Origin of the sequence: Lysinibacillus sp. FSL M8-0134 (assembly GCF_038069745.1) — a bacterium.
In the GTDB taxonomy this organism is placed as follows: Bacteria; Bacillota; Bacilli; order Bacillales_A; family Planococcaceae; genus Lysinibacillus; species Lysinibacillus irui.
Genome location: NZ_JBBPAJ010000001.1, coordinates 3,570,331 through 3,894,462 on the forward strand (window position 1 = coordinate 3,570,331; position 324,132 = coordinate 3,894,462).

The 324,132-nt window shown below is 37.7% G+C and carries 314 protein-coding genes, 17 tRNA genes, 3 rRNA genes, 1 other RNA gene, 2 pseudogenes, 3 riboswitches and 1 other annotated feature (1 of these 341 only partly in view); of the genes and pseudogenes, 76 read left to right on the forward strand and 261 right to left on the reverse strand.

Annotation, left to right across the window (positions count from 1 at the left end):
• The 5 genes from MKY49_RS18175 to MKY49_RS18195 form a co-directional block, all read left to right on the forward strand.
• Positions 1 to 590, forward strand: partial view of a nucleotidyltransferase domain-containing protein gene (locus MKY49_RS18175; RefSeq protein ID WP_341386799.1) — the 3' portion only. It extends 217 nt beyond the left edge of the window; 590 of the gene's 807 nt are visible here — the last part of the coding sequence; the start codon falls outside the window, past its left edge; its stop codon occupies positions 588 to 590.
• Between the two features lie 165 nt (positions 591 to 755).
• Entirely contained in the window at positions 756 to 1,010 is a 255-nt protein-coding gene (locus tag MKY49_RS18180; protein WP_341386801.1) for a PqqD family protein, read from the forward strand.
• Positions 1,003 to 1,719: a CPBP family intramembrane glutamic endopeptidase gene (locus MKY49_RS18185; RefSeq protein WP_341386802.1), complete on the forward strand. Its 717-nt coding sequence runs from the start codon at positions 1,003 to 1,005 to the stop codon at positions 1,717 to 1,719. Before MKY49_RS18180 ends, MKY49_RS18185 begins: the two co-directional genes overlap by 8 nt.
• A gap of 29 nt (positions 1,720 to 1,748) precedes the next feature.
• Positions 1,749 to 2,978 (forward strand): MFS transporter, encoded by a 1,230-nt coding sequence (locus MKY49_RS18190; RefSeq protein WP_341386803.1) that lies wholly within the window; start codon positions 1,749 to 1,751, stop codon positions 2,976 to 2,978.
• Between the two features lie 16 nt (positions 2,979 to 2,994).
• A complete protein-coding gene (locus MKY49_RS18195) occupies positions 2,995 to 3,873 on the forward strand; it encodes a class I SAM-dependent methyltransferase (RefSeq protein ID WP_341386804.1) in 879 nt (292 codons plus the stop codon).
• A 528-nt stretch (positions 3,874 to 4,401) separates the two neighbouring features.
• Here the strand turns inward: MKY49_RS18195 and MKY49_RS18200 are convergent.
• The 18 genes and pseudogenes from MKY49_RS18200 to secG all read right to left on the reverse strand — a co-directional run.
• Positions 4,402 to 4,726, reverse strand: a pseudogene (locus MKY49_RS18200) (transposase); the annotation flags it as partial.
• Positions 4,727 to 5,359: 633 nt separating this feature from the next.
• Positions 5,360 to 5,714, reverse strand: a transfer-messenger RNA (tmRNA) gene (gene ssrA, locus MKY49_RS18205).
• A gap of 202 nt (positions 5,715 to 5,916) precedes the next feature.
• Positions 5,917 to 6,840: a DMT family transporter gene (locus tag MKY49_RS18210; protein WP_341386805.1), complete on the reverse strand. Its 924-nt coding sequence runs from the start codon at positions 6,838 to 6,840 to the stop codon at positions 5,917 to 5,919.
• A 208-nt stretch (positions 6,841 to 7,048) separates the two neighbouring features.
• Positions 7,049 to 7,357, reverse strand: a complete 309-nt coding sequence (locus tag MKY49_RS18215) for a Zn-ribbon domain-containing OB-fold protein (protein ID WP_225340455.1) — start codon at positions 7,355 to 7,357, stop codon at positions 7,049 to 7,051.
• A gap of 3 nt (positions 7,358 to 7,360) precedes the next feature.
• A complete protein-coding gene (locus tag MKY49_RS18220; protein WP_322605846.1) occupies positions 7,361 to 8,494 on the reverse strand; it encodes a thiolase C-terminal domain-containing protein in 1,134 nt (377 codons plus the stop codon).
• Positions 8,491 to 9,972 (reverse strand): class I adenylate-forming enzyme family protein, encoded by a 1,482-nt coding sequence (locus tag MKY49_RS18225; protein ID WP_341386806.1) that lies wholly within the window; start codon positions 9,970 to 9,972, stop codon positions 8,491 to 8,493. The genes MKY49_RS18220 and MKY49_RS18225 overlap by 4 nt, the downstream gene beginning before the upstream one ends.
• Positions 9,973 to 9,985: 13 nt before the next feature.
• Complete coding sequence (locus MKY49_RS18230; protein WP_274794350.1) at positions 9,986 to 10,462, reverse strand: PCC domain-containing protein; 477 nt, start codon at positions 10,460 to 10,462, stop codon at positions 9,986 to 9,988.
• Complete coding sequence (locus tag MKY49_RS18235) at positions 10,455 to 11,201, reverse strand: SDR family NAD(P)-dependent oxidoreductase (protein ID WP_312505971.1); 747 nt, start codon at positions 11,199 to 11,201, stop codon at positions 10,455 to 10,457. Before MKY49_RS18235 ends, MKY49_RS18230 begins: the two co-directional genes overlap by 8 nt.
• Before the next feature lie 16 nt (positions 11,202 to 11,217).
• Positions 11,218 to 12,543, reverse strand: a complete 1,326-nt coding sequence (locus MKY49_RS18240) for a TRAP transporter large permease (protein ID WP_274794352.1) — start codon at positions 12,541 to 12,543, stop codon at positions 11,218 to 11,220.
• Entirely contained in the window at positions 12,540 to 13,037 is a 498-nt protein-coding gene (locus MKY49_RS18245; RefSeq protein WP_341386807.1) for a TRAP transporter small permease, read from the reverse strand. The genes MKY49_RS18240 and MKY49_RS18245 overlap by 4 nt, the downstream gene beginning before the upstream one ends.
• Positions 13,038 to 13,048: 11 nt before the next feature.
• Positions 13,049 to 14,080, reverse strand: coding sequence for a DctP family TRAP transporter solute-binding subunit (locus MKY49_RS18250; protein WP_313470887.1), 1,032 nt, complete (start codon positions 14,078 to 14,080; stop codon positions 13,049 to 13,051).
• A gap of 185 nt (positions 14,081 to 14,265) precedes the next feature.
• A complete protein-coding gene (locus MKY49_RS18255) occupies positions 14,266 to 15,366 on the reverse strand; it encodes a CdaR family transcriptional regulator (RefSeq protein WP_322611108.1) in 1,101 nt (366 codons plus the stop codon).
• Between the two features lie 44 nt (positions 15,367 to 15,410).
• Positions 15,411 to 16,751, reverse strand: a complete 1,341-nt coding sequence (locus MKY49_RS18260) for a (Fe-S)-binding protein (protein ID WP_341386808.1) — start codon at positions 16,749 to 16,751, stop codon at positions 15,411 to 15,413.
• The gene (locus tag MKY49_RS18265; protein ID WP_341386809.1) at positions 16,738 to 18,153 is read right to left on the reverse strand and encodes an FAD-binding oxidoreductase; all 1,416 of its coding nucleotides are present in this window, start codon (positions 18,151 to 18,153) and stop codon (positions 16,738 to 16,740) included. Before MKY49_RS18265 ends, MKY49_RS18260 begins: the two co-directional genes overlap by 14 nt.
• Before the next feature lie 227 nt (positions 18,154 to 18,380).
• On the reverse strand, positions 18,381 to 18,845 hold the full coding sequence (gene smpB, locus MKY49_RS18270) for an SsrA-binding protein SmpB (protein WP_274794358.1): 465 nt from the start codon (positions 18,843 to 18,845) through the stop codon (positions 18,381 to 18,383).
• Between the two features lie 70 nt (positions 18,846 to 18,915).
• Positions 18,916 to 21,384 (reverse strand): ribonuclease R, encoded by a 2,469-nt coding sequence (gene rnr / locus MKY49_RS18275; RefSeq protein WP_274794359.1) that lies wholly within the window; start codon positions 21,382 to 21,384, stop codon positions 18,916 to 18,918.
• 38 nt (positions 21,385 to 21,422) lie between these two features.
• Positions 21,423 to 22,169, reverse strand: a complete 747-nt coding sequence (locus MKY49_RS18280) for an alpha/beta hydrolase (RefSeq protein ID WP_313471208.1) — start codon at positions 22,167 to 22,169, stop codon at positions 21,423 to 21,425.
• Between the two features lie 169 nt (positions 22,170 to 22,338).
• A complete protein-coding gene (secG, locus tag MKY49_RS18285) occupies positions 22,339 to 22,566 on the reverse strand; it encodes a preprotein translocase subunit SecG (RefSeq protein ID WP_008173196.1) in 228 nt (75 codons plus the stop codon).
• Positions 22,567 to 22,771: 205 nt separating this feature from the next.
• Between secG and MKY49_RS18290 the strand changes: the two genes are divergently transcribed.
• The 7 genes from MKY49_RS18290 to dltD all read left to right on the forward strand — a co-directional run bounded on the left by MKY49_RS18290 (position 22,772) and on the right by dltD (position 30,335).
• Positions 22,772 to 24,022: a DUF5050 domain-containing protein gene (locus tag MKY49_RS18290; RefSeq protein ID WP_341386811.1), complete on the forward strand. Its 1,251-nt coding sequence runs from the start codon at positions 22,772 to 22,774 to the stop codon at positions 24,020 to 24,022.
• A 145-nt stretch (positions 24,023 to 24,167) separates the two neighbouring features.
• A complete protein-coding gene (locus tag MKY49_RS18295) occupies positions 24,168 to 25,814 on the forward strand; it encodes an alkaline phosphatase (RefSeq protein ID WP_341386812.1) in 1,647 nt (548 codons plus the stop codon).
• Positions 25,815 to 26,094: 280 nt separating this feature from the next.
• Complete coding sequence (locus MKY49_RS18300) at positions 26,095 to 26,232, forward strand: teichoic acid D-Ala incorporation-associated protein DltX (protein ID WP_274794363.1); 138 nt, start codon at positions 26,095 to 26,097, stop codon at positions 26,230 to 26,232.
• A 17-nt stretch (positions 26,233 to 26,249) separates the two neighbouring features.
• Positions 26,250 to 27,725 carry a D-alanine--poly(phosphoribitol) ligase subunit DltA gene (gene dltA, locus MKY49_RS18305; RefSeq protein WP_341386813.1) on the forward strand — a complete coding sequence of 492 codons (1,476 nt, stop codon included), beginning with the start codon at positions 26,250 to 26,252 and terminating at the stop codon, positions 27,723 to 27,725.
• Complete coding sequence (gene dltB / locus MKY49_RS18310; RefSeq protein ID WP_341386814.1) at positions 27,722 to 28,885, forward strand: D-alanyl-lipoteichoic acid biosynthesis protein DltB; 1,164 nt, start codon at positions 27,722 to 27,724, stop codon at positions 28,883 to 28,885. The genes dltA and dltB overlap by 4 nt, the downstream gene beginning before the upstream one ends.
• A gap of 41 nt (positions 28,886 to 28,926) precedes the next feature.
• Entirely contained in the window at positions 28,927 to 29,160 is a 234-nt protein-coding gene (dltC, locus tag MKY49_RS18315; protein ID WP_016994756.1) for a D-alanine--poly(phosphoribitol) ligase subunit 2, read from the forward strand.
• Positions 29,157 to 30,335, forward strand: coding sequence for a D-alanyl-lipoteichoic acid biosynthesis protein DltD (gene dltD, locus MKY49_RS18320; protein WP_341386815.1), 1,179 nt, complete (start codon positions 29,157 to 29,159; stop codon positions 30,333 to 30,335). Before dltC ends, dltD begins: the two co-directional genes overlap by 4 nt.
• Before the next feature lie 40 nt (positions 30,336 to 30,375).
• Here dltD and MKY49_RS18325 read toward each other — a convergent pair whose 3' ends face one another.
• The 11 genes from MKY49_RS18325 to MKY49_RS18375 form a co-directional block, all read right to left on the reverse strand.
• Positions 30,376 to 31,197: a methyl-accepting chemotaxis protein gene (locus MKY49_RS18325; RefSeq protein ID WP_341386816.1), complete on the reverse strand. Its 822-nt coding sequence runs from the start codon at positions 31,195 to 31,197 to the stop codon at positions 30,376 to 30,378.
• A gap of 118 nt (positions 31,198 to 31,315) precedes the next feature.
• Positions 31,316 to 32,608, reverse strand: a complete 1,293-nt coding sequence (eno, locus tag MKY49_RS18330; protein ID WP_274794368.1) for a phosphopyruvate hydratase — start codon at positions 32,606 to 32,608, stop codon at positions 31,316 to 31,318.
• 2 nt (positions 32,609 to 32,610) lie between these two features.
• The gene (gene gpmI, locus MKY49_RS18335; RefSeq protein WP_322611116.1) at positions 32,611 to 34,152 is read right to left on the reverse strand and encodes a 2,3-bisphosphoglycerate-independent phosphoglycerate mutase; all 1,542 of its coding nucleotides are present in this window, start codon (positions 34,150 to 34,152) and stop codon (positions 32,611 to 32,613) included.
• Positions 34,145 to 34,906, reverse strand: coding sequence for a triose-phosphate isomerase (gene tpiA / locus MKY49_RS18340; RefSeq protein ID WP_313471691.1), 762 nt, complete (start codon positions 34,904 to 34,906; stop codon positions 34,145 to 34,147). Before tpiA ends, gpmI begins: the two co-directional genes overlap by 8 nt.
• A 28-nt stretch (positions 34,907 to 34,934) precedes the next feature.
• Entirely contained in the window at positions 34,935 to 36,119 is a 1,185-nt protein-coding gene (locus MKY49_RS18345; protein WP_341386817.1) for a phosphoglycerate kinase, read from the reverse strand.
• 215 nt (positions 36,120 to 36,334) lie between these two features.
• The gene (locus MKY49_RS18350; RefSeq protein WP_341386818.1) at positions 36,335 to 36,562 is read right to left on the reverse strand and encodes a hypothetical protein; all 228 of its coding nucleotides are present in this window, start codon (positions 36,560 to 36,562) and stop codon (positions 36,335 to 36,337) included.
• A gap of 105 nt (positions 36,563 to 36,667) precedes the next feature.
• Complete coding sequence (gene gap, locus MKY49_RS18355; protein ID WP_312506004.1) at positions 36,668 to 37,684, reverse strand: type I glyceraldehyde-3-phosphate dehydrogenase; 1,017 nt, start codon at positions 37,682 to 37,684, stop codon at positions 36,668 to 36,670.
• A 126-nt stretch (positions 37,685 to 37,810) separates the two neighbouring features.
• Positions 37,811 to 38,851: a sugar-binding transcriptional regulator gene (locus tag MKY49_RS18360; protein WP_341386819.1), complete on the reverse strand. Its 1,041-nt coding sequence runs from the start codon at positions 38,849 to 38,851 to the stop codon at positions 37,811 to 37,813.
• Between the two features lie 175 nt (positions 38,852 to 39,026).
• Positions 39,027 to 39,149, reverse strand: a complete 123-nt coding sequence (locus MKY49_RS18365; protein WP_255250346.1) for a hypothetical protein — start codon at positions 39,147 to 39,149, stop codon at positions 39,027 to 39,029.
• A gap of 261 nt (positions 39,150 to 39,410) precedes the next feature.
• On the reverse strand, positions 39,411 to 39,644 hold the full coding sequence (locus tag MKY49_RS18370) for a glutaredoxin family protein (protein WP_274794375.1): 234 nt from the start codon (positions 39,642 to 39,644) through the stop codon (positions 39,411 to 39,413).
• A 51-nt stretch (positions 39,645 to 39,695) separates the two neighbouring features.
• The gene (locus MKY49_RS18375) at positions 39,696 to 40,613 is read right to left on the reverse strand and encodes a DMT family transporter (protein WP_312506009.1); all 918 of its coding nucleotides are present in this window, start codon (positions 40,611 to 40,613) and stop codon (positions 39,696 to 39,698) included.
• 123 nt (positions 40,614 to 40,736) lie between these two features.
• On the opposite strand from MKY49_RS18375, the gene MKY49_RS18380 reads away from it, so the two are divergent.
• Positions 40,737 to 42,107, forward strand: coding sequence for an aminotransferase-like domain-containing protein (locus MKY49_RS18380; RefSeq protein WP_341386820.1), 1,371 nt, complete (start codon positions 40,737 to 40,739; stop codon positions 42,105 to 42,107).
• Between the two features lie 57 nt (positions 42,108 to 42,164).
• Here the strand turns inward: MKY49_RS18380 and MKY49_RS18385 are convergent, their stop codons facing one another.
• The 3 genes from MKY49_RS18385 to MKY49_RS18395 all read right to left on the reverse strand — a co-directional run bounded on the left by MKY49_RS18385 (position 42,165) and on the right by MKY49_RS18395 (position 45,918).
• Complete coding sequence (locus MKY49_RS18385) at positions 42,165 to 44,435, reverse strand: S9 family peptidase (RefSeq protein ID WP_341386821.1); 2,271 nt, start codon at positions 44,433 to 44,435, stop codon at positions 42,165 to 42,167.
• Positions 44,436 to 44,584: 149 nt separating this feature from the next.
• The gene (locus MKY49_RS18390; RefSeq protein ID WP_313469926.1) at positions 44,585 to 45,334 is read right to left on the reverse strand and encodes a TPM domain-containing protein; all 750 of its coding nucleotides are present in this window, start codon (positions 45,332 to 45,334) and stop codon (positions 44,585 to 44,587) included.
• Positions 45,334 to 45,918, reverse strand: a complete 585-nt coding sequence (locus tag MKY49_RS18395) for a LemA family protein (protein ID WP_274794379.1) — start codon at positions 45,916 to 45,918, stop codon at positions 45,334 to 45,336. The genes MKY49_RS18390 and MKY49_RS18395 overlap by 1 nt, the downstream gene beginning before the upstream one ends.
• A 135-nt stretch (positions 45,919 to 46,053) precedes the next feature.
• Between MKY49_RS18395 and MKY49_RS18400 the strand changes: the two genes are divergently transcribed.
• Entirely contained in the window at positions 46,054 to 46,668 is a 615-nt protein-coding gene (locus MKY49_RS18400) for a spore coat protein (RefSeq protein ID WP_313469928.1), read from the forward strand.
• Positions 46,669 to 46,713: 45 nt separating this feature from the next.
• On the opposite strand, the gene MKY49_RS18405 is transcribed toward MKY49_RS18400, so the two are convergent.
• The 4 genes from MKY49_RS18405 to MKY49_RS18420 all read right to left on the reverse strand — a co-directional run bounded on the left by MKY49_RS18405 (position 46,714) and on the right by MKY49_RS18420 (position 49,594).
• The gene (locus tag MKY49_RS18405; protein WP_274794381.1) at positions 46,714 to 47,436 is read right to left on the reverse strand and encodes an amino acid ABC transporter ATP-binding protein; all 723 of its coding nucleotides are present in this window, start codon (positions 47,434 to 47,436) and stop codon (positions 46,714 to 46,716) included.
• On the reverse strand, positions 47,433 to 48,137 hold the full coding sequence (locus tag MKY49_RS18410; protein ID WP_274794382.1) for an amino acid ABC transporter permease: 705 nt from the start codon (positions 48,135 to 48,137) through the stop codon (positions 47,433 to 47,435). Before MKY49_RS18410 ends, MKY49_RS18405 begins: the two co-directional genes overlap by 4 nt.
• Before the next feature lie 88 nt (positions 48,138 to 48,225).
• Entirely contained in the window at positions 48,226 to 49,023 is a 798-nt protein-coding gene (locus MKY49_RS18415; RefSeq protein ID WP_341386822.1) for a basic amino acid ABC transporter substrate-binding protein, read from the reverse strand.
• A gap of 496 nt (positions 49,024 to 49,519) precedes the next feature.
• Positions 49,520 to 49,594 (reverse strand) — tRNA-Arg (locus MKY49_RS18420).
• 306 nt (positions 49,595 to 49,900) lie between these two features.
• Here MKY49_RS18420 and clpP point away from each other — a divergent pair.
• Together clpP and MKY49_RS18430 are read left to right on the forward strand one after the other, a co-directional pair.
• Positions 49,901 to 50,491: an ATP-dependent Clp endopeptidase proteolytic subunit ClpP gene (gene clpP / locus MKY49_RS18425; RefSeq protein ID WP_004228025.1), complete on the forward strand. Its 591-nt coding sequence runs from the start codon at positions 49,901 to 49,903 to the stop codon at positions 50,489 to 50,491.
• 149 nt (positions 50,492 to 50,640) lie between these two features.
• Entirely contained in the window at positions 50,641 to 50,772 is a 132-nt protein-coding gene (locus MKY49_RS18430) for a hypothetical protein (protein ID WP_313469932.1), read from the forward strand.
• Here MKY49_RS18430 and MKY49_RS18435 read toward each other — a convergent pair.
• The 29 genes from MKY49_RS18435 to MKY49_RS18575 all read right to left on the reverse strand — a co-directional run bounded on the left by MKY49_RS18435 (position 50,769) and on the right by MKY49_RS18575 (position 78,133).
• The gene (locus MKY49_RS18435; RefSeq protein WP_274794385.1) at positions 50,769 to 51,026 is read right to left on the reverse strand and encodes an HPr family phosphocarrier protein; all 258 of its coding nucleotides are present in this window, start codon (positions 51,024 to 51,026) and stop codon (positions 50,769 to 50,771) included. The two genes, MKY49_RS18430 and MKY49_RS18435, sit on opposite strands and share 4 nt — an antisense overlap.
• Positions 51,027 to 51,139: 113 nt before the next feature.
• A complete protein-coding gene (gene whiA, locus MKY49_RS18440) occupies positions 51,140 to 52,087 on the reverse strand; it encodes a DNA-binding protein WhiA (RefSeq protein ID WP_274794386.1) in 948 nt (315 codons plus the stop codon).
• Between the two features lie 63 nt (positions 52,088 to 52,150).
• Positions 52,151 to 53,146 carry a gluconeogenesis factor YvcK family protein gene (locus tag MKY49_RS18445; protein ID WP_341386823.1) on the reverse strand — a complete coding sequence of 332 codons (996 nt, stop codon included), beginning with the start codon at positions 53,144 to 53,146 and terminating at the stop codon, positions 52,151 to 52,153.
• Between the two features lie 4 nt (positions 53,147 to 53,150).
• The gene (gene rapZ, locus MKY49_RS18450; RefSeq protein ID WP_274794388.1) at positions 53,151 to 54,044 is read right to left on the reverse strand and encodes an RNase adapter RapZ; all 894 of its coding nucleotides are present in this window, start codon (positions 54,042 to 54,044) and stop codon (positions 53,151 to 53,153) included.
• A 9-nt stretch (positions 54,045 to 54,053) separates the two neighbouring features.
• The gene (locus MKY49_RS18455) at positions 54,054 to 54,521 is read right to left on the reverse strand and encodes an NUDIX hydrolase (protein ID WP_274794389.1); all 468 of its coding nucleotides are present in this window, start codon (positions 54,519 to 54,521) and stop codon (positions 54,054 to 54,056) included.
• 424 nt (positions 54,522 to 54,945) lie between these two features.
• Complete coding sequence (gene trxB / locus MKY49_RS18460; protein WP_274794390.1) at positions 54,946 to 55,890, reverse strand: thioredoxin-disulfide reductase; 945 nt, start codon at positions 55,888 to 55,890, stop codon at positions 54,946 to 54,948.
• Between the two features lie 186 nt (positions 55,891 to 56,076).
• Positions 56,077 to 57,600, reverse strand: coding sequence for a tetratricopeptide repeat protein (locus tag MKY49_RS18465; RefSeq protein ID WP_341386824.1), 1,524 nt, complete (start codon positions 57,598 to 57,600; stop codon positions 56,077 to 56,079).
• A gap of 90 nt (positions 57,601 to 57,690) precedes the next feature.
• A complete protein-coding gene (gene hisIE, locus MKY49_RS18470) occupies positions 57,691 to 58,308 on the reverse strand; it encodes a bifunctional phosphoribosyl-AMP cyclohydrolase/phosphoribosyl-ATP diphosphatase HisIE (RefSeq protein WP_274794392.1) in 618 nt (205 codons plus the stop codon).
• A complete protein-coding gene (hisF, locus tag MKY49_RS18475) occupies positions 58,305 to 59,066 on the reverse strand; it encodes an imidazole glycerol phosphate synthase subunit HisF (protein ID WP_322605833.1) in 762 nt (253 codons plus the stop codon). Before hisF ends, hisIE begins: the two co-directional genes overlap by 4 nt.
• The gene (gene hisH, locus MKY49_RS18480; RefSeq protein WP_341386825.1) at positions 59,060 to 59,692 is read right to left on the reverse strand and encodes an imidazole glycerol phosphate synthase subunit HisH; all 633 of its coding nucleotides are present in this window, start codon (positions 59,690 to 59,692) and stop codon (positions 59,060 to 59,062) included. The genes hisF and hisH overlap by 7 nt, the downstream gene beginning before the upstream one ends.
• On the reverse strand, positions 59,689 to 60,288 hold the full coding sequence (gene hisB / locus MKY49_RS18485; RefSeq protein ID WP_274794395.1) for an imidazoleglycerol-phosphate dehydratase HisB: 600 nt from the start codon (positions 60,286 to 60,288) through the stop codon (positions 59,689 to 59,691). Before hisB ends, hisH begins: the two co-directional genes overlap by 4 nt.
• 4 nt (positions 60,289 to 60,292) lie before the next feature.
• Positions 60,293 to 61,567 carry a histidinol dehydrogenase gene (gene hisD / locus MKY49_RS18490; protein WP_341386826.1) on the reverse strand — a complete coding sequence of 425 codons (1,275 nt, stop codon included), beginning with the start codon at positions 61,565 to 61,567 and terminating at the stop codon, positions 60,293 to 60,295.
• A 32-nt stretch (positions 61,568 to 61,599) separates the two neighbouring features.
• The gene (gene hisG / locus MKY49_RS18495) at positions 61,600 to 62,244 is read right to left on the reverse strand and encodes an ATP phosphoribosyltransferase (RefSeq protein ID WP_274794397.1); all 645 of its coding nucleotides are present in this window, start codon (positions 62,242 to 62,244) and stop codon (positions 61,600 to 61,602) included.
• A complete protein-coding gene (locus MKY49_RS18500; protein ID WP_274794398.1) occupies positions 62,237 to 63,409 on the reverse strand; it encodes an ATP phosphoribosyltransferase regulatory subunit in 1,173 nt (390 codons plus the stop codon). Before MKY49_RS18500 ends, hisG begins: the two co-directional genes overlap by 8 nt.
• Positions 63,410 to 63,740: 331 nt before the next feature.
• Positions 63,741 to 64,283 (reverse strand): acyltransferase, encoded by a 543-nt coding sequence (locus MKY49_RS18505; RefSeq protein ID WP_274794399.1) that lies wholly within the window; start codon positions 64,281 to 64,283, stop codon positions 63,741 to 63,743.
• Between the two features lie 5 nt (positions 64,284 to 64,288).
• Positions 64,289 to 64,930: a pyrophosphatase PpaX gene (gene ppaX / locus MKY49_RS18510; protein WP_274794400.1), complete on the reverse strand. Its 642-nt coding sequence runs from the start codon at positions 64,928 to 64,930 to the stop codon at positions 64,289 to 64,291.
• Between the two features lie 15 nt (positions 64,931 to 64,945).
• Complete coding sequence (gene lgt, locus MKY49_RS18515; RefSeq protein WP_312506031.1) at positions 64,946 to 65,767, reverse strand: prolipoprotein diacylglyceryl transferase; 822 nt, start codon at positions 65,765 to 65,767, stop codon at positions 64,946 to 64,948.
• A 51-nt stretch (positions 65,768 to 65,818) separates the two neighbouring features.
• Entirely contained in the window at positions 65,819 to 66,754 is a 936-nt protein-coding gene (gene hprK, locus MKY49_RS18520; protein WP_274794402.1) for an HPr(Ser) kinase/phosphatase, read from the reverse strand.
• A 122-nt stretch (positions 66,755 to 66,876) separates the two neighbouring features.
• Positions 66,877 to 67,194 (reverse strand): cytochrome c551, encoded by a 318-nt coding sequence (cccB, locus tag MKY49_RS18525; RefSeq protein ID WP_341386827.1) that lies wholly within the window; start codon positions 67,192 to 67,194, stop codon positions 66,877 to 66,879.
• A 48-nt stretch (positions 67,195 to 67,242) separates the two neighbouring features.
• Positions 67,243 to 68,085, reverse strand: coding sequence for a YitT family protein (locus MKY49_RS18530; RefSeq protein ID WP_274794404.1), 843 nt, complete (start codon positions 68,083 to 68,085; stop codon positions 67,243 to 67,245).
• A gap of 169 nt (positions 68,086 to 68,254) precedes the next feature.
• Positions 68,255 to 69,484: an EAL and HDOD domain-containing protein gene (locus tag MKY49_RS18535; RefSeq protein WP_312506033.1), complete on the reverse strand. Its 1,230-nt coding sequence runs from the start codon at positions 69,482 to 69,484 to the stop codon at positions 68,255 to 68,257.
• Positions 69,485 to 69,633: 149 nt separating this feature from the next.
• Positions 69,634 to 70,278 carry a VTT domain-containing protein gene (locus MKY49_RS18540; protein ID WP_274797377.1) on the reverse strand — a complete coding sequence of 215 codons (645 nt, stop codon included), beginning with the start codon at positions 70,276 to 70,278 and terminating at the stop codon, positions 69,634 to 69,636.
• Positions 70,279 to 70,530: 252 nt separating this feature from the next.
• Positions 70,531 to 72,078 (reverse strand): fatty acid--CoA ligase family protein, encoded by a 1,548-nt coding sequence (locus MKY49_RS18545; RefSeq protein ID WP_274794406.1) that lies wholly within the window; start codon positions 72,076 to 72,078, stop codon positions 70,531 to 70,533.
• Between the two features lie 142 nt (positions 72,079 to 72,220).
• On the reverse strand, positions 72,221 to 74,155 hold the full coding sequence (locus MKY49_RS18550) for an FtsX-like permease family protein (RefSeq protein ID WP_274794407.1): 1,935 nt from the start codon (positions 74,153 to 74,155) through the stop codon (positions 72,221 to 72,223).
• Entirely contained in the window at positions 74,127 to 74,903 is a 777-nt protein-coding gene (locus tag MKY49_RS18555; RefSeq protein WP_274794408.1) for an ABC transporter ATP-binding protein, read from the reverse strand. The genes MKY49_RS18550 and MKY49_RS18555 overlap by 29 nt, the downstream gene beginning before the upstream one ends.
• 12 nt (positions 74,904 to 74,915) lie before the next feature.
• Positions 74,916 to 75,341: a hypothetical protein gene (locus tag MKY49_RS18560; protein ID WP_341386828.1), complete on the reverse strand. Its 426-nt coding sequence runs from the start codon at positions 75,339 to 75,341 to the stop codon at positions 74,916 to 74,918.
• Positions 75,342 to 75,352: 11 nt separating this feature from the next.
• Positions 75,353 to 76,336 (reverse strand): sensor histidine kinase, encoded by a 984-nt coding sequence (locus tag MKY49_RS18565; protein WP_341386829.1) that lies wholly within the window; start codon positions 76,334 to 76,336, stop codon positions 75,353 to 75,355.
• Positions 76,336 to 77,040, reverse strand: a complete 705-nt coding sequence (locus MKY49_RS18570; RefSeq protein WP_274794411.1) for a response regulator transcription factor — start codon at positions 77,038 to 77,040, stop codon at positions 76,336 to 76,338. Before MKY49_RS18570 ends, MKY49_RS18565 begins: the two co-directional genes overlap by 1 nt.
• Before the next feature lie 100 nt (positions 77,041 to 77,140).
• The gene (locus tag MKY49_RS18575; RefSeq protein WP_312506041.1) at positions 77,141 to 78,133 is read right to left on the reverse strand and encodes a lipoate--protein ligase; all 993 of its coding nucleotides are present in this window, start codon (positions 78,131 to 78,133) and stop codon (positions 77,141 to 77,143) included.
• 144 nt (positions 78,134 to 78,277) lie between these two features.
• Here MKY49_RS18575 and yhfH point away from each other — a divergent pair, with 144 nt between their 5' ends.
• A complete protein-coding gene (gene yhfH, locus MKY49_RS18580) occupies positions 78,278 to 78,403 on the forward strand; it encodes a protein YhfH (RefSeq protein ID WP_004230455.1) in 126 nt (41 codons plus the stop codon).
• Positions 78,404 to 78,623: 220 nt separating this feature from the next.
• Here the strand turns inward: yhfH and MKY49_RS18585 are convergent, their stop codons facing one another.
• The 6 genes from MKY49_RS18585 to MKY49_RS18610 form a co-directional block, all read right to left on the reverse strand.
• The gene (locus MKY49_RS18585) at positions 78,624 to 80,813 is read right to left on the reverse strand and encodes a YhgE/Pip domain-containing protein (protein ID WP_274794413.1); all 2,190 of its coding nucleotides are present in this window, start codon (positions 80,811 to 80,813) and stop codon (positions 78,624 to 78,626) included.
• A 132-nt stretch (positions 80,814 to 80,945) separates the two neighbouring features.
• Entirely contained in the window at positions 80,946 to 81,518 is a 573-nt protein-coding gene (locus tag MKY49_RS18590) for a TetR/AcrR family transcriptional regulator (protein WP_274794414.1), read from the reverse strand.
• 120 nt (positions 81,519 to 81,638) lie between these two features.
• A complete protein-coding gene (locus MKY49_RS18595; protein ID WP_322611120.1) occupies positions 81,639 to 82,163 on the reverse strand; it encodes a FixH family protein in 525 nt (174 codons plus the stop codon).
• A 3-nt stretch (positions 82,164 to 82,166) separates the two neighbouring features.
• Positions 82,167 to 83,555 (reverse strand): sensor histidine kinase, encoded by a 1,389-nt coding sequence (locus MKY49_RS18600; protein ID WP_274794416.1) that lies wholly within the window; start codon positions 83,553 to 83,555, stop codon positions 82,167 to 82,169.
• Positions 83,552 to 84,235 carry a response regulator transcription factor gene (locus MKY49_RS18605; protein ID WP_274797378.1) on the reverse strand — a complete coding sequence of 228 codons (684 nt, stop codon included), beginning with the start codon at positions 84,233 to 84,235 and terminating at the stop codon, positions 83,552 to 83,554. Before MKY49_RS18605 ends, MKY49_RS18600 begins: the two co-directional genes overlap by 4 nt.
• The gene (locus MKY49_RS18610) at positions 84,235 to 85,203 is read right to left on the reverse strand and encodes a YncE family protein (RefSeq protein ID WP_341386831.1); all 969 of its coding nucleotides are present in this window, start codon (positions 85,201 to 85,203) and stop codon (positions 84,235 to 84,237) included. The genes MKY49_RS18605 and MKY49_RS18610 overlap by 1 nt, the downstream gene beginning before the upstream one ends.
• A 177-nt stretch (positions 85,204 to 85,380) precedes the next feature.
• Here MKY49_RS18610 and MKY49_RS18615 point away from each other — a divergent pair, with 177 nt between their 5' ends.
• Complete coding sequence (locus MKY49_RS18615; protein WP_341386832.1) at positions 85,381 to 86,466, forward strand: glycosyltransferase; 1,086 nt, start codon at positions 85,381 to 85,383, stop codon at positions 86,464 to 86,466.
• Between the two features lie 187 nt (positions 86,467 to 86,653).
• Complete coding sequence (locus MKY49_RS18620; RefSeq protein ID WP_341386833.1) at positions 86,654 to 87,520, forward strand: hypothetical protein; 867 nt, start codon at positions 86,654 to 86,656, stop codon at positions 87,518 to 87,520.
• A gap of 188 nt (positions 87,521 to 87,708) precedes the next feature.
• Here MKY49_RS18620 and hemY read toward each other — a convergent pair whose 3' ends face one another.
• The 3 genes from hemY to hemE form a co-directional block, all read right to left on the reverse strand.
• Positions 87,709 to 89,130, reverse strand: a complete 1,422-nt coding sequence (gene hemY / locus MKY49_RS18625) for a protoporphyrinogen oxidase (RefSeq protein ID WP_341386953.1) — start codon at positions 89,128 to 89,130, stop codon at positions 87,709 to 87,711.
• Between the two features lie 14 nt (positions 89,131 to 89,144).
• Positions 89,145 to 90,065: a ferrochelatase gene (hemH, locus tag MKY49_RS18630; RefSeq protein WP_274794420.1), complete on the reverse strand. Its 921-nt coding sequence runs from the start codon at positions 90,063 to 90,065 to the stop codon at positions 89,145 to 89,147.
• 146 nt (positions 90,066 to 90,211) lie between these two features.
• A complete protein-coding gene (hemE, locus tag MKY49_RS18635) occupies positions 90,212 to 91,261 on the reverse strand; it encodes a uroporphyrinogen decarboxylase (RefSeq protein WP_274794421.1) in 1,050 nt (349 codons plus the stop codon).
• Between the two features lie 285 nt (positions 91,262 to 91,546).
• Here hemE and MKY49_RS18640 point away from each other — a divergent pair, with 285 nt between their 5' ends.
• The gene (locus MKY49_RS18640) at positions 91,547 to 92,065 is read left to right on the forward strand and encodes an antibiotic biosynthesis monooxygenase family protein (RefSeq protein WP_274794422.1); all 519 of its coding nucleotides are present in this window, start codon (positions 91,547 to 91,549) and stop codon (positions 92,063 to 92,065) included.
• Between the two features lie 79 nt (positions 92,066 to 92,144).
• Here MKY49_RS18640 and MKY49_RS18645 read toward each other — a convergent pair whose 3' ends face one another.
• Positions 92,145 to 93,326 (reverse strand): ABC transporter permease, encoded by a 1,182-nt coding sequence (locus MKY49_RS18645; protein WP_341386834.1) that lies wholly within the window; start codon positions 93,324 to 93,326, stop codon positions 92,145 to 92,147.
• The gene (locus MKY49_RS18650) at positions 93,310 to 94,059 is read right to left on the reverse strand and encodes an ABC transporter ATP-binding protein (RefSeq protein WP_274794424.1); all 750 of its coding nucleotides are present in this window, start codon (positions 94,057 to 94,059) and stop codon (positions 93,310 to 93,312) included. The genes MKY49_RS18645 and MKY49_RS18650 overlap by 17 nt, the downstream gene beginning before the upstream one ends.
• A 104-nt stretch (positions 94,060 to 94,163) precedes the next feature.
• Between MKY49_RS18650 and MKY49_RS18655 the strand changes: the two genes are divergently transcribed.
• The 6 genes from MKY49_RS18655 to MKY49_RS18680 all read left to right on the forward strand — a co-directional run bounded on the left by MKY49_RS18655 (position 94,164) and on the right by MKY49_RS18680 (position 97,498).
• Positions 94,164 to 94,577, forward strand: coding sequence for an HIT family protein (locus tag MKY49_RS18655; protein WP_341386836.1), 414 nt, complete (start codon positions 94,164 to 94,166; stop codon positions 94,575 to 94,577).
• A gap of 146 nt (positions 94,578 to 94,723) precedes the next feature.
• A complete protein-coding gene (locus MKY49_RS18660; protein WP_341386837.1) occupies positions 94,724 to 95,260 on the forward strand; it encodes a tryptophan transporter in 537 nt (178 codons plus the stop codon).
• A gap of 133 nt (positions 95,261 to 95,393) precedes the next feature.
• Positions 95,394 to 95,789 carry a YtxH domain-containing protein gene (locus MKY49_RS18665; RefSeq protein ID WP_274794427.1) on the forward strand — a complete coding sequence of 132 codons (396 nt, stop codon included), beginning with the start codon at positions 95,394 to 95,396 and terminating at the stop codon, positions 95,787 to 95,789.
• Positions 95,790 to 95,946: 157 nt separating this feature from the next.
• Positions 95,947 to 96,507: an HTH-type transcriptional regulator Hpr gene (locus MKY49_RS18670; protein WP_016992097.1), complete on the forward strand. Its 561-nt coding sequence runs from the start codon at positions 95,947 to 95,949 to the stop codon at positions 96,505 to 96,507.
• 189 nt (positions 96,508 to 96,696) lie between these two features.
• On the forward strand, positions 96,697 to 97,242 hold the full coding sequence (locus tag MKY49_RS18675; protein WP_274794428.1) for a DUF3267 domain-containing protein: 546 nt from the start codon (positions 96,697 to 96,699) through the stop codon (positions 97,240 to 97,242).
• Between the two features lie 70 nt (positions 97,243 to 97,312).
• Positions 97,313 to 97,498: a hypothetical protein gene (locus MKY49_RS18680; RefSeq protein ID WP_274794429.1), complete on the forward strand. Its 186-nt coding sequence runs from the start codon at positions 97,313 to 97,315 to the stop codon at positions 97,496 to 97,498.
• 230 nt (positions 97,499 to 97,728) lie between these two features.
• Here the strand turns inward: MKY49_RS18680 and MKY49_RS18685 are convergent, their stop codons facing one another.
• The gene (locus MKY49_RS18685) at positions 97,729 to 97,833 is read right to left on the reverse strand and encodes a YjcZ family sporulation protein (RefSeq protein ID WP_274794430.1); all 105 of its coding nucleotides are present in this window, start codon (positions 97,831 to 97,833) and stop codon (positions 97,729 to 97,731) included.
• A gap of 143 nt (positions 97,834 to 97,976) precedes the next feature.
• Here MKY49_RS18685 and MKY49_RS18690 point away from each other — a divergent pair, with 143 nt between their 5' ends.
• The gene (locus tag MKY49_RS18690) at positions 97,977 to 98,954 is read left to right on the forward strand and encodes a peptidylprolyl isomerase (protein ID WP_274794431.1); all 978 of its coding nucleotides are present in this window, start codon (positions 97,977 to 97,979) and stop codon (positions 98,952 to 98,954) included.
• A gap of 145 nt (positions 98,955 to 99,099) precedes the next feature.
• On the opposite strand, the gene yhaM is transcribed toward MKY49_RS18690, so the two are convergent.
• From yhaM to MKY49_RS18705, 3 genes are read right to left on the reverse strand one after another with little or no spacing between them, the layout of a single operon-like run.
• A complete protein-coding gene (gene yhaM / locus MKY49_RS18695) occupies positions 99,100 to 100,035 on the reverse strand; it encodes a 3'-5' exoribonuclease YhaM (RefSeq protein ID WP_313471318.1) in 936 nt (311 codons plus the stop codon).
• On the reverse strand, positions 100,032 to 102,920 hold the full coding sequence (locus MKY49_RS18700; protein WP_341386838.1) for an ATP-binding protein: 2,889 nt from the start codon (positions 102,918 to 102,920) through the stop codon (positions 100,032 to 100,034). The genes yhaM and MKY49_RS18700 overlap by 4 nt, the downstream gene beginning before the upstream one ends.
• Before the next feature lie 4 nt (positions 102,921 to 102,924).
• Complete coding sequence (locus MKY49_RS18705) at positions 102,925 to 104,139, reverse strand: metallophosphoesterase family protein (protein WP_341386839.1); 1,215 nt, start codon at positions 104,137 to 104,139, stop codon at positions 102,925 to 102,927.
• Between the two features lie 256 nt (positions 104,140 to 104,395).
• On the opposite strand from MKY49_RS18705, the gene MKY49_RS18710 reads away from it, so the two are divergent.
• The gene (locus MKY49_RS18710) at positions 104,396 to 104,581 is read left to right on the forward strand and encodes a YhzD family protein (RefSeq protein ID WP_274794435.1); all 186 of its coding nucleotides are present in this window, start codon (positions 104,396 to 104,398) and stop codon (positions 104,579 to 104,581) included.
• 49 nt (positions 104,582 to 104,630) lie between these two features.
• On the opposite strand, the gene MKY49_RS18715 is transcribed toward MKY49_RS18710, so the two are convergent.
• The gene (locus MKY49_RS18715) at positions 104,631 to 105,413 is read right to left on the reverse strand and encodes an enoyl-CoA hydratase (protein ID WP_312507310.1); all 783 of its coding nucleotides are present in this window, start codon (positions 105,411 to 105,413) and stop codon (positions 104,631 to 104,633) included.
• Positions 105,414 to 105,551: 138 nt separating this feature from the next.
• Here MKY49_RS18715 and trhO point away from each other — a divergent pair, with 138 nt between their 5' ends.
• Complete coding sequence (trhO, locus tag MKY49_RS18720) at positions 105,552 to 106,520, forward strand: oxygen-dependent tRNA uridine(34) hydroxylase TrhO (protein ID WP_274794437.1); 969 nt, start codon at positions 105,552 to 105,554, stop codon at positions 106,518 to 106,520.
• Positions 106,521 to 106,860: 340 nt separating this feature from the next.
• On the opposite strand, the gene MKY49_RS18725 is transcribed toward trhO, so the two are convergent.
• Positions 106,861 to 108,513: an FAD-binding dehydrogenase gene (locus MKY49_RS18725; protein WP_274794438.1), complete on the reverse strand. Its 1,653-nt coding sequence runs from the start codon at positions 108,511 to 108,513 to the stop codon at positions 106,861 to 106,863.
• A 405-nt stretch (positions 108,514 to 108,918) separates the two neighbouring features.
• Positions 108,919 to 109,160, forward strand: a binding site (T-box leader).
• A 161-nt stretch (positions 109,161 to 109,321) separates the two neighbouring features.
• Between MKY49_RS18725 and serA the strand changes: the two genes are divergently transcribed.
• From serA to MKY49_RS18740, 3 genes are all read left to right on the forward strand, one after another.
• Entirely contained in the window at positions 109,322 to 110,929 is a 1,608-nt protein-coding gene (gene serA / locus MKY49_RS18730) for a phosphoglycerate dehydrogenase (RefSeq protein ID WP_274794439.1), read from the forward strand.
• A 105-nt stretch (positions 110,930 to 111,034) separates the two neighbouring features.
• Positions 111,035 to 111,532, forward strand: a complete 498-nt coding sequence (locus MKY49_RS18735; RefSeq protein WP_341386840.1) for an RNA polymerase sigma factor — start codon at positions 111,035 to 111,037, stop codon at positions 111,530 to 111,532.
• A complete protein-coding gene (locus MKY49_RS18740; RefSeq protein ID WP_341386841.1) occupies positions 111,519 to 112,451 on the forward strand; it encodes a hypothetical protein in 933 nt (310 codons plus the stop codon). The genes MKY49_RS18735 and MKY49_RS18740 overlap by 14 nt, the downstream gene beginning before the upstream one ends.
• A 56-nt stretch (positions 112,452 to 112,507) precedes the next feature.
• Here the strand turns inward: MKY49_RS18740 and MKY49_RS18745 are convergent, their stop codons facing one another.
• The 5 genes from MKY49_RS18745 to MKY49_RS18765 form a co-directional block, all read right to left on the reverse strand.
• The gene (locus MKY49_RS18745; RefSeq protein WP_312507315.1) at positions 112,508 to 113,296 is read right to left on the reverse strand and encodes an HAD family hydrolase; all 789 of its coding nucleotides are present in this window, start codon (positions 113,294 to 113,296) and stop codon (positions 112,508 to 112,510) included.
• Between the two features lie 130 nt (positions 113,297 to 113,426).
• The gene (locus tag MKY49_RS18750) at positions 113,427 to 113,675 is read right to left on the reverse strand and encodes a DUF3006 domain-containing protein (RefSeq protein WP_274794443.1); all 249 of its coding nucleotides are present in this window, start codon (positions 113,673 to 113,675) and stop codon (positions 113,427 to 113,429) included.
• Complete coding sequence (locus MKY49_RS18755; protein ID WP_341386842.1) at positions 113,662 to 114,849, reverse strand: MBL fold metallo-hydrolase; 1,188 nt, start codon at positions 114,847 to 114,849, stop codon at positions 113,662 to 113,664. Before MKY49_RS18755 ends, MKY49_RS18750 begins: the two co-directional genes overlap by 14 nt.
• Positions 114,850 to 114,916: 67 nt before the next feature.
• A complete protein-coding gene (locus MKY49_RS18760) occupies positions 114,917 to 116,263 on the reverse strand; it encodes a GntP family permease (RefSeq protein ID WP_274794445.1) in 1,347 nt (448 codons plus the stop codon).
• On the reverse strand, positions 116,264 to 117,403 hold the full coding sequence (locus MKY49_RS18765) for a glycerate kinase (protein WP_274794446.1): 1,140 nt from the start codon (positions 117,401 to 117,403) through the stop codon (positions 116,264 to 116,266). It abuts the gene before it with no gap.
• Between the two features lie 155 nt (positions 117,404 to 117,558).
• On the opposite strand from MKY49_RS18765, the gene MKY49_RS18770 reads away from it, so the two are divergent.
• Positions 117,559 to 118,656 carry a CdaR family transcriptional regulator gene (locus MKY49_RS18770; protein ID WP_322611126.1) on the forward strand — a complete coding sequence of 366 codons (1,098 nt, stop codon included), beginning with the start codon at positions 117,559 to 117,561 and terminating at the stop codon, positions 118,654 to 118,656.
• 21 nt (positions 118,657 to 118,677) lie between these two features.
• Here the strand turns inward: MKY49_RS18770 and MKY49_RS18775 are convergent, their stop codons facing one another.
• Entirely contained in the window at positions 118,678 to 120,183 is a 1,506-nt protein-coding gene (locus MKY49_RS18775; RefSeq protein ID WP_274794448.1) for a coproporphyrinogen III oxidase, read from the reverse strand.
• 174 nt (positions 120,184 to 120,357) lie between these two features.
• Here MKY49_RS18775 and MKY49_RS18780 point away from each other — a divergent pair, with 174 nt between their 5' ends.
• A complete protein-coding gene (locus tag MKY49_RS18780; protein WP_312507321.1) occupies positions 120,358 to 120,753 on the forward strand; it encodes a hypothetical protein in 396 nt (131 codons plus the stop codon).
• Between the two features lie 57 nt (positions 120,754 to 120,810).
• On the opposite strand, the gene MKY49_RS18785 is transcribed toward MKY49_RS18780, so the two are convergent.
• The 4 genes from MKY49_RS18785 to MKY49_RS18800 form a co-directional block, all read right to left on the reverse strand.
• The gene (locus tag MKY49_RS18785) at positions 120,811 to 121,719 is read right to left on the reverse strand and encodes a copper amine oxidase N-terminal domain-containing protein (RefSeq protein WP_341386843.1); all 909 of its coding nucleotides are present in this window, start codon (positions 121,717 to 121,719) and stop codon (positions 120,811 to 120,813) included.
• 120 nt (positions 121,720 to 121,839) lie between these two features.
• The gene (locus MKY49_RS18790) at positions 121,840 to 122,502 is read right to left on the reverse strand and encodes a ribonuclease H family protein (RefSeq protein ID WP_274794452.1); all 663 of its coding nucleotides are present in this window, start codon (positions 122,500 to 122,502) and stop codon (positions 121,840 to 121,842) included.
• Between the two features lie 137 nt (positions 122,503 to 122,639).
• Entirely contained in the window at positions 122,640 to 122,987 is a 348-nt protein-coding gene (locus MKY49_RS18795) for a YlbF family regulator (protein ID WP_341386844.1), read from the reverse strand.
• A 16-nt stretch (positions 122,988 to 123,003) separates the two neighbouring features.
• A complete protein-coding gene (locus MKY49_RS18800) occupies positions 123,004 to 124,146 on the reverse strand; it encodes a DUF445 domain-containing protein (protein ID WP_341386845.1) in 1,143 nt (380 codons plus the stop codon).
• Between the two features lie 209 nt (positions 124,147 to 124,355).
• Between MKY49_RS18800 and MKY49_RS18805 the strand changes: the two genes are divergently transcribed.
• The 4 genes from MKY49_RS18805 (at position 124,356) to MKY49_RS18820 (ending at position 128,000) form a co-directional block, all read left to right on the forward strand.
• Positions 124,356 to 124,559, forward strand: coding sequence for a YheE family protein (locus MKY49_RS18805; protein ID WP_274797379.1), 204 nt, complete (start codon positions 124,356 to 124,358; stop codon positions 124,557 to 124,559).
• Between the two features lie 171 nt (positions 124,560 to 124,730).
• Positions 124,731 to 125,147 carry a hypothetical protein gene (locus tag MKY49_RS18810; protein WP_274794455.1) on the forward strand — a complete coding sequence of 139 codons (417 nt, stop codon included), beginning with the start codon at positions 124,731 to 124,733 and terminating at the stop codon, positions 125,145 to 125,147.
• 435 nt (positions 125,148 to 125,582) lie between these two features.
• On the forward strand, positions 125,583 to 126,902 hold the full coding sequence (locus MKY49_RS18815) for a hemolysin family protein (protein ID WP_274797380.1): 1,320 nt from the start codon (positions 125,583 to 125,585) through the stop codon (positions 126,900 to 126,902).
• Positions 126,903 to 127,091: 189 nt separating this feature from the next.
• The gene (locus tag MKY49_RS18820; protein ID WP_341386846.1) at positions 127,092 to 128,000 is read left to right on the forward strand and encodes a cation diffusion facilitator family transporter; all 909 of its coding nucleotides are present in this window, start codon (positions 127,092 to 127,094) and stop codon (positions 127,998 to 128,000) included.
• Positions 128,001 to 128,018: 18 nt separating this feature from the next.
• On the opposite strand, the gene MKY49_RS18825 is transcribed toward MKY49_RS18820, so the two are convergent.
• Both MKY49_RS18825 and MKY49_RS18830 read right to left on the reverse strand, forming a co-directional pair.
• Positions 128,019 to 128,765: an effector binding domain-containing protein gene (locus tag MKY49_RS18825; protein ID WP_274794457.1), complete on the reverse strand. Its 747-nt coding sequence runs from the start codon at positions 128,763 to 128,765 to the stop codon at positions 128,019 to 128,021.
• A gap of 65 nt (positions 128,766 to 128,830) precedes the next feature.
• Entirely contained in the window at positions 128,831 to 129,757 is a 927-nt protein-coding gene (locus tag MKY49_RS18830) for a helix-turn-helix transcriptional regulator (RefSeq protein WP_274794458.1), read from the reverse strand.
• A gap of 431 nt (positions 129,758 to 130,188) precedes the next feature.
• Here MKY49_RS18830 and MKY49_RS18835 point away from each other — a divergent pair, with 431 nt between their 5' ends.
• On the forward strand, positions 130,189 to 131,292 hold the full coding sequence (locus tag MKY49_RS18835; RefSeq protein ID WP_341386954.1) for a response regulator: 1,104 nt from the start codon (positions 130,189 to 130,191) through the stop codon (positions 131,290 to 131,292).
• A gap of 74 nt (positions 131,293 to 131,366) precedes the next feature.
• Here the strand turns inward: MKY49_RS18835 and MKY49_RS18840 are convergent, their stop codons facing one another.
• Positions 131,367 to 132,014: a response regulator gene (locus tag MKY49_RS18840; RefSeq protein WP_274794460.1), complete on the reverse strand. Its 648-nt coding sequence runs from the start codon at positions 132,012 to 132,014 to the stop codon at positions 131,367 to 131,369.
• 12 nt (positions 132,015 to 132,026) lie between these two features.
• Positions 132,027 to 133,142 carry a GAF domain-containing sensor histidine kinase gene (locus MKY49_RS18845; RefSeq protein ID WP_274794461.1) on the reverse strand — a complete coding sequence of 372 codons (1,116 nt, stop codon included), beginning with the start codon at positions 133,140 to 133,142 and terminating at the stop codon, positions 132,027 to 132,029.
• A gap of 188 nt (positions 133,143 to 133,330) precedes the next feature.
• Here MKY49_RS18845 and MKY49_RS18850 point away from each other — a divergent pair, with 188 nt between their 5' ends.
• Positions 133,331 to 133,756 carry a disulfide formation protein C gene (locus MKY49_RS18850; RefSeq protein ID WP_274794462.1) on the forward strand — a complete coding sequence of 142 codons (426 nt, stop codon included), beginning with the start codon at positions 133,331 to 133,333 and terminating at the stop codon, positions 133,754 to 133,756.
• A gap of 56 nt (positions 133,757 to 133,812) precedes the next feature.
• On the forward strand, positions 133,813 to 134,652 hold the full coding sequence (locus MKY49_RS18855) for an RluA family pseudouridine synthase (protein ID WP_274794463.1): 840 nt from the start codon (positions 133,813 to 133,815) through the stop codon (positions 134,650 to 134,652).
• A 46-nt stretch (positions 134,653 to 134,698) separates the two neighbouring features.
• Here MKY49_RS18855 and MKY49_RS18860 read toward each other — a convergent pair whose 3' ends face one another.
• Positions 134,699 to 135,529 carry an aldo/keto reductase gene (locus MKY49_RS18860; RefSeq protein WP_274794464.1) on the reverse strand — a complete coding sequence of 277 codons (831 nt, stop codon included), beginning with the start codon at positions 135,527 to 135,529 and terminating at the stop codon, positions 134,699 to 134,701.
• A 76-nt stretch (positions 135,530 to 135,605) separates the two neighbouring features.
• On the reverse strand, positions 135,606 to 135,776 hold the full coding sequence (locus tag MKY49_RS18865) for a hypothetical protein (protein ID WP_274794466.1): 171 nt from the start codon (positions 135,774 to 135,776) through the stop codon (positions 135,606 to 135,608).
• 390 nt (positions 135,777 to 136,166) lie between these two features.
• On the opposite strand from MKY49_RS18865, the gene MKY49_RS18870 reads away from it, so the two are divergent.
• Entirely contained in the window at positions 136,167 to 137,012 is an 846-nt protein-coding gene (locus MKY49_RS18870; RefSeq protein WP_274794467.1) for a VOC family protein, read from the forward strand.
• A 71-nt stretch (positions 137,013 to 137,083) separates the two neighbouring features.
• On the opposite strand, the gene trmL is transcribed toward MKY49_RS18870, so the two are convergent.
• The 3 genes from trmL to queG all read right to left on the reverse strand — a co-directional run bounded on the left by trmL (position 137,084) and on the right by queG (position 139,207).
• Positions 137,084 to 137,557, reverse strand: coding sequence for a tRNA (uridine(34)/cytosine(34)/5-carboxymethylaminomethyluridine(34)-2'-O)-methyltransferase TrmL (trmL, locus tag MKY49_RS18875; protein WP_312507327.1), 474 nt, complete (start codon positions 137,555 to 137,557; stop codon positions 137,084 to 137,086).
• Between the two features lie 75 nt (positions 137,558 to 137,632).
• Positions 137,633 to 137,836, reverse strand: coding sequence for a hypothetical protein (locus tag MKY49_RS18880; protein ID WP_341386847.1), 204 nt, complete (start codon positions 137,834 to 137,836; stop codon positions 137,633 to 137,635).
• Positions 137,837 to 138,076: 240 nt separating this feature from the next.
• Positions 138,077 to 139,207, reverse strand: a complete 1,131-nt coding sequence (gene queG, locus MKY49_RS18885; RefSeq protein WP_312507328.1) for a tRNA epoxyqueuosine(34) reductase QueG — start codon at positions 139,205 to 139,207, stop codon at positions 138,077 to 138,079.
• A 59-nt stretch (positions 139,208 to 139,266) separates the two neighbouring features.
• Here queG and MKY49_RS18890 point away from each other — a divergent pair, with 59 nt between their 5' ends.
• From MKY49_RS18890 to MKY49_RS18900, 3 genes are all read left to right on the forward strand, one after another.
• Entirely contained in the window at positions 139,267 to 139,956 is a 690-nt protein-coding gene (locus MKY49_RS18890) for a B3/B4 domain-containing protein (RefSeq protein ID WP_341386848.1), read from the forward strand.
• A 15-nt stretch (positions 139,957 to 139,971) separates the two neighbouring features.
• Positions 139,972 to 140,481, forward strand: coding sequence for a hypothetical protein (locus MKY49_RS18895; protein ID WP_274794472.1), 510 nt, complete (start codon positions 139,972 to 139,974; stop codon positions 140,479 to 140,481).
• A gap of 303 nt (positions 140,482 to 140,784) precedes the next feature.
• The gene (locus MKY49_RS18900; RefSeq protein ID WP_274794473.1) at positions 140,785 to 142,371 is read left to right on the forward strand and encodes a catalase; all 1,587 of its coding nucleotides are present in this window, start codon (positions 140,785 to 140,787) and stop codon (positions 142,369 to 142,371) included.
• Positions 142,372 to 142,416: 45 nt separating this feature from the next.
• Here the strand turns inward: MKY49_RS18900 and MKY49_RS18905 are convergent, their stop codons facing one another.
• From MKY49_RS18905 to nagB, 3 genes are all read right to left on the reverse strand, one after another.
• Complete coding sequence (locus MKY49_RS18905; protein ID WP_341386849.1) at positions 142,417 to 142,815, reverse strand: cytidine deaminase; 399 nt, start codon at positions 142,813 to 142,815, stop codon at positions 142,417 to 142,419.
• Positions 142,816 to 142,828: 13 nt separating this feature from the next.
• Positions 142,829 to 143,734, reverse strand: coding sequence for a S66 peptidase family protein (locus MKY49_RS18910; RefSeq protein ID WP_341386850.1), 906 nt, complete (start codon positions 143,732 to 143,734; stop codon positions 142,829 to 142,831).
• A gap of 363 nt (positions 143,735 to 144,097) precedes the next feature.
• Positions 144,098 to 144,811, reverse strand: coding sequence for a glucosamine-6-phosphate deaminase (nagB, locus tag MKY49_RS18915; RefSeq protein WP_274794476.1), 714 nt, complete (start codon positions 144,809 to 144,811; stop codon positions 144,098 to 144,100).
• A 186-nt stretch (positions 144,812 to 144,997) separates the two neighbouring features.
• Between nagB and MKY49_RS18920 the strand changes: the two genes are divergently transcribed.
• On the forward strand, positions 144,998 to 145,744 hold the full coding sequence (locus MKY49_RS18920; RefSeq protein WP_341386851.1) for an arylamine N-acetyltransferase family protein: 747 nt from the start codon (positions 144,998 to 145,000) through the stop codon (positions 145,742 to 145,744).
• 36 nt (positions 145,745 to 145,780) lie between these two features.
• Here the strand turns inward: MKY49_RS18920 and MKY49_RS18925 are convergent, their stop codons facing one another.
• The 21 genes from MKY49_RS18925 to MKY49_RS19025 form a co-directional block, all read right to left on the reverse strand.
• A complete protein-coding gene (locus tag MKY49_RS18925; protein ID WP_322611140.1) occupies positions 145,781 to 146,866 on the reverse strand; it encodes an S-layer homology domain-containing protein in 1,086 nt (361 codons plus the stop codon).
• Between the two features lie 80 nt (positions 146,867 to 146,946).
• On the reverse strand, positions 146,947 to 147,297 hold the full coding sequence (locus tag MKY49_RS18930) for a VOC family protein (protein ID WP_312507331.1): 351 nt from the start codon (positions 147,295 to 147,297) through the stop codon (positions 146,947 to 146,949).
• A 124-nt stretch (positions 147,298 to 147,421) separates the two neighbouring features.
• On the reverse strand, positions 147,422 to 148,108 hold the full coding sequence (locus MKY49_RS18935) for an ABC transporter ATP-binding protein (protein ID WP_341386852.1): 687 nt from the start codon (positions 148,106 to 148,108) through the stop codon (positions 147,422 to 147,424).
• 2 nt (positions 148,109 to 148,110) lie between these two features.
• Positions 148,111 to 149,142, reverse strand: a complete 1,032-nt coding sequence (locus tag MKY49_RS18940) for an ABC transporter permease (protein WP_274794481.1) — start codon at positions 149,140 to 149,142, stop codon at positions 148,111 to 148,113.
• 144 nt (positions 149,143 to 149,286) lie between these two features.
• The gene (locus MKY49_RS18945) at positions 149,287 to 150,078 is read right to left on the reverse strand and encodes a phosphotransferase family protein (RefSeq protein WP_341386853.1); all 792 of its coding nucleotides are present in this window, start codon (positions 150,076 to 150,078) and stop codon (positions 149,287 to 149,289) included.
• A gap of 1,184 nt (positions 150,079 to 151,262) precedes the next feature.
• Positions 151,263 to 152,000, reverse strand: coding sequence for a hypothetical protein (locus MKY49_RS18950; protein WP_341386854.1), 738 nt, complete (start codon positions 151,998 to 152,000; stop codon positions 151,263 to 151,265).
• Between the two features lie 760 nt (positions 152,001 to 152,760).
• On the reverse strand, positions 152,761 to 152,970 hold the full coding sequence (locus MKY49_RS18955; RefSeq protein WP_341386855.1) for a hypothetical protein: 210 nt from the start codon (positions 152,968 to 152,970) through the stop codon (positions 152,761 to 152,763).
• An 806-nt stretch (positions 152,971 to 153,776) separates the two neighbouring features.
• Positions 153,777 to 154,304 (reverse strand): phBC6A51 family helix-turn-helix protein, encoded by a 528-nt coding sequence (locus MKY49_RS18960; protein WP_341386856.1) that lies wholly within the window; start codon positions 154,302 to 154,304, stop codon positions 153,777 to 153,779.
• Positions 154,305 to 154,328: 24 nt separating this feature from the next.
• Positions 154,329 to 156,143 carry a hypothetical protein gene (locus MKY49_RS18965; RefSeq protein ID WP_341386857.1) on the reverse strand — a complete coding sequence of 605 codons (1,815 nt, stop codon included), beginning with the start codon at positions 156,141 to 156,143 and terminating at the stop codon, positions 154,329 to 154,331.
• Positions 156,143 to 156,418 carry a hypothetical protein gene (locus MKY49_RS18970; protein ID WP_341386858.1) on the reverse strand — a complete coding sequence of 92 codons (276 nt, stop codon included), beginning with the start codon at positions 156,416 to 156,418 and terminating at the stop codon, positions 156,143 to 156,145. Before MKY49_RS18970 ends, MKY49_RS18965 begins: the two co-directional genes overlap by 1 nt.
• 68 nt (positions 156,419 to 156,486) lie before the next feature.
• Positions 156,487 to 158,667: a phage tail protein gene (locus MKY49_RS18975; RefSeq protein ID WP_341386859.1), complete on the reverse strand. Its 2,181-nt coding sequence runs from the start codon at positions 158,665 to 158,667 to the stop codon at positions 156,487 to 156,489.
• Between the two features lies 1 nt (position 158,668).
• Positions 158,669 to 158,989, reverse strand: a complete 321-nt coding sequence (locus MKY49_RS18980) for a hypothetical protein (protein WP_341386860.1) — start codon at positions 158,987 to 158,989, stop codon at positions 158,669 to 158,671.
• A gap of 65 nt (positions 158,990 to 159,054) precedes the next feature.
• On the reverse strand, positions 159,055 to 159,819 hold the full coding sequence (locus tag MKY49_RS18985; RefSeq protein WP_341386861.1) for a hypothetical protein: 765 nt from the start codon (positions 159,817 to 159,819) through the stop codon (positions 159,055 to 159,057).
• 131 nt (positions 159,820 to 159,950) lie between these two features.
• Positions 159,951 to 160,151, reverse strand: coding sequence for a helix-turn-helix transcriptional regulator (locus tag MKY49_RS18990; protein WP_341386862.1), 201 nt, complete (start codon positions 160,149 to 160,151; stop codon positions 159,951 to 159,953).
• A 57-nt stretch (positions 160,152 to 160,208) separates the two neighbouring features.
• On the reverse strand, positions 160,209 to 161,171 hold the full coding sequence (locus tag MKY49_RS18995; RefSeq protein WP_341386863.1) for a hypothetical protein: 963 nt from the start codon (positions 161,169 to 161,171) through the stop codon (positions 160,209 to 160,211).
• 318 nt (positions 161,172 to 161,489) lie between these two features.
• A complete protein-coding gene (locus tag MKY49_RS19000; RefSeq protein WP_036124866.1) occupies positions 161,490 to 161,951 on the reverse strand; it encodes a helix-turn-helix domain-containing protein in 462 nt (153 codons plus the stop codon).
• A 53-nt stretch (positions 161,952 to 162,004) separates the two neighbouring features.
• Complete coding sequence (locus MKY49_RS19005) at positions 162,005 to 162,166, reverse strand: hypothetical protein (protein ID WP_155273198.1); 162 nt, start codon at positions 162,164 to 162,166, stop codon at positions 162,005 to 162,007.
• A 56-nt stretch (positions 162,167 to 162,222) separates the two neighbouring features.
• Complete coding sequence (locus MKY49_RS19010) at positions 162,223 to 162,564, reverse strand: hypothetical protein (RefSeq protein ID WP_036124864.1); 342 nt, start codon at positions 162,562 to 162,564, stop codon at positions 162,223 to 162,225.
• Between the two features lie 71 nt (positions 162,565 to 162,635).
• Positions 162,636 to 163,277, reverse strand: a complete 642-nt coding sequence (locus tag MKY49_RS19015) for a hypothetical protein (protein WP_341386864.1) — start codon at positions 163,275 to 163,277, stop codon at positions 162,636 to 162,638.
• Positions 163,278 to 164,247: 970 nt separating this feature from the next.
• Complete coding sequence (locus MKY49_RS19020; RefSeq protein WP_341386865.1) at positions 164,248 to 164,607, reverse strand: hypothetical protein; 360 nt, start codon at positions 164,605 to 164,607, stop codon at positions 164,248 to 164,250.
• A gap of 97 nt (positions 164,608 to 164,704) precedes the next feature.
• Positions 164,705 to 164,962, reverse strand: coding sequence for a hypothetical protein (locus MKY49_RS19025; RefSeq protein ID WP_337976396.1), 258 nt, complete (start codon positions 164,960 to 164,962; stop codon positions 164,705 to 164,707).
• 141 nt (positions 164,963 to 165,103) lie between these two features.
• Between MKY49_RS19025 and MKY49_RS19030 the strand changes: the two genes are divergently transcribed.
• A complete protein-coding gene (locus tag MKY49_RS19030) occupies positions 165,104 to 165,301 on the forward strand; it encodes a helix-turn-helix domain-containing protein (protein ID WP_337976397.1) in 198 nt (65 codons plus the stop codon).
• Positions 165,302 to 165,605: 304 nt separating this feature from the next.
• Positions 165,606 to 166,229 (forward strand): hypothetical protein, encoded by a 624-nt coding sequence (locus MKY49_RS19035; RefSeq protein WP_341386866.1) that lies wholly within the window; start codon positions 165,606 to 165,608, stop codon positions 166,227 to 166,229.
• Between the two features lie 665 nt (positions 166,230 to 166,894).
• On the opposite strand, the gene MKY49_RS19040 is transcribed toward MKY49_RS19035, so the two are convergent.
• From MKY49_RS19040 to MKY49_RS19140, 21 genes are all read right to left on the reverse strand, one after another.
• Positions 166,895 to 167,857, reverse strand: coding sequence for a tyrosine-type recombinase/integrase (locus tag MKY49_RS19040; protein ID WP_341386867.1), 963 nt, complete (start codon positions 167,855 to 167,857; stop codon positions 166,895 to 166,897).
• Between the two features lie 147 nt (positions 167,858 to 168,004).
• Positions 168,005 to 168,085 (reverse strand) — tRNA-Leu (locus tag MKY49_RS19045).
• Positions 168,086 to 168,132: 47 nt separating this feature from the next.
• Positions 168,133 to 168,206 (reverse strand) — tRNA-Cys (locus tag MKY49_RS19050).
• A gap of 7 nt (positions 168,207 to 168,213) precedes the next feature.
• A tRNA-Gly gene (locus tag MKY49_RS19055) sits at positions 168,214 to 168,288 on the reverse strand.
• A gap of 5 nt (positions 168,289 to 168,293) precedes the next feature.
• Positions 168,294 to 168,368: transfer RNA gene (locus MKY49_RS19060), tRNA-Gln, on the reverse strand.
• Between the two features lie 4 nt (positions 168,369 to 168,372).
• A tRNA-His gene (locus tag MKY49_RS19065) sits at positions 168,373 to 168,448 on the reverse strand.
• Between the two features lie 35 nt (positions 168,449 to 168,483).
• Positions 168,484 to 168,559 (reverse strand) — tRNA-His (locus MKY49_RS19070).
• 12 nt (positions 168,560 to 168,571) lie between these two features.
• A tRNA-Trp gene (locus MKY49_RS19075) sits at positions 168,572 to 168,645 on the reverse strand.
• A 14-nt stretch (positions 168,646 to 168,659) separates the two neighbouring features.
• Positions 168,660 to 168,743: transfer RNA gene (locus MKY49_RS19080), tRNA-Tyr, on the reverse strand.
• A 7-nt stretch (positions 168,744 to 168,750) separates the two neighbouring features.
• Positions 168,751 to 168,826 (reverse strand) — tRNA-Thr (locus MKY49_RS19085).
• Between the two features lie 9 nt (positions 168,827 to 168,835).
• Positions 168,836 to 168,911: transfer RNA gene (locus MKY49_RS19090), tRNA-Phe, on the reverse strand.
• 17 nt (positions 168,912 to 168,928) lie between these two features.
• A tRNA-Asp gene (locus MKY49_RS19095) sits at positions 168,929 to 169,004 on the reverse strand.
• Between the two features lie 3 nt (positions 169,005 to 169,007).
• A tRNA-Met gene (locus tag MKY49_RS19100) sits at positions 169,008 to 169,082 on the reverse strand.
• Between the two features lie 26 nt (positions 169,083 to 169,108).
• Positions 169,109 to 169,184: transfer RNA gene (locus tag MKY49_RS19105), tRNA-Val, on the reverse strand.
• A gap of 15 nt (positions 169,185 to 169,199) precedes the next feature.
• Positions 169,200 to 169,274, reverse strand: a tRNA-Glu gene (locus MKY49_RS19110).
• Between the two features lie 24 nt (positions 169,275 to 169,298).
• A tRNA-Ser gene (locus MKY49_RS19115) sits at positions 169,299 to 169,390 on the reverse strand.
• A gap of 5 nt (positions 169,391 to 169,395) precedes the next feature.
• Positions 169,396 to 169,472: transfer RNA gene (locus tag MKY49_RS19120), tRNA-Asn, on the reverse strand.
• 16 nt (positions 169,473 to 169,488) lie between these two features.
• Positions 169,489 to 169,604 (reverse strand): 5S ribosomal RNA (rrf, locus tag MKY49_RS19125).
• Positions 169,605 to 169,714: 110 nt separating this feature from the next.
• Positions 169,715 to 172,642, reverse strand: a 23S ribosomal RNA gene (locus MKY49_RS19130).
• A gap of 305 nt (positions 172,643 to 172,947) precedes the next feature.
• A 16S ribosomal RNA gene (locus tag MKY49_RS19135) occupies positions 172,948 to 174,499 on the reverse strand.
• The 16S, 23S and 5S rRNA genes sit together here with 16 tRNA genes alongside, the layout of an rRNA operon.
• A gap of 345 nt (positions 174,500 to 174,844) precedes the next feature.
• Positions 174,845 to 175,732: a nucleotidyltransferase-like protein gene (locus tag MKY49_RS19140; RefSeq protein ID WP_274794484.1), complete on the reverse strand. Its 888-nt coding sequence runs from the start codon at positions 175,730 to 175,732 to the stop codon at positions 174,845 to 174,847.
• Positions 175,733 to 175,881: 149 nt separating this feature from the next.
• On the opposite strand from MKY49_RS19140, the gene MKY49_RS19145 reads away from it, so the two are divergent.
• Complete coding sequence (locus tag MKY49_RS19145) at positions 175,882 to 176,235, forward strand: YgzB family protein (RefSeq protein ID WP_274794485.1); 354 nt, start codon at positions 175,882 to 175,884, stop codon at positions 176,233 to 176,235.
• 19 nt (positions 176,236 to 176,254) lie between these two features.
• Here the strand turns inward: MKY49_RS19145 and perR are convergent, their stop codons facing one another.
• From perR to bcp, 3 genes are all read right to left on the reverse strand, one after another.
• On the reverse strand, positions 176,255 to 176,698 hold the full coding sequence (gene perR, locus MKY49_RS19150) for a peroxide-responsive transcriptional repressor PerR (RefSeq protein ID WP_322606315.1): 444 nt from the start codon (positions 176,696 to 176,698) through the stop codon (positions 176,255 to 176,257).
• A 120-nt stretch (positions 176,699 to 176,818) separates the two neighbouring features.
• Positions 176,819 to 177,763 (reverse strand): D-2-hydroxyacid dehydrogenase, encoded by a 945-nt coding sequence (locus MKY49_RS19155; RefSeq protein WP_341386868.1) that lies wholly within the window; start codon positions 177,761 to 177,763, stop codon positions 176,819 to 176,821.
• Complete coding sequence (gene bcp, locus MKY49_RS19160; protein ID WP_274794488.1) at positions 177,760 to 178,236, reverse strand: thioredoxin-dependent thiol peroxidase; 477 nt, start codon at positions 178,234 to 178,236, stop codon at positions 177,760 to 177,762. Before bcp ends, MKY49_RS19155 begins: the two co-directional genes overlap by 4 nt.
• A 130-nt stretch (positions 178,237 to 178,366) precedes the next feature.
• Between bcp and MKY49_RS19165 the strand changes: the two genes are divergently transcribed.
• Both MKY49_RS19165 and MKY49_RS19170 read left to right on the forward strand, forming a co-directional pair.
• Complete coding sequence (locus tag MKY49_RS19165) at positions 178,367 to 179,656, forward strand: glutamate-1-semialdehyde 2,1-aminomutase (RefSeq protein WP_274794489.1); 1,290 nt, start codon at positions 178,367 to 178,369, stop codon at positions 179,654 to 179,656.
• A gap of 134 nt (positions 179,657 to 179,790) precedes the next feature.
• Positions 179,791 to 180,879, forward strand: coding sequence for an FUSC family protein (locus MKY49_RS19170; RefSeq protein WP_274794490.1), 1,089 nt, complete (start codon positions 179,791 to 179,793; stop codon positions 180,877 to 180,879).
• A 138-nt stretch (positions 180,880 to 181,017) separates the two neighbouring features.
• Here MKY49_RS19170 and MKY49_RS19175 read toward each other — a convergent pair whose 3' ends face one another.
• The 18 genes from MKY49_RS19175 to mutY all read right to left on the reverse strand — a co-directional run bounded on the left by MKY49_RS19175 (position 181,018) and on the right by mutY (position 200,928).
• A complete protein-coding gene (locus tag MKY49_RS19175) occupies positions 181,018 to 182,052 on the reverse strand; it encodes a toxic anion resistance protein (protein WP_322606318.1) in 1,035 nt (344 codons plus the stop codon).
• Between the two features lie 22 nt (positions 182,053 to 182,074).
• Entirely contained in the window at positions 182,075 to 183,706 is a 1,632-nt protein-coding gene (locus MKY49_RS19180; RefSeq protein WP_341386869.1) for a YceG family protein, read from the reverse strand.
• Between the two features lie 98 nt (positions 183,707 to 183,804).
• A complete protein-coding gene (locus MKY49_RS19185; protein WP_341386870.1) occupies positions 183,805 to 184,617 on the reverse strand; it encodes a hypothetical protein in 813 nt (270 codons plus the stop codon).
• 11 nt (positions 184,618 to 184,628) lie between these two features.
• Entirely contained in the window at positions 184,629 to 185,729 is a 1,101-nt protein-coding gene (locus MKY49_RS19190; protein WP_341386871.1) for a cysteine protease StiP family protein, read from the reverse strand.
• Positions 185,730 to 185,740: 11 nt separating this feature from the next.
• Positions 185,741 to 187,087 carry a phosphoribosyltransferase family protein gene (locus tag MKY49_RS19195; protein ID WP_341386872.1) on the reverse strand — a complete coding sequence of 449 codons (1,347 nt, stop codon included), beginning with the start codon at positions 187,085 to 187,087 and terminating at the stop codon, positions 185,741 to 185,743.
• A complete protein-coding gene (locus MKY49_RS19200; protein ID WP_274794495.1) occupies positions 187,068 to 188,261 on the reverse strand; it encodes an HpcH/HpaI aldolase/citrate lyase family protein in 1,194 nt (397 codons plus the stop codon). Before MKY49_RS19200 ends, MKY49_RS19195 begins: the two co-directional genes overlap by 20 nt.
• A gap of 298 nt (positions 188,262 to 188,559) precedes the next feature.
• Complete coding sequence (locus MKY49_RS19205; RefSeq protein ID WP_274794496.1) at positions 188,560 to 189,135, reverse strand: TerD family protein; 576 nt, start codon at positions 189,133 to 189,135, stop codon at positions 188,560 to 188,562.
• A gap of 33 nt (positions 189,136 to 189,168) precedes the next feature.
• Positions 189,169 to 189,750, reverse strand: a complete 582-nt coding sequence (locus MKY49_RS19210) for a TerD family protein (protein WP_274794497.1) — start codon at positions 189,748 to 189,750, stop codon at positions 189,169 to 189,171.
• Between the two features lie 29 nt (positions 189,751 to 189,779).
• Positions 189,780 to 190,397 carry a TerD family protein gene (locus tag MKY49_RS19215; protein ID WP_274794498.1) on the reverse strand — a complete coding sequence of 206 codons (618 nt, stop codon included), beginning with the start codon at positions 190,395 to 190,397 and terminating at the stop codon, positions 189,780 to 189,782.
• Between the two features lie 282 nt (positions 190,398 to 190,679).
• Positions 190,680 to 191,576: a nickel transporter permease gene (gene nikC / locus MKY49_RS19220; RefSeq protein WP_274794499.1), complete on the reverse strand. Its 897-nt coding sequence runs from the start codon at positions 191,574 to 191,576 to the stop codon at positions 190,680 to 190,682.
• 12 nt (positions 191,577 to 191,588) lie between these two features.
• Positions 191,589 to 192,593, reverse strand: a complete 1,005-nt coding sequence (locus tag MKY49_RS19225; RefSeq protein WP_274794500.1) for an ABC transporter permease — start codon at positions 192,591 to 192,593, stop codon at positions 191,589 to 191,591.
• A gap of 224 nt (positions 192,594 to 192,817) precedes the next feature.
• On the reverse strand, positions 192,818 to 194,434 hold the full coding sequence (locus tag MKY49_RS19230; RefSeq protein ID WP_341386873.1) for an ABC transporter substrate-binding protein: 1,617 nt from the start codon (positions 194,432 to 194,434) through the stop codon (positions 192,818 to 192,820).
• A 31-nt stretch (positions 194,435 to 194,465) separates the two neighbouring features.
• Positions 194,466 to 195,446, reverse strand: coding sequence for an ABC transporter ATP-binding protein (locus MKY49_RS19235; protein WP_274794502.1), 981 nt, complete (start codon positions 195,444 to 195,446; stop codon positions 194,466 to 194,468).
• Positions 195,421 to 196,434 (reverse strand): ABC transporter ATP-binding protein, encoded by a 1,014-nt coding sequence (locus MKY49_RS19240; RefSeq protein ID WP_312507507.1) that lies wholly within the window; start codon positions 196,432 to 196,434, stop codon positions 195,421 to 195,423. Before MKY49_RS19240 ends, MKY49_RS19235 begins: the two co-directional genes overlap by 26 nt.
• 285 nt (positions 196,435 to 196,719) lie before the next feature.
• Entirely contained in the window at positions 196,720 to 198,465 is a 1,746-nt protein-coding gene (locus tag MKY49_RS19245; protein WP_312507506.1) for an ABC transporter ATP-binding protein, read from the reverse strand.
• A gap of 286 nt (positions 198,466 to 198,751) precedes the next feature.
• Complete coding sequence (gene ntdP, locus MKY49_RS19250; protein ID WP_274794505.1) at positions 198,752 to 199,300, reverse strand: nucleoside tri-diphosphate phosphatase; 549 nt, start codon at positions 199,298 to 199,300, stop codon at positions 198,752 to 198,754.
• 321 nt (positions 199,301 to 199,621) lie between these two features.
• Positions 199,622 to 199,798 carry a gamma-type small acid-soluble spore protein gene (locus tag MKY49_RS19255; RefSeq protein ID WP_274794506.1) on the reverse strand — a complete coding sequence of 59 codons (177 nt, stop codon included), beginning with the start codon at positions 199,796 to 199,798 and terminating at the stop codon, positions 199,622 to 199,624.
• 80 nt (positions 199,799 to 199,878) lie between these two features.
• Entirely contained in the window at positions 199,879 to 200,928 is a 1,050-nt protein-coding gene (mutY, locus tag MKY49_RS19260) for an A/G-specific adenine glycosylase (protein ID WP_274794507.1), read from the reverse strand.
• A gap of 197 nt (positions 200,929 to 201,125) precedes the next feature.
• Here mutY and MKY49_RS19265 point away from each other — a divergent pair, with 197 nt between their 5' ends.
• Positions 201,126 to 202,112 (forward strand): metal-dependent hydrolase, encoded by a 987-nt coding sequence (locus MKY49_RS19265; RefSeq protein ID WP_274794508.1) that lies wholly within the window; start codon positions 201,126 to 201,128, stop codon positions 202,110 to 202,112.
• 35 nt (positions 202,113 to 202,147) lie between these two features.
• Here the strand turns inward: MKY49_RS19265 and MKY49_RS19270 are convergent, their stop codons facing one another.
• The 3 genes from MKY49_RS19270 to recX are packed head-to-tail and all read right to left on the reverse strand — an operon-like array spanning position 202,148 to position 203,547.
• A complete protein-coding gene (locus MKY49_RS19270) occupies positions 202,148 to 202,417 on the reverse strand; it encodes a YfhJ family protein (protein ID WP_274794509.1) in 270 nt (89 codons plus the stop codon).
• Positions 202,418 to 202,747 (reverse strand): YfhH family protein, encoded by a 330-nt coding sequence (locus MKY49_RS19275; RefSeq protein WP_274794510.1) that lies wholly within the window; start codon positions 202,745 to 202,747, stop codon positions 202,418 to 202,420. It abuts the gene before it with no gap.
• A complete protein-coding gene (recX, locus tag MKY49_RS19280) occupies positions 202,744 to 203,547 on the reverse strand; it encodes a recombination regulator RecX (protein WP_274794511.1) in 804 nt (267 codons plus the stop codon). The genes MKY49_RS19275 and recX overlap by 4 nt, the downstream gene beginning before the upstream one ends.
• Before the next feature lie 254 nt (positions 203,548 to 203,801).
• On the opposite strand from recX, the gene MKY49_RS19285 reads away from it, so the two are divergent.
• The 3 genes from MKY49_RS19285 to rlmD (MKY49_RS19295) are packed head-to-tail and all read left to right on the forward strand — an operon-like array spanning position 203,802 to position 207,008.
• A complete protein-coding gene (locus tag MKY49_RS19285; protein WP_341386874.1) occupies positions 203,802 to 204,710 on the forward strand; it encodes a TIGR01777 family oxidoreductase in 909 nt (302 codons plus the stop codon).
• 56 nt (positions 204,711 to 204,766) lie between these two features.
• Complete coding sequence (locus MKY49_RS19290) at positions 204,767 to 205,591, forward strand: polysaccharide deacetylase family protein (protein ID WP_274794513.1); 825 nt, start codon at positions 204,767 to 204,769, stop codon at positions 205,589 to 205,591.
• 37 nt (positions 205,592 to 205,628) lie between these two features.
• The gene (gene rlmD / locus MKY49_RS19295; RefSeq protein ID WP_274794514.1) at positions 205,629 to 207,008 is read left to right on the forward strand and encodes a 23S rRNA (uracil(1939)-C(5))-methyltransferase RlmD; all 1,380 of its coding nucleotides are present in this window, start codon (positions 205,629 to 205,631) and stop codon (positions 207,006 to 207,008) included.
• A 333-nt stretch (positions 207,009 to 207,341) separates the two neighbouring features.
• Here the strand turns inward: rlmD (MKY49_RS19295) and MKY49_RS19300 are convergent, their stop codons facing one another.
• On the reverse strand, positions 207,342 to 207,977 hold the full coding sequence (locus tag MKY49_RS19300; RefSeq protein WP_274794515.1) for a hypothetical protein: 636 nt from the start codon (positions 207,975 to 207,977) through the stop codon (positions 207,342 to 207,344).
• A gap of 239 nt (positions 207,978 to 208,216) precedes the next feature.
• Positions 208,217 to 209,401, reverse strand: coding sequence for an MFS transporter (locus MKY49_RS19305; RefSeq protein WP_312507503.1), 1,185 nt, complete (start codon positions 209,399 to 209,401; stop codon positions 208,217 to 208,219).
• Between the two features lie 369 nt (positions 209,402 to 209,770).
• Between MKY49_RS19305 and MKY49_RS19310 the strand changes: the two genes are divergently transcribed.
• Entirely contained in the window at positions 209,771 to 209,956 is a 186-nt protein-coding gene (locus tag MKY49_RS19310) for an SE1561 family protein (RefSeq protein ID WP_274794517.1), read from the forward strand.
• 118 nt (positions 209,957 to 210,074) lie between these two features.
• Here the strand turns inward: MKY49_RS19310 and MKY49_RS19315 are convergent, their stop codons facing one another.
• Entirely contained in the window at positions 210,075 to 210,875 is an 801-nt protein-coding gene (locus MKY49_RS19315; RefSeq protein WP_341386875.1) for a YwqG family protein, read from the reverse strand.
• A 190-nt stretch (positions 210,876 to 211,065) separates the two neighbouring features.
• Here MKY49_RS19315 and MKY49_RS19320 point away from each other — a divergent pair, with 190 nt between their 5' ends.
• The 3 genes from MKY49_RS19320 (at position 211,066) to MKY49_RS19330 (ending at position 216,236) form a co-directional block, all read left to right on the forward strand.
• Positions 211,066 to 212,604, forward strand: coding sequence for a fumarate hydratase (locus MKY49_RS19320; RefSeq protein ID WP_274794519.1), 1,539 nt, complete (start codon positions 211,066 to 211,068; stop codon positions 212,602 to 212,604).
• A gap of 289 nt (positions 212,605 to 212,893) precedes the next feature.
• Positions 212,894 to 214,798: a heavy metal translocating P-type ATPase gene (locus MKY49_RS19325; RefSeq protein ID WP_341386876.1), complete on the forward strand. Its 1,905-nt coding sequence runs from the start codon at positions 212,894 to 212,896 to the stop codon at positions 214,796 to 214,798.
• Between the two features lie 107 nt (positions 214,799 to 214,905).
• A protein-coding gene (locus tag MKY49_RS19330) for an IS3 family transposase (RefSeq protein WP_341386955.1) occupies positions 214,906 to 216,236 on the forward strand; the annotation gives its coding sequence in 2 pieces (ribosomal slippage) (positions 214,906 to 215,332 and positions 215,332 to 216,236; 1,332 coding nt in all).
• Between the two features lie 62 nt (positions 216,237 to 216,298).
• Here MKY49_RS19330 and MKY49_RS19335 read toward each other — a convergent pair.
• Positions 216,299 to 217,213 carry a YihY/virulence factor BrkB family protein gene (locus tag MKY49_RS19335; protein ID WP_274794521.1) on the reverse strand — a complete coding sequence of 305 codons (915 nt, stop codon included), beginning with the start codon at positions 217,211 to 217,213 and terminating at the stop codon, positions 216,299 to 216,301.
• 22 nt (positions 217,214 to 217,235) lie between these two features.
• Positions 217,236 to 217,562 (reverse strand): YtxH domain-containing protein, encoded by a 327-nt coding sequence (locus MKY49_RS19340; RefSeq protein ID WP_274794522.1) that lies wholly within the window; start codon positions 217,560 to 217,562, stop codon positions 217,236 to 217,238.
• A 177-nt stretch (positions 217,563 to 217,739) separates the two neighbouring features.
• On the opposite strand from MKY49_RS19340, the gene MKY49_RS19345 reads away from it, so the two are divergent.
• Positions 217,740 to 217,961, forward strand: coding sequence for a DUF1128 domain-containing protein (locus tag MKY49_RS19345; protein WP_036123318.1), 222 nt, complete (start codon positions 217,740 to 217,742; stop codon positions 217,959 to 217,961).
• A 55-nt stretch (positions 217,962 to 218,016) separates the two neighbouring features.
• Here MKY49_RS19345 and motB read toward each other — a convergent pair whose 3' ends face one another.
• Positions 218,017 to 218,781 carry a flagellar motor protein MotB gene (gene motB, locus MKY49_RS19350; RefSeq protein WP_274794523.1) on the reverse strand — a complete coding sequence of 255 codons (765 nt, stop codon included), beginning with the start codon at positions 218,779 to 218,781 and terminating at the stop codon, positions 218,017 to 218,019.
• Positions 218,765 to 219,568: a flagellar motor stator protein MotA gene (gene motA, locus MKY49_RS19355; RefSeq protein ID WP_274794524.1), complete on the reverse strand. Its 804-nt coding sequence runs from the start codon at positions 219,566 to 219,568 to the stop codon at positions 218,765 to 218,767. Before motA ends, motB begins: the two co-directional genes overlap by 17 nt.
• A 189-nt stretch (positions 219,569 to 219,757) precedes the next feature.
• Between motA and MKY49_RS19360 the strand changes: the two genes are divergently transcribed.
• The 3 genes from MKY49_RS19360 (at position 219,758) to MKY49_RS19370 (ending at position 222,004) form a co-directional block, all read left to right on the forward strand.
• Positions 219,758 to 220,999: an aminopeptidase gene (locus MKY49_RS19360; RefSeq protein WP_274794525.1), complete on the forward strand. Its 1,242-nt coding sequence runs from the start codon at positions 219,758 to 219,760 to the stop codon at positions 220,997 to 220,999.
• 139 nt (positions 221,000 to 221,138) lie between these two features.
• Positions 221,139 to 221,273, forward strand: coding sequence for a hypothetical protein (locus MKY49_RS19365; RefSeq protein ID WP_274794526.1), 135 nt, complete (start codon positions 221,139 to 221,141; stop codon positions 221,271 to 221,273).
• 167 nt (positions 221,274 to 221,440) lie between these two features.
• Positions 221,441 to 222,004, forward strand: a complete 564-nt coding sequence (locus tag MKY49_RS19370; protein WP_274794527.1) for a beta-class carbonic anhydrase — start codon at positions 221,441 to 221,443, stop codon at positions 222,002 to 222,004.
• Positions 222,005 to 222,075: 71 nt separating this feature from the next.
• Here MKY49_RS19370 and MKY49_RS19375 read toward each other — a convergent pair whose 3' ends face one another.
• Together MKY49_RS19375 and MKY49_RS19380 are read right to left on the reverse strand one after the other, a co-directional pair.
• On the reverse strand, positions 222,076 to 222,663 hold the full coding sequence (locus MKY49_RS19375) for a GNAT family N-acetyltransferase (protein ID WP_274794529.1): 588 nt from the start codon (positions 222,661 to 222,663) through the stop codon (positions 222,076 to 222,078).
• A 218-nt stretch (positions 222,664 to 222,881) separates the two neighbouring features.
• The gene (locus MKY49_RS19380; protein WP_341386877.1) at positions 222,882 to 223,685 is read right to left on the reverse strand and encodes a polyphosphate kinase 2 family protein; all 804 of its coding nucleotides are present in this window, start codon (positions 223,683 to 223,685) and stop codon (positions 222,882 to 222,884) included.
• A 200-nt stretch (positions 223,686 to 223,885) separates the two neighbouring features.
• Between MKY49_RS19380 and MKY49_RS19385 the strand changes: the two genes are divergently transcribed.
• Positions 223,886 to 224,599 (forward strand): hypothetical protein, encoded by a 714-nt coding sequence (locus MKY49_RS19385; protein ID WP_274794531.1) that lies wholly within the window; start codon positions 223,886 to 223,888, stop codon positions 224,597 to 224,599.
• A gap of 28 nt (positions 224,600 to 224,627) precedes the next feature.
• Here MKY49_RS19385 and map read toward each other — a convergent pair whose 3' ends face one another.
• Together map and thiT are read right to left on the reverse strand one after the other, a co-directional pair.
• Positions 224,628 to 225,383 (reverse strand): type I methionyl aminopeptidase, encoded by a 756-nt coding sequence (gene map, locus MKY49_RS19390; protein WP_274794532.1) that lies wholly within the window; start codon positions 225,381 to 225,383, stop codon positions 224,628 to 224,630.
• Between the two features lie 281 nt (positions 225,384 to 225,664).
• The gene (gene thiT, locus MKY49_RS19395) at positions 225,665 to 226,225 is read right to left on the reverse strand and encodes an energy-coupled thiamine transporter ThiT (RefSeq protein WP_312507221.1); all 561 of its coding nucleotides are present in this window, start codon (positions 226,223 to 226,225) and stop codon (positions 225,665 to 225,667) included.
• Positions 226,226 to 226,344: 119 nt separating this feature from the next.
• A riboswitch (TPP riboswitch) is annotated at positions 226,345 to 226,452 on the reverse strand.
• A 127-nt stretch (positions 226,453 to 226,579) separates the two neighbouring features.
• On the opposite strand from thiT, the gene MKY49_RS19400 reads away from it, so the two are divergent.
• Together MKY49_RS19400 and MKY49_RS19405 are read left to right on the forward strand one after the other, a co-directional pair.
• Positions 226,580 to 226,903, forward strand: coding sequence for a DUF4870 domain-containing protein (locus tag MKY49_RS19400; RefSeq protein WP_274794534.1), 324 nt, complete (start codon positions 226,580 to 226,582; stop codon positions 226,901 to 226,903).
• Positions 226,904 to 226,958: 55 nt separating this feature from the next.
• Positions 226,959 to 227,081, forward strand: coding sequence for a hypothetical protein (locus MKY49_RS19405; RefSeq protein ID WP_274794535.1), 123 nt, complete (start codon positions 226,959 to 226,961; stop codon positions 227,079 to 227,081).
• Between the two features lie 40 nt (positions 227,082 to 227,121).
• Here the strand turns inward: MKY49_RS19405 and MKY49_RS19410 are convergent, their stop codons facing one another.
• The 9 genes from MKY49_RS19410 to MKY49_RS19450 all read right to left on the reverse strand — a co-directional run bounded on the left by MKY49_RS19410 (position 227,122) and on the right by MKY49_RS19450 (position 239,695).
• The gene (locus MKY49_RS19410) at positions 227,122 to 230,202 is read right to left on the reverse strand and encodes an SMC family ATPase (RefSeq protein ID WP_322611953.1); all 3,081 of its coding nucleotides are present in this window, start codon (positions 230,200 to 230,202) and stop codon (positions 227,122 to 227,124) included.
• Entirely contained in the window at positions 230,199 to 231,356 is a 1,158-nt protein-coding gene (locus MKY49_RS19415) for an exonuclease SbcCD subunit D (protein ID WP_341386878.1), read from the reverse strand. Before MKY49_RS19415 ends, MKY49_RS19410 begins: the two co-directional genes overlap by 4 nt.
• A 137-nt stretch (positions 231,357 to 231,493) precedes the next feature.
• Positions 231,494 to 232,396: an SGNH/GDSL hydrolase family protein gene (locus tag MKY49_RS19420; protein ID WP_322606330.1), complete on the reverse strand. Its 903-nt coding sequence runs from the start codon at positions 232,394 to 232,396 to the stop codon at positions 231,494 to 231,496.
• Between the two features lie 31 nt (positions 232,397 to 232,427).
• Entirely contained in the window at positions 232,428 to 233,657 is a 1,230-nt protein-coding gene (locus MKY49_RS19425; protein WP_341386879.1) for an aminopeptidase, read from the reverse strand.
• A gap of 1 nt (position 233,658) precedes the next feature.
• Positions 233,659 to 234,807, reverse strand: a complete 1,149-nt coding sequence (locus MKY49_RS19430) for a DEAD/DEAH box helicase (RefSeq protein WP_341386880.1) — start codon at positions 234,805 to 234,807, stop codon at positions 233,659 to 233,661.
• 221 nt (positions 234,808 to 235,028) lie between these two features.
• On the reverse strand, positions 235,029 to 235,730 hold the full coding sequence (locus MKY49_RS19435) for an aspartate/glutamate racemase family protein (protein ID WP_274794541.1): 702 nt from the start codon (positions 235,728 to 235,730) through the stop codon (positions 235,029 to 235,031).
• Positions 235,727 to 236,959, reverse strand: a complete 1,233-nt coding sequence (locus MKY49_RS19440) for a carboxylate--amine ligase (RefSeq protein WP_341386881.1) — start codon at positions 236,957 to 236,959, stop codon at positions 235,727 to 235,729. The genes MKY49_RS19435 and MKY49_RS19440 overlap by 4 nt, the downstream gene beginning before the upstream one ends.
• Positions 236,960 to 237,020: 61 nt before the next feature.
• Positions 237,021 to 238,010, reverse strand: a complete 990-nt coding sequence (locus MKY49_RS19445) for a C39 family peptidase (RefSeq protein WP_312507227.1) — start codon at positions 238,008 to 238,010, stop codon at positions 237,021 to 237,023.
• A gap of 188 nt (positions 238,011 to 238,198) precedes the next feature.
• The gene (locus MKY49_RS19450) at positions 238,199 to 239,695 is read right to left on the reverse strand and encodes a class I adenylate-forming enzyme family protein (RefSeq protein WP_312507228.1); all 1,497 of its coding nucleotides are present in this window, start codon (positions 239,693 to 239,695) and stop codon (positions 238,199 to 238,201) included.
• Between the two features lie 379 nt (positions 239,696 to 240,074).
• Between MKY49_RS19450 and MKY49_RS19455 the strand changes: the two genes are divergently transcribed.
• Complete coding sequence (locus MKY49_RS19455; protein WP_274794546.1) at positions 240,075 to 240,677, forward strand: metallophosphoesterase family protein; 603 nt, start codon at positions 240,075 to 240,077, stop codon at positions 240,675 to 240,677.
• A gap of 44 nt (positions 240,678 to 240,721) precedes the next feature.
• On the opposite strand, the gene MKY49_RS19460 is transcribed toward MKY49_RS19455, so the two are convergent.
• The 6 genes from MKY49_RS19460 to MKY49_RS19485 form a co-directional block, all read right to left on the reverse strand.
• A complete protein-coding gene (locus MKY49_RS19460; RefSeq protein WP_274794547.1) occupies positions 240,722 to 242,473 on the reverse strand; it encodes a protoglobin domain-containing protein in 1,752 nt (583 codons plus the stop codon).
• Positions 242,474 to 242,756: 283 nt separating this feature from the next.
• Complete coding sequence (locus MKY49_RS19465) at positions 242,757 to 243,341, reverse strand: DUF305 domain-containing protein (RefSeq protein ID WP_274794548.1); 585 nt, start codon at positions 243,339 to 243,341, stop codon at positions 242,757 to 242,759.
• A 94-nt stretch (positions 243,342 to 243,435) separates the two neighbouring features.
• On the reverse strand, positions 243,436 to 243,627 hold the full coding sequence (locus tag MKY49_RS19470; RefSeq protein WP_341386882.1) for a cysteine-rich CWC family protein: 192 nt from the start codon (positions 243,625 to 243,627) through the stop codon (positions 243,436 to 243,438).
• An 80-nt stretch (positions 243,628 to 243,707) separates the two neighbouring features.
• Positions 243,708 to 243,905, reverse strand: a complete 198-nt coding sequence (locus MKY49_RS19475) for a gamma-type small acid-soluble spore protein (RefSeq protein WP_274794550.1) — start codon at positions 243,903 to 243,905, stop codon at positions 243,708 to 243,710.
• A 13-nt stretch (positions 243,906 to 243,918) separates the two neighbouring features.
• The gene (locus tag MKY49_RS19480) at positions 243,919 to 244,128 is read right to left on the reverse strand and encodes a hypothetical protein (RefSeq protein ID WP_274794551.1); all 210 of its coding nucleotides are present in this window, start codon (positions 244,126 to 244,128) and stop codon (positions 243,919 to 243,921) included.
• Between the two features lie 44 nt (positions 244,129 to 244,172).
• Positions 244,173 to 244,406 (reverse strand): hypothetical protein, encoded by a 234-nt coding sequence (locus tag MKY49_RS19485; RefSeq protein ID WP_274794552.1) that lies wholly within the window; start codon positions 244,404 to 244,406, stop codon positions 244,173 to 244,175.
• A 132-nt stretch (positions 244,407 to 244,538) separates the two neighbouring features.
• Here MKY49_RS19485 and MKY49_RS19490 point away from each other — a divergent pair, with 132 nt between their 5' ends.
• On the forward strand, positions 244,539 to 245,033 hold the full coding sequence (locus tag MKY49_RS19490) for a L,D-transpeptidase family protein (protein WP_341386884.1): 495 nt from the start codon (positions 244,539 to 244,541) through the stop codon (positions 245,031 to 245,033).
• Positions 245,034 to 245,087: 54 nt separating this feature from the next.
• Here the strand turns inward: MKY49_RS19490 and MKY49_RS19495 are convergent, their stop codons facing one another.
• On the reverse strand, positions 245,088 to 245,852 hold the full coding sequence (locus MKY49_RS19495) for a DUF2935 domain-containing protein (protein WP_312507232.1): 765 nt from the start codon (positions 245,850 to 245,852) through the stop codon (positions 245,088 to 245,090).
• 243 nt (positions 245,853 to 246,095) lie between these two features.
• Here MKY49_RS19495 and MKY49_RS19500 point away from each other — a divergent pair, with 243 nt between their 5' ends.
• Positions 246,096 to 247,769, forward strand: coding sequence for a ribonuclease J (locus MKY49_RS19500; protein ID WP_274794555.1), 1,674 nt, complete (start codon positions 246,096 to 246,098; stop codon positions 247,767 to 247,769).
• Positions 247,770 to 247,815: 46 nt separating this feature from the next.
• Here the strand turns inward: MKY49_RS19500 and MKY49_RS19505 are convergent, their stop codons facing one another.
• Positions 247,816 to 248,472: a hypothetical protein gene (locus MKY49_RS19505; protein WP_274794556.1), complete on the reverse strand. Its 657-nt coding sequence runs from the start codon at positions 248,470 to 248,472 to the stop codon at positions 247,816 to 247,818.
• A gap of 212 nt (positions 248,473 to 248,684) precedes the next feature.
• On the opposite strand from MKY49_RS19505, the gene MKY49_RS19510 reads away from it, so the two are divergent.
• Positions 248,685 to 249,074 (forward strand): helix-turn-helix domain-containing protein, encoded by a 390-nt coding sequence (locus MKY49_RS19510; RefSeq protein ID WP_274794557.1) that lies wholly within the window; start codon positions 248,685 to 248,687, stop codon positions 249,072 to 249,074.
• Between the two features lie 35 nt (positions 249,075 to 249,109).
• Here MKY49_RS19510 and MKY49_RS19515 read toward each other — a convergent pair whose 3' ends face one another.
• A complete protein-coding gene (locus MKY49_RS19515; RefSeq protein WP_274794558.1) occupies positions 249,110 to 249,985 on the reverse strand; it encodes a radical SAM/SPASM domain-containing protein in 876 nt (291 codons plus the stop codon).
• A gap of 191 nt (positions 249,986 to 250,176) precedes the next feature.
• On the opposite strand from MKY49_RS19515, the gene MKY49_RS19520 reads away from it, so the two are divergent.
• Positions 250,177 to 250,593: a hypothetical protein gene (locus MKY49_RS19520; protein ID WP_312507233.1), complete on the forward strand. Its 417-nt coding sequence runs from the start codon at positions 250,177 to 250,179 to the stop codon at positions 250,591 to 250,593.
• Positions 250,594 to 250,648: 55 nt separating this feature from the next.
• On the opposite strand, the gene MKY49_RS19525 is transcribed toward MKY49_RS19520, so the two are convergent.
• From MKY49_RS19525 to MKY49_RS19535, 3 genes are all read right to left on the reverse strand, one after another.
• Complete coding sequence (locus MKY49_RS19525) at positions 250,649 to 252,052, reverse strand: SpoVR family protein (RefSeq protein WP_274794560.1); 1,404 nt, start codon at positions 252,050 to 252,052, stop codon at positions 250,649 to 250,651.
• A gap of 44 nt (positions 252,053 to 252,096) precedes the next feature.
• Positions 252,097 to 253,254, reverse strand: a complete 1,158-nt coding sequence (yhbH, locus tag MKY49_RS19530; RefSeq protein WP_274794561.1) for a sporulation protein YhbH — start codon at positions 253,252 to 253,254, stop codon at positions 252,097 to 252,099.
• 173 nt (positions 253,255 to 253,427) lie between these two features.
• Entirely contained in the window at positions 253,428 to 255,323 is a 1,896-nt protein-coding gene (locus MKY49_RS19535; protein ID WP_322606347.1) for a PrkA family serine protein kinase, read from the reverse strand.
• A 215-nt stretch (positions 255,324 to 255,538) separates the two neighbouring features.
• On the opposite strand from MKY49_RS19535, the gene MKY49_RS19540 reads away from it, so the two are divergent.
• On the forward strand, positions 255,539 to 256,534 hold the full coding sequence (locus MKY49_RS19540; RefSeq protein WP_274794563.1) for a M23 family metallopeptidase: 996 nt from the start codon (positions 255,539 to 255,541) through the stop codon (positions 256,532 to 256,534).
• Between the two features lie 275 nt (positions 256,535 to 256,809).
• Complete coding sequence (locus MKY49_RS19545) at positions 256,810 to 258,504, forward strand: methyl-accepting chemotaxis protein (RefSeq protein ID WP_274794564.1); 1,695 nt, start codon at positions 256,810 to 256,812, stop codon at positions 258,502 to 258,504.
• A 44-nt stretch (positions 258,505 to 258,548) separates the two neighbouring features.
• Here MKY49_RS19545 and MKY49_RS19550 read toward each other — a convergent pair whose 3' ends face one another.
• The 6 genes from MKY49_RS19550 to MKY49_RS19575 form a co-directional block, all read right to left on the reverse strand.
• Positions 258,549 to 259,241, reverse strand: a complete 693-nt coding sequence (locus MKY49_RS19550) for a hypothetical protein (protein WP_322606338.1) — start codon at positions 259,239 to 259,241, stop codon at positions 258,549 to 258,551.
• Between the two features lie 161 nt (positions 259,242 to 259,402).
• Complete coding sequence (locus tag MKY49_RS19555) at positions 259,403 to 260,893, reverse strand: sodium:solute symporter family protein (protein ID WP_274794566.1); 1,491 nt, start codon at positions 260,891 to 260,893, stop codon at positions 259,403 to 259,405.
• Positions 260,894 to 260,915: 22 nt separating this feature from the next.
• Entirely contained in the window at positions 260,916 to 261,668 is a 753-nt protein-coding gene (locus MKY49_RS19560) for an SDR family NAD(P)-dependent oxidoreductase (RefSeq protein WP_274794567.1), read from the reverse strand.
• Complete coding sequence (locus MKY49_RS19565) at positions 261,658 to 263,409, reverse strand: methyl-accepting chemotaxis protein (protein ID WP_274794568.1); 1,752 nt, start codon at positions 263,407 to 263,409, stop codon at positions 261,658 to 261,660. Before MKY49_RS19565 ends, MKY49_RS19560 begins: the two co-directional genes overlap by 11 nt.
• Positions 263,410 to 263,516: 107 nt before the next feature.
• Positions 263,517 to 263,602: riboswitch (cyclic di-GMP riboswitch) on the reverse strand.
• A 228-nt stretch (positions 263,603 to 263,830) separates the two neighbouring features.
• Positions 263,831 to 264,025 (reverse strand): hypothetical protein, encoded by a 195-nt coding sequence (locus MKY49_RS19570; RefSeq protein WP_274794569.1) that lies wholly within the window; start codon positions 264,023 to 264,025, stop codon positions 263,831 to 263,833.
• Between the two features lie 149 nt (positions 264,026 to 264,174).
• Positions 264,175 to 264,669 (reverse strand): DUF1456 family protein, encoded by a 495-nt coding sequence (locus tag MKY49_RS19575; protein WP_274794571.1) that lies wholly within the window; start codon positions 264,667 to 264,669, stop codon positions 264,175 to 264,177.
• A gap of 183 nt (positions 264,670 to 264,852) precedes the next feature.
• Here MKY49_RS19575 and MKY49_RS19580 point away from each other — a divergent pair, with 183 nt between their 5' ends.
• Positions 264,853 to 265,056 (forward strand): alpha/beta-type small acid-soluble spore protein, encoded by a 204-nt coding sequence (locus MKY49_RS19580; RefSeq protein WP_004225662.1) that lies wholly within the window; start codon positions 264,853 to 264,855, stop codon positions 265,054 to 265,056.
• 74 nt (positions 265,057 to 265,130) lie between these two features.
• Here the strand turns inward: MKY49_RS19580 and MKY49_RS19585 are convergent, their stop codons facing one another.
• The 27 genes and pseudogenes from MKY49_RS19585 to MKY49_RS19705 form a co-directional block, all read right to left on the reverse strand.
• Positions 265,131 to 266,327, reverse strand: a complete 1,197-nt coding sequence (locus tag MKY49_RS19585) for an MFS transporter (RefSeq protein ID WP_274794572.1) — start codon at positions 266,325 to 266,327, stop codon at positions 265,131 to 265,133.
• A gap of 341 nt (positions 266,328 to 266,668) precedes the next feature.
• Positions 266,669 to 267,877: an MFS transporter gene (locus tag MKY49_RS19590; RefSeq protein WP_312507236.1), complete on the reverse strand. Its 1,209-nt coding sequence runs from the start codon at positions 267,875 to 267,877 to the stop codon at positions 266,669 to 266,671.
• A gap of 10 nt (positions 267,878 to 267,887) precedes the next feature.
• Positions 267,888 to 268,406, reverse strand: coding sequence for a hypothetical protein (locus MKY49_RS19595; protein WP_341386885.1), 519 nt, complete (start codon positions 268,404 to 268,406; stop codon positions 267,888 to 267,890).
• A gap of 414 nt (positions 268,407 to 268,820) precedes the next feature.
• Positions 268,821 to 270,179, reverse strand: coding sequence for a trypsin-like peptidase domain-containing protein (locus tag MKY49_RS19600; RefSeq protein ID WP_341386886.1), 1,359 nt, complete (start codon positions 270,177 to 270,179; stop codon positions 268,821 to 268,823).
• Between the two features lie 261 nt (positions 270,180 to 270,440).
• Positions 270,441 to 271,409, reverse strand: a complete 969-nt coding sequence (locus MKY49_RS19605) for a tRNA dihydrouridine synthase (protein ID WP_274794574.1) — start codon at positions 271,407 to 271,409, stop codon at positions 270,441 to 270,443.
• Positions 271,410 to 271,741: 332 nt separating this feature from the next.
• Positions 271,742 to 272,257 carry a hypothetical protein gene (locus MKY49_RS19610; RefSeq protein WP_341386887.1) on the reverse strand — a complete coding sequence of 172 codons (516 nt, stop codon included), beginning with the start codon at positions 272,255 to 272,257 and terminating at the stop codon, positions 271,742 to 271,744.
• 206 nt (positions 272,258 to 272,463) lie between these two features.
• Positions 272,464 to 273,315 (reverse strand): HNH endonuclease signature motif containing protein, encoded by an 852-nt coding sequence (locus MKY49_RS19615; protein ID WP_341386888.1) that lies wholly within the window; start codon positions 273,313 to 273,315, stop codon positions 272,464 to 272,466.
• Between the two features lie 38 nt (positions 273,316 to 273,353).
• Positions 273,354 to 274,514 carry an SEC-C domain-containing protein gene (locus tag MKY49_RS19620; protein ID WP_341386889.1) on the reverse strand — a complete coding sequence of 387 codons (1,161 nt, stop codon included), beginning with the start codon at positions 274,512 to 274,514 and terminating at the stop codon, positions 273,354 to 273,356.
• Positions 274,515 to 274,628: 114 nt separating this feature from the next.
• Complete coding sequence (locus MKY49_RS19625; protein ID WP_341386890.1) at positions 274,629 to 275,801, reverse strand: hypothetical protein; 1,173 nt, start codon at positions 275,799 to 275,801, stop codon at positions 274,629 to 274,631.
• A gap of 147 nt (positions 275,802 to 275,948) precedes the next feature.
• A complete protein-coding gene (locus MKY49_RS23060; protein ID WP_445928410.1) occupies positions 275,949 to 276,383 on the reverse strand; it encodes a hypothetical protein in 435 nt (144 codons plus the stop codon).
• 30 nt (positions 276,384 to 276,413) lie between these two features.
• Positions 276,414 to 276,785, reverse strand: a pseudogene (locus MKY49_RS23065) (recombinase family protein); the annotation flags it as partial.
• Between the two features lie 65 nt (positions 276,786 to 276,850).
• A complete protein-coding gene (locus tag MKY49_RS23070) occupies positions 276,851 to 277,519 on the reverse strand; it encodes a recombinase family protein (RefSeq protein WP_445928411.1) in 669 nt (222 codons plus the stop codon).
• Positions 277,520 to 277,539: 20 nt separating this feature from the next.
• Positions 277,540 to 277,935, reverse strand: coding sequence for a recombinase family protein (locus MKY49_RS19635; RefSeq protein ID WP_341386891.1), 396 nt, complete (start codon positions 277,933 to 277,935; stop codon positions 277,540 to 277,542).
• Entirely contained in the window at positions 277,936 to 279,501 is a 1,566-nt protein-coding gene (locus MKY49_RS19640) for a recombinase family protein (protein WP_341386892.1), read from the reverse strand. It abuts the gene before it with no gap.
• Between the two features lie 61 nt (positions 279,502 to 279,562).
• A complete protein-coding gene (locus MKY49_RS19645; protein ID WP_082831365.1) occupies positions 279,563 to 279,802 on the reverse strand; it encodes an SHOCT domain-containing protein in 240 nt (79 codons plus the stop codon).
• A 179-nt stretch (positions 279,803 to 279,981) separates the two neighbouring features.
• Complete coding sequence (locus tag MKY49_RS19650) at positions 279,982 to 280,683, reverse strand: N-acetylmuramoyl-L-alanine amidase (RefSeq protein WP_063442141.1); 702 nt, start codon at positions 280,681 to 280,683, stop codon at positions 279,982 to 279,984.
• Between the two features lie 17 nt (positions 280,684 to 280,700).
• The gene (locus MKY49_RS19655; protein WP_341386893.1) at positions 280,701 to 281,219 is read right to left on the reverse strand and encodes a hypothetical protein; all 519 of its coding nucleotides are present in this window, start codon (positions 281,217 to 281,219) and stop codon (positions 280,701 to 280,703) included.
• Between the two features lie 134 nt (positions 281,220 to 281,353).
• Positions 281,354 to 283,234 (reverse strand): helix-turn-helix transcriptional regulator, encoded by a 1,881-nt coding sequence (locus tag MKY49_RS19660; RefSeq protein ID WP_341386894.1) that lies wholly within the window; start codon positions 283,232 to 283,234, stop codon positions 281,354 to 281,356.
• Positions 283,235 to 283,251: 17 nt separating this feature from the next.
• The gene (locus MKY49_RS19665) at positions 283,252 to 284,712 is read right to left on the reverse strand and encodes an LlaJI family restriction endonuclease (RefSeq protein WP_341386896.1); all 1,461 of its coding nucleotides are present in this window, start codon (positions 284,710 to 284,712) and stop codon (positions 283,252 to 283,254) included.
• A complete protein-coding gene (locus MKY49_RS19670; RefSeq protein WP_341386898.1) occupies positions 284,709 to 286,928 on the reverse strand; it encodes a hypothetical protein in 2,220 nt (739 codons plus the stop codon). The genes MKY49_RS19665 and MKY49_RS19670 overlap by 4 nt, the downstream gene beginning before the upstream one ends.
• Entirely contained in the window at positions 286,915 to 288,003 is a 1,089-nt protein-coding gene (locus tag MKY49_RS19675) for a DNA cytosine methyltransferase (protein ID WP_066226112.1), read from the reverse strand. Before MKY49_RS19675 ends, MKY49_RS19670 begins: the two co-directional genes overlap by 14 nt.
• Positions 287,993 to 288,724: a DNA-methyltransferase gene (locus MKY49_RS19680; RefSeq protein WP_078110023.1), complete on the reverse strand. Its 732-nt coding sequence runs from the start codon at positions 288,722 to 288,724 to the stop codon at positions 287,993 to 287,995. Before MKY49_RS19680 ends, MKY49_RS19675 begins: the two co-directional genes overlap by 11 nt.
• Positions 288,725 to 288,744: 20 nt before the next feature.
• Complete coding sequence (locus tag MKY49_RS19685; protein ID WP_035198876.1) at positions 288,745 to 288,933, reverse strand: helix-turn-helix domain-containing protein; 189 nt, start codon at positions 288,931 to 288,933, stop codon at positions 288,745 to 288,747.
• Positions 288,934 to 289,349: 416 nt separating this feature from the next.
• The gene (gene rlmD, locus MKY49_RS19690; protein ID WP_341386956.1) at positions 289,350 to 290,717 is read right to left on the reverse strand and encodes a 23S rRNA (uracil(1939)-C(5))-methyltransferase RlmD; all 1,368 of its coding nucleotides are present in this window, start codon (positions 290,715 to 290,717) and stop codon (positions 289,350 to 289,352) included.
• Positions 290,718 to 290,826: 109 nt separating this feature from the next.
• Positions 290,827 to 290,949: a cytochrome bd oxidase small subunit CydS gene (gene cydS / locus MKY49_RS19695; protein ID WP_012292033.1), complete on the reverse strand. Its 123-nt coding sequence runs from the start codon at positions 290,947 to 290,949 to the stop codon at positions 290,827 to 290,829.
• Positions 290,950 to 290,962: 13 nt separating this feature from the next.
• Complete coding sequence (locus MKY49_RS19700; protein WP_341386899.1) at positions 290,963 to 291,988, reverse strand: cytochrome d ubiquinol oxidase subunit II; 1,026 nt, start codon at positions 291,986 to 291,988, stop codon at positions 290,963 to 290,965.
• On the reverse strand, positions 291,985 to 293,331 hold the full coding sequence (locus MKY49_RS19705) for a cytochrome ubiquinol oxidase subunit I (RefSeq protein WP_274794576.1): 1,347 nt from the start codon (positions 293,329 to 293,331) through the stop codon (positions 291,985 to 291,987). The genes MKY49_RS19700 and MKY49_RS19705 overlap by 4 nt, the downstream gene beginning before the upstream one ends.
• A 410-nt stretch (positions 293,332 to 293,741) precedes the next feature.
• Here MKY49_RS19705 and MKY49_RS19710 point away from each other — a divergent pair, with 410 nt between their 5' ends.
• Positions 293,742 to 294,557, forward strand: coding sequence for a hypothetical protein (locus MKY49_RS19710; RefSeq protein ID WP_341386900.1), 816 nt, complete (start codon positions 293,742 to 293,744; stop codon positions 294,555 to 294,557).
• On the opposite strand, the gene MKY49_RS19715 is transcribed toward MKY49_RS19710, so the two are convergent.
• The 12 genes from MKY49_RS19715 to MKY49_RS19770 all read right to left on the reverse strand — a co-directional run bounded on the left by MKY49_RS19715 (position 294,481) and on the right by MKY49_RS19770 (position 309,160).
• The gene (locus tag MKY49_RS19715; RefSeq protein WP_274794577.1) at positions 294,481 to 295,395 is read right to left on the reverse strand and encodes a diacylglycerol kinase; all 915 of its coding nucleotides are present in this window, start codon (positions 295,393 to 295,395) and stop codon (positions 294,481 to 294,483) included. The genes MKY49_RS19710 and MKY49_RS19715 overlap by 77 nt on opposite strands.
• Positions 295,396 to 295,467: 72 nt before the next feature.
• Entirely contained in the window at positions 295,468 to 296,031 is a 564-nt protein-coding gene (locus MKY49_RS19720) for a thioredoxin family protein (RefSeq protein ID WP_274794578.1), read from the reverse strand.
• Positions 296,032 to 296,187: 156 nt separating this feature from the next.
• On the reverse strand, positions 296,188 to 297,615 hold the full coding sequence (gene gatB, locus MKY49_RS19725; RefSeq protein WP_274794579.1) for an Asp-tRNA(Asn)/Glu-tRNA(Gln) amidotransferase subunit GatB: 1,428 nt from the start codon (positions 297,613 to 297,615) through the stop codon (positions 296,188 to 296,190).
• A gap of 1 nt (position 297,616) precedes the next feature.
• Positions 297,617 to 299,080 carry an Asp-tRNA(Asn)/Glu-tRNA(Gln) amidotransferase subunit GatA gene (gene gatA / locus MKY49_RS19730; RefSeq protein ID WP_274794580.1) on the reverse strand — a complete coding sequence of 488 codons (1,464 nt, stop codon included), beginning with the start codon at positions 299,078 to 299,080 and terminating at the stop codon, positions 297,617 to 297,619.
• A 24-nt stretch (positions 299,081 to 299,104) separates the two neighbouring features.
• Positions 299,105 to 299,392 (reverse strand): Asp-tRNA(Asn)/Glu-tRNA(Gln) amidotransferase subunit GatC, encoded by a 288-nt coding sequence (gatC, locus tag MKY49_RS19735; RefSeq protein WP_274794581.1) that lies wholly within the window; start codon positions 299,390 to 299,392, stop codon positions 299,105 to 299,107.
• Positions 299,393 to 299,624: 232 nt separating this feature from the next.
• The gene (locus tag MKY49_RS19740) at positions 299,625 to 300,764 is read right to left on the reverse strand and encodes a CamS family sex pheromone protein (protein WP_274794582.1); all 1,140 of its coding nucleotides are present in this window, start codon (positions 300,762 to 300,764) and stop codon (positions 299,625 to 299,627) included.
• Between the two features lie 113 nt (positions 300,765 to 300,877).
• Positions 300,878 to 302,881, reverse strand: a complete 2,004-nt coding sequence (gene ligA / locus MKY49_RS19745) for an NAD-dependent DNA ligase LigA (RefSeq protein WP_341386902.1) — start codon at positions 302,879 to 302,881, stop codon at positions 300,878 to 300,880.
• Positions 302,882 to 302,894: 13 nt separating this feature from the next.
• Positions 302,895 to 305,150: a DNA helicase PcrA gene (pcrA, locus tag MKY49_RS19750; RefSeq protein WP_274794584.1), complete on the reverse strand. Its 2,256-nt coding sequence runs from the start codon at positions 305,148 to 305,150 to the stop codon at positions 302,895 to 302,897.
• 33 nt (positions 305,151 to 305,183) lie between these two features.
• A complete protein-coding gene (locus tag MKY49_RS19755) occupies positions 305,184 to 305,873 on the reverse strand; it encodes a heptaprenylglyceryl phosphate synthase (RefSeq protein ID WP_274794585.1) in 690 nt (229 codons plus the stop codon).
• A gap of 111 nt (positions 305,874 to 305,984) precedes the next feature.
• The gene (locus MKY49_RS19760) at positions 305,985 to 306,305 is read right to left on the reverse strand and encodes a YerC/YecD family TrpR-related protein (protein WP_004225717.1); all 321 of its coding nucleotides are present in this window, start codon (positions 306,303 to 306,305) and stop codon (positions 305,985 to 305,987) included.
• A 15-nt stretch (positions 306,306 to 306,320) separates the two neighbouring features.
• Complete coding sequence (locus MKY49_RS19765) at positions 306,321 to 307,376, reverse strand: DUF3048 domain-containing protein (RefSeq protein ID WP_319023456.1); 1,056 nt, start codon at positions 307,374 to 307,376, stop codon at positions 306,321 to 306,323.
• 62 nt (positions 307,377 to 307,438) lie between these two features.
• Positions 307,439 to 309,160: an adenine deaminase C-terminal domain-containing protein gene (locus MKY49_RS19770; RefSeq protein ID WP_312507243.1), complete on the reverse strand. Its 1,722-nt coding sequence runs from the start codon at positions 309,158 to 309,160 to the stop codon at positions 307,439 to 307,441.
• Positions 309,161 to 309,359: 199 nt separating this feature from the next.
• On the opposite strand from MKY49_RS19770, the gene MKY49_RS19775 reads away from it, so the two are divergent.
• Entirely contained in the window at positions 309,360 to 309,773 is a 414-nt protein-coding gene (locus tag MKY49_RS19775) for a YgaP-like transmembrane domain (RefSeq protein WP_274794588.1), read from the forward strand.
• A 114-nt stretch (positions 309,774 to 309,887) separates the two neighbouring features.
• Here the strand turns inward: MKY49_RS19775 and purD are convergent, their stop codons facing one another.
• The 14 genes from purD to MKY49_RS19845 form a co-directional block, all read right to left on the reverse strand.
• On the reverse strand, positions 309,888 to 311,144 hold the full coding sequence (purD, locus tag MKY49_RS19780) for a phosphoribosylamine--glycine ligase (RefSeq protein ID WP_312507244.1): 1,257 nt from the start codon (positions 311,142 to 311,144) through the stop codon (positions 309,888 to 309,890).
• Between the two features lie 81 nt (positions 311,145 to 311,225).
• The gene (gene purH, locus MKY49_RS19785; protein WP_274794590.1) at positions 311,226 to 312,752 is read right to left on the reverse strand and encodes a bifunctional phosphoribosylaminoimidazolecarboxamide formyltransferase/IMP cyclohydrolase; all 1,527 of its coding nucleotides are present in this window, start codon (positions 312,750 to 312,752) and stop codon (positions 311,226 to 311,228) included.
• Positions 312,753 to 312,864: 112 nt separating this feature from the next.
• Positions 312,865 to 313,434 carry a phosphoribosylglycinamide formyltransferase gene (purN, locus tag MKY49_RS19790; RefSeq protein ID WP_341386903.1) on the reverse strand — a complete coding sequence of 190 codons (570 nt, stop codon included), beginning with the start codon at positions 313,432 to 313,434 and terminating at the stop codon, positions 312,865 to 312,867.
• Positions 313,434 to 314,489: a phosphoribosylformylglycinamidine cyclo-ligase gene (purM, locus tag MKY49_RS19795; RefSeq protein WP_274794593.1), complete on the reverse strand. Its 1,056-nt coding sequence runs from the start codon at positions 314,487 to 314,489 to the stop codon at positions 313,434 to 313,436. Before purM ends, purN begins: the two co-directional genes overlap by 1 nt.
• 94 nt (positions 314,490 to 314,583) lie before the next feature.
• The gene (purF, locus tag MKY49_RS19800; RefSeq protein WP_274794594.1) at positions 314,584 to 316,008 is read right to left on the reverse strand and encodes an amidophosphoribosyltransferase; all 1,425 of its coding nucleotides are present in this window, start codon (positions 316,006 to 316,008) and stop codon (positions 314,584 to 314,586) included.
• On the reverse strand, positions 315,984 to 318,218 hold the full coding sequence (gene purL / locus MKY49_RS19805) for a phosphoribosylformylglycinamidine synthase subunit PurL (RefSeq protein WP_322606345.1): 2,235 nt from the start codon (positions 318,216 to 318,218) through the stop codon (positions 315,984 to 315,986). Before purL ends, purF begins: the two co-directional genes overlap by 25 nt.
• Positions 318,205 to 318,888, reverse strand: coding sequence for a phosphoribosylformylglycinamidine synthase subunit PurQ (gene purQ, locus MKY49_RS19810; RefSeq protein ID WP_054611985.1), 684 nt, complete (start codon positions 318,886 to 318,888; stop codon positions 318,205 to 318,207). The genes purL and purQ overlap by 14 nt, the downstream gene beginning before the upstream one ends.
• 2 nt (positions 318,889 to 318,890) lie before the next feature.
• Complete coding sequence (purS, locus tag MKY49_RS19815) at positions 318,891 to 319,139, reverse strand: phosphoribosylformylglycinamidine synthase subunit PurS (RefSeq protein WP_274794596.1); 249 nt, start codon at positions 319,137 to 319,139, stop codon at positions 318,891 to 318,893.
• A 2-nt stretch (positions 319,140 to 319,141) separates the two neighbouring features.
• On the reverse strand, positions 319,142 to 319,852 hold the full coding sequence (purC, locus tag MKY49_RS19820; RefSeq protein ID WP_312507249.1) for a phosphoribosylaminoimidazolesuccinocarboxamide synthase: 711 nt from the start codon (positions 319,850 to 319,852) through the stop codon (positions 319,142 to 319,144).
• Between the two features lie 120 nt (positions 319,853 to 319,972).
• Positions 319,973 to 321,268 carry an adenylosuccinate lyase gene (purB, locus tag MKY49_RS19825; protein ID WP_274794598.1) on the reverse strand — a complete coding sequence of 432 codons (1,296 nt, stop codon included), beginning with the start codon at positions 321,266 to 321,268 and terminating at the stop codon, positions 319,973 to 319,975.
• A 13-nt stretch (positions 321,269 to 321,281) separates the two neighbouring features.
• On the reverse strand, positions 321,282 to 322,406 hold the full coding sequence (gene purK / locus MKY49_RS19830) for a 5-(carboxyamino)imidazole ribonucleotide synthase (RefSeq protein ID WP_274794599.1): 1,125 nt from the start codon (positions 322,404 to 322,406) through the stop codon (positions 321,282 to 321,284).
• The gene (gene purE / locus MKY49_RS19835) at positions 322,403 to 322,891 is read right to left on the reverse strand and encodes a 5-(carboxyamino)imidazole ribonucleotide mutase (RefSeq protein WP_312507250.1); all 489 of its coding nucleotides are present in this window, start codon (positions 322,889 to 322,891) and stop codon (positions 322,403 to 322,405) included. The genes purK and purE overlap by 4 nt, the downstream gene beginning before the upstream one ends.
• 206 nt (positions 322,892 to 323,097) lie before the next feature.
• A riboswitch (purine riboswitch) is annotated at positions 323,098 to 323,196 on the reverse strand.
• A 93-nt stretch (positions 323,197 to 323,289) separates the two neighbouring features.
• Entirely contained in the window at positions 323,290 to 323,484 is a 195-nt protein-coding gene (locus tag MKY49_RS19840) for an NETI motif-containing protein (protein WP_274794601.1), read from the reverse strand.
• A 242-nt stretch (positions 323,485 to 323,726) separates the two neighbouring features.
• Positions 323,727 to 323,987 carry a hypothetical protein gene (locus MKY49_RS19845; RefSeq protein ID WP_322606346.1) on the reverse strand — a complete coding sequence of 87 codons (261 nt, stop codon included), beginning with the start codon at positions 323,985 to 323,987 and terminating at the stop codon, positions 323,727 to 323,729.
• Positions 323,988 to 324,132 lie beyond the last annotated feature (145 nt).

Genomic DNA, 324,132 nt, shown 5'->3' on the forward strand with positions numbered 1-324,132 from the left:
TTGTTATAGATGGAATCCGCTTTGACGTAGAATACTGGACAAAGGAACACTTAGAAGAAGTAACAAAAAAATTAAATTCTCTTGACTTCCAAACTGATAAGCACTTGGAAAGAATATCTCAAGATGAATTAGTTTTTTTACATAGGTTGAAAATTGGAAAGCCAATTATTAATAAAGATTATTTTACAAAAATCATTAGCAGTTTAAATATAAATAATTTTCATTATTATCAGATCACTATTAATTCAGAGAATTTTTCGAATATTTTAGAGGATATTCAGGGAGCCATATCTTCATCAGATTATGGTTCAGCATATTTTTGGGCAAGAGATTTACTGAATTTATCCATATCCTCATATTTATCTATTTATGGAGAAACCAATCCCAAAAATAAATGGATTTATCGAAAACTCTTATCTTACCAAGAGAATACAGGGGATACACAGTTAATTAATGACTATATTGAGCTACAAACCATGCCATACAATGAGAAAGATATTAAAAAGCATTTAAAAAAACTGATTCAATATGCACAGAATCTAAATGTAATTTCACAAAGTAAATTAAAATCATTTCAACTAAGTGAATGATAAGGTTTATATTGAAAGGGGGTGAAAATGATGAAAGAATATAAAACTCCAGAAGTTAAAGAAGTTAAATTAGCACCTGGTATGCTAAATGCTTAATCTAAATGGAAACAACACTAGAAGAATTAAATTCTTCTAGTGTTGTTAATTATTAAGGAGGGGAAAATTGTGAATCCAACAAGAGATATTTTTGTACAAGATAGAGTCCTTAACGGAAAAAGATATATTGCAAAGGATTATAAGGTTATCCTTTTAGACGATATAGGAGAAATTATATGGAATTCTCTGGACGGAACTACATCCTTCAATGAAATTGCTGAAACAATTACTTCTGAATACAATGTAGAAAAAGAAGTTGTAATTGAAGATATTAAAGTATTTGTAAATAAACTTTATGATAAAGGATTTATAGAATATGAATAAGAAGCAATGGTTAATTTTTATAGCTATTATGTTATTCTTAACGTTTACTTTGTTTATTCAAAATTCTATTTATACACTTTTATTACTAATATTTATGTTACTACAATATGTTGTTAATTTGAATGCTAAAAGAATTAAAAATAACAGTTTTAAAAATGCTGATTGGGTAAGGCGAACATTATATTTTATTCCTTACTTAAGTGCCGTGTTATTTTTATTGCCAAACGAAAAAGACATATTCCCTTCAATAAATATAGTTTTATCCATTGTACTTTCAGTTATAGCTGGCTTTTTTTTCATTTATCTTCGAAAAGAAGAAATAAAGCCCTTTTATAATAAGGAATTAATAATATTTTTCCCCCCAGTAACTAAAAAACAAAAATGGATAGAATCTTACAGTCTTATATTTTCTGCAATTTTTCAAGAACTTTTTTATAAACTTTTTGTTTTAACTATTTTAATTCCTATATATGGTTCTATTTTAAGTATCTTAATCTCTGCTTTCCTTTTTGTATCTGATCACATTATCCATGATAAAGCCCAAGCATTCAGAACAATAGACCACATTCTTCAGTTTTCCTTAAGTGTTCTTGGAGGGTGTTTATACATATTATCAGGAAATGTTGTTACAGCTGTAATTATCCACCTAATTTATAATTTATCGATTTCAATTTCTTATTTTTATAGATATAAATTTAGCAATGCTTAATTAATTTTACATTTGTAAAGGAGAAAACTATGTCGTGGAAAGATTGTCCACAGAATATAAAAACACGCTTAATAACAGCGTTTTTTAGCAGATTGATTAATAGCGCTATTATGCCGTTTATGGCTATTTTTTTGACTGATAAACTAAATAATGTTTACGCTGGATTTATTCTAGTGATTATTGTCATAGTGGGTTTCTTTTCAAACCTTATAGGTGGCTATTTAACAGACAGATTCGATCGTAAAAATTTATTGGTATATACTACTGCTTTTAGAAGTATATCACTTCTAATTATGACGATTAGTCTACTTTATAATAATTTATTTTACTTGTTTTTATTTTTTTATTTTGTTCACACAGTGTTTTCTAACTTAAGTGGTCCAGCTCTTAAAGCTATCATCGTAGATACTACTACCCCAGAAAATAGGCATGATGTCTATGTCTTGGAATATTGGCTAGCAAATCTATCAATAGCTTTAGGAGTAGCTATAGGGGGGCTATTATATACTAATCATCAGGTAGCCTTATTTATTTCTATGACTTTGTGTTCGTTATTAATTACAATTACGTATCAAATTTGGTTAGATGAAGGTAATCACAAAAAATTAATCAAAAAATTTGACAATATTCTTATTGATTTATTAAACAGTTATAAAATAGCAATTCAGGATAGAAAATTTTTAAAAAGTGTAATTGGATTTATGTGCTTATTATCTGCAGAATTCACATTAAACAGTTATATAGGTGTGAGGTTATCTCAAGAATTTAGCCCGTTTTTTTTAAATGGGTTTAAAATTGATGGTATAAGGATGTTGAGCTTTTTGAATATCGAGAATACAATTCTAATTGTTTGTTTGACACTTATTACTACTAAAATAATTAAAAAGATTAATATACGAGGTTGCCTTTTACTCGGATTATCCTTTTATACAATTGGTTATATAGTAATAATTTTCTCTAATAATTGGTATATTCTCCTTATTTTCTTTTTTATTGCTACCTTGGGTGAGTTAATTTATTTACCCCTTCTTAAATCTAACCAAGCAAATATGATGCCTGAGGATAAACGGGGATCATATTCAGCATTGTTAAATTTGTCAACAAATGGAGCTGAAATTATAGCGCGCTCAACAATTATAATAGGTGCTTATTTTACAGCTTCTACGATAGCATTATATATGGGGGTTATATTAACTTTCGGTAGTATACTTGTATATACATTTATATCAAGCACTTATGTGAAAGTAACAAACCACTGAGAAAAGAGGAAGATCGGTGAATGAGGAATACTGGAATACAAGATTAGAACATTTAAAAACAACAAGAGAGCTATATTTCAATGAGGATTACTTAGAATTTTTAGTTAAATCCGTGTGGAAGATAAATAAACCAGTGAGTATAATAGATTTTGGGTGTGGATATGGTTACTTAGGATTAAAGCTGTTACCATATCTACCAAAGGGTTCAAAATACACTGGAATAGATCAAGCAGAGAGACTAATTGAAGCTGCTAAAAGTATATTTTTAGATCTTCCCTATGAAACTGAGTTTTTTGTAGCTGATATAACCAATTTGGAAATACAAAATAAATTTGATATTTCTATTTGTCATGCTGTGCTTCTACATGTGCCTAATCCTAAAGTAATACTAAAAAAAATGATGGACGCTACTCTAAATAGAGGAAAAATTATCTGTCTAGAACCTCAAAAAATATCTAATTTGTCATCCTATCATTTAGGAGGGGCTAAACAATCAGATATTATTTCACTTGACTTAATTCAAAGGATTTATGAAAAAGATGCTGAAGAAGGAAACATAGATAGAAACATTGGGGTTAAAGTACCAATATTTCTTTCTGAATTAGGTGTTAAAAATATAGAATGTCGGACAAGTGATAAGGTTAATTTTTATCATCCTAATCTCGATATTGATGAAAGAAATAGACTATTCAATGCTTTAACAGTTGAAGGATTAGGAGAGGTTATTCCCGATAAAGATTTGTATACAGTGGAACTTTTAAAAAAGGGACTAACTCCAGAAGAAATAAAAAAAATATATGAATTAGATCTATTATTTTCTAAAAAGTTTAATAAAGATAGTATATTTATTAACTCACCAAATATTAAAATTGTTTATGGGGATATTTTCAAATAAAACAATTTAAAAACACCTTGCATTGAAAAATGGGTATTGAATACCAAGAAATCAATGTCGAGGTGTTTTTCTATATGGGTACATGTTTAATATCCAGCTAAATTTAAATTGAAAAGCAATCAAAATGAGACTAGCAGGTATCATGTTAAACAGAAACAAAAAAGCAGCGTTTCCATCAACCAGTAGGTAGGCAATATACATATGGTAGATGGTAACCCAAGGTACCTCCCTTGTGTTATTTGAAGAATGGGATCTCCTATCTTATAAATGTCACTAGTACAAACTTGATTTTCTATCCATCCCTGTTGGGGTAAGATTTTCCCTGAAAGCAGGAGGAATAAGCGGATTTTAGTTTAAAAAGTAAAAAGTGGTAACTACTATCTTTATATTCCACAAAACCAGCTAATAGTTGTCAATATTTTTCAATAAAAATTATAAAGCGTACATGCTATACCAAAAAAGGGTATACCAAATAAGCCTTCCTTTATATAATTGGAAGGTTTTGTTTTATATGCTTAGATATGATTTTTAAGCTGTATTTTTGAAGGGTATTTCCCCTTTTAATAGGGCATAAATCCAATGTAAGAGTTTATTTACACAGGCAATTATGGCTACTATAAAAGGTTTCCCTTCTTCCCGTTTTTTATCGTAGAACTCTCTTAATTGCTTATTTCTAGGGATAATTTCATCACTTGTTTTTTGCTTACGTGCGTCTCTTATACCGCACTGTACTGCCATTAACAATGCTTGCCTTAACCCTAGAACCTCTTCTGATTTTGCGATTTATGGAAGCAGTAAACCTACCAGAAGAGTAAACGCTAGGATCTATCCCGGCGATTGCCACTAGCTTTTTAGATTTTAAAGTAATCGAAGGTTGCTTACCAGCAGCCAATTTCCTAATATCCCTTAGAAATTCTAATAAACTTCCTAAACCACCAAGAGTGTGTTTAACGATAGGGCTGACCTTTATCTAAAAAGGCTTGAACCTGATTTTCTCCCTTTGAAACATCCAGACCAACGACTGGATTCATAATCAAATCTCCACCTCTAAGAAAATACTAAATTAGTCGGTAATCCCTAAAGCTGCTTGTAATATCATAGGTTCGCTTGTTAAACGGAATCCTTCTCCCAAACAGCTTGAAACGTGTTTATACAAGTAGGGGGTGAACAGTTTTGCGGACGGGATCGAGTCTCACGTGCGATACGTCCTACCTCGACTACCGTTATAATAAGACCTAAAACAAAAAGGTCAACCTGAAAAATCTGGCTAACCCTATATTACGATCTAGCGCTATTGTAAAGGAACACATAAAACTGAAATTTATATCTATTGGGTAAGAATGATTTTGTTTAATCTTTTTTTCAAATGGCTTAAAAATGACCCAAAAGCGTTTGATATCAGTTGAAAGTTTTTGAAATAAAAAAAGCGCCAAATTCTTGATATATCAAGGAATTTGACACCTTTTGAAACTATATTGTTTCCAATGTATGGAGACGGCGGGAGTCGAACCCGCGTCCAGAAACTCCAATACTTCAGCTTCTACGCGTGTAGTTTGCCTATTTACGATTCACGTAACATTATGCCGACAAACAGGCGTCCTGTACGCTAACCTGAAATCTCTTGCCGATGACTCAGGTGGCACCATCGACCGTATCCCACTAAAGTTGGGCCCTACGTTCTCTACATGGGCGATAGAGAGGCAGAGCGCTTAAGAGCTTACGCTGCGAAAGCTAAGTTTTGTTGTTTGCCAGTTATTATATAACTGTCGTTGATGACGGAGCCGAGCCCTCCGACGCGCGACCAAAGCTTGAACCATCCCTGTCGAATCCGTAACGTCCCCGGATATAATCCGGTTATAAACCGTTCGGACAACGCTGCATAATGCAGGTTGTAAATGAACATCGTATGAGTAGATGCTCACTGGCATGTAGTACTATTATAAGATAAAGAGCTTAAAATATCAAGTAGAGACACTGAATAAGCTAGTTCACCAACTAAAACATTCTTATTAGAAGCCTAGGAAAAGTTGAGCATCTACTTTTCTAACACTCTAGTTTATCGCGATTTTTTTTCCTTTGAAGCAGTCTTTCCTCTAAATTGCTTGTGCCGATTATAACGCCTGAAATAATAATTAAACTACCGATAAATTGCTGAAGAGTAATAATTTCATGTAAAAATAAGGCCGCTCCAATTAATGCGAATACGGTATTGAAATTCACAAAAATAGCGGATTCCGCTGCACCAATGTGTTTTATACATAAGTTATATAGTGTATGTCCGATCGAAGTGGCTAAAATGGCGGACATGAAAAATACGAGCCATATGAACGGGCTGAAGGATAAAAATGCCCCGTAGCTTCGGAGGCTTGTAGCGAATGTGAAAATTAATAAGATGGATGAGCCGATAAGTAGCATCCAGCCTGTCATCAGCATCGGAGAGATAACTTCAGTGGCACGACGAATGGCGATAAAGCTAAATGCCTGCAAAAAGAATGACATAAAGACGAGGAAATCACCTAGCTGTAGGTTGGTCAGCTCAGTAATGTCGTCTACCACTGCGAATAGCACGCCAACTCCTCCAAGTGCAAAGCCAATTAATTTAGATTTTGTCATAACCGTGTCTTTAAATAGTACGGCAATGAGTGCCGTAAAAAGTGGACTTAAGCCACTAATAATGGCTGTTTTCATGGCTGTTGTTTGAACGATGCCATATGCTAAAAAGACATGGTGACAAATGACCCCGAAAAAACAACCAATGAATATGTACTTAAATGGCATCCCTTTTACATAAAGCGGCTGCTTCGTTAGCTTTAAAATAATAAAAATCGTAATAGCTGCAAGAAAAATACGCGCCGTTTGTATCGTTAATGGATCGCCATTGGAAACAATTACTTTCAACCATGTAACATTCATGCCCCAAAGAAACATAACGAAAACTAATATGGAATAAACCTTTGCATTTGCCAAGTCATCACCTCCTGTTTTATTCGATCGCAAGATAAGAAGCCTCTCTATGTTCTATGAGACAACAGGCTAACACCTGCAGCAGGACCCAAATTGAAATTTGCCTCAATAAAGGAGCATTTATAATAAGTCTAGTAGACTATTCATAGGAAAGTAGGCCGCCAGGAAAGACATCGTCTTCCAAACAGCCTACCATACTTCATCCCCTTCGTTAAGCAGTTCTCACCTTTTGATAAATGTATGTTCCATCTTTCATTTCATCAAGCTGTACGAGGTCACCGATTTGGACATTTTCTTGAATGCGCACTGTTAGCTTGGCTGTGGAATCCTTTAGCTGTACTAGTGCCACAGTATACGGTGCCAAATGGGCATATTCTGCTGGTGCAATATGAATGACCGTAAAGCTGTACACGGTTCCCTCATCTGGGACTTCTCGTTCGTTTTTGATTTCTTGGCGGCAGGTGCTGCAATACACTTTTTTCGTTACTGACTCTACACCACAGCATTCATAAACCTTCATCTGCTACACCCTTTCTAATATGTGGACAACCGAATAAGAACCAGTGCCACCTAAATTTTGTGCAAGTGCTAATCGTGGTCGTTTTTCTAGCTGGTTTGGTGCATGTCCGCGTAATTGCAGTACTAATTGGTAAAACTGCGCCACACCTGTTGCGCCAATAGGATGCCCTCTCGATAAAAGACCTCCGCTTGTATTGACAGGCTTTTCTCCGTTCACGCGCGTTTTTCCTTGCTCAATAGCTAGCCAACCTTCTAATTTCGGGAAAAAACCGAGCTCTTCAATGGCTAGCATTTCTGTCATAGAGAAGCAATCGTGAATTTCCACAACATCTATATCCTCAGGACCAACCCCTGCTTTTTCATAGGCTTGCTGACCTGATATACGAATCGCTGGTAATGATAATAAATCGATGGCATCCTGCATCATCGTTGGTCCTGAAGCCTGTGCAGATGCTACTATTTTAATATCCGATGGCTTACGAGATAACACAACTGCTGCTGCTCCATCCGTAATGGGTGAACAATCGAATAAGCCAAGTGGATCTGTAATCATGCGTGCGTTCATTATTTCTTCGAGTGTTGCTGGTTTTTGGAATTGGGCTAGTGGATTTTGTAATGCATTTTCACGGTTTTTTAATGCTAATTTTGCTAAATGGGATTTATTTGCACCTGTCTCATGGAAGTAGCGGTTGGCTACTACGCCAAAAAATCCTGGGAAGGTTAGACCCGCATAACGTTCGTTTGTCGTCTGATCCATTGCAGAGTTAATAAATTGTGTTACAGTGGCGGTTGGCGCATGCTTCATTTTTTCTACACCGACAACTAAAACGCTTTCATATTCGCCACTTAAAATACCTAAAATACCTTGTCGTAACGCAATACCACCTGATGCACAGGCGCCCTCTAATTTAGCTGTAGGAATAGGACCGAGCCCCAAGTCATTTGCTACAATCGCGCCTAGAATCTCTTGATTGACTAAGCTACCTCCCATGTAGTTGCCAACAAAAACCGCATCAATTTTTAGGTCTCTTGCCTCATCTAGTGCCTCCCGACTAGCAGTGAGCATTAAATCCTTCAATGAAGCATTTTCATTGTTACCGAACTTCGTCATGCTTACACTATGAACATATACGGTCATTGTGTCACCTCCATATGCATTTTTACTAGCTCGCGTTTTAAAATCTTTCCGTAGGAGCTTTTTGGTAGGGACTCTACTACGAAAATTTCCTTTGGCTTTTTAAAGCTTGCTAAATGTTGCTGGCAAAGCTCGATTAAGGCATCCTTCTCAATTTCTCCACGCCCGTTTGGCACGACATATGCGACAATGGATTCGCCCCATTTGTCATCTGGAATACCAATTACACATGTTTCCTTGACGAATTCATGCTTGTTTAACACTTCCTCTACTTCTCGAGGATAGATATTAACGCCACCTGAAATAATGACCTCCTTCTTGCGGTCAACGATATATAGGTAGCCATGCTCATCTAGTTTGCCTAAATCGCCTGTATGAAGCCAGCCGTCACGCAATGTTTCTGCTGTCGCCTTTTCGTTATTCCAATAGCCTTGCATAATAAGCGGACCCTTTGCTGTAATTTCACCTATTTCTCCTACTGGACATTCATTGCCCTCAGCATCCACGATTTTCACATCAACAAATGGTCCAACTCTACCACATGAATCAAGTCTAGATGGTAAATCCTCGCGTGGCATCATAGAAATGCACATCGGCCCTTCTACTTGACCATAGGTTTCTATAAATTTTGTCCCTACTTTATCTAGTGCCTCTTGTAACTTTGCAGCAGCAATGGGTGAACCTGCCATATTAATCGATTTAATGGTACGAAGCTTCTGTGGGTTGAACTGCTCGTGCTGAATCATTAGGTTGACCATCGTTGGTACTAGGAAAATGATTGAAATACGGTCCCTCTCTAATAAATGAACAAATTGCTCTGGCTCAAATTTATCGTAGACAACTTGTGTTAAGCCATAGAGCCATGCCACGTGACTTAAAAAGTTTGCCCCGTGTGTGAGTGGTGCAACGTGACCGAGCATATCTTTATAATCAACCTCACACGCCATTGCTAATGACAGAGCTCCACTGACCATATTGCGATGTGATAGCATAACGCCCTTCGGATTACCTGTCGTTCCAGAAGTATACATAATGGCCATTGTATCATTCTCATCTACTTCATTTTCATGGGACTGGCCTTTAAATTGTTTCACTACTTGCTCATACGGTTCTCCACAATTAAGAATTGGAAAATCAATTTGCAGCGGATCAATTAATGACTTTTCACCAATAATCAGACTCATACCTGAATCCTTCACCTGATAATCATGCTCTTTCGGATGCAAGCGGTAATTCAGCGGTACTTTAATAAGACCATATAAAGAAACAGCTACATCTAGCTCTATATGCTCTAATCGATTGGACATTAAGATACCTACGCGCTCTCCCTTTTGTAAGTTCAGGCTTTTAAAATATGCTGTTAGTGCATAGGCACGTTCCATTAATTCAGCATAGGAAATCGCACGGTTTTTGAATTTAACTGCTATTTTATCTGGATACGCTCGAGCTGATTTCAGTGCTAGTTGGCCAATTGTACTCATTTATCTTTCCCCCCTATTCATCAAAATGAAAAATTAGCACCCCAAATTGGTCATCCTTTCGTCTTTTCGGTATGGCCTCTTTTAATGGATAGAGTATAAATTCGACTGTGATAGCGATTTCATTTTCTCCTTCAAGAAAATGACCACCAGAAAAATGTTGATCACAATCGACAAAAGATCCATGGAAATGAATATCTAAATCATTCGTCTCCATATCTATCCCAATAAAGCCTAAACCAGAAATAAGTTCGACCGGAGATGTAGTTTGCCGTTTTGGTGAATAAACGATAGTTCCTTGCTTTTCGCCTCGCTGAACTTGGACATAGGTCGCCTGCTTTAAGGAACCCATGCATTGAAATTGCCCACCCCTGACACCAAAGTGATTGCAAACCTCTTTCATCCCTGTAAATAAATCCGTTCCTGCTTTCAATCTGCCGATAATTCTATCTGTAGGTCGGTCATACAAAGCTTGCCACCGAGAATTATCCAATACTAATCCCTCCATCTACCTTTAACACCTGAGCAGTCGCATAGCTAGCCTCCCTAGATGCAAAGTATAAGACAGCACTTGCAATATCATCAGGTGTACCAATACGCTTAATAACCTGCTGATCTAAATTGTATGGAACCCCCGTTGTAATAGCTGTTAAGGTTGCGCCTGGTGCAACGGAGTTACAAGTAATATTGAAAGGTCCCAGCTCCTTTGCTACCCATTTCGTTAGGGCAATTACCCCGCCTTTCGATGCTGCATACGCTGGGCCTGAGCGACCTGTACCATCCTCACCAGATGTAACACCACCGTTTATGCCCGATACTGAGCTAATATTAATAATGCGACCATATTGTGCATCCTTCATATGTGGGTACACACATGCCTGTGTAAACATAAATGTTGCCTTTAAGTTCGTATCCAGATCACGTGACCAGTCCTCAAATGTCATCGTTTCAATATTTTTGCGACTACATGTACCAGCATTGTTCACCAAAATATGAATCTCTCCATATTTTTCTACTGTTCGGTTGACTGTTGCTTTGACAAATTCCGCATCGCGAATATCCCCCAAACACTCTAAATAGCTATCATGTGCTAGTTTTTCAATTGTTGCCTCACATGAATTTAAGTCAACTAATACAACATGTACCCCTTGCTTTGAAAGCTGAACTGCAACTGCCTGTCCAATACCACTTGCCGCTCCTGTAACAATCGCTACATCATCTTTTAATGTCATAATCATTTCCCCTTTGCTACTTAATATTTAATAAATCTGGTAAAAATGTTGATAGAGAAGGTATATACGTTACAAGTAATAAGACGATAATCGAAGCAACAATAAACGGCACGACCCCTTTTGAAATTTGAATAATATTAGTCTTTGACATACTTGCGGCAACATATAAATTTAACCCGACAGGTGGTGTAAATAAGCCGATTGCTAAGTTAATCGTCATGAACACGCCAAATACAGCCGGATCTACATCGAGCATTAACATAATCGGAAGTAATATCGGAACGAAAATATAAAATGCTGAAATGGCATCAATAAATGCACCTGCAATTAATAAAATAATGTTGACTAGTAGTAAAATAATGATTTTATTATCTGTTAAACCTAAAACCGTATTTGAAATAGTTGAGGCAATTTGCTCTGTTGTGACAATGTAGGCAAAGACAGAGGCTGCACTTACGATAATCATTACAACAGCTGTTTGTAACGCCGATTCAATAAAAATACGGTACATCATTTTTATGTAGCCTTTTCGGTGAATGAACAGTCCTACAACTAATCCATATACAACAGCAATTACTGCCGCTTCTGTTGGTGTGAAAAAGCCACCATAAATTCCACCTAAAATAATAACAGGAATCATTAATCCAGGAAGTGCTTTAATAAATGCTTCCCACCGTTCTTTTCCTGTGCTTTTTTTCATAGCTGCTTCTACAGAGTCATTAAAAATACCCTTTTGAATATCACGTTTGCGGACATACATCCCAGCGATAAATAAACCGATCCCTACTAAAATACCTGGTATAACCCCAGCCATAAAAAGTCGATTAATCGTAATAGGGATTTGATCGCCTGCTACGACTGCAAAAATAATGAAGGCGATCGATGGGGGAATAATAATGCCAATTGCACCAGCACTCGCCACTAATCCTCCAGCAGTTTCTTTGCGGTAGCCGTTTTTCACCATTGCCGGAATTAAAATACCTCCAATTGCAGCAACTGTTGCGGGGCCAGACCCTGAAATAGCAGCAAAGAAAATCGCGACTAATACTGTTACAAGTACAATGCCACCTTTTCGATGCCCTACTAATGTTTGTGCAAAGTCAATTAAACGCTTAGAGATTCCAATATGGTCCATAATGACACCCGCTAAAATAAAGAATGGAATCGCTAATAGCGTAAACTTAGCTACACTTGTATACATAATATCCGTTAATGCTTCAAATCCTGATAGCCCTTGTGATGTAAATAGGACTACCATTGAAGCTACTGCTAAGGACGCAGCAATGGGTACCCTTAAAAATACGAGCACGATAAAGGAGCCAAAAAGTAATAATGCTGTCATACTAGCTCATCCCCTTTCGCTCCATTCTCTTCATTACTTACGGCTTTATATTCTTCGACCATCGCTTGACCTGTACGAATTAAACATAGTAATGCACCTAATGGTAAGGCAGAAGATAAAATCCACTGCGGCATGCCTAAGGCCGGTGTCGTTTGATTAATCTGCATTTGGAACAATACCATATCCATTCCGTAATAAAGCAATACTGCAAACAATACACCACTTGCTAAAGATGAAATAATTACAATCGCCTTTTTTGTCAGCTTATTCCCTTTATCGAACAACAAGGTAAAACCAAGGTGAGCGTATCTACGCACACCTAAGGCTGTACCAACAAATGTCAGTAATACTAACAGATTAACTGTGATTTCCTCTGTAAACGAAAGGGATAAATTGACTACATTGCGAGAAACAATGTTTACAAATGTAATAAATGTAATCGCTGCAAATGTAACGCTTAATACAATCTCTTCAAAGTAGTCTAAGAACTTCATATGTTTCCCCCCTATGGCGTAAACGCTTTCAGTAAATCTTCTCCCCAAATATCTGTATATTTATCATATACGGGCTGAACGACTTTTTTAAACGCCTCCAATTCCTCTTCTGTTGGCGTATAGACATTCATTCCTTTAGATTTTAAATCTTCAATTTGTGACGCTTCTTTTTCACGTGCAATTTTTACTTGATAAGCCGCTGCTTCTTTCCCTAAACGATCGAATAATTCACGGTCTGTATCGCTTAAAGAATCGTATAGCTTTTTATTCATACCTAACACTAATGGGTCATAGGAATAGTTCCATAATGTTAAATAATCTTGAACTTCCTCTAGCTTTGACGAAGCAATTACATCAATAGGGTTTTCTTGACCATCAATTGTTCCCTGCTGTAAAGCAGTAAACACTTCTGAGAATGTCATGGTTGAAGGATCTGTTCCTAATGAACGATATAAATCTGTGTACATCGTAATTCCAGGTATACGAATCTTTAATCCATTTAAGTCTTCTGGTAGTTTAATTTCACGCTTACTGTTCGTTATTTGACGGAAGCCATTTTCACCATATCCTAAAGCCTGTACACCCTTTTCAGCTAAAAGTTCTTTAAGCTTTTCTCCACCTTCCCCATTAAACACTTTATCTACCTCAGAATGATCCTTAAGTAAAAATGGTGCACTTGCCACACCAAAGCGTTGATCTAAAATCGAATAAATAATAGTAGAATTAAAAGTTAAATCGATTGATCCTTTTGCTAAGCCTTCAACAGCCTTTCCTGAATCTCCACCAGATAATTGCTCATTCGTGAACACTTCAATTTTAATGCGACCATCTGTTTCTTTGTCCATATCATCTGCCAGTTTTTTGGCTGCTTCATACCATGTGGATGAATCTGATACAGTGACTGACATTTTTAATTTATAGGACTTTTCTTTCCCTTCAGCATCAGCACTCTCTCCACTGCTACCACCACAGGCAGCTAATATTGCTGAAACGATTAAGAGCATTGCAAGAAGTAGATTTCTCCCTTTTAAAAATTTCCTCATAAAATATCCCCCTACTCTTTTTATGTTAGACTTAATAATTATTTTATAATTCCGAAAAATCTAAATATATATTCTTTGAGGATAAAAAATTATAAAATAATTGATCGATTTTTGTCTCTAACATATAAAAACCACACAAAAAGCCGCATATTAAAGTATTTAATGACAAGTTTCTCTCCTAAAACTTAAACACTCTTTCTTTTTCGAAACAGTAAAATAGCAATCATTAATTCCAATTTATTTTCATTATTATTAATATCAATATTTAAAAGCTTTTCTATTTTTTTTAGTCGATATTTTAAAGTGTTTTTATGGATATGAAGCGCATCGGCAATTTCCTGTAAACCTCCTTTGCTTTTTAGCCACATTTCTAGATTGTATATTAATTCCTCCTCCTCTATTAAAGAGCCAATGGTTCTGCAGATGAAATTGCCAACCTTTTGTTCATCGAGATCAGATAATAGTAGCTCTAATTTCAAATCCTCCTCAAACACGATCTGTCTATTTTCAACAGCAACCGTTAGCGCAATACTTGCTTCATTGTAGGATTCATTTAGTGCAAAAAAGGAATGTGAATTGCCAACACCTATAAATATTTCGTCATCATAGAGCTTTACAAGCTTTCGGTTAAATGAATGCAACGTTTGCTCTAAATGAATTCGAGTGACCTTTGGTACAAGCAGAACGAGCTTATCAAAGCTCCATTGAAAAATATGTAGTTGAGGATGGATTATTTGAATTGCACGCAAATAATCCATCCCCTTTTCATCAATTCTCCTATTCAATTGAATAATAATCACTCGATCATAAAGATCCGTTTCAATATTTAGCATTTCAGCTCGTTGCTCTAGTAGTAATTGATTTACCTGTCCATTTAATAAATCTAGTAGGAAAAGCTCAAACATTTTTGTCTCTCGTTCTTTTTTACGGTGCATTAAAAAATCTTCAACAAAAAACTGTGTAATTTTCTGGACAAGCTTCCCATATTTTTCGATTTCAAATGGTTGTCCAGTAACACCAATTACTCCAATTGGTGTATCCTCAATCACTAATGGCATGACGAGGCCCTCCCGCACACCCTTTAATTGTGCTGAAAGCTCCTTCGTCATATGCATAACTTCTTTGTTTTTCATCGCTATTAATGCACCTTCATGAAATTGATTCATCCTCGACATGTCTGTGCTGGCGATAATAAATCCGTTATGATCGATTACAACGACATGTTGATCAATTAGTTCTCCAAGCTCCCTAACAATCTTTGTTCCAATAATTTGTAAATCAAACATTGTGCCACCTCCATAGAGACTAATATACTGATTATACTGAAAATTTAGTATATTTTAGATATTTTACTATAGTTTTCTATGCTCTTGTAGATAAAATCAACAATATGTGCGGCTTGCATGCTTGCTTCTAGCTTTTCTTTATGGATACCAGATTGAATTTGCAGCAAGCAACCTGGATTGGCTGTGACAATCACTGTAGGCTGTATCGCCTTAATCGTAGCCATTTTTGTAGTTAAAATATTTCCTGCTGACGCAGGCTGCAATAAATTATATATTCCTGCTGAACCACAGCATGTATTGGCATTTGACAGCTCTTTAAAGTGCACATTCGGTAGGGCCTGTAAAATCATTCTTGGCTCATTGAAGACTTTATTAACATTGCGTAAATGGCAGGAATCCTGATAGGTTACAAGAGTCTTGTTTTCTTGCTGTGGCAAGGTTGCTAAATAATCCAGTAGCCCAGCTTTGACAAGCAGGCTTGAAATATCAATTGTCTTCTCTGAAAATCGAACTGCTTTTTCACGATAGCGTTCATCACTATGTAAGTGCTTTTCATATTCCTTTAAGAAAGCACCACAACCACCTGCATTATTAACAATATAGGTATAATCATCTGAATCAAATAACTCTACATTACGAATTAAGTTTTGCTTACCACGCTTTAGCTCACCACTATGCCCATGGAGAGCCCCGCAGCAACTTTGATTATCTGGAATAACGACATCAACACCAAGCATTTGTAGCAAGGACACCGTTTTTTCATTTGTTTCCTTATAAAGTGTATCCATTAGACAGCCTGTAAAAAAGGCCACCTTCATCGAAGCCGCTTTTACCTTCTTTAATGGCTGTACCTTTTTAGCTACGGGTGGTAAAGATGCCTCCATTGTTTTTAAATGCTTTGGGAATAAATTTAAAAAGCCAATTTTCCGTACAGCTTTTTGTAAACCTGTTTTTTGATAAAGATGCATTAGACTAACTGCATGCTCCATATTTTTTTGCTTGACGAAAAGATGATTGAAAACAATTTTTCTTGTCGTTTTTTCTACGAAGGTTGACTGCTTCACCTCTTGTACGGCTTCACGGGTTTGCTCGATTAAAGCACCATACTGTACACCAGCTGGACATGCCGGCTCACATGCGCGACATCCTAAACATAAATCGAATGATTGTTCTACAGATGCATCGAAAGGTACAATCCCGTCACGTACTGCCTTCATTAAGGCAATGCGTCCACGTGGTGATTGTGCTTCATCCTGCTCCATGTGAAGATATGTCGGACAGCTTGGCAAACAGAAGCCGCATCTCATACAGTCTAGCAATAGATTTTCATCGACATGTGTCTGGAAGGATTGCTGCATTTGCTGTTGTACGTTAGTTACCACCATGTACCACCACTCTTTTCTTCGTTTCTTTAGCAAAGACTTTACCAGGATTCATAATATGGTTAGGATCGAAAGTTTGCTTAATGTTTTTCATTACATTGATACCGATAGGACCAATTTTCCATTCTAAATAAGGTGCTTTCATTTCACCTACACCGTGCTCCCCTGTAATCGTGCCACCTAGTGACAGTGCTGCCTCAAAAATTTCTGCAAATGCCGCTTCTACACGATGCATCTCCTTTTCATCTCGCAAGTCTGTTAAACATGTAGGATGCAAATTTCCATCCCCTGCATGACCAAATGTGGCAATATTGACATTGTACTTTTCGGATATATCATTAATTCTCATCACCATTTTGGCCAGCTCTGATCGTGGTACTGTGGCATCCTCTAAAATAACTGTCGGTTTTAATTTTGCTAATGCTGATAATGCGACACGTCTTGCTGTTTTAATTTGCTCCGCTTCCTGTGCATCTTTTGCAATTTGCGTAAAGAGAGCTCCATTTTCTTCAGCGATTCGTACCATTTCTTTGACATCTTGTTCTACTTGATGCATTTCACCATCCTGCTCAAGTAATAGCATTGCTTCTACATCTGTTGAGAGTCCTATTTTCATATATTGCTCGACGGCGCTAATTGTTTTTTTATCAAGAAATTCTAGCGTTACGGGAATGATTTTATTGGCAATAATACTAGAGACCGTTCTCGCTGCATCCTCTAAGGATTCAAAGTATGCGATGCTCGTCATTTTATATTGTGGCAACGGAATAAGCTTTAAAGTAATCGCTGTTACGACACCCAATGTTCCCTCTGCTCCAACAAATAATGATGTGAGGTCATAGCCCGCTACGTCCTTTGCTAGTTTGCCACCTGTTTCTAAAATATCCCCGTTTGGTAAAACAACTTGTAGACCTTTGACATAATCCTTTGTTACACCATATTTTAAGCCACGCAAGCCACCTGAGTTTTCACTAACATTGCCACCAATCGTAGAAATTCTCATGGAGCTTGGATCAGGAGGGTAAAATAAACCATGTGCTTCGACGAATGTACAAAGATTCTCAGATATAATGCCAGGCTGGACTGTAATCGTTAAATTTTCCTTATCGAAATTTAAAATTTGATCCATTCTATTAAATAAAATCACTACGCCCCCATCGTAAGGCACCGTTCCTGCTGCAAGATTTGTTCCAGAACCTCGTGGAATAATTGACATTTTATATTCATTACATACTTTAATTACCTCAGCAATTTCCTCTGCATTCCCTGGTGAAATGACAAGATCAGGTAAGCGCTGAAAATTTGCCGTTGCATCATAGGAATATGCTAAAAGCTGTGCAGTTGATCTTTTAATGTATTTTTCACCAACAATGTGCGTAATTTTTTCGATAACTGTTTTATTCATAAGACTCACCTCGAAATGAAATATGTAGTTACTACAATTTTAATTGTTGGAATTTTCTAAACATATGTCTTGGAAGATAAAAAAGGGGATTATATTTTAATTTTTTTGTGTTATAGGACCAAAAAAGAAGCTGTTGGATAAATCCAAACAGCTTCTAAAAAGGTTTTGCTTCAATGTAAAAAGCAGATGAGAAAGTTCGGCACTTGCCTGCTTTCTCATCTGCTTTGTTAACGCTGACGTTCCTTAAAGACACGTTCCATTTCGCGTTTTGCTTCTTTTTTGCGCATGTCGTTACGCTTGTCGTAGTCTTTTTTCCCTTTGCCGACGCCGATGAGGAGCTTGGCGTAGCCGTCCTTGATGTACATTTTTAGTGGGACGATTGTGTAGCCGTCACGTTTTACAGCACCGACTAGCTCGCCGATTTGCTTTTTGTGGAGCAACAGCTTACGGGTACGTAGTGGATCGTGGTTAAAGCGGTTGCCTTGTTCGAATGCGCTCACGTGCATATTATTGATCCATGCTTCGCCATTACGGACACGAACAAAGGAGTCTTTAAGTTGGACTTTGCCTGCACGGATAGATTTAATTTCTGTGCCTGTTAGTACCATGCCTGCTTCAATTGTCTCTTCGATGAAGTAGTCATGGCCTGCTTTTTTGTTTTGTGCTAATACTTTACCAGTACCTTTTGCCATATTTTCACCCTCTACTTAAAAGGTTGAGCTTGAGCGAAAGCATCCTCAACAAGGATACTTTCGCTCATGCTTATTTACGTTTTGATTTTTTCTTTTTGCCTTTTTTAGCAATGCCTTCATAGAACTTTTGCTTTTGTTTCACGCGTTTTTTAGGTCCAGGGCTTGAGTCATCTTTGCGGCGTCCACGTGGATCACGGTCGCTTTCACGGCGTTCACCTTGTTTGCTGCTTCGACTTCCTCTTTCTTCCTCTTGGCGTCGGCCTCTTCGACTACCACCACGACTGCCTCGTTCCTCATCACTGCGTGTACTTCTGCGACTGCTGCCACCTTTGTTATCACTGTAATTTTTTCGTGCATGGATTACAGTAGGTGCTGCTTTGCGTGTTCGTCCATATGAAGTTACCATTCCAACGATTTCAAAGTCAATCGATGACTCCTCAATAATGACATTAGCCACACGAACGGTCACCTCATCACCAATACGGAATTGGCGATTCGTTCGTTCACCGATCATAATCATTTGACGATCATCGAAGCGGTAGTAATCATCTGTCATATTGCTAATATGGACAAGTCCTTCAATCGTGTTTGGTAGCTCCACAAAAATACCGAAGTTTGTAATCGATGAAACAATTCCTTCGAATTCTTCGCCAATTTTGTCGGACATATATTGTGCTTTTTTCAGAGCGTCTGTATCACGTTCTGCATCAACAGCACGGCGTTCGCGTTCAGATGTGTGATCAGCAATTTCATCCATTGCCATACTCCACTGGGCAATCGTTTCTCTAGATGTATCCTTATTAATTATATACGTACGAATTAAACGGTGTACGATTAAGTCAGGATAACGGCGAATTGGTGATGTGAAGTGTGTATAGAAATCCGTTGATAAACCAAAGTGACCAAGGCTTTCTGGATAATATTTTGCCTGCTGCATCGAGCGTAATAGCATCGTTGAAATAACAGGCTCCTCAGGCATCCCTTCAATTGCTTTCAATACATCCTGTAACGCTTTTGGATGGACGGTATTACCCGTACCTTTAATTAAAATACCGAAATTCGTGACAAATTCAAAGAAGCGTTGAAGCTTTTCAGGCTTTGGATCTTCGTGAATACGGTATAGGAACGGTACATTCATCCAGTGGAAGTGCTCTGCTACGGTTTCATTGGCAGCTAGCATGAAATCTTCAATTAATTTCTCGGCTACTGTACGTTCACGTAATTCAATATCTACAGGCCATCCTTCTTCATTTACAATAACTTTAGATTCTTTAAAGTCGAAGTCTATAGCTCCTCGCATTTCACGTTTACGACGTAAAATATTGGAGAGCTCTGCCATGTTTTTAAACATTGGAACAAGTGGCTCATAGCGTTTAATTAGCGCCTCATCCTGCTCCTCTAAAATCTTGTAAACGTCCCTATACGTCATACGTTCCGTCGTTTTAATCACACTTTGGAAAATTTCATGTGAAATCACATTACCATTCGCATCAATGATCATTTCACAGGATAGCGTTAAACGGTCAACCTGTGGATTTAAAGAACAAATACCATTCGATAATCGATGTGGAATCATCGGTATAACACGGTCTGTTAAATAAACACTTGTCGCACGGTCGTAAGCTTCAAGGTCAATAACCGAGCCTTGCGTTACATAATAACTTACGTCTGCAATATGTACGCCAAGCTTGTAAGTACCATCGACATTTTTCGTTACGGTAACCGCATCATCCAAGTCCTTTGCATCTGCACCATCAATCGTCACAATTGTTTCATGTCGTAAATCACGGCGACCTTCTAAATCAGCCTCTGTAATTTCATCTGGTACACGTTGTGCTGCAGTGATGACTTCATCTGGGAATTCAGGTGGAATGTCATGCTTATATAATATCGATAAAATATCCACACCTGGATCATTTTTATGGCCTAAAATTTTTGTAATATAGCCGGTTGCGGATTTTAAATCCTCAGGCCATGTCGCAACCTCAACAACAACCTTATGTCCATCGACAGCTCCTAATGTATCCCCTTTAGCAATAAAGATATCCATTGGTAGCTTTTTATCGTCTAGGACAACAAAGCCGAAGCCTCGATTTGCTTGGAATGTCCCAACAAAGCTTGTTTGACCACGTTCAACGACCTTTGTTACAGTACCTTCGCGACGATCTCCGAATGATTCCTTTAAAACACGAATTAAAACGATGTCTCCATTAATGGCACCATTAATTTCATGTGGTGGAATGAACACATCGTCCATGCCCTCAATATCAGGCGTTACAAAGCCGAAGCCCTTCGCATGCCCAATAAATTTACCTCTTAGTAAATTCATACGCTCTGGTAGGCCATAACGATTGGAGCGTGAACGAACAACTAAGCCTTGTCCTTCCATGCGGACTAATGTTTTTACAAGCTCCTTAAATTCCTCCGCATCCTCAAAGCCGAATTCTTCCTCGATTTCACCAACAGTTAATGGTTTATAATCATCTTGACCGAAGAAATCGAGTAAACGACTTTGTAGTGTATCTTTTTGGTCTTTCATACATATTCCCTCCTTCATGAGAAAATCCTATTTATAATTTATTGTGCCCAATTTAGGCTTTCTAAAAAGCGATAAATGTCTTCATGTAATTGATCTTTTTCTTGATCTAGTGTAATAACATGTTTTGAGTTTTCATACCACTTGATGTGCTTTTCAAGTGACTCAGTTTGATTATATATAATGTTGGCAGATTCTGTCTCTATTACCTCATCATTTGTAGCTTGAACGACAAAAATTGGCGCATAAATCATGTCTATTTCTTGTCGCGTACGTGCAATAAATTCACGTAGCTCCTGTAGTGACGGCATGCCCTTTTCAGCAATGAGCGAAACTTCTGCTTCAATTTGGTCATCCTGTTTCCCTTGGAATTTCTTATATTCTCTAGCGTATTTCAAAACACCCTCAAACATAACGTCTGTTGTACGCATTGTCATGGGTGCACACATTGTGACAATTCCTTTTACAGGATTATTTAATGCAACGTTTAATGCCATAACACCACCTAATGAGAGACCTGCAACAGCAATTTCCTGATAGCCAGCATCCTGTAACTGTTTGTAGGCGGCTACGACATCCTGCCACCAGTCTGCTGGACCTGTTGTGATCAGTTCCTCCGGCTCCACACCGTGGCCTTTATAGTGAGGTGCTAAAGTAGTATACCCTTTTTTCTCTAAAAATCTACCAAGCATACGCACGTCTGCAGAGCTGCCTGTAAAGCCATGTAATAGTAAAACGGCACGTGGTCCTGCTTGAAAGAAAAATGGCTGTGATAATGATTTGTTCATTGTAAGCACTCCTTCATCTAAACACTCATTTCTACTATACCCATTATAGTCATCTCCATAATGCTAAGCGATTGATAATTTGGTTAGTAGGTTACAGAGAGATTCTTCCATTAAGTTATGATAAAAGAAAACGCCCAACCAATTAGGTTAGGCGATATATCTTCAACTATTAGATTTTTGTAATAGCGATTGCTAGAATAAAGAATAGTATAGCTAACACAATTGTTGCACGGTGAAGGATTAAATCCATACCACGTGCTTTTTGCTTTCCAAATAGTTGCTCAGCTCCACCCGAGATGGCACCTGATAAGCCTGCACTTTTACTAGATTGAAGTAATACCACAACGATTAACGCTAATGATACGATAACTAATGAAACTAATACTACTGTATGCATTCACTGCACCTCCCGAACTTTGAAACATCACAACAGACTATATTATAACAAAAAAAGGTTGCCATGACAAACTTAGCTTTACGTTTAACAGTTTTTTTCCGCTTCATGCCCCTCTACTTGTCGACTTTTGCTACTATTAGTGGATATCGCCAACCCTCTAATTAGATTATAATGGAAGAAATGAAATTTTCTCGGAGGAAAGAACTTGAATAAAAAAATAATAACTCTTCTTTTATTATGCTGTATGATTCCCTTTCTTACAGCATGCTCAAAAGCTATAGACCTGCTGCTTGAAGAAGAGGATGACACAACTACGACGTTAGCAGAAGAAACAAAAAATGATGTGAAGCAGCCAGAGAGTAAAGCATTATCCCCCTCTTTTTCGCCTACAGACTTATTCTCAACATCTTTATTTAAAGATGATCCCGCATTATTACAATTTACCAAAAGAGTCGAGAAGCAAGTGGCAACATTTGAACAGCGCTTTCAAGTCCCTTATACAGGAAAGCTAGATTTTGAGGATTTTGAGGTTCAACTAAATGATTTAAATAGCTTGCTTACCTTTGTGGACCCCTATACAGCCGGTTATTTTCTTGACTATGAATGGACGGCTTGGGAAATCGATGATGGCTATTTAGTTGAATTATCGATTGATTATTTAACAGATGTCAGGAAGGAGCAAAAGGTTGATCACTTTGTAGAAGCCTTTGCTGACAAGCATATTACGAAGGGAATGACAGATTTCGAACGAGCTAAAATCATTAATGATTACGTGGTGCAACTAGCCACGTATACAGAAGAAGGCTCGACGGAAGGACAGACGGTTTTTGAATTGATTAGTGAAAAAACTGCGGTATGCCAGGCCTATGCCTTACTTGCTTACCGTTTATTAGTAGCATCAGGTCTTGATGCAAAATATGTATACGGCTATAGCGAGGATCAACTACATGCGTGGAATTTAGTTAGTGTCGAAGACCAGTGGTATCATCTTGATACAACTTGGAACGATGTTGACTCTGATGAACCCTATGCGATTTCTTACGAGTATTTTTTAGTCAATGATCAAAAGCTTAGCCAGGATCATTTATGGGTTGCTGAAAACTATTTTGCTGCTACTAGTAATGATTATGATTTTATGCATGATATGTGGTATGCCAATACAGTTGCTGATGTGATTTATTATAATAGCATGAAAGATAATATGGTTTATTCCTATAATTTAGCGACCAATGAACATAAAAAGATAACTGAAACAGCTTGTTATTATTTAGCGACTTATCATGACTCCATCTATTGCAGTGATTATGACAACGCTGGTTATTTAACAAAAATTAAAGTCGAGGACGGCTCTGAAGAAATACTAGTGGAAGATGAAGTCCTTAATTTAACGATCCAAGATGGTATTTTATATTACGAAACGATCGACGGCTCACAGCATCAACAAATACTTCAATAAAATCTGTGTGATGTTCACACAGATTTTTTTCTTTCTTCCTATGCCACCATTTACAGTATTACTATATTTTATTAACAAATTTTTAACGCTAGCTTTACACCCTTCCTTTACACTTACAATTGAATTCACCAAAAGGAGGAAAATCATGAAATACGCTAAAAAATGGACTTCATTGTTTCTAGCAAGTGCAGTAACTTTATCCGCAGTGAGTATTCCACAGCAAGAGGTACAAGCAGCTGATGTAAAGAAACCGACAAATGTCATTATGCTTGTGATGGACGGAAGCAGTAATAATGCTGTAACCCTTTCTCGCTGGTATAAAGGTGAAAGCTTAGCAATGGATGAAATTTTATCAGGTGCTATGCGCACGTATTCTGCAGAATCAGCCATTACCGATTCTGCGCCCGCTGCTACTGCTTTAGCAACTGGCCATAAATCGAACGATAAATATATAGGTGTGCTTCCATCGGTGGTTAATTCACCTGGATTAGCACAAATTACTCAAGAGGATGCTTTCAAACCTGTAGCGAATGTGCTCGAAGGAGCTAAACAACAAGGAAAGGCTACCGGATTAATTTCTACATCTGAAATTCAACATGCTACTCCAGCTGGTTTTTCAGCACATGTTAATAATAGAAGTCAATATGGGGATATTGCTGAACAGCAAGTCTATCAAAATATTGATGTTGTTTTAGGTGGAGGGCTAGAATCGTTGTCACCTGGCACATCTAAAAATGCCCGTAAGGATGGCGAGGATTTACTAAATGTACTGAAAGACAAAAATTACGATCTCGTTCAAACTCGTGATGAGCTAGTGAATAGTCAGTCCTCTAAAATTTGGGGAAGCTTTGCACCAAGCGCACTCGCCTATGATTTAGATCGTGCTAAAACGAGAGCATCTGAGCCTACACTGGCTGAAATGACTAATAAAGCGATTAATACGCTAAAAAAGGATGAGGACGGCTTCTTCCTTTTTGTTGAAGGGAGTAAGGTTGACTGGGCGGCACATGCCAACGATACAATTGGTATTATTAGCGATATCTTATCGTTTGATGATGCAGTAAAAGAAGCAGTTGATTTTGCAAAGGAAGATGGCAACACATTAGTAATTGCTGTAACAGACCATGGAAATAGCGGAATTACGATGGGGAACGCCAACACAACGAGCACCTATTCAAGCATTCCTGTCTCTGCTTATATTGATCCATTGAAAAAAGCTTCGATGACTGTTGAAGGTGCACTAAGCCAATTAAAAGAAGATCGCTCTAATTTAGTAGAGGTGGCTGCCCTTTATGGATTAGATCAGTTAACAGAGGATGAACTAACGACATTAAAATCTGCAAAAGACTTAGGCAGTGAGTTGGTTAAGATGTTAGCAAATCGCGCGAACATTGGCTATACAACAGGTGGTCATACAGGGGAAGATGTGTTTTTATATTCATTCGGACCTTCTAAATTGACAGGGCTAGTTGAAAATACGGATCTAGCTCATACGATGGCACAATTTATGGGCTTTGACTTAAATACACTAACAAATGATTTATATGTCCCTGCAACAAAAGCATTTACGGATAAAGGCTATACGACAAAAATCGATTTATCGGATAAAGAAAACCCAATATTTATTGCTCAAAAAGCAGATGTAACTGTGAAAATTCCAGTCAATAAAAACACAATGATTTATGAGGAAACATCCACAAATACTGCAAAAACACATACATTTGATACAATTAACGTCTATAATGGCTCTGAATTCTATGTATCTAAAAAACTGATCAATGCAGTGAAATAAAAACAAAGGCGCGAACATAAGTTGAGATTATTCCCTTATGTTCGCGCTTCTTTTACATAAAAACAACCACCCATAATTGTCCAAACTAAATACCTTCCCCCGGAACCTTAAATTTACCTTAATTTTATCTTATGATTTACTGAATTCACCTTAATTCAGCAACATTTTTCTCCACATTCCGTCAAATCAGTGTTAAAAACATAAGGTAAGGATTTTTAACTAATAAATTACTATTTTTTGAAAGTTTAATCCTATACTTTTTTTCATTGGAGGTGGACAAATGCAATCCATCAAAAATAACGAACATCTGCGCTTTATTGGCATGACGCTATTTTATTTGATCGTTTTGGTACTGCTGTTTCTTATACATGGCTTCCATGATATGAACGCTGGACCATTTATATATACGGAATTTTAATAAAAGGAGTTTTAATCATGTTAAGTATTTTAGCAGCTATTGAACGTGTGGCCATCCAGCAGCCACAAAAAACTGCTTATCAAACGCACAGTGCCTCCTTAACATATGGTGAGCTTTGGCACTTATCGGATTGTATGGCCGATTATATCTCGAAGCTTCATTTACAGAGGCAGCAGCCGATTGTCGTTTATGGACATATGTCCCCGCTACAAATTGTTGCCTTTCTAGGTGCTGTCAAGGCTGGACACCCTTACGTACCCGTTGATTCGTCAACCCCTTCTGAAAGAATACAACTTATTTTAGAAGCCTCTGGAGCAGGATTACTATGCACAACAGAGCCATTACACATGCTGACGAACATTCCCGTTGCAGCGGTGAGTGATATCTTAGAGAACTCCTCCTCTGAAGTATCTTTACCCTCCACAGCATGGGTGAAGAACGAGGAAATCTATTATATTATTTACACTTCTGGATCAACTGGTCAGCCAAAGGGCGTTCAAATAACCGCTACTAATTTAGCACATTTCGTTTCTTGGATGCAGGAACACTTCCCTTTACAGCAAGACGGAGTATTTTTAAATCAGGCGCCTTTTTCCTTTGACTTATCTGTCATGGACCTTTATCCAGCACTTGTTGGAGGACATACGCTATATGCCATTACACAACAAGAAATTGCGAACCCGAGAGCGTTATTTGATTCATTAGCTTCGTCCAATACTCGTGTTTGGACGTCGACACCATCCTTTGTCAAAATGTGCTTAATGAACAAAGAGTGGAATCAGCAGCTCATGCCAGCATTAGATACATTTTTATTCTGTGGCGAGGTCCTGCCCATCGCAGTTAGTAAGGAGTTAATGGAGCTTTTTCCACAGGCAACTATTTATAATTTATATGGTCCAACGGAAACGACTGTTGCGGTTTCCTATGTAAAGGTAACGGAAGAATTGATAGCTCACTTTGAGCAATTGCCTATTGCTCCACTAACGGAGACAAACATTTCTTTATTAGAGGATGGAGAAATTGCTATTTCAGGTCCGACAGTTAGTGCAGGGTATTTGGGGGCACCGGAATTAACAGCAAAAGCCTTTCCGACAGTAGCTGGCAATCGCATCTATCGTACTGGAGATGTTGGCTATGAGCGAGATGGATATGTATTCTTTTCTGGTCGCAAGGATTTCCAAGTGAAGCTACATGGCTATCGTTTAGAAATCGAGGAAATCGAAAAGCAGATAAGTAACCTTCCACCGGTTTCAAGCTGCGTGGTTGTACCTGTTTATAAAGAGAAGGAAATTACTGCTCTAAATGCCCATCTTGTTTTGCGTGAGCCATTAAAGGACTCTGCCTTCAAAATGACAAAACAGTTGAAAGCACTTTTATCGGAGTACTTACCTGCCTATATGATTCCGAAAACGTTTAAATATATGGACGCTTTACCGCTTAACGCAAATGGTAAGGTGGATCGTAAAGGATTGGCGGTTATGGAAACAGTATGACGCCTTATGGAAATATAGCATTCTTTCTGATTATCGGACTATTATTACTACCAACCATCATACTCGGCTTACGTGGCAAATCATCGAAACACTATAATCTATTTGTCTCGTTGATTGTCTTAGCCCTTATTTTTGGTAGCTCATTAAACGGTAGCATTTCTCTCGTATTGTTTACAGTTTTTCAAGTAGTCCTTATTGTTGGCTACCAACGCTATCGACTCCAGCAAAATAGTGGTACGGTCTTTGTTATCGCTGTGGTATTGTCGATTTTACCACTTGTACTTGTGAAGGTACTGCCTATTCTAGGGTTACACCATTTATTTGGCTTCCTTGGTGTGTCTTACATTACCTTCAAAGCAGTGCAAATGATTTTAGAAACCCGAGACGGCTTAATGAAAGAGAACATTTCTGTTGTAGAGCTTGCCTATTTTTTACTGTTCTTTCCTACAGTATCTTCAGGTCCTATTGATCGTTGGCGACGCTTTACAAAGGATTATCATTCGGTACCATCCGCGGAAGACTATCAAAAGCTGTTATTAAGTGGGATTAACTATATCTTTGTAGGCTTTTTATATAAATTTATTTTGGCCTACTTAATTTACAACTACACCCTTATCTACTTGCCAAATCATACGTATAACTATTTAACGCCCTTCCAGGGACAATTAGCGTATATGTATATGTATAGCTTTTATTTATTCTTTGATTTTGCTGGCTATAGTGCATTTGCTGTTGGTGTTAGCAGAATAATGGGGATTCAAACACCCATTAACTTTAACCGACCATTCGCCAGCCGCAATATTAAAGACTTTTGGAATCGTTGGCATATGAGTCTTTCCTTCTGGTTTAGAGATTATGTCTATATGCGATTCGTGCTTTGGATGACGAAGAAAAAATGGCTGAAAAATAAATTCGCCATTTCCTATATTGGTTTCTTTTTACTATTCTTTTTAATGGGCATTTGGCATGGCCTAGAATGGCACTTTGTAGTCTACGGACTCTATCATGCCCTATTAATAGTAAGCTTTGATAAGTTTGAACGCTGGAATAAAAAGCATAAGCGTTGGCCTAAAAATAAGTGGACACATGCCATTGGCGTATTCATCACTTTTAATGCCGTGTGCTTTGGCTTCTATATTTTTTCTGGCAAATTATTTTAACCAAGGGCTAAAAAAGCCTGTTCAATAAAGGAGAATTATTAATGGATCAACAACAAGTTTTAGAAATGCTAGTCGAGTTATGTGAAGATGAAATTATTGTAGAGAACCCAGATATTGATTTATTCGAAGAAGGGCTACTAGACTCTTTCGGAACGATTAATCTATTAGTAGAAATTGAAAATCGATTTAATATTTCTGTGCCAATTACTGATTTTAATCGTGAAGAATGGAACACGCCTAATCGCATTGCAGGGAAATTAGCTGAAAGACAATGATCAAGAAAGGCTTTTTATCTTTATGTATTGCCTTCGCTCTATTTACTGGCTTTATCTTCTTTCCCAATGCGTGGATCAAGGCATGGATATCGGATGAGGATGTAGAGCAGGCCAAAACAAATATGTCTCCGCTTGTATTCCAAGGTACGTATTTACAGGAGCGCATGCTGCAGGAGCCTAATTCCATGCCTTTATATGGCTCCTCAGAATTAAATCGTTTTGATCCCTTCCATCCATATAATTATGCACGAGCAACAGAGGCGCCTTATTCGACCTTTATGGTTGGTCGTGGGGGCATGCAGTCCATTACTCATTTTTTAAATTTTGCTGCACAAGAGAAAAATTTAAAGGATAAAAAAGTAGTCTTTATTATCTCTCCACAATGGTTTACAGCAAAAGGTATGGGGGAATTTCATTTTTCACCGAATTACTCTATGCTGCAAGCCTATGATTTAGCTTTTAATGATGAAATGGATGCTAATCTTCGCAAACGTGCCATGGAGCGCCTATTAGAATTTGATACTGTTAAGCGTGATCGTCTTTTAAAGACTATGTATCAATATCAAATGTCAAACGGTAAGAAAAATCCGATTACTGGTCGCATGGCCATGATAGCAGGGCGTTTTCATAAGGAATTGCTAGAAAAGAAGGATTTATATTATTCGCTATTCCCACGAAAAGGTCATAAATTAAAAAGTAATGATACCCTTATTGCCAACCAAACCTTTGACCAACAAGTGCAGGCTGCTGAAGCATATGGCAAAAAACGTGTATCAAATGATTATATGATTGAGAATCGTGCCTATCAGCGACTTGTGAATGCTAATTTCTCCAAGTTTAAAGGAATGCGCAAGAAAGAGGATTATACGAAATCTCCAGAGTATGAGGATTTTCAGCTTGTGATCGATGTTTTAAAGGATGCAGGTGCTAAGCCATTATTCGTGTCCATTCCGGTCAATGGCTATTGGTATGATTATAATGGCTATCCGGAGGAACGTCGTCACCAGTACTACGATAAGATGGCTCAAGTTCTAAAAGATGCAGATGTTAGCTATGTTGATTTTACAGACCATGAATATGATCCTTATTTTATAATGGATACCATTCATATTGCCTGGAAGGGCTGGGTCTATCTTGATCGTGAAATGGACCACCATTGGGCACAGTCAAAATAAACAAGAAGGACAGTCTACAAATAATAGACTGTCCTTTTCCTTATCGCAATATCCCTTTGATGTAGAGTGCCATTTGGTCACTGACATCACTTAGTTTTTCAATAGCCTCGCTAAATTGTTGCACAAGTTCCGCTTGTTCGTTAGAAGCGGCTTCAATTTGCTCCATACTTTCCATAAGAGATTGAACATTACTCGTAATGGTTTTCAGGGAGCTTTCAATTTGTTCTGTTGCAGTTGCAGTCTCACTAGAAAGCTTTCGTACTTCCTGAGCTACGATATTAAATCCTGCCCCGTACTGCCCAGCACGTGCCGCTTCAATAGAGGCATTTAACCCTAGTAAATTGGTTTGTCTGGAAATCGTTTTAATAAAATCTGTTACCTCATTTGAACGAGAAGAATTTTCGAGAGCATGTCGAGATTTCTCTGTAATGGTTTCACTCGTTGCTGACAATTCTTCGGAATGGGCGGCGATAGTATGTATTTTTAGTTGTAGCTCTTGAATAACAGCTTGTAGGCTGTCCATAAAGCCCTCCACTTTTTCTTGAGCATCTAATGGAAACAGTAAGCTTAATACAGCTACCACTTTGCCCTGTTCACGCACAGGATAAAGCTCACTATTCATCGGAATCCCAAAATACTCTTTCGGAATGCTACGCTTTAATATTTCCCCTCTTGCAACACGACGAAAATCCGGTGAATCCTCCGCTAATGAACCGATTTGTAAGTTCGTTTGAACCCTCGTTCCCTCCAAAACAAAAAGCGTTTCCCTTTCTTCTGCACTTGTAATGGTTATCGCAATTTCTTTGTTAAAGATTTCATGAAAAATCGGTAAAGTCTCTTCTAATGATTGTATAATCCCCATAACCCTACCCCCTCTATTTTTCTTTATTATACTTGACTGCTTGGGGTAAACATACTTCTTTTTAAAACATAATAAAATACCTCAAAGTATGAACATACTTTGAGGTATTTTTTGTCTATTATTTAAGGTTGTAGAACGATTGTAAACCAAGATACTCTGCTGTTGAACCAAGTTGATCTTCAATGCGAAGAAGTTGGTTGTATTTTGCTACACGGTCTGTACGTGATGGAGCACCTGTTTTAATTTGACCAGCATTTGTTGCAACAGCGATATCAGCAATTGTTGCGTCTTCTGATTCACCAGAACGGTGAGAGATAACTGCTGTGTAGCCTGCACGTTTCGCCATTTCGATCGCTTCAAATGTTTCTGTTAGCGTACCGATTTGGTTTACTTTGATAAGGATGGCATTGCCTACACCTTGCTCAATACCAGCTGCTAATTTTTTCGTATTCGTTACAAATAGGTCATCACCTACTAATTGTACACGACTACCGATACGATCTGTTAATAGCTTGTGTCCAGCCCAGTCATTTTCGTCTAAGCCGTCTTCAATTGAGATGATTGGGTATTTGTTTGTTAACTCCTCGTACCAATCAACCATTTCTTCTGATGTTTTCACAACGCCTTCACCATCTAAGTGGTATTTACCGTCTTCTTTATTGAATAGCTCAGATGATGCTACGTCCATCGCAAGTTTAACTTCTTCGCCTGCTTTGTAGCCAGCTTTTTCAATTGCTTCTAAGATGACAGTGATTGCTTCTTCGTTAGAGCCAAGGTTTGGTGCAAAACCACCTTCATCCCCTACTGCTGTATTATAACCTTTTGCTTTTAGAACAGCTTTTAAGCTATGGAAAATTTCAGCACCAATGCGTAATGCATGGCGGAAAGATTCCGCTCCAACAGGCATAACCATGAATTCTTGGATGTCTACATTGTTATCTGCGTGAGCGCCACCGTTTAAAATGTTCATCATAGGTACTGGTAATTGTTTAGAATTAAACCCACCAAGATATTGATAAAGAGGTACATCTAAATAATCTGCCGCAGCATGTGCAACTGCCATAGACACACCAAGAATTGCGTTGGCACCTAGCTTGCCCTTATTTTCTGTGCCATCTAGCTCGATTAAAGCTTTATCAATGACAACTTGGTCAAGAACTGAATAGTTACCTTCTAATTCTTCTGCAATAATTGTGTTTACATTTTCAACTGCTTTTAATACACCTTTGCCTAGGTAACGTGATTTGTCACCATCGCGTAATTCTACCGCTTCGTATTCACCTGTTGATGCACCTGATGGTACGATTGCGCGTCCAAATGCACCTGATTCTGTAAATACTTCAACCTCTACTGTTGGGTTGCCACGTGAGTCTAAAACTTCGCGCGCATAAACTTGTGTAATAAATGGCATAATTAATTCTCCTCTTTTTCAATTAATGATTTTCCTGTCATTTCAGTAGGTTGTGACACCTCTAATAATTCTAACATGGTTGGCGCTAAATCGGCTAAAATGCCACCATTTCTTAACACTAAATTTGGTTTTGTCACAATTACAGGAACAGGATTGGTTGTATGAGCTGTCATTGGCTCGCCTGCTAAAGTCAGTACTTCATCAGAGTTACCATGGTCAGCTGTAATAATAGCTGCGCCGCCTCTGGCAAGGAGTGCATCTACTACTTTCCCTAAACATTCATCTACTGCCTCAATGGCTTTAATAGTTGGCTCAAGCATTCCACTATGACCAACCATATCAGGGTTAGCAAAATTAAGAATAATGCCATCAAATCGATCAGCCTCAATCTCTGCAAGCAAGGCTTCTGTCACCTCATAGGCAGACATTTCAGGTTTTAAATCATATGTTGCAACCTTTGGTGATGCAATTAAAATACGTTCTTCACCTGGGAATTTTTCCTCACGGCCACCACTCATAAAGAATGTAACATGTGGATATTTTTCCGTTTCAGCAATACGTAATTGTGTTTTACCATTCGTGGAAAGTACTTCACCAATCGTATTTTTCAGGTTGTCGTTTTCATAAGCAACCTGTGCGTTCACTTCATCACTATAGTGTGTGAAGGACACAAATTTTAAATTTTTTGGATGGTTTGCAGATACCGCAAATCCATCAAATGTTTCATTTGTAAACACTGTGGATAGCTGGATGGCACGATCAGGACGGAAGTTAAAGAAAATAACTGCATCATTATCACGAATCGTTGCTACTGGCTCACCATGCTCTTGAATACTAAATGGAATGACAAATTCATCTGTCACTTCACGTTCATAGGATGCTGCCACACCACTTTTTGCACTTTCTGCTGCTTGGCCAACACCATCTACCAATACATTATACGTAAGTGCAACACGATCCCAACGTTTGTCACGATCCATGGCGTAGTAACGTCCATGGATAGAAGCAAATTGACCAATACCCATTTCTGTCATCTGTTTTTCTGTTTCTTCGATATAGTCTAAGGCTGTTGTAGGACCAACATCTCGACCATCTAAGAAGCCATGTACATAAACGTCCTCTAACCCTTGTTGTTTAGCCAGCTTTAATAACGCAAACATGTGCTCATAATGACTATGCACACCGCCATCTGACAGTAAGCCCATCACATGTAGCTTTGACTGATGTGCTTTTACATGTGCCACTGCATCTATAAATGCTTGATTTGTAAAGAAGTCCCCTTCACGAATGGACTTATTTAAACGTGTTAAGCTTTGATAAACAATACGTCCAGCACCGATATTTAAGTGACCTACCTCGGAATTACCCATCTGACCCTCTGGTAATCCAACTGCCTCTCCCGCTGCTGTTAATGTCGCGTGGGGGAATTGGCTCCAATATCGATCAAAATTAGGCTTGTTAGCCTGTGCTACTGCATTCCCAAATGTTTCATCACGAAATGCAAAGCCATCTAAAATAATTAATGCTACTGGCTTTTTAGGCATTTGCTGCCGCCTCCAATAATGTTAAATAAGATTCTGGTTGTAAGCTTGCTCCACCAACTAAAGCACCATCAATATGTTCTTTTGCTAAAAGCTCCTGAATGTTGTCAGGCTTCACACTGCCACCATATTGAATGCGAACAGCATTCGCCGTTTCAGCATCATACAGCTCTTCGATAACTGCTCGAATGGCTCCACATACTTGATTTGCATCATCTGCAGTAGCAGTTTTACCAGTTCCAATCGCCCAAATCGGTTCATAGGCAATGACCATATGCTCTACTTGCTGTGCTTCAAACCCAGCAAGTGCCGCTTTAATCTGACCTGCCACCTTTTGTTCTGTTGTGCCAGCTTCACGTTCTTCTAGTGTTTCACCACAGCAAATAATTGGTACGATGCTATGTGCGAGTGCCGCTGCTACCTTCTTATTAATAGCATCATCTGTTTCATTGTAGTATTCACGACGTTCTGAATGTCCTAAAATGACATAATCTACTTCTACACTTGCAAGCTGTGCTGGGCTAATTTCACCAGTAAAGGCCCCTTCATTTTCATAGTGCATTGTTTGAGCGCCAATCGCTAATTCTGATTCGCTTGCAACCTGCACAAGTGTAGGTAGGTAAAGAGCTGGTGCGCAAACAACAGCATCTACTTTCTCATTAGAAGGGAGTTTATCCTGCACTGCATCTACAAACTGAATAGCTTCCTCAAATGTTTTAAACATTTTCCAGTTACCTGCAATAATTGGTTTACGCATCATCATGCCTCCGATATGTTTAGTTCGCTTATTTATCGTTTAGTGCTACAATTCCTGGAAGCTCTTTGCCTTCCATTAATTCTAGGGAAGCACCGCCACCTGTAGAAATGTGATCCATTTTGTCCGCCACTTCAAACTTTTCAACAGCAGCTGCTGAATCACCACCACCGATCACTGTATAGCCTGTTGTTGCCGCCATTGCATCGGCAACAGTTTTTGTACCGTTTGCAAATTTATCCATTTCGAAGACACCCATTGGACCATTCCAAATGATTAATTTAGAGTTTTTAATCACTTCTGCATAGTGAGCAGCCGTTTTTGGTCCAATATCTAGACCCATCCAATCAGCTGGAATAGCGTCTACATCAACGATTTGTGTTTCTGCATCTTGTGAGAATTCATTGGCAACGACAGCGTCGATTGGCATATGTAATTGCACGCCTTTTGCTTTTGCTTTTTCAATGAAAGATTTAGCTAGCTCGATTTTATCTTCTTCTAACAAGGATTTACCGATATCGTGCCCTTGTGCCTTGATAAATGTAAATGATAAACCACCACCGATAATTAAGTGATCTACTTTTTCTAATAGGCTTTCAATTACGCCAATTTTATCTTTTACTTTAGCACCACCGATAATTGCAGTAAATGGATGCTCAGGGTTAGATAAAGCTTTTCCTAATACATCTAATTCCTTTTGCATAAGGAAACCAGAGACAGCTGGAATATGCTTAGCAATCCCTTCTGTAGAAGCATGTGCACGATGAGCTGCACCGAAAGCATCATTGACATAAATATCCGCGAGCTGAGCAAATTGCTGTGCTAATGCTGGATCATTTTTCTCTTCCCCTGCATGGAAGCGAACATTTTCAAGAAGAAGGATGTCTCCATCCTGCATGTTTGCAACGGCTTCTTCCACCGCTTGCCCAATAGATTCTTCAAGCTTCATAACAGGCTTGCCCATTAATTCAGCTAAGCGAATACCAACAGCTGTTAAACGCATGTCTTCTTTTACTTCACCCTTTGGACGACCTAAGTGAGAAGCTAAAATAACTTTCCCACCCTGCTCTACTAAATACTCTATTGTAGGAATAGCTGCACGAATACGTGTTTCGTCGGTAATGGCACCATCTGCCATTGGAACATTAAAATCTACACGTACAAAAACGCGTTTACCCTTTACATCAATATCTTTCATTGTCTTCTTATTTAACATGAAGAAACTCCCTTCAAAGTTTGTTTTAGTTTTACATCCTTGTGTTTTACCCATCTTGGCTCCACACCATGTTTACTAAATTGAAAAGGCAAGTTGGTACTTTTTCGATCATCATCTACGAGCATTAATTCCCCAACTTTTGATAATGAACCCTAATACTTGTTTTTATAGTAGCAAAAGTTACTTACTATGTCTTGCAATTCACCATGTATCAATTACGGCTCAGCCTTAATTGCATCGAGATTTTTTTGAGCTTGCTCGGAAAGCTCCTCTTCAAAACCTGTGACATCCGCTGGGGCCATTATCTTGATTTTAGTCGGTGTTTGGACACCCACTGAATCGAAGTGAACCATTTGCACATTCATTTCACCATCTATAGAGGTGGCTGCTTTCTGCTGAATCAAGATAAAAAAGGGAGTAAGGGTAAAATCCCTTACTCCCATTACCCTTGTATATTATATCTATTGGATATTATAAAGGCTATACTTTTTGTGCATAAAAAGCCGTAATATGTCACACTTTTTACTCAAAATGTCGAAATATGATACTTATTTATGGTTTAATCCTTGTTCAGCAATGTATAAAGCTAAGTCCATTAAGCGAGTAGAGTAACCAATTTCGTTATCGTACCAAGCTAGTACTTTCACCATTTTATTTTCTAAAACCATTGTTGAAAGACCATCTACTGTAGATGAATGATGGTTACCATTATAATCAATAGAAACTAATGGTAGCTCATTGTAGCCTAAAATGCCTTTTAATTCATTTTCAGAAGCTTCTTTTAATACTTCGTTAATCGATTCTCTTGTTACATCTGCTTTTAGTTCTACAACTAAGTCCACACAAGATACGTTAGGTGTTGGCACACGCATAGAGAAGCCATCTAACTTACCTTTTAATTGTGGTAATACTTTTGAAACAGCTACTGCTGCACCAGTTGTTGTTGGAATCATAGACACCGCACCAGCACGTGCACGACGTGGATCAGAGTGTGGGAAGTCAAGGATACGTTGGTCATTTGTATAAGAGTGAATTGTTGTCATCATACCGCGTTCAATACCAAATTTCTCATCTAACACTTTAGCTACTGGTGCAAGACAGTTTGTTGTACAAGAAGCATTGGAGATCACATCATCAGTTGCTGGGTTATAGTCCTCATGGTTTACACCCATAACAAATGTAGGCATTGCCCCTTTAGCTGGTGCAGATAGAATAGCTTTTTTAGCACCTGCTTCAATGTGCTTTCCTACTTCCTCCATTGAACGGAATCGTCCTGTACATTCAAGAACTACGTCTACACCTAATTCGCCCCATGGTAATTGTGCTGGATCTTTTTCAGCATATACTTTTACGCGTCGACCATTTACTACGAAAGAATCTTCATCTGCATTGACTTCAGCATCATAGATACCGTGTACTGAATCATATTTCAATAAGTGTGCAAGCTGACCAGCATCTGTTAAGTCATTGACAGCCACTACTTCGAATTCATCATGCTTCATTGCCTCACGAAATACTAAACGTCCAATACGTCCAAATCCATTAATCGCTAATTTTAATGCCATTGTTAATTCCTCCAATAATGTGTATTGTCTGTCCCTAATAGTAGGAACATTAAATTTGTTTTATGCTCATTCAAAAAGTGTTCCAACACTTTTTGAGATCGAGTGACATGTTTGATATGATCCCCATCATCGATGGTTATTTTCTAAATTAGCAGCAATTGCTTTTGCAGCTGCTTCATCTGTTATAAAGATTGTTTGCTTTGGCGCCACTTTAAAATAAGAAAGCATGGCATTGACTTTTTGTTTTCCTGCAGCCACTGCAATGACTTGCTGACTGTTTTGAACCTGCTCAAGTTGAATACCAATCGTGCGGATACGATGCACGATTTCTCCTTCAGCATTAAAGTAATAGCCAAATGCCTCACTGACAGCGCCTTTTTCCTCTAAAATTCGCAAATCCTCAGGAGATGAATTACGACGAATGGCCATTTCCTCTGCTGAGCCGATCCCATGAATGACACAATCTGCTTGATCATAAAATGCCATCATTTCTGTTACCATCGGCTCTGTCAACATCGCTTGATAAGCCTGCTCACTTAAATGCTCTGGTAAGAATAAAGTGCGGTACTGTGTTTCCATTTGCATAGCAAAGGTTGCAACAATTGTATTGGCCTGCATTTGCATTTCATGTCCAATTCCTCCCCGTGCAGCAACAAAAGTTATCTTCTTTTGAAGATCCACAGGATGCAAAAATTGTGCAAGAGAGGCAACGGATTTCCCACCAGTGACAGCTACTATTTGCCCATCAAAAGCTGAGGACATAAATTGAAGTGCTGCTTCTTTGCCAAGCAAGGATAGGATTGTATCGTCTTCATTATAGTCACCAGGAACAACGACAACACGATGGATACCGAAATGTTGTTCGAGCTTTTTAGCAAGCTGAGTTAAACCAGACCATTCATAAACAATAGCTCTTAGTTTCTCAATAACAATTTCTCCATCTTCTGTACATACCATACCCGACTTTTGCGAATCTATTAACCCTTGTTCACGTAAAATATCTGTTTCTTTACGAATTTCTCTTTCTGTCATTTTCAATGAATCAGCAAGTGTGCGTCGTCCGATTGGCTGCATAAGTTGAACGGCTTGCAAAATTCGATACCTTGATTGCAGAAGCGGATACATTTCAGGAAGTAGCCTTTGCTGCGCCTCTGGAACAGTTAACATATTTATCTACTCCCTTATCAATAGTTGTGGGTTATTTTTCATCCCACTATATTATTTTGTGTCCCACTTATAATTTTATTATAATATGCATTTTTTTAAAGCGCAAGTAATTGTCTAGTTTTGGATGAAAAAAAGTCCCATAGCCAATAAAAACGGCTACGAGACTTTGGGGAACTTATTTTGTGAAAGATAAAATTGCGTTTTTCTTAAATCCTTCTAAAGCTTTTGTTGCTTCATTTTTATTTGTAAATTCAAAAATTCGAACATCCTTTTTCTCAAAAACTGTAATAACCCACATTGTAAAATCTCCCTTCACATCATCCATTTTTGTAATATAACAACCACTAAAACCTGTGATACATTTGATTAACTGTTTTATAACAACTTCTTACTTGATACCTATTCTACTCCGATTTTTATGAAAAGAAAGTCTAATGTGAAGGTCTTCACAAACTGTTCAATTTCAAAACGCTTTCATTGAACAATTTGTGAAATGTGTGAATTACAGCTAACATTCTAGTCATTTTTACCGTTAATAACTCTTTATATGTTTGGTAACTTAACTGCCTAATTGCTCCATTAACGTGGCATAATCTAAATGACCATACTGGATGACAACACCATCTTTTTCAACTACGGGAATCATTAGCATATATTTTTCATGTATGAAATCATCCTGTTCAATATCGATCATATCAATTTCGAATGGAACATCTTCCTGAACAAGCTTTAATGTTTGCAACCCCTCTACACATAATGGACAATTGGCTCGACTAAAAAATTTTACAATCATGAATAGCACCTCCCACTCTATTATAAACAAAAGTTTGATAAAGAAATGCTTCTATTCATTGATGGCTTTTGATGGAACAGGTTTAGATTCTTTTTGCTTAACCGTCGTATTTTTGCCCACAATGACTGAAAGTACGACAATCATTGCTACAACGACTGTAAATGATGTGATAGATTCATTTAAAAAAAGAGTTGCAAAAAGGATCATTAAAAATGGCTGTACATATTGAATTTGACTCACTCTTGCAATGCCTCCCATAGCCATTCCGCCATACCAAGCAACATATGCTAAAAACTGGCTGACAACGGCTAAGTAGAACAGGCTAAGCCATGCTGTGGCAGGGGCCTGTAGCATATCTGCTGTAAAGCTTAAAAAAACTGGAATGATAAAAAAAGGACCTGCTATTAGAATGGCCCATGCAATAACTTGCCAACTACCTAGTTCCTTGGATAATTGTCCTCCTTCCGCATAGCTAAGACCTAGTATTAGCACTGCCGCTAATAGGGCTAAATCCGCCATATGTAATTGCCCTAAGCCTAGATAGCTAGCATAGATGATGACTGCTATCGCCCCAATGACACTTGATAGCCAAAATTTTAATGAGGGTCGTTCACCTGCTCGAAAGATGGCAAAACCTGCAGTTGCTAAAGGTAATAATGCTAATTCTACTGCGCCATGAGATACAGGCAAACTGGTCATCGCCCAAGAAGTAAGCAACGGAAATCCTAACACCGCTCCAAAGGAGACAATCATTAAGCTCTTAAATTGCCTTGCAGAAGGTAGCCTTTCTTTTCTTACAAGCAACACAATGGCTACAATAATCCCAGCGATTACTGCTCTCCCCAACCCAACGATTGTAGTACCAAAATACGGTACCGCTATACTTGTTGCAGGTAATGTTAAACTAAAGCAAATTACTCCAACAACACCTAACAACAAGCCTATTTTTTCCTTTCTTTTATCCGGCATAATTCTCATCCTTCCATTTTTCTCCCTATCTGTCCCTGGTATAATCAATAGTAAGAGGTACTACATCAAAAATAAACAGAATTTTCTAGCAACTGTCCTGGTACAGATAAGGGGGGAAACGAATTGGAGGCTAAATATTTGGGGATTATCGAGGACATAAAAGATAAGATGGCAAACGGCTTACTCACTACAGGTAGTAAGCTCCCTTCTGTTCGACAATTAGCTGAGCAATTTTCCTGTAGTAAAAATACAGTAATCAGAGCGTACAATGAGCTGGAAAAGGACCATTTTATTTTTTCCATTCCAAAAAGCGGTTACTATGTTGTGAATAAATTAGAGCAGCCAACCACATCACAATATGTCGTTGATTTTTTGTCTGCAGGTCCAGACAAAACGATTATGCCTTATATTGAATTTCAGCATTGTATCAATCAAGCCATCGATATCTATAAGGAAGAATTATTTAGTTATAGTGACCAACAAGGCCTTTACTCTCTTCGTGTTCAAATAACGAAGTATTTACAAAGCTTGCAGGTCTTTACCGATCCTGATCGCTTATTTATCGTTTCAGGCTCTCAGCAAGCCTTACATTTATTAGTGTCCATGCCATTTCCGAATGGCAAAAGTAATATATTAATTGAACAGCCTACCTATTTCGGTTTTATAGAATCTGTTCACCTACATCAGGCTACTACCTTTGGGATTGATTTGACGATGGAGGGTATTGATTTAGAGCGACTCGAATATATTTTTCGCAATAATGATATCAAGTTTTTCTATATAGTGCCGAGATTCCAAAATCCTCTCGGTCATAGCTATACAAATGCTGAAAAAAGAAAAATTGTAGAACTAGCAGAAAAATATGATGTTTATATTGTGGAGGATGATTTTTTAGGAGATTTGGATCCAGACTCTAAATCGGATCCATTGTTCGCTTATAATCCTTCTGGCAGAATTATTTATATTAAAAGCTTTTCAAAGGTGTTTCTCCCTGGCCTCAGAGTTGCTACTGTCGTACTCCCAACTATAATGATGAATCATTTCTTGCGTTATAAATTTAGTGCAGATTTCAATAGCGCTGTTCTCTCACAGGGTGCCTTAGATATTTATTTAAAAAGTGGTATGTTTAATAGCCATATTAAAACGATAAAAGCACTTTATGTAGGAAAAATGAAGGCTTTACAGGAGGCTTGCGAATCATTACTTCCAAGTCATACTAACTTCACGAAACCTGTATCAGGCTTTTATCTGTCAATCGTTCTTCCTGACAATGTGAGTGCTAAGCAGACAGTGCACCTATTAAAAAATAAAAATATTTTCATGGATGATGCTTCTAGAATGTTTTTACCAGAATTTAAAAGGGATAATCTGATTCGTTTAAGTATCTCTCAAGTGGATGAGCAATTCATTCATCACGGCATTGAGGAACTAGCTCAATGTATTTCTTCATTAGAACGTAAGAAGCCTTACCCAAATACCATTCACCTACTATAATCAACAAAAGGCATCGAGTGCGAGCAAGCTACACATTAATGCCTTTCGTTTTTCATGTTATTTTAAGTGACTGTCGAAGAATTTCACCATAGCATTATAGAATTCAATTCTATTTTCTTCATTCGCGAAGCCATGTCCTTCATTATCCTTAAGCATATACTCTACGTCGACACCTCTAGCACGTAAAGCTTCTACAATTTGATCAGATTCTGCTTTATTGACACGTGGATCATTTGCGCCTTGAGCGACAAATAAAGGTGTTTTAATTTTATCCGCATGGAAGATAGGTGAAACAGCTGTTAATAATTCTTTGTCTTTTTCTGGGTGACCTACTCGTTCATAAAACATGTCACGCATAGTTTCCCAGTATGGCGGGATGGTATTTAATAATGTGAAAATGTTAGAAACGCCTACATAGTCAACCGCTGCAGCATATAAATCAGGTGTATACGTAATACCAGCTAGTGTTGCATAACCACCAAAGGATGCACCATAAATACCAATGCGTTCTGGATCTGCAATACCTTGATCAATAGCCCATTGTACGCCATCTGTAATATCATCTTGAATTTTTAGACCCCATTGCTTATTACCAGCTTGAAGGAACTCCTTCCCATAGCCAGTTGACGAACGGAAATTCACTTGTAGTACTGCATAGCCACGGTTTGCTAATAATTGTACTTCTGGGTTAAAGCCCCACATATCACGAGCCCATGGTCCACCGTGTGGATTCACGATAAGAGGGAGATTTTTTGCCTCTTTATTTTTCGGCAAAGTTAAATAACCGTTAATTATTAAGCCGTCTCGACTCTTATATGAAATTGGATGCATTTCAGCAAGCTCCTCTGGGTTTAACCAAGGGCTTAGAGTGGCCAATTCTTTTAATTCGTCCGTAGTGGAATCATAATAATAATATTGTCCATAAACGGTATCACTAGAAACACTAACAATAAATTTTGTCATCTCTTTATTGTAATCATTAATACCTAATTCACTTTCAGGCACACCAAGTTTGTTTTGGATTTTACGGAATAATTTTTCAAAATCCTCGTCAAAGAATTGATAATTTGTTTTATCCGTAATATATGCACCATATAACAATTTATCTTGATCTGCATTATATAGTATACCTGAGACGTCTACTTCATCATTTGACATGATAACTTCTTCTTTACCTTTTAAATCATATTTTACTACTTCTACCTTATCCCGACCTTTATTCGATGTTGCGTAAATGTATTGATTGTCTTTCGAGAAAGCTACTGGCATTACTTCATCTCCAGCCTCAACTTCAATAAATGGTCTAAATTCATCCTTTTCAGAATCTCGATAAAGAATTGTGCCTGCCACACCGTCTGAAGCAACGGCAACACGCACATTACCGTTTCGATCTGCTAACCAGCTTGTAATATTGCCAGGGTTTTTTGCAACATGAGTCGTTTCCCCTGTTTTTACATTGAGCTTGTACACATCAAAAACAGTGGCATCCTCTTTATTCATCATGATCAATATTTCATCTTTCACACCCTGTAGACCACTTAAAATTCCAACTGTTACGTTTGGATACGGAGTTAAATCTTTTTCCTCTGACCCATTAAATGTTGTAGAATAAATATGGAAGTTTTCATCTCCTCCTTTATCCTTTAAATAAAGTAAAGTATCATCTTTCCAGAAAAAACCTGCAATATCACGATCTTTTGAGCTTGAGACACGTATCGGCTCACTATCATCATTCATTTTTTTCACGAACACATTAGAACGACTCTCCCATGCAGAGGCAAACGTAATGTAATTTCCATCTGGTGAAAGTTCATAACCGAAATTCCCAGGATTTTTCATGAAATCCTCTACAGAAATTTCCTTTACTCCTTCATTATTAGAACCATTCTTTATCTGATTTGCATTGTTTAAAATTTTTACTGCATCTTGTTTAGAAATAAATTCAGTACTTACCACACCATTAAATAAACCAAGTTTATTCGCCTTTTCTAAATACTCAGCAAGTGATGCTTCTTTCTCTTCTTTATTTATAGCTCTTACTAAAATACGAGCAACCTCATCACGTTTTATCATCGAACTTAAATCTGTTAGCTCTCCAGCCTTTACCCATTGCCCAATAATCTGTTGGCGCATTGGTTCTGATCCGTGCTGGAATGTTAAAGCTGTTACAGCTAAATTCAAAAATTCCTGTGCTGAAATGCGTTCCTCCTGTGCTACCATGACACTGTTCGTTTCATCTGCAGCACGTACTTCTTGTAGTGTTGTAGGAATGACCACAGATGTTGTTAATATTATCGCTAATGATGCAGATAAAAATCTTTTTTTCAAAATGATTCCTCCTTATATCAGTTTACGTTATACCGATTGTCGATATACCCAAATTATACCAATAATGTAATTAATGTCAATGAATAAGGTCACTAAATATATCCATAAGGAAAGCGAACTAATATGATTAGTTCGCTAATACAGACAGATTAGAATTTTCTGCTTGCTCCTCCTCCTGCAGAAGATCCTCCACCAAAGCCTCCAAAGCCTCCACCACTCGATCGACCTCCACCAAAGCTTCCTGGAAAACCACCAAAGCCCCCAGCTCTTGGACCACCACCGCCTTTTGAAAAGAACGAATAAATGATGAGGACAACAATTATGATTAAGATGATTAACCAAACAGGCATATCTTCACCCTCGTTAGCTCCTACAGGTACTTCCCCATTCCAATTATACTCTTCCGCAACAGTGCGAAATACTTCAGCATATGTAGCTTGGAAGGCTTGATCAATGTTTCCCTCACTCGCAGATGGGTAAAATGCATGATCTAAAATACGTCCTAGCTTACCATCTGGTAATGGTCCCTCTAGTCCCTGACCAACAGCTATTACCACATCATTATTGCCTTCACCCTGACCAAAAGTGGCTAGTATTAGGACACCATTATTTTTTTCTTTGTCACCTATTCCCCATGAGCGAATCATTTTGGTTGCATACATCTTTGGCTCCTGCCCGCTGAGACTATCCACTGTGACAACCATAATCTCAGCACCCGTGCCTTGATCTAACTGCTCTGAATAATGATTTAATTGTTCTTTGACATTTGCAGATAAAACATTGGCAAAATCATGGATATACGTATTTTTCATTGGTGATGGCATAGCTGCTTTCGTCATATTCGTACAAAAAAGAAGCACCGAGCAAACGATGATAATCTGTACAATATAACGTTTCATTAGTGTGTACCTGATGATTGACTAAAATCGATTGATGGCGCCTTGTCAGCCCCTGCGGCCGCTTTAAAGTATTCTTTTTGCTCGAATCCAAACATCCCTGCAACTAAATTACCCGGGAAACGTTTAACATGCTTATTAAATTGCTGTACCTCATTGTTATAATCCTCGCGTGCTACAGCTAGACGATTTTCTGTGCCTGCTAATTCATCCATTAACTGACGGAAATTTGCATCAGCCTTTAAATTGGGGTAATTTTCCACTACCACAAGTAATCTGCTTAGTGCGCCAGTTAAAGCATCATTTGCCACAGCTTGCTCCTGCGGTGAATTAGCACTCCCCATTTGCGCACGTGCTTCCGTTATACTTGTTATGACTTCTTGTTCATGATTGGCATAACCTTTTACAGATTCTACTAAATTGGGGATTAAATCAAAACGGCGTTGGAGCTGATTCTCAACTTGAGCCCATTTTGAATCAACATTTTCCTCTGCTGACACCAGGCTATTATATTTAGGAATGAATAATAAAGCGATTACCACAAAAATAATAACAATGACAGCAATAGGTCCGAACGATTTTTTCAAATTTTAATGCCTCCTCAACTTCCTTTTCCTTCTGTCATTAGTCTACATTTTTGCTTTTACATTTATACCGTATGAAATGGAATGGACTCGACATACTAAATACTGCAACAAAATATCTTTGAGGAGGCGTTTTTTTTGTCACAATCGTTTTATAACGAATCATCAAATCAAACAAATTTCAATCAACAACATAGCCTAAATCATGGTGGCCATGAAATGATGGACATACATGAAACGATCGGCGAAATTATTGCTGGTATGAACCAAGCCATTATTTTACGCCCACATGTAAAGGATCCAGAGCTACTAAGCATTTTGGATCGCCAATATAACTTCACTCTAGGTATGTACAATACAATTGTGGAGTCCTTTAAAACTGGTCATGATCCATCTGTGCCAACAGGGCGTTATCAAATGGAGACAGGTAATGACTTTAAATACGGCTTAAATGCTGGTCAACCTAAAAAACCAATGCAAAATGCCAATGAAATTAATGATGAAGCCATTTCTGGTTTCTTACTTGGTGCTCAAAAAGGGGCAGCTAAATGTATGACTACTGCGGCGATGGAAACAACAAACCCTGTTGTTCGTCGTGTTGTTGCTGATAGTATTCCAAACTGCATCGAAATGGCATACGAATTATCGATTTACCAAAATATGCATGGCTATTATCAGGTGCCTCAGTACTCTGAACAGGATATGCAAACGATGCTTAATGCATACGACACAACATCTAACCCCCTTCATTAAAAAACAGTCCATGGTGTAATTTCTCACCATGGACTGTCTTTTTAATTATAGAACTTTCCCTAAAAATGCCTTCGTACGTTCGTTTTGCGGATTGCCGAACAATTCATCCGGAGAGCCTTCTTCTACGATAAAGCCTCCATCCATAAAGACAACTCGATCGCCCACTTCACGAGCAAACCCCATTTCATGGGTAACGACAACCATTGTCATCCCTTCAGCAGCTAGATTTTTCATTACATCTAGCACCTCTTTTACCATTTCTGGATCAAGTGCGGAAGTAGGCTCGTCAAATAGAATGGCTTTGGGCTTCATTGCTAAGGCACGTGCAATGGCTACACGCTGCTGCTGACCACCTGAAAGCTGCTCAGGATAATTATAAGCCTTGCTGTCGAGTCCAACCTTTTTCAATAACTCATGTCCAAGTGCTTCAGCATCTGGACGACTCATTTTACGAATTTGCATAGGTGCCATCGTTACATTATCGAGAACTGTCATATGAGGGAATAAGTTAAATTGTTGAAACACCATGCCAACTTCAGCTCGAATCTCATTGATATTCGTTTTAGGATCATTTATTTTTACGTTTTCAATATAAATAGCACCATCTGTCACTTCTTCAAGCATATTGATGCAGCGTAAAAATGTACTTTTCCCTGAACCAGATGGTCCAATGACGCAGACAACCTGTTTCTCTTGAATTTCATAATCGATTCCTTTTAATACTTCAAGCTTGCCAAAATATTTGTGTAGGTTCTCAATTTTTATCATCTTGCTTCCCGCCCTTCTGCTTTACGAGGGACATAACTATTGCTAAAACGTTTCTCGATAAATGCGACAATCTTCGTTACACCATATGTTAAAACTAAGTATAGTAATGCAGCAACGATGTACGGTTCCCAGAAGCGGAAACTTGCACCTGCTACTACTTTACTAGCATATAAAATATCTGGTGCTGCAATAACTGTTACTAATGATGAATCTTTTAATAATGCAATGAATTCATTCCCTAACGGTGGAATCATGCGTCTAAATGCTTGCGGTAAAATGACCTTTCGCATCGCCTGGTTATGCGTTAAACCAAGAGAACGAGCTGCCTCCATTTGCCCTTTTGCAATACTTTGAATACCTGCACGGAAGATTTCCGCATTGTAAGCTGCACAGTTTAAAATTAGTGCTGTAATCCCTGAAACCATATAGCCTAAAGAATGACCAAAGATTGTTGGAATCACTGCTAAGTGTATTAACAAAATTTGCACAAGCATTGGTGTTCCACGGAATAAATCGATATATAGTTTAGATGGCCAATAAATCCATTTTTTACTCGATAATTTTCCTAGGCCCAAAAATAGACCTAATAGAATACCTCCAAAATAACCACTAAGTGTCAAAATAAGTGTTACGCCAATACCTCGTATAAACATATCTCGGTAGTTCCAGACAATGTCCCAGCGTAGGTCAAAGATGTCCATCCGAAAACCCCATTCCCCTTTAAAGTTACGAAAATTAAATGAGCCGCCAGCACAGTAGCTGTGCTAGTGGCATCACCCTACTCATTTATTACTGAAAATCCGTACCTGTAATTTCTTTTAATTTTCCGTTTTCTTTAATCTTTTTAAGACCTTCATTCAATTTATCTAATAGCTCTTTATTCCCCTTTTGAACCATAAAGCCATAGTATTCTTTTTCGAATGCATCATCTTCAATTACTTTTAGTTTTTGATCTGGATGAGCTTTAATATATTCATAAACTACTGCATTATCTCCAATAGCTGCATCAACGTTTCCATTTAACATCTCTTGAATAGCGATTGGCTGACTTTCAAAAGCCATAATATTTGTACTTGCTTCACCTTGTAACTTTTTCGCTGCCATATGACCAGTAGCATTAATTTGAACGGATACCTTTTTATCTTTTAGTTCTTCTAATGACTTAATCTTTGAATCTTCTTTCACAACGATTAGTAATTGAGATTCATAGTATGGTTCTGTAAAATCAAATGATTCTTTACGCTCTTCCGTGATTGTGATCCCAGAAGCACCGATATCTGTTTCGCCATTTTTAATTGTTTGGAAAACAGGCTCCCAACCAATATTATTCCATTCAACCTCAAAATCCATTTCATCCGCAATAGCTTGTAAAATATCGACATCAATCCCTACAATTTTCCCTGAATCGTCAACAGATTCAAATGGTGCAAAAGTAGCCTCTGTACCTACTTTATATACTTTCTTCCCATCTCCGCCATCTTCTGAAGATGTACTACCTGAGGATGCATCATCTTTTGTTCCGCAACCTGCAAGTGCTAATGTTAAAGCTGCTATCATCATCAATAACATCCATCCTGTTTTTTTCATTGTTTTTCCCCCTGTTTCGATAATATTCCGAAATGCGTATTATTTTTCGCAATTCGGAAATGTTAGACTATTAGGTCAATTATATTAACATTATAGTAATTAGACAACAACTTTTCACATAAAACTAAATATTTTTTCATATAAATTTATATTAAATGCATATAATTAGATAAAATATGTATAAATAACAAGAAATCAAACCTAAAACTAATATATATACAATATAAACGATGCCAATTTTCGATAAATTTTGGCAAAAAAAAAGAATCCCCTCAGAAAGGATTCTTTTTTTGACTATGACTAGTCCACGTACAGTATGTTCACTAAAAAATAATTTGGAGTTGTTGCTTTTTTGAAGGTTTGAAAGGAACAAATAGGGGAATAATGCCAACTAGGACAGTATTCCCTTACTTTTTCCTCTCTATCTCCACTAAGCAGGCTGCTAAACTACTTATTAGGAGACGAGCTATAACAAGTATATCTATAATCAGTAAAATGGCGCCCTCGGAGGGAATCGAACCCCCAGTGCAAGAACCGGAATCTTACGTGTTATCCATTACACCACGAGGGCAAAAGCACAAAAAAAAAGTACTCACTCTAGGCTTACGAAAAGCATGATGTAGATAATCCTCATTTTTGAAGCATACCTGCAAAATAGTGTCCTGTACTTTAAACTTATAACCTTAACTATTATACAAACGTATCTCACAAAATACAACCATAGAATGCAAAAACAATATATTTTTTTTAATTTCACTTTAGCAGGGTTAATATTTGACCTTCCCTGACTATAATGTGTATGATAAGGATACAGCTGAAATAACAATGGAAATTTCAGCAAAGGTATTCGAATTTAGTTTTTTAAGGAGGATTTAACATGAATTTAATTCCTACAGTTATTGAACAAACAAGTCGTGGTGAACGTGCATACGATATTTACTCACGTCTGCTTAAAGACCGTATTATCCTTTTAGGAAGTGCTATTGATGACAATGTAGCTAACTCTATTGTCGCACAGCTTCTTTTCCTACAAGCAGAAGATCCAGATAAAGATATCTCTCTTTACATCAATTCACCAGGTGGATCAATTACGGCTGGTATGGCTATCTACGACACAATGCAAATTATTAAGCCACAGGTTCAAACAATTTGTATTGGTATGGCTGCGTCAATGGGAGCATTCTTACTTGCTGCTGGGGAACCTGGTAAACGTTTTGCATTACCAAATGCAGAAGTCATGATTCACCAACCACTAGGTGGTGCACAAGGTCAAGCGACGGAAATTGAAATTGCTGCTAAACGTATTTTATTCTTACGTGAAAAATTAAACGGCATTTTATCTGAACGCACTGGTCAACCACTTGAAGTTATTGCAAGAGACACAGATCGTGATAACTTCATGACTGCTGAGCGAGCTAAAGAATACGGTTTAATCGACCATATTATGCATCGTAGCGATAATAAATAAAAAACAGAAGGCATCACAGATTTGCTCTGTGATGCCTTTATTGTGTTGAAAAATAAATTTTTTTGTGAAAGGTGATAATGTTCTCCCTACTCATTTTAAGCGTTACTCCTAGAGGATCAACGTCACAAATGAGATAAGGAGCGAACGTAATGAGTGAAGCGGCTCATCGGACGCCTCTGGGGAAAGGACGCGGGCGGAACGGAACATTTATTCAACAACATGAAGGCACCACAGAATTGCTCTGTGGTGCCTTTATGTTCGATAATATTACAAATGTTTAATCTTCTTTTTCGATAAGTGTTGCCAATGCTGTAACCGCTTGCTCGGCATCGTTGCCTTCACTGCTTAAAGTAACTTCGGTACCTTTAGCGACAGCTAGACTCATGACACCCATAATGGATTTCGCATTTACTTTTTTCTCATCTTTTTCTAGAAAGATATCAGCACTAAAACGATTTGCTTCTTGCACAAATAGTGCTGCTTGTCTAGCTTGTAGTCCTAATTTTAATTTGACCTGGACTCTTCTCTCAATCATTCTCAAAACTCCCCTTCACTACCGTTCATCTATTAGTTTTATCTTACCTTACTTACTAGCAAAAGAACAATAAGCGATTACGCATGACATTCATACCTGAAAAGTATGAAAACTTAACCACCTATTTTTTCACCGCGTCTTAATGCTTCCGCAATTTCGTCAATTTTTCTTAATCGATGGTTAACGCCTGATTTACTAACCGTTCCACTGGAAACCATTTCACCAAGCTCTTTTAACGTAACATCTTGGTATTCTACACGTAGACGTGCTATTTCACGAAGCTTCTCTGGCAGTTGATCAAGGCCAATCGAATTTTCAATAAATCGAATATTCTCCACTTGCCGTAATGCTGCACCTATGGTCTTATTTAAATTGGCTGTTTCACAGTTTACAATACGGTTGACACTATTGCGCATATCTCGCAATATCCGAACATCTTCAAACTTCATCATAGCCTGGTGGGCACCAACAATATTAAGGAAATCTGAAATTTTTTCTGCTTCCTTTAAATACGTCACAAAGCCTTTTTTCCGTTCAATTGTTTTAGCATTGAGCTCAAATTCATTCATTAAATCCATTAATGCTTCACCATGCTCTTTATATAAAGAATATATCTCTAAATGATAGGCTGATGTTTCTGGATTATTGACAGAACCTCCTGCTAAAAATGCACCTCTTAAATACGCTCTTTTTTGTCCACTCTTTTTTATGAGCTCTCTTGAGATTGTATGATTAAATTGAAAGTCGTCTGAGATGATTTCTAAATCAATTAACAGCTCACGTGCACCTTCTCTTACACGGCATATATACACATTATTTTTTTTAAGTCGCATTTTCTTGCGAACTAGTAATTCCACATTGTATGGATATAACTTTTTCATAATCGTATATAATCTTCTAGCTATTGCAGCGTTTTCAGTTTGCACGTCTAAGCTTAGTTGTTTATTTGCAAAGGATAATGAACCATTCATACGAATTAGGGCAGAAACTTCTGCTTTCATACAATGATTGTCCGCTTCTATTTGCGTCAGTTCTTTTTTTGTTTCAGAAGCAAAAGACATATCACGCCCCCCTTTCAATCATATTTCTATGTATATGTTATCTTACCATATACAATAAACGTATTATGTTTCTATAATCGGTCTATTTACCTTTTGATGGTAAATATCAGCGTAATCTACTAGCCATTCTGCAACATTTGCAGCATTATGTCGAACAGTTCCATCCTGCCTAATAGCCGCAATGTCACGTTTAATTACCTCTAAACCCATACTTTCAAGCTTTGCCACATCAAATGTTACTGGTTCAGCTCTTTCTTCTTTATACAGTTCTTTTACTGGAATTGGGAGTTCTTCATCATTTACTAAAATCGAATCAATAAAATCGTTGCCAACATGCTTATGTATGGCTGCTACATGATCGCCTGCTGTATAAGAAATGGTTTCACCTTTTTGCGTCATTAAATTACAAACATATATTTTTCTTCCTTTTGCTTTCACTACAGCTTCACCAATCTCCTTCACAAGCAAATTGGGAATGATACTTGTATACAAGCTTCCAGGACCGATTAAAATATAGTCTGCACGATGTATGGCACGAATAGCTTCTGGTAACGGTTGCACATTTTCAGGTACTAAAAAAACGCGATTAATGCGCTTTGTTGCTGTTGGTATTTTGGATTCTCCTTCGATAATTGAACCATCCTCTAGCACAGCATGTAGGTTTATTTTTTTATTTGCTGCTGGTATAACGCGACCATGAACTTTTAAAACCTTTCCCATTTCACTTATAGCATGGCTGAAATCGCCTGTAATATCAGTAAGAGCTGTAAGCATTAAGTTTCCCAAAGAATGTCCTCGTAAATCCTCTGATGCTGAAAAACGGTACTGAAACATTTGCTCAACAAGTGGCTCAATATCTGATAATGCTGCAATGACATTGCGAACATCACCAGGTGGTGGAATATCGTAGTCATCACGTAAACGGCCAGAAGAACCACCATCATCTGCCACTGTTACAATAGCAGTAATATCAAATGGATGATGCTTAAGCCCGCGCAGTAACGTAGAAAGTCCTGTGCCACCACCTATTACCACAAGCTTTGTTTGCTTTTTCCCCATTCACTCATTCCTTTCTACGATTAATATCACGATGCGTAATAACCGTATTTTCCTTGCCTGCAAAATAGGCACCAAAAAATTCTGCTAACGTCACTGAGCGATGCTGCCCCCCAGTACAACCGAAAGCAATGACAAGTTGAGATTTACCTTCTTGTCGATAAAGAGGAATCATAAAGTCTAATAAATCCGTTAGTTTTTGGATGAGTATTTGTGTATCTTCCAAAGCTAAAACATAAGAGGATACCTCTGTTTGAAGACCCGTTTTAGGACGCAGTTCCTCCACATAATATGGATTTTTAAGAAAACGCACATCGAATACTAAATCAGCATCAATGGGCATACCATGCTTAAAGCCAAAGGACATGATGTTAACAGTAAAAATAGTATCTGCATCACTAGCAAATTCTTTGACAATTCTTTCGCGCAGTTGCTTTGGCTTCATGTTAGATGTGTTATAAACGAAATTAGCACGGCCTTTTACTTCAGATAAGAGTGCACGTTCATGTTTAATTCCATCTAATGGTAAACCATTTACTGCTAATGGATGGGCACGCCTTGTTTCTTTATAGCGTCTGACTAATGTGGCATCGTCTGCATCTAAAAATAAAATACGAGCTACAATATCGCCTTCTTTTAGTATATGGTCTAATGCGCCAATTAGAGCATCAAAAAAATCGCCACCACGCATATCCATTACCGCCGCGATACGCGTACTATTTTTACCAGAATCTCTTAGCAGAGTTAAAAAAGTTGTAAGTAACGCAGGTGGTAAATTATCAATACAGTAATACCCTAAATCCTCAAAGCTTTGAATAGCCACGGTCTTTCCAGCTCCAGACATTCCTGTAATAATAACCAATTCATGTGTACTTTGTTGGCTTTCAACCACCACTGTCATGCAACTCCTTTATTGTTCTTTTGATATTTGTATTTTCTGATGAAGTAATTCAAAATTCGTTGTATAGTCAAACGTGCCATATTGAATACCTGTTTGTGAAACGGCAAATTGTAAATTAGTTCGATCTCCTTCAGCCATTGGCAAATGTGCTAAATCCTCAACTGGGTGCCATGCAAGCTTGCCTTCTCTCGTTTCTTCAAATGGTATACCTTCTACATCCTTTGCAACAAATGTATAGAGCATCCATTCGTCCACAACATCATTGTTTTCTTTAATGATCATTGTATAAACACCCTTTAAATGAACATTCAAAGGTGTAACATTTGTCTCTTCTTGAAACTCACGGACAGCAGCCTCAAAGATAGACTCACCGCTCTCCATTTTTCCTCCTGGAGCAACATACCAGCCTCGTCTTGGTTTCTGAAGTAATAATACTTTACCGTCTTTTACGGCAATTAAATTTGCAATTCTTTGCATAGGCACACCTCTAATCACTTTTGCATTCTACTCTCCATTATAGCAAGACCTTGCAAGATTTGTCCTCATTTACAACTCTCTAGCAAAGACAATTAACAATTTAGTTTTATTCAAGCATTGTGAATTATTTGTGGGCATAACTTACGCTTTTTATAAATTAAATATCCTTACTGGAATGATCGTCATTCCGCTAGATGACGCTTAAGAGGTGTTCTCTTCATTTAGTAAAACAATGTAAATAACATCATGATCAATACAAATAAAAAAGTAGGTTGCTCCCACCTATTGAGGCGGAAACAACCTACTAACAAAATAAAAGGGGGATTGCTAATTACATGTTTAATCATACACCTTTTATATGTCATTCAAGTTACAGCAATATTAAAACCACATTAAAATTGTATTTTTTTCCTTAAAAGCCATGTTAGGCATTAATTTTTTCTAATAGTTCTTCTACATAATGCTGTACAGCTTGTGCAGCAATACTACCATCACCTGTTGCTGTGACAATTTGACGAAGTGATTTTTCACGAACATCCCCAGCAGCAAAAATACCTGGGATTGTTGTTTCCATATTGTCATTTGTCAAAATATAACCAGCATCATTTAAAATACCTAATGATTCAAATGGTTTAGTTAAAGGTAACATTCCAATGTATACAAAGACACCATCTGTTGCAAATTCAGATTCTGTACCATCAACAGTTGATTGTAGTGTTACACTACCAACTTTACCATTAGCCTCATTAATTTCTTTTACAGTTGCATTCCAAATGAAATCAATTTTGTCGTTAGCAAAAGCACGATCTTGCAGAATTTTTTGAGCACGTAATTTATCGCGACGGTGGACAATTGTAACTTTATCAGCAAAGCGAGTCAGATAAACACCCTCTTCAACAGCTGAATCTCCTCCACCTACAACGACTAGATTTTTTTGTTTAAAGAATGCCCCATCACATACTGCACAGTAGCTGACGCCACGGCCGCCAAGTTCTTTTTCACCTGGCACACCCATTTTTTTATACTCTGCTCCTGTTGTAATGATAATGGCACGTGTTTTATATTCTTTTGCACCTGATTTAATGGTTTTATATTCTTCACCATCAATGATTTCTGTTACATCACCGTAGGCATATTCAGCACCAAATTTTTTAGCGTGCTCAAACATTTTTGTAGAAAGCTCAGGCCCTAAAATTGTATCAAAACCTGGGTAATTTTCTACTTCTTCTGTGTTAGCCATTTGCCCACCAGGAATACCACGTTCAATCATTAATGTTGATAAATTTGCACGAGATGTATAGACAGCAGCAGTCATCCCTGCAGGACCTGCACCAATGATTACTACATCATAAATTTTTTCTTCCGACATAAATACTTCCCCCTAAACAAAATACTTTTTATCTTCATTAAGTGTAACGTCACCTATTGAAGAAGATAAAGCCCTTGGCGGATAGGACGGTTATAAAACGCAACGTCGCCAAGGAATATTGGTGATAACGTTAGTATGTTCATCGTATGTGAAAGTATAAAGTTATTCAACTATGTTGCTCACACGCTAATTATGACTATCAGGTAAAAATGTTAAGATTTCATCAATATACTTCGTTAAAGTGGAAACAGAAACCCCATATTGTTGAGCTATTTCTTTTTTTGTTACTTTGAGCATCTGTGAAGATTTAAACAAATAGTCATTTGCTCCCGCAATCGCTGCAGGATTAGTAAAACGATAATTTTGTACTAAAGCTTGTTCACAAAGTACAAACCACATCTGAAACATTGGAACAATCAGTGATGATAGCTTTCCATACTGTTCTAATAAAATTTCTGAAACATGGACTGCACGTAAAAAGCTTGCTTCTACTTTATTTTTCTTATCAAATTCATGACCCAGTGCGTAAGCCAAAAATAACTTCTCGAATGAGCCTAATTGTTCAATATTGACCCATTTCGGATGGGCGATAATTTCTTGCTTATGGGCAGTTCCTTTCAATAAAAACAACCCAAAAATACGTTCACTTGTATAAGAACTTTCTAATTTTTCAACAATAAAATCACGATCATGCTCCAAGGCATCCAGAGCAAATTCATTCTCCTGTTGGCGCCATGGCTCAAAGCCTTCTTTGTCTGGATCTAGCTCTAGAAGCTGATCCCAAGCACTTTTCGAAATCTCCACATGATCTGAGAAATATGCAGCATGGGATAACCAAAAGTAAAAACCTGCATCTCCAACATAGCCTCTCTTTTGCATACTGCGTAACCACTTATAGGCTAATTCGTATTGCCCTATTAAGGCTAATGTCGCTCCAAGCTTATAACGATGCTCCCAAGTATAAGGCTGAATTTTAACAAGCACATTTAATAGCGCTTGTAAGTCTTCTTCATTCTTTTCATAATACGCAATCACCGTTAAATTACATAGCGCATGTAAGTTGCCCTTATTTTCACGTAGCACTGTATGTAAGAGAGCTTTTGCTTGTTCTTCTTCTCCAACATAAAAATAAGCGAGCGCTAAATTATTATAGGCAGACCAAAATGCTGGGCGATTTTCAATTAAATCTTCTAAAATATTAATAGCTTCTGGGAAATCTCCCTTTTCCATACAACGACGAGCCTGCTCCTGGCGATATAAATCCTCACCCGAGCCTTCAAGTTCTTCCAAATCGTCCTGCTCAAAAGCGACGAATTCTAATATTTCTGCTGCCTCATCCGCATAAGCACCTTCTGGCTCTAACTTTAAGTATTCTTCCGCAAAGCGTTTAGCATCATGCATTATGCCTACACACCCAGATACCTCTGCCATATAAAATATGATTTCAGGATTATCTGGATCAATTTGATAAGCATGACGAAGCAGATCATACGCTTCCTCAAAACGTTGACCCTCTAACTCTACTATGGCTAGCTGCAAGTTAATCATTGGATCATCAGGACTTAAATCTACCGCACGCTGTAAATATTTATAAGCCTTATTCATTTGACCACTGTTCATAGCTTGAATTGATTTTTTATAATAATAGTCGCCTGTTGGAATGAACGACACTATATTCGATTGAGTCTCATTTTGACGTTTCTTTTCCAATATATTTCCTCCGAAACAAGAAATAAGGAACGTATTTTACGTTCCTTTACACAGTAATCTCTATTATACCATACAATCAATAATATGCTGTTATTTCTCCTCGTGACGTTTTTCCAACACATGTAGTACATCATAAATACTTACCTTTTGTTCTTGCAGTAAAACGAGAAGGTGATACAGCAGATCAGCTGCCTCCCATTTTACTTCCTCAGCATCTCGATTTTTAGCCCCTATGACAACCTCCGTCGCTTCTTCTCCAACCTTTTTACAGATTTTATCAATACCCTTATCAAATAAATATGTAGTATATGCTCCCTCTGGCATTTCCTGCTCACGCTTTTCAATCACACGTGCAAGTTTAGAGATAATGTCCACGGAGCCTACCTTATCATATTGTTGAATAACCTCCGTAAAGCAAGAAGTTGTACCGTTATGACAGGCTGGTCCAGCTGGTAGAACTTCCACCACTAAGGCATCTTGATCACAGTCTGCTTTTATGGATACTACTTGTTGCGTATGACCACTTGTAGCCCCTTTATGCCAAAGCTCTTGGCGCGAACGAGAATAAAACCAAGTTTCTCCTGATTGAATTGTTTTAGCCAAGGACTCTTGATTCATATAAGCTACCGTTAGCACTTCTTTTGTATTGGCATCTTGTACAACAGCTGTAACAAGACCTCGCTCATCGAATTGGATGTTCTCTATCATCTTATTGCCACTCCTTTTTCACGTAGGTATTCTTTTACTTGTGCTACGCTTGTTTCCTTGTAATGGAAGATCGAAGCTGCCAGTGCAGCATCTGCATCTACCTCTTGTGCTAATACTTCGTAAAAATGCTCGGCATGTCCTGCTCCACCACTAGCAATAACCGGGACTGTTACTGCCTCTCGTACCGCTTTTGTTAAAGCTAAATCAAAACCGGACTTTTCTCCATCTTGATTCATGCTTGTTAATAAAATTTCACCTGCTCCTAAACGTACAGCTTCCTTTGCCCAATCAATAGCCGACCAAGCTGTTTTGTTACGCCCACCATGTGTATAAACCATCCACGTGCCGTCCACTTCACTATAGCGAGCATCAATTGCTACTACGATACATTGTGCACCAAAGAAATCGGAGCCTTCTTGGATAAGGGCTGGTCGCTCCAAAGCAGAAGTATTGACTGATACTTTATCAGCACCCGCACGTAAAATACGTTTCATATCATCCAATGTACGAATACCACCACCTACTGTAAAAGGAATGGCAAGTGTAGCAGCTGTTTGACGAACAACGTCTACCATCGTTTGGCGACCTTCATGTGAAGCAGAAATATCTAGAAAGACAAGCTCATCTGCCCCTTGTTCATCATAGAACTGCGCAAGCTCTACTGGATCACCCGCATCACGAATAGATTCAAATTGTATGCCCTTTACAACCCGACCTTCCTTCACATCAAGACATGGGATAATACGTTTCGTTAGCATACTTTCACACCTTTCAGCCATTGCTCTAATAAATAAATACCTAGTTCCCCTGACTTTTCAGGGTGAAATTGCATGCCTGTCACGGAACCATTTGTCACAATACCTGGCACTTTCATGCCATAATAATCTGCATAGGCAACAAGCTCTGATTCCTCTATATTTTTTGCATAATAGGAATGAACAAAATAAACATGCTTCGCTGCTATTTCATTGTTCAACCATGCCGGCTGATTCGTTAATATCAGCTCATTCCACCCCATATGTGGCACCCGGTATAGCTGGTCTTCTGTCATACCGGTAAAGCGGGTAATACACCCTTTAAAAAATCCTAACCCTTTTGTTGGCGTTACTTCATCACTTTGCTCAAATAATAATTGCATGCCTAGACAAATTCCCAATAAGGGGCGATTTTCGCTATACACCTTTTGTAAATAACAATCTAGCTTTGTTTCTGCTAATCGCTTTCTAGCATCAGGGAATGCGCCAACTCCTGGTAATAAAAGCGCATCTGTCGTATCTAGCATCTTTTCATCAGCAGACACAACAACCTCACAACCTAGTCGCTTTAATGCCTGTTCTACACTAAATAAATTACCCATACCATAATCAATCACGCCTATTTTCACGTTAACAGCCCCTTAGTCGATGGTACACCTTTAACACGTGGATCAATTTCTACTGCAGCATCAATAGCACGTGCTAGTGCTTTGAAAATTGCCTCAATAATATGATGTGTATTGTTTCCATAAGGTACTATGACGTGAACATTCATACGTGCTTCTAGCGCAAATTTCCATAAAAATTCATGCACTAACTCTGTATCAAACGTCCCTACTTTTTCTTTTAATGGTGGCACTCGATACTCTAAATGTGGTCGATTGGAGCAATCTACTACAACCTGTGCTAGTGCGTCATCCATCGGCACAAATGCTGTACCATAGCGTTTAATACCTTTTTTATCACCAAGTGCTTCACGAATAGCTTGGCCTAAGACAATACCAAGATCTTCTGTTGTATGATGATCGTCGATGTAAGTATCACCATTCGCTTGGATAGTTCCATTAAATAGTCCATGCTTGATAAATAAATCTAACATATGGTCCATAAATCCAACACCTGTTTGAATAGTTGCTTGGCCTTCACCATCTAAATCAATTGCTACTGTAATTTGCGTTTCATTTGTGGTACGTTCTACTTTTGCATATCGTTTCTTTTCTACCATTGTCCTATTCCTTCTCCCATCCGCGTGATTCCACTGCACGCGCATGACCCTCTAAGCCTTCCATACGCGCTAGACGTGCAATTTTCGGTGCATTTTCTTCCCATGTTTTTCCGCTATAATAAACAATACTTGATTTTTTCACAAAATCATCAACACTTAAGCCACTTGCAAAACGAGCCGTGCTATTGGTTGGTAGCACATGATTTGTCCCTGCAAAGTAATCTCCAACAGGCTCTGAGCTGTATCGGCCAATAAATATACCACCCGCATGTCTTACTTGCTCAGCAATAACTTCTGCATTTTCTGTAAGAATTTCTAAATGCTCAGGTGCTAACGTGTTAATCGCTTCCACTGCATCTGCTAAAGTGTCAGCAACATAAATTGCTCCGAATTTTTCTATGGAAGCCCGTGCCACTTCTTGACGTGGTAAAGTCTTCAATTGCTTGTCTACTTCCTCAGCAACCTTTTTCGCTAGTTGTTCCGAAGTCGTTACGAGTATGGCACAAGCTAATACATCATGCTCTGCCTGTGATAAAAGATCAGCAGCAATTTCATCAGGGTAGGCTGTGTCGTCAGCCAACACCGCAATTTCACTAGGTCCCGCAATCATATCAATCGCTACCTCACCAAACACCTCCCGTTTGGCCAGAGCTACGAAAATATTGCCAGGGCCTGTAATTTTATCGACTGGAGCAATTGTTTCTGTACCGTATGCAAGTGCAGCAATCGCTTGTGCTCCACCAACTTTATAGATTTCATTTATGCCTAAAAGATGAGCTGCTACAAGTACACCTGCTGGTAATTTCCCGCTCTGATTAGCAGGAGAAGTAATGACAATACGCTGCACGCCAGCAACCTGAGCCGGAATCACATTCATTAATACCGATGATGGATATGCTGCAGTACCACCTGGAACATACAACCCTACTGCATCCAAAGCAGTCACTCGTTGTCCTAACCAAGAACCATCTCCCAACTCCATATGGTAGCCTGTACGTATTTGTTGTTCATGGTATAATCGAATATTTTCAGCAGCCTCTGCTAAATCGCTATACAGTTGTTGATCAAGAGCATTTACGGCTTCTGCAATTTCCTTCTCTGTAACACGCAAGCTTTCAGGAGCATAGCCATCCCATTTTTCAGTATAGAATCGTATCGCTGCATCTCCCTGTTTCTTCACCTCAGATAAGACTTGTCTCACAACATTTAGCTGTTCCTCATTTCCTCCTTCAAGTGGCCTTTTTAAAGAAATACCTTTTGCAAGCTTTGTTATTTTCATCGAATTAAACCCCTTTAGTCCCTTATATGTAACTAAATTTGATTATTTTTGTGCTCATTCACACATTTTTTCAATCGCTTGACAAGATCCATAATACGCTCACCCTTCATACGATAACTTACAGGGTTTGCTATTAATCGTGAAGAAACGGCAGTAATAAATTCGTACTCTACTAAACCATTTTCTTTTAGTGTACGCCCAGTAGAAACAATATCGACAATACGATCCGCTAAACCAATCATCGGTGCTAATTCAATAGATCCATTAAGTTCGATAATTTCTACTTGCTCTCCAATTCCCTTATAATATTTCATAGCGATATTCGGATATTTCGTAGCAATTCGAGGTGCAATTTCATTCATTGATGTATTTGGCAAACCTGCAGATGCGATATAGCAATTACTAATTTTTAAATCGAGTAATTCATGAACCTCACGCTGCTGTTCTAACAAAACATCCTTTCCAGCAATCCCAATATCAGCAACACCATGTTCAACATAGACAGGAACGTCCATTGGCTTTGATAAAATAAAGCGAATTTTTTCCTCTGGTATTTCAATCATTAATTTACGTGACATTTCTACTTCTGCTGGTAAATTAAAACCTGCCTCTAATAGCATTCGATAGGCCTCTTCAAAGATTCGCCCTTTTGGCATTGCAATCGTTAATTCATTCACTGCCAATTTCCTCCTGTCCTACAACCACCACTTCTGTAAAGTAAGCTAAATAGGCTGCTTCATCTACTAGGCTGCTACGTAACTGTAAAGTAGCCAATTTCCCTGCTGCTCGCAATGCTTTGACCTTTAACAATGCTGCCTCGAATTGTTCTTCCTCAAAGAGCACAACGGTTGCTTCCTGTTGTTTCTCTGACTCCCCATTTAACGTTTCTAATAATCGGTCAACTCGAATGCTAAAACCTGTCGCACCAACCTTTGAACCAAATACCCCTAGCAAGCCATCATAACGGCCACCATTCCCTAACGGAAAACCGCTCCCTACCGCAAATACTTCAAAAAGCATGCCAGTGTAATAGCTCATATGACTCGAAAGTGTGAAATCAAAAGTAACATGTTCAGCTAAGTCAGCCATTTCTAGTAGCTGAGCAAGCTGCTGCATATACTCTAACGCATCATTTTTACGTACATATTTTTCAATATCCCGAATATCCCTTACATTCATTGCTTCTTCTATAAACTGGAGGAGAGCATCGGTTTTAGCTTTTGGCAAATCAAATGACTCCACCGCTTCTTCAAACCCTACATAATTCCGTTGGACAAGCAAAGCTCTTAGTATTGCTTGTTGCTCGTTACTCTCTGTGTAATCTTGTAAAATGCAATGAAGGATGCCTGCATGACCAATTGTCACTTTAAATTCCTCTAATTTAAAATGCTTCAATAGCTCCATTGCTGTAACAATGACTTCTGCATCAGCAAATACGGATTGATCACCTATTAACTCAATCCCCATCTGGTCGAACTCTGCTGGTCTTCCTCCCTCAGCTTCTTGAGCACGAAAAACACTTGCGAAATACGCAAGGCGTAGTGGAATCATTTCTTTCAATAATTTCGATGTTGCTACTCGAGCAATAGGCGTTGTCATATCTGGTCGCAATACTAGTGTGTTCCCCTGACTATCCACCAATTTAAATAAATGAGCATCCGCTATCGCTGAAGCTTTCCCGACCGTATCGAAATATTCCACAGCAGGTGTTTTAATAAACTCATAACCCCTTTTATATAAAAAGTCTCTGCCTGCATGTCTAACGGCTTCAACCTTCTCATAGATTTGCGGGAATGTATCACGCATTCCAAGTGGTTTTTCAAACATTTTTAATGAAGACATATGGTCACATCCTTATATCACACTTTAATTCACTAGAGTATTAGAGAATTAGATTATGAAAGAATTCTAACTTATTTTGCTTAAACAGTCAACGTTATCTTCTCTATTTTCACAATCTTTAAATACTTATTTTTCTGTTAATTATATACATTGTATGGTGTACGAACCCATAACATCATTTCTTTAAATTTAAACAATATGTGTATTTGGACTATATTATGACGAAGCACTTTCATGGACCATCACAATAAAAGCTATGCCTACAAGTGTTCTGGATAGCCTTTATACTAAAAAAACTCACGAAGTATGTCTCCATACAACGTGAGTTTTTCTACTTTTGTGGCGTACTCCACTCTACAACTTCATTACGCTTACGCTCTGCCATTTGTTCAGCAGTATAAATAATTCTCATAGGGTTTCCTCCTGCTAAACAACCTGCTGGTACATCCTTATGTACGAGGGAGGCGGCTGAAACAATAGCACCATCTCCAATTGTTACACCAGGTAAAATCGTTGAATTTGCTCCAATCATGACTTCATTACCAATATGAACATCACCTAAACGGTATTCTTCTATTAAATATTCATGCGCTAAAATGGTCGTATTAAAACCAATTACCGTATTTTCTCCAATGAAAATACGTTCAGGAAACATAGTATCTGGCATAACCATCAACGCTAATGAAGTTCGCTCGCCAATTGTCATATTTAAAAATGTACGATATAACCAGTTTTTCACACGTAAAAATGGTGTGAAGCGTCCGATTTGAATGACAATGAAACACTTCATCACCTTCCAAAAGGACACCGTGTCATAAATATTCCAAAGCGAATTAGCTCCTTCAACACGGTAACGTTCTGTTTTACGCGCCATCTAACTTACCCCTCTTTCACAATATCAAATAAATCCGTCATATGCTGAAGCATATATTCTGGTTGATATTGCTGTAAGTATGCCTCACCTTTAATCGCCCAAGCAACACCTGCTGCTCTTACTCCTGCACGATGACCCGCTTCAATATCATGCGAATTATCTCCAATCATAATTGCGTCTTCCTTGTCTATCCCTAAGCGCTCCAAAGCTAGTAGGACTGGCTCTGGATCAGGCTTTACATTTTTCACATCGTCTGTGCCAATACGGACATCAAATAGATGTGTAGCACCTAGTATTGAAAGTCCTCGATCAATGGTATCATTACGTTTCGTCGAAACAATGGCCAAGCGAATACCTTGTGCTTTTAATTGTTCTAGCGTTGTTACTACATCAGGGTATTGGCTCACAAGTTCATCATGATGTTCTATATTCCAAGCGCGATATTTTGCTATTAAAGCCTCCTCTTCACCTGGAGCAATGTCATTAAATGTCTGTTTCAGGGATGGACCAATGAATTTCAAGCAGTCTTTTGGCGAATATTGCCCGGGAAATCGCTCATTTAACACATGCATAAATGTTTGAATGATTAAATCATTTGTATTAAGTAAAGTTCCATCAAAGTCGAATAGTAGAGCTTTTACAGCCATATTTTTTACATCCCCTTATTTGTTTTCCAAGTATTTCACGGCTGGTTTTACCTTTATTCTGCGATAAATAATCGCTCCAAGTCCAACGATAATCCCAATAATAGATACAACCTGCGCTGAACGTAAATCGCCTACAAGATACAGACTATCTGTACGCATTCCTTCAATAAAGAAACGACCAATTGAATACCAAATTAAATAACTAAAGAAAATTTCCCCACGATTTAAATTTACTTTGCGTAAAACAAGTAAAATAATAAGCCCAATAAGGTTCCAGACGGATTCATATAAAAACGTCGGATGTACATACGAACCTAATTCTTCGATATACATTTGATTGATAATCCAATCTGGCAGCATGAGATTTTCTAAAAATGCTTTAGATACCTCTCCACCATAGGCCTCTTGGTTCATAAAGTTGCCCCATCGACCAATAATCTGACCGATTAAAATACTTGGTGCTGCAATATCCGCTACTCGTAAAAAGCTTACATTTTTTATACGAGTATATATGTAAGCTGTGACAAATGCCCCGATGAGGGCACCATGAATGGCAATACCGCCATTCCATATTTCAATGATTTTCCCGGGATTTTCACTATAGTAATCCCATCGCATTGACACATAGTAAATACGTGCACAGATGATGGATATTGGCACTGCCCATAATAACAAGTCTGCAAGGAAGTCTTCAGGCAATCCTCTCTTAACAGCCTCTCTCTGCCCGACAACATAGGCTAAAATGATTCCCGACACAATCAGCAATCCATACCAACGCACTGGAATTGGCCCTAAATGGAAAGCAATCGGGTTAATCTGTAATAGTAATAAATCCATCTTCTACCCCTCTCAATATGTCATTAATCATGGATGGTTTGTTTGTTTGTATTAATCGTCTAACACATCATTCGACGAAATGACTTCATCTAAGCGTCTTGAAAATTCCTCAGCTGCATTAACTCCCATTTTCTTCAAGCGATAATTCATCGCAGCTACTTCAATAATAACGGAGACATTGCGCCCTGGGCGTACTGGGATTGTTAATTTTGTCAGCTCAGTATCAATTATTTTCATTTTCTCTTCTTCTAAGCCTAATCGATCATAAACTTTTTGCGGGTCCCAAATTTCCAGCTCAATGATCAGTGTAATACGTTTATATGGACGCACTGCACTCGCACCAAATAGTGTCATAATGTCAATAATCCCAATACCACGTATTTCTAATAAATGCTCCAACAAAGGTGGTGGACTACCAATTAATAAGTTTTCCGATTCTTGACGAATTTCTACACAGTCATCTGCTACTAATCGATGACCCTTTTTTACAAGCTCAAGTGCTGTTTCACTTTTACCTACGCCACTTTTCCCAATAATTAAAATACCAATTCCATACACATCGACGAGTACACCATGGGCTGCTGTCATTGGTGCTAGGCGTCCCTCTAAGTAGTTTGTCAATCTACTCGAAAATTTTGTTGTCGTCATATGTGTTTTAAAAACTGGAACATGCTTTTCGTTGGAAGCTTGTATAAGCTCCTCTGGCACTTCTAAATCTCGAGAAATAATAATAGCAGGCGTATCTTGCGAACAAAGCAAACGCATACGCTCTAGCTTGACATCTGCTGGCAGCATTTCAAAAAAAGATAGCTCTGTTTTGCCAAGCAATTGTACACGATTAGCAGGATAATGTGTAAAATAACCTGCCATTTCAAGTCCAGGTCTTGAAATATCACTTGTCACTATTGTTCTGCCGATCCCTTCCTCACCAGCTAATAACTCTAACTTAAATTTCTCCATAACATCTCTTGTTAATACTACGACCAATGAAAAAGCCTCCAATCAATGGATAAGGTTCTCCTTATTTTAGCATGTCTATGTATAAAAGAAATGTATTTACTCTTAACAAAAAAACTAGCGGCTCTCCAGTCCGCTAGTTTTGAATAGTATTATTTCTGAGTAGCTAACCATTTAGCAACTGCCTCAGCATCTGCCCCTTTAACAACTCCAGCAGGCATGTTTCCTTTACCATTATTAATAATATCTAATATTTCTGATTCTGATAAACGAGAACCTACATCGTTTAATGCTGGCCCAGTCGCACCTTGTAGCTCGCCGCCATGACAAGAAATACAAGATTTCATAGCAATTGCTTCACCATCCGGAGCAGCGGCACTTTCATTGTTAGTTGCCTCTTTATCTCCGCCGCCACATGCAGCTAAAAAGATTGCTGATCCGAACACTAATGTTAACATTGCTTTTTTCATTAGTACCCCTCCTCATAATAATTATCTTACGCCGCCATTATACCAAAATTATGCACGTTTGAAACCTTCTCCTAATACCTCATACGCATCAGAAACGATAACAAACGCTGATGGGTCAACGCTTTTAATGAGTTGTTTCAGCTTTGTGAATTCTGTTTGATAAACAACAACCATAAGAACTGGTCGTGCTTCTCCCGTATAACCTCCGATGGCTTGTAACTTCGTGACTCCACGATTGATTTCAGCATAAATGGCTTGCCGAACTTCATCTTGTTTCACCGTAATAATATAGACCATTTTAGATTGACTAAAACCTAGCTGAATGATATCAATTGTTTTTGTCGTTACATAAAGTCCAATCAGGGCATACAAACCTTTCTCTAAATCAAAAACAACTGCTGCACTAATCGCAATGATTCCATCTATTAATAGCACACTCGTACCAAGCGATAATCCAGTAAATTTCGTAATGATTTGCGCTAGTAAATCAGTGCCACCAGTTGAAGCATTCCCTTTAAAGACCAGTCCTATTCCTAATCCAACAACAATTCCACCAAAAAGAGCTCCAAGTAAAGAATTATCAGTCCAAGGTTCCCAGCTATTTGTTAACAAGACAATAAACGGTAACGTAATCGTACCGATAAATGATTTAATACCAAATTTTTTGCCCAGCAACAACACTCCAGCAATAAATAGTGGAATATTAAACGCATATTGAACAATTCCCGGATTCCAACCAAATAAACCATGCAAAATCGTACTAATTCCACTGACCCCACCTGAAGCGACTTGATTTGGTAATAAAAAGACATTAAAACCAATAGCTATTATTGCCGCTCCTACTATCACATACACATACTCCACAATGCTTTCTCTCACATCATGCTTCATTTCCCCACGCCCACTTCAACTATCAGAATTTTTTAAAGACGTGATGATTATAGCAAATACTTTTCACATTGAGAACTTCATCTTGATGAAGAAAGCACTGTCTTGTAGACATACAAAAGAAGCTAACTCACCTGAAAATAAGATAGCTTCTTAACAAGAGTACAGTCATTTAAAATGATTTTTCTGCCCATTCCATGGCCTCATAATATAATTGATCAATATCAACTAATTGGATATTCAATTGTGTAGCTAGCTCCTCTAATCGCTCCCAGTCTAATTTACTTAAAGCGATACTAAACTCCAAATAAGGTGTCATGTCCGTTTCATTACCTAATATTGTATTCGTGATATCCTCCGAAAATGGAAGCTGGTGTAGAATAGCTTCCATCGGTCTTTGAAGTAATGTATCAATTAGTGAAAACATGCCCACTAAGAAATATTCCGAGAAATTCTTTTTGTAGGAAAGCTTCGCTAATTTCTCACAGACCTTTGCACGGAATAAAGATGTACACATCACTTCTTTAAATAGATCAGAGTCGGCATCTATATCCATTTCTCGCATAGCCAATAAATAAATCCATTTTCGTAAATTCGAAATCCCAAGGAGGACAATGGCTTGTTTAATAGAGCGTACTTTAGATTTTGAGCGCTTAGAAGAATTATTAATCATTTGTAATAATTTATACGTCAATGAGATGTCCCGTTCAATATTTTCTGCTAGTAGTTGAATATTTGGCTCTTCTTCTTTTAGTAATGAGATGATATGAATGTATTGGATCGTATTCGCTGGAATGTCTGTTGCGTGTATTATTTGAGGTTGTTCAAAAAAATAGCCTTGAAACAATACATACCCAGAGGATTTAGCCACTTCAAATTGATGGCGAGTTTCTACTTTTTCAGCGAGTAATTGAATATGTGGAAATCTTTCCTTTACTTCACTTTCAATCTCCATTCTTTTTACGATAGATGAAGCTAAAAAGTCTACTTTAATATAGTCGACTTGTTCGAACAGTTCATCATAAACTTCTACATGTTCTTCCATAATAAAATCATCTAATGCTATTTGGAATCCATGTTTTTTCAGCTCAATCACCCGTTCAACTAACTGTGGGGTAAGCGGAACATCTTCTAATATCTCAATCACAACCTGTGAGGGATTTAAAAATTCATGAATTGAGCTCATCAATAAGTTTTCTGTAAAATTAACAAAACCCGGTTTACCTTTTGTTACTTCTTCAAAACCAATTGAAAGAAATGAGTTCACAAGTACGTCAATAGTTGCTGCATCTGAATCAACCATTGGAAAGGCATTTACGTTTTTGCCACGATATAATAATTCATACGCAACAACCTGCTCATGAAGATTAAAGATAGGCTGTCTGCCAATAAATACTTCCATTTCGATACCCCCATTTCTCCATATTCTAGTAATTCTAAGTATAGCATTTTTTACAACCTGATGCTTATACTTCAATATAATTTAACACGGTCCTACTAATCCCAAAAAAGACAGTCCAAGTGATTTTTTCATCACAAGGACTGTCCTTATTATTTACCAACTTTGGATTTAATGGCTCCGATTACTGCAGGTACAACAGAGATAAAGATAATCAATATAAGTACTATTGAGAAGTTATCTTTGATAATAGGAATATTCCCAAAGAAATAGCCTAGTAATGTACAGCTGAAAACCCATAAAACGGCACCAAGAATATTATAAAGAAGGAAGTAGCTATAGTTCATTTTACTTGCACCGGCTACAAACGGAATGAATGTACGAATAAATGGCATAAAACGGGCTATAACAATCGTTTTCCCACCATGAGTATTAAAGAATTTTTCTGCTGCCTCCATGCGTTCTTTCTTCACAACTCTACCAAGAAGGCTCTTTGGAGGTATAGATGTTCCTACCTTATGACCAATATGATAGTTCATCGTATCTCCTAAAATAGCTGCTGCTAAAAATACAGGGATTAGAATCCACATATCAAAGGCTCCCATTGCAGCTGCTAGTGTACCACTTGCAAATAGCAATGAATCACCAGGTAAGAACGGGAAAATAACAACGCCTGTCTCTACAAAAACAATCGCAAATAAAATAAGATAACTCCAATTGCCAAAATCACGAATAATTTCTTCTAAATGTACATCAATATGGATAATAAAGCTTATTAACTCTTTAATGAGTTCAATCATGTTTTTGTATGCTCTCTTTCAATAGTATTTTTACTAAAAGCTTTGACGTAGCTCCACATCAAAGGGTTCCAAGTTTTGTACGTCTTTTTACATTACTTCCTCACTATATGACAAGCTCTTGAAAAGTATGTAGAAGATTTCACAAGTTTGATTTTATCACTTACAGATAGTTACGCTCAACTGATTTTACTATTATACGAATAATGTACAAAAAAAGAGCTACCATTTTTCAATAGTAGCTTTTCTCGTTTAAACTTTTTCTTTTAATGAACGACGTAGTATTTTTCCTGTCGTGTTCTTCGGAAGTTCGTCTAAAATCTCGATTACTTTTGGAACTTTATACTTTACCATATGCTTAGCACAATAAGAAAGGAGGTCCTCTGTAGACGTGGCTGCTACTTCTTTTAGTACAACATATGCATGAACGGCTTCCCCTAAGTTAGGATCTGGGAACCCTACAACTGCTGCCTCCACAATATTATTATGGGTAAACAAGACTTCCTCCACTTCTCGAGGATAAACATTATAGCCCCCAACAATAATCATATCTTTTTTGCGATCAACAATATAAAAATACCCTTCCTCATCTACTCTTGCTAAATCTCCTGTATAAAGCCAGCCATCCCGTATCGCCATCGCTGTTTCTTCTGGCATTTTATAATAGCCCTTCATTACGTTAGGACCACGTACAATTAGCTCCCCTACTTCGCCAACAGGAACTTCCTGACCGTTCACATCAACCACTTTATTCTCTACATTACTAATGGAAGTACCAATAGAGCCGGCTTTTCGATCACGATCTAGCGGATTAAAGCATGTAACGGGTGAAGCTTCTGATAAGCCATACCCCTCGGACACACGCACATTAAATTTCTGCTCGAAATTATGTAATAGTGCAACAGGTAAAGAGGCACCACCTGAAATGGCCAAACGAATTGTCGAGAAATCTTCTGGATTGCCCTCAGGTAATTGATATAAGAAATTATACATAGTTGGAACACCAGCAAATACTGTTGCTTTTTGTTCTCTCGCTAGTGCAAAAATTTCTGTAGGACTAAATCTTGGTGTAAGTAAAACTGTAGCTCCGCTTAATAAAGGCGCATTGACTACAACCGTTAAGGCAAATACATGGAATACCGGTAAAGTAGCGATAACACGATCATCCGCCTTAATTCCTAAATAATGGGCAACATCACGAGCATTTGAATAGACATTGCCATGTGTCAGCATGGCACCCTTTGGACTGCCTGTTGTACCAGAAGTATACAAAATGATAGCATTATCGTCATCTGCAACTTCAATAGGCTGTAAAGATTGAGAAGCATTAGCGATAACTTGTGTAAATAAATGTGTCTTTTCTTGTGCTTGTGGTGATAAAGCAGCCACTTTTTCTACTACATCTGGCGTTGTTTCACAAATAACGAATGATGCTACTTGCGGAAAAGCTTGTACACCCTTTTCAACAAGTGGTAGCAAAGCATCCAGCGCAATAACTACTTTTACATCCCCATTATGCAAAATATATGAAATTTCATCAGGTGTATAGATTGGATTGACTGGTATTGCTGTTGCCCCTAAGCGCATTGTTGCATACAAAGCAATTAAATAATGAGGCGTATTGCCGAGTAAAAACGCCACATGATCCCCTTTTTCAACGCCTAAATCTTGTAACCCCTTTGCAAAGCGACCAACTGTAAGCTCAAATTCCCCGTAAGTAGTATCCTTCCCCATAAAATGATACGCAACTTTTTCCGGTTGTTCTGTTGCCTGTTGGTGAACACGTGAAACTAAATTCAATTACACCATCCCCTTATCGTATAAAATGAATCGTTATTCAGTAATATTATATAAGAAATATATCTAAAAGACAATGAGTCTTTTTATTTCATGTCGTAAATTACGTCAAATAATTCATTTTTTGCTCTTTTAAACAAATACATCATGAACGAATATGAGAGATGTAGCGCCAACGAATTAAATAAAAGTAGACGACTTGTATTAACACAAAAAAGCCAAAAGCAAAGAACACTTCTTTTACAATCGAAATATTTGCAATGTCTCTCAAAATGCCTTGAACCATTAGAAAAGCAAAGGCACTATGCATCATCGCAACACCCCATGGTAAGAAGAATTGAGGAAATAAATGACGATTAACAAGCTTTTTAAGCTCTGCATCGGTTAAACCCATACGCTTTAATACATCAAATTTGCGCTTTTCTCGTTCAAGTGACGTATGCAATTTGAAATAGATAAAGCTCCCAGCTGCAAGTAGAAAGACAGTGGCAACTAAAACACCTACTAATGTGAAGAGTGAGTAAGTAGCTAGTATATAAGAATAATTTAATCCAGCATTCTCAAAGTAAAAAGGACTAAATTTATCCTTCTTAATAAAATACAAATTAGACTCTAGATAATCTATATTTTTACCGATTTCCTTAGTCTCCATCCACTGTGGAATCACAAACGTAAATAAATGATAGCTTGGTTGAATAATGTCTTGATCAGCAATTGGACGAACAAGCTTAGCAAAATCTTCATCACTGATGACGATGGAATTGACACTTACAATCGAACCAGGGAATACTATTTTTGGATAGACACTATCAATCGTTATCGGTATATTATTTTCCTCTAGCACGGTATGCACGATTCTATTTTTTAATTTTTTTAGTGAATCCTCTGAATAAGGGATAAACACTGCCTCTCCAGATCCTAAATTCAACAAAGGATAGCTGTAAGAAGAAAGTAAGACATTCATATCGGACTCTCGAAAGACCTCAACCTCATTGCGTGTAAAAGAAGAGGTTTGCTTCACTACAATAAAACGAGAAAGCTGATAGGATAAACCCTTCTCCTCTAATTGTAGCCTTAATGAATTGATATGCTCTCGTTCATATGGATTATCGACATCCCCTTTATAAACGAGCCCCAATGGATTTAGCCGATCATATTGGGTTGTATAGGAGGACATAGTCGCTAAAACACCAACAGATAAAAATGCAAGGGTTGATACCATCGTTACAACGAAAAACATTTTTACATTATCCATCATAATATGAGTTTGTTCAGCAAGAGATAGTAGACGATACCGCTGCCAATGATATTTGCGTTTTCCCCGGGCTAAATCTAAAAAGCAAGGAACGGAATCACTAAAAAAATAATATGTTCCAAATGTTGCGGAAAATGGGATTAACAGGGTTAAACCGATCAAAGAAGTATGTCCTACAACAAACGCTAAAATATATGTCGTTAAAATTAAAGCAACACCATAGACAGCTCGGATTTTTGAATAGGTAGCTAGGCTATTTAAATAATCACTACCTTTTAAAAGATCACGTAATTTTCGCTCTCGTGTGAAGTACACACTAATAAATGAAATTACTACAAACGCACTTGTGAACACTCCAATTGTCAGTAAAAATGGCTCCCAGGAAACGTAAAGGGGTAAATCATCTAAATGCAAAATTTCTCGTACAATCATAAAAAAGAATTTGGAAAACGAGAAGCCAAACACAATCCCTACAATGATGGAGCCAGATCCAATGATCATTGTTTCTAAAAAAACAAGTCGATTCATCTGGCGCTTTTCCATTCCCAAATGCAATAAAATAGCGAATTCTTGGGATCTAGCCTCTAAAAAGGCACTCATGGAATAATATAAAAAGAATAATGTAAAGAGGACGAGTACAATTTCTGCACCCACCATTCCTATCAGGGATACTTCGCCTAATATCCCTCGTTCAATATCTGGATGAAACATTAACATGGAATAGATAAAAAATACAGCCACCGAAAAAAAGCTTGCCATGAAAAAGGCACCATAGATACGGCTGTTCCGCACGACATTACGGTAAGCGAATTGTCGAAAGGTCACCTACTTGCCCTCCTCCTAGTAAGCTCAAAACATTTAATATGCGTTGGAAAAACATTTGACGACGATCATCACGATAAATTTCATTGAAAAATTCACCATCTTTAATGAATAACACTCGATCACAATAGCTTGCTGCAATCGGATCATGCGTGACCATCACAATCGTTGTTTGTTTCTCACGATTAACTTTCGTTAAAAGTTCTAGCACATCACGTGAAGAATTCGAATCTAAATTACCCGTTGGCTCATCTGCTAAAATAAGGCTAGGATTATGAATAAGTGCTCGCCCAATGGCAGTTCTTTGTGCCTGTCCACCAGAAATTTCATTTGGACGTTTATGAAGAAAAGAAGTTAAGTCTAGCTTTTCAACAATACTAGCTAGACGTTCCTCCATTACTTCTAGCGGCTGCTGATCTAAAGTTAATGGCAGCACGATATTTTCTTCAACCGTCAGCATATGCAAAAGATTGAAATCTTGAAAGACAAAACCGAGCTGTCTTCTTCTGAAGTAAGCAAGCTCTGTTGCATTCAGCTTATGTGGATTCATTCCATCCAGTATGATTTCTCCACTTGTCGGTTCATCAATGGTTGAAATAATATTCAGTAATGTTGTTTTACCGCTTCCTGAAGGCCCCATAACAGCTAGAAACTCACCTTCTTCAACATCAAAGCTCAATTGATTTAAAGCACGGTGCGTGACCTTACCTTCATACACTTTCGTCACATCTTTAATTTGTAAAATAGGCATCCTTCATTCACCTTATTTCTTCATTAATTCTAATGGCTGTGGTAAAAGCCACTCTAATACTACCTCAAAGCCAATTTGAAAATGAGGCTCTATCAATGCCATTACGGACTCTTCCTCTACCAAACTAAAGCAATGTTCTCCAATAATGACATCCCAAGCCTCCATTTCTCCATCTACAATCTCACCACATACCGTATAATACCCACTGTACATAATCTTTTGACCTTCGACAGGAAATGCATTCAATAATGTCGGTTGTTGTAAGTTTAACCCAAGCATATTTGAAAAATGCAGTAGTTCTACGCCTAGCTTTTCATTTGCTATGAGAAAATTTTGATAAGCTAATGTATCTCCCTCTTGCATATGAGTCATATAAAGAGCTTTTGTTTTCTCCTTATCAATCGTTAATACCCAATCTTCAATACGTACTTCTACCATTCTAGCGCCCCCTAGTTTGTAAATGTCACAGTCACAATCGTCCCTTTTCCTACCTCTGACGTAATAGCCAAATCATGTCCTAGTTTTTCACAGATTTCTTTGGCTAAATACAGGCCCATCCCAGTAGATTCCCCTGTTTTCCGCCCATTTTCACCGGTAAAAAAGGCCTTCGTCACACGTGACAGATCGGAAGCTGGAATTCCAATTCCCTCATCACAAATGGCTAGCTGTACAAAGTCATCCTTCGATATGGCAGAAATTGTAATTTTTTTATTGGCTTCAAAGGTATATTTCACAGCATTTGTAATAAATTGTCCTAGAATGAAGCGAAGCCATTTTGAATCACTCGCAACAATAAGATTATCGTCTATATGAATTTCTGGGAAAACTCTTTTCGTAATAAATAAACGTTTATTTTCATTAACAGTTGCAGTAACAATTGCTTTAAGTGCAACCTGCTCAACTTGCATATCGTCCTCAAAATTTTCTAAACGTGCATTGACTAGTACCATGTCCAAGCCTCTACGCAAGCGATCTATTTCCTCCTGTATATTCTTTTTATCAAGAGGTCGGTCATCCTGTAATAATAGCTCCATTACAGAAATTGGTGTTTTCATTTGATGTACCCATTGATTCATAAACTGATCATGTCTCTTTTGACTGGCATATAATGCATGTAGCTCATGCTGATAAAGACGATACAATTCATGCATATATTTCTCAGTTTGCATAGCTTCTGGCGTCTTCGCATTTTTTTGGAGCACATCCTCCATCGCTGTTGGAAGCTGGGTTATTTTCACTAAGTATCGTTGTCGCATTAAATAGCGGACAAGTAAAAAGGAAGCTAATAGTACAAGGCTAATACAAAAGGAATATATAGCCGTATCAATATTTCGGAAACCGTCTAGTCCATAGATGACCATGATAAAGCCAACTAATAAAAGCTGGAACACTATAAATGAAGCATAATCACGTAAAAATAATTTCCAGCCCACTACAGTTCACCCGCACTTAATATAAATCGATAACCAGCGCCACGTACGGTTTCAATAGTTGACGATATGTTATAATCGGTTAATTTTTTACGTACTCGGGTCATATTAACATTCAATGTGTTCTCATCAACAAATGCCTGATCGTCCCACAGCTCCTCTAAAAGTTGCTCACGTGTCACGACTTTTGGCGCATTCCCCATCAGTAATTCTAGAATGATACATTCTTTTTTCTGAAGTGGAATTTCTAAATCATTTTTATGTAGCTCCATTCTTTCTAAATGAAGTACAAGCTGTCCTTGCTTAATTGTCCGCTCCTCTTGCCTTGCTGCATACTCACCATATGTACGGCGTAGATGACTGCGAATTTTAGCTAAAACAATCTCATAGTTGAACGGCTTTGTAATGAAATCGTCTCCCCCATTTTCAAGTGCGAAAATTTGGTCCATTTCTCCTGAGCGAGCAGAAATAAAAATAATTGGGCACGTTGTATGCTGGCGTAGCTGACGACACCAATAGTAGCCATCATAGGCTGGTAAATTTATATCAAGCAGCACCATATGTGGATTAAATGCTGTAAATTCTTCAATAAGATGATCAAATTCTTGAATTGTTGCAACTTCGTATTGATATTTTCTAAGCGTTTCCGCTAGTAACGATGCAATTTTAATATCATCTTCGACTATGAATATTCGATGCTTTTCCATATCAACACTCCTTTCTTTCTATATTGTATCAAAAAAAGGTTCGACGACATAATTGTCAGCGAACCTTTAGGCTAAAATAGTACACGAAACCGAATTTTCCTTAATAAATTAATTGTAAAAAGTCCTCAGTTGAAATTCCACCAAAATATGTAGGAATATCAATGTCTGCTAATACATTAGCAATGGCCGCTCGATCATAGTTTGTCCCAATTAGGCGCTGCTCTATATCAGCCATATCACCTACACCAAAGAAATCACCAAAAATATGTGCTTCTTCAATTACTCCATGGTTCACTTCTAGGCGGATGTCAATACCACCTGTTGGGAAACGATGTGTTTTTTGAATGTTAAAGCGCGGTGATTTCCCAAAGTTCCATTCCCATGTTTGATAACGCTCTGCTGATAGCTTGTGAATATTTGCCCAATCTTCCTCTGTTAACTCATAATAACGAATATTTTCTTCTCCACCGAAAATGGATTTCAAAATCTCAAGGCGAAACTCTTCTATCGTCATGTTCTCCTTTAAAAACTCTGAAATGTTTGCTACTCGGGAACGTATAGATTTAATACCTTTCGATTCAATCTTATCCTTTTTGACTTTTAATGCAGAGACAACCGCATCAATTTCTGTATCGAACATCAATGTGCCGTGGCTGAACATACGCCCTCTTGTAGAAAACTGAGCATTTCCAGAAACTTTACGCCCCTCTGCAAGAATGTCATTGCGTCCTGAAAGCTCTGCATTGACACCCATTTTTGCTAGAGCATCTACCACTGGCTGTGTGAATTTTTTATAATTCATAAAACTATTGCCATCATCATTTGTAATAAAGCTGAAGTTAAGATTCCCTAAATCATGATAAACAGCTCCTCCCCCTGATAAACGGCGCACTACAATAATGCCATTGTCCTCTACATAGTCTGTATTGATTTCCTCAATTGTATTTTGGTTTTTCCCGATGATGATGGACGGTTGATTGATGTAAAAAAGAAGCACAGGCTCTTTCTCAACGTCCATTGTTTTTAACAAATACTCCTCAATAGCAAGATTAATACGTGGATCATGGATCCCTTTATTATCAACGAAAATCATAGTTTACGTTTCCTCCTTCACAAAATATCCATTTTAATTTTAACGTAAATTAGGCATTTTGTGTTGACGAAACGCATCTGTTATAATACACTAGAAAATATAGAAACAGTAATAGTACAGATGAACTTAAAGGAGGAGTCCACAATGTTAGAAAACGTAGTTGAATTTTTCAAGAATTTACCTGCAAAGCAATGTACTGAGTGCGGTGAAAAGATGGAAGAACAAAGCGAATGCTACAGCAACACTTGTGAAAAATGTAACCACCTATAAGCATTTGCCTATTCTGTAATTGTCATATACGTGCCCCACACGTAGCAATATTGACACCCTTCATCATATTTTGATGAACCCTTAATTAAATCTCTTACACTTACAAAACACCAGCTGATACGCTCATATCAGCTGGTGTTTTATGTTGTCGATAAGATTCATTGACAATCCTTTAACATGAACAAAAAGCACTCACCAACTTTGGTGAGTGCTTTATGAATTAGTTTTCTTCTGCTACTTTAGAGTAACGTTTATTGTGAAGTAGCATGAAGTAACCGAAAGTGATTGCTAAGAATGCTACTAAGAATCCAGCTAGAACACCATAGTTTTGCATTAAGAATGATGTATCGCCAGTAGAAATGCTTGATTTAAATGCTTGAACCGTATATGTCATCGGTAATAGCTTGTTAAATACTTGTAATGGTGATGGGATTAATTCTAGTGGGAACGTACCTGCACTTGTTGTTAATTGTAAAATTAACACGACAATTGCCATGAAACGTCCAGGGTCACCAAAAATTGAAACTAGCATTTGAATTAAAGCTAAGAATACATAGCTAGTTAATAATGCTGTTACGATAAAGTAGCCCATGTTATTCACTTCAAGTCCTAGACCCCATTTAACAATAACTACCGTTAACAATGTTTGTATTAAACCTACAACTGCTAATACAGTTACTTTACTTGTAAACCAAGTTGCTCCATTTTTTGGGCGAATTGCTGGTTCAACAAGTGGGAACACAATCGAAATTAATAATGCTCCTACGAATAAGCCAAGAGAAATGAAGTATGGTGCGAAACCTGTACCATAGTTAGGAACATGGTTAACAGATTCTTTTTCAACTTCAACTGGACTACCTACCATATCATAAGTGTCTTGATTTGCTTTTACTTCATTTGCTTTTTCACTTGCTTCACCTAATTTGCCAGATAAAGTAGATGTACCATCTGCTAATTCAGTAGAACCATCTGCAAGTGTTGCTGAACCCTGTGCTAGCTCACCAGATTTTGACGCAAGTGTAGAAGTACCTTGATTTAATGTTGTTGTACCACTCGCTAATTCATTTAATCCTGATGCTAACGTTTTTGAACCTGTTACAGCTGTATTCACACCTGCGTGTAATTCACCTAATTTTGCCGCTAATGTCGCATTACCTGCTTGTAAGCCTTTGGCACCTTCCATTAAAGCACTGCTTTTCGCTGTTAATGCATTAGCCCCTGCTAATACTTCTGCTTGACCTGCTGCAATTTGACTTGCACCAGAGCTTACTTGATTAGCACCCGCTTGAAGTTTTTCTGTTCCAGCAGATAATGATGATAAACCATTATGCACACTAGCACTTCCTGCTTGTAGTTCTGTTAATGTTTGTTTTAATACAGCTGCTTGCTCTTCAGGCATTGAAGCCATCATACCTTGTAATTGATTTGCTAGAGCTGTAATACCTTCTTCAACTTTTGCAGAACCAGCTGTAAGTTGATTTGCTGCACCGTTTAAGGCACCTGCATTTTCAGCAATAGATGCTGCCCCTGCACTAATTTGTTGTTGTTTGTCGTTTAAAGTGTTTAAACCTGCACCAACTTTTGCAACACCTTGTGTGTATTGCGATAACCCTTGTTCTAGACTAGAAGCACCATTTGCTGCTTGCTGTGCACCTTGTTGTAATTGAACAGTACCATCTTGTAGTTTGACTAAACCACTAGATAAATCATTCGCACCTTTTGCAGCATCTCCAGCACCTTTTGTTAGTTTATCTGTACCATTAGATAATTCAACTGTACTTGATGCCAATTGCTCTAAGTACCCTTTTAAATCTTTTGCACCATTTGCTACTTTTTGTGCACCCTCATCTAGCTTATGGGAGCCATCTGCCGCCTCTGTAAAGCCATCTCCAAGTGTTGCAATAGAGTCAAATAATTTTTCAGCATAAGTCGCTGATACTTGTGCATTTACTTCTGCCCGTACACGATCCATGGCTGTTTCACCAATTTGAGCACCAAGGAAGTTTAGTCCCTCGTTTGGAATGTAATTCATCACTAATTTTGATGGTTTGTCATCTAATAGCGTTGTAGCATGTTCAGAGAAATTTGTTGGAATTTCTAGAATCATATAATAATCACGACCATTTAAACCTTTTTCAGCCTCATCCTTTGAAACTTCTATAAAGTTAAATTGTTCGCTATCCATCAACTTATCGACTAAGGTGTTCCCTAAATCTAATTTAACGCCATCCATCTCAGCACCAGTATCTTCATTTACAACAGCTACTGGTAGATTAGGCAGCCCTGCATAAGGATCCCAAAACGCCCATAAAAACATACCCGCATACATTACTGGGATAAAGAGCACAGCAATGATTGAGACAAGCATTTTTCTCGTTTTAAAGATCTTCAGCCATTCAGCTTTAATCATATAATATCCTCACTCCTAAACTATTTGACCGAAAACGTCATTTGGTCATTTTCATTCAAAAAAAATAATCAACCTCAACAATTTTGCAAAAACTTACTGGATTCAATATTTCTTTATCTGTTAATAATCGAATCAATTTACAATTAAGCCTCGAAAAATGGTTTCCTTAAAAAGATTAAGAATCTTCTCTTCAGGAATCACATCACCGTGTAACTCATGCCAATCGACAACAAAAGCAAGATATGCCTTTAACAATAAGTAACTAACAAGCTCTGCGTCACATTCTCTAATTTCACCTTTATTAATACGTCTTTGTATTAACTCTGCAACATACGATAAAATTTCTGTCTCTATCTGTAGTAGCACCTGTTTAACAGCTGGTGTTCGTAATTCTTTTTCTTCTTCGATAAGCTTTGCAAATAAAAGATGTTTTTCACGGAACTGTAGCATTTTCATTAAAGCATTATGCGCATTATCCATAAAGCTTGCTGATGCATCCAACACTGCATCCGCTTCCGCCTTCATTTCACGTACAAGTGACATTGCAATCTCTTGAAATAAAATTTCTTTATTTGCAAAGAATGTATAAATCGTACCTTTACCGACATTGGCAATTTTCGCCACTTGCTCCATCGTCGTAGCCTTGTAGCCAAACAATGTAAAAGACTTTGCAGCTGCTTCAATAATTTCCTGCCTACGATCCATTAGTAACATCCTTTCTTGTTGGGTTATGTACATCTAACGTACACTTCATAAAAATGACCAGAAAACCATTTCGGTCATCTGGTCATTATCATATTCCTATTTTATAAAAAAAGCAAGCATTTAATGATGATTTTTTTCATCTTTTTTTTCGTCATCATGTTCTGTATTATCTGACGAATTATTACTATGATTCATCATGTTATTATCCATGCTGTTATTGGATTTTTCATCCTCTGGTAAAACCTGTGTCATATCAGGGCTTCCAGCAATAATTTGTTGCTTTGGCATATTATGAACACCGTTTGCTGTAGTATGTGCATACATATAGTAAACACCGTCATGATCAAATGTTGTCGATGCTTTATAAACACCATCTTTTTCTAATTTCCCATTAATCATTTGTCCTTCATCACGTTTCCCTGATTCCCAAACCTCAAACTCTACCACAGCATCATCAACATTTTGCCCACCTTGTTCTACATGTGCTGCCAGCTCAATTGTTTCATTAAGCGATACTTCTTTTGGTGTTAAAATTTCTACATCTGGAATTTGCGGCACTTCTGGTTCTGGTAAAGCCTCTTTTTTTTCTCCACATCCTACTAATAATGTAGGTACTGCAATTAGTGCGAATAACCATCTTTTCATCTTTTAATCCTCCATTAATGGCAACTGTATCTTAACAGTTGTGCCTTTTTCTACAACACTTTCAATTTCTAACGATCCCTGTAACTGCTTTAGTAGCTGTTCAACAATGGATAATCCTAATCCACTACCACCGTCTGCACGACTCCTTGCTTTGTTAACTCGATAAAATCGCTCTGTGACATGTGCTAAATCCTCGGACGGGATACCGATACCATAATCCTTAATGGTAATGAGTGCACTCCCCGTCTTTTCAACAGCAACAATTTCCACAATAGAATTTTCATGTGAGTAATTAATCGCATTTTCAATAATGTTAATAAAAATTTGCTTTAGCTTTACTTCATCAGCTTCAATAATTAGCGCATCATCTACATCCACATGTAATGTTATGTTCTTTTTATCTGCTTGATGTGTTAGTATTTTTTGAACTTCCCTTAAAGTCTCACCAAGCGGAATAGGATATAAAGCAATGTCGGTTTGTTCATTTTCTGTTCTTGCTAGTTGAAGTAATTCGTTTGTTAACCTCTCCATTCGATTCGCCTCACGGACAATCAACTGAATAGTTTCTTCTTTTTGGCTTTCTGTAATAATGCCATTTTGCATAGCTTCACTATAGCCTTTAACATAGCTTATTGGTGTCCGTAATTCATGCGAAACTGTTGCCAGAAATGTTTTTTGGGCTTCATCCTCTAGCTGAATCGACTCTGCCATTTTATTAAAGGTACTAGATAATTTACCGATTTCATCCCGTGAATTGACAGGTACACGTGTCTCATAATTCCCGTGGGACATCTGTTCTACTGCACGTTGTAAATCGTTTAATGGTCGCATAATATGTCGAATACCTTTATAAATCAAATAGCTAGCTACCACTAAAAATATAAAGGCACTAATGAACAGGAGAATAACTCCACTATTAGCTAACTCACTAATTTTAGCTAGCGGGAAGTAAATATAAATAATACCCTCTAATCGATTTTGATCAACGAGTGGTATCACTACTGAAATTAGTTGTCGATCAAACCTGGGCTCATAGCCAATTTTTTGCACGTATTTTCCTGATAATAATTTCTGTCTTTCTTCTGGTCCAATCAGTGTCTCATAATCTATATCAAACGGAACACAGGCACTTAACTCCCGAGGATTTCTTACTGCAAATATATTTAAATTTGAATAATCGTTAAATTGTTCAATATCTGCAATAAATTCATCCGTAACCTTGCCATTGTTATACATTGTCTGTAGCTTCAAGCCAACTTCCACCATTGTCTCTTCAGTATCTTGGACATATAAACGTTGATACAAAAAATTTGTGAGAACGTACATAAAGACAACGGTAATGATGAGAAATGCGAAAATCAACAACCAAATGCGAGTAGCAATCTTTTTCATTCGCCAGGATCAAAGCGGTAGCCCACTCCCCAAACGGTTTGAATATGCGCAGCCGCATCCTTTCCAAGCTTTATTCGTAAAGTTTTGATATGGGTATCAACGGTGCGCGTTCCACCTACATAATCAATATCCCAAATACGTTCTAATAATTGCTCTCTTGTATAGGCATTGCCCGGATTTTTCATAAATAAATGCAATAATTCAAATTCCTTTAAAGTAAGTGGAATACTCTTACCATCAACAGATACTTTACGTGCAATCTCGTCTATTTTAATAGGACCAAAAATTACGTACTTTTGCTGTAGCTCTGTAATATTCGCCCCACTTCTTCTTAAAACAGCATAAATCCTTGCTACAAGTTCATCATGTGTAAATGGCTTAACTATATAGTCATCTCCACCAAGTGTAAGGCCTTTTACCTTATCCTCATTGGCATCACGTGCTGTTAGAAAAATAATCGGTACATTGGACATCGCACGAATACTTTGACAAACAACAAAGCCATCCTCATGGGGCATCATGACATCGAGCAATACTAAATCAATTTTTTCTCGTACGATCACATCATATGCCTCTGTACCATTTGCGGCTGTAAATGTCTCAATATCGGAGTTATTGAGCATCATTTCTATTAATTTACGCATATCCTGCTCATCATCGACTATTAATACAGTTGTCATCATTGTTCCTCCCTTACTAACAGCTGAAAAGCACCTTTTCCTACATCAACTGTTTTTTCCTTCTGGCCGTCCTTTATAAAGTACAATGTATGATCATCATAGCCAGCGACAACAATATAGTTTTTAAACTGGTTTACTACAAATGGATTTGCGCCAACCTCTTGATGCCATTTGATCTGGCCATCAAAACTAGCAACATATAACTCATTATGACCATGACTAACAACAAGGACAGCATCTTTTGTCTTTTTTAATCCTACAGGCATCAGAGGCATGTCAATCTCTCCATGCTGTTGGCCAGTAGATAAATCATATTTTTTAACAGAACTATTTGGCTTACTGCCTTCTCCATGTCCACCAATCCACAGCTCATGTGTTTCTTCAAGAATGGCTATTCCATGTGAGGATTTTTGAATGGGCCATTCCTGTTCAATGGACAAATCCTTCATATTTAACACCGATAATTTTGTATCTTTAAAATTTATAACATACAGTTTATCTTTATACGATGCCATAGACATAGGATAATTGCCAAGCTGCTGTGAACCAAGCTCATTTCCTTCTCGATCAAAGCTTGTCACTGTATTGGTTTTACTATTTGTTATAAAAAATTGTTGGATGTTGTCATCATAGTATACATTTGTTGTACCTATCTCTACTTTTTTTGAATAGAGCTTTTCTCCGGTTGATATTGTATAGACGTCAATATTATTTAATTGGTGTCCATACAATAATATTTGATCATTTCCTAATAGTATTGCCCCCGAATAAGCTTTATCAAATAACCATGTTGCAAAAACATTCCCATCCTCATCAATAAAATCTAATGATGGTTCTTGTATGTTTAATGAAGCTATAAAATTCCGATCTCTCTCAATGGGTTCATATGATTTTTCAGCGCAACCCGCTAACCATATTATTTGTAGTAACGAAAAAATGAAGAATGCCCATTTTTTCAACTTTATCACCTCTGCCCCTCTACTATACTTCACAATTGTGAAATTCGGGTGAAACTTGGAAGGTGAATTTATGACAAACCATAAAAATACATTTCACATTTTTTGCGTCGATTCCCTCCGTTCAATCATCTAACCAATTTTTTCTTTGTTACATATAGTACTAAGATAATGGTAAGGAGGTATAACATGATTTCCATCAGCTTATGTATGATTGTAAAAAATGAAGAAGATGTTATTGGTAGATGTCTTGAATCCGTTAAAGATTTAGTAGATGAAATTAATATCGTTGATACAGGCTCAACAGATAGCACGAAACAAGTCGTTGCACAATTTACAGATCGAATTTTTGACTTTAAATGGATTCATCATTTTGCAGCTGCACGGAACTTTTCCTTTCAGCAAGCAACAAAGGAATATATTCTCTGGCTAGATGCGGACGATGTTTTATTAGAGGAAGATCGAGAAAAATTTAAGGCGCTAAAAGAATCACTGACTTCTGATATTGATGCTATTTCAATGAATTATCATTTAAGTTTTGATCATGAAGGTAATGTAGACGCCTTAATAAGAAGATATCGCCTTGTAAGAAGAGATAAGAAATTTCAGTGGATTGGAGCAGTGCATGAATATTTAGAAGTGGGTGGTATGCTGTTTGATAGTGATGTCGCCGTAAGTCACTTACCATTAACGCATGATCATACACGTAATATTGAGATTTATAAGCAACTAGTCGAATCTGGAGAAACATTATCACCACGAGATACATTTTATTTTGCCAATGAATTACTAGATCATGGTTATTATGAAGAAGCCATTCATTATTACGAATTATTTTTAACCTCAAAATTAGGCTGGGTGGAAGATAATATTCGAGCTTGTTTCAAATTAGCAGATTGCTTTTCTCATTTAAACGATACTGAAAACAACTTCAGTGCTATTTTACGAAGCTTTGAATATGATGTACCTCGCCCTGAAGCTTGCTGCCGATTAGGTTATCATTTCATGGAGCAAAATAGAAATGACGAAGCCATTTTTTGGTACGAACAAGCACTTGTCATTAAACAAAAACCAAACGCTCCTTTTCAAAATAAAAGCTATACTACTTGGCTCCCCCACTTACAGCTTTGTGTGCTTTATGACCGTTTGCAACAATACGAATTAGCAAATGCACACAATGAATTAGCTAGCTCCTTCATTCCGAATGACCCTAAAATTTTACACAATAAAAGGTATTTCGAAAGTATTTTAACTAATGGATATGAAGACTTCTGACATCTTCCTTTTCTGTCTAAAAGAAACTTTTTCATTATTGATTACAGTACAATTGATTGGCATACAGGATATTAAAAATAAAATTTAATTTCTATGTATAACCCTATATTTGCAAGTAATAAATAGTTATGTGTCTACCTCTTCTATCATTTTTCAGAATACGATATTTAAAAGAGGAGGTGAAATAATGCATTTTGGAAATTTTCTCGACAGAATTTGTAGTAAGTGCAATACATTTCCTTGTTGTTGTATAAATAGTCCTATTAGTCCAATTTGGCCTGTAAAATCTACTGACACGATTACAGGTCCTACCGGTGCTACTGGCGCTGCGGGTGCTACCGGGCCTACTGGTGTTACTGGCGCTACGGGGGATATCGGACCTACTGGTGTCACTGGCGCTACGGGTGCTACAGGGCCTACTGGTGTTACTGGCGCTACTGGGGATATCGGACCTACTGGTGTCACTGGTGCTACGGGTGCTACCGGGCCTACTGGTGTTACTGGCGCTACTGGGGATATCGGACCTACTGGTGTCACTGGTCCTACTGGTGCTACTGGTGCTACTGGGCCTGCATTTAAGGAAGGATTCTCTGCATTTAAAAATAATTTAGATGTTAATGGATCCTATATTATAGATAAATGGAGTGTAGCATCACCTTACTTTACAACGCCTGCTTTTAATCCAACATCTGGGGTATTCACTGTTCCAACTACAGGTAGATATTCTTTCGAAGCAACGATAAACTACTCTACAACTACTGCCCTTTCAGTAGGGATAGGGTCAGCAAATCCCTCTTTTGTAATACGCAGAAACACAACAAATTTAATAAGCGGACTATTCCCAATACTAAATCTAAAATTAAATTTGGGCTTAGTAACATTAAATATACGAACAATACTTGGAGATGGTACTGTAACTTTAACGGGTGAAGTGAATTTAAACGCAGGAGATACGATTGATTTATACTATGCAGCCGACGGTTTAACAAATGACCTTACGTTAGGTGGAACTAACTCTGCTGGTATTATATGGTCATGTCATCGCTTGTCCTGAGGCAGGTTCACTTTGGAGCCCCTATATTCCTACAATTACATTTTCAAAGGGAATAGCAAACTTGTCTAAAATCTAGCTTGCTATTTCTTTTTGCAATGTTGGATACTACTACATATTATTTCATTGACGTTCACAAAAGAATGAAAAATAGTACAAACATTCTACTCGATGTTTGTACTATTTTTTACTTATTTAAACATTTCCCTTACCACATCTTCTGCAATATGTTTCCCTTGCTGCACACATTCTGGTATAGATATTCCTTCAAATGAGCTTCCTGCAAGTTTTACAGTTGGAAAATGTTCATACAATTCCTGTTTTATTCGCTGGACCTTGGCTTCATGTCCTACTGTATATTGTGGCATTGCATTTTTCCAACGAGTCACTACTGTCATCATTGGTTCGCCATTTACCCCAATGGTTTTATTTAAATCCTGAAGTACAGTTTTTTCTATTTCAGTATCAGATAATGCTACAATGGCTTCGTCTCCAACACGCCCAATATAGCTACGTAATAATACATAATCGTCTGGAGAGGTACCTGGCCATTTTCGGTTCATCCAAGTACAAGAAGTAATTGAAAAATCACTATTTCGAGAGACATAAAAAGAAAGTGCATCCAAATCGCCAAGCTGTTCCTTTTTAAAGGCCATTGTGACAGTTGCAATGGTTGCTGCCTTCATCGTCCCTAATTCATTTAACAGACTATGCTTACTAAACATTTTTTCTGCCACATTAAATGGTGTAGCGATAATAACAGCATCTGCTTTTATATTGGAAAAATTGTTTAACATCACTTGAACGGTTCCGTCCTTGCCATGTTCAATTTCCTCCACTTTCACACCCTTCATAACTGTCCCTGGAAGTAGTGATTCTTCTATACTTTCAATCAGTGTTTCAAGGCCATTACTAAAGGTCTGAAAAATCCCTTTATTTTCATCAATCAAATGATTGCTTAAGAAATTTGTTCCTGCCTTTTTCATGCCGATTAGTAAGCTACGATATTTTTGCTCTAAACTGTAAAGCTGCGGGAAAGTGGAGCTCATACTTAATTGCTCGATATCACCTGCAAATGTACCTGCCAGTAAAGGTTCTACTAAGTTTTCCACGATCTCTGCACCAAATCTTCTTCTAAAAAAGGCACCTAACGGTTGATCGTCATCTTGTGCTGAACGGGGAATGAAAAAATCCCCCGCAGCACGCACTTTTCCGCTAAGTGAAAATAACCCTGATGTTATGAATGACGAGATATGAGGCGTTTCTCCAGATAAAAGTTGACTAGGAATAGGGTATAACTGGCTACCTACTGCAACATAAGTCGGTCCTGCATTACTCGTTTGTATTTTCTGCTCGATACCGAGATCCTTTGCTAAAGCACTAACATAGTTTTCACGATCAAAAAAAGATTCTGGCCCGCGCTCAATAATAAAACCATCTTTTCTCAATGTTTGAATTTTTCCGCCAAGACGTAATGACGACTCGACAAGTACGATATCTAATGGCAATTCTTTTGCGCTTGCTTCTTTTTGCATATAGAACGCAGCTGTAAGGCCTGTAATGCCAGCGCCTATGACAACTACCTTTCGTCTTTTCTGAGTCACCAACATCATCACTTTCTTTTCGCTTAGCTTAATTTTTTATGAATTGCATCTACCATCGCATCGATAAATAATGGGTGTGTATTTGGCATCGCTGGGCGATAGTATTTTGCGTCAAGTTCATCACAAACAACTTTACACTCAAAATCATTATCATATAATACTTCTAAATGCTCCGTTACAAAACCTACTGGTGTATAAACAAATGAACGGTAACCTTTTTCTTCAAATAGTTCACGAGTTAAGTCTTGGACATCTGGACCAATCCAAGGTTCTGGTGTTTGCCCTGCTGATTGCCAGCCCACCTCAACATTTTTTAAACCTGTTGCTTCTTGAATAAGTCGAGCTGTTTCGATTAATTGATCCTCATAAGGATCTCCTAAATCTTTAATCTTTTCAGGAAGTGAATGTGCTGACACGATTAAACATGCTTTTTCACGTTCTTCCTCAGACATAGCCTCAAACGTAGCATTCACTTGTTGTTTCCAATACTCGATGAATTTTGGCTCATCGTACCAAGACTCTACAGAAGTAATCGTTAAACGATCACCTGCCGCCTCTACAGCACGACCGTTATAGGATTTAATAGAGAACGTAGAGAAATGAGGAGCTAAAACAATAGAAACCGCTTCTTTGATGCCCTCTGCCACCATTTGCTCAACTGCATCTTCAATAAATGGATGAATATGCTTTAAACCAATAAACAATTTATATTCCACTGTATCCTGTACTTCATTTAACCGTGCACATAAAGCTTCAGCTTGTGCCTGTGTTGCTGCTGCTAATGGTGATAAACCACCAATTGCTTCATAGCGGCTACGAAGATCTTCTAAATGCTCTTCAGAAGGTTTGCGGCCATGACGAATATGTGTATAGTAAGGTTCGATATCTTCTTCTTTATAAGGTGTTCCGTATGCCATTACCAATAAGCCTTTAACTTCTTTCATTACCCATTCACCTCAAAAATTGTTTTATATTTTATACATTATGTGATAAAAAGAAGCTGCCCAGTCTTTCATATTGGACAGCTCCCTTTCTATGATAAAATCATTCATCCATAGAAAAGGGATTTTCACATTTAATTTGTTTGTTATTAGGAACGTGCTTGAATTTGCTGTGCACTATACTCATGAATAAGTGTAGTCAGACGTTTTAATACATCTGGATCTACTTCTGGGAAAACTCCATGCCCCAGGTTAAAAATATGTCCTGGCATTTCTAAGCCTTGGTCAATAATATCTTTGGCTCTTTTTTCAATAACAGACCAATCCGCAAGTAATAGAGATGGGTCTAAGTTACCTTGAACAGGTTTTGTAATGCCATTTGCACGTGCCTCTTTAATAGGTAAACGCCAGTCTAAGCCAACAACATCAATCGGTAAATCATTCCATTCTTTTGCTAAATGGCTAGCACCGACACCAAATTGAATTAATGGCACATTTTCTTTTTGCAACTCTGCAAAAATTCGCGTCATAATTGGTTTTATAAACACACGGTAATCTTCAACATTTAATGCACCAACCCAAGAATCGAAGACTTGTATTGCTTTTGCACCTGCTTTAATTTGAGCAGTTACATCTGCAATAATCATATCAGCTAGTTTATCCATTAATGCAAACCATGCTTGAGGTTCTGATACCATAAATGATTTTGTCTTATTATAGTTTTTTGACGGACCGCCTTCAATCATGTAGCTTGCAAGTGTAAATGGTGCGCCAGCAAAACCGATTAAAGGAACATTTAATTGCTCTTCTGTCAGCAACTTAATCGTTTCTAATACAAATGGTGTATGCTCTTTAGCATTAAATTCACCTAATTTTTCTACATCCGCAACTGAACGAATAGGATTTGAAATAACAGGACCAACGCCTGCTTTGATTTTTACATCTATCCCAATGCCAGGAAGAGGTGTGACAATATCTTTGTATAAAATAGCAGCATCGACATTGTAATTTTCTACAGGTAGACGAGTGACATACGCACATAGCTCAGGTTGATGTGTAATTTCCTCTAAGGAATATTTTTCTTTTATAGCGCGGTATTCTGGCTGTGAACGTCCTGCCTGACGCATATACCATACTGGCGTGTGTGCTGTCCTTTCTCCACGTGCAGCTCGCAGAAGTGTATCATTAAAAGTTGTCATGAAATTCCTTCCCCTCAAAAAATCATTTTTCTCCTTTATACCTGTTGTTTCACTTTCGGTACAAAAAATATTTGGTGAATCAAGTTAAAAATGTCTTTTTTATTCCTTTATTATTGATATCCGTTTCCAATAGTAAACGCTTCCTCTGTTATTGTATAGTTTTCCTAGTGAAATGTCATAAAATTGTTCTTTCTCGGCAGATTCTTTTTGGTCAAAGCGTTAGACTTCTGCTTAAAAGGGTATAATCACGCTATAATTAATAAGATTCATAAGGAGGATAAATTGATGTATATTTATTTAACTTCTGGTACTGGGGATTTTTTAGAACAGGTAAAAAATAAGTATCCAAATGAGCATATGATCTTAATCCACGGAGACGGAAACTCTGTCTTGATACATGAAACAGAAGGAAAAACAGTGTTTGCAACGCCTCGTAAATTCGAAGTTTTGGATTCAGTAAATGACCTAGAGGAACGAGGCTTCTTTGTTTTTAATAATATTCCTGTGACAGACGAGGGACGTCCTGTATTCGAACACCGCTTTTTAGAGCGTTCGCGAGCCATTGAGGAGGAGCCGGGCTTTGTTGCCTTCCGTTTATTAAGACCCATCAAGAGTGATACTTACATTGTCATGACACAATGGAATGGGCCACATTCATTTGAAGCATGGAAGAGTTCTAAAGCCTTTGAAAATGCCCATGCTAAAAAAGATGATTCAACTGGAGTACGCCAGCAGAACATCTTTTCAGCAGCTTCTTATGTAACAACCTATAGCGCAATACCGAAGGAAGAAGATTCACAATAAGCCTAAATAATTAAAAGCTCATTTATCCAACAATAGCATTGGGTGAATGAGCTTTTTAATTTATCAATAGTATTCTATTCTACTTAGAAACCTTCGATGTCAATTCACTAATAACCAAAACAACGATGACAGTAATATAAAACATTGGTTGTGTCATGGCACATAAGCCCACAATAATAGCTTGTGTAATCATTGCTAAACGCACAACCTGCTTCACAGCTAATGGACGGGCATTATCGGGTAATGGATAGAGCATATCCATTCGAAATTCACCGCTTGATAGTAATGCTTGCTTTAACTGAATGGTTGTCGCAAAGCTCAGTGCACCAGCAGCAATCCATGTAACGACAGGAATGTCTACAAATGCAGCAATGATTGCTGAAATAGCTGTAAGACGAAGCCATAAATAGAAATGGTCATCTGTTCGAACAAAGGTACGAAATACCAGATACTTTTGAGCATTGCCCTTACCGTATGGTACAAATTTATAGAGCCAGTCCATCCAACTACGGCGACGGATGCTTCCATGTAAATGGGGTACGTCTGTAAAATAATTAGCAAAACGGTAAAAGCTCATCATACGATTCTGTTCAAGCTTTACAAAATGTTCATAAGGCACAGGTTCACCGGTCGATTTTTTTCTAAAGACAATGATATAAATAACGCTGATAACTGCAACGACTACTGCTAATAGGAGCTGAGCATGGAGTCCCAAATAGATTGCAGCTGCAAATACGATAGCTCGAATAAGCCTGTCCACCCAGACCATATTGCCTCGTTCACTATAACGATAGTTGAATTCTCCTTGAACACTTATATATTTCAAAACAATGACAAGTAAAAATACTGTCCATATGTCGATCGTTGTTAATTCCGTTACTGCTTTTAATAATGGAATACAAACAATATAGACAATCGCTACTATCCACACTTGAGACCAATAAGTCCAAGCCAATGCCTTATTAAAATACTGTGATATTTTTGATTCTAAAGGCAATAGGTATACTTGGTCTGGCTCTCTCAAGAGCGTAGTAGGGCGGCTAAAGGCCAATAAAATCCCTACGATTAGAGCAATGATGATTTCTGCTGGAAAGTCTGTTTGTACAACTTTCAGCCATTCACTATATTGATAGCCCCCTGCTCCAATAAGAAAAACAAGTACAATCGCAATATGCCCTGTAAATATAAATTGCATATATTTTTGTACTTCTCCTATATAATGCATGAAGCGAGAGGACCATACATCACGCAAGTTCTTCATGGTCCCGCTCCTTTGTCATGGCAATATAGAGATCGTCCAATGTCGCATTCGGCATTGCAAACGATTTGCGTAAATCAGCCATTGTTCCCTGCGCTCGAACTCTTCCTTCGTGCAATAAAATAATTCGATCACAATGCTTTTCAGCTGTCGATAGTATGTGTGTAGACATTAGTATAGAAGCACCTTCTTTTTTCTTTTCATCCATCTGGTCTAATAATGATTGAATACCTAGGGGATCTAAGCCCACAAAAGGCTCATCAATAATATAAAGACTTGGATTCACTAAAAAGGCACACATAATCATGACTTTTTGACGCATTCCCTTTGAAAAATGCGAAGGGAACCAATTTAATCTTTTCTCCATTCGAAATTCTTTTAATAGCACCTCTGAACGAGCATCAAGGGTTGCCTTATCAATACCATATGCCATCGCTGTTAACTCTAAATGCTCTCTTAATGTAAGCTCATCATATAGCACAGGGGTTTCGGGAATATAGGAAAAGGCTGTTCGATACTTGTCCGTATCTTCCTTTAATGTTACCCCGTTTAGTCGAATGTCCCCTTCCTTTGGTAACATTGTTCCTATAATATGTTTAATTGTTGTACTTTTACCAGCTCCATTTAAACCGATTAAGCCAACTAATTCCCCTTTTCCAATAGTAAAAGATAAATCTTTAATAACAGGTTTTCTAGTATATCCACCCGTCACATGCTGTACCTCTAATACTGACATATCCTCACTCCTCTTCTTGTTTTATATTTTATCAAAAATTAGCAAATGATACAGGTTTGAGTATGATAGAATGTATTTACACATATGTTAAGGGGGAAATTCTCATGAGCGATTGCCTATTCTGCAAAATTATCGATGGATCCATTCCAAGTACAAAAATCTACGAGGATGACCATGTCTATGCCTTTACAGATATTTCACCTGTTGCTAAAGGCCACACACTATTAATACCAAAGCATCACTGCCAAGATCTATTTGAAATGCCAGAGGAAGTGGCAAGTAATCTATATGCCGTTGCACCAAAAATCGCCAATGCTATTAAAGCAGCATTTCAGCCGATTGGTTTGAATACGATTAATAATAATGGCGCTGCAGCTGGACAGACTGTTTTCCACTACCACTTACATTTTATTCCGCGTTACGACGAAAAAGAAGGGCTTGGCCTAATTTGGCAAACGCAAAAATATTCAGCAGAGCAGTTAGCTGAAGTAGCAGAAAGTATTAAAGCGAATCTGTAAAGGATTGGAATTTTTAACACAAAAAGATTCAGAATATTGTATTGCAAATAGAAACATTTTAGCGTACAATCACAAATAAGTTTCGCTAACGGTCAGGAGGACACGTTAGGTGACAAATAGATTAGCTTAGCTGAGGAGAGATTCAAATGAATACGAAGAATTTAGTTTTAATGGCACTATTAGTTGGTGTCGGTGCAGCCCTTTATGTGGTTACACCAGGAATGGTAAATGGTATGAAACCTGATTTCATGTTAACAATGATGTTTATTGGAATATTATTGTTCCCAACTGTGAAAGAAACGTTCTTACTATCACTTTCAACGGGTGTACTTTCAGGTTTATTTACAACATTCCCAGCAGGTCTTGTCCCGAATATTATCGATAAAGCTGTTACAGGCTTTGTATTTTTAGCCTGTTTATTGATTCTAAAAAAACTGGCAAGTTATTTCGCTGTTTCTGCTGTTTTAGTTGGTTTAGGTACCATTCTATCAGGAACTGTCTTTTTAAGCGTCGCGCTTTTTGTATTCAATGCAAATGTCGGTGCAACCTTTACAATGCTATTTATTGGCGTTGTCCTGCCAGCTGTTGCATTTAACGTCGTTGCTTTTGCTGTCATTTATCCAATTATCGCAAAATTAGTAAAGCGCTCTAAATTCAATACAGCTATTTCTCAAATTTCATAAATACTCACTTTAAATAATCAAAAGAAACTAAACCGTGATAGTAAATCACTCGTTTAGTTTCTTTTTTCTTTTTGTATTCGGGCATTTCATGGTTTAATAGTAGATAAACATGACTAGAAATGAGGTAAACAATATGAAAGCAAAACCATTTTTACTTGGACTAACAACAGGGATTATTGGTGGGACAATCGCTGTGCTTTTCTCAACACCACAATCAGGGCAACAAGTACGTGCTACTCTTAAACAAAATCTTGACCAAACAAAAGGTATGCTCCTTGATGTAAAACAACAAGTAGGGACTGTTAAGCACTCTGTCAATACTTTAACAAATGAAGTGAAAAATAATATCCCACAAATAATAAATGATTTAAAGCAAACAATCACAACTTTTACTGAAGAAATCGAACCAACGAAAAATAATTTACAACAAGAATTAGATGCTTTACAGAATTCGATTAGCGAAATCGAGAAAAACATTGCACAAATCACCGAAAACAAGAAAAAACCGCAAGAAAAAGTTAGCGACTAAAGTCCTTTCAAAGCAGTTAAAAATCTATTTTTTTACCAAAAATTATTGCTATAATATTATTTTTTAACCACTTTTCAATTTTTTAATTTTTCTAACTTTAAACTTTTTTTCTTTACTGCTATAATATTTTTAAAAATGTGAAAGAAAGCAGTAGGTGATGGCTTTGTCAGAGGAATTATACACACAAAAAGAAGCGATGCTTTATAGTCAAAGAATCGCACAATTATCAAAGGCGCTATGGAAAGCGGTTGAAAAGGATTGGCAACAATGGATTAAACCCTATGATTTAAATATTAATGAACACCATATTTTATGGATTTCTTATCATTTAAAAGGGGCTTCCATTTCTGATGTAGCAAAATTCGGAGTGATGCATGTTTCTACAGCATTTAACTTCTCCAAAAAATTAGAAGAGCGTGGCTTCCTTAAGTTTTCGAAGCGTGATGACGATAAACGAAATACGTATGTTGAGCTTACTGAAGCTGGTACAGAGCTTATTGTAGAGATGAATAAGAACTACCATAATACGTATCATTCCGTACTGGAGGGATCCCTTGCTTTAAAAGATTTATATGGCCGTTTCCCAGATTTTTTAGATGTAATGGCTGTTATTCGCAATATTTATGGCGAGGATTTCATCGATATTTTCGAACGCTCCTTCCAACATTTCCGTGATTCCTTTGACACGCTAGAAGAAAGAACACCTGTAAAGGGATAGGACGAAGCTTCAAACTACTCGTAATTTTTTCTGGATGAACGCATTTAGTATTCCTGCTCATTCGAATGTAAATCATGTGAAAGGAGGTATTTCAGAAATATTTCTGAAGTACCTCCTTTTTCTTGCATTCTAACATAATTCAATTTACATTAAATAGGACACTTCCTATTTTGGAGTTGATACAAAACCATGCATTGTTGGAAAATTTTAAACCTAGAACATCATTATGGTACGACGCGTATTATTATAATGGGTGTTATTACTTTTCTATTGGTCTTTTCTGTTTCATATGTAATGTTTAATTTATTTAACGAAGAGCATTACACAGATCGGTTATTCTGGCTTTTTGTAATTGCTGTACTCACTCTTTATCCAGTTCATAAATTTTTGCACTTTCTTGCACTATATGATTTGCGCCAGCATTTAAAATTACGTGTACGTACCCAATTTTATATAATTCCTGTTTTGCATATGCGAATTCGTGAACCTTTATCTAAAAATCGTTACATCTTAGCATTACTTACGCCTTTTATCGTTCTAAACACAAGTATTATAGTAGGAACTTGGCTATTACCAGCCTATACACACTACGGAACATTGCTGTTAGCTTATCACTGTAGTTTATGTTTGATTGATATCCTTTACGTGAAATACTTGCTAAATTCACCTAAAAATTCCCAAATAGAAGAAACACCTAAAGGCTATGAAATTTTAGTTCCACCAACTGTTCACTAAAATGCTTGTACTTGTTTTTTATTGGCGTTCTTTGTTATGCTATTACTATTGAAAGAGGGGAGGAATAGACTTGCTATTAATGATTGTAGTTCTATTCTCGGTATTCTATTTATTTCAAATTAATCGCATGACATATGCTTTATGCATGCGACGTGAAATTCCCGAAGAAAACCAACCAAAAATATTCCGAACTATAAATATACTAATTACCATTTTACTTGTCTCATTTTATGTGGAAATTTTATATGCAGTTTAATGGAAGTATCCTTTACGCCTCGGCGTAAAGGCATCCATATCGGTTCAAAACATTGACAAAATAAATTGAAAGACATCCGCGTTCGTCCGCACACTCAAAATAAGTTGAGCCCCCCATGCAACAACTTTTTCTAACCAATAAATTTGGTAGAACTAAGCTTGCGGCGCGAATGTCTACCATTGTTAAGAAAAGCTAAGAGTTGAGCTCTTAGCTTTTCACTGTTTTATTAATTAGTATAGGTACGCTGCGCCAACAATAATTAATAAAATAAATAACACAACTAATAAAGCAAAGCCTGAGCCGTAGCCACCGCCACCGTATCCTCCGTTGCCCATAACTTCACCCCCTTTCTTTTCTATATCCTATGCGCTTCAAAATTTGAAATATAGGCAATACTCAAGGGGGAACCATTTTGTTTTTAAAACGTTTATGTTATAGTAAAAAATGGACGAAACCATGTTAGGAGAGAATATCCACTATGAAAAAAACAGTTTTATCTTTAACTTTAGCTGCTTCTGTATTAGCTCTTGGTGCTTGTAGCGGCGGAGATAGCAAAGCAATCGTTACTTCTAAAGTGGGCGATATATCAGTAGCTGATTTTAATGAAAAGGCAAAAGCTTTAACAGGCTCATATGTAATGCAACAACTTGTGACTGAAAAAGTTTTAGCTGACAAATATGAGGTAACAGATAAAGAAATTAAAGAAGCTTACGACACTACAGCATCACAATTTGGTGATGGCTTTACACAAGCACTTGCTGAAAGTGGTTTAACAGAACAAGGCTTTAAAGATTCTTTACGTGTTCAGCTTCTTCAAGAAAAAGCTTTAAAAGATCAAGCAATTAAAGAAGAAGATGTGAAAAAATACTACGAACAAATGAAAACAGAACTAAATGGTCGTCATATTTTAGTAGCAGATGAGAAAACAGCGAAAGAAGTCATTGCAAAAATTAAAGGCGGTGCTAAATTTGCTGATGTAGCGAAAGAATATTCTACAGATACAGGTTCTGCGAAAAACGGTGGAGAGCTTGGATGGTTCTCTGTTGGTTCAATGGTTGATGAATTTAACGATGCTGCTTACGCTCTTGAATTAAATACATTAAGCGAGCCAGTAAAATCAAGCTTTGGATATCATGTTATTGAAATTACGGACAAGCGTGACGTAAAAGGTGTTGGTGAATTTAAAGATGAAGAAGACAACATCCGTTCAACAATGATAAACAAGCTAAACCAAACTGGTGAAGCGCAAACGATTTTAAAAGACATCGTTGCAAAAATGGCAAAAGATGCAGATGTGAAAACATCAGATAAAGATTTAAAAGAATCACTTAAATTCTTTACAACAACAAGTGAAGAACAAGCCAAAGCGGCTGAAGAAGCAGCTAAAAAAGCAGAAGATAATGCTGCTAAAGATTCTGAAGACAAAGCAGAAGATACTGACAAGGAATCTAAATAGTCTGGATAAATATTAGTTCATCTAATAATGACAGTATCCTCAGCGAAAAGGAGCATCTGATTTTTCAGATGCTCCCTTTCTTTTTGCATTATTCTTTATGCCTGAAGACCGTTTTTGAACTACTATCTATATGAATTTACTTTTTCTATATAGTTGGTTTATAGAACGAGCGGTTATCCAGCGGGAAGAGTCGCTCTGTAAATTCCCCTGGAGCTGTTTTCCCTAATGCCCTTGTGAGCATATTCATTTTTGCATCTATGTTATCAATATAGTGCAAGATTTCCGCTTCTTGGAGCATAGGTTTTTTCGGGCTACCCCACTCTTCTTTTCCATGATGAGACAGAACCATATGTTGTAATAGCATGACTTCTTCCCCATCAATTTCAAGTTCACTAGCAATTTTAGCAATTTCATTCACCATAATCGTAATGTGTCCTAATAAATTACCTTCAACTGTATACATCGTGGCAACTGGACCAGATAACTCTACAACCTTGCCTATGTCATGCAAAATAATTCCTGCATATAATAAATCGCGATTAAGCGTTGGATATAAATCGACAATCGCTTTACCTAGTTTTAGCATAGATACCATATGATCTAATAAACCAGATGCATAGTCATGATGGTTTTTCGTTGCTGCTGGGAAGACTAAAATAGCATCCTGATGCTTTTTAATAGCTGCTCTCGTAATACGTGAGATATTTGGATTTTTAATATCAAAGAAAAATTGTGTCAATTCTTCATATAGTTGTTCTTTGGGCGTTGCTGAGGAGGGAACTAAATCATGAATTGCGATTCCTTCCTCTGGCTTTGCAACACGTATCGATTTAATACGTAATTGATTTTTTCCTCTATAGTCATGAATCTCTCCGCCAACACGCACAATCGCTTCAGCATGATACATTTTTTCATGATCCTCATTCGTGTCCCATAATTTTGCCTCAATATCCCCACTTTTATCTTGTAATAATAGCGACATAAATGGCTTTCCAACGGTTGTAACACCTTTTGTCGCTTGTTTTATCAATAAAAATTGATCTACTGCTTCTCCAACTTGAAGCGTCGTAATCCCTTTCATGTTGACGCCACTCCCCTTTCATTTGCTAGTGCTCCGATATCGACAATTTGCTCTTTATGCCAATGTTCGAGCATTGCGTCATGACAAGTAAAATATAAAATTTGACGTTCATATCCTACTTCTTTCATCAATTGTACCATTTTGTCTGTACGGTTTCGATCAAAATGGACAAATGGATCGTCCATAATGATTGGAAATGGGGCAGAGTCCATCAGTGTTTTTGCAAGGGCCATACGTAATGCAATATAGGCTTGCTCTTTTGTCGCCTGTGACAATTCAATCATTTGGTAACGTATTCCTGCAACATCTTGTGCAACAAAATAGCCTTCATCATGAATCGAAATTCTCTCATATCGTCCACCTGTCAGTAAACTGAATATCGCATTCACCTTCGAAAGAACATGAGGTAATTTTTCTTCTCGAAGGCGGAATAATGCTTCATGAATGGCAGTAGCTACAGCCTTTTTAGTTGCCCATTGCTCAATCAGCTGCTGTAATTCTGTTTTCTCCTGCTCAAACTGTTGAAGTAATTGCCCATACTTTTCATCATTTAATAGCTGCTCTTTTTCAATAAGCAATGAAGCACGGTGTTCAAGACATTTGTCTATCTCTTGCTGTAACGAGCTTTGCTCCAGTTCCAAAGCATGTAGAGCTTCTATAATAGAATCCTCCATCAGATTTTCTTGCTGTGGCAGGTTGAGTGAAGCCAATTGTGCTTGAACCGTTTGCAATTCTGCTATGATTTTTCTTTGTTGCTCAAACTGTTCATATATTTCATAATAAGCTTGCTCGTTTTGCACTTGTGCCTCACTAAATAACAGAGCTATTTCAGATGTATATTGGTCAATTCTAGATTGGCCACCCTCTAGTTTTATTTTAAGGCTGGCTAACTGGTCCTTCGTTTGTTGTACTTGTTGTTGATGCTTTTGTGCTTCCAGGTAGGCTGTTCGTAAATACATATATATTTCATGTTCATTGTAGGCTCCATCTAAGACCTGTTGGAGCTGTTCATAAATACTGTTCTTTTCCATCTGAGCTTCTTGTAGAAGGCTCAGTGTACTATTCCTTTTTGCTGCAAGCTCTTGAACGCCACGAATTCGCATAAATAACTCAGGCATTAAAGTTCTGGCTATTGATCCTTGTAATCGATAACGCTTTAAAAAAAGCTGAAGTGCCTGTGTGGCCTCTTCACTCTCTAACTCTGCTTGTTGAATTTTATATTCAAGTTGAACGTATTGCTGTTCTTTTTCTTTTTGCTGTTCATTGACATGTAACCAACGATCCTCATATCGTTGCTTCTTTAATAGCACAGCTTGTACTGTCATTTCTTCTTGTTCTAACTCTCGTAGGAGATAACTTTGCTCTTTATTTATAGGCTCCTCTGCTTGTTTACTATGTCTCATATACAAAATGCTAAGCAATGACAAAAATGCTCCGACAATGATCACAACCACATTCTTTTCAAACACTCCATAAGCAAATGACAATAAACCAATTAGTAGTATAAGCCAGATAAAATACAAAGGTTGTGTTTGCTTATTTCGTAGTGACTTAGCAGCACGTAATTGCTCAAGCCTTCGTTTTTGCTGGGGCCACTGTGCTAAAATATGTTCTTCTTCACTTGTTAATGATTCCTGTACAATCCGTTGCTTTTGTTTAGCAATTGCATCTATTTCTAGATGTATTTGTTCAAGGGATCGTAAATGAAACTTAAGCTCCTCCTCTGCATCCTGCAGCTTACTTAATTGAAATTGAAACTGCTGTTCCTGCTGAAGTGAAACAGTCTCCCCAAGAAGATTTTCCTGTTCCTCTTTTTCTTGAACGCCTAATAAACGAAACTGTGCTTCCATTTCTTGTTCAAGCATAAAGAGATCATCTTGTAAATTTTGCACCTTCACCAGCAATTGATGCCAGGTTGCCTCTTTTTGTATAAGGCGAGCCATCTCATTAACCGTTTGCTCGTTCACTGATGCTAGTACTTTATCTTGTAACGTTTGAAATTGCTCTTTTAATTGCAACAGCTGTTGGTTTTCATGCATTAGTCGATCTTTTAACTGTTCATATCGTCTAATACCTTCTGGTGGAAATTGTATATCTTGATAGTTGGCTAAAGTTTGTTGCAAAGCCTGTTGCTGCTTCATTAGAGGTAGTGCTTGTTTTTGTATAGTTAGCTGTTGCCACTGTTGTTGTTGCATTTTTTGTGTCTCATAAAGCCGCTCTAAATTTTGCTCTAGGAGTTGTAGCTGCTTTAATTTATCTTCAAAGGTTTGAATTTTCCCTTGTTCCTGTTTAATCGTTCGTTCAAGCTGCTTTAAATGCTCTATTTTTTGATTAATTACTGGCACTTTACCGGTTTTCCTAAATAATTCATTTGCCTCTTTATCCATTTTCTTCTCAAGGGTCGATAAATGTTGAATACCTGTCGTACCAGAGGCTAGTAGCAAATGTGTTAGTTCCTCCTCTGACATTTTCTCAATCCCTTGTAGCTCATGTAATGAAAATGAAAAAATAGACTCAAAGCTGGCTCTTGAATAGCCATATAATAGTTTTGCTAACAGTTCCTCTTGTCCAGTTGTACCATCCTCTAAAAAGACAGTAACATCGCCCGTTGCCCTCCCTTTCACACGTTCAATGGTACATTGGCCATAAATCGGATGCTTGAGTATCAGCTGACCACCATACTTTGTCGAAGCTTTTGGTTCATATTTGCGCTGTGTCTGCTGCCTCGTGGGGAAACCAAAAAGCATTTGTAGAATAAATTGCTGAATTGTTGTTTTTCCCGCTTCATTTAATCCATAAAAAATGGTAACACCATCGCTTAACGAAATGGTCATATTTTCATGCTTACCAAAGCCATAAATTTGGATTTTTTGTATTGTCAGCATGTGATCACGCCCTTTGAATTTCTTCTGCCAATAATGCCTGTGCGCTATTCGTTAAATTCTCTATATCCTTGTCTGTAAGTGGCTCTATCAGCCTTGCGCCCCCAGCATATTGGTATAAATCTTTAAGTATATCCTTCCATTCATTACTATCCCATTGTTCCATTAAGCTGACAACTGATTGAGTTGTTGCAGTATGTTCATAAAATTTCCTAGTCTTCTGCAACACCAATTTTTGTACCCAACACATTGGCTCAATGCCTTCTTCAGCTTCCCGAACGGTCTCTAACCATGCATCTACTGTGGCATGCTCAAATAATGCTTCTGTTTGTTCATCAATATTTTGCAAATGAAGCTCTATAACTGATGCACCATACTTTGTTCTATTGACTGTAATTGCTTCTGCACATCTTTTGAGTAATTCATTAGCATGGATTACATTTTTACAATCCACTTCAACTGTACTATAAACTACAGTTGAAGTTGGAATAAAATCTAGTTCAGCCGAAGTTCGGGATAAAGTTACATCATAATAACCTTTCAAACCTTGCTCTTTACGATGGCGACTTTGTATATTGCCTGGATAAACAATTGGAGGATTTTGATGTAAAAGCTGTCGTTTATGAATATGGCCTAAAGCCCAATAATGGTAGTTTTTCTCTAGCAATTGTTGCTTAGTAAAGGGAGCATACACATCATGAGTCGTATTACTTGCCTCACTTCCGTGTAGCATACCAATATGAATGGTTTGTTGATTTTGTGCAATGGGATAGCTTTCGATAACCGATTCCCTCAAGTGGCGTTCATTATAACTGAAACCATATATATTGACTTGCTGATCCCGAATTTTTAATTGAACAACACTCGTTTCAGCTGGTAATTCATAGACATTACTTGGCAAAGAAAAGCGTGTCCAAGTACCATTTAAGTGATCATGATTTCCATAGCTCACAATCACTGGGATATTATGTTGGAAGAGCTTTTCCATTGCATCTTGAAATCTACGTTGCGCTTGCAAACTACGATTTTCACCATCATAAATATCTCCAACAATTAGCAAAAAGTCAGGCTTCTCTTGAATTGCTTTTTGAATAATTTTGTCGAATGCATCAAAAGTACTTGACCGAATGTTCTTTAAAATGTGTTCAGATAAACCAAATAAACCCTTAAATGGACTATCTAAATGTAAATCTGCCATATGGAAAAAACGAATTGCTGTCATCCAATCACCTCAAATAGTAGATAATTCTTAACTTGGTACTAATCAAAGTAGTACGAGTTCACTTATCAAAACCGAATATTTGTTCTATTTTATCATACTTCATCTTTTATGAAAAATGGTATGAAGGAAAATACTTGACCGCCTTACTTTTTCCACAATTTTCGTAATTTATCAAAAAAATCACTAGTTTTACCGTGAAGTTTATAAATCTTCTATGTATAATAGAAATATATTTTAGTAAAAGGGTGGGGTTTGCATGGAGAATTATCGTTTTACAGCTTTTGAAAAAACAGGGGAAACATTGTTTGATGAAACATGGACATTTGAAAATGATGAGGCTGCTAAACTAAATGGACAACAACAAATTGAGGAAAAAGGTGTTGCCGACAAAACTCATCGACTTGTAAACTCTTCAGGTAAATTAATATTATTCCATGTTTAATAGCGAGTAAAAGGCACGTAGACAATGCTGCTACGCGCCTTTTTACTATTTATTTCCCTACAAATACCGGTGTTCTTTTCTCTACAAATGCATGAATACCCTCTATATGATCTGTTGTTTTACGCATAGCAGATTGTCCTTCTGCTTCCAATGCTAGAACATTTTCTAGCTGTGATAAATTTTGAGCATGGAGAATTTTTTTCGTTGTAATCATCGAAGAGATAGGTGAAGCAAGCATTTTACCTACAAGCTGGTCAGCCATTGCAGATACTGTACCATCAGGTGCAATATAATCAATTAATCCTGCATCCAATGCTTCTTTTGCAGTTAATACCTTCCCTTCCCATATCATTTGTTTCGCTTTTACAGTCCCCACACGTTCTTTCATAAAGAAGTGACCACCTCCATCTGGAATCAGTCCTATTCCTATGAAGTTCATAGCTAGTTTACTATTTTCACAGGCTACAACAATATCTGCACCAAGTGTCAAACTAAATCCTAGGCCTGCCGAAGCACCATGAACTGCCGCAATAACAATCATCGGTAGCTGATAATAGGCCCTCACAATACGTGTTAGATAAACCATTGCCTCATCTATATTTAGTGGTTTGTTTTCATCGAGCATTGCCTTAATATCGCCACCCGCAGAAAAGACCTTTCCTTCTCCACGAATAACAAGTACCTGTATATCTTTTTCTTGTTGTAGAGCTTCAAAGCATTCTGCAAGTTCACGCATCATGTCACCATCCATAGCATTCATTGCCTGTGGACGATTCAATGTTAACGTTGCTCGACGTTCTAATTTTTCTAAAGTAATCGTTGAAAATTCCATCTCTCTTCCCCCCAATATGAATAGTCATTCACTATGTACTATTCGAGTTTTTTTAGAAAACTCCTCCTACTCTAAGCAAAATTACTGTTGTTGTGCTATATTAAATGACGAACATTGTTATAAAGGTGGTTACGTATTTTGACACAAAAAGACTATCGTGTATTACTTTATTATAAATATATTACGATTGAAGACCCAGTAGCCTTTGCAGAAGAACATTTAGCATTATGTAAAGAAATTGGACTTCTTGGTCGTATTTTAGTAGGAAATGAAGGTATTAACGGAACGGTTTCAGGGACCATTGAGCAAACAGAAGCTTACATGAACCATATGAAGACAGATGCTCGTTTTAGTGATATTATGTGGAAAATTGATGAAGCTGAAGGGCATACCTTTAAAAAAATGCATGTACGCCCGCGACGAGAAATTGTTCATTTAGGTTTAGAGGATGATATCAACCCATTAGAAATCACTGGTGATTATTTATCTCCTAAAGAATTTATGGAACAAATGCAAGAAGATAACACCGTAATCATCGATGCACGTAATGACTACGAATATGATTTAGGTCATTTCAGAGGAGCAGTTCGACCTGATATTGAAAATTTCCGTGACTTGCCAGCTTGGATGGAAGCTCATAAAGAAGATTTTGCAGATAAAAAGATTTTAACTTACTGTACAGGTGGTATCCGCTGTGAAAAATTCTCTGGCTGGCTAAAACGCGAGGGCTATGGTAAAAGTGTTGGTCAATTACACGGTGGTATCGCCACGTATGCAAAAGATCCAGAAGTAAAAGGCCAGTTATGGGATGGTCAAATGTTTGTTTTTGACCGTCGTCGAAGTGTACCTATTAATCAAGTGGAACATGTCGTCGTTGGGAAGGATTATTTCACAGGTGAACCTTCTGAACGTTATACAAACTGCGCAAACCCTGAATGTCATAAATTAATGCTTTGCGAGGAAAAGCATGAGGCATTTTATATGCGTAGCTGCTCAGACGAATGTCGTCGTGCACCACGTAACTTCTTCGTTGAAGAACATGGTTGGTCGAAAGAACAGGTTGAAGAGCAAATTGCTAAAATAGCAGAGGCTCAAAAATCAAAGTAAGTATGCTTGATATAAACGGTATGGGTCCTTTTGTAAAAGTGAATGGAAACCCTTGGAGACACCGATTCTATCAGACTAACTAAAAGAGCATCGTTCGTTATGACGATGCTCTTTTATGTTGTTAAAAAATCAGACAAATCAATTAGCATTTTAGGCGAGAAAGGCTTTCCATCCCACAATAGTGTTTATTTTGAGTTTTCAGAGAAATGAATTTGCTTACTACTCTAGAACGAACGTAGTGAGTAAAGTGGCTCATTGGACGTCCCCTGGAAAGTACGCTGGCGGAACGGAAATCAATCCTGCTTTGCAAAACTTTTATTTCTGCTACTTACATCATATTTTATTTTTCTTGAGCTAAATAACGCCCGACCTGCCGTCCACTAAATAGACAGCCTCCAACAAATGTGCCTTCCAAAGCACGGTAGCCATGAACACCACCGCCACCAAAACCACTTACTTCACCAGCTGCATATAAACCAGGTATTGGCTGACCATCCATTCCTAACACCGCACCATTCAGATTTGTTTGTAAGCCACCTAAAGTTTTTCGTGTTAAGATGTTTAATCGTACAGCAATTAATGGCCAATTTTTAGGATCTAACATTTTATGTGGTTTGGCAACACGCACCAATTTATCGCCAATATAATTCCTTGCTCCATGAATGGCATTAACCTGTAAATCCTTCGTAAACTTATTGTCCATTTCTCGGTCTCTTGCCAAGATCTGCTCTTTAATTTTCATGAAATCTAGTAGCTCATTTCCTGCCAGCTTATTCATACCATCAACAAGCTCTTTTAAATCATGAGCAATCACAAAATCCTCACCATGATTTTTAAAGGCTTGGATTGGAGCAGGTGGACCTGGCATGATTCGTTTCAAAACATCTCCAATGCTTTTGTTTGTTAAATCTGGATTTTGTTCTGAGCCAGATAGTGCAAATTCCTTCTCAATAATTTTTTCAGTTAAAATGAACCACGAGTAATCATAGCCTGTTTTTTGAATAGCCTCTAATGTGCTAAGCGTATCGAATCCTGGGAAATTTGGTGCATGAAATCGATTACCCTCTGCGTCAAACCATAAGGAGGAAGGCCCCGGCAAAATTCGTATTCCATGATTGGGCCAAATAGGATCCCAATTTTTTAACCCCTCTGTGTAATGCCACATTCGGTCCCGATTCACAATGCGACCCCCTACATGCTCAGTGATTTCTAGCATTCTCCCATCAACATAAGCTGGCACACCGCAAACCATATTTTTAGGTGGGGTCCCCAATCGTGCTGGCCAATTTTTTCTTACTAAATCAAAATTAGCCCCAATCCCCCCACTTGCCACAATTACAGCATCTGCTTCGTAGTTAAATTCTCCAATTCCTAGTCTTGAGCTTTTTTCACCTCTATTGATAAAAGTTTCCGCTAGTACAGTCCCACTAATGCCAGTAATTTTTCCGTTTTTTTGCAAAAATTCATCTACACGATGTCTTGGTTTAAAATCAATATATCCTTCTTTGATCCCCTGTTTTACTTTATCAACAAATGGCTTAACAATGCCTGGACCAGTTCCCCATACAATATGAAACCTTGGTACTGAATTACCATGTCCCCCCGCAAGAGAACCACCTCGTTCTGCCCAGCCAACAACAGGGAAAAATTTGATGCCCTTTGATTTTAACCAATCATATTTTTCACCCGCCGCAAAATCAACATAAGCTTTAGCCCATTTATATGCCCAGGAATCCTCATCCTCTAATCGATCAAAGCCAGCTGTCCCTTGCCAATCTTGCCATGCAAGCTCCTTACTATCTTTAATTCCGAGCCTTCTTTGCTCAGGAGAGTTCACTAAAAAAATCCCACCAAATGACCAATATGCCTGTCCCCCCATTGAATTTTCAGGCTCCTGATCAACTAATACAACTTTTTTCTTTGCGTCGATTAACTCACAAGCTGCAACTAGCCCTGCAAGTCCAGCACCAATTATTGCAACATCGTATTTCATTACTACACCCCCAAATCAAATCATCCTTAACTAACATTCTTCCCTAACAGGCTGTTTACCTTCTAAAAAAACATTTTTTGTCTAAATTGTGACAGAGAAAAATGTTCGCTTTCTACACTTGAAACTACCATGGACTTGTATGAAACAGCTAATTTATTCCAGTTAATTCCCATATAATTTTTTCTTCTCAAACTACATAGAAGCCTAGTATTATCGGACTTTTCAAATATCGTTAGCGCTTTCATTGTATCCTCCAAAAAGACATACAATATAATAGTTTAATAAAAAGATTGTTCGTGTTTGGTTATTATTCAGACTTTTGAAGTCAATATTTTTAAAGTATTTTAGAAATATCGTTGACAAAGGTGAACAATAGGGATTATGATGTTAACAAATTTAATCGCACAAAATATAACGACGGAGACACACTAGTCGTAAGAAAATCCCAAGAGAGCTGATGGTTGGTGTAAATCAGTGATTTCTACGATAATAGTTCCACTCCCGAATAGATAGGCCGAACAACCCTAAGTAAGCTTATCCGTCACATGCACGTTACGCATATAGCTAAGACTGCAAGAATAATTTTTTCTAGTAGTAATTAAGGGTGGTACCGCGAACCAATGTTTATTCAGCCTTTCGCCCCTTACAACACAATAACTGTGTTTGTAAGGCGTGGAAGGCTTTTTATTTTGTTCTCGATCTAGTAGAAAGGAGATTGTTTGCATGCTGTAAGATGTTCGAATTTTACAACTTCCAGACTCTCATTGGTAAGACCACAATCATTTTTATTAAAAAGGAGCTAATTATAATGACTACTGCAACAAAAACAATTAACGTATTTATCGCTGATCCACTAAGTGAAGATGGTATTTTCCCACTACGTCAGGAACAAGACTTAGATTTAAACATTATCGTGGACACTGGTCTAGCACCAGAAGAATTAATCGCAAAAATTGCCGATGTAGATGTGTTACTTGTGCGTTCTCAAACAACTGTGACACGTGAGGTGATTGAAGCAGCTAAAAACTTAAAATTGATCGGTCGTGCTGGTGTGGGTGTTGATAATATTGACCTTGCTGCTGCAACTGAACATGGGATTATCGTTGTCAATGCACCAGATGGTAACACGAACTCTGCTGCTGAGCACACGATTGCGATGATGACATCACTTGCTCGTCATATTCCACAAGCTTTTAATACTTTGAAAAATGGAAAATGGGATCGTAAATCTTATGTCGGGGTAGAGCTAAAAAATAAAACTTTAGGTGTTGTAGGATTTGGACGTATTGGTGTTGAAGTAGCTTATCGTGCAAAGGGTCAACGTATGAATGTTATGGCATATGATCCTTTCCTTACAGATGAACGAGCAAAAGAGTTAGGTGTAACAAAAGCGACAGTTGAAGAAATTTGCGCAGCAGCAGATTTCATCACAGTACACACTCCTCTTCTTCCTGAAACACGTAATCTTATTAATAAAGAAAAATTCGCAATCATGAAAGATGGCGTACGTATTATTAACTGTGCACGTGGCGGTATCATTAATGAAGACGATTTATATGATGCGATTGTAGCAGGTAAAGTTGCTGGTGCAGCCCTTGATGTATTTGTCTCTGAACCTGCAACAGATCATAAACTACTGACGTTACCGCAAGTTATCGCAACGCCTCACTTAGGTGCATCTACTATTGAAGCACAAGAATCTGTAGCAGTTGATGTATCAAATGACATCATTAAGTTCTATAAAACAGGTACTGTAACAAATCCAGTGAATATGCCATCTATTCCGAAAGAACTTCTTGCACAAGTGGAACCTTTCTTTGAGCTAGCAGAAAAACTTGGTTCTTTTTTATCACAGGTAACAACAGAGCCTGTAAAAGAAATCAACTTATCTTATGCTGGTGAAGTAGCAAACTATGATGTTCGTCCATTAACTTCAAACGCATTAAAAGGTTTATTATCTAAAAACCACGGTAATCATGTAAATGATGTGAATGCTCGTTACTTGTCTGAACGTATTGGCATGAAAATTAATGAGCACAAAACAACAACGGCAAAAGGCTTTACAAGTTTAATTACGATTGAAATTATTACAGCCAATGAAACACATACAGTAGCTGGTACGTTATTAAATGGTTTAGGTGCACGTATTGTTAAGGTGGAAGACTATGTTGTGGACGTTATTCCTCAAGGTCACCTGCTTTACATTAAGAACACTGATAAACCAGGTGCCATTGGCCGTGTAGCAACAAAGCTTGCAGAAAAAGATATCAACATTGCCACAATGCAAGTTGGTCGTGCGCAAGTTGGTGGGACAGCAGTTATGATGCTTACGATTGATAATGTAGTAACAGAAGAAGATTTAGTATTCGTGTCTCAACTCGAAAATATTGATGAGGTAAAAGCCATTACCCTATAGTAATGACTAACGTAAGCAGGGAGTTTCTACTCTCTGCTTTTTCTTTTTGGAAAAATGATACTTTTTAGTACCTTAATCGTCTTTAAAGGAAAGGGGGTGTATGGAATGAAAGTAGAAAAAATATTTCACTTACATAATCAAACCATTTTTAAATACTTATATTACTTACTGAATGACGAAACATTAGCAGAGGATTTTACACAGGAGACCTTTGTTCGTTATTTTAACTATCAACAATCAATTAAAGAAGGAGCACAACTCGCTTGGCTTCGTTCCACTGCTCGTAACTTTGCCTACGACCATTTTCGACGGAAGAGGCTTATACAATTTGTCCCTTTTTTACAACAGCATGAAAAACAATCCTCGCCCTCCCCACATGAATGGTTAATGCAACAAGAAGATGCCAAGATTCTGTATCTTGCCATTAGTAAACTAAAAATTACATATCGTGATGTCATTATTCTACGGAAAATTGAAGGTCTATCAATCGAAGAGACCTGTGAAGTACTCGGTTGGAACGAAGGAAAGGTAAAAAATACATTAAAACGAGCACTCGTTGCATTAAAAAAACAGCTTGGAGGTGAGATGGATGAAGAATTATAAAAAGGGATGGCAGCATTTACATGATTTGAAATTAACCGATCAGCAAGAACAATATTTATTGCGTCAAATAACAGCCCCTTCCTCAACGAGAAAAAAATCGTCTACGACTATGTGGAGGATTCCATCTGTGGCATTGTTATTTGTAGTAGTTCTCTCTATATTACTTTTATCCTTTATTCAAGAGCCTACTACTGCTCCTAGATCAACAGACTCTACTAAAATGATCGATCGAATTTATGTAAAGGACAATAAAAATACAGAGAGTTTTCTACCAAAGGGTACTTGCCTTTATGTACCGCAACAATGCTACCTAGATAACAAACGACTAACTCAGTTACAAGAAAAAATGAAGGAGGCTTCCCCTATTTCGATTACTAGTGGACAATGGGAAAGCAATGATTACTTTACACCTTATGATTTATTCATACTGTATACAGATGGTTCTCAAGAGAAATGGAAGGTACTCAATAATGATATTCTCTTCAATGTTGAAACTCAGCAAGCCTTTTTAATCGAAGAATCAATGGACTCACTTATATATTTTTATGATGACAAGCGGTCAACCAAATTGATCATTGGTAATATATTTATCTTTCTTACGCATTTCATATTATGGATTGCTAAAAAAAGAATGCCTCATACCGAGCGTCGCTTTTTTGCTGCGACAGTTGAGCATGCTATTGCCAATTTAATTATGCTTTTATTGTTTGGAGGTATTTTATTTAGTATTTATCTTGTCCAACATACTATTCATGCAACAATTATTTATAGCTCTTTCTTACTATACTCAATCATGCAAATCCTTTATCGCAAAAAAGCTGGTGAACCTCATGGTTTCTTGATTGCTAGCGCTTTTGTTCAGCTTTGTTTAGCTATAGCTTTTACAAGTTTATACCTTGCACTGAATGTCTATTTTTAATAGATGGATCGAAAAATAAAAAATGTACTGACCACAAGGGACAGTACATTTTTTCATTATAGCTTATTTATAAGTTCTAACAATGCTGTCAAAGAGTCTACTTCATAGGTTGGTGTGACAGCTCCATTGGCAATATTGTTTTCACGATTAATCCATACATTGCGCATTCCGACACGGGAAGAACCTAAAATATCAGTATTAAGATTATCGCCAACCATGATTGCCTCATCTGCTGTAATACTTGCTTTCTCCATAACAAATTCAAAAATAGATGCATCAGGCTTACCCTTGCCAAAGTCTCCCGAAATAATAATATGATCAAAATACGGGGCAATTTCAGGTGTGATTTCTAGCTTCAGGTTTTGTAGACTTGGTGCTCCATTTGTGAGTAATACAAGCTGATACTTTCCTTTTAGTTGATCTAATACAGCAAATGTATCTTCATATAAAAATGGTGATACTTTACGCTCAGCCACAAAGCGCTCTCCTAGCTCAGCTCCGAACTGCGCATCATCAATATTAAGAGCAGCTAACCCTTTTGTCCAAGCTTCTGCACGATAGCCAGGAACAATTTCTTTCATCTTTTGGAAAGAATCTGTCGTATCATCAAACGTCCCCCAAAGACCTTCGAACGGGTTAATACCTATTAAGACTGTATAATCATATGTTTCATACCCCTCATACAGGGCGCGTGCCTCTCGACGAACAGCCTCCTCTAGTTTAACAGGATTCACATTATGTACTGTTGCTGCATAATTACAAGTTTTTTCAAAGGCTGTTTTGACTGATTTTTTATCCCATAGCAGTGTATCATCTAAATCAAAAATAATTGTACTTATCGACATTTTGTCCGCTCCTAGCTCCCGGTTAATACTACTATTTTAGCATATTTTCAAAATATTTAGGATAACAAATTATGCATAATTCCTTTCATTAAAACAAGCTGTGCGTCAATTTCTCACAGCTTGTCATCCATTATTTTTGTTTATTACGTAAACGGTTCATAAGGCGTTGAATATCCGCTTTTTTTTGATCAGTTTCTTCCTTTAAAATTTCTATATGGTAATGTCCGTCTTTTTCTTCAATCTCCACACGATCTCCTACTTGCACAGGCTCGTTTATGGCTGATTGTATAATAATTAGTTGTTCCTCTTCATCTGGAAACTTTAAGAAAATAGCATATCCATCTTCAATACGGTCTAACGTGTATTTAGTCGAACTCACTTAGCAGTTCCCCTTTCTCATTACGTAATTGAGCAGCATCTCCTTCGTTTAACCAAATCTGCTTCGTTGTCCATTTTAAATAATTTTGCCCTTCTCGCGCATTGGCTCCGCTTGTAATATAAATCGTTTTTCCTGGCTGCAATGATAGATTAGGAAAATTAAAAACTTGATTACCTTCAATAGAGATAAGCTGCCAATCTTTTAACGAAACTGCTTGCTGTCCATTATTTTTTATACCTACAATTTCACCAACTAAATCCTTGCTCGTGATTTCAATAGCGGGCGTCAGCGGAACTACTTCAGATGTTTTTTCAGTATTCGCCACAGAGGTTTCCTTCCCATTCACCGCATAGTTTACCCCATCTGTTGTCACAGTAATCGTTCCTATATCAGCCGTGGCATAGATTTTACTACCAATCTCCTTCAATCGATCTACCACTTCCGCATGTGGATGTCCATATTTATTATCTTTCCCATAACTTAATATCGTGACCTCTGGCTTTACAGCACGAATGAAATCCTCTGAACTACTAGTATTCGATCCATGGTGACCGGCTTTTAAAACTGTTGCTGACACATCATATTGCATCATTTCTTTTTCTAACGCTATTCCAGCATCACCTGTTAATAAAAAGGAGACATTGCCATAAACTATTTTTAACACAATCGAAGCATCATTATTATCTGATGCCTGCTCATTTGCATTTAAAACTTTCACAGTGACATCCTCATCAAACTTAATATTGTCACCTGGCGTCGGTACATCATAAGGAATATTTTTTTCATCAATCAGCGTCAACATTTCTTCAAATGTTTGAGATGTATGTACTTTTCCTGAATCGTAAAATTGCTCAATTGTCAATGAGTTTAATACAGGAATGAGCCCACCAATATGATCAGCATCAGGATGTGTCGCCACTACTATATCGAGCTTACTCACCCCAATTTCCCTTAAATAAGAAACTACTTGCGGGCCAGCTCCTTTTACACCTCCATCTACAAGCATTGTTTTACCATTTGGTGACTCTATTAATATAGAATCCCCTTGACCTACATCAATAAAATGAACGCGCATATCATGGCCAGCCGTTACAGGGATTTTTTCTGTCTGGATTGCTTCCGTACAGCCTGCTAATAAAAAAATACAAAGGAGCAATACTATTATTTTTTTCATCTACTAACTTCCTTTCTATTTTTTCATTATACAAAAAGAGAGCTAGCCATGGGCCGCTCTCCTTTTTTTAAACGAATATCCACCATAATATCATCGTAATAATTATTGTCACTAGACCTTGTAATAAGGTTGCAGCCGTTTGTGCTTTGTAGGCTTGTGTGACTTCCATACCGCTATACTGTGTAATTACCCAGAAGAAGCTATCATTGACATGGCTAACTGTCATTGCGCCAGCACCAATTGCCATTACCACTAATGCTAAAGGTACCGCCCCTTCAATTCCAAGTGTCACAAGCATTGGTGCTACTAAAGTAGATGTGATCACAAGGGCTGTTGTGGAAGAGCCTTGAGCTGTTTTTAATGCTGCTGCTACAATAAACGGTACCAGAAGGAATAAAGTACCTGATGCAAACACTCCTAAATCCATTTCCTGTAGAAGTTCTCCGACTCCAGCATTCTTAATAACGGTCCCAAATGAACCGCCAGCACCTGTAATCAGTAAAATAGGAGCCGCTTCTTTTAAACTCTCACCAATCCAACCAGTTAATGTCGTTTCATTGATTTCAGGAAGTAATAAAAATGCCGCTGCTACCCCTAAAAATAAAGCTACTGTAGGGGAGCCTAAAAATTTAAAAACTGTATTGAATGTCGACTCTGTATCACCCACTAATGCTGCGATCGAACCTAGACCAATCAAGACAATTGGCAGAACGATTGGTAAAAATGCTTTAAAAGTTGATGGCATTTTGCCAAAGGATTTAATAACTTCCTCATAATCCAATGCCTCTACCTCATCCTCAGGTACTCGAATTTTTGTCGCTACTTTTACCGACCATAGATAGCCTACAAATGTCGCTGGTATCGCTACTAATAAACCAATAACAATAACTGTACCTAAATAATCTGCTGCACCAATATTCCCTGCAGCTGCAATAGGACCAGGAGTTGGAGGTACTAATACATGTGTCGCAAATAAGCCTGTCGCTAAAGCTACTGCCATTGAAGCAATGGTTACATTTGCTCGCTTTGCTAAAGACTTCTGCAAGCTGGATAAAATAATAAAGCCAGAATCACAAAATACTGGAATGGACACAATGTAACCGATTAAAGACATCGCTAATTGCGGACGCTTTGGACCTACAATTCGTAGTACCACTTCTGCCATTCGATAGGCAGCCCCTGATTTTTCTAATATTAAGCCGATAATCGTTCCAGCGATAATGACTAGTCCAATACTTGTCATCAAGCCACCAAATCCAGTATTTATGCTTTCAACTACTGTTAATAATGGCATTCCTGAAGCAATCCCAACGAAGAAGGCACTAATTAATAGCGCTAAAAACGGGTGAAGCTTTAATTTAGCCGTCCCCAATACTACAAACAATACCCCTATTAAAATAATGATGAACAACATCTAGTCATCCCCCTTTTGTATGTAACACTCGATGATTTTCTTTATTTTTAAGCGAATAAAGTGAGCAGGTTCTTGCATGGCCTGCTGAACAGTGACCTCTTGATCTACTAATGACTCCACAACTGAAAAATACTTTTGCAATGTCCCCTTTGCCTTTACATCAATCCCACCAGACAATAATATTGCCTCTACGTTTGCTTGCTTAGCAGCTTTCGCCACCCCTAATGGAGCCTTACCATGTAATGTTTGGAGATCGGATTTTCCTTCCCCCGTAATCACTAATTGCGCATCTGCTAAATGGCCCTGTAACTTGACAGCACCCAAAACAATTTCAATTCCCGCATGAAACGTTCCTTTTAAAAATGCGATTAAAGCTCCTCCCATTCCCCCTGCAGCTCCCGCACCTTTATAATCATGGAGTCGAATGGAAAATTGTTTTTCTACAATATCTGCAAAATGTTTTAAACAATTATCAAAATGTACTATTTGATGTTTTTTGACACCTTTTTGAGGACCGAAAATGGCTGTTGCCCCACGTTCACCTATGAGCGGATTATCAACATCACAAGCGATCGTAAATGTGGCATCTGCTAATCTAGCATCCATCTGTCGAATATCAATAGTAGCTAATTTCTCTAAATTTAACACGCCATTCTCAAGCTCTGAACCATCCGTTGCTAATAATCGCACTCCTAATGCCTTCAGCATGCCAATCCCCGCATCATTTGTAGCACTTCCTCCAATGCCGATAATAAACTTTCTAAAGCCTTGATCGAGCGCAGCTTTAATTAATTGACCCGTTCCATATGATGTAGCTAGATTAGGATTTTTCTCATTGTCTTGTAACAGCATAATCCCAGATGCTTGAGCCATCTCTATCACACACGTCTCTTGATCTCCTAATACTCCATATTGAGCCTGGATAGCTCTTCCCAATGGATCTAATACATTTACTGAAAAATATTGACCCTCAGTAGAGGTGATAAGCGATTGCAGTGTGCCCTCTCCACCATCTGCAACTGGTAATATCATTGTTTCAATCGATTGATCCGCATCCAAGATCCCTCTTTGCATTGATTTTGCCACTTCCACAGCTGACAGCGTACCCTTATAGGAATCTGGACTAATTATGACTTTCATGCTCTACCTCCACTTTTGTCGTCCCTTGATATTTAAATTTTTTCTTAGTTAAGCGCTTACAATTTATTATAATGACAATAAATTCAGAAAACATTATAATAGGTGTACAATTTATCTGTCCTATAACAGAGTTTTTTTATGCGAGGTGTATAAACATGTTGACGAAAAAATTAGCAGAAGAAATCGTACACCAAACGATGTTACGCTTACGTCACAATATAAATGTCATTAGCCCAAGTGGAGTCATTTTAGCCTCTGGCGATAAAATGAGGGTGGAAAAAATTCATGAAGGTGCACTTTATGTGGCACAAACAAAAAAGACATTGATTATTAATGAAGAAAATATAGAGCTGTATCCAAATACGAAACCAGGCATTAATATGCCTATTATGTATCAGGATGAAGTGGTGGGTGTTATTGGCATAACAGGAGAATCAGATGACATGCTTGATATTGCCAATCTTGTGCAACTAACAACAGAAATCATGACACATCAAGCAATTGTTGAATCAAAAAGCGAATGGCAACGGAAAAATAATGATTACATATTTGAAGCGCTCGTTCACGGCAGTAAGCTCGATGCTGCATTAAATGAACGAATTCAGAAACTCCCCTTTTCACTACTAGCACCCTTTCAAGTGATTTTAGTAAGCTTAAATGAAACGTCATACGCCGAAAATACAATCCCTTTCTTTTTTGAGGATTTATTTTACAAACAGCCTATTCTTGCGGGACATAGCCAATTACAGGAATATTATATCTTACTGTCAAATTATGGAGAACAGAGTTGTCGCCCCATTATTAAAGCACTACGCAAGCAAAAACAGAAGCTACCTTCGCTTCACATAGGAGTTGGTCCTGTTGTCCAACATCTATCACAGCTTCCTTATAGCTACCAAGGCGCTAGAACTGCGCTTGAATTTGCTACAATCCAAAATGAATTAACCTTTTTTGAGGACGTCGAGTTATTTTCCCTTTTTAAGCCTCGAGAATCAGATGAAGTACAAGCCTTTCAACATCGCATTCTTAAAAACTTAGATGCTAAACAGCTAGATACATTACAATCATTTTTTGACTGTAATTTACAGCTGAAGCTTTGTGCACAACAATTAAACATTCATCGTCATACACTTACTTACCGCTTAAATAAAATAAGAGAAATAACAGGCTATGATCCAACCTATTTTGAGGATGCCGTTATTCTAAAAATGGCCTGTACATTACAAAAGCTTCAAACAATAAAGGCAATCTGAACAACTCAGATTGCCTTTATTTTATCCATTATATAATTCATCTAAAAACTCTAGTTTTTTCCCAATCGCATCTTCAAAGGTCATAATATAGGCTGCTGGATCTTTCGGATTATGGAATTGTGTGATTTTTCCCGTCTTAGGATGAACAAATTTAGAAGAGGCTCCACAGCCTATTCCTAAAATCGTTTGTACTTCTTCCATAATGACAATATTATAGATACTTTCTTCACCAACTTTACTATAGCCGACATTTTCTAAATTACCTAAAATATTTTTTTGACGATATAAATAGTAAGGAACATAGTTATTTTCCTTTGTCCAAACCTGTGCCATTTCCATCATTTCAGCCACCGTATCACGATCTGCTACTTTATATTTATCCTTATTACGAGTCATCTCGGACGCACGTTTGAATGATAATGTATGAACCGTTAACGACTCTGGCTGCATTTTAGCAGATTCCTCTAATGAATGCTGGAATTCCTCAATTCCCTCATTCGGTAACCCAATAATTAGATCCATATTAATATTATTCATTCCCGATTCTCTTGCAAGCCAAAACTTATCAATCGTTTCTTGCACCGTATGATGACGACCAATTGCTTTTAATGTTTCATCTGTATAAGATTGTGGATTAACACTAATACGATCAATGCCCCATTTTTTAAGTACTGCTAATTTTTCAGGTGTAATCGTATCTGGTCTTCCCGCTTCAACTGTAACCTCACGAATTGTTTCTGGATTTGGAAATGATTCATACATCGTTTGATATAAGGCATCCATTTCATCTGCCTCAATTGAAGTTGGTGTACCGCCCCCCCAATAGATAGAGGTAATTTTCATATTATTGTCCTTCAGCCATTTACCCATTTCACGCAATTCAATGTGTAAGCCGTCTAAAAAGGTAGTCACACGACCTTGCTTACGGTTGCTACCAATGGCGTAGGCTGGGAATGTACAATAGGCACATTTCGTTGGACAAAATGGAATACCGATATAGACACTGATTTCCTGACCAATTTCATCAATATCAGGAATGGTTACTAATTGTCGTTCTACAATTTCCTTTAAAAGTGCCACCTTGTCTTCTGATAAACGAAAATCACGAATAAGAAGATCGGCAATTTCTTGCTCCGTTTTGCCTTCTTTTCTAAATTTATGATATAGCTTAGTTGGGCGCACACCTGTTAAAATCCCCCACTGTTGATGCATCCCAGTATATTGCTCCAGAACATCTAAAAACACGTGTGACAATGCACGTTTAATGCGAATATTTAGCTCACGACCAGTTGCAGCTGATTCGTATTGTATGCTGTATTCATTTTTATATTGCTTTCCATCTACATTCAGAACTGCTTTTGTGGATATGGAAAAATTGTCATCAGTTAGATAATCAAATGAAGCGGACATATCTGCTCCATTTGAATCAACCTTCAGCTTTGAATCCTCAAAAAATAAATTCGCTATATGATTTAGTACGCGAATCCAATCTTCAGGATATTTTTGATCTATGTGAATAATTTTCATTTACTTTCGCTCTCTTCTTTTCTTATTCCTGATATATTGCAGATTTAAGTTTAACAAATTTCTATGACTTTAAGCAAAGTTACAATGAGAAACTTAGAAATAACAGAATATTCAGTTTAAAATAGACAATCTATTTATTTGTCATTATAATTTTTACAAAAGGTGGTGTTGATAGTGTTTATTTTAAAAAATAGCAACCGTACAGCCATTTCGAGCTTTATTCATCAAATAGAAGTAATATTCCACCGGTTTGATTTAGATCGTTGTGATGAAAAAACATTATATGTGACTGTCTTATTTAAATACGGTACACATAAAGCTCTGTGTGATTTTATCTACATTATTGACCAGCAAGAAATATATGGTGCAATTTCTATCAACAAGCACTACGAAAAAGTAAGAGATTTTATTCAACAACACTTCCAGCAATTTGTGCTGTATTCAGATGAAATGACATTAGCTAAAACCTTTATGAAGACAGTATCCTTTAAGGAATGTCTTCAACAATTTGCCAAAAGGTATCCAACCTACTTGTCCTCGAATAAGTCCATATGCCTTGAGAATTGCTGAATGACAGGTAAATTAAAAAATAGTATGCCAGGAAATCCTGGCATACTACTATTTCTTTTATTTTAAATAATCTTCAACAAATTCAACAGGTACATATGTCTTTGTGTTTTTTAGTGTTGGTGCTACTGTTAATGTACGCAATGCTTTGTTATAACCAAATGTTTTGTCTCCACGAGTTAGTGTGTAAGACATATTTCCTTTTGAAAGAATAGCCCCTTTACTTGTAGATTCCACTTTATATCCTAGCTTTTCAGCAATGACACGTAATGGCACCATTTTTGTTCCAGCTAAATCATAAGAATCTAATGCGATGATGCTCTCAATTTCTTCATTTACTGGATTTGTCGTATTTGCTGAATTATCATTAAGAACAATCACTTTAGATGGTGTTGTTTGGGCTGGAATACTTTTAGTAGATGCCGTATAGAAAACAACTAGATGCTGCTCTGCTAAATCTTTAACGTCTACCTTTTCACCTTCTACATTGAGTAGCTCTGTCTCTTTCCCCATATTTAATTTTAGAATATCATACGTATTAGTTAAATCTTCAAAGAAATAATCCACTTCAACAAAGCCCACTTTTTCAGATTCAACAATAACAACCTCAGGATTAAATTGCGGTGGATAAATATATTTTTGAGGCTTATTAGCAAATGTATAAGCGATCACTTTATCACCTTTTTGAAGCGCTACTTTTTTTCCAGTATTATCAAATACAAGCGTATCTTTAGTAATTTCTAGTACATTTGTTTGCTCGCCATCTTTGACTGTGTAATATGTAATGTTTTCTCCAACACGAATATCATCAACAGTACCGCGAGTATTATTGAAAATATGTACTGGATCTATTTGGATTTGTGGAACTTCCGCTGTCGTTGTATGTTCATTTGCTGATGCTACTGGCACAACGGCACTTCCAACTAATAATGCAGTCATGGCTACAGGTGCAAATTTTTTCATGTTCATAAAATCTCTCTCCTTATTGTTTGGATTCATTGGAGTAGTAGTTTTAACATGGAAAAAGTTTCATTGAAGATCGAGATTTATAAACAAGTGGTGACAGTCATCACTGCCACCACTTGTTCGTTATTCTTTAACAATCTCACTCAAACCAGTAATATCGATACCATTTAATGCTTGGGTAGCTAGGCGGTCCGCTTCTGAATTGTCCTTACGCGAAATAAGCTGGTATTCCGCTTGGATGCTAAGCTGCTCTAACTTAGCATCAATTTTATCTGCCCAACTTGCTAATTCCTTTTCTAATGCTGGCCATTCGCCACTTAACTGATTGATGACCACCTGCGAATCTCCTATAAAGCGTACAGGTATATGGTGAACATGTAATAATTCTAGCTCCACTAAGCCTAAATAGAGCGCTGCATATTCTGCTTCATTATTTGATTTAAGCTCTGATGAAAAGGCATTTCTTCTTAAACGATAAGGCTTACCGTTTTGTTCATAATATATGGCACACCCTAGCCCTGCCTGCCTTGTCCCCCTGTCAAAGCCTCCATCAAAATAGACTGTAATATTATGAGGCTCTGTATCTATTTCCTTTAAATATGCTTTTAGTTCTTTTAATGTCCAATTTGTATTTTGTCGATCAATACAATGAAGGGACTTAACTCTTCCCGTTTTCTCCATATCCTCTGCAAGTAATAAAGCTTGAGCGGCTGGCATTTCTTCAGAACGTAAAACAGTTGTTGCTCCTTTAGGTGTTTTATAGGTCCATTCAATAAGTACATGCATAATATTAACCTCCAATACGCTTAGATTGAAACATAAAGTAAAAACGTGTACCGACCACTTGCGGATACACGTTCTTTTACTTACTTGTTATATGTGCAATTCTTAGGACAATTATTCCTTTTTAAATTGCTATTATCTTATTGAATCCCCTCATATAAGCCTTGGATCGGTTTTATTAAAATACGATTCACTTCTTCGATCACCTTGCTTAACTTCATTTCAGCTTCAAGCATAGTTGATATTTTTTCATTTTGCTGTGCGAGCTGTGCCGCCTTTTGTGCATAGACAAGCTCATCTTCCAAAATATCCCCACCAGCTAGTTGTTTTTTCTGTAAATCGATTTGGATTTTACGGAAGTTTTTAAAGACATTTAATGCCTCTTCATCATTTTTTACAACTTCAACAGCAGCCTTTAAAGCTTCAAACTCAGAAGTTTTACGGAATGTTGCCTCAAGCGCATTAATGTCATTATAAATATTAATCATTTATACAATCTCCTTTTTAAATAAAGTAAACAATTAACCCTTGCACAATCCCAATCAATCCACCAAGAACTGCACCTAATACGGTAATCATTTTAAACTCACGTTTTGAAATACCTAATACAAGCTCCTCTAATTTTGCTACCGGGAAGGAATCTACCTGTTCTCGAACAACTTCTTGTAGATTTAAACGTTTTAATACATCCTCAAGTTTTTCCTCTGCTTTCACAAAAGCTTTGTCAATAACTTGTGGAATTACCGTATATTTGGCCCACTCATTTCCTTCAGGCCAGTAATAAGAAATCGGTTGATTTAAACGTTCAGAAATAGCTAATTGCTCTTTTACATACACTTGTAATTTCGATAAAATCGGCTCAAATTGAATATCTTGTAAAAAGTCCATTGCTGGTCGATCTTTTAATTTTTCCCATTCCTGTGTAAATATTTTCGTTAGTAAAGTTGAAGTTCCTGGTGCTTGTAGAAACTTCACAAGCTCACGTTGAACTTTTCCAACTAGTGAGGAGGAATCACCTAAAAACATGTTGATCATACCACCAAGAGACCCCTTGGATGATAAGAAGTCATCAATCATTGCCTTAATCGTCATTTCGCCTTCAGGTGATAAAAAATAATCCTCACCCTTTTCCAAAATATGATGTACGGCTACAGGAATTTTTGCATCAATTGTATTTTGAATATCTTCAGACAACAGTGTACGAATTGATTTTGTTGATAGTGTATTCTTTACTGACGCAAATTGTCCCTCAACAATCGCTTCAACCTTCTGCTCAATGGTACTGGGCATGTGTGAAAAGTCCGCTAAGTTTAGCCAATCTTGAATTGTTTTATCGTTTGTAAAGATTGTTTCTTCAACCTTTGTTTGCACAAAATGTTCTACTTTGTCCTGGATATCCTTTGAGAAAAATTTCTTTCTAAATGTTTCAGGCGTTAATAAATAATTCACGACTGTAAGGCCAAGCTGCTTCGCCAATTCATCACGTCTTTTTGGAATAAGTCCTGGTGTAAATGGTACACGCCAATTTTTAATATATATCGCATTATGTGGGCGAAAAAGCATTTTAATGGCCAAATGATTTGTTACGCCCCCAATAGCAGCCCCAATAATTGCCATAAAAAGTAATGTCACTAGAAAATTGTCCATTAGTATCCTCTCATTTCAATTGTATTCATGATTGGCGTAATTTGTCGCCTTCTGCACTCATTATAGCAGAGCAATGTTTTTCAACGAAAGAAATACCCTCTTTAGAATATCAAACTTATTCTATTACTATCTATGAAAAGCGAATAGTTGCAAAAATACCGTTATCCTTGAATAATATGAACTACATAGTACAGAAATGGGGTTAAATGATGATTCAGCATTTCAGTTTTAAACCTTTATTTGAAAATACTCAACTTCCAGGATGGTCCATTTCGTTTTTTTATCTGCGAGAACGATATGCAGCTGAGTATTTAAAGGACGGCACAATTCAATGGATAGGATCCATTCCTCCAAATGAGGAAGATGTTAAAAAAATGATTCATGAGCTTATGCTTTTCCACGTATACGAGTAACAAAAATAGTCATTTTTTCATGATACCCCCGCATAAAAATACCTATATTTACTATAAATAGCACGCCCTTTAAGCTAATTATGTTGATTCATGTTGAAATTTGTATATTTTTCTTATACATTTAGGGTATTAATTTAATAGTAAATGTTTTTTATGCAGGGGGCCATTTTAATGAGTAAAGTCGCACTTTCAGATGATCTAAACAGCTATAATTCCAAAGCGTTAATTCGTACAAAAGTAAAAGAATTATTTTCAGAATTTTCCACCAAAATATTCGAACTAGCCGATGAAGCTGGTGCTATTAACAGTAAAAAATTTGAAGCTCTTTCTGGCTTTAAAAGCGACTTTTATAATGAATATTGTAGTCAATTAAAGGGCTTTTTTGATTCTTCTGCTAGTACTTTCGGTAAGAAATCAATCAAAACTTTATATTTAACGTATAATGGTAAAAACTATATCCTCACACAACAGGGCATTACGGAAAAAGCGCCTGTATCCATAGCACCTTTTACTGAAGAAATACCTGTAAAGGAAACCATTCATGATGTTGAAAAGGCATGTTTAAAATTACGCTTCCAACAAGAATAAACCAGAAAGCATTTTTAAGTACGTAGAAAAGAGAGAGTCTCAAAAATGAGACTCTCTCTTTAGCTATAAAAAATAATTCATTTAAAAAAATCCGCAAGCTAAAGCACTCTTGAGATTTTTGACGTGTCGTATTATATGAGATGCAAAATGCTTCTTTCCCTAAACAAACTATCCTTTGCTCTTTTTTAAATTAGCATATAGTATTGGCAATTACAATCTTTTGGTATTTGAATCTAGTGACTTTTTTCGAAAAGCCACTTGAAAAACAAGCGAAAAAGTTGTTGTCAATATTTGTGTTTTTCTTTTAAATAATTTATGATTAAAACATCCAACAATTTTTTAAATCATAGGAGGTGTACACTTTGTTTACTTCCCTCATTCGGGCGGGAACAAAGGAATTATTTGGACGGAGACATATTGGAGATAACCATTAGGTTGGCGGCATTCGCCCTACTAATTATAATGACAGGATTTTTCGTTGCAACTGAATTTGCAATCGTAAAAGTGAGATCTACCCGCATTGATCAATTGCTCGCTGAAGGGCATAAAAAAGCGAAAAATGCTAAACGTGTTGTTTCAGATTTAGATGAATACTTATCTGCGTGTCAGCTAGGTATCACCATCACTGCACTCGGTTTAGGTTGGTTAGGTGAACCTACATTCGAAATTATTTTGCACCCAGTGTTTGAATTTCTAAATTTGAATGGTAGTATTACATCTATCCTTTCATTCATACTTGCATTCTCTATCGTAACGTTTATGCATGTTGTTATTGGGGAATTGGCGCCAAAAACATTAGCCATCCAAAAAGCAGAATTTGTCACATTAAACTTTTCTGGCCCATTAATTTTATTCCACAATATAACATATCCAATCATTAAGTTATTAAACGGATCTGCCCGCGGATTAACTGGTCTTTTCGGCTTAAAAATGATGTCAGAATCTGAAGTAGCTCATACAGAAGAAGAGCTGCGCATGATTTTGTCGGATAGTTTAAAAGGTGGGGAAATTAATAACTCAGAATATGAATATGTTAACAGTATTTTTGAGTTTTCAGATCGTCTTGCAAAAGAAATTATGGTTCCTCGAACTGAAATTGTTGGCATTGATAAAGAGCTAACAATTAAAGAAGTATTTGATTTAATGGGTGTTGAGCAATATACTCGTTATCCAATTCTTGATGGAGATAAAGACCATATTATCGGCTTAGTCAACATGAAGCATTTATTAACCGCTTACATTAAAGACTCAAAGAATGGTGATAAACCAGTTATTGACTATATGCAGCCTATTATTCGAGTAATGGAAACAACGCAAATTAACGATTTATTACTAAAAATTCAACGAGAACGTATTCATATGGCCATTTTAATGGATGAATATGGCGGAACATCTGGTTTAGTAACGATTGAAGATATTATTGAGGAAATTGTCGGCGATATTCAAGATGAATTCGATGAAGATGAGATCCCAGAAGTACAAGAAATTGCAGAAAATCACTTTATTTTAGATGCCAAGATGCTTCTTGAAAATGTGAATGATATGCTAGGTACTGACATAGAAGATGATGATATTGATACTATTGGCGGTTGGTTCATGACAAAGCGTTTTGATGCAGTCGAAGGAGACAGTATTCAGGAGCAAGGTTTTGAATTTATCGCAAAGGAATTAGATGGACACCATATTTTATACTTAGAAGTTCTGAAATTACCTGAAAGTGATTTATCAAATGAATTAGACGCTGTCACTGACTAAAATTGAATTGCCTTATTGAACTTGTCGTGGTACTATTAAAAGCACGCTTGTTTATTCAAGGCTATAAATATGGTTGTTCCTTCACACCTTATAGGTGGGAGGAATTCCGTAAGAAATAGATGAAAACGACTCCCTTTTCAAAAGGGGGTCGTTTTCTAATGTCCGAAAGTTTTGCGAGGAGGAAACAAAATGGAGCTCTATACAAATTTACGTCAAGGGGAAAAAGGTGCCTGGTTATCCATCGGTACATATCTAATTTTAAGCTCCATTAAGCTAACGATTGGCTATATTGGTACGTCGGAGGCATTAAAAGCAGATGGCTTAAATAATACGACAGATATTATCGCGTCTATCGCGGTATTAATTGGCTTACGTATTGCTCAAAGACCGCCTGATTCCAATCATCAATATGGACATTTACGTGCTGAAACAGTTGCCTCTTTGGTAGCATCATTCATTATGCTCGTTGTGGGTCTTCAGGTACTAATCAATTCTTTACAAAGTTTATGGGAACCCACTGGTACAACCCCATCCCTCTTAACAGCTTATGTAGCAATAGGAAGTGCTGTAGCTATGTATGTTGTTTATCGCTATAATTTAGCACTATCTAAAAGAATTAAAAGTGCTGCTGTTAAAGCTGCGGCCTTTGACAATCGCTCAGATGCACTTGTCAGTATTGGAACAGCAATCGGTATTTTCGGAGCTATATTTGGCTTCCCTATTATCGATTCTCTTACAGCCCTAGTCGTAGCCTTTTTAATTATTAAAACTGCAGTCGAAATCTTTTGGGAAGCTGTGCAAAGTCTTACTGATGCATTTGACATTGATGAGGTCGAGACTTTATCAGTCTTAATACGTAATGTTGATGGTGTAATCGAGCTCTTGGATTTTAAAGGTCGAGCACATGGTAATATGTACTTTATCGATATAACCGTAACAGTTGACCCTTACCTCAATGTTTTTGAAAGCCATCGTATTACCGAGGAAATAGAACGTACCATTTTACGTGAAAATCGTTTTTGCCAGGTTCTCGTGCATATCGAGCCGCATATCGAAATGATTCTCCCACAAAACGAGGACAAGTCTCCTACCAATTGATTGGTAAGAGACTTGTTTTTATTTTACCGCTATATAGATTTCTACCTGTGCTTCCTGTGGATTCGCACAACGTTCATCATACAATTCAAAATCTCCTGTATACGTTCGTTCTACGCCAGAGTTGGCAAACCATGCCCAAATGTCTTGCCATGTTTGTATGACAACGTCTGGTAACGCTCCTTGATTTGATGTAAAAACTAAATATTTAGCTGCTGGTACGGTTTTAACAGTTAAACCAGCTGGTATGTCACCATCAAGACTATTTAACATTTGTACTCCTAGTGTAATGAAGTATTCCCCATTTACATCCGTCTCGTAATCCGAATATAAACCATAGATGTTTGCATTTTTTTGATTAGCTATTTGCTCTATAATATTTTGCTGATAAAAATCATTCCATAATTGCGGGATTTTAGCTTGTGACGTTATTTCTTTTGCATTGCTTGTTTGGGCTGATATTCCTACGATTTGAAATGAATCCCTTTCCACCATTTTCGGGTCCTTCCATTCGCCTTTTCTCCATCTTTTTAAGCTAGGTAAAAAAGAATTAAGCATACTACGTGCTTCATTTTCAGGCATACCCTCTTCCTTTAGATGCTGCACACAAAGGTCAATCATCCCTTCTACGGTTAATTGAGGTTGTGTAAATTTGCCTTCCTCATAACAATAAGCACAATACTCCTGACTTTTGTGACCACCTTTTTCAGTTCCTAATAATGCCTCTTCTATTAATGGCATTCCACAGCTTTGACAATAGCTCTGCATGTTTACTCCACCTTTCGCTTTAGTTGTCCTAACTATAGCAAAGGAAACCTGACAACTGTCTGTCATCAATTGTTTTCATTTTTATATAAATAAACAATTTCTTGTGCTCGTTTTTGAATAATATCTCTTATATACAATGGTTCTATAATTTTTATACGATGGCCAAAACTAAGTAAAAAGCCATAAAGCCATTCATCTTCGGGTATCGAGATATGAATCATGGACTGCTCATGATCAATATGCTCTGCACCAAACGATTCTTCCACCAATGTCGTGATCTTTTTATCAAAAGAAATAACTAAATTGACTAAGTTTTGAGGTTGATGCCATTCTTTACCCCAAGGGAGTTCACTTAAATTAACTTTCTTACGCTCAAATGTGGAATCCTCTTGAATTATATTTTTCATTCTCGCCAGTTTAAACAAACGAAAATCCCTTCTTAAGACGCAATAGCCATATAAATACCATGTCTTTCCTTTTTGAACTAACGTATGCGGTTCAACTACTCGATTTGTTTGTTGACCATATGTAGTGGAATAGCTGAAACTTACACAATGCTTACTTGCTATTGCTTTCTTTAACGTTGTAACAAGCTCTTTAAAAACAGTGTTTGGTCCCCATGGACTAAGATCTACAAATAGGTGATCAATCGATTGTTTTACTTGGCTATCCGCAATACTTGTTAATTTCTCAAGAACTGCTTCAGCATGTGAATCCTCATAGGTAGTCAAGGCACTTTTAATAGCGATGGAAAGTGAAGTAAGCTCATCTTTTGTCAAAACTTGTTTATCGACACGATAGCCTTCAATTAAACTAATACCTCCATTAACACCTTGTTGACTAATAACAGGTACACCTGCACAGCTAAGTGTTTCAATATCTCGATAAATCGTACGCACTGACACATTAAATAGCTCTGCTAGTTCTTGAGCTTTAACCTTTTTACGATTAATTAAAATCATCGTCATGGTTAATAGACGCTCTAATTTCATGCAAAATCTCCTTTCAGATATATCCCATAGTTCCTATACTCTATTACATCTTAGTTACTAACAAACTATCCTTTTAAGTATTTTTTAAGTACTTTTTGAGTTTTATTTAAGACAAATGTACTATAATAACGCCTAATTAACAATTACAATGATTATACTATTTTTACAATATAAGATAACAATGCATCTGGCTACACGACAGCTTTATTTCTCAATACAATATTGTTTTATTTTTTTATAAGAATAGTTTCAAAATTTAAACGCCTAAACAATTATTTCAATTCTCTTACACAACATAAAAAACTTCTAACTTCTATATAATGAACGGCGGGTACTTTCTATGAAGGGAATCTCAACACACCACAGGATCTACTACTCTCGCCTGTGATAGATTTACCCCTAAGATTGCTTTTTTCTATTAGCAAATTTTTATAGACAATGAACCTTTAGCTTTACACTACTTCCAAAATAAACTACACGCCTTTCAACAAATACAGGTTATTCAAACCTTTACAAGTGTAGAAAAATTTCTTAATGAGTTGCCAAACATAGAGTTTGACGTCATGTTTTTAGAGATAAAACTCCAAGAATTATCTGGACTTGAAGTAGCAGATATTATTAAAACAGAACGTCCACAAGTCAGCGTTATTTTTATTACCTCCTATCATGAATTTGCTTTACAAGCCTATGAAATCGGAGGTCTCGATTATTTATTAAAGCCTATTAGTCATACTCGTTTAGAAAAATCGATAGCCCGTATTGAGCATGAATTTTCTATACAGCAAATGCTACAACAAGCAACACAAACAGTCTTAAACGTACAATGCTTTGATCAATTTGCTGTCTATAGCAATAATAGCTTAGTGGCATTTAAAACTGAAAAGACGAAGGAATTATTTGCTTATTTTATTTTGCACCCAAACATACCGATACATCGAGATAATTTAATTGATATTCTATGGCCAGATTTAGATTATGTACGTGCCAAATCAAATCTTCATACAGCTCTTTCTTATTTAAGAAAAACGTTAAATACAATAGGCTATGACAACTGTATTGTTTTTTCAAACAAATACTATGTTTTTGAAAAACCAAATATTGTGTGTGATTTATATGATTTTCAAAAACTTCATGAAGAATTTTCACGTTTGGAATTTCCCTCTATTTCATTGATTCATCAGTGTCTTTCTATTTATAAAAATGGCCTATTTGTTTTCGATGATTATGAATGGTCAACTGCCTACAAAGATAGATTAACGAAATCATACATAGAGTTACTAGAAAAAGGGTTTCAACTAACGATTTTTTCAGATACTGAAAAAGCAATTGAATTTTTACACGCTTTATTAGATTATGATCCATACAATGAACAAAAACTTGAGCACTATTTGTATACGTTAATACAGGCAGGACTTCATGAACAGGCACACAAAATATTCCAAGCATATAAGCAAAAACTAAAGGAAGATTTAGCACTAACACCAAGCCCTTCCTTACTAGAAATATCCAAAAAATTAATTGTTTACAATAAATAGTTTTAAAAACGGCGAGTACTACTAATTTGTAGGTACTCGCCGTTTAATTATCAACTTATATTTGCTGTACGTCTTTAAGTGCCACTACCCTCTGTTAGGCCATGCTTCACTGCATAGAGCGCAGCCTGTGTACGGTCTTGCACTTGTAGCTTTGTAAAGATATTTGAAATATGCGTTTTAACCGTTTTTTCAGTAACAAAAAGTGAGGATGCTATTTCTCGATTACTCTTTCCTTTTGTAAGCTCTGCTAGCACATCTTGCTCGCGAGGTGTTAACGGATTTAATAAATGTGGTGCATTTTGTGATTCTTGTCGGTCCATTTCAAGCGTTGTGGTTGCATCTGGATGCAATGTATTTTCGCCACGCATTATACGTCGAATGGATAATACTAATTCATCTGGCTCAATATCTTTTAACTGATAGCCAGCTGCTCCCGCCTCCATTGCTGGAACAACATGATCTCGATCAGAAAAGCTAGTGAGCATTAAAATTTCTATTTGTGGATATTTGGCTTTGATGCGTTTAGTTGCCTGAATGCCATCCATTTCTGGCATGACTAAATCCATTAAGATAATATCTGGTTGGATACTTTCTGCTAATGATACAGCTTCAAGTCCATTTTTCGCCTCTCCGACAACCTCAATATCTTTTTGTGTCTTTAAGAAAAACAAAAGTCCACGACGTACCACATGATGATCGTCTGCAATTAATACTCGTATCATGTCCTCTCCCCCTTAATATGGTAAGCGGATTAGCAGCTCCGTACCTTTGCCTATTTCACTTACCCAGTCAGCGGTGCCACCCACTGATTTAGCACGATCTTTTATAGATTGTAAGCCCATTGACAGCAACTTTATATTATTGTCGATTACAAATCCCCGTCCCTCATCACGAATAACCAATAAAATATCTGTAGGTGTCACAGTAATATATAATGCTGCTTCTAGCACACCAGCATGGCGACGCACATTATTTAATGCTTCTTGAGCTACTCGAAATAATGTTTCTTCAATACGTGAGGGGAATTGTAGTACACCTGACACCGTAACATGTAATTTTAATCCTAGCATTTCAGCATATACCTTTATGGCTTCAAGTAAACCATTTTCTAATCCCTTAGGGCGCAATTGCCAAATCAACGCACGCATCTCTGTTAGGGCATCTTGTGTTAAGTGCTGAATCTCTTTAAAGGTTTCTTTCACCTCATGGTCCTCTGTCATTTCAATACCAGCTCTCGCTGTTAATGTTACGGAGAATAGAAGTTGATTGACAGAATCATGTAAATCACGCGCTAGACGGTTCCGTTCCTTCACAAGGGCCATTTCTTGCTCTTGTTTTGTTAATAAAATTCGTTTAATCGCCGACCCCATCTGAAATGCCACCGATTCTAGTAAGGCAAGATCTTCCTCTGAAAAACGTACAGTGTCCTTCGATGCAACATTTAACACCCCAAAACGTTCTTGTCCAGATTGCAGGGGTACTGTGGCATGATGTGTAATCCCTTCATGGTCTCCAACATTTGCTGCGATAGCACTTTCAATACGTTGACACTCGATAATATTTGAAGCTTTTTTCAGTTCCTCATTGCGATAACGGGAGACACACCAACAGCCACCCTTATTTAAATAATGACAATTTTTATATTCCAATGCTTCTGGTAAATTTTCATGGACAACAAGCTCAGAGCGCCCCTTTGCATCAATAAAAAAAATCCAACCTGTTTCAAATTTGGTGCCATTTAAAAATTTGATGAGTGCACCTTTTAGCATTGTGACAATTTCAGTTTCTTCATTTAATAGTTCAGCAATTTCTTTTAAAATACCGATATTGGAATGCTCATTCTCCCTCACGAAAACACCTCTTCTTTAGCATTACTACTACTAATGATACCATTAAGGAGTTAGAGTCGTCTGCTTCCGTCATTCATACTTTAGACTGAAATTAAAGGCATACCTTATTTTGCGTAAGTTGATTTACATATAAAACTAGAACATCTATAATCGTACAAGTACATGGTTTTATGAAGGGAAGATTGGAAATGTCTAAAAAAGAGGAAAATGGCTTATTATTTATTTGGATTGTTTCTGCAGTAGCGACATTAGGTTCATTATACTTTTCCGAAATTCGTCACTATGAGCCTTGTAAATTATGTTGGATTCAACGTATTTTTATGTACCCAATTGTCATTATGACAACTGTAGCATTTATTCAAAAAAATGCTCGCATCGCTGTCACAACGGCCGTTTTTTCTGTCATCGGAGGCTGTATTTCACTATACCATTACGGCATTCAAAAGCTTAGCTTTTTAGCTGATAATGCTCCTTCCTGTGGCGCGGTTTCTTGTACAGGACAATATATTAACTGGTTAGGATTTATTACTATTCCGTTTCTAGCATTAACTGCATTTATTTTAATCGCAGGGGCAAGCTTTTATATAATAAAGGCTGCTAAAGCTGCAAAATAATCGAAAGACCGTGTTCTACCATTGGAATACGGTCTTTTCATCGGAGGATACAATCTATGTTTCTTTATGAAATGAATGAAGATAACTTAACTATTGAAGAGCTATTGCGTAATCAGTGGAGGCTTGGGAAAAAGCTAGTCCATGAATTACGTATGGCTAAAGCAATCACATTAGCAAATGATGAGCTTATTCAATGGAATACACCTTTACAGACAGGAACGATAATCAAAATTACGTTTCCTATTCCAACATCTAGCTACAAACCAACACCTGTTTGTGCTATTGACGTTGTCTATGAAGATGACCATTGTTTAATCGTATCGAAGCCAAAAGGTATGGCAACACACCCTAATGATGAACGTGATACGCATACTTGTATGAACCATGTTATGGCACACATAAAAGAACATGGTGGCATTTATGCAGAGCATGTCCATCGTCTCGATAAAGGAACACAAGGGTTACTGCTTGTAGCAAAGCATCCTTTAGCAAAATCTATTTTTGATCGGATGATTGAGGAAAAATCTATTATTCGTACGTATGCTGCAGAAGTCCAAGGAAATTTAAGGTCTTCCACTGGAACTATTTCTGAGCCAATTGGCAAAGACCGACATCATGCTACAAGACGTGTTGTGTCCAAAACTGGTCAGCATGCTGTAACTCACTATGAAGTTGTGGCTCGCTACAAAAATTCCTGTGTTGTCCATCTGATTCTTGAAACTGGACGTACACATCAAATACGTGTTCATTTAGCCTATATCGGCCATCCGATTATCGGCGATACAATGTACGGCGCACGAGAAACGGCAAGCGGTGACTATGAGCTCCATGCCATTCAATTAGAATTTGAACATCCATTTTTAAATCAACGAATTATCGTTAAGGACGAGCAATAATCAAAAAAATCCCGCTTCTCTCCTCTGAGAGCGGGATTTTTACTTATTAGAAATCAAATTTAAAATGATCAGGATCTTGCCCAAATCGCTGATTGCGATTTAATGTTGCCATCTTCTCCATTTGTTCCTGTGTTAATGCAAAGTCAAAAATCTCTGCATTTTCCTCAATTCGGCTCGGAGTCACTGATTTAGGTATAACAAGTGTATCATTTTGTAAATGCCAACGTAGCACTACCTGAGCAGGCGTTTTACCGATTTCTTTCCCTATTTCAACAATGGTAGAATCAGTAAGTACGCCTCCACGACCTAGCGGTGACCAAGCAGTAACCGCAATTTGGTGTTCACTGCAAAATGCACTTAATGCTTGTTGCTGTAAATAAGGATGTACCTCCACCTGATTAACCATCGGAGCGGTATTTGCCTTAGCCAATATTTTCTCTAAATGGTGCTCATGATGATTTGATACACCCGTTGCACGAATTAGTTTTTCGTCATATAGGCGTTCAATCGCGCGATATGTTTCTTCAAATGTTTCTGGGACAGCCCAATGTGTTAAATATAAATCTAAGTAATCCATATTTAATTTCTTGAGTGAAACCTCAAAAGCACGTAATGTTGCGTCATATCCTTGGTCATTATTCCATACTTTAGTCGTCACAAAAATATCTTCACGTCGAATACCTGAATGACGAATGGCTTCTCCTACTTCTACTTCATTACCATACAATGATGCTGTATCAATCGCTCGATAACCAAATTTTAATGCTTTGTCGATGGCCTGTAATGTCTCTTCACGTTCTGTCATTTTATAAACCCCTAAGCCGAAGCGAGGCATTTCTACACCATTAGATAATGTTTTTGTTGATTGTAAATGCAAGAACTACAACCCCTTTCTTTTCCTAGTACCATTATACAATATTGGATTTAAGAAAAATAAAGAAGGTTTCATAACACTACTCTTTCTTTAATTCAACATCTTCCAATTGTATAGGATCAGCAATACGCTCATCCTCTGCCAACTCCAGACCGTCTCGTAAATGCTCCATCTGCTTTCCTAAATCTTTTAATTCCTTCATATCTCTTGCCATCGTACCATTTTCAATGTTTGGCACCTTTTTTTCCATAATGATCACCTCATTTATAGTTTTCCCTATATCGATATGTTTGAACCATTTCTGACATATTTTATTCAGCTATGTCGTTTCATTTTTATAATAGATAGGCTATACTAAAAAGAGATGTCTTTATAAACATGAGGAGGGTACTTCCATGAAATTATTATTAATTCTTGGTGTAACAATTGCTTTCTTATCTGCTATTTTCACTGCTGGTTACGAAGGCGACTACAAAGCTGATAAATAAAACCTCAAGAAAATCACTAAGCATAGAAAAATGCTTAGTGATTTTCTTTTTTTATGGAACAATATAATTACTTGACTTTCCTTTATTTTTAAAATAAACTAACTTACATAAAGTAACTAGATAAAAAAAGATAACTAACCGGAGGTATCCACATGCATTTTCATGAAAAACCGAATACTTATGTCACAAATGTTGAATTAAAAGTAAGTGATCTACAACGCTCTTTAACATATTATCAAGATGTCATTGGCTTCAAAGTTTTACACCAAGAATCACATAAAGCTACGTTAACAGCAGATGGACGTACAGCTTTATTGACAATTGTTCAACCTGAAACAGTAGAAGAAAAGCAACGTATGACTACTGGCCTTTATCACTTTGCTCTACTATTACCAACCCGTCGTGATTTAGCAAATATTATTACTCATTTTCATGAAAAAGGCGTATATCTTGGAGCTTCCGACCACGCTGTGAGTGAAGCACTTTATTTAAATGATCCTGACCATAATGGCATTGAGGTTTATGTGGATCGACCTGAAAGTGAATGGACATGGTATGTCGATCAAGTGCATATGGTAACGGAGCCATTAAATATTCAATCAATCTTAGAAGAGGGCAATGGAAACTGGAGTGGTCTTCCAGAAGGAACAGTAATGGGACATATTCATTTATCTGTCTCCAACTTAGCAGAGACTGAGCAATTTTATACAAAGGGCTTAGGTTACGATATTGTCTCACGCTATGGCACACAAGCATTATTTATTTCTACAGGTCGATATCACCATCATATCGGTTTAAATACTTGGCATTCTGAAAATGCTCCAAAGCTTGGCGAAAATCAAGTGGGCCTAAAGACATTCTCGCTACGTTTAGACAATGAAGAACAAGCATCTTCTATGAAAGCAAACTTACGTGCAATGGGTGCACCTGTCATAGATATTGACGGTGGGTTCCAAACTGAAGACCCTTCAGGGAATGTTGTATTATTGAAATTTTAATCATATGTAAAAAGCAATTCTCACATATAAGTTGCCTATTCATGGGCAGCCCTATATAGAGAATTGCTTTTTTAATGTAATCCTGGATATCCTTGTTGACGTAATGCCTCATAAATTACAATAGCAGCCGTATTAGATAAATTAAGAGAACGGACATGCTCACTTTGCGGAATACGTAAACACATATCTCGACGTTCATAAGCAAAGTCCTTTGGCAAACCTGTTGTTTCTTTTCCGAACATAAAGTAAATATCTCGGTTTTGATCACTAAAATCATGTGTCGTAAATGGCTCTTCACTATATGTTTCGATTAAATATACATCTCCATTTTTAGAGTATTCTATAAAATCATCAAGTGAGTCATGATAGACCACATTAACACTATGCCAATAATCTAAGCCCGCACGTTTAAGCATTTTATCATCCGTCGAAAAGCCAAGTGGACGAATTAAATGTAATGATGTATGAGTGCCTGCACAGGTGCGAGCAATGTTCCCTGTATTGGCTGGTATTTCTGGTTGATACAAAACGATATGCAATGGCATAACGGTACACTTCCTTATTAAGAATTTCTTTAAATCGGTTTAAGAGGACTGCGAAACTCATTTAGAGGGCAACTCTCACTTTTGGAGCGGTTTTGCCTGCATAGGAGCGACTTCCCCTTTGCTTTGAGCGGGGCTCGGCTCTTTTGGAGCAATTTTACCCGCTTTTGGAGCGGTTGCCATCTCTTTTCGAGCGACTTCACTCACTTTTGGAGCGGTTGCCGCCTCTTTTGGAGCGACTTCACTCACTTTCGGAGCGGTTACCACCTTTTTTGGAGCCACTTCCATCACTCTTTGAGCGGTTGCCATCTCTTTTGGAGCGACCTCACCTCTGTTTTGAGCGGTTCCAGCCTTTTTTGGAGCGACTTCCTTCCCACTTTGAGCGGTACTATTCTCTTTTGGAGCACTTTCTCATCCACTTGAGCGGTTATCACTGCATTTGGAACCGCCACACCCACCTGGAGCGGTTGCTACTCCTCTAAAGTGACCCCCTCTATAATTTAGTAGAGAAAATCGACCTCATTACTGAAAAAACTGCAATCCTTTGTTAATTTCAGCAAGCACATTTTCGTCCTGCTCTATAAGATCCGCTTCTTCTAAGGCGACTTTGGCCTGTTCTCCACCTATCTTTCCTAAAGCCCATGCTGCGGTGCCCCGGATGACTGGACGATCATCGTTTTTTAGTAGGCCGATTAAATCCGGTATGGCGGCTTCTTCTTTAAAATGAGCAAGTGCCAAAATGGCATTGCGTTGAATGGGCTTTTTGCCCCGCCAGGAACCTGATACGTGGCCAAACTTTGTCTTAAACTCTCGATTTGAAATGGTTAAGAGCGGTGTCAGTAGTGGCTTAGCAAGTTCTGGATCTGGTTTGAATTCTTCATGTATCCAATTGATTTTCCCTTTATTTTTTGGGCAAACTGTTTGGCATGTATCACAGCCATATAAACGATTACCGATATGACTACGAAACTCATCTGGCAATGTTCCCTTTGTCTGGGTTAGAAAGGCGATGCAGCGCTGGGCATTTAATTGTCCTCCTTCGATTAATGCGCCCGTTGGACATACATCCAAGCACAAACGGCAATCTCCACATTCATCCTCCATTGGCTTATCAGGTGCAAACGGAATGTTTGTGATGAGCTCACCCAAATATACATAAGAGCCAAACTCTGGCGTTATAATCGAGCAGTTTTTACCGCTCCAGCCAATGCCTGCACGTTCTGCTACTGCACGATCTACAAGAGCACCCGTATCAACCATTGATTCGATACGTACACCCTCCACACGTTCCTCAAGCCAATTAGATAATAGCTTTAAACGTTCACGTAATGCTGTATGATAATCGACACCCCATGAAGCACGGCAGAAAATTCCTCGCCTTGCCCCTCTTTTACCAGTAGGTGCATTTTCCATACGTGATGGATAGGCAACTGCTATTGCGACAATGCTCTCTGCTTCATTCAATAATTGAAGGGGTTCGGTACGTTTTTCAATATCACTTTCTTCAAAGCCAGACTGATAGCCTAGCTCCTGCTGACGACGCAGTCTGTTTTTAAGTTCTGTAAAGGGAGCTGCTGTGGTAAAACCTATTTTATCAACGCCAATGGACATGGCATATGCCACAAAGTCACGTTGTAGGTCATCTAAGTTCATTTTATTTCCAACTCCTTACATGGTACAATAGTAGAAATAGATAAAGTAGGTGAAGTTCTTTGGAAATTTCCATTAACCAATCTCTATTAGCACAACATCCCGAGCTAAAAATCGGCATTATTCATTATACCAAAATTGTCGTTGCAGAATCCCCTCAAATGATTAAAGGTAGAATGCAATTGTATCAGGAAAACCTTTATTTAGAATTGCAGGATCATCCTGTTACTCAGCTAGAGGGTATTGCTGAATGGCGAAAGCTATGGAAAAAACTCGGTGCTGATCCAAACCGTTATCGTCACTCAGCAGAAAGCTTAATGCGCCGAATTAGTAAACAAAATTATTTAACACCTCTTCATTCAGGTGTTGATTTGAATAATTTTTTCTCTCTCCAATACGAAATGCCAATTGGTCTATATGATGTCTCGAAAATCAAAGAGTTTGTAGAAATTACTTTAGGTCATGAAGAAGTTAGCTACGAAGGTTTAAATGGTCGTTTTAATACATTAAAAAATATTCTCTACAGTCGTGATGAGGTAGGTGCATTTGGTTCACCTTTCGTAGATTCTACACGTACAGCTGTTACAGAAGAAACAACTGAGGCGTTACAGCTATTTTATCTTCGACCATCCTTAACAAATGAAGCTGCAAACGACCTTCTTATGTCAGCAGGAAAAATGTTTAATCAAATTCATGGCGGTGACTATCAAATCGCTCTCTTGTCTAACGATGCACCATCTACAACACTATAAAAAGGACGTGTTTTCGTGATTAACCTTGCAGAAGCTGTTAAATTAAAAAGTATATTAGGAAAGAAAACTCAAGAACTTGTGAGTGAATTACATCGCAGTGCTTTTGTAACAGTAGAAAAAGGACAAGCTCCTAAAACAAGTTATCGTGCGATGCCGCTAATTGAAGCTGAATTAGCACAGGTTCGTTTAGATGCACGCACATTAGATCGTTTAGTATATGAAGCGAATATCCAAAACTCAGTAGATTTTAAAGGGCAAAAACTAGCTCTGGTGGAAGCCATTGAACTAGCAACACAGCTCCGTGCCGAGGCTGAACTTTGTAAAGAATTCAGCATGCGTGAAAAAGAAAGTGTCCGATTTGGCTATGGTGAAAATGCGTTGTTATACGAAATCGCCATGTATGAACCCGACGACTATCGAGAACGTGCGATTAAACTTGAAAAAGATGCACATAAATTATCCAATCTTATTAATTCGAAAAATTATAGTATACAAATTAATTTTGATGACTCTCGTTATTTCTAGACTCGGGGCGGTGAGACTCCAAACCGAGGTTGGATGTGCTGTTTTCAAATTAGCTTTTTCTGCTAACTTAGTTTAAACCAATTCCAAGTGACCTGTTACTGTATGACCGATGACTAATGACCAACCATAGGCAAAAGCCATACTCAAAACAACTTGATTCCGTTTGAAAACGCCATCCGAAGCTCTCCTACATTTATGTAAGGAGAGCTTTTTTATTGGCTCACACAATAGGCTTAGATTTTAATGTCTAGTTTGCCCCATTCAAGGACAAAATGGAAGTATCTATAGGAAAGGGGTCATACTATGACAAAGCAAAATGATTCAACCCATGAGCAAGATACAACACTGACAAATCGACAGGGTCATCCGATTACAAACAACCAAAACCTAAGAACAATCGGTAATCGTGGTCCAGCAACTCTTGAAAATTATGATTTTCTAGAGAAACTGAGTCACTTTGACCGTGAAAGAGTTCCAGAGCGAGTTGTCCATGCTCGTGGTGCAGGGGCACATGGCTATTTTGAAACGTATGGTGTTGTTGGTGACGATCCGATTTCTAAATATACACGTGCCAAAGTCTTTCAGGAAAAAGGGAAGAAAACGCCTGTCTTTGTACGTTTCTCAACCGTTATACATGGTGGACACTCCCCCGAAACATTACGTGACCCTCGAGGCTTTGCGGTTAAGTTTTATACAGAGGATGGAAACTGGGATTTGGTAGGCAATAATTTAAAGATTTTCTTCATTCGCGATGCCATTAAATTTCCAGACATGATTCATGCTTTTAAGCCTGATCCTATTACGAATATACAGAATGTTGAACGTTTCTTTGATTTTTGTGCGAGCTCGCCAGAAACATTCCATATGGTCACTTTTGTGTACTCCCCTTGGGGCATTCCAGCTAACTATCGGATGATGCAAGGCTCTGGCGTTAATACGTATAAGTGGGTTAATAATGAGGGGAAAGCAGTACTCGTTAAATACCATTGGGAACCGCTTCAAGGTATTAAAAATTTAACACAAAAGGAAGCAGAAGAAATTCAAAAGAAGAATTTCAATCATGCCACACAGGATTTGTATGACGCGATTGAACGTGGGGAATATCCTGAATGGGAGCTACATGTGCAAATTATGGAGGACGGCCCACATCCTGAGCTTGATTTTGATCCATTGGATGATACAAAGCTTTGGCCAAACGATCAATTCCCATGGTATCCGGTCGGCAAAATGGTGTTAAATAAAAATCCTGAAGATTATTTTGCAGAGGTGGAACAAGCTACTTTCGGCACAGGGGTACTTGTCGATGGCTTAGATTTTTCGGATGATAAAATGTTGCAAGGTCGTACTTTCTCTTATTCCGATACACAGCGTCATCGTGTAGGAGCCAACTATTTGCAATTACCGATTAACGCACCTAAAAAACGGGTTGCAACCAATCAACATGGTGGGCAAATGATGTATAAGCGTGATTTGGCACCTGGTCAAAATCCACATATTAATTATGAACCATCCATGTTGAATGGTTTAAAGGAAGCCACACAGACAGGCAAGGAATATACACCTTATGTAGAAGGAAATCTTGTTCGAGAATCGATTGATCGTCAAAGTAATACGAAGCAAGCAGGTGAAACCTACCGTAACTTTGAGCAATGGGAACGTGATGAGCTTCTTGAAAATTTAATTCGTGACTTAGCTGTCTGTCATGAAGATATTCAAAACGCCATGATAGCTCTTGCGGAAGAAGCGGATGAAGAATATGGACGCTTACTAAAAGAAGGATTACAAAAGGCCAGAGAACATTCCTCTACTTCTAAGCCACTTGGCAATATTGATGGCAATCAAGCGCCTCAAGATGCAATAAATAAAGGTCATGATGCTGAGCCTTATTAAGAAAGCAAAAAAAGACATTACATTTTTTGTAATGTCTTTTTTGTATTATTGATATGCTCTATACCAATGATAGGGCTGTATTTCTTTCAATGATTTAAATAGTAATTCACCATCTGGGTTGGTAATGGCTGCTTTGACATTCTCTCCCCAATAAAAAAGTCTTTCCTGGCAAACCCCACATGGTGTAAGCACTACAAACTCTAATTTTTCATTTTCTCGAGCTACACAAATCGAATGCGTAACCTTTACATTAAATTTATGTGCCTCTAGTATAGCACCTGTTTCCATACATAGTTCAGTAGCTGCATTGATTACCTCTGGTGCAACACTTGTTAAAATCTGTCCATTTTCGGTATATAACGCTGCAGCTCCTCCCCATCCAGAGGGGTATCTTTTTTCTGCTAATGCTATTGCAGCCTCATAGAGTACTTTTTCAATAGCCATCTTCATCCCCCTCTCATTCATGCACGCCAGGTAAAATCCGCAACACCTTTTCCTGCGCATCTAAAATAGCATCTACTCCGAACGGGATGGCAATATTCGTTGTTTCATGTCCAATCTTAAAGCCAGCCACAACTGGAATGCCTAAATCCCCAAAATATTCCTTCATTAATAGATGTAATGCCGTTTCATCAGATTTTGTCTGTGTAAATGAGCCAATGACAACACCTGCGAGCTGTTCTAACTTTCTTGCTTGTTTTAATTGCTGAAGCATCGAATCAATTCCTGAGATCGTTTCCCCCGTTTCCTCTATTAATAAAATACGGCCCTCTGTTTGCACTTCAAATTTAGTTCCTAATGTGCTGACAAGACGATTGAGATTACCTCCGATCATTTCACCTCGTGCCACACCACCAGCAATCGTTGTTAAGGGAGAGATCGCCTCTGTATACTGAATTTCGATCGGAGAAAATAATTGTAAGAACATTTTCTTCGATAAATCATCTATCTTACTAGCTGACATCAACATTGGTCCGTGAAATGTCACTAGATGAGCATACTCATTTATCGCACAATGTAAATATGTAAGATCTGAAAACCCCCAAAATATTTTAGGATTTTCTTCTAATAAAGCATAATCAATTTTTTCAGCTATTCGTGCAGAGCCGTAGCCCCCCTTTGCACAAAAGATTGCTTTGACCTCCGGATTTTTCACCATTTCATGCAGGTCACTTAATCTCGTCTCATCATCCCCAGCCAAATAATCATGTTTGGCATGGATCGTATCACCGATAATATAGCGAAGACCCAATTCATCTAAAAATGCTAATGCTTCCCCTAGCTTTTCAGGTTCTACAACACTTGAAAGGGCAACAACACCAACTAGATCTCCCTTTTCTAAATGTGGTACGGTACTTTTCAACACAATCCCTCCTCTGTTTTCCTAATTCTAGCATACCAATACTCTGCAAGCATTGAATAGTCTCCTGAAAGGTAATGATATCTTCTGCTCTATTGATGCACGAGGTTTGCTCCAAGATTAGGTGAACCCGCTCATAGTAGCATGAAATCCGCTCCTAGATGGAATGAAGACGCTCAATAAGAGAAGAGAATCGCTCTTAGCTAAGGGGAAAACGCTCAAAAACGGGTGCGATCCGCTCCAAAGTAGTGCGAAGGCGCTCAGAAACCAGTGTTATCTACTTTAAGCTAAGTCGTTAGTAGTGTATTTTCCAGAAAAAAACAAAAAGCAAAGACCTCAATCATAAGAAGTCCTTGCTTATTATGTTTATTTTGTTCCACCAAAGATAATTGTAACATTTGGATGGTTTAATAATTGACTTGCAGGGAATTCTTCCGTCACATGACCACTTTTTAATTTTTCAATAGCATCAAGTTTCTTTTCCCCAAAGGCAATAAGGACAATTTCTTTGGCCTTCATAATGGATTGAATCCCCATTGTAATTGCATGTGTTGGTACTTCAGAAGGATCATTAAAATAAATAGCATTTTCTGTTCTTGTAGACTCAGTTAATTCTACAATATTGGTCATAGAATCAAACGGAGTACCAGGCTCATTAAAACCTATATGTCCATTTACCCCGATTCCTAAAAGCTGTAAATCTATTCCCCCTGCTTCTTTAATTCGCTCATCATAAGCTACACACTCAGCAGTTAAATCTGCTGTCTTACCATTTGGCAAATGAATATTCTCCGGCTGTATATCCACAAAATTAAATAAATTCTCATGCATAAATGTCCAGTAGCTTGCAGGACTAGTTTGTTCAAGACCGACATATTCATCCAAGTTAAACGTTTGAATATTCTTAAATGATAAACGATCTGCTTGATGTCGTTTCACTAATTCCTTATACATGCCTACAGGTGAACCGCCTGTTGCTAATCCTAAAATGCTATCAGGCTTCTCTTGTATTTGTTTGGAGAAAATATTCGCGGCAACTTCGCTCATTTCCTCATATGTATTCACTTCTATCCATTTCATTATGCTTACCATACCTACCTTACCTTCATTATTATTAACTAAAATGTAAAATATTTCACTTTATAGTAGCTAATATATTAATTTTACTAGTTATATAACTATTTTTCTATCATTTCCTTGTTAATATTATGCGTGTAATCTTAGGCTGTTTCGGTTATGTTATTAGTATGGAAGTGAGGCGATTTTATGAATTCACAGATTCAGCTATATTTACAGCAAATTCAATTTCAAGGATCTTTGGAGCCAACCATCCAATTACTTGGAAAGCTCCAAACTAAGCATCTGTTGACCATTCCCTATGAAAATTTAGATGTGGCCTTGAACCGTGGTATCTCCTTCGCTATTCCTGATTTATTTCAAAAAATAATTATTAATCGGCGTGGCGGAAATTGCTTTGAACTCAATATTTTATTTAGTTGGCTCTTACGGGAGCTTGGCTTTTCCGTAACCAATCGCTATGCTCAATTTTGGCGCAACGTGGCAGAAAACACTCCTGTAGAAGAGATTCCCATGCATCAGCTTTTATTAGTAAATGACGCTGGACAATCCTATATATCAGATGTGGGTGTAGGTGCTTTAGCCCCCTGTAAGCCTGTACCTTTAATTGCAGGACATCAACACCGTGAAGGCCGTGAGTTATATAAAGTAGAACGGGATGAAATAAATGGTTGGATGCTTTTCGAGCAAGCAAAACAAAACTGGCGTTTGCTCTATAGTTTTCGTGACGATGCAAATGATGCTATGTTTGCTCCCAGACTCTCTAAGCAAAAAAATAAAATTGCTATGATTCGAACGGCTCATGGACGTCATACTATGATGAACAACGAATTTAGAATCTATGAAGGATCCTCCTTAACAACCTATACAACACAGAATGATAAGGAATGGCTACAAGCACTTCAGCGGTTTTTTCATATAACTTTACATGCTTAAAGCAAGCCCACTTTAAAAAGGAGGCTTGCTTTCTGTTTATTTCATTGTACGATTAAGTAACTCGTAAACGACAATATCATTGTGTAGCTCTTTGACTAAACCAATCTCATCGACAAAATAATAAGTTTTTACTACATCACTATAAATTGATTTTTCTTCAAGTATTATCACACCTGAATATTGCACATCACCCGCCTGAACAGTACCGTTAGTTGTTTTAACTGTCACTCGTACACCAGACGAAACTCCAGGATCATCTTCATGTAACATGACACCTATTCTAAGAGGTAGTTCCAAATATAAGTCGTAATGTGTGTTAGCCTTATCAGCAATAGCCTGACCATATATACGATCATGACCATACAACAGCTCATTAGGAAATGTTTGAGCTGAACTTAAATTTTGAACCGTCCATACATCATTTTTACCGTCATGATGATGATACTGGTAGTTTAACGTATAACGTTTATGATCATTTAAAGAATAATAGGCATACGTATAAACAAAAGTAGGATCTTTTAATAGGTTAGGTCTAGCCAGGGTCATCGCTCGTGCCAAAAACGCTGAGAAATGGGCTCGTGTAACAGGTTTATTTGGCTGAAATGACCCATCCTCATAGCCCCTTACTAAATGATTATGAGCCAGTGCTAAAATTTCCTTATACCCTGGTGTCTGTTCCGTTACATCTGAAAAATAATAGGAATCGGTGCCTTTTAATTGGAAAGCCCGTTGCAGCACAATAGCCATTTGTCCCCTGGTAATCATTGAATCTGGATTAAATTTATCAGCTGAATCAAAAATACCCTTATTTTCTACTGCAGCTATTTCTTTATAATACTTATGCGCTGTCGTTACATCCTGAAAGTTTGGATTTTCTACATTAATTGTATTTAAACCCAAAGCACGAGTTAACATTACAGCTACCTGTGCTTTTGTAACATTTTCATTCGGTTTGAATAAGGTTTTGGAGTAGCCTTTTATAATATCCTGCTCCACCAAATAATCAATTTCTGTCATCAATGTATCATCAGCTATATCTATAAAACTAGCCGCCTTTGCTTCCTTAGGTAACATGCCAATAGTTATCAGGATTAAACATACTATTTTCAATAGGTTTTTCATGTCATTCCTCCTCCATCGATTCTTTACCCTAAAAACTACTTCTTAAAAATTAAAAAAGCCTCTTCTTTAAGAGGCTTTTTTTATTTATATTGAATTAATCCTATGCCTATTCCAGTCGGATCAACCAAATAGGCAAGAAAAAAATTATCAAATTCCATTTTATCTCGCAAAATAGAAGCACCATTGTTTTTTGCCTGTTCAATCACTTCATCAATGGCATCTACTTCAATTTGAATACGAGTACCATGTGGAAAATCGCTTGGTCCTTTACCTATTCCACCATCAATCCCTTTTATCTCTTCGTTCCCTGTCGTAACTTCTCTATAATCCCAAAAGGGGGGTGCCACCTCCCAGCCAAACACCTTATTATAAAACGCAGCTGCTTTCTCTGGATCTTGACTATTTAATTCAAAACCGACCACTCTTCCCATATAGATCCTCCTCTACATATTGAAGCATAATGATTAGTTCAATAAACTAGATAAGATTTCCTCTTTATTTAATTAAAAAATGACATTAATATTTAGTTTTATCAATTAGTGAGAGCCTAAAAACTTACTGTATAGTTTTTAATACAATACCATCGTTCATTTTAACAATACGGTCTGTATAAGCTAACATTTCTTCATCATGCGTCACCATCAACGTTGTAATCTTTAATGTTTTGGTTAATTCTCTGAGTAAAAACATAATTTCTTGAGAACGCTGGGAATCTAAGCTAGCTGTTGGCTCATCAGCAAATAATACTTTAGGTTGATGGATGATCGCACGTGCAATTGCAACACGCTGTTTTTCCCCACCTGATAATGAAGAAGGATAAGCTTTTTTACGATGAGCCATTCCCACCAATTGTAATAAGCGATTCACTTCATACTGCTGTTCATGACTCTTTAATGGAGATTCAGCTACATCTAGCATTAATAGCAGCTGCTCCTCCACTGTAAGAAAGGGTACGAGATGCGCGAATTGAAAGACAAAGCCAAATTTACTAGCACGCAACTTTCGTATCTGTTCAGTGCTCATCTTTGTAAGATTTTGTTCCTCAAAGAGTACTTGCCCTTCAGTTGCTTTCTGCAATCCAGCTGCTATCGTTAACAATGTACTTTTCCCTGAACCAGAGGCACCAACCAATGCCGTAATTTCTCCCTCTTTTAATGAAAGATTAATGCCTTTCAAAATTTCTTCTTCGACTTCGCCATTTTTAAACGTTTTTCTTACTGCATCGATTGTAAATAACGTCATGATTAAGCCTCCCCTTGTTGTATAGCTTGTAACGGTTCAATTTTTTTAATTTGTAGCCCTGACAATGTCGCTCCGATAAAACCAATGATGAGGAACACCATGGATAATTGTGTTGTTGTACCAAATGTTAAGGTGAAAGGCATTCCTTTGGGAGCAACTACATTGAAAACCTGGCTAAGACTGACTGATACCACAAGTGATAGAGCTGTAATAATAACCATTTGAGTCCAAATCATTTTGAACAACCTACTTGTTTTTAAACCAATTGCTTTTAAAATGCCGTACAAACCAATTTTTTGTACATTCATCATATAGAAGAAAATAGCGAATAGCATGCCGCTAATCACAACTAAAAACCAAATGATCATGTTTAAGGACAACTGTTCCGCATTATAGCTAGGAATAGTATTGAGAAATTCTTTATTGCTATATGCCTGAAGCTCATTAATGTCCTCTGCTCCGCTGTTTGGTACAAAAATTAGCTGCATATCTTTTACTCGGTACATTTCCTGGTAGGCCTCTTTACTAATATAAGCGACAGGCGAATGACTAAATTTCTTTTGCTCTACAAACCCTTTGACAATAAATTCTCCACTGTATTGATTATTCGTCAATACGTCACCAATCTGAATCCCTTTTTCCTGCAACGAGCTATCTAAAATAACCTCACCTTGATGTACATTTTTAAACAGTGTGGATTCCGTAGATGAAACAAAAGCAACACTCTGCTGTTTATCGTCCTTATCATTTAAAAAGCCCATTTGAATCGAAAAAGCCACTGCCTCTTTCTCTTTACCCATTACCTCCTGCTGAAGATTGCTATCGATTCTCGAAAGATTAAACGTACCCTCTGCATCCTCAGCCATGTAAAAATGTCCCTTTGGTAAATCTTTAATTAATGCTGCATTATCTTGTGACAGGCCATTTGCCAAACCTGAAATAATAAATGTTAAAAAGCTTACTAGAAAAATAATGGAGCCCAAAATTAAAAACCGTACTTTATTCTTCTTTATTTCCTTCCAGGCAAGATTCATCCTTAACCCCTCCATTTCGTTGATACCCATATCTTAAAATTGTTAAATGAACGGAGAATGAACTAATATAAAAAAGACATAGAAAACAAAAAACCACTCAAAGATATTTTTATCCTTTAGAGTGGTTGAAGGTTTATTAATTTTTTAAAAAAATTCATATAATCCATTTTTAAAATAGTTGTATTCACTTTCGTCTATTAACTTTACGCCATACCCTTCATAAAAAATTTGTTTATCTATTTCTGTTTCAAATGCCCATGGCTTAGGACGAACTGCTAAAGCAACATCATATCGTGGGTCACCCCATGCTCCAGCGCTCCAATCAATTATTCCCGAAATCCTCCGATTATGTACAAGTACATTATCAATTGTGAAATCACCATGAATAAAGGTTTGCTGAGTTATCTTTGGTTTGTGTCTCTTCAACCTACTTAACAATTCAGCTGTGCCATCTACTTTATAATTTTTCATATTAAACTCAGCTTGTTCTAGCATATCGTCTATCCATACTGTGTCCTTTATTAACTCCTCTGGACATGGAGTTGAATGAATGGCAGATAGCGTCTTTCCAAAGTTAAATAGTATTTCATGTCTATTTTCTGTATTACCCTCTTTTTCTAGAGCGCTTCTAACGGTGTCGCCTTCTAAATATGCCATTAAAGCCCATGACTGATTTTGTAATGGTTGTTCGATAAAATAATATAGCCTCGGAGTAGGTAAAGCAGATGCTGCTAGATTTTTAAGTACCCATGCTTCTTTCGATAACCAAGCACAGAATGGCATTCCTTTTGCTCTTTTTAAAACGAATGTCCCTCTTTTAGAATTAAGAATTCCTACATCCGATGTATGTCCCTGTCTAGGAAAATGAATATTAATAACTGCTCCGACATACTCGACGATCTCTTTTGGTATTTCGTTTAGTTGTATGGGTTTCAAAATTTTCAACACCTCAGCTTTGATGCTAGATTCTATACTTCCACATTACTATTTCTATATTTCTATAAAATATCAGTTAAAATGATATTTTCCTGCAATTAAATTAACCCCCCATAGTAACAAGTTTTGAATAGGAAAGTTCCTTTATAATTAGAGAATTATTTGGCATAGCCAATTACGGAAGAAAACATTAAAAAACAAGATAACTATCACAGATTGAACTTGTCACTTGATTGTTCTCCTCTTCTCCATTTTACCTACTGTTATCAAGCATAGCCACAAGTTATAAGTTATTATTGTCGCATAAAGACAAAAAAGACTTCAAAAAAGAAGTTGAAGTCTTAATTTACCTGCTCCAAGTAACCTGCTACGTTAATGATAATAAAGCAACAAGTTATCACCCTCCTATTATATGAAGTTACCAATATACAAATGGTGCAAAATCGCTGGTCACTTCTACTTTCTCAGTAGTGGCTTTAACATAAAAAGAACTCGCTTTAAAATATCATTACATGACCATGGAAAATGGTTATCTGAAGCGGGTTCTACCCGTTAACTAAATTTAAGTGTTATATACTACCAAATATACCAAAATCAAATAATATAGTTTTTAAAAAATTTGATAAAGATTCTTGAAGGTATTCGATTCAGAAGGTGTTCTCGAAAATTATAAGGTTAAAATTTAGAAACACTATTCCCATTTTGGTGCTGTTATTCGAGCTTAATATTGATTTGAAATTTAATTTTCCCCCTATAAAAAAAAGATATGAAGAAAAGACAATTCAATTTTAACCAATGTATATATAACCAAAACTCCCCACCAGACAACAAGGATTATTTTTCCATCGTAGTCCTCTGACCTCTGAAAAAGTCTTCTAATACTATAAAAAAGTTCTACATTGAATACTATTATTCAATGTAGAACTTCCTTAAATATTAGTTTTTTAAAAAGGTCTAGATACTTATAAGATATACCATACTGGCGTTTAAACTACCAATTTGTACTGTACTGGTATTTGTTACTGACTCTTCGTACAAGGCACATCATATATAATACTCATGGACGACTTCTCCAAAGTCTTTGAAAAGTTCATAGCTATCTTCTGTTCCGATTGCGTTTGAAAAACTTCTTGCTAAACCAATAATGAAATCATAGTACGCTATCTTGAAGATACGATTATAATTTATTCAGCTATTAATTCAAAAGTATCTATAATTGTAATCCCATCTTTAGCATAAACCGGTACAGTATTATTCGGTTGCCCTGCATTAATGTAAGCTAATACCTCACCTAGTGTGTTTAATTCTAAATTAATATCCTTGGAGTAAACATATCCTTCAACCCCATTTTTTCCAACTGCTAGTATTAAATCTGGACTATCTTCTATTGACTTTGCATAAAAATTTGATCCATAAGTTAAATTATTTTCATTAACTTCATATGATTTGTTTGGAATAATATTAACTAAAGAACGTTGAAGATATGGTGTTGCATTACTTGTATAGGAATTGTATCCATTTCCATTATAAAATTGCATTTCAGATTTAGCATAGTAAGTTCCAGATCCACTTGAAACAATTTTTATTGTATCTACAGCCATAGTTCCAATGTTCCCAGAAGTATTATTATATACCCAATTGCTAGATGTCATAAGCCTTCCTGTATTATCATATAATTTTGCGTTAATTCCAACATAGCCTACTGGAAGATAACTTTGCATATTTACCACCCCTCGAGCCCAAGTACCTTTTGAATCATTATGAACTCCAGAATAATATGTATATGACCAACCATAAACAGTGACAGTTTTTTCTGGGCTGTTTGCACTTGCTGCAAAAGCATTTCCCTGAAAACCGGACATTGATACACAGATAACCAGAATCACAGTAACTAATAACTTAAACAAACTAAATCTCTTCATACTATTTCCTCCTTTTTTATTTAAACTTAAATTTAAAATAGGATTGAAGAGTGATACGTATAATTTCCTGTATTTCATTATTCTATAACTAAAGTTATCATTTACAGTTTTACACAGTCTCACTTTCAACTTAACAACCTGTATTAAAATTATGATACCTCCTTTAAAATGCTTTAAATAAACAAAATCACTACAAACACTTCCTTCATGTAAATACTTTATAGTGATATGTCCAATGTTAATGAAAAACAATTGATGGAAAATCTGAATGTGCGGTTGAAGAGAAAATCTTTAACACTATGTGTAAATTCAACCTTATATTCTAATAATAAACTATAGTATTAATAATTTCCAATATAATTTAAATAATTTAATAAATAAGGAAATAAAATGAATTGATTTTCCAATAACCTCATTTACCGGATGGAATGCCTCCCTTAAATGTTCAATTTCTCTTTCGATAAAAATCCCTAACAGGTGATCTTGCTGGTGTTTAAAATGATTTCGATTCTTATCGTTTCCTATCGTAACCCCAAAAATGCCAAAAAGCTCACAAACCTTGAGATTACAGGGTTTGTGAGCTAAACTAAACGTAAATATACGTGATGATACCGGTGGTCGGGGTCGAACCGACACTCCAAAGGAACACGATTTTGAGTCGTGAAAAAAGTGCGTTAGATACTCCGACATGCTAAACGTTAATTTGAGCGGACATTTAATCGAATAATGCGTAAACGACCGTTTTCCTATTATCGCTAGTCTACTTTAAGCCTAACGGAAAGTCAAAATATTTCTGCTCATTCGTCGCTAAATCAGCCAAGTCCGAACTAGCGCTATTGATTATTTTAAGCAAGTCTACCGTATTAGTACGCGTTAATACTAGATTTTCTAACGCCAATTTCATACTACCTAAACGCTTAACATCACTCGCAAATACAGCATATTGTCCTAGCTCATCACTAGTTAGCATTAAGTGTACCCCACTATATAATCCAAAGTTCGGATAACGCCTTCTTATGTAATTAACATGTTTAATTATTTTCGCTTCCTTGTTATTAGTTACTTCTGAAACTATAGTTAAATTATACATCGCTATACCTCTTCATTATATTTCATCAATATAATAACATTAACTATATGTAAACGACCATTTATCAAACTCCATTCAGACGATTCTACACGCACAACTACCCGTCCAAACGATTCTCGATGTATCTGACAGCGCTGAATTACGCAGATTACATTGACTACCGTCTTTAAAAATGAAATTTATTTTGTGTATGACGTAGAGAGGCGGGATATGATCGGTGGCCGTTGGGAGGTTTCTATATTCAATTAACGTAACTTCGACAAAATGTATATCAATAGAATATTTATTCATTTCAACTTCCCAAAATTATAATTATGTAAACTAGAACAACATATAAAACATTGATAAATCAACGTTTCTTTACTTCACCGAAAGTAACGTTTATGCATTATTTTATACACAACGTTCAAACGCAGCATCTACGCATGGTTACGTTATGTAACTGTAACAGTATGATTGATTACGAATGCATAAAAGATAACGTTGATTCGCATTGATTTGACCCCCGATTTTAGAACGCTTCGTCCGCCCGAACCCTCTGCCTGATGTATTCGGATATGTACACAATCATATCGCTATGACCACCGATTTACTACCGAATATCCGCACTAGTCCGATACTTGCACACAAAAAAAGACCGAGCATACAAGCGATCTATTGCGCTCATACACTCGGTCATGGTCGTTCTATTCGTTTGTATCGTCTGCGTCTGCCTTAGCGATAATACGAGCGATGTCATCATCTGTAACTTGCGCTTGTATCATCGGTTGTTGACTGCTAACTTCAAGCTTCGACGACTTACTATAAACGCCAGCCATTTCGAGTAACATCTCGATAGCTCTGATTGACGGCGTTCCCGTAATACTGCCGTCTGCTAACTGTTGCAAACGTGTGATTGCCATTGGAATAGCAGAGCCGGCGCTCATCTGTACGCTATCCCTTACATAACGTTGAAACTCCGGCATAGCTCGATAGCGAATAAGCGTATCCTCGTCAATCCCTAATTCAGCGGCGATTTGCTTATAAGGTTTGCGCTTGCTGCCCCGTTTCTTAAATGTCATATCGTTAATCATAACTGCTTGTGCTGCTTTGATTTGATGCGGCTTTAAGTCGTAGTTTTCAGCGTCCGGTAAAGTCGGTTGCATGAAAGCCTCGCTCTCCAATACCTCTGCAGGCTCATATTGTTCCTCGATTGCTTTGATTTCGTTTGTCATATCGTTATTTCCTCCCGTTTCTTATTAAAATCCTCGTCCTATTTGACGGCGTCCAATCGCTCGCCCTGTACGGTCACGATCAGTCGGTGAAGTTGGCGGACCATACATCCAATCAGGTTTTGGTATAATCTGCGCTCTTTTCTTTTTGGCCGTACTGAACGCCATTTCAATAGCATCTAAAACATCGACAACTCCATTCGGATACTCTTGCAACTCCCGATATACTTCTTTATGATCGCGATTAAGGATAAGCGAATGGTTTGCAAGTGGTACCTCTAACGATTCGATGCGACTTGCCTTCGACTTAGTGCCGTGAGTTTTCAGCGTTTCCATCCGAGTATGATAGATTGAGTTGTGGCGCATTGCATCAGCTAACTGTTCGGCATATGCGCGGTATGCTCCGATGCCCTCTACGACAACCTTGTGCGGTTTGTATTCCGCTAATCGTGGTAAGATTTCCATAATAAACTCCGATGGCACTTGTCGCGATGCATACACGTCGATTACAAATACTAGCCCCGAGTCTTTGTCGCGCCCTAGCGTCACAAACGCATTAAGTGCTGATCGTTTATTGCTTGCTAGAGCAGGATCCCAACACGCCACAACATCCATATTTTTTAAATAGTAGTATTTATCGTTGTATTCGATTGCGTCCAGGTGATATTGTCCATCGAAAACTCTACGCCCGTAAGCATATTCCTCTGGGCTGAAATGTTGCTCATCGCTCGCGAATGATTGATTCATATACTCCGAAGCAAAGGCACGACTGCCGATGGACGCCTTAACATGCATTAGCTCACGGTATGTCCAGCGATTAGACCACGCTAGTTCTATGCCCGATTCTAGTTCGTCCTGATGTTTCTCGTAGTATTCGTCTAGTTCAGCGTCTGTTGCTTCGCCTGAGTACATGTGCAAATAGTCGCTCCATAAATGAGGATTATCCGGCTCATTGATGACTGCAGCATGAAATAGTCGCTTATAGTCGCGACGTTCCAGTAGATGCGACAATAGGCCGGTTGCTGTAACTTTTGTTCCTACGAATACGATAACGCCGTCCGCCGAAGGTAAAGGCTCAACGGTTGAGTTCCACCAGTGAATTAACTTCTGGCGTTGTTCCTCCGTGGCTTCATTGTTCAACGAAGATAAATCATCGCAGATACATAGCGAAGGACGCTGACCGTTAAAGGTTTTACCGCGCAGTGACTTCCCTGCTGACGATGCCTCTACTAATTGCTTATTCGTAGTAATAAACGTATCCTCGTTATCTCGCTCATTCTTATTAGACTGCTTATGAAGCAACTCTCCGAAGTCCTCACGTAATTTTTCGTTATGCTTCAATTGGTTTGCAATAGACGCTACCAATCGCTTGGCAAGCGTGTCTGTCTCGGAAATTATAAGGATGTAATTATCGTGTCCGTATGCTAGTGAATGAAGTGCTTTGATCGTACTAACTATCGAACTTTTTGCATGACCACGTGGCGCTGCAATAACGAATCGCTTATCTTTACGCTTAGTAATCGCATCACAAACGTCATACATATCGCTATGAATAGCTGCAGTTTCTTCTATCGTTTCATGCGGTCGATCATCGCTGAAATTACGGATAATATTTCCGGCATCATTGCCTGAATTGCGTTCGTCCGAAAAGTATTCGTACGCAAAGTGCGCTACATCATGCTCACCTTTAATGATCGATTCTAGGCGCTCACTTTCGCGATCCATCGCTACGAGTTGTAATTGTTCCTGGCTTGTTAATCTTCCTTTGCCTGCTTTCTTAGCCAACGCATTGATTGCGCGTCGTAACTGTTTTAATCGTGCTTTACGTTCGCTCATATTCATTAGTTAGTACCTCCTGCAATCAATAAATCAGCGACCTCATCGCGAGCATCGGCTGCAACACGAAGATGTTCTGCGTCACCTGTTACATGGAACATAATCGCTGATGAGACTAAATTGCGTGCTGTAGTCGTTTCTGGCGTTTCTACCATCTGATTTAGTGCCATTAAATCCTCTTGTAAGGCCGCAATCGTTTCTCTGTCTGCGAAGCCTAATGCCGTTGTAAAGGCAGCTAAAATCGTGTGTTGTTGAATAGTCTTTAAGTTATTTTTCTCCATGCTAATCCCCCTTAGAAATATAAAAGACAAGCGCAATTGAGCGCCTGCCTTCGTTAATTTAAATACGATTACCTACCAACTTGAAATCTATGTTCCTCGATTAATTTCGCTAACCTATAAGCAATGTCTTGAATGTCCGATTCCTTACGAACTTCCATCTTCGCAATGTTAATTGCAGGCATACTAGAACCTCCACCAGCTTGGCCGTTACGATATGCCTCGGCATCCTGGCGATTAAGCACGGCCTCACCACGATGCAAAACGGCTCTGTATCCGTCATACCTAACGTTGTCTAAACCGTGATAGTGCGAGCCATCCGGTTTACTGTTGCCACCGCCTGGTATCAACTTCTTCGCCCAACTAACGGCACCCGAACCGATTTTACCGATCCAGTCTGGCATTTTAATCTTGCCGAGAATATCTGCGAAAGTCTTTAAATAGCCTGCTGCTGTACTAATCCAGCTACCTACTGTTTTAAATACTGGAGTTAACGCCTTTACAATTTCTGTAGCTGCTCCAAATACTTGTGTAAATGTTCCCGCAAGAAACGCAACAAACGGGCCGACAATTGTATCCCACACTAAACGCAATACCGCGAATGCTGCGCCAATTACTGAACCCATAAGCTCCATAATCGGACCAACGACTTCCCACAGCATAGTGAATGCTTTCATAACGAATGTGATCGCCGGTGCAAGGATATTATTCCAAGCGAGCATTGCAACGTCAGCTACGATTTTTAAGGCGTTCCACAAAGCGCCAAGTATCGGTTGTGCTGCAGTCCAAAACGCTTGGATGACCGGTAGCACATAGCCTGCGATGCTAGAAAAGACGCTGATAAATTGTTCTTTCAACGTAGCAAAGCGCGCCATTATTGCGTCAATGGCTTCTGGCGATATTAACGTTTCAAGTACGCCTCTAACTCCGCCTTCTTTGAACGCAGTCAATAATCCGGAAATCTTCGTCTTGATTCCGTCTACTGCCGAATTAACTCTTGCTGCAATATCTGGTGGGAATAGTGCGTTAATTAAGCCGCCCGTTCCGCCCGTCTTGAATGCGGACATAAGTGTTTTAACCTTGCCGACTATACCGTCAATGATTCCTCTAAACGTTTCACTGTTGTCGTAAAGAGCCTTAAATCCAACGGCTGCAGATGATATCCCCATCGCTATTAGCGCTATAGGATTTGCCAACGCGGAAATTGTTCCAACTACAGCCAAAGCACCAACAAACGTTGCGAATGCGCCTGCAGCATAAGCGATTGGTTTACGAAACTTCACGAATAAGTCATAGAGTGCTATTGCTCTGTCAGTCGCTTTGCCGAGCATACTACCCAATTTATTGCTGATAGAAGTCGTATCAAGACCATCAAACATCTTATTTAGTCGCCTTAGAAAGTCCGCTAGTTTCGTATTGCTTTCCATTCCTATGTTTTTAAAGAACGTCTGTGACTTTTCCTCAAGTTGTGACCACAATCCTTTTGTCGTATTTCCCATCTTATTAACCATTTCATCTGTAACGCCCATTTTGGTTAATAATTTATCCAAACCGGCCATCTTAGCAGACATGCCGTCCATTTTAGTGATTTTTTGCAATTCCTTTTTATCTAGTCCGACTGCCTCGTACATTGAAACGTAGTCACCTTGCATAAGCTCTTTTGTTGAGAAAGCCGCCTGTTGAGTGTCTACGCCAGAAAGTGCTTGTATACGTTCAACTAGTCCCCAAACTTGTTTTAACTCATCAAGGTTCTTACTGATTCCTATGAATGCTTTTGAGTTTGTCATCATATCCGTACTATTTAAAACAGGACTAGCAATTGCCGCCTTTTCTACCATTTGAAGATACTTTTTAGCTTGCTTATCATCGCCAAACATTCCACTAATAGCCATCGCATTTTGTTCGTAGTTTGCTGCGGCTCCAATCGTCAAATTTAGCAATTTAGCAGCACCGTTCGCTCCTACGTATGCGCCTGCTAGCCCTATTAATGCGGATTGCATCCCACGTAACGACGCACTGAGTCCGTTAGAACCTACGTGAAGTCGGCTAATACTTGCAGAAAAGCCGTTCATACGATTTGACGTTGAAGATACGGCGCCTCCAAGACGATTAGTTGCCGATTGCGCTCTCGACATACTTTCGCTAGTAGTACGGCTCGTACGGTTCATGCGCTCCATCAATTGCGTGATGCGGCGCAGACGACTAGTCCCCTGATCTCTGACGCGAAACACAGCTGTCAAATTAACGGCCATATCAGACGCCCCCAATACGCTTGGAGACTTTTATGATCTCCGCAAAAACATCGTCACTTTGTCTAAGAGCTTGTTTTCTAAATTTCTCTTTATTGGTCCTTAAATATTTAACTACCAATTCAATTGATACTTTAACATCGCTCGATAACTTAGTTAGTTCAGCGTCAACTACTCCATTAAGTTGGAATTTTAATGATTCAAGTTCTCGCATCCTATCTTTGTGACCACCGTTTTCTCTGAAAAAGTTAGGTGGCAACGAGTTCATTGCGAGTAAGCTTGCGTCTTTTATGATTGCTAGTTGTTGTTCGGCCGTTAATTCCATCCCTTGTGTCCTCCTCGTTGTTTTTATGGAAATAAGAAAAGGCGGAACTAAGTCCGCCCCAATTGTTATTCAATTACATTTGTTCCCTCCATGCCTGCAAAAGTTTGTACTGTGCCGTCGAGAATACCAATGGCCTTTTCTGGTGAATTAATGTGATTTGCGATGGCACCAATATACGTCTTAACAGTGTCGTGCTGAGGTGATCCCTCACGGAACAACTTAATGTCCTCACCATCACTAAAGTACGATAGGATACTGTCAGCCTTCTCCACTTCTGGCGTAGTAGCCTTTGCCTGGATGCTAGTATAAACGCGTGCTAATGCTTGTTTATGCTTTGGACTATCATCGATAGCAGTTACCATCTGGATAAACGCAGGGAACGCTTTTTGCAGTTCTGCAGCGTAGTAAGGTTCATCATATTTTGATTGAAAAGCGTCAATTGTTTTAATTGCTGTATCCACGTTTGTACTAAGCATGATGGACGTCTGTAACGCAGCGAGTTCTTGCTCGAATAACTTAACATCAACCGTGTTAGCTGGAGGCTTAATAGCTTCCGTTTTCATCTTTTTAGCAAGCGCCGTAGCTTCTGCAGCAACCTTCGCATATGTGGCCTTTTCTTTTGCTACAACCTCAAACACTTCTCGAGCTGCTTCGCGCTTAAATTCTGCTTCCTTTGCCTTTTTACCTTGAGGCGTAAGATGTTGGTCATTTCTAATCTTGGCCAGTGGATCATTCATTCCTTCTCTTACTTGAGTAGCGATTGTTGTGGCGAATTTCGATCTAATTTCGTAACCTTGTTCAAATAGCTCGCTTAATTTTTGGATTGTCATAATTTTCATTTCCCCTTTATTTGTTAGTTTTTTATTCAGTTGTGCAATGATGACGTTAATCACCATCACAAAACGCTTTACTTTCAATGTTATTTGTGGTATTATGATATTGTTGATAATTATGCTTAAATTTAATATCTACCAACAAAAATAGAAGAAGCTTCGTCAGATTGTATTTTTTGAATGATCTTTGCACGTGTCAACAAACTCATTGTACGCGCGCCACTCTCTATATTAGATATCGTGCTACAACCTACACCTACCATCTCAGCAAACTCCTTTTGTGTCATAACTAAAGTCTCGCGCAATTTCTTTAACTGTTCCCCCGTCATATCGTTTTCCTCCTTTTAATATCGTTTGCTCACATAATACCTAAAAATAAATGCGGGCTATCGCCCTTCACTAATATAGGGGTTCGTCCGACGGATAATCTGACGATAAACGGCTATTTTATCAACTTTTTCAGCAATTATTTGGGCTTGTTTAGCTTCTGCCAACGTTTTATATTTGACCATTTCTCCATGCTTATAACTTTCATTTTTCAGTTTTACTTTGAACATAGGCTTCTTCTTCATTATTTCCGTTTCCACCTTATAGGACGGCTGCGTTTCCTCATGAAGTCTATATCGATCATCCACCGACTCACCGTAAATAGGTGCATAATATTCAATCGGCAAATACGAGCCTGTACGTTTAAAGCGTTTTTTCGATTCATGCGAGGCTTTGCGACATGTATCACAACAGAATCGGCTATCTACTCGCTTTGACTTACTATCGCGTAAATTATCGCCTTCAATAGCGAACATGTTCAGACAAAACATATACTTACATCTCCGAAACTTCTTACGCTGTTGGACGTAATACGAGTAATCCAGTACGGTAGTATAATAAGGCAGCGCGTCGAGTCCAAACGTGTGAAGCAACGCCATATATCGGAACAATGACCATTCAATCCTCGACATCAAATCGTTATATAAATCGGTAATAGTAAAATCCGAACGCTCAACATATGCTTTATCGGTAACTGGTGGATTCGCTTTGATACTCTGACGATCCAGATACTCCGATAATTTAGCGAACTCCCTTGCCATCCCTTCTAGCGTCGTAACCTTCGCAGTTTTTAGTGGTACGTCATCTACATTTGCAAACCGCTCAAGGATTGACGGATTTTTAGATTTCGGCATATCTTGGCTAGTCTTGACGTAGTGGTACGCCTTGAGAATTTTATGCGTATATATCGAGCCTGGATAGACGTTTTCATACGTTATAGTGATTCCGTCAGCTTTTGCATATTCGATTAGTGCGAACGTAGTTTTACTGGCTCTCATTTTAGCTGCGACTGCTTTCGTCATTGGCTGCCCCCTTTCTTTTTATATCTCCGCTAATATGTTCACATATTTCGATAGATATATCCGAGTATTATCGTTATCTCTTATTTACTTGTTATTACCGATATTCTTTTATATCGATATATTGTTATTACAATAATGATAGTCATTGGATTTTCGTTAGAAAATACAATAGAGGATTTATGCGTTAGCATAAAGACTCGTTAATTATTAAGTCTTTATATATTACGTCTTTATAGAATTAAGTCTTTATACATCCTAAATAATCTTAGCCGCTAGAGAAAAGTACGGGTGTCATTAGCGAAAAATACGGGTGTCAACTTATATCCATTCAATTATTTCTGCTTCTTCGGCTCGTCTCTTTTCCTCATCTGCTTTTCTCTGTGCCTCTTTACGCTTCTCCAATTTAGCCTGAGCCTCCGGAAAACGTCTCACGAATTCTTCTTCATCGGTCAACAATGGATTAAACGTATAATAAAAACTGTAACGCTGTGGGCCACCTAAACGATGAACGTTTACCATACCGAGCTTTCCAAGCGTTTCAATACACCTACCGATGGTATCCTCATGTATTCCAAGCGTTCGCGACATATTCGCATAAGATGGGAAACTACGTCCCTCACGATGATTGTAGTTTTTTAGTAAGTACAAGTAGACTAAAAACGTATTACCTTTAAATTTAGGATGTAATGTATAAATCGTTAGCGCTTCGTTTTGTACAGCTACCCATCCGACACCCCATTCGTAAGGCAATGGTCTTTGTTGTTTTTGAGTTTCCGTCATAATATCGTCTCCTTTATTACATATAATCTCCCTATGTGCTTGCCTCCCTGTTTCTACAACTTCTCTCGCAATTCTTTTCTGCGCTCCTCTAATTCTAAATGGCGGTCGATATGCTCTACTTTCTCGTGGGCATCTAAAGTTTCTGAATTAATCGCTTTATAAGTTTGAATCGCTTCCTCAATGGTTTCGTTAAAATTCGCCTGTTTATTAGACATTACAATCCCTCCGATTATAAGATGATAGCCCGCCAATCAGACGGGCAGACATACGATTATTGACCCATGAATTTACGCATAGCTGCGTCTGCTTTAGCGATTAAATCCGAATACGTCATTTCTTCGTTGTTAATGAGAACATGATTGTCAAACAACATTCCTGAAAATAATTGATCTCCACCGAGCCCTTCGACAATAGTGATTACATAAAAAATTAGGTCGGCCTGCTCTACATCCGATGCTTTATATAGATTAGCTGCGAATAACCCATTACTTTTTTCATCATAAATTTGATTTTCAAATCCAGTTGTTTTATATACGGACAGTCCTTTAATTGCCGTTAATACCTCTAAAGCTTTTTGCTCAACTGATTTAGTTACCTCGATTGTTTTTGTCATAATAAAATCTCTCCCTTTTTTGGTTTTTATAATAAAAGTCATGTAAATGAGTCCTTCGATAATTCAACAATTTAACTTGGAAACTCTACAACGTTATCGATTCGTGGTGTAATACGATCGCAACCTTTCGCAACTCTAAAGAATCTATCCGCCCCATCTATCCAAACATAAACACCTTCGGCAAGCACGAAGCGTAGCGAGTATAAGTCAAGTTCACATTGTTCATCTAGTGTCATAGCATCATAATTCGCTTGAAATTCCTCTGCAGTCAATAACTTATCACCGGCTTGTAATTCCTTTGTATTAATGAATGAATCGCCTGCAGCCACTAAATACCAATCAGCGTTAAACAATGTCCCGTACTCACCATTAATAGGAGTCCCCGCATAGTTGAGCATTGCTTTAGTCGCCAGCTCAACCACCTCGTTGTCACGCAACGCATTTAATGTATTTCCTACCACAAAACCATCTTGTATATTACAATAGCGTGCTTCAAAGATTATATTGTCCTGATGGAATGCAGAAAAAATTTCAAGAGTATAATTCGTAACCTCTGTATCTCTTAATAGAGAGCAGTCTAAAAAAGTTTCAGTTTTTAGAGTAACGCCGAAAACATTGTCACGTGTCTTGGTTGTGTTTAAAACCGCTTGGAATGGTGCCGACTCCTTAATCCCTTTTAATACTGCTAACACTCGTTGTTTTGTTTCTACCATATCAATCTCTCCCTATTGTTTGATTTTGTTTTGTTATATGTGAACGCCGGTTGATCGACGGAATTGCCTCCTACTATATACACCCAGTAAAATGATTCTTTTTGGGACAAAATTTAAAAAATAATTCCTACTATATACTGCACGGTAAAAATTAATTTCGTTAACACTTTTCATAAAAAACTTAGCTATTATATATAGCACACTAAAACATCCGATTTGATATCACTTTTGTTGAAATTGAATCTCCTACTATATATTTGCGAGTAAAAATTAATTTCGTTAACACTTCCGATAAAAATTTACCTCCTACTTTGTATACCCGAACGAATATTGAGTTTCGGACATGATTATGATAAAAAGTTCTCTCTACTTCTTATTCCCATGTAAAACTTAATTTTGATATCACTTTCAATGAAATTTTCGTTCTACTATATACTGCACACTAAAACGATAGATTTTGGTACAACTTTTCAGAAAAATTTATTCCTACTGACTTATATACAAAAAATTTCCGTTTGGCGCACTTTCAGCAAGCCTTTTTATGTCGATTTTGTGACAATGCAACAACTATCCTTCTACTTATCTAATATAGAAAAATTTACTGATCCGCACACTTTTACGAAAATAAATTTCAAAGTGCGGTATCATAATGAATTTAGTTGAACGATAATCAATTACTTGCATGACTTAGCCTCCTTACTCTACTTAGTGGAGTTACAAGAGTTGAATTGGGACAATCTTTTTATATAATAACAAAATAAGTCTAAATACCCACGAACTATATCGTAAAATAAAGTTGCTACCGCCAGTGTATCGATGTTCTCCTTTACGATTGTGCGTTATAAGGCGTTTAAGCCTTCGTATGATAAATACATTTACTACGGTGCTAAGACGCCTAAATCGATGGGAACAACAAGGGAATACAAAGGCTAGACACGTCATTCACCTCGCATCTAGCCACAACCGGAATTCAACCCTCCGATAATACTTCCTCCAATGTTAACGTCATCTTAAAATCTCTTTTCCAACGTTTGCTGACTTTCTTACGGATGTTTACTGACGTTTCAATATCTCCTGCTACATTTCGTAGTGGATTTAAAACAGCGTCCAACCTGGCCATTTCGTCCTTCACTACTCGACGTTTTTTAAGCGTGTCTTGTAATTGCGTTACAAAACTTAACGAAAATTCTTCCGTTGGGTCGATTCCCTCTAAGTCGTGATACATACTACTAATATACTTATCTAGGCGAGACAACTCCTTAGTTAATAGGCCTCGCTGGTTATTTAATTCCGACAATAATCCGTTAAATTTTGAATGGTACTCGCACATATTAACTCCCCCAAACGTTTTCAGTTCCGGCCAAATTCCGTATTATCCTCCGTATTAAATTCCTGTATCAGCGTCCGATACCGTAGTAAATTACGTATTAAGCTAACAATTTTGGTGCTTGCGCTAAAAAGGATAAGAGTTCAATTGGCTCACATGTGTCCAGTTCTGAGAACAGTTTAGCAACAGTTTCATCCCAGGCGAATAATACCTCGTTATCTCCAATATAAAGAACTGCGTCATCCGCATATCCCGGCTGCTTAAAAACCTCTAAGTATACCCCTTCAATAATCTGTGTTCTTTCAACAACGTAGCTATAGTTTGGTTCGATTTCTACGATTTGCATTTGTGTAAACATGATATTACCTCCTGTTCAGTCATTATTTATTCCTCAAATTCATAATAAATGAATATTATGACTAAGTCAACATAAAATATGAACTAAATTCATAAATTATGATATATTTGATTTATAATACATAAAAGGATGGTTTATAAAATGAATATCACAAAGAAAATTAAATTACTTCTTGTAGAAAATGAAATGACTGCAACACAATTAGCAGAAAAGATAGGGACTACTCAATCAAACTTATCTAAGAAAATGAAAAATGAGACTTATACTGTATCTGACCTAGAAAAAATTGCAGAAGAACTAAATATGGAGCTAATCATTGATTTTAAACCGAAAAATTAGCATAAGAAAAGCGCTCTAGTATAAACTAGGCGCTCTTTTTATTTACTTTGCTTTTTATTTGATTTCTTTTTCTGTAATGGAATACCGGCTTCGTTTGCATGATTGATGATTTTACCGGCCAATTCTGCAGCCATTTCTTTTTTCGATTTACTCATCGAGACACCTCCAAAAAATACTTATGTACAAGCAGTATCACCAGGCTTCTAAAATTTTAATCATAAGAGCCACCTCCCCGACGTACGATAGTGGTGTAACGACAGGATAACAGTGTCTTAGATTTATTTCGCATTTGGGAGGCGAGAAAGTGCAAAAGGGAAGTGCAAGAAAGGTCCGTGCGGATAAAAAACGAGATGTGAGGCCAACTGTTCCAATTGAATTAAAAGACACAATTTATCGTATTAGCTATGTTATCGATACGCCCGTTAAGAACATCGTAGAAACAATTTGTTTATTTGGACTAGATTCACGGAAGGTCATCACTCACCTCTCCGAAAATTTCAAACGTAATGTAAGATTCCACAACACACTTTTTATGGGCGATATTAATAAGCCGTCGGTGCAACGACTTAAGCCAGGAACCAGGACAGAAAGGATCAGCACTCGACTAAAACAACCAGATTATGAAAACCTCGTAACACTCGCATTCGCACTCGATGTAACACCTTCGCGGGCCTGCTCTTTACTACTTGACGCTAGTATTCGTCACAGTGACTTTGTTAATAGTTACTTCCAACAGCATTTATCCGAAACTCTTAATTTCAATAGGATGGTAGAGTTAAAGAAGATTATTAGTTTTATAAATACGAATAGTCCTTACGATGAATCGGTATCGTGGCTCGCATTAGTTTCATATATCTACGCAGAAATAAAAGATAGCGCGGTTTCTTTCAACGACACGCTTCACGATTTTATCGACAAGTGGAAATAAGTAATTTTATTTACGCTCTATGTATTTATTTTGATATTTTAATAGTTTTACGCTTGACAGTATTTTAGGCTTACCACCATCATGGAGCCGGCAACATGGACAACGGCTTGGACGCAGTTCGTCTGCCTACACGCTGATAGTACGAAAAAATAGACGTAGTTATCAGTCATGTAAGACAGACGAATGCAATTTACATGGATCAGTATAACTATGGTATCCGTATTGTATCGCCGTATGTATTCGCGAGTATTTCTACTCAACGGACCTACTCGCTACTACTGCCCCCGCGAGGTAAGCTAAACTACGATTTGTCGTAGAGTGCTTTGTATGGTCCGTCCTACGCGCTCCGTAAAGCGCCAGTCCTTCCACTCCTGACCGTACAATGCCCGTCAGCGGCATTCAGACACAAGCGTACATACGGCGACGCTTATAGCGTGTCCTAACGATAATTATTGCGTCGGCTATCGTACAAACCGGTCAAGTTTAGCGTGTTACTAGGTTTCCACGTTGAACTACCGAAAATAGGCACACTAAATAAGCCTAGACGTTGTAATTTTTTCGAAAAGGCTGTACAATAGCGTTACATTGGTGTTTATGCTATCGTTCTAACGGTAGTCATATTCAGTTAAGGTCGAGTGTTCGCGCACTCGGCTTTTTCTTTTTGTCTAAAGATTATTTAACGGACTAAACTCACGATGTTTGTCGTGGACCTCCGTTGAAAATAGATTTACATAAGTTTTTACCATCTCCATTGTTGAATGGCCGAGTATCTTTTGTAATTCGAATATGCCAGCGCCATTCATAACGGATAGCTTAGCGAATGTATGACGCATTGTATGAGGCGAGCATCTGACGCCCTTTATGCCTGCTTTATTACCGTATTGAGCGACTATCTTCTGCAGAGAATTACGTTTCATTCCTGTACCTTCTAAAGTGACAAATAACGCATCTGTTTCGCATGTCCCTCTTAATTGCATATATCTACGAAGCTGCTCTTTCATCTTTGCTTGTATCGGTACATAGCGATGATAATGATTTTTCGTATTACGAATAAACACGAGCCCTTCCGACAGCTTCACATCTTCTACTAAAATACCGCAAGCTTCATTTAAACGAATGCCAGTTTCGAGCAGTAGCATCATAAACGTATAGTCTCGCTGACCTGTGAATGTACGCTTGTCCGTTGCATTGAACAATGCATGTAACTGTTTAACGGTGAATGTTTCAACGCTATTCTTACGATCACGAACTAACGGAAACTTTGCCAGGTCATTGACGGCCAAGTATTTATTTTCGAGTAACCAATGAAAGAACGCTCGAATTGCGCGTAGCTTAGAGTTTATCGTTGTTGTCCGTAGACCGCGTACTTGCATATTCTCGACTAACTCCTCTAGGTGCTTCCGCTGTACGTCGTGGATAAATAGCGAATGGTTTACGCTAACTAAGAACGTACGGAAGTGATTTAATTCGCGTTGATAGTAAGTAATCGTAAACTCGCGCAAGCCACGTCGTTTCGCATCCTTTATAAATACCGCTAACGCTTCATCGAACGTCGTCACCTGCATTGATACCGAACGACTCACGAGATCGAGTTCCCGTCCTACTAATTCGTTATTACGCTTAGACATAGAAAAAGACCGCCTTCCTTAGTATTTAAGGAAAACGGTCTACTAGCGAACATGCTAACGACTAATTTGACGCACATTATACGTCTAAAACGTAAAAAAGCGCCCCATGCTTACGCATGAAACGCCGTCAAATCAACGATTTAATGATACCGGTGGTCGGGGTCGAACCGACACTCCAAAGGAACACGATTTTGAGTCGTGCGCGTCTGCCAATTCCGCCACACCGGCATAATGGAGATAAAAAAAATCGGATAAACCGATTATCAGATAAAATATGGAGGCGGCAACCGGATTTGAACCGGTGATAAGGGTGTTGCAGACCCGTGCCTTACCACTTGGCTATGCCGCCATCATATTGGAGCGGAAGACGAGGTTCGAACTCGCGACCCCCACCTTGGCAAGGTGGTGTTCTACCACTGAACTACTTCCGCAAAAATGGCTGGGGTACTAGGATTCGAACCTAGGCATGACGGAATCAAAATCCGTTGCCTTACCGCTTGGCTATACCCCAACAATGGGGCGACTGATGGGAATCGAACCCACGAATGCCGGAACCACAATCCGGTGCGTTAACCACTTCGCCACAATCGCCATTGTATTATGATGTTTATTAATTTTATATTTGATGGGGCGACTGATGGGAATCGAACCCACGAATGCCGGAACCACAATCCGGTGCGTTAACCACTTCGCCACAATCGCCATAAAATTAATTGGCAGGGGCAGTAGGAATCGAACCCACACCAAAGGTTTTGGAGACCTCTATTCTACCGTTGAACTATGCCCCTATAGTAAAAAAAACTGGTGGAGGGGGACGGATTCGAACCGCCGAACCCTAAGGAGCGGATTTACAGTCCGCCGCGTTTAGCCACTTCGCTACCCCTCCGGGAAAATGGTGCCGGCTATAGGAATCGAACCCACGACCTACTGATTACAAGTCAGTTGCTCTACCTGCTGAGCTAAACCGGCAAAAAAATATGGTGGGTCAGGACGGAATCGAACCGCCGACACTTAGAGCTTCAATCTAATGCTCTACCAACTGAGCTACTGACCCATATTTAAAAAAATAAATGGCGGTCCCGACCGGGATCGAACCGGCGATCTCCTGCGTGACAGGCAGGCATGTTAACCGCTACACCACGGGACCATTTGGTTGCGGGGGCCGGATTTGAACCAACGACCTTCGGGTTATGAGCCCGACGAGCTACCACTGCTCCACCCCGCGATAATACTATGTTGTTATGAAAAATATGGTGGAGGATGACGGGCTCGAACCGCCGACCCTCTGCTTGTAAGGCAGATGCTCTCCCAGCTGAGCTAATCCTCCATCTGGGTATTTAAATGGTGACCCCTACGGGATTCGAACCCGTGTTACCGCCGTGAAAGGGCGGTGTCTTAACCACTTGACCAAGGGGCCTTCGTTTGGAATAAATCAAAGTGCTGGCGGAGAGTAAGGGATTTGAACCCTTGAGACAGTGTTAACCGCCTACACGATTTCCAATCGTGCTCCTTCGGCCACTCGGACAACTCTCCAAGAATGGCTCCGAAGGCAGGACTCGAACCTGCGACAACCTGATTAACAGTCAGGTGCTACTACCAACTGAGCTACTTCGGAATAATTTTAGTATATAGCCTAGCGATGTCCTACTCTCACAGGGGGAAGCCCCCAACTACCATCGGCGCTAAAGAGCTTAACTTCCGTGTTCGGTATGGGAACGGGTGTGACCTCTTTGCCATCATCACTAGACTATTTGAAAGACAACACCTATTATAACATATTTTATCAAAATTACAAGTATATTATAATATTTTATTCTTTCAAAACTGGATAAACGTGCATTGACTGCTTCAAACAATTTGGTTAAGTCCTCGATCGATTAGTATTCGTCAGCTCCATGTGTCACCACACTTCCACCTCGAACCTATCTACCTCATCGTCTTTGAGGGATCTTACTTACTTGCGTAATGGGAAATCTCATCTTGAGGGGGGCTTCATGCTTAGATGCTTTCAGCACTTATCCCGTCCACACATAGCTACCCAGCGATGCCTTTGGCAAGACAACTGGTACACCAGCGGTGTGTCCATCCCGGTCCTCTCGTACTAAGGACAGCTCCTCTCAAATTTCCTACGCCCACGACGGATAGGGACCGAACTGTCTCACGACGTTCTGAACCCAGCTCGCGTACCGCTTTAATGGGCGAACAGCCCAACCCTTGGGACCGACTACAGCCCCAGGATGCGATGAGCCGACATCGAGGTGCCAAACCTCCCCGTCGATGTGGACTCTTGGGGGAGATAAGCCTGTTATCCCCGGGGTAGCTTTTATCCGTTGAGCGATGGCCCTTCCATGCGGAACCACCGGATCACTAAGCCCGTCTTTCGACCCTGCTCGACTTGTAGGTCTCGCAGTCAAGCTCCCTTGTGCCTTTACACTCTACGAATGATTTCCAACCATTCTGAGGGAACCTTTGGGCGCCTCCGTTACCTTTTAGGAGGCGACCGCCCCAGTCAAACTGTCCGCCTGACACTGTCTCCTGCCCCGCTAAGGGGCATGGGTTAGAATTTCAATACAACCAGGGTAGTATCCCACCGACGCCTCCTTCGAAGCTGGCGCTCCGAGATCTCTGGCTCCTACCTATCCTGTACAAGTTGTACCAAAATTCAATATCAGGCTACAGTAAAGCTCCACGGGGTCTTTCCGTCCTGTCGCGGGTAACCTGCATCTTCACAGGTACTATAATTTCACCGAGTCTCTCGTTGAGACAGTGCCCAGATCGTTACGCCTTTCGTGCGGGTCGGAACTTACCCGACAAGGAATTTCGCTACCTTAGGACCGTTATAGTTACGGCCGCCGTTTACTGGGGCTTCAATTCGCAGCTTCGCTTGCGCTAACCACTCCTCTTAACCTTCCAGCACCGGGCAGGCGTCAGCCCCTATACGTCACCTTACGGTTTTGCAGAGACCTGTGTTTTTGCTAAACAGTCGCCTGGGCCTATTCACTGCGGCTCTCATGCGCTTGCACGCTCAAGAGCACCCCTTCTCCCGAAGTTACGGGGTCATTTTGCCGAGTTCCTTAACGAGAGTTCTCTCGCACACCTTAGGATTCTCTCCTCGACTACCTGTGTCGGTTTGCGGTACGGGCACCTCTCACCTCGATAGAGGCTTTTCTTGGCAGTGTGAAATCAGGAACTTCGTCCATACGGACTCGCCATCACAGCTCAACGTTACAGTGTGCGGATTTGCCTACACACACGCCTTACTGCTTGGACGCGCATAACCAACAGCGCGCTTACCCTATCCTACTGCGTCCCCCCATTTCTCAAACGGTGAGGAGGTGGTACAGGAATATCAACCTGTTGTCCATCGCCTACGCCTGTCGGCCTCGGCTTAGGTCCCGACTAACCCTGAGCGGACGAGCCTTCCTCAGGAAACCTTAGTCATACGGTGGACGGGATTCTCACCCGTCTTTCGCTACTCATACCGGCATTCTCACTTCTAAGCGCTCCACCAGTCCTTCCGGTCTGACTTCAACGCACTTAGAACGCTCTCCTACCACTGACATCGTAGATGTCAATCCACAGCTTCGGTGAATCGTTTAGCCCCGATACATTTTCGGCGCAGCGTCACTCGACCAGTGAGCTATTACGCACTCTTTAAATGATGGCTGCTTCTAAGCCAACATCCTGGTTGTCTGTGCAACGCCACATCCTTTTCCACTTAACGATTACTTTGGGACCTTAGCTGGTGGTCTGGGCTGTTTCCCTTTTGACTACGGATCTTATCACTCGCAGTCTGACTCCCGTGTATAAATATCTGGCATTCGGAGTTTGTCTGAATTCGGTAAACCGGGATGGCCCCCTAGTCCAAACAGTGCTCTACCTCCAGTATTCTCATCACGAGGCTAGCCCTAAAGCTATTTCGGAGAGAACCAGCTATCTCCAAGTTCGATTGGAATTTCTCCGCTACCCACACCTCATCCCCGCACTTTTCAACGTGCGTGGGTTCGGGCCTCCAGTAAGTGTTACCTTACCTTCACCCTGGACATGGGTAGATCACCTGGTTTCGGGTCTACGACCACGTACTATTTCGCCCTATTCAGACTCGCTTTCGCTGCGGCTCCGCCTTCTAAAGCTTAACCTTGCACGTAATCGTAACTCGCCGGTTCATTCTACAAAAGGCACGCTATCACCCATTAACGGGCTCTAACTACTTGTAGGCACACGGTTTCAGGATCTCTTTCACTCCCCTCCCGGGGTGCTTTTCACCTTTCCCTCACGGTACTGGTTCACTATCGGTCACTAGGTAGTATTTAGCCTTGGGAGATGGTCCTCCCGGATTCCGACGGAATTTCACGTGTTCCGCCGTACTCAGGATCCACTCAGGAGAGAACGAACTTTCGACTACAGGGCTTTTACCTGCTCTGGCGGACCTTTCCAAGTCGCTTCATCTAACTCGCTCTTTTGTAACTCCGTATAGAGTGTCCTACAACCCCAAGAGGCAAGCCTCTTGGTTTGGGCTCTTCCCGTTTCGCTCGCCGCTACTCAGGGAATCGATTTTTCTTTCTCTTCCTCCAGGTACTTAGATGTTTCAGTTCCCTGGGTCTGCCTTCAAGACGCTATGTATTCACGTCAAGATACTACGCGATTAAACGTAGTGGGTTCCCCCATTCGGAAATCTCCGGATCAAAGCTCACTTACAGCTCCCCGAAGCATATCGGTGTTAGTGCCGTCCTTCTTCGGCTCCTAGTGCCAAGGCATTCGCCGTGCGCCCTTAATAACTTAACCTACAGCTTTCAATACACATCGCATTTCGTTGTCAGCTTCACTCGTTCAATCAGTCACGTACTGAAGTACGCTCCTTCATTCACTCGATTGCTTCCTAGAACTGCTTGTGTCTTGAAACCTTACTAATGTTATTAAGCCTATAAAAAACTTAAAAAATAAATGTGTTTGTTACAATTTCAATGTCGTTTTATCCAGTTTTCAAAGAACAAGTTTTGAAGTATTTCATTCGGAAGAATGAACCTTCAAAACTGAACGCAAAACGTAATCTTACAAACCCAAGGTTTGTATTCCGAAATAATCCTTAGAAAGGAGGTGATCCAGCCGCACCTTCCGATACGGCTACCTTGTTACGACTTCACCCCAATCATCTATCCCACCTTCGGCGGCTGGCTCCAAAAGGTTACCTCACCGACTTCGGGTGTTACAAACTCTCGTGGTGTGACGGGCGGTGTGTACAAGGCCCGGGAACGTATTCACCGCGGCATGCTGATCCGCGATTACTAGCGATTCCGGCTTCATGTAGGCGAGTTGCAGCCTACAATCCGAACTGAGAACGACTTTATCGGATTAGCTCCCTCTCGCGAGTTGGCAACCGTTTGTATCGTCCATTGTAGCACGTGTGTAGCCCAGGTCATAAGGGGCATGATGATTTGACGTCATCCCCACCTTCCTCCGGTTTGTCACCGGCAGTCACCTTAGAGTGCCCAACTAAATGATGGCAACTAAGATCAAGGGTTGCGCTCGTTGCGGGACTTAACCCAACATCTCACGACACGAGCTGACGACAACCATGCACCACCTGTCACCGTTGCCCCCGAAGGGGAAACTATATCTCTACAGTGGTCAACGGGATGTCAAGACCTGGTAAGGTTCTTCGCGTTGCTTCGAATTAAACCACATGCTCCACCGCTTGTGCGGGCCCCCGTCAATTCCTTTGAGTTTCAGTCTTGCGACCGTACTCCCCAGGCGGAGTGCTTAATGCGTTAGCTGCAGCACTAAGGGGCGGAAACCCCCTAACACTTAGCACTCATCGTTTACGGCGTGGACTACCAGGGTATCTAATCCTGTTTGCTCCCCACGCTTTCGCGCCTCAGCGTCAGTTACAGACCAGAAAGTCGCCTTCGCCACTGGTGTTCCTCCAAATCTCTACGCATTTCACCGCTACACTTGGAATTCCACTTTCCTCTTCTGCACTCAAGTCCCCCAGTTTCCAATGACCCTCCACGGTTGAGCCGTGGGCTTTCACATCAGACTTAAAGGACCGCCTGCGCGCGCTTTACGCCCAATAATTCCGGACAACGCTTGCCACCTACGTATTACCGCGGCTGCTGGCACGTAGTTAGCCGTGGCTTTCTAATAAGGTACCGTCAAGGTACAGCCAGTTACTACTGTACTTGTTCTTCCCTTACAACAGAGTTTTACGATCCGAAAACCTTCTTCACTCACGCGGCGTTGCTCCATCAGGCTTTCGCCCATTGTGGAAGATTCCCTACTGCTGCCTCCCGTAGGAGTCTGGGCCGTGTCTCAGTCCCAGTGTGGCCGATCACCCTCTCAGGTCGGCTACGCATCGTCGCCTTGGTGAGCCGTTACCTCACCAACTAGCTAATGCGCCGCGGGCCCATCTTATAGCGACAGCCGAAACCGTCTTTCAGTGTTCCACCATGAGGTGGAACAGATTATTCGGTATTAGCCCCGGTTTCCCGGAGTTATCCCAAACTATAAGGTAGGTTGCCCACGTGTTACTCACCCGTCCGCCGCTAACGTCAAAGGAGCAAGCTCCTTCTCTGTTCGCTCGACTTGCATGTATTAGGCACGCCGCCAGCGTTCGTCCTGAGCCAGGATCAAACTCTCCATAAAAGAAATTTGATTAGCTCAAATTGTTTTGCTGGCATCAATTTTGATGTCCAAAATTTTGTTTTGTTCACTAGCCGAAGCTAGTTACTTAAAACTTTATTGATTACGTTTTGCTTGTTCAGTTTTCAAGGTTCATTTTTAAGTCGTTTTTCAGCGACTTCTTTATATTAACATCTCACTCAAATCATGTCAACTACTTTTTAAAAAAGTTTTCTGTGTTTTTCATTGAGTTTTTGTTATGTCTTAGCGACAATTAATATAATACAATACTAAGATATTATTCGTCAACTATTTTTCTAAAAAAATATCGAGGTATTTTTAAATACCTCGATTACAAGCATACTACAGTCATAGCTCCATTTCTAGAGCTTCTTTATTTACCTTGTAATGACGGTGAAAAATCATATCACTTTTCGCAGCAATTGGTTCTATTTGAATATAGCCTTTATCCACTAAATACTCTACAAACACTTCTAAATCTACTGAGTAATTCATGAGCTCATGATGATCATGCAATTCCTGAATAGTCCACATATCTTTTGTTTGCATGACTTCTAAAATATGCTGTGCTCCATCACGTGTACGAGAATGTATTAAAAACTCACTTGCTAAAAATAATAACTCTAAGCGCTTTTCTATCGGCTCATTACTTGTGACAAGCTCTTCATATAATTTATAGATGGCTGGCTCGATTTTTTTCACCTGTGCCCAGACCGTTACTTCAGGGTACAATCCACTATCTATAATAGAGAGACGGCCTAAATGATGTAGGGAATCAACCACATGATTATAAGCATCCAAGTAACTCCCTTTATCAAAGTACTCTTTCCCCTCTAGATAACGACGAATCAGCTTTGAAAATTGGATACCAGTTTTAATTTTACGTCCACTGTAAGGGAATTCCTGCAATTCTATTTTTAATTTATGCAAAAATTCATTACGATCAAATAAAACTCTTCCAAAGAAAATCCAATCGACTACCTTCTTATTAGAACCAATAAGCAACCATTTTCTTATTAATTTCTCCGTAACAGTATGTAGAGCAACTTTATTTCCTTCATATAGGTAATGTTTCGAAAAGACAGGCTGCTCTGCTTCTTTTACGATAATTAGTAATACTGTATCAAAAGTATCTGTAACGTTACTTTTTTCCTCACGCTTTTCCACTAAAATGACGCCTAGTGTGTTCGACTGACTTGCACGTTCTTGGTATATTGGACGCAAGACTTGCTCCATGTTCAGCCCCCCTTTTTCATGTAGATTCCATTGTTCCGTTTAAAAATTCGACATACTCTAAAAGTATTCCTTCTTTCAACCTTCTCAAAGCTAAAATACTTTGCCCTTATATGTTATAGTAGATTTTAGATTGGGAGGCAAGATGAAAAATGAAACCTTATAAAAGTAAAATTAATAAAATTCGTTCATTCGCATTAGCACTAATCTTTATCGGTTTTATTGTTATGTATGGAGGTATTTTCTTTAAAAATAGCCCGATACTAGTTTTAATTTTTATGACACTTGGGGTTTTATGTATTATCGGAAGTACAGTTGTATATGCATGGATAGGATTATTGTCAACAAGAGCTGTACAAGTTGAATGCCCGAATTGTCATAAACACACAAAAGTATTAGGTCGTGTAGATATGTGCATGTACTGCAATGAGCCTTTAACACTTGATCCTTCTCTAGAAGGTAAAGAGTTCGATCAATCCTATAATCATAAAGCAAAAAAATCCTAGCCCATTAAGAGCTAGGATTTTATTGTACTTTAGCAGTTACTTCTTTACATGATGGACAAGTGCCGTATATCTCTAAACGATGCGAGTGCACATCAAAGCCAGTTACCTGAGATGCAAAATGCTCAATTTCGTCGAGTCCAGGATAATGGAAATCGACAATCTTGCCACAGCATTCACAAATCATATGATAATGATCATTTGTCACGAAATCAAAGCGACTTGAAGCATCTCCATAAGTCAGCTCTTTCACAAGACCCACCTCACGAAATACGCGCAGGTTGTTATAGACAGTCGCTACACTCATATTAGGAAACTTGCCCTCAAGTGCTTTATAAATTTCATCGGCAGTAGGATGTGCCATTGATTGAATCAAATATTCCAAAATAGCATGACGCTGAGGAGTAATACGTACACCAGTTGTTTTTAACGTGTCCAGTGCATCCTGTAAATGCGTTGCAGACATCGTCATGCACCTCTTCCATAAGTATTATTAATTTATAATTGTTATAATTAGTGTATCCAATTCGCACTACTTCGTCAACAATCACATACTCTTTATCCTTCTTCTAACAATGGCTATCCCTTAATATCCCCTTGATAAATCCATAACATTTTCTAAATCAGTATCGCCCTTCAGCCATTTTGTCAGACTTGGCTTAAAGATCTCTAAGCTTCGTTCAACATAACGAGAAGAATGACTTGAAATATGTGGCGATACAATAACATTTGAGAAGGACCATAATGGACTATCCGATGACAAAGGTTCTACTTCAAATACATCTAAAACAGCGTAGCCAATTTGCTCTGTTGCAATTGCTTGAATGAGCACCTTCTCATCAACCAAGTTCCCTCGACCAAAATTCATGAAAATAGCACTGCTTTTCATGGCAACAAAATGCTCTTCTTTTAATAAATGCGTTGTTTCTGGTGTTTTTGGTAACACAGAAATGACGATATCTGCATTGGGTAAGGCTTCTTTTAATTGGGCAAAGCTAATCATACTATCCATATAGGCCGCTTCTTTCCCCGAACGGTTGCAGCCAATCGTCGTTACTCCAAAAGCCTGCAATAAACGTCCAACTTCCGAGCCAATAGCACCTGGCCCTAAAATTAGCGCTGTGCTACCTCGTAACTCGGTTTGCTTTGCTTTTTTGGACCATTCACTTTTCTTTTGTTGCTCATACATCCAAGGCAAAGCACGTTTAATCGCTAAAATATGGGCTAGCATTGATTCTGCCATTGGTGTTTTATGAATTCCCCGTACATTGGAAACTAAAATACCACGTTCCATAATAGCTCGGGCTGGCATTTTTTCTATACCTGCTGAAGCAACGAAAATCCATTTCAACTTAGTTGCATATTGGATATTCTCTTCTGTTAAATCTTCACCATATGTAACTAAAATATCAGCTTGCTGAAGCTCTTCATTTGATAATCCACTGTCAAATACAAAATCAAGCTGTGGAAAATCGGTTAGCAACGGCTCACGTAAATCCGGTCTAGGTTCAAATGTAAAATAAACTCTCATTTCTCTGCCTCCCGTTCTGCTAAATAGGCATAAACTTCTTCAATATGATTTTTCACACGTACTTTGCGCCAAGCTTTTACAAGCTTACCCTCCGTATCAATTAAAAACGTTGAACGCTCTATGCCCATAAATTCCCGACCATACATTTTCTTTAAAACCCAAACACCGTATGCTTCAGCAACTGCATGATCCTCATCAACTAATAGTGAGAACGGTAAGCCGTGCTTATCAATAAATTTCGTATGTTTAGTTGCATCATCTGGACTTACTCCAAGAACAGCAGCATTTAAATGACTGAAGTCCTCAAACTTATCTCGAAAATCACATGCTTCTGTCGTGCAGCCTGGTGTCATATCCTTTGGGTAGAAATATAAAATAACATTCTGACCTTTAAAATCAGATAAATGCACCATTTCCCCCTTTTCGTTCATTAGAGAAAAATTTGGCGCCTTTTGTCCTTCCAGTAAAGTCATAACAATCTCCTCCTTTGTAGGTTCTATTTTACTCTAAGTAACAAATCAAGTCATATCTCTTAATTTCTTTGGATTTCTTACAACGATAGGTCTACAATAGATTACGTATAAAAAGTTAGGAGGCAATACAATGAATCACGCAAAATCTGAAGCAGTACACGCAGAGGCGTTACAGCACATCGTTGGTGGTGTAAACAGCCCTTCTCGTTCATATAAAGCAGTAGGTGGCGGTTCTCCTGTGGCAATGGCTCGAGGAAAAGGTGCTTATTTTTGGGATGTAGATGGCAACCGTTATATTGATTATCTAGCCGCTTATGGCCCTATCGTGACAGGACATGGTCACCCACATATTGCTAAGGCAATTACACATGCAGCAGAAAACGGAACACTTTTCGGAACCCCAACTGAATATGAGGTTACATTCGCTAAAATGCTTAAAGAAGCTATTCCTTCTATGGATAAAGTACGATTTAACAACTCTGGTACAGAGGCAGTTATGACAACCATTCGTGTTGCTCGTGCCTATACTGGTCGTACAAAAATCATGAAATTTGCAGGCTGCTACCATGGTCACTTCGATTTAGTATTAGTAGCTGCTGGCTCTGGTCCTGCAACATTAGGAACTCCTGACTCTGCAGGTGTGACGACTTCTACAGCAGAGGAGGTTATTACAGTACCGTTTAATAACCCAGAAGCTTTTACTGAGGCAATGAATAAATGGGGCGACCAAATTGCGGCTATCTTAATCGAACCTATCGTAGGGAACTTTGGGATTGTAGAACCAAACCCAGGCTTCCTTGAATTGGTCCATGCTACCGCAAAAGAAAAAGGAGCATTGACGATATACGACGAGGTTATCACTGCTTTCCGCTTCCACTATGGTGGAGCTCAAAATTTACTTGGCCTCACACCTGATCTGACTGCACTTGGTAAAGTTATTGGTGGTGGTTTACCCATCGGTGCTTATGGTGGTCGTAAAGAAATTATGGATACAGTTGCACCACTTGGCCCAGCTTACCAAGCAGGGACAATGGCTGGGAATCCTGCCTCAATGCAAGCTGGGATTGCCTGCCTAGAAGTGCTACAAACACCAGGTATTTACGATGAGATGGATCGACTAGGTGGTATTTTAGAAAATGGTATTTTAACGGCGGCTAAAAAACACGGTGTAACTATTACATTAAATCGTCTTAAAGGAGCACTAACTATTTACTTTACAGATGTGAAAGTAGAAAACTATGAGCAAGCTGAAAACTCTGACGGTGAAATCTTTGGGCGCTTCTTTAAATTAATGCTAGAACAAGGTATTAATTTAGCGCCATCTAAATATGAGGCTTGGTTCCTAACAACTGAGCATACAGAAGCAGACATTCTTGAAACCATTAAAGCTGTAGATTATGCTTTTTCTCAATTGTCATAATGTGTCAATAAAAAGGCGACTTACGAGTTAAGTCGCCTTTTTCTTATTCATGCATGCAAATCTATGTATTTTATGTGCACTTCCTTCTATAATGTAAAGAAACTAAAAAAATATTAGACAGAAAGGACATCTTTATGAAATTAGGTGCCCGTGTATTTAAAACTGGTGTTGCTATCGTTTTTGCCCTGTTTATTGCAGAGTTATTAAAACTACCTTCACCTGTTTTTGCTGGAATTGCAGCCATTTTTGCGATTCAGCCTTCTATTTATCGTTCTTATCAAACCATTGTAGAGCAAGTACAAGCAAATATTATAGGAGCGACAATTGCCGTCATTTTCGGCTTACTTTTTGGCCATCATGTTGTAGCCATTGGTATAGCTGTCATAATTGCTATTGGTTTAATGTTAAAGTTTAAACTTGAAAAATCACTTTCGCTGGCATTGGTGTCAGTCGTAGCTATTATGGAGTTTCAAGGCGATGACTTTTTAACGTTTGGTTTAATACGCTTTGTGACAATCTTGGTTGGGGTGTTGGCAGCATTTGTTGTAAACCTATTTTTCCTACCACCAAAATACGAGGTAAAACTATTCCGCAAAATCTATATTTTACAGGATGATATTATTCGTTGGACACGACTTGCTGTACGTCAGGCTTCTGAACATACCTCTACAAAGGCAGCATTAAGTAAATTTAAAAGTCGTATGTTACGAGTGGATACATTGTACGATTTATATAAGGAAGAACGAAATTACTTAAAAAATAAAAAGTATGTGAAAGCACGTAAACTAGTGGTCTATCGTCAAATGATTTTAACTTCCAAAAAAAGTTTAGAACTGCTTCAGCGGTTGCATAACCATGAAAATGAACTAGCTCAGCTACCTACACAATTTCACTTAATGATTCAAGAGCGACTTGATTCCTTGCTAACTTACCATGAGCAATTACTCTTAAAATATACAGGGAAACTTAAGCCTGAGCATTCAGAGTGGAGCAAAAGCATTGACTATGTCCAACGCAATGAGCTAATGGAAATTTTCATCAAGCAAATTAACTTTGCTCGCGAAGAGGGCGATACAGAATTTTCTAGCTATCATTTACTTTATATTTTATCGCGCATATTAGATTATGAAGAAAATCTAGAGCATCTAGACACGCTTATCGTGTCTTACCAAAGCTACCATGGACATGAAATTAATGTAGAATTTGAAGAAGAGTTCATCTAGTTAGCATTTTAGGGTGGTAGATTATTTTATTCAGCGGGTTTTGAACACCCGCTGAAAACCTCGCCCCCTAGAAAAAGAAATCTGTTGTATTTACATACAAAAAATCCCCCAAGTAGTAATCTACTTAGAGGAAGTGAATTAATGCCGCAATGTTAACAGTTGTTGCTCTGCTTGCTGACGCTTAATGGTTTGCTCATCACGTAAATGCTGATAATTTGCAATACCTGAAACAATAATATCCCACATTTCTTCTAGGCTCTGCGTTGTGCTAGATTGTTGAGCCATAGCAGTACTTAATTGAACCGCTTCCTTGCTGGCTCCCCCAAATTGCTTCATACGGTCTTCAAAGGCAGATGCTGATTGACTTTGTAATTGTTGACGTCTTTCATTAACTGCATTCATCAAACCCATTTTAAAAACAGGAATGGTTTTAATAAAAGCCCCATTAATTTGTTCAATCAACTCACTGTTACCATTTCGCAGCATGTCAATTTGAGGGGCAGTTAAAATGGCCACCATACGCGACTTTTCCAACTCGTCTATTTTCTGCTGGAGTAACTCGGCAATAGCTTGCAAACGATTCAGCTCCATTTTTGCTACCTGATTGCCTGCCTCTCCCTGTTTTTCATACATAGGGATCAATGTTGTTTGTACTTCATGTAATTTCATATCTGTTGCTACGATATATTTTTCCAGCTCTAGATAGTACGTTAAATCTTCATTATATAATCGTGCAAGTATTCGATTATCCTTAGCTAATTCTTCTTCCATAAGCACAAATTGATAATGAATTTTCTCAATATCTCTACCAAGTACATTGTATTTTTCAAATAAATCGTCGTCATTTTTAGGTTTACGTGCAAAGAGCTTTTTAAAAAACCCTCTTTGCTCAGCAAAATCTTTTTTGTCAAATGACAACATTAAAGTTTCAAGCTGCTTAAATAATGTATTTGATTCAAAAGAGGCAGAGCGGGTAACGATATCTAATAGTTGATCAGAGAACTTTGCTAATTTTGTCGCTGGTTCTTTTCCCAATGACATTAGCTCTATCTGGTTTTTTATATTGATTTGATTGGCAATTTGCTGTATCTCTACATGGTCTCTTAATTGTTCTTTAACGGCTGCTGCTGTTTCAGGTGTTAGCTGTTCCAGCGATAACGAGATATTTGACATTTGTCCTGCCTCCTTCCTATCATCAGAAAAAACGATTAAAGAGCTTTTTGATGATTTTGTCGGGTGCCTTTTTTTGCTGCTTAGGTTCCTCATAGTGCAAGTCAAACAGCATATGTTCTAAACGATGTACATCGTAAGTATCCTCTTGCAAATGCTTTTCTAAGTCTAACTGTCCTGTTGGATTATATAAGATAATATCCATACCAAAGCGATTTAAAAATGCTAATAATGCAATATCTTCACGCGATAATGCTGGCTGTTGAGGCGCCTGGAATAACACGATTTTTGGTACCTCTTGTGAATAATCAAAGCCTTGCAGTAACCGTAAGATATCTTGAGGAATCATTGATAGTTGTTTAAATATAAATAACTGTAAATCATATAACGTTTCATTTGGCTGTTGTTTTAACATTGGTTGTTCACATGACGTTTTTATTGTGTGGGCAATTGCATGCTGTAGCTCGAATGTTAATTCACCATATTGCCACCAATCGCTTTGCATAATGCGCTCTACAGATAGTTCACCATTCACGAGACAATGCTTATAGTGAAAATGAAAATTGGCCCTGCTCGTAGTTGTAAAAGGGAAGTCCTGTACAAAAACAGTTTGTGGACTTGCTAGTAACTGATGCATATAATGCCAATACTCTTCTCGTTTACTCGAAACCCCACTTATTTTTGCAAAGATGACTGGAATGACTACCTCGTTGCGAATTACCTCAAATTGTGGTCGAACCAATGCTTTTTCTTTAGCATAAATAAAAATATCATCATATGTCATCCGTAATGTTAATGACCGTGGCATAAAATCCTTAAACTGCCAAGGCTTATAAACACCTGATTGCTGATCATGCATTAATTGCTCGAAATGCTGACTAGAACGATAACCTACAGTTGCCTGGCGATCACGGAGCTTGTCAGGAAATGGCTGTAAAGTTGTTTGGTTGGGATATGAGTATGTGATGGAAAACGACTCTGTAGGATCAATTTCAGCGAACTCATCTATTTTAGCTGGATGAAAAATTAATACATCACATCCAAGCTCCATTAAAAGTAATAAAAAATAACGTTGGCTAACCGTTGTGTCCCCATACCAAACAACTTTTGGAAAATCATCTGTTGGATTCATTGTTTTTGTCCATTGAATCCAATGATTTTTTAACCATTTCACCATATCAATTAAAAAACGGCGAAATTCATTTGATAGCAGACCTAGTGATTGTTGTTCTTGAAAGAGCTCCACAACTTTAATAGTTGCTAGCTGTAAATGTCGATTCATTACGCTATCATCATGTTTGGGAATTAACTGATGGCCATACATCATCGCCACTAAACGGTTAATTGATAGCCCTTTTGGCGTTTGTTGATGCTGCGATAAAATGGTTTGTATAGCCTGAAAATCCTTTTGCTCAATATGCTTATTTAATTCTTCACTTAAAATATGGATCTGAGGGTTTTGTGACAATGTAAATAATGAATTAAAATAATCATCTTCTTCGATTGGTACGCCTAATACACGAACCGCAATCCTGCTAAAACTCACTTGCTGTGCTGTTTCCTCATAAAATGCACGATCCCTTGGTGAATCTTGAAACGCCTGTAGCCAATCATCAGGGTGACGCTCCAACACTGATTTAATTGTGATTGTTTGCATACAAACGCACCTCCTCAAAATCATCCTCAGCATATGCTGAGGATTTCAATTGTCATAGGACGACTCTACCTTATGACTACAAAAAATATTTGAATAACCTATACAACGGTTTGGTGTGAAGCTATTTGCAAGACCATTTCTAGCAAGTCCTTTGTAAATGCTTCACCGTTGTGAGCCGAGTAAGTTGTATTTTGTAGAATTTTTGGCTGTTTATCCTTTAAATCTCCGTGGTTCGGTGTAAAAGCTACATCAGCCATTGCCAGCATTCCATAATCCATAATAGAGTCACCCGCTGCTATATGCACATCGTATGTACAGAATTCTTTTATATATTCGATAGCCGCTTCCTTTGTCAGTACCTTTGGCATAAAATACAGTTTTTTACCTTGTAGAAGAACATACCAACCATGAGCATCCAACTCTTGAATTATAGCTTGTAATTCATCGTGGGGTAAAACTTCAATATCCACATGATGGACGTAAAAAAGATCATCTATATACAAAGTACGTTGTAGCCATGTTTCAGATTGAATGGTATAAAAATGCTTTAACATATCCTCACGAGGAATAGAGGAATCCTCGATACGTCTGCTTAAGATTTTCGTCCATTTTTCATATGGCTGACCCTTTTCTAATATTGTACCCCCATTGCTTGCAATTGCAAAAGTAGGACACAAATCATTAATAAAATGGATTCTCTTATATTGATGTAACGCCCTAGTCGTAACAGGTACAAAGAGTGTTTGTTGATGTACCTGATGTAATAGTGTTGCGGTTGCCTGCGTCATCATACTCATTGCTTCCTCAGCTTTGTGTTCAACTACCAATGTCTCTGTAGCAGGTGGAAACAGTTTCATCATATGTTTAGAATAAATAAGTGTTCTATCTAAATCCGATGTAAATAGTATCATCTTAATCTCCTCTATATTTCTTTTATTAAACCACAACATGCATAGGACATATTAGAATATTCTTCTATTACTATATGTTTTTCTTGGGCAAGAAATAAAATATGTTGCAGTTCATCCATGTACCGCGGATTAATTAAAATTTTCCAAGGTAAACGTCGCAGCAAAACTCTTGTCGTCTCACCAACACCCGGTTTGATAAAATGAATATTATCAATACAAAAATCTCGTTGAATATTTTGCACAGACTTCATGCCCTCCCAAGTAATTGGAGATTCGTCCTGCTTTTGTAATTGTTGCATAATTGTACTCTGCACCTGTTCAAAGCATGTGACAATACGTTCTATGTACAGATTGGAGACGTCTAGATCCTCTAATTCTTTATAGTATTTAGCACCATGAAAGTCGTTCGCATCCATAAATTGTCGATTTAAAACCGTTCTACTCACCAATCCCGATACAGTCGAATTTAAACAAGCAGATGGTATTAAAAAGTCTTCTCGAGTACCATAAATGGCTGCACAATGCCCAGGATCGGCCAATACAGCTAAATTGGCATTCAATTGCCCTTGGTATTGCGCATTAAATTTTTGACAGGATTGAATTAATTCATTGGTAATTGCCCCTTTACCAGTCCAACCATCGATAAATTGAAGACAGCCGAGAGAATGCTGTGTCAAAATGAAACGAATGGCTGTTTCATCAAAGCCGCGACCGCGCAAAATAGAGATGGAGTAATGCGGAACATTCACCCTATAACGCATAGATATATAGCGTTTGATTAAAATGCCGATAGGTGTACCTGCTCGGGCTAAACTAACAAGAATTAAATTGTCTAACCCCCTACTTTCGATTATTTGCTCTGCCACTACGCCAACAGCAATTGCAATTCTTTCTGCATAAGCGTCTAACGTTTTATAAAAAAGATTCATATACGTATCGGATGGTTGCTTCTCTATTGGTAGCATTTCTGAATAATGTGTGCCTGATTGAATAAGCTGCTCACGTTTCTCATTATCCATTTCAAGAAATACATTTCCTATATCACGCAATAAAAAAGTAACGTCCTCTGGCGCATAGCTGCCCATTTTATCTGGCTGTAAAGTCGATATCATCATTCAACCTCCTATTCATGCATACAAATCACATATATTGTAGCGCTACTAACTTCTTGTAGTGCCTTTACCATACGGGCAACTACCTCTTTACTTGCTATACGTTCCACCACAACAAAAAGTTCCGTGTAGGACTGACTTTCAACATTATATAAATAATTTTGAACCCCATTATTTTCTGGACTCTCAAAGGCAATTTTTTCTGTAATCACATACCCAACATCATCCGAGCAATAAATTGGACTGCGCGTGGTTGATTGAAAATATACATCGTTCCCTAAGTAAGAGGCAATTTGCATAGGAACATACATAAACTCACCTGTTCCAATGACAAGTGCTGGTCCATCTGTACGTAGCCCTTTTAATTGCTGGGCGATTACTTGTAGCATTTCCTTTTGTTGAACATGTTGTTTTGAAGTAAGCATAAATCTTCCTGTTGCTACTAAATAAGGTTGTTTGTTTACTAAACCGTTCTCTGCAACTGATTGGAAAGTTTTGTGATCAGCAGACACTTGAATTGGCCACAATGTCATATCCTGTGCACTCTGTGTTTGTACGCTTGGCTGTATGCTTGTTAAGCTGGGAGTCCCTGAACAACTAAAATGTCCACACATGATTGCGATGAACTCAATAGAAATATCCCACTGATCCTCTAAATTTTTAAAGAGCATTTGCTGCTGCTCGGAACGCCAATCTAAAATAGATAACACAGCATATTGCCTAACTAACGGAAATTTCTTTCTTAACGTTTGAATAATGTTAATGACCGTATTACCAGTAGTAATCTCATCATCAATTAACACGATGCGTTTAGCTTGCAGTAAAGCTTCAGGATCTTCCGTATAAATTCTATGGCTTGTCGCATGTGAGTGTTCTTCCTCAAATGTAACAAATGGCTCTAAATCAGGAAGAACTTCACGTGTTGTGTGGATGTACATAGCGTTTGAATGGAACGCATTAAATACTGCATGCCCTAGGGCAGTAGCCGTCTCAGCAAATCCTATAAACAATGTTTCTTGTGCTAACTCTATGCTGCCCTCAACGGAATTTTGAACCTCATCGAACCTATTCCCATCTTTTAAAGCTTTTACAACGGCATCCGAAGTCATTGCTTTATCTCCAGTAAGATTCTCATGATACATCAAGGCTAAAAGAGCTCCAGTCAGTAAAGGGACTTGTGGGCGTACAGCTAAATGTTTACCTAGAACGGTGCTTACAAACAAAAATTGCCTTTTCTTATTAATACGGGCTGCCATTTTAAATAAATCAGTTAGTTCAAATTGGTGCAGATTGGAGGTAATTTCAATATCGATTGAATAATCCGGTAAAATACTTAATTTACTCATTTGTTGTTGCATAAATACTACCACCTATATCAGAGTTTAATAAGAGTGAGGCAAAATCAACGGATTCATGATATACGCCATAGACATGTGCCTGTTTTACTATTCGCTGTGCCCATCTCATATGTGGTTTGATTTCATTCATTTTATTAGCATGATGGCTTTTCATCACACCTTTACGGCCATCATTATTTTCTATAATACTTAGCGCATCTAGATATTCTTCAAAGGAAATCGCATATAATGCATGCACGACTCGAATATGACTAGGATGAATAATCGTTTTACCCACAATACCATTTTGTTTGTCCATGAGAACTTCTTTCATTAATCCATCTAAACAATCGTCTAATAATGCTTTCCTCGTATCAAGTGCACCCTTCTCGCTAAATGGTGTTTCTCTTAATGCAGGCTTTAATACACGCTGATTACTAAAATACTCCCACACTGGCCCAGATATAACAAAGCCATCTTCCTCGCGACCAAGGATATTAACAATATCTGCAATACAATCTCGAATTACACTAATATCATAAATAGTAGAGTCCATGCGGCGGCGAATACCGTAAATACCACAGAAATCAGTTGCACCAATACGTACATTTAATACACGGTTTCTGTATTGATGTAGAACTTCTTTAATGCCTAATAATGCTTCCATGCGAGATTCCTTATAGAGGACCTCATGACTCTCTAAAATCGGCATACCATATAAAACTAAATCATTCTCTAAAATTGTTTGTTCTAGAATTTCAAAATAACAGGCGCCTTTTGCTGCTGTAAATTTCGGGAAAACATAGCCAGTTAGGATTTCTTGCTTTTTTCCTAAAGCAGTCGTTAAATAACGAAATTGTTCAACATGACGTACACGAATAAAAAGCAATGGAAGATCTTCAAGTAGCAGTTGTTTTTGTTGGTAGAGCTCGTATAACTCGCTCATATCCTCAATCAACTTTGCTTCACAATCTACTAATTCTATATCCCCTACGGCATCCTCCAGATCAATAACGAGTGATGTGAGTTCTTTATATTTTTGTGATTGAATCAAACTCACAATTGTAGGCATGGAAGCAGGCATATATAAAGTAGCGCCTAGGGCATATGACAAAATATCTGGCGATTCCCATTTTGTAAAAGGCTGTGGCTTCTTATAAAAAATAGTCTCTGCTTCTGTTGCAAAGTGTTGCATCGTATCCTCTCCCCAATAACTATGCCTTTTGTGAAAAAAGCACTGTATCAGCCTGTTCCATACAGACCAATACAGTGCCTTGTTTACACTGCTGTTTTCTTATTCATCTTGTGTGCAACAAATGTCAATAAGAATGCAGCAATTAATAAAGAAAAATTTCATTTGAAAGATGGTGCCAAATATAGTAGCAATTTTCAGTGCAATACGATAAGGCTTCAAGATACAGAATCTGTAAAACTGGTCACCTCACAGTTTTTCACATCACCCAAGACCCTTCAGCGTATACCTACCCTACTCTTTACTGTAGGCCATATGCGTTGATTAATGCTGCTAGTCCACCTTGATAGCCTGAGCCTACTGCAGCAAATTTCCACTCACCGTTATGACGGTACAGCTCACAAAAAACTACAGCTGTTTCAATACTAAAATCTTCGCCTAAATCATAACGTAATACCTCAGATCCAGTCTCTTCATTCGTCAAACGAACATAGGCATTTAAGACTTGTCCAAAGTTTTGATGGCGCCCCTCTGCATCATAAATGGTAACCGTCACCACAATCTTTTCAATTTGAGGAGACACTTGCTTTAGGTTCACAAGGATTTTCTCATCATCCCCATCACCTTCACCTGTCCGATTATCACCAGTATGAACAACAGATTGGTCTGCACTTGCTAAATTATTGTAAAAGATAAAGTCCTGCTCATTACGACACTTGCCTGATGCATCTAATAAAAATACAGATGCATCAAGGTCAAAGTCTTGCCCACCATCGAATTGCTTAACGTCCCAGCCCAAGCCAATTCCGATGCTGTTTAAACCAGGATCTTGCTTTGTTAAATCAATTCGTTGCCCTTTACTTAATTGAATAGCCATTCAAAATCTCCCTTTCTGTCCAAAGATGAAATTTTAGTTTACGCTCAAGCCATAGTCATTACATAAAGCAGCTAGGCCACCCTGATAGCCAGCACCAATTGCGTTAAATTTCCATTCACCGTTATGACGATATAATTCACCGACTACAATAGCTGTTTCAATACTGAAATCCTCACCTAAATCATAGCGAATAATTTCTTCATTGGATGCAGCATTTATAATACGAATATAGGCATTCGATACCATTCCAAAGTTTTGACTGCGAGATTCCGCATCATGAATAGTTACCGTGAATGCTAGACGTTGAACATGAGCAGGAACTTGAGTTAATGCGACTTTCACCACTTCATCGTCACCTTCACCGACACCCGTTAAATTATCACCTGAATGCTCAACTGAACCGTTTCCACCAATTGTATTGTTGTAAAAAATAAAGTCATTTTGATCTGCTACTTTCCCTGTATCAGCAAGTAAAAATACAGATGAGTCTAAATCAAAATCATGACCACCATCATATTTATTTGTATCCCAGCCTAATCCTACCACAACATTTGTTAATCCTGGATTTGTTTTTGTTAAATCTACCTTTTGACCTTTTTGTAGTGAAATGCCCATATTTTTATTCCTCCTATTTAGTCATTTATTTATTGATATCTTCGAACAACGTCGCCAAGTTTCAAATCATTTGTTCCCGTACCAACTGCAGCAAATTTCCATTCATTATTATGGCGGTAAATCTCCCCACAGACTAACGTCGTTAAATTCGAATAATTATCAGTTAAATTATAACGAATTAGCTCACTTCCTGTCCTGTCATCATACACACGAATATATGCATTTTGAATCATACCAAAGTGTTGGTTACGCCCTGCTGCATCGTAAATGTTTACAACAAACACAAGCTTGTTATATTGAGTTGGCACAGACGATAGCTCAATTGTAATTACCTCATCATCCCCATCGCCGTCACCTGTTAAATTATCACCTGAATGTTGAACAGAGCCGCATTTACTTGTTAATTTTCCAAAATAAACAACATCGTCTCCCGCAATAACCTTATCATCTTGCAGCATTAATACAGATGCATCACAGTCAACGCTTCGTCCACTACCGCTATTTCTACTAGAAAATAAACCGCCTAAAAAGCCGCCGCTTTTCTCTTGCCCTACAGGGTCCCAGCCTAAGCCTACTTTAATTTTATTTAAACCAGCATTTCCTTTTGTTAAATCAACACGTTGCCCTTTTTGTAAATTAATCCCCAATTTTAACACCCTCCTAAAATATGTATTTCAACTGAAAGATTATATGGTAAGCAATAATCTACTATGATAAAAATTTTCTACTTTTTAAGTCTAAATTAACATGACAAAAAATTCAATTAATGGCTCCAGAAAGATAATTTCACTTATTTTTGAAAAGCCGTTTGGTCCACTACTATAATTTAGAACGTTTTTGCTGTAAAAGAGTTCCTATTTACCCCTTTCTTCATGTTTGCCAAGTAGCTGAAAAAAACCTTCTAACTTGTAGAAGGTGTAATGTATTAACTAGCTTTTCATTTTTGGATCAAGTGCATCTCGTAGTCCATCACCCATTAGGTTAAAGCCTAGAACTGTTAGCATAATAGCTAAACCAGGGAAAATCATCGTCCAAGGAGCATTTAATAAATACTTCCGCGCATCGGCTAGCATTTTTCCCCATTCTGGTGCTGGAGCTTGAGCCCCTAGTCCAAGGAAACCTAACGCTGCCGCTTCAATAATAGCTGTCGCAATAGCAAGCGTTCCTTGTACAATAATAGGTGTCATAGAGTTCGGCAAAATATGTGAAAATAATATTCTTGAATCCCGCATGCCAATTGCTTTTGCTGATACGATATACTCCTCTTCCTTGACACTCAACACTTTTGAGCGTATTAAACGACCAAAATTAGGTATGTTAATAATTGCAATAGCAATTAATGCATTTTGTAAGGATGGTCCAAGCACTGACACGACAGCAATCGCTAATAGCATACTAGGGAAAGCTAGCATAATATCAAAAATACGTGAAATAACTGTATCAATCCATTTTCCATAATAACCTGCAATAATTCCAAGCAAACTACCAACAATTACGGATAAAACTACTGAAAAAAAGCCTACCCATAACGAAATTCGTGCACCATGAATGATTCTAGAGAAAATATCCCGCCCAAAATCATCCGTACCAAACCAATGTTCACTTGATGGTGCCAATAAACGTTTTGATAAATCTTGTTCATTTATCCCCTGTGGCGCCACATATGGGCCTAAAATAGCAAGTAAAATAAAAAATAGTACAATTCCTGCACCTACTAAAGACACTTTGCTCTTTTTAAAGCTTCGCCAGCCTTCAAGCCATGGACCTACTGCCTTTTCTTGAACAGGTGCTGCTTCTTTTTTTATGTCAATTGCTCCAGTCATCATTGCAACTCCCTTCTATTTGTATTTAATACGTGGATCAATCACTGTATACAACAAGTCCACGATTAAGTTAATCATGATGAAAATAAATGCAACGATTAGGATACCTGATTGAATGACCGGATAATCCCTGAAGCCAATCGCATCATAAATATAACGACCAATGCCTGGCCAACTAAAAATCGTCTCTGTTAAAATGGCACCGCCTAACAGTAATCCTGTTTGTAAACCGATTACCGTTAATACAGGAATAACAGCATTTTTTAATGCATGCTTATAAACCACAATAAACATTTTTTGTCCTTTAGCTCGTGCGGTGCGTACATAATCTGAACGCATCACTTCAAGCATGGATGCCCTTGTGATTCTTGCAATAATAGCCATCGGAATCGTCGCAAGCGCAACACCTGGTAATATTAATCTCTTTAAAACTTCAATGAATTGATCGAAGCGTCCTTGCATGAGCGTATCTAGTAAATAGAAATGGGTTATGGCGGTTACAGGATTACGAACATCATCTCGACCTGAAGTAGGCAACCAGCCAAGCTGACTACTAAATGTCCACTGCTCCATTAAACCTAGCCAAAATACGGGTACAGATACACCAACTAGTGCCACAACCATAGCAATGTAATCGAACCAAGAATTTTGGAACCAGGCAGAAATAATGCCAGCATTAACACCTATAACAATAGCAATAATCATAGCAAAAAATGCAAGCTCAGCCGTTGCTGCTAGATACGGAAATACTTCCTCTGATACAGGTAATTTTGTACGTAAAGACACCCCTAAATCTCCCTGAAAAATACCTGCTAAATAACTAAAATATTGTGTATACCAAGGCTTATCTAATCCTAAACTTGCGTTTAATGCCTCGACCGCCTCTTTTGTTGCCTGTTGTCCTAAAATAACTTGTGCTGGATTTCCAGGTATTGCACGTATCAACATAAAGACGATAAAAGTCATTCCAAGCAAAACTGGGATTAGTTGAAGTAATCGTCTCCCCATATAGTGAAGCATTTTCATCACCTCTCTATGATTTTCATAATCTACTTTGAAGTCTATATACTGTTGAAAGGTTAAGCTTTCACCAAACGGCTTTAATGTTTAGATGAGATCTTTCATACAGAGTAAAGGATTGGATTTCCTTTACTAGAAAAGAATCTGCTAGAATTCCACGGCTTACCCGCAGAAAAGCAAGCAGATTCTTTACATACCTCTTTATTATTTAAGAATGCAGTTTACTATTGAATATCTATTGCATCTAAACGGTCAGAACCAGTTGGATGCGCAATATAATTTGTAACTTTCTTGTTAGCAGCTAAAATTGGTGTTGAGTGAGCAAGAGGAACCCATGGAGCGTCCTCAGAAATAATAACTTGAGCCTGCTTATACAATTCATTACGCTTATCTTCATCAATTTCAGTTTGCGCAGCTGTTAATAACTTGTGTAATTCTTGGTTGTCGTAGAATGTATAGTTATTTGAGCCAATATTATCACCGTCTAATAATGAATAAAGGAAGTTATCAGCATCTCCATTATCACCTGTCCAGCCAAGTAAGAATGCATCCGCTTCACCCTTTTCAGCTTTATCTAAATAAGTTGCCCATTCATATGACACAATTTTAGATTTAATGCCCACATCTTCTAAATTCTTTTGAATCGCTTCAGCAATTTTTTGTCCGTCTGGCATGTATGGACGTGGAACTGGCATTGCCCATAGCTCAATTTCCTTACCATCATAGCCTGCTTCAGCAAGTAATGCTTTCGCTTTTTCAGGATCATACGTATAGCCTGTTACCTCATCGTTATAGCCTGTAATTACCGGTGGCATTGGGTTTTTCGCTGGCTCTGCTAAGCCTTCATAAAATGCATCTACTAAAGCTTGTTTATCAATTGCATAGTTGACTGCCTGACGTACTTTGACATTATCAAATGGAGGACGAGTTACTGTTAAACCAAGATATCCAACGTTCATAGATGGACGTTCAATTAACTGTAGATTTGCATCGCCTTCAATTGTTCCTTTATCAGATGGACTTAAGCCATCAGCTACATCAATATTACCTGCGATTAAATCATTTAAACGTGCAGAGTTTTCAGGTATAGAACGATAAATAACTTTATCTAGTTTTGGATAACCATCAATATAGTAATCTGGATTTTTTTCAATTGTGATAGAATCATTTCGTACCCAGCTAACAAACTTGAATGGACCTGTTCCTACAGGATTTGTTGATAATCCTTCTTCATCTGCCTCAAAGGCTGTTGGAGAAGCAATCGCAAATGGAGACATGGCTAAATTTTTCAGGAACGGTGCTTGTGGTTGGCTTAGCTTAAATACAACTGTATAGTCACCCTCAGCAGTTACTGAGTCAATAATTTGCTTGCCACCAACGACAAATTGAGTACTAAAGTATGGATATTTATCAGTACTTGATTTCCAACGTTCAATATTTTTAACAACTGCCTCGGCATTGAAGTCTGTACCATCATGGAATTTAACACCTTCTTGGAGCTGGAAAGTATACGTCAATCCATCCTCTGATGCCTCCCAAGATTTTGCTAGACCAGGATTAATTGTTACATCTCTCTCACCAAAGTTTACAAGCGTCTCGTAAATATTAGCTGTCACTGTAAAGGATTCACCGTCTGTGACAACAGCAGGGTCTAGTGCTACAGAATCTCCACCACGACCATAAACTAAAATTTTTGGTTCACCACTGCCAGCTGAATCGCCACCAGTTGATGTATCTTTACTATCCGTATCCTTAGTATCTGAGCCGCCACAAGCTGCTAAGATCGTCGAGAGAATAAGGAGTAGCATTACACCCAAGGTCCAAAGCTTCTTTTTCTTCATTGATTTTCCCCCTATGTCGTTTTTATATCATTTAATGTTGGAGCGCCTCATACAGATGGCAAGCAACATAATGACCTGGTTTTACTTCTTGCATTTTAGGCACTACTTGTGAGCATTGTTCCTTTTTAAAAGGACATCTCGTATGGAAAGTACAACCGCTCGGCGGATTTGATGCACTTGGGATATCTCCAGAAATAATAATCTGTTCACGCTCAAATGTAGGATCGGGAACTGGAACTGAAGATAAAAGTGCCTGTGTATATGGATGAAGCGGTTCAGCATACAAGTCCTCACTCGCTGTCAACTCAACTAATTTACCTAAGTACATTACGCCAACACGATTGCTAATGTGACGTACAACCCCTAAATCATGTGATATAAAAATATACGTTAGCTTTAAATCTTTTTGCAGCTTTTGCAATAAATTCAAGACTTGTGCCTGAATGGACACATCTAGCGCCGAGACTGGCTCATCCGCAATAATTAAGCGAGGGTTCGTCATCAATGCTCTAGCAATGCCAATACGCTGCCTTTGCCCTCCACTAAACTGATGCGGATAACGCTTGATATGATATTCATTTAACCCAACAATCTCCAGAAGCTCCAACACTTTTTGTTTTCGCTCTTTGGCATTACCGATGCCATGGACAATAAGTGGCTCCTCTAATATTTTGCCGATATTATGGCGCGGATTTAATGAGGCATAAGGATCCTGAAAGATCATTTGGATATCCCTGCGTGCCTTCCTCATTTCGTTGTTAGATAATTCTGAAATCATTTTACCTGCGAATTCTATTTTACCTTCAGTTGGCTCTAGCAAACGCATTAATAGGCGACCCGTCGTCGATTTGCCACAGCCAGATTCTCCAACAATACCTAATGTCTCTCCTTCAAACACTTCAAACGAAACATCATCTACCGCCTTTACATCCCCTGCATGAGAATTAAGGACACCCTTTCGAATAGGGAAATATTTCTTTAAACCATCAACCTTTAATAACGCTTTCGACACGTTGCTCCACCTCCTGCTCCTCTAGTAAAAAACATCTTGATTTATGGTTCTCTGCTGCCTCAAATAAAGGTGGTGTTTCCTGTAAACAGCGTTCCATCGCATATTCGCAGCGTGCCGCAAAGCGACAACCAACTTGAATACTTCCAGGTTTAGGAACACTGCCAGGGATGGAGTATAGATTATCCTTTTTATAGCGCATATCAGGCACTGATTGAATAAGACCTTGTGTATATGGATGTTTAGGATTCTTAAAAATTTCTTGAATCGGCGCCTCCTCTACAATTTGTCCAGCATACATAACAATCACACGCTCACACGTTTCTGCTACAACACCCAAATCATGTGTAATTAACAATACAGCTGTATTCAATCTTTTATTTAAGTCTTTCATTAGCTGTAAAATTTGTGCCTGAATGGTAACATCCAATGCAGTTGTTGGCTCATCTGCAATTAGTACCTGAGGGTCACAAACCAGTGCCATGGCAATCATCACCCTTTGGCGCATCCCTCCAGATAGCTGATGCGGATAATCTTTTAGTAGGTCCTCTGCTCGTGGTAAACCTACAAGTTTCATAATGTCGATTGCTCTTGAAACCGCTTCCTTTTTTGACCACTTAGGATTATGAATTAATATAGCCTCTTTGAGCTGATCACCGATTGTAAATAAAGGGTTTAGAGAAGTCATCGGTTCTTGGAAAATCATTGCTATGTCTTTACCACGTATTTTTTGCATTTGTTTATCTGTACATTTCGCAAGGTTTTTGCCATCTAGCAATATTTCACCACCTGTAATTTTTCCTGGTGGTGATGGAATTAACCCCATGATGGATAGCGACGTAACACTTTTACCACTTCCCGATTCCCCTACAATCCCTAAAATTTCTCCTTCATGGACAGAAAAATCGATATCGTCTACAGCAGGAATTTCTCCATTATCTGTAAAAAAGGTTGTTTTTAACCCTTTTATTTCTAGTAGCTTTTTCCTCATGTGTAACGCCTCACCCTACCTATATTTTACTTAATTGTATAATAATATTAATAGAATACTATAACTTTCGTTAAATTCCTTATTTTCAGATAATTCTAACTAAAATACCGAACTCTTTCAATCATTAATATTCTGCAAATTACATAGAATTTCTACAATAATCGCCTTCATTAATAATTAAATCTTATAAAGGGATAATTTTTTACATTTATCACAAAAAAATAGCCTTCCATTTATAAATAAATGAAAGACTTTTTTGAAATAATTTCATAATTTGTACGAATTTTAATCCAAATGCTGTACTTGGAATAAATTATAATACGTCCCTTGTTTGTCCATTAACTGCTCATGTGTACCGCTTTCGATTAATTGACCATGATCTATGACGAAAATTTTATCAGCATGGGTAATAGTAGAAAGTCGGTGTGCGATGACAATAGTTGTCCGTTCATGAGCGAGCTGATCTAAGGATTCTTGAATCAATGCTTCACTTTCTAAATCTAAGGCAGAAGTAGCTTCATCCAGAATTAAAATCGGTGGATTTTTTAAAAATACTCGTGCAATAGCAACACGCTGTTTTTGTCCTCCCGATAGCTTTACTCCTCGTTCACCAACCTTTGTGTCATAACCATTTGGCAGACTCATAATAAAGTCATGGGCATTTGCCGCTTTGGCTGCTTCGATGACCTGTTCATCTGTTGCATCTGGGCGACCCATTAAAATATTCTCTTTAACAGAATCACTAAAAAGTATATTATCTTGCAGGACGATCCCAATTTGTGAACGCAACGAATGTAAAGTGACATCTCGTACATCGTATCCATCAATGGTTACTTGACCACTTGTTGTATCGTAAAAACGAGGAATTAAACTGATAATCGTGGATTTACCACCGCCACTCATGCCAACAAAGGCAACAGTCTCTCCAGGATTAATCGTAAAATCAATTGAACTTAAAATAGGTGACCCCGTTTTTTCATATTGGAAGGATACATTGTGAAAGCGAACTTTCCCATTTGCACGTGGTAGTTCACGTGCATGTTCCCTATTTTTCACTTCATAGGGCTCGTCTATTAAATCAAACATCCGATCCATTGAGGCAATTGATTGCGTTAAAGTGGTTGATGAGCTTACAAGTCGTCTCAGTGGACCATATAATCGCTCAATATAAGCAATAAAGGCAACCATCGTACCGACAGAAAGTGAGCCATTTATTACTTGGTAGCCCGCATAGGCTATAACTAGCAATGGCGCAACATCGGTAATAGTATTCACGACTGCAAATGATTTTGCATTCCATTTTGTTTGATCAAGTGCCTTCTCTAAAAATTCCCCATTTGCTGTATCAAATAATTTTTGTTCATGCTTTTCTAACGTAAAGCTTTTAATAATACTCATACCCGCTACACGTTCATGTAAATAGCTTTGTACACCTGCAAGTGCTTGAGAACGTTTACGTGTTAAGTCTCGCAGTTTGCCAAAAAAGTATTTAACACTCAATGCATAAAATGGAAAGGCAACTAACGCCACTAATGTCAGCTTTACATCCATCGTTAGCATGATGACAATGGCAATAACAATTGTCGCAAGATCCAGCCATACATTCATTAAACCTGTCATAACAAAGTTTTTCGTTTGTTCGACATCATTAATGACCCTTGAGATCACATCTCCAGCACGTGTATTGGCATAATATCTTAAACTTAATCGCTGTAAATGTGCATAGATTTCCTTACGAATATCAAACAAAACCTTATTGCTTACGTGTTGTGCAAAATATTGTCGATAATACTCAATTGGTGGACGGATAATAAAGAACACAATAATCGTTCCGCCTAGCCAATAAAACAGCTCTTTCGTTTTTTCTACATCTGTTAAATCTTCTGCTGCAATAATATCGTCTAACACAATCTTAATGAGCAGTGGAATAAATAGAGGAATAGCAAATTTTACTATACCAATGACAATCGTTAAAATAATTTCCCATGTATATGGTTTTACAAAGCGCATATACCGCCTGATACTTCCCAATTTTTTATCACATCCTTACAAAAAGAAACAGACATTCAATGATGAATGCCCTAAGTATTATAGCAATATTTTGATTAAAATACAGTTATGATGACTTTATAGCGAACTATTTTATATTCGCTGTTATTACACCTAATTTTCCGAGGACACATACAACATGTGCTGAAATTAACAAAAAAACAGGCAAAAATCATTTACGCCTCTTGATAACCGAGTGTCTTAAATAGAAAAAACGAACTATCTGGAGTCACTACTATAGAGTCTCACAGAATAGTTCGGATTTTCTTTAACAATCATCTGACTGCATATCAAGTTGGAATTTGTAACGATTTGTCCAGACATCGATGAAATCGGGTGCAAATGGTCCTCTTTTTTGTTGAATCCAGCTTATTAATTTATCGACATTGCGCTTTAAAATTTTATCAATGACATCAGGATAAGACATTTCCTTACGATGAAGCTCATATTCATCCTCGTCTAAGAGGGTATAAGACATATCAGGAAAAACTTTAATGTCTAAATCATAGTCGATATATTTAATGGCATTATTATCGAAAACAAATGGTGAGCTTAGATTGCAATAATAATACACTCCGTCTTCCCGTAGCATACAGATGATATTAAACCAGTGTTCCGCATGGAAGTAACAAATAGAAGGCTCTCTCGTTAGCCATGTACGACCATCGGATTCTGTCACAAGTGTCCGTTCATTCGCACCGATCATGATATTCTTCGTACCTTTTAAAACCATCGTTTCTTGCCAAACACGGTGGATACGGCCATTGTGCTTATAACTATGTATTTGTATCGTTTCTCCTTCTACCGGTAATGCCATTTTGAAGCCCACCTTTTCGTCTATGCTACCTAAATCTAGCAGTCTCTAGTATATTATAGCAATGTGTACGCGAAAGGTGTAGTTAGAAAACCACAAATTTCACTACGCTATTTTGAATTCGTATAAAATTTAGTCAATTATAAATGAATTTTATTATAACATCCACTTTGTTGATATTTTTTAGTTTTTTCACCAACTATTCTACTTCTAAAGGCACGCCTATATTCACTTCTTTCCTCAATAAGAAAGGGGCTGTCTTATTCATCTTTTCGGATTTCAGACAGCCCCTTAGAGGTAAATGCATTATGCAATTACAAAGTGTTATTCACCTAAATCTTGGTTAGTTTTCGAGAAACGACCTGAAGATTGAGCTTTCTTTTGCTCTGCTTTTGCATTTTGCTTTTGCACTTCATTTACGTCCGTTTCAAAACCAAACTCTTCACTTTGACGTTGCATGTTTTTATTCGGTTGGAAATTTTGGTTGTTTTGCTTTTTCATTATTCATTCACCTCCACGCTAATTATTGTGTACGGAGGTGATGACATTTATGCTCATGAATTGATGATTTACAGAAGGATTTATTTCCCTATGATTTGCTTTTTTACTTCTTCCCAAATTTTTAACATAGGAACCGGCATCGGTAATCGTTCTATCTGCTCCGGCGTTAACCAATTGCCCATTGTAGCTGTCTCACATTTCATATAATAGCTATTTAAATGCCATGTTAAATGTGAAAAGACATGTTTAAAAGAAATCAGCTCCTGTTTAGCTTGTCCTTCTAATGGGTATTCCTTTGTAAAGTTTTCAATTGATGATTGACTAGTATCAATCATCGGAAATTGCCATAATTTAGCCAGCAATCCTTCCTCAGGTCGTTGTTCCATTAGAAATTTTCCATTAACATCTTCACATATAAGGACTTCGTACGTGAGATGCTTCATTTTTATTTTCTTTGATTTGACAGGTAACTTTTCTGGTTCGCCCTCATTAAATGCGGTGCAATACTCTCTTACTGGACATAATAAACATTTTGGAGAGGTAGGCGTACAAATGAGTGCCCCCAGTTCCATTAAACCTTGGTTAAAAGAGGAAGCATGATTAGGATCAATTAGCTCTTCGACCGCTACTTCAAAAATTTTCTTCGTTTTTGGCAAGGCTATATCATCATGTATATCAAGCACTCTACTTAAAACACGCATAACATTGCCGTCAACTGCATGTTCAGGCTTATTATAGGCAATACTTAAAATAGCTCCAGCAGTATAGGGGCCAACACCTTTTAATTTCGATATTTCGTGACGATTATCGGGCACAACGCCACCGTAATTTTCTAAAACTTCACGAGCACCTGCTTGTAAATTACGTACACGGGAATAATAACCAAGACCTTCCCAATGTTTCAGTAAATAGTCTTGTGGTGCTTCCGCGAGTAAATCTAATGTTGGAAAACTTTCCATAAAACGATTGTAATAAGGAATAACTGTGTCGACACGTGTCTGCTGTAGCATCACTTCCGATACCCAAATTTTATAAGGGTCTGTTGTATGTCTCCACGGTAAGTCGCGTTTCTCAGCGTTAAACCATTCGACTAAAGATTGTCGAAATTCTGTTACATATGGGTAATTCACAGTGACCTCCGATGTTTTTACGATTTAATTTATGATGAAAAGGGTATACAATTAGGAAAAGTACATTCGGGAATAATCGACAAAAATTGTCTTTATTCCAAGACTGAATGTTAGAAATTTCAATATACCTTTTATTATTGAAATAAAGATGTATGCACATTGTACTCGATTTTATTGCATACTAGGAGTGGATATTTTTGGATTCAGGTACACATTTCGTTATGGGTATAGCCCTTGGCGGTCTTGCATTAGCCGACCCTGTAGTAGCCAACCATTCAATGACTTTTACTGCAGTAATGGCAGGTACAATTATTGGCTCACAGGCTCCAGATGTCGACACTGTGCTAAAACTACGTAATAACGCCATCTATATTCGTCATCATCGTGGAATTACACATTCACTACCAGCTGTAGCTATTTGGCCCATTTTAATTACAGTTGTTTTATCGCTTATTTTGCAAGACGTAAATGTGTTTCATTTATGGCTTTGGACATTTTTAGCTGTAGCCCTTCACGTCTTTGTTGATATTTTTAACGCCTATGGTACTCAAGCAATACGACCATTTTCTAGAAAGTGGGTAGCGTTAGGTGTTATAAATACATTTGATCCAATTATTTTTTCCTTACATTGTCTTGGTATTGTGTTATGGGCATTTGGTACAAATCCTGTTTGGACATTTAGCATCATGTATGTCGTCATTGTAGTTTATTATATTTTACGATTTGCTGTTCAAAAAGCTGTAAAAAAAGCTGTGCATCATACCTTACAGGACGAAGAATACGTCATTGTAGCACCTACTATGCGCTTCTTTCATTGGCGAATCGCAGCCAAATCTAAAACACATTACTATGTAGGGCGAGCTTATGGAAGGACAGTTAATATTTACGATAAATTCGAAATTAAGCCTTTACCAAAAACTGCGCTTATCCATGCTGCAATGAAAGACCCTAACTTAGCAGCATTTGTGTCCTTTTCCCCCATGTACCGATGGGAAATCTCAGAGCTTGAAAACGGCTTAACAGAAGTAAGATTAATCGATCTGCGTTACCGTAGCGATAATCGTTATCCTTTCGTGGCCGTTGCACATTTAAATGATAATAATGAAATCATGACGTCCTATACGGGCTGGATTTTCACAGAAGATAAGTTACAGAAAAAACTACAAATCGGTGCAAGTAATTAAGCAGTAAACCCTGACCAATAGTGATCAGGGTTTTCTTATTGGATCATATCATCACTAGCATCTAATAAATGAGAGTACTTTGGATTGCGTCCTGCAAAGGTATGGAGTTTATCACCATAGCTTGTAATTAATTGGCGTACTAGATTTTCTGTATAATCTGCGCCTCGATAAGCGTATCCTGCTTTGGCAGCTGTTGATTCAAAGTCACTCCATAACAGTTCAACCCAAACACGTGCTCGGCCCACTGACATTTGCGGATTTTTTGCCAGCAACTCAGCTGTCAATTTTTCAATTTTATCTTCCACTTACTTTCCCACCTTTACAGGGGATAGTATAGATACAGGTAATGCTTCTTGATACTTGTTTCCACCTAAACGGTGTCCCCAAGCAAAGCGTCCCTTTAGATAATCTACTTGGAAAAATTCATTATCCGAACCATCAATACGATACATTTCTCCTGGTACAATCGTATCCAGATCTACTAAATAAGCAGCTGCCATTAAGGCTTTGCGTTCATAAACAGCAAACTCATTGATAATTCCTAGCTGCTCGGCCTTACGTGCTTTTTCTTTTAGAAAAGCTATTTCCTCACGTAGTTCATGCTCTGACATAGCAGCATAATTTTTTTCGTTCATTCTTCATTCTCCTTCTCTTCTATAAAACGATCTATTACCTCTATAGGAAAACCCTTTTGATAGAGCGCCTGTTTAATTTTCATTTTCAGCTCATAACCAGTATACTTCGATACGTACTTTTTCCAAACTTTTTCGCCTTGAACATCGAGGAGCTGTTGCCAGTTGTCTTCATCTTGTCCAAGCTCTATTTGGTTAAGCACCTCTTCAACAATAGAAAATGCATAACCTTTTCTTAACAGATAGTCTTGGATTTTTGCCTTTACTTGTGTTGGTGTTTTTTTGTTTTCTGAACGAACAATTTTATCGGCTAACTGGCTAGCTAGGTTTAATTGTTCTTCGAAACTATATGTAGCAAGCACCTCATCCTGTAAGTTTTTATCTATGCCTTTTTTGATAAGATCTTGTCTAATCGCTCTTGGCCCTTTTTTCATAGTAGCCTTTTTTGTATCGAGCAATGCCTTTGAGTAATTTTCATCATTGATAAAACCATATGTTTTTAACTTCTGGATTGCCTCTAACACCACTGCTTCTCCAAATTCTAATGCAAGGAGCTTTTTCTTAACCTCATGCTCACTTCGCATTTGATAAGATAAAAAATTTAATCCTTTATTAAATGCCTTACGTATTTCATCCTCATAGGCAATTTCCTGGATTTCAAATTCGTCCAGTACTTTCCCCTTTGTTAAACCAAATTGAATGAGAATAGCTTCATCAACCGGAAAAGCATATTCTTCATTTAAATAAATATTATAGCGCTCAGGATTGTTTTTTTGACGTGCAATTTTTGTAATCATACGCATAGCAAACACCTCACTCTAGTTATTATAGCATTTCTTTTTAAAGGATTTGATAATTGGTTTTAGTATTTTGCCTACGTACACTGGTATTCACCTCTCTAATTAGGTAGTTATCTCTGCTTGCATGGGTACTATATATTAGCGAAGATTTTTTGCGCCTCTGACACATACGTTTTCAAACCATACGCTACAGATGTTCACTAATCGGTTACATGGTAAACTTACAAGTAAGCTTTTATTCGAAAAGAGGTGTTGTTATGAAAATCGTTATTGCAGGTGGTACTGGCTTTGTTGGAAAAGCCCTTATAAAGCTATTGCAAGACTATGGTCATAACCTTTTTGTCTTAACACGTCATCAATCAAAAATAGATAATGGCGTTCACTATGTACAATGGCTACAGCCGCACCAGCCTTCTGTAGAGTTATTTGAAGGTGTAGATGTTTTTGTTAATCTTGCAGGTGTTTCTTTAAATAATGGGCGCTGGACGAAAAGACAAAAAAAGGCTATCTATTGGAGCCGAATGACTACGACACTTGAAATAATACGGATAATGGAAATACTTACGAAAAAACCTAAAGTATTTGTTAATGCTAGTGCGGTAGGTATTTATCCGACTTCAACAGAAGCAATCTATGATGAAGATTTTACGGCTTATGCAACTGACTTTTTGGGAACAACCGTCCATGATTGGGAACGCCATGCAAAACGAGCAGAGCGTTTTGGGATTCGGGTTGCTCTCGCACGTTTTGGTGTCATTTTAGGACGAGACAATGGTGCACTCCCACCAATGCTATTACCGTATAAAATGCATGTAGGTGGAACTATTGGCTCCGGTGAACAATGGCTGTCATGGGTACATATCGATGACGTAGCACGTGCCATTTATTTCGCTATAATGAATGAAAGTATCCATGGACCATTTAATGTAACGGCCCCAAATGCTATGAGAATGAAAGATTTTGGACAAACACTTGCAAAGGTCATGGGTAGACGTCATTGGATGCCTGTGCCAGGTTTTGCTATACGTTTAGCTCTCGGTGAACAAAGTAAACTTGTTTTAGAGGGGCAACATGTCATCCCAACAGTTTTAGAAAAACATCATTTTACATTTCAATATCCTGATTTAACACAAGCACTTGAAGACATATTAAATGCTCGGAAATAGTGGATAATTTCTAGCTTTTTTACGCATCCTAATGAAAAAGAAAGGATGCGTTTTTTATGTGGAAACAACATATTGTAGGTGCGGTAATCGCTACTTTTATTATTGCCGCAGGAATTAGCTTTAATCCAAATTTTGCTGCCGGTTCTGATGAACACCATTGGGGCTTTAAGCGCGCTAAAAATGGGGAGCAGGCAGAGGCAGGAGCGCAGCTTGATCAGTTACTTGATAAATATGGAGCTATTTACAAAGGAAAGCCGGATAAAAAAATTGCCTATTTAACATTTGATAATGGCTATGAAAACGGCTTTACCGAAAGTATTTTGGATACATTGAAAAAGGAAAATGTACCTGCAACCTTCTTTTTAACAGGACATTATTTAGACAGTGCCAGCGATTTAGTGAAACGCATGGTAAAAGATGGTCATACAATCGGGAATCACTCTTATGGTCATCCCAATATGGCTCGTCTCTCTCCAGATGGAATGCGTGCAGAATGGAAAAAGTTCGATGGAAAGCTACGCGAATTAACTGGAATTGACCGCACAACTTATGCCCGTCCACCCGAAGGTATTTTTAATGCAAAAGTGTTAGAGGTGGGAAATGCAGAAGGTTATCGTCATATTTTCTGGTCTGTAGCATTTAAGGATTGGATGAAGGATGAACGTCGTGGTGCGGATTATGCTTATAATGCACTAATGGAACAATTGCATCCTGGAGCGGTTATATTAATGCACACAGTAGCACAGGACAATGCTGAAGCTTTACCAATGTTTATTGCAGAAGCAAAAAAACAAGGCTATACATTTTTATCACTTGACGATTTAGTATTAGAATATGATGATTTCCCTGTTGCTTTGCAATCCCCTGTACCTTCGTTATAATGGGGAGATGACATTATAAAGCAGGGACGTGGAACGTTTGACGCAGCAAACAACGATGACCGTGGGACAAAAATTCCCATTAACAATAAAAAGACTTGGTATTAATGGTGAGGGTGTAGGATTTTACAAACGTAATGTAGTATTTGTGAAAGGGGCAATTCCTGGAGAAGAAATTACAGCTCAAGTAACAAAAACACAGCGTAATTTTGCTGAAGCTGAAATATTATCAATCCGAAAAGCTTCAAAATACCGTCAGGAAGCACCTTGTCCAGTTTACAACGAATGTGGTGGCTGTCAGCTTCAGCACATGACTTATGACAAACAGCTAGTGGAAAAGCGTGATATTGTTATTCAAGCATTAGAACGTTATGCAAAACCATTAGCTGAAACTGTAGAGGTACGGAAAACACTTGGTATGGATAATCCTTGGCACTATCGTAATAAAAGCCAGTTCCAAGTGCGTAAAGAAGGCAAGCGCGTATATGCTGGCTTATTTGCAGAAGGAAGTAACAAGCTATTGAATATAAATGATTGCCTTGTTCAGCACCCCGTCACTTCTAAAATTACTGTTGCAACACGTAAGATTTTACAAAAATTGAATATAACTATTTACGATGGTCGTACGCTTGATGGTTTAGTTCGTACGATTGTAGTTCGTACTGGTATACGCACTGGGGAGACACAAGTAGTACTTGTAACTACTCGTAAAGAAATTCCTCATTTAACTGAACTTATAACACGTATTAAAAAGATTGATCCTAGCATTGTATCCATTGCACAAAATATAAATCGTGAGAAAACTTCTTTAATCTTTGGTGATGAAACGATTGTTCTTGATGGTAAAGAAACAATCCACGAGGAGCTTGGTGAATTGGCCTTTGATTTATCAGCACGCGCCTTTTTCCAGCTAAACCCAACGCAAACTGTTCATCTCTATAATGAAATTAAAAAGGCTGCTGCTTTAACTGGTAAAGAAACAGTTGTAGATGCTTATTGTGGAGTCGGAACAATTGGACTTTGGCTAGCAGATCAAGCGAAGGAAGTCCGTGGGATGGATGTCATTCCTGAAAGCATTCAAGATGCACGTAAAAATGCACGTAATCATGGCTTTAAGCATACTAAATATGCAGTTGGTACAGCAGAAAATGTCCTAGCTAAATGGAGAAAAGAAGGGTTTACACCAGATGTTATTACTGTAGATCCACCACGTACAGGACTTGCTCCTGAGTTTATTCGAACAGTGCTTAAGCTTAAACCTAAACGTTTTGTTTATACCTCTTGTAACCCTTCGACTTTAGCTAAGGACTTACAACAATTATCGAACCTTTATCATGTTGAGTATATTCAGCCTGTTGACATGTTCGCTCAGACAGCTCAGGTGGAATGCGTGGCAAAGCTTGTATTGAAAAATAAATAAATGGCAAAAAGGACGTCTCAAAAAAATTGAGACGTCCTTTTCTTTATTTAGCACAGCACAAGCTGCCTGGTGGATGATAGACGGTCTAGAAAAGTCGATACCTTAACCATTTCCCCAGGATTTAAAAGATTTTTAAATGTTGAATTTTGAACTTTTACCAAAAGAACTTTAAGACGTAAGCTTTGTACTTTTATCTTTACTCTTTAAGCTTTCAATTTAGTTTAGTTGAAAGTTTCCATTGGGTAAGGCATGTTTAAGGTTTTTACTCGCACACATGCCTTCAAGCGCGAGCGACTTTTCGTTTTCCATTTTCGCTAGGTCATGCAAATCTCGTTAAGCTTGTACTTCAATAAATGTTGTGGCATTCGACTCTGATAGAACAGCATCAACCTCAGATTCAAATTCTTCAATTCGATTACTCAATGTTTCTATTTGTTTTTTGACGTTTAGTGGATCGATTAATTCATACTCATTTCTTTTCATAAATGTTTCAGTATGTAATTTGACTTCCTCTGGAGATTGTTTGTCTTTATTGCCTAATATGTTAATTAAATAAGTTTCCAACTTGGCTGGTAATGCATCATTTTCTTTGGCAACTGTATGAATTGCTGAACGGTATTGATGCTGCATAACTTCGAGCAAATTCTTTTCAAATTGAATAGATTGCTTTCGTTCAATTGCCTCTGCAACTGTCATTTCTTCCTTGCCAACTTTCACCTTAGTTTGGGCATTAGATTGAACAACGAGTGCTTTTATTTTATTTCGATAGTGAATTAAGCCAATCACTTTATCATACGAAGCTTGCATTTGTTTTTCATACTCACCAATTTCTATACCATTAATCTTACTATTACTTTTTCGATTAGCTAATACCGAGCTAACCTCATTTGTTGCTGCTTCAATTCTTATATTCAACATTTTTAATTCTGTTAACGCACGATGAATAGATAATTTTTTCATTTCAGTCATGATAAAATCTCCCTGTCTAAGCAAGTGTATTTTTTTATTATAAATGGTAATATTAACAATGTCCAAAATATACCTTTAATTTTTTATTGATTTCAAAAGAACATGTCTGTATAATATCTTTTTAGGTGCCAAACCTATGTAACTTGGACGGAACATCCTTGTTACGCAAAAAACGCCATAACAGCACGGATTTGCTGGGCGTTTTTTTGTTTTGAGCGGGAAGATGAGCCCCGCTCTTTTTATTTTGCCATCGATGGTTCTTTATGCTTCTGACGTCCAAAAATTAGTAAAACGATTGCAACTGCAAGCAATAGCATTGCCACAAGTAAAAGGAAGCTATAATTTTTTACATATTCTAAATAAACCCCACCTAAAAAAGGTCCTGTTAAGCTACCAATGCTTAGAGCAATACCGCACAGTAAATTTCCTGTAGGTAAAAGCTCCTTTGGTGTTAAATCCGCCATAAATGTAATCCCCAAAGAAAACATCGAGCCAACTAACGTACCCGTTAAGAAAAACGCTACAGCCACAGCCATTTGGGAATGCTCTAAAAAGCTTGCAATTCCGAAAATGATAGCACCCCCAAATGACCCTATCAGCAAGATGTTCCTTCTCCCGATTTTATCGCCTAGTGCACCTAGTGGAACTTGAGTCAAAATACCACCAAATGTAAAGACAGATAAAATAATAGGAATCATACCGACTTCAAAGCCTTTGCGTAAAGCATAAACTGGAAACAACGCATTTAGTGAAGACTCCAGAAACCCATAAACGAAAGGTCCTAAAAAGGCAATCCAACCAAATACAATGGCCATTTTATAACGTTGCCATCCTCTTGCTTTTAAGTCACCAGTTAGTCGCTCTGGTTTTTCATTTTGTAAGAAAAATACAAAGGACCATGCGAATAGGCACATGATGGATGAGACGATAAACGGTAAAGCTTCTGTAATTTCTATCAGCTTGACTAAGAGTGGCCCAACTGCAAAGCCTATACTAAATGATAAACCATAGATGGCCATGCCTTTCCCTAAACTTTTAGGATCTGCTGTACTTGTAATCCATGTTTGTGTCGCATAGTGTAAAGCATGATCTCCTACACCGATTAGTAAACGAAGTACAAACCAAAAGGTCACACTCTTCCATAAGGGAAATGCAAGTAAAGACGCAAAAACAAGTGCTCCACCAACTAAAATAATCGGTTTGTAACCCCATTTCCGTAAAGGCTGCTCAATAAAAGGTGAAATTAATAATGTTCCTATGTATAAGCCTGTTGCATTCAAGCCATTCAATGCAGAGGATACCCCATCACGTTCAAATATGATCGAAATAAGCGGTAGTAGCATCCCTTGTGAAAAGCCTGATATGGATACAATTAATACTAAAATGGTAAATCTTTTTTTGCTGTAATCTGAGAAGTACGTCATTTTTCCCTCCAATATCAAGTCATTCTTCCAAAGAACAGCATACCAAAAAGCCTTAGCGCTCACCACATGTGATTTTACGCTAAGGCCTAACTAATACTTATCCTCATTTAATTGTATAAACACGAATTTCGGCTTTTGATTATTACCGAGTACTTGTTTAAACTCCCTCCTTTTCGAGTTAGTGTTGCAATTATTTTTTCAATCAGCTCCTTTACTTTATCTTAAAACAACTTTAACATACATCAACAATATTGTAAATATTCTGTCTTTTCATTTTTAAAATTAATCGCTTAGTCCTAGGTGTTTACCTAAACATTGAAATTTCAGCTAAAATCAGCTACGATGAAGGGGATGAAATGAGGTGTACGAATGTCAAATCCAATCACTGATAAAAAGCAGCAAGTAACTTATTTAAAAGAGCGTCTTGAAATGTTTTTAGAAGTATTAGATGCCCTTGATCCTGAAACAGCTGAATTAGAAGATATTGATCGTTTAATTCAAATGATGGATGATTTAGAAGATAAAATGGAGCAATTTAATGCTCGTGAACAATAATGAATCGTAAATAGACAAGCACTATGTATACTCGCCTAAAGACTATTGGCAAACTTCAACATTTAAAAGTTTGCCTATAGTCTTTTTACTTTAGTAAAGCTTTAATTTTCGCTTGTTTTTAATGACAGTCCCAGTTATATAATACTTTGCTAAAATCTTTATTCTTTAGTTCTTCCTCTGTAATGAAGAAGTTACCAACACCACAATCACCCCAAAGAATATCATCCCCCATACTATCTACTTGTAACAGCAAGATTGTAGAGTCAGTATAATCTCCGTATGCTCTTGGATCTTCTTGTGTAAAGAACGGATAACCACCTATTTTATGACCATCCCCCGTTAAAGCATCATAGAATGCATCCTCTAACATTTCATCCTCCTCTATAGAAGTTAAGATGCTGCCATACTTGTCATTACTTCTAAAATCATCAATCGACAATGGTTCCAAACCTTTTTCAAAGGATAATGCCATTTCACGCTCTACAGGAAAATACATTTCCTCATCCTCAATATTGACAAATGAAAAATCCTGGACAAGTTGCGATTCATCATACGTGATTGTTTCATGGAAAATAACCCGAAAACCTTCTTGATGTTGTCCATTATCGAAATCCATTCCTAAAACGTCATCATACCCATCAATATAAAACTGCAATATTCCTTCCTCGGGGAAATTTGGTAAATGGTTAGGTACCTCTGCAAAATTAATTTGAGCTAATAGTTTCAATGGTTGTCCATTGATGTTTTTGGGGTACTCCATCGACAATGGAAAATAAGGATCCCCTGCAAACTTACTTTGAAACAAAGTTGTTGTACTGATTTCCGTATCAACTAATACAACAGGTTTCATAGTTTCCTCTATTAACGGTCTATATTGTTCAATTTTCTCGGGTAACTCAAGTAACGTTTTAGCACACATACTAGTTCCTCCTTAATTGTGGATTCTCCTTCATATTAGAACAAACGTTCTATAAAATCAACTCTCAACTAAAATACTATTAAAATATGCTCTTATTTAACACTCTCAGATAAGGACTCTTTTTTTCATTAGTTGAAAAGAGTATAATGTAACGTGGAAATAATCAATTTTTCTATGGGGGGCAATACCAATGAATCTACAAACTTTGGAGAAAAGTCTTTACGATTTAATTACTGAAACATCTACGAATTTACCTAAGGATGTTCGTCGTGCTATTAAAAAAGCAAAAGAGGCTGAGAATGCTGGCACTCGTGCAGCAATGAGCTTAGACACAATCTCTACTAATATTATTATGGCAGAAGATAACGTGTCACCAATTTGTCAGGATACAGGACTTCCAACTTTCAAAATTTATACACCTGTTGGCGTAAATCAATTAGAAATTAAAGCTGCAATCAAAAAAGCAATCAATGATACGACAGCAGATGCAAAATTACGTCCAAACGCAGTGGATTCATTAACTGGTGCAAACAGTGGTAATAACCTTGGTGATGGTTTACCAGTTATGAAATTTGAACAATGGGAAAAAGACTACATTACAATTAAGTTAATTTTAAAAGGTGGCGGCTGTGAAAATAAAAACATACAATACAGTCTACCATGTGAACTAGAAGGTCTTGGTCGTGCGGGTCGTGACTTAGACGGTATTCGTAAATGTATTATACACTCAGTATACCAAGCTCAAGGGCAAGGCTGTTCAGCTGGTTTCATTGGTGTTGGTATTGGTGGAGATCGTTCTTCAGGCTATGATTTAGCAAAAGAACAATTATTCCGTCATGTAGAAGATACAAATCCAAATCCAGATCTTGCAAAATTAGAAGAGTATGTAGTTAAAACAGCTAATACATTCGGTATCGGTACAATGGGCTTCGGTGGTGAGGCAACATTATTAGGATGTAAAATCGGCGTAATGCACCGTATCCCTGCTTCTTTCTATGTATCTGTAGCATATAATTGCTGGGCATACCGCCGCATGGCTGTAGACATTGATCCTCAAACTGGCGAAATTATTAAATGGCACTATCAAGAAGGCGAAAAAATTACCTTCAAAGAAGATGAAGTGGCTGCTACAACAGAAGATACAACAACAAATGTAGTAGAGCTTACTGCACCAATTACTGAAGAACAAATTCGCTCACTAAAAGTTGGTGATGTCGTTTCTATTTCTGGTCGTATGTATACTGGTCGTGACGCTATCCACCACCATTTAATGAGCCACGATGCACCAGTTGACCTAAACGGACAAGTTATTTATCACTGTGGACCTGTTATGGCAAAAGACGAAGAAGGTAATTGGACAGTAAAAGCTGCTGGTCCAACGACATCTATTCGTGAGGAACCATACCAAGGTGATATCATGAAAAAATTTGGTATCCGTGCTGTAATCGGTAAAGGTGGTATGGGACCAAAAACATTAAAAGCTCTTAATGAACATGGTGGTGTTTACTTGAACGCTATCGGTGGAGCAGCTCAATACTACGCAGACTGCATTAAAGGTGTTGACGGTGTTGATTTAATGGAGTTTGGTATTCCTGAAGCAATGTGGCACTTAAATGTTGAAAACTTTACAGCAGTTGTAACAATGGACTCACACGGTAACTCATTACATGCAGATGTTGATAAATCATCATTAGAAAAACTAGCTTTGCATGCTGAAAGAGTCTTCTAATTAAATAAAAGGTTGCAGTGATCTATTTTACTGCACAATTTAGTAAGGCACAGAATATTCCTAGTGAATAGACTGTGCCTTATTCTTTATTCGAAACAGACTCCCCTAACCGCCTTATGAACAACATAAAACTCCTTCAAACTTCCTACTTTATTTTTATAAATTCCTTTGTTATAATAATTCTAAATAAAATAGATGGTAATTGAAATCTATTTTCAATTAAAACCACTGAATAAACACTTATTTATAGAGGTTTTGATATTGATTTTCATTATCAGGAGGGATATGAATGGAATACTCTAATCGAGAAAATATAAATTTAATTGAGAAAATTAAGGAGCATGCTGAATTAATCGCTGCTCTTATGGCCGGCATTTTTATTTTACTTGCTTGGCGTTTAGATACAAGCGGACAAACAACTGCATCAGTTCTACTGTATTTAATAGCGTTTTGTGTAGGTGGTTTTGCAAAGGCCAAAGAAGGTATTGAAGAAACGATTGAAGATCGGAAACTTAATGTGGAACTACTAATGGTATTAGCCGCCATTGGTTCGGCAGCAATAGGCTATTGGATAGAGGGAGCTATTCTTATTTTTATCTTTGCTGTAAGTGGTGCTCTTGAAACATATGCCATGAATAAAAGTCACCGTGAAATATCAGCCCTTATGAACTTACAGCCAGAAGAAGCTTGGTTAGTGCGAGGCGGTTTTGAGCCAATGAAGGTGTCAGTCTCAACGTTACAAATCGGTGATCATTTACTTATTAAACCTGGAGAACGCATTCCAGCAGATGGGGTTATTTTCAAAGGGCAGTCTTCCATTGATGAATCTGCGATTAGCGGTGAGCCATTACCTGTTTTAAAAAACGAAGGTGATGAAGTATTTGCAGGCACAGTTAACTTAAATGGTGCTATTACGATGGAAATGACAAAAGCTAATTCAGAAACACTATTCCAAAAAATTATACAACTTGTTCAAAGTGCACAAAGTGAAAAATCACCCTCTCAGCAATTTATTGAGAAATTTGAAGGGACTTATGTAAAATTTGTATTATTAGCTGTTGCCATTATGATGTTCCTTCCCCACTTTTTACTTGGTTGGGACTGGACAACAACATTTTACCGAGCAATGGTGTTATTGGTAGTTGCCTCGCCATGTGCACTTGTTGCATCCATCATGCCTGCTACATTAGCAGCAATCTCTAATGGTGCAAAAAATGGTGTCCTATTTAAAGGTGGTTTACATTTAGAACATCTCAGTGTTTTACGTGCATTAGCAGTTGATAAAACAGGTACTTTAACACAAGGTAAACCCGAAGTTACAGATTTCATTGTCCGAGATGGTGAAGATCGTGCTAAGGCTTTAGCCATTCTTGCAGGGATTGAATCTCAATCCAATCATCCACTTGCCCAAGCCATTACCTCGTATGCTAAGGCTCAAGGCATTAATGCCTTGCCTCAAGCAACAATAGAGGATATTCCAGGCTGGGGTATGAAAGGAACAATTCAAAACAAGGAATATCAAGTAGGAAAACCAGAGTTTGTGGATGCGCAACTTGCCAATGATTTTGCAAACGGCGCAGTGACTAAGCTGGCAGCAGAAGGAAAAACAGTTATTTTCATTCGCGATGAACATGGAATTGTTGCATTAGCAGCATTAAAAGATACTGTACGCTCCGAAGCTAAGAAAGCTGTCACTTTATTAAAAGAGCTTGGTATCCAAGTGGTAATGCTAACAGGCGACAATGAAAAAACGGCTAAAGTGATTGCTCAAGAAGCTGGCGTTACGGAATATGTTGCAGAATGTCTGCCTGAAACAAAGGTAACTGAAATGAAACGATTACTTACCCAACATCAATTTGTTGGTATGGTCGGCGATGGTATTAATGATGCTCCTGCGCTTGCTACTGCAACTACAGGGATTGCTATGGGTGAAGGCACAGACGTTGCACTAGAAACAGCAGATGTCGTGCTAATGAAAAATGACTTATCTAAAATCGCTTATGCTGTTCGCCTATCACGAAAAATGCAGCGAATAATAAAACAAAATATATTCTTTTCAATTGGAGTTATTGTCCTATTAATCGCCTCAAACTTCTTACAAGTAGTCGACTTACCTTTAGGTGTAATTGGCCATGAGGGTAGTACAATTCTAGTAATATTAAACGGTTTACGCATGCTTAATAAAAATGTCTAGGCTAACATAAAACAGCCCCGCTCATCTTTGAACTGCCCCGTAAAAGTTAGACACCAATCTAACTTTTACGGGGGTTTTTTTATGGCAAAAGTAAGGCTGAACAACGTATTCAAGCAGTCCAGAGATACTTAAATGGAGATGAATCTATGATTGAAATCGCAGAAGACATCGGAGTGACAAAAAGGGTTGTAAGTGAATGGGTTCGCCGATATCAAAAAAATGGTGTAGAGACTTTCTTAAAGTCCTATACAAACTATTCAGCTGACTATAAAATGAATGTACTAAATTATATGAACGAGACAGGTACATCTTCAGTTGATACAGCTGCTCTCTTTAATATTTCATCTTCTGGCTTAATTCGGGGTTGGAAATTAAAGTTTGAAGTTGGTGGTTATGATGCTCTTGTTTCCAAGAAAAAGGGGCGTCCATCCATGAAAAAAGACACAAAAAGAACAACGAAATCAATACCAGCTGAAGGGTCTGTTGAGGCGTTAACAGCACGTATTAAACAATTAGAAATGGAGAATGCCTACTTAAAAAAGTTGAATACTTTAGTTCAAATGAAAGAAAAATTACCAACCAAATCAAAGCGCAAGTAATTTACGAACTAAAGGAAATCTATGAAGTGGTGGAATTAATCAAAGTCGCTGATATTCCACGTAGTACGTATTATTACTGGGAAAAGCGTTTGAATCGTACTGATAAATACGCTGATGTGAAAGTCGCAATTCAGTCCATTTATCATGAACATAAGGGACGTTATGGCTATCGTCGGATTGCTAAAGAACTTAAAAAATACGGCATTGTTCATGATCCCAAAACGATTAACGGTTTGATGAATGCCATTGGCATAAAATGTGAAGTCCGCATGAGGAAATATCGTTCGTATAAAGGAAAAGTCGGAAAAATTGCCCCAAACATATTACAACGTGATTTTACAGCGAAAAAAATGAACGAGAAATGGGTAACAGACGTGACAGAGTTCCATCTATTTGGTGAGAAACGCTATTTATCACCAGTCCTTGATTTATGTAATGGCGAAATTATTGCATACACGGTAATGAATCGTCCAGTGTATAACCTCGTCCATGATATGCTAGAACAAGCATTGGAGCGCATTCAATCAGGTGATCAAGTCGTTCTTCATTCGGATCAAGGTTGGCACTATCAAATGAAAAAGTATCAACGAACCTTAAAACAACATGGGATTACGCAAAGTATGTCCCGTAAGGGCAATTGTTTAGATAACGCAGTCATAGAAAATTTCTTTGGCTTATTAAAATCTGAACTCCTGTATCTACAAGAATTTGAATCCATGGCACATTTCGAACAGGAACTTCATGACTATATTCACTATTACAATCACAAACGAATGAAGGCAAAATTAAAAGACCTAAGCCCGGTGGAGTACCGAACTCAGGTCTTAGAAGTAGCTTAACTAAATATGTCTAACTTTTTTGGGTCAGATCATCTTGTACCAAGAAGCGAGGCTGTTTTTTCTTATTTTAGCATTTCCTTTTGAAGTGCCCTTTTCTGCATTGTAGCATTTAATATCCCACCAAAGATAAGGATAATCCCCGTAAAATATAGCCAGAGCATTAAAATAATGACGCCACCAATACTACCATATGTAGCAGAATAATTAGCAAAATTATTAATATAAAAAGAGAAACCATATGTGACTGCTAACCAAGCGAATGTAGCAAACATCGCTCCTGGCCAAACGCCCATTATTTTCAAGCGAGGACTTGTATTAGGTACAATCCAGTAGATCCCCATTAAAACGATAAAAATAAGTATTGGTGGAATGGACCATCTTAATCTATGCCAAATGGATTCAAACTGCTCCTCTATTCCAATGATTGAGAATAGGAAATGGCCAATTTGCTGACCAAATACAGGCAATAAGAGAGCAATCGCAATAACAAAAACGAGAGCGACTGTAAAAACTAATGACAAGCCTCTATCTAGTATACCTACTCTACCCTCTGTATCATAAGCTTTATTTAATGCACGAATCAGCGCATTAATGCCTTTAGATGCAGACCAAATTGTACCTAGTACCCCGATCGACAATAAGCTACTATTTCTATTTGTTAAAATCTCATTCAGCGTATTTTCAATCAGTTTATACACTTCATCTGGTAATACATTCACTAAAAATGAATAAACCTGTGTCGTTTTTAAGTTTAAATAAGGTAATAACGTCACTAAGAAAATAAGTAAGGGGAAGAACGATAATAAAAAGAAATAAGCCAATTGTGCAGCAAGCGCAGATATTTCAACTCGCTTTAGCCGACCTATTAAATCTTGGACAAAGCCTTTGGATGTCATCACACTCACTTCCTCTTCAGGAGAGACGAACGATTTCACAACTCCAAAAGCATTATGCATAGTTGCTTTTTTCTTCTCCATACAATTCCTCCTAAAACTACCTTTATTCCTTATGAGGTACAGTAAAGGCTGATTTGGTGTCTTCAATCATTCCCTGTATTGTAGAAGGTAAATCTTTAAATTCATCAACCTTTTCTGCAATTGTGTTGACATTTTCTGACACACTTTCACAAAGTACCTTCGCAGCTAATACCTTTTCCTCAACTAAATCCTGTAATTCTTCTCGATTGGTTGCATAATAAGAAATGGCTTCCTTCATTTTTTTAGTTGTGGCAATTGTTTTTTCCCGAGTTGTACGATCTAGCATACTTAATGCAGCACCAACTGCTGCTCCTGCCACGATAGATGCTAATAATTTACTTTGACCCATATTAAAACCCCCTGCTTGTGTAATTGCATATTCCCTATTATTTCATAAATAAACAGTCTACTGCCCTTATTCTACCCAATAACAGTCTATTTTTAAAGCAATGCCCAAATACGGAGTTGACATTTTTTTTATTCAATGAAATGATATGTGCGAGGAGAACGAAAGGTAGGGTAAAAAATGGATTTATCAGTTCCATCTAAAGAAAACGTTGTTTATATGGTTGATCAAATGAAAGACAAGCTTCGCATGGTGAATGTCGATGCGATGAAATCGGAACACTTCGATGAAGCAAATTATGAAGATTTAGTGTATTTATATGAAATGGTTATGAAAAGAGAAACATTTAGCCCAAGTGAAATGCAAGCAATTGTCGCTGAATTAGGATCTTTACGTAAATAAGTCAATAAAAAGGCCATTAGCAAGAGACATTTTGTCTGTTGCTAATAGCCTTTTTTTATTGTGTATTTTTAGCTTCCGAACCATCCTCAGTCACTAATGGCTGGATGAGCACCTCAACACGACGATTCTGTGCACGACCCTCTGCTGTATCATTCGGTGCAATTGCTCGGTTTTCACCATAACCCTTCGCACTAAAGTTCTCCGATTTTAATTGTGAATTACTATCCAATAATACCATGTAAAAATTGGATGCACGCATTAAGGACAACTCTAAATTTGATGAGAAATTAGGTCCAGCTGGCACATTATCCGTATGACCCGTAATGACAATGTTACGTGGCGGATTAGACACTAGTACATCTGCAAGCTCTTTGGCAATTGGAATATATTCTGGTTTAATCGTTGCTTGACCAGGATCAAATAAAATACTATCTCGAATTGTCACAAGTAACCCTTCATCCGTCATCTCTGTTGCAAATTGTTCTTCCATTTCATTGACGGCAATAAAGTTATCCACACTATCTTTAATAGCTGCTAGCTCTTGCTGATCTTTTAAATAGGCTGAATTTTGCTGTGGTGTTTGGTCGCTGTCCGCATTTGGAGTTGGTACTGGTGCTGGTTGCTCTAAAAAGCTTGTTCCACCTTCAAATACTTGATTAAATACTGCTGACATTCTATCTAACTTTTCTTGGTCGACTGAACTTGAAGCAAATAAAATAATAAACACCGCTAAGAGCAGCGTTAAGATATCTGCATATGGTACTAACCAAGATTCATCAATATGCTCATCATGCTTTTTTTTCTTAGCTTTCTTTGCCAAGGCCACCCGCCCCGCTTTCACCAGAAATTTGACGACGTTCTTCCATCGTTAAGTATGATGATAATTTCTGTTCAATAACACGTGGAGCCTCCCCTTCTAATACTGAAAGGATACCCTCAATCATCATTCTCTTTTGTTTTACTTCTAAAGCAGACTTACGCTTTAATTTGTTTGCAAATGGGTGCCATAACACATAACCAGTAAAGATACCGAGTAATGTAGCCATGAAGGCTGCCGAAATAGCATGTCCAAGTTTTTCAATATCGTTCATATCTGCCAATGCGGCAATTAACCCTACTACTGCACCAAGAACCCCTAGAGTAGGTGCATATGTACCTGCTTGCGTAAAGATAGCAGAACCACTAGCATGACGCTCTTCCATTGCCTCTACTTCTTCCGTAAGTACGTCACGAATGTAATCAGCATTTTGACCATCAATTGCTAATGTAAGACCATTTTTTAAAAATGGGTCTTCAATTTCCGAAGCTTTACTTTCTAGCGCTAATAATCCTTCACGACGAGCTAAATCAGCCCATTGTGAAAACATTTTAATAATTTCTATATCATCTGCTAATTTAGTTTCTTTAAAAAGAATTTTAAATAGCTTTGGTACACGCTTTAACTCCTTCATAGGAAAGGCAATTGTTACTGCGGAAATAGTACCAAAAATGATAATTAGAATGGCTGCTGGGTTATAAAATGCAGATAAACTTACACCCTTCATGACCATCCCTACTAACAGCGCTATTAACGCAATTATCAACCCTATAACTGATGACTTATCCATCCTAGAACCTCCAAATCTACTAATAATGTTAATTTCGGCTGTTTTTCCATAATTTAAATATATAAATGTAGTATAAATGTATTTCACTTATTTTTCGATGAAATTAATGCTTTTTATTCACATTTCGACCATTTTTGATTATATTGAATTAAGAATATTACACTAAACTGTCTTATTTCGAAAGGGGATATGAATTTGTTATTATCATTCGACACAAAATTAATAAAATATGCTGAATTGGCGGTAAAAGTAGGAGTAAATATCCAAAAAGATCAATATCTTTATATAAGCTGTTCGACCGATAACTTAAAATTAGCACAAATAATTACTAAAATTGCTTATAAAAATGGTGCAAAGCAAGTATTCGTCGATTTATCAGATGACGAACTTGTACGCGCTCGCTATGAAGGAGCACCAAAAGACTCATTTGATTTCTTCCCTCCTTGGAAAGTACAAGAGCGTGAATGGTTGGCGGATCATGGAGCTGCATTCTTAAGCATTAGTTCACAAAACCCAGATTTATTAAAAGGTATAGAACGAGACAGAATCATGGCCTTTCAAAAAGCATCTGGTCAAGCATTGGCTAACTATTATCAATGGCTACAAGCAGATAAATTTAGCTGGTCAGTGATTGCTGCACCTTCTAAGGCTTGGGCAGCAAAGGTTTTCCCTAATTTACCAGAAGAGCAACAAATCGATGCCTTATGGGAAGCGATCTTTGCAGCGACACGTATTGACGTTGAACAGTCTGTTGAAGCTTGGCATGCTCATGATCAGGAATTACATAGCAAAGCCGACTATTTAAACTCAAAGCAATATAAGTCACTTCACTATACTGCTCCAGGCACTGACCTCATGATTGAGCTACCTGCACATCACATATGGACAGGTGGGAGTAGTATCAACATACAAGGCCAGGCATTTATGGCCAATATGCCTACAGAAGAAATTTTTACTGCACCGTTAAAAACAGGTGTTAATGGCTATGTAACAAGCACTAAGCCATTAAGCTACGGCGGCAATATTATCGATCATTTTACATTAACATTTAAAGATGGTCGTATCATTGACATCAAGGCTGAGCAAGGGCAAGACATTTTAGCTGCTCTAGTTGAAACGGATGAGGGAGCTCATTACCTTGGTGAAATAGCATTAGTACCACATGCATCACCTATTTCACAATCTAATTTGTTATTTTACAATACATTATTCGATGAGAATGCCTCCAATCATTTAGCCATCGGAAGTGCTTATGCATTTTGTATAGAGGGTGGTAAAGAAATGACTACTGAGGAATTAAGTGCACATGGACTTAACCAAAGCTTGACTCATGTTGATTTTATGATTGGTTCGAACAAAATGAATATAGACGGAATTACTAACGATGGTCAAAAAGAACCTATATTCAGAGATGGAAATTGGGCATTCTAAATAATCCATTCCTACTACTAGTATTCTAGGCTAACTATGTTAAGGTTGTCATAAATTATCCTTAGATTTTACTAGGAACCTATTGTATAATTGTTTTAGGGTAATTAATAGATCATTTAAGTAGAGAGGAGCTCTAATAATGTTCATTACAACTGTTCTTGGCTTTACAGTAGTTTTATTAATTTCTATGGCATTCTTCATCCACTACCTACAAGTTGGTTTAGATAGCAAGTCTTCAGTAACTGTAGATCCAAAGCCAAACGAAAAATTCTAATGTATAAAAAACAGCTACTATAAAGGTAGCTGTTTTTTTATAGCCTACAATTTAAAAATGTATGAAGTTGCTCCTTTATTGTAAAAATTATCTGAATAAAGTCTTTATAGTTTGCATATTTAAAATTTTGCTCTAAAATATTTTTTGTAAGGAAGGGAGCAATTTTCATGACAATGTTACAAGATATTTTAGAGTTTAACAAAGTGTTTGTCGAAGAAAAAAAATATGAACCATTCATCACTACAAAATATCCTGATAAACGTATTGTTGTTTTATCTTGTATGGATACTCGACTTGTAGAGCTTTTACCGAAAGCAATGAATTTACGTAATGGCGATGTTAAAATTGTGAAAAGTGCTGGCGCTTTAGTTAGCCATCCTTTCGGCGCAGTTATGCGTAGTTTATTGGTTGCTGTTTATGGCCTACAAGCAGATGAAGTTTATGTCGTTGGGCATTATGACTGTGGTATGAGTGCAGTTGATCCCGAAGCAATGTTAAGTGAAATGATTAAAAGAGGTATTGATCCAAAAACAATTAATATGCTAGAATATTCCGGTTTTGACTTAAAAGAGTTTTTACGTGGTTTTGGTGATGTAGCGACAAGTGTTAAAAAAAGTGTTGATACAATTCGTAATCACCCGCTAATGGTGAAAGATGTACCTGTTCATGGCCTCATTATCGATCCAAATACAGGTCATCTAGATTTAATTGAAGATGGTAATAAACAATAGTCATTACCTTTTGATTTACAACTAATAAGGTGCCTATCTTTCTCCATAACGAAAGATAGGCACCTCTCTAATTATTCATCCTCTAAACGTGCATATATAAAATGATCTACCCATTGACCATTTATATACAACAGCTTTCTTAACAGACCTTCCTGTTGAAACCCTGCTTTCTCTAATACGCGCATAGAAGGTGCATTTTGAGTAGAAACATATGCCTCTACACGATGTAGGCCTATTTGATCGAACGCGAATCGTACCACCATATTTACGGCCTCTGTGACGATTCCCTTCCCTACATAAATTTCATCCATCGCATAGCCAACAAATGCACTTGAGTATGGTAAGCGTTTTACAGCATAAAGTGCAATATGTCCTATTAGATTGTTTGTACCATGCTCAAAAATACCAAAAGTATATTCTCGCTTTGACTCCATCAAATAGAGACTTTCTTGAATTTTTTTGTATTGAGCGTCAATTGTATAATATTCTGGTCTTTGTAGTGGCTCGTAAATAGACCAAAAGTATTTATTTCGGCTTACGAGACCCGTTAAACTTCGTGCATCTTTTTCTTGGAATGTGCGGATGTAGCATTTTTCTCCCTTTATCGTTACCACATTCCCACCCTTTTTTCTTAATAGATTCCAAATTTTAAGCACCATTTCTCCACACTAGCCTTCCAATAAATATCAGTACATTCATCATTCTGGTAACATCACTACTTTGAATTTAACATAGCTTAAAAAATGGTTTTCATTCGCTACATTTCAAAGGTTGAACATTTAGTTTATTTCATTGTATGTAAGAAAAGATGCTGCTACAACTAAAACAACTCATGTCCTATTTCATAGCAGCACAATTCATTATTTTGATTTGGTTCTTACTTCTCGTCCCCAATTTCTAAACTGGACGAATCAGCATCCTCTAGTTGGCCATTATCTAATACATTTGTTAAATGGAGACCACGTTTTAGAGCCTCTCGTTCAATATGTGCAATGGTTTCCTGCAGCACCTGTACACGGGCGTGCTTTTTATCATCACCAGCAACTAAGATCCATGGAGTATCCTTTTTATCAGTCTTTTCAAACATTTCATTTGCCGCTTCAATATACTGTGGTGTTTTTTCACGATTTCGCCAATCTTCGTCTGTTAGCTTCCAAGATTTATAAGGGTTTTGTTCCCGTTCTTTAAAGCGTTTTAATTGTTCTTCATCTGATACATGAAGCCAAAACTTAATGATTATGTAATCTCCTGCAGTTAAAATTTTCTCGAAGTTATTGATTTCTTCATACGCACGAGACCATTCATCCTTCGATGCGAATCCTTCGATACGTTCTACTAATACACGACCATACCAAGAACGATCAAAAATAGCGATTTGCCCATGCTGCGGTAACTTTCTCCAGAATCTTTGTAAATAGTTATAGCGCAATTCATGAGGCTGTGGAGCTGAAATAGGGTGTACAACATAACCTCGTGGATCGAGACGTTCAATTAGTCGTTTAATAGCGCCACCTTTACCAGCGGCATCCATTCCTTCAAATACCAAAATTAAACCAATTTTGTTTTTTAATAAAAACTGTTGGGCATTTAACATTTCATATTGGAGTACTTTTAATTTCTTTTTATACATTTTTTTATCTAGTTCAATCGATAAGTCTAGATTTTTTAAATTTTGTGCCAATGAAACTTCACTCCTTTTATGTAGATAATCCCATTGTACTAAAGAAAAATATAGATGCCTATTGAGATGGTAAATTGTAGTGATTATTAGCAAAACAACACGATACATTGTTGGAAATTTCCGTTATAATAAAAAAAGTGACAGTACTATACTTATTTGTCTTTTCCCTATACAATCTAAACACGAAGGGAGAGGAAATCATGCCTCGGTTTATCTTGATGACAATCTCTTATCTTGTCTCATTCATCCTAACCTTTTTATCCTTTTTCATGAAAATAAACGGTCAATCTTCTCTAGAAATTTCTAATCGGTTTTCTGTAGTATTTGCACCAGTTGATATTAGTCATGCAATATGGATTGTCATTTATTTATTAATTGGCTATTGGTTATTGGTGAACATTAAAAAGACATCTATGAAACAGTCTGCTCTCTTTAGTTGCATAAATATTTTGCAAGCCTTAACGATATATGTATGGCATCATGAGTTATTTATTGTTTCTCTTGGCATCACCTTGCTTTTGGTCTTGTACTTATTTATGTTGTATAATACGTACTCTCTTCACGACAAAGCGTTGTCAGGTCGTATTCCTTTCTCCATTTATTTTGCATGGATGACATTTATCTTGATTACGAATAGTAGCTTTACGTTAACGGCTTATGGTTGGAACGGCTTTGGTCTTAGCACTCCTCTTTGGGCAGTAATTTTACTGACACTTGGTGGAGCTATTGCACTACATATCCGCTTTCATCACTTTGATACCATGTATCCGAGTGTTTTTATTTGGGCTTATTTAGGAATCGCTTTACATAATGGTTTTGATGAGCTTCTTGTAACAACTGCCGCCTTATTTTTATGTGGTGTTCTCTTTGTTGGTATTTTATTTATTAAAAAAAATCCTGCCCACCAAAAATAAATTGGTTAGCAGGATTTTAAATTATATCCTATTCTTCATCTAAGGAAGTTAAAATAATTGGTTTATCTTTAGTGACAATAACTGAATGTTCAATTTGAGCTACAAGCGATTTATCAGGTGTAACAAATGTCCAACCATCACCAGCTTCTACAATATGCTCTGCTTTTGCTGAGATAAATGGCTCAACAGCAAGCACCATTCCTTCTTTCATAATCGTAGAATCCCATGCATCATAATAATTTAAAATATGATTAGGCTCATCATGTAAAGATTGACCTAAGCCATGTCCTGTTAAATTCATAATAACAGTTAAACCATTAGCATTCGCCTCTCGTTCAACCGCTTTACCTATTTGATTTAATTTAGACCCAGCTTTAACCTTTGTCATTGCTCGATCAAAAGCACTTTTAGCAACTCGGCATAGTTTTTCTTTGTCCTCATAACCCTCACCAACAACAAATGAAATGCCAGTATCTGCAAAGTATCCATTTAATGACCCAGAAACATCGATATTCACAATATCCCCTTCTTGAATAACACGTTTTCCTGGAATACCATGTGCCACTTCTTCATTGACACTAATACATGTATATCCTGGGAAATCATATTCCCCCTTAGGTCCAGAAATAGCACCAGCCTCTGCAAACATGCGGCCAGCAATTTCATCTAGCTCAAGTGTTGTAACACCTGGTTTTGTTGCTGCTTTCATGGCTTCACGAATTTCGGCACAAATGCGTCCAATTTTTTTAAAAGCTTCAATCTCTTCTTGCGTTTTTACAATCATGTATAACGTCCCTTTCATCTAATATCTATTCTTTAATATAACATAACTTTTTATGCGTATAACGATAAACGCTTTAAATATTGTATGCTTTCCTACAATGCAAAGTGCTAAACGAGCTATTCATGACCAAAAGTCCCTTCACATGAGTGAAGGGACTTGCTTGTTGTTGAAAAAAGTTGATAATTTTGCTAATGATTCTGTGCGAAAGCGAATATCATCAAGTAGTATAGAACGAAAAGCTTTTATACCCTTTTACAATAAATCATTTGAGGAAACTTTTATTATGCTTTTCTTTGCATTAATTGTGGAGCGGCTGTGAATAAAAGCACGCCTACAATTGCCGTTAAAATGGTTGCTGGCAACATATATGTACCATTATAAATGATAGAATAGATCCATGCATTTTGATCACCCGCATACTCTGCAAAAAATACAGCTCCAGCAATTGTATGTGCTGCGTATCGTAAAAAGCCTGCAAAAACAGTACCTACGATAATGTAAAGTGCCATTTTCGTTTTGTTCATATTTTTTGCAGCATCCAACACAGGTCCACGTACAACCGCTGCTAATCCTACAACTGTAAAGGCAACACCATAATCCAATAATCCTTGAAGCCAGTGCACAATATAAGCACCAAACATGGTTTGCATAACACCCACAAGTAATCCCGTTGTTAGCCCAGCAACTAAGCCCCAACGAAATGCAATTAACATAATAGGCACCATGACAAGACTAACAGAGCCACCTTGTGCCCATACTTTAAAGGATACTTGATCGAGCACAAGGCCAATCGCTGCAAATATCGCAATCTCCACAAGCATTAATAGTCTTTTTTTGTCCATACATATTCTCTCCTTTGTTCCGATGTAGGATACAAGAGCAGGAATAGAAATGCAGACATCTTTTTTATTCCTAAAGAATGAAAAAACGATGCCAGGACAGAGCCTGACATCGTACAAGTGTCGGTTTCTATCCACATCCCTACGCAAGTGTTAACTTACAGGTTCAAAGAGTCAAGGCATTACGTGCCCAGTCTCAGCTGACATCATCAGCTCCCCTTGTGGTCGTTACATCTGAATTTATTTGAACAATCCCATTGTACGCAAAGGATTGGATGATTACAACCTTTTCCATACATTATTTTTTTGAAACTTTGCCGTTTTTCATGCGTAAATATTAAAAAAGGAGGTACAACTATGGAGAACCAAAAAATTTTATCTGCCTTTAGTTATCTTAGTATTTTCTTCGCCCCTTTTATCGTCCCATTAATTGTTTACTTTGTAACGAAAGATAGTGATGTAAAAAGACATTCAATTCGTGCACTTGTCTCTCATTTAATTCCTTTTGTTTTTGGCATCCTATTTTTTATTGTCTTTGTTTTTTCTACATTAAGATTAGATCCAACGTCAAGTAATAATACTGTGATGGTTGTTTGGTTAGTTTCATTTGCCGTTTATGCCATTGTCTCACTTGGTATTGTCATATGGAATATTATTCAGGCTGTTCGAGTAATCCGTTAATGTTTCAATTTTAAGCGAAACAGGTAGTAATAATTGTAAAAGGAGCTGTTTTTTAATGAAAGTATCAAACGTTGTGAAAACTGCTGTAAAATTGGCACCTATTGTTATTCCTATCGTCAAAAAAGTAATGGCTGCAAAAAAAGGAACAACTCCTACAGCCACTTCTCGAAAAAAATAAAACAAAGGCGTATTCCCTATTTCGGAAATACGCCTTTCACTTATTTCACTTCAAAGTATGTCTGACTATGGCCATTTAATGTCTTTTCTACATGTAAAACCGCTGGCATTGCAGATTTTAATTCAGGCACATGAGAGATTACGCCAATCATGCGACCAGAATCCTGTAAATCAATTAATGTATCGATTGCTTTATTTAATGATTCCTCATCAAGCGAACCAAAGCCCTCATCAATAAACATCGTTTCAATATGAATATTACCTTGGAAGCTTTGAATTACATCTGCCATTCCTAAGGCAAGGCTTAATGAGGCATTAAATTTTTCGCCTCCCGATAATGTTTTGACATCTCGTAGTTGATCGGTATAAGCATCGTAGACATCAAGACCTAGTCCGCTTTGTTTCGCATGCTTTTCCAATCTATCTGAACGTCTGAGCTCAAATTGACCATTTGATAAATGATAAAGGCGAATATTGGCAGCTTCAGTAATTTGGTCTAAGTAATTAATTTGAATATAGCGCTCAAAAGATAGCTTTTTCGAATTTTGGCCGTTTAATAATCCATAGAGCTCCTTTACTCTTCCCGCTTCTTGCTCAAGTAAATGAAGCTCCCTCGCTATTTCTTCTACTCTTTCAATAAAACCTTGGCAAGCTTGAGCAAAACCTCTCAACTGTTGTAAACGTTTAAATGCTTCCTCATAAGATATACGAAGTTGTTCTACTTTGGCTTCCATGGACACTAAATCTTGTTGCTCTTTTCCTTGAAGATACATAGCCCCTTCAGTAATTTGGATTTGCAATGTGTGTACCTGTAAAGCATAGTCACTACAAGCTTTTCGAAGGGTCTCTATTTGCAATAAACTCCGTTTGGCAGCTGTATATTCCTCGTAGCTGTCAAAGCCTATCTCCTGCATGCTTGCTGAGAATTGCTGACGTTTTTCATTCATTTTGAGTTGTAATTCTTCAAAAGTTTGTTTGGCTATTTCCATCGTCAATTTTGCATTACTTGTTGCTTCCTTCGCTCTATGCAATTCGTCTTGACTCTCTTGCCATCTTTTTTGCAAATCCATTTTTTGTTTACTGATATCTGTAAGCTGTTGCTGTAATTGCTGCAAGGTTGGTAAATGGTTTGGCATATGTTTAAGCTGTTCTTCAAGAACTGCTTGCAGTCTTGTCATTTCTTTCAACTGCTCAGCTAAATATTGCTCTAAGTTCATCTGTTTAGTTCGTAGCTGCTCTATTCTCTCACGTTGCTGCTTAAGTTTTAATCGCATATCTGCTAATTGATGATGAACAATTTTTAATGTCGCAATCTCTTGCTCTATGTTGTTTAATGTAGAGATGAGCTGTGCATGGTCTTGCTGTGTAATGTGCTGCTCTTCTAGTTGCTGACAGGTTTCTTGATAAAGCTGTTGCGCAGATGACAAGAGCGCTTCTTTTTCTAGGTACTTACGCTCATCTAAAGAAGCCTTAGCCCTTAACACTTCGACTTCAGAGAGCTCTATCATTTCCTGTTGCTCATTATGTGTTTTCTGGTGTGTCAAACTGCCACATACAGGGCAAGGTTCCCCGTCCTTCAACTGTTCAGCCAAAATACTAGCCTGACTTGTCAACCAACGCTGCTCTAATAATTGTAGAGCCTTTTTACTCTCCTGATAGTGAATGTCAGAAGTGGCTACGTCCTGCTTAGCTAACTCTACAGCCCCTTTGTATTTGTCTACTTGTTTTATTAATGCTACCTGCTCACGAAGTTTCGGTAACTGCTCTAAGTAGCTTTCATATGGCTCAACCTGTTTTTCATATTGTTCCATCGTTTGAGAAAATTGCTGTAACTGCCCTTGTTCTTTCTCCAATAACATAAGATTATCAGCTACTGCCTGTTTTGCTGTTTCGACATATTGTTCTGCTATTTGCAGCTGCTGCACATTGTTTTCATAGGCTTCAAATTTAGGCAATAAAGTCTGTAATTGCAATTCCTGCTGCAACATCTGTTGACGTTCAGGCTCTTTCGCCTCTTCAATCTGATATTTTTCTTGTGCCCGTTGTAGCTGCTCTTTTGTTTGTTGAAGTTTAAATTGAGCCTGTTGAAATGTTTGTTCTTTTAAGTTCAGTTCAGCACGTAAATCAATACATTGTTGTTCAAGTGGCACAAGTCGCTCCGCTTGTTCTGCTAAAACAATCTCCTGCTCCTTTGCTCGGTATCTATCCTGTTCTTTTAACAATAGTTGCAGTCTCTGCTGCCGACTAGCTTGCTCTTCGAACTGCTCATTTATTGTTTTTGCTAGTCGATAATATTCCTGCTCCTTTTGATGAAGACTATAAGCTTCATCATATTGCTGCTGTTCTTCCTCTATACATTTCTTATAGTAGCTAAACTCCTCCTCAAGTGCCTGTGTCAGTTGATGTAAATTTTCCGTATTGTCAGCAATCAAGGTGAATAAAGAGGATGAACGTTGCGGTAAGGCACCAACAATTTGACCTAATAGATGTTCCTTTAATTGCTTGGCACGCTCAAAATCCTTCTCCGCCTCTTTCCGTTTGGCATCCAGTTTTTTTGTCATGACGCCAAAACGATCTGTTTTAAAGATTTTTCGTAAAATAACTTCCTTATTTGTAGAGTCAGAGGTCAATAACTTGCGAAATTCACCTTGAGGTAACATTACAATTTGGCTAAATTGATCTTTTGTGAGACCTATGATTTCCAACAATTTTTTATCGACTTCAAGCGTTTGTTGTTTCTCTACGATGCTATAATCGAGCTTTCCCTCTCTTACTTCAGCTAATTCTATTTTCTTACCTGTGATCGTTTTATTTTTTTCTTTAATATGACCTGGCTGTCTTACTATTTGATAAACTCTGCCATGCATTTCAAATAGGAGCTCTACAGCTGTATAGACATCATCATGAGCAAAGCCGCTTCTCAGTAAAGCCGTATCCTGGCGATCCTCACCACTACCTGATCCGTAAAGCGCATAACAAATAGCGTCGAAAATGGTTGTTTTCCCAGCGCCTGTTTTTCCGGAAATGGCAAACAAACGATGTTCTCCAAGCTCTTGGAAATCAATCACCTCAGTATCTTTATACGGACCAAATGCAGTAATCGTTAACTTTAATGGCTTCATTTTACTGTCTCTCGCTCCTCATCTAATAATTCCTGTAACATCTCGGTAAAAAGGCGTTCCGTATCTTCATCTGGCTGGATGCCGATAATATTCGTAAAGAAAGAACGGAACAAGTCTATATCCTCTAGCTTTTCTGTTTCTACAACTTGTAACTCACGTGGTGACTCTTGTCGTAGTATCTTACGTTCTACATGCATCGCATGGGGAAAAACACTACGAATGCGTTCCATCGGTGAAGAGACGGTTGTCGTATCCGTCAATCTGACAAAGACATAATCATCACTCGGTGGTAGCTTTAACAGATCCTCCAATTGACCTTCTACTACTCGTAAATTTCTTCTTGGTACGAGCTTTCTTTTGGTTACTATGCTTTTACCGTGTTCATCTAATTCAATGATTAAAAAGCCTTTTTCATGTAAGTGCTCTGATAATGAATATTTTAACGGAGAGCCTGCATAGCGGATCGTTTCATTTAAGACAAAATGTGCCTTATGTAAGTGTCCAAGAGCGGTATAGTGGAAAGGTTTAAATAAAGCTGCATTCACACAATCTGAGCCCCCGATAGAAAGCGGACGCTCTGAATCACTGGTATTGGCTTCTTCCTCACCATACTTTGTGACGAAAGCATGTCCCACAAAAATATGACGCTTACTCGCATCCATATCCTGAGTAATATGATCTATAATTCTCTGCATAGCGTCTTGATGAGAACGAATCGTTTCATCTTCAAAAATATGACGAATTGAGGCGGGCTCAGCATACGGTACAAGATGAAAATGTACCTCTCCATATTGATCATTCAAAATAATAGGGACATGATCTTTCGTAAATTGCCCCTTGATATATAAACCACTATCACTCATCAATCGACTCCCAAAATTTAAACGACCCGCACTATCATGATTTCCCGCCACTGCTAAAACAGGAATCTGCTTCTCTAATACTATTTTCGCTAATACATCATTTAGTAAATTGACTGCCTCAATAGGGGGCATTGAACGGTCATATAGATCACCTGCGATGACAATTATATCTGGTTTTTCATCATCTATCGCTTGTATAAATTGTTGCAGAATATATTGTTGATCTTCTGTCATATAAACACCTTGAACAAGCTTCCCTAAATGCCAATCTGCTGTATGAAATATCTTCATTCTAGTCCCTCCTAATCTTCTTTATATTTTAGCATGACTACTGCCTATCTAGTGGTATTCAGCAGTATAGTAGTTCTATCCAATATTGGATTTCATATAAAAAAGCATCTAAATAGATGCCCTTTAATAACGATTATTTAAATGTTTTCTATAAAAGCTTTATAGCCAGGAAATCCTTGAATAGCATAAGCTGTACGGGTAGACTGCCGTTGTGTCGTTTCCCGTTCCTTGGATTTCGCTGATAATTGTTGCTTTATAATTTCCTCAAACGATAGAGGATTGGGCTTGGGTAATTCGGATGAAGAGATCGTCAAAGCATTACTACCACTATAAGACTGTAAAAATGCATTAGCCATTTGACGGTAGCCTTCAAAGTTTGGATGAACATCTGCACTATTTGGTAAGTAGTTTATGGCATCCAATCCAAAGCGATCATAAACATCTACATAAACCGCTCCTGCATCCTCTGCCTGTTGTTGTAAAATCGTATTTAATTTAACTAGCTGTTCGTTCGTTCCCTTTTTTTGTGTAGGATGAACATATGGATAGGCAAAATAATAGCCCATTACAAAAATCTTTGCTTTCGGCGCAAGTTCATTTAACTCATCTAAAATGGTTATCATATTTTTTCTAGCCAAGTTTAAAGTGGAATCTGTTTGAAGCTGTGAAAATGCTAATGTGCCAGCAGTTGGGTTCACTTTAACAAGGCGTAATAAATCATTGGCCCCTGCTGACACTGTAATAAGGGTCGCATTTTCTAGTAAGTGTTTGGATTCCTCAGATTGGATTCGTTCTAGCACATCGGCCGTTGTAAAGCCTGGAAAGGCAAGTTCTTTTGTATAAAATGATAATTGACCCATTGAACTTAACTTCATGGCTATTAAATCACTATATCCTGCATCAATTTCTTGATAAGGTGTTTGACCAGCAGCTAAGGAATCTCCAATAGCTATATAGCTTTCTGTTTGAGCATAAGCAGATGAAGCCCAACATGTCATTGCTAATATCGTCACACCGATGAAGCTCCACAATCGCTTCATCTACTCTCCTCCTTTGCACTTTGACTAGTGATTAAAAGGCCCAGCTACCCTTGCGGAAAATTGGCTCTACTGTACCATCCGGTAAAATACCATCAATATCCATTTCTCCACTACCAATCATAAAGTCCTCATGTGTCACAGAAATATTTGCACCTAGTGCCTCAAGTTGACCATTTTCTAAATCTCTTCCACCTTCTAAGCATGTCGGATAGGCTTCACCGATAGCTAAATGGTTTGAAGCATTTTCATCGAATAACGTATTGAAATATAAAATCTCCGACGCTGAAATTGGTGATTCATGAGGGACAAGTGCTACTTCACCTAAATAGCTAGAGCCTTCATCTACTTGTATCAGCTCTTGCAGTAAATCATGACCCACTTCAGCTTCTGCTTTAATAATTTTGCCCTCTTTAAAGGTTAATTTAAAGCCATCAATGATATTGCCTTGATAAACTAAAGGCTTGGTATTACTTACGTACCCATTTACACCTTGTTTCATCGGAAGTGTATAAACTTCTTCTGTCGGCATATTGGCAATAAAAATATTACCATCTGGTGTTTGACTGCCACCTGTTAGCCATTTATGCTGTGGCGCTAAGGCAATTGTTAAATCTGTTCCTGGTGCTGTATAGTGAAGCTTTGCATATTTTTTATGATTTAGCAATTGTGCACGTGATTCTAAATTAGCTACATGCTCTCGCCAATTATCCACTGCATTCCCTTCCCCAATATGAACCGTTTTAAAGATAGCTTCCCACAATGCTGGAACTTGCTCCGTTTCCGTTAATTGAGGAAATACCTTCGCTGCCCATTTTGGTGAAGGAACCGCGACGATAGACCAAGCAATTAAATCCTTCATGACTGCATTACGATAATTTTTCAATGCTGCTCCTGACACTTTTTGGTGTGTTGCTAATCTATCTGCAGGTATTCCTGTCAATTTATCAGGATCAGCAGCATCAATCCATAGTAAAGCACCTTTACGCTCAATTAGTTCATCACGCATTTTTACGACCCATTCAGGGAAACGATTAAACTCCTCATCAGAAGCGTGTTCAAAATACGCACGATCCATTTCATCATCCGAAAAGTTTACATGGACACGCCCTGCGCCAGCCTTATAAGCCTCTTTTACAACTAAACGAGCAAAATCTAAAGCTTCTACTGATGTATTCACTAACAAATATTGACCTGGTTGAATATTGACACCCACTTTTACCGCAAGCTCTGCATATGCCTGTAATTTTTCATCAAATGTCATGTTAATTCCCTCGCTTTTGTCCAATTGTTTTAGAATTACCTTCAATCAGCTTGCCATCATGCCATATTTTTTGCACAGGCTTGCTTGGAATTTCTCTTGTCCATTTTTTATAGGTCTTCTCATCACGATAAGATAATAACGTCAATACTTCTCCGTCTGCTCCTGCACGACCAGTACGCCCTGAGCGATGTAAGTACTGTTCAATTGTTCTTGGTACATCAACATGAATAACATGTGTTAAACCTGCAATATCTAAACCACGAGCGGCGATATCTGTTGCGATTAAAATACGTGCATCCCCTTTACGGAATGCATCTAATGCCTTTTTACGTTCTTCCTTTTTCATGTCGGAGTGAAGTGTTACGATTGGCGCAGAGCGATATTGTAATTTCGTTTCCTTCATTAATAATTGATCGATATTATTGACGAAAGCAAGTGCTCTTAATCCTTCAGTATGTGATAGTCTTCGTAGAAAATCAGTTTTATCACGTTCTTCTACCTTCACAAATGAGTGGATAACTTTGCCGACCTTTAACATATCCTCTGGCTTAATTTTAAAACGAACTGGTTCGAACATCATACGACTTGCTACTAATTCAATTTCCTCTGTAATCGTAGCTGAAACAACAACGACTTGTCGGCCATAGGCAGAACCTTCGATAAAGGATTTGATAACTACACGGTATTCGCGACTAAGCAGTTGATCACACTCATCCAAAATAATCGTTTCTATTTCTTTTAGTTTTAATTTTCCTGCTCGTGCTAATTCATTTAAACGGCCAGGAGTTCCAACAACAATCGTTGGTTTTTTCTTGAGCTTTTCAATTTGACGAGCAGAATTGGCACCACCAATAAGCTGCTGAACTGTAATATCTGTGCCAGCTGTCCATTCGCGGATAACTTCTACAATCTGCATAGCAAGTTCTTGTGAAGGAGCTACGATCAGTCCCTGTGTTTGTTTTTTTGCCCCATTTACTTTATTCAATAGTGGTAAAACATACGCTAATGTTTTACCTGATCCCGTTGGCGATTCCGCTACAATGTCTTTACCTTCAAGCATAGCTGGTATCATTTCATCTTGAATTTTCATAGGTGTTTCAAAGTTCCATTTTGCTTGAATTTCTTCTTTTAATAAATTAATGACTGACATGTTATTTCCCACCTTCTATCTACTTGACACTAGTTTAACACACTCCGCCGTTTCCTACTTTATATGTACGAAGCAATGGACCATTCGTTTCAAAAATCAGCGGTTCCTTCCATAAAAAATCTGCCTAACCTAACACGGAAAAAGTAGCATGTCCACAACTCTTTAAAGACTTGTAGCTTACCCGTGAAAAGCAAGCAGATTCTTTTCAATTCACTCAACAACTAATCGACTAGCTCATAACCGCAAGCCAAAATGGCACATTCAGCTAATACGATTAGTGAATCGATATAGATTTCATTTAATTTCAAATCCCGATTAACAATAGATAGCTCTGTACAGCCTAACACAATGCGATCACAATTTAATGCCAGCATCGCATCTTCTAGTGGTTGCCAGTCCTCCAGCGTAACATCCTTACCAGCCTTGACATAATCATAAATGATAGTCATAACATAGGCTCTCATTTCATTATCTGGTACTACTGGTGTAATGCCATATTCCTCTAAGGCTTCTTGGTACATACGAGATGTTAAGGTACCTGTCGTTGCTAAAATACCAACACGTTTTGCACCTAAATCCGCAGCACGCTTCGCTGTTTCACGAATCATATGCAATACTGGAATGGGTGAACCCTCTTGAATATCATGATAAAACGTATGGGCTGTATTACATGGAATAGCAATCATATCTGCCCCTACAGAAGCTAATTTTTTTGCATCCTCAATTATGACTGGAACTGGATTATCCTTCGTTTTATCTAAAATAAAAGCTGTACGGTCAGGGATATTTGTATCATTATCTATGATCGTATGTAAATGCTCCTGATCCTTTTGTGCCTTCGTACGTCTTACAATCATTTCACCAATAAACATTGTTGCAAGTGGCCCTACGCCACCAATGATACCTAAAGTTTGTTTTTTCATATATTAGACAGACCTTTGTTATTAAAATATTTCTTATATTTGCGATAAAAGCTTAAATTATCAAGCGTAACATTCAACCATCGTTTCGCATTCATATCCTTATAATTAAAAATAGAATCTGTAGCCATCCCTTGACGAATCAAGCTTTTCGCTTCAATTACTAATTGTTCATTTTGAACATATTTGAAAAGAACACCATTTGGTACAATCGTCCAAAGATGCTTGTTTTCCACGTATGTTAACGATTGTTTACTCCCTCGAACAAAATCATCCGCTACATACTGCATAAAGTTATAGCCACTAGCTGTCACATAATAATTGGAAAGCTCATTATGTAATTCTATACTCAACAATTTATATTGACCATCACGATCATCATATTTCATATCGAATGTAGCAAAGCCTTGGAATTGTATTGCTTCAAGGAATGTCTTCACGATATCCATCAATTCCTTATTATAAGTTGTCATGATGGCTACATAACGACCTATTCCTTCTGGAGAATGCTCTTCTAAAATGGGATTGCCCACAGCAAGAAGTTTTGCTTTTCCATCTTGTCCAACATACGCATTGACAACACGCATATTAGCATCTTCTCCTGGAATATATTGCTGAATCATCAGATCATCACGATAGGCGGATTCCTTATAAATAGCATGGAATATACTGTCCTTTTCATCCTTATCATATGCAATATATACTTTTTTCTTACCAGGAAAAATACATGCAGCATATTTTTCCATATTCATGGGCTTAATGACAATTGGATACTCAAAAGGCATGTCGAAGTTTTCATAATCATTAACCGTGCATACATGCATGGCAGGAAATTGAAAACCATATTGTGCACAAAGCTCATACATCTTTTCTCGGGTTAATAGCTGATGAGCAAGTGTAGCATCTACATAAGGAATAATGAAATCCTCTGTTAATTCTGCTTTATGCTCTACAATTTTTTTGACATAAAATTCGTCACAGGCTAGGAGCAGTAATTTTTTATCTATAAATTCCTGGGCAATTGACTTAAGTGCCGTAACAAATCGTTCTTCTATATGAAGTCTCGGTACCTCACGAAAAGTCAGTAAATCACTTTGCTGAATTTTTTCCATGTTTGTATGATTTAGTGCAAGGGGCTTTACACCATAGGCTTCGTAAAATGCTCTGGCCATGCCATAAGCATTCATTTCATCCCCAAGCAATACGGGTAAAAAAGCGTGTTCAATGGCCATTCTACTCAACTCACTTTTTGCTTTTTTTATTAGTGTAACATACTAAAGATTTATAGCTTGCTTATTTATGGACAGCTACAGCCTGTTTGCCTAACTCACGATAGCTATTAAAGAACTGATCCACATTGTATGTTACGTAGCCCTTTAACGGGTCCATTACAACTACTTTATCGCCTAAATGTCCTGTTAAAACAACAGCATGTAAATTCATAAAGGCATCCCGTGAAGTTGACTCACCTTCATAAATCCAGCCTCGTTCAGCTTTTTGTTTAGGCTTTGATAAATCCAGTGTCACCCATGTCACAACAGGAACTCCCTCACGGACTAGCTCTAAAATATCTGCCTGTGATGCCTGACTCATATTCGTTACGCGTAAATTTTCCTGTTTATCTGCAATGACTGCCTCTGCCGCTTTGACAATTGGTGCAGCAAAAACATACATCCCATGAGCCTTATCACGAGGATTGCCAGCAAAAGCTACATTTGGATTTGGTCCAAAACGTTTTCCGCCTACTGTACGTATTTCTTGCTTTGGTAAATAATGATCTGCCATTTCAAGCTTTGTCACATTCATTCCAAAATAATTTAACACGGCTGTGAGTGATGTGATTTCACAGCCATGTGGCAGTTCAGGATTTTGCATAACAACAGGTACATCTAATTCTTGCTCGTCTCTAGAAAAATGTGTTTGCAATCGATAGTACGGCTTTGTTGTATCGTACGTAAAATTCTCAATTGTTGTATATCCGACATTTGCCTCACTATTTTCTAGTGTAGTTGCAGCAATTGCATATTCTCGTCCTGCCTTTAGCTTCGAAAATATTGCTTCCCCTTCTTCAGAACCAATTGCTTCTTCTACTACATCACCTGTTTGTACATCTGTGATCGTTAAATATAAATTAGGGATAGGTGCTCCACTATTAAATTCTACTGTTAAAACTGTTAATTGGTTTTTTTGTTGTGAATCTTGCTGTGAAAATGGCTGGCAGCTAGACAGCAACATGATGATCAAAATGCCAATAAGTAAAAGGCGCTTATATCCTGTCCACAAGACAAATTCCGCTCCTATTCTAATTCAAAGAGTAATCTCTTCTCCAATTCTATTAATACAATTTGTCGTAGACTCTATTATACGATACTTTCCTAGTTGTTCCTATTAGAATAGAAGCTTATTCGAGCATGAATTCTATCACATGTAAAGCCATTATGGTGATGCATCCAAAGCGTAATGGATAATACTTAAATCGTCGTTTCTTTTGGTCGTAATGTATGCTTTAATACCTTACCAGAGGCATTCCGCGGTAGCTCAGCTAAAAATTCGATCTCATAAGGGACTTTATATTTTGCAAGTCTAGTCTGACAATAGGAGAGTATCGAATTTTCATCAAGGGATTTGTCTTCTTTTAAAACAACAAATGCTTTCGGCACCTCACCATACACTTCATGTGGTAAGCCAACCACTGCTGCTTCTAAAACTTCTGGCATTTGATATAAAACTTCCTCCACTTCGATTGGGTAAATATTTTCCCCTCCTCGAATGATCATATCCTTTTTCCGATCTACTATATACAAATAGCCTTCATCGTCAAACCGTCCTAAATCACCTGAGTAAAGCCACCCATCTCTAATTGTTCTAGCTGTTTCTTCTGGATTGCGCAAATATCCCTTCATAACCTGTGGCCCTTTTACACAAATTTCCCCTACCTCACCAGCTGGTACTGACTTACCTTCACTATCAACTACACAGACCTCTGTATGCGCTAATGGCTTACCAACGGAGCCGATTTTCGTTAAAGCATCCATATCAAGTAAGGATGTGGCCGCAGGTGAATTTTCTGTTTGACCGTATAGATTTTGAACTTTTACATTTGGAAATGCCTCTTTTACTTGTTTTACAAGCTCATAAGGCATTGGAGCTGCCCCGTAACATAATAAACGTAAATGGTTTAAGCTATGTTCCTTAAATCCAGGCGTATTTAAAATGATCGTGTACATGGATGGAACTCCGAAGAAAATCGTCGCTTCTGTTGCTGCAATTTGCGCTAATGTTTTAGTTGGTGAAAATACTTCTTCAATAACAACGGTTCCCCCTTGATAAAACATCGGCATAGCAAAAACATGCAGGCCAGCACAATGAAATAAAGGTGTGCAAATAAACATCTTATCCTTGCTCGACATGTTCATAGAAGCAGACCAAATTTCTGCTGTAGCCGCAATATTATGATGGGTGAGCATGACACCTTTTGGTTTACCAGTTGTACCAGAGGTATACATAACAACGGCTGTATCATCCGCCACCAATGGAACGATCGTTCTTTCACGATCCTGTTGTTCAATCCTATTATTCATTTCCTGAAGTTCAATAGCATGTTGGAACGAATAGGAAACATCCTTCAATGTTTCTGCTAATCTTTCATCATAGATTAGTCCCTTTGCCTGTGAGTGATTAAAAATATAATCAACCTCTGGTGCCGCTAATTTAGTGTTAATGGGCATCACGATAAAGCCTGCTAATTGAACACCTAAATAAGCGATTAAAAACAAATCGGAATTAAGCGTATATAATGCAATTACATCCTCTTTTTCATAACCTTGCTCCTGTAAGTAAGCAGCAAATCGATCAACACGTTGATAAAGTTCACGATAACTTAGCTTTTTTCCATCATACAAGGTTGCTATCGTATTTGGTTGCTGTACAGCATAGTTTTCAAGAATATCTGTCATACACGTCGTCATTTTAAGCCCTCCAAAAGTTCATTTTTTAATCCGAGATAGAGTAAATTAATTCGCCTCAACATTCATGCATCTAGAATTCTTCAATCCGTCCCATACATTTGAGTGGAACCTTTGGGATAACATGATGTCCCTACACTTTCATTGCCATATACACGTTTAACAGGTCTTCCCTATTTACATGGAATACCGCTAAATTAACACCAGTACACAAAATCAATAAAATTCAGAAAATTATGATTATATTTTAACAAGCAATGAATTTCTTGGCAATTTTCCTCACGTTCAAATTAAAGAAATATTCTTAGACGTTTTACTTTTCTAGTAATTTCTAATAGGTGTATGATGTTTGTACGATTATTAAAGGAAAGGCCGGATTTACATGCTTTATGCACTTTTAGGAGATTTACATTCTAATATAGAAGATACTAAAGCTGTTCTTGCTCATATACAACAAACAGCAGAGGAAGCAACCATCATTGGGTTAGGTGATTTATATGAATGCACTGTTAGTAAGAAAAAGGCGCAAACTATGTCTGGCTTGTCGTTGGAAAAGGCAGCCATAGTAGAAAATGAATTTGAAGAACTACTAACCTTCCCGTCTATACGAGGCAATCAAGAAGAACGCATTACTCAAGTTACAGGCATCCAACGTTTTAAAGCTTTACCTGAGTCAATGGAGATTGATGGTGCGATACTTATGCACGGACATCAATTTAAGTGGAACGTCAACTGGCAACCTACATTTCCTCCTTTTCATCAACCATTGTTATTCTTTGGTCATAGCCATGAATCGGGACTCTATCATCAGCAAAAAAAATTACCTATCCGTATTCGTTACGGCCAACCGATTGCAATACAAGAGAAACAATATGGGGTTAACGTAGGTTCAGTTATTGACCACCGTGAATGGTGTCTCTATGATAGTAAAAAACGGACAGTGACATTTATGTGTGTCCCCCCTACTATAAACGTAACTGAATAGCAAACATAAAGAGCAAGCTAGTTTTAACTAGCCTGCTCAAATTTTTAGTGTATATATTGTTTTTTACTGTTTAGTAAAATTTCCTTTAACGCCTGTAGTTTTTCTATGACAACAGAAGATTCTTCCGTAATTTCCTCCAGGTATTTCTCAGCCTCCACTTTATTACCTGTATTATATTCACGGACTGCTTTTTTAGCTATATCATGTATATGAATAAACGGTTGTTCAAGCTCTATATAGGCCCGCTCATCACCTAACAGCTTTTTGCCTGTGCCATAATACCATTCGCCAAGGCGCGATTCCTCCGGTGAACCTACGTCCTGTTCAGTCATCGCTTCAAAGCCCAGCAGTAAATTATAAATCTTCCAACGCCATAATAAATGGTCTGTAATCGCTAATTGAATAATATCCTCTTGGCTAATAATAAAGTTTTTAGAAATCGTTGTTGATCGGTATCCATCAATCATTTTACTTAGCTTATAAATGGCAGAACCCATATCAAAAACAATTACCTTACTTTTTTGCATACTCTCTGTGATTGTATGATTACGTTCAGAAATAATTGTAGCGGATTGTGCTTGTACCTTGGTTGTAGTAGCTATTTCCTCAAAACGAGCTCCTTGCTGCTGTAAATTTCTGTTTATTTCTCCAAGGGTTTGTGAAACATGTAAGGTATCCGTAACACCTTGATGTAAATCTTGTGAAAATTGTGTTGTTAAAAAACTAATATTTTGCGTAATTTGAAGTAATTCCTGGATATCTGTATGTATCGATTTAACAGATGTATTTGTATCATCTGCAAGTTTTCGCACTTCCTCTGCAACAACCGCAAAGCCTTTCCCTGCTTCACCGGCACGAGCCGCCTCAATTGATGCATTTAATGCCAACAGATTAGTTTGATCTGCAATTTTCTTAATTAATTCCATTAGTTTTGCGACGCTATTTACACGATCTACTAAACGTTTGATATCCTCCTGCATGGATTTATGCCCCTCATCGGTCGTTTGCAAAATGGATGAAATTTGTTGTAAAGATTCCAAATCCTCATTTAATTTTTTAAACGCCTGCTTTGTTTGCTCGGAAATATCACCAACAGATGTGGCGATTTCTTCAATACTTTCATCTAACTCATGCATCAATTGGTCTGCCGCAATAATTTCCTGATGTTGAATATCTTGAAATTCAATCAATTCCTTTATTGTATCTAACTGTGTATTATAAGTAATGATTTCGCCTAAACCGTTAACTACAGACCCTGCTTGAATTTCAATATAGGTCTCCAAAATAATTTGTTGGTCAATCGTTACTAAGCTATCATAAGACAATAAAACATCAAGCATTTTTTCTTGATCTCGTGATAGTTCTTTTACAATAAGCGGAATAATTAATTGATTGATCAACGTATAGGCTGAAATCATCCAATTCGGGAGTACACCAATGCGAGCATGAATGTAGGCGATTTTACGTCGTTTAAATACATAATCTAAATCTAACTCATCGTCAAATAAGCTAATAAAATGTGAATCAAATAAGCCTTTCAAACGCTCTACTGATGAATGCGTATTGATGACCTGGTTAAACTCTGGAATTTCCAGTAGACGATCATAAAAATTATCCAGTATATGCTGACGATTGTTCTCATACATTTTACGTAAAAAGCCTACAGACTCCCTTCTTATTCTAGACAAAGCAAGAAAATCTAGTTTTTCTTTAAAACGTTCATTGGCCTCAATGTCTGAGTTTTTTGTTGCTGAGAAATAATCATAGTTTTGACTAATCTTCTTCCTTTTGAACATAGTTCCCACTCCTTTTCGAATCTAAAGTAAATATAAATTCCCAGTGTTTTAAAACGAATTATAGATCTTTCCTCATTACCTTCAACAAAATAAAACATATATATTTTACCAACAATAAAAAAACAAAAGTAGATTCTCCAAAAATTCTTTACACTTTCTTATTTTTTTGTCCACCTTATTGACAATTTCTCATTTTCTAGATAAACACTATTTTTACGCAGAAAAAACGCTAAAATCATCATTTGACTTTAGCGTTTTTTACCGTATAAGATTAAAATTTGACCTAGCACTCGCAATCGCAATTTTGTAAGCTATCCAGTAACTTTTCCATCTCCTCTAGTTGCTCACAAAGCGTTTGAATCATGCACTTTAGAATTGGAATTAATTCTTGGCAAATACAGAATCTAAGGACATTTTGTGCTAGTCTTATACCTCCCTGATGATGGACAATCATTTCCCTTAAATAGTTAATGTTAATACTATTGGATACTGGTGGTGCACACATGCAATTAAACATTGCTTCCGTGATTTCTTTGTAAGCACACATATACTCGTATAATTCGTACTCTGAATTTTGTACGACACAACATCGATTTTGTATCGCTTCAAGACTTTCAAGCATTTCTGTATGTGTTCGAATGATTTCTAATGCGAGATCCTGTACAGGAATATTTGTTGTGTAGCGTAAAACATTTTCTGACATTTGGATTGCCGCTACTTGATGAGGAATGATTTGCTTAATAAAATTTTCTGAAATACTACAAGTAATGGTTACATAGGTCATACCCTGCATCATTTTTTTGAGGATTCGTTGATATTCCTCTAAATATGCCTTTGTTACATTACTAAGTTCAATTGGTTTAACCATTAGACACACTCCTTTCAGAGTAATGTATGCCCGCTAGGTTGTTGTGCGATAGACAATTGTACCAATTGCTTAATAATTACGGATGCATCATTTCTCAATGCTTGTATTTTTCTTTATATGTATCTAAGCATGTTTGACAAATACATTTATCTGACTCTTTCTGTGCAACTTTTAAAACTTTCTCTGGAAAGTTGACTGTCATACACCAGCATTCTTTTTCACCTTTTACTAAACCACAATGGTTTTCCCCCCCACATAATGGACAACTCTCTTCTCCTGTTAACAAGATGCTCACCTCCCTTACTTTACTCACCATTGTAAAGTAAAAAAGGAAGAGCACTCAATACCTTACTCCTCCCCATACATTTATTGCTGATTCTTGTGTATTTCTTGTCTTACTTCTTCAAAATCTGTATCACTATAGATAGCCGTCCCATGTCCTCCGGTTTTAGCCAATAGCGCCTTTACGTCATTATAGGATAATCCTGCCTCTGCGTTTTTTTGCTTCACTTCATTAATATTTGTACCCGCAGAGGTAAATTGGACTTCTTTTTCATCATGCATATACTTCTACCTCCTATAATTCATCAGGCTGCATTTCAATCAATTCATCGCCTTCTCTTTCCACTCTCTTATTAAGTTCTTCAATTGGAATAGCGTCTACAGTTTGCATATCCTCATGCAAATCGAAAAGACTAATGTTATCTGATTCAACCATATCAGGCTTATCTTTACTATTTAAATTCATAAACATTTTCTTTTGATGTGGTACTTTATTCATATCCATCTTGTCACACTCCTTTACCTATAATGTGTGTAGTGCTGGATATATTATGTGTTTTTCTGTTTTGTACTTTTATCAATACGATGATATTCAGATATTTGAATAACTCGTACATGTCTTGTATGCAATTCATGATAGATACCTCTACTGTCTGTAAAGGATATATATTGATCTCTTTCACTTTTAACCAATTGCTCTGCTTCTTGCTGAGATTCAATATAAATAAATCTTCTCACATAATGCATCTCATCAAAAAAATAAGTAATCTTAAATTCCTTCATTCTCAATGCTCCTTGGCTATACATGGTACTCTATATTCTATCCAAAGAGCTAAAAAATTTACGTTCTTAAAATTACTTAAATCATTCAAGCATATAGTAAAACAATTACCAATGCTTAGGAGGAAATCAAGATTGAATCATACAGTCAAAGCGGGAGAAACACTGTCCCAAATTGCTCAAGATTATCGCACCTCTATCACATCAATCATTGCTGCTAATCCAGGGATTCAGCCAGATCATCTTTTAGTTGGTCAACAAATTGCTATTCCTGGCTTTCCCAATCCTGATACAATTCCATACCGTATTGAGATATCTACCAATAATCGTTGGCTACGCTTGTATAGAGACAATATCCTTCAAAAACAATACCCTATTGCAGTGGGACGCATGTTACATGAAACACCAGTAGGCAGTTTTATTATCATCAATAAAGCCCCAAACCCAGGTGGTCCTTTTGGATCGATGTGGATGAGCTTATCTAAAGAACACTACGGAATTCATGGCACTAATAATCCTAGTTCCATTGGGCATGCTGTTTCACACGGATGTATTCGCTTGCATAATCGAGATGTTGAAGAGTTAGCAAGTATTGTGCCTATTGGTACGGAAGTAATAATCCATCCATAATAAAAGGGCTATCTTTTTTGATGAATCAAAATAAGATAGCCTTGTTTATTATTTTTACCCATCGCTTCTAGCTTGTGCAAGCTTTGTTAAATAGTATTGCTCTTCACGCCACATATGGTCTGCCATTGGCGCTGTAAATGTGCCTAATACCTCTGCACTTAACTCCATTTCTTCTAATTCTTTTAAAAACGTCTTAAATAAAGCCATTTCGATTTCTACATCTTGATTAAAGCGCTTTAAAGCTGGAAAAGAATGCATATTTGTACGTAAATAGCCCGTTAATTCGACTGCCTTTAAATAAAATCCTTCAAAATGCTTAGCAAATGCATGACTCTTCTGCTTTAATCGTTTCTCTACACCATCTAAATCATCATTGATGATGCCTGCGTGTCCAGAGGCGTCTAAAAGCCACACTAAATGATGATGTAGCTCGTGAAAGATTGGTGGAGCCTCACCTTTTTTCAAGTAACTCAGTACATTTTGGTATTCTTCTAATTCATTAATCATGTGATTGATAAATGTAGGCGTTAAATGGATCCCAATATCACCCGACAGTTGATGTCTAAGTAGATGAAGTTTGTATTGCTTCAATTGCTCGACATTGTCATCCACTGTTACTGAAAACGAAACAGCATTTGAATCATCGAGAGAAGGAATATAAGTAAGTAGCTGTGAGAATTGTAGGATATACTGATTAGCTCTTTGAATATCACCTTTTTCTGAAGGATAAAGTGCGTCATGAATAAATTGAGCGTGGTTTTGCATGATTTCTAGCCAAAATCGATGTTCGAAAATGGCATGTTGCACAAAATTAGACAATCATTTACCCCCTTTATTTTAAATTTTGAGTTTAACTTTTAAGGAACAAAAAAATTTAAATAGAAACATGCTGTTCGTAAGGATATCTCTCCATTCTATTCATCGAGCAATTCAAATAGTAGCAATCCATATAAGTAAGATCGTTCATTGTAAATATCGTATAGGATGAAATATGAAAAGCTATACTACCTATGGCTAAAGAAATTTTTAATGCATTTAGTGAAAACTATAGGAGGGAATACGTTGTCTACAAGTAAACAATTATTATCTATATTCGCCCTTGGTGGCATTAACGAAATCGGAAAAAATATGTATGTAGTGCAGTATGCAGATGACATTATCATTATTGATTGTGGGGCAAAGTTTCCAGATGAGACCTTGCTTGGTATTGATTTAATTATTCCTGATATTACTTATTTACTTGAAAATAAAGAAAAAATTAAAGCTTTAATTGTGACTCATGGACATGAGGATCATATTGGTGGAGTACCTTATCTACTAAAAAAAATAAATGTACCTGTCTATGCAACTCGATTCACTTTAGGTCTTATTGAATTAAAGTTAAAAGAACATAAACTTTTAAGAGAAACCGATTTAATTGAAATTCACGCTGACTCTTCTTTACATCTAGGACAAATAGATATTAGTTTCTTTAGAACCAATCACAGTATTCCCGATTGTTTAGGAATCGTTCTAGCCACACCCGAAGGAAATGTTGTCCATACAGGAGACTTTAAATTTGATCTAACACCTGTGAATAATCAGTTCGCCGATATTCACAAAATGGCGGAAATTGGATCGAACGGAGTGTTAGTTCTTATTTCTGAAAGTACCAATGCAGAAAGGCCAGGTTTAACGCCTTCTGAACAACTTGTCGGACATCATATCGAAGAAGCCTTTTTACACGCTGAACGTAAAGTAATTATCTCAACTTTTGCTTCCAACGTTAATCGTATCCAACAAATTGTTAATGCCGCTATTACTACGAATAGGAAGTTAGCATTATTAGGTCGCAGTATGGTGAACGTCGTTGATGTTGCAATTCAACGCGGTTATTTAAATGTTCCAGAAGATATGCTGATTGATGCTCGCGAAGTTAAATACCTTCCACCAGAGGAGGTTGTAGTGCTATGCACAGGTAGCCAAGGTGAACCACTAGCCGCACTCGCTCGTTTAGCAAATGGCAACCATCGTGAAGTAAAAATCCTACCAGACGATACCGTTATTCTAGCGGCCTCTCCTATTCCAGGCAACGAGAAGGGTGTTTCTCGTATTGTCGACAATTTGTTTCAACTAGGTGCAAAAGTCATTTATGGATCTTCTAGTCATACTGGAATGCATGTTTCAGGTCATGGACATCAAGAAGATTTGAAGCTTATGTTAACATTCATGAAGCCTAAATTTTTTATTCCTATTCATGGTGAGTACCGTATGTTACATCAACATCGTTTATTAGCTGAAGCCGTTGGCGTTCAAAAGGGACATACATTTATTATGAAAAACGGTGATGTCGTTGATATTGAAAATTCAAAGGCAAGACAAACACGTAAAATTCCAGCTGGTGATACGTATGTTGACGGTATCGGAATAGGAGAAGTCGAAGGAATTGTTCTACGAGATCGCAAACAGTTATCAGAAGATGGAATGCTTGTCATTGTTTTGACACTTAATAAAACAGATGGTGCTTTTATTTCCGAACCAGATACTATTTCACGAGGTTTTGTTTATGCAAAGGATTTCGAGGAGCTCTTAAATAAGGTCAATGTCCTTACTAAAGAAATAGTCAATGAGCTTCAAGAAGAAAATAGACAACAAATACATGTTCTACGAAGAGAAATTAAAAGGGCTGTAGGACAATATTTGTTTGCACAAACGAAACGCAAGCCAATGATTTTACCGATTATTATCGAAATTTAACATGTCGGTGCAAGGATTTTTACATCCTTTTGCACCGACTTATTTTTTATTGGTTTCCTAGCTGTCGAAGAGTGTCATTCAAAAAATCACCATTGAAAATTTTATGTAACATTTCACTATAAAGATGTTGGATCTGTTCAAAGCCATGATGTAAGTCTTTTGAATGCTGCTTTGCTTGGCTTGAAATATGATCGAAACGCTGTGGAAGCTCCTCTACCGCCATTACTAAAGAGTCTTTATTCATTGTTAAATGTTGAATAGCATTTAATAGTTGAACTATTTTAAGCTGAATATCTATAGGAGGTAATTCAAGCATTAGCCGATAAATATTACGCTTTTCCTTATTTTCTTGGTACCATTTTAAAAAATGAAATAAATAATCACTGATAACAATAGATTCATTCGGGATAATGGCAATGATACCATGTCCAATGTATATATCTTTATTACATCGATAAATGGATGCTTCCTTCAAATTTATTTTATTAAGAAGAATACTTTTCGCAGGCACTTGTAAAACGGTAAACTCATTAATCGAATAATCTATCCTAGGCACTTGACTAAAATCGTCTTCTATCAATAATTTCAGTAACGTTTCTTCAGTTATAAATGGAGTACCTTCCCTAGTAAAAAATTGATCATTCATAATTCTATTGCCAATTTGAATTTTTGCTACTTCTTCTAAAAAAACCTGTTTCACCATGTGAACCCTCCAATCCTCTGTCTCAAGTTATACCCTTTCTGTAACATTCATTAACGCATTATACCTAGTAATTCAATTAGGTCATTTGTCTAATAAAAGTTACTACTCTAAAGATTGTACCATTTTAATATAACATTTTCTCTATTATACCACTATAATAGTATAGTCAACTCCTTTGTTTTTCACTAGCTTTTAACATAGAGGTGAATCATATGTCAGATTTCTTAAAGCTAGTAGGTGAACAGCTCCGCATTATTAGATTATCCAAAGGGCTAAGTCAGGAGGAAGTGGCCGAAAGAACAGGTAAGTTAGGTTTCAGTAAAGGGCGAGTGTCTAATATTGAACACGGTCAATCAAATATTACGCTAAGTACATTGGAAACAATCATGAAGGCTTTAGATATTGCCCCTGAGGAGCTTTTTAATTTTCAAAAATTATCAGGCGTTACTGATATTGAGGAAAAGAACCTCATGCTAGACATTCATCGATCATTATTAAGAGAACGAAATTTAGACGAGGTAAAATATGTAGTTCGTATTACAAAGGATTTTTTAGATACAATTGATTCTCAATCGAAAAAAAACAGCTCCAATGGTCAATGACGCATTGGAGCTGTTTCTTTATTACGTTTTAGTCGTTACATGCCAAATTTTTGTCGATAGCCGCATTTTCTACAAAGCTCTTCAACAGCCTCTCTTCGTGAAAATCCATCTACAATTTTAGTAGCACGTTCCCCTTCTACAATTTCAGAGAAGGATTTTTCATGGACATTTCCTAAATTAATAACTCCTTCACCATCTAAGCAGCAAGGCACAACGGTCCCATCTACAAGAATTGCTGCTTGACTACGAAGTGCGTGACAAAAACCTTTTCCTTCATCCTCATGCTCGAGCAAGCTTGGCCATCTAAATTCATGATCTTGATTCAAATAAACATGAGGGGCAATTTTGACCCCTTTACCCGGCTCTACTTTTTCCTCGATGCGATAGTCAAGATTATATTCTTTTTCTAAAATTTCTAATGTCTCACGGTTGCGACGTGCTGCAATATCAGAAACATGATCCCTTTGTAAATTCCATAAACGATAAGAAATAATTGTATTATATTCTCTAGACGCTCGTACAAAAGTCAAAATATCCTCTAAATACTTTTCGCGGTTTTCGGAACCCTCATGACCATCAAAGCTATGCAATGAAAAATTAATTTGACGTAATGCTGGTTTTCCTAATATTTTTTCATGGTTCTTTTTAATCAACGTACCATTCGTTGTAATATTGACTTTAAAACCCTTTTCATGGGCAGCATCTAATAATTGATCAATTCTTGGATGTAAAAGCGGCTCTCCCTTCACATGCAAATAAATGTATTTTGTATGCGGTCGAATCTCATCTAATATTTTATTAAATTGTTCTACTTTTATAAGACCTTTTGCACGTGCCGTTGGTGGACAAAAACTGCATGCTAAATTACAGACACTAGTTATCTCTATATAAACCTTTTTAAATGTTCTCAATGTTGCTTCTCCGTTCCAGTTCGCTAAATATTCAAATCCTATTTATTTTAACAAATTTATTGTATAGATAGCAAAATTCGACGAGTTTTCATATAAACACCCTTTTCTCTATAGAACATGGCTACACGTACAAGTGATCTTACAAAGCACTAATATCCTAATAGTAATATTAAACGAAAGGAGGAGAAACGATGTCTAGCTTTAATTCAAAGAAATTTTATGGACCAGAAGAACCTGAAAACGAATCCTCTAATAAGTCAGCCAAAAACCATATAACAATTAATTTGACATTCAATATAGGAAATACAGATTTTCACTTTGCACAACGAGCAGAAGGTGGAGGACAAATCAACCATGATGTGGGGACAAATGCTAACCAAGGAGGACAAAACGCTAGTGATGGTAGTCACACCCGTAACGTCAATTCTCAATTTGCTGATGGTAATGGCAGAAGTGGCATAGCTGGTAATAATAATGATGAGGCTGGTGGGCAGCAAGGCATAAAGGTGCGGGACAGCCTAGTCATTGATAGCGATATCCACTCATCTTCTAACCATAGTGAAAGTAATGAAAAGGAAAATGATGTATTAACTGAAGAAGGTGAATAAACGATCTAAAAAACTTCTATCTGTTCGAGCAGGTTCAACAGATAGAAGCTTTTGGTTACACATTGCGTTTATAGTTTTTTGTACCATCAAATGAGTAAAGCATTGGTTTATTATCCACATACGTCTCTAAATGAACCGGACGTCCCCACAGCTGATAAATATATGGCAATACATTTTCTAAATAATGAGGGTCTAGCTCCATTCCTTCGTAGCCATGCACTAAATAAAGCTCACCATTACGTAAATAATCACCATTTTTCACCACAATATAAGGAAAGCCACCATTGACACGCATCGATACAAGCTGATCTCGAACCATCTCATGATCCTTATCAGTAATACGATACTCATTACCTTTCTTTTGGAACAAATATAAATCTTCACGCTTCGCTAAATCCTTAGTTAAGTAGTTTCGGATAAAGGAAATATCGGATTCTACCTCTCTTACCTCAAAAATCTTTTCACGCCCCGAATTTGGCAGTACACCTAACTTCTTCATTTCCTCTGTAGGGTTATTATAGCGATTTTCAATATCTTCAAATATTTTAATCCCGAGGTAATATGGATTTATCGATGTTTTGGAGGGTTGCACGACCCCTGCATTTAATTTTGCATATTCGATGGTCTCAGCGGTTGTTAGCTTTAACTCCCGCATAATTCGTTGGTGCCAGAAGGATGCCCATCCCTCATTCATGATTTTCGTTTCTAATTGAGGCCAAAAATAAAGCATTTCCTCCCGCATCATCGTTAATATATCACGTTGCCATTCTTCCAACTCACGACTATGCTCCTCTAAAAACAACAGCAGGTCCTTTTCTGGCTGCGGCGGAAATTGCTTTAATCTGCGGCGGATAGGTTTATAAACTTTTTCCTTTTCTTCTATGCTCCACAAATCATCATATGGTGATTTTGTTGGTGGTTTTTCCTCATCAAGCTCATCGTCCTCACTCCAGGATAACTTCGGTCGTAAAATAGATGGATCAATATGTTCTTGAATCGCTAAAACTGCATCTAAAAACTGTTCAACCTCATCTTTGCCATATTCTCGTTCATAGCCAGCTATACGCTCAGCCGTTGCGGTCATGCTCTCTACCATATCTCTTCTTGTATTGGAAAAACGGACATTATTTTTAAAGAAATCACAGTGCGCTAAAACGTGGGCGATAATTAATTTATTTTGGGTCAATGTATTTGTATCAAGTAAAAAAGCATAGCATGGATTAGAATTAATGACGAGCTCATAGATTTGGCTAAGTCCTAAATCATATTGAAGCTTCATTTTATGAAACTGTTTTCCAAAGCTCCAATGAGAAAAGCGGGTAGGCATACCGTAGGCACCAAATGTATAAATGATATCCGCTGGACAAATTTCATAACGCATTGGATAGAAATCTAAGCCAAAGCTAGTGGCAATTTCGGTAATTTCATCTATTGCTCGATGAAGCTCTTTCGTGTCCATTTTACGTCCCCTCCTTTGAACGTGATGCTAATCAAACAATCATACTATTCTTCATTTTTCTTAAAAAAGCTCTTTAAGGCATCATATACATCGCCTTTTTTTCTCAAAATATGATATCTAAATTTGGGATCATCAATTTTCTTATACGTATACATAAGTGTTGAGAAACGATTATGCTGATTGACTTCACCATAGCCAAACATGCTGGATACATCCATTAATTCTCCTACTAGTTTCAAACATTTTTCATTATCCATCGAAATATTTTCACCATCTGAAAAATGGACAGGATAAATATTGTAGCGAGATGGATGATATTTATCCTGTATCAATTCCAATGCCTTTTTATAAGCTGAAGAACAAATAGTTCCCCCACTCTCTCCCTTCGTGAAAAACTCCTCTTCTGTGACAACCTTCGCCTCCGTATGATGGGCAATAAATTCAATCTCCACCGTTTCATATTTTGACCGTAAGAACTTAGTCATCCAAAAGAAGAAACTACGTGCACAATATTTTTCAAAGGATCCCATCGAGCCACTTGTATCCATCATGGCAAGCACTACTGCTTTGGATTCTGGTTTTTCAACCTCATCCCACGTTTTGAAACGTAAATCATCATTATGGATAGGTGTTATTTCCGCTTTTCCATACATCGCATTTCGCTTTAACGCATTTAAAATGGTACGTTTTTTATCAACGTTACCCATTAACCCCTTTTTGCGAATATCATTAAACTCAATTTTTTCGGTTTTAATATCTGCCTTTTCTTTTTGCTGTAGATTGGGTAACTCAAGTTCATGAAATAAGATGTTTTGAATTTCCTCAATACTTACTTCCGCTTCATAATAATCTTGGCCAGGCTTGTCACCCGCTTCTTTCCCTTTACCTTGCGCCTGATTTGCTTTACTGCCATCCCGCGCCACTACATCTCCAACATTACTATCGCCTTGTCCTTGCCCTACATGCTTAGAGTTATCATAGTTATAACGAATTTTATATTCATCAAGTGAACGAATCGGTATTTTAATAACCTCGCGACCATTGGACATCACAATACTTTCTTCACTAACTAAATCTGGTAAATTATTTTTAATCGCATCTTTCACTTTTTCCATATGACGTTGCTGGTCTTGGTGCCCTTTACGATGGAGGGACCAATTTTCCTGAGAGATAACAAAGCGTTTATTTTCGTGTTCAGTCATTTTTATCCTCACCCATCTATCAAATTCGCTTTTTCTATACTATGCTTGTGAGCCAAATTCTTGAACTTTTTTCGTAAAATCAATTGTGTATCTAATGAAAACCTTATTTTGATAATAAAAGGAGTGCCCTAAAAATGGGACACTCCTATCTGACTTGTAAACGTAAAAGTCAATTAACGATTGAGTAGACTACCTACATATTGTAGCAGCTCGTTTGCCGATGTGGTGTTATAGCCATGCTCATCTACGAGCCTTGCTACGACTTCATTTATTTTCTTCAGTTGCGATTCATCTGGCATTTTAGAGGAAGTTGTAATTTTCACAACATCCTTCAAATCTGCAAACAATTTCTTTTGTATCGCTTCTCTTAATCTTTCATGAGAATTATAGTCAAAACGTTTGCCTTTTCGTGCATAGGCTGAAATTCGAATGAGAATCTCCTCACGGAATGCCTTTTTAGCATTTTCTGATATTCCAATTTGCTCCTCAATCGAGCGCATTAATTTTTCATCAGGGTTCATTTCCTCACCAGTCAGTGGATCATAAAGCTTATTTTTATTACAAAATGCCTCTACATTGTCTAGATAGTTGTTCATTAATGTTTTCGCAGATTCTTCATATGAGTATACAAAAGCCTTTTGTACTTCATTTTTAGCAATTTCATCGTACTCTCTACGAGCAACCGCAATATAATTCATGTACTTTTCGCGATCCTCTTGAGAAATAGATGCATGCTGATCCAATCCATCCTTTAGAGCTCGTAAGACATCTAAAGCATTTATAGATGGTACTTCTTTGCGAATAATAGCAGAAGAAATACGGTTAATAATATAGCGTGGATCAATACCGTTCATGCCTTCGTTCGGAAACTCTTTTTTCAGCTCCTCTAAGTCAACGGAATTAAATCCCTCCACATTTTCTCCGTCGTACAAGCGCATTTTCTTAATTAGATCCACACCTTGTTTTTTCGGTACTTCTAATCTAGTCAGAACCGAAAAGATTGCTGCAGCCTTTAAAGCATGCGGTGCAATATGGACGTGGGACATATCACTCTCTTTTATCATCTTTTCATAAATATGCTCTTCCTGACTTACTTTAAGGTTATATGGAATTGGCATAACGATAATTCGAGAATGTAATGCCTCGTTCTTTTTATTAGAAATAAAGGATCGATATTCTGTTTCATTCGTATGAGCAACGATTAACTCATCTGCACTAATTAAAGCAAATCTACCCGCTTTAAAATTCCCTTCCTGTGTTAGGGATAATAAATTCCATAAGAATTTTTCATCAAGCTTCAGCATTTCTTGGAATTCCATCATTCCTCTATTGGCCTTGTTCAGCTCACCATCGAAACGATAAGCACGAGGATCAGACTCTGAGCCAAATTCGCCAATTGTAGAAAAATCAATACTTCCTGTTAAATCAGCAATATCTTGTGATTTAGGGTCTGATGGTGTAAATGTTCCTATACCAACACGTTTGTCTTCTGAAAAAGTAATACGTTCAATCATTACGTTTTCAATACGCCCTTCGTATTCCTTTTCAAGACGCATCGTATTTAAAGGCGATAAACTTCCTTCAATTCTTATGCCATACTCTTCAAAAAAGTCATTACGTAAATGATGTGGAATCAAATGCAGTGGATCTTCATGCATCGGACATCCCTTAATTGCGTAAACCGCACCCTCATCTGTGCGTGAGTATTGCTCTAATCCGCGTTTCAATAAAGTAACTATTGTGGATTTACCACCACTTACAGGTCCCATTAATAATAAAATACGTTTTCTAACATCTAACCTGCGTGCTGCTGGATGGAAATATTCCTCCACCAGTCTTTCAATTGCTGTTTCAAGCCCAAAAATTTCTTGTCCGAAAAATTTGTACATTTTTTGCCCATCGCGTTCCACTACACCAGCACTTTTTATCATATTGTAGACGCGTGAATGGGCTGTTTGAGCAACTTCAGGTCTTTCCCTAAGGATGTTTAAATAATCTGCAAATGTCCCTTCCCACTTCAGCCTGTTTTCTTCTTCGCGATAGTTTTTCACTTTATCTAAAATGTTAATAGCCTTCCCTCCATTCAGGGCTTGATTTATAACATAGTATGAAGTAAATGACATGATGATACCCATTACTTTTTCTTTGATGAAGTTTCTTCTTATTATTTATATTTTTTTAACTACAACAATGGGAATTTACCGACGATTTTGATACATAAAAGCTTACTGAATGAAGATAAAAAATTCGGTTATTCTAACGTTAGAAAGGAGGTCCATTATCATTGAATCGCCATTTTAAATTTCTTTTCACATGTTTACTTTTAGGGATGCTACTTTATCCTTCTGCAGCTTATGCAAAAGAAGAGCTTACAGAAGAAGAAATTTTACAGCAGCGTATGACCTATTATGTACAATTCGATGAATTACTCATCCCCTGGTATTTTTTAGCAGCTATTGATCAGTATGAAAGGAATTTACAGTCTGTTCGTAAAGATATCCCTAAACGGGAAGGCTATTTGGCTATACAATTCTCTGATGAATATTGGTCAGGTGCATTTAATCCTGTAAAGGAAGATACCTCACCTGAAACGATTAGCTATTTCGGAGGAATGGGCCTTGATGGTAATCATGACGGAATCGCTAGTCCAAAGGATGATGAGGATGTCATCTTTTCCATGGCTAGTTATTTAGGGAAATTTGGAACGACTGATGAGGATTTTAAATTAGCATTATGGGAATATTACGGAAGTGAAGAAGCCGTTAATCAAATTTTCACTATCTCAACACTATACAGACATTTTAAAACAACGGAACTTGATGCCCATACCTTCCCACTTAATATTCGCTCTGATTATAGCTACAAAGGCACTTGGGGCGCAAATAGAGGCTGGGGTGGACGTCGCATCCATGAGGGAACCGATATTTTTGCAAGCTACGGAACCCCTGTACTTTCTACCTCCTATGGTATTGTCGAGGTAAAAGGTTGGAATCAATTTGGTGGCTGGCGTATCGGAATTCGTGACAATCATAACTCCTATCACTATTATGCCCACCTTGGGAGCTATCATAAGGATATTGAAGTAGGCACCATTGTAAAGCCTGGCACAGTTCTTGGCTATGTAGGAAGCTCAGGATACGGAAAAGAAGGGACATCAGGTAAATTCCCACCCCATCTCCATTATGGTATTTACAAATTTAATGGTAGAACTGAATGGGCTTTTGATCCATACCCTTCCTTACTGCAATGGGAGCGGCAAGCAAAAAATCAAAAAAAGTAGGTTTTATTTCTTTCATTCATACATGTTGTGCACTTGAAGCAATTTGCTACAAGTGCTTTTTTTATTTATATAGGTAATTTTACATAAATACATTAATTAGTTGCTCGACCTCTATATATTTTTAACTACTAGCAGAAGGAAAATAAGTGTACTGTTGTACTAAAAAACTATTTTTAAATATTTCTACCGAAAGCCTTATTTATCAACCTAAATAGTTATAAAATAATAATTGTGTTTTATTAAAACTCTTGATGAGTTAGTAAAGGGATGGGGAAATGAAGAGCATTTTTCAGTTTAAGACACTTAAAGCTCGTATTTTAAGTGCATTTATTCTTTTATTAGTATTAGTAATTAGTTTTACAACCTACACTTACAATTCCAATACAAATATGGAAAAACAGGCAAAAGGTTTAGTAAAGGAAGATTTAGTAGTTTTGAACGCTAGTAAAAATTTAGCGTTGTCTATGAGTGTCCGTCTGTCTGCAGCTTTAAACTATGTGATGACTGGAGACGAAAAGTACAAGGAAACATTTAATGAGTATCGGGAAATGGCTGAAGAAAATAATGCTATTCTAGACAAATATGAAAAATCTGAGGAACGTACCAAACTAGTAGAAATAGCACGTGATTGGAGCAATCTCGTCAATACAGAGGTATTTGATATTTATCAAAAGGGCAATCATGAATTGGCTTTAGAAAATTTAATGGATACCCATGACCTCGTCACGACTATACGCAATGGGTATGAAAAACTTGCAGATGAACGTGCAGACGCGATTATGGACGTTGGCAATGATGTTGTGTCAACCAGTTCAAATAACAGGTCAATTGGCATTGTTGTTAGTTTGGTCTTAACTATCGCTGGTATTGTGATTGCTATTATCACAGCAAGTATCATTTCTAAACCAGTGACAGTAGTAGCAAATCGAATGAAAGAATTAGCAGATGGTAATTTGCAACTTGAACCATTAGTAGTAAAAACAAGAGATGAAATCGGAACGTTAATGGCTTCTGCCAACGACATGAACGATAAATTAAAACAAACCATTCACTCGATCTACACTGTTTCTGAAACAGTAGCAGCAAGTAGTGAAGAGCTTGCCCAATCATCGAATGAGGTACAAGCAGGGACTGAACAAATTACAATAACAATGCAGGAGCTTGCTTCAGGCACAGAAACACAAGCATCAACAACAGGTGATTTAGCAGAAACAATGAACGTATTTAAGCGTAGTATTTATGATACTACACAAGAAGGCGTTGAATTAAAGGAACATTCTAGTCATGTTCAAAACTTAACGGTTTCTGGCAAAAGCTTAATGGTACAATCTACAAAGCAAATGGCCGCCATTAACGACATTATGTTAGATTCCGTCAAGAAGGTAGAAAGTTTAAATAGCCAGTCTGCTGAAATTTCAAAGCTAGTTTCCGTTATAGACGATATTTCAAACCAAACAAATTTACTCGCATTAAATGCAGCAATTGAGGCAGCACGAGCAGGTGAACATGGGAAAGGCTTCGCTGTCGTTGCAGATGAGGTCCGTAAGCTTGCCGAACAAGTACAATTCTCTGTCACAGATATATCAACTATTGTCCACCGCATTCAAGGTGAGACGAGCAATGTCACTTCTGCTTTACAAATGGGCTATGAGGAAGTAAAAAGAGGGACAACACAGCTTGATCAAACGAATGAAACATTTGAACAAATCTCTAGTGCTGTAGAGGATATGATTGATAATATTACAACCATTTCAACTAATTTAAACAGTCTTGCTCAAAACTCTGACACCATTAATGCCTCTATCGATGATATGGCTTCCATTTCGCAAGAATCAGCCGCTGGTGTTGAACAAACAACAGCTACTGTAGAGGAAACTGCTGCTACTATGGATGAAATTGCTAGAAGCGCAAATCAGCTAGCAGGAATGGCTGAAGAGCTAAATAATCAACTACAACAATTTAAAATATAAAGTACTATAAAAGCTATCTCAAACTTACGAGATAGCTTTTTGTATCATTGCCAATGTCTAATTGGGACTCTTTCAAGTTCGTGACGTTTGATAATTACACTTATCTTTTGGTACCACTTCTCACATAATTCCATTGCTTCTTTATATTCATCCTCTTCTTTTGAAATAGGATCTTCTTCAGTATCCATAAAAGTATACTCTAAAATAGGATCTGATAAATGATCAACTACTAGCTTTAGTGATAGCTTTGTTACCGTATCCTCTTCTTCTTCTTCATCCTCTTGTTCTGCTAATTCCTCATCCTCATTATCTTCTTCTAATAATGAACCACTCATTAAATAATTTTTAGTTTTAAGCATAAACACTTCATCTTCCATAATAGCTACTTCATATATTTTGCTAAATGGAATCTCCGTAATTGTCAGCTCTCCGCCTAACTCTTCTCTTTGTGCGATTATGAGCATATTGGTTTGTTCATTTAACAATAATGCATGTAAAGCATTACTAGATAATGTGTATTGAGTATGAGGTATAGCCATTATTTCCTCTGTACTAGCCTCTGTTAGCGCAGCCAGGGCTTGGGCCGCAAGATACCGTTCTTTTATATAACGAACAATACCTATACATACTAAAGCTAAGCCAATTAAAAAAAATACCTCTTGAATGATGATTATATTTATTGCATTTGCTAGAAAAAGATAGATAATCCCTAATAAAATGAAAAAAATAATTTTCATTCAGATCCCGCCTTTATCAAGATAATCGCTAGAGAAATAGTTTGATGTACTAGCAATTTATTCTCGACTCTATCTTTTCATTCTTATTTCTCATATTTATCTACCATAAATAAAAAACACGAGAACCTTGAATAGCCAATGTTCTCGTGTGTAAGGGTCAATTAACGACCGATTAATTCTTCTTTACTGCTTACGTCGTCTAAAGTTTTATCTTTTTCTATTTTATGCATCTCTAGGACATGCTGTGACGGTGGTACTAGTAAGCTCACCACTACTATCGTGATACCTGTTATAACAACGCCTGAAAATACAGGTGCTTGCCATAATTCATTTAGTAAACCAATGAAACCATCCGATTGGATTGTGAGACTAGGTACGAATGTTAGAGATGTAATAATGTAATAGATTAAACCAACGGAAATACTTGCCCAAACTGCAGGTGTACTCACACGTTTCCAAAATGGGCCTAATACAATTGGCCAGAAAATCGTTACAAAAATAATATCCCATGCTAAATAAGCTAGATCAATTACTTTTTGGAAGCTTATAGCCAGCACTAAACCTAATAATGCACTTGATAGAATAATAGAGCGTGAGAATCTTAAAAGCTTTTTCGGATCTGGATTACGGTTAATAAAATCTAAATAGATATTCTTTGTCACAATACCCGAAGTCGCTACATAACATGCCGCTACAGTAGACATCCCCATAGCTGCCATTGCCGTTAAGAAAATAGCTGCTAATAAAGGAGGGAAATAGCCCTGTGCGAAAGTCAGCATCAATGTTTCTGGGTTTGTACTATTGGGATAAATGGATTTGAAAGCTTCACCCAACATCCCTGGAATCCAGCTAATAGCAATAACAATACTACCTGCAATAATCATACTGCGCTGTGCCACTCTTGGGCTTTTCGCAGCTGCTACCCTTTGTCCTAAGTCAACTGCAGGGATGTCACCGAGTGCTAGAACAAGATACAATGTCCAAAACTCGGCTCCTGCCTTTTCAAATAATGTACTGATATTCCACCACTCAGGGTTGAAGGTAACGTCTGGATAGTAAAATAAAATAAAAATAGTAATACCTAGTATTCCAGCTACTGCAAGCGCCCCTTGCACTATTTCTGTATAAGCAACTGCCCATAAACCCCCAATAACAGAATAGATAGCAGTTAAGGATACAAATAAAAGCGCTGCCGGAATGAAATCAATTTGTAATAGTTGCTGAATAATATACGTCCCACCAACTGTTAATGCAGCTGCATTAAAAACACCGAAAGCAATAGCCATTACGATACCAGTATACGCACCTAGCTTTTTACTGCCATAGCGTAATCCATAGTAATCTGCTAATGTCCAACCCTTTAAGCGTCGTAATGGCTTTGTCCAAATGAGTGACCCAAGAATCATACAAGTCCCTAGACCACCCATTGTTGCCGTTCCCTCAAAGCCACCGCTCGTATAGCCTGAACCTACAGCCGCAAAAAAGAATGGAGCTGCTAGTAAGGCAGCAACTAAACTCCCCGTGACAACTGAAAGAGGCATACTCCAGCCAGCGACAATTAAATCCTCAGCTGTGTTGACACGCTTATAACCTTTATAACCAATGTAATAGATAAATAGTAAGTATAAGCAAAAAATTATAACGTTTAACATAGTCGTACTCCTTAGTTTTCCATTATCCGTTCATCACAACTCCACCATTAGGCGTTAAAATTTGACCTGTATAGAAGTCAGCATGATTAGAGGCTAAAAATAGCACACTTTTCGCAATCTCTTCAGGTTGCGCTAAACGTTTTAATGGATATTTAGCGGACTCTTCCTCCACATAGTTATCTCCAAACTCTTTTAGAATGTCCGTAAATGTTCCACTAGGAGCAACAGCGTTGACAAGTATTGAAGGTGCTAACTCTCTAGCTAATGCCTTTGTAAAAGCATTGATAGCGCCTTTTGCCGCTGAGTAATGAGTAAATTCCTCACAACCTAGGCTGCCAATATCGGATGATATATTGATGATTTTCCCTGTATTGCGTTCCTTCATTCTTTTAGCTGCTTCACGGCAATTGTAGAAGCAACCATATAAATGAACTTTAATCATTTTATCCCACTGTTCATCCGTTAAATCTGTAATGCTAGATCCCTGTGCAAATCCGGCGTTATTTACAAGAATATCAATTTCCCCGAAGTGCTCGTCCATAAATTGATGCATCGCTTGTACTTCTTGTGAGTTAGAAACATCGGCATGGAAAGTTAAAGCTTTCACACCAAACTTTTCTGCTTCAGCACGTACAGCTTCTGCCTCTTGCTCATTCCCAATATAATTGATTAAAATATTCGCACCATGTTGAGCAAAGCCTAATGCAATGGCCTTGCCAATTCCTTTACTTGAGCCAGTAATTAATACATTTTTACCTGTAAAGTTAATTTCCATCCTGATCATTCTCCAATTTGAATTTTGCAACAAGCCCTTGTAGCTCTTCAGCTGTTTTTCCTAATGAAGAAGAGGCATCCTTTACTTCCTGCATTGTAGATAATTGCTCTTGTGTAGATTTCGAAACATTTGAAGAGAATTCTGCTGACTGCTCTGCCGATTGTTTAATATTATTGACAGATGCCGCTACTTCCTCTGATGAGGCAGAGATTTGTTGTGAGGCAGCCGAAATTTCACGTATTTGGCTAGCTACTTCTTCTGATGAAGTAAGAATTTCTTTAAAGATTTCTCCTACTTCATTCGTGAATGCCATACCCACTTTAACATCCGCTTTCCCTTTCTCCATTACAGTTATCGAAGCGTTAGAATCAGATTGAATAGAACTAATTAGATTATAAATTTCTGTTGCTGACTGTGAAGATTGTTCAGCTAAACGTCTCACCTCATCGGCTACAACAGCAAAGCCTTTACCATGCTCACCTGCTCGTGCTGCTTCAATAGCGGCATTCAATGCTAACAGATTTGTTTGATCGGCAATAGCAGTAATCAAGCTTACAATTTCACTTATTTTTTTCGTATTGACATGTAAGCCATTAATTGTTGTCCCTATTTGTTCAACAGAATCATTAATTAATTCCATTTGTGCAATAACTTGCTGTACAACTTGATTACCTCGTTCAGAGGCTTGCGAAGCAGAAATAGAAGATTCCGCAGCCGTGTTAGCAGAGTCAGCAATTTGCTGGATACCTGTAGCTGTCTCTTCCATTGCAGCAGCTGTTTCTTCTGTCATGGTCATAGAAGCTTCAGCATTCTGAGTGATTAGTTTCATATCTTGTGCAATATTTGTGGAGCTATTATACGTCTCCCCAGCATGTACCGTTAATTGATTGGCTGCTGAAGAAACATGATTTGAAGTATTTCTTATGTTTAAAATAATATGTTGTAAATTAGCAACCATTGTACGAATGGACTCAGATAATTTTCCAATTTCATCTTTTGACGTATCTAAATCCACATCGATTAATTCGCCATTGGCAACTTGATTTGCAACATTTACTACTTTTTTAAGTGGTTTTAAAAGACGGTCTATAATTATGTAAACTAAAACTAATAAAATTAATATTCCGATAATGGCAATAACAATTTGTTTAATAACACTTGTTTTAATTATCGTATTAATATAATCAGCGGAGTAATCAATTCCTAATAATGCAATCAGTTGTCCGTTATCATCTTTAATTGGACTAAAAACGGTTCTCCAAGAGCCAAAAGGATCTTCAAAAATATCAGTTACTTCCGTACTATTATTTTCAATAGCCTTCTTTGCTGTTTCAACATGTTCATCCGCTAAATCAGTAAAAATTTCACCGGCTTCATACACCTCATTTAAATTGGTTGTATAACCGATTGGGTTGACCCCACCTTCATCTTGAACGTCCCAAATATAGCTCCAACTCATAATACCTTGTTGTTCCTGGATCATATCGAGTTGTTTTTGGATCTTTGTAAACTTAGCGTTCTTTTCCCCTTTTTCAGACAATAAATCTTTTACTTCATCACTATCTAAATTCATAGCTGTCAATAAACCAACACTTTTTAACTCTTGCTCTAAGTCGACAGTCATCCGATTATTTAATTCGCTAATACTTTGCGAAGTAATAATGGCGATGAGCAGTAACACTACAATTGTAACCGTCAGTAAAAGTTTGTTTTTTAATGAGGCATTTTTTAATAACTTCATGATCTTTTTCCCCCTTACAATGATTTTTTTGCAAAAAAATAACCTATTTCAAAAGAAATAGGCATAAAAGAACATAAACTAGAAATTGATGGATATAACTAGCAGTCTTTTGCAACCCAGCCATCCTAGCAATTATTGCCTTAGACCTGTAGCTTTGCGTCTCTACTTTTCAGTAAATTTGCCTATATTTCCACTCCCAAAATTAACACAGCAGGTAAAAGTAGTCAATGCTATCCAGGTAAAATATACATACTTTATACTATTTTACCCTTCGTTAACAAATGGTTGATTGATTGAAAATACAGCAACGTGAAGCATTCATTCACCATTTCTTTTCATAAAGAAAAACAGCTACAACTGTTTTTAACGTTGTAGCTGTCTATTTTTCATCATTTCACTTACCCCTAAGTGTTTGAATACATTATACGTTTTGTGTAACAAGTAAAACAGATGGTATAAAGGATAGTGCAAACATAGTGATATACCAAACTGAAGTACGTCGTAATGAAAAACGAACTTTCTTTCGTTCTGCATAAAAAATATCTAACATTACTGCAACAATAAAAGGCATTGTAACACATGCAATAGCTACCAATAAGATGTCAAAATAAATCATACAAGCACCCCTTTGTTTGTGAACATTTTTCATCTTTTTTGTGAACATTTTGTGATAATTTTATTGTACACAATTTCGTCACAAAATGTCAACAAAATTTAAAGAAAAAAATGGTACTTTTTGATTTCTATTGACAAGGCATTTATGCTTTATTCTCTATACTTATATGTTAAGCCTCTTAAAAAATTCCGAACGAATGAATCGCCACATTCTTTATAATTGCGATGGCTTGGATTTCTTAATAAAGCGCCTAATTCACCTTTTGTAACTTTGATTCCACCATCATATAAAATTTCGAGCATATCCTCTGTTGTTAACGCTAAGGCAATTTTTACTTTCTTTAAAAGCATATTATTTGGACTTTCTTTGCCTGTCACAGGTAGCGGTCCTTCAGGCTGACCATCTTTTGATTTTTGTGGTCCACGTTTAAAAGTAATTAATCCATTTAAAAATGCTTCAAGCATTTTATTATTACATTTGATGTATTCTTCTGGCGCTTCTTCCTCATCATTAATCTTAATGAGCATATTTAAGACTTCTTCTTTCGAATAGTCGAGTCCGCCTAATTTAAAAATTTCCACCATATCAACATTTTTTATATCTAGTGCATAGCGTAAGCGAATTAAAATATCATTATTCGTCATTATATTGTCCTCCTTTTACTCCTACTATAGAAATGAGCCAGGCTTTATTATAACAGAGAGTTTGCTGATTATTGCTAGCTTTCCACAAGTTGTTGTTGTTAGCAATTAGCGTGTGCGTTTCCTTCTTTTAAAATGTATGAAAAATACGTTAGCAACCATTCTAAACTCAAGGAGGTGAGAAAAATGGCTAACAATAACCGCAGTTCAAATAAACTTCTAGTACCTGGTGTACATGAAGCTGTCAATCAAATGAAATACGAAATTGCACAAGAGTTTGGCGTTCAGCTAGGGCCAGAAGCATCTTCTCGCGCAAATGGTTCCGTAGGAGGAGAAATTACAAAACGCCTTGTAGAAATCGCTGAGAAACGTTCAAAAGGTTTACTATAATTAATTAAAAACTAATAAGAAAAGAACGAATCCCATTTGAAGAAGTGGAATTCGTTCTTTCGTGATTTTAAAAATTATGCTGTTTGCATTTCCTTGCTGGAGCTTTTAAGCGTGAGCATAACGATAAAGGAAATACAATATAGTGCTGCTAAGTAAATCATTACAACTGTCATATCATAGCTTTGTAAAATATAGCCGACAAAGATTGGTGAAAATCCACCAATAGCTCGACCAAAGTTAAATATCGTGTTTGTTGCTGTACTGCGAATTTGTACTGGATAGAAGCTGCTAATTAATGCACCATACCCTGCAAACATTCCGTTAGAGAAGAATCCTACAACCGCACCACCAATTAATATAGCTGCTGCACCAGTGGCAAAGGAATAAAGGAACACTGCACAAGCAGATGCTAATAAAAAGATACCAAACGATCGCTTCGCACCAAAGCGATCCATAAATCTACCAAATGTCAGCATCCCAATTATCATCCCGACGGCAGTACTAATTGTCCACAATGCTGAGCTTGAGACAGATAAACCTTGCGATTTCTGTAGCATCGATGGTAACCAAATCATCAGACCATTATAGCCTGCGATTTGAACAGTAGCCATTAAAATTAGAGAAAGAGTCGTTAGTGTAATGCGTGGAGAAGCAAATAACTGAGCTAGTTTTCCCTTCTCTTGCTTGTTATTATCTTTTTTCTGCGATGCTAACCATTCTGGTGATTCCTCCAGATTTTTACGAACAATAAAGGCGAAGATCACTGGTAATAACCCAACGAAGAATAATGCTCTCCATCCTAAAGTTGGTAAAATGATGGCACTTAATAATGCTGCTAATATAACCCCATATTGTGCTCCTACACTTACATACGAAGAAGCTCTACCTTGTTTATTTTTTGGCCAAGCTTCCGCTACAAGCGCCATACCAATACCATATTCCCCACCGGCACCTAGACCGGCGATAAATCTATAGACATAAACTTGTTCAATGCTTGTTGCTACTCCTGTTAAGGCTGTGCCGATAGCAAATAATATGACCGTATATGTAAATACTTTTACGCGGCCATATTTATCTGCTAGCACACCGAAAATAATTCCACCGAGTAGCATCCCAATATTCGTAATAGATGAAATCAATCCACCTGTTGCAAGATCAATATTAAATTCTGCAATAATCATTGTCATGGCAAAAGAAATAAACATAATGTCCATTCCTTCTAAAGTCAACCCAGCCACTGAAGCGACAACGGTTTTTTTCCGATAATCCATTCTTTCTAACCTCCAAGTTTTCTAGTTGTCTATCTCTTTTAGTGTTCGAGTGAATGGATTAAAGATGTCTTGTCCATTCTCTTTTGAAGCCTCACGGGACTTCCTTTAAAAGAGGGATGTGAACAAAAATAAAGCCCTTCTGTCACAGAGGACAAAAGGGCATGCCAAAGCAAAGATATTAGCTTAAAAATATCATGTAGCCCTTTTCAGCCTCTCTGGACCGTATTAAAGGTAATTTATATCGTTCATTTATACCGTTCTACATTCTATAAGATTTCGAATGAAAAAGCAATGGTTGAATAGTGGAAATTAATCAAATGAAATTTAAAAACTAGGTACTACTACATATTTAACTCTTTATTTCTAATCGAGCTCATTAATAGCAAAATAATACCTAACAAAATAATTAACCCAGAAGATAGTAGAATTGTGTTATTCACACCAAAAATCATGGGAATCCATCCACCTACTAATGCACCTAATGGCATAAAAATGGTGATTAATGTTTTGATTGTTGTATTAACTCTACCTAGTAAATTTTCAGGCGGAAGTTGTTGAAACAATACTGTAAATACAACATTAATTATCCCTATAAATATACTTGCTAGGAAAGCAAAAATATAAATATAAAAGCTACCTAATAAAATGCCTATAAGCCAAGCACATCCATAAAGCATAACAGTACTTATAATAATAGTACCTATTTTAAATTTATTGGAAATATACTGGCTTATGCTTGCGCCTGCTACACTCCCTAATCCAGAAGCAGTTAGTAGTAAACCGTATGAAACTGCCGAATAAGAAATACTGGAAGAAATCGCTGGTAGATTCACATTAAAAATTGCTAACAATAAATTTAACATTAAGAAAGGGATAATTAACTCTAAAATATCTTTCCTTTTAACAAAAGCCAATCCTTCTTTTAAGTCTTGGTAATATTCTTCTTTAGATTCTTTAAAATTCATTTTTTGATGTTTTTGCGTCTCTCTTTTTATTGTTAGTCTATAGAAAAAGAATGCTGCAAATAAGAACAGAAGACTATTTCCTAATAGGATGCTTGAAATTGTAGTAATTGCTATTAATAATCCTGAGACAGCATTAAAAACTAAATCTACACCATCTGCAGCAATGGACATTATGGAATTAGCTTTTGTTAATTCATTTTTCTCGACAAATCTAGGAATTAAGACATTTTCAAGTGGATAAGTAAATTCAGATAGGAAAGCTAGAAAAGGTATTGCAATTAAAATAACAGATAGAACATTTCCTTTGTCATATAAAAAGAAAATACAAATTACTAGCATTAATAATGCCTGTAATAATGAAAATATAATTAAAAATTTCTTCTTATTACATTTATCAATAATTGGGCCGTAAAAAACGGAAAATATTTCTGGTAGCATAAATAAAGCTCCAGCAACCCCTGTGAATAGAGTATTTTTAGTTAAATCGTAAATTAACCACATGATGGTTATATAATATAAACTATCCCCCATATTCACTAAAAATCTACCATACAATAGGTTTGAAAAATTTTTGTTAATTATCATACATATACCTTCAGATATTTTTTTTATCAAAGCTTTGAACAGCTTGTAAAAGATATTGTTGTCTCAATCCGTTTATTTTTCCGGGAGCAATTTTAAGTACATTATCTACTTTATTCATTTGAATAGTCTCCAGTGATAAATTACGGAAACCAAAGCTGTTACGTTGTGGGATTGTTATATTATACTTTTCTAAATAATCAGTAATATGTTCCATTAATTTAAAATATACTTCGTTATTTTTAACAGTTAAAAATAGAAAAGGAGCATCAAAAGATTCCTCATAATAAGCATTTATATAATTGCTAGTATACTTCAGATCTTTATCTTCAGCTCCTTTATATATAACTTCAAATTCTTCCAAACTAATATTAAGAGTATCCAATATGTATAAGAATTTTTTTACCGAAGTATCACTCAATCCTTTTTCAAATTTAGCAGCTGCAGGACGACTCAATACATCTTTATAGACTTTATTCGAAGGTATATTTTTATTCATCCTTATTTTTTTGATAACTTCCCCAACTTCCATAAAAGATCCCTCCTTAAAAAAGTTAATTATAGTTAACGTATTATATAAATTATACCATTTAATGAAATAATTATATTATCAATTTAAAGGAGGGGTTAAAATGTACAAAAAGTTAAACTTCAAAATTACGATTCAAGAAAAACTACCACTTCTTTTAGGCGCGGTTGTAATCATCCGTCCTTTAATTTGGGATTTAATTGGCGCGTAGTTTAATCATGCACATTTATAATCCTAGTTATCTTTTTTGATTACATAAAAAGAATTAGAGTTTCTCATGAATGAGGATTAGAATCCCCTTCATGAGAAATACTCCCTTAAACAACCATACTCTATCATAGTTAAAGGAATTTTAGCCCATAAATTTATACCGTTCTTGGTTCGATGAGTTTACAAATGAAAAAGTAATTGTTGAAATTAACTCGGTAACTCTATAAAGTTTTGAGCAAACTGATAAATTAAATGTGCAGGCACAGCCAAGTTAAGATTCTGGCCATCATCAAAGCCAGCTGTAATCAAACCGACTAACCTCCCATGCATATCCAATAAAGCACCACCAGAACTGCCATTTGAAATTGCAGCTGTAAATTGAATCATAGACATATTTCGTAGATCCCTAAAACCCGAAACAATTCCATCAGAAACTGAATTAAATAATCCTAAAGGACTGCCAATCGCAACAATTTTCTGCCCACGAACTAATTGACCATCTACTTTAACAGGTAAAGGTTTGCTTTTCCTCTCCACCTTTAAAATAGCCAAATCATGCATATCATGATATTTCACAAATTGGTGGGTAATATACTCATTGGTATCATTTTCATATATTACAGAATAATATTTTCCACCACCCACAACATGTAGGTTCGTTAAAATATAACCATCTTGATGGAGAACAACACCAGACCCAAAACATAAAACATTGTCATCCTCCCCGAATGTCTTAATCATCACAACAGATGTCGCAAAGGAGGCTAATTGCTCATAGCTACATTCTTCTGTAATAGCTGTGTAATTAGGGGTTGGGACAAGCATTGGTTGTTGCGGGAGTATGCTTTTCATCGACCGTATCTTAGGGATTATTAATTCTTGTTCATAGCAATCACGACATTTATGTAAAGTGGATGATGCTGCAATAATGGGATGCAAATTGGCAATATCACCTTTCGGATTCATATAACAAATATCACATCCTAATGTGGATAAAAAATATAAGAATAATAATTCGTGCTGAGTAATGTCCCCTATAAAAACAATTTTCTGTGATGTACAGTTATCCTGAGAAAAAATTTGAGGCAAATAAAAATCCATCCAGTATAAAAATTTTACTGCAAAGTTTTTCAGTAACGTATCATTAGCCTGTGGCTGTTGTTCCTTATAAAGATGAATGATTTGTTTAAAGCTCAGCTTTTTTGTCCATTCAAGTTGATCATTCGTTAACGTACCGCATAATGGTGTTTTATAAAGTATGGGAATATTATCAACTGCGGCCTGCAATTTTTCCCAAAGCTCCGTCAATCCATCTATATCTTTTTTATTATTAATAACCTCAAGCCTATGTAGTCGTAAATAAAATACACTTTGATTTGCGAAATATTCATCCATTTTTAAAATATCTTCTTTATAAAGATCAACAGAATCAGGTATGCCGATATAACGTTGAAAAATAACTTCCTTCGTAAAGGCACTACCGTTAGGATTGATCTGCATAAAGTCCTGAAAAGGGTTTGCCGACTTTTTATACTTAATTTTTAACGGTCTAGTTGTTACAATCATCTTCATACAACTCCTATAAGCACGTCATTAACAATACTTATATACAATTCTCTGGCATTCTTTTAAATCCTCTAAAAAAATCCAAATCTTTAAAGAATGGACACTTCTAGTAATTTCAATAAAAAACTTATCAGATGTAATTGAACAGCCTTGCATAAAACTACATCTCTTGCAGCGGTAAACCCCTCTTTATGATTACAAAAAAACCGTTGCTAATAATAGCAACGATTTTTCAAACTCCTTAGACTTTACCGTTCATTATTATTCAATATGGTTTGATTCAAAATGATCAAGCAATGCACGTACTTCATCAGTTGATTTCGTGTTCATCAATTGACTTCTTAATTCACTAGCTCCACGGAAGCCTTTGACGTAAATTTTGAAGAAGCGATGAAGCCCCGTGATCGAACGTGGTAGTACTTCTGCATAGTGATCTTGAAGATCGAGCTGCAGTCTTAACAGGTCAAGGTATTCTTTACTGCTATGTTCTTTTGGTTTTTTTTCAAAGGCAAACGGATTTTTAAAAATACCTCGTCCAATCATAACACCATCAATACCATATTGTTCAGCAAGCTGAAGCCCAGTTTGACGATCAGGGATATCTCCATTGATGGTTAGTAGCGTATTTGGTGCAATACGGTCACGTAGCTTTTTGATTTCCGGAATGAGCTCCCAATGTGCATCTACTAGGCTCATTTCCTTTCTTGTACGTAAATGAATCGAAAGGTTTGCAATATCTTGTTTTAAAATATGTGTGAGCCACTCCTCCCACTCATTCACATCTTTATAGCCAAGTCGTGTTTTCACACTAACAGGTAGTCCACCTGCCTTTGCTGCCTGAATTAATTCTGCCGCAACGTCTGGACGGAGAATTAGTCCACTACCTTTCCCTCTCGATGCTACATTCGGTACAGGGCAGCCCATATTAATATCGATACCTTTAAAACCTAGCTCAGCCATGCCCATACTCATTTGACGGAAATAGTCGGGATTATCCCCCCAAATATGTGCCACCATAGGCTGTTCATCCTCGGTAAAAAGCAAACGGCCACGCACACTTTTCTGTCCTTCAGGATGACAATAGCTGTCGGAATTTGTAAACTCTGTGAAAAAGACATCTGGTCGACCAGCTTTACTTACTACATGACGAAAAACAACGTCCGTCACATCTTCCATTGGTGCAAGTACAAAAAATGGCCGTGGTAAATCACGCCAAAAATTATCTATCATGTTAATTCCAAATCCTCTCACTATGCTCTAAACTTTTTTATTTTACATGTATACCATGAAACATAAGTACATGTTTATGATAAAAATCAACAATGTTTATTGTAACGAAATTCTGCCCTAAATGGTATTTTAAAAAACAAAAAAGCAGATGATATAGATTTTTTCTATATCCACTGCTTTTCAATTATACTAACTCCAACCACGCCACCGCTTCACAATGGCTCGAGAGGACAGAATGAATGTCATTTGAGTATGTCTGTTCTCGGAAACATATCTACTGCGTTTTTAGTGCTATCGGTAGACGGGAACATATCAACCAAATTATCCTTTTGTTAATAATAATCGCGCCTTTTCATATCTTCTTCATATGAAGCTAAAATTCGCTGATACTCTTTTGGATCATCATTTTCACAGTCTAGTTTTATTACTCGATCAGCAATAGGTTCCAAAGAATCTGGGTTATACCAAGGTTCCTTAATTGTAAGATATATGATCTTTTTGGTTTTTTGACGTTCGGCCATTTCTTTTAGCATCTGAATTTCCTTTTCATTTTTAGTTACACTTTGTATCGGCCATACAATCATAAAATCGAAAGCATAATCATCGTATTTGTCACTACTACTTTTAGTGGTCAGATTATCAAAGAAAATTGTAAGATTTGATAATTTCATTGCTTGCCCGTATTTCTTCGGTACTTTAACTTGATAAAGTTCCGCCCAACGGAAGAAATTCTCCATACCATCTTTTGATGTATGAATTAAATTAATCAATCCTTTCAAATTTCCATTAGCATTTAATGCTTTAAGAAGAGCTTGATGCTTTTCCTTGTCAGCAATACCACGTAGCAACAATGTTTTTTCTGTTTAATTGCTCATGAAATCCATAATTTGATCATATGCATTTTTTATGTCAGACATATTATTCACCCTTTCATTAACAAAAATTATTACTTGTTCTTTGAATATACCCAAAATAAAATACTGTACGTGAACCACAAACAAAAAAGTCCACGGCATTTTTGAGCAATCGTCCTTTTGCGGAAATATATCTATTGCTATTCTAAGTTTCCAAGCATTTTAAGATTTCGATTAACTATAAAATCATAAAAGTCTTGTCTATTATCAAACATATCGCATATAACTGTAAAAAGTCTTCCTCTTTTCTTTAGATACCATGTACCTTGGGTTGTCTTAAACAAATAATCATTTTGGACCAAACGCCAATCACCATCTGCTGTTTCATATCCGTCCAAAGGGTCTGTGTAATTTATTTCATTAATTACTTTTTGTTGTTCTAATAACATTAGTATTTCCGCGTATGTGTACAAATCTAAATTAATCATTTCATTTAATCGATGCACATCGACCTGTTCTGTTTCATCCTCTCTACATAATATAGCTATTCCATATACAACAGATCTAATAGCGATTTTCATTGAAAGAATATTATTTAATACTTTATACACATATTTTTTGTCCACCTTTTTTTCATATAGATCATTAAATGAATCTACAATATTCTTAACATCGTAACCTTTCAAGTATATCGGAGGCTCTATTACAGCTTTCTTCATCAAGATTTCCTGCACTTGTTGCTCGTGAAATTGTTTCATTTGCTTAAGAAAATGTACGGTATAAAGGCTTTCATTCTGTTTATTATCAATTTTTTTATGGCAGGTTGGACAGAGTAATATTAGATTTTCATAAGAGTTGACGTACTCTTCTGTCAGATGCGGATTATATCTCGCCCCATCCTCATTTACCGCTTCAATATGACATATCTCATTCACACTCGCTGCATTCGTATAAACAAGAGGATTATTGCAGCCATACATGGCGCATACATTTCCAGATTTAGCATAAAGTAATCTTCGAACATTTTCTTTAACATAACGCTTATATCCCATAAATACCTCCATCTATTTCTTTGAAAGAAAACTAAACCTCACAAAAACAAATTAATTTTCGGTGCTTGTTCATATCCTTTACCAGATTTGTCTCTTGCAGCATTTTTTAATCCAAATCCAACACCAATGCCCATTACCATTGATTCTGGACCATGGATGTTTGCATAATATGTATAAGCCATCTGTGTTTCTTCATCCCAGGCTTTCCATAATAAAGGACTAAGCACCATATTCTCAGAATATAATGGTAAAACCATGTTTATATAAAATTTAAGTTTATCTACAGAAGCTGTTTCAAGCTGATAAAATAATTTTTCATAAATATGCTTCTCCGATTCAAGACAACTTAATAGTAACCATGATTGCGTCGTCTCTGGAAAAATAGTAATTGCGATTCTATGCATAATTCCTTTTATTGTATGTTTAATTTTTTTACCATTTATATCATAGTCAGGAGCAATATACGCATAGCCCGCAAACTTTATTTGTTCTGGAATCCTAATTGCACAAGTTGAAACTCCTTCAAATGTATATCCAAGGATTTGTGAATCAAAATGTTGTTTTACAGGTTCAAATTCCTGCATCTTAAGTTGCAACATTCTGTACATACCTATCATTTCTGGAGATTGAAAAACCATTGGATTTTCTTTAAAGTTATTTTGAAATATATCAAGTGCCATTCTCTGCTTATAATATTCGAAAATAAAAGCTTTATATGCATACACAAATTTCATTGCTTCACTTGTTTCATCAAAATCCGGTGCACCTTTTTCAATAATTGCAAATGCTACATTATCATGATAATCACAGAAGCAAGTTTCTGTAGTTGCATCTTTAGCGCTTTCTCTATTCAATTTCACTATAGTGACTACTTCACCATTATCCAAAGGGATAAGGAGAGGTTGCTTTTTTGTGTTTAACATATATACATGACGTTCCGAACCTGCTAATAAAGAAATGATTTTGTTATTCTGTAATGCATGGGCTCCTTTGATTGGTCCTTTGCATTTTTCTTTATCCGGGTGCATACAACACTTCTTCATCGAAGATCTCATTTTTTCCATTATCTGAACTTCTGCTGGTTTTTTAGAAGGTTTTATTGTCCGTAGCTCTTTTCCCTTACAGCATTCTTGAAAGCTTTTATTGCTCCCGCACGGGCAAGGTTCACTATCTTTTAGTTTAAATTTTGATAAGAACAAAACTTCACTCCTCCCCTAAAATCATGAAAATCATTCACCTCTTCCACATTTATAGAAGTAACTGTTCTTCACTACCACTCAAAAATCTTTGAATAGTTAACTTTTAATCTTTTTTCATAAAAAGTATTTATTCGTCGTTTTTATGTTAAATAATTCTTCTTTGTCTTTTTCTGTTAACAAATCATCCGGATGTTTACTAGAATCCTGAATCCAATTAGCCTTATCCATAGCCCATTCATATTCATCTGTTGTTTCATCCAGCTCGGCAGAAATGTATTCCTTTATTAGTTTCGAGTAAAAATAGGTTATCGAGTTAATCAACAAATCCTCAGTTTTTTTACGCTCTTTTTCTCTCCGTTCTCTAAGTAATTCCCTCTCCCGTTCTTCTATCAATCTTTTTTCTTCCTCTAGGATATGCGCCTTTTCTTCTTCATCCATAATTGGCGGAAGCGAAAATATGTATAAGAACACCTTTCTTAATAAATCTTCAGTTGTCATAGTTTGCGTTTGTTTTATTAATTTTTCATGCTTGCCCCATTTACGCCAATACAACTTATAACCTACTTCAACATTTATTTTTCCTATTGTTTCATATTTAAATGTGTTGTAACGTGAATAGTCTTTATCCTCTGGGGATAATGTGACTTTTTTACAAGGAAGTCTAAATTTCAAACTGAATGTATACTTTTTATACAATACTTGTGTTTCATCATATTTACTAACGATTTTTGCTCCAGCCATTTCAAGCGCTTTAAATAAGCTATCAATGAAAGGTAAAACTTCTGGAATGATTTCACCCGAAGCAGAATTAATTTTTAATTTATCCTCTCTATATGATTGCGTTTTTCTACGGTATCCCACTATTTCTTTATGGGGTTTATTGGATAAAATCTTATTAACCTTTAATGAGTTGTATATTTTAGTTAATTTTTCTTGGTCAGATTCTAGGTCAGGAAAATAGGACGGTTTTTCCTTTTCAATCTTCTTTGTAGGTGAAGCGACTCTCTTTTCTGTAGGAGGGCTACTGGACTTTTCTTTATTTACTGCAACTGTTATTTTTTTAGGTACCTTTGCAATTTGTTTTTTAGCTGTTTCAATGACAACTATTCGGTTATCATTTGGATTTGGTAGTGGTGGTTGGACTGGCTTCTCATTCCCCATATGTAAACTGCTCCAATAAGATGCTGTAGGTAATGGAATATCATTGCTAGTACATGTATTTTTCAATTTATTATAGGGTACATTTAACTCTTTAGCTGTTTTAGTGGTACCAATAGTCCATAGCATTTCATATAAATCTTTTCTCGAGATTGATAGCATGACTTTCCCTCTCTTTATCCTTTGCTTTATTTTATATCTGCAAGAGTTTTCGGTCAATTTGATACTCAAATAAGCCCATGTATGCATTAACACGGGCTTGGGTAGATTTATATTTCACATTTCTATTTGCCTCTCAATTCCTGATTTAAATTCAATAGTTAAATCACTGTTGTAAATTGTAACTTTCTCAATAAGCCGTCTTACTAACTGCTCATCATATTCCTCCAGCTCGCAGGACTGTTCATTCAAGAAGTCAGTCATCTCAGCGATTCGTTGCCTTTTTCCTTCTCGCTCTGCATTTTCAACTAGTGCATTTTGCTTTAATTCTCGAAGGCGGTAAATTTCATCAGCCACATCTTCATAGTCATTCTTGGACCTTGCTTGGACAAGAAGCTGTTGTTGTAATTCTTCCAATTTGCTATCAATGTCATCAGTGGCATTATCTTTTTCTCCATTAAATACAGTAGCTATGTTTTTCTGTAGCGCTTGGATGAAGGGTTCTTTGTTAGACAAAAGTTCGTTAATAGCCTTGACCACTGATGTCTGCAATGTTTCCTCGTTTATGGTAGGGGCAGTGCATTCAGACCCTTTTTCCTCCAATCGGCTGACGCACCGCCAAACAATTGACTTGTATCCTCGATTATTCCAATGTACCCGTCGGTAAATATCACCGCACTGTCCGCAATACACAATACTCGATAAAGCATACTTACTACTATAGACTCGCTTTTTACCTCCCTTGCCACCGCGAAGATTCGCTCTTCGAACCATCTCTTCTTGGACCTGCATAAAAAGCTCACGTGGAATAATAGGCTCATGACTATTTTCCACATAATACTGGGGAACGATGCCGTTATTCTTGACTCGCTTTTTAGAAAGGAAATCAACCGTATATGTTTTTTGCAGAAGGGCATCACCAATGTATTTTTCATTCTGCAGTATCTTTTTCAGTGTTTCTGGTCTCTATTTGGCTTTGCCTGCGGCTGTTAGAATATCGTCTGCTTCCAGTCCTCTTGCTATCTGTAAAAGGCTAGCACCCTCAAGGTACTCTCTGTAAATTCTTTAACAACCTCTGCACCCTCTGGGTCAATCACCAGTTGCTTGTTTTCATCTTTAGTATATCCGAGAAAACGCTTGTGGTTGACCTGTACTTCACCTTGCTGATATCGATACTGAATACCTAGCTTAACGTTCTGGCTTAAGGATTGGCTTTCTTGTTGGGCAAGGGATGCCATGATAGTCAGCAATACTTCACCCTTAGAATCCATGGTGTTGATATTCTCTTTCTCAAAGAATACAGCGATGTTTTTATCCTTTAACTGACGGATGTATTTAAGGCAGTCCAACGTGTTTCTGGCAAATCGGCTGATGGACTTTGTGATGATCATGTCAATATTTCCTGCCATACACTCTTCAATCATGCGGTTGAATTCATCACGCTTCTTGGTATTTGTACCTGTGATACCGTCATCCGCAAAAATCCCTGCCAATTCCCACTCCTTATTCTTTTTAATATAATTTGTATAATGCTCAATCTGAATTTCATAACTTGAAGCCTGCTCATCGCTATCCGTTGAAACACGGCAGTAAGCTGCCACTCTTGTTTTAGGTTTGCTTTCATTTCTACTATTACTTCCAACCCTTTTAATTGCCGGAATCACTGTTACATTCTTACTAACCGCCAATAGTTACACCTCACTTTCTATCAAACTGTAGGCATATTCCGCCTGCTTATATGGGTCGTCATATTTTTGTAACAGAGGTTTGCTTTGAACGTTACAGGATAATTCGTTTTCGGTGCACCTTTAGGTTCCCATATCCTTCCGAGCTTTTCTGCTCGTTTTCGTTTTTCTACTTTAGCTTTTTCGAAGGACTCCTCATCAATAATTGGAGGGTAGAATTCATCTCCAAGGTAGTGCTTGTTCTGCAACATCTTTCCTGCAGTGGCATGATAGCAGTCTAGTCCAGCTTCTTTAGCAGCGCCCTTCAAAGAAAGTCCTGCCAAGTACCCTGAAAATAATTCTCTTACTTTTTCTGCTGCTATATCATCTACAACAGCCTTTCCATCTTCAATTCTATATCCATACGGTGTGTGACCCATCTAATTCACCAACCTTTCCTTCAATGTGATTCCACATTTTAATTCAAATCCAACTTCCTCTCGTGAAAATACAATAATCTTCTCTACGTAATTTTCAAACAACTCATCCTCATAGGCTGTGAGCATTTTGGACTTAGTTGCAAACCTAAGTAGATGGTTAACTTCCTCTATCTTTGCAAAATTGCCGTTGACTGAATAAATAAGTTGCTCTTTTTCAGCAAGAAGATTTTCTCTTTCCGCCACCAGTGAATTCTTTTCTTTATTAAACAGAGCAGGTTCCAGATATCCTTTGGCCATTAAACCCGTCAGCATCTGACTCTGCTCCATGTTGTTTTCAATCTTAGTTTCCAACTCTTCAATTCTACGAAAACTCGCTACATTATTCTGGTTACGTAACCCATTCAAAAGTGGTCTTAATATGAACTTCTGACCGTAAATGAGTTTATTCATCATCGTAACAAATGCAGTCTTTATATCTTCATCTCGAATGAACTGCATAGAACATTCCGTTATATTGCTTATATGCTTACTGCAGCACCAAGCAATGTATTTTCTTGGACCAGATGAATGAACCCGTCTTTTAAAAGTACCGCCACACTCCGAGCAGATAATTTTGCTAGAGAAAGCATATCGGTTTAGATATTTGCTGTTGCGCTTTTCGATGCCTTTTTCCTTTGCTCTCTGATTGAGAACGGCATCTACAGCTTCAAAATCTTCATGGCTGATAATTGCCTCATGATGGTTTTCTACTAGATACATATCTTTCTCACCATAATTGGTGTGCCTATTAAAATGGCTGTCAGTATAAGTCTTTTGTAAAATAACATCACCAGTATATTTTTCATTGGTCAGAATCCCTCTAATCGTAGTAGCTGTCCAACGACCACCTCTTTTTGATGGGATACCCTTTTGATTAAGATCATTTGCAACTTTCTGTGTGCCTTTGCCCGATAATACCTCTGCAAAAATATACTTCACAACTTCAGCCTGCTTGGGGTTTACTATCATTTGACCGTCAATATTTTGATAACCATATGGCGGGTAGGAAATTTTAAAGGTTCCGTTTTGAAATCGTCTTTGAATGGCCCACTTCGTATTTTCTGAAATGGAAATTGACTCGCTTTCTGCAAGCCCACTTAAAATGGAGAGCATCAACTCGCTTTCCATTGAACCCGTATTGATATTTTCCTTCTCAAAATAGATATGAACCCCAAGGCCTATCAGTTTTCGAACCATCTCCAAGCAGTCTGTAGTATTTCTCGCAAATCGGCTGATGGACTTTGTAATAATTAAGTCAATCCTTCCAGTTTCACAGTCTGATAACATTCTAAGCAGGTCAGAGCGGTTTTCCTTTTTCGTGCCACTGATTCCCTCGTCATAATATAAGCCTGCATATTCCCATTCTGGATTCGCCTTTATATAAGTCTCATAATGAGCCTTTTGCGCTTGCAAGCTGACTAGCTGTTCATTACTATCTGTTGAAACTCGGCAGTAGGCAACTACTCGTGTTTTTGGCTTAATAAAAGAGTTGGCTAGATTCCCTTCTATTTTCGTTATCTTTTTCATCCTCTCACCTCCTTCTTGGTAGGTCACATATTACCTCTGAAACCCTTATATATCAAGGGTTTCAGGACATTATCTCAGCTAAAAAGGGGTAGAATGTTTGGCGGTTTAATGCGTCTATTTTGTTGAATTCCACTTCAGTTATTAAGCCTTTTTCGAGCATCTTTCTCAGCAATTTTTCTGCTTGGATATAATCAAACTCACGTTGTAACTGTTCCTGTGATACTCTCTTAAGTACGGTGGTGCTTTTGTCTACAACCTCATCCGAGATCTTAGTAACTTTTTTATCCTCGTGCTGATTCACTAAGAATCACCTCCTACCTAATAGCCGTGGGAACAGGTCGAAGTTGAGGATTTGTAAAATTTAATTTGAATCAGAGCATAAAAAAAGAGCCTGCAAGGGAAGAACCCCTACAGGCTAGATAATTTAACAGTTAAATATTTTATTTAGGAATCTCGATGATTTTTAACTCGCCCCATTTGTTAATCATACTTAATAAATGCATCCGTAAAGCCTGCCTTTTTAGCTTTAGCAAGCTGTGCCTCAGCATTTGCACTGTCAGAATAAGCACCGATCTGCACACGGTAATATTTCTTTTTCACAGAGTCTACTGGTTTATTTTCAGCACTTAATAGTTTCTTCACATCCGCTCGAAAGGTGTCCATGCTCTTCCCATGTTTAGGGAACCAGTGCATCACATCGCCATGGTTACTGGCAATGCCTCGTTTATAACCTTCGCTGTGACAGATGATATCTTTTTCACTAAACCCATAGAGTTTGCAAAGATATACACAAAGCTCCAAGGCTTCCTTGTAAACAGCAGAAAAATACGAGGCATCGGTCAAACCGTCCTCGCAAATTTCAAATCCAATATGAGAATTGTTTGCAGTTCCTCCAGCATGCCAACCTCGGTGATTCCAAGGCAATGTTTGATAGGTTGCAATGGAACCATCTGCTAATTTACCAATAAAGGCATGGACACATACTTGACGGCCTCCAGGTTTGTCTTGATTCCAATGGTTGTTATATTGGTTCTTTCCTAGCAAGCCATCGTCAGGGCCAACATATCGTTTGAGCCACGGGTTGTTAGCTCCAGTTGAGTGAACCATGATGCCCTTCGGCAATATTGTTTTTCCTGCTTTGAAACAGGCATTATTTGTAAGTATTAACTTATGCAGATTCATTACGGTCACCTCACTAATCAAGAATTTGTGTCAGATGCAAGAGCCACAGGGTATAGATGATAGGTAAACTTCAAATCACAAAAAGCATTCGCCGATGTTCCATCACTTCCCATACTGATATACAATCCATAACCAGAAGGCACCCGGCTTTGACGCATTTGAATATGAATATGCAACCCAGCGTTTGAACTATCAGCACCTATAGGTGTGCTACGTGAGATTCTGGTAAAGTTCACTTCATCATTTGATATATATAAGTCTAGTTCTTTTTCACTTGTATCCGATTGGCGGCAAAGGGTAACTAAATGACAATCATAAGCTGTTGGATAAAGCAATCCACCCTGCCCGCCTATAACCACGCTACCAATTGGCAATAATGTGTACAAAGGTCCTCGAACGCTGTTAATACCGCCCCCGCCTGTAGCATTACCGCTCAAAACATATCTCAAATAGCTTGCCCTAGTAAATGCGTTGATAGTAGATGTTGCGGTAGAGGTAAGGGGCAATGGTGTCGTAGCATTTTCCGCTCTTTCCAATATGAATAGACTCTCACCAGAAGGAATAGTAGCATCACCAATGGAGAAAACTCGACTCGTCCAATAGGCTGTGCTTGCTGGGTTTGGTGATGTTCCTGACCCATATGCAATGTTCGCTACATCTTGAATACCCCTTATGGCTTCGGCAAGAATGGCTCTGCCCCATGTATTTGTAAAAATGCTCTAATCTCATCCATCGATTTTGCATATAGGTGAGTCAATGCAAAGTTATACCAAATATGACTATTGTTATTGAAGTTCAATGAAAATGGTGAGTTGCGAATTATATGACTGCTAATATTTGGCGGTAGATGAAGTCCAAGGCAAATCAATACAATGGAATTAATAGATCCCGGTTCCTCACCATTAACGATACGTCTTATGGTACGCTCGTTGACCAATATTTTCTCTGCTAATTCTTTATAAGTTACTTTTTTCCACTCACGTACTATTTTGAGAGAGCTGGTATAGCTATTTGGCAATTCATTATAGATTCGCATTTCTTCAGCTATCGTTTCGGCTAGTAATTGAGCCTTCTTTTCTGGAGCCGCATACTCAAAACCATTACAATACTTTATATCAAAATCTATATTTGATGTCTTATCACGGTTGAGGAAACATTCAGTATAGTATCTTTCCCTACACCCGGATTTGACTGATAACTCGAAAACCAAGCAGCACTCTTCCATATGGGTTCGTGCGTAGTCTGTAAGTACCGTTTGTCCGAATATATCCTGTGTTAAATATTTTGGATGGTTTAGCACAAAGTGAGAATCTACATATATATAACTTCCGTCTCTAACTAGAGCGGCCATTTCTGGATTGGTTATGCTTTGGATAGCAGCATCCTCTGCACCTATAGAAAAGGTCTGATTTCTTTCAAGCGCACCCTTCTTAAATCTATGCGGCTTGACGTAGCGACCATCTATATAAGTAAAAGTTCCGATTGCTTCCTCATATCCAGCATCAATCATTCGGATTTTAGCTGCTGCCCGAGATACGCTGAAGAACGTTGCTAAGGCGTCAATAACTGGCTCCATTACATCTATAAGTTCAGATGTTCCCAGTTCTGAACTGAATTGCTTAATAAATTTGAACGCTTGGGTTTTAAACATGGCAAGTGGCATTTGTATCTTTGGAGCGAGGGCATTCGCCTGCCATTCCATCCAGTCAGTTGCATCTCTTGTATTGTCTTTTATACCCCCGACTACCTGACACTTGATTCGTGTGGCACTACTATTATATAACCGCTCCAATTCAAATGCTTTTCTATGTTGATCCCAATGAACACACTCATGCACAATAGTGTTATTGACTGATCCCAGATTACGAAGAAAGTAAGCTTTAGGGTCCACGATTATTGTGCGGCCACTCACACGGGTCTGTACCATTTCATCGCTATCTTCATCATAAAAATCCGCATCACAGTCGTGAAAGTATATCTGCCCAAAAACAGAGAAATCCTTTGTAATCTCTCTCATTTCTACTGTAAGGTCCATTTTTTCTGCCAACACCTGTGGCTCAACTGCCATTGGGTTTTTTAATGCTTCAGGATAATGTCTTCTAAGGAAGTCTGTGGCAACAGATTCTAGTTGTTCCTTATGGATGATAGGGACAAGGGAGTCTGACATAGGTTTCGGCTGCTTATTTTTGCTAGTATACTCAGTTATATTGGAGATTGTAAAGTCATCCAAATTGCAATCTAAATCTCCTGAGCATTCCAGCATAAACCATTGCCGACAATTTTCTGATTCATCATAACGATGATTTGATTCACGGACTTCGAATTCAGCTTCAACAGCAACATCAAATTCTATTTTCATGTCCGGTAAGTCATTAACAGATACGAACTTTACTTCTATATCTGATAACTCAATGCCGCCGATGTTTTGAACTCTGTATAGCCGTAAGTCTAAGCCATCGTAGTTTTCTTCGGTGAAATCCTGTATGGCAGCAAACATTTTATTATAGAATCTTTCTGCCACATATTCTTTAAATGAACGATTACCTGCCATACTCCCCCATATCCCCTTTATAAATGAAGTAAGCCTATATCCATTTTTTCATTTGCTAAATAGTGCGAGTATATCAATTCTGCGGGCAACTGTCTTATTTGTATATTCTGTAACCCGAGAGCATCTAACATTTCTATATTGACGTATCCCTTATTAATAATGCTATGTTGTTCGGTTGGCATCAAAAAGCAATTTTTAACATCGTGAATTCCATGATCATTAACAAAATTTTTATATGCCAACTGATATAGGTACTGCTTTGTAATATCACCAATTCCAGGTTGTCCCCGTAGTTCTTTTCCATGCTCAAGTTGAATATTATAATACTTAGCATCAAATATAATGAACTGATGTGAGTTATTCATCTTATGGATTGACACAAGGTCTGGGACGAGGGTTTCCCTAGCGGCCTTTTGAAATTCAGAACCATCTTGCTTATAACCATTCCACTTTGGCTTTTCTATTAATGAAATGAGCAGGTCATAAGGATTATATCCGTCTGATAACGAAATAGGCAGTGAACCTAGTGGAGTCTGTAATTGATTGTCCAGTACTTCCGCACACACCTTTTCCCATACTAAATTAAAACTGTTTGTACCAAACATAGTGAAACAATCAATTTCTGCAAGTGTGCTACTATGTGCAACATAGGCGTATAACGTCTTTAGTAATAACTGCTTTCTTGTATTAAACTGCAAATTCAATTCATTTTGTATGCGGTAAAGTATATAGTCTTTTTCTCCAAAGTCATCAAGTTCTTCATCAGACACTTCAACCGGAAGTATATCAAACAAATCCAACAAATCTGCATCTTTTAGTTCCCTAGAGCAAATACTTATAATAGATTCATGGAGCCTTTTAAAGTAATCAAAATCATCATTTATACGTTTTTGTGTAAACAGTTCTATGTAATATGGTCGATTATTACTGAGATAAGTAAAGGTCTCATTTATCGTCTTGTCCCACAGTATTTCACCCGAACCATTAGTTTCAATTATATCTTTTGTATTCGTATATGCACCATTTTCGTAGTAGTCATGTAGCAAGAAAATCATAACAGCAAGCAAGTTGAAAGCACTACTTTCACTGTTATCATTATACATACGAATGATTTGCTCTTTGGCATTATACTTTTCAAGAACTTTTATTATTGTTTTTAACTCAGTTAAGGGATCATTATTAGTTAAGATATATTTAGGACAGCATTTTAATACACAACCCCAAACGGTTATTACACCAACGAAAGTAAACACATAAAGGTATTCGTTCTCACCAATCTCTACATCTGCAACTTCAATATCCTCTTCCAAAAGGTCTGACATATTTTTTTGAGAATCCGTTGCTTTAACAGCCTTTAGAACACCAAACTCTTTCAAACGCTTAATAATATCTACCGTTTTTTCTTCCGAGCATTGAAAGATGTCCTGTAATTCAGATTGATTGTATCTTTTCTGTTCTCGGACAAACTTCGATATCATTCTGCACCGTCCCCTGTAAGGTTATTTGTAGGTGCAGTAGCAGGGAATTTATTGCTGATATTTTTGGCAAAGATAAATACACCCTTTTCCTCAAACTCTTTGCAAATAGAAGAGTATGTCGTCTTATCATTACAACCATCAAAAAGAGTCTGGCGTTTTTGCTTTGCTGCGTCATCAAATAAATACATGATAACTTTGCTCTTAAATGTGGCGATAAACTTTGTCGGGTCAATAGGCTCCGTTTCAGGAACAATTTTCTTTGACAGAAAATATGGGCCAAGCAACTTATCCTCATTCACTTTATATGAAAGAAGTTCAGTATTTATCGCTTTACGCAATTCATTCCACTCAACTATTCTCTTGTTTGCACCTTTACCTAGTTCAACAGTTTTACCTACAATTTTTTCTTCGCTATCATCAATACCTAAATAAGTGAAGTCCCATCTACGTTTGAATGCAGTATCCATAGGGAATACTCCTTGGTCAGCACTATTCATAGTTGCCCATATAAACATATTATCTGGGATTTTGATTTCAGAATACTCTTGTGGATTACCTCCTAATTCTTTAGCAAGATATTTTTTAATATCCTCAGATGTTTGAATAGCATATTCACTAACATTGTCCTCATCACGGTCTAATAACTGAAATATATCACCAAATACAGCTGCAACATTCGCTCTGTTGATTTCTTCAACAATTAATAAAAATGGCTTAGGACTATCTGACTGAGCATTTTTAAGTGCTTTAACATACGTCCTCATAAATGGGCCAGGAACGTATTCATATGCAATTTCACTAGCAGGTTGTTTATTTGAAATCAGATTTACATATGGCCTAATCGCACGACCATGATTTCGTTCAACGCTATTATCACCACTAGCATCAGAGCCATCTTTTTTCTTAGTTTTAAACTTGTCATCACTATATAATCCTAGTAAAAGTGGTAAGCGAGTTAAATCGCCATCTTTAAATTTTTCATATAGCAAATCATATTTTTCTTGAGCCGTTTTATCATCCAACAGAACAGTTAAAACATCCCTCTCATCTTTGCTTCCAATCAGATTTTTTACTGAATCCACCATCGTAGGCTTGTAAGTTCCCACAAAGTTAGCATACGAATAGTCGGGATGGAAAGTCACACGCTCGTACTCGCCACCATTTTTAAGCAAGGTCTCCTTATCTCGATTTAAAGTATAACTTTTACCTGTTCCTGGAGCACCAAAGATAATTCTATTATGGTGGAAATCAGTTTGATATCCTGTTTTATATTTTATTAATTCAGCATTAGAAGAATCGGTAAGATAGTCATCATTGGATTCATGTGCAGCATCTGCCCCACTCTCTACTTCTTCATACTCATCAATTCCTACGATTTTTGTAGTACTTAGAGACAAGAATGTAGAAACACGTTTTTGATAATCAGCAAGGTTTAGATCCGGATCATTTGTAGAAGTAACTGTTCCACGCGAATAGTTCAAATATGGATTAGTTCCATCATTTAGCGAGGTTTTCAGAACTCGTAATGAACCCTTGGCTTCTTTATCACCATTAATGTCTACTGGTTCGGTGGTAGCTAAAAGTTTACGATAGATGCTATCTTGATTAAAAATTACATCTTGACCACTATCATCAAGTTTAAATACGGCTGTTTCTGACAAAGCCGTTAATACGGACTTAAGCAATTTATCTTCTCGTTCACTTGTGGCAACATTCAATCCCAACCAATTAAGCAAAACTTCCTTATATTTCTCCTCTGCCACAGCCATAGCTACATCAATAATATCCATATTCAAAGTAAAATGTATCTCTTTTGGATATCTCACACCACCTGTTCTCTCAGAACTAACAGGCTTAGTATTATCCTGAAAAACAATTTCGCCCAATTTCCAATACAGTTCAAACGCTACAATAAGAGCTTCCATTTGTGATTTTAGTAGTTGATTGTTATTCACCGTTTGACGAAATTGATCATCCGAAACGCCATGAACACTATACACTGGTGAAGAGTATGCAATAAGCTTATTCATGAGTTCATCCGAAATACGAATTGAATCACCATCTTGAACTGAATACTTTACTTCTGCCGGACGTCCTTCACTCTTCCAAATCAAAATAAAAAGGGCAAGTGTGGCTTTAACGTTGGGCAAAGATGACTTAATGCCAAGCTTTAAATCTATATCTTCATAAATTTCCATGTTTTCAGGCCTTTGCATATGCAGTATCCTCCTTATAGACTTCTATATCTTTCATAATAACCTGAGCAATGGCTTTAGCTAATAAAGGCGGAACAGCATTTCCTACCTGTTTCATTTGAGATCCTTTAGTACCAACAAAGTGAAAGGAGTCTGGGAAAGACTGTATGCGAGCCGCTTCACGAACAGTAATTGCACGATTCAAAAAAGGATGTGTAAACTTTCCTGATGATGGTGTATCAAACCGTGTCGTAATGGTAACAGATACTTCATTTTTTCTCATACGGGTCCAAGTACCACTATAAATAGATTTTGTTAAGTGCTCTTCTGGAAGAACCTCCTTGCCACTATTTGGTGGAATCAATGACAACCTTTCTAAAGCTAAAGCAGAATGATTAGTTGCAACGTGATTATATAAAATAGTTGATTCTTTTCTCAAAGTTTCTTGGTAAGAACTTTGTGGCGGGTTTCTATATTCTTGCTTTTCAGATCCCTCGCCAGAATTCAAGTAAGCTAAATCACTTATTGCATCCCATATTGTTACTTTACCTTCTTGTGGTGTTGGGAGTGAAGGAGCAACATCTCCTTGCTTACCAATAATTATCGCACGTCTTCTATTTTGTGGCACTCCATAATCTGACGCATTCAACACTCCCATGTTTAATTCGTAACCCATGTCATTAAAGAGTTTCTCTAGTTCCTTCTTAAAATACCCGCGTTCAGCAGTAAGTAAATTGGGGACATTTTCCATCACAAAGTACTTTGGTCGTACTTTCTCAACAACTCTCACAAAAGATTTAAAAAGGAAATTACGTTCATCATGAATTGTTTTCCTCTGACCCTTCTGCGAAAATCCTTGACATGGTGGCCCTCCGATAATGACGTCTATTTCCCCAAAATACCTTGAAAATGTTTCTTCAAAATCTACAGTTGTTATATCGGCCACTAACATATCGGTATTAGGATGGTTTATTTTATAGGCATCTGCTATTGAGACATCATACTCATTTGCAAATACTACATCAAATCCCATTTGTTCAAATCCCAAAGACATTCCTCCAACACCTGCAAATAAATCGATTACTTTAGGCTTCATTTGGCACCTCCTCGATACGCTTAGATGCAGCATTAAAATAATCTTTATCTAACTCAATTCCAATAAAGTTTCTATTATGTCTTTTCGCAGCTACTCCAGTTGTTCCGCTTCCCATAAATGGGTCCAAGACAGTATCACCCTCAATAGATAAAATTTCCACAAAATGTTCCATTAATTGTTCTGGCTTTTGAGTAGGGTGCTTGCCATATTTTTTCTCCCCATTCGGTGTAATTGAGGTTTCTATAAAATCATGTATTAAACGCCCTTCATTATTAAATGTACCTGTACGTGTTTTATATGTGAAGTATAGCCATGCTTCAGTTGAATTGACAAAATGGAGGTTCATATTTCGTGGCATTGGATTTAACTTATGCCAAATACCTGTAGTCTTATAATAAAATCCACTTTTTTCTGCAAGCCTAATCAACGTTTCAACTTTAATAATTGCCATGAAGACAATCATAGAACCACCTTTTTTTAATACCCTAGCAGACTCCATAAAAAAGTTGTCCATTGACTTTTGCCAATCATCAAAGTCAAGGTCATCCCAACCAGCTGCTCCAAAAAAGTTTTCTCTCATTTTCACAAGATTAGTATCTCTATTTTTCATAAAATTCCCTAAATTATATGGGGGATCGGTTATTATCAAATCAACAGATGCATCGTCTAGTTGCTTCATCGTTTCGATACAATCACCGTTGTATAAACGTATTTCTGCCATAAAGCTCTTCCTTCCAAAACTTATTCTATCGCACTTTTTCCACTCTTGACCCATTCATCAACTTCTGAAAGTTTAAACTTCCACTGCCGACCAATTTTATGAGCAGGGATATCGGTTTTTTTTATCCAATTTCGAATTGTATCTTTTGTAACACCTAAATACTCTGAAATTTCCTCAAGGTTTGACCATTTTTCATTCATCTCATTCATTTCTTTCACCTCGGATATCAAACTGGTGATAATAATTATAGTAATCTATTATAACATAAAAACCTATGAATATAAATTTTTTAATATAAAATCGCAATATTAAATATGGTTTAATGGTAATAGATATGAATTAGCGTTGATACATACTGTTTATATTAAATAATTATTGTTTCAATGCCATCTATCAAATCAAACACATATAGTTAGGACATTTGTTATTTATTACATCTATCCTATCTCCACACCCTACAAAATTATCCATCCTATCTCCTCAACCCTCTACCGATTTCCACAGTCGATATGTTTACTTAATAAATAAAAACAAGGGTTTTCGAGACTCAGAATATCCTCCGCACAACCGGCAGAATGTTTCCCAATCTCGAAAACCCTTTATTTATCAATGCTTTGAATAGACCCTATTTCTCCACCCGTGACATCAAGACAACACACTCAACGTGCGTCGAATGCGGGAACATATCTACTGGCTGAATTTCCTGTGTTTGATAGCCACCATCCTCCAAAATACGAAGGTCGCGTGCTAATGTGGCTGGGTTACAGGATACATAAACTACCCGTTTTGGACGCTGTTCTAAAATTGTTTTTAGAAGTGCTTCATCGCAGCCTTTGCGTGGTGGATCCACAACAAGCACATCCGCTTCTTTGCCTTCTTTATACCATCTCGGAATAACTTCCTCTGCAGGGCCTGCCTCAAAATAAGTATTTGTAAAACCATTGAGTACTGCGTTGCGTTTGGCATCTTCAATTGCTTGTGGGACAATTTCAACTCCCATGACTGCCTTTGCTTTTTGTGCAAGGAATAAAGAAATCGTACCAATTCCACAATACGCATCAATGACGCGTTCATCACCCTGCAAGTCAGCATAATCCAGTGCTTGTTTGTAGAGGACCTCTGTTTGCTCTGGGTTGACTTGATAGAAGGAGCGAGCTGAAATTTCAAAGCGTACGTCGCCAATTGTATCTATAATGACATCCTTGCCCCAAAGGTTGATCGTGTCATCACCAAAAATCACATTGGTTTTCTCACTATTTACATTTTGCATAATTGATGTGACATTCGGAACAAGCTTTTGAATCACTGTAATGGCTGCCTCTTTTTGAAACTTTTTCTTTTTGGTCACGAGGACAACCATGACTTCTCCTGTTGCTCGTGCCTTTCGAATGACAACATGACGTAGCATTCCTTCATGTGTATGTTCGTTGTAAGGACGAATCCCTATCGCGTTTAATTCTTTTTTCAAGCTAGCTAGAATTGCATCTGCTTCTCCTGTTTGAATTAAGCAACGTTCCATATCGACAATGCTATGTGTTTTTGTTTTATAAAATCCTGCAATCGCTTGACCTGACTCATTTTCAGAGAAAGGAATTTGCGCTTTATTACGATAATGCCAAGGCTCTTTCATTCCTTTTACAGGAAGAACTGGTGCATCAATTTTACCAATGCGCTGCATCACATTACGCACCATATTTTCTTTCCATTTTAGCTGTCCTTCATAGGATAAATGCTGTAATTGACAACCGCCACATTGTTTGAAATAGGCACAAGGTGCTTCCACTCGGTCTGGTGATGGCTCGATAATTTCTACCACTTTTGCAAAGCCATAATTTTTTAAGGTTTTCATCACATGGATTTCGGCTGTTTCGTTTGGTAGAGCGCCTTGTATAAATAATGGATATCCCTCAACCTTAGCGACACCATTACCATCATGCGTTAAATCTTCTATATAAACAGTAAGTCGTTCATTTTTTTTCACGGGTGCTGACATTCGTACATCCTCCATTTCAATCTCCTTATTGTAGCATGTGTTGGCGAATGAAAAAAGAACAAGACTTGCCGTCATCATTTCTCTTGTAGCTCACTTAAAAAAAGAGCCGCTACTCGCGACTCTTTCCTTGCTCTTTAGTAATATGATAATCCCTTGGTGCCCACCAAAAAGCACACAAGATACCAAGAATGACGACAATAAAAGGCGCATAAAAAATTAAAAAACTTTGCATAATTGATTTCCTCCTATGCGTGATTGTCTTCTTTTCCTGTCACATAATTTTTATTGAATAAGAATAATTTCATCAATAAATAAAGTGAAGGGAGAAGAAGACACAGCCCTAAAATAAATGCGATGACTAAAGCAATCGCCATTTGTGTGCTTGTGAAGCTATCGTAAATTGTTAAATACGGATACAGTAAATATGGATATTGCGCAATACCATATGCAAAGAAAGCTACTGCAAATTGAGCAATAAGAAGACCAACTGCGAGACCGTATTTTTTACGCATCGCAATGAGTATGACTGTGATGATAAATAAAACAGCTGAAATCGCAAACATCCACCATAAATTAACCATGTGGCTAAAACTTTCTGGATTGATGGATTTCATTTCATACATAATGCCAAGTGCACTAATCATAAGCGGTGCTGCCCACACAAGTGCATATTTTCTCATCAGTTTCGTTGCTTCTTTGTCATTTGCTTTATGGGCATACCAAGTTAAAAATACAGCCGATATATACAATACAGCAGCGATACTTAGCACTACGATACTCCATGCAAATGGACTTGTATATAAAGTCCAATAGTTTAGCACAGGTTGCCCTTCGACTAGATCAACATAGCCTCCACCCGCAATGGCAAAGACCACAGACAAGGAAGCGGGAATTAATAAACCTGCCACACCATATGTCAGTGTATATCCTATATGTCCTCGTGTTCCATAGGATTCAAAGGCATAGTAGGAGCCTCGAATTGCCAATAACACAAGTGAAATACTGACTGGTACAAGTAAAATCGTTCCGTAATAAAAAGCAGTTTGCGGGAAAAATCCTACGATTCCTACAAAGAAGAATACTAAAAAGACATTAGTTACTTCCCAGACTGGCGATAAATAACGTTTAATAATATCTGTTAAAATGTGATTTTTACCAATAAGGAGACTATAGGCGTTAAAGAAGCCAGCACCAAAATCAATTGATGCGACAATCACATAGCCAAATAGAAAAATCCATAATACTGAAATACCTAATATCTCTAACGTCATAGAATGTCACCGCCTTTTTCAGAGTGACGATCTTCAATCTCACGTTCGATTGGATTCTTTTTAAACATTCGTACCAATACAACAATACTTCCTACAGCTAATACAGCATAAACACCTGCAAATAATAGCATCATTAAATCCACATGATCACTCGTAGTAGCTCCTTCTGGTGTACGCATCAAACCATAAAGTATCCATGGTTGTCGTCCCACTTCTGCAAGCCACCATCCCGCTTCAATGGCGATGATGGACAGTGGTCCTCCCGCTACAATAATCCATCTATACCATCGTGAATGAATAAACTGCCATCCCCGTGCCTTCCCTACAACATAAAGTAATGAAACTAGCACCATAAACATACCGATGGAAACCATGATATCGAAGAGATAATGAATATAGAGTGGTGGTAGATCCTCTTCCGCAAATTGATCTAAGCCGATTACCTCTGCATTAGGATTAAAATGTGCAAGAATGCTTAAAGCATACGGAATTTTGATTGCATATTTTACTTCTTCTCCCTCTAATACACCAAATAGTACAAGAGAAGCTTTCCCTTCTGTTTCAAAATGCCATTCTGCTGCGGCTAGTTTTTCCGGTTGATATTCGGCTAAGTATTTTCCTGAAAAATCTCCAATGACAGCTGCTGCTATAGAGAAGATCAAGCCAATTTTCATTAATAAAAGTAATGATTTTTTATGGTATATATGCTTAGAACCTTTTAGCATTCTAAATCCTGCAATAGCTGCTAGCACAAATGCCGATGTCATATACGCTGTGACAAGCACATGTGCCACCTTTGTCGGCATGGCCGGGTTAAACATTGCAAGAAAAGGTTGAATATTAACAAGCTCACCGTCTACAATATCGAATCCTCTCGGCGCATTCATAAAAGCATTAACGATTGTAATGAATACAGCTGACATCGATGCTCCCACTGCAACAGGGATTAACAACAGCATATGCTTTTTCTGACTATCAAAGCGGTCCCATGTATATAAATATATGCCCAAGAAGATTGCCTCAAAGAAAAATGCAAACGTTTCCATAAATAGTGGTAATGCAATGGTTTGACCAGCTAACTGCATAAAGTTAGGCCACAATAAAGAAAGTTGTAAGCCAATGGCAGTCCCCGTTACCACACCAACTGCCACAGTAATAACAAAACCACGCGCCCAACGTCTTGCCATTAAGATATAATGCTCATCATTCTTTTTATACCCAGTCCATTGTGCAATCATAATCATTAACGGGACACCCACACCAATCGTTGCATAAATAATATGGAACGATAATGTTAACTCCGTTAAGGCTCGACTCCAAAAGACTGCTGATTCATTAATCATCTCATTGCCCCCCTAACTTCCAAATATTCTTCCAAGAATGGAAAGTAGCATAATAATTGCAACACCAAAGCTTAGCCATATAAGCTTCTTTTCTTGTGACTTATACAAAGGCAACACTTCCTTTCCCTTATCCATACCCCCATTTTCCACTATTACAACGAAAAAAACCTTAATAACGGCCTGAAATTTCAGCCTATTATTAAGGTTTCAAATTTTGTTCAAGTAATATACGCACATTCGCCAAACATTTTTCTAAATTCATTCACAATTCCAGTTCTAAATGATAAAACCGGGATTTCATTGGATTTTATTCTAGTCAGGGAAAATGGATAGAATTGATTTTCAGGAATTTTCTTGCTTCGTAAGTTTCTTTTGATTGTATATTGAAGTTAATTGGGGTGAGCTTTCTTTTGGAGCGGGTCCTATACTTTTATGAGCGCTTTTGGTTTCCTTTTGATCGGCTTCTCTTCACTTTGGAGCACTTTCGACTTACTTTTGAGCGGGTGCCACACTTTTATGAGCGCTTCTGGCTTCCGTTCGAGCGGGTGCCACACCTTTTTGAGCGCTTCCGACTTACTTTTGAGCGGGTCCTACACTTTTATGAGCGCTTCCGGCTTCCGTTCGAGCGGGTCCTATACTTTTATGAGCGCTTTTGCCTTCCTTTTGAGCGGCTTCTCTTCACTTTGGAGCACTTTCGACTCCCTTATGAGCGGGTGCCGCACTTTTATGAGCGCTTCCGGCTTCCTTTTGAGCGGGTGCCACACTTTTATGAGCGCTTCCGCCTTCCTTTCGAGCGGGTGCCACACTTTTATGAGCGCTTCTGGCTTCCGTTCGAGCGGGTGCCACACCTTTTTGAGCGCTTCCGGCTTCCTTTTGAGCGGGTGCCACACTTTTATGAGCGCTTCCGACTTACTTTTGAGCGGGTCCTACACTTTTATGAGCGCTTCCAGCTCCAGTTCGAGCGGGTCCTACACTTTTATGAGCGCTTTTGCCTTCCTTTCGAGCGGGTGCCACACCTTTTTGAGCGCTTCCGGCTTCCGTTCGAGCGGGTGCCACACTTTTATGAGCGCTTCCGGCTTCCTTTTGAGCGGGTGGCCACACATTATGAAAAAAGCTCATCCACACTATACTGGATGAGCTTTATAATATTTAAATTCGGTCTTCTTCTCGAATATCAGCAAGAGGAACAAAGATTTCAATATGACGCTTCAGGTTTTCAAATGTAGCAGGTGCGTCACCGCCATATTCGCCATCTAGGTTGAGATGTACCTCATTTTCAGTTGTCACTTTGACGACACTAGCTTTTTTGTAAATGACGCGATCATCATTCAGGTGCTCGCCTCTTAAGGCCATCGCAGCTAGTTGAATAAACTCTGGGAGGCTTACTTTTTTTAGTACTAGCAATGTAAAGTATCCATCATTAATGCTTGCATCAGGTGCTAGTTTTTCAAAGCCTCCAACTGAATTCGTTAATCCACATAGGAACATCATGGCATCACCGTCAAACACTTCGCCATCATATTCGATGCGCATGTGCGAGGCCTTAATTGAAGGGATCATTTCTACTGCCTTTAAATAATAAGCTAACTGACCAAGCATCGTTTTCATTTTACTTGGTACTTCATATGTTAGCTCCGTAATGCGTCCTCCAGCAGCAATATTGATAAAATAGCGTTCACCATTTAATAGACCCACATCAACAGGTAATGTGTCGCCTTGAATAATAATGTCTACTGCCTCATCAATATTTCGAGGAATATGCACGGCACGGGCAAAATCATTTGTAGTGCCCATCGGAATTAGACCAACTTTCGGACGGTTTTCAAATGGACTTACACCTGAAACAACTTCATTTAATGTGCCATCTCCACCAACTGCGATGATGATATCAAAACCGCGTTCTACCGCATTTTTTGCTGCAAGCGTTGCATCACCCTCACATGTTGTTGCGTGACAGGATGTTTCATAGCCTGCTACCTCTAGTTTTTCCAACACCTCTGGTAGATGTTTCTTAAACACTTCGCGTCCAGATGTAGGATTATAAATGATTCTTGCTCGTTTCATAACATACCTTCCTGCTTCATAAGATTCTATTTCATTCAACGAATTATACGTCGAAATGTTGCCATGCTTTTGTTATTTTTGTAAAGCGTTTGTTACCTGCTTTTTAAAATCCTCATAGACATACGTCCAGTATGTTTGATTCGAAATGTTTTCCTCTCGAATTTCTGCATATAAGGCTTTTTGAGCTTCTTCAAATGCTGGATCTTCCTTATCAGGTAAGCTCGCACGTTTTGTTACTACTAGTTCTTGTAATTCAGGTGCACGTGGTCCCCATTTACCAATAACCTCACCTGCATCATCTAATAGCAAGTAAATTGGGATCGCACGACCACCATTTGTTAGATAACGGTCAATAAGTTCTGTATCTGCATCACGGAAAACAGTACGCATCTCTAATCCTGCTGCTTCAGCAACACGACGAATAATTGGATTGTTTAACATTGCATCTCCGCACCAGTCTTCTGTGATTGTTAAAATTTTTGGTTGTTTGTTCTTTAACAATTCGATAAAACCATCATTTGTTGGCACTTCAAAGCCATCATAAATACGAAAGCTCTCTTCCTTCAGTGTAGACATATTGTCCATATATTGTTGTATTGAAATAGCTTCATTGAAATATTGTTGTTCTGTTTTCATTGGCTCGTCCCCCTTATTATTATCTATTCTATATTTTGCTATGAATACTCTTTTTAAACAACTATTAAGTATCGTGAATTTCAAATTTGTTACATTTATTAAAATTAATAGCCGAGGGAGCAAGAAGCTCTCTCGGCTATTATGTTACAACGAGTATTATCGTTTGGCAATTTCTTGTTGTAATAATTTATTAACCATTGGTGGATTGGCTTGGCCTTTTGTTGCTTTCATAATTTGACCAACTAAGAAGCCAATAGCACGATCCTTACCATTTTTGAAGTCTTCGATAGATTGAGCATTGTTATCTAAAACCTCTGTTACGATAGCTAGTAATGCACCCTCATCGGAAATTTGAACTAACCCTTTAGCTTTTACAATTTCCTGTGCAGAACCACCTTTTTCAACTAATTCAGCAAATACCTTTTTACCGATCTTAGAAGAAATTGTACCATCAGAAATTAATTTCACCATCTCAGCAAGGTTTTCTGGTGTTAATGCAGTATCTTTTAAGTCTTTTAATTCTGCATTTAAGTAAGCAGAAACATCACCCATTAGCCAGTTGGCAGATAGTTTTGCATCTGCACCATTTGCTACCATTGCCTCGAAGAAGTCTGAGATTTCTTTAGAAATAACAAGCACACCTGCATCATATGGTGTTAAGCCTAATTCCTCAACGTAACGTTTTTTACGTGCATCTGGAAGCTCAGGAATTTCAGATTTTACACGCTCTAACCATTCGTCATCAATAGAAAGACGAACTAAGTCTGGCTCTGGGAAGTAGCGGTAATCATCTGTTCCCTCTTTAACACGCATTAAAATTGTTTTACCTGTTTTTTCATCAAAACGACGTGTTTCTTGCTCAATCACGCCACCTGATAATAATACATCTGCTTGGCGTAATTCTTCATGCTCTAAACCACGACGAACATAGTTGAAGGAGTTGAGGTTTTTAAGCTCTGTTTTTGTTCCAAACTCTTCTTGACCATAAGGACGAATAGAAATGTTGGCATCACAACGAAGTGATCCTTCTTCCATCTTACAGTCAGATACTTCTGTATATTGGATAATTGATTTTAATTTTTCAAGGTAAGCATACGCTTCGTTTGGTGTACGAATGTCTGGCTCTGAAACGATTTCTACTAGTGGTGTTCCTTGACGGTTAAAGTCAACTAATGAATGATCACCAGCATGTGAAAGTTTACCAGCATCTTCTTCCATATGAAGACGTGTAATACCAATACGTTTTGTATAGCCGTCTACTTCAATATCAATCCAGCCATTTTTACCGATTGGTTTATCAAATTGTGAGATTTGATAAGCTTTCGGATTATCTGGATAGAAGTAGTTTTTACGGTCAAACTTTGTTTCTTGCTCGATTTCCATGTTTAGTGCAAGAGCTGCACGCATTGCGAAATCTACCACATTTTTATTAAGTACTGGTAGGACACCAGGATAGCCTAAGTCGATTACTGTTGTATTTGTATTTGGTTCAGCACCGAAGTGAGCAGGTGCTGGTGAGAAGATTTTTGAGTTAGTTTTCAACTCAACGTGTACTTCTAAACCAATGACTGTTTCAAAGTTCATGTTATTTTCCCTCCCACATTTGTGGAACTTCTTTATGGAACTCCGTTGCTTGTTCAAAAGCATGAGCTACACGGTAAATAGTTGCTTCATCGAAGTATTTACCGATAATTTGTAAACCTAGTGGTAAGCCATTTTCAAAGCCACATGGAATAGAAATGGCTGGTACGCCTGCTAAGTTCATCGGGATTGTTAAAATATCGTTGGCATACATTGTCATAGGATCATCAACGTTTTCACCAATTTTGAAAGCTGGTGTTGGAGATGTTGGTCCAATGATTACGTCAAAGTCTTCAAATACTTTGTCGTAGTCTGCTTTGATCAGTGTACGTGCTTGTTGTGCTTTTTTATAATAGGCGTCATACGTACCAGCACTTAATGAGTAAGTTCCTAGCATAATACGACGTTTTACTTCATCACCAAATCCTTGTGCACGTGTTTCTTTATAAAGATCCATTAAATTAGTAACGTTTTCTGCACGGAAACCATAACGGATACCATCGAAACGGGATAAGTTAGAAGACGCTTCAGATGAAGAAAGGATATAGTACGCTGCAAGTGCATATTTCGAATGAGGAAGAGATACTTCTTCTACTGTAGCACCTAAGCCTTTTAATACTTCTAATGCAGCAAGCACTGATTGACGTGCTGCTTCGCCAACACCCTCACCAAGGAATTCTTTTGGTACAGCGATACGTAAACCTTTTACATCACCAGTAAGAGCTGCTGCATAATTTGGCACCTCTACGTTTGCAGAAGTAGAATCATTTGGATCTAAACCTGCAATCGCTTCAAGTAATAGCGCATTATCTTCAACATTGCGTGTAATTGGTCCAATTTGATCTAGAGATGATGCAAATGCTACTAGACCAAAACGAGATACACGACCATATGTAGGTTTCATTCCTACAACACCACAGTAAGCTGCAGGTTGACGGATTGAACCACCTGTATCAGAACCAAGAGAGAATGGAACTTCCCCTGCTGCTACTGCTGCTGCAGATGCACCTGAAGATCCCCCTGGTACGTGGTTTAAGTTCCATGGATTTTTTGTTGTTTTATAGTATGAGTTTTCGTTAGAAGAACCCATAGCAAACTCGTCCATGTTTAATTTACCGATTGTAATCATTCCAGCTTCGCGTAGCTTATTTACAACAGTTGCATCGTAAATTGGCATAAAGCCTTCTAGAATTTTAGAGGCACAAGTTGTTTCTAATCCTTCTGTTACAATGTTGTCTTTCACACCGATTGGAAGACCAAATAAAGGTCCACGCTTTTCAAATGGTACTTTATCCATTTCAGCAGCTTGTGCAGTTGCTTTTTCTTCGTTTGAAGCAAGGAATGCTTGTACATCGCCATCAAGCTTTGCAATACGTTCGTATGCTTCTTTCGTTAAGTCAGCGATTGATAAGTTACCTGCTTTTATTTCAGCTTGTAACTCCTTTGCTGAACGTTCAAATAACGTCATGAGGAATCCTCCTATGTTTTAGTATTACATGATAGCTGGTACTTTTACTTGACCATCTTCTTGTTCTTTTACGTTTAACATCATTACTTCGCGGTCTAAACCTTTTACTGCTACATCTTCACGCATTACATTCACTAGTGGTAAAACGTGAGTAGTTGGTTCAACATTTGTTGTATCTAGCTCATTTAACTGCTCCGCAAATTCAGTAATTTTTCCAAGTTGCTCAGCAAATTTCTCTGCTTCTTCTTCTGTTATTGCAAGACGTGCTAAATTTGCCACGTGCTTTACTTCTTCTTTTGTTAATTTAGCCATATTTCACACCTCCGAATACTTGTTCAATTCATTGTTTTTATTGATAACAATAGGGTTGAATAAAGTTAACCATGCCAATAATCATAACATTTTTCATATTAAAAATCACAACTTTCACCAAAAATATAGAAACTTTCACTACTATAGCAAAGTGTTGTCACGATATACCAGTTCCCTCTCCTGCATTTTATCCGTCTACATAAAAATATAGCCAGCACAGAGGCTGACTATATTAATCATAAACATGAACGAAAGGATCCTTGTCATTGGCTTTTTTTATGATCAATGCCTCTGGACCATTTACTGAAGTAACGCTCACTTCAACATGAATATTATCAAATTGATTGATTAAAATACCTGTCAAATATTGCGTAAAGCCTATTATTTCAGCTTTGCCGAAAAATTGGATTGGAATTTCAATCGAAAGATTTTGTATTTGCTTATTACGATAGAAGCCAGTCCCGATCACACTTGTATAGTTAGAGAAATATTTATCAACATCTTGTTTAAAATTCTTGAAATTATTGTTGATATCACGGTATACATCCTGTGAATCATCTGTTGGGAACAGGACGTAATTTTCATCTATTCCTTCCCAATCAGCAATGTTATTCTGTCCAGCTTTTGCTACACCATAGCTAAAATAGGTTCCTGGAATAATCTGATTGCGAGCTTGCTGTTTAAACAAGCCAACAACAATCGGAATATCCTTTAACTCATCACGTGTTCGCAAACGCGAAACAATTTCCGCGGCCATTTTTTTGCCTTGCTCAACAAGAGTAGACTCAGAAATTGGTTTCTCGTAGTATTCACCATATTGTTCCTTTTGATAATAATAAATAGAATTTAACGCAAGACCGATTGATATTCCACCTAATTTAACTTTATTATCCTTTGTCTTCGTTAAGTAATTTTGCTCGACAATATGGGATAAATAAACAGGAGCCTTTAGTGCTCGCTCTTCAGGTGTCATTGTGTCTGTTGTCGGTGGATTTAATCCATCTTCTGTTTGCGAACTTCGAGCAAGCCAAGAGCTCACTGTACTTTCAGCTAAATATTGACCTTCTTGGAAGTAATAGTTTTCAGTGTCAAACTCATTTTGAGATAGACGCATTAAACCTGTTTCAACTTCCTTCATATCATATTTCGTATAAATATTAGATACAACTAGACCTCTACTTGCACTCTCTTTATAAGGAATAAGTGTCTTATAATAGGATTCATCAATTTGTATGCTTGGGATAATTGTTGTTTCAGCTTTTTCTTTCTGTTGCGTTTCCTGTGTAAGCTCTGTCTCCTCCTTGTTAGAAGGCACACAGCCGACTAGCATTGCAGCAGCTACGATTGCTGGAATGAGTCGAAAAGACTTCATTATTTAGTGCTCCTTTACTAATAATCAATTTTGTCCGACGAAATCACTGGACGCCATGATGTAATCTAGCATTCCACATGCCTTTCATGAGGATATGTCGTCAGTGTTTTTTATTAGATGAGGTCAAGTTGTTCAATTAAGTTTTCTTCATTCCAAACTTCAATACCTAATTGCTCAGCCTTTGCCAGCTTAGAGCCTGCGTCCGCACCCGCGATAACAAGGTCTGTTTTTTTGCTGACACTGCCTGTGACAGTACCACCTAACTCTTCTATTTTCGCCTTTGCTTCGTTACGTGTCAATTGCTCAAGTTTACCAGTTAAAACAATTGTTTTCCCTGCAAAAGGACTTTCCCCAATAGCCACTTCTACTTTTTTACCTTTATAGGTCATATTTACGCCTGCCTCTGCAAGACGTCCAATAACCGCGCGTGCGTCTTCATTTGAGAAATATTCCACTAACGAAGACGCCATTTTATCACCAATCTCATAAATTGCCACTAGCTGATCCTCTGTTGCTGCCATTACCGCTTCCATTGAACCAAATTCCTCTGATACAATTTTTGCTGCTTTTTCACCAACATGTCGAATTCCAAGACCGATTAATAAACGCTCCATAGAATTCTCCTTCGAAGCTTGGATGGCATTCACTAAATTAGTTGCCGATTTTTCACCCATGCGTTCTAATTCAACAAGTTGCTCAACTGTTAGATGATATAAATCAGAAACATCATGGATTAAATCTGCACGTAATAATTGCTCAACTACTTTATCTCCAAGGCCATCAATGTTCATGGCATTTCGAGAAACAAAATATTTTATGCTTTCCGCAATTTGAGCAAAGCAAGCAGGATTTACACAGCGTAATGCTACTTCACCTTCAATACGAATCAATTCACTATCACAAACAGGGCAATTTTTTGGCATCATAAATGGAACGGAGTCCTCTGGTCGTTGTTCGATTAGCACCCCTACCACCTGTGGGATAATATCACCTGCTTTTCGAATGATGACTGTATCCCCTAAACGAATATCTTTATCTCTAATTAAATCTTCATTGTGTAGGGAAGCACGTTGCACCGTTGTCCCTGCTACTTGTACTGGTGTTAAAATAGCCGTTGGCGTAACTACACCTGTACGTCCCACTGTTAAGTCAATATCAAGCAATGTTGTAACAACTTCTTCTGCGGGAAATTTGTATGCAATCGCCCAACGTGGACTCTTTGCTGTATAACCTAGCTCATCTTGCTGAGCATAACGGTCCACTTTAATAACAATGCCGTCAATCTCGTAAGCTAATTTTGGACGGTTTTCTGTCCAATGTTCTATAAAGGACATTACTTCTTCAATAGTAGAGCATCGTTGGCGCTCTTTATTTGAAGGGAAGCCCAAGCCTTCCAAATAATCAAGCATCTCCGCATGACCATCGATACCATATACTTCTCCGTCTCCGCCAATGGCATAGATAAAAGTTGATAGTTGGCGACTTGCCGCAATTTTAGGGTCTAACTGGCGTAATGAGCCAGCTGCAGCATTACGAGGATTGGCAAACAATTCCTCACCATTGTCAGCACGTTGGGCATTTAATTTTTCAAAAGACTTTTTAGGCATATATGCTTCACCACGAACTTCAATCGTAACTGGTTCCTTTAAACGAAGGGGAATCGCACGGATTGTCTTTAAATTGGCTGTAATATCTTCCCCAACTACACCATCTCCTCGTGTAGCACCTTGTATAAACACACCATTTTCGTACTTAAGTGAAATAGCTAGACCATCTATTTTCAACTCACATACATAAGAAAAATGGTCCCCAATCGCCTGACGAACTTTACGATCGAATTCTCGTAAATCTGCTTCGTTAAAAGCATTGGAAAGACTAAGCATTGGATAATCATGTGTTACTTTTTTAAAGCCCTCTACCACCGCTCCACCAACACGCTGCGTAGGAGAATCTGGGTAAATAAGTGACGGATTTGCTTCTTCTAATGCAATCAGCTCATGTAATAATTGATCGTAGACACTATCAGCTACGACAGGTTTATCTAACACATAATAGGCATGACCATATTCGTGCAATAATTTATTTAACTCTGCAATTCGCTGTTCGATTTCGTTCATTTACGTTCCTCCGCTATGCTTTTTCAATTGGGGCAAATTGCGCCAGTAATCGCTTAATACCAATTGGTTGTGGAAAAGCGATATCAAGTTCTGTACTATCACCTTCACCTTTTACACTAACAACCATACCCGTTCCCCATTTTTTATGAATAGCCTTATCTCCAGCCTTCCAGCCAAATTGATCTCCGCCAGTTGCTTGTAAACGTGCGGTAGCAGGCTGCGTTTGCTGAATTGCTCCTAGTGTACGTTTTTGATGATAGCCACCTGTCGTACGATTGCCAGTAGCAAACGGCATAGTTGATTTAGTACCTGCCTTCGAAATAGATTCAGTAATGTCTTCTGAAATTTCGCCTAAAAATCTTGAGGCATTATTAAAGCTTGAACGGCCAAAAATTGTTCGGCTCTGAGCACATGTTAAATAAAGGCGCTCCTCTGCACGTGTCACCCCAACATACATAAGTCGACGCTCTTCCTCCATTTCATCCTGATCATCTAGAGAGCGGGAATGAGGGAAGATGTTTTCCTCCATGCCAATGATAAAGACAATCGGGAACTCTAAACCTTTAGCAGCGTGCATAGTCATTAAAATAATATTGCCCTTAGAGGCATCCTCTTTATCGAGCGCATCAATATCAGCAATTAGGGCTAAGTCCGTTAAAAATGCTACTAAGCTTTTATCATCACTACGCTCTTCAAAAGCCTTCGTAACAGATAAGAACTCTTCAATATTTTCTAAACGGCTTTCTGCTTCAATCGTTTTTTCATTTTGTAGCATTGCACGATAGCCAGATTTATCAATGACTTGCTCTACAATTTCCGTGACAGACAAATATTCCTGCATGTCTGTAAAGCCTTTAATCATTGCATAAAATTGCTCTGCTGAGTTTGCTGCCTTCCCTGATAGACCCATAAATACAAGATCATTCATTGCATCAAAAATCGAACGATCCTGGTCAATCGCATAGCGTGCCATCTTCTCAAATGATGTAGCGCCAATACTACGCTTTGGTTCATTAATAATACGAGCTAACGATAAATCATCGTCATTATTGGCAATAAGACGCAAATAAGCTAGTAAATCTTTAATTTCTTTTCGATCATAGAACTTTGTCCCGCCAACAATTTGATAGGCCATATTAGACTTAACAAGTACTTCCTCCATTACACGGGATTGAGCATTTGTACGATAAAGAATAGCAAAATCATCAAATGAACGATTTTCTTTTTCAATTAACTGTTGAATGGTTTGTACAACAAATTGCGCTTCTTCCTGCTCGTTATAAGCTTTATATAAGGCAATTTTTTCACCTTCTGCGTTTTCAGTGCGCAGTTCTTTTGGGTAACGTGTTGTATTATTTTGAATGACGTCATTCGCTGCCTGTAGGATGCGTTTAGTTGAACGATAATTTTGCTCAAGCATAATCACTTTGGCATCAGGATAATCCTTTTCAAAAGAAAGAATATTGCCAATATCTGCACCACGCCAACGATAAATAGACTGATCAGAATCCCCTACAACACAAATATTTTTAAACTTTTTAGCAAGTAATTGAACAAGTAAATATTGTGATTTATTCGTATCTTGATATTCATCAACATGAATGTATTGGAATTTATTTTGATAGTATTCAAGTACTTCAGGTACACGATTAAACAACGTAATTGTCGTCATAATTAAATCATCAAAATCAAGAGATTGATTGCGTCGTAATCTTTTTTCATAGCCTTTATAAACACGTGCAACAGTTTGTTCATATGGATTTTTTTCGTTCATTTGACCAGCATAATCCTCTGCTGTTATACACTCGTTCTTCGCTGCACTAATGGCATTTAAAATGGCACGTGGCTCATAGCGCTTAGGATCAATATTCTCATCCTTCATCACATTTTTAATCACTGATAATTGATCGGTAGAATCTAAAATGGAGAAATTACGAGATATACCTAGCTGATCGATATTACGACGTAAAATTCTTACACACATTGAGTGGAACGTAGAGACCCACATACTATCGCCTGTGCCATTACCAAGAATGTTATCTATACGCTCGCGCATTTCACGTGCCGCTTTATTCGTAAACGTAATGGCTAATATTTTTGAAGGATATACTTCCTTTTCGATGACTAAGTAAGCAATACGATGTGTTAAAACTCGTGTTTTTCCTGACCCAGCACCCGCCATAATCAGCAATGGTCCCTCAGTTGTTTTGACCGCTCTTTCCTGTTCAGGATTCATGCCTGCTAGTAAATTTTTTGTTAACTGTTCCATTTCGCACCGCCTTACAAACATTTGTTCTAAAAATTATAACGTATTTTTCACAGCCTTAACAGTCGAAAGTGCAGCTTTTATATCTTCATAAATAATATTTCCAACTACTACTGTATCTGCAAACTGTGCCATTTCCTCTGCCTGCTTTGCAGATGTAATTCCTCCACCATAAAAGAGCTTCGTATGCTTTAGCTCATTTTTTACTGTGCTAACTACTTCTAGATTCCCATAAACTCCACTGTATTCTAAATAAAAGACTGGAAGCTTAAAGAAATTTTCTGCCATCCGTGCATAAGCTACGACATCATCAATGGTTAAATCAGTTTTTGCGCCTGTTACTTCTGCTACTTTACAATCTGGATTTAAAATGCAATATCCCTCGGCAACTAATTCATCCCACACCATAATATCTCCGTATTCTCTAATGGCTTCATGATGTAAATTTTTAATCCATTTTGGGTCATCACTATTTAATACAGTTGGGATAAAATAATAGTCATAGCCTGGTGTAACGGCATCAATGGTAGAAATCTCAAGAGCTATAGGGACTTCAAAGCGACGCACACGTACAAGTAAATCTAATACCCCATCTAATGTCACGTTGTCTGTTCCGCCAACCAAAATAACGTCTGTCCCAGATTCACAAATTTTTTCTAAGTCTTCATCTGAAATGTCCTTTGCTGGATCAAGCTTGAACACATGTCTCCATTCTAAATAATCCATTTATTTTACCACCTATCATTTTCTATCTATTCGTTTACAAGTATAGCTTATGATGAACGACAAAAAAATGAAAAAGACTGAGTAGAACTTCTACCCAGTCTCTTTTTCCTACTATTCTTTTGGTGCTTGGAATGGTTTTTCATCAGGATACAAACGACCTAGCATTTCATCATATGTATCATTTCCATAATCGAAGCAACGACGCACACGTGAAATAGTAGCTGTACTTGCCCCAGTTTCCTTTTTAATGGATTCGTAGGTTTTCTTTAAACGTAATAAATGTGCAACCTCAAAGCGTTGTGCCAACGATTGAATTTCACTAATCGTACATAAATCATCAAAAAACTTATAGCATTCCTCGATGTCTTTCAGCTCTAACACTGCTTTAAATAATTGATCTGTTTGATGCCCCCGAATTTTTTCGATTTGCATGCAATTTTCCTCCCTTTAAGGCTGCGTTTTCACCATTGCTTGTAACCCTGGTGAAGATGGTACGAAGTGAACCCAAGACTTTCCTGGTACAAGCTTTACAGGTTCTCCTGATTGCTCTACAGCGGTCGGTATTCCATTCACATTAGACCATTCAACTTCCCTCAAATAGCCATTTTGAAATACGTACGCATTTCCACCAGACGTTAAATCAATTTCTTGGCGACCGATATCATCAATTATTTGGTGATCCATTTCAAAAAACAGGACATTTGCTAATGATATTGTTTCGCCCGTTAACATATCTTTTGTGTCCACGCCAGCCGATTGTCGTTCATAGTGATTACTTTGATGATCATACACATACGAGTTGTGGAAATCTTCATTATTTCCGTAGTAAATGTCAACTTGACTTGTTTCAATGCCTATTTTACCACGTTCATTGGGTTCATAAAAACCCTGAAGTACTTTTTCACTGTAATTCATTGAAGCGTCTACCATTTTAGCACCTTTTACAATGTTTTCTGATGTAATATATGAATTGTGCGGAGCCACACGATCGCTAGAACGTTTAAAAAGTATGCCATCATAAGCCATCCCATTAATATTGTCTACTATACGATTATCAAGCATGGTTTTCGCTTCAGGGCTATAGCCATGTGCTACGTAAAAGGCATCATATCCCTTTGCCATATCGATAAAATAGGAGCGCGCACTACGCACAGGCCCAATATTTTCCGGTAGTTCACTTTGGTAGATTGCTAAAAAGCGTGTCACATTACCTTCCGCAAGCATTTCATAAATAATATCTGCAGCAGCTAAACCAGATTGTGGACGTGCTGCTGGATGATTATTGATTGTCACCATAATAGGCCGCTGTGTAATTTCCTTCTGCACAGCCTCCCCAGTAAGGGGTGCCACGAATTCTGGTTGTTGTACAGTTTCTTCAACTACTGTTTCTTCCTCCACTACATTTTCATCATCTTCTTTAACCTTTGGCGCTTCCTTCGAACATCCCCCGATTACGAAGGCACTAAAAGCCATAGCAATCAATATTTTCTTCGATTTGAACACAAGCATACCTCTCCTTTAAACAATTACACATAACTGCAATTGTTTTGAAACACTTTCACCAATTAGCGCATAACAGCAGGCAATAATAACTTATTCTTCATTACATCGAAAATTCCTTTTGGTGTGATGCGAATATATGGTAAATGAGTAGATTGTAAAAATAATAGCGTGTAAATGGCATCCCCTAGTTGATAGCCTCGATCGGCTAAAGCTTGCTTTAAAGCCTTTTCTTTCTCCATTAGTGTTAGTACATCCCCATCATATAAAAGACCGCCTATTGTTAGTGGTATATCTGCTACGACTTCCCCTTTTTCGACCAGAACAATACCGCCATTCATTGCCTTCATTTCTTCAAAGGCTTTGATCATATCGTCTTTATTTTTTCCGATTAATAAAATATCGCCTGTGTTTGAATAGGAGGATGCAAAGCCTTGGACATCGGTTGCGAACCCTTTAATCATTGTATTAACATGCCAGTTTCCTTCTCGATTTATTAGCATTAAATAACATTCATCATGATTGGCAAGCTGACCTTCTCTTGTAATCAATGAATTATAAGGTTTTGTAATGACATCATTAACAAGCGCAATTCCAAACGGCATAGAAAACTGGAAATCCTGTGAATCTAATGAAAAATCTAAATCAAATGCAGGAATAGCTGAATAATCTATTGTTGCAAGTTTATGCACACGTTCACCATCACGCTTTAGCCAAACACCTTTAGATAAGACACTTTCTGGAACAGGATGATATTCATCTTGTAAAATATTTATAGAAGCAAAACGTCCTGTCGCGATAAAACCATGTAAATTAGACATATTATAATAGCGTGCCACATTATAAGATGCCATTTGGTAGGCATCAATTGGAGATACCCCCGCATCTAAGGCAGCTTGTATGCATTTATCCATTACACCATCCTCATGGAATGAAGGTGGCGAGCCATCCGTTGTCATCATTAAATGATCAAAAATAGGAAGTTCTTTTTCTACTATTCCTTTTAGCAGATCGGGTAAATCTGGACGAATTGAAGAATGGCGTAATGTTACGGCATAGCCTTGCATAATGCGTCGCTCAACCTCTTCCACTGTCATCGCCTCATGGTCACCATCAGCACCAAGTAATTTCATGCGTGCTAACGTTCTTTCTGAAGCACCAGGAAAATGTCCTTCAATCTTTTTACCTAGACCCTTTGCCATTTGCATACGATAAAGCATTTGATCATCGCCATGTAGTAGCTTTGGCCAGCCCGTCAATTCTCCACCAAGCAGGACATCACTTCGCTCTAACCACTCTAATATCGAGGTATTAGAGAAAACTTCTTCCTCTTGTTCAAGCTCTGTTTGTGAATCAAAGCGAGTCCACCAATAAAAAGAAAACGGTAGCTTTTTCAAATTATCTAAAATTGAAAACGCTTTCTTATTTTCTAAATTTAAAACAAAGCTTAAATTATCCGAAATAAATGTCGTTGTTCCAAGCTGACCACAAAAATCTGCAAATGACTGTGGATGGTAAAGCTGGAATGGATGAACATGAGGTTCAATATAGCCAGGTACAATTGTTTTTCCTGTACAATCCACGACTTCTGTTCCTTCTAATAAAGGAGGCATTCTATCACCAGCATAGACAATGCGATCTCCTAAAATCCAAATGTTTCCCACTGTAAATTGTTTCAACATACTATGCAAATAACGTGCATTTTTCAGCACGATATCAGGTGCCTTTTTCCCATCGATTACTGCTAATTGCTGACGTAATGTTGTTATTTTCCATACTGGATCCATGCTATTCGCTCCTTCCTAAATTACGTAATTTTTCATTGTGTAAATCCAACTTGAAATCACATACTACTACTGCATAATCGCATATTTTCTTAAAAATTATGCTTTATGCAATCATCTTGTTTCAATCGTAACACAGCACTTTCATAAAGCAAAGTGCACCTCGCTAATTTTTTCCACAATGACTAAAGGAGGAAGTTTGATGATGCAGCAAGCAAATTTAAGCGAAAAAAATGCATTTTGTCGTTTTGCCATGGGTACAGGTTTGACAGCATTTGGTATCGCGAAAGTTTCAAGAAATCCTAATTGTACAAAAGGTCGATTGATGATTGCATTAGGTGCCATGAAAATGGCAGAGGGATTGTTTAAATATTGTCCAACAAAGTCAATCTTAAACTCCAATATGCAAAATGCCATGAACACCTCTATGCAAAGTATGTTCAGCGGGCAAAATTCTATGTCTTCTGAACAAATCGATAAGCTCATGAAGGATTTTTCTTCTGCTATTTCTGGTAATTCTTCAGGTTCTCAAGCTACTACTTCAAAGCAATCTGATACCAGCACTTCAACTCAAAATTCCTCAACAAGTAGCAATAACGCTCAAAATCCTTCTTAGTCAAAGGAGCCGTCCCAATCTATTATTGAGACGGCTCTTACCTCTTACGTTTTGAATCAACAAGAGGTTTCAAAAGTTGATTAAAAATTACTTTAAATTTTAGTAAAAATACGTTTACTTAAATGTACGCCAGCCAATATCTTTACGGTAGAAAAAGTGATCCCACTTTTCTGTGGCTATGCCTGCATATACTTTTTCCTGTGCTTCCTGTAATGTAGACGCTTTTGCACCGATAAGTAATACACGTCCACCATTACCAACAAATCGGCCGTCCACTAGTTTTGTACCAGCATGGTATACTGCATGTGTTGTAGAAAGTGCCTCTAAATTTGGTAACGCTTTACCTTTTTCAACATCACCAGGGTATCCTTCTGCCGCAATGACAACACCTAACATTGCTTCTTCAGACCATTGCAGATCAAATGGCTGTTCATCCATTAATGCCATCATAAATGCCCCAAAATCTGAAACCATGCGCGGTAAGACTACTTGTGTTTCTGGATCACCGAAACGTGCATTAAATTCTATTACCTGAGGGCCATTTTTCGTTAAAATCAACCCTGCATATAAGATACCTGTAAAGGAAGCGCCATCAGCCTCCATTCCTTTAACAGTAGGCTCTACAATCGTTTGAAATGCAATATCAACTACCTCTTGTGAAATTTGTGGTACTGGTGAATAAGCACCCATTCCTCCAGTGTTTGGTCCTTTATCCCCGTCATAAGCACGTTTATGATCCTGTGCAATAACCATTGGATAAATTTGTCCTTTATGCACAAAGGACATAAAGGAGAATTCTTCCCCATCTAAAAACTCTTCAATGACAACACGTGAAGAAGATTCACCGAATCGTTGGTTCCCAATCATATCCTGCACGGCAGCAATAGCTTCTTTCTCTGTCATCGCTACAACAACGCCCTTACCAGCAGCTAAACCATCTGCTTTTATTACGATAGGCGCTCCTTGTTCTTTAATATAAGCTATTGCCTTTTCTGCTTCAGTAAACGTTTCATAGGCTGCAGTAGGGATGTTGTATTTGTTCATAATTTCTTTCGCATAGGATTTACTACTTTCTATTTGAGCCGCAACTTTTGTAGGGCCAAAAATACGTAAGTCACGAGCTGTAAAGAAATCAACAATCCCCTCAGCAAGCGGCTGTTCAGGACCAACAAATGTTAAAGCAATATCATTTTCCTTAGCAAATTGAGCGAGACCTGCAAAGTCCATTGAATCAATAGACACCACTTCTACCTCGCCTCGCATGCCATCATTGCCTGGCGCGACAAATACTTTGTTAACGGATGGAGATATACTAAATTGCTTAGCAATTGCATGCTCACGACCGCCACTTCCTATTACTAATACATTCATTTTAGAGAATCCTCCTCTTTGTGAGTAAGACCGAGATGAACCAACATCTCGGTCTGTTTTGCTTTCTATATGTTTAGTCAATTAGTGTTTAAAATGGCGTACACCTGTAAATACCATTGCAATACCATATTCATTTGCTTTATCAATAGAATCTTGATCCTTGATTGAGCCACCTGGTTGAATAATCGCTGTAATTCCAGCAGCAGCAGCAGCTTCAACAGTATCACTCATTGGGAAAAATGCATCTGATGCTAGTGCTGCACCTTTTGCTTTTTCTCCTGCTTGCTCAAATGCAATTTTAGCTGCCCCAACGCGGTTCATTTGGCCTGCACCTACACCAAGTGTCATATGAGAATCTGTGACAACAATCGCATTTGATTTAACATGCTTTACAACCGACCAACCAAGTTGTAGTGCATCCCATTCTTGTTCTGTTGGCTCACGATCTGTCACTACCTTAATATCTGCATTGCCAAAGCCATAGCGATCTGGCTCTTGTACAAGCAGGCCGCCTTCAACTGATACTACATTGAATTGATCTTGTTTTGCTTGTTCGAAAGGAATAGTTAATAAGCGAATATTTTTCTTTTTGGTTAAAATGTCTAATGCTTCTTGTGAGAAAGCTGGTGCGATAATAATTTCAAGGAAAATATGACTTAGTTTCTCAGCCGTTGCTGCATCCACTTCCATATTTAATGCGATAATACCACCAAAAATAGATGTTGGATCTGCTTCATAAGCTTTATCAAATGCTGCCTCTAATGTGTTACCTGTTCCAACACCACATGGATTCATATGCTTCACTGCTACTGCAGCTGGCTTTTCAAATTCTTTTACAATTTGTAATGCTGCATTTCCATCTTGAATGTTGTTGTAGGATAGCTCTTTACCATGTAATTGTGTTGCATAGGCTAATGAGAAATCAGAGCCAAGGCGTTTTTGGTAGAATGCAGCTTTTTGGTGCGGGTTTTCACCATAGCGTAAGTTTTGCTTCAATTCATATGTCATCGTTAAGCTCTCTGGGAACTCTTCCTCTGTCAGGTAGTTTGAGATATAAGAATCATAAGCGGCTGTGTGACGGAAAACTTTTGCAGCTAGTTTTCGACGTGTTTCAATTGTCGTTGCACCATTAGCTTTTAGTTCTTCTAATACGGTTGCATAGTCATTGCTGTCCACGATTACTGTTACATATTGATGGTTTTTTGCAGCAGAACGTAACATTGTTGGACCACCGATATCAATGTTTTCAATTGCATCATCCCATGTTACATTAGGCTTTGAAATTGTTTCAACAAATGGATATAGATTAACACATACAATCTCAATTGGCTCAATTCCATGCTCATTCATTTGTGCTTGATGAGATGCATCGTCAAACTTCCCTAATAGACCACCGTGAATCATTGGATTTAATGTTTTAACACGGCCATCTAAAATTTCTGGGAATTTCGTTACTTCATCTACTGCTGTTACAGCTACTGCATTGTCCTGTAGCATTTTTTTTGTACCGCCAGTTGATAAAATTTCATAACCTAATGCTACTAATTCCTTTGCAAATTCTAAAATACCATCCTTATTGGAAACACTGATTAATGCACGTTTTGTCACAACAATATCCTCCTAATTTTTATCGCGCTTTTGCGCGAATAGACTTGCTTAATAGATTAATAGAGTTAGGTCTTATTTGCTGAGTAAGGCTCTCGACCTAACTCCTCTTTAGTTACTGTAATAATTGCTTTAAAGCTTTTGTATATAATAGATGCTCTTGCTCGTGAATGGCCGCTTCTGTTGCCTCCTGATTTCCTTCTATAACAGGTACTGCAGCCTGAGCGATAATCGGGCCAGTATCCATCCCTTCATCTACAAAATGGACCGTTACACCTGTGATTTTCACACCATGATTCATTGCCTGTCCGATGGCGTCCTTTCCAGGGAATGCTGGCAATAAAGAAGGATGAATATTAACTATTCGTTGTGGAAATGCGGCTAATAATACGTCACTAATTAAACGCATATATCCTGCAAGTACAATCCATTTAACATTGCATTCTTGTAAAGCATCAATAATAGCATTCTCGTAAGCAGCCTTCGATGAAAATTCCTTTGGGTTTAAAGCTAACACGGGAATCCCAAAGTTTTCAGCACGTGTCACTACAAAAGCACCGGGCTTATCTGTCACCACAAGTTCAACCTTTGCATGCAGTTCCCCACGATCAATAGCTTCTTGAATAGCTTGAAAATTACTACCGCTGCCTGAAGCAAACACGGCTATTTTTGTTGGTGCAGTCATTACACTAGACTCCCATCATGTGAGCCATTAAATACTACGCCTTCACCTTTAATAACACGGCCGATTGTATATGCTTTTTCGCCATTTGCTTCTACTGCTGTGATGACTTTATCAGCTTCATCTGCTGGTACAGCTATTACAAAACCAATACCCATATTAAACACATTATATAAATCTTTATCTTCTAACTGACCTTTATCTTTCAGGAATTCAAAGATACGTAATACAGGCCAAGAACCTAGGTCGATTTCAGTTGCTAATCCTTCAGGCATCATACGTGGTAGATTTTCATAGAATCCTCCACCCGTAACATGTGCACAGCCATGTACATCGGCTGCCTTTAAAGCAGCTAATACTGGCTTAGCATATAGCTTTGTTGGTACGAGAAGTGCCTCACCAATTGGTCCTAAATCTTCATAGCCTTCTACAACAGCATCAACCTTGTATTGATGATCTGCAAAGACAATTTTACGCACTAAAGAATAACCGTTTGAATGTACACCGCTTGATGCAATACCAATTAGGACATCACCTTCTACGATTTTTTCTCCTGTAATAATGTCAGATTTTTCGCATGCACCTACAGCAAAGCCAGCTAGATCATATTCATCCTCTTCATATAGACCAGGCATTTCAGCGGTTTCGCCACCTATTAATGCCGCACCAGATTGCACACAGCCATCTGCAACACCTTTAACAATCTGTTCGATTTTTGCAGGCTCAGCTTTTCCAAGAGCTACGTAATCTAAAAAGTACAAGGGCTCTGCTCCCTGGGCAACTATATCATTAACACACATGGCTACACAGTCAACGCCAATTGTATCGTGCTTATCTACCATAAATGCTAGCTTTAGCTTTGTTCCAACACCATCTGTCCCTGAAATAAGAACAGGTTCTTTAAGTTGAAGTTCTGACAAGTCAAACATGCCACCAAAGCCACCGAACGTTCCCATAACACCAAGACGGTTTGTACGTTCAACATGAGACTTCATTCGTTTAACGGCTTCATAGCCCGCTTCTATATTTACACCTGCTTGTTCATATGCCTTTGACACGCAGAGTTCCTCCTTATCATCCGAATCGCCTAATTATTATTCTAGAATCACTGTACAACCTTCTAGAGGTCACTAATTCGTTGCGATATTTTTCTTAACGTAACAGTTCTTTTTCATGTGGTAAGATGGTATCCGGGAAAATCTCGGTTGGATATTTGCCTGTAAAACATGCTAAGCATAGTCCACGGTTGTCATCTTCATAGGGACGAGCGATGGTCTCTACCATTCCTTCAACAGAAAGGAACGTCAAAGAATCTGCACCGATCGCTTCACGAATTTCATCTACATTATGACTAGAGGCAATCAGTTCCTCATGTGTGGAAGTATCAATGCCATAATAACAAGGGTTTGTCATCGGCGGAGATGAGATCACAACATGGACCTCTGCTGCACCAGCATCTTTTAACATTTTGACAATACGACGTGATGTTGTGCCGCGAACAATGGAGTCGTCCACCATAACTACACGTTTACCCTTTACGACTTGAACAACTGGTGAAAGCTTCATTTTTACGCCACGTTCACGTAATTCTTGTGTTGGTTGAATAAACGTACGACCAACATAGCGATTTTTAATAAGACCTAGTTCATAAGGGATACCACTTTCCTCTGCAAAGCCGATTGCTGCTGAAATACTTGAATCAGGTACACCTGTTACAACATCAGCCTCAATATGCGCACATTCACGAGCAAGCTGTTTCCCCATACGTTTACGTGCCATGTGAACGTTAATACCGTCAATATCAGAGTCAGGACGTGCTAAATAGACATACTCCATTGCACACATAGAACGCTTTTCCATATCAGCAAAACGATCTGATTTGACACCCTCATCGTTAATAATGATTAGTTCTCCTGGTTCCACAGAACGAACGAATTCTGCACCAATTAAATCAAATGCACAAGTTTCAGAAGCTACCACCCAGCCATCTCCTAGCTTTCCTAGAGATAATGGACGTAAACCATGTGGATCACGTGCAACAAGCATTTCATCCTTTGTCATAATTAAGAAAGAATACGCTCCCTTTAATAAAGAAAGGGCATTTTTCACTTTCGCACGGAAAGGTGAATGTGAGCTTTTCTTAATAAGATGCGCCAGCACTTCTGTATCAGAGCTTGAATGAAAAATACTACCTTGTCGCTCTAAATACTGTTTTAAATGTGTCGCATTGACCAAGTTACCGTTATGGGCAATTGAAAGGCTACCAGTTGAGGAATGGAATAATAATGGCTGGACATTTTCAATACCGCCACCACCAGCAGTCGTGTAACGAACATGAGCAATAGCTGCTTTGCCGTCCACTGCTTTTAATTTTTCTTCGTTGAAAACATCATTAACTAGTCCTTCGCCTTTCACCGCGCGAAGATGCTGACCGTCTGAAACGACAATTCCAGCACCTTCTTGTCCACGGTGTTGAAGAGCATGGAGCCCGTAATAGCTAAGGTGTGCTGGATTTGGGTTACCCCAAATACCAAACACCCCACATTCTTCGTTTAAGCCTCTGAGTTCAGCAAGCATGGGATTGCTCCTTTCCAATTAGAACGGAATTCCTCCACTGTACCTTCTACAAGCACACCTTTGTCCCCGTTGATTTTAACTAGTGCATCGTTTGTTACGACACCAATTTTTTGAGCGTCTTTCATAATTTCTACAAATGCAGCTGTATTTTCTTCTTTAACTGTTACAACAAAACGAGATTGACTCTCGCTGAATAATGCAGTGGTTGCAGAGCCTGATAATGTTACATCAACACCAAGACCGTTTGCACCGAATGTTGTTTCAGCAATAGCCACCGCTAGGCCACCTTCAGCTACGTCATGAGCTGATTGTACAAGACCAGCTTTAATAGCCTTTAATAAAGCTTGCTGACGTGCTGCTTCTACATCTAAATCGATGGCAGGTGCTTTCCCTGAAATAACCCCATTATTTAATAGTTTTTGAAGCTCTGACCCACCAAACTCGGTTTTAGTCTCACCAATCACAAATACGATATCTCCTGCAGATTTTACTTCTTGTGTAGTGACATGAGCTAAATCTTCAATAAGACCAACCATACCAATTGTTGGCGTTGGATAAACCGCTTCGCCTGAACGTTCATTGTAAAGTGAGACGTTACCACCAATAACTGGGGAATTTAATGCCGTACATGCAGCTGAAATACCATCAGCAGATTTTTCAATTTGCCAGAAGATTTCTGGTTTCTCTGGATTACCAAAGTTCAAGCAGTCTGTAATGGCAAGTGGCGTACCACCAGTTGCCACGATATTACGAGCTGCTTCAGCTACAGCAATAGCACCGCCCACTTCTGGATCTAGGTAAATATAACGAGAGTTACAGTCTGTTGTCATTGCTAAACCTTTATTTGTACCACGTACACGAATAACGGCAGCATCAGATCCCGGTTTAACAACTGTGGATGTACGCACTTGATAATCATATTGATCATATACCCACTCTTTAGAGGCAATTGTTGGTGCTCTTAATAATGCATTTAATGTCTCTTTGTAATCTGTCACAACAGGCTCTGTATTTTCAATTGCTTGGAACTCTGCATAGTATGCAGGCTCTGCAGATGGCTTATGATAAACGGGTGCATCTTCTGCAAGTGCATCAGCAGGTACTTCAGCTACAACTTCTCCGTTGTGTAATAAACGAAGCATTTTATCATCAGTCACTCGACCGATTGCAACAGCATCTAAATCATATTTATCAAAAATCGCTTTAATTTCATCTTCGCGACCTTTTTTCACAACTAGTAGCATACGTTCTTGAGACTCAGATAACATCATTTCATAAGCTGTCATACCTGTCTCACGTTGAGGGACTAAGTCTAAGTTCATTTCTACACCAGAACCAGCCTTTGATGCCATTTCTGCTGAAGAAGAAGTAAGACCAGCAGCACCCATATCTTGAATACCAACTAAAGCATCGGATTTGACAACCTCTAAACAAGCTTCAAGTAAAAGCTTCTCCATAAATGGATCTCCCACTTGTACTGCTGGACGTTGGTTTTCTGATTCCTCAGTTAATTCTTCGGAGGCAAATGTTGCACCATGAATTCCGTCACGACCTGTTTTCGCACCAACGTACATAACTGTATTACCTACGCCAGCTGCAATACCACGTTGAATATCCTTATGGTCGATTAAACCGACACACATCGCATTTACTAGTGGATTTCCTTCATAACACGGATCAAATTGAATTTCACCGCCTACTGTTGGAATTCCAATACAGTTACCATACCCAGCAATACCAGCAACGACTTCTTCAAAAAGATATTTACCACGCGCCGATTTTAATTCACCAAAGCGTAATGAATTTAACATGGCGATTGGACGTGCACCCATAGAGAAAACATCACGAATAATACCGCCTACACCAGTAGCAGCTCCTTGATAAGGTTCAATCGCAGATGGATGGTTATGAGATTCCATTTTAAATACTACTGCTTGTTCGTCACCAATATCGACAATCCCTGCGCCTTCACCTGGTCCTTGTAAAACTTGAGGACCTTTTGTAGGGAATTTACGTAATACTGGCTTTGAATTTTTGTAAGAGCAGTGCTCAGACCACATTACTGAGAAAAGACCTGTCTCTGTCCAGTTAGGTAGACGTCCTAAAATACCTTCTACCATTGCAAATTCTTCGTCTGACATCCCCATACCAGCGTATAGCTTTTCATCTTTAATTTGCTGTGCTGTTGGCTCAAACTTAGTTGTTGACATGATTTTCCCTCCACTGCTTCACAATTGATTTAAATACTGCTAGACCGTCAGCTCCGCCCACCAGTGCATCAACAGCACGCTCTGGGTGTGGCATCATCCCTAATACATTGCCGCGTTCATTTATAATCCCTGCGATATCTTCTAAAGAACCGTTTGGATTATCACCTGAGTATGTGAATACAATTTGATTATTATCTTTTAGTGATTGTAATGTTTCCTCATCACAGTAGTAATTTCCTTCACCATGTGCGATTGGAATATTAATGATTTGACCTTGCTCATATTGATTTGTAAATAATGTATTGTTGTTTTCAACTTTTAGCTGTACTGTGCGGCACATAAATTTTAAATTTTTATTGCGCAGTAAAGCTCCTGGCAATAAACCAGCTTCTGTTAGGATTTGGAAGCCATTACATACACCTAGAACTGGTTTACCAGCATCAGCTGCTTTTTTAACCTCTGCCATAATGTTAGATTGATTAGCCATTGCACCACAACGAAGATAATCTCCGTAAGAGAAGCCTCCAGGTACTAAAACGCCATCAAACCCACTTAGATCTGTTGCTGTATGCCATACATATTCTACTTCTTCACCTAGCTCGTCTTTAATGGCATGATACATATCGATGTCACAGTTTGACCCAGGGAATACGAGTACTGCGAATTTCATGATTAGTTAGCCTCCTCGACTTCGTAACGGTAGTCTTCAATTACAACGTTCGTTAAAACCTTTTCACACATTTCTTTTACTAGAGTATCAATGTCACGTTCTGTATCTTTAATTGTTAGTTCAAGATATTTACCGATACGTAAATCCGCTACTTCACCGTAGCCCATTTTAGCTAAAGAACCTTGTACTGCAGAGCCTTGTGGGTCAAGAATGCTCTCACGTAATGTTACATAGATTTTTACTTTTTTCATTGTTATTTGCCTCCGAGTCTAGAAAGTATAATAGTATAAACTTCAGTTAAATTACCAAGGTCACGACGAAAAACATCTTTGTCTAACTTTTGCTTTGTTGTTGCATCCCAAAGTCTGCAAGTATCCGGTGAAATTTCATCAGCTAATAATACATTGCCATTCGTATCACGGCCAAATTCTAATTTGAAATCAATTAGTGTCACATTAACATCTGCAAAGATTGGCTGTAGAACTTTGTTAACCGCTAGTGCCCCATCATAAATAGCAGTTACTTCAGTAGAAGTCGCAAGGTCAAGAACATCTATATGCTCTGTTGTAATAAGGGGATCGCCTAACTCATCATCTTTATAATAAAATTCGACGATTGGTCTTTTTAAAGCTGTGCCTTCTTCCAGACCAAGACGTTTTGCTAAACTTCCAGCAGCTATATTACGAACAACCACTTCAATCGGAATAATTTCTACTTTTTTTACAAGTTGTTGCGTATCAGATAATTGTTTTACGAAATGTGACGCAATTCCGTTTGCTTGTAATTTTTCGAAAATTAATGAAGTAATGCGATTATTTAAAATGCCCTTGCCTTCTATTTCTTCTTTTTTTTCACCATTGAATGCTGTTGCACTATCCTTATACTCAACAAGAAGCACATTTTCTTCCTCAGTTGTGTACAATTTTTTTGCTTTACCTTCATACAAAAGTTGACCTTTAGTCATGTCGTTTTTCCCCCTGATATTATAGATACGCTTGTATTAATGTCCAGAATTGAATCGTGTCACCACGATCCAACTCTGAAACATTTACTAGTGGGCTCTAACATTTAGAAAGTTTAAATATTAGATAAGTCCTAATCGTTCAAAAATCATATCAACATGCTGTAAGTGGTAGTTGTAATCAAAACACTCATCCAGCTCTTCCTTAGTTAAATAAGATGTGATTTTTTCACTTGCATCGACTAATGTACGGAACTGAACTTGCTCGTCCCATGCCTGCATCGCTAAAGGCTGTACTGTATCATAGGCTTCTTCACGTACTAAGCCTTTATCTATCAATGCTAACAAGATGCGTTGAGAATAAATTAGACCAAATGTGCGATCCATATTACGTTTCATATTTTCAGGGAATACTGTTAAGTTTTTCACAATATTACCGAAGCGATTTAACATATAGTTAAGAGTAATTGTTGCATCCGGTAAAATAACGCGCTCTGCGGATGAATGAGAAATATCACGCTCATGCCATAAAGCAACATTCTCATACGCTGTCACCATGTATCCACGCATTAAACGAGACATACCAACCATGTTTTCAGAACCAATTGGATTACGTTTATGTGGCATTGCTGATGACCCTTTTTGTCCTTTTGCAAAAGCTTCTTCTACTTCGCGTGTTTCTGATTTCTGTAAGCCGCGAATTTCTGTTGCGAATTTTTCAATAGATGTAGCGATTAAAGCTAAGGCACTTAAATACTGTGCATGGCGATCACGCTGTAAAGTCTGTGTTGAAATCGGTGATGCTGTAAGTCCTAATTTATCGCATACATATTGTTCAACACGAGGATCGATGTTGGCATATGTTCCAACGGCTCCAGACATTTTCCCAGTTTCAATTACTTTAGCTGCTGCTTCAAAACGTTCAAGGTTACGCTTCATTTCCTCATACCATAAACCAAGTTTTAAACCGAAAGTTGTTGGTTCTGCATGAACACCATGTGTACGTCCCATCATAACTGTATATTTATGTTCTTTTGCCTTAGCAGCAATAATATCAATGAAATTCACAATGTCTTTGCGTAAAATATCATTTGCTTGTTTGATTAAATAAGATAATGCTGTGTCCACTACGTCTGTAGAAGTCAAACCATAATGTACCCACTTACGTTCTTCACCAAGTGTTTCAGAAACGGCACGTGTAAAGGCAACAACATCATGACGAGTTTCTTGTTCAATCTCTAAAATACGGTTCACATCAAATGAAGCATTTTCACGAATTTTAGCAACATCCTCTTTTGGGATATCCCCTATTTCAGCCCAAGCCTCACAAGCTAAAATTTCAACTTCTAGCCAAGCTTGGTATTTATTTTGTTCTGTCCAAATTGCGCCCATTTCGGGTCTTGTGTAACGTTCAATCATCGCGTATCTCCTTCTATTCTGACCAGATGCCAGAACTCTCGATTTGTTGTAGTGTTTCCTCTATGTCTTTTGTCATAATCGTTACATGGCCCATCTTACGGTTGACCTTAGCTTCAGCTTTCCCATAAAGATGGATGGACCATTCAGGATATTTAGCAATTGAGTTACTAAGTGGCACGACATGCTGCCCTAATACATTGACCATAATAGATGGTGCCCAAAGTTCTGGTTTTCGTAATGGCCAACCACAGACAGCTCGAATATGCTGATGGAATTGAGAAACATTACATGCCTCTATTGAATAGTGACCAGAATTATGAGGTCTCGGTGCTAATTCATTAATAACAATCCCACCATCTTCTAACACAAACATTTCTACCGCTAACGTTCCTACTAAATGTAAGTAATCTGCAATTTTTAAAGCTTCACGTTCTGCAGCTTGAGCTGTACTTTCTGATATGCGAGCAGGCACAATTGTTTCATGTAGAATATGATGAACATGAATGTTCTCTCCAACTGGCTGACAATACGATTCACCGTGGCCATTTCTTTGAACAATGACCGATACTTCCTTAACGAAAGGAACAAAGCCTTCTGCAATACATTGAGAATGCGTGAATAAATCTTTCGCTAAAGGTAGATCGTCAGTTGATTTTAAAAGCTGCTGCCCTTTGCCATCATAGCCACCTCTTGCTGTTTTGACTATACAAGGATACCCAATCGAATCAATATTGGCTACTAATTCTTCATAAGTTTTTGCAACAATATATGGAGCTACTGGACAACCAGCTTTCACAATAGCGTCTTTCTCTGTTACACGGTTTTGTGTAATGCGTACCAACTCCGCCCCTTGTGGAACGTAAGCCATTTGTGATAAACGCTTTAAGCCTTCATAATCAATATTTTCAAATTCATACGTGATGACATCACTTACTTCTGCAAGCTCTTCTAAAGCAGCTTCATCATCATATGGGGCTACAATACGAATATCAGCTACCTGTCCACACGGTGAGTCCATTGCAGGTTCAAGAACAGCAATTTTAAATCCAGACTCTTTAGCAGCAAGTGCCATCATCCGACCAAGTTGGCCACCACCTATAATACCTATCGTTTGTCCAGGATAAATAATCTTCGTCACACTAAGTCACCTGTGCTTTCTAATACTTGCTGCTTTGTTGCTTCACGTCTAGCATCTAATTTATTGGCAAGTTCTGAATCTGTTGTTGACAAAATTTGAGCTGCAAGTAATCCTGCATTTGTTGCTCCTGCTTTGCCAATAGCTACAGTTGCTACAGGTACACCACCAGGCATTTGAACAATGGATAATAATGAATCAAGTCCATTAAGTGCACGTGACTGAACTGGAACTCCAATTACAGGCAACGTTGTTTTAGCTGCCACCATTCCTGGTAAATGTGCAGCCCCACCTGCTCCAGCGATAATTACTTGTATTCCTCGCTCACGAGCAAGCTCTGCATATTCAAACATTAAATCAGGTGTACGATGTGCAGATACAACCTTTTTTTCGTACGGTACTTGTAATTCATCTAAAATATCACATGCATGTTTCATTGTTTCCCAGTCACTTGAACTACCCATAATGACACCGATTTTCGGATTCATAAATTGTCGCTCCTTTTAAACGATAGAAAAATGATCAGTTATTGTGCTAGCATCTATTTTTAATAGCACTGCAATTCTTATCTTATACAAAGAAAATCCCCAAATAAACTACTCTCTACTACTACACGTGAAAGCAGCTTACTTGAGGACTTATCAGAACAAGAATATACCTATGTACAAACTGCACATAGAGTTTCTCATCATATGCCAAAAGTGCTTTCCCGCATAGTCCAGCATTTACGGTGCCGGGTAGAGACACTAGAGCCAATCCTCTAGCATATATGTGGGATATATTTGTTTTTCCTTATCACATTTTAACAAGTGATCACCTTATCGTCAATGCAAAAATGCGAACATTTTTTATAAGTGCAAAAAAAACGTTCGGATTTTAGTCATAATCATTCCGTATCTTGCGCAGGAATAGCTTTAAATTGAATTTTTTGACGCAAATAGGTTGGTTCACCATTGACGATATGAAAAAGAGGCTCTTCTTTTCGTCCAATGGCCATATAACCGTCTTGTCGCATTCTTGCTAAACACTCTTCTATGGATTCATTTTCTTGTACTTCATACCAAATTTGTTTTTTTCCCAACTTCTTCTTCCTTTCCACTTCACGTTTTGCATCTTTACTACTTGTACTCCATTATACCTTTAGTTGCTTATAGAAGTATGCATGAACTTAATAATGATTTTTAGTGTCTATATCATATTCAAATCCTTAGTAGTCTCCTTATATAAAAAAGAAGAACCTAAATTTTATTAAGTTCTTCTTTAAGAATCGTTTCTTATTAAATTTGAAAATCTATCTCCTTCGGCAATGCTTACCTATTACTATTAAAAAGCTTTTATATAAATGCCTAAAAAAAGAAGTAGTATAAATGAATGAAGGACAACAAGAACCATACGATAATCACCTTTAATACCGAAAATGGCACTGATCATACCTATCCCTGCTAATATAAACGGCATAAACATATTTACGTCATAGAGAAGTTTTAAAAAGCTCCCATACCATTTCGTTGAATCATACCCAAACATAAAGATTGTTATTAATAAGCATAAGATTGAAATAGTAGAAAAAATGATACGTCTCATTTTAATTCCTCCATTATCAAATCCGATTGTGTACAGTTCAGTGAATTGTCAAAATGTATGGAAATAGCTTTATTTATTATAACATTTTATGAATAGTGCACATAACAAAAAAAGCCATGGAATATGTCCATGGCTTTTCATAAAT

Coding starts and splice junctions, on each gene's coding strand:
- MKY49_RS19030 (WP_337976397.1), top strand. CDS start 165,104: ATGAATATCACAAAGAAAATTAAATTACTTCTTGTAGAAAATGAAATG.
- MKY49_RS19550 (WP_322606338.1), bottom strand. CDS start 259,241: ATGAAAATTATTTTTTTCATTTTATTAGGGATTATCTATCTTTTTCTA.
- dltD (WP_341386815.1), top strand. CDS start 29,157: ATGATCAAGAAAGGCTTTTTATCTTTATGTATTGCCTTCGCTCTATTT.
- MKY49_RS18790 (WP_274794452.1), bottom strand. CDS start 122,502: ATGCATGTACTTATTGAATGGACCTATAAAACACCTAAAGGAGCAACA.
- MKY49_RS19525 (WP_274794560.1), bottom strand. CDS start 252,052: ATGGACACGAAAGAGCTTCATCGAGCAATAGATGAAATTACCGAAATT.
- MKY49_RS18985 (WP_341386861.1), bottom strand. CDS start 159,819: ATGACAATCCAAAAATTAAGCGAGCTATTTGAACAAGGTTACGAAATT.
- cccB (WP_341386827.1), bottom strand. CDS start 67,194: ATGAAAAAAGCAATGTTAACATTAGTGTTCGGATCAGCAATCTTTTTA.
- MKY49_RS19675 (WP_066226112.1), bottom strand. CDS start 288,003: ATGAAGCCTAAAGTAATCGATTTATTTGCAGGTGTTGGAGGAATGTCT.
- MKY49_RS18785 (WP_341386843.1), bottom strand. CDS start 121,719: ATGAACATGAAAAAATTTGCACCTGTAGCCATGACTGCATTATTAGTT.
- MKY49_RS19430 (WP_341386880.1), bottom strand. CDS start 234,807: ATGTCAGTCATTAATTTATTAAAAGAAGAAATTCAAGCAAAATGGAAC.
- MKY49_RS18850 (WP_274794462.1), top strand. CDS start 133,331: ATGTCTAAAAAAGAGGAAAATGGCTTATTATTTATTTGGATTGTTTCT.
- MKY49_RS19365 (WP_274794526.1), top strand. CDS start 221,139: ATGTTCATTACAACTGTTCTTGGCTTTACAGTAGTTTTATTAATTTCT.
- MKY49_RS19680 (WP_078110023.1), bottom strand. CDS start 288,724: ATGGCAGAAATACGTTTATACAACGGTGATTGTATCGAAACGATGAAG.
- MKY49_RS18645 (WP_341386834.1), bottom strand. CDS start 93,326: ATGAAGAACTTGCGTGATGTATGGTCCTCTCGCTTCATGCATTATATA.
- MKY49_RS18805 (WP_274797379.1), top strand. CDS start 124,356: ATGATTCAGCATTTCAGTTTTAAACCTTTATTTGAAAATACTCAACTT.
- motA (WP_274794524.1), bottom strand. CDS start 219,568: ATGGATAAGTCATCAGTTATAGGGTTGATAATTGCGTTAATAGCGCTG.
- dltB (WP_341386814.1), top strand. CDS start 27,722: ATGACGCCTTATGGAAATATAGCATTCTTTCTGATTATCGGACTATTA.
- yhaM (WP_313471318.1), bottom strand. CDS start 100,035: ATGAAAGGGATTACGACGCTTCAAGTTGGAGAAGCAGTAGATCAATTT.
- MKY49_RS19465 (WP_274794548.1), bottom strand. CDS start 243,341: ATGGTTAAACCAATTGAACTTAGTAATGTAACAAAGGCATATTTAGAG.
- MKY49_RS19485 (WP_274794552.1), bottom strand. CDS start 244,406: ATGAAGGAATTTAAGATTACTTATTTTTTTGATGAGATGCATTATGTG.
- MKY49_RS19475 (WP_274794550.1), bottom strand. CDS start 243,905: ATGCATGATGAAAAAGAAGTCCAATTTACCTCTGCGGGTACAAATATT.
- MKY49_RS18745 (WP_312507315.1), bottom strand. CDS start 113,296: ATGTCGATAAGTACAATTATTTTTGATTTAGATGATACACTGCTATGG.
- MKY49_RS19595 (WP_341386885.1), bottom strand. CDS start 268,406: ATGGAAGTTGGGGAAGTTATCAAAAAAATAAGGATGAATAAAAATATA.
- dltC (WP_016994756.1), top strand. CDS start 28,927: ATGGATCAACAACAAGTTTTAGAAATGCTAGTCGAGTTATGTGAAGAT.
- MKY49_RS19155 (WP_341386868.1), bottom strand. CDS start 177,763: ATGAGAGTTTATTTTACATTTGAACCTAGACCGGATTTACGTGAGCCG.
- MKY49_RS18215 (WP_225340455.1), bottom strand. CDS start 7,357: ATGAAGGTTTATGAATGCTGTGGTGTAGAGTCAGTAACGAAAAAAGTG.
- MKY49_RS19625 (WP_341386890.1), bottom strand. CDS start 275,801: ATGCTATGGACTATTGGTACCACTAAAACAGCTAAAGAGTTAAATGTA.
- purL (WP_322606345.1), bottom strand. CDS start 318,218: ATGTCAACAACTAAGTTTGAGCCAACAGCACAGCAAATTAAAGATGAA.
- ntdP (WP_274794505.1), bottom strand. CDS start 199,300: ATGGCATTACCGGTAGAAGGAGAAACGATACAAATACATAGTTATAAG.
- MKY49_RS19240 (WP_312507507.1), bottom strand. CDS start 196,434: ATGAGGAAAAAGCTACTAGAAATAAAAGGGTTAAAAACAACCTTTTTT.
- MKY49_RS18410 (WP_274794382.1), bottom strand. CDS start 48,137: ATGGACATCTTTGACCTACGCTGGGACATTGTCTGGAACTACCGAGAT.
- MKY49_RS19165 (WP_274794489.1), top strand. CDS start 178,367: ATGAATCACGCAAAATCTGAAGCAGTACACGCAGAGGCGTTACAGCAC.
- MKY49_RS19665 (WP_341386896.1), bottom strand. CDS start 284,712: ATGATATCGAAGTTTGTCCGAGAACAGAAAAGATACAATCAATCTGAA.
- MKY49_RS18265 (WP_341386809.1), bottom strand. CDS start 18,153: ATGAATAAAACAGTTATCGAAAAAATTACGCACATTGTTGGTGAAAAA.
- MKY49_RS18775 (WP_274794448.1), bottom strand. CDS start 120,183: ATGAAAATTATTCACATAGATCAAAAATATCCTGAAGATTGGATTCGC.
- lgt (WP_312506031.1), bottom strand. CDS start 65,767: ATGGATTTATTACTATTACAGATTAACCCGATTGCTTTCCATTTAGGG.
- MKY49_RS19670 (WP_341386898.1), bottom strand. CDS start 286,928: ATGCAAAGGCCTGAAAACATGGAAATTTATGAAGATATAGATTTAAAG.
- MKY49_RS18725 (WP_274794438.1), bottom strand. CDS start 108,513: ATGAAATACGATGTTGCAATAATTGGTGCTGGACTTGCAGGGCTAGTT.
- MKY49_RS19195 (WP_341386872.1), bottom strand. CDS start 187,087: ATGCAACAACAAATGAGTAAATTAAGTATTTTACCGGATTATTCAATC.
- MKY49_RS18980 (WP_341386860.1), bottom strand. CDS start 158,989: ATGGAATTAACGGCCGAACAACAACTAGCAATCATAAAAGACGCAAGC.
- MKY49_RS18770 (WP_322611126.1), top strand. CDS start 117,559: ATGTTGACGAAAAAATTAGCAGAAGAAATCGTACACCAAACGATGTTA.
- MKY49_RS19455 (WP_274794546.1), top strand. CDS start 240,075: ATGCTTTATGCACTTTTAGGAGATTTACATTCTAATATAGAAGATACT.
- MKY49_RS18955 (WP_341386855.1), bottom strand. CDS start 152,970: ATGCTAACTAGTGATGAGCTAGGACAATATGCTGTATTTGCGAGTGAT.
- MKY49_RS18685 (WP_274794430.1), bottom strand. CDS start 97,833: ATGGGCAACGGAGGATACGGTGGCGGTGGCTACGGCTCAGGCTTTGCT.
- ligA (WP_341386902.1), bottom strand. CDS start 302,881: ATGAACGAAATCGAACAGCGAATTGCAGAGTTAAATAAATTATTGCAC.
- MKY49_RS18595 (WP_322611120.1), bottom strand. CDS start 82,163: ATGAAAAGATGGTTATTCGCACTAATTGCAGTACCTACATTATTAGTA.
- MKY49_RS19700 (WP_341386899.1), bottom strand. CDS start 291,988: ATGACGTTAGAGATATTAGGTATTTCAGTATTATGGATTTTTCTATTT.
- secG (WP_008173196.1), bottom strand. CDS start 22,566: ATGCATACAGTAGTATTAGTTTCATTAGTTATCGTATCATTAGCGTTA.
- MKY49_RS18950 (WP_341386854.1), bottom strand. CDS start 152,000: ATGAAGAGATTTAGTTTGTTTAAGTTATTAGTTACTGTGATTCTGGTT.
- MKY49_RS19180 (WP_341386869.1), bottom strand. CDS start 183,706: ATGCAAACAATCACAATTAAATCAGTGTTGGAGCGTCACCCTGATGAT.
- MKY49_RS19705 (WP_274794576.1), bottom strand. CDS start 293,331: ATGATTAATGAATCAGCAGTCTTTTGGAGTCGAGCCTTAACGGAGTTA.
- MKY49_RS18810 (WP_274794455.1), top strand. CDS start 124,731: ATGAGTAAAGTCGCACTTTCAGATGATCTAAACAGCTATAATTCCAAA.
- MKY49_RS19555 (WP_274794566.1), bottom strand. CDS start 260,893: ATGTTAAACGTTATAATTTTTTGCTTATACTTACTATTTATCTATTAC.
- MKY49_RS19300 (WP_274794515.1), bottom strand. CDS start 207,977: ATGACTGAAATGAAAAAATTATCTATTCATCGTGCGTTAACAGAATTA.
- MKY49_RS19755 (WP_274794585.1), bottom strand. CDS start 305,873: ATGGATTATTTAGAATGGAGACATGTGTTCAAGCTTGATCCAGCAAAG.
- MKY49_RS19650 (WP_063442141.1), bottom strand. CDS start 280,683: ATGAATCTGCATAAGTTAATACTTACAAATAATGCCTGTTTCAAAGCA.
- yhbH (WP_274794561.1), bottom strand. CDS start 253,254: ATGACTGAACACGAAAATAAACGCTTTGTTATCTCTCAGGAAAATTGG.
- MKY49_RS18405 (WP_274794381.1), bottom strand. CDS start 47,436: ATGATAAAAATTGAGAACCTACACAAATATTTTGGCAAGCTTGAAGTA.
- trmL (WP_312507327.1), bottom strand. CDS start 137,557: ATGCCATTGCATATCGTTTTGTATCAACCAGAAATACCAGCCAATACA.
- MKY49_RS18570 (WP_274794411.1), bottom strand. CDS start 77,040: ATGGAAAAGCATCGAATATTCATAGTCGAAGATGATATTAAAATTGCA.
- MKY49_RS19520 (WP_312507233.1), top strand. CDS start 250,177: ATGTCTAGCTTTAATTCAAAGAAATTTTATGGACCAGAAGAACCTGAA.
- trxB (WP_274794390.1), bottom strand. CDS start 55,890: ATGTCGGAAGAAAAAATTTATGATGTAGTAATCATTGGTGCAGGTCCT.
- yhfH (WP_004230455.1), top strand. CDS start 78,278: ATGTTAGAAAACGTAGTTGAATTTTTCAAGAATTTACCTGCAAAGCAA.
- rapZ (WP_274794388.1), bottom strand. CDS start 54,044: ATGACAGTGGTGGTTGAAAGCCAACAAAGTACACATGAATTGGTTATT.
- MKY49_RS19305 (WP_312507503.1), bottom strand. CDS start 209,401: ATGACGTACTTCTCAGATTACAGCAAAAAAAGATTTACCATTTTAGTA.
- MKY49_RS18240 (WP_274794352.1), bottom strand. CDS start 12,543: ATGACAGCATTATTACTTTTTGGCTCCTTTATCGTGCTCGTATTTTTA.
- MKY49_RS18575 (WP_312506041.1), bottom strand. CDS start 78,133: ATGATTTTCGTTGATAATAAAGGGATCCATGATCCACGTATTAATCTT.
- gatB (WP_274794579.1), bottom strand. CDS start 297,615: ATGAACTTTGAAACAGTCATTGGTTTAGAAGTACACGTTGAGTTGAAA.
- serA (WP_274794439.1), top strand. CDS start 109,322: ATGACTACTGCAACAAAAACAATTAACGTATTTATCGCTGATCCACTA.
- MKY49_RS19545 (WP_274794564.1), top strand. CDS start 256,810: ATGAAGAGCATTTTTCAGTTTAAGACACTTAAAGCTCGTATTTTAAGT.
- MKY49_RS19205 (WP_274794496.1), bottom strand. CDS start 189,135: ATGGCTATTCAATTAAGTAAAGGGCAACGAATTGATTTAACAAAGCAA.
- MKY49_RS18700 (WP_341386838.1), bottom strand. CDS start 102,920: ATGCTGACAATACAAAAAATCCAAATTTATGGCTTTGGTAAGCATGAA.
- MKY49_RS19740 (WP_274794582.1), bottom strand. CDS start 300,764: ATGAAGTCTTTTCGACTCATTCCAGCAATCGTAGCTGCTGCAATGCTA.
- MKY49_RS18640 (WP_274794422.1), top strand. CDS start 91,547: ATGTATATTTATTTAACTTCTGGTACTGGGGATTTTTTAGAACAGGTA.
- MKY49_RS19005 (WP_155273198.1), bottom strand. CDS start 162,166: ATGTCTAATAAACAGGCGAATTTTAACGAAACCATTGAGGAAGCGATT.
- MKY49_RS19225 (WP_274794500.1), bottom strand. CDS start 192,593: ATGCTTCACTATATGGGGAGACGATTACTTCAACTAATCCCAGTTTTG.
- MKY49_RS19175 (WP_322606318.1), bottom strand. CDS start 182,052: ATGTCAAATATCTCGTTATCGCTGGAACAGCTAACACCTGAAACAGCA.
- MKY49_RS19015 (WP_341386864.1), bottom strand. CDS start 163,277: ATGGTAGAAACAAAACAACGAGTGTTAGCAGTATTAAAAGGGATTAAG.
- MKY49_RS19770 (WP_312507243.1), bottom strand. CDS start 309,160: ATGGATCCAGTATGGAAAATAACAACATTACGTCAGCAATTAGCAGTA.
- purD (WP_312507244.1), bottom strand. CDS start 311,144: ATGAATGTATTAGTAATAGGAAGTGGCGGTCGTGAGCATGCAATTGCT.
- gatA (WP_274794580.1), bottom strand. CDS start 299,080: ATGACGTTATTTGAACGTTCAGCAAAGGAGTTACAAGCTGAAATAAAA.
- MKY49_RS19285 (WP_341386874.1), top strand. CDS start 203,802: ATGAAAATCGTTATTGCAGGTGGTACTGGCTTTGTTGGAAAAGCCCTT.
- MKY49_RS19450 (WP_312507228.1), bottom strand. CDS start 239,695: ATGACGACGTGTATGACAGATATTCTTGAAAACTATGCTGTACAGCAA.
- MKY49_RS18325 (WP_341386816.1), bottom strand. CDS start 31,197: ATGGGGATTATACAATCATTAGAAGAGACTTTACCGATTTTTCATGAA.
- tpiA (WP_313471691.1), bottom strand. CDS start 34,906: ATGCGTAAACCAATTATTGCAGGTAACTGGAAAATGTTTAAAACATTT.
- MKY49_RS18710 (WP_274794435.1), top strand. CDS start 104,396: ATGGAGAATTATCGTTTTACAGCTTTTGAAAAAACAGGGGAAACATTG.
- MKY49_RS18365 (WP_255250346.1), bottom strand. CDS start 39,149: ATGTGGGTTATTACAGTTTTTGAGAAAAAGGATGTTCGAATTTTTGAA.
- MKY49_RS19640 (WP_341386892.1), bottom strand. CDS start 279,501: ATGAAAAAGATAACGAAAATAGAAGGGAATCTAGCCAACTCTTTTATT.
- MKY49_RS19580 (WP_004225662.1), top strand. CDS start 264,853: ATGGCTAACAATAACCGCAGTTCAAATAAACTTCTAGTACCTGGTGTA.
- MKY49_RS18760 (WP_274794445.1), bottom strand. CDS start 116,263: ATGTTGTTCATCATTATTTTAATAGGGGTATTGTTTGTAGTATTGGGG.
- MKY49_RS18960 (WP_341386856.1), bottom strand. CDS start 154,304: ATGACAAACGAAATCAAAGCAATCGAGGAACAATATGAGCCTGCAGAG.
- MKY49_RS19605 (WP_274794574.1), bottom strand. CDS start 271,409: ATGATAGATAATTTTTGGCGTGATTTACCACGGCCATTTTTTGTACTT.
- MKY49_RS18585 (WP_274794413.1), bottom strand. CDS start 80,813: ATGATTAAAGCTGAATGGCTGAAGATCTTTAAAACGAGAAAAATGCTT.
- MKY49_RS18300 (WP_274794363.1), top strand. CDS start 26,095: ATGCAATCCATCAAAAATAACGAACATCTGCGCTTTATTGGCATGACG.
- purS (WP_274794596.1), bottom strand. CDS start 319,139: ATGAAAAAAGTAAAAATCTATGTAACATTACGTGAGAGCATTCTTGAC.
- MKY49_RS18255 (WP_322611108.1), bottom strand. CDS start 15,366: ATGTTTGATTTACAAATTATTGGAACAAAGATTGTTAGGGAGCTTGGA.
- MKY49_RS19480 (WP_274794551.1), bottom strand. CDS start 244,128: ATGGATATGAATAAAGTACCACATCAAAAGAAAATGTTTATGAATTTA.
- MKY49_RS18865 (WP_274794466.1), bottom strand. CDS start 135,776: ATGGAAAAAAAGGTGCCAAACATTGAAAATGGTACGATGGCAAGAGAT.
- MKY49_RS18925 (WP_322611140.1), bottom strand. CDS start 146,866: ATGAAAAACCTATTGAAAATAGTATGTTTAATCCTGATAACTATTGGC.
- MKY49_RS18245 (WP_341386807.1), bottom strand. CDS start 13,037: ATGAAGTTCTTAGACTACTTTGAAGAGATTGTATTAAGCGTTACATTT.
- queG (WP_312507328.1), bottom strand. CDS start 139,207: ATGAACTTAGATGACCTACAACGTGACTTTGTGGCATATGCCATGTCC.
- MKY49_RS19320 (WP_274794519.1), top strand. CDS start 211,066: ATGAATCTACAAACTTTGGAGAAAAGTCTTTACGATTTAATTACTGAA.
- MKY49_RS19255 (WP_274794506.1), bottom strand. CDS start 199,798: ATGAAAAAGCAAAACAACCAAAATTTCCAACCGAATAAAAACATGCAA.
- gap (WP_312506004.1), bottom strand. CDS start 37,684: ATGGCATTAAAATTAGCGATTAATGGATTTGGACGTATTGGACGTTTA.
- gpmI (WP_322611116.1), bottom strand. CDS start 34,152: ATGCCTAAAAAGCCAGTAGCATTAATTATTTTAGATGGCTTTGCATTT.
- MKY49_RS18260 (WP_341386808.1), bottom strand. CDS start 16,751: ATGGTGGTAACTAACGTACAACAGCAAATGCAGCAATCCTTCCAGACA.
- MKY49_RS18225 (WP_341386806.1), bottom strand. CDS start 9,972: ATGAGTACAATTGGCCAACTAGCACTGAAATCAGCTCGAGCGTATCCA.
- MKY49_RS18455 (WP_274794389.1), bottom strand. CDS start 54,521: ATGCAAAGAATTGCAAATTTAATTGCCGTAAAAGACGGTAAAGTATTA.
- MKY49_RS19375 (WP_274794529.1), bottom strand. CDS start 222,663: ATGGTGCTTAAAATTTGGAATCTATTAAGAAAAAAGGGTGGGAATGTG.
- MKY49_RS19145 (WP_274794485.1), top strand. CDS start 175,882: ATGAAACCTTATAAAAGTAAAATTAATAAAATTCGTTCATTCGCATTA.
- eno (WP_274794368.1), bottom strand. CDS start 32,608: ATGCCATTTATTACACAAGTTTATGCGCGCGAAGTTTTAGACTCACGT.
- nikC (WP_274794499.1), bottom strand. CDS start 191,576: ATGATGACTGGAGCAATTGACATAAAAAAAGAAGCAGCACCTGTTCAA.
- MKY49_RS19415 (WP_341386878.1), bottom strand. CDS start 231,356: ATGAAGATATTTCATACAGCAGATTGGCATTTAGGGAAGCTTGTTCAA.
- MKY49_RS18900 (WP_274794473.1), top strand. CDS start 140,785: ATGACAAAGCAAAATGATTCAACCCATGAGCAAGATACAACACTGACA.
- MKY49_RS18970 (WP_341386858.1), bottom strand. CDS start 156,418: ATGGAGAAAAATAACTTAAAGACTATTCAACAACACACGATTTTAGCT.
- MKY49_RS19275 (WP_274794510.1), bottom strand. CDS start 202,747: ATGAACGAAAAAAATTATGCTGCTATGTCAGAGCATGAACTACGTGAG.
- rnr (WP_274794359.1), bottom strand. CDS start 21,384: ATGAAAGACCAAAAAGATACACTACAAAGTCGTTTACTCGATTTCTTC.
- MKY49_RS19010 (WP_036124864.1), bottom strand. CDS start 162,564: ATGACAAAAACAATCGAGGTAACTAAATCAGTTGAGCAAAAAGCTTTA.
- MKY49_RS19660 (WP_341386894.1), bottom strand. CDS start 283,234: ATGGCAGGTAATCGTTCATTTAAAGAATATGTGGCAGAAAGATTCTAT.
- ppaX (WP_274794400.1), bottom strand. CDS start 64,930: ATGGCTGTAAAAGCTCTACTATTCGACTTTGATGGAACTTTACTTAAT.
- MKY49_RS18705 (WP_341386839.1), bottom strand. CDS start 104,139: ATGACAGCAATTCGTTTTTTCCATATGGCAGATTTACATTTAGATAGT.
- MKY49_RS18505 (WP_274794399.1), bottom strand. CDS start 64,283: ATGGCGCGTAAAACAGAACGTTACCGTGTTGAAGGAGCTAATTCGCTT.
- MKY49_RS18990 (WP_341386862.1), bottom strand. CDS start 160,151: ATGACGGGGGAACAGTTAAAGAAATTGCGCGAGACTTTAGTTATGACA.
- MKY49_RS19600 (WP_341386886.1), bottom strand. CDS start 270,179: ATGATTGTAACAACTAGACCGTTAAAAATTAAGTATAAAAAGTCGGCA.
- MKY49_RS18665 (WP_274794427.1), top strand. CDS start 95,394: ATGAAAGCAAAACCATTTTTACTTGGACTAACAACAGGGATTATTGGT.
- MKY49_RS18840 (WP_274794460.1), bottom strand. CDS start 132,014: ATGATACGAGTATTAATTGCAGACGATCATCATGTGGTACGTCGTGGA.
- purF (WP_274794594.1), bottom strand. CDS start 316,008: ATGCTTGCTGAACTCAGAGGCTTAAACGAAGAATGTGGGGTGTTTGGT.
- MKY49_RS18345 (WP_341386817.1), bottom strand. CDS start 36,119: ATGTTAAATAAGAAGACAATGAAAGATATTGATGTAAAGGGTAAACGC.
- MKY49_RS18830 (WP_274794458.1), bottom strand. CDS start 129,757: ATGAAATTAGAGCGTCTATTAACCATGACGATGATTTTAATTAATCGT.
- MKY49_RS19185 (WP_341386870.1), bottom strand. CDS start 184,617: ATGATACTATTTACATCGGATTTAGATAGAACACTTATTTATTCTAAA.
- MKY49_RS19000 (WP_036124866.1), bottom strand. CDS start 161,951: ATGACGGAAACTCAAAAACAACAAAGACCATTGCCTTACGAATGGGGT.
- MKY49_RS19020 (WP_341386865.1), bottom strand. CDS start 164,607: ATGTGCGAGTACCATTCAAAATTTAACGGATTATTGTCGGAATTAAAT.
- perR (WP_322606315.1), bottom strand. CDS start 176,698: ATGTCTGCAACGCATTTACAGGATGCACTGGACACGTTAAAAACAACT.
- MKY49_RS19210 (WP_274794497.1), bottom strand. CDS start 189,750: ATGGGCATTTCACTACAAAAAGGTCAAAAGGTAGATTTAACAAAAACA.
- MKY49_RS18905 (WP_341386849.1), bottom strand. CDS start 142,815: ATGGCTATTGAAAAAGTACTCTATGAGGCTGCAATAGCATTAGCAGAA.
- MKY49_RS18250 (WP_313470887.1), bottom strand. CDS start 14,080: ATGAGGAAATTTTTAAAAGGGAGAAATCTACTTCTTGCAATGCTCTTA.
- MKY49_RS18650 (WP_274794424.1), bottom strand. CDS start 94,059: ATGTCAGTATTAGAGGTACAGCATGTGACGGGTGGATATACTAGAAAA.
- MKY49_RS18370 (WP_274794375.1), bottom strand. CDS start 39,644: ATGATTGTAAAATTTTTTAGTCGAGCCAATTGTCCATTATGTGTAGAG.
- MKY49_RS18820 (WP_341386846.1), top strand. CDS start 127,092: ATGGAGCTCTATACAAATTTACGTCAAGGGGAAAAAGGTGCCTGGTTA.
- MKY49_RS18280 (WP_313471208.1), bottom strand. CDS start 22,169: ATGAACAAATCATTATCACAGCCATTTTTCTTTCAAGCAGGACCACGT.
- bcp (WP_274794488.1), bottom strand. CDS start 178,236: ATGACTTTACTGGAAGGACAAAAGGCGCCAAATTTTTCTCTAATGAAC.
- MKY49_RS18235 (WP_312505971.1), bottom strand. CDS start 11,201: ATGACATTAAAAGATGATGTAGCGATTGTTACAGGAGCGGCAAGTGGT.
- MKY49_RS19410 (WP_322611953.1), bottom strand. CDS start 230,202: ATGAAGCCATTAAAGTTAACGATTACTGCATTTGGTCCGTATAAAGAT.
- purC (WP_312507249.1), bottom strand. CDS start 319,852: ATGACTAAAGGTCAACTTTTGTATGAAGGTAAAGCAAAAAAATTGTAC.
- MKY49_RS19720 (WP_274794578.1), bottom strand. CDS start 296,031: ATGAAAACAGAACAACAATATTTCAATGAAGCTATTTCAATACAACAA.
- MKY49_RS19040 (WP_341386867.1), bottom strand. CDS start 167,857: ATGTCTAAGCGTAATAACGAATTAGTAGGACGGGAACTCGATCTCGTG.
- thiT (WP_312507221.1), bottom strand. CDS start 226,225: ATGGACAAAAAAAGACTATTAATGCTTGTGGAGATTGCGATATTTGCA.
- MKY49_RS18825 (WP_274794457.1), bottom strand. CDS start 128,765: ATGCAGAGCTATTGTCAAAGCTGTGGAATGCCATTAATAGAAGAGGCA.
- MKY49_RS19565 (WP_274794568.1), bottom strand. CDS start 263,409: ATGAAGTTATTAAAAAATGCCTCATTAAAAAACAAACTTTTACTGACG.
- MKY49_RS19140 (WP_274794484.1), bottom strand. CDS start 175,732: ATGGAGCAAGTCTTGCGTCCAATATACCAAGAACGTGCAAGTCAGTCG.
- hemE (WP_274794421.1), bottom strand. CDS start 91,261: ATGACAACTTTTAATGATACACTTCTGCGAGCTGCACGTGGAGAAAGG.
- MKY49_RS19440 (WP_341386881.1), bottom strand. CDS start 236,959: ATGGCCATTGAACACGCTTTTTTACCCGTATTGCTTGGGGATGAAATG.
- MKY49_RS19615 (WP_341386888.1), bottom strand. CDS start 273,315: ATGGGATATAAGCGTTATGTTAAAGAAAATGTTCGAAGATTACTTTAT.
- MKY49_RS18530 (WP_274794404.1), bottom strand. CDS start 68,085: ATGAAGCATGATGTGAGAGAAAGCATTGTGGAGTATGTGTATGTGATA.
- dltA (WP_341386813.1), top strand. CDS start 26,250: ATGTTAAGTATTTTAGCAGCTATTGAACGTGTGGCCATCCAGCAGCCA.
- MKY49_RS18350 (WP_341386818.1), bottom strand. CDS start 36,562: ATGGGAGTAAGGGATTTTACCCTTACTCCCTTTTTTATCTTGATTCAG.
- MKY49_RS18445 (WP_341386823.1), bottom strand. CDS start 53,146: ATGGGGAAAAAGCAAACAAAGCTTGTGGTAATAGGTGGTGGCACAGGA.
- hemH (WP_274794420.1), bottom strand. CDS start 90,065: ATGAAAGAAGTTAAAGGCTTATTGGTAATGGCATACGGAACACCTTAT.
- MKY49_RS18660 (WP_341386837.1), top strand. CDS start 94,724: ATGAATACGAAGAATTTAGTTTTAATGGCACTATTAGTTGGTGTCGGT.
- MKY49_RS18375 (WP_312506009.1), bottom strand. CDS start 40,613: ATGCCGGATAAAAGAAAGGAAAAAATAGGCTTGTTGTTAGGTGTTGTT.
- MKY49_RS18940 (WP_274794481.1), bottom strand. CDS start 149,142: ATGAATCTTGCCTGGAAGGAAATAAAGAAGAATAAAGTACGGTTTTTA.
- MKY49_RS18800 (WP_341386845.1), bottom strand. CDS start 124,146: ATGGACAATTTTCTAGTGACATTACTTTTTATGGCAATTATTGGGGCT.
- MKY49_RS19685 (WP_035198876.1), bottom strand. CDS start 288,933: ATGAATGAGATGAATGAAAAATGGTCAAACCTTGAGGAAATTTCAGAG.
- MKY49_RS19575 (WP_274794571.1), bottom strand. CDS start 264,669: ATGACGAATAATGATATTTTAATTCGCTTACGCTATGCACTAGATATA.
- MKY49_RS18500 (WP_274794398.1), bottom strand. CDS start 63,409: ATGTCTTCATTAAAAATGTTTGAAAAACCACTTGGAATGCGTGATACA.
- purN (WP_341386903.1), bottom strand. CDS start 313,434: ATGACTGCACCAACAAAAATAGCCGTGTTTGCTTCAGGCAGCGGTAGT.
- cydS (WP_012292033.1), bottom strand. CDS start 290,949: ATGCAAAGTTTTTTAATTTTTTATGCGCCTTTTATTGTCGTCATTCTT.
- hisB (WP_274794395.1), bottom strand. CDS start 60,288: ATGGTAGAAAAGAAACGATATGCAAAAGTAGAACGTACCACAAATGAA.
- purB (WP_274794598.1), bottom strand. CDS start 321,268: ATGATTGAACGTTACACAAGACCCGAAATGGGCGCAATTTGGACAGAA.
- MKY49_RS18930 (WP_312507331.1), bottom strand. CDS start 147,297: ATGGGAAGAGTGGTCGGTTTTGAATTAAATAGTCAAGATCCAGAGAAA.
- MKY49_RS18220 (WP_322605846.1), bottom strand. CDS start 8,494: ATGACCGTATATGTTCATAGTGTAAGCATGACGAAGTTCGGTAACAAT.
- MKY49_RS18295 (WP_341386812.1), top strand. CDS start 24,168: ATGAAATACGCTAAAAAATGGACTTCATTGTTTCTAGCAAGTGCAGTA.
- purE (WP_312507250.1), bottom strand. CDS start 322,891: ATGAATCCGAAAATCGGTGTCATTATGGGTAGTTCAAGTGACTGGGAA.
- MKY49_RS19310 (WP_274794517.1), top strand. CDS start 209,771: ATGTCAAATCCAATCACTGATAAAAAGCAGCAAGTAACTTATTTAAAA.
- MKY49_RS18605 (WP_274797378.1), bottom strand. CDS start 84,235: ATGACAACTGTATTAATAGTCGATGATGAGCAGGATATGCGTAAATTA.
- MKY49_RS18615 (WP_341386832.1), top strand. CDS start 85,381: ATGATTTCCATCAGCTTATGTATGATTGTAAAAAATGAAGAAGATGTT.
- MKY49_RS18870 (WP_274794467.1), top strand. CDS start 136,167: ATGCATTTTCATGAAAAACCGAATACTTATGTCACAAATGTTGAATTA.
- MKY49_RS19340 (WP_274794522.1), bottom strand. CDS start 217,562: ATGGGTCAAAGTAAATTATTAGCATCTATCGTGGCAGGAGCAGCAGTT.
- hisD (WP_341386826.1), bottom strand. CDS start 61,567: ATGAAAATAACAAAGCTTGCAAAAGGTATTTCTTTAAAAAGGCCACTT.
- MKY49_RS18620 (WP_341386833.1), top strand. CDS start 86,654: ATGCATTTTGGAAATTTTCTCGACAGAATTTGTAGTAAGTGCAATACA.
- MKY49_RS18560 (WP_341386828.1), bottom strand. CDS start 75,341: ATGGTAGAAGTACGTATTGAAGATTGGGTATTAACGATTGATAAGGAG.
- MKY49_RS19590 (WP_312507236.1), bottom strand. CDS start 267,877: ATGATAATTAACAAAAATTTTTCAAACCTATTGTATGGTAGATTTTTA.
- hisF (WP_322605833.1), bottom strand. CDS start 59,066: ATGCTAACGAAACGTATTATCCCATGTCTTGATGTGAAGGAAGGTCGG.
- MKY49_RS19360 (WP_274794525.1), top strand. CDS start 219,758: ATGAATTTGTTATTATCATTCGACACAAAATTAATAAAATATGCTGAA.
- MKY49_RS18655 (WP_341386836.1), top strand. CDS start 94,164: ATGAGCGATTGCCTATTCTGCAAAATTATCGATGGATCCATTCCAAGT.
- MKY49_RS19420 (WP_322606330.1), bottom strand. CDS start 232,396: ATGAAGCGATTGTGGAGCTTCATCGGTGTGACGATATTAGCAATGACA.
- MKY49_RS18795 (WP_341386844.1), bottom strand. CDS start 122,987: ATGATTAATATTTATAATGACATTAATGCGCTTGAGGCAACATTCCGT.
- nagB (WP_274794476.1), bottom strand. CDS start 144,811: ATGAAATGGATAGAAGTGAATACATATGAGGAAATGAGCGAAGTTGCC.
- MKY49_RS18735 (WP_341386840.1), top strand. CDS start 111,035: ATGAAAGTAGAAAAAATATTTCACTTACATAATCAAACCATTTTTAAA.
- clpP (WP_004228025.1), top strand. CDS start 49,901: ATGAATTTAATTCCTACAGTTATTGAACAAACAAGTCGTGGTGAACGT.
- MKY49_RS19510 (WP_274794557.1), top strand. CDS start 248,685: ATGTCAGATTTCTTAAAGCTAGTAGGTGAACAGCTCCGCATTATTAGA.
- MKY49_RS19230 (WP_341386873.1), bottom strand. CDS start 194,434: ATGAAGAAAAAGAAGCTTTGGACCTTGGGTGTAATGCTACTCCTTATT.
- MKY49_RS18715 (WP_312507310.1), bottom strand. CDS start 105,413: ATGGAATTTTCAACGATTACTTTAGAAAAATTAGAACGTCGAGCAACG.
- MKY49_RS19325 (WP_341386876.1), top strand. CDS start 212,894: ATGGAATACTCTAATCGAGAAAATATAAATTTAATTGAGAAAATTAAG.
- MKY49_RS19635 (WP_341386891.1), bottom strand. CDS start 277,935: ATGGGTCACACACCGTATGGATATAGAATTGAAGATGGAAAGGCTGTT.
- MKY49_RS19775 (WP_274794588.1), top strand. CDS start 309,360: ATGATGCAGCAAGCAAATTTAAGCGAAAAAAATGCATTTTGTCGTTTT.
- MKY49_RS18390 (WP_313469926.1), bottom strand. CDS start 45,334: ATGAAACGTTATATTGTACAGATTATCATCGTTTGCTCGGTGCTTCTT.
- MKY49_RS19425 (WP_341386879.1), bottom strand. CDS start 233,657: ATGACATTTGATGAAAAATTACAGGCATATGCAGAGCTTGCGGTAAAA.
- gatC (WP_274794581.1), bottom strand. CDS start 299,392: ATGGCTAAATTAACAAAAGAAGAAGTAAAGCACGTGGCAAATTTAGCA.
- MKY49_RS19400 (WP_274794534.1), top strand. CDS start 226,580: ATGGAGAACCAAAAAATTTTATCTGCCTTTAGTTATCTTAGTATTTTC.
- hisIE (WP_274794392.1), bottom strand. CDS start 58,308: ATGATAGAGAACATCCAATTCGATGAGCGAGGTCTTGTTACAGCTGTT.
- MKY49_RS19385 (WP_274794531.1), top strand. CDS start 223,886: ATGCCTCGGTTTATCTTGATGACAATCTCTTATCTTGTCTCATTCATC.
- MKY49_RS18740 (WP_341386841.1), top strand. CDS start 111,519: ATGAAGAATTATAAAAAGGGATGGCAGCATTTACATGATTTGAAATTA.
- MKY49_RS18600 (WP_274794416.1), bottom strand. CDS start 83,555: ATGAAAAAGATTGCTACTCGCATTTGGTTGTTGATTTTCGCATTTCTC.
- MKY49_RS19315 (WP_341386875.1), bottom strand. CDS start 210,875: ATGTGTGCTAAAACGTTACTTGAGTTACCCGAGAAAATTGAACAATAT.
- MKY49_RS19025 (WP_337976396.1), bottom strand. CDS start 164,962: ATGTTTACACAAATGCAAATCGTAGAAATCGAACCAAACTATAGCTAC.
- MKY49_RS18535 (WP_312506033.1), bottom strand. CDS start 69,484: ATGGAAGTATTTATTGGCAGACAGCCTATCTTTAATCTTCATGAGCAG.
- whiA (WP_274794386.1), bottom strand. CDS start 52,087: ATGTCTTTTGCTTCTGAAACAAAAAAAGAACTGACGCAAATAGAAGCG.
- hemY (WP_341386953.1), bottom strand. CDS start 89,130: ATGATGTTGGTGACTCAGAAAAGACGAAAGGTAGTTGTCATAGGCGCT.
- MKY49_RS18995 (WP_341386863.1), bottom strand. CDS start 161,171: ATGACGAAAGCAGTCGCAGCTAAAATGAGAGCCAGTAAAACTACGTTC.
- MKY49_RS19200 (WP_274794495.1), bottom strand. CDS start 188,261: ATGCAACACTTTGCAACAGAAGCAGAGACTATTTTTTATAAGAAGCCA.
- MKY49_RS18590 (WP_274794414.1), bottom strand. CDS start 81,518: ATGGATCGTAGGCAGGAAATTATTGAAGCAGCTGCAAAGTCTTTTACA.
- MKY49_RS19335 (WP_274794521.1), bottom strand. CDS start 217,213: ATGGAGAAGAAAAAAGCAACTATGCATAATGCTTTTGGAGTTGTGAAA.
- MKY49_RS19460 (WP_274794547.1), bottom strand. CDS start 242,473: ATGTTCAAAAGGAAGAAGATTAGTCAAAACTATGATTATTTCTCAGCA.
- MKY49_RS19845 (WP_322606346.1), bottom strand. CDS start 323,987: ATGAGACGTATCATTTTTTCTACTATTTCAATCTTATGCTTATTAATA.
- MKY49_RS18755 (WP_341386842.1), bottom strand. CDS start 114,849: ATGAAAAAAATAATAGTATTGCTCCTTTGTATTTTTTTATTAGCAGGC.
- MKY49_RS18975 (WP_341386859.1), bottom strand. CDS start 158,667: ATGGCCGTTAATTTGACAGCTGTGTTTCGCGTCAGAGATCAGGGGACT.
- MKY49_RS18965 (WP_341386857.1), bottom strand. CDS start 156,143: ATGAATATGAGCGAACGTAAAGCACGATTAAAACAGTTACGACGCGCA.
- recX (WP_274794511.1), bottom strand. CDS start 203,547: ATGCGTATGATTACAAAAATTGCACGTCAAAAAAACAATCCTGAGCGC.
- MKY49_RS19585 (WP_274794572.1), bottom strand. CDS start 266,327: ATGGATTATCGGAAAAAAACCGTTGTCGCTTCAGTGGCTGGGTTGACT.
- MKY49_RS18555 (WP_274794408.1), bottom strand. CDS start 74,903: ATGCCTATTTTACAAATTAAAGATGTGACGAAAGTGTATGAAGGTAAG.
- MKY49_RS18415 (WP_341386822.1), bottom strand. CDS start 49,023: ATGAAAAAAACAGGATGGATGTTATTGATGATGATAGCAGCTTTAACA.
- pcrA (WP_274794584.1), bottom strand. CDS start 305,150: ATGGAACAGTTAACAAAAAATTTACTAGCAGGCATGAATCCTGAACAG.
- MKY49_RS19435 (WP_274794541.1), bottom strand. CDS start 235,730: ATGAAAAAACAAACTTTAGGTATCATTGGTGGCGTAGGGCCACTTGCA.
- MKY49_RS19505 (WP_274794556.1), bottom strand. CDS start 248,472: ATGGTGAAACAGGTTTTTTTAGAAGAAGTAGCAAAAATTCAAATTGGC.
- MKY49_RS19345 (WP_036123318.1), top strand. CDS start 217,740: ATGGATTTATCAGTTCCATCTAAAGAAAACGTTGTTTATATGGTTGAT.
- MKY49_RS18920 (WP_341386851.1), top strand. CDS start 144,998: ATGAATTCACAGATTCAGCTATATTTACAGCAAATTCAATTTCAAGGA.
- smpB (WP_274794358.1), bottom strand. CDS start 18,845: ATGGCAAAAGGTACTGGTAAAGTATTAGCACAAAACAAAAAAGCAGGC.
- MKY49_RS19190 (WP_341386871.1), bottom strand. CDS start 185,729: ATGATATCGACTTTACAGCCAGATAAAATGGGCAGCTATGCGCCAGAG.
- MKY49_RS19405 (WP_274794535.1), top strand. CDS start 226,959: ATGAAAGTATCAAACGTTGTGAAAACTGCTGTAAAATTGGCACCTATT.
- MKY49_RS19570 (WP_274794569.1), bottom strand. CDS start 264,025: ATGATTTATTTTGACATCTTATTGGTAGCTATTGCATGTGTTACAATG.
- MKY49_RS18190 (WP_341386803.1), top strand. CDS start 1,749: ATGTCGTGGAAAGATTGTCCACAGAATATAAAAACACGCTTAATAACA.
- MKY49_RS19290 (WP_274794513.1), top strand. CDS start 204,767: ATGTGGAAACAACATATTGTAGGTGCGGTAATCGCTACTTTTATTATT.
- MKY49_RS18690 (WP_274794431.1), top strand. CDS start 97,977: ATGAAAAAAACAGTTTTATCTTTAACTTTAGCTGCTTCTGTATTAGCT.
- MKY49_RS18360 (WP_341386819.1), bottom strand. CDS start 38,851: ATGTTAACTGTTCCAGAGGCGCAGCAAAGGCTACTTCCTGAAATGTAT.
- MKY49_RS19715 (WP_274794577.1), bottom strand. CDS start 295,395: ATGAAACGAGCAAGAATCATTTATAATCCTACATCTGGACGCGAAGTG.
- MKY49_RS18855 (WP_274794463.1), top strand. CDS start 133,813: ATGTTTCTTTATGAAATGAATGAAGATAACTTAACTATTGAAGAGCTA.
- MKY49_RS19170 (WP_274794490.1), top strand. CDS start 179,791: ATGAAATTAGGTGCCCGTGTATTTAAAACTGGTGTTGCTATCGTTTTT.
- MKY49_RS19370 (WP_274794527.1), top strand. CDS start 221,441: ATGACAATGTTACAAGATATTTTAGAGTTTAACAAAGTGTTTGTCGAA.
- MKY49_RS19560 (WP_274794567.1), bottom strand. CDS start 261,668: ATGGAAATTAACTTTACAGGTAAAAATGTATTAATTACTGGCTCAAGT.
- MKY49_RS18430 (WP_313469932.1), top strand. CDS start 50,641: ATGAGTGAAGCGGCTCATCGGACGCCTCTGGGGAAAGGACGCGGGCGG.
- rlmD (WP_341386956.1), bottom strand. CDS start 290,717: ATGTCAGCACCCGTGAAAAAAAATGAACGACTTACTGTTTATATAGAA.
- MKY49_RS18935 (WP_341386852.1), bottom strand. CDS start 148,108: ATGACGTTATTTACAATCGATGCAGTAAGAAAAACGTTTAAAAATGGC.
- MKY49_RS18670 (WP_016992097.1), top strand. CDS start 95,947: ATGGCTTTGTCAGAGGAATTATACACACAAAAAGAAGCGATGCTTTAT.
- map (WP_274794532.1), bottom strand. CDS start 225,383: ATGATTGTAAAAACGCAAGAAGAGATTGAAGCTTTTAAAAAAATTGGA.
- MKY49_RS18675 (WP_274794428.1), top strand. CDS start 96,697: ATGCATTGTTGGAAAATTTTAAACCTAGAACATCATTATGGTACGACG.
- MKY49_RS18185 (WP_341386802.1), top strand. CDS start 1,003: ATGAATAAGAAGCAATGGTTAATTTTTATAGCTATTATGTTATTCTTA.
- MKY49_RS19760 (WP_004225717.1), bottom strand. CDS start 306,305: ATGCAAATCGAAAAAATTCGGGGGCATCAAACAGATCAATTATTTAAA.
- purQ (WP_054611985.1), bottom strand. CDS start 318,888: ATGAAATTCGCAGTACTCGTATTCCCTGGGTCAAACTGTGACATCGAT.
- MKY49_RS18435 (WP_274794385.1), bottom strand. CDS start 51,026: ATGATTGAGAGAAGAGTCCAGGTCAAATTAAAATTAGGACTACAAGCT.
- MKY49_RS18765 (WP_274794446.1), bottom strand. CDS start 117,403: ATGAAAGTCATAATTAGTCCAGATTCCTATAAGGGTACGCTGTCAGCT.